Raw genomic sequence first — 461373 nt, 5'->3', positions numbered from 1 at the left:
AACTTGACATGGAACCAGCCACCAAAGATTTGGCTCGATACTAGAGCAGTCTACGTTTCACCGTAGCGGGTTCTGTCTCGTGGCAGTCGGTAAAACACTGAACTTAACGCACTCACCGCAGACACAGAAGACCGTATTACGGTCTAGAGTCATTGACTCTCGATTGTTGTGGGGCGTGTCTCGTGGAGGCCGGCAAACAATGGCCTCCCCAAGTCCAACCGCAGCACGGAAGATCAAAGTCCGTTCTGGACCGGTCTTCCAATACCCATCTCGCGGCAATTCGAAATTGACACTAATACTAAGCCTGGTAAACTTTAGCTAGCTATTGAACACGGGTGGACACTTTTGTGGATTATGACTTTGAAGAGAGTGTCGGGTATTGGGTGACGGTAACTGCGTTGTCGTATCATCGGGTACTCAATGCGGAGTTAGCGCCGCATGACATCACGTTTCGACAGTCGCAAGTGCTTGGATGGCTGGTCTTGGATGGGCGACTGTCGCAAAGCGAATTGGCTTGTCGAATGCAGATCGAGCCGCCAACGTTGGCGGGCATTGTCGATCGAATGGAGCGAACGGGATGGGTCACTCGCACGAGCTGCCCCGACGACCGACGCAAGAAACTCATCCAACTCACACCAGCGGCGGAACCCGTTTGGGAAATCGTCGCTCAGTGTGCCCGCCGAATTCGAGCCCACTCGACGCAAGGACTGACCGAGGAGCAAGTCGCCACACTCCGAGACTTGTTGCGAGTCGTCCACGCGAACCTGAATCACCAACCATCGGATCCTCCGCTATGAGACCACGCGCTTCCATCCGGAACTGTTCCTGCCTCGCCTTTCCGATTCTGCTTGTCGTCTTGTTGGGCATCACCTCGACGGCGATGGCTCAGAGAACTGTTCGGGTCATCCTTTCCCCGGTTCAACGTTCTTCAATTCGATCGGAACAAGCCTTTGTGGGTTCCGTGATGCCAGAACGTCGCGCCGTTGTGGGAAGTGCGGTGGACGGCCGGGTGGTCGAGTTTCCTGTGGAGGAAGGAGATCGAGTTGAAAAAGGTGGAACGCTGGCACAACTGCTGACCGAAACCATTTCGCTCGAGTTGACGGCTGCCAAAGCGGAACTCGAAATGCGACGCGAAGAACTTCAAGAACTGAAAGCCGGTTCACGTCCGGAAGAAATTGAGCAAGCTCGAGCCCAAATGGAGGCGGCCAAAGCGGTTTTGGAATTGGCGGAGAGTCGGAAGTCGCGAGCTCAAACCTTGTACGCTCGCAACAGCATCTCTGAAGATGAATTGCTCCAAGCCATCTCGGTTTGGTCGGCGGCTCAGGAGACCTTCAACGAACGCAAAGCCGGTCATGTTTTGGCCGTTGCCGGACCGCGAAAAGAGAAAGTCGCTCAGGCCGATGCAATGGCCCGCATGCAAGAAGCAGTGGTCCAAAAGCTGTCGGATCAAATTAAGAAGCACACGATCATTTCCCGGTTTGACGGTTACGTTTCTGCCGAGCACACCGAAGAAGGACAATGGGTCAACCGAGGCGATCTCGTCGCGGAAGTTGTGGCGTTGGATCGGGTGGATGTAGTGGTGAATGTGCTCGAAAGTCATGTGCCGCATTTGCAAATCGGGGGTGCGGTGGAAATTGTCGAAGTGCCCGCCCTCGGACGATCGTTCCGAGGCGAGATTGTCAGCATCAACCCGCAAGGTGATCCGCGTTCGCGAACATTTCCGGTGAAAGTGCGGGTGGAGAACGAGATTGTCGATGGTCAACCGGTCATCAAAGCGGGCATGCTGGCGAGAGCCTACTTGCCGACGGGTTCACAGCACGAGGGGTTGCTCGTTCCTAAAGATGCTCTGGTGTTGTCGGGAAATCAGCGATCCATTTTTGTTGTGAAGCCGAACAAACCCAGTAAGAACGGGGAGCCACAAACGGGAACGGCGGTCGCGGTTCCGGTGGAAACCCATGCCGCCCGCGGCGTGTTCATCGAGGTCAAAGGAGACGTCAAGCAAGATGACTTGGTCGTCGTCTTGGGAAATGAACGCCTGCGACCTCGTGGACCGAACGAAGTCATTATTGTCGATACGGTCGACCCGACGAAGGTGGGCCCATCGACATCGATTCGATCGGCAGTGACGTCAGACTGACTTTGCGGAACGCGACGGTTCGTTGTGACCGACGCTCAGACGCGAACGGCTCAAACGGGGGAAGCAAGCGAGTTGAACTCGGCAGTGATGCTCGTTTCGCAAGTGAGTCTTTGATCTCTAACAACCGGTTGCCACGACTCAGCAACTGATGACTTCGTGTGTGAGTGACACGAGGTGGATGAGTTTTGGCGGCGTGGTCTTAATTCTCAACTCTTGGTTTCAAGCGGTGCGATATGAACTTGATTGGTTCGTTTGTACGCAGTCCCGTCAAAGTTTCCGTCGGCGTGCTGCTGCTGTTGCTATTCGGCTATGTGGCTCTCGATCGGATGCCGATGCAACTGACGCCGGAGGTGCAAACGCCGACGATCACCGTCGAGACGCGATGGCCGGGAGCCAGTCCGCAGGAGATCGAACGCGAAATTGTGCTCGAACAGGAAGAGCAACTCAAAAGCGTCGAGGCGGTCACGAAGATGACGTCGGAGAGCAGCGATTCCTCTGGCAAGATTACGTTGGAGTTCCTCGTCGGGACGGACATGGATAAAGCCGTCGTCGATGTCATCGGGCGATTGGAGCAAGTTCCTAGCTACCCCGAAGACGCCGACAAACCGATCATCAGCACGTCGAACGCGGCCGACCGACCGATTGCTTGGTTTATTCTGAGTGCACAATTTCCCAATCCCGAAGACATTCGGAAAATGCAGCAAGATCACCCGGAAATGAGTGAGGAATTGGATCGGGTGCTGCAGGCTGCCAATCCCGGCTTGGCAACGCTGCGGTTGCGAATCATTGCTAAAAAGCATCCGGAAGTGAAAACACTACTGCCGCCGGAAGATTTGGACGTCACCAAACTCAAGCGATTCGCGGAAGACGAAATTGAAGCCCGATTCGAACGGGTGTCCGGGGTGTCGCAGTCCAACGTGATCGGTGGTCTGGAAGAAGAATTGCAGGTCGTTGTGGACCCCCACAAACTAGCGGCCCGGAACCTGACGATTGCCGATGTGCGGCAAGTCTTGCGGGGGCAGAACACCGATGTTTCCGCCGGGGACTTCTGGGAATCGAAACGGCGTTGGGTGGTGCGAACCCTTGGGCAATTCCGCACGCCCGAGCAAGTCGAGCAACAATTGTTAGCCAACGATGAAGGTGGACCGGTCTATGTTCGCGATGTGGCCCAAGTTCGGTTGGGGTATCGCAAGCCCGACGGCTTGGTGCGACGATTTGGTGAGTCGAGCATCGCGGTCAACTGCTTGCGGGAAACCGGGGCGAATGTTCTCGATTTGATGGAAGGACTGCGAGTCGTCAATCAGGAACTCAACGAAGGCATTCTGAAAGATCGTGGCTTGGTGCTGACTCAGGTCTACGATGAAACCGACTACATTTACTCCTCCGTCGATTTGGTGCAGGAAAACATTTTCATCGGTGGCGCACTCACGATGATTGTGTTGATGTCGTTCTTGCACCTCGGCGTGCGAACGCTGCTGGTGATTCCTGCGATCTTGGCCACGGGATACTTGGCGGCGTTTTGGTCTCCGTGGTTTTTTGTCGTCTGTTTGGCCCTGATTATTGGGTCTGGTTTTTGGTTTGCTCGTGGTGCACTCGTCGTTGGTTTGGCAATTCCGATCAGTATCATCGGGACGTTTTTGATTTTGGGGGCACTTGGTCGATCGCTCAATGTGATTTCACTTGCGGGGCTGGCGTTCGCGGTTGGAATGTTGGTCGACAACGCCGTGGTGGTGCTGGAAAACATCTTCCGCCGGTATTCTTCGCTCGGCGAGAAACCGATGGTCGCCGCGGTTCGTGGTACGCAAGAAGTTTGGGGAGCCGTTGTGGCTTCCACATTGACTACCATTGCCGTGTTCTTGCCGATCGTGTTTGTGCAAGAAGAAGCGGGCCAGTTGTTCCGCGACATCGCGTTGGCAATTAGCGGCGCGGTTGCGCTTTCGATGTTGGTTTCCATGACAGTGATTCCGACAGCCTCGTCCCGATTGTTCGGCGGACGTGATGCGAAGATCGACGGTCTTGGCGGTTCTCTGGATTCCTTCGACGACGCCGACCCGATTGCGTCTCGTCACTCGCATAACGAATCGCTGATTGTCTCCGGAGTTAACAAAGTCGGTGGCTTTTTCGTCCAGCAAGTTGTGGGGATCAACGATTGGATTCAACACTCGTTGATACGGCGATTGGCAACCATTGGCATTTTGGTCGGGGCGGCCGTGGCCCTCAGTTGGGTGTTGTGGCCGAAGGTGGAGTACTTACCAACAGGGAACCGAAACCTTGTCTTCGGGATACTCATTCCGCCGCCGGGATACAACCTCAATCAAATGATGGAGATGGGTGAAACGGTTGAGCGGGAACTCCGTCCCTATTGGGATACCGATGCCAAAAACGCTGAGGAAGCCGGTTTGGATTTCCCCGTGATCGGTGATTTCTTCTTCGTTGCTCGCGGTCGTCAGGTTTTCTTGGGAATCCGGGCTCGCAATCAGGACCAGGTCGGCAAATTGGTGCCGTTGGTTCAGCGGGTTGGCTCCCAACTTCCCGGCACGTTCGCGGTGGCCAAGCAGTCCAGTTTGTTCGAGCAAGGGCTGACCGCCGGTCGAACAATTGATATTGAAATCACGGGGCCGGAACTGAAAACACTCGTCGGAATGGGTGGGCAGATTTTGGGGGGGAATCCCAACATCGGTTTGAATCCGATTGGGCAAATTATCAAAGTCGAACGTGTGGTCAATGGTGAAACCATTACAGAGTCCGCACAGGCCCGTCCGGTACCGAGTTTGGATTTGTCATCACCCGAAGTTCATATCGAACCCAAATTGACGCAAGCGGCCGAAATGCAGATTTCGACTTCGGACCTGGGTTACGCCGCGGATGCCCTCATCGACGGTGCCTACGCTGGTGATTACTACATCGAAGGTGACAAGATCGACTTGACGATCGTGGGCGACGAGACCCGAGCCGACAGCGTACAACGGATTCGCGGACTACCCGTCGCCACGCCGATCGGACAGGTTGTTCCATTGGAAGCGCTCGCCACGATCGAGATGAGCAGCGGACCGGAACAAGTCAATCACCGGGAACGCCTACGGGCGATCACGATTGAAGTTTCCCCACCGGCAGAAATGCCTCTGGAAGATGCGATGGAGTTGATCAAATCGCAAGTCATTGCTCCGCTTCGTGAGAGCGGACAACTCGAAGGTGGCTACCGGGTCAACTTGGCGGGAACCGCTGACAAACTCGACAGTACATGGAAAGCGTTGCAGTCGAACGTAATTTTGGCATTGTTGATCACCTATTTGCTAATGGCGGCGTTGTTTGAATCTTGGATTTACCCGGCGGTGGTGATTCTGAGTGTGCCGTTGGGAGCGGTCGGCGGGATCATCGGTTTGCAGTTGCTCAATGTGTGGTTGGCATTTACAGGGCAACCGACACAGATGCTCGATGTGCTGACGATGCTGGGGTTCGTGATTCTGATCGGCACGGTGGTGAACAACCCAATCCTGATTGTGCACCAATCGCTGAACCTGATGCGTGAAGAAAACCTCCCGCCTCGGCAAGCGATTCTCGAAAGTGTTCGCACGCGGATTCGGCCGATCTTCATGACGACCACCACAACCGTATTGGGCCTATTGCCGCTGGTGCTCTTCCCCGGTGCGGGGAGTGAACTCTATCGCGGTTTGGGGAGCGTGGTGCTCGGAGGGTTGGCATTGTCGACCGTATTCACTCTCTTCCTCGTGCCAACTCTATTCAGCGTTGTCATGGAAACCCAAAACCGAATGTTCGATTTGGTCAGAAGCAATCGCGATGAACCATTCGATCAATCCGAACCAGCGGTGCAAGAACCAGTGGGGGTGAACTGACGACGGATCACGCGGCCAAACTGGTTATGACAACCCTCCGGCGGCAAGTTGCTGTCTGCGCTACCGGAGGGGAGATCATTGGATGCTACTCGATCCGAACGCGTGTTTCAGTTTCAACTTCCGAATGGTCGCATGCCGTCGAAGCCGTTGTAGACCATGCGATTTCGGCCGGTGATCGAGTTGCAGAAGAACAAGGCGTCGCCGATTTCGTCGTCATCACTCATTCTGAGGCTGAGTAATTGATCGAAATCGTTGCCATTGATGAAACCGGAGTCAACAACTTCATCGAACACCTGATCGAGTGTGGGATCGTTGTTGTTGATCAGGCAGAGTCGGTTGGCTCCACTGCGGGAATTCCAGGCGAACAACTCGTCCACGCCGTCTTGGTTCAGGTCACCGATTGAGACGTGTGTGTAGGCGTTGCCGTTAATTGCCGTCGAGTCGATGACGTTCGTCGAAATCGCCCCGGAAATGACCGATCCGCCGGGTGTGCTGGGCGTCAACTCGGCGACTCGGTTTCGGCCTGTTTGTAGGTTGACGAAGAGAATGTCATCCGAACCGCCAGCAGCGAATTGGCCGACGAAGATTTCTTGGAAGTCATTCCCATTGATTGCTTGCGGGGAAATCACGTTCGTCTGGATTTCCCTAGTGACGGTCGATTCCGATGTTGAACCAGCATCCAGACGGATGAGCCGATTGCCTCCTGTCCGTGGGTTCCACAGGAACAGGTCTTCAACGCCCCCTTGGTCGAAGTCACCCTTCACCACTTCTTGGTAGGCATTACCGTTGATTGCGGTCGGTGCGACAATGTTTGTTTCGACAACCGTGCTCAATTGACCGAAGGAACCGGAATCGAGATGAACGATCCGGTTCCGTCCCGTACTGGGATTCCAGAAGAACAAGTCGCTGCCGCCGGTGTTATCGAAATTCCCGCCAACGACGGTGCGAAAATCGTTGCCATTGATCGCTTGCGGCGAGATGGGGTTTGTGCGGATGGCACCGTTACCGAGAATAATCCGATTGGTTCCCGTCCGTGGATTCCACAGGAACAAATCATCATGAACACCCTGCTCCGTTGCGGAACCATCGAAATCCCCGGTGACGACGATCTTGAAATCGCGATCCATTCGCTGTGATGGAATGGGTTCATTGCGGAGATTCTCAAGCTGCGTCGAGTTCTGCAATGTACGGCTAAAGAAGATGTTGTCCTGGAGACCGGCGGCTGACGTATTGCGTTCGATCACGTCCGCTAAAGTTGTCGACTCGATTTCTTCCAGCAACCCGCCTGTGAAGATGTTCTGATACCAAAACCGATCGCCATCACGGAGCCGCTCGAATTGGTCAACGAGAATTGTGTTGAGCAGTTCGCCGACACTGGAACCGGGCAGATGATCTTCGGCCAATCCTCCGACCCACAGGTCGATTTGGTCCACATTTTCGTAAACGCTGGCGAGGGCGGCTTGCGTGTCGGGATCGGAAGAAACGTCCGCGAAACTCGTGACTGGTGATAGCCCAAGATCGATTCGCGTCTGGTTGTAATCCGCCAAACCGTGATCGCGTCCCCGCTGAATGTTCAGCGATGCCAAGTCGAATCCACCGGCTCCGGGAGGTCCGAACAGGAAGTTGCGGATGTCGTCAATGACCTGGCTGTCGAGTTCCTGGGCCAACTGAAACGAGGCACCCACGAGGAGGCTGTCGATACCGTTGTCGCCCACGACGGATGGTGTGAAGAAAGCGTCTCGGAGTTCGATGTTACCTTCGTCGGCAACGCTGCCATCGTTATTGAGGCGTTGCAGTTCCGATGAAAGCAAGCTGTGTCCGAGGCGGTAGGCGGCCGTCGAGAAGCTATTTGCGATCGACGGATCGACATTCGGGTCGTAGCCTTGATAATCGTCAATCGCATTTTCTCCCAGCAATGCGGGGAGGAATTCGTTGAACGTGATGGCCTGAATTTCCGCCGTGACAATGGCTCGTGCCTGCTGATACAGTTCTTCGTCGGAAAGACTGCGGTCCTGCCGAGCAAGTTCGTCTGCAATTCGGTTGTGCTCACGGACCCAGACAGTGTGAATCGAGGTCAGAACCGCATTTTCGTTGGCTCGAATATCACCAGCGAGGAAGAACTCGGGGCTTTCGCCACCGCCGTTGTGGAATCCATTCACGTTGTACGGGAGCAGATCACCTTCGCTCGTTTTTAGCTTTCCACCCGAGAACGTTCGCAACTCGTTGGCGAGATCAATGTCCGACCCGTAGACGTTGGAGGCATCAATGTAGGTTGTGATTTGGTTGATTTGCTGACGGATGCCATTCCCGTCGATTTCGTAGATGGACCGCGACAGATCAATTTGAGCGGTTCCCGTGCCGAACGGATCGAAAAGCGAATCACCCGTGGGAACCTTGATCGGATAAGGTTCGAGAGGGTCCGCCAATTCGGTGAGACTGATATCGTGATCAAGGAACTGGCCCCACACCCAAACGTAGTCAGTGAGATGCCGATCGTTGATCGTCGAACCTGTTTGAGATGCCACGGCATTGCTGATAGCACGCGGGCTCGGCCGATCCTCACCGGCCGGGGTTCCTAGCCCGTCGGCGTACCCAACGGATGTTTGTCGGATCAACGGTGTGTCGGTGGAACCGAGTTCAGGATTCTCGACGTTGTTCCCAACCCCGTCAATTGGGGCGAACTCTGTCAAATCACCAACCGACGAAACGGCCGAGAGCAGCACGCGGTCTTCGACCGTCTCCACTTGTGCAATGTCGATTTTCTGATGGCGCGCACCAGATCGTTTTTGTGGACGAGGCATGTTTGAAGCTCTTCTGAACTTTGGAGTTTCGCAATGTGGGGTTCGCTCGAACGCGACAGGCGGTCTCCAATACGCGTGAACGATTCCTTGTGAAACGCGAGGTCGGGGATCCGTTCAACACGCATTTCAGGGATACTTGCAGTTCGGCAAATGCGATTTTTATCGGCAGGCCAGCAAATATACACTAAAAAGAGGGCTTTGGTGTAGCCAGTGTTTTAGGTTGAATGGATATTACAGGGGGAATGCGGGGAGGAAAACACTTTCATCGGTCGCATGTGTTCGATTCCCTCGGCTAACATTGCCTAATGTGCGGAATTTGCGGATAATGACGATTCAGTCGGCCAGTGACGGCTCTATTTTGCGGGCAAGCAGGCAATTTGCCGCCCGGTTTTTGCGATAGGATTTCTCGTACTCATGGCGAAAGCACATCCCACTAGTACTCCATCCGGAAGCGGAACGACATCTGGACAGCAATCCGAGAAATCTGCGGATTCCGAGGACACCCAGAAGTCGAAATCCGGTGAGCTGCGGGAAACGATGGAATCCATCGTGGTCGCGTTCATTTTGGCGTTTCTGTTTCGGACCTTTGAAGCCGAAGCGTTCGTGATCCCAACCGGGTCGATGGCACCGACCTTGCGTGGGCGTCACAAAGAAGCCGATTGCCCGCAGTGTGGTCATCATGTGGTTGTCGGTGCGTCGGCCGAAGTCAACAACGATGGCTATTTGTATGGCCGCAAATCGCCGAATGGTTTGATCGAGGGAACTCGCCGGATTCACGACGTCGTTTGTGACAATTGCCGGTATCGGTTCAGTATGTATGACAAACCGGCGTTCAAGGGCGACCGGATTCTCGTCAATAAATTTCCCTTTGAACTTCGCGGACCCGACCGTTGGGACGTGATCGTTTTCAAGTATCCCGAGAAACCCACGACCAACTACATCAAACGCCTTGTGGGACTTCCGGGCGAGAAAATTCGGATTCAACAAGGCGATGTGTACGTCAACGATGCCGACGACGGACCATTGCGGATTCTGCGGAAGGACGACCCCGACAAGCAGCGGGAGTTGCAAATTCTTGTCTACGATAACAATCATTCCTCCGAGGCTCTCCGTGCTGTTGGCTGGCCGGAACGCTGGGGGGGAATGACACGCGGTGACGATGGCCGAGCGATCGCTGGTTGGATCGACGACCCCACAGGCTGGAAAATGGACCCGGTGGATCGCAGTTTCGTCGTCGATGCGACCGACGGGCAGGCGACGTTACGGTATCGCCATTTCGTACCGCAACAGTCTGATTGGCAAGCCATCGCGGACTCCGGTGACAACCTGCAATTTGAATGGCGAACCCCGCCTGGTCTGGCAGATCGTGACTTCGGTGGGGATGAGTCTTCGGAGAACGTCATCAATCTCCGCGAGCGTCTCAAACTCGTCACCGACTACTGCGGATACAATGCGTTCACGTTGGAAGAATACGGAAACCACGATGGCGAAGGGCATTTCTGGGTCGGGGACCTGACGGTTTCGATGGATGTCGTTGTCGAATCGGCCAACGATGGTGCGGAACTGTTATTGGAATTGATCGAGGGACGGCGGCGTTATCGGTGTCGGATCGATCTGTCGAACGGAAAAGCCACGCTTTACTATCCGGACGATCAGAGCCGCGATGAGTCCGAGGTCGTCACGCTCGGATTTGCGGAGACCGACGTGATCGGTACGGGAGCGTGGGAGATCACCTACGCGAATGTCGACGACCGAGTCTGCTTGTGGATCGATGGCGACTTGGTTGAATTTGAATCGGCGGGTGAAGTCGAGTTGGTCGACGGTGAACAAGTCGGTGCATATCACCCGGTGGGTGGGTTGCGAACTCGCACAGTGCCGACGGAAGCCGATCTTTCGCCGGTCGGTGTGACGGTTCAAAACGCAGTTGCCAAGGTCTCGAACTTGCTGCTCGAACGCGATATCTACTACCGAGCCGATTTGTTCGTTGGGGAGAAAGAGTCAACGAGTAACGTCCGCGATCTCGATTTTCTTCAATCCCAGCCAGAACAATGGTTCGATCTTTATCGCGACTTGGTGGGTGAGGCCATCGAGTTCGATCGGCTTGATGAAGATGAATTTTTCGCGATGGGCGACAACAGTCCGCAAAGTATGGATAGCCGACTGTGGCCATTCGATCGAGACTGGATGTTGCCAGGGGATCGTCGCCCGCTGAATCGGCATGCGGTTCCGCGATCCGCGTTGGTCGGCAAAGCGTTCTTCATCTACTGGCCGCACGGTGTACCGTTCGGCAATGACGGAAACGGTTGGGGCATTCGGGACCATCGTGCGGTGAAAGACAACGGAGATCACTTCCCTTCTGGCGGAGCGATTGGAAAAACGGACTATCCCAGTTTTCGGGTGCCGTTCTATCCCGATTTGTTCCGCATGAAACGGATCCGTTGATGCCGACCCGAAACTACGGCCTGCATGTTTCGGCAATTCGATCTTTGCAAACTTCCTCGAAGTTGAGACAATACCGAACCGGAACGTAACACCCCGCGAATCAGTTCCCATTCGTCACGGAGGACGAACAGATGGCATTGTTGAAATGCAGTGGTTTGGTGAAGGACTACCCTGGAAAACGGGCGGTCGATGGAATTGATTTCACCGTCGAAGAAGGCGAAATCGTGGGGTTGCTGGGCCCGAACGGAGCCGGGAAAACAACGACCTTCCGCATGTCTTGCGGTTTGATCACACCCACCAAAGGGCAAGTGTTTTTGCAGGGTGTCGAAGTAACCCGTTGGCCGATGTTCCGCCGAGCACGACAAGGAATGGGATTTCTGCCACAGGACGACAGCGTCTTTGGCAAACTCACTGTTCAACAGAATATACTGGCCATTCTTGAGTACCTGAAACTCAAACGTAAGGATCGGTATCGCGAGGTGGACCGGTTGCTGGAGCAGTTCGGTCTTCAAGACAAGAAACCTCGGATTGCGTCGACATTGTCCGGGGGAGAACGCCGACGGCTGGAAATTGCCCGCTGTTTGGCGAGTCGGCCGCGACTCATCCTGCTCGACGAACCGTTCACTGGGATCGATCCGGTGACGATCAACAGTATTCAGGACATCATCCGCGATCTGCGCGATTCGGGAATTTCCATTCTCCTGACAGACCACCGCGAACGCGAAACACTGACCATCACGGACCGAAGTTACGTCGTCTGTGCTGGAAAGATTCTCGTTAGCGGGGATGCAGCGACGGTGCTGAACGACCCGCTCGCCCAGCAAATGTACTTCGGGACACGATTCGACGGCGAATCGATCATCAAAGAAAAAGCCAGTTTTCGTATCCCCGGCCAAAAGCCCGAGAACACCACGACGCCAACCAAAGAACTCGACGCCGCTTAATCCGCGTTGATCGAACGGCTGAACTTGCCGAAACAATGGCTCTGCCGCAGGAAGAGGGTTTCAACGACGAGACGGATTCTTCACTTCGTCTAGTCGTATCCCAACGGAGCCGGTGCCGGCACGGGCGAAGCGTCGAACTCGACCGATTCCCTATCATCGAATTCACTCGGCAACGGTGCTGGCACGTCTTGCCGCGTCTCGTCTGATGGAGTCGGTGCGATGGGGGTTGCCGCGCGAGCAGCTTGAACTGCCTCCCATTGCTGCAACAAGATCTGCTGTGTTTCTTGCAAGGCAGCGGGAATCCTATGGACCCGCCCGTGCGTGATCCGAAGTGCTCGCAGGGTATCGGTCTCCGGTTCTCGTGCACTATACGGTGGCACGACGAGGTCGCCGATTTCTCGATCGCAAAATTCGCCCAGTCGACCGTAGACCGTGTGGATGGTGACCCTCGGATTGTAGGGCAGTTGATCGAGTCCCTGCAGAACGCTACTCGGTTCGGTCACGTTCAGAATGCTTGACGGGATAAAGAACGGGGACCGCAAGATTCGGATCAACGGACCATTTCCGTATCGAGTCAGATCCGGTTCCCGAATGATGCCGGGGTTCTTCTGGACCAGTTCTTGGAAATACTGCGTGGTCGTTCTTAGTTCCCCTGCCAGTGCCAACGCGATACAACGGACGCCCGCTTCCGGCAAACCAGTTCCGCGATGCGGAGTTGCGAAGAAAACCGCGCGGGTGATGAAGGGTTGTGCCTCGTAGAAGAACTGCCGGTGGAAGAACCGTTTCATCTTCTCGCTGCCCCGAACTTGTGGCCATGGCACATTGCTGAAGCGATTCCAGAGGGTGCTACCGCTATCTGTGATTTGCATCTTCGTGATCAAACCACCCATGCTGTGACCCAGCATCACCATATTCTGCAAGGCAACATCAGTTCCCTCGGGATCGAACTCTTCGACGGCTCTTCGCATTTTGGACCGTAAGTTCGCCGAAGATTGTGGAACCGGCATCGAGGTGGGATAGAAGTACGTCCATAACTCGAAGTGTTCCATCATCCAAGGATCGGAACGGATGAAGTTTGCGATCTCCGTCCATGTCCACGGATAGGACAGAAAGCCGTGAACCATGATGATCGGAATGCGGCCGGGTTTGTGGGGTTCCAGCATGTAGAGACGTTGCTGATCTATTGCTCGGTCCGGGTGCAAATACGCTCGGACGACGTTGTGCTCGCCTCGGGCGAGTTTCCTGCTCATCGTCAATGCGACAGCCGCGTGCTTCGTCAGCGGCCAGACATTCTCCGCGACTCTGACCCCACTATGACGGAGGACATCATGAAGTTCGACAGCCGGTCCAAGCGGTGAGTGATCTTTCTCCGATGTCCCCAGCAGTTCGTTCGAGCCGACAAGCCACCGGAGATCCGGACGCAGCACAATTGTGAGTGCGTAAACATGCTCATCGAAAAGGTATTCTTCCGTGGGATCGGATGGGTCACGTACGTGTACGGCCGCCATCGGTGCACCGACCCCGTCCACTTTGTAATCGGAATTGATATCGTCGACCGGAACGTCCGCAACTGCGTACAAACGGTCAATTTTCCCAGGCTGCCATTCCAACCCAAAGATCTCAACCGGCACGGTTTGCCAGCCCATTGGCGTGCTGACGGTCAATCCCTTGGTGGGATGAAATCGCCCGGTCTTGAAGCCGACTTCCAGGCAGACTCCAACCGCCTCGTTGTAGATTCTCAAGCATTGTGAGCCAACGCACGGCGACGGTTCGAGCGCGAATTGACCGTACCAAGCATACGTGGCTGCTAGATACGCATGATCGACGGCAATTTGCTTGTTGTGCTCGGCGGCCTGCTTGGCACGCCATAACAGATGCTTCGCGAGTTTCCCCGCAGTTTCCGCGCTCGGTTGGTTCTGAAACTCGGTTTCTTTGAGAGACCGTTTCCAATCGCACGTGGCGGAATCGCAGAATCGTGAGAGCCAGGAACGTTCGGTGGATCTGACCTGGGCATGGCAGACCGACGGACTGATGAGGTTCCACAATCCTATTAGGACCGTGAAAATCAGGACCGTTTGCGGATCAACTTGACTTCGAATGCGTTCCATGCGGGACTCGAAACGGACAAAACCAGATGACCACCACAACTTCCACCGTTAGAAGTTGCTCCAGTCGTCAACGTCGTCCAGTGGCACGTATCGACCGGACGACTGCGGAAACTCGATTCGCGATGACACTTTCCCAACGCCGGAAGATCAATTCTCCGTGATGCAAAATATAGGCAACTTAGGAACTTCCGCATTGGTGCGGTTCGTGTCATTCGTGATACGCCGCCGCGTTGGTGTCGACCAACGTCTGAATTTGCGTTAGCAAATCGCGAACAAGTTTTTCGTCTTGTGCGATTGCCGCATTTTCGAGTTCGCGAGCAAGTGGGCTAAACTCCGGCCAACCGACGGTTCCAGCTGACCCAAGCAACCAGTGAGCAATCGACTTGAGTTCACTCCAGTCTCGGGCATCGACGGCCTTGTTCATTTCGTCGAGTTTGCTCGGAAGACCAGCGAGATAGTCTCGGCGGATCGTCTGGAATTCGGGATCGTCAGCAAATGCATCCATCGGGCTGGCTGCAACCGGTTTGGGGGCTGGTTCGGAGACGGCCGGACCGGCAAACATTTCAATGACAGTCGAGAGTTCCGTCATCGCCAGCGTCAAACCGTCTTCGTCTTGGGTGTCGAGGCATTCCCCGACGGTCCTCGTTGTCTCGACGAGATCGTCCAAATCCATTTCGCTCGCGGCTTCGTGAAGACGAGCATTGAGCTCGGTTAGCCGTTCGATCTCTTGGGCTTGAAATGCACAAGTCATGAGTCGACCGTGCGTCCCAATGTTCCTCATCAAATCCTCGATACCAATTTCCATCGACAACTCGACATCATCGGTTGAAGGATCACGAACATCGCGTGAGGTCGTTAAGTTCTGAAGGACGTCCGACAACGTATTCATCAGGGCATCCAAGTCCACCGGCTTCGCGATGAACTGTGAACAACCCGCTTCCAAGCACTTCTCCTCATCACCCCGCATGACACTCGCAGTCAGGGCGAAGATGGGAATCTCCAAACCGGCATCGCGGAGTTTTCGCGTGGCTGTATAACCATCCATAACGGGCATTTGCATGTCCATCAGAATGACATCGAATGAACTCGACAACGCCTCATCGACAGCAATCTGACCGTTCTCGGCTTGGACAACTTCCAATCCAGCGCGGGATAGGACCAATCGCAACAGCCGTCGGTTCTCCTCTCCGTCATCGACCAGCAGAACACGAGCGAACGGCAACTTCTCTTGGAATGACTGCGTGACAAAGCCTGTGGATGATTCGGAGACCGTCACGTCTTCAATTTGCGTATCCGCACTGGGCTGCGGTGCGGATACCGTCAGTGTAAACGTGCTGCCAACGCCGACTTCGCTGGTTGCGCTAAGTTCGCCTCCCAATGCTCTGGCAAGTCGCTGACTGATCGCCAACCCCAACCCGGTTCCACCATACTTCCGGGTGATCGAAGTGTCGGCCTGCACAAACGGTTGGAAGATGCATTCGACATTGTCTGGAGACATACCGATGCCGCTATCAATGACGTCAACTCGCAGCGTGGGCGTCTCTCCCTCTTGCATTGTTGCGACAAGATGCACACCGCCGGTTTCGGTAAATTTGATTGCGTTTCCAACCAAGTTTGTAATGACCTGACGCAATCGAGCCGGGTCTGTGACGATCCGTTTGGGCAACGGCTCCGGAGTCTCCATCTGGAGAGTCAGTCCTTTTTCCAACGCACGAACACTCAACGTGCGTAGAGTGTTTTCCAGCACATCGTGCGGCGAACACGCGACCTGTTCAATATCCAACTGGCCAGCTTCCACCTTCGAAAGGTCGAGGATGCCGTTGATCAAATGCAGCAATTGTGTGCCGCTGGAGTGAATGGTTTCCAAAAATTCGACTCGTTCGGCATCGGACTCGTAGAAGTCGCGGCGGAGCAAATCGGTGAAGCCAAGAATGGCGTTCATCGGCGTGCGAATTTCGTGACTCATGTTCGCGAGAAAATCGCTCTTGGCTCGGTTGGCCGCTTCCGCCGCTTCTTTGGCCACGCGGAGACGTTCGTCTGCGGTTTTGAGTTCGGCGGCCACCAACTGGAGTTCCTGGGCTCGTGCCTCCGCAGCGGCAGTTCGTTCGGCGATGCGAGCTTCCAAGGTCTCGTTGAGTTCTTGAAGCTGTTGGAAGTTTTCGGAGTTCTCCAGGGCAGCCCCAGCGATAGTCGCGATAAAGTCTGCCAAGCGACATTCATCCGGTCCGAAGAGATTGCGAATGTGATCGTGCTTAGCGACCAGGCAAGCCACCACACGCGATCGTACCGAAATTGGTACGCATAACTGCGACCGGTTGTCGTCACGCGGGAGATTTTCTTCGGAGTCTTCATTGGGAACCATCGCCCGGCCAGACATCACCGCGGAGGCGACCAGTCCGGACTCGACTTGTACTTCCGTTGCCGAGAATAATTCCTCAAAGTCATCGAACTCATGATCTTCAGGAATCATCAGCAGAGAACACTGTTCCGCACGGAGGAGTCGAGCGCCGGAGTCTTCGACGGCTCGAAAGATTTCCGTCGGTTGAAGTGCCGTGGCAATTTCACGTCCAGCTTGAAGGACGAAATCAAACCGGTCGGCCAATGAGAGCGAATCAATCTTGTGCTCTGATTCCGGTGCGACCTGCCGTCTTCGGTTAGCGAGTTGCAGTTCCGCTTGCTCGATTTCTCGCTGATCATCACACGCCCCCCAAGCCGCCCGGACCTGTGCAATGGCGAGTTGGGTTTGCTCGGCCTCGTACTCGGCCTTTTGTTCCTTGGCGACTTCTAGACTTTGGTTGAGCGAAGTTAGGGCGGCTTGGTGAAGTTCCTGCATCGCCAGCAACAGACCACGCTCGCGAAGCGCATGCGGTAGACAATTCGGAAAGCGATGCGCCATTCGGACCGAACGCCGACTAACCCGAATCGCTTTGCGAATCAGCTCGCGTTTCTGACGGGAATGGAATGAAGACAATCCTTCGGCTTGGACACGCAATGCCGTGACATGCCATGTGAGGTTTGGCGAAACATATGCGTTGCACACCCCTGCACGACTGGCCAGCGTGTATGCCGAGTGAAAAACTTCGACCGCTTTCTCGGGGTTGTTTTCGGCGAGCAACCGAACTCCCTCGCCAAGCATCGTTTGAGCAGTGCCTTGCGCGTCCGGTCTAACGCGGCTCATTTCCAATGCCATGATGTCTTCGGGAATATCACCGTCAGTCGCTCGGGACCAAACATCCAAAATAATTCCCGAGGCCTGTTCGTCTCCATACTTCAGGCCGGATTGGTGGGTGATCTGCGCTTCTTCGACAGCTTCACGTAATCGACCGAGACGATACAGGGCTGCCGAAAGTTGATATCGTGCGGTGTGCACCTCCCAATAGTCACCGGTTCGTTCAAGTAGACGAACGGCCTCACGCGCTTTCGGGATGCACTCTTCGAACCGCGCTCCCGTAAACAACACGACGCTGTAATAGTGCAGGCTCTGCCCCTGCCCCCAGACATCACCGAGACGACGACGAATCCGCAAGGATTTTTGTGCGTATCGAATTCCGCGTCGGTACCGAGAAACCAAACTCATTGCCGGGGCATGTTCGGAGTACGCCTGAGCCAACTCCAGTGTGGGCGGATAGAGTTCGCCAAGATTCATTCCCCGCAAATGCGTCCACAACACGTGCAAATTCGAACGTGTGAACCAATACCCATGCGCCAACCGACTAAATAGATGCAAGCTCAGCCGCACTTCTTGACTCGGTTCCGATTGACGACGCGCGAGGAAACGAGACGGCCATATTGTGTGCAATGCCTGGACGAAGATTTCCCAGACCAATAGCACCACCAAAGAAACCGAACAGCGGGGGACGAATCTTCCTAGCAATCGGAGTGCATCTTCAAACGATTTTGTTGCCGACTCGACTTGGCCACGCTTGAACGCAACTTCCCCCAGTTTGCACCGTGTCTTAGCCTGAGCAAATGAGTGACTTGCCAACTCCGATGCCTGCTGGAGATATTCTTCTGCCGCATCGTATTGCCCGCGAAGCATCAACACATCGCCCAGTCCCTCCGCGATCTGATAGCGGGTTTCGTCGTCGCATTCAGCACTGCCACGTTCGGCAATACGAAACTGTTGCTCGGCCACTTCCAACGCATGTTGGGTTCGTGCTTGGTCGGCGGCAGACAAAGCAAACGGCAGTGCCCGGTCGGACTGCCCCGCCGCATCGAAGTGGTAGGCCAAGTCGAAGACACGATCAGGCTGCGTTCGGTGAATTCGATTCGCCGCACGAAGATGCAACTCTGTCTGCGTGTCGGCGTCCATTTGGTCGAGCAGAGTTTCTCGGATTCGTCCGTGCAGGAAAACACAGGTGGTTCCGTCGGCACGCAACCAAATCATATTTCTCCGTCGAACTTCGTCAACGGCCGACATCATATCTGTCGTCGAGAGATTCACGAGTTCGGCTGCTGCTTCGAGATCGAACTCCTTGCCGAGAATCGATCCGCCACGAAGAAAGTTCAGTGCGGGTTCAGAAAGAAGTTGAATACGTTGCAGGAGCAGATCCGCTGCCTGCTGCGAGGATTGCATGTCCCGCATGGCGAGTGAGTCCGTCCGCCATCCTTTCTCGGTGGGATGCAACGCCTTGGTTTCGACCAAGCCTCGAAGAACCGCGGATGCCAGGAATGGGCTTCCTTTCGATAACCGCCAAATCGTGGGGTGGATATCCTCCGGGAGTGGCCCCGCCATGGACTCCGTAAGTTGCTTCACATCGTCGGGACTGAGCGGCTGAAGTTCCACCCGACTGTCGGTCAGGAGAGACCGCAGCATGTGGTCGGGTTCGGTTTCTTCGGTGCGTATCCCCAGCAGGACCGTGCAGCATCCGGGACGGTCATCAAGATCTTTCCAGTTCTGAATCAGTCGAATGGTTGCGTTGTCAGACCATTGGGAGTCATCAAGAATAATGAGAGCCGGCTTCTCAAAAGTTCCCAACGAATCCAACAGCAAGGCCAATGCTTCTGTGGTACGAGTTTCCCCGAACGCTTCCGGGCCGAGATCCGTTTCCGATTTGATGTTCCACGCCGCTGCCAATTCCGGGATGGCTGCCGTGATGGCGTCGAGACGGTCGCCGATCCGGTCTTGGATTTGGCGAAGACATTCCGGTTCCTCGGCTGTCCGTCGAATAATTTCTTGGATGACACCAAGCAGCAATGAGAACGGGCGTTGCCCACTCCGGTCGGTCCCCTGGCCTCTCAGAACCCAAACATCTTGGCTATTCGCTGAACGGATCAATTCCTGAATGGTTCGGGTTTTCCCCATCCCCGATTCGCTCTCGATCGAAACAAGCCTTCGCTTCCCCTGCCGAGATTCCGCAACGGCATCCATCAAGCATTGCAGCTCCGCTTCTCGCGCAACGAACGATGATTCCACCAACGTGCGGCGGTTGTCGGCGAGACCCACGACAAGGGATGGTTCAGAATTTCCCTCGCTCCAGGCTTGCTGAATCATCTCCCAGTCATGCAAGACCGCTTCGGCGGATTGATAGCGATCCTGCGGATCTTTGCATAACAACCGTTGAAAAACTTCATCGAGAACTCGAGGAGATTGGCAACCAAATAGCCGCAAGCTGGGAACTTCGGCAGTCATGTGTTGCATGAGCATCTCGCCGATGGTTGACCCCGTGAACGGCGGGCGTCCCGCGAGGCACTCGAACAGCACGATACCCAGCGAATACAGGTCCGCGGTGACGCTCACATCGTGATCGACGGCACCAGCTTGTTCCGGTGAAAGATAAGCGGCGATTCGAACTTTTTGTCGCTCGTCTTGCTCCTCCCAACTCGTCAAACCCGATGTCCCGACACCTCGCAAATGAGCCGTCTGCGTCTCGGCGTCGATAATCACGCGGGACGGTCGGATTGTCCGGTGTAGAACGCCAATCGAATGAGCTTCTTGCAACGATTTCAGCAAATCGCTGCCGACTTGCAACGCTTCGGCAATGGACAACGGTTCTGATTCAAGCCGATCCGAAAGCCGCTGTCCCGGCCGGTATTGGGAAACGACCGTCCAAACGCGAGGTTGCTTTACCAAATTAACGATGCCGTCAATCAGTTTCCCGCCGTGCTTCTTCAGCGAGTTGGCATCGTGTTCCAGCCGGAGTCGCAACCCGCCGGTCATCGACTCCGGATGAATCGTTTGAATCATAACCCGACTGTGGGAGTTCACGTCCTCTGCCAGCCAGCGACCACGCGGGTGCGGCGTTTCCAAGGTCTGCCGCAATTGATACCGATCGCGCACCGCTTGCGGTAAGTCTCTCCAACTCGAGGCGGATATTTGGTTTTCCGGCACGGTTGTCCTCGGGGTAGATTTCGGCAAGTGGATCGAAAGTCGAGTGGTGTCGCTTGGAGACGCCAGACGTCAACGCGTCGGGCAAATCTTTTCTCAATGACTGCGCAGCATCGAAGACGATCGAATGCAGCTTCGCAATACACAGATTCAAGTTTCAGAATCGCCACAATGCGTTGCAAAACGGCAACACATTGCCAGAAACCCCGGGGTTTCCCCTATCTGTGAGTGCTTTTTCGGATTGTGATGATTTCCAATCACGATTCCCCGATGGTGGAAGACCACCTCAAGGCTTGAACCTGCAATCCGTAAGTATGCATACGTTTGAATCGTGTTCTCACTGGAAGAACGCTTGTAGCACGCAAAGTTTACGTAAAATTCGCACTGTGTTTTGTTCGTAAGTGTTTAATGTTTATGGGGTTAAAAGTTTTGACTGCGCGAGAATTCTCGGTAAGATGAGCTATCAGTATTTTTACTAATTCTGTCGGGCCGAAATGTCATAAGGACTGACGATGAGTACCCCTCTCCGCAGTGTTTCAACGAAGTCATCATCCGCACTTGATCGACCTAATGAATTTCCGATGCATCCCCAGTTACATGAACTATCGACACAATTAGACACTGCACTTCGGTGGCTAATTGACGAAAATCGCGTTCGGGATTGCTTAGAACTGCTTTTCACGAGCTTGCAAACCCTCAAGTTGGAATTGGATGAAAAAACTTGGCAGCAATGTGTACAAATATGCCGATCACACCCGGTGTTGACCTTATTGCATGAGGACCCGTTCACGCATCGAGCGTTCTACAAACCGCGGAAGTACGCGGGTGATGCAGTCATGCTCGATTACATCTACGGCCAAGAAGACTACTGGCCGTTGCCTGAATGTACGGCATTGGGCAAACAGATCTTCGACTACACCACCTTGGCACCGGCATCTGCAGGAGTGCGGGCACGCCGGGGATACATCGCGGATGTTCTCGATTTGGCGGCATTCGAGACAACACGTCCGCATGTCTTGTCGATTGCCTCTGGACACTTTCGCGAAGCGGAAATGTCGGCAGCGATTCGGCGGCGACGTTTCGGTCGAGTCGTGGCACTCGATGCCGATCCCCAAAGCCTGAACGAAGTCGAAACGCGGTACGGACGCTACGGTGTCGAAACCATCGCCGAGCCTCTGATGAGTCTCCTCAAAGGGACGGTCGATGCCGGTCGGTTCGACCTTATTTACTCATTGGGGTTGTTTGACTATCTCAACGAGAAGATCGGTCGACGGTTAGTAACCAAAGCCTTTGAGATGTTGCGACCAGGTGGGCGGTTGATTGTCGCGAACTTCCTGCCCGGCATTCATGATATCGGCTATATGGAAGCCATCATGGATTGGAAGCTGATCTATCGCACACGGCAAGAAATGATCGGCATGACATTGGATATTCCCGAGGAAGAAATTCAATCCGTCGCATTAGAATCCGAGGAAAACAACAACATTATCTTTATGACGATTCGCAGGAAAAACGAAATCAAGTAGCAGTCAAAAAACTGCGGTTGACCGATTGCGAGAGGGTTTCTATTCTCCCGCCCTCTCTCTTCTCCAGTACATCTCGATTCGATCTCATCGGATGCGAACCCCAATTCGTGTAGCCGGTGGTGACGTTCTGTCACGACTAGCTAAACATGCGGATCCGGGCCAGCGGTCTCGACACGAAAGGACTCGTGTTCCATGCGCCATTGTTCTAGTCGGTTGCCACGTTCAACCAGGGGTTTCGTGTGGATCACGCTTGTGCTTCTAGCGGCTGGATGCGGAGGTGATCCGTTACGTGGACCGTCGATGTCGACCGCGTTGAAAACGGTCAACCCATTTGATGATGGTCTATTCGCCCGCTCGCAGAGCCCTGACGAAGATCTCACACTCGAAACCACAATCGAAACTCCGATGGTGGGTGACTACACCACGATCGAAGGATTGCATTTCATTACCTTGGAAGGTGTGGGTCTGGTTGTCGGTCTGGATGGCAATGGCGGTGACCCGGCTCCATCACACTATCGTGAGGCGCTCCTCGACGAGATGCGGCGTCGCGATATCAAGAACCCGAACCAGTTGCTTGCATCGCCCGATACGGCATTGGTTGTGGTCCGGGCCTATCTTCCACCGTTGGTTGCCAAGGGCGATCGGTTCGACGTGGAAGTTCGGGTTCCCGGTAAGGACGACACGAAAAGCCTGAATGGTGGTTGGCTATACGAAACGTACCTCAGCGAACATGCGGTCGTTCCCGGTGAAGGTGTGATGACTGGTCGCGAGTTCGCGATTGCATCGGGACCGATTCTGGTGTCCGCCAGCGAAGGCGATCGTGAGGAGTTAGCCGGTGTCCTCAAACGCGGTCGGGTTCTCGGTGGGGGCGTTTCCAAAACGGAACGTCACCTCACGATGTACCTGCGAAACGATTTCGCCAGCTTCCGGAACTCGGTCCGTATCGCGGACCGAATTGGAAAACGCTTCTACCGCTACAACCGAGCCGGTATTCGCGAACCGCTGGCGGAAGCCAAGACTCATCAACGAATCGAACTCAAACTGCAACCGCGTTACAAAGAGAATTATCCACGATTTCTCCAAGCCATTCGGCACATTGCTTTCCGTGAAACCGATGTCGCCAAGCACGTTCGGGTGGAGAAACTTGCTGACAAGTTGAACAACCCACCGACTGCGGAGAAGGCGGCGTTGGAGTTGGAAGCCGTCGGGCGGGATTCGATTCCGATTCTCCGAGACGCTTTGGAAAATCCGGACTTGGAAGTGCGATTCCATGCAGCGATGGCGATCACGTATCTGGGTGAGCCAGACGGGATCGATGCTCTTGTCGAGGCCGCTCGGGACGAACCCGCATTTCGTGTGTACGCTTTGGCGGGACTGGCAGCAACGGAAGACGCAACCGCCCACGTCGGTCTCCGAAGTTTGCTAAGCAGCGACAGTGCGGAAACCCGTTACGGGGCGTTTCGGGCATTGTCCGTGTTGGATAAACGGGACCCGTTCATCGAAGGCGAACCGTTGCCCAGTATCGAGGATGCACAATTCATGTTGCATGCCTTGGATACAGAGGGCGAACCAATGGTTCACCTGACCAACCGCAAAATTGCGGAGGTTGTGATCTTCGGAGCTGGGCAGAAGTTTGAAACTCCGATGGCATTGCGAGCCGGGCGACACATCCTCGTGACCGGGTCGCCGGGAAGCTCCACTGTCAAAATCAGCCGATTCCAAGTGGGACGGACCGATCAAAAACGGGAAGTTCCGAATCGTGTTGTGGACGTCGTCCGTGCCGTCACGGAAATGGGAGCCACCTATCCAGACGTCGCCCAATTGCTCACGCAGGCGGATATTCAGCACAACTTGGTTGGTCGTCTGGAAGTCGATGCGCTGCCGAAATCGGGTCGAATCTACTACCGGGATGCCGAGAAAACATCCTCTTCGCGAGTTGGTGGAAGCGGTTTGCTACCGAACCTGTTTGAAGCTGGCGAAGAAAAATCATCCCGCGAACGAAAATCCCGAGATGACGACGAAGAAGAAGAATTGCCCTTCGATGAGAAAGATGGGCAAGCTAGCGTGACTGATAAATCTCCGATCGACGACGAAGAAGGCGAGAATCTCGAAAACGCTCTTCTCCAAGATGAAAGAAAATGGTACGACCCACGTCGACTGTTGGGCAAACCCCAACTCAACACGGACTGATCAGGAGTTAAGGATCGGGAGTCGGGATACGAACGGCAGAGGTACTCTGCATCGCCTATCCTGATTCCCGCGACTTGATCCCTGTCACCTGACTTGCGATCACTTGAACAGGTCTTGAACTCAGACCATGCTGAAATCCCTTGAACTCTTCGGCTTCAAAAGTTTTGCCGAGAAGACGCGGTTCGACTTCTCGCCCGGCATTACCGCCGTGGTGGGACCGAACGGTAGTGGCAAGAGTAACGTTGTCGATGGCATCAAGTGGATTCTTGGGGATCAAAGCGCGAAGAGTCTTCGCGGCAAAGAGATGACGGACGTCATCTTCAACGGCTCCAGTGGCCGCAAAGGAAGTAACTTTGCCGAAGCCACGCTGACGTTCGACAACACATCCGGCTTTCTGCCAATTGATGCCCGTGAAGTGGCAATCGGTCGACGGTTGTGGCGGAACGGCGATGCGGAATACCTGATTAATCGACAAACGGCTCGGTTAAAGGATATCCGCAGTCTGCTGATGGGGACCGGTGCCGGGTCCGCGGCGTATAACATCATCGAACAAGGCCGCGTCGATCAAATTCTGCAAGCCAACGCAGCGAATCGGCGGGTCATCTTTGAAGAAGCCGCCGGAATCAGCAAGTTCAAGGCACGCAAGGCGGATGCCCTGCGGAAGCTGGAACGTGTCGATCAAAACTTGCTGCGTTTGCGGGACATTGTCGAGGAAGTCGAAAACCGCCTCAATTCTCTACGCACACAAGCCGGACGTGCGGCCAAGTATCGGGACACGTCCGCCGAGTTGAAGAAACTTTGGCTCGGTCTGGCTGCGGATGATTATCGCTATCAATCCGAAGAACTGACCCACCTCGAAACGGAACTGTCCGAGTGCGGACGCCGATTGGATGAGGTCAACAGCCGTCATCAGGAATTGGAATCCCAGCTTTCCGCGCTCGACGTTGATATCGCCGAAGTGGAAGACCGATTACGTGTGGAGGAGCAAGCCAGCTCGGCTCAACGCGAAACACTGGCCGGTCACGAGACAACCATTGGGCACCAATCTTCGCGGTTGGAGGAGTTGGAAACCGAACTCGACCGATTGCGGCATCAACGCACGTTTTTGGCGTCGCGGGCGGCGGAGGTGATCGGCGAGATTGACCACGTTCATTCGCAACTCATGCAATTCGAACAAGAACACGCCGAACGCAAAGGCCGTCTCGAGCAGTGTCTCGCGGAAATCGCGGAGTTGAATCACAAGATTCAGAGCGAACGCGACACGGTTGAGGAATATCGGGAACAACTCCTGGAACAGATGAAGGAAGCGTCGGTTGCCGCCAGTCGCGCGGACGGGTTCCGTCAGCAACTGAAAGCCATGAGCGAGTCGAAAGTCGGCGTGTTGGCACGTCGGTCACGAGTCGCGGAAGCCGTCAACGCGTGCGAGGACGAATGCCGCGGTCGCCGCGATGAATTGGAGACATCCGGGGAACGGGTGGTGCGACTCGGGGACCGAGTCCACGAACTCCATGCCGAACGTCGTAAACTTCTCGAAGATCGGCATTCGTATCAGCAGAGTCTATCTGACCTTCGCGAACAACGAAGCGGTTGGCAAGCTCGCAAGAATGTGCTCGACGATCTCGAACGACGGCAGAACGGTTTGGGTGTCGGCGTGAAGGAACTTCTGCGTCGCGCGGCCACTCTCGATCAACCGCCTTGGAACACGATTCATGGCAGCGTTGCAGAGCTGCTAGAGGTTGAGTTGGAGCACGCTGCGATTCTCGAAGCCGCTCTTGGGCCACGTTCACAATACTTGGTTGTGGATAATCTCGATTCACTGGTCGACTATTTGACGAGCGGTGTTTGCGACATCACCGGCCGCGTGGGGTTTGTAGATCTCTCGGCTTTGACGCCGGAATCTTTGGTCGAAGTCGCTGAAGACGAAACGGGGCAAACCGTCGCCGCCGCCACACGGGATCTGTCTGGCGAACCCGGTGTGTGTTATCGGGCCGATTCTCTGGTCAGTGAGTCACCACGGATCGCGGACCTGCCATTACGGTTGCTGGCGGATACCTGGGTCGTCGAAACTGTTCAAGTCGCCCGGCAGTTGGCGAACGGTGCGGGGCATGGTTGCCGGTTCGTCACGCTGCAAGGCGAGTTACTCGACGCCGATCGCAATTTGGTCGTCGGTACATTGCAAATCGAGACGGCACTTATTCCCCGCAAAAGTGAACTGCAACGACTGAAATACGATCTGCAAGAAGTCAGTGAACTCATTGAGCAGCGGGAAAACGAACTGTCTGGGATGGCTCACACGCTGACGAGCTACGACGATGAACTGGACGACATCGACCACACACTTCAAGAGGCTGCGGACGAACACAATCAATGCAAGGCCGTCTATCACGCGGAGACTCAAGAGCTCGCTCGCTTGTTGCGTGATCTCAACGCGTTGGATGAAGAAGTTCACAAAATCACACTCGACGAAGAACGAGTCACCGCGGAACTGCAGCAAGCCGAAGCGGCTCACGCGGCTGCGGAAGAACAACTCGAAGGTTTGCAAAACAACATCAGCCAGTTGGAATTCGACTTGGCTCGTTCGGAGCACCGTCTGCAAACCTTGGAGAAAACCAAGACCGAGGAACGGCTCAGCACGGTCAAGCACGAGGAACGGCTTGCCGGAATGCAGCAGGCGTACAAGCGGTTGGAGGAGGATCGCACCACGCGACTGCAACAGCGGGACGAAGTCGAACGACGTTACGCGGCGGCGATGGCGAAGCGACAAGATATCACATTGCATGTGCTGAACACGTCCGCCCAGCTCGCTGAGTTGGCTTTGGAACAAGAATCCGTTGGTACGCGTGTCCGACAACTCATGGCTGAAAAATCCGATTTACGCGGACGCCGGAGCGTCTTTTTGAAGGAAGAAACCACGCTCCGCAGCGAACGCCGAGATCTGAACGACCAACAGCACCTGCAAGAGATGTCGGCCCGTGATATTCGTCAACGGCTCGAATCCATGGCCGAGCGAATCCGCGAAGAATACCAGTTGGAGCTTCACGAAATTGTTGCGTCCGATGCCTCGGCGTATCACGATTACCTCAACGAAAATCATCCCGGTTGGCAGCAAGCGGGTGACGATTCCGTCGATACAGATGAGTCCATTGATGAATCTGTGGAGTTGGAATCCGGTGAGGAGTTCGACGAACCGGAAGAAGCTCCCCCGGTTGCCGAAGAACCGATTCCCGAGTTCGAAGAACTCCGCGACGGTTTCGAGCAGCAAGTCGACAAGTTGCGACGGCGGCTCAAAAGTATGGGCAACGTCGACACCGAAAGTCTGGGCGACCTCGAAGAAATGGAGGCCCGCTTCGCTCATATGAGCACGCAACTCGCGGACCTCACCGAAGCCAAAGCCGCCCTCGAAGAAATCGTGCGGAAAATCAACACCGAAAGTAAACGGCTATTCGTCGAAACGTTCGAGTTGGTTCGCGGACACTTCCAACACCTATTCCGGAAAGCGTTCGGTGGGGGTGACGGCGATATCGTCCTCGAAGACCCCAACGATGTGCTCGAATGTGGGATCGAATTGATCGCACGTCCGCCGGGTAAGGATCTCAAGAGCATCTCGCTGATGAGTGGTGGCGAGAAAGCCCTGACCGCGTTTGCGCTATTGTTGGCGTTGTTCAAAACGCGACCGAGCCCGTACTGTCTGCTCGACGAAGTGGACGCTCCGCTCGACGAAGCGAACGTCGGGCGATTGGGAGCACTCGTCGAGGAGTTCAAGGGCGAAACGCAGTTCATCATCATCACGCACAAGAAGCCGACGATGACCATTTCCGATGTCATCTATGGCGTGACGATGGAACAATCCGGGGTGTCCAAACGCATGTCCGTTCGCTTCGATGACGTCAGCGACGACGGCGAGTTCAACACAGACGGCGAGGACGACATGGCCCAAGCCGCGTGATATCCAGCTGAGGCCATGTGTTTCAGAGCGAATTTGGAACTACTCGATCGTGAAGGTTAGTTCCTGTTCCTCATCGGTTTCCAGAATTGTCGCTTTGAGCGGTGACTTCGCTGGCTCTGCGTACTGCGGCGGCAACAGGTTCTTGGGCGTCGCAGCGGGTTGGCCAGGGACCGGCGGTTGATAGTCGCTTTCATCTTCTGACGCAGTTCCCGTTTGGGACGGTGCGTCTTTCTTAACGACCGTGACAACATACGCCCCGGGAACCAAGCCGTCGCCCTGTTCAAAGGTCCGTGGCTCTGCTTGCCCTTGATCATCAGTGATCGCAGAACCCGCATGGCCATTCGCTGGATCGGTCGGAATAAAAGCGACCGTAGCCCCCTCGACTGGTTCTCCTCCCTGTGTGACCGTAATCGAAACCGGCGTCGTTTTGGGGCGGCCCGGAACTTCCGGCGATCCACCGCAACCACTGGAAATGGCCAGACACACAGTACTCATCAGCATGAGTTGAAGTTTTAACATTTTCACCTCTTGAATTTTGTGGGATACGAGTTCTAAAATATTTATGAAGATTTCGTATCACTGTTATAGATTTTTCCAATCCATCTTGGCCAGGGTGAGACGGAAAATGCAGTGACCAGTTTGGATTCGATTCCACGACATCCCCTTCCTACACACTTGGATGTCGTCCGGCGAGCACAGACGAAGCCACCAACCTAACGGCTCACACTTGGTTTCCACACAGACCAAACCCTCCGAGCCGGAGTGTACGAGTCCCACCAATAGTCGAGGGAATCACTCCCTCTGTTCCTTCCTTCTTGATTTGGAGAGAGTCTATGTCCACCCGCCCCTTGCGTCGCGGATTCACCTTGATCGAATTGCTGGTGGTCATTGCCATCATCGCCATTCTGATCGCCCTGCTCTTGCCTGCCGTTCAACAGGCCCGTGAAGCTGCTCGCCGAACACAATGCAAGAACAACTTGAAGCAACTCGGCATCGCGTTGCACAACTATCACGATACCCACGGTGGATTCGTCCCTCGGAAATACGGTACGGCAACCAACAGCAACCGCTTGAGCGGTTTCTACGGTTTGTTGCCTTTCATCGAGCAAGACAACTTGTTCAAGCAAATCCAAGCAGGAGACGCTTCCACACCTCCTGGTGGACCAACCGCATGGTCTGGGTGGTCAGTTTGGAACGTGAAGATCGACGGTCTTCTTTGCCCGTCCGACGCGTATCCGGAAGGTGTTCGTCAGACCAACTACGCATTCAGCGTTGGCGATAGCCACATGAACATCCGCGACACCAGCAACCTTCGCGGCATTTTCATGTTTCGGACTTCAACGCGGATGGGTGACATCACCGATGGAACCAGCAATACCATAATGATGAGCGAACGCGTGAAAGCCAACTTCGGAATCGGTGGCAACAATGGTGCACAGCCGATCGAAGGAACCGCGACGAGTGCCACCATCAATCCGCCTGTGAATTGTCTTTCGCTGACTTCCGGGAACACCTTTGTCACGCCCAGCAACGTCAAAGGCCGCTTTGGAACTTCCTTGTGGGACGGTCAACCGGAACGCTGTGCGTTCAACACCGTTTTGCCTCCCAACTCACCTGGGTGCACTGATGATGCCAATGTGAATGCCGACTCGGTCAACGTCTTGCTGCCAGCCAGTAGCCGTCACTCGGGTGGTGTGAATGCGTTGATGTGCGATGCTTCGGTTCGCTTCATCAGCGAGACAATCAACACCGGAAACCTAGGTGTTTCGCAAAGTTCTGCCAGCTTCGGTGGACAAAGTCCCTACGGCGTATGGGGGGCATTGGGAAGCAAGAGCTCCGGTGAAGTCGTGCAAGACTTCTAAGCCAAACACTACGGGGTAACATTCGAAGAATCAGCAAGGGCAGCGTCTTGGTCTTCAAGACGACTGCCCTTTTTTGCGTCCGTGACTTCTGTTGATCAGTGAGCCACACGATTGTCGGTCCAGGTTCCCGCGTTTTCGAGAATGAAGTCGGGGTCTTTGAACTGCTCGCGAAGAATTTGCTCGTAGATCGCCGCTTCGGTTTCGCGACTAATCGGTGTCGGAGAGTTAGCGACCAAACCTAACGCTTGATCGAGCACACCGACCGTACCGGTGCCTTCGTCGAATTGGGCCTTCTCCCGCCAAACCAGTTCTGGGGGCAACAAGTCCTCGCAGGCTTTGCGGAGAATCCACTTTTCAACTGTCTTGCCGGTGGCTTCGTCGGTGACCCGCATTTTGAGGGATGCGGGAATCGACTGGGCGAAGTCGATCAAATCGCGATCCAGAAATGGCGTGCGGGCTTCGAGTCCCTGAGCCATTGTGATGCGATCGACCCGTTGCAAATTGATGTTGTGCATCGACTGCAACGACCGTGTGAGTTCCTCGGCGAGTTCGCGGGGGGCCGTCGCGTAATCGTGATGGTACGCATAGCCGGCGAATAACTCGTCGGCTCCTTCGCCGGTGAGCGTGGCTTTCACATGTCGGCGGGCCAGCGTGGTGGCGAAGTGCGTCGGCATTGCGCTGCGGACGAGGTCCACGTCGGCACTCTCCAAGTGATAGATCACGTGCGGCAACGCATCCGCCAGGTCTTGCGGTGTGAACGTCAACTCGTAGTGATCGGCTCCGATGTGTTCGGCGACTTGTCTCGCAGCGAGCAAATCGGGACTGCCTTCCACACCGACCGAAAACGTTTTCAATGGTCGATCGATGGCCTTTGCCGCGAGAGCCGCAATAATCGAGGAGTCCAGCCCGCCGGAAAGAAACGAACCTACTTCAACATCGGCGACCATCCATTTCCGAACAGCGTCTTCCAAGACCAACCGAAGTTCACGGTAAATCGCCTCGATGTTTACACCGGGATCGATGTCGGCGGCACCATGCGGAATTCGTGACCATTGGCGGAAACCGTCGATGCTGTCGAACATGCCACCGGGTTTGATGGCCTGGATCGACTTCAATCCGAGACCGTCGAACGCCTTCAATTCGGACGCGAACGCCAGGCCCTCTTCAAATTCGGCCACATAAAGCGGTTTGATTCCCAATGGATCGCGAGCGGCAATAACCCGATCTTTCGTCGCGAGGACGAATGCGAACATACCATCCAACCGAGCCACCCAGCGGAGTTGGTCGGAGCGAAAGAGATGCAAAATCGTTTCGCTATCGCTTTCGGTTTCAAATGCACTTTCGCCGAGGATCGCCCGCAGATCGGCGTGATTATAAATCTCTCCGTTCGCCACCAAAATATTGTTGGCGTTGTCGATCGGTTGGCGACCGTTCTGGGTACCGATGATCGAAAGTCGACAGTGTGCCATCACCGCCGGGACATTCTCCGAGCGGTAAACTTGGACTTCATCAGGACCACGGTGGGCGATGCTTTCAATCATCCGCTGGGCAAGGGTTTCGTCGTCGATGTTCCACAAACAAACGAATCCACACATAAAAGCAGTGTCCTTGAGTCAATTCTTCGGCAAAAGCGCGGGCTGTCCGAAGGCAACCGTAGACCGGGGCACTGTCTTCGTCAAGTACGCACATTGAACGGAACACCGAGGTTCTTCGTGAGTCGGCCGATCTCCCGTTGAATTAGGTCGAGGTTGGAGTCCCGCACGGTTGGCAATCGGAAACGGGCATCGCGGACGCCGTTGTAGTCGATTTCCGCAATAATCAGTTCTTCACCATCACCCGCTTGGATGAGCGTATTTCCATAGGGATCGACCACCCGACTACCTCCCCAAAACCGGTCATCCAAACTGATGCCGCCGGAGAAGTTCGCCATGATCACAGGGAATCCATAGATCATGGAATAGAATTTAATGACCGTTTCCCAGCCCATCGGATTGGAGAAGTCTCCCGCGAGTGCCCGTTCCGAAGACGCCACGGGAGCAATCAACAATGTCGTTCCGTAGAGCGCAGCAATTTGCACCAAAGCCGGGTTCCACAAATCGGCACATACGAGGATGGAACCAATCCAGGGCGACTGCATCTTGAACACATCGATGTAGCGTCCCCCGGCGTAGTGTTTTTTCTCTTCCAAGTTGCCGTAGGATGCCAAGTTCAACTTGCGATGAATGAACTGCACGTCACCGTCATGCAAAACGGCACACGTGTTGTGAATTTGGGCGGCGTAACCATCTTCGACGAATCCGACAACCGTTCGCATCGGTCCGGATTCGCTCGCTAATTCGGTGAGGAGTTGGTCGTCTTGGGTGATGGCCACTTCCAACGCCCGAAACCCAACCGGATAACCAGTGATAGACAATTCCGGAAACACAAGCAGATCGACGTCCGCAGCGCGGGCTTCCTCGATGTATTTGAAATGCTTGTCCACGTTGATGTTGACTTCGTACGGGACGGAGTCAATCTGCGCGACGGCCACCCGGAGGACAGGCTTTTTCGCCTCGCTGGACTTGGTTGGATCATCGGTCACGGACTGGCATCCTTGAAAATCGTGCGATTACCAATTAGCCATTCGGATGATGGGATCAGGATTTCGTAGGAAAACCAGAGCTCTCCGAGCATCTTTCCTAATCCCTAAATCCTCACACGCGGGTGGTTCGAGATTCGATTTCCCCACATGCCAGCACCGTAGACCTCATCCTATTCCCAAGTGAGAAGCAAGTCGCCGGTCTTCACCTGACTCCCGGCTTTCACCAGGACCTCGGCAATTTTTCCATCGCGTTCGGCGGTCACGGTGGTTTGCATCTTCATGGCTTCCATCGTGAGCAGCTTTTGACCTTTCGAGACCTGGGAACCCGCGTCGACCGCCACTGCGACAACCATCCCGGGCATTTGGGCTCCAACGTGGTTCGCATTGTTCGGGTCTGCTTGGGCGCTGGCCGGAGTTTCCGGTTCCTCGGATTTGTCCAGAACGAGCACGTCACGCGGTTGCCCGTTGAGCTCGAAGAACACGCTTCGCATTCCATCGGAGTGGGCGATGCCTGTCGTCAGATAACGGATGATGAGCGTTTTACCCGGTTCGATATCCGCCGCAATTTCCTCGGTGCCTTCCATGCCAAAGAAGTAAACCGGCGTCGGGAGTGTGCTGGTGTCGCCATACTCTAACTGGTGTTTCGCGAAGTCCGCGAACACGCGGGGGTATAGCAATGACGATAGCACTTCTTGCGATGTCGGTTTGCGATCGAGCAATTCCTCCAGCGTCTTGGATTCCGCTTCGAAGTCCGCCGGTGGCAGCGTTTCGCCGGGACGACCGTCGAAGGACGGATGATCTTTCAGAATCCGCTGGCGAACATTTTCTGGAAAACCACCCGGCGGTTGTCCCATCGCACCGCTGATCAAGTCGATCACCGAAGCCGGGTACGAATATTCCTTTTCGCCGTTGAGAACATCGTCGACGGTGAGGTCATTCCCGACCATGAACAACGCCATGTCGCCCACGGCTTTCGAGGTCGGTGTGACTTTGACAATGTCGCCGAACATTTCGTTGACGTCGGCGTAGACATGACAAACTTCCCGCCAGCGATCCGACAAACCCAGAGCGGATGCCTGTTGGTACAAGTTCGTGTACTGTCCGCCTGGCATTTCGTGGTTGTACAAGTCAGCCGTGCCGGGAAGGACTTCGCTTTCAAACGGCGTGTAAAATTCCTTGACGGCACCCCAGTAATCCGCGAGCGAATCGATGGAGTCGGAGTCCAAACCAGTCGCTCGATCGGTGAAACGAATTGACTCGCTAAGAGTGTTCAAGTTCACCTGAGCGGTCCCGCCAGAGAGCGGTGCCATCGCTGCGTCGGCGATATCCAGGCCCACGTCGGCCGCCTCCAAAATCGAAGCGGTTTGCATGCCCGCCGTGTCGTGCGTGTGGAAGTGGATCGGAATGCCGATCTCGCTCTTAAGAGCCGTCACAAGCTGCTTCGCCGCCGCTGGTTTGCACAAGCCGGCCATGTCCTTGATGGCCAAGATATGAGCACCCATCTTCTCCAGCGTTTTCGCCAACTCGACATAGTACTTCAGATCGTACTTGGTGCGTTTCGGATTGGTGATATCACCGGTGTAGCAGATTGACGCTTCGCAGATGGCATCGGTTTCGAGCACGGCTTCCATCGCCACTCGCATGTTCGGAACCCAGTTCAGGGCATCGAACACCCGAAACACGTCCAGCCCCGCGTCGGCGGTTTCTTTCACGAACGCCCGCACGACGTTGTCCGGATAGTTGGTGTAACCAACCGCGTTCGATGCTCGCAGCAGCATTTGGAACAGGATGTTGGGAACCTTCTCCCGCATTCGTGCCAAACGATCCCAAGGCGATTCGTTGAGAAACCGCATGGAAACGTCAAACGTCGCCCCGCCCCACATTTCCAGGGAGAACAATTGAGGAGCCAAGTGAGCGTACGCATCCGCAACTTGCAACATGTCGTATGTACGCATCCGTGTGGCGAACAGCGACTGGTGGGCATCGCGGAAGGTAGTGTCGGTAATGAGCAGTGGTTTTTGTTCCAGAATCCACTGAGAAAACTTCTCAGGGCCAAGTTCCTTCAAGCGGTCACGTGTGCCCTTCGGAAGGGGTTGACTGCCATCGAATTTCGGTACCAGGGCCGGCGTGCGTCGTTTGCTTTGAGGTCGACCGGCGACCGTGGGGTTCCCGTTCACGATGACATCGCCGATGTACCGCAACATTTTCTGAGCGCGGTTCTGACGTTCCGGGATGTCGAACAGTTCCGGGTGTTGGTCGATGAACCGCGTGGTGCATTCGCCAGCCACGAAGGTTTCGTGACGCAGCAGCTTTTGCAAGAACGGAATGTTGGTCTTCACGCCACGGATTCGGAACTCGGCGAGAACGCGTTCCATGCGTTTGACCGCATCATTGAACCGACGAGCCCGGGCGGTGACTTTCACAAGCAGCGAATCATAGAACGGGTAAACGACGGCACCGGAAAATGCACTGCCGGCATCTAATCGCACACCTGTGCCGCTACCGGATCGATAGTGTGTGATGCGGCCATAGTCTGGAGTGAAATTCTGCGTGGGGTCCTCGGTGGTGACACGACATTGAATCGCATATCCGTGAATTGGGACGGACGCCTGGTCTGGCAGCCCGATTTCCGGTTCACTCAGAGCTTTGCCTTGAGCGATCAAAAGCTGCGATTTAACGATATCGACCCCGGTGATCTCCTCTGTCACCGTATGCTCGACTTGAATCCGGGGATTCACTTCGATGAAAAAGAATTGCCCGCTTTCGGCGTCAACGAGGAACTCAACCGTGCCGGCGTTTTGGTAATTTACCGACTGCCCAATCTTCACCGCCGCTTCACAAAGCCCCGCGCGAATGCTGTCGTCAAGAGTTGGTGCGGGTGCAAGCTCCACGACTTTCTGATGTCGTCGTTGAACCGAGCAGTCACGTTCGTAGAGATGGAGCACATTACCATGCTCGTCGCCAAGCAACTGCACTTCGATGTGCCGAGCCTGCGAAATAAACTTCTCAACGAAGATATCCGGGCTGCCGAATGCCGTCAGCGATTCCCGTTGAGCTTGCTCGAATGCACCAGCAAATTCGTCTTCCGTTTGAACGACACGCATCCCGCGTCCACCGCCCCCGTGGGCGGCTTTCAGAATGATTGGAAAACCCAATCCCCGCGCGGTTTCCATTCCCTCTTCGACGTTTTGAATTGCTCCGCTACTTCCACCGAGAATCGGTACACCAGCTTGCTCGGCGATTTCACGGGCAGAGGTTTTGTCTCCCAACCGCCGCAGAACATCCACTGTTGGACCGACGAACTTGATTCCTCGGTCCGCACACGCTTGAGCAAAGTCGGCGTTTTCCGAGAGGAAACCGTAACCAGGATAAATCGCGTCGACGCCAATTCGTTCAGCCAACTGAACGATCGAGTCGATATCCAGATAAGACCGAATGGGCTCACCTTTTTGACCGACTTCGTACGCTTCGTCTGCTTTGAAGCGATGCAACGAGAAGCGGTCTTCGTGGGCGTGAATCGCCACGGTCCGAATGCCCAACTCATAAGCCGAGCGAAACGCCCGAATCGCAATCTCCGAACGGTTCGCCACAAGAAGTTTCTGAATGGTCATCAGTTCATGTTCTTTCGCGCTAGGTATGATCGACCGGCCCATGATAAAGCGTCCGCAGGTCAGAAAACAGGGACCCGCAATTTGCTGATGATCTGTTGTCAAAGTTGGGTTCTTTCGTCCTCAGTAGCAAACTAAAATTTGTGTTGTAAGAACGTACCGATCTGGACTCGAACACAACCAGCGAGGTTTCCATGCCCTCCAGCACCGGAACGAATTCCGACGTTGACGATTACTTTCGCGACCTTGCCAATTGGCAGGACGAATTGGCCGCGCTGCGGAAGATCTTGCTCGACACCGAGTTGACCGAAGACTTCAAATGGCGAGCCCCGTGCTACACGCACCAGGGGAAGAACATTGTGATCCTGGCGGAGTTGAAGGACTGCTGCACCCTCGGTTTTTTCAAGGGAGCCCTGCTCGGAGACCCGCTAGGTATTCTGGAAAAGTCGGGTGAGAATACCCGCTCGGCCCGTGTGATTCGGTTTACGGACACCACGGAGATCGAGAGGCTCAAGCCGACTTTGAAGTCGTATCTCACCGAAGCGATCGAAGTTGAGAAATCTGGTCGCAAGGTCGAGGCGATCGACCACGCCGCGTTGGAATTTCCGCTCGAACTTCAGGAGCAATTCGAGAAAAATCCGGAACTGAAAACTGCTTTCACCGCCCTCACACCCGGTCGGCAACGCGGCTACGTGCTGCACTTTTCCAGTGCGAAGCAATCCAAGACCCGCACCACACGAATCGAACGCTACACCGAACGTATTCTCGACGGCAAAGGCCTCAACGACTGCACCTGTGGTCTCTCGAAAAAGATGCCCGGATGTGACGGCTCACACAAGCAAATCCGCTGATGTGGACCGACATTACTCATCGATTTTACGCGATGATGTCGTGCACGACGCGGCCGTGGACGTCGGTGAGGCGGAAGTCTCGGCCGGAGTAGCGGTAGGTGAGGCGTTCGTGGTCGAGGCCCATCAGGTGCAGGATGGTGGCGTGGAGGTCGTGGACGTGCATGCGGTTTTCGACGGCGTGCATGCCGAACTCGTCGGTGGAACCGTACATCAAACCGCCGCGTGTCCCGCCACCAGCGAGGAACATCGAGAAGCCGGTGTTGTGGTGATCGCGACCGGGTTTGTTTTTCTTTTTCTTGTCTTGCTGCGCGTACGGCGTGCGACCGAATTCACCACCCCAGATGACGAGTGTGTCATCGAGAAGCCCGCGTGCTTTTAAGTCTCCGAGTAATGCGGCGGTGGCTTTGTCGCTGTCGGCACAGAGGCGGCGATGTCCGTCGTCATTGTTGGAGTGCGTGTCCCACGGCTGTTTGCCTTTCTTCGTGACGTAATAGACTTGCACGAATCGCACGTCAGCTTCCAACATCCGTCGAGCGAGCAAACAGGACCGACCGAACGGCGTATTCCCATACGCTTCCTGAACGTATTTCGGTTCACCGCTGATGTCGAAGACGACCGTCGCTTCGCGTTGCATGGCGAAGGCTAGTTCCATCGCTCGAATTTGCGATTCGAGGGCATCATCCTGGTTGCGCCCATCGGCGTGAAGCCGATTTAACTGGTTGAGGATGTCGAGTTGTTTGCGTTGCTGTGAACGATCCCATCGGGGATGCCTCACGTTGGCTACAAGTTTATCCACCGCCATGTCATTCGTATCGACCGCGACGCCTTGGTGCTGCCCCGGCAGAAACGAGTTCGACCACAGTTGCGGTCCCACAACGGGCAATCCGGGACACAGACACACGAAGCCCGGCAAGTTTTGGTTCTCGCTGCCCAGTCCGTAAGATGCCCACGAACCGAGACACGGCCGCGTCGGTTGGATGTTCCCCGAGTGCATCAATAGCAATCCCGGTTCGTGATTCGGAACGTCCGTATGCATCGACCGCAAGACGCACAGATCGTCCGCGTGTTTCGACAGGTTCGGGAACAATTCGCTCATCACCACGCCGCTTTCACCGTGCGGCTGGAACTTGAACGGTGATGGCATATACCCCGCGCCGCGTCCTTTGGATCGTTCCGACGGTTCTTCGCCCTCGTGCTTCTTGAGCGCCGGTTTCGGGTCGAAGGTGTCCACATGCGATGGAGCACCGTTCATAAACAGAAAGACAACCCGCTTCGCTTTCGGTGCAAAGTGCGGCAGCGGATTCTGCGTGGTCGCCGCCTGAGCAGTCGACGTCAACAGACCACCGGCGTTCATCGCGCCCGCCAAACCCAGCATGCCGAAACCGGCACCGGCCTGCTGCAACATGGATCGACGATTGAGAAGAGTTGGAGTCGTGTGCGGCATGGCTTGGGGCTTTCTGTCAAACTCCGACGAATTGATTTCAACGCGTTTCCCTCATCGTCGGGCGGTGTTAGTCGACGAATTGCAGTTCATTTGAAGCAAACAAGATTTGAGCGTACTGCGTCCACCGTCCGACGGCGTCGTCCTCGTCACTTTGCAGGAACTGTTTGGCGAGCGACCGTTCGGCTTCGTGCGGTAGTCGGTTGAAGCAGAGTCGGTACGCGAGATCAAGTTGAGAATCGAGGTCTTTTCGATTGTCGATCAGTCGTTGTGCAAACGCCTCAGCCTGGGCGACCATGAACGGACTGTTGAGCACGAACAGTTTTTGCAGCGGCGTCGTGGTTTGAATTCGACGTTCGCTGTGCGTGTTCGGATCAGGGTGCCCGAACAACGCCAACATCGAATTCAGTTCCAACCGGCTGATTTCACTGTAGACCGTTCGGCGAGCGGCCGTGGGATCCTGCGGGTCAATCGACGTTCCACCAACTTGCGGTTCGAGTTTTCCGGAGATGGATAGAATCGCGTCTCGCCATTGTTCGATACTCAGCCGCTGTCTCGGCATCCGGGAGAGATAGACATTCGCCGGGTCCACTTCGAGAGACTTTTCGGTTCCCAGGCTCGATTGACCATAGGTCGCTGAAAGTGTGATCTCGCGATGCAACCATTTCAACGACCAGCCATGTTCCACGAATCGCGTGGCCAAGTCGTCGAGCAATTGTGGGTGTGATGGTTCCGATCCGAGTTTTCCGAAGTTACTCGGAGTATCGACAATCGGGGTCCCGAAGTGACGAGCCCAAATACGATTGACGATGACACGCGCAGTTAATGGGTTGTTCGGATCGGCAATGGCTTCCGCCAATTCCAGACGGCCGCTCTGTGACGCAAACGGCTTGGCTTCGGGGTCGAGAATCTGCAAGAACCGCCGCGGAACTGTGGGGCCCTTCTTTTTGACGTCTCCCCGAATGAAGACATTCAAGTCTTTGGTCGGGGCATCCGCGATGATGTGCATGGAGTCATCGGGACTCTTCGCCTGCTTGCTCTTCTCGGATTTTTTCGCGTTCTTCAGCGGACGGTTCAGCATTCTTGTGCTGGCAAAGACTCCCGCGAGTGCGTAATAATCTTCGGTCTCGATGGGGTCGTATTTATGATCGTGGCAGCGTGCACACGCAACGGTTAGACCGAGCAAACCGCGACCGACGACATCCACCCGGTCTTCCCACTCATCGGCCATCACTTCCAGCGAATTGCGACGATAGTACTTCGGCCCTAATCCGATGAAGCCCAATGCCACATGATTGCGGTCGTCATCGGGTTCCAGCAGATCGGCGGCGAGTTGAAGTTTGATGAAACGATCGTACGGGACATCATCGTTGAGGGCTTCGATGACCCAATCCCGATACAGATACGCGTTGGGGTAGCATAGGGATCGGTTGTTGCCGACGATGTGAGCTTGATCTTCTGCGTATCGCATCAAGTCCAACCACATCTTCGCCCAGTGTTCGCCGTACTGTGGGGAGGCCAACAAGCGTTCGACCACACGCGACTTGGCATCGGCGGAGTGATCCTTGAGAAATCGTTCGACGTCCTGCGGTGACGGTGGAAGTCCGGTCAGATCGAAAGTGACTCGTCGCAACCACGTCCGACGCTCCGCGGTATCGCTGGGTGACAATCCTGCATCTTCCATCCGTCGCAGAACGAAGGCGTCGATTGGACGTTCAATCCAAGATTTGTGTTGGACGACCGGTTCAGTGTGCCGCGTTGGAGGTTGAAACGACCAAAACTCTCGAGCGGCATCAAAGTTGATTTCGTTCTTGGCAACGGGATCGACTTTGCCACCGTCTCGCGGGTCCGGCGCACCCATTTCGATCCACTTGCGAAAGTCCGACACGACTTGCTCGCCCAACGGTCCACTTGGTGGCATCTCGTAGGTCGTGTAATCGAGTGCTTCGATTAACGGGCTCTCATCCGGTTTCTTCGGAACAATCGCCGGACCGGAATCTCCACCCACAAGAAGGGCCTGTCGTGTGTCGAGCCGCAAGCTCCCTTTCAATTCCCCGTCCGCGGCCGCTTTCGCCGAGTGGCAGGCGTAACACTTCTCGACCAACACCGGACGAATCTTGCGTTCGAAGAACTCCAAACCAGCATCATCCGCAAAGCACGGTGAAAGAGTGATTCCAAGAATCAAGCCAACGCAAGCAAACTGTCGCGGAACCGAAAAGTCCAACATGGCGGGATATCATGGGTTGGAGTGAGGGCGGGAGCAGCGATCTTCACTCCAAAGTATATCAGGTCGTTGATGCGTGGGAAACGCAATCGGGGAAAAACGACTGTGCAGCGACGAACACAGGTTTTGTTTCCCCGTAACCTGAAACCAAGTTCCTCCTGCGTCCACCCCAGACGCAGAAGGCGGTTGTGTCTCTTTAGCGGATTTCTGCTGGAAAACTCGGTGGAGCTGGCAGAGATTGCAACGGGGCACCGACGTTCGTGCCGTCAGTGGCTCCAGAGATCGCAGGGTTGCCGAGAGTTTGATCGTCTAGCGTCAGATCAGCCGGAGCGACCGAGGACGATTCCATGCGATCCCACATACCGCTCCACTCGAATTCGCCATTCTGAGCACCGATTTCTCGTCCCGCCGTCGATTGCGTCCAGGTGCGTTTCCACATTTCAAAATCGCGAGAGACAAAATCGGCAGCGTCGCCGGACCAAAACATTTCGTAACCATGATAGAAGTTTCGCTGCCCGTTCCATTGCAGTAGTTGTTCATAACGGTCGGAACTCACGGCTCCCTCGACCACGACCAACGGATTGCTGGTGTTGGTAGCGAAGATGTTGTCTCGGGCGGTTGGAACGTCGATTGGAAGCAGGTCACGAGGTGTGGTGCCAGCGTCAAACCGAATGAGGGAATTCGTGACCGCCGTTACGTGTACCATTCGCAATTCCACGCGGGCAGATTCATCGAGTAGCTCAAGATTTCCGATCGATGCGTAGGCGGCCCCTTCAACGACGATCGCGGACCGTTCGAGGTTGACCCGGCCTGGGTTCGTGTGATGGGCCGTAATGACATCGCACCCCCCGCGGATCAGGCTATCCACGATTTCGATGCTGAATTCCGGTCGTGATTCCCCGCCAGTTCGCTTCATGCCCATGTCGACCCCGGTTCTCACGGGGGCTTCGAGCAACTCGATGGCCGTGCAATCCACGTTCCCCAAATTTTCGACGGTGATCGACACGCGATCCAAACGAACTTGGCCACTACCTTGCAGCGAGATCACAGCCCAATCCGTATTCGCACCGAGTTGCGTGGCCGTGTCAAAACGGAGATCGATGTTGATCAAATCAATGGAAGCATCGACCAGTTCAATCAACCGTGTTTGTTCGGTCACTCCGTCCGTGTCGTCGATGTAGTACTCCAGCCACGGGCGGGAATCCTCGGCGGCACGGATGGCGAGTTTCTTCCCTTTAATGAGGATCGGTTTCCGGATCTGTTCGGGAAGCGTTCCGGATGTACGAATCTCGATGATGTCGCCGTCGTTCGCGGCGGCACATGCGGCTTCGAGCGTGGGTTTGGTTTCCGAGGAAGAACCATCGGCTCGAAGAATGGTGTACGGTCGCAGCTGCCCGACCGGTGTCACTTTCGTTGCCGGGGAATTGGTCTTTGATTTTTCTGACTCTTTGGAAGGCAGTGAGGTCGACACTTGGGTTTTGGCAGGTGTCATCGCCACAACGTCGGTTGTCTCTTGCTGTGTTTTCGGGGCCGGTGTTGCAGCAGTTTCCGTTGGTCTCAACGGACTGGGAACGTTTGAACCCGTTGGCTTCAACAGAGGTTCGATTCCCTCAAACGGAAATTCCGGCGATGTGGCGACGTCTGGTTTCATCAACGGTTTTGGAAGGTCCGAGGACGAATCCGTCGACGGTTGAGACTCGGATAATTCCACGTCCAGAAATGGGCTTTCGGATGTCACGGACGACAGCGTTTCTTCCGGCGTGAGTTCGCCTTCATCTTCGATTGGGGGTGTCCCAACCGCGTTGCTGCGAGAGTCTGGTGGAATAACTTGTCCACCATCCAAGCCTGTAGCAGGCTCCGTGCGTGTCGTGTTTGATGCGACCCGATCAGTTTGTGACGCAATTGGAGCGGTCCATTTCGGAAACCGCTCGATGCCGATCACGATGGCAAACAGGAGGCCGATTGTGGCGATCCAACCAAAATGCCGTTCCCAGAAGCGTTCTTGTTGGACTTCGGGAATCGTCCAAACGTAACTTTCGGGGTCGACGGCTTGCAGACCAAACGCCCGAGCCAAGTGGCCGAGATCGACAAGCAAATCATCTGGTGTTGCGTAACGGTTCTTAGGCTTTGTCGCCATCATCTTTTTGACGATTTGCGACAACTCCGTGGGCACATGCCGATTTCGATTAGCGGGGTCCGGGGGTTCCTTGCCCTGATGGTCGAGTAATTTCTGCAGCACTGTGCCTTCCGGGTACGGGGGGGATCCCGTCAAGAGGTGGTACAGCGTGCAACCGAGCGAGTAAATGTCGCTACGAATGTCGACGGAACGCGGATCTTGAGCCTGCTCGGGAGAGATGTAGTCGAATGTTCCGAGTGTTGTGCCGGCGAGAGTAATATCACCCAGAGAGTCGGCTGCTTCCTTCCGCGCTAAACCCAAGTCGACCAACTTTGCTCGACCGTTGGACGTAATAATGATGTTAGACGGCTTGATGTCGCGATGAACAACACCCGCCTCACAGGTATGCTTCAACGCTGTCGCAATTTGAAGCGTGTAGTTAACCGCCTCTGCCGGATGCAACGGACCATGCCGAGTGATTAGATCTCGCAGGTTCATCCCCCGAATGTATTCGAAGGCGATGAAATGCAGCCCCTTGTCTTCTCCGAAATAGTGCACACGGGCAATGTTGTCGTGATCAAGTCGGGCGGCCGATCGGGCTTCGTTTTGAAAACGGCGGACGGCGGACTCATCCCGCGATTGACTCGGGCCAAGAACTTTCAGAGCCACGACGCGTTGAAGCCGCGTGTCCAATGCTCGGAAGACGGCTCCCATGCCGCCAATCCCGATCCGTTCCTTGACCACAAAATGCCCGAGTTCCACACCTTCCGGGCCAGCAGGTTCGGTTTCGGAAATCGACGAACCATCCGGATTCAGCACCGGGAACAAACGGTTCCAGAGATCAGGCTCGTTGCGAACGTCAGATGAGCTTTGCGGTTTGTCGGAAGAATCGTCACCTCGTCCTTCGAGATTGATGACAGTTTCCGTGTGACGTGTCGCTCCAGGCAGCAACGGAAAGGCAAACGGCGAACCGGCCTCGTCGGGAGTTGGCCCCGGAGATTGAGTCATTTGGGATGATTGTTCAGGTGTTCTGTACTGGCTCATGAAATATCTCGAGCCCCAGATGGGTTGAGGAGTCCGTTCCACAAGATGCGTATTTTATCCATCGGTCCTGTCATCAGTCAAAGAAAAACCCTCAGAACAAGCGTTCCTCATCGACCAAGCGTCTTGAATAATTCAGGAAATTTTCGGTCTGTTTCGGCGATGCCGTTATTTCAAGATTTCCGAGACATCCCCGTTGATGGATTCCAAAAGTGCCCGCAGTCGATCAAAGACGTCGTCCGTAAATAATTCACTTTCAAGAACCACACCCACTTCGTCACGAATGGTTCGGTCGGTCGCAGCGTTCTCCTGCAAACGATAGACGCCAGACGCCTCCTGAGGTTCCACTAAACGTTCCAGTCCCTGCACTTTTGGCAGGAATCCCAGTTCGACGTGTTCAATCAGTTCGCGAACGATGACGTCAGCGGCTTTGTATTTTTCTCGCAACGTCATGTTTTCAAGTCGGTCGTTCGACATCACAGTTCCTCGCTACTGAGACTTTGAACAGAAGTCTGGATGATATTGATGGAATTCTGCTTTGAGTTGCTTTGTGCGATCATCCCAATTGGACCGGTGGCGGAAGCGTGATTGCAACATATGCCATCACCCACCGCAAACAGTGCAATTCGAATCGGTTCAAATGCCAGTCAAAGACGTGAAACGAATGTTCGGCAATGCCCTCATAGAACTGAGTGGCATACAGAATGAGGAGTTGTCTGGATTCCTTTCCATGGAAATATTGACGGAAAAAACGAAATCGTTTTGAACGAACTGTGAAATTTTCGGTGGAATTTTTGAAATTGACCGACAAGCCTAGGATCGCTACCGTTCGTACGATCAAATGTTCGGTGTGAATCTCGAATCGTCCAACCTAGACTGTTTCATGACTGAAAATATTGACCATTCCGAAGCTCGTGGATTCGACATGTATGAAGCCGAGTTGGCAGTCGGTATCGACGCGGTTCGCCAGGCTATGTCAGTTTGTGAATATGTCCAGGCACAGGTGACTCCTGAAGCGATGGAGAAACGGGATAAAAGTCCTGTCACCATTGCAGACTTTGCAAGTCAAGCGGTGATCTGCCGTTCATTGGGTCTGGCATTTCCCGCTGATCCAATCGTTGCGGAGGAAGATTCCGCCGCTCTCAAAGAACCAGAGCAAAAGCCGTTCCTAGATCGAATCGAACAAGAGTTGACACGCGCGGGAATCCAAGGAACAGTCAACGATATCTACCGTTGGATTGACCAAGGGAACTCGCAAAGTTACTGCAATCGGTTTTGGACGCTCGACCCGATCGACGGGACGAAAGGGTTTCTCCGAGGCGAGCAATACGCGGTGTCGCTGGCATTGATTGTTGAGGGAATGCCGACGGTTGCGGTGTTGGGCTGTCCGAATCTCAAAACTGCGGATGGCCAATCCGGCGTGATTTTCTCGGCGGTTAGTGGACGTGGCGCGAGCTGTCAGCACACGGATGAGAATGGTTCCCCACAGCCAATCCGCGTTCGTGAAACGAGTGATTTGACTCAATCGCAATTTTGCGAATCGGTCGAAAGTGGTCACAGCAAACATGATTGGTCCGCACAAATTGCCGAGACTTTAGGCATCGTCGCCGATCCCGTTCGCATGGATAGCCAAGCAAAGTACGCCGCCGTCGCGCGAGGCGATGCGGATATTTATTTGCGTCTGCCGACCCGTCCCGGCTATCGTGAGAAGATCTGGGATCACGCCGGTGGTGTACTCGTCGTGCAGGAAGCGGGGGGGACCGTTACAGACATTGACGGCAAACCCCTCGATTTCACGCACGGAATGGAGTTGGCGACAAATCAGGGCGTGGTCGTAACGACAGGTCATCACCACGAGAAAGTCATTGCGGCGATCCAGCAAACCAAACCGAAATCCAACAAATAATCGCCGAGTTTGGCTCCAAATTCTCTTCGGAAATACCTTCCCATGTCCGTTTTGGTTCATTCAGTCGATCGGCCTGAGACTCCCGCGATGAAAATGCCGGATCGGTTCCGCACGGACGTGATTCACTTTGCGACTCCCGCGGGCATGTTTGATGCGCCAGACAAACTGAACAACGGCGAGTATTGGGTCCGGCGGGAAGATGCTCAGCAGGCGTACGATGACGGAGTGCTGCGTGTGGTTTCTATCCTCGACAGCGAGAACCGCACCGAACTCGAATTGAGCGAGGAGCAGGAAATCTTCTTGGAATGGTTGCTTGAACACGAGGTGCAACACATTCGATTAGAATCTGTGCGTTGACAGATAATAAGTGCGAAGATTCAGCCATTTCAGGCTCGGAATGTGATCGACGAAACGGGAAAACGCCGGATCGACCGCATCGCCCAAGTCGTTGAGCGGGCGATCAATTGATTTCAACAGCATCAACCCGTCGGCCGGCCATCGCAGTGTGATCCACGCGGCAATGGTATCGCTGGTGGCCTCCCAAGTGTGGGGCAAAGGAAGAATCGACGGTAAGCCAGCGGCGTCACGGCGTTCTTCGTCATCCAAGAATAATCGCGTTTGCAAGATCGGAACGCGGTCATTCCGCCACGCTGAGTCCGCAGCCGATCGATCCGTCACAAGCAATCCTCTTGGCCAGATCGTTGTCATCAGGTGTGCATTGAGCTCCATCGCTCGGAGCGCAAGCACGTGCGATTGGTCCTCACCGATCTGAAAGCGTTTGTCCCAATCGCGAACCGCATCCGCAATCGAACCGCCACCAACGACCAACAGTGGTCGATGGGGAAACGACGCAACGGCCTGATCCAAACGTCGGGGAATGTCATCTAAATTCAGCAAACTTCCGCCGAGTTTCCATACCCAAATCGGTTTGCTCATGGGCATTCCCAGCCAAATTGATCACATCATGAAGTCAGACGCGATTTGAGCAGAGTTACAGACTGATGTCGAGCTGGCCACCCACATGTCCGGCCGAAGACACCGGCGAGACCATATTGGAGGAGTTCGACGACGCGGAATTCATTCCGAGAAACGATTGCGAGATCAGCAGACCGGCGAGCAGATCGGAACCACCTGACTTCTGCTCATCGTCTTTTGATCGAGACATCATCATGAGAGCAATAATGATTTCGGCGGATGAGAATCCTTCGAGTTGCTCCATCAATTCCTGCATCCGACCGGGATCGATGCGTTCGTTGAGTTCCGCGACTGTTTCCGGTGGCCGGGACGTTTGAGCGGCCGTGTTCGGTTGTGATGTCGCCGAGACTGTTTGCGTCCCCGCTGAAGGCATTGATACGCCGGACGCGGCACTCATTCCCGTTGCACCGCCGATGCTCACACCCACTCCACCTAGTCCTGCCGCTTGCATGTTGGCTTCTCCGATGAGTCTTGGTTGGCCAAACTACATCGCAAACGGAATGCCATTCCATCATTTGGCAATTTCGCCAGCGAATTCGCGGATTCGCTCGGTGGCTGAGATGATTTCTTGCAACGCAGCGTTGTCTTCGAGCAACACGGGGTGGTGCAAAACTAACACATTGGTGTCCGCTCGATCGGCCTCTGGGAGATCGCCGACCGTGCGGAACCGTCGCCGACTGTGAATTCGATGCAGACTTCGAAAGCCGGGATCCATCGCAATTCCCTCAGCTCGCATTGCAGCGGAAAAACGATCACGCGACAACCCACCGAAAGTCTCGGGATCGTATTGAATTCCCAACTTGTAGTAGTCGGGTTCGCAGTCTGCTTTTAACTTGAAGGCTCGCAGACCCGAACTCGTCGCAAACGATTCCCGCAACGTGTTCGCGTTGTCGAGACGACGCTGACGATTGTGGTCGAGTGATCGCAACTGTGGCAAAAGGACGGCCGCTTGCAACTCGGAAAGCGGATAGGCGTTGTTGCCACGTTGCGTGTAAAGACGGGTTCGCTGTGCGATCGTGGCGTCATTGGTGAGCACCGCCCCGCCCCGCCCTGCTGAGAGCGTCTTGCTACCTCCAAAACTGATCACGCCAACATCCCCCCAAGTTCCCGCCGTTCGACCGAACAATTGGGCTCCTGGCATTTGGCAGGCATCTTCGATGACCTTGATTTTTTGGCGATCGGCCCACCGTCTCAATGCCGGCATGTCGACAACACCACCATGCAGATGGGATACCAACACCGCCGTTGATTGGGGCATTTCGATGCATTCAAGGCTTTGGACGTCGAATTGCCAATCGTCATGCCGAATGTCATGCAGCAGCGGGTTCGCACCAATCGTGAGTACGTTCTGAAAGTTCGCTTTGAAGTCATAAGCCGCCAGCAAAACGTCGTCACCAGAACCAACTCCAACACCTCGCAACGCTAACTCGACGGCAACCGTTCCACTGCTGCAAAGAATCACATGCTCGGTCTGATGGTGTTCCGCGAGTTGCTCGATCAATTCCCTGCAATGGCGTCCGTCGTAACGTCCCCAACTTCCGTCCTGCCATGCTGACAACAAGGCGTCCCGAATGGCTGGGTTTCGTGGCGGCCATTCCGGCGGTCCCTGCGGACGGATCGGCTCGCCACCTAAAATTGCGGGTCGTTCTGACATCGCTTGGATTTAGGCTCAAAAAGAACACGAATTGGATAACTTGAATCTTTCTGGAATTCAAAGATCCATTTAATCGAAATTAACGTTCATGGGAACGTCGTCGTTCAACTCTTCACAATATTCTTAAGTCCCCGAGTCGGAATTTTTTTGACACCCACCTCATTTTGAGTGACCATTCCCACAGTTGAAAATCATTCGGTTGACTCAGTGGATGTGGTCGAAAACGCGCCGAGGTTCCCTATGGAAGAATTCTATCGTTGGTGTGCAATTCTGGCTGGCACGATGTTGTTCGGTCAGTTCCTTCTCTCTTTGCTAGGGATTGGAGGTGACCACGACGGCGGACTTGATCACGAAGGCGGTTTGGAGACCGGCGGTCTTGACCATGACGGCTTTGATGACATTGAGATAGATCATGAGGGGCTCGATGATAGTAGTCATGTTGGCGATACACAGGACGGTCATCATGATGGAATTCGATTTGCAAGCCTCTTGAGTTTTCGAGCACTGGTCGCCTCGATGGCGATCTTTGGTCTCACTGGAATTGCGGCTTCGCGGGAATACGACCCCGCCCTCGCCTTCTCGATGGCGACAGCGGCTGGAATCGCCGTGTTGTTCTTGGTGGGCTGGCTGATGAACACGTTCTACGGCTTAGCGACCGATGGCACGATTCACATCGAGCAAACGATGGGAATGACCGGCCGAGTCTACGTTAAAGTGCCCGCGGATTCCCAAGGGCAAGGCCGGGTGACCGTGCTAGTTGGTGATCGAACAGTCGAGTTCCAAGCCGTTACCGCGCAAGACCAAGAACTTCCAACCGGCACACCGGTGATCGTCACGAATGTCTTGAATGACAAACTGATCGAAGTCTCGCGACGGGGCGCGTAGTTCATCCCGTCGGGACCAACCCTTTGAGCTATAAGAATACACCTCTCTCCTCCATTTCGGAAAGTCTGCTCATGTCTCCGTTATTGTTTGCCGCCGATCTGGTGGATATGTTAGCGTCGCCTTATGGCATTGGTTTGGTTGGTTTCATCATTCTGACCAGCTTGTTTCTCTTTCTGGCGAAACGCTATCGCCGTTGTCCCAGTAACGCCATCTTGGTGATTTACGGTAGCGTCGGTGCGGGGAAAAGTGCGAAGACCGTGCACGGTGGTGGGGCGTTCATTCTGCCGATTGTGCAAGACTACGACTATCTCTCACTCGAACCGATTCAGATTGAAGTCCCTTTGCAAGATGCGTTGTCGCACGAAAACATTCGCGTCAACGTGCCGAGCGTGTTCACCGTTGCCATTGGTACCGAACCGGAAGTCATGCAGAACGCCGCCGTTCGTTTGCTCGGTCTGAAAACCATCGATATCAAGAAGCAAGCTGAAGACATCATCTTCGGGCAACTCCGTCAAGTGATTGCGTCCATGCGGATCGAGGACATCAACCGTGACCGCGATGCCTTCTTGGCGAATATCCATCAAAACCTCGAGCCGGAATTAGAGAAGATCGGCCTGGTGCTGATCAACGTGAATATCACCGACATCACCGATGAATCTGGCTACATTGAAGCCATCGGACAACGGGCCGCCGCCGAAGCTGTGCAGAACGCACGTGCTGATGTCGCCGAGCAAGAGAAACTCGGGGAAATCCGAGTTGCCGCCGCCGACCGTGACAAATATGTCCAAGTCGCCGATGCGAACAAGACCAAAGAGATCGGGATGCGGGAAGCGTCTCGGGCTCAAGCCGTTCGAGTCGCGGAGTTGAACAAGGAACAGGAAGTCGCTGAGCAACGTGCCAACTTCGAGCGTGATACCGCTGTGGCAGATGCCCAACGTGAAAAGCGTATTGCAGTGGCTCAAGCTGATGCTGCCGCGATTGAAGGGGAAACGGAATCGAAAGCGAAGGTCGCCGATGCCAATGCAACTTTGAATGTCCGCCAAGCCGAAGCGTATGAAATCGGTGAGACTCGAAAACGCGAGGCGGCCGCTGCTGTCGAAGAGGCCCAACACCGCGCGATGGCAAAAGCAGCACTCGCGGAAGCGGAACGAATCGAAGCCGAACGGCGGGCCGAGATGGAAGCTCCCGCAAAAGCGATGAAAGCGAAGACCATCGTCGAAGCTGAAGCCGCCGCCGAGAAGAGAAAACTCGACGCCGAAGCCGAAGCTGCCGCCATCTTCGCACGGCTTGATGCGGAAGCTCGTGGGGAGTACGAGAAACTGGCCAAGAAAGGTCAGGGTCTCAAAGAGATCGTCGCCGCCTGTGGTGGTTCTCAGCAGGCATTCCAGCTAATGATGCTGGAACACCTCGATACACTTGCCGCGAAAAGTGCCGAAGCGATTTCGAATATCAAGTTCGATAAGATCATCGTTTGGGATAACGGTGGGAACGGTTCTGACCCTAATGGCGGGAATATGACTAGCAACTTCCTGCAGAATATGTCCCGCACGCTACCCCCAATGATGCAAGTCATGAAAGATATTGGTGGAGTGGAAATGCCGGAATACCTAGCAAAATTCGCCGAAGCCGAAGAGGAGAAAGTCGCCGCTAGCACCAAGAACGGGAAGGAATCCCACGCAGCTAGCACCGAGGTAACCTAGTCCCTAGTTGTCGTTACAGTCATGTACTAACGAAAAAGAGCCATCGACCACTCAGCAATGAGGTTCGATGGCTCTTTCTTTTGATACACAATGATTCGCGAAGATATCGGAAACCTTATTCGTTTTTGAATCAATTCTTCGGCAACGGTGACGTTAGCAGGGGGCAAAACTCGAAAGTTGAGATTTACTCACTGCGGTGAAATCCGAATTCTAACGCGAACTCTCCAATCTCGGATGAGAACCCCGCAGATAGCGGAGTAATCTGGCCTGGGTAGCGTATCACTCGATTTCGACCGACAACAACAGTCGGAATGTCGATTTGCAACTGCAGTTCCTCCATCTGAACCTTAGCCGCCCCGCAAATAATGTTCGTGACTTCGCCAACAGCATCGATGACTTCGTCATTTAATGATTCAGCCTTCGTACGCAGTATTCGCGACACGATGTTTAGCGAAGTGCGGACTGGCATGCTAAGCAACACGAGCCCATCTGCTGACCCCGTCACATTGATGATCGCGCTGACTTCGTATGGTGGTGGTCCCGATCCATTAGCCTTGAATGTCAACGACTCGCGTTCTGGAACGCAATTCAGCATCGTCGAGAAGGTCTGTTTTGTCGCGGAAATGAACGGGTTCGTCGCATTCGTTGTTAGTTCTGTGTTGAAGGTTCTCATCGGCATGGGCGACTGCCTAGAAAAGGTAACTTGGCACGAACACAGGTATCCGTGAAAGCGAGCACAAGGACTGTTTATATTTCAACAAATACGTTCAGATAAGCCAGCTGTTGATTCCGGCCGGGCTAGCACATTCCCGATATGAGCTTGTTGGTGCGGAGGGTTCTGTATACACTTATATCGGCGACTGTGATGGTGTTGTATAGTCGAGATCCAGGAGTGAACAAGAAAACAATTTGTCGACTAGAGATTGTGCGTTGTACGGGTCGTGAGGGACGCAAAGGTGTCATCTAATGATGAGATGGCATCTTGCGTTTGTTCGAGTGTGTGGCGGGGCTAGGTGGGGGGCAGGTTTAGTCTTGTTAACTCGACTGCTGGATGTCGTTGCTAGTGTTCACTAAAGCGCACTCGGCTGATTGCGGAACCGGTAAACGGATGACCTGCAACGCGTGTCACGTGCGAAGTCTTTGGAAAGCCCGATGACAGTTTCCGCGGCACCTAGAATGAGTGGGCCATTATCTCGCAGGCTCTTTGTCAGCTTTTGAAAGATTTCGCGTTTAAGGGACTCGTCGAAGTAGATCAGCACGTTGCGGCAAAGGATTAAATCGAACTGTCCTAAGCCCGCAAATGAGTCTAGCAGATTCCACTGCTTCCAAGTGACTTGGTGACGCAGTTCGTCAATGACCTGCCAACTCGTGTCAACCTGTCGGAAGTACTTTAGTAAGAGTTGGATTGGTAGGCCGCGTTGAACCTCCATTTGCGAGTACAGACCGTTCTTGGCTCGTTCGAGTGCCTTGCTGTCAAGATCGGTTGCAACGACCTCGACTCGCCAACTATCCAATTGCGCAAAGTTCTCGGCTAGCATCATCAAAAGCGAATACGGTTCCTGACCCGTCGAACATGCTGCACACCAAATTCGGATGTGTCGATGAGTTGCTCGGTCCTGGATGATTTCAGGGATCAATGTGTCTTTGAGATCGTCAAACGGTTTCTTGTCCCGAAAGAACAGAGATTCGTTTGTGGTCATCGCCTCAACAACGGCGGTTGCTAATGGCGATGTTGAGGAACGGCGCAATTCCTTAACCAATGCAGAGATGTCTGCCAGGCCTTCACTTTGTGCAAGCGGGAGTAGTCTCGATTTAGCGAGGTACTCCTTCCCTTTAGGGAGAGTCAATCCAGACTGTTCACGAAGCCAACAGGACAGGAAGTCAAAATCTTGTGGTGTCATGGACAAACCTGGAGTCGTTCTGTGCGAAGAATATCCGCTGTGGAGTATGAAGTACCGACCGCAGTGACTGCTTGTTCGCGAACCAGCAGAATCGGCTGCCATCTTGCTGGCGAAGGGATTCGCCGGGACACATACGGTTGTGAAACTGCGTGTGGTTGATCGATGGCAGCATTCAGTCTCGCCTCGTTCAAAACGCGACGTATACACGATGGCTAGTTTGGCTAATCTGAATGCCGTTGGCGGCCTATGGCCTTCATCAAGCTAAGCCGTGTGTTCTCGTATTCGTAGGGACTACAACGCGATTGCTGCTTCCACTTTCTCGCGAATAACGTCTTCTGTGAAAGGCTTCATAACATATTCATCCGCTCCTGCTTGGATTGCAGTCGCGATCTGTGTGAACTCAGCCTCAGTCGTACACATCACAATCTTCGGTTGTTGGACGAGCGACTCGGCGCGAACAGCCTTTAGGAATGTGAGACCATCCATGACGGGCATGTTCCAGTCAAGCAGAATGAGTTCGATCTCGGGGTGACTATGCACGAGATCCAAGGCGACTTGACCATTTTCTGCCTCTAGAACGGTGTAGTCCATGGATTCCATGATTCGTCGACAGATCGATCGCACTGTACGCGCATCGTCGACTAGCAAGACGGTTGCCATTGGCGTTTCCAATCTACATGCGTTAGGGGAGTTTGAGTATTTATGTATTGCGCTAGAGTTGATTGTTGTCGGTCATCGCAATTCATCAGTTGTGGCATCGAAATCAGACTAGGTCTCGCACTGAGAGACTGTCTAGTTGATACGGAGCTTTGCGAGGAATTCGTCTGCGACGTTGTTGAGGGTTCCCGACTGATCATTCACCTGTTGGGCGACTTTTTGCATTTCACTGACGCGACGCCCGCTTTCCTCGGCGGCACTTGCGACCACGGTAATACTGCTGCTGACCTCCGCTGTGCCACGAGCGGCTTCAGCGACGTTCCGAGAGATTTCACTGGTAGCGGCGGTTTGTTCCTCGACCGCGCCAGCGATGGTCGTGGAGATCTCATTGATGCGTCGAATCGATTCGCCGATTGAAGTGATTGCCCCGATGGCTTCACCGCTACTCGTCTGAATAGCTGCGATCTTGTGGCTAATTTCTTCGGTCGCTTTCGCGGTTTGGCGGGCGAGTTCCTTGACTTCGTTGGCGACCACAGCGAAGCCTTTTCCAGCTTCGCCTGCACGAGCTGCTTCGATCGTTGCGTTTAAAGCGAGCAAGTTGGTTTGTTGTGCGATCGAGGTGATGACCTTGATCACTTCACCGATTTGCTTGCTCGCTCCTTCGAGCTCATTGATCGATGCGTTTGTTCGGTTGCTTTCGGAAACCGCTTGTTCAGTCATTCGCGATGCTTCTTGCACGTGGCGAGCAATTTCATCGATCGACTGGCTCAGTTCTTCAGCGGCTGCAGCGACGGTTTCAACGTTTTTCGAGGCTTGCTCACCTGCGGCTGCGGCAACTTCCGCTTTCTGTGAGGTTTCCTCGGATGTTTCCGCCATCGATTGGAAGTTGGTGTGGAGTGCGTTGGACGCTTCTGTAATCGATGAGGCAACCCCTTTGACATCACGTTCGAAGTCGTCGGCGAGTTGCACTTGTTGCGTGAGGACTGACCAAGTCACCATTGGGCCGACGTATTCACCGTCTTCGTCGTAGACCGCAGAGACGAGCAAGTCCAAAGTCTCCGGCCCCAATTTGACCTTTGCACGGTGTGGCAAGTTGGAAGGGTCAGCAAGCAATCGTCGTTGCATCTCCGGTTGTTTGTGGAAGATGTCAATTGAATTGCCAACGAGCTCGTCGACTGGTTTGGGAAGGAGGTGCTGCAGTTCTTGCAGTTTTTTCCGAGTGGCGGTGTTGATGTAGTTGAGCTGGAGGTCTTTGCCCGCCAGCATGACGTTGATGGGCATTTGTTCGATGGCCGATTTGATTCGGCTAGCTTCCTTCCGACTCTCGACGAGAGCTGTGACATCGGTTGCGAACTTGACGACCTTGCACAGTTTGCCAGTCGCATCATGGATGGGATTGTAGCTTGCAGAGATCCAAATCACTTCGCCGGCTTTTGTGATCCGCTTGAATTCACCAGCGAAGGATTCCCCGTTTCGGAGTCGTTCCCAGAACTGCCGGTACTCCGCGGAAACTCGGTATGCTTGGTCGACGAACATTTCGTGGTGCTGTCCTTGGATTTCGTTCAACCGATAACCCAAGACGCTCAAGAAATTGTCATTGGCGGTCAGGATGGTTCCGTCCAGGTCGAACTGAATCACGGCCTGCGTGCGGCTGACAGCTTCGATCTGGCCTTCCAGATCCACCGTTTTTTCGCTGAGTTCGACTTGCTGAGTGGTTTCTTGCAGTGTCAGCATTCGGCCCGTGGGGCGACCGTTGGAATCGTGTAGGTTGACCACCGAGACGTCGAAGTGGCGTTGACCAATTTGCGAATGGACCGTGCTTGAACGGTCGGAATTCACGTGTTCCCGAAGACCTGGCATTGTTTCTCGTATCAGCGACCAGGAACCGTGACGGAGCGTTTCCGTGCGAACATCGAGTTCCGCTGAAAGTGATTGAAATAGTTTCTCGCTGGCAGTGTTGAAGCAGAGAACAGCCCCGTCCGCATCGAAAATGATCGTGGGCGTCGTCGATTGTTCCAACGCCAACGCCATCAAACTTGTGTTGGTTTGTTGAGTCGATGAACCAGCGGCAGCATTCATTGCGGAATCGATTTGAGATGGAGTCATAGATTCGGAAGTCCAGTCGAGAGAGGGAGGGGCGATTTCGGAGGTCGGGTGAGATTCGTGACCCGACGAGTTGTGTACGGTTTCTGGAACGGTCTTGGCAGCGGTAAGCTGGGAGTGAGCCGCTGCAATCATCGTGTCTGCGACAGCGGTGTAAGCTTCGGACCAGGCGTTTTGTAGCTCGGCGTTCCAATGGTCGCCGGCAACATCGGCTAGCACTTCCAGCAGAACGCTGCCGACATCGGCGTAGTCGTCGTCCGAAACTCCCCACTGCATGTGGCGAACGCCGAGGTCACCCAAGTACCGTTCGAGCGCTTCGGGTTGGTCGAGCCAACGGACGATCAAAACCAACGCTTGCCCGAGTTTCTGGCGTTGATCGATGAGATCAGCCCCCGCGAACAACGGCATTAACGTCGGTTGTTGCTCGAACAACCGTTCGTAAAAAAGTTTTGTGATGTGATCGAGTTGCCCACGCAAAAGTGCGAAGGAATCTCGTAGTAGACCGACGGCCAATCCCATGAATACTAGCCCTTTCGCCGATCGAGAATGCAAGAGATATCCAGCACGACAAGCAGTGCGTCTTCCAGGCGTAGCACACCTCGCAGCACACCGCGTCGGGATGCGGCAAGCGAGTGTGGAACGGGGTCCATGCGTGTCTTGCCCACATCGACAACTTCGCCAACTTCATCGACGAGAAGACTGAACCATTCGTCGCGGTAGCGAACCACAACGTTCATTGGTTCCTTGTCTCCCTCGAGAGGGGCAAGATCGAAGTACGTGCGAAGATCGACAGCCGTCACGATTTGCCCACGTAAGTTGAGCAATCCCGCGATGTCCGGCGGCGCTTTGGGAGTCTTGGCGATTCTTTGTGGATTGAGCACTTCTTGAACCACAGTAACTGGGACGCCGTATAAATCGTCGGCGACCCGGAAAGTCACATACTGTTGTGAGACATGCGACGTGGTATTGCTCGACGGTACTGTTGGAGCGGTAGTCGTCATGCAGAGATCCTTTCCTGGCTGCCCTGAGTTTCGCAGAGACGGCGAATCGTCGAGACGAGTGCGGTGGGGTCAAACTTTCGCAGCGTAGCATCGTACCCCGCGTCTTTGGCTCGATTCTCCAAGTCGGTTTCTTGAAGAGCCGTCATTGCGATCAGTTTCGTTGACTTGAGTTCCGGTCGGACTCGACAAGCATTCGCAAACTGGAATCCATCCATTGAAGGCATTTCAAGATCGCTCACGATGATCTGGAACCGCTCCCCACGATCGATCCGCCCGATGGCATCATCCCCTGCTCCGCACGCCACCACTTCGTACCCCTGAGACTCTAAGGTGGTTGTGATGAGCTGACGGAAGAAGATGGAATCATCGACCACAAGCACTCTCGGAAGCGATTTCCGCTTGACGTCGGCGTACCATTCGGGGTTGGCCTGGTTGATGTAGTAGTGGGTATCGATGACATCGACAGCTTGCCCACCAAGAATTGCTGTGCCGAGGACACCGGGTTGATTGGCATTCATGTGCATCGTGAGGCGTTCTTCGATGATGTCGCGAATGCCCTGCACCATCAGGCCCATCGAATTATTGCCTTCACTGAAGACAATAACGGGTTGAATGTTCGTGCTGCTCTCCACGCTGGATGTGCCATCGATGGTCAACAGCGGCAGAAGTTGATCGCGGTATTGCACAACCTTCCTGCGACCGGCCGTTTCGATTTGTTCTTTGGGAATTTCTTCCAGACGTGCAACGAGAGACAACGGCACACCCATCGTGCGATTGTCACCGGCATTAAACAGAAGGACGTTCGTTGGTTCGGGACCGTGAGAGTCGGAGAGTTCGTGATTGAGGTTGTCGTTGGACGGCAGCCCACCGTTTTGATTCGCGATTCCGGCGATATCCAGAATCATGATGACGCGGCCATCACCCAGAATGGTTGTGCCCTGATAAATATCGATGTGTTTGAGAAGGGAGCCAACCGGCTTTACGACAATTTCTTCAGTATCGAAGACCTGAGAAACAAGAATGCCAAATTGGTCTTCTCCGACCTGAACAACGGCGATATTGGCTTCCTCGGTCGATCGGTGACCGTCTTCAAGTCCGACAATTTCGTGGAGCGGAATCAACGGCAGCAGCCGATCGCGGAGGCGGTAGAACTCGTGGTTTCGAATTCGTTCGATCTTCCGCAGATCGGATGAGGACAATCGCACCAATTCCACGACACCGAGTTGCGGAATCGCAAAACTTTCCCCCCCGGCTTCCACGATCAATGCCGATATAATCGCGAGCGTCAGCGGAATTTTGATTTTGATGGTCGTGCCTCGACCGGCTTGTGACGTCAGTTCGATGGTCCCGCCGATTTTCTCGATCTGCGTCTTGACCACGTCCATTCCCACCCCGCGTCCGGACACCGAACTAATCTTCTCGGCGGTCGAAAAACCGGGATGAAAGATGAACTGCATCAAGTCCGCTTCGCTGCGGAGTTCGGCGTCGGCTTCGGAAATGAGTCCCTGCCGGATGGCTTTTTCCCGGACTTTGTCGACCGCGATTCCGCGTCCATCGTCATCAATTCGGATGATGACGTGACCGCCCTCATGGTACGCTTTGAGGTGAATGCGACCGGTTTCGGGTTTGCCGAGTTGTTCACGTTCCTGTGGCGATTCAATCCCGTGATCAGCGGAATTCCGCACCATATGCGTGAGCGGATCTTTGATGGCATCGAGAACCGTACGATCCAACTCCGTCTCGGCACCGTAGAGTTCGAGGTCAATCTGCTTTTCCGTGACGTTCGCCAAGTCACGAACCAACCGCGGAAGTTTATTCCACGCATTGCCAATTGGCTGCATCCGCGTTTTCATCACTCCTTCTTGCAAATGAGTGGTCACGCGGTTGAGTTGAGCCACGGGAGTGGCATATCGAGATTCCTCATCGCCTCGTGTGAGTTGCAGGAGCTGGTTACGAGTCAGAACCAATTCCCCGACGAGGTTCATGAGGTGGTCCAACACTTGCACATCAATTCGAATGGAAAGTTCCGACGTGCGTGCCGTTTCGTCCCAACCTTTCGACTGTTGTTCCTTTGAAGGAGCCGGTTTATTCGCTGGTTCACTTGGTTTCGGTGGGGCACTCGGTCCGGGCGTTGGCTCTGGATTGGCTGAGGGCACCGCAGCGGCGGCGTTGACCGGTTCGGGGTCTGGCGTTGGGATTGGTGCGTCTATCGGCGCCGGTTCGGTATCGACGGAGTTTTCCGGCTCGTCTGGTTCCGGTGTGGCCAATTCCGGAGCCTCCGGCGTGTCGGCAGTGGCTGGTTCCGGAGTTTCCGGCTTTGAGAATGATTGAGGAACTGATGCCAACAAGTCGAGCTTATGAATCAGACGCTTGTCATCGCCGTCATCCTCGGCTCCGGTCATCTCGATCGAATCCAGCAGTTCCTTCGTGCGATCGACGGCTTCGAGCACGAGGGAAATCGCATCCGGCGTGACGGGCAATGCTCGGCTTCGCATCTGCCCGAGGACGTTCTCCGCGGAGTGAGCCACGCTTTCCAACTTCGGCAACCCAAGAAAACCGCAGGTGCCTTTGATGGTGTGAATCGTTCGGAAAATGCTCGCGATCAGGTCGGTATCGGTGGGGCGTTTTTCGAGTTGAACGATCTCAGAATCGAGTTGCCCTAGGTTCTCCCAGCTTTCTGCAAGAAACTCTTTTACAATGTCATCGGTCATGCTGGAGAGATCCTTTTCGGCGTACCAAAAACAGGTCGCGAACGTGTCGCTCTATCTATTTTCGGCTGAAAATGTATCCAGCTTGACTAGGTTTTCTTGAGGATTTGCGGGAGATACGGGTCATGGGCAGACACTGACGAATACTTCGGGGAAGTACGGCGAAAAAGTCGCTTTTCGCTGGTTTTCGCTCAGAATCTGAGAACGAATTTGCACTCTGAGAAATACGTGCTCGGGCGGGTGTGCTCGTTGACCACGACAGCGTCAACTAGGGGCCGATAGCCAAGCGTAGTGGAACTTCCAAACCATGTTGCTCCATCAGGGCGGCGTTACGCAGAACGCGATGCGTGGGACCGTCGGCGTGAATTTCGCCCGCATCCAAAATTAGAACCCGGGAGCAGTGTAGAACGACGAAGTCCAAATCGTGAGTGGCAATTAGTTGGGTTCCCGCATACGCATCTAAATGTGAGATCAGAGAGCGACGCGCTCGTGGATCGAGATTGCTCGTCGGTTCATCGAGTACCAGAATCGACGGCTGACATGCCAACACCCCTGCCAAGCCGACGCGTTTGCGTTCGCCATCACTCAGCCTCATTGTGCTCCGGCGTTCGAAGCCCGCAAGTCCCACTTGTTCCAGACTCACACGCACACGCTCGTGGACCTCTTCCTTTGATAAACCCAGGTTTAGCGGCCCAAACGCGACATCCTCGGCCACAGTTGGGCAGAATAATTGATCATCGGGGTCTTGGAACAGGAAACCAACTTGCTGACGTACCGATGGCAGTGTGTCACGGTTGACTGGCTGTCCATGAATGGAGACCGAGACAGTTCCAGTACCGGTCGCATGAGTCCGCGGCAATAACCCGTTCAAATGCATCAGCAACGTCGATTTGCCCGCACCGCTCGGTCCGACCAACCCAACGCGTTCGCCAGGTTGCAAAACGAAACTGATCTCCCGCAGAGTCGGCGGTCCACCGGCATAACGGAAAGAAAGTTCACTCACACATACGGCGGGGGCCGGTGTGGGTGAAGTATCTGAGGAGGGACCGGTCATGCGGTGGTAACACTCGGTGGTCTAGCGTGAGGTGAGTCGGCAGGATTCCACACTATCCTACCGGTCAGCTCGAGCGTTGTGAAAGGATTTGTTCGGGCCGATGTCGTTGAGTGTTCGGTGTCGTCCATCCCACCCGCGAGCGCACATCGAGTCGTGAACGCGTTCGGCACGCGTCAATGCTCGAACGAGCAACATCCCGATGAGTTGGACCGAGAGTCGCCAGCGAGCAAACAGCGGGCGTGGATTGACCGTTCGGGCCGCACGAGCGGTTTGCATGCGTTCCAGTTCTTCCCAAAGAACAAAGAGGTACCGATACGACAGCACAAGCACGCTCAAAAGCAACTCGGGCACATGGAATTGCCGAAACGTTTGGATCAACTCGTCAAACGAGACAACGCGCGTTAGCCAGAGTGCGGCTAAAAACGAGATCAGCCCACGAAACGCAATCGCAGCGGCTAATTCACCACCGCTGCGAAATCCCTGAGAGAACGGCAACGAAATTGCTAACAGACCTAGAAAGGGCAGGAAAACGGCAAGCCGACGTCCCAAGTACGACAGCGGTGTTTCGGCAAACGCATGAGCCGCCCAAAGAATCGCCAACAGCATTCCATGGAACGGCCAGTAACCGATCGGCACGGTCAATCCCGCGACGATGATCATTAGGCAGAACCCGACTCGCCAAATGGGAGATGAATTTGAACGCGACGGTGAGAACTCGTTCACGCCGATCTACTTTCCGACTGCGATCCAACGGACTCTGCTTCGAGTTGCATTCGAGAACGGATCGAGCGTGCAAACAGAAACGCTGCGACCGCGACGGTCAATGTGCCAAGCATACCCGCGAGCGAAACCGAAACTCGTTGCCACCACGGTGACCGATTCCAACCGGCAAACGGCGACGGAATTGCATAGTCGCTGAGGACAAATCCCGGTCCATCATCCGCTTGATCGATAAAACCACGCGACTCGGCAACCGCTTCCAATCCGTCCGGAGCGGACGATGCAAACGGTGCAAGAAAAGCGGCAACCGTCATTGCCACAACAAGACCCGCCATCACGATCTGTGTGAAACTTGAATGCGGGCGAAACGTTGGTTCGTCTCGCTCGAGCAAGTCCGGACGTTGGGTGAGCGCGAAACTGACAATTCCGCCGGTGATCAACGCCTCACCAATTCCGATCAGTGAATGGACGGAAACCATCATGGAAAACACTCGGCCCAAGTCGAACTCGGTTCGATCGACCGAGAACCCAAGTTCCAAGCAGAACAGCATCGCCGCCGCCATCACCGTCAACCAAGAGGCAACAACCGCACCCACGACTGTGCCCACCGCACGATCCCGAATCAATCGCCGCACGATGGTGTAAACGCCATACCCGCCCCATGTGCCGATCACGGCCATGTTCAGTACGTTCGCCCCCATCGCCAGCAGACCGCCGTCGCTGAATAATAGGGCTTGCATGGCGACGACGATCGTCACGGCAATGCATCCAGCCCAGGGGCCGAGCAAAACCGCCGCGAGAACTCCGCCCATCAAGTGACCGGACACCGCTGGCACGCCGAGAAACGCAATTGGGACTCGGAAGTTCACCATCTGACCGGCGAAAATGAATGCCGCCGTCATCCCAGTGAGGGCCACGGTTCGTTCGGCGATTTGGTCCCGCAAACGGATGACGCTCCAACCCACTGCCGCGATCGAGGCTGCTCCGGCTGCTGCGCAAACTTCCGGAGCCAAAAATCCATCGGGAATATGCATTCACGTACTCACAAAATTCGTTCAAACGTTCGATTGACGCGAATCGCGTCGTTCCAGCACTCTATTCCCTGCCAATGGGCATTGCAATTCGAGTGAAACCTTCTACCGTGGAAAATCAAGATCGATGGTCGATCTCATCAAGCCCGCGTGGTCGGTTGAGTAGGAACGAAGAGGAACGTGTGGGAATGTCGGATGATGCCAACTTGGAGGTGATGCGTCGCCTGCGGAACACACCTGCGATCTTCACCGATCTTGCCAACGCAACCGGCAACGAATTGCAACGACAAAAGCAACTGCGAAGTCAGTACGATGACGAAGTCGTGCGGGCAGCCTTGAGCCTATCGGAACTCCGCGAACGCGGCAGCCGCAAGTTTTCGCGAGCTGACCGGATGTGGTTTGATCGCGTTGGACTGGAGCAAGCCACCCCGGAAGAAGTCGCCCGTCACAAAGCCCAACGTTTCGATGGACCCGTTTGGGACCTGTGTTGTGGGATTGGTGGTGACTCCATCGCGTTGGCCGAACGAAACGATGTGAATGCAGTCGACTTGAATCCGGCGGCGTGTTTACGAACTGAGTGGAACGCGGACGTTTACGGCGTTGCGGATCGGATCACCACGCGAACCGCCGATGTGAACGAGATTTGGGAAGATGCGGTTGCCTCGGGGGATTGGATTCACGTCGATCCGGATCGGCGTGTTGGTCGAAAGCGGTCTTTGCGAATCGAAGACGGCCAACCGGACCTGGATGCATTGATTGATCTCATCCATCATGGTCGCGGTGGAGCAGTGAAACTGAGTCCGGCGTCGAACTTTGTCGGCAAGTTTCCAACTGCGGAGATCGAACTCATCAGTCTTCATGGCGAATGCAAAGAAGCGACGGTGTGGTTTGGCGAACTCGGCGAACCGAGTTTGTGGCGGGCAACGGCCCTGCCCTCCGGTGAGTCAATCTGTGGTGACCCGCTCGATGCTTGGGCGGAGTTGAACTCCCTAGGTGAATACTTGTTTGACCCAGATCCAGCCGTTGTTCGGGCCGGTTTGGTTTCGTTGTTGGCCGAGCAACTCGAAATCTCTCGACTGGACGATGCCGACGAATACCTCACCGCAGATCGCCAGGTTTCCTCGCCGTTTTTGCGGACGTATCGGGTCGTGGCGGAATTGCCGAACAATGATCGCACCTTGCGAAAGTTCGTGCGAGAGGCGAACTACGGCCAAGTCGAAATCAAGTGCCGACATGTTCCCGTCCAAGCGGACGCGGTTCGCCGAAAACTTCCGCTTGGTGACGGTCCGATGGCGAGTCTCATTTACGCCAAGATCGCTGGGCGAACGAAAATCGTGATCGCCCAGCGTATTGATCCCGCCGAGACTACTTCGACTGCATCAACGTCTTGATTTCCGCATCGGACAACGCTCGATCGAATACGGCGATTTCGTCGAGTCGGCCTTCCCAATTGTCCTCATTGGCTGCGTGACCAGCGAAGAAGATTGTTTCAAACCCGGTGCCGAGTTTCGTTGATGATTCCGTGGTGATCTCCGGCTCGTCTGCGTTGTTGAGAAAGACGCGAATCTTTCCATCCTTGCAAACGAGGACGACATGATTCCACGTCCAGCGTTCGATTTCTTGTTTGCCGGTCGCAATCTCAGTGCGGTCGGTATCTCCGGAGTGAAGAATCAACCGGCCGGGGTTGTTGTCCTGACCACCAAGACCGAGATGAATTCCGGGAGAATCCGCCAGGAACTCATGTCCGCGGGAGAGAATCCATCCGGTCATGGCTCGGGCGTCGGTGGGCATTCCGTTCCAAATCCAGAGTGAAATTGACCAGTCACCTTGCAACTCCGGTAACCGTGTACGAAGCCGCCCGCCAGCGAAATGAGCGGCGCGATTGAGATCGTCACCTTTGGTGAATTCTGGCTCGGTAGGGCCATCGAGGAAGAAGGCCACACGCGGTTCGTAGAACCCATCGTGGTGATTCTGAGTCGCATCGACGGCGACCGGTCCGGACATATCCGCAAGATGCCAGTACGCAAGCGGCTTCATATCTGAGATCGCCTTGCTCGCCGTGCCGATGGTTGGTGCATAAGGTTTTCTCGGTTCGCCGGTAACTTGCTCGAGCAGTTGTAATCCGGCAGCAACGACCTTGGGCTCCGCGGTTACTTCCAAGCCCGCCGAACGTGCCGCCCAGGTGTTGTAGCCACCGAGCACGTGTTGTTCTGGCGGCGGGATGTAGCCGTCCCCACCATTCGCCAATTCAATGACCATGGTGGACTCGAACGGCGACTGCAATTTGAACTTCAACCCAGTCAAGGCATATGTTTCCGTGGGAGTCGTCACAATGGCGATTTTCCCAATTCGGAGCGCCTGCACCACGATTTTTGTTTCCTGCATCTCGTGGAGAAAGAGTTGTTCGCGGGCATAAATTTCGTCTTGGGTTTTGGGGAGTCGATCCCCGATTCCGTCGACGATTTTCTGTGACCACTCCAGAAGTTGCTCGTTCGGCACACGATATTTGACCGGAATACGGGTTTCCGCCATCGCGAGTTTTTCGGGGGAGTGATATTCGATTTCTTCGTATGCGGCGACGGCTCGATCGAGCAGAGCCGACGTGTATTCTTCGATTGGGACCTGCTCGTACTTTGAGGGATTTCGATAGTCGCGGCGCCAAATATCACCACTGCATCCATGAGACATCAGCCCAACGAACGGCGGGTGCTCGTCGGAATCGGTGCTTGCGATTCGCTCTTTCAATCCGTCGCAGAACAGTCCAAAGTAATCCGGATGCAACGCGGGAACGCCACTGAAATAGTGCATCGAAAAATTCCCCAGCACGGCAATCGGTCGACCGTCTAGTGATTGGAACGAAATCATTGCGAGTTCGGGATCTTCCGGGCCGGATTCGCCAGTGACAACGTCGGGATTGCGACCGGCGTGCATGTTCGCTTGAACGGTGGGGTTGCCGAACGGGTCCGCATCGACACGATCGGAACGACGAATCCATCGCCGAAGGGCCGTGAATTCGTTGGCATCGCAACTGCCCCATCCGACTTGAGCCGGTTCGAGATTTGCCTGAGCGGCGGCAATGGCCTCGACAAGTTTCTGGCGAAGGAACGGCACGTAGTTGGAATCAGCGGGGGTTCCCAGGGCTCCCATGCTTGAGGGGGCCGTATGCGTATGCGTGGCTGAGATCAGAACGTGATCCGCGGCAATGCCCGTCTTGACGGTCGCCAAGGCTTTGGCATCGTCGAGAAGCGATTGGGGCATCATGCAACTGTCGACCACGACAATGGCCAATTGTCTCGAATCATTCTTGAGAACAAGGGCCCGAGCGTTAACCGCCTTCACGACCGTTTCCGTGCTCCGACTGGTCATGCCACCGTTGACAAGAACAGGGAACAGGTCCGGCACAACGTTGACAATCGCGGCACCGGCTTGGAATTCGGCATGGGCACTCGTCGCACTCGAGGCCATCGCGATAACACTCAGAATCAAGGACAAAAACCACTTCATGAACCAATCCTTATTGTCTCTCAGAAAAAACAGCGAACGCCGATGCGTTGCCATTCTGTCGAAGTCCTCCGTGAATGTGTAGCGTGGCTTGGCACAATCTTTCCCATTACGGGCGGGCATTCACGAAGTCGGTTTACCGGCCGCGATTTGCGTCTCCCATTGATCCAAGAATCGTTCCAGGTTGTTCAGTTCGTCGATGTTGAGTTCTTCATGACCGAAACGGACCCGGTAAAACGCATCAGCCACGGGATCGAACAGCGGTCCCGGAATTGACTTCCAATCGACAGACTCATATCGACTTTGCACGAACCGAGCGAATTCGCGTTGTGTTTGGCTGGGGTGGCGTTTGAAACCGGCTTTCGCACTCAGACGCCGAAAACGTTCGTAGAACGCGATTTGTCGTTCCGCGTGACGTGAAGCCAATCGGCGATCTCGAAACTGCTTGAGCAGCGTCCGCCCGATCCAACGTCCTAACGCGACAACCCCGACCAATCCCAGCAAAAGGAAAAACGAAATTGCTCCGCCTTCCCAGCTGAACCATCGGCGAGGAGACATGACAATATCGCGAATTCGCCGAAGATGGTTTCCGGCATTGGTCCAAAGACTGCGGATTTGAATGCCCAGCCACAAGGCCGTTTCTTTGACTGGTGATAGCAGACTGCGTTGTTGAATTTCGTTCAAGTTCACAATGTACCGAGACCAAAAGTTCTTCATCCCAGCCTGGAAGCGTGACCAACCGGATGTCTCGCCGCCGATCTCGTTGACACTTGCCGACCGCAGGTTGGAGGGGGTCGGATCGTAAAGTCGCCATTCACCGTCGATGAACGCCTCCACCCACACGTGGGCATGACGCTCTTGCACAAGAGCATGGCCGGAATACTCGTCCACTTCGACACCCTTGAAACCACTCACCAAGCGAGCCGGAATGTGAACGGCTCTCAGCATCAACGCCAATGCGGAACCGAAATACTCGCAGTGACCGACTTTCCGAGCGAAGAGGAAGTCTTCGATGGGGTCGTCACGTGGATCGCTGATCCGTGCATTGAGCGTGTAGCCGAATTCCCCCGAGTCACGCAGGTAGTGCAAGATTCGATCGGCTCGCTCGCGGGGGCTGGGATTCTCGGCGGCTGGTTCGTTTTGTCCGTTGGTATCGTTATTGGAAGTCTGATTCCCGTTGTCGGGCTGATACCCACTTTTTTCGCGTGCCAATTCTTGAAGACGCGTCAGCTCTGTCGGCACCTGCACATACCACTTATTCAACTTCGACGTTTGTTCGTGGCGTCGCTCGGAAAACTCGTTGCCGTGCAACCGTGGCTCTTTGGAAGGAACCGGTCGTGGAGAGAGAAGTGTGTACTGAATTTGGGATTTCGGATTCCGCTGCGACTCCGGCAGACGGAGCATCATGGTGCGATCGTCTCGTGAAATGGAATCATCCATGTTGTCGAGTTTGCCACCAATGATCGGGGCGATACCGAATAGGATTTCTTTATCGACCGGTTCCAACAAAATTTCCTGGCGGATGGACCCCGGTTCGGGCAATAGAGGATTCCGCAAAACGCTTGGCTGAAACGATCGTCCACGGGTTCGGTTCTTCCAGCGTCCTCGTTGGTATTCGTCGAGCACCGAGCCGCGAAAATAGGGTTCGTCGTATCCGATGGTTTGAGCGTACCGTTCGATGTCGAGTTCCCGATCGGTCCCGTTTTCGAACAGTCGGATTTCCATCACTCTCTTGTTGCTCTCGAGAATGTCACCAAGGTCACCCAGTTGAATTTCCCGGGCGAAACCGGTTGTTAGTTGGTCGTTGGAGTTGACTTTCTTTCCCGATCCCCAAATCTCCTGGTTGCGGGGCACGATGAGAAACAATACGAACGCCATCATCAGCGAAGCGGCTCCCATCCCCAAGTTCCCAAGCGTGAATCGCGTTGTGATCCAGTTCCGAGACGGGTCTCGCTGAACCGATCCAGTCACGGTGCTTGGACGGTGCAATTCATGCAGGAGTTCAGCGGTCGGTGTGGAGTTGAGGGGTTTGGCTTTTTCCGTGGGAACCGTAGAGACTCGGTCGGCAAAGTCGAATTCCTGGTGGCTCGTGTAGAGCGAGAACACTGTGAGTGTCCACACGGACGCGAACATGAAACAGACCAGCATCACACCGTAGATTGGAGCTTCCGTCAGGACGGCACCCACCGCGGCTTGGCCGACACTCAGGGCGCAGAGCGACCAGAAATGACGTTGAGTTTTCCGCTGAAGCAGCACAATCCACGTCAGATAGACCAGAAAGTGAGCCAGAGATAGGAGACGTGCTTCGTTGTCACCGGTGACCAATGCCCAGGTCGAAACCAGCACGGCGATCGTGCCACCGGCGTTGCCGATCCAAGTGGGAAGGTCGAACCGTTCCCAGCGTTCCACGAGGAAAAACGCAGCCAACGCGATCGGCACGGTCAGGGTTTGGGGCGGGAGCGAAGTTTTCGTGCCCTCCGCGACAAGCAACATCACCGCAGAGAATGCGACGTGGCCGTAAACGCTGTACTGGAGAACGGTCAGCAGTCGCTGAGCGGACCAACCAGCCATTCCTGATTTGAGCATCGTCGTTTCACCTGTTCCAAAATTTGCTCATCACCCTCTCCCATTGACTAGCGAGAGTTCGTTTCAGTTTGGTGAAGGCGTCCGGTTTGGTCCACTGTCTCCAAGCAAATTGCCGAAGAACTTTGGTAATTTCGTCGCGGACGTGTTCGTTTCTGGTCCGCTGCCAGGTCTCGGCCAACTCCCGACCGGCTCGGTTCGTGCCGATCCAACTCAGAAGATGAACGCACCGTAACTGTCGCAAGCGGTCGGCTTTCTGATGCCGGATGGTCTCCGAAGACCGCGAATCGCCGAGCAACAACAGCAGACGGTTCAACCGACGTTGGGATTCGACCGATCGTTTTTCCCGACTCGCCCGCTGCAACGCCGATTCCGCCAGCACCCCGAATTGCCGTAACGACCAAGAGGCGTGTGCACGGATTTGATACTCTGGGTGGTCGAGTTCCGTAATCAATCGGGAAATCGTGGCACGACCATCCGGCGGGTTTCGCATGATTCGGTAGAAGGTTTCGGGATGTCTTTTCAATGTTGCGATCGCGGACCAAACATTTTGCGGCGTATCGGATTCACTGAGTTGTTGCCAGAGCATCACAATTTCGTCGGTCTTTGTGAGGTCCTGGCTTCCTTCGTCACGGACTTGGACCAAGGATGGATCAAACAAATTCCAAACGAATCCCCGTCCGCTACTGTCCACACTGACGAACGTCATCGAATCGGACAGAAATTGGATCGACGACACCGTGGCGGTATGTCCTGGCAATCGTAAACCGACGTGATGGCTGTATTCCTCAACGACGGACAACGAGTTGTCTTGTTGCGTGATGACAATGAGACTTTCGTCTGGCGACCACGCCATTGCGGGGCGATCGGGAAATTGTTGTTGTTCTCCGAATTGCGATTTGGTTTCTCCGTTGGTGATCATCAACCGATAACCGGTTCCGTACTCGGTCGCTGCGACAATTTCCCGTGAAGATGGTGACAATTGCAGCCCGGTTATCCGACTGGCCATTCGGCGTTTCCAGGTCAATTCGCCGGTGGCAACGTCCCAGCAGTACAACCGTCCGAATCGTGTGCTGAACAACCACCGAGAATCGGGACTAAATTGAAGTTGGTCCGCTTGAACTTGGTGATCAACTCGCCATGCCCTACTGGAATTACCGAGTGAGGTGATCCAAATAGGCGTCGTGTTTCGTGTCGACGCGATCAACTTTCCCGATTGATCAACTGCGCTGGGCGACTCGACCTGAGCAAGTTCTTCCGAAATATCTCCCTGACGCGACCAACGAACTACTCTGTTCCGCGTTGTCGCAACGATATGGGTGGAAGTGAGTGTGACCGAGACGATTGGTTCTGGTTTGCCGTTGTTTTCGAGGTGAAAACTTTGCAACCGTTGACCGTTGGAACAATCGAAGGTTTGAACTTTGCCATCCGATGTTCCGCAGAATGCGATCACGGGATTCTTCGTCTCATCGAGTGTCAAGCACGTGAAGCCGACACTGTCGGCGGCTTGAAACCGTGTGATGCAACCGGCGGGAAGGTTTGGGGGTGGAGCGGCGTGTGAGGGGCGAGAAACCCCGAGAACCAGTAATCCGAGGCAGACAATCTGGGACAATCGTCGTGCTGCTGAAGTGAGTCGGTGGGGAGTTGAAGTTTCCATCAACCTGGCCTGGCCACCATGCGGTAAAGTGAGCTAGACACGAAAGAGCCACCCGCGAGCGCAAGGGCAACTCTTTCGGTCCAACTGCTGAAACGTTGAGCAGACCGGAACGATCTACCCACTAGATTCAAGCTTCGATCTCGTATCCCTTGCGTTGCTCACGAGCCTGCATGCTCTGAGCTTGCTCGTCGCCGACGATCATTTCGGATTCCGGATCCCATTTGATCGGGCGACCGAGTCGGATGGCGATGTTGGCCAAATGGCACGCCGTCATCGCACGGTGGTGGGAATGGACATCACTGATGGGCTGTTCACGGACGCGGGTGCATTCGAAGAAGTTCTTCATATGGGCGTTGTTGCCGCCGGGTTCACGGCCCTTGTAAACCTCTTTCATCAACCCCTCGGGCAGCGGGTTCTTTTTCAGCTCATCGACGGGAGCCCCAACGATCTTGCCGCGATTGACCAAGAATCGGCCTTCGGTCCCTTCAAACATGATTCCGTTGCCGAAACCGAGGTCGTCCGCACTATTGCGGATGTGCATCTCCACACCGTCGGCGAATCGCTCGATGACATGGAATGACAACGCAACATTGTAGCGGTCATCTTGTACGGGCATGCCGTCTTTGAGATCAACCGCGTGCTTGGCGGCGACTGGTTCGATTTCCGTCGGGCCGGAATCATCCATGCCGAGTCCCCACATGGCGATATCCACGTGATGGGCACCCCAGTCGGTCATTTTGCCGCCGGAGTACTCGTACCACCAACGGAACTCATAGTGACACCGCGTCTTGCCCCATCGTCCGCCCTTCTTGTAGCGATAATCCACGAGCGGCGCTTGGCCGAGCCATTTTTCCCAATTCAACGTTTTCGGAACATCGGCTTTCGGAATCGGTCCACTGTCGCTGACACCACCGATCGCACAGGTGACTTTTTTGATGTCACCGATTCGCTTGTCCCGCAGCATCGCGACGGCTTGCAGGAATCGCAGACCCATTTCGCTGCGTTGTTGCGTGCCGACTTGGAACACGCGATTCGTTTCCTCCAAGACACGACGGATTTGTTTGCCTTCGTCGATTGTGAGCGTCAGCGGTTTTTCACAATACACATCTTTCCCGGCTTTCATCGCTTCGATGGCGATTTTCGAATGCCAATGGTCAGGCGTGACGATGGTGACGACGTCGATTTTGTCGTTATCGAGAATCTTTTGGTAATCCTCGAAGACTTCGACCTCCGTCTTCCGTCCTTTCTTGCCTTGAATATCCTTGACCCGTTTCGCACCACTTTCGGCGTGTGCGGAATCGACATCCGCCACGGCCACACAGTCAGCGAACTGCATCGCATTTGGGCCAACGGCTCCCCAACGGCTTCCTGTCCCGATACAACCCAACACGGGGCGTTCGTTCGGGCTATTTTGATTCCACGCATTCGCGGCCTGCACTGGGAACCAAAACGGCACACTCGCGGCACCGGCGGCGGCAGCCGACGTTTTCAAGAAGTCGCGACGTTGTAGGTGTTGAGATGCCAAGGGACCCTCCTCGAGAATTGATTGTAGAGACAGGTGTGGGAAAGGCTTTGATTCGTTCAGTCTAAACGCCCAAGAGACCGAATGGCAAACGAGTCGCAAATTCTCGGTCAGGGTTCCGGGCCATCCGGGGATAGGACGCTGAAAAACTTTTTTCAAAAACTTTCGAAAAAGAGCGAACCAAATTGAAAGATTGGCCCTCTGCGACAGTACAAGACGATGGCTGACGTTTCATCTGCGTTCGCCTTTCGTGTATAACTTTGATTACTGCTCGTCGCGGACGAGCTCATTCTTGTCCGGGAATCCGCCGCAAAGGTGCGGATATCCCATGAGGAATTGTCCTCAATTCGTTTCCTTCGGCTGCGGGGGGTGAGACCGCCCGCAGGAGGTCGTGTGATGTTGCGGAAGAATCTCAATCTCGATTCCGTCGCCCTTCTCGTTAACCATCGGTTCGCCGGTGTTGTAGCGAAGGTAGATGCCGCCGTCATTAACGCCGTCCTGCCGCGAATTATGCGCCAATGGCAAATTCGCTTACGCAGCTGGTTATGTGGGAAACGGCTATTGCATCCCGAGTTTGTCGGTTGTTGTCCGACAGGCGAGACGAAACCCAGCGGCTGGGGTGGTACCACATCAGGTATCGGCACCCAGTCTGAACGGAGTTCGTCATTCGGTTCCTTCGCATCGAGTTCGCCGGCGAGTTGCTATCAGCAGCCAATAGCGAGTTATCAATGCGGGACCATGCAACCCGGGAATGCAATGATGATGTGTGAACTGCCAAACACCCTCGCCGGGTAACCGCCAGCACAACACATCCAAGCCGTTTCTGGCTGCCACTCCTGGTCAATGATCGCCTGGGAGTGGGCATTCTCCGTTGCTCGTCGTCTCCGACGGTGCTGGGTCGCGTCGTGTTTCCATCTTCACGACGTCCTAGTTCCAAGGCCCGACGATGGTCGCGTTCGTGAACCGTCACGAATTGCGGACCCGCACGGACAACCAGCCAGCGTTTTTGCCCATGACATATCCGGATCTGCCACGTGGGGTTTTAGATACCGCCCCGGCAGACCGTCACCAGAGGAAACGCAGACACAATGGACGAAGAACAAATGATCTCGCTGGTCCAACGAGCCCAGGTTGGTGAACGGGAAGCCTTGGGCGAATTGGTCACGCAATTTGAACCGACCGTCTACGCGATCGTGTTTCGTCGATTGCGAAACCACGCCGAAGCGGTGGAAGTCACTCAGGACGTGTTCATTCAGGCGATGCGAAAACTCGATCAATTGCGAGAGCCGGAACGGTTCGCGGGTTGGTTGCGACGGATCGCTGTCCGAATGAGCATCAACCGGGCCGTTCGTCGACCGAACGAAACCGCATGTGCTCCGGAAACCTTCGGTGCCCTCACCGGCGAACCGGAAACGCCTTTGGATGGCTTGATGAAAACCGAGCGAGCCTCCGAAGTCCGGAATAGTCTAGATCGAATGCGGGATTTGGACCGTCAGACATTGTTGGCGTTCTACTTCGAGGGGCAATCCTTGAAGCAGATGAGCGATCAATTCGACAGCCCAATTGGAACGATCAAACGACGATTGCACACCGCTCGTAATCGACTCAAAGAGATGTTGACCGAAATGCAATCGGCGTAGTCGATAATCCTTAACCCCTTCCGCAGCCCCCGAGTATGTTTACTCGGGGGCTGTTTTTGTGGACTCGTGATGTTAGTTGCGGTGTTTTGTGTAATTGCACATGTGTTGCAGTGTCGATAGCGATTGTTTATTCTATCGCATTGCGTATACCCAGCGTTGCAAGGAGCCGCCATGACTGCCCGTTCACTCTCCAATCTTTCTGGAATTGTCCTTTCAATTGCCTGCATTATTCACTGCATCCTTATGCCGGTGTTGTTGACCAGTTTGCCGAGTTGGGGACTGTCGTCGCTCGCAAGCCCGTGGTTTCACAAGTCGATGGCTTTGTTAGGAATTGCCGTTGGCGTTTTGACGCTTGTTCCCGGATGGAAGCAGCATCGTCGAACGGCTGTCCTGCTGTGGGCGGGGTGTGGACTGCTGGTGATGAACTACTCCGCGTTCCTGGGTGATGAATGTTGCCAGATTCCGGAGACGTCCGTTGCTTCCGCGGCAGGGGCGTGTTGCCACGATGCGTGTTGTGCGGCGACGCCCGTTGAGGAGTCAGACGACGACATGCAAATGGCGAGTGTGCCGTATTGGGGCTGGTTGTGGCAGCATCCGACGGTGTTGGGAGCCGCCTGTTTGGCCTGGGCTCACCGTTTGAACGGGGGCTGCGTTCGCAAATGTTGCCAAAGCGATTGTAATTCGGTCACACCACTGGATGCGGCGGTCTGACTCTGATCAAGCACGCTCCGCTTATGCGGGTTGTAATGCGGTTCGCGAATTTGACCTGCCTGAAATCCAAGAGTGGCCGATACTTCTTTTCACAACGGTGTGTGTCGATGGCGGTCCAATGCCTGTCGAAACCTGGGACATTGGAGAGAGTTCGGTATTAAGGGTTAGAATTCGAGTTTTTCGGACTGAGCAATCTGGGCGAACTCTTTCTGCTTGACCGGCGAAAAACGTGTGGCATACACTTAATACAAGACGCAAAGCCTCGTCCAATCGAGTTGCGCTTGGTCAAGAGTTGGACCGGTTTCAGTCCAGCGACGAAGAATCCCCTCGAATTCACTCAGATATCAACCGGCAGGGAACCCGATGCATACTCTCGGCAAGGTTTTGCTGTGGCTCAACGTCATCGGCGCGGTCGGTGCGTGCGTGCTGACAGCAAAACTGTTTGACGTACGAAACTCTTGGGCGGAAAAGGTCGAGAAAGCCCAAGACGATGTGGCCGCGAACGAGAAGACGTTGGCCGAAAGTGAAGAAGAATTTCAACTGTTGAAAAGCCAGCTTCACGATCTTTCTATCGGCTGGGGCAACACTTGGTATCCGGTCCAGGTGAACATCAATCCACAAGGTCAGATGTTTGCTCAGGTTGGACGATTGCAAGGTTTGGGGACACCGGGAGCCGGTGTCGATGCCAACACCCCGTTGCCGATCGTGCACGCCTTCATGACGATCAATAATGGCACCGAATCCCGCTACGTCGGTGTGTTCCAAGCCGTTCAAGTCGATGATAACCAAGCTCAATTCGAGCCGTTGTGGAAAGTCGAGCCGGAAGACCTCGCGGGTGTCCAACCCAGCGGCGAATGGCGATTGCGATCCGAAATTCCTGCGCGATTCACCAGCGAGTTGACACGCTTGCGTACCGATCGCGTGACAGCACTCCGGGCACGGCAAGACAAACTGCGGCAGTTGCAAGCCCAGACCGCTCAGGTCGATGACGCCAAAACAATCTTGCAAAACCGCGTCGATCAGCTTGAAGGTAAAGACGACGATCCTGGTTTGGTCGCCATGTTGGCCGATGAAGAAGAAAAGCGGAACGCGGAACTGTTCGAATTGGACGCGATTCGTCGCCAGATCAAACAAGCGGATGACAAGATCGCGAATCTGATCGAGCAACTCGAATCGCTCGAACAGCAAGTCGCCAGCAATTCGGCTGCTCCCGCATCGAATTAGCATCAAATCAATGGCCGGTTGTCTCACACTGGCCATTCCCGACTTCCGCTTTGCTTGAGCGACTGCATCGTGAATGGACTTCAAAGATGCCTCAGATTCGCACGTCGAGCGGCCATCGTTGCCGTCATGTTGGCCTATCTTGGAATGTCGCTTTGGTTTCTTGGACGACATGCAGTCGGTGATTCGGCCAGTGGACCGGTCCCCTACCTCTTCACTTGGGACATGTTCCCGAACTATCCGTCATGGTCTGCCCGGCGAATCGCTTTGGTCGAAACACAGAGCGGACAGTATTTTCAGATCCTACCGAGTCGACGTCAGCAATACCGTCGTGGTAGCGAGAAAACACACAGTCGGCTCGATCTTCCCCGTAACGACGATGCGTTGCGACAGGCAGCCGAAGTCGCCCTGGCCGACTTCCGAAGTTCATCGGCATCCTCGGACGATCCACCGACATATGTGTTTCTCTTGGAACAATTTTGGCCGGTGAGATTCAATCTTCCGGACGATCTCTACGAAGCCGCGTATGGGACCGAGAATCCACGTCGGAAATCGTGGCGGATCGTCGATGAGTCGGCTGTCGGGCCGAATGGGGAGTTGGAATGGCTGCCTCGTCCGTGACAGGATTCCTATTCGCCGTGGAAAGTCCGCGTCCGCGTGCCCTGATGCGAATCGGTTTGGCTGCCGTGTTGCTTTGGGAGTTCTCACGGAAATGGCCGGCCACGATCGAATTGTATTCCGTTGCCGGGAATGTCAGAGCGTTTCCCGGATTTCCCGAGATAACGCTTTTCGCATCAACCACAGTGGTGTTGCACACGCTGTTGCTTGTCTCGTTGGTGGCGGTGGCGGTCGGTTGGTGGACGCGGTTCAATCTGATTCTCTCCGCGACATTGGTGCTCGGTTTCGTATTTCAGGATGCGATTTCAACGCTCACTAAGTACAACGCGATTGCCATTCATCTGTTCGTGTTTCTGGCGTTCACGCAGTCGGGGGCTGTTTGGTCGGTTGATGCTTGGTTGCGACGGCGATGGTTGTCCGCCGTGCCCCTGTCACCCGTGTGGCCCCGACGGTTGATGCAACTTCTGGTCTGTGGTGTGTATTGGGGGGCGGCGATCACGAAAATCCGCCTGCCCGACTTCGCCACCGGAGACTTGCTGGAGTTCTCGCTACTCGACGACGCCTACGGCGGCACATACCTGGGCCATTGGTTGGCGGTGCATCCCACATGGCTCATGATCGGAAGCCTACTGACGGTCTTCTATGAAGTCATGTTTCCGGTGCTCGTTTGGATTCCTCAACTGCGACGAGTGATGCTGTGTTGCGGTATTTGGTTCCACGCGTCGCTGTGGGGCACGATGCATCTGGAGATTTTCTCGCCATTAATGATGGTCGCCCTGTCCGCTTTTTTGAACGAGCAGGATTTGATGTGGCTCCGTGGACGTCAGCCGACGAACGCGACCTCGATTCCGGATCGGTCGTCTGATCGAAAGCGATTTTTGGCGGTCTCTGCGAGTTTTGCGGCGTTTGTGATGGTCGCTGGTCTTGTGGTGGCCTATGGATTGCACTGGCAGAGAAAACACAAGTTCGAAGACTTCTTCGGTCAGCCGAATGCCTCTGAATTTCGCGAGATTGACGCCGACGACGCGGTGACGATGATCGACGCTTACGAGCCCGATTACGCGGACTATGTGCACCGCGTCGAGGTTGGTCATCGGATGGGGCATCGTCACGTTTTCGGTGATGAGGCTACGTTCACGCACGGTGAGGTCGTCACAATCATGGTGCGATTTGCCCAACCGCATCCGAGATTCATTCTCGATTGGAAGCTCTTTCCGCCGCAAGCTGATGGGAAAACGCCGGACGAAACAACCACCGCCCATTTCTCCCGACAGCTTGAGTCAACGCACGCATACAGCAGCATCGGCTTTCGGCTCGAAGACGATTTCCCACCGGGCCGGTATCTCATTCGCTTCACGCTTCGCGAACACTACACAGCTCCGGAATTGATCCGGGAAATCCCCTTCGAACTCGTGAAACAGTAAATCAACGAGTCGAGGTCTCTTTCAGCCACGCCTCGACATTTTGTTCCAGCACATCAAGGGTGACCGCTCCGTTCCGAAGAACGACGTCGTGAAATTCGCGGATGTCGAATTCGTCGCCAAGTTCCTGTTCAGCCCGTTTGCGAAGTTCGCTGATGCGGATTTCGCCAATCTTGTACGCCAACGCCTGGCCTGGCCAAGCGATGTAACGATCGACTTCGTTGACGATATCCAGTTCCGTTTTCGCCGTGTTCTCTTTGAACAAATCGATGGCATCCTGGCGAGTCCATTTCAGGGAATGCATCCCGGTGTCCACGACCAAGCGAATCGCCCGCCACATCTCATAGGTAAGTTGACCAAAACGGGAATACGGGTCCTCATACATGCCGAGTTCATATCCCAGCTTCTCGCCGTACAAGGCCCAACCTTCGACGAACGCGGTGTATCCACCATAGCGACGAAACTCCGGCAACGCCCCACGTTCCATCGCCAGCGCGATTTGCAAGTGGTGCCCAGGCACGGATTCGTGAAGCGAGAGTGCTTCCATTTCGTAAGTGGGCCGCACTTCCGGTTTGTAAAGATTCACAAAGTACGTGCCGGGTCGGCGGCCATCGGCGGACGGCGGCCGATAGTATGCCGTTGTGGTGTCCGGAGCGATGTGGGCGGGGATCGCTTCGATTCCATACGGGATTCGTGGCAGTTTCTTGAACAGTTTCGGCAACTCCGGATCAATCCGCCGACACACCGCCTGATAAGCTTCCAACAGTTCGTTTGGGGAATTGGTGTAGAACTTTTCGTCGGTGCGGAGATGCGTGAGGAACTCCGCGAACGTGCCTTCCCAACCAACTTCCTTAACGATCGTTTCCATCTCCGCACGAATTCGCTTCACTTCCTTCAATCCGATGTCGTGAATCTCTTGCGGTGTGAGTTCCGTTGTTGTGAACTTTCGAGCGCGTTGGGCGTAGAATTCCTGTCCTAGCGGAATCTGCCAAACGCCAACTCGGTCGAAACATGCGGGGAGGTATTCATCGGTGAAGAACGTGAGCATCTTCTCATAAGCCGGGACAACCGCTGTGCGGATTGCGGTCTGAGCTTGGGTGCGAAGACGTTGTTGTTCGGCCGCCGGAATAGATTTCGGGAACTTGCGGAATGGTTTGTAGAACAGACTTTTAGTCGGATCCTCGACGATTTGTCGTTCGATCTGGTGTGGCACACGCTCCATCACAATACGGGCGTGAACGATGTTCAATTCGATACCACGTTGCATGAGGACAATGGTCTGATCCATATAGGTCAGCATGCCATTCATGCGGGCAATCCAGTCTTCGTAGTCCTTGACGGTCTCGAAACGAAGTGCGTCTGCCGTCGAACTGGCGTCTTGAATGCCATCGCGTTGCGTGAGCGGAACCAAATGCCACCGATACTTCCACGCATCCACGCTATCTTGGTATTCCCGCTGAAACAGCCGATAGTTGATGCGGTCTTCGGGCGATAGTTTGTTTGGGTCGATGGTTTTCAACCGCTTGAGTACCGAGACCTCATATTTGTGGTATTCCTCGAGCGATTCCAGTGAGACATCCCGCCATTGATCGTTGTACCGCAAGTCGCCCAAATCCGAGGCGAACGTGGGAAACTCGCGTAGCGTGCGTTCCCAGGTCTCTTCGAACAACGCATGCAGTTTGCTGGTTGCAACCTCGTCTTCGGCAGAGGTGACAGACGAATACGCAAGAATTGCGTACGCAGCGAAGACGATGATCGGTAATCTCAGATTCTTGTATTTCCGCACGTTGTTCGTCTCACATTCAGATTGATGATCGTAGTGGAACCTAGGCGGCCCGATGTCTAGGATACTGCAATTGTCAAAGCGTGGCGAATGATACTCAATGAAAATGATGCCTGGAGTCGAAACCTCTCATGATCGAAGTCAACAACGTCACGCGGATTCATCATCGAGGGGATACCGAAGTCCAAGCGTTACGGGGATTGAGTTGTGAGATCGCCGAGGGATCGTTCACATTCATCGTGGGACCATCGGGGAGTGGGAAAAGTACGTTACTGTATTTGCTCGGGGCACTCGACGAACCCACTTCGGGGGAGATTCGTGTCCGCGGACGTGTGCTCTCGGAGATGGAACCGGCCGAACGCGATGAATACCGCCGCACGGAAGTGGGATTCATCTTCCAAAGTTTCAATCTGATGAAAACGATGGACGCCGTCGAAAACGTATTGATGCCGTTCTTGCCACGTGGGATCACGTCCGAACTTCGCGAACGCGCTCGAACCCTGCTGAAGCAAGTCGGGCTGGAACATCGACTCGATCACACACCGAACCAACTGTCCGGCGGCGAACAGCAACGTGTCGCGATTGCCCGAGCACTGCTGAAAGACCCTCAAATCGTGCTCGCCGATGAACCGACCGGCGAACTTGATAGCCAAACCGGAGCCGAGATTTTCGGATACCTACGGAAACTCCACCGGGAACAGCAAGCCACCGTCGTCGTCGTGACACACGATCAACGGTACATCGAAGACGGCGATCGAGTGCTCCGTGTCCGCGATGGGAAGATCGACACACACGCGGAAAACCCGGTAAATACCGTCTAGAATGTCGGTTTTGTTCGTTTGTTCATCATTTTTGTCGCTCGACTTGGTGGGAAAACCCGTATAATGGGGCACCATGCGGCTTGAACAATTGATTGACCACTTTGAACATTCACCAGCAGTTCGCCTTCTGCGGGCTCAGAATGCGCCGTATGTCGTTCAATTTCTTTCCGATCAATTCCGAAGTGGCGGCCGAATTGTCATTCCCCATTCGGACCTGTTAGCGGCACTCCGGAGTTTTCAAGACTCAATTCCCAAAGCCTTCGGTGACAAAGCCGAAGTATACCTAGCGGATTGGTGCTCCAACGAAAAACGGTGGCTGAGACGGACGTTAGACTTCGACCGTTCCGAACCACATTATCAACTCACACCGGTAACGGAAGCCGTTTTCGAGTTCCTCGAACGTACCATGGACACCACGGGGAACTTTGTCGGACCGGAAACTCGATTGACCCATATCGTCGAGACCTTGGAAGAACTCGTGGTCGGCTCGTCGCCGGATCCCACCGTTCACATTGAACATCTCGAAGCCGAACGCGACCGGATCGACGAACAGATTCGGTATCTCAAAACTGCCGAGCAACCCGTCGAGTGGTCGGATAGCCGAATTCGAGAACAGTTCTCATGGGCGGTGACCGTGTTCAAGGAACTTCAGCGGGATTTCCGGGTTGTCGAAGAGCGTTTCCGGGAGATTGCCCGTGATGTGCAGCAGCGGCAAATCCAGGGGTGGGGGTCCCGCAGCGGGATTCTGGAAGATGCTCTCTCCGCTGAGGATTCGCTCCGCCAGGACGAACACGGAGCCAGTTTCTTCGCGTTTTTTCGCCTGATCCAAACGCCGGACCAGCAAGAACGATTGCGTTCGCTCGTGGGCGAATTGAAACGCATGCCAAGTTTGGCCGACGCGAAGCACGAAGTGGAAACGCTGCGGCAAATCGTGCCGGTGTTGCTCGCGGAAGCCAACCAGGTCATGCAGACCGAGCGACGTTTGTCAGCGAGTCTCCGGCGACTGCTCGATCAACGTAGCGGCCGTGAACACCAGCAGCTCACGGAGTTGTTGCAGGAGATCAAAGGTTTGGTGGTCGAACTCAAAGACGAGCCGCTCGAAGACGTGTTCTATCTGGAAATCGACGAGTCGATCCCACTGTCTTCACCCACCAGTCGCATGTTCTGGACGCCACCGCCGACATTTGAAGTCGTCGATTTGGTCGATTCCGTGCTTGACTCGCAGGCGGTGCAAAAGCAGTTTGAATCGTTCACGCGGATGCAACGTATTGATTTCGCAGCTCTGCGGCAGACGATTCGGCAAACCGTCAAAGATGACGGTCCCACCACACTCGCGGAATTGTTGGTTGAGCATCCTCCGACTGGTGGTGTGTTGGACGTGTTGGCGTACCTGCAAATCGCCAATGACGACGGGCATACGATCGATTCGGAAAGCTCCGAAGACGTGGTGATCCAATTACCGGAAATTAATCGTCCTGTGAAGATCACCGTGCCGGAAGTCACCTTCGTTTCGCATAAGGAGTGGGATTAGTCATGGAGCCGGAAATTGAACTTCCCGCGTTTCGCGATTGGAATTTGGCTGCCGCGAAGCTGTTGCAAGGGCCGGTCTATCACGACGATCTCCCTGCCTGGGATGCCCTGCTCCGTCATCAGTCTCCATTGCAGAACTACCTAATCGCTTTGGGACTACGGCTGGTCGTGAATGAATCAGAAGGCTTTGCGTACGTGCGTCAGTGGGAAGCCGACGACGATGGCGATCTTCCCACCGGTTACGACAAGCTGCCGAAACTCTTTCGACGGACCCGGCTCAGTTATGATGCCACACTGTTGTGCGTGATACTCCGTGAGGAACTGCGGCGACTTGAGATCGAAGATCTTGACGGCGAACGCTGCCTGATTGCCACGGATCGAGTCTTTGACATTTGGAAATCATTCTTCACGCACGAATCGGACGAAGTTCGGCTGTCGCGGTCGCTCGAAACTTCGTTGAGCAAACTGGAAGACCTCAAGTTCATTCGCCGGTTGGATAAAGATGCGAATGAGTGGGAAATTCGGCGGATACTCAAAGCGCGGTTGTCGGTTGCGGAACTCGAAAAAATAAAAGCCCGGTTGCTGGCGGTTCAAGATCAGAAGGAGATCGAACGCGATCATGGTGATGACTAAAACAGAGGAACATCAAGTCGGCACACAACTCGGATATCGTCTCCATCATCTCGAACTGACCAACTGGGGAACCTTCGACAGCACCTCGGCGGCGAGTCGTGGATTGGTCTACCGCTTGGAACCCGACGGTCAAACGGGGCTTTTAATCGGTGAGAACGGCTCGGGAAAATCCACCTTGGTCGATGCCCTACTCACGCTTCTGGTTCGCCCAGCGGTTCGGAATTACAACGTCGCCGCCGGAGCCAAAAAGCGGGAACGCGACGAACGCACCTATATTCGCGGAGCGTACGATCGTCGCAGTCGTAGCGAAGACGGTGGCAGCGATGTGCAGTTCCTCCGACCCGACGGCAAACACTATTCCGTGCTGCTCGCATGCTTTCGGAATGCCCAATCCGAACGGGCCATCTCGATTGCTCAGGTCATGCACCTGAACGCTGACGGTCGCGTGGAAAAGATTTACTGCTTTGCGGATGCGGAAAAGTCGATTGCGACCGATTGCTCGGGGTTGAAGTCCAGTGGCAAGAAACTCCCGCTGCAACTGCAAGAACGCGGTTTTCGCACTACTCGGAATTTCAGTGAGTATCAGACTTGGTTTCAGAAAGCGACCGGGTTGCAACCGAAGGCGATGGACACCTTCAATCAGACCGTCGCCGTGAAAGACATCGAGCGGCTCAGCGATTTCATTCGCAACCACATGCTCGAACCCTCGCTGCATGGGGATCAGATCGACAAACTTCTCACGCACTACGATTTACTCGATCAGACTCACCAAAGTTTGATGCGTGTCCGCCAGCAAGCCGAACTTCTCGAACCCATCGAGGAACACGGCTCAAAATGGCGACGGCACACAATGCAACTCCACGATTTGCAGGAGATGATCGACGCCTCCAATCACTTCTTTCTCAAAAAGACCATCGAGGTCTTCGAACCGGCGGCCGCGGAACGACAACGGGAACTCGAATCGTTGCGACAGCAGAAAGAGGAGTTGGCTCAGTCGATTCGCGACGTGCAAGACGACGCCCGGCGATTGCAGAACCAAATCGAAAATGCTGGCAGTGATCGTCTTCGTGAAATCCCGTTTCTGGTGCGGTCGCATCGGTTGCAAGCCGACCGTGTGCGGGAAGCCAATCAAAAGTTTCATGCATCGCTCCAACGCATTGGTGTGATTGAGACTGTGTCCAACGCCGAGCAGTGGTCTTCCATTCAGAAACAGCTTCCCGGCATCAAAACCGAAACCGAACAACGATTAAGTCGGTCCAATGTCGACTACGAACAGCTCGTTCTGAAGCGAGCTGAAATTCGACGCCAAATGTCGGACATTCAATCCGAAGTCTCGGGAATGGACAGCCGTCGTGAGAACCTGCCGCTTGGTTTGGTGGAACTCCGGCAGCGAATTTGTGACGACCTCGGTTTGCCGATCGATGAATTGCGTTTCGCTGGGGAGTTAATGCGTGTCGCCGAAACCGAATCTGCATGGGAACCGAGCATCGAACTAGTTCTGCGGAGTTTCGCGTTAAGTTTGCTCGTTCCTGATCGGCACTACCGCACCGTCAGTAGTTACATCAACCAGAGGCGTCTTCGAAACTCCGCAGGTGCCGGACAACGGCTCGTTTATCTGCGAGTTGAACCGACACGCAGCTTGAAAACCGAACGGATTCCCAATGCAAAATCCCTGATCCGCAAACTCGAATTTCGCGAGGGGCATTCTCTGTTGCCTTGGTTGAAGGCTGAGTTGAAAAGCCGATTTGATTACCGCTGTTGCGATTCCATTGATGAATTCCAAGCCGCGTCGGGATTGGCGGTCACACAGGATCGGCACATCAAATCGGGTTCGGTTCGTCATACGAAAGACGATCGCAATTGGTCGGTCGATCGGCAGCGGTTCGTGCTCGGCTGGGACAACCGCGAGAAGCGGGTCTCATTGGTTGGCAGCATCGAAGAACTGGCATCCCAAGAGCAGGAACTAAATCGCCAGATCGCGGATATCGAATCGCAACGAACCAGTGATCGGTTGACACTCGCCGCCCTCACCGAGTTGCAAACGATTTACGATTTCCAAACGATCGATCCGACTGCTCACGACGACGCCATTCAACAACTCGAAGAAGAGCGTCAATCTCTGGAAAGCGGTAGTCATGAGGTCCGCTTGTTGCGGGATCGGTTGACCGAGTTGACCGACCGCGAGCATGCTCTCACCCGGCAGCGGGATGCGTTGAGCGTGCGGGAAGGTGAGTTGTCGCTCGAATGTCGGCAAGCCGATCAATTGATCGAAAATGCATATCGGCAATTGAAATCTCAGGACGAGTCCGAGTTCTCTCAGACGGCGTTGACGCACCTCGAAGAAGAAGTCGAGTCGGACCCGTTAACGGTGGAGAACTTCTTCACCCGCCGCGATGACCTGCAAAAACTGCAACTGTCCAACCGCCAGGAACTGCAAGAAGAACTCGAACCGATTCACGATGAGTTGGTGCGAATGATGGCGCGGTATCTGGCGAAATTTCCGCAAGAACGAGCGGACCTGCAGCCGTCGGCTCGGTATTTAGACCAGTTCAACGAGTTGCTCACATCGATCCGAGAGGAAGACCTGCCTCGGCATGAGGAACGCTTTCGTGGGCGACTCAATGACAAAGTCACGCGCGAACTAAGCCAACTGAACGCGGGTTTGCAGATGGAACGGGCGGCGATCGAGGGAAAGATTGACTTGCTGAATCAGTCGCTCCGCGAGTTGGAATACCGCACCGGCACGCACATGCAACTCGAAATGCGAAGCGTCCGTGATCCAGAAATCATCGAGTTTCAACAGACGCTCGCCGCCTGTCTGACCGATGCGTTCGACGACGATGCGAACGCAAACGAACGACGGTTCCTGAAGATCAAGGAACTCATTTCCCGATTGCGTGAAGAGGACCGATGGCGAAACAAAGTCATCGATGTGCGGCGTTGGTTCGACTTTGCAGCGCGGGAAACCGAGACCGAAACCGGGGCCGAACGCAGTTACTATGAAGACAGCACCGGCCAGTCCGGCGGGGAGAAAGCCAAACTCGCGTTCACGATTTTGGTGGCGTCGATCGCGTACCAGTACAACATCGATCCGTCCGCCGAAACGAGCGATCGGTTTCATTTTGTCGTCGTTGATGAAATGTTTTCAAAGGTCGACGACCGCTATTCTCAGTACGCGTTGAATTTGTTCGATCGGTTCGGTTTGCAACTTCTGATCGTCGCGCCGTTGGATGCGAAAGCTCGGGTGACGGATGGGTTCGTGAATCGGTATTTCCTGGTCACGAAAGATCAAGCCAGTCATTCACAGATTCACGCCATGACCGCCACCGAGTTTGATTCGCAGGTGCAACGCGATGTGATCGAGTCCGATTCTCGCTCTGCCACCGAACGCCTCCGGCGGCGACCGCGGTAGACACCAGTTCCGCATTCACCATACACGCTTGAGGTCGGGCCCGAATGAGGGCTACGATACACGAGATTGATCTTCGATTTTCTTGGGAATCTCGCATGCGTTGGGTTTGGCTCTCGGTGTTCTTGTGGCTGTTCGCATTTTCGGGGAGCGTCACGTTCGGTCAGGATGACGCACCGGCATCCGATGCCGAAAGCGAAAAACCAAATGCGGACGACGATGAAGAAAAACTGCCGCTCTACAGTGAAATGAAACTTCCGACCGCAGCGGAGTTTCTCTCGGAAACCCCGAAGGATTGGGTTCACCTCGAGACCGATGAAGTCATCGTCTCTGAACCCATCTATCCACGACCGGACACCATCGAAGAGCTGAAACGGCAGCAAGAGAAGATCAAGCAGGAGCGGGCCCGAACCAAACAGGAACGTGCCGACCGCGCGAAGCGATTGGAGGAATTGGAGTATGTGACCATCATTCTTCCTGATGGTGGTGAGGCACCGGAGTTCCGGTTGCATCCGCGTCACATTCAAGAAATCATCCATCACGAAGACCTTGTTCTGCGTCGAATCGACAAACTCATCAGCGAAAAGAACAGTAAGGACGCGTACAATTTGCTTGCGCATCTCGATCGTCGCGATCCAAACTGGGAAGGTTTGCAACGTCGGCATGATGGGGTGTTGCTCTTGGAAGCCAAACTCAAGTACGAAGCCGGCGAACCGGAATTGGCGTTGGTCTACCTTGAGGAGTTGTTCGATCGTGACCCACGTTTTCCAAACCTTAAAGAGCAACTGGGTGAGGCAACGGAAAGTCTGGTCAAGGCTGCGGTCGACAAAGACGATTTTCGCAAGGCACGTCACTACGTCGGTCGGCTGCATCGGCTCAATCCCGATCATCCTGTTGTGAAAGATTGGGAAGCGGATTTGCAAAAGCAAACAAGCGAGTTGTTCCCAGCGATCGAAGCCAAACAGGAAGCGGGCGATTATTCGCAGGCGGTGACCCTCGTTGAAGAAGCCGCACAAATCTGGCCACGAACGCCGGGTTTGCCAGCGTTGTATGGCAAATTGCAATCCCGCTGGCAACGTCTCACGGTCGGTGTCCGGCAACTTCCGGGAGAGTCGCCCGCTTACTTTCTACCGACACAAGCCGATCGCCGAGCCAATTACCTGAAGCGGTTGATGCTGTTCGAATTGGGACGCTTCGAGGAGCAACCCCAGTATGGAACTCGGTTCTTCGAACAATGGGAACCAACCGATTTGGGGCGGCGGATTGCGTTTCGGTTGCGTCCGCAAATGGCCACTTGGGAAAGTCGGGAGCCGGTGACCGCGCCACGTTTGGCGGATGCCCTGAGTCGGCGACTCGATCCCCAATCGTCGGCTTACGACGAACGGTTTGCAGACTACGTCGATTCCATCCGGATTCGCTCTCCGTTGGAGTTCGAAATCGCTTTGGCTCGTGTACCGTTGCGGATCGAGCCATTGTTCCATTTCCCACTTCCGGCGAGCCCAATCGATGAGGATCGCGAGTTCCTGTCTCGGCGTTTTGTCGAAGTTGAACGGAATGAGAATCTTGTTCGGTATCAGCGAGCCGTTCCGCAAAGCGATCTTCCATCGGACGCATATCGTGTGGCGGAAGTCGTCGAGAAGAAGTACACAGATGAGAACGAAGCCGTCCGCGATTTGGTTCGAGGCAACTTAACGATGCTCGCGCCCACACGGCATCAAGACTTGAACCGGTTGAATGCGACGAGCGAATTTGTTGTGGTTCCGATGGCGTTGCTGGTGACACATGTCTTGCAGTTCAATCCGCTTAGCAAACCGCTGCAACGTCGCGAACTTCGACGAGCATTGGCGTACTCAATTGGACGGCCACAGATTTTGCAAGACGTGTTTCTCGCCGGAGCCGACGCAAGACACGGCCGGATCGTTTCCGCGCCGTTTCCATCTGCACATACGGCTTACAATTCGTTGGTCGAACCACGAACCCAGGATTTGACGTTGGCGGTCGCGTTACGCTTGGCAGCGAAGAAGGCTATGAAGCAAGAGTTGCCCAAGCTCAAGATGATTTGCGAACCCGACGCCAACATTCGGAAGGCGGCCGAAATCTTGGTAGCCGATTGGAAGCGTACGGGAATCAATGTGGAACTGATTGATCCCAGTCAGCCGGTGCGACAGGATTCGCTCGATTGGGATATCGTTTATCGCACGGCATCCATTGCTGATCCACTCACAGAGTTGTGGCCATTCGTGACGCTCGATGAGCATGTGCGAGTTTCCTCATTGAAACATTTGCCGGATTGGCTGCGACGGGAGTTCTTGGAATTGGATACGGTGTCTGATCGGCAAACGGCACTCGCTCGGTTGCGTCGAATGCACCGCTTGCTGCAATCGGAAGTGTTGATCATCCCACTTTGGGAGATTGACGAATTTCTGGCATTCCGTCGCGATGTGCAAGGCTTCCTGCCGTCCCCGCTCACGCCGTATCAGAACATTGAACAATGGACGATTCGCCGCAAACTACCGGCCGCTTGGCCTGATTGACGGCATCTCAGACCCTTCTTGTGTGATTTCATGCTGACGAACTCTTTGAGATATCTCTGCCTGCTCACGCTGTGCGTCGCGCTGCCTGTGCACGCCGCCGACGTCGAGCGATTCGAAAAGATTCCGTACACTGGCTTCGTCGATGTGTTCTTTTCGGGCTCGCGTGACTTGGTTCCGTCGGTCGCATCGGACGTGTTGGCGGAATTGCAGGACCGAGTCGACGAGAACGTTGGAAACTCGTGGAACGCGACTGTTTCGTCCAAGAAACTTCCGATGTTCGCCAGCCGATCGGGGTTGCAGCGAATGGACGTTGCAACGGCATTGTCGATGCAGGGCGAAAAAACCGATCAATTCGAGAAGCGTTTTTTCGTGGGAATCGCTCGTTCGAAAGCAGCCTGGGAAATCTCCGTTCGTGAATGGGACACCCTCTCGCAAACATTGGGGCCAACCAAGTCAGCGAGTGTGCGGGATTTGTCGGCCAGTCCACCGGTCATTTACGATCTCATGGGGGACGTGTTTCGTCCCATCGTGGAACTTGGGGAAGTCGATCTGGGAACTCGCGCGGTCGCATTCACCTTGAAAGCGGGGGCGTTCACCCCTCCGGAAATGATCGAGGATTCCACGACCGATCCGCTTCGAGCGCAGGTGCATCCCAATGACGTGATCTTGCCATTCATTCAATACCGCAACCGGGATGGTTCGTTGCGGAAGAACCAGTTTCTACCGTGGACTTATCTCGTGGTGGATGGTGTCGAGCGTGGTCGCGGGGTGAGCCATTTCGTTTCCGGAATTCGCGTGCCGTTGGGCAGTGCCCAGAGTAAACGTGTTCGCACCTACGGTTTGGCGGTGAAGCCGTTGTTTCCGCAATCGGCGTTGCAACTTCGGCTACGACGAAACAACGATCGTCGATTGGCTGCCCACGATGTGACTGTCGCGACCTCCGCCAGACTTGCGACCGAACCGGAGACGAAACTTGCGGACTTGTTTACCGACCGCAGCGGAACGGTCGAGATTCCCGTTTTTCAAGCGGCTCGGATCGTGTGGATTTACATCAAGAGCGGCCAACAACTTCTCGCGAAACTGCCCTATGCACCCGGTTTGGAAGAGTTCGCAACCGTCGATTTGCCGGATGACGGTGTGCGTTTGGAAGTTGAGGGGGATATCGATCAGCTGAAAAGCCGACTCGTCGATGTCGTCGCTCGTCGTGCGGCGGCGACCATTCGGGCACGAGCACTCGCCAAAGCGAACAATTGGAAAGGCGTCGATCGTGAATTGAAGACGCTGCAAGAATTGCCCACCCGGGCCGATTTGCAAGCCGACCTCACGCAAATTCGCCTTCCACGTCTGGAACGGGCCCGCAAGCAACGCAACAATGTGGCCGTCCGAAAAATCCAAAAGCAATGCGATGAAATTAGCCTGTTGATCGATCGCTATCTCGACCCGCAGAAAGTCCGAGAATTCGTCGAAGAGATCAACGGCTTGCGACCAGAGTAGTGACCGCGCGGACTTGTGGACGGGTGGCATCCGTTGTGGGCGATCTGTTACCTTTGGCGAGCGAATTTGGTTTATCGCCGGAGAATGTCTTGATGAAGTCGCGCTCTTGTTGTTGGTCGGTTTTCTATTGCGGGGTTGGTCTTCTCCTGACTGGAGCAGTCTTCGCTCAGTCACCAGAATTGATCGCCCCAACCAAGCCACTTTCACCAGCGGAGCAACGTAAGAAGTTTCATCTCCCACCCGGTTTCGAGATTCAATTGGTGGCCAGTGAGCCGACGATTGGGCAGCCGATGAATCTCAATTTCGATGCTGCCGGTCGGTTGTGGGTCACGCACTCGGTCGAGTACCCCTACCCCGTGGAGATGCCCGGTGTCGAGCCGCGAGACGCCCGTTTCGGCAAACCGGGGACACCCCCACCCCGCGATCGGCTGACGATCTTTTCCGGCATCGGCACCGATGGCCAACCGAAGAAGCATTCGGTTTTCGCGACGAAGTTGAACATCCCGATTGGTAACGTTCCCGTCGATGACGGTGCGATTGTCTTCAGCATCCCGAACATTTGGTTCTGCCCGGATGCCGATGGCAACCTCAATGCGGACTCGCGGAAGAAACTTTATGGCCAGTTCGGCAACGTCGACACGCACGGCATGGCAAACAGTTTTACACGGTGGATCGACGGTTGGATCTACGGATGTCACGGGTTTCGGAACACGTCGCGAATTACGGATGGTGAGGGTCTCGTCACCGAAATGAATTCCGGCAACACGTACCGCTTTCGCGAAGACGGTTCGAAGTTCGAGCAATGGACGTGGGGGCAGGTGAATCCGTTCGGCTTGACGTTCGACGAATTCGGCAACATCTACACCGCCGATTGCCATTCCAAACCGCTCACGCAACTGATTCGCGGGGCGTACTATTCGAGTTTCGGCAAGCCGCACGATGGGCTGGGGTTTGGGCCCGACATGATCAATCACAATCATGGTTCAACCGGGATTTGTGGACCGGCGTTTTATGCCGCCGATCAATTCCCCAAGGACTATCGGCAGAATTTGTTTCTCTGCAACCCGGTGACGGGACGGGTTCACCGCGATAAGTTGAAGTGGCATGGTTCCACGCCCGAAGTTGACACGCAACCCGATTTCATCACCTGCGATGATCCGTGGTTTCGGCCCGTCGATTGCCAAGTGGGACCCGATGGAGCGTTGTATGTGGCCGACTTCTACAACGCGATCATTGGTCATTACGAGGTTCCGCTTAACAACCCTCGGCGGGACCGCACACACGGTCGCGTTTGGCGAATCGTGTACACCGGTGAGAATGCTGAGCCGTTGACGAGTGACTCAAGTTTGAAGAAAGGTCTTCCGCACCTCTGGCAAGAACTGGCCGGGGCGAATTTGGTGAGACGCACGCTCGCCACCAACGAGATCGTTGGAGTTCACGCAAGCGAGGCCGTTCCGTTTGTGCAAGCACGAATCCTCACGGCGATGTCACCGACCCAACGTGCCCATGCCGCCTGGATTCTTTTTCGGCTTGATGGTCTGACGAAGGAAATTCGGAGTCGATTGGCCAACGATCCGTCGGAAATCGTGCGGACACACTTGGCGAGAATTTTGGCAGAGACAACGGATTGGGACGACTCAGTTCGTTCGTTGGCCCGTCAATTGTTGCGGGACGAGAATCCGCATGTGCAACGAGCGGCGGCGGAAGCGATGGGAAGACACCCGCATCTTCAAAATTTCCGACCGCTTCACGAGTCATTGTTGGGAGCATCGCCGACGGATACTCATCTCGTGCATGCAATTCGAATTGCCTTGCGGAATCAGCTTCAGCAAGACGACATCAGCACTGCACTGTTGAACGATGGCAATGTCGGAGAGGACTTGCTCATTGCGGAACTGTGTTTCGCCGTGCCGTCGCAACCTGCAACGCGATTGATCGCACGACATTTGAAAGCCGTGCCAGACTCGGAACTCAATTTAAACACGGCATTGCAGCAAATCGCTCGGTATGGAGATCCTGAAACGTTGGCAGGTTTGCAACCCGTGATTCAACAACGGTTCGCCGATTGGCCGAGCAAGCAATATCAACATCTGATTGCGATTCACGACGGACTTCGGAATACCGGCCGCAAGGTCGATCATCGGCTGCGAGATTGGGCACTCGAACTGGCAACCAGGGTTTTGCAGCAACCAAAACCAATCGTCTGGAGACGGCTGCCACCATCGAAAGAACGAACGACAGAAAACGGGTGGCCGATCGGTCATCGTCCGTCGTCGGACAACCAACCGGCGACGTTGCTGAGTAGTTTTCCGTTGGGCGAGCAGTATACCGGACGATTGCGGTCGACTGTGTTTACGATGCCCGAGACGCTCGAATTCTTTCTCGCCGGACACCGTGGGTTTCCCGATCGCAAAGCTCACGACAAGAACTACATTCAGTTGCGTGACGCTCAGATGGACGTTGTCTTGGAGCGGGCTTTCCCACCTCGCAATGATACGGCTCAGAAGGTCGTTTGGTCGTCTCAAGACGTGGTTGGCAAACGGGTCTACTTGGAGATCGTCGATGGTGATGATGCTTCCGCATATGCCTGGTTGGCTGCCGGTCGATTCTCGTGGGAACCTCTGAATCCGACCGAAAACGAAGCGTCTGTTTCCGTGGTGGAGTTAACTCGGCGGTTTCGGCTCGAAGAAATGGTGCCATCGGCTCGGGCCGTCCTTCGCGACGACACCCGACGCGTGGACGAGCAGGTACGGGCGGCACGCGTTTTGTTGGCGTTGCATCCGGACTCACGATGGTCGGCGTTGCTGAGTGTGGTTGGAAGCCCGCAGGTTTCGGAGGAGTTGCGAACGGAAATTCTCAACCGATTCTTGGACTCGGATGAACATCAGTCTGCCAGTGATGATGTGGAGAGGCTGCTGAAACTGGCCATGCAATTGGCGTCGGGGACTCGACAACGCGAATTGGCGGAAACGCTGACTGCGGACGCGAACGGCACGAAAACACTGTTGGACTTGGTGGCCGACGGTCGGGCGTCGCCGCGTCTATTGGTTCGTCCGGAAGTTCGTCAGAAGATTTTGGCACACAAAAACAACGATTTCGCGGAGCGACTGCAATCGCTCATCAAGCGAGTTCCGAAAGAAGATGAGCGGTTGGTCGGTGTCATTGCGGACCGTGCTCGTGGATTCCAGGAAGCGACACCGGATGCCAAGCACGGTGCGGAAGTCTTTCGCAAGAACTGTGCGGCTTGCCATCGGATCGGCCAAGAGGGGGCGTTGATCGGTCCGCAATTGGACGGCGTGGGAATTCGAGGGGTGACGCGTCTACTTGAAGATATTCTCGACCCCAATCGCAATGTCGATGCCGCCTTCCGAAGTGAAACGCTGGCATTGGACTCCGGACAAATTCGCACCGGGTTATTTCGCCGCACCGAGGATGCAACTCTGATATTTGCCGATAACAAAGGAAAAGAGTTTTCCGTGCGGAAGTCGGAAATTCTGGAACGGGTTCGGTCGCAGTTGTCGTTGATGCCAAGCAACTGGGAGGAAAGTCTCACTCCTACCGATCTCAATGATTTGTTAGGGTATCTTTTAGAACAACGGGCTAAGCCCACGATTTCGAGTCCGTCAGTGGAGCGGTGAGAATTCAAAACACCTGGAACGGTCTGTGAGAGATGACAAATCCCGGCGAGATTCAGCAGATCGAACAACTGCTGGTCCAGAAATACAACTACCCGACGATGTTGGCCACTGAGGCCGCTAAACGAGCCTCCGAAGCGGTCGCAATGCAGCCAGGATCCGCAACGCCCGTTGCGTCTGCGAAGCCAGCTACTCCGTCAAAACCGGTTGTCGAACGCCGTCTGCCAAGTATTGCCGACGAAGACGACACGCCGACACTCGCTGCCGTGCAAGAACACCCATCGGGTGGGAAATCGGGGACGGAACACCAAGCAGCGGTGATTGTGGAGTTGCTGCGAGACAAATACGGCTATCCCGCGGAATGGGCGATGCCGGCTGCTTGGCGTGCGAAAATGGCGTTGCAAACTGTCGCTGACCAAGAGGCCGACGCACCGGACGTACCATCCCAACCGGCGATGGATGACGTGATTCGGAAAGGTCCGGTTCCGAGTCCCGCTGAACCTCCTGAGACATCCGCGGAAGATCCCCCATCGACGGCGTCCTATGCCGCATCCGAAGGTGCAAAAAAGGAAGTCGCAACTTCCAAACCAAAACCAACAGGACGAATTCTGCTCATTGCATGTCCGCGATGTGGGTTCCCGCTGAAGCTTCCAGAAGCGATGTTCGAGCAGATGAAGGGACGAAAGGCTCGGTGTCCGGAATGCGAAGTGAAATTCCTGCTGCCGGAATCCCTCGGTTAGACTGTGCTATGGTTTTCTGTTTCGATGAGGGGTGGAAAATGTCTTTAGCTTCTCACTTCCGCGAAGCTGGACCCGATACGGTTAAAAGTCAATCGCTCTTGCGAATGCAGCAGAAAAGTCTTCCGCCGCGTGATATGTGAATAATGGGGAGGCGGCATGATACGACGGGAATGCGACTCCGATTGGTTGTTGATTTCACAGATTGATCATGCTCGCTTAGCCGAGTCGTTGGCAGTCGCATGGGGGAATGCAAAAGTTCCTCGTCTTCCCGAACGAGCCAACTTGATCCCCGCCGTCCGTGATCACGATGAGGGATGGCTGGACTGGGAACAGGCTCCCACCGTCGACGAGACCATCGGGCGACCATTGAATTTCACGGAAATGCCCATGGCCGTCTCGACACGCATCTGGGAAAAAAGCATTGCGATTTGCCATTCGGGGCGGCAATCGAGTGTGCCGGTGTTGCAAGAATTTGCCAGCTTCTTGCAGGGACGCGGTCTGCGAATGACGCACGAACGCACGATTGTCGCGGAAGAAATTTTCTCGACCCACGACGCATTCGATGCCGAGTTGATGTGGCACCGTCTGCCGACACGCGACGATGCCACAAAGATCTCCCGGTCGACCGCTTTCCGAACAATTGCATTGATGCTGGAAGCCGGGTTGATCGAGCGAATGTCACTTGGCGGTGCCGCCGACGGGTATCGACAGACGCGGAAGATTGATCAAGGCTCCGTCTGGGGCGGGTTGTGGGTCAGTCGACATTTCACCGCTCTGGCAGAGTCTGCGATCGAGAGTCGAAAAGACGAACTAACGGAGTTCACGGCAGCATCTGAATTTCGGAATCGACAACTCGAAACGCAACGCCGATATCGGGAGGAACTTGGCGATTCGGAATGGCGACATGATATCGAAGACGATGGGTTCCGCTGGCTGCAATTCTTCGATCGGTTGAGTCTATTGTTGTGCATGGGGCGAGTGTCGAAAACGGAGGAGCTGACGCTGCCCGAAGGAAGTTCACTCCATATGACACCACTGAACGAAGTCGAATTTGCGATGTCGCCGTATCCCTTCGATCAGGACCCATGCACGGTTTCGGTCACGGCCCGACGCGTTCGCGCGGATCGTTATACCACTCAAGAATTCCGTGACGTTCTGCGAAAGTCGTCCACAGATCGACTCGAATGGAGACTTGTTCGGTGGTAGCGGTGTCGGAAGTGGGGTTTTTCCAACGGATAACCGACCAAACGCTGTTCCCAGCTTGACAAGGTTTCGCGTGTCGAAAACAATTCCCGCTCGCATTCAATGCAATCGTTTTAGACATGAAGTCATCGGACTCGAAAATCGAGTTCGTTAGTTATTCAGTTCATCGAGTCAGGCAGCACGAGGAAGCATCATGAGTGGACCGATCATTCGAGTCGGCGCGAATCCCGAGTTTTCAGAAGGTTGGGATCGCATCTTCGGTGGTGAGAACAGTAAATCGACCACCAAGAAAACCAAGAAGAAATCTCCCGCGAAAAAGACAAGTGCCAAGAAGACAACCGCCAAGAAAACGACGGTCAAGAAATCCTCGGCCAAGAAGTCACCGAAGAAGAAATCAACCACTGCGAAAAAGTCGGCTCCGAAAGCCAAGGCGAAATCCACGACGGCAAAGAAGTCGACGGCAGCCAAAAAGTCAACGACAGCGAAGAAGTCGACGGTCGCAAAAAAATCCGTCAAGAAGAAAGCCGGTGCCAAGAAGACCGCTAAGAAAAAGAAGAAGTAATCGATCGTTGTTCCCCTTGGCCCGGAAGTGTGGGCCATGAGCAACTCAATTTTGGGAACGACTCATCATGGGTGAAGCGGTCGCTACACAATCGTCACTCTCTGAGCGTCGCAGATGGACGTGCCTGGTGGGCTTGGCGGTCTGGGGGAGTTTTCTTCTGGTGTCGGCTTGGCAATCGCCAGTGCCGTCTGTGAATGAACCGCACTATCTTGCCCGCGCGAAGCACTTTTGGCAGCCGGAGTTCGCACCGAGCGACTTCTTTCTGAACTCGAGTGAAACACACTACGTGTTTTATCTCACCGTCGGTTGGCTCACGAAGTTCACTTCCTTTGCGACCGCCGCCTGGGTTGGTCGCGGTGTGGCGCTGGGATTGCTCGCGTTTGGTTGGACGAAGCTCTCGCGGAGTCTTGGGCTTGTTCGGTGGGCCCCGTTGTATGCAGCATGGCTATTCTTAGCCATGCAATCTGTGGGGAACTTCTCGGGTGAGTGGGTTGTCGGCGGTGTAGAAGGCAAAGTTTTCAGCTATGGATTGCTGTTTGCCGGCATCGCCCACTGGCTAGATTCACGGCTCTATCGCTGTGCGGTTTGTCTTGGTTTGGCAATCAGTTTTCATCCGGTTGTCGGAATCTGGGGAGTCATTTGCGGAGGGTTTGCGGAGTTGCTGCGTCGCATGGCGACGTGGAAGAACCCGTCCGTCGATGTCATACCGTGGTCGAAGATTCTCATCGCGATCGGTATTCTGACCGTCTGCGCGTTACCGGGAATCGTCCCTGCATTGCAAACTTTGGCGGACGCGACACCGAAGCAAACTCGGCAAGGCACTTACATTCATGTCTTCATTCGGCTGCGACACCATCTCGATCCCATGGAGATCCCGCTCGGTGCCTATCTCGGCTATGGTGTCTTGCTGGCGGTGTGGTTGCTAATTCGTCCTGAGACGGAACGCACGACGAACGATCGCTGGTGGACGAGTTTCGTGCTCGGCAGTGTGCTCATTGCGATCGTCGGAATCGGATTGGGTTGGGGACCGCGTCCGGCTCTTGAGATGCCATACTTCGAGTTTCGGCAATCGCTACTTAAATTCTATCCGTTTCGATTGGTGGATATCGCTTTGCCCATGGCGGTTTCACTGATGGCGGCCCGATTGGGAATGCGTTGGGTTTCCCAACCACTACGACGATTCGCGTTGTTCGCCATCGTTTTTGCGTACGCGGTTTTTCTGCCGTCGGCAAATCGCAACCCCAGTCGAATGAAACCCGAGCGATTGGCCGATTGGTTGGCAACGTGTGAGTGGGTTCGTGAGAACACTCCGACAGACGCCGTCTTTTATACGCCACGGAGCACTTGGGCGTTCAAGTGGTACGCCGAGCGGGCGGAGTATTTCGCGTACAAAGACATTCCACAGGACGCAGTCAATGTTGTGGAGTGGTTCCAACGGTCGAATGAAGAACTTCGGGATGTGCTGAGGAAACCGAATCGTGGCGGTCTGACGCATGTCATCTTCGAGACCGACCAGGAGATGTCCGTGAAACCCCTGTTTCAACGCGGCCGCTACCAGGTGTTTCGGCTAGACGACTTGCTCAAATGATGGTGCTTCCGGCGACTCCGGAATCGTGTTGACCCACTGGGTTAGCCATGAAGTGAGCCAATAGAACGGTAGCGTGTCGAGCAGTGCAAAAACCACTTTGAAGACGTAGCCGGAAAAGATGTACGTCCAAAGTTGCGGCCAAACGGGTTGGTTTGCGTCCATCGGCAGAATACCGGCGTAAAAGTGAGCGATCGTTAGCACGGCGAACGTATCAAGAAATTGGCTGACGAGAGTTGACCCGTTGTTCCGCAGCCAAAGATGCTTGCCGTCTGTGAGGTCTTTCCAGAAGTGGAATAAGTACACATCACAAAACTGAGCGATCAAATAGGCAATCATCGAACCAACCGTTCCCCCGAGCGTGGCTGCACGGATTTCAAAGAACAACGGCAGCCGACCAGCGACATCTTCGACGGGGGAATTCAAACCTGGCAGCACACCACCGAGCCAAATAATCAGGAGCAACCACAAGTTCGCAATGAAACCGACGATCACCACCCAAGTGGCTCGCCGTCGCCCGTAGACTTCGCTAATCAAGTCGGTGCACAGAAAGGTAATTGGATACGGCAGCACACCAATCGGAACCGATAGTGGGATTCTTAGCCCAGCGAGCGTGAAACTCATATCGAGAATTCGCGTGGCACCGAGAATGTTGAGCATCGTCATTGATGAAATAAAGATGCCCGCCAACGCGAGGAACGCCAATTCCGATCGGTCACGGTTGAGGTGTAATGTGGTGCGGGGTGTCATGGTCGTCAATCAGGATTGCATCAGGCGGCCGACCAAGCCAATCGGCCGCTGAACATGTCGAGTGCGTTCATCCTAGCGATCCCCGCGCGTAGAAGAAAAGCCCCGAAGCAAGTCGCTTCAGGGCTTCAGTGAAAATGTGTGGGGTTGGTTGCGGTGTACCTTATCGTCCCAGCGAGAATGAGATACCGATGCGGTCGTTGCCGATCGAAACGGTCCGTCCGTTGTAGCCACGGGATCGTGCCGAGCGGCGTCCACCACGGTATCCCGTTTGTGGAACCGGTGGCAGTGCCGGGCCAATCGACGGCGGGACGGGCGGAGTCACAGCGGGAATGTTCAGCGGACTTAGGTCTTCATCAAGATGGTGAATGGTCTGTTCCAAGCCACGCATCATCGCTTGAAGCCGTTGCATGTGGTACCCGTGTGGTGTGCGAGGACATTGGACCATGCGAGCGACCACAGTTTCCGTGTGGTGGAACAGTCGATCGATTTCCGCGACATCTTCTCGCATATGATCCATTTCGCACGGGAGATGAGAAATCCCATGGATGTGCGTCGCGAGGGTGTAAATTTCGTAGAGGTCCGTGTATGCATGTTGGAAGTGCGGTGAACTGCGGAAGTGATGGTACACTTCGCGACAGGCGGCGGCGGATTGACGTTGCAACTGACAGGCAAGTTGATCGATGTGCGGATCAACTTGAGCTTGAGCGGTGTTGCTCCAGGCTCCCGAAAACGCGGTGGCTGTCAGAATGGCAAACGTCGTGGCGATCGTCTTCATCGCAAATCTCCCTCAAGGTCTTGGCCCGCCGGAGCCGTCTTGTCATGATTGTTGAATAGGGTTTGTGTTCTCACACTCCCTTAATGAGCGAGTCTGCGGGCAGCCCGACACTTTTTGGAAAAAAGTTCCATTCGTTGGAACGGATTACAAGACGACACTTCCTCAGAAGATATTGACTGATGTCGAATTGGAAACTTCGCCTACAAAGCTTGTTGTACTATTGGCGAACGCACTTGGCGGTCTTGCTGGGTGTGTTGGCTGGGACGGCGGTAATCGGTGGTGCCTTGGTCGTGGGGGATTCCGTTCGCGGTTCGTTGGAAACCATGAGCCGTGAACGTCTCGGAAACATCGACTTTGCGTTGTCCTCTTATCGATTCTTTCGAGAAGACCTCGCCCCCCAGATTGCTTCGCAGCCGGAGTTCGCCAAGCGATTTCAGAATCAAGGAACAGATTCCGAATCCCCTAGCATTGCTCCGGCAATTGCGTTGGTTGGTGCGGTCGAGCGGGAACTCTCGACGGCCGATGAGAGCAACGAGCAATTCGCGCGAGCGGGGCAAGTCAATGTGTGGGGCATTGATGAGCGGTTCTGGAGTTTGACCAATCACGGCGATGCGTCGAGTCCGACCGATGATCAAGTTCTGCTCAGTGCACCACTTGCGAAACAGTTGGCGAGTTCGCACGACGGCAGCACGAAACCCATCAAACCGGGGGACTCGGTTCGACTCTGGATTGAATTACCGGCATCGATTCCGCGAGACTCTCTGCTCGGTGATCGTGAAGAACAAGCGTCCGTTGAATTGGACCTCACCGTCGCGGCGATTCTGCCGGAGGCGTCTGGTGTGGGCCGGTTGGAGTTGCGACCATCCCAGCAACTGCCCTTGAATGCGTTTATACCGCTCGACACGTTGCAGAAGGCATTGGGATTGGCCGCCTACGCGGAACGCAACCGACAGACCCAGCAGCGGATCGAGCATCCCGCCCGGGTCAACGCTTTGTTTACACAGGCAAAGTCATCGTCGATGGCTGAAAATTCGGAAGCCGTCACGGCGGCGGAATCGCTTGATTCGTTGCTTCGGAAATCGATGTCGTTCGACGATCTCGGATTGCGGGTTTCGGTCAACAAGGAGTACAACTATCTGTCGTTGGAAAGCGATCAGCAGATTCTTTCCAATCCCTTCGCCGAGACCGGGAAAGCCGTCGCCAAGGAACTCGGTTGGGCAACTTCGTCGGTGTTGATTTATGTCGCCAACGAATTGCGGAATTCGGACAGCAGCCAAGTGGTTTACCGCAGTCGGATTCGCAAAGACGACGGCACATACGAGGAGCAACAGGGGGAAGGATACAGCATGTATACGCTGGTAGCGGGCTTGCCGTTCCCGCAACCGGCACCGTTTGAGCCGTTTCCGTACCTCGGAGAAGAACCAAAATGGCCGCTCGCTGACGATGAAATTATTCTAAACGACTATCTTGCCGAAGACCTGAAAGTGTCCGTCGGTGATACAGTTGCAATGACGTATTACGTCGTTGGTTCGCACGTGGTTGATGCGGATGGCAACATTCCGGAAAAAACGAAGTCATTCCGTGTCGCGGCGATTGTCAAAGATGAAGGGGCCGCGGTCGATGGCGGTCTAGTTCCGGCTGTCAAAGGCGTGACCGATGCTCGCACGTTCGACGAGATTCAAGAACCGTTTCCGATGAAGCGGGAAATCATTACCGAACGCGACGAAAACTTTTGGGAAATGTACCCTGCGACACCGAAGGCGTTCTTGTCGTTGGCAGCCGCACAGGAGTTGTGGAACAGCCGTTACGGAAACGTGACATCGCTACGCATGACCCCCAAAGATTCCGATGCCCGCATGGATTTGGAAGCGGCGAAGGAAGAATTCGTCTCTGCATACCTGAAGAAATTTGATCCAGCAGACGCACAATTGACGTTCTTGCCGATCAAATATCGCAGCTTACAGGCCGCTAGCGGGACGACCGATTTCTCGGGGCTGTTTTTCGGTTTCAGTTTCTTCTTGATTCTCTCCGCGACGATTTTGATCGGTCTGTTATTTCGCTTGGGAGTCGATCAACGCGCGACGAACATCGGGTTGCTCACGGCGGTTGGTTTTTCGCCGCAACGAGTGCGTCGAGAGTTTCTCGGCGAAGGTTTGATCGTTGTCGGTTTGGGAGGATTGCTAGGGATACTCGCGGCGGTCGGCTACGCGGAGTTGATGGTCTACGGTCTGAAAACCTGGTGGTACGGGGCCATCGGGACGCGGTTTCTCGACGTCTACGTGAAACCGCTGAGTTTGCTGATCGGTTTTGCGATTGCGACGGGAATTGCATTGGCGACGATTTGGTGGTCACTGCGAAAACTCAATCGAATCTCAACCCGCGAGCTACTCGCTGGCGTGAGCGAGCCGACTCAGACAACCGAACAAGAACAATCGCAGGGAACGCGATCGTTCCGCATTGCCATCATCGGAGCCGGAATCTCGTTGGCCGTGCTGATTGCGGCCGTCCTCGGATTGGTCCCATCGTCGGAAGCGTTTATGGGCATCTCGTGGCAAGTTGTGGCGTTTTTTGTTGTCGGAATGATGATGCTCACTGCGAGCATTGCCTTTTTGAATTGGTACACGGGCGGCAATCGCGGTGTCTTTGTTCGTGGATCGGGTTGGACTGGTTCCGGCCGACTCGGCATTCGTAACGCATCTCGCAACCGGTCTCGAAGCAATCTAACAACCGCCTTAATTGCCTCGGCGACGTTCGTGATCGTGGCGATTGCCGCAGGCCATCGAAACCCGGCGACCGAAACCCCTGACAAGAACAGTGGCAACGGTGGGTTCACGTTGGTGGCCTCCACGTCCACCCCGATTCTGTACGACCTCAGCACGCCCGGTGGACGTGATGAAGTCGAGCTGCCAATCAGCGTCAATGAGGCTGTGTATCAAGATCAGCCCGCGAAACTGGAAGCCGCCCGTGACGACGCCGTTCGCAAGAACCATCTGCTCGATGAAATGACCGTGATGCCATTTCGCGTTCGACCGGGAGAGAATGCGAGTTGTTTGAACATCTATCAGACTCGGTTGCCAACGATTCTCGGCGTGCCGAATCGCATGATTGAACGCGGCGGATTCAAATTTATTGGTGCCGACCGGGAGAATCCATGGACATTGCTCGAAGAACCGCCGGAAGAGGTCACGCTGACAACCACCGATGGCCAACAACACACGGTTCCAGCGTACCCCGTCTTTGGGGACATGAACACGTTGCAGTACAGTCTGCACAAGGCCGTGGGAGATCTCATTCCCGTGCCGACTGAAGGCAATCCCACGCACGCACTCCGAATTGTTGGCATGTTCGACGGCAGCGTGTTTCAGGGGGTGTTGACGATGGCGGAATCGTACTTCACACAGTTGTATCCCGAGCAAGTTGGCTACGAGTATTTTCTCGTCGATGCTTCGCCGTCGGAGACCGCTGAACTTCGAAACCTGCTCGAATCACGATTGCACGACTACGGTTTCGACGCCGAACCCGTGGGGCAACGGTTGCAGAAGTTTTTGGAGGTGCAGAATACCTATCTATCAACATTCGAAGCCCTGGGTGGTTTGGGATTACTGCTTGGCACGTTGGGATTGGCTACCGTCATGCTGCGGAATGTGCTGGAGCGACGCGGCGAACTCGCGTTGCTGCGGAGCGTTGGCTTTGTGAAGTCACGGATCGCTTGGTTGGTTCTTTGCGAGAATGCGTTTTTGCTCGTGTGGGGATTGGCTTCCGGTACAATTTCCGCATTGGTGGCGATGGCTCCGCATTTGACCAGCACCGGAGCCGATGTCCCCTGGCCTGCGGTCGGTGTGATTCTGTTCGGCGTGTTCCTGGTCGGTATGGTGGCTGCGTTGATGGCGGTCATCGAAGCTGTTCGCACGCCGATCCTGGCGACTTTACGGTCCGAGTAACACACTGTTCGTCCCGGAAAGGCAGCGGAACGTTTACTGTTGAATCGCGGATTGGGTTGCTAAGATTCAGCTCTCAATTTGAATTCGCCTCAGGTGGAATGAATCGCCATGCCTGCGAACCTCACGCCGCAATATCACAAAGCCGAAGACGCATACCGCCGGGCCCAGTCGGCAGAAGAACGAGTTGCGTGTTTGCAGGAGATGATCAAACTCATCCCAAAGCACAAGGGGACAGATCATCTCCAAGCCGACTTGAAGACGCGTCTGAAGGAAGCCAAGCAAGACGTCGAAACCGAGAAGAAGGCTCCGAAGACTGGCCGCACGTTTCGGTTTCCTCGACAGGGCGCGGGGCAAGTTCTTGTGTTGGGGGCCCCGAATGCGGGGAAAAGTCGAGTGCTCGCAGAGCTGACGAACGCCGAACCGGAAGTCGCCAATTACCCCTACACCACTCACGAACCAATGCCCGGCATGATGCCTTGGCAAGACGCAACCGTGCAACTGATCGACACCCCGCCCACCACAGCGGATCATTTGGAGCCGTATGTGTTGAACCTGGTCCGAACTGCGGATCTTGTGGTGTTGTGTCTGGATGGTTCTTCAGACGATGCCCCCGACGAAACCGCGGAGTTACTCGAACAATTCCGTTCACGGAGTACGATGCTGGGCCGCGAAAATGGATTCGTCGATGACGATTTCAGTCTCGTGCAGGTGAAAACATTGGTGGTTGTCACCCGTGCGGGTTCCGATGGACTGGAGGAACGTCTGGAATACTTCCGCGAGATGGTGCCAACGCCCTTCGAGATTCAACGGGTGGAATTCGATCGAGAGGATTCGAGAGAAGAACTGCGCGATCGCGTTTTTCAGATGCTCGGAGTGATTCGCGTTTACACCAAAGCCCCCGGCAAACCGGCCGAGTACAAGGACCCGTTCACAATTCCTGTCGGTGGTACGGTCGAGGATCTGGCAGTGAAGGTGCACCGCGATTTGGCCGAGTCCCTGAAATTCGCAAAAGTGTGGGGCGAGAGTGCTCACGACGGGCAAAGCGTTGGCCGTGATCATCAACTGGCGGACCGTGATCTTGTCGAACTCCACGCTTAGACAGCAGTTCGGTCTTCGATGACCGCGGTGGAAACGAACACGCTGTTGTTTCCGGGTTTCCATAAGACGCAATCCGCTACAATCAACCGTTAACTGAACTAGACACCCAGAAGATTCTTCCCGTTATGCGACAACTCGCGACTTTCGAGCAATCCGAAGAAGCCCAACGGCTGACCGATTATCTTTTCGCCAGCGGTATGCGGGTGACGATCGAACGGGATGAAGACCGGTGGATGGTTTGGGTGATTGAAGAAGATGACTTGGATCGAGCCCGTGAAGAATTGACCGCGTTCCGGGAAAACCCGAACGATGAAAAATATCGCGCGGCTCGAGAAGTGGCCGACGAGTTGCGTGCGCGAGAACTCAAGGAAGCCAAAGCCGCCGCCAAACGCATGGTCAATGTGCGTGACCAATGGCAAAACCCCACCGCCGGCCGTTTGCCTGTAACGATTGGGCTCCTCATCGGAATTGCATTCGTGACGATCGTAACGCGGTCCGGGGAAGACGAGGGTGCGTTCTACCAGAAACTCACGATCGCCAGCTACCAAATCAGTAATTACTACATGTATTGGGATGGTCTAGCGGACGTCCGAAGTGGTGAGGTTTGGCGGCTAGTCACGCCCATTTTTCTACACGGTTCGATTTTCAGCATCCCCTTCCTGCACGCGTTATTCAACGCCTATTGGCTGTACTACTTTGGCGGGATGATGGAGTACCGTCGCGGGAGTTGGCGACTGCTGTTGTTCGTGATTGCCGCTGCGATTGGTTCGAATCTCGCTCAGTATTTTTGGAGCGGACCGCGATTCGGTGGGATGTCCGGCGTGAATTATGGACTCTTTGGCTATCTGTGGATGAAGACTCGTTACGCGCCGGACTCGGGGATTTATCTCGATCACAACACAATCGTGTTCTTTGTGGTCTTCTTTTTCTTGTGTCTCACTGGCATTCTTGGTCCGGTGGCGAATTTTGCGCACGGCGGGGGCTTGGTGATCGGGATGATTGTCGGCTACGCACCAAAGTTTTGGCGAGACTTACGGCGGTGACGAAACGCGATCAATGAGGAACGGTGAGTGATTCACCGTTGTCTCTCGGGCCGAGTTCAAGCAAAAACGGCGCGGCGGTGCGGCTCCACTGCTCGGCGTTGGGATAACTCCCCGCCGCCGATCCGAATGCACTGCGAAGCATGTCGGTGTCGATAATCCCAGGATTGAGCGGAATCGCTGCCAAGCCACTCGGGAGTTCCTGAGCGAGTGCTTTCGTCAGTCCTTCAATGGCGAACTTCGTGGCACAATATGGTGCGACTTCCGGCGAGGTCGATCGACCCCAACCGGAACTGAGATTCACAATTACACCCTCACCGCGTTGGTTCATTCGCGGGACGAAACCGCGAAGCACATTCGCCACGCCGACGATGTTGATGTTCACGATCTGCGAGAACTCATCCACCGTAATCTCCCACAATGGGGCACTACGGTTGATGATGGCAGCGTTGTTGATCAGCAAATCTGGCGGACCGTGCGAGTCGAGCACGGATTGACACCACTGTTGAACGCTTGCGTCATCGGTGACATCCACAGCGGCAAACGCGTGCGGCGATCCGTACTGTTCACGGAGTTCGGCCACAGCGGATTCGGAGCGACCGCAACCGACCACAGTTTGCCCTGATTCCACAAAGCGATCCACCAAATTCCGGCCCAACCCACGTGTTGCACCGGTGATGACAATCGTTCTCGACATCCTGCTGAGCCTTCTACGGTGGGAGTTTCCGACTACTTGGTAGGCACAATCTTGTAGATCGCATTGACCGATGTGGTCATGTAGAGTTCGCCGTCTTGATCCATTCCGAAGGACATGACCGGCAACTTGGATGCTTCGATCGGATGATTTCCGACGACTTGTTTCTTGCTAGCGTCGTAATCGAGAGCCCAAACCAAGCCCGAAACGTAATCGGCATATACATATTTGCCAACGAGTTCCGGAATCTTCGTGCCTCGGTACACTTCGCCGCCGGTAATCGACTTTCCGATGGAGTGGGGATACTCGAAGATGGGATCAATGTACTTCGACGCATCCGATTTCGATTCGGGCGGGAACGGATGGAGACCTTCACGCACATTCCAACCGTAGTTGCCTCCCGGAACGATGATGTTGATTTCTTCCCAAAGATTCTGACCGACATCGGCTGCCCAGAACATCTTGGTTTTTTCGTCGAACGACATCCGCCAAACGTTACGGAGTCCGTAGGCGTAAATTTCCGGACGGGCGCCAGGCCGACCGACGAACGGGTTGTCGGCAGGAACGGCGTACTTCTTGCCTTTAGCGGTTTTGTCGACATCGATTCGCAAAATCGCGCCAAGGAGCGTGCCCAAATTCTGCCCGTTGCCCTGTGGATCGTTCGCACTGCCGCCGTCACCGAGGGCAATGTAAAGGTAGCCATCCGGTCCGAAGACGATGGTTCCGCCGTTGTGATTCCAGAACGGTTGCTTCACTCGCAGAATCTCCTGCGAGAAGTTCGGGTCAGCCTTGTTGGGATCGTCTTTCGAGACTCGGCGACGGACAACCACAGACGTGTGCGGTGCGTCACTCGTCGTGTAGTAGAGGAAGAACTCGCCGTTCTTTTCGTAATTGGGATGGAAAGCCATGCCCAACAGGCCTTCTTCATTTTGCTTGTCCTTGTAGACAACGTCCTCGCGGATATCGAGGAATGTCTCCATTTCGTCGACGTCCGGTTGATTCGGGAAGACGCGGATTTGGCCCTTCTGTTCGACGACGAAAATTCGGTCGGAACCATCGTTCGCATGACTGACAAGAATCGGGCGATCGAACCGCAACTGGCGAAACACCCGCTGTGCTTTCGCGGGAACCGGTGAGGTGTCAACTTCAGCAGCGACAGCGGTCGCTGTCAGACACAAACAAGCAAGCAGCGTTTTCATAGGGGGAGTTCTCTTAATGGTCAAATCTTTGAAAAGTCAATTTTGGAAGAGTTCCGGCTTCAATTGGAACACGCCGATGGCATTTTTTCCAGGCTCGATGGTCACCGTCATGCGTCCGCGATCCCAAGTCTGTTCTTCACCGGCTTGCGTAGCGGATTTCACATAGCCGCAGGATTCCTGCCAAACGCGGAATGTCCATTCGCCCGGCGGCAATCCTTTGATCTCGAACTGCCCGTTGGCATCGGTGACGGCAACGAACGGGTGATCTTGCACAACAAGATACGCTGACATCCATGCATGAATCGGGCATGTGATCTTGATCGGCAACGGCTCGACATACGGCAAATTGTACGTGGTGTCCGCAGTCGATTTCGCGTTGACGACGGCATTGAGTGGGTCGTTGACGAAGGCGTTCACCAAAGCGGCGTGAGCGATCGGGTCGGAATTCTTGACGAGCAGTTTTTGAGTGGTCATCAACACAGAAATGTGGGGATTGAACCGACAATTCTTGTTATCGAAGACAACCTGTTTTGAATGCTCTGGAGCGGATTCGAATTTTGGTTTCTGTCCGCTGGATTTCGTGTCCAACCACAAAATGATGTTCTTGATGCCCCGAGTTTGGGGATCGACAATCAATTCTTCCGATTTCAGATTGTGGGGAGCACAGTATTCGATGTCTTTGTTGAGTTCGAGTTTCTCCCGGTTCGGTGCGGGCCCGTCGTAGAGGAATTGACCGGTCAAAGTTCCGGTTTCTTCCGCCACGAGAACACCGGGAAGCACAAAAAGGGAAAGTCCAAAAAGAAGCCGCAGCATAGGGGGCACTCACAATGGCCGGGATACGGAATAGCGATTGTTGATGGTTCGAAGCCGCTTGATCCTAGCAGAACTCGATGCGAATCTCGAATCAAACGAGCGACTTTCCAGACATGAAAAACCGGCGAAGAACGAAGTCCTTCGCCGGCTGCAATTCCACCGGATTGTTTGAACGTTTTTCGGCTGACTTAAGAAACAGCCGCTTCGGGGCCGGTCCGTTTTAGTATTCGCGGCGTTGTCTGGAAGACGCGATGCCCATGTTCTTGCGATATTTCGTAACGGTTCGCCGAGCGAGTTGGTAGCCCTCTTCTGCCAAGGCTTCGACTAACGCATCGTCGCTGAGCGGACTCTTCTTATCTTCGTTGTCGATAATGGCTTTAAGTTTCAGCCGAATGATGTCCCAGGCGACTTCCTCACCGTCGTCCGTCTGCGTACCGCCACCGAAAAAGCGTTTGAGCGGGAACAAACCACGCGGGGTTTGAATCCATTTGTCATCGACGGCTCGCGAAACCGTCGTCACGTGCACGCCAACTTGATCGGCGATTTGCTGCATCTTGAGCGGCTGAATCGCTTCCGGACCCTGCTCGAGAAATGCCGACTGGTAATCGACAATTGCCTGTGAGACTTTCCGAAGTGTGCCGTTCCGCTGCTCGATGGACTCAATCAGCCACTTCGCCGAGTCGATTTTTTTCTTGATGTATTCCTTGGTTTGTTGATCGGGATTGCTCCGCAGCATGTTGATGTATCGCTTGCTGATGCGGAGTTCCGGTGTGTATTCGTCAATCAACTTCACCGTCCAGTGACCGTTCGAATCCTGCTCCACAGACACATCCGGCGTGACACGCTGCACCGGTTGTTCCACGAAACCGCGGCCCGGGTATGGATCAACCACATGCCGCATTTCTTCAATGGCGGTTTTGATTGTGTCCAAGTCGTAGCCGGTTTTTCGCTGGATCACCGGCAGACGGTTTTGGCTGAGGTCTTCGAGGTGATCGTTGATCAGCGTCACAATCACATCACGATAAGGTGTTTCCGGTTGGATTTGCAGGAGCATACACTCCTTGAGATCCCGTGCTCCCACACCTGCGGGTTCCAATCGCTGGATCATCGCGAGTGCTTTTTCAGCGGTTTCCAGATCGATATTGAGCGGATAGACCTGCACGATCTCGGGCAGGCTGGATTGCAGACGACCATTGTGATCCAGATTTTGGATCAGGAACTCACCGAAGCTACGGACGTCGGGATCACAGGAGAAGAATCCGAATTGCTCGATCAAGTGGTCTTGCAGTGATTGCGGACGTGCGACCATGTTGCTCATCAGGTCGTGCTGGCGGTCCATCTCGTCGCCCATGCGATTCGATGACACACGACTGCCGGCGGAGACATTGTCTTCGGGCCAATCCTGACTGATATCGAGCAAGCGTTCGAAATCGGCTTCGTTGTTGTCGTCGGACACCATTTCTTTTTGGTCGGTGTCTTTGCCGTTCGCTTCCTCGCGAGCTTTATCGATTTCCTGCTGACGCTCGGAATCGGTGGTGTTCTCGCGGTCCTTGGTTCGAGCTTCCAGGCAAACGTTTTCTTCGAGTTCCTGGTCGATTCGTTCCTGTAACGCGATGACGGGAAGTTGCAGAATCTCCATTGACTGGATCATCCGCGGAGCCAACTTCATTTGTTGGCTCATTTTTTGAAATTGACCGACATTCAGTTGCATGGTGAATCCATGTCAAAATCAAGGTGGTGCCCGTTCGAAACCGCCCTGCTCCGATTTAGCACGAATTGAACTGTCATTGATAGATCAGAATCGAACGTGACGTCACGACAAATGTGATCGAGACGACAACCGAATTCAGCTTGTCCCGCGTAAGTTCTGCGATACCGATTAAAACCCCTGCCGACCCCGTAAGGCGTCGGCCAACATTTCTTTGTTCGCAAATTCCAAGACGCTCCCGGAGGCGATTCCGCGGGCGAGCCTTGTCATTTGCACGCCGTCGTCGGCCAATAAATTCGAAATAAAAAGTGCCGTTCCATCGCCTTCCAAAGTCGGATTAGTCGCCATCACCAACTCACCGATTCCGTCGTTTCGAATCCGTTGAACCAATGCCGCAATGGTGAGATCTTCCGGACCGACTCCCTCAAGCGGCGAAATTCGTCCACCGAGCACATGGTACAACCCGTGAAACGCACCAGTCGATTCCAACGCAACCACGTCTTTCGAGTGTTCCACAACACAAACGACATCGCGGTCACGCTTGGGATCTTGGCAAATTCGGCAAGTCTCGGCTTCTGTTAAATTAAAGCATACTGCACAAGGATGCACGGAGTTTTTTACTCGGAGAATTGCTTCCGCTAAAGCTCGAGCATCCTCGCCGGTACAACCCAACATGTAATGTGTCAGACGTTCCGCCGATTTCCGACCAATGCCGGGAAGGCGAGAAAACTGTTCGATTAATTCGCCAACAGCCGGGCCAAACGGATGTGCGGAACTTTCCATAGTAGTCAGACCAAAACCCGATTGAGAGAAGCCAAACTGGAATCGAAGGGGCTACTCGTCCTCGTCTTCCGGCATCGTTGGCGGAACAGAGGTCGGCCCGAGACCAAATTTGCCCATCATGTCTTGCATGCCGGGAATATCCATATTCGCGGTCAGCCCTTGCATCATCTCCGCTGCTTTTTCCCGCGACTTTTCGAGAGCCTGGTTGGTGGCAGCGAGGATCAAGTCCTCAAGCATTTCGGCGTCAGGGGTTTCGAGAAGTGTCGGATCGATTTTGACATTCAAGACTCGTTGTTGTCCGTCGGCCGACACATTCACCATCCCACCGCCGGCTACCCCTTCGACACGAACTTCCTTGAGTTGCTCCTGCACTTCGGCCGCTTTGCTTTGCATTTGCTGAGCTTGCCGCATGATTTCCGGAGCTTGCTTCATCAAAGAAGCGATGTCACCGAGCTTTCCAAACATGACCGTCCACCTTTATCTATGAATGACATACCCATCATTCGGGCAAGTCTTGCGATTCTTCACCATCTGGCTCGGAAAGGCCGCTAACTTCGGCTGCCGCTCCGCTGTTCAAATCGGGGATTGATGCGACTTCCGCAGCTTTCAAAGTCTGAACCTGCAAAACTTTAGCGTTGAAAACACTGAGAAGGTCTCGGACAAAAGGAATGTTCTCGACATCCTCCATCGATCGGCGTGGCCGGCTTTCGGCGACCGGCGCTTTTGGCTGGGGACTTGTCGACTCCGCCGGAGCCGCAATGCGGACCGCGACGGATTGCCCAGTCAATCGGCATGCCAAACGTTGAATTTCATCGAGATTCTTTTCACAAAACCTTCGACTAAAATCATAGCTTGTATCGAATGCCAATTCCAGACCGTTTGGCTCAAAAATTGCTAATGAAGCAGTTCTAAGGTGGCTTTGAAACCGAACATCTGATGTTTCAATGAGTTGCGTCAATAATTCCGGCTCGCAACCTTTTTTGATCTTGACTTTTGGGCGACTGGGGGGCGCGGTTTGATGGGGGATTTCCGGTTTTTGCTCAGTTTCTAGCTTTTTTTTTTCGGTTACTGGCGGTGGAGTTGGCGCTGAATTTGCGGAAGCGGGTCTCTCAGCTGTATCCTGAGATTTGATCCGGCGAGGCGACGGAATTGAGTCCGTCCGTTCATCTTTCGTCTGGATCGCATGCAACATGGCGTCGATCGAACGAAGGTCTTCCAATAAACTTATTCGGATGAGCGCCAGTTCTCCCAGCACGCGTCCGTAGTTCACGCGGTTCATTTGCGACCGCGCTTCCGTGAGGATTTGGAGGGCCGCAATAATCGTCGGCAACCCCCAGTCTTCGGCCTGGCGACGGAGAGTGTCGCGATGATTCTCACTGACGCTCATTAACGATGTGGTTTCCGCGCCAGTTGCAGTGAGCATCAGGTCACGGAGGTAGCGCAGCAGCTGGTCCGTCAATTCCGTCAGTTGCACACCGCTCGCGAGGGCGGCGTCGAACAATTGAACCAGGCTGGGACGATCACGGCTGACGAGGGCATCGACCAATGCCACCAAGCGGTCGTCGGTGGCCGTTCCCAGAAGCTGGTGGATATCGTCGGCGGTAATCGTATCTTCCGCGAACGCCAGGACCTGATCGAACAACGATTGACTGTCGCGCATCGAACCCCCAGCCCGTCGGGCCACGAGTTCTAACGCTTCCGGCGCGACCTCATACCCTTCGGCTGTCGCAATCTCGGCTAGGCGTTCCACAATGTTTTGCGTTTCAATCGATGCAAAATCGAACCGTTGGCATCGCGAGAGAATTGTGTCGAGCAGTTTCTCAGGCTCGGTTGTGCAGAAAACGAACTTCACCCCCGGCGGTGGTTCTTCCAGCGTTTTGAGCAACGCATTGAACGCATCCGTCGTGAGCATGTGAACTTCGTCGATGATGTAAACTTTGTACCGACTCCGCATCGACTTCACGTTGACATTCGCTCGAAGTTGGCGGATGTCGTCGATCCCACGGTTTGAGGCACCGTCGATTTCCAGCACATCGACATCGTTGCCGACCGAAATCGCTTGGCAGATGTCGCAGTTGTTGCACGGGACAGCATCGTTGACATTCGGGCAGTTCAGAGCCTTCGCGAGAATTCGTGCCATCGAGGTCTTGCCGACACCACGCGCACCCGTGAAGAGATAGGCATGGGCCACTCGTTCGTGTCGAATGGCGTTTTGCAGAGCCCGTGCCACATGTTGCTGACCGATGACTTCGTCGAATGTTTGCGGACGAAACCGACGGGCAAGCACAGTGTAGTGAGGCGAATTGGTATCCATCGGCTCTCCAGCAATCGAACGGTCTCGGAAGACACTCGGGACCGTTCACAATAGCAGATCACCGACCCGGTGTGCCACGGCTCTGTTAGCCGTGCTTTCCGGGACATTGCTCAGCACAACTCTTGAAGTCGTGACACCCGAGGTCTTTTGCAGGGCGCAAAGAAAAGAGCGGGACGCCACCTTCGCATGGACCTGGACAACAATGCTTATGGCTGCTCCCTTTCGGGCCTGACCAGGTTCACACGCGCCCACCCCAATTAAAGGTGGCGTCTCGCTCTTTGTCACAAAGATGAAGACGCGGATCGAATTATGACAGGATGATCAGTCTGGTCAAGGGCCACGCATAGATTTCAGCCGGATCAGTCTCGTTCGGCTCGCGAAAACCATTTTAACCCGTTGATTCGTTCCACACCGAACAAACTCTCGGGCTTTTCTATCTTCTTTGTTAAAAATGACGCCTCGCAGTCGGATAGGTAACCTATGTTGCTGACGAGGCTGAAGTTCAGGTAGAGCCCATCCGTGCGAGAGGTCGGCTCAAAAATTGGAACTCTTAGCCTCCAAGCCGCAAATTCTCCATCTGTCCTACCATCCTTCCTTTGCGAGCGGGCTAAGTGAACCTATGAACGGTATGATTCCTACCCTCAGTGAAATTGCCGGTGATTACGAAATCGAATCAAACCTCGATGCAATTTCGACAGCCGAAAACGATCAATACGAGTCCGAGGGGCACAATGCGATGTGGCCAGAACTGACCGAAATGGGTCAGGAAATGCTGGCGGCTCTCAATCGACTCTATGGGATTGAGTCCGAGGAGCCAGTTCAGTTGGCGTCCACAGGAGCTTGATCGGCGGAAGTTGTTGGTTCATCAGAATCGGGAAGTGTCGTCAAGTCGCTGGCTGGAATGGCCAGCACGGCTCCGATGACTGGTGCGGTGAGGTAGATCCACAGCGACTCGAGATGCCCGCTGACTACCGCCGGTGCCAACGATCGCGCGGGATTCATCGAGGCTCCGCAAACCGGACCTGCGAACATGGCTTCCAGTGCGACGACACTACCGATCGCCACCCCCGCCATGATGCCCTTCTCTTTCGCGCCGCTGGACACCCTGAGGACAACGTACATCAGCATAAACGTCAGTACGACCTCGAAGATAAACGATTGCGACCATGATCCCGCCGGTAATGTTCCACCGAGGAACTCTTGGGCCGGAAACATGACTCGCAACAAGCCACTCGCTGCCAAACCACCGATGCACTGACTGAGGATATAAGGGAGAACCTGCGAGCCGGGAAACCGTCCAGCGACAGTGAATGCAATGGTGACTGCCGGATTGATGTGGGCACCCGACACGTCTCCGATGGCATAGATCACGGACATGACGATCAGGCCAAACGTCAATGCAATACCCGGGTGTGTGACCGGTTGCCCGTCGATGGCCTGATTGACCACGATCGCCCCGGTTCCGGTGAACACGAGCGCGAACGTTCCAATCACTTCCGCCAGATACTTACGCTGGTTGACCGTCATTGCCGAATTGTCCGCTGCCGATGATACGAAACGAATTGAGCACAAAACTGTACCGTTTCGATCAACGAACGGAAAGTGTTTAGCAACTTTCCGTTACAACTCAGCACCGCCAGTCAGGCCGCGTCGTTCAACGGTTATGCGGCGGCTCGACGACGTTCACGTGCCTTCGCCACTCCGCGATTACCCCCGTTGGCGTAGAAATCGACAATGGCCAATCCGGTCCGGGTTCGCATCGTTTCCCGGAGCAAATCTAACGCATTCTGGGCGTTGGAGATTGATCGGTAAACGATCCGAAAAGCGGATTTCACCTCTGCACGCTCCTCGGCGGTGAACCCGTTACGACGCAGTCCAACGCTGTTAACTCCAACCACATGACCATCGCGATCCGTCATAAAAAACGGCGGGATATCCTGCACCACTTTGGCCAATCCGCTGACCATCGCCATTTCACCGATTCGGACGAACTGGTGAACCGCCGCGTTGCCGCTGATGATCGTTTTCGATCCAACGGTGACATGGCCGCCCAGGAGTGCTCCGCTCACCAACGTGACGTCGTCTTCGAGAATACAGTTGTGACCAACGTGGGAATTCGTCATGAGCAGGCAGCGATCACCAACGCTGGTGATCGAACCGGCTGCGGTTCCACGATGGATGGTCACGCCTTCACGGATGATGGTGTCGGCACCGATGCGGCAGAAGCTTTCGCCCCCGTCGAAGGCACGGTCTTGGGGGTAGTCGCCGATGCTCGTATTGGCATGGATGGTGCAATTGGCTCCGATTGTGGTCGAGCCAGTGATGTAAGCAAAAGGACCGATTTTGCAGCCACATTCAATCGCGACTGGTCCTTCGATAACGGTATATGGGCCGATGTTGGCGGTCGGATCGATGACGGCGAGTGGGTCAACGACAGCTGTTGGGTGAATCGGCATCCTGCCTCCCAAGATTCTTTGGTGTTCATCGTTCTGTGCGATGGAAGATCCTGGATGAATCCATTCCATCTGGGATCGTCGGTTGATCACTTCAATGTGACGTTATGACCGAAGGACGGCAAACTTACGAATCAAGGTCGACCTTGCGGATCAATCGCACGCGATGATTATTCAATCCGCCCACCTGTGTCAATCGCAGATTGACCCCTTCTATCGCCGACCTTACACTGAAAACAAAGACACACCAGCTTCCACTCAGATATTCCCACTCACACAGAGGGTGTTCCGATGATCCGCTCCATGACTGCATCCGTCGCGTTTCGGTATCTACTGTTGGGTTTGATCGCAACCACGTTCGGCGGCGGAATGCCCACGATCGCAATGGCCCAAAGTGACGCCGAAACCGAGCAAGTGACAACCGCAGACGGCTGGAAGATTCCCTTCCACTATTATCCCTCGAAACAAGGCAAAGACGCGGCTGTCGTGTTGCTATTGCACGGCGAAGGGAAGAATCGGTTGGTGTGGAAAGGCAACGGTTTCGCCGAAGCATTGCAAAAGAGCGGATTTGCCGTCATCGCGATGGATTACCGCAAACACGGGGAAGCCAAAGCAAGTTTCGGTTCTTCGTCGAGTGGATCGATGACACGACGTGATTGGCAAGCCGTTGCAAGTTCTGGTCGGGCCGCCGGTGATATCGAAAGCGTGAAAAAGTTCATCTTCGATCGGCATATGGATGAGAAGCTCAACATGTCGAAGTTGGCAATCGTTGCGTCCGAAGAAGCCGCACCCGTGGCGGCCGCGTGGGCGGCGGCGGATTGGGCAAAAGCTCCCTACAACGACGCCCCAGCTGCAATTGCAAAGACTCGAAAAGGCCAAGACGTGCGAGCGTTGATTCTGGTCTCACCGGCGGAATCGGTTCCGGGTGTGCAAACCCAAGCGGCCGTTCGCTTACTGAAAGATGCCGCAACGGCCTTCTACGCCGTGGCTGGTGAGGAAATGATGCCGTCCATCGTGTTTTTGTACGGGAACAACTCGAAAGACAAAAGCGTCGCAGACAAGCTCTATGACACCGTTCACGTCAAGCCCATCGAAGATCGCGTCTTCAAATCCGCATTCCCAACTCCGGCCCGCGGATCAAGCATGTTGAAGATCGCTCCGATTCAAAATACCATCGTGAACTTTCTCAAGAAATCGGTTCAAGGGTTGGATGTACCCTGGCAAGATCGACGCAGCCGCTTGGAACGATGATGGCAAGCTGCCAGCTCAGGTTCCAAACATCATTGAAGACCCAAGTATTCGTCGCCACCGAATTCCCGGTGGCGTTTTTCTTTCGATGAGTATGTGATGCCAACGGTGGACGACATCATCATCGGGCAAGGTCTGGCAGGATCGGTCTTGTCTTGGCAACTCCACTGGCAAGGCCGCCAAGTGCTGGTCATTGACCGTGCGGACACGCAAACCGCCTCACGAGTTGCCGCAGGTTTGGTGACACCCGTTACTGGGATGCGGTTTGTGCGCACATGGCGATTCGATGAGTTTTGGTCCGCCGCTACGGAATTCTATCGGCGGGTGGAACAGGAAACCGGTGCGGCAATCTTTCGGATCCAACCGTCTGTTCGCATCTTCGCAACGGAAACCGAACGAGAGAACTACGCGAAACGGCTCGACGCCGGACGGCTCACCGGCGACACCCGTCCGCCGAATCCGTCATTGAATTCGAGAGACTTTCAGGTTCCATTCGGCGCGTTCGAAATGCCGTCCGCTGCCCGATTGGATGTAGCCCGATTCCTCGAACTCACGCGGAATCGACTTGAACGAACCGGTCACTACTGGAAAACGGAGATCGACTCCCAGTCGGACATTCAACCGACTTCGCAAGCCGTCCGATTGCCAAGACTCGATCTGACGGCCGAACGATTGTTCTTTTGCGAAGGCATCGCCGCGATGCGGAATCCGTGGTTTGCCGAATTGCCATTCGATCCTGCTGCTGGTGAGATTCTCACGGTGCGCATCCCCGGTTTGACGGAATCTCGGACGATTCATCGGGGGTTATGGTTAACTGGCGAGCACTCGCAACAGCACGTCTTTCGAGTCGGAGCGACGTACGATCGCGAGGATTTGCACGGGCGACGAACATCGTCAGGACGAGACACGATTTTGAAGCAGCTCCGGGACTTTGTTCCGCATGCGGCGGAGGTGTTGCAACACGATGCCGCTGTTCGACCGATCGTCGTTGGACGAAATCCTGTCATCGGTCAACATTCGGAACATCCGCAACTGTGGCTGTTCAATGGTTTGGCCTCCAAGGGAGCGTTGCAAGCACCGGCTGTTGGTGCTCATTTGGTTGCTGCGGCGTGTGAAGGTCTGCCGATTGACCCCGAGTACGATTTTCACAATCGACGGAAATTCCAATGATGCGTTTAACGCAGTTGGCTCAGCAACGAATTGGCGAGGTGCTCCCGACCGGGGGATTCGCCATTGATGCTACCGCCGGCAACGGACACGATACGTTGTTTCTCGCCCGCCGAGTCGGTCCTGGTGGGGGCGTTGTCGCCATCGACAAGCAATCCGTCGCCATCGAGAAGACTCGCGAGCGTCTGGCCTCCAATTCGATCGAGAATGTTCAACTCATCTTGGGAGATCATGCGGATCTTAAGGAACTCATCGCCAATGCTGCCGAAACAGGCGTGGATGCGGTGATGTTCAACCTCGGCTATCTCCCGGGGGGCGACGAAACACAAACGACGGGCACCGCGTCCTCGCTCCAGGCAATTGATGCTGCCATCCAAGTGTTGAAGCCGCACGGCTTGTTGAGTGTCGTCGCCTATCCCGGTCACCCGGAAGGCGAACGTGAGACGCAAGCCGTGATCGAGCTGTTCCAGAGGTGGTCGGAAGCACGCAAAATCGTCATGGAGCGTGTCGACGTTGAACGCCCCAGCAGCCACACTCCGATTTTGTTCCTGGTTTCCAAACAGGATTCTGATCCACATTCCCGTTGAGACAGACGGTCACTCGACAATTTCCCTCCTCGATTCGAGGGACGTGCTTGCTATGATATCTTCAGCAAAACCATGAATGACCCTCATTGCGAGTACTTTGAAGGTGGCCGAGGATGTCGAGTGATCAGCAGCCGGTTCTTATTTTGGGAGCCGGTGTCAATGGATGTGCGGTGGCGCGGGAACTCGTCCTCAACGGTGTTCCGGTTTGGTTGGTCGATCGACAGGATATCGCCTCCGGCGCCAGCTCGCGATCATCCCGTCTCATTCATGGCGGGCTGCGTTACCTCGAATATGCAGAGTTCCGCTTGGTCCGAGAATCTCTGCGGGAGCGGTCGCGATTGCATCAGTTGGCTCCGCAATTCGTGCGTCCGTTGCGGTTGTCGATTCCGGTCTCCAAACTTTCGAGCGGGCTGATGCAGTCGGCCAAACGATTCTTGTTTGGTCAGTCGAAACAGACGACCTCACGCGGCTTATGGCTCGTTCGCACCGGACTGAAAATGTACGACGCCTTCGTGTCCGATGCCGCGTTCCCAAAATCGCGGTCCAACGCCGTGGGAGCGAAGTCCGTGCCGGATGTTGATCCGGAAAAGTTTCGCTGGCTATGCAGCTACACCGATGGTTGGATGCAGTTCCCGGAACGGTTCGTCCTCTCGATGGTTGAAGATGCCCGCCGAATTTCGCAGCGGTCTGGCACCGAATTTCGCGTCTTCACTTACACGGAAACGCAGTTCAATGGCGAAGAATTCCAGTTGGTGAGTGAGGGCAGAGATTCCAACGAACCGGTGGTTTGCAAGCCACGCATGGTGGTCAATGCGACTGGTGCTTGGGGAGATCTGACGCTCGGCAAACTGGGGGTCGAATCACCACGATTGTTCGGGGGGACCAAGGGGAGTCACTTTTTCACCCACCATGCTGAACTTCGCCGCCGGCTGCGTGATGGAGGACTTTATGCGGAGGCCGATGACGGTCGGTTGGTGTTCGTGCTCCCGTTCAACGATGGAGTCATGGTCGGCACGACGGATGAACGCTTCGAGGGACCACCGGAAAAGGCCATCGCCGATGATGAGGAGTTAGATTATCTCATTGGCATGGTGAATAGTCTGTTCGATGAATTAAACCTCACTCGCGACGACATTGCTATGCACTACGCGGGAGTTCGCCCGTTGCCGTATTCCGATGGGGCAACGTCGGCTATTTCTCGTGACCATTCCCTCAAGGAACAATGGATTGGTCCCTACCCACTTTGCACGTTAGTCGGCGGCAAATTGACAACGGCTCGTGCGTTCGGTGAGTCGGTTGCAGATCGCGTCATGGAAGAGTTAGCAGTTTCACGAACGGCCGACACTCAGGATCGTCCATTTCCCGGGGGGGAATTGTTCCCGCCAGACTCAAACGCCGAGAACTTCGAGATCGAGCGGCTTGCGACAGCACATGACGTTGAGGTTAGCCAAGTCGAAGCAATCTGGCTGCTCTGGGGCACTCGGATTGAGGAAATTCTTCAGCAAATCGGACCGGGACCGCTCGACAACTTGGATGGAACGACAATCCCGGTCGCATTCGCAAAGTGGGTGTGTCAGCACGAATGGGTGACGACGCTCGAAGACTTGGTCGAGCGGCGATTGATGCTTGTCTTTTCGAAACAACTGACACAACGGTGTCTTGAACAGCTACAAACCGTTCTCGCCGAATGTGATGCGAACGGTGGTTCAGCCGATGCGACACAAATCGAGCAACTTCGAGAGCGTCTTGAGACACACTACGGCAAGAAAATTGTCGTCACCAACTCGGAGTCAGTGACGGCATCATCTTCCGACAAGAAACTGAAAATTTGAGGTCGACTACTCAGCGTCTTTCAAATCGAAATCGATCGTTTGTGCTCCCGGTTCGACTTCCTCGATCAACTCAGTTTCCGCATTGTACTGTGCTGGGATCTTCTCGGCGACTTCGACATCCTCACCCGTATCACTGGCGACTGTTGTCGCGGTCGTGATACGAACCTGATGTTTGCCTGGGACCGCACCGTTATTGCTGGGCGAGTACTGCAGTTCATAGTACCCAGACTCATCGGTTTTGCCAGACGATGGGCGTCCGCCTTCTTTGGGGGTGAAAGAGACCATGGCATCGGGAACCGGATTGCCGTCAAGCGTTACAGTGCCGCTCACGGTGCCAAGTTCCGGTGTATCGTCGCTGGAACCACAACCAATGGCGATGAAAGAAAGAGCAATAGCAATGAGAGGAAGACGATTCATAGCGGTCGGTTCCTAAAAAGTGCAGAAAGAAATCGGTCTGAAGGTCGCATTCACAGAGGGTACGAAAATGGCGATGTGCGTTACGCACATCGCCAACGAATTTCATTGTTAGCGAATCCTTAGGAAGGATTAATAGTCGCCGACGACTTGCTCGTCATCGCGGATACCAAGACGCTGGTAGGTTCCGGAATTTTGCTTCTGTGTCGTATTGGCTTTCGAGGGAGTCACAGTCGAGAGGACTCCGGAATCGTTGTAATCAATGTTTTCACTGATGAACTGTGTTGAGCCATCACAGAACAAGAAGTGAGCACCACCAGGGTGTTGGCTGCTGAAGCCTTCGAGGCAACGGTGCGTGGCGTTGCTAGCGTCGTTCAGCGGCCGACTGACCATGCCCATCGTGTAGTCGGCACCTTGAGGACCACTTCCGGTCACGTTCCGGTTTCCGACCCAAGCACCTTGGGCACAGCGGAAATCCCGTTCACCCACTGCGAAGGTATTGCTCAAGCCATCGATGATATCGCGAAATCCAACGCCACTGTTGCGGTGAAGAGCACCGTCGTTGTTGGTTCGGCTGACGTCTCCGAATCCACAAACCCCAATGTAGTTTGATTTGGCCACTCGGAAACCATTTCCAGGCGGGCTTGGGAGACCTGCACCATTGAAATGGCGACCTTTGCCACCATTGAGGCTTGAAGATCCACCATCCATGAGGTGTTTGCCCCGGTCAGATGGACAAATAAACGCGTCGAGTTTCGTCTGGGCCAATGAGCGATCGGCTGTGGCGAGCATGTCTCGCAGTCTGCGAGAAGAAACTCCCATCTCTTCGTACAGGTTGACTTGTTCCATTTGTGGAAGGATGAACGCTCCCCAACCCCACGCTTCGACACTGCCACCGGCGTTGATTCCCCCTGGTGGTAGGTTTCCGTTCACGTCGTGGTAATTGTGGAGTGCAATGCCGATCTGCTTGAGATTATTTCGACACTGGGTACGACGGGCGGCTTCACGGGCTTGTTGCACAGCGGGCAAGAGCAAAGCAATGAGAATTGCGATGATGGCAATCACCACGAGCAATTCAATTAACGTAAACCCAGACCGTGACCTGGCTTGTTGACGGGCCATACGACTCTCCTTCAGATTTTGGGGTGTGGAAGAACATCGAATAGAAAGATGAAACGACACCGACCTAGTTGTCAGTCCAGAATAGGACGTCTGACGAGTTGACGCACACACATGCTTATTGAAAGAAAAGCAACCCACGTGTCGTGAGAAGGAAGTCGCTCAGAATCGATAGTCAAAACTTGGGAGGTTGCCAGAATTTTGATGTGAAAAGACGCAGATTCCTAAGTCGTAACGACTGGTTCTTTGCTGGCTTTCAAAACTGTTGCACGAGTGCGCATTTGAGGATTTGAAGAAACAAACCCTACGACAACATCGTAATGATGGACAATGGGCGCACAAATTTCAACAATTTTTCCGGTTATTTCGGATTTCGCGAGACATTTTTCGCGGAAATGTGTTCCGAAGGCGATTTTGATTTATGTGAATCAAACCATTAGGATAACGCCACATCCTCGTTAAGTATGTGACGGGGGAAGTCTTGAGTCGTCAGCGTCTTCGAGTGATGGCCTGATGGTGCCGTTCGATAGTGCGGAGCGATAGGCCTGTTCAGGGGCGATACTGTGGCGATTGTTGTAGGGGAACTTCCTCGAAGGCTTGGCACAGTCGAGGAAGTCGCAGAGTCGATCGAACCCTTGGCCGTTAAGGACGCTAATATCAGGGATGTCCAATAATGCGTCTGGCCTCTCGGCGAAGTAGCGTTCCACTTCTTGCTGATAGGCATGGTATGCGTGCAGATATTTGTCGCCGTCAAATTCGCGGCTGCCGAACGTCATTTCGCGGAATTCGTTCATGACATCGACAAAGTCGTGATCGCCACCGGTGGCGTTAGGTCTTGATTTGAGCAGACGCAACCCGATGAACTGACGCCGGGCGGAACTTAGCCACGCTTGAGGATTGGAATCGCGTCGGACGTTGATGAAAAGGCTTCCAGGATACTGCCGATCTAACGTCTGATAGACAGAAGCAATGCAAGCGGGGTAATCTGCGAGACCATCGCATTCCTCAAGAATGTCAAGTCTTGCGTCACCCTGCGTGATTTGTTGATGCATGCGAACCAGTCGTGAGGTGTCGTGATGCTCATCGCCGGTTTGCGGATCGATTCGCCCGAGATGAGCAAGGCGAATACCAAGCATCCGGAGTGCATCGCAGACCGAGACCGTGGCACATCGTGGTAACGCAATGACATGGATTTTGTTAAACCGACGCATGAAGTCTCGTTGCAAACTCGTCTAGAGCAAACCGATAACTTGACCAACTAAGTCATTGGTGGGGTCAGGTGGTGTCGTCTACCAACGCAATCGGCAGACAATCGAAACGTCAATGGACACTTCAAAAAGGCATGACGCGACAGGATAAGTCTTGTAACGTGGGCAGCCGAATACTTCGATAGATCGACCAACCAAAACGGCTGCCGATTCCGCTATCTAGAACGATTTCAAACACCTTTTCGTGCTGATGCTTCGCATCTCGAATCTCAAAAACACGTGCCCATTGTCGGTGGCTCGGAATGACATCCTGCGGGATACCAGTCGTTGATTCGACATGACCACCGTCGGTGACGAGTATGTTACCCGTGTTCGGCAACAGATCCGCTTCGCCATAGAACGGGCAATAGAATGTTTCGTCGTCTTCGCCGCGATACTCCCAAACCTGCTGGACTTGATGCTTCTTTTCATCAATTTGGAATTCTACGACACGACTATAGTTCTGCGCCGCTAGAGTCTTTGGAGCATACGGTTTTGCTCGGAAGTTGCCATTGTCGTAGAGCATCAGAGTGCCCCGACTCGTGATTTGCGGAGCGTGTTGATGGTGGGGCCAGTCGAGTTCTCCGGCTGGTTCGAGAAAGTGTTTCTGCCACGATTCGCCCCATCCAGTCGGATCGCCTAGCATCCAATGGATCTGGCCATCGGTTCGGCCGAGTTTCATGAGACAATCGAGATGTCGAATCGAGACGATCACTGTGTCATCAGTCGCGTCATACGCGATCCCGTTCGCGTGCGACCAGTCACACGTTTGCCCGACGATCCGATGATCGTAGTGATCCGTCCAGAAATCGAGTCGCGATAAATAGCCGAACTGCTTGGAATCAAGCCGATCGTACATAGACACGGATTCGGAAATCCAACCGTTGTCAGGGCGGAAACTGACCAGCTTATCACAAACGAGATAGGCAGGTCCTAGACCAGCCGCCTGATCGGTCACACTTCGAGGAAACGACTCGGACCGGCACAGCTCGGTCGCAAGTGTGAGCAATTCCCCGTTCGGGAGTTCGACGACGTCGTGATGAATACTATCCACATAGACCGGGATCGATTGACGTCTTGGTGATTGGGTGGTCGTGGACGCATGCCATTGTCGAATCACATTCCCGCAGAGATCGACTTCGAGTAGATACCGAAAACTCGCATGAATATAGAGGAGATGTCCGTTCTTCAGGACACGAACATCATTCATCCGGCTGCCCGTATTGAGAAACCAAACCACCTCGCCGTCTTCGTCGACTGCGACTAGGTATCCGTAAGCCATCGCCTTCTTGTCGTCGATCCAAGTTGTGACCGGAAACAAGGTGACCCCCGGTTCCATGTGGGAAGCCTTCGCAACCGTCGTTTTGATGGGCGGAAAATCGGCCGGCAGTTTCGGGGTGCGGAATTCGTAAGGGGCACTCGTTTCGAGTGTCTCGTGATCGGTCCCCAATAAATGAATCTGTATTTGGTGCACTCGGTCGGGACGCATTCCCACGATGGCAATCCGATGGTGGGAGGCCGCGGTGTCGTGGTTTTGACGCCACTGGTGTGTGCCATCACTCACTTCGATTGAAACGGCAACTGGCTTGGTTGTCTCAAAGTTTGCGATGGCAACGAGAGGTGCTCGACGAATTGGATTGGGCACAATTTTCGGTTGCACCGAGAACAGGCTTTGACCGGCCTGCGACTTCTGAGCGTCCGCGGGCTTTGCTGCAAATTCACTTCCCGAGCAAACCCGTGAGATGAGTCCGATAATTAGCGTTGAAAGAACGAGCGATCGAAGCATGATTCCGCTTGGTGATGTTGTCCGGCTGAAATGAGCTTGCTCTGATCGTGCGAAAATCTGGTGCAAACTTCAACGATCATCTCGCATTTAATTCTTTGAAACGCGTTGACCGTACGTGTAGCGTCTTCGAATGGTTTTTATCGCAGAACACATCGCGTCACCCGTTCCACGAAAACTCGGACGTAATCAAGCTGGATTAGAAACGGTGCTAGAAAGTGATTGGTCGGTTTGCTCAATGAAAAAGCCCCGACGTTGGAGCCGGGGCGGTGTGAATTTGAAATTGTTCGTCCTCAATTGCGGATTGAGCGATCGTCCAAGGTCTGGCGGCTTTCACTGCCAGTGACGAAGAAATCTTGGAAGTCGCTGTAGTTGTCGGTTGTGCCTTCCATGTCATATTCACGGCTGATCAGCGTTCCTAGCCAAGCTTGCAACCGACGGGCACCGTCCGTTTTCGCGTGGTGTGTGGCGACTTCCGTCGCAAAGTTGACCAGGTCATAAACCTTGCACTGCACCGGCAGCGTGCGTTGACGTTTCGCCGACAACGCATCCAAATTCGCAAGACCGTAAATTCGCGAGACATCGCCAGTCATCTGATGGAACGCTTTCAACAGCGGCGTACCGTCCTTGGAACCGCGGACGTCTGCTCCGTCATGGCCACGCACTTCGTGATTGACCTGTCGCCCGCCAACCAACTTTGCGAGCAGGTTGTACAGACTCATGGTTTCATGAACGCTCGCCCAGGATGTCGTGGCACTTTCGAACCGCTGACGCAACGCGGCGTATCCTTCGTCGTTGTTGAATCCGTCGAGGGCACGCACCAAGGAGTAAACTGGGGAATCGTCGCCGCGACCGAGTGAAATTTCACTTCGGAACGCCTTGGCGTAGCCAATCATACCGTTAGAGCAGACCTCACGAAGGAGGGACAGATAGATGTTCGGCAAACCAAACCCGTCCACTGGGGTTCGCAATACGAATCGATGAGCGAAATCGTCTCCGGAAATCCGGAAGCGATTCGACCCCGTCCGCGGCATATGATGAGACTCGACGACCCCATCGTGATAGGTCGTCTTCTGACCTTCGTATCGAGCGAGTAGGTCTTTCAATTCATCGTGAGCCACAACCGCGCGTTTGGGGTTCGAGATACCCAGGATGCGGGCACGTCCGGATTTTCGATCCCGTTCGATGCAGTATCGCATTCGCTCGTGCGGTGACTTTTCGGCGATGCGTTGAAACACTTCCTCGTGGCTGAAGTAGCTAAAGATCGATTTGCTGAATCCGTATCGGACATACAAGCTATTCCAAAAACGGTCCGTCGGCGTGACTGGCTCATCACCAACAAAGACCTTGGTAACCGGCCGATGACGAGCGGTTTTTTCCTCCGGTTCCGACGTTTCGACACGCAACTGACCGATCGTGGTGACGCCGTATTCAAAGGTGTGAGAATTGTTGACGCAGACGGACATGGAACAGCACTCCTTCGGGGCTAATTGCGATCTGGACACCAGAACGCGAAATCTGAAAACAACCGGCCAAGCGGTTCACGGTGACGACGGGCATTCAATTGATCGGGAGCGTTTCAGCCGTCCAATGATTGGGAAAACCGACGCTCCGGCGACGAATGTAGAGCGGGATTTCCACATCGGTGTTCGCGATCGCCATCCGGGCTCGCGAGTTTGCGATGTTAATCATGGGGTTGACCGTCAGTGTCCGCCATTCATCCTCTTGCCAAAGATGTTGCTCTTGCGCGGTGGCCATCTTGGTAAACGGATACCGTGTAAGTTTACTTTGAATGACTTGTTTGAACGGAACATCGGGGTGTTTCCGGAAGGCCCGACCACACATTTGCATGGTCGGCCCCTTGGCGGAATCCCGGCAAAACACAGTTTGCAAATCGGGGCAGTCGAAGCCTTCGGTGAGAACCATGCAATTCACAAGCACGTTGGTTTTTCCGTCTCGAAATCGACTCAGTTGGGCTTCGCGGTCCGATGATCCGGTCACCGTCTCGCAACTGGCCCCCTGCTCTTCCAATCGCTGGGCGAACTCGTGACATTCCGCAAGTTTGCGAAAAAAGACAATGGTTTTGCCCCAGCGTTCGGGTTCGCGAAGATAGAAATCCGCCACCGTTTCCACATCAAAGGCGGGGATTGTGAAGTGATGGTATTTCGCGAGATAACCATCTTGAATTAGCTGGTGAATACCTGCATCTTTGATGACTTTGTCGAAGCAGAGTTTGACACGATCCGCTCGAAACGGCGTAGCGGTCAAACCGAGAATCCAACGAGGGCGAATTCGATTGTGAAGAAACGCCATCGACGAAGCAGCGTCATGTTGAGCCTCATCCACGATCAGTAGGTCAATATTCGTGGCAGGGGTCTTGTCGAACATCGAAACAAATTCGATTGGTTCGACGTTAATTCCCTGCTCAATATTTTCCGCCGCGGTTTGAGTCAGCAGATTGCGACGCATCGCCACCCAGCCCACACGCACACCGTGTCGTTCTTGCAGCAGCTTCGCTGTGAGCAGGCCCATCACGGTCTTGCCGCTACCGGTGGGCGATTCGATCATCGCGGAGCGAGCAGCCGGCTCGAGGTTTCCCAGGCCGTTCGTGTATCGTCCTTCCAGCATCGCGACGACTTTACTGACGATGCGAGCTTGGTACGGACGCGGTTCAATGTTCGTCCGGTTGACGAGCGTTTCCAATTCCATTGGAGTCATCCCCTTCCGTGTGTGGGGTCGAATTCAAAGTTTCGACGTCCGACACAGGTATTTTACTCGATTCTGATAGATGAAACGAGCAGGCGGCTGGGGAGATCACCAAAAAAGCAACGGTTCCGATTTTTTTGAAATTCCCGTTATTTCGGTGAATACAGGATGGGAATGCAGATTCGGAACCGGGTACCGCGACCGACCTCGCTTTCGCAGGTCAGTTTCCCGTCATGGGCTTCGACAATTCGTTTGACCGTCGGGAGACCCAGTCCACTTCCTCCCTTCCGACTCGAAAAGAACGGACGGAACATGCGATCGAGCATATCGGGGTGCATACCGACGCCCGTGTCGATCACGTCAAGGCAGGCAAATTCGCCATCGGCATAGGTCAGTAACTCAAGCGTTCCGCCGTCTGGCATTGCCTGTTGAGCATTGATCGCCAAGTTGAGAATCGCTTGGCGGATCAGGGCTTGATCGATCCACACTGCGGGGAGATCTGTCGCCAAATGCGGACTGATCTCCACACCGGCGTCGTCTGCCTGCATCTGGTACGACTCGATGAACTCGCGAACGATGGCGTTCCAATCGGACTCGACTCGATGGAGTTCCCCAAGTCTTGCGAACTGCAAAAACTGAGTGAGGATTTGATCAAGCTGCCGACATTCCCGCTGGAGCAAGTTGACCTTGTTGAGCAAACGACGGTCGCGTTGGCTGCCGTCGGTTTGCTCGAGGTCTTCCGCCATCAACTCCAAATTCAGGCTGATGGTTGAGAGCGGGTTGCGAATCTCGTGTGCCAAGCCACCTGCGAGGGTGGCAATTTCGGCCGACTGTGATTGCAACCGCTTGCGTTCGTCATCGGAGAAAGAACGATCCGCATTCATGCTTCTTCAAGGCGAGCAAGAGTGTCAGCTGAAACGATCGGCAGCCGAGACCGATGCGGATCACAAAATACGGAATGATGACGAGGACGAGGATCGATTCGGTGTCGTGGTTGACGATATGTTTTCCCGCAGGAAAACCGGTCGTTGACCACGACACCTATGTGAAACGCGTTCTAGTCGTCACTTTCTTCATCGCTATTTTGCTCTGCGACGACGGCCTTTCGCGAGAGCTTGACGCGGTTTTGCTCATCAACTGCGATGACTTTGACGTCGATCTGGTCACCAACTTTGACGACGTCAGATACGTTCTTGACGAAGCCATCGGCTAATTCACTGATGTGGCACAGCCCATCTTTGCCCGGAGCAATTTCAATAAACGCTCCGAAGTCTTTAATGGAACTGACGGTACCTGCGTAGATGCGACCGACTTTGATCTCTTCGGTCATGGCTTCAATAGCCGCAAGAGCCTTGGCAGCGGATTCACCGTTGTTGGCCGCGATCGTGACGGTTCCGTCGTCCTGAATGTCGATCTGGGCACCGCTGTTTTCTTGCATGGCACGAATGGTTTTCCCACCCGGTCCAATGAGCAAGCCGATCTTTTCGGGATCGATTTTGACTTGTCGCAAACGTGGAGCGAAATCGGAGATGTCCCCGCGTGGGCGACGAATGGTCGTCAGCATTGTCTTGAGCAGTTGAATTCGGGCTTGTCGAGCCTGCGTCAACGTCGCTCGGACGATTTCCTCGGTGATCCCTGAATTCTTGAGGTCGAGCTGAATACCGGTGATTCCGCGTTGCGTTCCGGCGACTTTGAAGTCCATATCGCCGTAATGGTCTTCATCACCCATAATGTCGGTGAGCAGAGTGTATTTCGATTCACTCTCCATCACGATTCCGATGGAAATCCCGGCGACCGGTTGCTGAAGTGGCACGCCTGCGTCCATCATCGACAACGTCGCCGAGCACACGGTTGCCATCGAGCTGGACCCGTTGGATTCCAGAATGTCGGAAATGGCTCGGATCGTGTAGGGAAACTTGTCCGGTGTGGGCAAGATGGGTTCGACAGAACGTTGGGCCAACATTCCGTGACCAATTTCCCGACGGCCCGGTCCACGAATCGGTCGCACTTCGCCCACCGAGAACGATGGGAAGTAATAGTGCAACATGAATCGCTCGGAGATCTCCTCGTACAATCCGTCGACACGTTGCTGGTCGCGAGCGGTGCCCAGCGTGATCATGCCCAGAGATTGCGTTTCACCACGGGTAAAGACCGCCGACCCATGAACTCGCGGAAGCACGCCGACTTCGCAAGAAACGGGACGCAAATCCGCTGGTTTGCGACCATCGAGTCGCTTGCCTTCGAGGATCAAGTCTCGAACGGCCTGACGTTCCAATTTGTAGAACGCATCTTTGAAGTCATTGAGCGAATCGCCATCTTCGGTTTCGGTGGCGTCATCCGGGAACAACTCGTCGATAAACTCTTGGCGGATTTCCGCGACTTCGCCGTGACGCTCTTGCTTTTTGCCAGCCATCTTCGCTTTCTTGATCCGCGAATAGGCTTTGTTCTTGAGCATCTTTTCGAATGGGTTTTCCGGTGGAGCTTCCCATTCGACGGGTTCAACGCCGACCTTCTTGACGAACTCGTCTTGAAGATCGCAGAGCTTTTGAATTTCACTGTGAGCGAAGGCAATGGCATCAGCCATTTGTTGTTCGGGGATTTCCTCCCCAAACCCTTCGATCATCAACACGCTTTCCCGACTTCCCGCAACAATGAGGTCGAGCTTGCTTTCCTTCATCTGTTGAATGGTCGGCAAGACGACGAATTCATCGTCGATAAGACCGACCCGCAGCCCGCCAATCGGGCCCTGGAATGGAACCGGCGACAACATGATGGCGGCACTGGCACCGAGGATCGTCAAGGCATCGGGATCGTTTTCGGGATCAGCGGCCAAGACGTTGCAAAGAACTTGTAGCTCGTCCTTGTAACCTTCGGGGAACAAGGGGCGAATTGGACGGTCGGTGAGGCGAGCAGCGAGAATTTCACGGGTGGTGGGGCGACCTTCTCGTTTGAGGAAGCCACCGGCGAATTTACCGGATGCGGCCAATCGTTCACGATAATCGACTTGGAGTGGGAAGAAGTCGATGCCAGGACGTGCCGGCCCGCTCTGAGCGGCAACAAAAAGAACTGTTTCCCCGTACTGAACCCGAACTGCCCCGCTTGCCTGTTTCGCCCAATCTCCGGTTGTCAAACTCAGCTTTTGGCCGCCAATTTCCCGTTCAACTGTTACTTTACTCACGATTTTCCATCCTAGCATTCAGAATTTTGACGACACACCGACACTGCTGGCAGGGGAAGCGACCAGCGAAAGAACATCGCATTTGAGGGGACGCGGCGGGAAGACATGACGAAATTTACGAATACGCTGCAGTTGTGGACAACCGCAGCGCCAAGAGATTAACTTCGATTAGTGTGGGTGTCTTACCGCGTCTGACAACAGGGCGACCATTTGGTTTGTCGCCCGTCAATCTGCGAAATACTCTTGTTATTCCAATCCAACCATCGAAAGCACCAGCCTTCGACGTTCACTTCAACGATTAATGACGACTATTTCTTCAACAACCAACAGACACATCGCGAGTAAGTTAACCCGCGAATGACTACTTCCGGAGGTTCAACCGCTTGAGAATCTCACGGTACCGTTCTGGCGTGTTGTCAGCCAAGTAACGGAGCAATTTCTTGCGACGACTCACGAGTTGCATCAAGCCACGTTGGCTTGCGTAATCTTTGGGGTTTTCCCGGAGGTGAGTCGTCAGGTTGGCGATTCGCTCTGTGGCGACCGCGATTTGGACTTCCGGTGAACCGACGTCGTTGTCCGAACGTCGGTATTCTTCAACAATTTCTGATTTCCGCTCTTTGGTCACAGACATCGTAACGACCGACTCCATACACAGATGACCACGCGTTTTTGTTTGCGCAGTCCAATTGTTCTGAACTGAATTTCAAGACGGCTACTCTAACAAGCTCGGTGCAGAAATCAACAGTCAAGCGGTCCGAGATTGTCCGGACGCAAAAAAATCCCGTTGACGCGAGTCAAGACGGGATTTGGAGCGGATCGCGGTGCTGTCCTGAATCAGATTTTTCCGGATTGGAGATCAGCAACGACCTCCGCGAGAATGGCTGGATTTTTCTCGGCGAGGATGTGGGCAACTCGACTTTCCGGGACTCCCAGACGGAGCATTGTTTCCTCGGCACGTTGCCAGATGCGATCCTTTTGCTTCGCGGAATCCGACAGGTAGAGGTTGGTCACCATTTCACTGAGTCGTTCTTGGTCGATGTCATCGCGATTGTCATAGTAGCGTTTGATGATTTTTTTTTGGTGTTCGGAATGGTCTGCCATGACTCTCCTTCGAGACGAAAGTTCAGTGATGGTGGGATTCGTGATTTTGCGGAGCCACCGCCGCGAATTATCATCGGCAGAGTTGGTCGGTGGATTAATCGAAAAACAAGTTGATTCCCAGAGTCGAAACTCTGTCGTTTGCTGCAAGTCCTTTGCGTCGTTAGAGGTTATTCCCTATTTGGCTGGTTGATACCAAACTCGATACCGGCTCGAACTGTTCTTGACCGGTATTTTCGTTGCCATGAATTTGGCGGCCTCGGCCAGACCGTCGGCCTCGTAACGTTGACCATTCACCAGCAAGAACTGATAGGTTCCCTCGCGTGGGTCGCCACCAGCATCGGAATACTGCCCTTCGAGCAGCTTGTACCAATCATCGAAGTTTCGCCGATCGGTGGTCTTGTTGAGAGAAATTCGAGCCTGATTTTTTTCCTCGATCAGATCGCGGGGTTTCTTCGGCTCGTTGTCTGTTTGTTCCGGCTCGTCTTTGGATGGTTCCGCCGGCTCTGTCGCGTTCGATGGGCTAACTAGTCCCCCACTTCCAGCACCCGCGAAACCACCTTGCCCAAAACCGCCACTCCCATTCCGATTGCGGTTTGCCGGTCGGTTGATGATGGTTGGCCCCCTTGTTCCGCGATTTCCCATCGTGATTGGTGCAGGACTCGTTGGTGGGCTTGTCGACGGTGATTGTGTACTGGCGACCGTCGCATTGGTTTCGTCGTTTGTCGGTGACTCTCCTGTTTCGGGGGCTTCGACAACTTCGATGTTTTCGGGCTCGGGCTCAGCGGGTGGCTGATTTTCGACGGGTTTGGCTTTCTTCGTCGAGCGTTGCGATTTCGGAGAGTCAGCGGCGACCGCCTCGGTTTCGACTGATTCCGCTGGCGATTGTGAAAGAAAGATTGCTCCACCGATCAGCAACGCCACGAGGCTGACGAATCCGAGACTCAGCGTGATCAGCCCGGCGTTGGAGTAGTCCTTCTTTTTCGCGGATGCCCGAGTCGGTGTCGGAGCGACGGCAAACAAACTACTGCCACCAACCGCGGCGGACGCGGGTTCGGATACCGTGACCGGAGGATCCGTGGCAAACTGCAGTGGAGGCGGAGAGGCAACTGGCGGCGTTTGCGTGTCGAAATCTAATGTGGGGGGAAGTTCAGATGGTGGCGCAACGGGATCGGCATTTGACTGTGATCCTGCTGTCGACTTCCCTTGCAAGAACTCTGTGAGTTGTTGAGCAAACTCTTTCATCGAGCGGAAGCGGTCTTCCGGTTTCTTCGCCATTGCACGGGCGCAGATGGCGTCCAATTCGGGATCAATTTCTGCGAGTGCTTGGCGTAGGTGTGGAGTTTCCGCACCGAGGATTTGCCCAAGCACGACCGTTGTACCACCACGGAACGGGACGTTGCCGGTCAACAATTCGTATAGGATGATGCCAAGGGCGTAGATGTCGGCGGGAGGGCCGGTATCGAGGTCTCCCAAGACTTGCTCAGGGGACATATACGCCGGAGTGCCAAGGATTGCCCCTTCCTGGGTCATTCGGCTTTCCTCGTCATCGCTATCGACTTGCCGCGCTAAACCGAAGTCCATGATTTTCGGTCGCTTTTGCCGATCGATCATGATGTTGGCGGGTTTGAGATCGCGGTGAACGACATCGGCTGCGTGGGCGTGATCCATCGCCAATGCGAGCCGACGCACCATCAATACGGCGCGACGTTCCGGCCAGGGAGTACCGACAAGTTCCGAAAGCGGTTTGCCGTCGACGAATTCCATCGCAATGAAATTCACCTTGTCGATCTCACCGACATCGTAGATCGTGCAGATGAACTCATGGTTCAGTCGGGCAGCAGCGCGGGCTTCACGTTCGAAGCGTTCGATCCGTTGTCGACCGTTCTTGTTCGTCGTGAGCGTTGGTGTCTTGAGTGCAACGGGACGGTCGAGTTGCTTATCGTGAGCGAGATATACGGCACCCATCGCTCCGCGTCCGAGTTGCTTCTCGATACGGTACCGACCGAACTCCAGGGGCAACGACAGTTCATTGACTTGACCAGCCGATGGCATAGGAGGTTGTTCTCCGGTTTCTGATTCCAAAGGCCCGGTGGAATGGGTTTCTCGCTCGTGTCGCCGAGGTCGTCGTTTGGCAGAAGCAGAGGGTTTGGTGAAGTCCTTCAGCGCTGCCCGCAACTCGGACGCGATCGTGGGGTGTTCGGCGAGGAAATCTTCAATCGGAATCCGCTCGCCGGCGGCCAAACGAGTCCGATACTCTCGCAGAGCTTGAGCACATGAAGGTGAAATTGAGTCTGGTTTCGATGATGGTTTCGGCATCTGACGACCTCCCGGCATGTTGGCCCATAGAAACAGGAGGGAAGAAGTGATCTTAGCAACCTCTTCTGATCGTAGCGACGATCTGTATGCCTGTCACGCAAAACCTGTGTGAATACTCCTTCATTCCAGAGGCGTTCGTTGCATCAAGCGAACCACGCCCGAATTACAACCACTTCACGAAATGGTTCTCTCCATCCACCAAGATGGCTTTCGGCTCGATTGGGGTTTCGGAGAGTGTGTAGCCGAAAATGATGATGTGGTCGCCTGCTTGAATCTGTCGTGCCGCCGGGCCGTTCATGCAAATCACGCCGCTGTCGGGTTCCCCTTCGAGAACGTAGGTTTCCAGCCGTGCCCCGGACTCCAACGCTGCGACCATGACCTTTTCGCCGGGTTCCAAACCGACTCGCTCCATCAGCGAGGAATCAATCGTAATGCTGCCGATATATTCCACATCCGCTTGCGTAACGGTCGCATGATGTATCTTGGAAGACAAAAACCACTTCATTCGTATCAAACTCCGAGAGATTGGCATCCCTCACTAAAACACTGCAGTGAACTTTCGGTTCATTCAAGCCGAGACACCGTGAATCGTAGCGAGATAGGCGAAAAAGGGAACCGTATGCCATTGCCGAGACCGAGTCTGACACATCGGTTCGGTAAAAACCTCGTCGCGTTTAACTGGTGTGCCCCGGCTGACAACTCGTTACGCTTTGACAACCCGCCAGTCTGCAAGTGCTGCGACCATAACGACTGCGAGTGCCAGTAAGATCAGCCAGGAATATGGGTTATCGAAGCGGAAGTCATTGGCGGTTTCGGTGGACTGCGGTTCGATGACACCGTCGTTCAGTGCCGTCAGTACGGATTCACGTGGGTCATGAAAGTTGACGGCGAAGCGGTCCAACAGTTTCTCGCCATCGAAGATCTCGTAGACACCCGGTTGGTCGAGCCCGCCGATTTCGACGATTCCATAGAGGTCACGTGCCAACTCCCGTTCGGATTGCTCACTGACCAATTGCAGGTCCGTATCGCTCTCGGATAACGGCCAACGAAATCGGATGATCTCACCGACGCGGTAATTCCAACGCCGGAGTCCCGGCAGATCGTCCCGGCGAAGTTCGATCAGGTTGCTGAGCAGGATCGGCCAGTTTTCGCTCTCGCTGAGCTGCGATCGGCTCAGATCGATGTTCAACAGAAACGCCGTCGTACGAGTGCCTTCAAGTTGACCGAGCAATGGAAGTTGGTCGGCGGTGATCAGCGGATTGACGTTCAAACCGATCTCCTGAACCCCACCCCAAACCAAGTTCCCCAACTCCAAGCCTTCCAAGAGTGGATGGCGTTTTTCGAGAATGTACGGCCCACCGAGATCCACCGCCGCTTCCTTCGCTTCGTCCGTTCGGCTGAGCGGACCGATTCCCAACCACCACAATTCTCGGTCGGATCGTGGCAGCGGATTCGGTGATGTGATGACGAGATCGGCGTCATCCGCCGACACTTGTTCGATGTCCGGGATTGCTTCGATTGCCTTGTTCACGGCGGCTTGCGTCGTTGGATCAGCCGCCAGATCGACGGCGATCTTCACTGGCCGTTCGCGGGGTTCAATCAGGGTCACAGCGTTGTCGATCGCCAAACCGTCTTGGGGCGTTGAGAGATCAATGGTCATGATGCCGAGGCCTGACGGAACAGGAACCAACAGCGGCGTTTCGGCACCGGGAGCGATGGTCAAATCCTGTTCAAAAATGGGCTGCTCCCCTGCTCGGCCCTGCACAGATACAACGGCCGTGTTTGTGTTGTAGTTAACGAATCGTAAGTAGATTTCGTTATCCGCTGAGTCGGGATCAATCTGCCAACGAGCCGCGAGAATCGCCACATTCGGTAATCGCTCGCCAACGGCCCAGGTTTCCATGCGTCGAGGGAGCGGTGTTGCGTCCGTCGGTAAGTGGTCCGTCAAAAACAGCATGTCCCCGGAATCACCCGCAAATTGTGCGGCTTGGTCCCAGGCAGAGCTGAATTCATGAATCGAGGCCGTCGGTTGCCACTCGGAAATCTGTTCGCGAGCTTCGTCGACACTGGCCAACGGGCCGATCAACGTTTCCGGTCGGTTGCCGGTGATCAGTGCGGTTACACGACTTCCACGGTTCAATTCATCCAACCGCTCCAGCAATTTCGTCGCTGCGAGGTCACGGAACGAGGTGTTCCGATTCGGCTCGGCTTGCATCGAAGCGGAATTGTCGAGAACCACAACCAAGTGCGTCGCGCGTCCGAGTTCCCCGAAACGCGGTTGCGACAGGATCATGGCAATCAGAAACGCTGCCAGGAGTTCAAGCAGCAATGATGGTGTGATCGGTAGACGTTCTCGTTTGCGACCGACTGACCGCATCTCATGTTGAACACCCCACAAGTGCACGCCCGCGACTACGATCGGTGGAAAGCGGCGATGGTACATATGAATCGCCACAATCGCTGGCATCGCCAGCAACGCGAGTAATCCCCAAGGGTTGGCAAACGACATGCAGTGAGTTCCCGTTCTGGTTCGATTCTGCTCAGCATAACCGGTGACACTGTTTCTTCCCAGCAGGTGATTGCTTACGATGGAGTCGTTGTCATCCCGAAGTAGCCGCCCGTTGAAAATGTGTGCTACGGCTGTGTCAGCCGTGCTTTCGGCGAACCGTTGTGGTTGATCGCACTGGCGAGACGCCAGTGGCACACGAACACGAGTGTTTCAACGGGTTCAATAGACCACGCGATCGGAAGCCTTCCCCCATGTATTTGCTCAAGATGGCCAAGCGGGCCTTGTTTGAAGCCGACAAACGATTGCTGTTCAAAGCCGCCTGGACAATGGGCGTGAAGGGCACACGCAGCGTGCGGTTGCACAAGAAACGTTTGAAGCAAGGCAATTACTTTCCGCCGTTTCTGTATGTGTCGGTGATCAACTCCTGCAATTTGCGGTGTCAGGGGTGTTGGGTCGATGTGGCCGCCAAGCAGCAGACGATCGACTTGGAGGCCATGAACAAGCTCATCAATGAAGCGAAAGCGATGGGCAACGTATTCTTCGGCATCGTCGGTGGCGAACCGTTCATGCATCCGCAGTTGCTGGAGATTTTCGAAGCCCATCCGGAGTGCTACTTTCAAGTCTTCACCAACGGGCAGTTCATCACGCCGGAGAAAGCGAAGCAACTTCACAAGCTCGGCAACGTCACGCCGTTGATCAGCGTGGAAGGCAACGAAATCATCTCCGATGAACGTCGTGGCCGCAAAGACGTCTTCAGCAAAACGATGCAAGGCGTCCACAATTGCTTGGAGGCGGGCGTCTTCACCGGCGTGTGCACGAGCGTGTGTCAGACGAATATCGACGACTTGCTCACCGAAGAGTGGGTCGACAAGCTCATCGAAATGGGTGTGTTCTACACGTGGTTCCACATCTATCGTCCGATGGGACCGGATGCCTCGCCGGAATTGTGTCTCACGCCGGAGCAGCAATTGCGGGCGCGGAAGTTTGTCGTCGAGATGCGGGCGAAGAAGCCGATTGTGATTATCGACGCCTACTTCGACGGCAATGGTGAAGCCCTGTGTCCGGCGGCGACGGGGATCACGAACCACATCAATCCCTGGGGCGGAATCGAACCCTGCCCGATCGTGCAATTCGCGACCGACAACATCCATGACGAATCGAAAACGCTCGCCGAGAAATTTAATTCACCGTACCTCAACGGCTTCCGCAAACTCTCGCGGGAGACGACACGCGGCTGCATTGTGCTCGAACGGCCCGATCTGCTGAAGCAACTGGTCGAGGAACATTCCGCCCCCGACGCCACCGCACGCGGCACCGCACTCGCCGAGTTAGACGCCATGAAAGTTCGCACATCGCAATTCAATCCCGGCAACGAAATCCCGGAGAAGAACATCTGGTACCGATTGGCCAAACGCTTCTGGTTCAACGACTTCGGCGTTTACCGCGATCAGGATCACAGCACGACGGCAGCTCCTGGCGTGTTGGCGGCGAATGGTTCCGAACCGGAAGCCAATTCCGATCCGGCATTGCCGATCTTGCAATAGGTACGACCAAGAACCAGTAGCGCTTTTGGGATAAGCCAAACAACGGCGATAGTTCAGACGCATTACCACCGCATACAACAGGAAAGCCCGCCGATTGGTTTCGGCGGGCTTTCTTTGTTACTCAAATCGGGGCCGGTCTCGTGGAAGTAGGTCATCGTAGTCGTTGACGCACCCACCACGGACCCAAAAGGCCACAGTGTGGCCTTAGTCGTCGTAGTCGACTTCGATGTAGCCGTCTTTGGATTCGACTTCGACTTTGTAGTCATCGAATTCCAATTTCACTTTGCGGCCACGGTCTTTGACTTCCTGCTTCTCCGGTGGGAACGGTGGCACGAAGACCTTGACGAACACCAAACCTGGTCCCAACGGGTTCGCGATGGCGACGTTGGTCGGCACGGCGGCGGGGTGAATGTCTTTTCGGTCTTTCACCTTCACTCGGGGGAAGCACTGCATCGGAGTCGAGACACATTGTCCCGCTCGGTATGGTTGCGTGATCACAGGTTCGTTGATGGAAGCCGGCGGCAACGCAGGTGGATTGTAAGCGTCCTGACGAACCGGTGGCGGCGACAGCGATGGCCCTGAGAACACGTCATCTGGTTCCGGCGGGGGAACCACGGTTCGCGGTGCGGAGTAGTCATTGTAATCGTAACTGTTGTCAATCACGGGCGGTGGTGGCGGAACGTAACTCGGTTGGCTTGGCACCACTCGCGATTGCGGAACGATGTACGTTTCCCGACGCGGCACAATGTAGCTGCGGGACGGATACCGTGGCGGGACCACGTATCCTCGTGGCACATAACCACGGCGTCGAATCACGATACCGTCATCGTCGTCCACATCGTAAATTCGCGGTCCGCGATATCGTGGACCGTCGTCATCATCGTAATCACTATATGCGGGGCGAGTCAGGTTGGTCGCTCCCGCGAGCATTCCGATCGCCAATAATGTCAGTGCAATGCGTTTCATGGTTGTGGTGTCCTCTTCCCGGTCAACCGACCATCATGGTAGCGATTTTGAACGTTAGCCCGGGGATCAACACTTATTGAAACCCAGCTAACCGTATTATGGCAAAATCAGGGATTTCACCCGACACCAAAACTGAAATCATTTGGGAAAGATAGGAAAGATTTCAGAACCGCCTGCTTCAATTCCCCTGGTGTGCCCAAGCTGATCCGGTTGGAAAATCGTAATCCGCCAGTGATTCCGGCTTCATGGTGATGCTATAGCCCGGTGCAGTCGGGGCTTGATATCGTCCGTTTTTCATGACGACTGGGTCAAAGAAGTGTTCGTGCAGGTGATCGGCGTATTCGGTGGCCCGATCTTCCGTGCTTCCGCTGACGCACACGTAATCGATCATCGAAAGATGCTGGACATACTCACACAGCCCAACGCCACCCGCGTGCGGATACACGGGGACATCGAAGTGGGCCGCTAGCAGGAGCACCGCGAGAACTTCGTTGACGCCACCCAGACGGCAACTGTCGATCTGGCAGACTTGCATTCCCCCAGCTTGCAGGAACTGCTTGAACATCACACGGTTATGACAATGTTCGCCGGTGGCAACACGAATGGGGGCGATGGCCTTTGCGATCGCCGCATGACCGAGAACATCGTCGGGGCTGGTCGGTTCTTCGATAAACCAGGGATTGAACTCCGCAAGTTCTCGCATGTGTTCGATGGCCTGCGGAACATCCCAGACCTGGTTGGCGTCCATCATTAAATTGCGATCGGGGCCGATCTCCTCACGAATGATTCGGCATCGACGGATATCATCTTGCAGATCACGCCCCACTTTGATTTTGAAGCGTTCCCAACCACGTGAGAGCATCTCCCGGCAGAGCGATCGGAGTTGGTCATCACTGTAACCCAACCAGCCAGCGGAGGTTGTGTAAGATGGGTACCCTTCGTCTTCAAGCACCGCAATTCGGTCCGCTTTGGTCTCCGCAAGTTTCCGCAGGTGGTCCAAGGCGGATTCTCGGGTGATAGCGTCGGTGAGGTAGCGGAAATCGATGGCATCGACGAATTCTTCCGGTGAGAAATCACAAACCATCCGCCACAACGGTTTACCGGCGGCTTTGGCATCGAGATCCCACATCGCATTGATGACCGCGGCCGTCGCCAAATGGATGACGCCCTTCTCCGGCCCGACCCAACGGAGTTGGCTATCACCAGTAACACGCCGCCAATAATCCGCACGGTTGGCACGGAATTCCTCAAGTGTCGTCCCCACCACCAACGGACCAAGTGCTTCGATGGCCTGGACACACAATTCGTTGCCTCGGCCGATCGTGAATGTCATCCCGTGACCTTCAAGACCGTCGCTGTCGGTTTCTAGAATCACGTAGGCGGCGGAATAATCGGGATCGAGATTCATCGCATCCGATCCGGCGAGACTCTTCGAAGTCGGAAAACGGATGTCTTTGGCCGTCAATTTGGTAATCGTTGTCATGGAAATTAGACCTATGGAGCGACTGGAGTGCGAATTCGAAGAGTTGGTAGCGTCTCAGATGAAGACACAATTTGCTAAGTTTTGACCGCTGGTTCAACAGAAGCCGCGTTTTCGCACATACGTATCCACTGAATATCCGTTGGCAGGACGCAGGCGGTAATGTACCATATCGGCCCGCATCGATCTTTATGGCCGTGCCAATGTTTCACCGCATTGAGTCGTGGCGAACCGCATGGATCGTTAATAAGCTGTGTCGATTGATGGTTCTGACTCGAACAGATGATCGGCATGACCCCCGACGTGTTGCTTCGACATCTCACGAAGACTTCGCACAAACTCGACTGGTTTTCCTAGGTTTTAGAGACTCTCGATGCTTAGCGACACGCTTCTTTTGGTGGGAGGTTGTTCCGGGAGTTTCGCAGCTCCCACGGAGAACCGTCCTGTCTTTGATGCCGACTCTCCTCATCAAGTTCGCTATGTCCCGTTTTCGCGTCAGAAGTACGGCAGTCGGACATCGTCGTATTTTCTGAGACATCGCGATACGTGGATTGTGGTCGATCAAGGGTTGGGAATCGAGCCTATCTCTGAGTTTATCATTGATATGTTGAAGGCGGAACGTGTCGAACGGCCGATCATTCATCTTCTGCAAACCCACTATCATGAAGACCACATTGAAGGTTTGCGGGCGAACGCGTTGATGTTCCAGAAGGGAACGACGTTGCGGTTCTACAGTCCGCGACTTCAGTCGGTGACCGCTGTGCGAGGATTGCCCACGGAGAGTCCCTCACCGACGTCCAGTTGTCCGCTCGATCCCTGCATGATGGACGTGCTTGAGGCGGAGTTCTGTAAGAGTTATTGGCCGGTGACGCTGGATATTCTGGACCAGACCGGGGCCACCCGCGAGCACGAGGAATTCCAGCCCGGCGACACCCTACAAATTGATGACGTCACGATTCGGTCGGTCATGCTATCGCATCCCGGTGGCTGCGTGGGGTATCGTTTCGATTTCCCACAGAGCGATCCGGTGGTGTTGGCGACCGATTATGAACCGTCGCCCGAGATCGATCCGGCCGTGGTCGAATTCTTCGATGGTGCCGGGTTGCTTCTCACGGATATGCAGTACCGACACGCCGAATACGAAGGGCAAATGGCCATCGGACAACGGAGTGAGAATCGCATGTCGCGAGTGGGATGGGGACATGCGACGCCGGAATTGTTGTTTCCCTACCTCGTCCGAACGAAACGGCTACCGCGAAAAATCCGGGTCGTCCATCATGACCCCAAACGATCGGACGAAGATTTGGAGTCATTCCGCGAGGAGAGTTACGACATCCTGTGTCAGCATGTGACGTCTGGCAACGTAGATTACGGATTCGCGGCGGATGGCGAGTTGTATTGGCTATAGACCGGAATCTAGTCGGTCGCGTTCGGGGGCATCCGCAGAGAAAAGATGTGCGGCGTCGGGCAACCTAGACGCTTCGCGTATCGTTCCGGTCGATCGTGGGCATCGGGACAATCACGCGGCTGGAATCGACATCGGTCACAAGAAACTCAATCGTCTCTTCGGCCGACGTTAGCCCTTGAAACGTTTGAGTCAGCTCTTCGATGTCGTTGTCGTCGACCAACAGTTCAAATCGGCATTTCGTCGGGAATGCCTGACTCTGGCCGAGTTCCTTGAAATCCGCGGCGTTTCCATCGTAAACATTCAGGACCGATGCCGACTGCCAAGCGTCGTACACCAGGACATCGTGCAGTTGTTGTAGATGATGGGTCGGGAAGACACATTCGACTTTTTTCATTCGCCCGCCCCTTTTCCTCTCAAAAGAACCGATGGTTGTCGGTGTGAATGCATCTTGCGTGCCAATAATCCGACTTTCGTTGGTTTTCATAGGGTTGGTTTTCGCGGGACGTGGCAAATGACGGAGAAAACTGTATTCAACAGACGACTTTGCGTGATGAATATTTTTTCAGGAGCCTGTAGGCGGGACCGAGTGATATCCGCGGTTGCTGATTGATCCAGCAGGTGCTGCCCAATCCCTAGACTCAATTCCTAGTTGCCGTCCGCCGGGAAGCTGAAGAAGTCGCTTGTTTCCAGGTCACGACAAGACGGAGGCTACTTCGATCAAAAGTGAACGGCCTCGAGATGCGAGGTTCCGCTACAGGAAAGGTGACTTGTAACGCTGGCTCTGTCGGAATGTTCAATTGAGGAATTGCCGTTTGGCTGCCCGATCGCTTCTTGACGGAGTCAATTTCCGGAGATAACGTGGTTTGGTGTCAAATGAAACAACTGGCCGACCAACTTCCGATTGGTTGTATCGCCGGAAATGCTTGTCTCACGTCGTTGCGGGCCACTCGATGTGGCTTCACCTAGCCACGAGTCTTGGCCACTCGGACATGGTGACGTTGTGAGAACTCAATTTGTGAACGCGAACAGTTTATGAACGCAAATCCTTTGGAGGTCGCTGATCGCTGGCGATATGCGTTCATCGGGGGCGTGTTAGCGATTTCCCTGTCGCTGGTGATCGAGAGTTTTTCGTGGTGGTCGATCGATAACGACCGGGGAATCGAAACCTCTTTGCCAGCGAGTTTGCCGAGTCAGCAAGCAGAAACGCTCTACAAACAGGCGTTTTCTAGCGACTTGATGAGCAACAGTTTGTTCATTGTGCTGCGTCGAACGGGGCGACAAGGTGGGTTGCGACCGGCGGACCGTGTCTTCGTCGAAGACACGCTACAACCGGCTTTGGAAGCATTGACTGTTCCGGGCGATGAGGCGACGCGAACGCGAGTCGTCAAGAATGTGCGAACCGCCAACAACAAATACATCGGGCCGCTCTTGGACAGCGACGATGAAAAAGCCACGCTCGTCGCGGTGGAATTGCAGAGCGATCTGGATGATCAAGAAACTGTCAAGGCCATTGATCACATCGAGCAGCTCATTGCGCAGCGAGAGCCCTTGGCGTCGTCGCCGCTGAGTTTGTTCCGGAAAGGCGTGATTCCGCCCGGGCTTTCGATGGAGATGAGTGGCATTGTCGGCTTCACGCGGGACATCAACCGGGCGAACAAATCGAGTGTGCGGTCAATTGAATTATGGTCGCTGTTGGGTTTGGGCATCTTGCTGATCTTGACGCAAAAATCCCCGGTCTTGGTCGTGATACCGTTGCTTGTGGTGTTTCTGTCCGTCCATGCGGCTTTGGGGGTTCTCACGCTGACCACGCGACTCGGTTGGCTATTTCTGTATTCGGATATTCGATGTTACGCCGCCGTTGTCTTCTACGGAGTGGCCGCCGAGCATTGCCTTCGGCTCTTGATTCGGTATCGGAGACAACTCGAGCATCAACGACGTTCGGCGAACACCCCGCCAAAGTTTTCATGGCATGAATCGCGACCAATCTTGATCGCTACCCTCACGATGGTCGGCATTTCAGCGGCGTTGTTATTGGCCGACTTCGGTCGTTTTCAGCAGGTCGGGGCCGTCTTGGTGGTGGGGCTTGTCATCACTTGGCTCACGACTAGCATCCTGACATTCGGCGTGATGTGGGTGTTGAGACACTGGATCTTTTGGCCCAATCGATCCCGAACGAGATTCTCCACACGACGTTCGTGGTTGCGGTCTCGACGACAAACCCCCGGCACGGTGGGCGGTGGATTCGAACTTCAATCCCCCTGGATGACGTGTGGACTGGTGCTTGCGGTCGTCCTGCCGTTCGCGATTCTTACCGTCTTCAACGCCGATCGTACGACTTACAGTCTGCTCAATGTGCTTCCGATCCACGCACCGAGTGTCATCGGTGCCGAGGCTGCTCAACAACACTTTCCACCAGGTGCGACGAGTCCGATCACGATTTTGCTTGAGGACAAAACCGTTGAGTTCAACGCTGTAGACGGGAAAAAACTTGTTGCCGATTTGACCAAGTGCATGGCTTCGGCATCAGAAACACACGGCATCTTAGATGTTCGCAGCTTAGCGTTCCCACTCGGGTTGCGAGAGGAACGGAAGATCGAAGAGACTGTTCCTTTTCGGATGCTTCGACACCGGGCCGCGGTGTCTCATTATGTTGCAGACAACGGTCGCTGGGACGGCCACGTCACGAAACTGGATGTGATCGTCGATGAGAATCCATTCTCGCGGAGCGGCTTCCAAGAGTTTGAACGCCTGCAATCGATGGTGCATGACTGCCTGCCGCCGGAGTTAAGCGATGCACGCGTTCATTTTTTGGGGGCGACGGCACGAATCTACGATTTGCAGACCGTCGATCAACATGACCGTGTGATGGTGCAGATCGTGTCGGTGTTGCTCGCGGCTTGTCTTTCGTGGGTGGCGGTCCGACGAGCTTCTGCTGTGTGCGTTCTGGTCTGTTCCGGATTGCTGTGCTGGTTGGCAACAATGGGCGTTTGTGCGGTCGTTCTTCGTGACGTCGTTGCCGGTGGACCTTATGAGTTGGATTGGCAGGTGGTCACACTTTCGTTCACGATCTTGTTCGCGGTGGTGTTTCCCGGCAACTTGGTTCTGGTACGCAGTTTTCTCACGACTGGCCCGCATTCGCCTTCCGAAGAGAGTGAAGGCGTGTTTCTCGGCGGGTTGGCGATGATTGTCTGTTCGCTGTCGATGTTTGCCAGTGACGTGCTGGGATTACAACAGTTGGGATTGGCGATGGTGGTGGGAATGATCATCACCACCACACTGATTCGCCCATTCTTCATCCCCAGTTGGATGCGAATGCTGAATACCAACTCAAACGACACAGACGATCTGCGTCACAATGGACCATCGGACCAGATCGACAAGGAGCCGCGGACCGAATACGCCGGAACGGACTCGGCCGGTTGATTGCTCGCTAATCGCGTCCTAGAAGATATGACCTTCTTGCGGGCCGGATTCTGTAACCGTCAAGACTTCCGGGCCGTCCTGCGTCATGAGAATGGTGTGCTCGAATTGCGCGGACAAACCGCCATCGACCGTGCGAACCGTCCAGCCATCGGTCCGATCGAGGCTCGTGCGATATCCGCCAATGTTCAACATTGGTTCAATCGTGAAGCACATCCCCGGCTTGATGATCTGTCGGCCAAGTTTTGCATCGGGAAAGTGCGGCACACCCGGTTCCTGGTGGAATGCGCGGCCAATTCCGTGTCCTTGGTATTCGCGGACGATTTCGTAGCCCTTGGCACGAGCGAAGTGGTAAATCGCCCGACCGATATCCACAACGCGTCCCCCCGGTTTGATGGCATGGATGCCCTTCCAAAGCGAGTCGAAAGTCGTTTGCACAAGGGCTTTGGCTTCCGAGGAGACTTCGCCAATGAGGAACGTTTCCGATTGATCCCCGTGCCAACCATCGACAATTGTGGTGATATCCACGTTGACGATGTCGCCATCTTGGAGCGGGATATCGTTGGGAATTCCGTGGCAAACAACGTCATTGACGCTGGTGCAGATCGTCTTTGGGTATCCGCGATAACCCAGGCACGCCGGCGTATGCCCGTGACTGAGCGTGTACTCGTTCGCCAAGCGATCAAGATCGTTGGTCGTCACACCGGGCTCGACGTACTGCCGAAGATGGTCCATTAATTGCGCGTTGAACTTTGCAGCCGTTCGCAGTGATTGACGATCACGTTCGTTGTAAATGGGGGGCTTTTTATTCAACACGATAGAATCCCAAGCTGAAATTTTGTCTCGATCGACCGAAGCCGAATGGCGAAGACGTATTGTTTCGAGTTTGCCGATCGAGATCAACCGCCGTTGTTCACGGCACTGGTTATTTCGATTCAAAACGAGGATTTGTCCAACGGTTTACGGTCCTTGGACGGGGTTCTTCAAGATTCCGATGCCCGCGATTTCCGCTTCGACGGTATCACCGGCTTTGAGGAATTTTCCTTTCGGGAAGCCCACACCGTCTGGAGTGCCGGTCGAGATGACATCACCGGGGGCCAACGTCACGAAGCTGGAAATGAATTCCACGATTGCTGCGACGGGAAAGACCATGTCGGAGGTGTTGGCGTCTTGTTCGGTCTCACCGTTGACGCGAAGATCAAGCTTCAGACCTTGTGGGTCGGTGATGGTGTTGGCTGAGGTCACACAGGGGCCCATCGGGCAGAAGGTGTCGTGCCATTTGCCGTGCAGCCAGTCAAAGAAGGAATCTTTCTCCCGATCAGCACGATTGGGATTCGGTTTGAATTTTCGATCGGAGATGTCGTTGATCACGGTGTATCCCGCGACGTAATTCAACGCTTCACCTTCGGAAACGCCTTTGCATTCGCGACCGATGACAATGCCCAATTCGAGTTCCCAGTCGACATGGTTCGGCGAGACGGCGGGAATTTGGATGGGATCGTTCGGGTTCGTTAGCGTCGTCAACGGTGGCTTCATGAAGACGTACGGAAAAGTCTTCGCCCGTTCTTCGGCTTTGCCACCGCCCTCTTCGATGTGCTTGGAGTAGTTCCCGGCCAGCAACATCAATTTCGAGGGATTCGGAATCGGCACCAACAGCTTGACATCATCGACGGAAACACTGGTTCCTGCGTCCATCTTTTCGGCGGCGGACTGGGTTTGTTCGCCGAACTCACCGTGTGGTAGGAACGGCAGGACCGAATCGTTCGCGGTGAGAGTGGAATCAATCGACTTCAGAGGAACGACGGTGTCGTCTTGATAAAATCCAATTTGAATGCTGTTTTCGTACTCGAATCGACAAAGACGCATGGCGGGTCTCGGCTTGGAGGCAATGGCAAGTAGTTTCAATACGCGACAGTCTGAAGGCTTTCGCCCGTTCTCGCAATGCAATTGGCGTCTTGATCGCACAAGGTAGGCTGGCGAAAATTCGGATTCCAACTAGAATCAACGGCTTCATTGTCAGGTTTTTGTTGGATTGTCGTGTTTGATCGGCTTGCATGTCCGCATCGATTTCCCCAGCTCGGGAGTTTCCTCTCGTCCACGAACTCGGATCTGTTCCGGATGTTTCGACCGTCGCACGGGCGTTCGCAGATTGGCCGCATTTGGCGGTGCTCGAGAGTGTGAAGACGTCGCCTGCGTTGGGCCGTTATTCCTACGTGACCGCTGATCCGATTCGCTGCTTTCAGCGAGACCGCGTTCGTTTTGGTGAAGAACCGCTTGAACCCATTTGGTCGCAGCTTGCCACCTGGAGCACACCACCTCAACCCGATCTGCCCCCGTTCCAGGGCGGCGCGATTGGTCTGCTTGGTTACGAGTTGGGGGGCGCTTGGGAACGAATTCCACGTGCTCACCGTGATGAATTTCAGATTCCCGACTTAGCAGTGGGAATTTACGACTGGGTGATTGCGTGGGATCATCACACCGATCAGGCATGGATTATTTCACAAGGGCTGCCGAATCGTACCGATGACCACAGCCGACAGCGACGGTCTCAGGAACGAATGTCGCAAGTCCTGTCACGACTGAAAAACGCCACTGCAATTGTCGAGCAGCCACTCTCCGCCAACTCATTGGTTCCCGAGGCTCAGCACACTCTGGAGAATTGGCCGTCCGTCACGAGCAACTTTTCGTCAGATCAGTATTTGCGGGCGGTGGAACGCGTCATTGAGTACATCAACGCTGGCGACATCTTTCAGGCGAATCTTTCACAGCGATTGTTAGCGGCTCAGTCGTGTTCGCCATTGGAATTGTATGCACGGTTGCGGCAATCGAATCCGGCTCCATTTGCAGGATTTTTTCGATGGGACGACTGGTTTCTTGCCAGTGCTTCACCAGAGCGGTTCGTGCAGATCAATGATGGTTTCGTGGAGACCCGACCGATCAAGGGTACGCGACGGCGTCGCAGTCGTCCGGAAGCGGACTTGTATTCGGCTGCTGAACTCAAGGCGAGTGAAAAGGACCAAGCCGAGAATGTGATGATTGTCGATTTGCTACGAAACGACTTATCCCGCGTTTGCGAGGCCGGTTCGATTCGGGTTCCACAGTTGTGTCAGGTGGAGAGTTTCGAGACCGTGCAGCACTTGGTCTCGGTGGTCCAAGGGCGATTGAAAGCCGGACTTTCCGCCGCTGATTTGATCCGAGCTTCATTCCCCGGTGGATCGATCACCGGTGCACCCAAAATCCGTGCCATGGAGATTATCGCCGAACTTGAAACGACGGTTCGCGGTCCCTACTGTGGAAACCTCTTCTGGGCGGGGTTGAACGGCGCGTTTGACAGCAACATCCTGATTCGGACATTTGTTGGAAGACATGGTTGGCTGCAATGTTCGGTGGGCGGCGGGATCGTCGCTCAATCCACTCCACAGGCCGAGTACGAAGAGACGTGGCATAAAGCCGAAGGAATGCTGCGTGCCCTGCCCTGATAACCTCGGGCTTCGAGTGTGACGCACCATGATTCTTCTGATCGACAATTTCGACAGCTTCGTTTACAACTTAGCGCGCTACTTCGAGGAGTTGCACTGCCAAACCGTCGTCCGGCGAAACGATGTCTCTGTGGATGAGGTGATGTCCCTCGCACCGACGGCCATTGTGTTGTCACCGGGACCGTGTAGTCCTGCTGAAGCTGGCGTGAGTGTGGAGTTGGTGCAGCGTCTCGGTTCTCGCGTGCCCATTCTCGGCGTGTGCTTAGGACATCAAGCAATTGCCGCCGCGTTTGGAGGACATATTGTCCGTGCTCCTCGGCCGGTACACGGACAGACCAGTCCCGTTCATCATGACGCCCAAGGACTCTTTCACGATCTTCCGGAACCCTTGGAAGCCACGCGGTATCACTCTTTGATCGTGGATGAATCAACGCTTCCCCCAGAGTTGGAGATCACCGCACGAACGCCGGAGAACATCCCGATGGCGCTGCGTCATCGGGATCGGCCGGTGATGGGGGTGCAGTTCCATCCCGAGTCTATTCTCACCGACTCTGGGCACCGCCTGCTCTGGAATTTCTTGCAATTGAGCGGCATCGACACTCCATACGATTGCCCAGCGGAATGGATTCCGTCACCACGCGACACAAACTTGCCGTCCTACGACGGCCCGATTCATTGGTGAGTGTTCGGGTTTTCAGAACCGGTGCGATGGGAACGATTGTAACGATCGTGCGGCCCACTGGTTCGATACGACCGGCACAACTGCGCTCGATCGGCAGTTTCGAGACGGAGCCAACCAACCAGAATCGACGTGCCCCTACTGAACTGGTCGATACGATCCAACAGGACGAGGTAATCAACCCTCGTCGGCATTTTGCGGCGACGTTGTTGAGCATTGGCATCGACGCGTTTCCGTATGGAGATCGGTTGTCTGGAACATCGGCGAGACGCTGATTTCGGCTGGAACACTCACGAGAGAGTTTCGCTGGGATGTTAGCAGTCCTTAAGTCTTCATGTTCCGCATGACGATACGCACGACCGTGAAAAGTAGACTGTTCTAACATGCGAATTGGGCATCTTTTCCACTGGATCGTTTTGGTCGGCGGTGTGCTGGCGGCCTCTGGGGCGTCGGTAATCGCGGCTGGACCGGGCTGGGTCAATGACTTTCGCCAAGCACAGGCGATTGGGCAGAAACTCAATCGGCCTGTACTCGTGCATTTTCATGCCGCTTGGTGCGGGCCGTGTCGACGAATGGAACGCGAAGTTCTTCGTTCTGGCGAACTGGCTCGGGAATTGAAGAACCGGTTTGTCGGTGTCAAAGTCGACGCAGACCGACACCCAGAATTACTCAAACAGTATGGCATCCGCTCGCTGCCAGCTGATCTGTTGCTATCTCCCGATGGGAAAGTCATTTCGCTGGATTTCGGATATCAGCCGAAGTCTGAGTATCTCGCGCGAATGAATCGCGTCGCCGCAAAATTCGTGAGCAAATCCCACGAAGATCGCCAACCACCCAAGCCGGCGGAAATTGCAGTGAAGCCGAAGACCTTCCAACTGGGATTGGAAGGCTACTGCCCGGTTTCCCTGTCGAATTGGCGGGAGTGGCGACGCGGACAGAAAAAATTTGAAGTCGAACACCAAGGGGTCACGTATCGCTGTGCAAGCGCGGCGGAAAAGAAATCCTTCGAGGCCAATCCCGAACAATTTGTGCCCCAGCTACTTGGTTGCGATCCGGTCGTTCTCTATCGCACCGATCGGGCGATCACCGGCACAACGAAATACGGTGCATACTTCGACGGTTCGCTATATCTCTTCACCACCGAGGAAACTCGAACCGAGTTCAAGCAACACCCGATCCGTTACACGCGAACACGACATGTCTTGCGAGTGGATCAGCTGGAAACCACTGTCACACGCTGAGTTAACACACCGGACAATCCATCGGAAAACTTTGAAAAACGACCGAAAGCCGGACGAGTGCGATTGACAGAACTTCATGATCCGTTATGATACGCACAGTTTTGGTAATTGAGATTTGGAGGGGTGTTAAACATCTCCCTGAGGTCTCTTTTCTAGTTTCTCGGTTGAAGTTGTTGCTATCAACTTCCCATCACATTATCAATTCAACGCTCCTCTTTTGGTTCTCAGTTGGTTTGGGCTCATCGCTTAAATCCTCACATTGATGTTTGTGAGAACTGGGTGCATGACTTTGCTTCGAGGGGTGTGGCTGAAGCTGGCCCGTTGTTACGTTCGGGCTTGGATTCATGTGGTGGGCTCCGTGAGGTTTAGCAAGATTTGCTTGCAGGCCAGTTAGCTGTGACGCCCAGTCTCTCTGATGGGTTTTTACTGGGGTCATCGCTAGCGTTTCATTGAGCGTCAACTGAGGGTTCAGTGTGTCCGTGTGTCACAAACACCTTCGTGGATCATCAGCTGAAAGAATCCAGGTCGAAGAGTCGTAAGGGCGACGGTTGAACGGGTTGTTTTGACCTGTTTCGGTAGTCGTTCCTTGGCAACGCACTCGTTTCTACTTAGTCAATGGTCAGCGGGTTTCGGGAAACGCGAAATCGAATTCCCGGCCGCGCAAAAGCAGTTTTCGCTACTCCGTAGCTTCCTTTGTCCGACGGGTTCGGCCGCGCCGAATGGGTTCGTGGAATCACCGTTGGTATCGGGAAATCTACTGCCAGATTGCTGATTTAAGGTTTTCAATCGGAATCGAGCGCATGGCGACTCTAGCCATCTTCAAGCTTAGTTGGCTCTTCACAATCCGAAGCGAGGCTGGATCGGCTCGTTACGCACGAGCTTTTCGCTGCGTCAATCTTTGTTAACGGAAAATCAACGGAATCGGTTTATGCCAACTCAGGGTTCAACGTCGACTGCTCGCACCACTCGTCGTCGCGTGTCTCGCAAAAAGTCTACCGCGGAAGACACTGTGAATGACGAGTCAACTTCCGCCGAGACCGAGAATGCGGAATCGTCGCTGAACGAAGACTCCGCGGCGGAAGAAACCAAAAAGAGCAAAAGCACGACCACCCGCCGTCGTCGAACGACGCGAAAGAAAGCGGAGGCCGAACCAGAACCAACGGCCGACGACGGCGCGACCGAAACCGACGATTTCGGAGCCGGCATCGAACCGGAACCGAAGACAAAAACTCGCCGAAGACGCACCAAAGCGATGACCACGAAGGCGTCCACCACCAAGACACGGACTCGAAAGTCCGCGAAAACAAAGGCCGAAGAGCCAGAAGCGGACGAGCCCAAAGCTGAAGCGGTAGAAAGCCCACCGGTTGAGCCCGTGGCGTCTGCAAAAGAAGAATCAGCGGAGTTTGTCGAGTCACAATCGGAATCTCGGCAGGACGAAGTTCAATCGTCGAGTGAATCGGACGAGCGTTCCTCGTCAGCCGACACCCGCCCTCCTCGCAATTCCGATGACGAATCTGGTGGCCGTCGGCGACGACGTCGGCGACGACGCCGATCGCGTGACAACGACAATCAAAATTCAGGCGGCTCCCACAACTCTCGTGGAAATCGTGGTCGATCGCGAACCACGCGAACACGGTCCTACGATCAAAGCAACGAGGACATCACCGGGACGATCGAAGGTGTGCTCGAGTTGCACCCCAAGAACTACGGTTTCTTGAGAAGCCCCGAGAAGAACTACTCCGCCCAAGATTCCGACGCTTTCGTATCCAGTTCCTTCATTGACAAGCATGGGCTGCGTGAAGGGGTGTTGATTCGTGGGGAAGTCGGACCTGGCACCAAAGGGCAAGGTCCTCGACTGAAATCGATCGAAACTATCGACGGTCGGACCATCGAAGAGTACCAGAAGATTCGGCATTTCGATGAGCTGACACCGGTCAATCCGTTCGAGCAAATTCGGCTCGAGACTGGACCACGCCCCATCACCATGCGAGTAATGGATTTGCTGACTCCGATTGGGAAAGGTCAGCGTGCCCTGCTGGTGGCTCCACCGCGTTCCGGGAAAACGATGTTGCTCCACGACATCGCCGCCGCCGTGAGCGAGAATCATCCAGAGATGAAGTTGATGGTCCTGCTCATCGACGAGCGTCCGGAAGAAGTGACCGAGATTCGCCGCAGCACCAACGGCGAAGTCATCGCTTCGTCGATGGACCGTGAGGTCGAAAGTCACATTCGAGTCAGCCAATTGTTGATCGAGCGTGCCAAGCGGCTGGCGGAAGCTGGTGGTGAAGTGTTCGTGCTGCTCGATAGCATCACTCGAACCGCTCGGGCCTTCAACAAGTGGGTCGGAAACAGTGGACGGACCGGGACAGGCGGTTTGGATGTCAAAGCGATGGACATTCCGCGAAAGATCTTCGGGACTGCTCGTCGGTTCGAAGAAGGTGGATCGTTGACGATCTTGGCGACCGCTCTGATCGACACCGGTAGCCGAATGGACGACGCGATCTTCCAAGAGTTCAAAGGGACCGGCAACATGGAAGCGATTCTGAGTCGGGATCTTGCGGACCGTCGCATTTGGCCGGCTCTCGACATCGGCAAGTCCGGAACTCGTCGCGAAGAGAAAATCCTCGAACCGGAAACTCTCGACACCGTGACGCTGCTTCGGCGGAGTTTGGTCTCGCTGAATCCCACGGAAGCAATGGAAGAGCTGACACGGAAGCTGGAAATGTTCCCTTCCAACGCCGAGTTCTTACAGAAGATTCGCAACGTGCTGTAGCGTGGGAGGCTGCGGTTCGTCAACGCGATTCGCTGCCGTCTCGCCTTTCAACTCTCTGGTTTTCCTCAAGGAAATCCGGCAACCGTTGCAACTTAAAATCGCGGTTCGTTTTAACGCACCGGAAATCCATACGGATTGACCGGACGGTAGATCCGTTGCGGAGGAAAGATCGACCCGCGAAGCGTGGGACGAGCCGTAGAGTAACCGATCGCCTTGCGATAAGCGATTCGCGCACGTCTTGCGTTCGCACGGATGCGTTCCCGTTGGCGGATTTGCTCCCATGCCTGCTCTTCAGCAGACGGGGTGCGGGTGTCGCGAGGCGGGAGTTCGATCACTGGACTGATGATCGTCGGAGGCGTGTCCACGTCTACAATCGGTGCAGGTGTAGTCCAGGTATCGGCAACGGTATCGGTTGTGCGTTCATATCGTTCCAATCGCTCCTGGGGGATTGTGAGCGGTGGTGACGAAACGATTGGTTTCGCAAGAGCCCGGTTCGGTGATTCCGCGATTGCCGCCGGTGGCCAGATGATCGTAGATGTCTGAGGTTCGGCGGCCTCACCGAAACCTGCCGTGAGAAGTGTCAGGCCGAACAGCAGCCCGGTTAGGTACACTCGCATTGGTTCCACTCCCCCACAACAGCGCATGTCGCTTATGCGTCGCGTTCAACAAGTGCGGCTCTTCAGTGAACCGACAGTCACTACGCGCAAGCTAGACTGGGCCTGATCGCAACCATCACTGGACCACGCAACGTTTCGGTGTTCGCAGTGGTCACTATTGATCTTATCGGCTGCGAGAGGGAGTCGAGTGAAGTGAATCGCAATTCGTCACCCCACGTGATGTCAGACGGGGCGGACTTCCAGCGAGCGAACAAGAGCATCTTGCTGTGAGATCGGCACGAAGCAGACGTAAACAAGACCGTCTTCTTGCCAACTTCGGATGGCCAACCCATGTCGGGTGGCGATGGAACGATAAGCGCCATCCATGAAAGAATGCCCTTCAGGCACGGAGCTAACCCGATCGGTCGGAATCGTTAAGAGCACGCCCCGTAAATCAGATCGATGGGAACTTCGTGGATCCCGGAATCGAAATTCTCGGACGGCGATCGAGTGCGAGGCCGCATCGACCGGGAAACCTTTGATCGACGGGCCGAAGGAAATACGACGTTCGTCGAGCCAACCACCCGAAGGCAAAATCGGTTCGAAGTCCCCTTGGAACGCCGGCAGGGCGTTAACGGAATCTGTCTCAAATGGAATGCCAGTTTGGACTTCCACCAAGTCAATTTGTGACGGTTGCGACTGAATGAGCCAAAAACCCAAGACGAACGAGAAGGTCAACACGGCAGCGGCCACACCGCGAAAGTAGCGACGCGATCTTGTCGTGGGCTTCTGAGGCGAGTCTGGAGTATTCGCGACCTGAGTTTTCTCCGTTACGGCGGCATGGAGTCGCTCGCGAAGCCCCTCAGGAATTGGGACCGATCGGATTGTTTCTCCGATGAGCCGATCGGTTGCTTGTCGTTGCTCGAATAGTTTGCAAGCGGCGGGGTCATCTTCAATGGCGGAGAGAGCGGCAGCCAAATCGGGATCCTCCCGATCGAGGAAGCCCGGTCGGGCGGCCTCCAACTGCTCAAGTGCGGTTTTAGGATGCATAGGAAAAACCTAAAAATCTGCGATTAGCCGACAGTTCCACCGTCGGACAAAAAATGCGAAAACTCCTTGCTCTCGCCGTTGGTTCTGAATCAATTCTCAATAATGTTCCCGGGTGACGAAGCAACTTCAACTGCAACGGGTTGCAACTTCTTCCGGAGATGTTCTTTGCCTCGTGAAAGCCGACTCATTACGGTTCCCGCCGGCAAATCCAACTGGCTTGCAATCTCTTTGTAGCTGAATTCTTCAAAGTAGAACAAGATGAGCGGAATGCGAAATTCGTCGGGAAGCTCGTCGATTACATTCTGTAAACTCTTTTCATCGATGGTTTTCGGCGGATTTGTCTCTTCTTCCGGTTCGCCAACACGTTCCAGTGAAACCGTCTTCGTATGTCGTTGAGACCGCTTCGACTTCAGGTACGCATTCCGCAAAATTGTGAACAACCAACTGCGGGCGGCCGTTGGGTCACGCAATTGGTCCAAATTCTCCTGAGCCAACAAGTACGTTTGTTGGGTAAGATCCTCGGCATCCGTTTGCGAACCGGACAAACGGTACGCATACCGATACAAGACTTGGTAGTGATCGTCGATCAAACTCGCCAAACTGATTGGCTCGATCGTCTGGTCGTCCATGGATCTCCCTAGAGATATGATCCCGCCGCCCCGGTTTTATTCCCACAACTTTGGGAAATCCGCTAATCGGCTCGGATGCAATCTGCACACTTTACGCTTTGGAGACCGTTTCGTCACGTCAAATATGCGTGATGTGCGAGATCCGGCGGTCGGATTGGGAACGCTGCCGCCGATCATGGATCGCGGAATCGTGAAGCATGGACCAGAACTCATCCCGTTTTAAGGTCGCGACTGGCGATGTGAGGCAGACGCGAAATGCGTTCTTGGCGATCAGTCGCATCATTCTGCGATTGCGGGACTGCCAGCGTTACTTTGCCAGGACTTCCAGAAGACCGCCGGGTGCGTGTTTCGCCAAAGTGCCAAGGCGTTTCCGACATGGCTGTAGAACGTGTACTTTTGGCGAATTTCCGCTTCGGTTTTGCCGGTGGTGTTTGCAATCAACCAGGCTGCGGCTTTGCGGACTTGCTCACGTGGTGGGTGAAGTTCCAACGGGGCGATGGCGAGCCATTCCAGATGATGACCAGTGGCGATCACTTCACGGTACTCGGCAGAGTTCGGATCCGGGTTGATAAGTGCGTTCGCGCCATCCGGCCAGTTGGTCGGCCAACGTCCATCGGGATGCTGGGACGCGATGATCGAATCACGGACGCCTTCCAAATGGTTCCAAACTTCGGCCTCAGCGGCATCGGAGAGAATGTCGAATTCCTGATCCAACCGCCACAAGACCATCAGCGAATACACACGATGCGTTCCGCTGCAAACACCGAGTTGTCGTTGTCCACGAATGAGACGACGGGCCAGCATGTCGAAATCAATGCGGCGATCGGTCGCGGTGCGGAATTCCTTGGTGGGCGGCAGATACAACGCGAACGACAACGTCGACCATTCCGTTTCTCGTTCGTCCAGTCGGAAGTCTTGCAGGGCTTGTTGGAGCATGTCTTCCACATCGTGATGCAACCCAGACGGCGTGAAGACGCGTTCATCGAGCGACACCCCAGCTTCCGCCAAGCAGGCTAACATATGGTCGTGATGGACCGAAAGTGCGGCCTGACTGCCCCAGCGGACATCGATTCCATGCGATTGTTCCACGAGAATCGGCTCCACGTCGTGCCCGTCACCGGACAGACTCCACGAAGCCGCGTATTGGCTATGGTCGACGAGAAAATCCCGCAGTTCCGCGCCGGACATCACTTCTGGATCGCGGAACTCAGCCGATTGCCCCCACGCTCGCAACGCGTGTTCGACATAGTTCGGCTTTCGTTGCGATGCCGGGAATTTCGGGCGAATCTTTGCCAACACGGCGGCCAACTCGGCATCCGTGACGACAGACGGATCATCGTACAGCGGTGCGATCGTCAGCGGTTCACGGCGTGGTAATGGAAGTTCTGGACGAGTCTCGGTCCGCGTGACGAGTTTCTCGAAGCGTCTGGTGTTTCGTTCATTCAATGCCGCAAATCCGACGGCAAACGCTCCCAGAAAGAGAGCTTGCACGATGAGGATTGTTTTCCATGAGGATTGTTGGCGACGCATCGAATTATCCGAAGGTGAATTGAGAATTCGGTCAGTTAAACACGGCGGTGATGAGGAACGTCTAGATGGGTTCGGTGCGTGTGAAGATCACAGCCAACGCTGATTCAAACTCGACTCGCCACTGCGGATCACGTTTCATGTGATCGATTAGACGCCCGCTGTACAACTTGTCCACGATCATCAAGTTGATACCGTAGCGGTCCAGAGTTTGTTCGAAGCTATTCCGCATCATCGACACGGTGCGATAATGACCCCAAACCGTGCGCGGGATGTATTGCACGTGCGAAGCAACGAAGACATCGAGTTGCTCGGGGCCGGCCCACAGAAGGTAATCACCCCAGTAATAGGGATTGAAAATCACGCCTTTGGGAATGCGTCCGTCCGCCGCCATCTGCTGAAGGTGGGCTGTTGCATCAATCGGCGTGTTCGGCGAGAGCATTCGACGCTGACTTTGGAGGCTAGGTTCCTTGCCATGCAAGACCCGCAACGCGAAGTTGGTCGGTGCGAAACACAGCCAGATCAACGCTAACCCCATGACCGTCCATAAGCTGGCCACGTTGCGGGTATTTTCCACAGGAGAGCGGTTCTGCAATCGGTTCCAGACCGCGGCACCATGTCGGGCGAGGTAATAGGCTGCCACCGGTGCCCACCAGAGAATCATGCGGGAATACCACAGCGTGGCCACACCCAAACCGGCGAGCAGAATGACTTCGACCGAACGCACACGTCGAGGCGACAGCCGGTACAACACGATGAGTGCAAAGCTGATCGCTGCCGCAGCCTGTCCCTGGGACATCCGCAGGTTCAAGGCGTCCCATTCGATGAGGTCACTGAGATTCGGGTTACTGCCAAACGTGAGCACCTCTGTGTAGAGGGCCAACCCGTACGGATTGATCAATGCGGCAACCGCTGCCAGTTGTGTCACAAGGACCAAGCGTTGAGTCTGTCGGCTGGACACGACGGCTTTCAGGTTTCGGGTCCGTCTGAGCACATCGAACCCATGCCCAATTGCGAACGATCCGATCAGCACCAACCCCATGATGAATGACCCATGCAGGTTGGCCCACAGCCCGATCAACGCGGGAATCGTCACCCAGAATGCGGATTTCCATTGGCGAGCCGTGAGTACCGCAAACAACGCGATGAAACACGCTAAGCCCGCAAGTTGCGGACGAATAATGAGTAGTTGCTGCCAATCCACCCACAGGAACGCGCACACGCTGAGCACGCTGACGACGAAGTTCTGCGTGTGCCGATAGAACCGGGTCATCAGAATCGAGACGCATGCGGTGATGCTCACAGCGTACAAGAACTGCAACACGGAAATGCCGAGATTCTCGTAAGCCAAGTACGTCAGGTACTGCGACAGCCAGGCGGTATCGATGAAATCCACACCGACGGCGAGCGGCATCAGCGGTTCTTCACCGTAAAGTGCCCCCAACCCCTCTTCCGCAAGCACACGACCGTAGGAAAGGTGTCCCCAGAGATCGGTATGCCACAGGGGTTGGTAACTCAGGTAGAGAAAGAAGACCCCGAGTAACGCAACGCCAGCGGGAAACACCCACGAGGTCCGAAACCATTCGGGCATCTTGTCTTGGAGCACCAATTCGTCGGCATCCGTAGCGGAATCATCCGCGGCCGTATTCCCGGTCTGATGGGAACTTGGTTCCGCCGTCATTGTGGATACCACATGATCGGAGGATGTGAATTCTTCCTTGTCGGCGTAGGACATAACATATTCTTGCGAACAGTGAAGATTTGACGAGAGGTTGAGAAAATCGAAATGGCTCGGTGAGCAATCGCGAAACTTCCCACATAGAGCCTAAACCGCCAGTCCAATGAACCGGGAAACGACTTGGCTGATTTCCTTCTTCGGCAACGTGGTTTCCGTTGCGAACAATGATTTTGGCAATCGGAGGGATTTCGCAGGTTTTACGAAGAAGATGGGTCGGTGGTCTTCTGAGGACGAGCCGGCGTGTCGGGAGCGGAAAAAAACGGAACTTCGCGAGTTTGACTGGTCCTCAGCGACTGAAGTCCTTTGCAGACGGTTTCCCAGATTTCCAGCGACCCACCATTTTCGCTTTCAAAACCTCTCGCCGCATGAGCCGGGATTCCAATGCCACGTGCTTCCGCGATCGCGTCCTGATTGGCTCCCAAGAAGACGAATTGCCATCGGTTTTGCCGACGTTGATGTCGGATCATGTCGAACACGAGTTTGCGATCAAATTCCGAACTCGCATTTTCAAGTCCGTCGGTCAAAATCACGAACACGACATGCCTTGGACGTTCGTCTTCGGGAATGGCAAGTAACCGTGTGGACGCCAAGCGAATGCTGGTGCCGATTGCGTCCAGAAGTGCGGTGGCTCCGCGAGGTTGGTAGGTCTCGAAGTCTAGCTCCGCTGCTTCCTTGAGATCTTTCGCGACGTAAACGGATTCGGTTCGGTCGTCGAACTGGATCAACGTGAGTCGGCAGCGGTCCGGCAGTTCTCGTTGCCGCCGCAACATCCGGTTGTAACCCTCGATGGTTTCGTTGATGACGCTGCCCATAGACCCGGAACGATCGAGAACGATCGTCATGTCAGTCTCATATTGCAACGCCATTGAGGAAGTCCTTGTGCGTACCGGCAGTCGGGGAGGCGGCCCATCATTTGTAGAGAGGTGTTTGATATGAGAGAACAATTCACATCTATCATATCGCCAATAATCGCAATCTGTCGAGTAAAATCCCGATTCGTCGCCCATGCAACTGTACCGCGACCAGTGTCAATGCGGGCACTGGCAAATCGCAATCATGATCTTTTGGAACACTGGGTTGATTTGGACTTGGGTGAGCATGCGACACTTTTTGTCGGGGGGGGGGATGCGATCTACTGCAATGGGAATTATCCGTCGGAATCCGACATGCGGAATCGTGCGAGGCTCAATCGTCCATGATTTTGCGAGTCGCGGGGTGATGGTCACGGAGGAGATGTTCCATCAGGCCTCGTTGTCGGATGAGTCCTGTCACCTGATCGTTTTCATCGACCAACACGCCCAAGTCTTCCCCCAGTCGCCGAAGTTGGAGCAGTGCTTCCAGCTTCTTTTGTTTCGCTGGAAGACGCGGCATTTCCCGCAAAAGATCTTTGACGGAACGCTGTGTGACCATCAGATCAACGGTTCGCACATAGGCATGCCAAGCATTGGGATCGCCGACCCGGTGGACCGGGATCGCTGGCAAGGCAAACTGCTGAGCAGTCTTGAGCATCTCCGCACGGGAGGCATCCGCAGCACATCCGATGACCATTGCCGGAGCGGTGGCGACCTGTTGAACCGGCTCATCGGCGATGGTCAGCAGCCCGTGCACTAGCTTGTTCTGAAGCTCTGTCAGCAAGCCTTGTCGGTGCCCTTCCGTGACCGCTTGCGTAAGTCGATTTCGACTCAGCACACGCCCCGTACGGACATCTTCCGCTTCTCCGAACCGCTCGAACAGGCGAGCCACCATCATCAAAGGCAAACTGACGGGAAGCAGAGCATAGTAACAAGCTTGCAGCTTCCAGGAGTCGCGTTTGAGGAAGTGCATCGGGGCACGGAAGTAGAGATTCTTGGGCAGCAACTCTCCAAAGATGAACACGACGGGGGTCAACATGAGCGTCGCGACGAGTTCCATCGATCCGGCTTGGTTGGGGAACAGACTCAAGGAGATCATCCCGATCGCCAGTGTGGTCACATAATTGGCCACATTGTTGCCGACAAGTGCGGTAGAAACGAATGTGCTCGGTGCCTGCATGAACTGCAGCAGTCGTCGCGACGCCGGTTCGCCGGTTCTCGCGTCCAAGCTGATCCGCAAATAGCTGAGCCGATAGAAGCCGGTTTCTGATCCACTAAAGAAAGCCGACAACCGCAAGCCGACCCCGAAAATCACCAAAGCGATGATCAACTGCAAGCTATCGGGAATTGACAAGAGTGAGAATATCATGCGGGTTGTGACGTCCCTTTCAAAGTGACTCTGACTCCATTCGTCGGACGAGCACGCGAATCCAACCGTGTTGCGGAACGTCAGTCACCTTCAGGTGGTAGCCCCGCCAATCGCATTCGTCACCGACGACGGGAATATGTTCGAGCAATTCATACATTAGTCCGGCCAATGTGATCAATCCGTCCGGCGTGGGTTCGTATTCCAAGCCAAGTCGCAAACAGAGATACCGTAACGTCGTCACGCCATCGACATGAAACTCACCCGGTTTCACCTCAACAACCGGTTCCCGCTGCAACAATCGTCGGGCACGACTGGGCTGAGCAGCGAGCATGCCGTCGAGGATGTCATCTTTCAGCACAATCCCGATCGTTTCACCATATTCGTTCACAACGGACAGCACGTTGGTCCAATTGGCTTTCATCTCCGTCAAGGCGTACGTCAGCGTGGAACACCATGGCACGGGTTGCACGACGTCGGCAATCCGTTCCAAGTTCGTCTGCTGCGAGAATGGGACCTGATTCATTGAAACCGCGGCGTAGATTTCGTCGCTGCCTTCCGGAACGAGCGCGATGATTTCCCCGGGGGGAACTTCGCCGCCCAAGTCGGCCAGATTCACGGGTGGCGACATCGTCACATATGTGCCACGAGGCCGCATCGCTTCCTCCACTGAAATCACCGAAAGGTCTAATATGTTTTGCAACACATGCCGTTCATGTTCGACCACTTCGGCACTTTGCTTAGCGACTTCGATCAGGCGTTCCAAATCCTCGGCGGCCAAATGGGGTTCGCGAACCAAACCCGGCCAGAACGTTCGACGGGCAATCCGTGTGAGCCGAGCAAGATGCGGAATGATCGGGTCGAGAATTCTCACGGCGACACTGAGCGGTAGGCTAACCGTGCGAGCAAGAAACTTTCGGAAGACGACCGCGAAACTCTTCGGCAACACTTCGCCGATCAGGATGATGAAGAACAGGCTGAACAACCCGAAACCGGCAGCGGCGGCACTCTGACCGGCATCGGCGAGCTTGTGCGACACAATCACTGTCACCGCGAAGTACAATAGGTTGATGACCAGGTTCCAAAAGAGAACCGCCGTCAGCAAGCGATCGGGCTCTCGCATCAGACTCGCCGCGATTCGCTCTGGTGCTTTGCCAACACGAAATCGCCGAAGCTCGTCCTGCGAGAGAAAGAACAACGCGGTTTCACTCGAGGAGAAGAAACCGGACCCGATCACCAACCCGCCCATCACGATCAACCAATGCGACCAAAGTTGCATAGATTCCAAGAATTCGTGAAACATAGCTGGGCAAGTCCGGCGGCGTCGTGCGATTGAGCGAGCGAAGTTTAGCGATCGTGCGTTGTGCGTCCGAGTGCCATGTCGAACTCACTGATGGCAGGAACAAGCATCGCGATCGTGGGAAATCCGTAGGCGGCGAGAATCGTCAAGCAAACTCCCAAAGAACCGCCGAGCAAATACGAAGTGATCGCATAAAACGTAAAGAACGGCAAAATCCCCGCAGAGAGGGTTAACGCACCGGACGGGATTTTGTGCCGCAACGATGCATACAACGCGATACTTCCCACACCGATGAAGACCACGAAACTTTGGAATTGGAGGAAGAACGAACTACTCGCTTCCACAAGCAAAATCATAAAGACGAAGATTCCAATAAACAGAAAGAATATGGTGCCCAGACTGTTGGCGACGGCGGAACGAGACCGTTCGAAGCTCAACCCCGCATGAAGTCCGAGCGACGCTGCGAACAAAATCAAAGTGAACAACCCGATTTCCAGATACAGGAAGTTTTCCCAACTCACCAACCCTGCGGTGGCGAACCAGAGTATCATCGCGGTGGGGACCAGAATTAGTTCTTTCGTATTCCACAGCGAACCCAACAGCTTGCCAAAGATGAACTCCTTGGCGGTGATATCAGTGACCAATAGCAACTCCAGCGTCTTCATATCGCGTTCGCTGGTCATCGAGGTCACGGTTTGAGCGTTGATCAAGATCAGTCCAAGAATCGTTAACGCAAGCAATGCGAAACCAGGCGTTGAGAGCATTCCCAGAAATTGCGGACCGTCATCAATTGCCGGTGTTACGGCTCCGGAGATCGCGTAACACACAAACCCAGCCAATACGAGATACGCGAGTTTGATCGCGAACACCTTGCGTCCATACGCCCGGGTGCCAACCTCCCGCCAATAAACCGGATTGCCTCTAACTTCGCGAGATTTAGCCCGTTGTTCGGTGGCATCGTCGGCATCCGCGTTGGCTTGAAAGAAGATGAACCGCGACGGATTCCAAATTCGGAGTCGCCAAATCGTGACCGCATTCAAGCCAACCGCCAAGGCGAGCAACGCCAACACCGAGGACAAGCCCGAGACACTCGGCGGTGCCAAACTAACATGACCTTGCAACGGACTAAGGACCGAAAACAAGGACCGATACGGATTCAGTTGAGCAATCGCACGACCGACGCCGGAGTCCGACCCCATGACGAGCAAGAGTCCTTCCACGACACCGATAAACAGCACCAATCCGAGCATGCTGATTGCGAGTGTTTGGAACGTCTTCTCTCGCCAAAAAGCCACCAATGCTCCCCAACTTCCCGCTGCAATTGCTGCGGCTGTGCAGATGCCGATGGCCCAAAATATCTGGCTGAGCATCACCCCACCTAACACGTGTAGCAGCACGAAGGCGGGAATCGATATCCCTAACATGATCAACACGTTAAGTAGGCTCGCGCTCAGTTTTCCGAGGACGAGTTCGTGGTCGCGCATGTCGGTCATCAATAGCAGAATCATCGTGCGACGATCCTTTTCCTGACTGACATTGTTCGCGACGAACAGCAAGGCGAAGAACAATACGAGCGACAATTGAACCAGCGAAAATACTTGGAATACCAACGCACCGAAACGCGCGAGATCACCGACGGTTCGGGTTTGTTTCCAACCGAACGTGACCTGCCCCGCCGTGAACATCAGCAGGAACAACGCCGCGATGTACCCCGCCCGCACCAGGAAATGCCGAAACTGGCGTGGCGTCGTTAGGGCTTCTCTCGCAAAAATCGGACCGGCAAGCACGCGATTTCTCCCAACTTCAATTACAGTCGTCGTTGATGAGTCTCAGAGAACAGGAATCACTGGTGAGATGACTTCAAGCGGTCTCGAACTTACCACGACCAGTTTTTGACGTTTTTCAAATTCTGAATGCAGAACCCCGGCCATTCACCGCGATGGAGTGCGATGATCGTTTCCGCGGCCATCGAAAACGTGTCCTCGTGCGATTCCTCATCCAGCCCAGCCAGATGTCCCGCGAGAAGCACGTTATCGAATTCCAAAAGCGGGCTGTCGGTTGGTAGCGGTTCGGTTTCGAAGACGTCCAAACCGGCTCCCGCCAAATGACCGCTCCGCAGGGCTTCGCACAATGCCGGTTCGTCGACCAACCGGCCCCTCGCTGTGTTGAGTAACACGCTTCCGGGTTTCATCTTGCCGAGATTCTCGGTGCTCATCAGATGATGATTCTCTGCCGTCGCCGGCAAGTGTAACGAGACGAAATCCGAACGCGACAGCAACTCGTCAAACCCAACTGATTCAATCCGATGTTGTTTCAGAAATTCATCATCGGGATATGGTTCGTACGTCAGCACATTCATCCCGAGTCCGGCGGCACGCCAGGCAACCGCTTTGCCGATGCGACCAAGCCCGACAATTCCAATCGTTCGTCCCATCACCCGCGGACGCGCAATACGTTTCCAACGACCGTCTCGAACACGCATGTCGTTGTCCGGCCAACCGCGAGCGACCGCCATCAGCATGGCAATCGTATGTTCCGCGACAGCATGGTGATTCACTCCCGGCGTTGTACTCACGACAATCTTGCGTGAGTCGCAAGCCTCCAAGTCGACAGCGTCGAAACCAACACCCGTTCGTGCGATGGCACGCAACCGTGGGCAACGCTCCAAAACCTCGGCCGTATACGGTTCCGACCCGGCAATGGTGGCGTCTATGTTTTGCAGTTGATCTGCGAACACCTCGGGGTTGGAAAGATCGAGTGCACGGTCCACAACATCGACTTCAAACCCCGCTTTGCGAAGGATTTCAAAGTGCGGACCTTCCTCGGCATTCAACGAACAACACAAAACGCTTGGCATCGCCGGGCTCCCAAAGACTTCGGACGTTGCCCCAGAGTAGCGGAGCGGCTCGAAAAACGCCAAGCCGCCTACGTCCGCTTTTCCAGGATCATCGAATTTTCATTTGGTGTCTCGGTCGTGTTTGCGTCGTTGTACGGCGGAGATTTCTGGCACCGTCAGAAAGCCCCAGCGGAGGGACTCGTCTTGTGTATACTGCTTGCCCAAGGTGAGCGCGGTAATAGCTTTGGCGAACTCATAGCCGAGATAAAACGCATGACTCGGATCGGTGATGCCCACGTCAGCCGCAAGTTGGTCGAACACCGCATACGGATCGGTGCCCCGCCAATACCCGTCACGGTTCATGATGTGAATTTCCCCGCGTTCGGCGAAGATCCGGAAATTCGGGTCCGTCAACTGCGACGCCATCGCCTGCAACGTGTCTTCCCCGCGAATCGTTGGTTTGGAATCACGCAATAGAACCAGGTCCGAACTGATATGTTTCGGCAGCGACTGCGTTTTGACGCTATGCCAAGTCTGTCGACGTGCGAGGTCGAACTCTCGAACCGCTGATTGACACCACGGAATCACTTCTGTGGTCAAGACGCTGCCAATGTTCAATTCTTGACAGAACCCCGCCAAGAGCATGTTCACGCCGGCGGAATCGACCTCGGTCAGTTCCGTCAGGTTGCCAATGCCCATCATCATCGGGATGTTCGGCCAGCGTTTTCGACATTCGATGTATCGCCCGAGAGATGCTGCGAAACCAAAACCGATTGGCTCCAAGATTGGATCAAGACGGAACTTCGCTCCGGCTGCGTTAAGACAGTCGATCGTGGCTTGCATGGTTTCGGGGTGGCGGGGATCGTCGGGAATGACGACCAATTCCGCCGGCAGATTCGCGGCCCAGTCTCGGTTGGTCGCGTTGCAACTGAGCACGCACTCGGCACCCGCGTCGACCGCCGCTTCCACTTCCCGTTGATCGAAACTGTCGATCGACACCCGATGCCCATTCGCACATAACCGCTGCACGGCGTTGGCCACCCCATTCCAACTTTCATTCGGGATACATCCAATGTCGATGACATCCGCGCCGCTTTCCCGATAACGGTCGGCTAGTTGGAGTAACTCCGTTGCCATCAGTCGAGGGGCGTGATTGATTTCCGCGAGGATTTCAATGTCGTAATTCGTGAGGGCCACGGGCGGACGGGCTCCGCGACCGAAATACTGCGGCAGATCGTACAAGTCTTTCGGTCCACGCTCGAATTGGCAGCCAAATTGGTCCGCCAACGGCTCAAGGTCGCCCTGGCACCAACCCGGCAAAACCACGCGATCGTATTGCTCGGTGATTTCGAGTTTCCGAGAGACCCATTTCGTGTGCATCAACGCCGCCACGCTGATTCCGAGGACGGAAACGTCAGCCTCGAATCCAGCGGAACTTTCGATTTCCCGGACCACGTTTCGTAGGGCGGTTTCGGCGAGTCGGCCGGTCACGAACAGAATTCGCTCGGGGCGGGACGAGGATTCATCACGTGTGGCCGGATTGGTCATTGAATTCAAATTCCCACGGGAACCGAACGCCAGACTTGGAGGAGTCGGCTCTCGTGTCTTCCTATTCGGCCGTTCAAAGCCCTGCCCTCACCGGACGGCTCCACCGTTGACGTTCACAACCTGCCCGGTCAGGAAATTGGCTTCATCGCTGACCAGAAAACGGGTGGTTTTGGCGATGTCTTCAGGCGTGCCCCAACGGTTAAGTGGTGTTTCCCGCAGCACGCGGTTTTGCCATTCCTCGCTGGCATTCTCGCCCCATTTTGTGCGAATCCAACCGGGCGAAACGCAATTCACGCGAACTTCCGGTGCCAAACTCACGGCCAATGACCGCGTGAATCCCATCACCGCATTCTTGCTAGCTGCGAACAGTTCCCCACTATCACCTTCCATACCACGGTCCGCTTGATCCCAACCAATGTTGATGATCACGCCGCCGCCACCTGACTTCATGCGTTGACCAACCGCTTTGGAAATCAACACGCTGGCGGACACATCAACTTCGAGCAGAATTCGCAATTTTTTCTCGTAGTCGGCTCGGGCAGCAGGTGTCGTGAGCAAGTCTGCTCCGGCGTTGTTAACCCAGATGTCGACGCCGTCCCAGCATTTCCACGCGCGTTCGATGAATCGGTTGCGGGTCACAGGATCAGCCAAGTCCGCCATGATGACTTCCGACCACACTCCAAGCCCGCGAACTTCTTCCGCGGTCGATCGAGCTGCATCCGCATTGTGGGCCGCATGGACCAGCACACCTGCTCCGGCACGGGCTAATTCCAAGGCGATGGCTCGTCCAATGCCGGTGGACGACCCTGTCACAACCGCACGCCGACCCTGTAAATCAGCGAAAGTGTGGGAGCGGTCGTTTTCTGATCGTTGATTCATGAAGTTCGACACAAGACGGAACCAAAAGACATCATCCGGGAACAACATATCACCCCGGCGAAGCGACTCCAAGCGGTCCACCGGATTTCTGATCCGTCAATGTCGGCAAAATCGTTAAATCTTCCATATTTTACTACAGCTCACCACTCCCCTGTGCCGAAATCAGGAAGGACGACACATGCTAATTCTGGAAGAGCCACACTTGGACACTGCGTCCACGCTCGGCGATGTCGGTCAGTGGGAAACTGCCATGTCTGAATATCACCCACCACAGTCGGATCGTCCTCACTCATTGCAACTCGTTGGTGTGCAAGAGTCTGAGGCGGATCATGAGTTGGATTCCCAACCGAATCCTTCAATGACCACGTCCGCGAGAGCGGTCGACTTGCTATTGCGAGTCTCGCACCAGTTGCGGGGAATTCTGGCTTCGCATTTCGCGGAATTCGACCTCACCGACGTCCGTTACAGTGTGTTGCAGATGATTCGTAACGCAGGTGACGGTGGTTGTTCTCAGAAACAAGTTGCCGATGAACTGCTTCAGTCCGAATCCAGTATCAGCACGCTCATTGAACGAATGCGTCGCGATGGGTTGATCTATCGCCTGACGGCACCCAGAGATCGCCGTCGGAAATCGCTGATCCTCTCCGATCGCGGACGGGAACTGCTCGATCGCGTTGAGGAATGTCACGAAACCCGAATGCAGCAGTTGTTGGCGAATCTCGATGCCAATGATCGTGGTCATTTGGAGTCGGTGATGACGCGAATGGCGGCATCGTTCACCGAGTTCTCCAAGCAACCGGTTTGGACTGCACCTAACGAATCGACCGGCACCAACGCGGCTTGAGGCACGTGGTGTCAGCTCACCGTATTTCCACGTCGTGACCGGTTTGAAGCGAGATTCTCATCATGGAATGCCGATGCATTCGAGGTCGGCGAGGACGATGTTTCCTCCGTACGATGACGTTGATGATCGGTCTGAACTTGGCCATTCATTGGTCGCCCGTGGTCGCACAGGAGCTCACCGAACCAGCGGCCATCGTGACCAACGCGGACGCAAGCGTTGATGAATCCGCAACGCCAGGTGTTGTCTCCGCCGAGTACCATTTGGCTTTGGAACAACCGAGCCAATGGGAACTGCTGCCGGACTCGCTGTTGTATCGTTCCTATCTTGGCAATCCACGAGCACCACGCTTGGCGGCACGGACACTTCAGCACGATGGTTACGACAAAGTTCTGGAATTGACCGCTGGGGCTCGTGTAGGGCTTCTCCGCTACGGTCGTCCTGGGAACGACAACCCCGAAGGATGGCAACTCGACATTGAAGCCGCCATCTTCCCGAGGTTGAACTCGGAATTTGAGCAGGATCTCGATGCGACTGATTACCGCGTCGGCATCCCATTGACGTATCGCGAAGGTCCTTGGCAGCTCAAGGCCGGCTGGTACCACCTCAGTGCCCACGTTGGTGAGGAATTTCTGTTCCGCAATCCGGACTACATTTTTCGGGAGTATTTCCGCGACGCCGTCTTTCTCGGTGTTGGGTTCTTCCCGGAGCCTGATTCAAGGGTTTACGCTGAAGCCGAGTACGGATTTCATCACATGGGCGGTTCGGAACCGTGGCACTTTCAGTTTGGGTACGATTATTCTCCCGTTCGTCCCAGTCGAGGATTTCTTCCGGATCCATTCTTTGCGATCAACGGAACGATCATGGAAGAAGTCGATTTCTCCGGCGGTGTCAACATTGTGACGGGCGTGCAGTGGCGATCTGACGGACCGGGACGGCTATTCCGAATCGGTTTGCAGTACTATAACGGTAACTCGTTGCAGTATTCGTTCATTGAAGAACACGAAGAAGCCTTCGGGTTCGGAGTTTGGTACGATTTCTAGCATTCGCCGGACTTGTCCATTTGCACTAGTCCGCAGCTTTGTTAGAACTCGACCCGATGACGGATTTCATTGGCAGGCCAGAGAATCCGTTGGTTTCTCGGTTGAACTCCGTGCAGATTCGCGTCATTCTTGATATGTGCGAGACCGGATCGTCTTGTGGACGGCGGTGTACCCAATTGGAGATTGCGTACCGGCCTTGTGAACTTTCAAATCTGACAAATTCTCTGGGAGGAGTCGACGTCTGAACGTCTCAAATCACTCGGACTGGTAGAAAACCAGCGATGTGGTTGGAGGAGGAGAAACGTTCGAAAGTTGATTGTCTGGGGGAGTCTTGGGTATGAACCAGAGCGTCGAGTCATTGCGAATCACGTTCTGGGGTACGCAAGGAAGTTTGCAATATTTCCCGGACCCCACCCAAGTTGGCGAGTACGCCGACCTGATCGCCACGGATTGCCTGCGACGTGTCTTCGCGATGGCTGAGGAAAAATTCGGCGATAAGTCGTTTACGATCCAAGACTTGCTCGGCGGTGAACTCGACCAAGCATCGCTGGCGAAACTCTATCAAACGATCGGACGGGCCGCCCCCGCCGTTTACGGTGGCGAAACGACCTGTGCCGAGATCGAAACCTCCGATGGCTTTGTCTTCGTTATTGATGGTGGAAGTGGGATTCGCCACTTTGCCAAGAAGCGAGTCCTGGACTGGAAAGATCGAGACGACCGCGAACTTACTATCTTCGGCACGCACGATCATCTTGACCACCGGATCGGGTTACCGTTTTCGAGTATGTGCTTCGCCCAACCCGCTTTTCGTCTGCAAGTTTATGGAAACTATCGGTTTCTCGCGGCGTTGGACGATCGATTTGCCGTCTTCTCGCAGGAAGTGACCGAGGCCACTCACCGTGACGATCCGTTGGATTATCGCATGATGAGTGCCGAATTCACCGGGACGCAGATTCTTTGTCATGATTCGCCGCTAGAGACGGATCAACGCGTCCCAAACTGTTCAACGCACGATGCCGTCACTCCAATCGTGATCGGCGAAACAGTCATCACGCCCTTTCCGACCTATCACGGTTCGACCCCCTGCTTGGCGTACAGGTTTGAGCATAAAGGGAAATCGTTCGTTTTCTGCACCGATCACGAACTCCGTCATGGAGCGGTGGCGGATCACCCCAATCAGATCCGGAGTGAGAAAACTGAGGAATCAGTTCGTGCTCATTGTCAGCACGTCGATGTGGCTTACTTCGACGGGCAATATTTGATGGACGAGTACCTCGGCCGCGTCGGGACCGGGAATTCGCAGGGTGTGCCCCGGATCGATTGGGGACACAGCGCGATTGAGGACGTTGTCGAGCGTGCCCGTGTTTGCGAGATCGGTCGCACGTTCGTCGGACACCACGACCCCGATCGAGAATGGCTAGATCGCATGAAGCTCGATGAGTGGTGTCATGAGCAATCCGTCCGCTTGGGGCGTCACATCGAATTGGCCAAAGATCGCCAGGTGATCAATCTGTAGTGTACGCTTGGTTCTCTGCCGATAGAAAGTATTTGATTTTCTATCGTCGCATGTGGTAGCGTGGATGAGTTCGACCATTCTGGATCGCACCTTCAACCGCGATCTCACCACAATTCGGAGGACTTGTCATGCTCGCCAAGCCGATTCTCGCCCGTGATATCATGGTCACAAAGCTCATCACACTGCGTCCGGACATGGACGCATTCGATGCCATCGAGTTACTGTTGAAACACAAGATTTCCGGGGCACCTGTGGTGGACGCATCGCGTCGATTGATTGGGGTGTTCTCGGAGCGTTGTTCAATGTCCGTCGTGTTGGAAGGCGCCTATCAGCAACTCCCGACCAACGATGTTGCAGCATTTATGGACACGTCACCCCGCACCATCGACGAAGAAGTCGATCTGCTGTCGATTGCACAGATTTTTCAGGAAACGTCATTTCGGCGATTGCCAGTCCTTCGTGACGGCATACTCGTGGGGCAGATCAGCCGTCGTGACCTGTTGCGAGCCGTTCATCAAACGTTCGCACAAGCAACCTGTCAGGATTCGGCTTTGCTGTATTTGAGTTCGCTGATGGAACGCAGCGAGCATCCGATCGGATGAGGCGTTAAAGGTCTCATACGGCAGTTGCAGTGATGAAATGGTGACCGAAACGTCACGATTGCTGCACCTGTGACTCGAACGCCGTAGCCGGAGCCGAGGCGAATCGGTTTTCGTTGGTTGGAAAGCTTGTTCTGATCGGGGCTGTCGTCCATACTGCGTGGCTGGACTACCAATTCAGCGGCCGTCCGGCGACACAATCGCGGATGGCTCGACAGCCGAGATTCGATCGGAAACTATGGCTCGCTATTTTAAGTATAAGTCGCTCGATGATCTCGCTCAGGATGCCACACGTCTGGGCGAGCCACTTGCACTTTCGGAAGACTTCTCCGTCTTATTTCAGCCGCTTGAAATCGGCCATCGGACTGTTGGCAATCGTCTGGCCATCCAACCGATGGAAGGTTGCGACGGTACGCCCGACGGCTTCCCGGATGAACTGACGTTTCGACGATATCAGCGGTTCGGTGCCGGTGGCGCGAAACTGATCTGGGGGGAAGCGACAGCCATCTCCGATGAAGGCCGCATGAATCCTCGGCAACTTTGGATTCACGACGGCAGCGTCTCGGATATCTCTCGCATGCTTGCGGAGTGCAGGAACGCTCACCAACAGGTGAATGATTCCGCCGATGATTTTCTTATTGGTTTGCAGCTGACTCATTCCGGGCGGTTCAGCTGCCGGTATCCTCAAATTGTGGTTCGTGATCCCCTGCTCGATCCATTAACAATCGACAAGAAGACCGGCCAACCAATTTCGGCTGATTATCCCGTCCTCAGCGACGATGACCTCAAGCGGATTGAAGATCAGTACCTCGCCGCCGCGAAACTTGCCAACCAAGCTGGCGTCGATTTCATCGATCTGAAGCAGTGTCACCGGTATCTGCTCTCAGAACTTCTCGGTGCGAAACATCGCCCTGGTGATTACGGTGGGAGTCTCGAAAACCGCACCCGACTGATCCGCAACATCATCGGGCGAATCCGCTCCGAATTTCCGCAGATGCTCATTGCAACACGCATGAATGTCTACGATGGAATCCCATTTCGCGGTCAAGGTGAAGACTTCATCGGCCAACCGGTCCCACATTCGTATCCGCTTCAGACGGCATTTGGCACCGATCCTGAGGACTATCGCCAAGAAGACCTCACGGAACCGCTTCAAGTTGCGAAATGGCTGCGTGAATGGGGCGTGCATTTGATCAACGTCTCCATGGGGAATCCCTATGCAAACCCGCATTTGGTTCGTCCCGCCGAGTTCCCGCCCGTGGACGGCTACCACGCACCCGAGCACCCGTTGATTGGTGTGCAACGACACTTCCGCTTGGCCGCCGAAATTCAGAAAGCTGTTCCGGATATTCCTGTGATGGGCAGCGGTTATAGTTGGCTGCAAGATTATGCCATGCACGCGGCGGCCGGAAACATCGAAACTGGCAGAATTCAGTTGATCGGTATGGGCCGCGCGACGCTTTCTCATCCGGACTTTGTGAATACGTTACGAGAAACCGGCGAGATGAATCGCAAAAAGATCTGTCGGACGTTTTCCTACTGCACGAACTTGATGCGAACCAAGGACCACCCGCTTGGCCAATACGCCACCGGATGCCCACCCTTCGACAAGGACGTGTATGGTCCCCTCTGGAAAGACGCCCAAGCGGTACGAGCAAAAAGCGAGTAAACGAGAGCAAGTTTCGTATTACATGACGAGCAATTTGCAGCATCTGACGCTTGTTTTGGGCCCATAATTCTGTCACAAAAAAACAGCCCACCAATTTGATTGGTGGGCTGTTTTGCTGATTTCACATCACTTTGCGGAAGTTACTTTCCGTCAGCACTAATGGCGTACAGCGTGTTCTTGTTGCTGATGAACATCGTGTTGTTCGCGACAACAGGTGTAGAGTAAACCGCGTTGCCCATGTTGATTTCTTCGATCATCTTCTGTTCTTTCGACAGTTCGAAGATCGCAACGTCACCGTCTTCGTCACCGATGTAGACTTTGTCTTCTACGATCAGCGGACTGCCCCAGGCAGCGGCGAACATGTCATATGTCCAATAGACGGTCGCTTTGCCATCGGTGTGCTTTTTGGCATCGAGACAGTGAAACAAACCGCTGAAGTCGGCGATGTAGAGCAAGTCGTTTTTGATAGCAACCGTTCCGCAGGAGCGGTGAATCAATTCTTCGAAATCTTTGCGGTCGTTCTCATCGGCATCGAACCAATCGTAATGCCACACGACCTTGCTGTTCGGGTTCGGTATGACTTTCTCGCCGGCATCCGCATTGACGGCTTGCAATCGTGGCACGTCTTCCAAGGGTTTGCCATCGGCATCGACGCCCAGGGTCGGGCTGACATCGCCTTCACCGGTTGGGTCGATGCACCACAAATCGCCATCGCCTTCACCGTGTTCCGGGTCTTGACCGGTGGCGACATAAACGAGTCCGTCGTAGACAACGGGGGTTGCGATGATGTTATTCCGGCGTCCGCGACTACCGAGAATCCACTTGGACTCTTTTGGGTTGGTGTCGAACTTCCAAAGCAGTTTCGAGTTCCCTTTGCCATCGCCTTTCGGATCAAAACTGTAGAGGTATCCGTCGCCACCAGCGAACAAGACCTGAGCACGGCCACCAAGTTCCGCATAAGTCGGTGAAGACCATTGCCCGTGCAGAATCCGAATGCCAGGGCTCTTGTCGGTCCAGAGAACCTTGCCGGTATCGCGATTCATGGCGAAGAAACTGGGGGCGTTCGGTGCTGGGATGTTGATGTGTGACTCGTCGACACCGTTCGAGGTGTTCACGAACAGAACATCGCCCACGCCGATCACCGAGCAAGAGCACATGTTGTGCTGGCTCGAGCCGAGTTGGCCCATCATGTCATACTTCCAAATGACATCGGCTTCGTCTTTGTTCTCGTTGTCTTCGCTTTTGAACGGGCCGTCGTTTTCTCCGTCATGGAATCCTTCGGTGTCACAGCAGACCACTTCGCCACGACTGGAAACGAACCAAAGCCGATCACCATCGACATAAGGAGCGCTACAAATGCCTTGCAGAGGCCAGTCGTGAACACGGCCGGAAGCCAATTTCGGGCTAGAGTGTTGCCACAGGAATTGACCGTCTTTCTCGTCGAAGCACAGCAACACACCTAAGTCGGTTTGGATTTGGTCGTTCCACGGATAGCGGGAGACGTAACCAGCGGCGTTGTTGGTGCCGATGAAAACCTTACCGTTGGCGATCACCGCGTTGCCGTAAGTCTGCGAGCCAAGTTCAGCTTTCCATTTGATATTTGTGCCTTCGTCGACGTCCCATTCCGTCGGGATGTTCTTGCCCAACGGCGTGTTGTTACGGAAGGTGGTTCCCCCCCACATTGGCCAGTCGAGCTTACCGACTTCCAGGGCTGCGATTTGGTCCAGAGCTTCTTGAGTGGGGTCTTTGCCTTTACCGTCTTGGGCGTATGGGCTGGCGGCTTGGAGCACCAAACCCGTCGCCAGGAGGGTTGCTAAACCCAGACCAACAGAGAAAACTCGTTGCATTGTTAGACTCCTGAATGAATCTCACGTGTGTCGATCAAAGGCCGATTCGCGTTCGATGTGTCCGACACTGTTGAAGACTTCGTCTTGGGAATGACCTCGGATAAAATTGTCCGAGGTCCAAAAATGATACGGGTGAACTTGCGTGTCGACCATGGAAAATCGACGCCACGGTTTGCTTATTCTTCGTTCGCATAGACTTGAATGCGATCGTAGAACACCTCAGAGTCCTTGGCGTTGCCGAACACACCTGGACTTCCGATAACGTTCGGGCTTTCGTCGACGGCTTCGAGCATCCAGTCTTTCGGTTCGGGTTGGTCCCGCTCCCAGACTTTCCCGCGAAGGACCGCTTTGTCGCCTTCGACAGACGATTGCAACTTCATCGTGTACCAGGTGTCGGCTTTCCATTCGAAGGGCATCGTCTTCGCCATTCGCAATTGCGGTGGCCAAGTTCGAATCTGCAATTGTTGGCTCGCGCCCATCAAGTCGATAGTGTAGCGTTGAGCGATGAGACCGACGTCGGGAAGCTTGCCCGCTTTGGCGGCACCCATCACGTCGGCTTCGATCGTGTAATTGGCGTGGTCGATCGGGCCGATCCAACCTTGGCTACGTTGACCTTTCGGGATCGTGCTGATCTTCATCATCACGCCGTTGCCCTCGATCTTGCGAGGACCACGATCCACACTCAATCGAACCCCGGAGAGTGTGGCTGCACCGAATTTTTTCTCCCAGCGGTCGAATTTCGAACCCGAAATGACGCCTTTGTCCTTCAACGTTTGCAAGGCTGGTCCCAAGGTCTTGGACGCTTCTTCGACACTGCCTGCACTTTGGCCAATCCCCAGGAACGCGACGAAATCGGTCCAGGTTTTTCTTGGGGTGCTGTCATCGTAGACCGCTTTTTTCGGGTTGCCGTTGGTGAAGCTGGTCATCAACGCAAGATAGAGTTGAGCGGTTTGTGGATCGATTTGGTTGAGTTCTCGGAAGAGATTGAAATCGATCACAATGTGACGATACCGCACGCCAACCCACGGTTCGGGAATGACACCATCGTCGAAGGTGTACTTCCATGGGAAGGGCGGGAAGGTTCGGACTCGGGCGTCGGCTTTGACATCGCCGATGGTCGCAACGACGGTGGCGGCGGTGACATCATTCGACGATGGAGCGACATAGGTTTGCCCATCGCTTGCGATTTTACCCTTACCTTCAAGCGTGAACTTCGCCGGGTTATCTTTGTCGGCAAGCCCAAGATATTGGCCACGTTCATTGAACAGGCGAACTTGGAACTGTTGTTTTTGCCCGGGTCGCAAGACTGATTCTACGGGGACCACAGCGGCAGTTGCGGGTTGATCGTCTTCCCCAACCGGCGTGATCGCTGGTGGTTCGGGACGTGGATCGGCTTCGGGTTCCGCGTCGGCGGATGCAATGCAATACAGGCCGTAAGTTGTAGGAATGTAGATTCGGCCGTGCGAAACGATTGGCGAACCGTACGATTCACCGATTCGCAATCGAGCGCGTTCAACGGTTTCGACACCATCTTCGGACGGCTTGAAGACCCACCAACGTCCGTTTTCCGTAAGCAGGTAGATTTTGCCATCCGCGTAAATCGGGCTGCTCCGCATGGGACCGCCGAGCCGAACTTCGTCGATCTTCTTGCCGGTTTCGATGTCGGCGATGATCATCGTGCCGGTGTCTTCACAGGCGTAGACGCGGCCGTCGACAACAATTGGCGTGCTCTTGCCGACGAACCATTCGGTTTGTCGCCAGATTTCACCAGACTTTGTGATGTCGCCTTTCTTCAGTCCATCAATAGCGAACAACGCGCCCATTTTGGTGGTGTCGAGGTTTTCTTCACTGTGACCGCAAATCACGGTGTTGCCAGCGATGACCGGTGTGGTGTTGATCCCGCGGGCCGACACGTTGTAGGTCCAGATGTTTTTGCCGGTTTCTGGTTGGAAGGCGTGGACGCCACCATCGCCAGAGGCAAACACCATCGCCGCTTCCCCGTTGAACGAAGTCAGTACAGGGGAACTGTAAGTGGTGTCTTCCGGCAGCAAGCTTGTGCCTTCGAACCAGACCGGTTGGCCGTTGCGTTGGTCGAATGCGACAAAACGGTGTGCTGGCTTCGCCATGTCACCATAGCCGATCACGATCGCACTGATGATGACCAAGTTTTTGTAGGTCATCGGGAAATTCGTTCGGCCACCATACGTGGAGAGCAACCCGTATTCTTCACTCAAGGAGTGTGACCAAAGCGTCTCGCCGGTTTTGGCGTCGAGGCATTGGAAGTAACCGCACACACCCAGGGCGAACACTTTGTTGGTTTCCGGGTCGGCGATGACGCTTGACCAACCCACGCGAGTGTCGGGGACATCGGAGAGAAAGACGTTGAAGATGCTTTCCCATTTGGTTTTGCCGGTGGCGGCGTCAACACAAATGACTTTCTCGCCTTCGAGCTTCGTACCGGGTTTGTCACGAACGATCGTGTAGAGCAAGCCGTCCATGACGACCGGGGTCGATCGGCTGGCCAAGTCTTCGCGTTCCCACACGACGTTTTCACCGCCGGGTTGCCAAGTGGTGGGAAGATTTTTTTCCCGAGAAATACCATTCATCTCGGGACCACGCCAGTGAGGCCAATCCATCTCGGCGGCATCCCACGGTTCGCCTGCCGAGAGCGAAAGCGGAGTCACTGACGACACGCCGACGGTCATCACCGCCAAGCAAGTAATCAGAAATCGGTTGCAGCTTCTTGGTTTCATTGCATTGCTTTCATCTTGAGGGTGTGCGGGCCGATGTGAGGATCGATCGTCGAGTTAAAGCCGCGGGCACCTTCGGCGGTAGGATGGACCGGTCACGAAACCGATTCATATTTAAGGCGGGGAGCGTCGCGGTCTTCCGGCAAGAGTCGAACCGAATCGACACAATTTACGATACCCGAGCGCAACCAGTCCGGCAAGCGAGTGAAGTCGTTGTAACCTGCAAATTCGGAAGACATTTGTCAGGCCCGACGGACGCAGCGGTTTATTGTCCGCGACAGGAGACGTTACGCGATCGCGAAGTGAATCCGTGCGTTTCCGACAGTTCCGCGCGAAGATGAGAACGGTCGCGCCGGTTACGAAACGGCCTTCTTCCGTGTGGAGCGGCTGCGGGATTTGGTGCCGCTGCCAGCTTCCTTTGCAAGAGCCTCATAGGAGATGAGGTGGACCACGTTCTGTGCGAGCAGGTCCATCTCCATGACCAGCGCGTCGACTCGGCTGGACAGATAGAGGTAGAGGATTAATGAGGGAATTGCGATGGATAAACCGACAGCTGTTGTCAGCAACGCGAGTGCGATGCCGAAAGCGAGTTGCTCAGGTTTGCCCATGGCGTCACCGGAGGCGATCTGATTGAACGCCATAATCATCCCGACGACGGTGCCCAACAATCCCATCAGCGGTGTGACTGTCGATACGCCATTCAAAACACGCAGGTGCCGACGCAATTGGCTCACTTGCCGTTCGCCACCGTCAATAATGGCTTGTTCGACTTCCACACTCGGCTTGCCCCATTTGCGGACACCGTGGGCGAAGACCTCGGCGACCGGGCTGCCATTTTCCTCACAAAGTTGCAACGCACTATCGGCGTCGAGTTTGCCTTGTTCCATGTGATCGAGAAAGCGTTCGACGAAGGCCCGTGGAATCACACGGCCTCGGCGGAGCACGATCAATCGCTCGATTCCGAACCAAATCGCAATGAAGGACGCCAATGCGAACGGTGCGAGGAAGTACCATCCCAACGCCTCGGCAAATTCGCGTGGTGTGAGGGGAATCGCTTGGCGTTGCGATTTCTCCGCGTCTTGAGCACCGTCGGTATCGGCAGCGGTCGTGGCATCCTCGGCCGCGGCGGTTGGAGGAAAATCCTCAGCGGGAATCGGTTCTTGACCGAATACGGGAATACAGCACCATATCAGCCCAATGGCCAGAGCCACGCAACTGAATCGTCGAAACAGACGACTCCGTTGTGGTTGTTGTTTTCGGGGCTGATCATTCAATTCTGGCACGTTCCCTCTCCCAGATGTTTGGCCGGAGGGTGCATCATGACGAATAATCGAAGATCCGGCAAGATCAGGGAATTGCCTGGAACGAAAGACGTCATAATCCGAAGTCACATGGTACGGTGTGCCGCAGCGACATCGTTTGACACGCGACAGATATTCACCGATGCGTTTGACGCACTCCTGCGATTGTGCCTAACATCTGTGACACGCAGTTGTTGATCCGATCCTCTCATTTGGTCGAGCGGATCAAAATGCAAAGTGTTTCGTGTTGATGAGGGGCTTCAATGGAGCAAGAAAGTTCCGTCAGTTTGGCGGATTACGAGAGTCTCCAAAAACAACTCGCCGAACTCCAAGCCGAGAACGAAGATCTCCGCCGTGAGGTGTTGCGTTATCGTGCTTCACGCGACGGCGATCAGCGTACAGGCAATCACAACGCCCAATCAGCGACTGAGCATCAATTGAGCCTTGTTGTCGATAAGGCTCCCATTATTTTCTGGAGCATGGATCGGCACGGGATCTTTACGGAGTCTCGCGGCCGTGGTTTGGATTTGATCGGCTTGGGCGAGGGTGATGCGGTCGGTTGGTCGGTCTGGGAGATGTATCGAGAGTATCCGAATATCCTCGAGACCATCCGCAATGTTCTGGATGGCGAAGAACTTTCGGAGACGGTCTACCTGGACGGGACGTATTTCGACACGCATTACACGCCGATCTTGTCCGAGTCGAGGGACGAAGTCGTTGGAGTGCGGGGAATGTCCGTGGTGGTGACGGACCGTGAAATTGCACGTATCGCGTTCCAACAAACGAGCGAGATTTTCCGGGAAGCCTTTGTGATCAATGCACTAGGGCTGCTCGTGCTGACGGAAGACACTCTGTCGGTTGTCGATGCCAATACGGAATTTCTGGGCATCGTTGGTTGTGACCGGGGCGAGATTGTCGGGCAAATGCTCTCGCAACTCCCAATGTTCAATGATCTGGATTTGTTCGAAAAACTCCGATCGGAAGCGTTTGCATATGGGCGTTCGAATCCTGTCGATACGATACTGAAAACTAAGGACGGGAAGGAAATCACGGTCACGGTATCCGCCGATCGTCTCCAGGTTCCTCATCAGGATTATGTCCTGATGATTGTCGAGGAGACGACAAAGCGAAGGCGTGTTCTCAGACACTTCGAAGAGAAACAAAGTGAGCTTGATGGCGAGTTTCGTCAACCGTATGCAAATTGGCAACGGTTTGCCGGAGAACTGGAAAATCTCATCAAACGCCGTAGTCCAATTGAGCATGCCGATGGTCAATTAACCCCCGTTCAGGATTCAAAACTGAGCGAAAATGCGTTGACGTATTTCCTCGAATGTGTGCCGGATACCGTATGTACCTTGGACCGATCGGGAACACTTCTGTATGTGAATCGTGCTCAACGACCATCGCGTGTCGAGGACTTGGTGGGGAAATCGGCGTACGACTTTATTTCTCCTCAGAAAGCGGAAGAATCTCGTGCGGTGATCCAACGGGTCTTCGAGACCGGCGAGATCATGACTCAAGAGGTTCAAAGCCCTGGCGTCGATGGTGTTCTGCGACATTTTTCTTGTCGTATCGGTCCGATCCGGCGGTTCGGTCGTGTGATCGCAGTGATTGTGGTCGCGACGGACATGACCAAACTTTTCGAAGCACAAGATGCAGTTCGACGTCGGCAACTCGAATTCGAACGATTGGCGCAACTGACGTCATTGGGGCAAATGGCCACCATGGTGGCCCATGAAGTGAATAACCCGCTCGCCGCCATCGCCAATTTCGCTCGCGGTTGCATCCGGCGGATTCAGAAAATGACATCGGAGCCAAGCGAGACCGCTGCTCAAACGTTTCAGGCTCAATCCGCAGGTTTGATCGATGCCCTGGAAGGCGTGACCGAGCAAGCCAACCAGGCAAGTAACTCCATCCGCCGTTTGCGTCGGTTCTTGAGTTCTCGTGGTTCAGCCAGTCACCGAGTGGCGACTTATCAGATCATCCAAGAGGCCGTCCATTGGGTCACGCCGATCGCTCGTGTTAATGGTGTGGAAATCCTCCTGGATGTGCCGGACTCTCTTCCCAATATCGCGGCCGATCCCTTGCAGATCGAGCAAGTCTTGGTCCATCTAATTTCCAATGCAGTGGAAGCGTTCGCAGAGCATGGTCGGAGTCCCGAAGAGACCCCGCCCGTGGTGCATTTGTCGGCGGTTGTTCATCAGGAAACGTTGGTGAAATTTACCATTGCCGATAATGGTCCTGGACTTTCCAAGGAAGTTTTGGAAAACTTGTTTGAACCTTTCTTCACTACCAAGAAGACAGGCTTTGGTATGGGACTCACCATGAGTCGGGCGATTGTGGAACAGTATGGCGGTCGGTTGTGGAGGGACGAACAAAACAGACCCGGTGTCGTTTTCCATTTTACTTTGCCGATCTCCCAAGGAGAAAATCCTCGTGTATAACGAAAATCAGGAAACGGTTTCGAACGCCAGCGCGACGCTGCCAAGCGAAACCACCGAGCAACCGACCGTTTTCGTGGTTGACGACGAAGACGCCATGCGAAAGTCGCTGTGTTGGCTTTTCGAGTCTGTTCAACTGAAATCGCGGGCCTTCGCGGACGCCTTTGAATTCTTGGAATTTTACGATCCAAGCCAACCCGGGTGTTTGGTCCTTGACGTCCGGATGCCGGGAATGAGTGGTCTGGAATTGCAGGAAAAGCTGCAAGCGGATCGGATCAAAATTCCGATCATTCTGCTCACTGGTTATGGTGATGTGCCGATGGCCGTGCGAGGAATGAAAGCCGGTGCGGTGGATTTTCTTGAGAAGCCGGCGAGTGATGAAGTGTTGCTGGAACACGTTCATCGGGCGTTGGAACTCGATCGGCAAAATCGCAAAGCTCAGGCAGCTTATCAGGCGATCATCAAGCGGTTGAAATCGCTGACGCCCCGAGAGACTGAGGTCATGGAATACGTCGTCGAGGGGCAATCCAGCAAAGCCATTGCGGAGGAACTGAAGATCAGTTTCAAAACCGTGGAAGCCCATCGAGCCCGCATTATGAAGAAGATGGAAGCGCAAGGCGTCCCGCAACTCATCCATATGCGAAGACAGGTCCCCGATGAAGAACTCTGATTTTCGGCTTGGGGACAGCCGAAGATGATCGGTCACGGTGGTTGTTTGCGAAAGGGTCGGTTAATCTACGAGCCTTCACACACGGATTTGATCGGCTCAATCGAATAGCACGCACACCATGACCGAGTCTCCCAATCTGCTCGAGTTCGACGGGGTCGGGATCGTCGATACCTTTGCCGAGGCGTTTCCCATCGTCGGCACCCGGCTCATCATTACGGCATGTACTGAACGTTGGGCTCAGGTGGCCGCCGAGCAATTCAGCGGATTCGCCACCAGCGTCATTGCCTGCGATATCGAAGCCGCCATTGAACGAACTTGGAACTCCGACGAAACGCCTGATGGTCGGCCGGGCGTGAGTGTGTTGGCCTTCGCATTCAGTCGAGACGCGTTGCAAACCGCTGTCAGCAACCGCGTCGGTCAATGTGTGCTCACCTGCCCCACAACGGCGTGCTACAACGGCTTGGAAGACACGCCTCGCGAGAAGCAAATCTCGATCGGCGGGCAACTGCGGTTCTTCGGCGATGGCATGCAGGTCTCGAAGAAGCTTGGTCCGCGACGGTTCTGGCGGTTGCCGGTCATGGATGGCGAATTCCTTTGCGAAGATCGCTTCGGGACGGTGAAAGGTGTCGCCGGAGGGAATCTCATTCTTTGTGGACGAACGCAAGCGGAGACGCTAGCCGCGACCGAAGCTGCCGCGAACGCGATGCGAGCCGTTCCCGAAGTCATTCTCCCGTTCCCTGGTGGGATTGTCCGGAGTGGTAGCAAAGTAGGCTCGAAATACAAGAAGCTCAAAGCGAGTACCAACGATGCCTATTGCCCGACGGTTCGCCCACTCACGAAGTCGGCATTATCGGCGGAGACGGCTTGCGTCTACGAGATTGTGATTGACGGGCTGTCCGAAGCTCCAGTCCGCGACGCGATGAAAGCGGGGCTTCACGCCGCTGCCAAATGTCCGGGACTAACGCAAATTACGGCTGGCAACTATGGTGGAGATCTGGGGCCGTTCCACTTTCACCTCCGCGAATTGCTTGCGGATTAACTTATTGGAATCGTCAGCCTGATGAACGCTCCATCCGCGAAACGTCCGCTGTTCTGGTTTGTGATTTGTGTGACCGCCGGGCTGGGAATGGCGGCAATTTTGAACGTCGATCCGCTTCTCAGTGCCAATGACCGTTCCCGTTGGGCAACGGTGTGGTCGCTGTCGGAACGTGGGACCTACCAAATCGACGAGATCATCCAAAACGATGATTGGGACACGATCGACAAAGTCCGTCACGACGGGCATTTTTATTCGTCAAAACCTCCCTTGTTGCCCACGATTGTCGCGGGAGTTTACGAAGCGATCCGAGCGACAACCGGTTGGAATTTGACCGACGACACAGATCGCGCGGCTCGCTCGGTGCTGGTCATCGTGAATTTGCTTCCGTTGCTCATTGGGCTGACGGTTCTTTCGAGGTTCATCACACGCTACATGGAAAGCGAAGTTACCTGGGCGGCGGTGTTCTTGTCGGCTGCGTTCGGAACGTACCTGAGTACTTTCTCAGTTACATTGAACAACCACACGCCGGCCGCAATCAGTGTCATTTTCGTGCTGGCGGCGTTGTCCCGGATCGTGATCGATGGTAGTCGCTCGCCGGGATATTTTATCGTGGCAGGTTTGTTTGCCGCCTTCGCTTGCACCTGCGAACTGCCGGCGGCATTGTTCGGCGTGGCCACATTCCTGCTGTTGGTCAAACACGATTGGCTCCGCACATTGTTGTGTTTCGTGCCAGCCGCTTTGATCCCGCTTGCCGCTTTTTTCGTGACGAATTATCTCGTCACCGGTGGTGTGAAACCGTTCTATGCGTATTACGGAACCGAAACCTACGAATACATCCATCAAGGCGTTCCAAGTTACTGGATGTTCCCACGCGGGATTGACGCCAACACAGAATCAACCGCCGTCTATTTCATGCACTGCGTGATCGGACATCATGGGATTTTGTCGCTCACGCCGATCTTTCTTTTCGGATGGTTGGGGTGGTTCCTTCCCAAGACGTGGAAGTCTCCACTCCGGATTCTGCACGGCTTAGGAGCGTTGCTAACGGTCGCCATTCTCGCGTTCTATATGAGCCGGACGGCCAACTACAATTACGGTGGCAATACCGCGGGGCTTCGCTGGGCGTTCTGGCTGATTCCGTTCTGGTTGGTTGGGATGATTCCGGTTCTTGATGCCTGGGGACAACGGCGTTGGTTCCAATTCGTAGTCGGGGTGTGTCTTTCGATTTCCGTATACTCCATGGCTTCCGCCATCGGGAATCCCTGGCGACCGTCTTGGTTATTCGATCTGATGAAGCAAGCGGAATGGATCGACTACGACGCACCGGCACCAAAGTTTGAACGCCCATTGACGACCTGGATTCATTCCCTACCGCCCGATCCCACTCAGAAAAGTTGGGTGGAATTTGAATCCAGCGACGTCGATGGAACTATCACGACACTGCGACTGACCGACGGTGGTCGAATTCAGTATGCGAATCACGATGCCAGAACGATCATCGTCGATTGGAACCGAGGATCTGCGGACCAACGACGTGAAACGTATTATATCCTCGAAGAGCGTTTTCATGCCGGTCGCCCACCACGTGAGTTTCTAGTGTGGCCGGGAGGACAAGCACCGTCGAAAGCCGCTCAGGAATCCGCCCGCACGTTCTTCCGCAACATGCCCAAAGCCCGTGGGTATAATGCCGACCATATTCGGTATTTGAAGACGCCGCTACGCGAAGATGCCATTCGTTGTCAGCAGGCCGCGTCTCGCGTTCGGTTCGAGCCGAACGATAGCTCGCAGGCTTACTGGTATCGGAGTGATGTTTGGATTAGTGATCAGGTGCCATTCGGTTGTTTGCGATTTGAAACGACGGTTCGAGTTGACGGTTCCAATGAGCCGTACCGCTACCGTCGATTCGACATCACCGCCGCGAGTTGGCTCGGCGATGATCCGCCTTACACCGATAAAACGGTTCGTCAGAAGTGAACGTCGCTGGAGGCGAAGTTTCTATTTTCATGGAAGCCGAAGGAGTAAGTTTTCCATGCTGAGGATCCTGACCACGTTGATTGTCGTTCTCCTTGGAGGGGCCTTCGGGGCCGCATCGGAACCACATTCAACCACGCAACCGAGTCTACTGATGAAAACGATGGGTGGGCGGCAATTTTGGGGCGATGTTGCATTCCAGTCGGGCTGGAGAATTCAGCAACATATCATCACAAAACACTATCGTTTACTTGATCCCGATGACTTTCGCCATGCGTCTGGCACGCTGGAGGAGTGTCGGGCGAAATTAGATGAAGTCCGGAAGAGCCGATCAATTCCACCGATGAAAGGCAAGGCGGCGTTACTCATCCATGGACTGATTCGCTCGTCCAAGTCCTTCGAACGGATGCGAAAAGCCCTTCGAGACGCAGGTTACACGGTCGTCGTGTTCGATTACCCCAGCACGCGGGCAGAGGTCAAAGTCGCGGCCGAATTTCTGCGTCAGGTAATCGCTTCGTTGGAAGGGATCGAACAAATCGACATCGTGACGCACAGCATGGGCGGAATCGTTGTTCGTCAATATCTTCAGAATGAACCGGACGATCGGTTGCACCGCATGGTGATGATCGGCACACCGAATCTGGGAGCGAACATTGCGAAAACCTTCAAACGCAATATCGCCTTTCGGCTGATCTTTGGACCGAGCGGACAACAGTTGGCGACGGATTCCAAATACGTCGATTCCTTGCCCACCCCGGATTTTCCATTCGGAGTCATCGCCGGCGCACGTGGCAAACCGCAGGGGTTCAATCCGCTCTTGCCAGGTGACGATGACGGCGTGGTGTCCGTTGCCAGTACCCGACTTCCGGGGGCGAGCGACTTTCTCGAAGTTTGCTGTCTTCACACATTTTTGCTAAGAGACGATACCGCGATCGAAGCGACGCTGGAATTTTTTCAATCCGGTCGATTTCGGAAAACGGGTGAGACTCAACCCATCCCACGACCGGCCGTCAACGTCGAAGCGGAATGAGCTGGTTGAACACCGTTTGCGTCAGAACAACCTATTTCAAACGGATTGAGACACTGGCACTGTGGGCGGTTAAACCCTCGACTGCGGCCAAACGCTCTACATCACTCGCACCGTGCTCACACGCCGCTTGATCGTAGTGGATGACCGACGACTGCTTGAGAAAATCGTTGGCACACAAACCGTGTGCGAAGCGGGCGGTGCCGCCGGTCGGTAGCACGTGTGACGGACCAGCCACGTAATCGCCAAAAGCGACCGGTGTGAAATGCCCGAGGAAAATCGCCCCGGCGTTTTGGATTTGATCCAACATCGGCTCCGGTTCATCCATGGAAATATGCAAGTGCTCCGGTGCGATTTCGTCGGTCAACCGAGCCGTTTCGGCGGCGTCTTTCGCGAGAATCAATGCTCCAAAATCTTCCAAGCCCTGCCGTGCCAAGTCACCACGTTCCAATCGGGCCAATTGCGTTGCCAAGTGATCCTGCACCGCTTCGATCAGTGGTTCATGCCATGTGATCAACACGCCCGAACCCGGACTGTGCTCGGCCTGGGAAATGAGATCGGAAGCGACAAATTCCGGTCGGGCGGTTTCATCGGCGATGACCACCACTTCACTCGGACCCGCGATGCTGTCGATGTCGACTTCGCCGAAGACGTGTCGTTTCGCGAGTGCGACGAACAAATTTCCTGGCCCCACAATTTTGTCGACTCGTTCAATCCCCTCGACACCGTAAGCCATCGCCGCGACGGCCTGTGCCCCACCGATCCGGTAGACCTCGGTGATTCCCAATTCATGACAGGCGGCCAGCAAATGACCGTTGTAACTTCCGAACGCGGTCGGCGGAGCCACGACCGCGATCTCCTTTACGCCAGCCGTTTGAGCGGGAACGGCCGTCATCAACAGCGTCGACGGATACGCCGCCGCTCCCCCGGGCACACAGATGCCGACCCGTCGTAGCGGCCGATAACGTTGTCGTAACTGAACTGCACCCTGCCCCGCCGTGCGTTTCAATTCAAAATCGCGATTGAGCATTCCGGATTGGAACTCGCGAATGTTGTCGCGAACTCGGCGGATCGTTTCCAGATACTCCGTGTCGGCATTTGCGTGGGCATCGGCTAATTCGGCGGGTGAAACGCAAATTGTTTCCGGTCGGAGGTCGACCTGATCGAGTTTTTGAGTATAGTCCACCACGGCGGTCAGGCCGTCAGTATTGACGTCCTGACAGATCCGTTCGACCACCTGTTGCGGTGTGAGTGGTTCACCGAACAACTCCTGCGTTCGCTGGCGACCGGCGGGCGAAACGACATCACCACGCGGACTGAGTTTCTCCCGCAACTCGGCGAGCAATTCGTCCGCACTGTCTTCGTTCGTGCGGATGACGGGGATGTTGGGACGTTCGCTCATGACCTCAGCCTTTTTCAAAATACACCTGGCAAAGCATCCTAGTCCGAAGCCACCAAATGGAAAAGGGATTGAATTGGTGATTGCGGACTTCGGGGCCAGAGTCGTTCCCGTAGTTCATGCCCTGCCCGTCCACGACGGGATTTCGAGAATCCATTGTTATGACCTCAAACGATTTCCGTCCGACCGCAAAATTGGAGACGCTCCGCCGGCGTGCGGAGTTGTTGAAGTCGATTCGAGCGGCGTTTCACGACGCGGGATACTGGGAAGTCGAAACGCCCATTCTCTCGCATGACACAGTCGTTGATGCTCATCTCGATCCGTTTGTGACGCATGGCACAGACGCCACCAAGGCGAAACCAATCTTCCTGCAAACCTCGCCTGAATTCGCTATGAAACGGCTGCTCGCCGCCGGAGCGGAAGCGATTTTTCAGATCGGCAAAGTCTTCCGACAGGGAGAATCCGGACGGCTTCACAATCCCGAATTCACGATGATCGAGTGGTATCAGGTCGGCGACGATCACCATCGGCAAATGGATTTCACTGAGAGTCTACTTCGGAAAGTTTCCCCAACACTCGTCGGCATCACCGAAATTGAACGCCTGACGTATGACGAAGCGTTTGAGCGGTTCACGGGACAGCGGGTTTTGAGCTGTGAGGTGTCAGAGCTTCGCGAGATAGCGGACCGGCATTCGTCATCGGCACCGAGCACTTTTGGAAACGATCGCGATGAGTGGCTGAATTTTCTGTTGGCGGAGTTGGTGGAGCCACATCTCGGTCAAGAAAAACCATGCTTCTTGTACGATTACCCGGCCAGTCAGGCAGCGTTGGCGAAAATTCGGTCCGACTCGCCGCCGGTGGCCGAGCGGTTCGAATTGTACATTCGCGGGGTCGAGATTTGTAACGGATACAATGAACTCATCGATCCCGTGGAATTGCGTCGAAGAATCGGTCGGGAGAATGAAATCCGAATGGCCAACGGAAAGGCCGCGTTGCCGACTTCGAATCGTCTCCTCGATGCAATGGAGTCAGGCTTGCCGGCAAGTTCAGGAGTGGCGTTGGGATTTGATCGGCTTTTGCTCTTGCTGGAAAACAGCGAGGACATCGCCGATGTCATTGCGTTTCCGTTCGATCGGGCGTAAGCCGGTTCGCCAACTGCCGGGCCGTCTTGGTGAGGGCGAATTCCGAAAACGCATCGGGATGGACCCACTCTAACTCGGCGTCGGAGCGAATCGTTCCCTGTGCATAATCAGCTTTGAAACAGAGCAGACGAATTCGGTAACGGGTCACACCATGCTTTAGGACTTCCAAAAGTTCGCCCGTGTGGATTTCGACGCCCGTCAACGTACTCACTTCCTGTTTCAGTCGGTCGTTGACTGCGGATGGAATCAGTTCCAATCCTGGTAACATCTTCGACTTTGAACGCTTTGGATTTCGTTGGCCAGAACCGATTCCTAACGTTGCAACTTCTTCCGCCGTAAGGGAAAGCCGGGGGAAATCCCACAGCCCGGTCCACCACTCTCCAGCTTGGCGGCGACGAAGCAGGTATTCATCACCATGTCGAATTGCAAAGCAGACTTCGGTGAGATCCGTGATTTGCGGTTTCTGCTTGGCGAGCGGTATCTCCGCTTGCAAGCCAAGTTCCGCGGTCCTGCAGACACGAACGAGTGGACACTCGGGGCAATCCGGCTCACTTGGTCGGCAGACGGTCGCTCCCAGGTCCATCAACGCATGATTGAAGTCCCCCACGTCGGTTTTTGGCAGAATATCCTCAGCGAATTGCCACAATAGGCGTTGTCCGGCGGTTGATTTTGGATCATCCCGATACGCGAGCAGGCGACTGTACAAACGAAGTGTGTTGGCTTCGACAATCGGGGCTCGGACTCCAAATGCGAACGAGGCAATCGCTCCGGCGGTGTAGCGTCCGATTCCGGGGAGCTTCTGTAAGGTCGCCACATCGCGTGGAAACTCGCCATCGAACTCATCGATCAACAGCTTCGCAGCCTTGTGCAGGTTCCGTGCTCGACTGTAATAACCCAAACCCTCCCAAAGCTGCAAAACCGCGTCTTCGTCGGCCGTCGCCAGATCGACCAAGTCCGGCAGTCGTTCAAAAAAACGATGGTAATATGGGATCACCGCTGCAACGGTTGTCTGTTGCAGCATGATTTCGCTGATCCAAATGCGGTACGGTTCCGACGTGTCTCGCCAGGGCAACTCCCGCCGTTTTTTCCGGTACCAACTTTTAAGGTTTCGCCGAAGGGCGGTTTTTCGAGGAGAATCGAAGAGATCGGGAACCGAATTCGAGGCTGAATCGTCGATGAAGCGGAGTCCTTCGTTCTGAGGGTTGGAGACTGTCGTTTTGTTTTTGCCCTTGCTGTTTCGCGGTGAATTTCCGATATCTATAATGGCACCGACAAGGCGGTTCGAATGATTATGGATTAGAATTTGCAGGCGATTGTGGGTGTAAGCCTTTTGTTTGTCAACGGTTATGTCATAATTCTTCAGCCGACGAAATCTAGCCATGCCCCTGAAAACCGAGTCGGTCGAAGAACCGTCGCTGAATTTGACGCCGATGATCGACATTGTGTTCCTGTTAATCATTTTCTTCATGGTCGGCACACAATTCGCTGATGATAATCTGACCATGTTCGACATCGAACTGGCTGCGACTCGAACGGAAGCGACTGCGTTGACCCCGGGGCCTGATCCGGTGCGAATTGCGATTCGCCAAGATGGTGTGCTCCTAGTGAATCAAAAAGTGGTGACATTGGAAGAGCTTGAGCAATTGCTCGCCGCGAAGAAACAGAATTACGCTGAGCAAGCTGTTGTCATCGGCGGTGAGTCGGATACGAATTTGCAACGAGTTGTGGACATTATCGATGTGTGTAAACGTCTCAAGATCAAACGATTTACGTTGGCGGCTCGTACGTTGAGTTCGTCGGGGAATCCGTAGTCGACAATCCCGTGCTCAGACTGTTGTTCGCTGTTGTGAGAGCGCAGAAAGGAATCCAGCCATGCCGTTGAATGCCGAGGGACTCGACCTCGTCGACTGGCTGTCGCTCTCGATGGGAGTCGAACGGGCCGCGGTCACGCAGGGGTTGTGGATCGGCTTGGCAATGTCGGTTCTGTACCTGCTGGCGTTGTTGACGACACGCTGGGGAGAGCGTCATGCGTTGATCAAAGCCCTGGTTTTTTCGACGATGCTGCACGTTTTTTCGACTCTCAGTTGGGTTGCGGTAGCACCCTCGATTGCGAGCAGTCGAGACGATGAACCCGCCGAACCGCAGGAAAACGAAACGCTCGAACTGACGATCCTGTCTGAAGAAGCCTACGATGCCCCGCAAGTCGGCTCCGATGCGTTTTGGAATGATCTGCCGACACCGGCCGACAGTGAATTGAGTCGTGTCGATCATTCGGCGTCGGATCCGTTCGCGATCGATCAACCGGATCGTGAGCAAGTGGAGGTCGAATCCACGCAGACCGCTCCCGACTTGGACACCCTTCCCGATTCGCAAGCCGATCGACCCGACGCGGAACGGTCGGAAGCAGAGATGCATGCCAGCGTCGCACCTACGAATTTGGCCCAGCCAGACCAACTTCCGCTCGGTCCGCAGCCGAATCCACCGACTCCGTCGATTCCCCGAGCCGTGCCCAACCGGACACCGGCTCAACTGGAGAACGCCCGCATTGCGAGTCAGAACAACAGTGTCGATTCACCGACTGTTTCCGACTTGAATGTTCTCCCCGAGGAGTTGCAGACCGATCCGGAGACAGCGCGGCCTCCGAGCGAATCGATGGCGAAATTAACCAGCCCGGCCGACACGACGTTGACGCCACTCGCTCCAATCGAATCTGCGAATTCGCCGAACCAACGGCCGGTGGTGAGTCGAGCGATTCCAGAAGACCGCCGCGGAATTGAGACATCACTGCCGGATCGGACGGGAACGGCGCGACCACAGGAAACGCCACTCGTCACTGATGCCGGGGCAATCCCCGCAATGCCGGCGGATGTGCCAAAGGCGTTTCGAGATGATTTGGAACGTGCCGTCGCGAAAGCCACGGCCGCGATTCCGTTGACCAATCCCGAGCAAATTACGATTCCAAATGCGGTCCGTCCGATCCCGCAGCCGACACGGTCGACACCAGATCGAGAGATGGAAGTCGGTACGAAAGTCACGCCTCAACCCCGTCGCGAAGTTGTGTCGTCACAGCCGCGAAATTTCGATCCCCAGGCTCAGATTACCCGACAAAAAACAGTGGACGATCCACGAGAGTTTCTCAAGAAACCCGATCGGGCCGTGGCGAAACTCGACACGCCTGGCGTCTCGACAGAAGTTCCGTTGGCTCCGTTGCAACCGCGTGGTGCGGACACCAAGCCAGAAACGGTCCGAACACCGCTGAGAACTCGTCCCGAGCGAATGACGAAATTGGATGAGCCCATCCAACGCTACCGACGTAGCGACACCCCGAAGCTTCCCACGCCGACTGCCCCAAGTCGGGCACCGACGCTGCCAACATCGCCGAAACCGGACATGCCAAAACTGGCACGCGGTGGCGATTTCGATCCGATTCGTCGCGCGGGTTTGCCGCCTTTGTACCAGTTCCGAAATGCTGAGGCACGGGAAAAAGCTGTGCTGAGTTATGGTGGAACGGCCGAATCCGAACAAGCGGTGGAACGCGGGTTGGAGTGGTTGGCTGCAAATCAATCCGAAGCAGGTGCGTGGATTGCCAGCGATTTTGGCGGCGGAAATGTCGTCATTGGTGCCAGCGGGTTGGACACTCGTGGCGCACCGATCAAGGATGGCATTCCCGGCTCGCGGGCGGAATCCGGCGTGACAGCGTTGGCAATTCTGGCGTTCCTCGGTGCGAACTACACGCACGAGCGTGGACAGTACCAAGAAGAAGTCGCGTCGGCTTTGCGTTGGCTGATTGAGAATCAGCAAGAGGATGGATTTCTCGGTGCCGACGCCACCCATTACGCTCGAATGTATAGCCATGCAATGGCGACCTACGCGATGGCAGAAGCGTACGGGATGCGAAAATCACCGTCGCAACCGAGTCCGCTTCGTTTGCCGCTCCAAAAGGCCGTTGACTACATCTTGAATCAACAAAACGATCGGGATGGCGGTTGGCGGTATCAGAAGGGGCAAACGAGTGACATGAGCATCTTCGGTTGGAACTTGATGGCTCTCAAGAGTGCGGAACTTGCTGGGATTGAAGTGCCGTCGCGGTCCAAGGATTTGATGATCAAATTTCTCAATGATCGCAGCTTAGGGGAAAACAAAGGGTTGGCGGCGTATCACGTTCAGATTGCCGGTCAGGAAGCCCCGACGCCAACGATGACCGCCGAAGCACTGTTCTGCAAACAAATGCTGGGCATGTTGCGGGACAATCCCGCTAGCGAGGAAGCTGTCGAGTACCTGACGAAGCATCGACCAGCCCGCACAGAATACGACGTGTACTACTGGTATTACGGCACACTGGCGATGTTTCAATATGGCGGCGTGCCGTTTCAAAAGTGGTACAGCCCCCTGCGGGATATGTTGGTTGTCGATCAGCGGGAAGATGACGAATTTCTCGGCAGTTGGGACCCGCGTGGACGCTGGGGCGGATACGGCGGTCGCGTGTACTCGACCTCGATGTCGATTCTCTGTCTCGAGGGAACGTACCGCTTCATGCCGCTTTACAAATCACGCCCGGAACCAGTTCCGCTGCCATTGCCTTCCGAATGACGACCTGATTCGCATCACGATGTCTAACGATGGGTCGGTTCCAGACCGGCCAATCGAATCAGCAATTGTTCGAGTTCAATGCGGGCTTGCGTTGGGTTGATGTTTCCCGCACCACCTGCGAGCCGATCGCGAGTTTGGAGCAGCCACGTTTGGATCTTTTCCGCACGTGGACGTCCGATCCGGCGAAGATACCGTTCCGCATCCGCAATTTGATTCCGCCAGATGCCCGCCGATTGCAACGCTGAACCGAGCGAACTGCCCTGCCTCGACATCTCCGTGGCGATGGCGAACTGGCGAAATTTGAACGTCAATCCGCCGAGAATTCGAAGTGGGGCCTCTCGGGCGGCGAGCAATTTATCGAGGCTCGTCAATGCACCGTCGGCATTCCCAGCGAGGACATCGTCGATCAGTTCCCAGGTGGTTTCCGCTCGCCAGCCACCCACGAGTGCGGTCACGTCTTCACGAGAAATCTCGGCCCGATCGCCGACGTAGTTGCTGAGCTTGGCCAACTCCATGTCCAACTGACTCAAGTTCGTACCCGCCAGTTCGAGCAAAACCATCGCCGAGGAAGCGGGAAGTTTCTTCTCGTAGCGAAGTTCACATAGCGACCCCAACCATCGCGGTAGATCGCTTTCCTTCGGGGCTTCGCAACCGATGTTCGTGCCCTGCTTCTCGACGGCTTTGTAGAGTTTCGTCGTCTTGGGCCACTTCTTGACGACCAACACCAGCACCGATTTCTTTGCCGGCGAACCGACATACCGTTCGAGATTTGACCGATGTTTAGTCACGAAATCATCGGCACCGTCGACGATGACAATTCGTCGATCGCCGAACATGGAAAGCGTGCGAAGTTCGTCGGAGACGGTTTGAAACTCGGCGTCTTTGCCGTCGAACCGCGTCAGGCCCATTTCATCATCCGCATCCTCACCGAGAATCTGCGTAATGAGTTCCTTGACGACGGCGTGTTGCAGAAAGCGTTCCGCTCCAAAGGCGGCCACAACGGGACCGACGTTGTCTGTTGGAGATTTCAGGAACGCGGACGCGGTGGTGGGCATCGATCAATCGTTCTTGACGAAACTGACGAATTGGACGTAGAGTTCGCTGATTGTCCGTCATCGATCTCAAACTTGCAATACCGCCAATTTCACGAACGGGAACGCATGCCGTTCGACCCGCCGAACGAAACAACTTACATCTGTCCGGGCGAAACGCACACGATTTCGCGATCGGTTCATTTGGCACGGATGGCGGCGTTTTATCCCGCTTGCCGCGATTGCCCCTTCCGCTCCGAAACCGGGCATCTGCCTCAAGACACTATTGACCGATTGCAGCAGACTGAACGTCGAGCCGTCCCCTGTGACTTGTTCAACGACGAGGGCGTGCGAGGGGTGTATTTGAATGAACTCACTCGTCGGCAAGCGGAGTTGATTGCGGCGGCGTTTGCAAGTGTGTTGTGGTCACGAAGTCCGTTGGTTGGACGCATGGTCGAGTCAGCGGCTGACGGGGCGAATTCCAACCGGTCGGTGAACCCTTCGATTGTGGTTGGTTATGACGATCGCCCGTCCGCTCCGGATATCTTCAGCGGAGCCGTTCAGGGACTCCGTCGGATGAGTTGCGATGTGCTCGATATCGGTTTGACGGCCAAACCAGCATTGCAATTTGCGGTCGAACAGTTCAACGCGGTTGGCGGTTTGCTGGTCACCGGTGCGGGGTGTGATCCGTCCCGAATTGGCATGGACTTCGTCGGTACCGACGGGACACCGATTTCCCGATCACGGTCGGATTGGGAGTCGATCACGTTGGCCGACATCGAGCATGCGGTCCGCGACCCCTATCACCGCCCGACTCGGAATGCAGGCGTGCAGTCGGCGTGTCGGATCTCGGACGAATACACCACGGGGCTTTCGAATCTTTTTCCGGTGTTGGCTCCGTTCACCGTTGTGGTCGGTTGTTCCGTTCCGATGATGATGCGAACTCTTGCCTCGATTTTTGATGAGCGATCCTACCGATTCGTCTCGGTCAATATTCCCCGTCGTGTGCGGGACGTGAACGAGATTACGGACTCCGATGTGGCTCGCGTGGCCGAAGCGGTTCACGAGTCGCAAGCTGACTTGGGAATTCTCATCGACGATGATGGCGGACGGTGTTCATTCATCACCGAAGGTGGCGAATTGCTTTCGGCTTGGACTCTGCTGCCGTTGCTCGTGGAGTCTCTGCAAACCGAGGTTCCTCGCCGTCCCGTTGTGCTGGAGCCACACACGCCGACGGAAGTCGAACCGCAGTTGATCCGCCAGGGGATTTCTTGGGTGAGAGGTGGCGGAAGTCACGCGGAAATGGCGCAGGCAATGCGAGATCACAATGCCGTCCTCGGTGGTGGGGAAAGCGGTCGGGTTTGGATCGCCAACCCTTCGCCGACGTGCGATGCCATCGGCGTCTTGGCTCATGTCTTGACCGTGCTGAGCCGTCATCAAATGTCACTATCTCGGCTTGTTGAAATGACCGGGACCTTGAAAGCGTAGAGCTGCGAACAAAGAAGTGTTCGGTCTAGCGTCGTGTGCTATTCCGAGTGAGAACAACGGTTGGCAATCGGACTGGCAACGGGGAGCGGTTTTCGAGATGATCAGACGAGACGTTTCCCCACGAAGAATTATGCAAGAGCTTTCTTATGAGTCAGCATTGGATCACGGATCGGATGCACAAGATCGATGCCTCCGGAATTCGGAAGGTGTTCGATTTAGCGGCGAATATGACGAACCCGGTGAACTTGTCTATCGGACAACCACACTTTGATACGCCGGAACCGATCAAACAGGCGTTGAAGGACGCCGTCGATTCCGGCAAGAACGCCTACAGTCAGAGCCAAGGCATCAAGCCGTTGTTGGCGAAGATTCAAGGCGAAATCGACGAAGCCTACGGCCACACCGATCGTCAGGCGTTTGTCACCAGCGGCACGAGCGGCGGGTTGATGCTGGCACTTTCGACGTTGGTCGGACCTGACGACGAAGTGATCGTCTTCGATCCGTGGTTCGTGATGTATAAGCATCTCACGTCACTTGTGGGCGGCAAAATCGTGGAAGTGAGCACATATCCCGATTTCCGCTTGGACGTGAACCGTGTGGCCGACGCACTGACCGATCGTACGAAAGTGATCCTCTGTAACAGCCCCTGTAACCCAACGGGTCACGTGGCCAGTGTCGAGGAAATGCAAGCGCTCGCGGAACTGGCTCGCGACCGCGATGTAGCACTGATCAGCGATGAGATCTATCGCTCGTTCTGCTACGACGGTGACTTCGTCAGCCCTGCGAAATGGAACGATCAAACCATCGTCATTGACGGATTCAGCAAGTCACATTCAATGACGGGTCACCGCTTAGGATATTGTCACGGTCCGAAGCACATCATCGAACAAATGATCAAATTGCAGCAGTTCACGTTCGTATGTGCTCCTCATCCGATCCAATGGGCTGGCGTCGCCGCTTGGGATACCGATATTTCTCACTTCGTTGAGGAATATCGAGGAAAACGCGATTTCGTCCGTGATTCACTGAGTGAAAACTTCGAGATTCACGGCGGAGACGGAGCGTTCTACTTGTTCGTCAAAGCACCCTGGGGCACAGGAACAGAATTCGTGCAAGAAGCAATTCGGAATAACCTGTTGATTATTCCGGGTAATGTATTTAGTTCACAAGATACGCATTTTCGAATTTCTTACGCCGCAGACGACGAGGTTTTGCACCGAGGCGTTGATATTCTCAACAGAATCGCAAAACGGTAGTTCGCTAACGGTCATCTCTCCGGAATGAGTGTCACTTGTGTTGCAGCGGCTTGTGGCTTGTCAACGCAACAGTCGCTCGTATAATTCCCAATCATGATTTATCTGTGTCGGCTATTTCTTCGGAACCATCGTTAGGGGAAATCGTGGGTCCGATGGACCAATCGAACCGCATATTAGTTGTCGGTCAGACCGACTCGCAGACGGAGCAGTGGATTGACCGTCTTCAAGCCGACAACGAACTCATCTTCCGTTCAAACCTCAAAGATGGTTTAAAGTGTCTGCACACGGAATCGGTGGATTGTGTGCTGCTGCTTGGTGATGGCGTTCCCGTTACGGGCGGGATGCTACAACTCGGCGGCATCTTGGACGAAGTTCCCGACGGCGTCGTACTGCTCGACTTGGAATTGCATATCCTGTGGTCGAACCGTCGAATGCAAACTCTGGCGAGTCGTCAGGACGACTTGTCTGGTTTGAAGTTCTACGATGCGTTCGGCTCGCCTGAGATTCTCGGACCGGATTTTTGCCCGTTCCATACCGCGATCGGCTCTGGAGAATCCGCCCGAAGTACGTTGAGAGTCGGCGAAAAATTGTACTTCGAAGTCCATGCGAAACCGGTGTTCGATGGCGATAACGATCTACCGGGGTACCTCGTGGTGATCGTGCGGGACGTTTCGGTGGAGATTCTCCAACGGCAGAAACTCAACGCGATTTATCAGGCTGGCTTGGAACTGGGAGACCTCGCTCCGCAAGACATTCTGGATATGTCTGTCGAAGAGCGGATTGAATTGCTTAAAGCCAAGATTCTGCACTATACGCAGGATTTGTTGGAATTCGAAACCGTTGAGATTCGCCTGCTCGACAAACGCACGCAACAGTTGGATCCGTTGTTGGCCGTCGGGATGCAAAACGATGCCACCGCACGAACGCTAACGGCGGACGCGCAGAACAACGGGGTGACTGGTTTTGTCGCAGCGACCGGCAAGAGCTATCTCTGCGAAGACACCAACAGCGACCCACTGTATCTGCCCGGGGCACCCGGGGCTCGTAGTTCGCTGACAGTTCCGTTGATTCTCCACGATACCATTCTCGGCACCTTCAATGTCGAGAGTCCCAAACCCGGGGCATTTTCCGAGAACGATTTGCAGTTTCTGGAATTGTTCAGTCGCGAAGTGGCAATGGCGTTGAACACGCTGGAACTGCTGTTGGCGGAAAAGGTCACCACCGCGAATCGTAGCACCGAACGGATGTTGCAGGAGGTGGCTCATCCGGTCGACGAAATCCTGAACGACGCCGCTTGGGTCTTGGAGCGTTACATTGGTCATGAGCCGAACGTTTCGGATCGGTTGCTGCGAATTCTTGATCACACTCGGCAAATTAAACAACTGATTCAACGCGTTGGCGAGGCGATTGCTCCGCAAGTGAGCAACCCCCTGCTGCAACCCCGTCCCGAGCGTGCGAAACTTAAGGGGAAACGCCTGCTGGTTGTCGATAGTGATGAATCCGTCCGCCGCGCCGCCCATGAGTTGTTGGGGCGATATGGATGTGAAGTGGAAACGGCCCATCACGGCGACGAAGCTTTCTTAATGGTTCGCCGATTTGACTACGATGCCGTCATCGCGGACATTCGATTGCCGGACATGACCGGCTACGATTGCTTTCATCAGATCAAAGAACTTCGTCCCGATTTAACCGTGATTCTGATGACGGGCTTCGGTTACGACCCGACGCACTCGATTGTGAAGGCCCGTCAAGAAGGATTGCGGTCGGTCCTTTATAAGCCCTTCCGCTTGGATCAATTGCTGACGGAAGTGGAATCGGCGGTCGCATCGGCTGATCGACCAGACTAAAATCGAATGGTCTGTCGTCACGGTTTCCTTCGCATGTCAAACGTGGCGAAATTTCTTGAACGGAATCACAAGCCCAAACGAAGGTGGAACGAATGAGCCAGATTCCACGTTGGCTGGTTGGTCTTGTTCTGAGTTCGGTAATGGTTGGGCCATACGGTGCGGCTGCCATTGCCCAGGATGACGAACTCTCAGCTCAGCAAGTCCTAACTTCCATCGAACGCGGCCGCCGCTTCCTGCTTAGTCAACAAGCCAACGACGGGGCTTGGCGAGTCGATGGCAGTCAGCAGTACGAAATCGGTGTCACGAGTTTAGTTCTCTTGGCCTTGATCAATTCCGGTATGACTGCCGACGATCCAGAGATTGCCAAAGGCTTGACGTATTTGCGAAACATTCGCGAACCGGACCCCGATTTCACGTACGACATTTCGTTGATGTTGATGGCATTGTCGGCGGCTCGCGACGGCGGTCGCGATGTGCTTCGGATGGAAAAGCTCGTCGCCAAGTTGGAGAGGTCGCAAACCCGTGATGGCACGAATCGCGGGTCGTGGGGGTATACTGTTTCCGGGAAGTTCGCGGCGGGTTGGACGGGCGACCGGAGTAACGCTCAGTACGCAATTCTCGGACTCCATGCGGCGAGCGAGGCGGGATTGGAAGTCGATCGGACTGCCATCGAACGTGCACGTCAGCACTGGATCGATTCGCAGAACCTCGATGGCGGTTGGGACTATGTGAACAACGCTGGTCAGCGACAACCGAGTACCGGCAGCATGACGGTTGCTGGGATTGCGTCGTTGGCGATCACGAATGCAATGCTGCGTGATCCGAAGCAAGACGAAACGCCCGACGGTGAACCGATCTGCTGCGGTGCGTTGCCAGAAGACGAAAGTCTGGAAAAGGCTGTCGAATGGTTAGCGAGGCACTTTACGGTCGGTCGCAATCCCGGCCCAGTCGCGAGCGGTGAGCATGTGCTGTACTATCTCTACGGTCTCGAACGTGCCGGACGGCTCAGCGCCCGGAGGTTCTTCGGTCAGCACGATTGGTACCGTCGCGGTGCGAAGTATCTGGTGGGGACCCAACGCCGATCGAACGGCCAATGGGTCGGTTTCGGCAAGATGGAAAAGAAGCCGGTTATTGGGACGAGTCTCGCATTGTTGTTCCTCTCGAAAGGATTGGCTCCCGTCCTGATTCAGAAAGGCATGTTTGGTGAAGCCAACGGATTACAGGCGGTGCAATCGAAGAATTGGACTCGGCATCGCTGGGATATCCGTCACCTGACCGAACAAATTGCCGGCCGTCCGATGTGGCCGAAATTGCTCACATGGCAAGTGCTGAACTTGAACCAAGCCGTGGCCAACAATTCGGTGGCTTCTGTTCGTCAGGCTCCGGTTCTGTATCTCAGCGCGGAGGAATCACACGAGTTTACGGAAGCAGAAGCGGCATTGCTTCGAACATATGTTGACCAAGGCGGGTTCATTCTAGGCGTCGCGAATTGCCCGGAGAACAGCGACAACGCGTTTGAAGATTCCTTCCGTGATCTGGTTGCCAAGATGTACCCCATGGGGGACGCCTCACTCGAACCGCTGACGGAAGATCATCTGATTTGGCGGAGCGAGTTTCTCATCAAACCGGGAGACTTTGAACTCTTTGGGGCCGATCTGGGCTGTCGCACGCCGATCGTCTTTTCCCGAACGGACTTATCGTGTCTGTGGGACAAAATGTCCCGAGTGGAACCGCAAGGTCGCAGTAAGAAACTGTCCCGAAAGATTGACCAAGCGTTTCAAATGGGCGTAAATATCGTGGCATACGCGACCGGTCGGGAACCACCGAACAAGTTGGAAGCCGACACTGACGACCTCGCCGATGGTCAACAAGACAAAATCGAACGGGGATTGCTTCAAATAGCAAAGCTAAAACACGGTGGCGGTTGGGATGTCGCACCGCAGGCGTTACGGAACCTGTTGATGGGGTTGAACCGAGTTGTCGGTCAAGCGGCCACCACGAAAACACGCCCCATCGAACCGGCGAACGGTAATCTCTTCAAATATCCATTGGTGTACATGCATGGTCGGAATGGATTCAACTTCAGCGAGGCGGAAATCACGCAACTGAGGGAACATCTTCAACGTGGAGGCGTCTTGTTTGCCGATTCGTGTTGTGGTTCGGACGCCTTCGACGCCAGTTTCCGAGAGTTGGTGAAGGAACTCTTTCCCAAAGAGTCCATGAAACGCATCCCGATTAGCCATGAACTTTTCACGGAGAAAACCTTCTACGACATCCGCCGTGTTCGCCGTCGCGTACCCGGTTTGCCTCGCGCGGATCGCCCCGTGAACGTCGCCATTGAACCCGTGGAGCCGTTTTTAGAAGGTGTTGTGGTGGATGGTCGGTTGGCGGTGATCTACAGCAAATACGACATCAGCTGTGCACTACAACGGCAAGTGACGGTCGCGTGTCCTGGGTATATTCCGGAGGATGCGTTAAGAATCGGCATTAACGTCGTCATGCACGCACTTCTCCAAGATCCAACGAGCATTTCTGGCGACAAATAAATCGGTTGAACGGGATCGTTCGACGAGCGTGGTTCAAAAAAAGATTTGACAAATCGATGCCGACGTGTATTCGATAGTGTAATTGACACGTTATTGACGCGGACATTCCGTGGTCGATGACGGTGCGTTGACCGTACCTAACGGAGGCACCCTCTCTCCGTTTTGTGTCAACACAATCGAACTTTTGATATCCCCCAAAAGGATGGAACCGATGAGCACGGAAGACTCAAATTCGTCAGCAAACCGACGAGGTGCCGCGTTGCAGGTGCATCTGCTTGGCATCGTCGACTTCGACGCCGCTTTGGCGTTGCAGGAACGTTTGGTGTACGAGTTGACCGGGCGATCGGACCAGCAAGGCGCACTGCTACTCTGTGAACACCCACCGCTGATCACAATTGGTCGGGAGGGCAGTCGTGGGCATATTCAGGCCGAAGATCGTGAGCTTCAAGCCCGGCGAGTTCCGGTGCGGCGTCTGGGACGTGGCGGCGGGACATTTATGCATATGCCGGGGCAACTAGCGATTTATCCCGTCTTGCCGTTAAGCCGGATGGATGTCTCAGTCATGGAATTCCGTGAGCGACTGGAAGACGCCGTAGTCGATGTCTGTGAGGAATTGATGGTGCCCGCGGAGCGTCAGGCAGACAAACCGGGCGTGTTTTGCCACCATGGTCAAGTGGCCCACACCGGTATTGCAGTGAAACGTTGGGTAACGTGCCACGGCTTGTACTTGAACGTCAATCTGGATCTAAACTGGCTGAAATTAGTGGGCTCCAACAGTTTGGCGACTCGGCCGACAACATTGGCGGCTCAACGGACTCGCGTGACCGAGATGTCCCAAGTCCGTGAATCCGTCGTTCGCCATGTGGCGACTCGGTTCAACTACGACCACACGAACCTGTATACCAGTCATCCGATGTTGAAACGCACCTATCAAACCGTCGCGATGCGAGCTTGAACGGGGTGTGACACGGTGGGAATCGAAATTTCCCTCGATCTGCACTCTGTGCCGGTGACGTTTGCGGTTCGGGCGTCTACAATGTCACGAAGCAAGCGAAGCCTGTTAGAACACTCTTTCGAACGAGACCGTCCTACCGTGTTGAATGAATTGAACATCTTGCCGTCCGCCCCGCCCGCGATTGACTCGGCTTCGGAGAAGCCACGGCGTCGGTTACCGAAATGGTTGAAACGTCCTTTGCCGGAACCCGGTATGGCGTACACCAGCGGAACCATCGCAGACCTGCGTTTGAACACCGTGTGTGAGAGCGCTCGCTGTCCGAACCGCACGGAGTGTTGGTCGCATTCGACGGCAACGTTCATGATTCTCGGTAACGTGTGCACACGGCCTTGCGGTTTCTGCTCCGTTCCAAAAGGCAAGACCGAGCAACTGGAATTGGACGAACCCGAACGCGTCGCGGAAGCGGCAGCGCGGTTGGGGTTGAAGCACGTCGTGATCACTTCGGTCACGCGTGACGACCTGCCCGACGGTGGAGCGGAGCACTTCTACGAGTGTGTGATCGCGGTTCGCGAACGCACCGGAGCCGCTATCGAGGTTCTCACGCCGGACTTTCTCGGCAAGAATGCCGCGATCGATCGAGTGATTGAATCGCGTCCGGATGTCTTCAACCACAATACCGAGACGGTACCACGACTGTATCATCGTGTTCGTCGAAACGCCAAATACGATCGCACGTTGAATTTGCTCGCCCGAGTCAAGGAAAAAGCCCCGAGCATGATCACCAAGAGTGGGCTGATGCTGGGATTAGGCGAAACGATGGATGAAGTGCTCGACGTGTGTGCGGACCTGCGGAAAGTCGGCTGCGATATGATCACCCTTGGGCAGTATCTGCAACCGGGGCCAGAACACTTGCCCGTCGAGCGATACGTTCCACCGGAAGAATTCGACGAAATCGGTGATCGCGTTCGCGAGATGGGCTTCTCGCTCGTTGCGAGTGGTCCGTTTGTGCGGTCGAGCTACCACGCTGGCGAAATGGCGTCGGTCCTGGAACAGAACGCGACACCGACGGAAAGTGACGCATGAATCCCGCCGGGAAATCTCCGATCCCCGTGTGCGTGCCGGATTTGGGGCAAGACGACCGCCCCGCGAACGTATGCAACTGGCTCGTCGAGCCAGGTGATGCGGTCGAGGAAGGCGATCGGCTCGCGGAGGTTGTCCTCCCTGGAATTGTGTTTTACGTCTCGGCTAGTGCGTCGGGAACGTTCTTGCAGCAAGAGCGTTCCCAAGGCGCATCCGTGTTTCGAGGCGATTGTTTGGGCTTCATCAGTCCGGGGACTGGGCCGGAACTTTCTTGATTGAGTGCCCAGATGCCAAGCTCCTCCGTGTGGAATTCCGTTCGCGGTCATCAGTCTCAGATCGATCTGTTTCGGCGTTCGCTTCGTCGGAAACGGTTGGCGTCTGCGTATCTGTTCGTCGGTCCGGACGGTGTGGGAAAACGTTTGTTTGCACATAAGCTGGCTCAATGTCTGCTGTGTGCACGAATTCCCGATGAGGATTTGGAAGCCTGCGGCGAATGCTCCTCTTGCCGTCAGATGATGATCGATTCACACCCGGATTTACTCACCGCCGCTCCGCCGGAAGGGAAAACCGTTTTTCCGATTGAAGCCGTCGCAGGTTCCAAGGAGCGTCGGGGGCGAGAGGGACTCTGCTACGATATTTCTTTGCGACCGATGATGGCTGAACGTCGGGTGGCAGTTATTGACGATGTTCAGCAAATGAACGCCGAGGCGGCCAACGCGTTCCTGAAAACCTTGGAAGAACCCCCCGCCTATGCCACGTTGTTCTTGATCACATCGAACGAATCCGCGTTGTTACCAACGATTCGTTCGCGATGCCAGCCGGTTCGTTTCGCCCCGCTGCCGCCGAGTGAGATCGCGTCCTTGTTGATCGAAACGGGCAAACTTGAAGATGAAGACGAAGCTGCTGCGGTCGCGGCTTTGAGTGAAGGAAGTTTGACAATATCGCTGCAATTGCTTGATCCCGAATTGCGGGAGCTGCGAAGCAAACTCTACACCGCCCTAGCCCGCGATAACGACAACCCGTTGGCATTGTCGAAGCAAATGATCGCCGACGGTATCGAGCAAATGGGAACCGATACGGCTTCTCAGCGGCAGAACGCAATTTGGTTAGTGCGGTTTGTCATCGAATTCTACCGGCGGACGTTGCAGGTTCTTGCGGAAGGATCGGATTCGTCGAGCATGGTTGTTCCGCAGGTGAAGCAGTTCGCGTCCGTGTGGAGTGCCGATTCTGCTCGGGCATGGGAGACGCTCATGGGGATGCTCGAACACGCGATCAAGGCGGAACGCCAGTTAGCTCGAAACAATCCACCCAAGATGGTGTTGGAAACGCTTTTCGAAACGCTTAGCCAGATTCGACGCCAAATGGTCTGATGCGGTCATCACCGTTCTGTGAGGACGTCGGTTGTGTGTCCCCCGCACATTGGACAACGTTGGGGATCGAGTTTGAACGCCTCTCCGCAATCCCGGCACTCAAGTTGAGATACGGTGCCAGGTGGTTTTGCAGGCAGCGTTTGCTCGGGTTCCTTTTGCACATCCGGAATAGCGGGCCAACAGAATTCGAGCGTCAATCCGACGACTGCGCCGAAGATCGCCATGGGAATCACCACCAACCAGACCGGTCGTGCACCGAGAGCAACCAAGCCGACCGCCATCGCCGTGCAAAGGGCCATGCCCAACGACATCAAGCCGAAAGTGCGATCGTCAAATGAGGATTTTTGCGGTTCTTCGCTCATTCGACTTCCAACACCTCAATTTCGATTTGGCCGAGGATATTCATCAGCGGAAGAAATGTCGTCACCGGTGCCGGGGCATCGTCGGCAAAGCTCGACTCGGCTAATTTGATGTGAGCGGCACCGATTCCCCCCTGCCCCAACGTGGCATCTAACGGCACCCATTGCCCCCCCAGAAACGCTTCCGTCCACATGTGTCCGCCGAAGCCATTCAACGAGTCCACGTAAACCAAGCCGACAGCAATTCGCGACGGAATTTTCTTCACTCGCAGAAGTGCGGCCAGCAAGACCGCGTGTTCGGTGCAGTCGCCTTCCCGCGAGGCCGCCACTTCCGCCGCGGATGCCAACGCCGTCGAGAAGTTTTTGTTGGTGAGAGTTTCGTGAACAATTTTCTCCAGTCGAATGGCCACCTCCGCTGGCTCGGTGATCGTTTCAGGAACCTGGGCCGACAGAGCTTGCACGTTCGGATCGCCAGTCTGCAGGAACCGCGTGGCCTGCAGGTAGACGGAATCAACCTCGGATGTCTTTCCGGTTCCTTGCGGATCGACGGCAGTGACAACGACTTCCGCCGTCGATTCATCGGATCGGTCGACCGTCTGGTAAGGTTCGCTCGGGATCGTCGATTTGATGTCGGCTCCCGGAACGAAAATTCGATAAACGATTTTTCGAGTCCGATGGGCGTTTGGGATCGGTTTGACGGACACCATTGTGTCCATCGACAAGTCCAATTCCTCACCGGCAATTTTGCGAAGTGCTTCTTCTTGGCTGACGCGGTATGTCGTCAATTCCTTGCCGAAAATTGGTAGCGATGTCTTGAGTGCTTCACCGGATTCCGTGAGCCAGACGTCAATCGGAAATGGGTCTGTGGAACGCTCGACGGTCGCTTTGAGTAATCGCTTCCTTTGACCATCGAGCATCCGTTCGGTTTCCATATCGTCGGCTGCGATTTCGACCGTCGCAACTTGGTTGAGTTCGGGAACGTAGACACGGAACGTGCGGATTTCCTGTTCGGCTAACGGATCGGCTTCGAAATTGCGTTCGAACCACGACGGCGATTTGGTCTCGCGATTCCAGGGAATCGTATTCGATTCGGTCTTTCCTGCGGTTTCGGTTGTCAGATGGAGTTTCGCACCTTCGACCAGGCCAGATACGCGAGTCACAGTTGCTGGGGGATTTCGGGTTTCGAAGGAAAACGAAACGAGATCACCAGCGGTAGTCTCCAGAGTTTTTAAGTGGGTTTGGATGACCGTGGGCTGGCCGAACCGTTGAAAGTTAAGATGAGTTTCCTGAGTGGTTCGCAGCAAATTCTGGTCTTCGTCAGGGAGTGGCGTCGTGGTCTCGTGCACATACCCGACACGCTGCCGACCGACGTAGATCACTCCCCACCGATCGGCAGCTTCGGTGCCCGTTTGGGTGGGACTTGTGGTGTTGTCGTTCGCGGGGCTTGCGAGCAACCAAATGCCCACGCCCAGCGACACGCAGAAAACAACCAGCACGGCTCCGACCGCGAGCGAACGCTTTGTCATCGATTCCATCCGTCGATAAGTGACCTGAGTTCCCGCGACATCGCATCACGGCTACCAACGATCATAAATTGCCCCGGTTGACCGGTCCACCGACTTCTCGTCGACAACAAATCTGGGTATTCTGATGTGAACGTGACGTTTTAAAAAGAATCCACCATTCAGAGGGAAACGAACGATGTTACGAGTTCTCGCGGTTTTGGGATGTGTGTTTGGGTTTGGTCAGGCGTTGTCAGCGGCTGATCTGGAAGTCGGCGATGCCGCTCCGAAGTTTTCCGCCCTCGACGACACCGGTGAAACCTGGGAGTCGTCCAATCATGTTGGCAATGGAAAAATGTTGGTCGTGTACTTTTACCCGGCAGACATGACCGGCGGATGCACGAAACAGGCCTGCGGTTTTCGAGATGACATGAAAAAGTTGCAAAAAGCAGGGGTCACCGTGGTCGGTGTGAGTGGCGATACCGTGCAAAATCATCAGTGGTTCAAAAAAGCGGAAAATCTCAATTTCACGCTTCTCGCCGATCCGGATGGCAGAGTCGCGAAGGCATTCGGAGTGCCGTTCAACGATAAGGATCAGCAGATCGTCCGCACGGTGGATGGGAAAGAAGTCGTCCTTGCGCGTGGTGGAACCGCGAAGCGTTGGACGTTCCTCATTGGTCCCGATGGGAAAGTCGCGTTGAAGAATACGAAGGTGAAAGCCGCCGGAGATAGCCAAGCGATTTTGAAAAAGGTCCGGGAGTTGCAGTAGAGGTGTTTCGAGGTCCTCAGTGATCTCCCAATTAATATGGTTTTCAGTATGAAAAATCACAGTTTGGAAACATCAAAATTGTTTCAATTGTTAGACCCTGAGACTCTGTTGACTTAGGACGGAATTCAGTAAAATTCCAGCGTTCCATTGGAAACGCAGTTTGAAACCCAGTTCCCCGATTCATTGAGGAGAGAAGACAATGCAAGCTGCCAAGTTGTTCGCCGGTGCCCTCGCTGTTTGTGTCGCTGTGGCGTCGCAAGCTCAAGCCGATGCCCCGAAGTCCGGTCTGAAAACCGGCTCGTTCGTCAATGCTTTCAACGTCCGTGACGTCACCGGACCAGCAAAAGGCACGACTCTGTGCTACCGTTGCCGATACGGCGGCAGCCCAGTCGTCAGCATTTTCGCTCGTGAAATGGATGACAAGACCGTTGACTTGGTCAAAAAGGTCGATGCTCAGATCGGCAAAAACTCCGAAATGAAAGCATTCGTCGTTCTGTTGACCGACGATCCTGACGCTTCGGAATCCAAGCTCGCTGAAGTGGCCAAGAAGAACAACATTGAGCACACCCCGCTGACCATCTTCGATGGACAAGCTGGCCCTGAAGCTTACCAAATTGACAAGAACGCCGACGTCACCGTGCTGATGTGGAACAACTCCCGCGTCCGCGAAAACTTCGGTTTTGGCAAAGGCAAACTCGGCGAAAAAGACATCGCTGGCGTCGTTGACGCTGCCACGAAGCTGACCAAATAGTTTTCGTTGCCAATGAAATTGGCGTTACGAAATTGAATTCAAAGCCGATCGGTTGTCACTCAGACGACCGGTCGGCTTTTGTCATTGGTCGACCGCATCTCATGCTCGCAGAGCGGTTGAGCCATGAGGTTGCTATCGGAGTTCACGGCGGGCCGGCGGTGCATTGAACAAATTGGCACGTTTTGATACGAATGGGAGTCCGCAAGCCTCGCAAGGAAACCGCCATGCTGACTGTCTACGATCAAAACTCGCCGCTTGGGAGACGTGATTTTCTGCGGATCGGTGGTCTCGGTTTGGGCGGGCTTGCGTTGCCGCATTTGCTATCGGGAACGTCACGTGGCGACGATCGCGCAGCGTTGGTGCCGGGACTGACGACGGGAAAATCGGTGGTGTTTCTCTTCCAGCATGGTGGACCAAGCCAGATCGAAACGTTCGATCCGAAGATGACCGCACCATCGAACATTCGCAGTGTAAACGGTGAAGTGGCGACCTCGATTCCGGGCGTCACGTTTGGCGGTTCGCTGCCTCGGTTGTCGCAATTGGCGAAGTCGATGACCGTCGTGCGTTCGTTTACAACCGGCGATGCGCGGCATGATATCAAACCGGTCGTCAGCCGATTCAGTTCCGATGCCAATTTGGGCTCACTGTATTCTCGAGTGGTAGGGGCGAACCATCCGAAAAACGGTATGCCGACAAATACTCTTTTGATTCCGCAGTCCATCAATCCCGAGGCGGAGCCAGAAGTCACACAGTTCGGCAAACTCACGTCGACTGGCGGGTTTGGTTCCGCGACACAGCCGTTGATCCCCGGCAGCGGTGGTGATTTGCAACAAGACATGGAACTAAAGTTGCCGTTGGATCGGTTAGCCGATCGTCGCTCGTTACTGAATCGGTTGGACCGGCTCAAAGCATTTGCAGACCAGGATCACGGTGTTGCCGACCCGCTGAGACGGCAAGCCTTCGAGACAATTCTCGGGGGAGTCGCAGAAGCGTTCGATTTGAATCAAGAAGATCCGCAGACGATCGCTCGATATGACACGAGTCCGCTGATCGATCCGCGTCACATTGACCAGAAATGGAAAAACTTCAAGCGGTATATCGACAATGTGAAGTATCTGGGCAAGTTGATGCTGCTCGCCCGACGTTTGTGCGAGCGGGGATGTGGGTTCGTCACCGTGACCACGAATTTCGTGTGGGATATGCACGCCGATGCCAATAACGCCACGATGGACGAGGGCATGCGATACATGGGACCGCCCTTCGATCACGCTGTGAGTGCCTTCTTGGAAGACATCGCCGCACGCGGGTTGCAGGACGATATTTTGTTGGTCGTTTGCGGTGAGATGGGACGCACTCCCAAAATCAATAATCGAGGCGGTCGCGATCACTGGGGAAATCTTGCCCCACTAATGCTCTCTGGTGGTGGACTTCCGATGGGGCAAGTCATTGGACAATCGACGCGAGACGTCGCTGAACCGGCCACCACACCCGTTACGATTCCGCATCTGATTTCGACAATCCTACGCACGTTGTTCGACGTGGGTGAGTTGCGAGTTCGGCGTGGTGTGCCTGATGACATTCTACGAATGGCCGCTCATGACCCCATTCCGGAGCTACATGGGTGACGATTGGCGGATTGGCGAATTTGCAGCGGTTTTTCGGGCCACGTAGTTTGTGCCGTTGAGTTCAATCTTGAAATCATGACAACCGGGAGCCGTTGCGAACAACAGCTTGGACTCCACGCTGTACGATCCCTAGAATGGGAACGCTCGGCGTGATGCCTAGGGATTCGCTGGGTGAGGAAACTTCGAACGTCGCGGGGTGTGGAGACCAAAAAACGATGTCGACGGACGATTATCAAAACGATGATGTCACCATTTGGATCGAAAAACTCAGCGGCGGTGACGAGCAGGCGGCTCAACAAATATGGGATCGCTATTTCGACAAACTCGTGCGATTGGCCAAGCGGAAGTTCGATCGGATCGGAATCAATCGTCGGGCGGCCGATGAGGAAGATGTCGCGCTGAGTGCGTTGAACAGCTTTTATCGTCATGCGGCGAACGGGCGGTTTGAACTCGGTGATCGTGAGGAACTCTGGAAGTTGCTCGTGACGATCACTGTTCGCAAAGCATACGCGGAGAGTAAACGCCAACGAGCGAAAAAACGCGGTGAAGGAATGGTTCGCGGTGAGAGCATTTTCGTTCGGCCAGGCCATGACGACGGCAAGGCCGGGATCGGCCAGGTCTTGGGTGACGAACCAACGCCCGAATTGGCCTCGATGGCCGCGGAAAGTTGCGAAGAACTTCTCGAAATGCTCTCTGACGAAACCCAACGGGAAGTTGCCAAGCTCAAGCTCGATGGTTTCACGAACGAGGAAATTGCCGAAAAACTCGGCTGCGTTCCGCGAACTGTGGAACGAAAACTCAATCTTATCCGTCGTCGATGGAGTCAAGCTGACGAACAGCTCGACAACGAATTGGACGAAACCGAGTAAACGGTTTTCCAGCCCCCAACGCTAGGAACTTTGGATTGGCACGCTCGTTGCTGCGAGAGAGCACGCTTCAACTCACGACATTGGTTGCATTGGTTCTTGAACACGGATCGTCATGGAATCAACGGTGCGGAGTCCGCATTGGGCCCAAAAAGTTGATCTGATCTACGCATGCTGGGCAATTTGCCGACAACTTCCGACGTCGGTTCCATTTACCGTTGCTTGCGAACACCAATCACACGAAGATGGAAGCCCCGACGCCTTGGGCATGGGACCTATTCAATGATGACTTGGAGAGAGTGGCAATTGACGGATGAAACGCCGCGAGATTCGAGATCGGACGAATCACGTTTCGATCAGCTTTGCGACGAATTCGAGCGGGAATTGATCGGTGGCAAACGCCCACCCTTGGAAGAGTTCTTGAACCGCGTCCCCACAGACAAGCGGAGCGATCTCTTTCCGCACCTACTCGGCTTAGAACTCGATTATCGCGAGCAAGCCGGCGATTCGATGTCGGCTCAGACGTATCTCACACGATTCCCGGAATACGAACCGGTCATCGAAGATTTGTTCCGTCAGTTTTCACCATCCGCGGCCGGAACAAGTGCAGCCGCGAAGTTGAAAACGTTGGAAACTCCCCACCAATTAGATACGTACGAGATCCTTGCCGAGTGCGGCTACGGCGGAATGGGCGTGGTTTACAAGGCCCGCCATCTGGTGCTGCGACGATTGTGTGCGTTGAAGGTGCTGCGTGATCGCTACGATGTGGACGCGGCCGAGCGGTTCCGCCAGGAGATGGAACATGCCGGAAAGTTGGTGCATCCGAATATCGTGATGGTCCACGATGCCGGTGACGAAGAGCATCGTTTATATCTGGTCATGGAGTATGTCGACGGTTGTGATTTGCAACGACTGACCAAAGAACACGGACCGTTGCCGGTCGGTGCCGCTTGCGAGATGGTCCGACAAGCCGCTTGGGGTTTACGACACGCGGATGAACATTTTTTGGTCCACCGAGACATCAAACCGTCCAATTTGATGCTCGATTCCAGTGGGCGTGTGAAGATCCTCGACTTTGGCTTGGCTCGGTTTCGTGCCGAACAGGACGATGCTGTTTCCCGTGTAACCACGAAAGATGGCACGTTGCTCGGGACGGTCGATTTCATGGCTCCGGAGCAATGGCGGAACGCGGCATCGGTGACCATTCAGGCCGATATCTACAGTTTGGGCTGCACGCTCTTCTATTTGTTGACCGGCGCGGTGCCCTTCCCACGCAATGCCGACAGCGAAAACGCACTCAATACACTGATTTACAAACAAAGTGCCCACCAGAAATCCCCGGTTCCGAAGCTAAGCGAGTTCCGTGACGACTGCTCCCCCGAGTTGCAAACGCTTCTTGAAACGATGATGGCCAAACGGCCGGAAGATCGTCCACAACATCCTGGCATCGCGGCGGAACACTTAGAACCGTTCGCCGACAAAGCTGCCTTTGAAAAACTCGTTCCCCCACCGGAGCCACCCAGTGCCGTCGACAACGGTTCGCGTCGTGGTTCATCGCGTTCGGCCCGAAATCGATCAGCGGGGCAAAAGCCACCGTCGGCGCGAATCGATGCGTTATCCGGGCGACGGGCTGTTGAAGCCAGCGATATCGAGACGGGCTCCCAAGGTGCCACGGAAGTGCTGCCGATCCCTTGGATGATAGAGCGGGCCAAACGGCTGCGTCGTCGTCGAATCATGGGAGTTGCTGCCGGGGTTATCGCGACGGTTGCGGTGGTGTTCGGACTGTTTCAATGGCTGGGCCGTATCTCGGACTCACAAGTTGAGATGGCTCACGAATACGCGTCGCTGCCCGGCCTCAACGGCGGCTGGTGGTTCGATGAAACTCCTTGGTTCACGCCCGCGGCACGACAAAAACTGTTCGACCAAATTCACGATGGCGAAACCCAAGTGGGCGGCGTGTCACTAGAAGAACTCCGGTTGCAGTTTCGGCAATCGAACATCATGGAGAGTTATCAGCAACTCGAAAAGGTGATTGATTCACTAAGTGCAAAACTTCCCGCAGAGACGCGACGTCGTGTGAGGAATTTGCAAAAACTGGCGATCGAGGCGAGACAGTCCGAACTCAAAGACGTTCAAGATGCACTCCAACAGCTCCAACCGGAGTCGTTGAATTTGGTGTTGAACTCCAAAGAAACGGATGATGCCGATCGGATTCGGGCGGCCATTCCTGCTGACGCCTCGGCTCAAGAGTTGCATTTGTTCGCGGTGATGTTGCATTCCATGACGCGAACCAACAAGAAAGCGGAGTTCGCGGCGGCGTTGATGTATAAACAGGCGTTGAATGCCTACGATTCGGAACCGAATGAGGCTCCGTCCCTATTGGCATTGTTCCACGCCGATTACGCCCGCTTTCTGAACGATCGCAAGCAAAGCTTGAGAAGCCGAGTGCACTTGGATGATGCCGAGGAACTCGACGACAGTCCGCTATTCCGGATTCATTTGGCGTGCCAACGAGCGGATGCGATTCGTCTGGCCGATAGTGGGCAAGTGCAAAAACTCTTGGAAGCGGCGGCGGATTTGGAAGCGGTCGAGGAGTTGGCACGTGAGACTTTTCCGTCACCGGAGCCAATCGAACACCCGTTGCAGGCCGAGATTTCCGAACGACTCGGTTGGTTGGCGTTGGATAGTTGGCGGCTTGAGACGGCCCAGAATCGGTTCGGCATGGCGGCACAGTTTCGCGAGCGTTGCTTTAACGCCTATGAAAACCCCTTCGCGTTTGAGAACTGGGTTTTCGATCGCCAAGGGCAGGCAATGGCGTTACATTTCCTCGGTCGAGATGTCGTCGAAACTTCGGACGGTTCCGTTGGCGGTGCGGTGTCAGTCTATCAAGAGCTGATTGAAAGCATCGTCAACTCATTGGATGATCCAAGCCTCGCATCGGGACAAAAACTCGAACGCCGACGGCGACTACCGAACCTCTACGAACGCCTGGCGGACGGCTATTTGTTTGGTCCGTCGCCGGATTATTCGCTGGCTGCAAAGGCCCTTGGTGATGGTATTGAGCAGGCGGTGATTTTGCAGTTCCAGAATAGCACGACGTTGTGGTTCCATCTCACGCGGTTGCATTGCAAACGTGTGATCGCCTTGGAATTGTCCGCCCAAGACAACACCAACGCAACGACGGATCGTGATGCCAACGCCGCGATGAAAAAGGTTGACCGACTGATTGCCGATCGCACGCCTGAGACGATTCAGTCGGTGGAACGGTACTATGAATATGAAAAGGCAATTGCGGAGGTGTTGCGTCAGGAACAATCGAAGAAAAGCACGGTCGAGCTGTTCGAGTTGATCGACCGAGTGGAATCTCAGAAAGTCGATCGTCGAAACTTGGAAGTGATTTTGACGGCGATTCGTCTGTATTTCGAACGAGCCGTCGACCCATCCGGTGACGACCTGAAACGTGTCTCAAGACAACTCTTGGACATCGCTCGAAATCTCAATGACGCACCCGATACGATGCGGATGGCGTTTCTGAATCCGGTTTTGGAAACGGCAATCCGCTCGTTGGGGGATGAGAACTCGAATCTCACGGAAATTCGAGCGAAGCTAGAGAACGAGATCAGCACGAATTCCACAGCGGATAATGCCGGTTGAATCGGAGATTCTCCGCTTTCTCGATGTGTTCGCTATCGTCGGCGTCGGTCATGCAGTATAACGGTGTCCCAAATGGGTGAATCCCATTTCGTGGTCAATCGCGATTGTTCATCGCAGTGGATGGCAGGCGAGTTGCTGGTACTCAACATGCAACTGCCGATGGTCGAAGGGAAAGAACAGAGTTATGGCGGACGCAAATACGCCGCTGGTTGTGGGGATTCCACGGGAGACGTTTTCCGGTGAATCCCGCGTTGCGGCGGTCCCGAAGACGATCGGACAATTAACAAAAGCCGGCTGCCGTGTGCTGATCGAAAAGCAGGCCGGTCTCGCTGCCGGATTCACCGACGACGAATTCGTGGACAAGAATGCGGAGTTGGTCGACTCCCACGAGGCCATCTATTCACAAGCCGACATCGTGCTGCAAGTGCGAGCCGGCGGTGCGAACCCCTCGGACGGCCAAGCCGATCTGGAATTGTGCCGCGAAGGTCAAATTCTGATCGCCATGTGCGATCCACTCTCGGAACCCCAAGCCATCGAGCAATTGGCTGGGCGTGGCGTGTCGGCGTTTGCGATGGAATTGTTGCCACGGATCACCCGAGCACAAAGTATGGACGTGCTCTCCTCGATGGCGACAATTGCAGGCTACAAAGCGGTGTTGCTCGCTGCGAACACGCTGCCGAAAATGTTTCCGATGTTGATGACCGCTGCCGGCACGGTGTCGGCGGCCAAGGTGTTCATCGTCGGTGCGGGCGTGGCTGGTCTGCAAGCGATCGCGACCGCCAAACGACTTGGAGCTATCGTCCGTGCCTACGACGTTCGTTCCGCGGTGAAGGAGCAAGTCGAAAGTCTTGGCGGGAAGTTCGTTGAGTTCGATTTGCAATCCGCCGAAGGACAAGGCGGCTACGCCAAAGCGATGGATGAGGAATTCTATCGCAAGCAACGCGAAATGATGTTGAAAGTCGTGGCCGAGAATGATGTGGTCATTACAACAGCCGCAGTTCCAGGCAAAAAAGCTCCCACGTTGATCACGATCGAAATGGTGCATGCGATGGCTCCCGGTTCGGTCATTGTCGACGTGGCTGCCGAACGTGGTGGGAACTGCGAACTAACGCAGCCTGGCGAAACCATCGTCGAGAATGGCGTGCAAGTGCTTGGTCCGTTGAATTTGCCTTCGCAGATTCCGCAACACGCCAGCGAAATGTACGCGAAGAACTTGGCGACCTTCTTGGTTCATCTGAAGAAAACGGTTCTCGACGATGGCGAGTTGTCGCCGAATGTGGACGACGAAATCATCCGCGAGACTCTGATCACGCATGGTGGCCAAGTCACGAACGATCGTGTGCGTGAATTGCTCAATCCCACGCCATCAACCTAACGAACCCACGTCCTGACACCGATTCCACATTGGAGCAGTTTTCACCATGCCGATCCTATTCGCCGAGACGGTCGCGAACCACGCGAGCACACCTGCGACGCAGTGGATCATGTTGCTGACAGTGTTTGTGTTGGCGATTTTCGTCGGTGTGGAAATCATTACGAAAATTCCGCCCACGCTGCACACCCCGCTCATGTCCGGTTCCAACGCCATCAGTGGGATCACGTTGATCGGGGCATTGTTGACGCTCGAACAGGGAGCGACGACAACCGCGAAGGTGCTCGGCGTATTGGCGATTGCGTTTGCCACGATGAACGTCGTCGGCGGGTTTCTCGTCACGCATCGCATGTTGTCGATGTTCCGCAAACGTAAGTAGACAGACTCGAAACGAACACACGACCATTGAGGAGTGAGCAGAGTGAATCCGGCTTGGACCGACTTGGCCTATCTCGTGGCTGCCGTGCTTTTCATCCTCGGATTGAAAGGTTTGACCCACCCGCGAACCGCCGTACGCGGAAACCTGTATGGTGCGCTGGGGATGCTGGTCGCGGTGATCGTGACGTTGATCGGTCCGGAATTTGGTTGGGGATTGATCATTGCTGGTTTGGCGGTTGGCACAATCGCCGGGCTGGTCTTGGCGATCAAAATTGAAATGACCGCTATGCCCGAACTCGTTGCGTTGTTCAACGGCTTCGGTGGGATTGCCTCCACGTTGGTCGCGGGTGCGTTTCTCGCAGGATCGGATGGCCCGAGCGACGTTGATACCCCAACACTCGCGGCAACGGCATTGTCGGGATTGATTGGAACGGTCACGTTCTCCGGCAGTTTGATCGCGTTTGGCAAACTCCGCGAGTTGAAAGCACTCAAGAATATCCGGTTTCCCGGTCAGCAGGCGTTGAATGCGGTCTTGGCCATTTTATGTGTCGGGTTGGCGGTATGGATGACGTTCGATGCCGCGAATTCCATTTTGGCATACTGGCTGATGGTGCCGCTCGCTTTGGTATTGGGCGTGTTTTTGGTTGTTTCGATCGGCGGTGCGGACATGCCCGTCGTGATCGCCTTGCTCAACTCCTACTCCGGTCTTGCCGCGGCAATGACAGGTTTCGTTCTCGGCAACAACGTGCTGATTACAGCGGGTTCATTGGTGGGGGCGTCTGGGTTGATCCTCACTCAAATCATGTGCAAAGCCATGAACCGTTCGCTGGCAGCGGTGTTGTTCGGCACATTGCAGTCCACCGGTTCGAGTGACTCCGCGGACGACATCTACGCCAATGTGAAATCGACATCGGCAGACGAGGTCGCGATGTTGCTTGAAGATGCGCAACGAGTGGTCATCGTTCCCGGATACGGAATGGCCGTTGCCCAAGCACAACATGCCGTGAGAGACTTAGCAACTCGATTGACGGCCCTTGGATGTGAAATCGAGTTCGGCATTCATCCGGTTGCCGGTCGGATGCCGGGGCACATGAATGTGTTGCTTGCCGAGGCGGATATTCCATACGAGTTGCTCAAGGAAATGGACGACATCAATCCGACGATGGACCAAGCAGACGTTGCCATCGTCCTTGGTGCAAATGACACCGTGAATCCTGTCGCCCGCACCGACCCTCAAAGCGCGATCGCAGGGATGCCGATTATTGATGTCGATAAAGCCCGCACAGTTGTGGTGATCAAACGGAGCCTGAGTCCCGGGTTTGCTGGTATTCCGAACCCGTTGTTTGCCGCCGACAACGCCCTCATGCTGTTCGGCGACGGAAAAGCTGCGATCGTCGATATCACAAAAGCCCTCGAAGATTCCTAAACGCTCCGATGAGTGATCAATTCGAACGCGAACTTGCCGACTGGGGGCCGGAGGCGTTGGCCAACGGTCGAGTGGCCACGCTCATGGAAGCGGAAGCGTACACCCGACGAATCGCGACAACCCACTACGAAAATTTCACTGTTGTCTCTTGGCTGCTGCCGAAACACCTGCGTCCGCACTTTCACAATGTGTACGCGTATTGTCGTTGGTCGGATGATTTAGGTGACGAAGTCGGTGACCGCACGCGAGCGGCAGAACTTCTCGATTGGTGGCAGAGCGAGCTTGAGGATTGTTACCAGGGGACCACGCGACATCCCGTCTTTGTTGCGTTGGCGGAAACCATTCGCGAATTCAATATTCCGATGGAACCCTTCGCGGATTTGCTGTCCGCATTTCAGCAGGATCAACGGATTCTGCAGTATGAAACGTTCGATCAACTCCGAGATTACTGTCGCCGCAGCGCGGATCCGGTCGGGCGATTGGTGTTGTATTTGGGACGCCAGCACAACGAAGAAAACGTGCTGTTGTCTGATAACGTCTGTACCGGATTGCAGCTGGCAAACTTTTGGCAAGACGTAGACCGTGATTGGGACATCGGCCGGCGATATCTTCCGCTTGAGGACTTCGAGCAGTTCGGTTACACGCGAGAGGAATTTGAACGTCGCGAGACAAACCCAGCGTTTTTGAAGCTGATGCAGTTTGAGGTGGAACGAGCACGGACTTTCTTAACCGACGGTCTGCCATTGATCACTCGGTTGCCGGGACGATTGCAGGTGGATATCGAATTGTTTATCCGTGGGGGTCTCAAGATTCTAGAGCGAATCGAGCGGATTGGTTATTCTGTGTGGGAGACTCGCCCCGTAGTGACAAAAGCCGACGCCGCCCGGATGTTTGCCGGTTGCGTGATCCGAGCCACTGGCCGGCGTCTTCGGCCTCGTCGTTCGATCGCCCCGCATGAGCACACCACTGGATAAATCGTTCGATTGGTGTCAACAACTCGCCAGGCGAACGGCAGGCAACTTCTACTTCTCTTTTCTCACGTTGCCACGACCGCGACGTCGTGACATGTGTGCGTTGTATGCGTTCATGCGGTTGGCTGACGACATCGGCGACGAGGAAACCGTTCCCCTGCCCGAGCGGCGAGCCAACCTCGATCAATTTCGCTGCGATTTGCAATCTGCATTGGATGACAATCCGCCAGATCATCCGCTGTACCCCGCTTTGGTCGATATTATCCGGCGACATCACATTCCCACCGAGTACCTGCTCGCCGTCATTGATGGTGTCGCATGCGACTTCGATCCAACGCACATTCAGACGTTTAGCGAGTTAGAAACGTATTGTTATCACGTGGCGGGCGCGGTTGGTTTGTGCTGCATTCACGTATGGGGATTCGACGGGGACGAGGCCATTCAGTATGCCATTGCGTGCGGCACGGCATTCCAACTCACGAACATTCTCCGAGACTTAGCCGAAGATGCGGAGATGTCGCGACTGTACTTGCCACAGGCTGACTTGGATCGGTTCGGCTATTCGTACGAAGATCTTCGTCAACATCGAGTGAACCAAGAGTTCCTTGAGTTGATGCGATTCGAGGTAGATCGTGCCCGCGAGTTTTACACGCAAGCGGAGAAACTTTTTCCCTGTCTTCATCCGGAGGGCCGTCCCATTTTCGGTGCGATGCTGCGGATATACGGTGGACTTCTCGCCAAGATCGAACGCAATCAATTCGATGTTTTCGGGGAACGCGTTCGGCTGTCCAAATCCAAGAAACTTTGGATCGCCTGTGACTCCGCATTCCGCTACCGCTGGTTGGGTCACGCACCGAAGTCACCAGCGGGCTAAACTCGTTAACGGTCGACCGTGTCCGCTTTGAAGACGAAAAAGTGATCACTGCTTGGCCATCGCGAGACCAACCGCTTGACGGTCATAAGTGAAACACGCTCGTTCCGTTGCTGCTTCCTGGTTGTGTTTGCCCGTCGTTTCGGATGTCTCCGAATATTTTCGTCTCTTTGAGATTCTCGGTTAAGAAGCCCGTCTTGTTGCGGGTAGTCCTGTGACTTTCAAGAGGGCAAAAGTTCAGATTCGATCTGATTTCCTAGAATATTTCGACAACCATACTGAGAGGGGCTTCAATGGACATCCTGTTAACGACGTATGCCGGTTATTTGGTTTTGAGCTGCTTGGCGACCTGGTGGGTGGGGCGAACACTTCGCAAGCATGGTCCGCGACTTGTGGAGTCTGGCGAGCAAGAAGATCGCAAAGTCTACGTCGATGCTTTCACGCATTTGCTGATTGTTGGGTTTTATCTCATCAACTTTGGGGTGATTAGTCTCGCCTTGCGATATGGGAACAATGTGCGAGATGTGCAAACCGCCGTCGAATTGTTGAGCACCAAAGTTGGATTGGTGTTGTTAGTACTCGGTGTCATGCACTTCATCATCATCGCCTCGCTGGCGAAATCACGAAACACCGACAAATACGATCCGCCACGCCGCCGAGCATGGGGTGAGGAACCGACCCGTTGAACCATACTGCCAACTTGGGGAACTCGTATCGGGTAGACGGTTTGCACTTCGGTAACACAGTTTCTTGAGACGAGCACGAACGAAAGGAGAATCGCGATGTTGCTCACGGTCCACATCATCTACCTACTGACCAGCATCGCGATCACGGTGTTTGTGGGACGCACACTTTCGTCGAGGGGCCGCGTGTTTCTTGTCGCAATCTTCGACGGAAACGAGCGAATGGCTGACGCGGTGAACATGCTGTTGATCGTCGGTTTCTATCTGGTGAACATCGCGTACGTTTCCTTGGCACTGCGGTTCGGAGCGACCGTGGAGTCACTGCCGCAGGCGGTCGAACGGTTAGCGGACAAAATCGGCTTGGTCTTAGTAATTCTCGGCGTGATGCACTTTCTGAATCTGCTTGTTCTCGGTACCGTGGGACGACGCTACATCAACAGACACCGACCACCATTGGACATCACCGAGTTTCTTGACTGACAGACCGAATCGCATGAACCGCCTGATTTCCTGCTTCGCCAATTCCTATCTAAAATTCGGACTGGATGCGGCCGTCGAAAATCTACCGAAGATCGGCATCGAAAACCTCGAGTTTCCGATCCGGACCGCCGGAACGCCGACATACTTCGGAGACACACCCTGGCTGACCGATGCTTCGACTGAAGAAGACGTGGTATCATCGTTTCAAAAAGTTCAGTCCGCCGGTTTGCGGATTTCCTCGGCAAACGTGAGTAGCGGGAATCCGCTGAAACCGGAAGTCTTGCAAACGACACTGCGGAAGCTCAAAGTCGCGGCCGGTTTGAAGGTCTCTCGTGTTGTGGGCGGAGCGGGTGAATGCGAGTCGGAGTCGCAACGGCCCCAACTAATGAAGCACCTCGAAGAAATCGGGAACACCGCGGCGGAACTTGGGATTGTCTACTGTTTTGAGACGCATCCGGGGGTGTCCGTCAATCCGACGGAAATGCTACGCACCATGTGTGAGTTGGATCATCCGCACTTACGCCTTAACTACGACACCGGCAACATTACGTACTACAATCGAAACGTGGATGTGCTAGAAGGATTGCGATCGGTGCGTGAGTTTGTGCAGCACGTGCACCTGAAAGATCACAACGGACAACTTGAAGACTGGCACTTCCCGGCGTTGGGGGAAGGTGGCTCAGTGGATTTTTTGAAGGTCCGAGAATCGCTCGACGAAATCGGTTTCACGGGGCCTTACAGTTTTGAACTTGAAGGCATCACCGGAGAAACTCCCGAACTCGAACGCTGCCAACAACGGCTCGCCGACAGCATGGAGCACCTGCGAAAGTGCGGCTACTTCGAGTAGATAACCGTTGGGTGGGTTTTTAGACGCCTGATGCGAATTGGCGGATCGCGAAGGTGAAAGATCGCGAGCATGTTTCCGTCTCATCAGTCCGAAACCTGAACACAACCGGACATGCGATAATCTGCAGAATTCCGCAGAATCGGTTTCGGAAGGATGGAATTTTCCGCTGTCAGAATCCCGTCGTCACGTTCGTTCCTTGATGCTCCGCGGATTGACTAGTAGCATCGATGGTTCTGTGATTAGCACGATGAGGTTTGTCTCATCAACTTCACTCTTGCGAAGTTCGATTATCTTATGTTGTTCACGTTTCGTCGCGTTTGGGTTCTCAGTTCGTGGTTGTTCGTGTTGACGGTTGGGAATCTTCGTGCGGAGGACGACACCCCTCCCGTAGACTATCTGCGTGAGGTGCGACCCATTCTGGCACAGAACTGTTTTCAGTGTCATGGGCCTGATGAATCGACACGAGAGGCGGGTCTGCGGTTGGATCGCCGGGAAGACGCCTTGGAGAAGCTCGACAGCGGTACTCACGCCGTCGTACCAGGGAAACCCAGCGATAGCGAAGTGATGGTGCGTCTGACGACCGAAGACGAGTACCTGAAAATGCCGCCTCCGGAGAGTGGTCGCCAGCTTACACAGAAGCAAATTGATATCGTTCGGCGGTGGATTCAACAGAAAGCCCCTTACGCGAAGCACTGGTCTTTTCAACCTCTGCAGCGGCCCCGAACGCCGGCGGTGAAAGACACGGTCTGGCCGAGAAATCCGATTGATCACTTTGTGCTTTCGCGGCTTGAGTCGCGAGGGATTTCGCCCTCTCCGTCGGCAGACCGTTCCACATTGATCCGGCGGTTGTCGCTGGATTTGTTAGGATTACCGCCGTCACCGGATGATGTCGAACAGTTTGTCAATGACAACCGACCCGATGCCTACGTGCGGTTGGTTGATCGATTGCTCGCCTCGCCGCACTTTGGTGAACGCTGGGGACGCCATTGGTTGGACCTGGCTCGCTATGCGGACAGCGACGGTTACCTGGGTGACGGTTTGCGACCGTATGCGTGGATGTATCGGGATTGGGTCATCAAAGCGATCAACCACGATCTACCATTCGATGAATTTACGACCGCTCAGTTGGCGGGAGATCTCATCCCTAATGCCACGTTGGATCAGAAGATCGCGACGGGTTTTCATCGCAATAGCATGAAGAACACCGAAGCGGGGGCGGACCGGGAACTTGATCGCGTGCAACGTACAGTGGACCGCGTCAGCACCACAAGCACGATTTGGCTGGGACTCACGCTCGGTTGTGCCGAGTGTCATAGCCACAAGTTTGATCCCATCAGCCATACTGAATTCTACCAGATGTACGCATTCTTTAATCAACTGGATGATCGGGACATTCCTGCTGCTCCCGCCCCAGTGCAGGAGCGATATGAACGCCGTTACAAGTCCTGGAAGACCGAAGTCGAGGACGTCAAATCCGCGATCCAGCGAATCGTCAACCGACTGAATGCTTCGACAGATCAGTCTGAAGCGAATGACGAGTCAGAAGCGGTCGACCGAGATGCAATTCTGACGATCCTTCGCAAAGTTGAAAATAAACGAACTGATGACGAACGCGAGCAACTGAAATCGCTGTTCGCTCGGCTGATTCCCGACGAACAAACGCCGTTTGATCGCTATGAGCAACTGGCGGCGACCAAACCGAACGCTCCGGCGATCAAAGCTCCGACAGTGGCGAGTGTGTCGAAGCAGCGTCCTACGCACGTTCATTTGCGAGGCGACTACCGGCGGAAGGGCAATCCTGTGCAACCGGCGACGCCGGAAGTCTTGCATCCGTTGAAGGCCCGCGGTGATGCACCGGATCGGTTGGACCTCGCCCAGTGGTTAATGGACCCCGCGAATCCGCTAACACCGCGAACGACGGTCAATCAGATCTGGAAACCACTCTTTGGACGCGGACTCGTCAATACGATTGGCGACTTCGGTACCTCCGGCGAGACGCCTTCGCATCCCGAACTTCTCGATTGGTTGGCAACGACCTTTCGGGATGAGGGTTGGAGCCGGAAACAGCTGATTCGACAGATTGTCATATCCGCGACGTATCGTCAGTCATCACACCATCGACCGAAACTCGCTCAGATTGATCCGTTGAATACGCTGCTCGCCCGGCAGTCGCGGTTCCGTTTGGAAGCAGAAGTCGTTCGCGATGTTTCACTGGCAGCGAGCGGTTTGTTGCATCCGAAAATCGGCGGGCCGAGCATTCGGCCCCATCTCGATGCACGCGTGATTTCGATTAGTCGAAACCAGGACTGGAAGATTAGCGACGGACGAGATCGGTATCGGCGGGGCTTGTACATTCTTTTTCGACGTGGAACGCCGTACCCGATGCTGACCACGTTTGATGCCCCGGATACGACCGTTTCCTGTCCTCAACGTGAAGTCTCCAATTCTCCGTTGCAGTCGCTGACATTGCTCAACGATCCGGTGTTCTTTGAGTGTGCTCAACATCTTGCAAATCGACTTCTTACAATCGCTGGCGAAGAACCTGAGGAATGGATTGCCGAGAGCTACCAGACGTGTCTCGGACGGAAACCGACAGAACAAGAACAGCAACGCGCACTCGATTACCTCTCCGAGCAACGTCAGTTAATTGAGTCGGCTAGTGATGAAGACCTCCGAAAATTGGTCGGGAAATCCACGTTGGCGGTCGACCTGAAAGCCCAAGCCTTGCGTGTGGCCTGGGCTCGCGTCTTGATGAACCTCGACGAATTTATCACCCGAGAATAATCTTCATGTTCCATTCCGAAACCTTACTCCGAAACTCTCGACGGCGGTTTTTAACGAACAGCCTCCACGGTGCCGGTGCGGTGGCATTGGCGAGTTTGCTCAATGAGGATGGACTACACGCGGCCGATGCCGACAACCCGTTAGCACCGCTCGCCACTCACTTCGCCCCGCGAGCCAAGAATTGCATTTACATTTACTTGGAAGGTGGGCCGAGTCAGGTTGACCTGTTCGATCCCAAACCAAAGCTCAACGAACTCGATGGCCAACCCGTTCCCGATTCCCTTGTGAAAGACCTGCAGTTCGCGTTCTTGCAGAAGGAATCCGCCCGGCTCATGGGAACTTCTCGAAAGTTCCGTCCACGCGGTGAGTGTGGCATGGAGATTTCGGAACTCTTGCCGAACCTGGCGGAGTGTGCGGATGACATCGCATTGATTCGCTCGATGCAGTCGGATCAGTTCAATCATGTGCCCGCGCAGTTGCTAATGAACTGCGGTTCCGCCATTGCCGGTCGACCGAGTTTGGGTTCGTGGTTATCGTACGGATTAGGGAGCGAAGCCCGAAATCTGCCCGCATTCGTGTCGTTGGTGACTGTCGGCCGAGGGTTGCCAGGCGGGTCGGCAAGTTGGTCCAGCGGATTTCTGCCGTCGCTGTATGACGGTGTGTTGTTCCGCAGCGATGGGGCCCCGATTCTCAACTTGGAAAACCCTGCGGGAATCACCGAACGAATGCAGCAATCGACCATCAACGCAGTGAACGATTTGAATCGTCTCAAGTTTCAGACGGTGGGAGATTCCGAAGTCGAAAGCCGCATGAAAGCCTACGAGTTGGCGTTCCGCATGCAGTCGGCTTGCCCGGATTTAATCGACATTTCCGGCGAAACCCAAGCGACTCTCGACATGTACGGTTTGGATCGCAAAGAACCGAAGATCAAGTCCAACCGTGGCGGCATTGGGAACTTCGTTCCGTTTTCCCGGAATTGCTTGTTGGCTCGTCGATTGGTCGAACGTGGCGTGCGAATGGTCAATGTAATTCATGCGTCCTGGGATCATCACAGCAACTTGGAGCCGGAGTTGGTTCACAATTCCATGATGGTCGATCAACCGATTGCCGCACTCCTGAAAGACTTGAAGCAACGCGGACTGTTGGATGAAACGCTTGTGGTATGGGGATCGGAATTTGGCCGGACCCCGGTGGGGGAAAATCGCAAGGGGTTCAAAAGGGTGACCGGACGAGACCATCATCCTCATGCTTTCTGCGTTTGGATGGCCGGTGGCGGAATTCAGGGAGGCCAAGTGATCGGCGAGACGGACGAAATCGGTTGGAATCCCACCAAAGATCCGGTGCACGTCCACGACTTGCACGCCACCATTTTGCACCTGTTCGGACTCGATCACACCCGCCTAACATACCGATTCCAAGGCCGAGATTTTCGCCTCACCGACGTCCACGGCCACGTGGTGCACAAGCTGTTTTCCTGACAGTCAGCAACTCCGAATTCAATATCGTCATTAAGACTACTTGAGGGGTTTAACCTCCTCAATCCGTGCAACCGATGGCCGAAACCGAAACCTCGGTGAAAGCGATTCTCAGCGACTCGACCATGTCTCCCACCGACAACGAAAAACGGGAACCGAATATCGGTTCCCGTTTTTCGCATATCGATCCAATCAAACAGCTTACAGCAATGCCCCGCTGAGACTCGAACTCAGACTAAAGGAACCAGAATCCTTCGTGCTACCGATTACACCACGGGGCAGTTCTCACTTCCGCCGTTCCGACTGTCGGAAGGTGGGTGAGGGATGATTGTTTGTTAGTAAGACACAGACGGGCGTTCGCTGGTTCAGGTGTGATCGTCGGATCGCACTTGAACTTGGAGGGCACCGAGCATCTTGGTGATTTCCGCTTCTTTCCGGTTAATGAAGAAGATGTTCTCCAACACGATGGCACGACGCTCGTTGCTGGATTGCAAAATGAGTCGGCCGGAGCGAAGGAGCAGGTATTCAAACAGGTCGTTGATTTCTTTCGTGATTCGCAGGTTCGGGGCCGAGAATCGTTCGAGATCGCTCAAGATGCCATGGTGATGGAGCAACTCGTTCGGTCGAACTTCCCAGTAGTCAAATTGAACACTGATAAACACAGCGATGTAGATGATGATAAAGATACCAGCGAAGATGAAGTAGAACTGCGCGTTGGCAAACGGACGCAAGCTACCAAGAACCTTGCCGATCCCCGGAAGTAAGTCGGGGTATTGGCTGGATAACAACCAGATTCCCATAAATGCAGCGACACCCACGAAGAAGAACGTTAATGAGGTCGTTCGTGGGAAGTCGAATGAGATCACAACGATGTTAGCCATGAAGATCGTTAGAAAGATCAGCGTGGCAATCTCAGCGGTTTCGTTGTGTCGTACAACTTCTTGAGTATCGGCAGCCTGCTCCGTGTCATCGCCACTTGCTTCCGTATCCGCTGCTGCCTGCGCTGCGACGTTCTTGTCCTTGATTTCCTGGGTATTGCCAACGGAAAGCATCAAGATGCCACAGACGAGTGCGGCAATCAATGTTGGATACAGGAAGATAATCTTAGGAAACGAAACCAGATAAATGTGTTTCGGAAGCGATTTGGCTTCTTCGTCGCTCATTGTTGAACCTGAGGGTGGGGTTTCGGACATGATGTTTCTTCAGTCTCGAGTATCTTGAACAGATTCAGGCGTTCCCATCAGCCTGTGCCACACTCTAACCAGACCCCGAGTGACTTTCCAGGGCCGGAATGATGGAATGAGAAGCCTTGTGCGTGCATACGTCAAGAGCACGTCGGCGGATCTCAAGAAAACTGGGTTTTCACCAAGCAAGCGTGCATTGGTCGAATGGGTCGCGGGCGTTCGCTGTGTGTTGACAGCGATCGATAGAACGCGAATTGGATAGCGGAAGGCTATGCTGTCGCGGTTGCGGGTTGGCAGCGACGAGACAATGGAAATTGATTGCTCACGCCGAGCCCTAGTTGCTCCTGTTGTTCGTCCACACGTTCGGCAATCGCAACGACGTTGAACGCAGACCATTTCTCTTGCAGTCGGAACAACATTTCCAGCCCACTGCGGTCCTGGTTGACTTGGTCAGGGAGCATTCCCGATAACGCAACCGCTGCGACTGGTGTCTTTCGCAGATCCGGGTCCGCGAGGATTTTCAATCCGGCATGGTGACAGAGTAGGCAACAGACCAACTCATCCGGAAGATGCCAACGCCGAGCCAAGTTGGCCGCAGTGGAGGCGTGATTCCATCCGAATTGTCGATCTTCGAACGTGGTCAATGTCTCGGCGGACTGATTGTTGCTGTCAAGAAAGGCGAGGTACTCATCGGTGAACTCATTGGTCAAGACGGGAAGCAGAAAGTCTTGCAGCAGTCCCCCCGCGAATGCGACGTCGAGGTCGGTACCAAGAATTCGAGCCACCTCGCGAGCAAACAATGCCCGCTGAAGATTGGAACTCCAGAAGTTCGATTGATTGATGAGTTTGGATTTCCTCGCCTGAACGGCTGCCTTTGTTCCGGTGTTGATGAGGAAGAGTTTGCTTTGTCGCATCCCCAGTAATGCGATCGCCTGCTGAGCTGATTTCGCCTTGTTCCGCAGACCCATGAATGCGGAATTGACATGCCGAAGCAACTCCACCGTTAGACCGGTGTCGGTTTCGACAATCGCCGCCAACTCTTTCAAACTGGCGTTGGGATCGGACGAACGCTCGAGGAATTTCGTCACCGCGTGCGGAAGAGCCGGAAGCTTCAACGTCGGGGGTAACGACTTTTGAGACGAATTTGCAAGCTTCGCTTCGACGGTCTCAGCCCAGAATTTCTCGTCCGACATGGACCACGCCTTTCCGCAGGGAATGAGACCACGGCCTCAGAATCTTGGCCGGAGTTCAAACCAACAAGCTCACACTACACGGGAGTTTTTTCGAGTCGGTCGATGCCGCAGACCGGTGATTTTTGAACCCGACGGAAGAACGTGATGTGCTGACGACCATCGGCCCCGGCACTTTCATGGAAGACAGACTCCACGCGTTCGGCGATCTCAAGGAGATTGAACTCCGGCCAGGCAATCTCCAAACGGACGAGTTCGGTGATGCCATCGGGTTGCTGTTGGAAGAAGTCCGGCATGAGGGCGGCGATGGCCACCGCACCGGCAGCGGTTCGGCCGTACGATTTGTTCGCCAAGGTCGCCAAACCTTGATGATGCAGCAGCACGCATGCAATCAGTTCCTCGGGAAAATCCCAATCCCGCATCAAGTACGCCGCGGCTTCAGCGTGGTCCCAGCCGAATCGATCATGTTCGAATTTCGACAGTGGTTTTCGGGGGCCGTCCTGCACGGAGAAGTCGAGGTAAACGTCGGCTTCTTGCGATGTCAGAATCGGAAGGATGAAGTCTTGCAGCATTGCGCCGGCGTACGCCAAATCTTTATCGGCTTTGAGTAGCGTTGCCACTTCCCTCGCGAAGATCGCACGCTCGAGGTTGGTGTTCCAGAACGTCTGCATGTTGATGAGACGACTGTCTTTGCTGGGCATCGCCGACTTAACCGCGACTGCAGCCAACAGCATGCCCATTTTCTTCAGACCCAGCAGGCTGATCACATGTTGGGCGGACTGCACCTGACGCCGAAGCCCATATGCTGGCGAATTGATTTGCCGAAGCAGCTCGCAGGTGAGACCGGCATCGCTTTCCACGATCGCGCCCAACTCTTTCGCCGTAGCGTCCGGGTCTTTGGCTTTCTTGCCGAACTCGATGACCGCTTTGGGGAGCATCGGTAGCTTCAAATTCGTAGGCAATACCGATTTTCGGGTCCGATCCATCCGCGTTTCGCAGATCTCTTTCCAATTAGTCATCGGCTTATCATCTTTAAGCAACGTAGGGACGGGTTTTCTTCAATATAGGTCCCCTTTCACGTGGGTCGGGATGTTTTTATCGCCACGCTGGGTTTATGGGATGTCAGGAGGTTATGATAAATTCGGCCGTACGAACTGTAGTGCACGTTTGGTTTGTGCTTGGCTACCCAGAGGGACTGAAATTCCTCCCCCCCAAAGATAATCATTGCGTTCACTGTCACATCGACCATCGTCGCAAGTTTGGACCCAATTGGAGTAACCGTCCGTGAATGATTCCCTAGTGGCCATTACAGCTGGTGTCGGGCTGGTTTTGGTGGGGTTGTCGTTTCTTCGGTGGAACATTCGCGAATGGCGAGAGGCCAAGAATTCGCCCCTGCACGACGACCACGATCGTGAGCATTACTACAAACGCTTCCGCCGGCGTGTGCAAACGACAAGTCTTCTCATCCTTGTCGGAGTCCTGATTCCCGTCGGCGATTGGCTCATCATTCGTGGCAAGAATCCGCTGGTCGCGACTGTTTATTGGTGTGTCGTTCTCTTACTGATTGTGTGGATCGTCCTGCTGGCATTTGCCGATATGGTGGCCACGCGAATGTATTCCCGTGTCGAGCTTTCCAAAATTCAACAAAAAAAGCGTGAGTTGGAACGCCAACTCACGCAAATCAAATCTCGAAATTCGAACGGCCACGCCAATTGAGAGATCAGTCGGCGGTTCACAGTCGACCGAAATACGTCATCAGCACCCAACCGACAACTTCCGTCGCGATGCCAATGGCCGTGTTAATGACGATGCTAATGAGATCGAACATGATTCCACTCACGGGCCGATGACCGATGACAATTACGCTTTGAGCTTGCCGTTGGCTTTGAGGTATTCGACCACCTCTTTGGCGAGTTCATCGATACCCTTATTGTCCGAATCCAGAACGAGTTCGGCTTTTTCGGGTTCTTCGTAGGGGGCATCGATTCCGGTGAAACCTTTGATTTCGCCCGCTCGTGCTTTCTTGTACAAGCCTTTCGGGTCGCGTTTCTCGCAGGTTTCCAGCGAAGCGTTTACATAAACTTCGATGAAGCTGCCTTCCGGCATGATTTCGCGGACTTGATCGCGGTCGGCTCGGTATGGTGAGATGAAAGCCGTCAAAGTGACGGTTCCAGCGTCGGCGAACAATTTCGCGACTTCACCGATTCGTCGGATGTTTTCGGTTCGGTCTTCGGGGGAAAAACCGAGGTTCTTGTTCAGACCATGACGAATGTTGTCGCCATCGAGAACATACGTGTGTACGCCTTCGGAGTGCAACAGGTGATCGACGGTGTTGGCGATTGTGCTTTTGCCGCAGCCGCTCAACCCCGTGAACCAGAGCACACAACCGGTGTGGCCGTTGAGTTTCGCCCGATCTTCGGAAGAAACACTGTGGTCGTGCCAGGTAATGTTCGTGGAAACTTGATCTGCCATATGTGGCTCCCTTGTGAAAAAAAGTTGCGTGTTTGAACACAGTTGAAAGCGGTGTTGGTTGGCCGAACGCATCAGACATCGGCCCTGGAAAGAAGATTCGGCAGATGGTTGCACGATGCCGAACCAGCGAAGATACTAGGGAAACGGCGAAGGCGATGGAAGCCCGTCCCCGTGAAAGAAACCTGTTGTCAATCTGTTTTGATTCAAAAAGTGATCTCCGTGACCGATCTCGACTCCCCTGCCCGCCCCGATTTCGAAAAAGCTCCGCTGATTCCGGTCATCGCCCAAGACCATGACACAGGCGTTGTGTTGATGCTGGCCTACATGAACGAAGAAGCCTGGGACGAAACCCTGAAAAACGGTCGAGCGTGCTATTACAGTCGGAGCCGCAAAAAACTGTGGCGAAAAGGCGAAGAAAGTGGCAACGTTCAAGAAGTCCACGAGATCTTCTACGACTGCGACCGCGACACCGTCTTGCTGAAAGTGACGCAAATCGGTGGAGCCGCCTGTCACGAAGGCTTTCAGTCCTGTTTCTTCCGCAAGATTGATCGCCACACGGGCAAGGTGGAAGTCATCGGCGAACGCGTCTTTGATCCCGCCGAAGTCTACAAGAAAAAGTGATGGCTCGGTGATGATCAGTGGCCGTTCTCATTTCGAGTGCGGCCGATGTCTGCAACGATTCCGGTCTGTGGACGTTGTCGCTGGGAACCGTTAATCTTACGCAAGACGGGCGAGACTCATCTCGTAGTTGGGAATTTCCGCCTGGAACGCTTGTTTTCCCCTTTCACGGATAGTTGAGATTCGATGTTCTCTGATGATACTCGGCTGAAACTTGGAATTCCTGCTGGAAGTCTGAAAGACGCGACCGCGGAACTCTTCCGCCGAGCCGGATACAACATCAAATTTTCGTCGCGATCGTATTTTCCGTCGATTGATGATGAAGAAATCGAGTGCTTGCTCATTCGTGCCCAGGAAATGGCGCGATATGTGGAAGAAGGCATTCTCGATGCCGGAATCACCGGCCACGACTGGATTCAAGAGAATCAGGCCGATGTGCACGAAGTTTGCGAACTTGTGTTCTCGAAAGTGAGTCGTCGACCGGTCCGTTGGGTTCTTTGTGTTCCTGAGGACTCGCCGATCAAAACGGTTCAGGATATGGAAGGCAAACGGATCGCGACGGAAGCGGTCGGGTTGACGAAGAGCTTCTTGGCTGAACACGGCGTGACCGCGAAAGTGGAATTCTCTTGGGGGGCCACGGAAGTCAAACCGCCCCGGTTAGCCGATGCAATTGTCGAAGTGACGGAAACTGGAAACTCCTTGCGTGCAAACAATTTACGGATTGTTGCCGAGGTGCTGCAAAGCACGCCCCGACTCATCGCCAACAAGAAGGCGTGGGAAAACGAGTGGACTCGCACGAAGTTGCAGAATATTGCCCTGATGCTGGAATCGTGTTTGGCTGCTGAGAACAAAGTCGGGATCATGATGAACGTGCGTCGCACGGATCTCGATCAAGTCTTGTCACAACTTCCCTCGTTGCAGTCGCCAACCGTCTCTTCTCTGTCTGATCCAGACTGGGTGGATATCATTGCCATCGTGGATGAGTCGGTCGTCCGCACAATGATTCCGAACCTCAAAGCCGTTGGTGCTCGTGGAATCGTCGAGTATCCGATCAATAAGATTATTGAATAGGTTTCGTAAGCCTTTCGATATTCGGTGTTTAAGACGGTGTTGACCCGAAACGGCAGTCCGCGTACCGTTCGCCAATTCTGGCGAGACGTGTTCGCGTGTCGTTTCTCGCATCGAGGGTCCACCGATGAAAATTCTCTCCATTCTTCCCCAATTGTGTATTCTTGTTTTCGGATGCACTCTGGGATTGGCCGGAGCTGAGGAGAACACGTCCGAAGGCGATCAGCCCCCGGTCGCCGCCAAGTCTGGCGTACTCGTGATGAAAGACGGTAGCCTCGCGGACGGTCAAATCACGCAGGAAGCCCGGGGGTACATCGTTCACAAGTCCGGCGGTCGCTTCCTCGTGCCGTTTCATCTGGTCAACTTCCGCGCGAACGACCGTCTAGACGCCTATCAGAAATTGAAGGACTCCATCCAAAAACCGTCGGCGGATACATCGGTTCGGTTGGCGAAATGGTGTCTCACTTGGCAACTCCATGAACAAGCGGAACTCGAACTTCGACAAGCACTTGAGATGGATTCCGGTCATGCGGTTGCCCGACGAATGTTGATTCGATTGGCGTCGGTGCTTGATCCCACCGGCAAGCCGCCTACATTGCCAGAGCCGCCGGAAAAGACAGACGATGGATTCCAAAAACGACCGGTGCAGTCATTGGCCGGTCTGTCCCGGGAGACGGCTCTCCGGTTCACAACGCGAATTCAGCCGATGTTGATGAATCGCTGTGGAAACGCAAGCTGTCATGGTTCGGCGGCTGGTCAGAACAATTTTCAATTGGTGCGAGTTCGGATCGGCACGAGCAGTCATCGACTCCGAGCCGAGCGAAACTTGGCGATGATGATGGAATACATCGACATGGAAGATCCGGACTCCAGTCCGGTGCTGAAGCTGCCAACCGGTTTGCATGGACCCAAAAAGCGGTCGGCGTTTGGTGGGCCGTACGGTGACGCAAACTTTCAAGACTTTCAGAACTGGGTTCGTGCGGTCGCCGCCGACTTACGGACCGAGCAACCCAAGAAGACCGTTTCGCCAGCGGTATTGGCTCATGATTCCGAGATCAAGGAACGAGAGCCCCCGCGTTTGACGTTGATTCGTGGCACTCCAGAACTTGAGTCAATCGACCCGGAGGAGATGGCACGCAGCGAAAAAGATGAAATTTTGGAAGCGGCACTCCGCGACGAAAAGCCCGATCTGTTCGATCCCGAAGAGTTCAATCGGCTCCATCGCCGTGCTCAGTAGAAACGCTCCCTCTTCGCTGACCGGAAAAGTCGATCAACTTCACCTGTCTCCATTGCCGATGAAGTTTGTAGAGATTCTCGGTGTGACGTTGGGGGCAGTTTGATGAGACGGCGTCGGCTTGTCGTATTGAAGTTGGCGTGTGGACTGCTTCTGCTGGCAAACGTCGGCTGCGCGACGCCTCGCTATCGGTGGCCGCAGGGGTTCAGTGGAACCTATCATCGAGCGTTGTTCGGCGATCCGCATCCGCCAATGCCGGATGAAATCGACGACATGGAGAAGGACACCGCCGAAGAACACGCTGCCGGTGTCTTCTATCCGGAAAAACTGACAATCAAGCCACCCACGCAAAGCCCGACTCGATACGCGATCGTGCCTCCGACCGCAATCAGGCGTTAAATCGTATCTCGCCTCTCGCTTTGCAATTGTGTGCCAACAACCTACTCTGAAGCCAGTGTTTCGGTTGGCTTTGTGAGTTCGAGGAAGTTCGGCGATGAAAAGTCTCACGGCGTATCAATTGCTTTCGCCGCGAAAAGTTGTGTTTGGTTGGGGACGTCGAGCGGAAGTGGGTTCCCTGGCACGCTACTTAGGAACGCGAGCGTTGATCGTCAGCGGATCGCGGACCTTGGAAACCGCAGGCGTGGTCGATCAGTTGGCGACCCATCTCAGAGACGCAGATTTGGACGTCGTTCGCGTGCAAGTGCCCTCTCGCGAACCGCTGGTCGAGGATGTGGACGATCTGATCGCCAAAGCTGCGTCTCACGGTTTCGGGCAACCTGGAGATTTCGTCATTGGAATCGGTGGCGGTGCTGCTCTCGATTTGGCCAAATCGGCCGCTGCACTCGCTCCGCAATCGGAACGGGTTTCGGTCGTCGATTACTTGGAAGGTGTCGGACGCGGGTTGACGCTTGCCGCCGCTCCATTGCCGATTCTGGCGATTCCCACAACGGCCGGTACCGGTTCCGAGGCGACCAAGAACGCAGTGATCTCCTCGCACGATCCCAAGTTCAAAAAGAGTCTGCGAGACGAACGGCTTGTGCCGGCCTGCGTGTTGATCGATCCCGAATTGACGGTAACCACCCCCAAAACCGTGACCGCTCATTCGGGGATGGATGCTCTCACGCAGTTGATTGAGTCATTTCTCTCCAAACGAGCGAATCCGCTGACGCAATCGTTGTGTCTGGAAGGATTGCGGTTGGGGGTGCCGGCGTTGCGAACAGCGGTCGAGAACGGTGCTGACCAACAAGCCCGTTCGGCGATGTCGCAGGCTGCGTTTCTATCTGGCGTTGCACTCGCGAATTCGGGATTGGGGATGGCTCACGGAGTGGCGGCGGCTCTCGGCGTGCACGCAAATGTGCCGCACGGGTTGGCATGTGCGGTGATGCTGCCGGTTGCACTACGAACGAACGCCGACGCTTGCAGTTCAGATATGCAAACATTGGCCGAAGTCATCGTTGGTCGTCCGTTCAAATCGAGTGAAGCGGCTGCGGAAGCCGTGATCCATTGGAGCGAAGAACTAGCGGTGAGCATTGGGATTCCACGACGGCTCAGTGAAATCGGTGTCTTGCGAGACACTCTGGATGACATCGTGCAAAGTTCGCGGGGCAACAGCATGAACGGGAATCCGAAAGAGCTATCGGATGAGGAACTTAAAGCCATTCTCGAGGCAGGATTATGATTGTGACCGCGGGACTGAGCCCAGCTTGGCAGCAAATTCTGACGTTCCGTTCGTTTGAACTTGGGCACGTCAACCGAGCGAAATCGGCTCATTGGTGTGCGTCGGGCAAGGTGCTGAATGTGGGATTGGCGTTGCACCGATTGTGTGGTCATTCGCGGGTTTTGTGCGTGACCGACGATGGACCCGCCGGCACCGCAATGCAAGCCGAATACGAGCGTCAAAGTGTGCCGACGCACTGGATCAAGACGCAAGCTGTGACCCGGGTGTGCACGACGTTGCTCGATGAGCACACCGAGCAAACTACCGAATTGGTCGAGAACGCTCCGAGTTTGAACAACGACGACCTGGAACGATTCTGTGAGGCGTTCGCGTTGGAAACACGTGAAGCCACGGTTGTCGTGCTGACCGGTTCCCTGCCAAGCGGTGTGCCCAGCGACTTCTACCGACGATTGATCGAATCGACATCGGCGGCTGTCATTATGGATGCCCGTGGGCCGGAACTCAGCGAAGCTCTGCGGGCAAAGCCTTTTCTGGTGAAGCCGAATGTGAGTGAATTGTCGAAAACGGTTCGCCGACCACTCGAAAACGAGGAACAAATCTGGGATGCCATGCGAGAGTTGCAGTCGCAGGGGGCTGTTAGTGTGGTCGTGTCGCGGGGCGAGGAACCGATGCTCGCAGTCTTTCGAGATCAACGGTTCGTGGTGCATCCAGCAACGGAGTCGGTTGTGAATCCGATCGGATGTGGCGATTGCTTAGCGGCGGGGATCGCTTGGCAACTTTCACGCGGATCAGAATTTCCGGCGTTACTGAAGTACGGTTCCGCGGCCGCGGCGGCCAATCTGCAACAATTGCTTCCTGCCCGGATTGATGTCGCTCGCGTGGAAGAATTATCTCATCGGGTTCAGGTCGAGCAGATCTGAATTCGCCGACTCGTGTACACATCCGGTTGGCTTTTCGGAGCCGCTGCGTTTGCATTATGCTGGACCGATCTCAACACGAAGGAACGCACATGTCGGAAATGACTCCACTGCTGGAAATCCAGAACCTGCGAACGTATTTCAAAACGGGAGCTGGGGTTGTCAAAGCGGTTGATGACCTCTCGATCTCCATTCCGAAGGCCCAAACCCTTGGTTTGGTGGGCGAGTCGGGCTCGGGTAAGTCGGTAACATCGTTGAGCATCATGCGATTGCTCCCTGAAGCGACCGCGAGCATCGAGTCCGGTTCGATTGCGTTTCTCGGTCGGGATTTGGTCCGTCTGCCCCCGAAAGAAATGCGAAACGTTCGCGGTGCGGACATCAGCATGATTTTTCAGGAACCGGGCACGTCGCTCAATCCGGTGTACCGGACCGGTTGGCAAGTCATGGAAGCGATTCGCCTGCACAATCCGGGGCTGAGCAAGAAAGTCGCCCGTGAGCGGACAATCGATCTTTTTCGAGAGGTCGGAATTCCGGAACCGGAACGGCGGATCAATAGCTTTCCGCACGAAATGTCTGGTGGGCAGAAGCAACGCGTGATGATTGCGATGGCGCTCAGTTGCAATCCGAAACTGCTGATTGCCGACGAACCAACGACCGCACTCGACGTGACGATTCAGGCTCAAATTCTCGACTTGCTCCGTCGGTTGCGTGACGAGCGGGGCATGTCGATTCTTTTCATCACGCATGATCTCGGTGTGATTGCGGAGATCGCGGATCATGTGGCGGTGATGTATCGCGGCAAACTCGTCGAGCAAGCTCCAGTGCGGGACATCTTCGAAAATCCGCAGCACCCCTACACCAAGGGTCTGCTGGCTTGCCGTCCGCGATTGGACACGGATTACAAGCAATTGCCGACAGTTTCCGATTTCATGCGGGTCACGACGCGGGCGGATGGATCGGTGAAGATTGAGGAGAAACCGCTCGACGATGGCAAGTTGGAGGAGTTCCGAAATTCCGGACGACCACGTTTGCTGCACCCGAAACCCGAATTGGATGCCATCGGACATCCTTGGGAAGAATTAGCCGGGGCCGGTTTGCAGGACCTCAGCAACTACGAAACTGTTGCCGAAGGGATCGCGCCAATTCTTTCGGTCAAGAATCTGAAAGTCTATTTTCCGATCAAGAAGGGGATATTCTCGCATGTGGTGGACCATGTAAGAGCCGTCGACGATGTGAGTTTCAACGTCTATCCCGGTCAAACGCTGGGGTTGGTCGGCGAGTCCGGATGCGGCAAAACAACCACCGGGCGGGGTATTCTCCGGTTAGTGCCGCCGACCAGTGGCGAAGTGTATTTTGAAGGTGTCCATTTCGCTCATATGCATGGTGCCGCGTTTCGTCAGATGCGTCGCCGGATTCAGATCATCTTTCAAGATCCGTATAACTCGCTCAATCCGCGGATGACGGTCGAGGCGATGTTGACGGAAGTTATGAAGGTGCATGGCATCGGTCGGAGTCGCGGGGACCGTCGCAACCGAGCCGCCGATTTGTTGGACGAAGTCGGTTTGGGAGCCGAGCATCTTCGGCGGTATCCACACGAATTCTCCGGTGGGCAGCGACAGCGAATTTGCATCGCCCGGGCGATCGCGGTCGAACCCGATTTCATCATCTGCGACGAATCCGTGTCGGCACTCGACGTCTCTGTGCAAGCCCAAGTGTTGAATCTGCTCAACAAACTCCAGCTCGAACGCAAGCTCACGTACATTTTCATCAGTCATGATCTCAGCGTGGTGAAGTTCATGTCTGATATGATGGCCGTGATGAACGCGGGCAAGATTCTGGAATTTGGCCCATCGGATGCGATTTACGCTAACCCTCGCGAAGAATACACCAAGAAACTGATCGACGCGATTCCCAACGATTCGCTGGAAAATATCGATCGTCGCCAACGCGAACGAAACCAAGCCAAGTCGTAAATCGGCAAGGTGGACTCGATTTCGACTGACACCAAGACTGACAACACACGGAAAACGAACATGAAATACGCTCTATTCGCACTGGTTCTGGGCTGCACTTTCATCGGAACTACGATGAGCGAAGCCGCGGAGGCCGATAACGTGGGAATTCAGAAACCGGCGAAACTCGAAGCCAAAGTTCCAGTCGAGTTGGACTACCTGCTCTATTTGCCGAAGGATTACGAGAAACAGGATTCCTGGCCGCTATTGTTGTTCCTGCACGGTGCTGGCGAACGCGGGAGCAATTTGGATTTGGTCAAAGTGCATGGTCCGCCAAAGATGATCGCGAACGGCCACGAATTTCCGTTCATCGTCGCGTCGCCACAGTGCCCGAAAGGAAAACGCTGGGTTCCGACGCCATTGATGGCACTAATTGCCGATCTCGAATCCCGCTACAAAGTGGATTCCGATCGAATTTATGTAACCGGCTTGAGCATGGGCGGGTTCGGTACGTGGTCTTTGGCGTCGTACGCTCCGGATCGGTTTGCCGCGATTGCTCCGATTTGCGGCGGTGGTGAACGATGGGCGGCGAGAAACATGACAAAACTGCCGATCTGGGCCTTCCACGGAACGGCCGACCGAGCGGTTCCTGTCGAGCGTTCGGAACAGATGATCGAGGCCCTGAAGAAAGTCGGCGGCTCACCCAAGTTGACGCTTTACCCCGATGTTGGGCACGATTCTTGGACACGGACGTACGAAAATCCCAAACTTTATGAATGGCTGCTTCAACACAAACGCCAAAAGTGAATCCATGAGAGTGGAGCGTGATTGATCACAGTTCTCGTCGATTGCTCTCGAATTGCCCGACAATCTTCCTCTGATATTTTGGCCCTGTTGACCGTGACTCTCACCCGCCCCGATTTGGAATCGCTGCCAATCTCTGACGACAACGGTGTGATTCGTTCCAATCAAGTGACAACACTCTTGGAACGAATTGCGGCTGCTGAACTTTCCGATCATGCTTGGCCCGAACGCGTGTGGGACTTGTACCGTGAGTTTGCGGTGCTCAAGTGGGTGATCCCGCAGGAGTTTGGCGGGGCTGCCATCTCATCAGCGGAACTCACACATGGGTACCTTCGGTTGGCCGCCGCCGACCTGACTTCGACCTTTGTTCTTACACAGAGAAATGGTGCATGTCAGCGGTTAGCGGGATCTTCCAACGAGGAACTGAAGGCCGAGCTTCTCCCGAAACTCTGTAGGGGAGATGTCTTTGCCACGGTCGGGATCTCTCACCTGACGACCTCCGGCCAACACCTGAAAAATCCGGCAGTTCAACTGACTGAAGTCGACGGTGATTTTGTTCTCGACGGGCGAATCCCCTGGGTCACAGGGGCAAACCATGCGGATTGGATTCTCGTCGGTGCTACAATGGGGGATGGTAAACAAGCCCTGCTCATGCTCCCAACCGAGTTGGACGGCGTCACAATCGAACCTCCCCCCAATCTGTTGGCACTCACCGGCTCTCAAACCGGCGCGGTTGGATTGAAGCAAGTTCGGCTTTCGCATCGTCATCTGGTCGGTGGACCCATTGAGAACGTCATGAAGAGTGGTGCTGGTGGCGGCACCGGCTCACTGACAACCTCCGCCCTCGCCATGGGACATGCCGCCGGCCTTCTAAACCGGTTGGCAGACGAAGCCGAGCGGCGTCAGGACTTGATCGAGAGCTATCAGGTCTTGCAACACGCTCATCAGGAATTGCTTGGCAATCTCGTCGAACGAGCGATGGACCCGGAGTCGAACGAGCCCCAGTTGTCGAACGAGTTCATACGTCAGAACGCAAATTCGCTCGTGCTGCGAACCGCTCAAGCGTATCTAGCGGCGGTCAAGGGAGCGGGCTTCCTCAGTGGTCATCCGGCTGAACGTGGTGTTCGCGAAGCGATGTTCTTCCTGGTTTGGTCCTGTCCGCAACCGGTTCTGAATGCACAAATTCGAGAGTTTGCCTGTGGCCTTCAAAGTGAGGACTAATTGTGAAGAATTTTTAACGACAGACGGCCTTTCACTCAGTTCGAGAATCGGGAAAGATGGTTGCGAGGAATTAGACCTCAGGATGAACCCTTACGCCGACACGCGAACTTTGTGACTGTGGTTTTCCAACCCGGAAACCGCGGCAAATAGGGGGCCAAAGTGCCAATGATGTCTCAACTCGACCCTGCAGAGCTTGTTGGAAAAACGCTCAGCGAGGGGCGCTACGAGTTGCGGGAATTGCTGGGAGGCGGGAGCATGGCTCACGTCTACAAAGCAATCGACGGACGTCTCAATACCGATGTCGTCATCAAAGTGCCGATCCGCCGGTATCTGGAGGATCAGAATTTTCTCACGCGGTTTCGGCAGGAGTCTCAACTCCTGGTGGCACTCAGTCATCCGCATATTGTTAAAATTATCGATTGCGATGAAATCGAACATATTCCCTTCGTCGTGATGCAGTTCCTGGGTGGCGGAGATTTGCAGGATCGGCTTCGGAAGTCTTCCAAGGGGATGGCTGTCGATTCGTTGTCCGACTGGTTGCTGGATGTCGCCAAAGCCCTGGATTTCATGCACCAGAAAAACATCGTGCACCGCGATGTGAAACCTGGCAACTTACTGTTCGACGATTACGGAAACGTGTATCTCGGCGACTTCGGCCTGACCAAAGTTCTCGCGGAGACTGCAGAGAATAGCCACGACCCTGGATTAACGTCCGCAGGCGCGATTGTCGGTACGCCGAACTATGTCGCTCCCGAGATTGTGATGGGGCTGCGTTGTGACGGGCGATCCGACCAGTACTCGTTGGCCACAAGCGTCTACGAAGTGTTGACCGGGCGACCACCACTCATCGGTCCGACCAGCTCAGCAACCATGGTCAACCAGACCAAAAAAGTGCCAAGGGCGTTAGCGGAAGTCAATCCAGAAGTCTCCAACGAGTTAGCCAACGCGGTTCATCGGGGGCTCGCAAAATCGCCCCGCGATCGGTTTGCGACATGCGTCGAGTTCGCGGAAGCTGTTCTGTTTGCCAGAAGCACCACCCGTTCAACCGGATCGGTCCGTTCAAAATCCGGACATCAAATCAAAACACGGTCCGCATCGGGCTCACGAGGCTCATCGCCCTCGGTCCGGAAAATGGCGGTCGAGTCTTCCAAGCACTCCGGCAATCAACGAGATCACGGAGCATCGAAGTCCGGCGTCACTTCACGACGACCACAGAAACTCGTTTCCAAAGGCAAACCAGGTCTTGTCCCCTGTCCGAAATGCAAAAAAGAGTTACCGCTACGACCCGAACACAAGGGAAGACGTGGGCGTTGTATCCATTGCCGAACGTTGCTAATGGTGGGCAAAGAACTAAATTCGTTGAAATACATCGAGGAAGTTCAACACTCGACGGCGGTGCGATCGCGACCGCAATTGCAGATGGAAGGTGCCGGGGGGCTTCCACCGAAGATTTCCCGGAAGAAGAGCGATTCAACGAGCGCGAACAATAGCGAAGAACTGTTGTTGGGTGAAGAAGTCTTCGGGATGTGGATGAGCAAACGCACCATCACCGTCCTCGGTGCGGTGTTGATCTTAGTGTGTCTCGGTGCAACGGCTTTGATCGCCAACTTTGCAACTGAAAAAGAAGAGGACCGGACCAATATTCCGATCTCCAAGGAAGAAGGGTAAGCAACCTCCGCGTCGCTTTTCCTGTCAAAAACAGTGAGCCGTTCTCAATCACAATTAGCGGAAACGATTCAGACGGCATGCCTCCTCGAAGCGACCGCGCGGAAGGCCGGGAACGTCCATCCCGAGGCATTCTTCGACGATCTCTGCTACAGAGACTTCGTCAACGCAGCAGAGGTCATTGCACCGATCCTTGCAGACGTCGAGCGTCGTGGAGTTGGTCAGGCTGTCTTCGACGCGATTTCTGCGACGAGCGAACGCACGCAATCGAACGCGAATCTGGGAATTGTCCTCCTGATCGCACCATTGGCCGCCGTGCCGTCAGATGTCTCTTTGGAATCCGGCATAGCCGAGGTGCTCGATCGTTTGACAGTCGATGACTCCCGCCTGGTTTATCAAGCGATTCGGCTAGCGAATCCCGGTGGTATGGGACGGGCAAGCGAAGCGGACATCAGCGACGAGCCAACGATCCCATTGAAGGATGCGATGATGTTGGCAGCCAATCGAGACATGATTGCCCGTCAATACGCCAATAATTTCGCCGACATCTTCGCACTACTACGGTTGGCCTGGATCCGCACGGTCTCCGAGCATTGGGAGCGCGGAGTCTTCAACCTACAGCTGAAGATCTTGGATCGATATGGCGATTCGCTAATTGCTCGCAAATGTGGTCTGGAAACCATGTCGCAAGCAAGCCAGCGAGCAAGACATGTTCTGTCCCAACCGATCAGCGAGCAGTGGCTCGCTGCTTACAGCGACTTCGATCGGTGGTTGAGAGCCGACGGAAACCGCCGCAATCCGGGAACGACAGCAGATATCATTGCTGCGACACTGTTTGTGGTGCTCCGGGAAAATATGTTGACGCCGCCAATCTGCCCGTTTCCACGAGGCTCTTGAAAAAAGCCGCATCGATTTGAAATCGACGCGGCTTCTTGTTTGCAACGTGGTGAGTGAATCGCGTTAGCGAGACATCGCCAAGCGTTCTTCTTTCTCCATTTGACGACGCTTGATGACTTCGTCTTGGAGGCTGCTAGGCAACTGTCGATACTTGGCGAACTCCATGCTGAAGGTTCCCTTACCTTGGGTCAGGGAGCGAAGTTCGTTCGCATAATCGAACATCGAAGCCAGCGGGACTTCCGCATAGATCACTGCAACCCCGTGACGAACTTCCGATGAGGTAATGATACCCCGTTTACTCGAAAGGTGTCCGGAAACCGTTCCTTGGAACTCATCAGGAACTTCGATTTCGATGTTCATGATTGGTTCTTGAACAGCCATTTTCGCTTTGATCAACGTTTCCCGCATGCAGGCAAACGCACAAATCTTAAACGCCATTTCCGAAGAGTCGACTTCGTGGTATTGACCATCGGAGAGGACCATTCGCACACCGACGACTTCCCATTCACCAAGCGGTCCTTTGACCGTGCCTTGTTGGAAGCCCTGGTCCACCGCTGGGATGTACTCTTTCGGAATACGTCCCTGGGTGACTTCGTTCTCGAATTCGTAGGCGTTTTCGGCATCCTCTTCGAGAAGCTCCAATCGGCCTTTGATATGGGCGAATTGACCGGAACCACCGGACTGCTTCTTGTGACGGTAGTCATAAGTGACCGCACGGGTTGGGCATTCACGATAGGCCACCTTGGGATCACCCACCGTACATTCCACACCGTACTCACGCCGAATACGCTCGATGTAAACGTCGAGGTGCAACTGACCCATTCCAGCGACGATCGTCTCACCGGTTTCTTCGTCAGAGGAAACTTGGAACGTCGGATCTTCGCGGCGGAATCGTTCGAGGGCTTTACCGAGTTTGTCCGCACCATCGCGGGTCAGTGGCTCGATCGACCGTCGAACAACGGGTTCTGGAACGAAGATGTTTTCCAGCGTCATGTTGACGCCTTCGCCACAGAATGTGTCCCCGGACGCACAATCGACACCGACGACAGCGATGATATCACCAGCGCCAGCTTGTTCGATGTCTTCCCGTGAATCCGCATGCATTCGGACAAGTCGTCCAAACCGGACCTTCTTACCGGTTCGCATGTTGTAGTAGCTGTCGCCCTTCTTGATCTCCCCTTGGTAGATTCGGAAGTACGTCAGTTGACCAAATTGTTCCACGACCGTTTTGAATGCCATCGAAACCAGCGGTTTGGTATCGTCGGCTTCCAACGGGATTTTTTCCGGTTCGGCTGGGCTGCCATCCTCGTTGGCGTGGGCGGCTTCCAGGCTTTTGACGTCCATGGCACTCACTTTGCGGTCCAGCGGTGAAGGCAAATACCGCACGACTGCGTCGAGAGCTTCTTGGACACCTTTGTTCTTGTAAGCCGTACCCATCAAAACCGGGGTGACATCTTGTTGCAATGTCACTTCGCGGATGAGTTCGTGAATGCGTTGCTCGTCGATTTCGGTTTCTTCGAGCAAGGCCATCATGAGGTCGTCGTCGTACATCGAGAGCGTTTCCAGCATCTCGCCTCGGACCTCTTCAGCTTTGTCTTTGTATTGCGCTGGAATATCTTCGTAGCGGACGGTTTCACCGTTGTCGCCATCGAAGTAGACAGCTTTCATTTTGATCAGGTCGACAACACCTTCGAAGTTTTCTTCGGCGCCCATCGGAATTTGCAGCGGCAACGGGGTCACGCCAAGCTTGTCTTTCATCGCTTGCATGACGTTGTCGGGGTTCGCCCCGGTGCGGTCCATCTTGTTGATGAATGCAATCCGCGGAACGTGATACCGCTTCATTTGCCGGTCCACGGTGAGCGATTGGCTTTGCACACCACCGACCGCACACAACACGAGGATTGCACCGTCGAGAACACGCAAGCTACGTTCCACTTCGACGGTGAAGTCGACGTGGCCCGGTGTGTCGATGACGTTGACCGAGTGATCCATCCATTCGACAAATGTCGCGGCCGATTGAATCGTGATGCCTTTTTCCCGCTCCAAGTCCATGGAGTCCATGGTGGCACCGCCGTCTTTTCCTTTCACCTCTTGGATGCGGTGAATTCGGCCGGAATAGAACAAGATCCGCTCGGTCAGGGTCGTTTTACCCGAATCGATGTGAGCGGAAATTCCGATGTTGCGGTGTTTGGAAAGGTCCTTCATGGCATCTACAAAATCAGATCGAGGTGAATCGGCCAGCCGGGAATTTCAAGCCTGGCTTGGGCGAAAGGGAGGGAACTAACGAGAACGTTACTGGTCAGACTAACAAGACGTTAGAGCCGAATTTTCCGGGAAATATCAGGTCGGTCAATTCGCTCAATTTGTTTACGGCAAGCAATTCGATGTTTCAATGGTTGCCAACGGTTCATGTTGGCGGTCAACGCGGTTCAGAAGTTTGTTGACCTAAGCTGTCTCTCTGTACGCTGTTATGGCGAAACCATCGAACCATCTCCCGGGTGAGGATTGTCTAGGTTACAAGGCAAGCAAAGCAAGCAGATGTGGCAAAGGGAGCTTCGGTTACCAACCGAACAGCTTCTACACTTTTGCCGAAATCCTACAATTGTCAACCGGTCCTGAAAAGAGGAATTCTCGATAAACTGTGAAGAACGCTGATTTTTTGACAAATCTGGCGGATGTTTCCCCGGATTTCATTGAAAAATCGCTGCCAAGAGTCGAGAAGACGAGTTGGACTCGCCAAATCGAGATTTGAAAGGAAAATGTCGCATGGCCGATTTCGAAACTGTGGCTACCGAAGACGAAATTCCTATGGGGGAAGGCCGGGCGTTTCCGGTCAATGGGCGGATGGTCGCGGTGTTTCGTACTGACGACGGCTTCCACGCCATCAACGACTTCTGCCCGCACATGGGAGCATCGCTCGCGGGTGGACACGTCGAAGACGGAGCCGTGTACTGCCCTTGGCACGCCTGGCGGTTCTGTGTTCGCGATGGATTATGGCTCGACAATCCCAAGTCTCAGATCCGGACCGATATCTTCGAGGTGCGTGTGGTCGATGGCAACATTCAGGTTCGCGTGCCCGAACCCGACGAACAAGAGTAAGAACTTGTTGGCTCAGTGTCGCGAATTGTGGTGTTGCTTCCGGTCCCTATGTCCAATCCGTGTGCGGGTGACGAAATTGAAGACCATTTGTGTTACTCGGCGTTTCAGAATGGAAGCGTTTTTCCGACATTCTCGGTGCGAGCCCGTTCGTAGATCGCATGAGCGAGCGCGACATCTTCAATCGCCAACCCCACCGACTTGAACAATGTGATGTCCTCCGGTGTGGCCCGGCCGGTTTTTTGACCGGCGACGACTTCCGACAAATCGTGCATCAGTCGCCAATCGGTCATTCCAAGTTGCAAGGCTTCTTGAAAGTCACCGGCTTCCAGGCGGCAAGCATCGATGCTGTCGCAGACGATGTGATTGGCTTGTTGGACCGTCGTGGCGTCGATTTCGGCCTTGTTGAGGGAATTCGAGCCAATGACGTTCAGATGCGTTCCCTCGACCAAAACACGACCATCAAATACCGGAGTCTGGGCGGTGGTTGCGGTGATGATGATGTCCTTTTCGGCGGCTGCTTCGTCGGGAGAGTGAACGGAAACGACTTCAGTCACGCAGAGTTCACTCATTTCCTCCGCAAATTGAGCGCAGCGGTCGGCGTTGCGGCTGTACACTTCGACGCGTTTGATCGTTCGCACCTTGCAAACGGCCTGAAGTTGCGAACGGGCTTGGTGACCGGTTCCGAGCAATCCCACCACGCTCGCATCGGGACGGGCCATCGCTTCCGTGGCGACTCCACTGGCGGCCCCGGTGCGGAGTCGGCCAAGTTCATCGGCTTCGATCATGGCGATCAGTTCGCCACTGGTGTTGTCGTACAGTCCGACGTGAAACCGTGCCCCGGATTTTGTCGTTGTGTAGAACTTCCAACCTGATACCCCAAGGTACTCCGCTGATGCATGCATACCGTGGAGCCAGATGCCCGGCGATTTCGCCCGCCGACGAGGAATGTTGTCGGCTGTTCCGTCGGCCAACGCAGCAAAGGCTTTCTCGACGGCATCCAACGCCATGTCGATGTCGGCCAGTTCACGCACGTCGTCTTCAGAGAGAAACAATGCTGGCATTGCGAGGCCTTTCTTGAACGAGATTCAAAGGGCAGAAGACCGCAACGCGATTTCTCCCTTTGATTCCTGTAAACGGACTACGAATTTCCGACGAGGTTGGCAATCGTTGCGAAATCACCTTTCAACGATTGGTAAAGCTGCCGGAATACGGGGTACGCTCGATTATATTCATCAACCGCTTGCGTTTCGCTGGGAACTCGATTGACGATACGGATGGTGGATCGGCAGGCTTCTTCGATACTGGAATACGCGCCGGTACCGGCCGCCGCGAGCAGGGCGACACCGTACGCCGGTCCTTCTTCGGCATTGATCGAGCAGACTTCTTGGCCATAGATGTTCGCTTGCATCTGTCGCCAAAACTTGCTGCGAGCACCGCCACCGGACACGCGAATCTCAGAGATCGGCACGCCCAGTTCCCGGATAATCTCCAAGCAATCTCGCATTGCGTAGGTTGCGCCTTCGATGACAGAACGGGCCATGTGCGATTTGCCATGACGCAGCGAAAGGCCGATCCAGCATGCCCGTGCGTTGGCATCGCAATGCGGCGTACGTTCGCCCGTCAGATATGGCAAAAAGAATAGCCCCTCACTGCCCCGTGGGGCTTGTTCGGCTTGAGCGGTGATCAGCGTATAAGGATCGACGCCCATGGCTTCGGCGGCCAGGCTTTCCACTCCACCGAGGTGATTGCGATACCATTGCAGCGAGCCGCCCGCGCTGAGGATGCAGCCCATAATGTGCCATTTTCCCGGCACCGCATGACAGAACGTGTGAGCGCGACCGGCGGGATCGGTTTGCACTTCATCGCTATGGGCGAACACCACACCGCTGGTACCCATCGTCGCGGAAATCACTCCACTTTCGACGATTCCATTCCCGATCGCACCGGCGGCTTGGTCTCCACCACCACCGACTACTGGCACACCGGCGGTCATTCCGAGTTGATCTGCAACGGCCGGCGAAAGTTGACCACTGACTTCAATCGACTCATAAACCTTCGGCAGCAACGCCGAGTCGAGTTGCAATAGCTCCAACAGCCGGTCGGACCACTTTCGGTTTTTCACGTCAAGCAACAACGTTCCCGAGGCGTCGCTGACTTCCGTGGCAAATTCCCCCGTGAGTCGGAAGCGGATGTAGTCTTTCGGGAGCAGCACCTGTCGCGTGCGTTCGAAGTTCTCGGGCTCATGTTGTCGAAGCCAGAGAATCTTGGGAGCCGTAAACCCTTCAAGAGCCGGATTGGCGACGAGATCGATCAACTCTTCCCGCCCACCGGCCGCGGACTCAATTTCGTGACATTGTTCGGTCGTGCGGCCATCGTTCCACAAAATTGCGGGGCGGATGACTTCGTGATTCTCGTCGAGAAAAACGCTCCCGTGCATTTGACCGGAGAGACCGATGCCTTTCACAGCATCGGGAGCGATGCCGCCTTTCTTTAAAACTTCGCGGACGCTCTGGATCGTGGCTTTCCACCAGTCTTCCGGGTTTTGTTCCGACCAACCGGGCTTGGGATTCGAGAGCGGATAAATCGCCGTGGCCGACGCGAGGATTGTGCCATCGACGTTGATGGCCAACGTCTTTGTACCGCTGGTGCCGACATCAATACCTAAGTAAACGCTCATCGAACTTACTCCGCGTGTGTTTTCGTGTGTGCATTCTGAGTGATACGCTGAGTCGGACTGCGACGCAAGCACGCTGCCAGCTATTCACTCAGGCAGCTTGTGGACAGGAAGTTGAGTGTCTCGGGCCAAGTCAGTGGTTCAGTCGGCGGTTCTTCGTCAATCGCCATGACGGGCTTTGCTTGAGAAACGTCGAAACGCGTTCGAAGTGTGTTGTCGATTGACGGTCGATCGGGACTGGTCGAAATGTCAACCAGATGGACCAGGCTCCGCCGACTGTGTGATTCCGCGTGTGATTGTAATTCCGTCTCGCTCAGTTGGGAGAGTTCCACCGTGCCCGTGGCGATGGATTCCCGCAGCAGCATCGACAGTAAATCCTGTTCGTCCGTCAGTGGGGTTTTCGATTTGGCCTGGTCGACGGATTCCGTGAGGAACACGAACTCGAACAACAAAGCATCTTCGCCCAACCACTCCGTGAGTGTTTTGACCGCTGCAACGAGCACGCCAAGAACGTAAATGATGCGTTGAAATTTCTGACCGGCATCCTTCGCCCGAATCGTAGACAGGTCCGGTGCCAGGACGAACAAAAAGTGACGACGGCGTCGGAAGAATTGGTTCTCATCGCGTGAATAGTAAAGCAATTCGCCCCGCAAGAATTTCACGTCGAACATGTCCGGACGCGAAGATTCATCGGCGGTCGCCGGCTCCATGAATGCGAGTTGCGAGTGCAAAAGACTTTCGATGCTGCCACGATTCGAAATCGACGAGAACCCGCCAACGGGATACAAGTCTTCGTCCGAGATCTTCGTGGCGATTGCCTGTCGTCGAACGAGCGGACGCGGCGGTTTTGCTGGGAGCGTCTCATAAAGTTTGGCTGCGACGCTCAACGTCTGACGCAACGCAAACCGTTGACCATAGCCAGCAAGAGCGGTGCCGTGTTCGAGTTCAAACACGTCTTCCACCCCGATCACCTCGCCAAGATTCCGAACGCCAGCGATCAACTCGCGATAGAGTTCGGCAATCTGTTTCTGCTCCGCTTGGACGTCTTCGCTGAGCACTTCCTGCGTTTTGCGGAGGATGTCGGTCGTTGTTCTTCGCAACAATTCCTTAATGACCGCCGGACTCAACAACACTCCCGCGAAACCCGCGCGACGCGTAATCTGACGTAGAACAAATGCCAAACCCTTGGCACGATCCCGCGGGGCGGGAAACCTCGCGAGACCGTCGATCCCCCGTTCAAATGACGAATCAACGTAAAGTTTGCCCAGGACTTGGTCCTCATATTGCCGCCACAACGAGGACGGCAACCAAGTTTGACTCGCGTTTCGTGGTTGAGTGTGATCGTTTGCGAAGTTCGGGAATGCGAGGTGTCCGAGATCGCCGACGAAACCGATCGGCGGCAACGGAACTCCTTCGACAGCCGCCTCCAGACACCATGACAGAACTGTCGGAATGGTGTTCTGCGACAGCGGCTGCACACTCTGTAACGGCAAACTCAGCAAGAGAAACCGTTCCGCGGCTTGGCTGTCGCGGATTTCGATTGGTTGCTGGCTCATTCTTGGTGTTCCGCCGACGGGTTCCACCACTGATTCAGCTTCTGCGTGAGTCGCGTCACGATTTCCTTCCGCTCATCGGCAAGGTTTTTCTTTTCGTATGGATCGGCGTCGAGGTCATAGAGTTCCACGACATCGTTTGGTCTCAGTTTGTCGTTCGGCACAATCAATTTCCATTGGTCGGAGATCGTCCAACGATGCAGTAAACTCGCTGCCGGATCGGTCATGTGCCGAATGTCGTGTTCGAGAATCTCGCCGAAAATGGCATCGCGTTCGGCGACCGCTTTCTCGTCGAGCAAGTTGATGCCTTCCATTTCTTCCGTCTTCGGTAGATCGAGCGCGGCGAGCAAAGTCGGCACGAGATCAATCGAACTGACGGCGTGTTCGCGATCCATTTTCGGAGTGACTTTGTTCGGCCAACGCACCATGATCGGCGTCCGCAGACCACCATCGTATCGAGAGCGTTTGGAACGCTCGGCGTAGGCACTGCGATCGGTCCGGTTGATCCAGCCGTTGTCGGTCACATAGACGACAATGGTGTTCTCCGTAAGCCCGCGATCGTCGAGCATTCCAAGCAACTCACCGCACGTTTCGTCAAACCATTCACACATGGCCCAATACTTTGCGACTGGCAAATGCGGGGTTTTCTCGCGGTACTTGTCGAGCAATCGTTTCGGCGGATTGTGTGGCGTGTGCGGGAGAAACGGGGCGTAATACACGAAGAACGGCTTGTCCTCTTTCTCCGTCATGGTGAGAAAATCAGCGATCGGCTCGAGCCCTTGTCGCCCGATCGTGAGACCTTTGTCACCATGTCGTCCACCGCGTGTGCGGTCACCGTGCGTCATACCGTGCGTGAATCCGCCACGCGAGAAATGCCCTTCCCACCATTTGCCGGATTGATGACTCAGGTACCCCTGCTTCGCGAGAATTCCGGCGAGCGTTGGGTCGTCGTCGATATGTTCGATGTACTTGTTTCGACGTTCGAGATAACGCGGATCCTGTCGCTGTCGACCTTTCGGCGCGTTACTCAGGTCCGCTGGTGGTGGAGGATCATTCCCGACGATCCCATGTTGGTGCGGATACAATCCCGTGACGATTGTCGCCAACGACGGCCGACACAGACTGTCCGGAACGTATCCGCGAGTGAACGTCAGCGATCCTTTGGCCAAACGATCGAGGTGCGGTGTCTCGATGTGTTCGTGACCCATGAAGCCGTAATCGCCCCAAGCTTGGTCATCGGAAATGATCATGACAATGTTCGGGCGGTCCGCCGCAAGAATTCGCATCGAGGGCAGAATACCGACAGTCAGCCCGAGCAGTAATCGAAAGAGATGGAGTCGCTTCATCGTGTTCCTCTGGTCGTTCAGGCCAGGCCTGACAATTCTTTCAAGTCGAGAACAGATTGCGTCAGGCATCGCCTGACCTACTGAAAGTTTCTGATCATACCGCTATACTCCACGCACGAAAACTCAGTGAAGAAGGGGAAATAATGAACGAGAGCGAGTTGGGATTTCTCAAGACGTTGTTGAACACGCCGGGGACTTCCGGCGACGAAGCCCGCATTCAAAACGTCGTTCGCGAATACGCCGGGAAATTCACCGACGATGTTTCGACGGACTGGCATGGCAATGTGACGGCGGCGGTCAATGCGGATGCGTCGCTGCGAGTGATGCTCGCCGGGCACTGTGACCAAATTGGTTTCTTGGTGCAGCACATCGACGACATGGGCTTCTTGCGGCTCAGCCCGGTCGGTGGTTGGGATATGCAAATGCTGCTCGGGCAGAAGCTGGTCGTGTGGAGTGACAACGGCCCGATCAACGGCGTTGTCGCCCGCAAAGCCATTCACCTGCTGACCGACGCCGAACGCAAAAAAGTTCCCGAGATTCAACAGCTTTGGTTGGATATCGGCGTGCGTGATCAAAAAGAGGCCCAGGAATTGGTTCGCATCGGTGATCCGGTCACGCTTGAACTCGGATTTCGCGAAATGCGGAATGGGTTTGCATCCGCTGCGGGGATGGATGACCGTGTCGGGGTGTGGGTGGTGATGGACGCGCTTCGGCAAGTCGCAGCGGCGACAGCCAAGGCCGGTGTGTTCGCCGTGTCGACAGTCGCCGAGGAAATCGGTCTGCGGGGTGCTCGGACAGCGGCGTTCCGAATCGATCCGCAAATCGGGATCGCGGTCGACGTCACTCATGCGACCGATTGCCCGGACATTGATCAGAATAAGTTTGGACTCGTGAAACTTGGTGCCGGACCGGTAGTGTTCCGAGGACCGAACGTGAACCCGCATGTTTATGACCGACTCGAGAAACTCGCGAAGGAAAACGACGTCCCCTTCCAGACCGCTGCGATCTCGCGAGCCGCCAGCAATGACGGCAACGCCTTGCAAATTAACCGAGCCGGAGCCGCGACGGGAATCATCGGAATCCCAAACCGGTACATGCATAGTCCGGTGGAAGTTGTCTCGCTGGACGACATCAAGAACGCATCACGATTGATCGCGTTGTTCTGTCTCTCCATTGATGACGACACCGATTTCACACCAACTGCGAATTGATACACGACTCAAGTTGCATGCGCTTGATCAAACGACTGAACTCATTGAGGGAACAACGATGTCTCGACGATCTTGTTTGAATGCTTTGCTGCTGGTCATGCTGATGACCATTCCAACGTTCGCGGACGAAGCAAAGAACCAATGGAAAGCCGGTTTTGGGAAAGTGGTGATCACACCCGATGAACCACAATGGTTGAACGGCTACGGCGGTCGAACGGAACCGTCTGATGGGAAGATTCACGATCTCTTTGCCCGTGCCGCCGCTTTTCGGGATGCCAATGACACGACCATTGTGATGGTGGCGTTGGATGTGGTCAGCATTTCCACCGCGATCACCGACCGAATCAGTGCGGCGGTGGAAAAGTCGCACAACGTTCCCCGCGCCAACATCATGTTTGCCTGCTCGCACACGCACTGCGGGCCGGCGTTGGATGATCGTCTCAGCCACATGTTGAAAATGGACGAAGCCGCCTGGGCCCAAGTCCGAAAGTACCAGAAAATCTTCGATGCCAAAGTGACCAAGGCGATTCAATTGGCCATCGACAATCTTGAACCGGCGATCCTCAAACATGGTACCGGACAGTGCGGTTTCGCGTCGAATCGACGAGCACCGCTCGGTGAGGGACCAGTCGATCACACGGTACCCGTGTTGGCGGCGTATTCGGTCAAATCCGATTCGAAGACTCCAATGGGGATCATTTTCGGATATGCCTGTCACAACACGACGCTTGGAATCCAACAATGGTGTGGCGATTACGCCGGGTTCGCTGCGATCGATTTGGAGGAACACCATCCGGGTTCCGTGGCCTTGTTTTTCACCGGTTGCGGGGCCGATTCCAACCCGCTGCCGCGTCGAAAGATCGAGTTGGCTCAAATGTACGGACGGATGTTGTCCCTAGGGGTCGAGGCCGTCTTGCCATCTCTAACGGAACTGAAATCTCCGGTCCAAACCAACTGGACGACAATCGATCTTCCCTTCGAATCCGTGCCAACTGAGGAGGAGTTGAAAGCCACCGCCGAAACCGGAAGTTTCTACTTACAGCAACGGGCGAAATATCTGCTGAATGAAGCGAAAGAACTCGGCAAAGTCCGCGAAGATTATTCGTACCCAATCCAAGTTTGGCGGTTCGGTGATGAACTCACGTGGGTCGCGTTGGGTGGGGAGGTCGTCGTTGACTATGTGATTCGTCTGAAAGCGACACTGCCCGGCAAAGCCGTTTGGGTCACCGGGTACGCCAACGACGTGATGGCGTACATTCCGTCCGAGCGAGTGTTGACGGAAGGCGGATATGAAGGCGACCGGTCAATGGTGTATTACCAGCAGCCATCGAAATGGAGAGCCGGCCTCGAAGACCGCATCGTCGAAACAACGGCGGAACTCGCAGGCAAGTGAAGTCTACCGAATGAGAGGCCACGACTCGGTTGAGCCGTGGCTTCAGTTTCAGTGCAAACTATGTTGCGGACTTCAGGAAGTTTTCCAACCGATCCAAGCCGGCTTCCAAGATGTCCATGCTAGTAGCGAAGGACAATCGCACGTAACCGGGGGCTCCGAAGGCGTCTCCGGTAACGAGCGCGACATGGGCCTCGTTCAGCAGTGCGGTGCAGAACTCCGACGAGTTGTGGAAGGTCACGCCACCCGGTGTCGTTTGGCCGAAGTAGGAAGACACATTGAAGAAGGCGTAGAACGCTCCGCCAGGTTCCGCGAAGGTCACGCCGGGAATCGCACGCAACCGGCCGAGAACGTATTCCCGTCGTTTCTCGAATTCCTGACGCATCGTTTCGACGGACTCTTGAGGTCCAGTCAGTGCGGCGATCGCAGCATATTGGCTGATGCTGCAGGGGTTAGACGTCTCTTGGCTTTGGAGTTTCGCCATCGCGGCGGTGACATCCTGCGGAGCCAATGTCCAACCGATCCGCCAACCGGTCATCGCGTACGCTTTGCTGACCCCGCTGACGATAATCGTGCGTTGTTTCACGTCTTCGCCGAAACTTGCGAAGCAGCGGAACTCGGAACCGGGGTAAATTAGCTTCTCATAGATTTCGTCGGAAAGGACTGGTACGTCTTTCTCGACCGCGATCCGGGCGATTTCTTGCAATGTTTCGACTGGGTATGCTGCTCCCGTGGGATTACACGGATTATTGAGCATCAGCAACTTAGTTTTCGGTGTGATTGCGGCTGCGAATTGTTCCCCGGAAAGACAGAAACCACTTTCCTCGGTGGTGGGCACAAGCACCGGTGTTGCTCCCGTCAATTCGACCAACGCACTGTAACTCACCCAATACGGAGTGGGGATGATGACCTCATCACCAGGCCCGCATAACGCGGTGAGGACGTTGTGAATCGAATGTTTCGCCCCATTACTGACCGTCACCTGCTGCGGCGTGTAATTCACACCGTATTCGGTCCGGTAGGAATCAGCGATGGCTTGCTTCAACTCCACGATGCCGGTCGCGGCAGTATAATGTGTGTGACCGGCGTCCATTGCCTCCTTAGCGGCGTTGCAGATGTGTTCGGGAGTCGTGAAATCCGGCTCGCCAAGCGTGAACTCGTAGACTTTGACACCTGTGCTTTTCAACTCCTTCGCCAAAGCCGCGGCAGCAATGGTGGCGGACGGTTGCAGTTTCTGAACCAAGGCGGAGAGTTGCATTTCGCGCGTTCCTCAAGTCACGTCGTAAAAGTTGGAGTGCGCCCGTGATTGTTTCGCTCGTCTCGAATCACGTCAAGCGAACAGAGCCCGCAATTCGATTCCAACGGAAATTCGTTCACGCTCGGCAAGTGTCAGAGGCTTCTGATATAATGCGGTTCGCGAAATATTGGGATTATTGAAGATATGTTGGGAGGATTCATGTCTCCGCGTTTTCTAGCTCTTGCCGTTCTGCTTGTGTGTGCGCTCGGTGTGCAGACCGGACTAGCGGACGACGGACCGGACTTCGCGACGGTCATTCGACCAATTCTGGCCCGCAATTGCTTTTCTTGTCACGGTCCCGATGATGAATCCCGCGAGGCCGATTTGCGTCTGGATACCCGTGAGGGAGCCACGGCGGAATTGCTGACAGGAGCCGTCGCGGTGGTTCCGGGAGACGCCAAAACAAGCGAATTAGTTGCCCGGGTCACGACGGATGACGAATCACTTCGGATGCCCCCACCCGATTCCGGGCATAACTTGTCCGCCGCCGAAGCGAAACTGTTGCAAGAATGGATCAACGCCGGAGCGAAATACGCAAAGCATTGGTCATTCGTCAAACCGGTTCGACCGGCACTTCCGAGTGTGAAACAACCGGATTGGCCCCGGAATGCGATTGATTACTTCACGCTGGCGGCGATGGAACAACGCGGATTGTCGCCGGAATCGGATGCGAGCCGGTATGCGATCATTCGTCGCTTGAGTTTGGATCTCCGGGGGCTGCCGCCGAGTCGGGAGGAAGTGGAAAGCTTCGTCCGCGACAACACGCCCGGTGCCTACGATCGGCTTGTGGATCGGTTCCTGGCTGACCCCGCGTTTGGTCAACGTTGGGCGGCGTTGTGGTTGGACTTGGCACGTTACGCAGACAGTGCGGGCTACGGTTCGGATCCGCTCCGCACGATTTGGCCGTTCCGCGATTGGACAATCAACGCCCTCAACGCCAATCAGCCGTTCGATGAATTTACGATCGACCAGTTGGCCGGTGATTTGCGACCCAATCCGTCTCCGGAGCAACTTGTGGCGACCGCATTTCATCGCAACACGATGACCAACACCGAGGGCGGTACCGATGACGAAGAATTCCGCGTGGCAGCGGTGAAAGATCGCGTCGATACCACGCTACAGGTTTGGATGGGCCTGACGATGGGCTGTGCGAAATGTCACAATCACAAGTACGACCCCATTGCCCAAGAGGAATACTACGAAACCTACGCGATCTTCAACCAAACCGAAGACGCGGATCGCAATAACGAATCCCCCACAATGCCCTATCCGACAACGGCGATCACCCGTGTTCGGGCAAGTTACCAAGACCGAATTGACCAGCTGACCGCCAAACTCGGGCAGTCGACACCGGAAATTGAACAAGCCCAAACGAAGTGGGAAGCTGCCACGTTGGTGACTCTCGATCAGTCTTCGGATCGGCCGATCGCTCGATTTGTGCGAATCGAGTTACCGGGGAAATCACGGATGCTTTCGTTGGCGGAAGTCCAAGTCTTCGCCGAGGGAAAAAATATCGCCCCGAGTGGATCGGCCACGCAATCGTCGGTCGATTACAACGGACCGCCGAAACTGGCCATCGACGGCAACACCGATGGCCACTACTTCAATGCGAAGTCCACGACCCACACCAAGACCGAGAACAACCCTTGGTGGGAAGTCGATTTGGGAAAAGTCGCGTCAATTGAACGGGTGATTGTGTGGAATCGCACGGATGGGAATGTCGGGTCGCGGTTGAATGATTTTCATGTGGTGTTGCTCGACGAGAACCGAAAACCAGTCTTCAAGTCGAAAGCGTTGAAACCACCGCAACCGAGTCTCACAGTACAACCGACCGGCGGAGTCCAATTGCCGAACGAGATTCAATCGATTGTCGAACTTCCCACGGCAAAGCGAACACCACAGCAAGTCGAACGATTAGCGAAATACTATCGCGAGATCACGCCGCTACTGGACCCCGTACGAAACGAAATTGCATCACTGAAAAAGCAAATGCCCGCCCTGCCCACGGTGCCGGTGCTACGGGAATTGCCAGGAGACAAACGCCGCAAAACCTTCCTGATGCTCAAGGGGAATTTTCTTTCGCCCGGTCCGGAGGTCGGGCCGAATGTGCCAGCCGAATTTGCGTTGGGGATGGAGCTTGACGGGGAGTGGAATCGGTTGGCTCTCGCTCGCTGGTTGGTTCATCCGGACAATCCGCTCACCGCCCGTGTGACGGCTAATCGGTTTTGGGCACAGTTCTTTGGACGCGGTTTGGTCGTCACCGAGGAAGACTTCGGCACGCAAGGCGAAATACCGAGTCATCCCGAACTGCTGGATTGGCTAGCGACGGAACTTGTCCGTACCGGTTGGGATTTGAAAGCCTTCATGCGGACAATTGTGACCTCCGCGACGTATCGGCAATCCTCTCAAATCACGAGTGAGAAACAAGCTCATGACCCAAGTAATCAATGGTATTCCCGCGGCCCGCGATTTCGCTTGAAGGCGGAAATGGTCCGTGATCAGGCGTTGCAGTTGAGCGGTCTGTTGGCTCGTAAAATTGGTGGGCCGTCCGTTTTTCCTCCACAACCACCGGGGCTTTGGCGGGCGGCATTTAACGGACGCGATCGAAAATGGGCCACCAGCACCGGTCTGGATCGTTATCGGCGTGGCATTTACACGTTCTGGCGACGCACAGTGCCCTACCCCGCAATGGCCACCTTCGACGCACCGAGTCGGGAAATCTGCAACATCCGTCGCATCCGCACCAATACACCGTTGCAAGCGTTCGTGACCATGAACGACCCCGCATATGTAGAGATGTCGCAAGCTCTCGGTCGACGGATTTGGAAGAACGGTGCGACCGTCCGCGATCGCTTGAAATTCGGTTTGGAACTGTGTTTGGTTCGTCCCTCGACGGAGGCGGAATTGCAGACGCTCAAAGAACTTTATTCCGACACGCTTGCAACTTACAAATCCCAACCGCAAGAAGCGACCAAATTGGCTACCGATCCACTCGGTCCACTTCCGAATGGGTTAGCGGCACCGGAAGCGGCCGCTTGGACGGTTGTCGGCAATGTGCTGTTGAATCTCGATGCCGTGATGATGAAAGATTAAACGCGGATTTCAACGGTCTTTTCAGTCTTCATAAAGCTCTTCCCGAGTCGAACATGAACCCAGCATCTGAGTATCTTCAAGGCATCACGCGACGGCATTTTTTGCGGGATTCGCAAGCGGGTCTGGGAGCGTTGGCGCTCGCGGGTCTGATGGGAACTTCGTCATCGCAGGCGGCTTCGCCGACCAATCCTCCGAAGCCGATGTTCGCACCGAAGGCGAAACACGTCATCTATCTGCACATGGCCGGATCACCGCCGCAACATGACTTGTTTGACTTCAAACCAAAACTCGTCGAACACACAATGCAGCCGTGCCCGGATGAGTTGCTTGAAGTTCTCAAGAAGGAACGTCTGCCGTTCATCGACTTGAACGCCCGACGCCCGAAACTTCTCGGCACGCCGTATAAGTTTGCTCAACATGGTGAGAGTGGCCAATGGATGAGCGAACTGCTGCCACATCTCTCGAAACAAGCGGATGACCTGTGCGTGGTGCGGTCGATGAAGACCGATCAGTTTAACCATGCCCCGGCCCAACTTCTGTTGTATACCGGATCGCCGCGATTCGGGGGAGCGTCGCTTGGCTCGTGGGCGACGTACGGCTTGGGATCGGAAAGCGAAAACCTGCCCGCGTTTGTGGTGATGGTCACGGGGGGAACCGATCCGAGTGGTGGGAAAAGTCTGTGGGGCAGCGGGTTCCTTCCTTCGGTCTATCAAGGTGTGCAATGCCGAACAAAAGGCGACCCGATTTTGTACGTCTCGGATCCGGTGGGGATGAGTCGCGGAGTCCGTCGCAAGAGTCTCGATGCCCTGCAACGTTTGAATGAGTTGGAGCATCGGCGGTCCGGCGATCCGGAAACACAAACACGGATCAGCCAATATGAACTCGCCTATCGCATGCAAATGGCAGTACCGGAGGCGATGGATATTTCCAAGGAGCCCAAGCATATCCATGAAGCGTACGGCATCGGTGGCGACGAGAGTTTCGCAAATACGTGTTTGCTCGCTCGGCGATTGGTCGAGCGTGGCGTGCGATATGTGCAGCTCTTCAATTGGGGGTGGGACACGCACGGCACGGGCAAAGGTGACGACATCGTCACGCAATTACCGAAGAAATGTCAGCAAGTCGATCAACCGATTGCCGCTCTGCTTGGCGATTTGAAACAGCGAGGGTTGCTCGATGAAACCCTCGTGATCTGGAGTGGCGAATTCGGACGGACGGCCATGAACGAAGAACGTCGCGGTTCCAAGTTCCTGGGCCGAGATCATCACCCGCACTGCTTTACAATCTGGATGGCCGGTGGTGGCGTAAAACCGGGAATGAGTTATGGTGCGACGGACGATCTGGGATATTTCATCACGGAAAATGAAATGTCCGTCCCCGATTTGCAGGCGACGATCTTGCATCTTTTAGGTCTCGACCCTCACCGCTTCAGCGTTCCCTTCCAAGGGCTCAATCAACGTTTGATCGGTCCCAGCAACGACCCTCGCGTTCATCACGAGTTGATTGGCTAGAATTCGCGTGATCATTTGTTGGGACAAGTGTGCGGTTGGCCTCTAAATTGCTTGGGAATCAAAATCTGATCTGCGGCGAAAAATGGAGTGAGTACGAAACTGCACATACACGTAGACGACATGGTCGGGTATAATCTGACAACTTTATCGTCGAGCGGATGAAACATGCCTGAAAGTACCCCCTCCAAAATTGTTCCCGCTGACAACATGGCGGACACCTCACAACCAAAACGGCGATCCAGATTTGGAGCGTTCTGCCCGCATGGTGGGATGGCGTCCGATCCGAGCGCGAACTATCGGAAAGAGTGTCACGGCCTGACTGCGCGGAGATTGCGCGTGGTGTCCTTGATATTAGCGTTTGGCATGATGGGGTTCCTGGTTCGGGCGTTGTTCCTGATCGATTGGTCCTTCGGTCCGCCCTGGAAGTTGTTGGCCCCGCATGCCGGAGTTGTGGCCACGCTGTTCTTCATTAGTTGGGTATTGGGGACGCGACATTCCGAGTGTCGTCAAAAATTGTTGATCTCCGAGATCATGGTTTTTTTGCTGCCGGCCGCATTATTTCTTTGGAAGACGTACAACTACATCTGCCAATGTGATCCAGTCATCGGATTGCAAACGGCCGCGGCGGCGTTCCCGGGTGATACTGTGATTCCCTGGTTGATATTGATGCAGTTGTACGGTGTGTACATACCCAACACGACACGCCATGCAGGCGTCGTCATTGGCGGCATGGCGTTGCTGGGAATTGGTTCTGCGTTGGGGATTGGACTCGCAAACGATCAAGTTGGCGAGATTCTCTTTCATAGTGGCGGAATGTCGGCCATTGTGTTGAGTCTTTCGATCGGTGCGGCGATTTCCTTTTACGGTTCCCATCGTGCCGACCGACTCCGCCGGGATGCGTTCGATGCAAAACAGTTGGGCAGTTATCGGATTCTGCGAAAGCTCGGTTCGGGCGGAATGGGTGAGGTGTTTCTCGCGGAGCACCATTTGCTCAAACGACGATGTGCACTGAAATTGATTCGGGCCGAGAAGTCCGAAAATGTCCAGGCTTTGAAACGTTTTGAGAGTGAGGTCAAAGCGACGGCGAAACTTTCGCATCCGAACACCGTCGAAATCTATGATTACGGTCATACGCAGGACGGTACGTTTTATTACGTCATGGAATATTTACCCGGCATGGATCTTCAAGAAATTGTCGATCATTACGGTCCGATGCCGCCAAATCGTGCGGTGCATCTTGTCGGGCAAGTGGCGTCGGCGTTGGAAGAAGCCCATGCCAAGGGGATTGTTCACCGGGACATCAAGCCGGGGAACATCTTCGCGGCGGAACGTGGCGGGCTGTACGATTTGGCGAAACTTCTCGATTTTGGTCTCGTCAAGAAAACGGAAATGCCGGCGAACGCGGAGCGGTTGACGCTCGAGGGCGTTGTGGTTGGCTCCCCATTGTTTGGTGCTCCGGAAATGACTAGTGACGGGGTAACCGATCAACGCAGCGACATCTATTCATTGGGAGCGACGTTATTCCACTTGTTGACCGGACGGCCTGTCTTCAATGGAACGAGTCCGATGCGAATTATTCTTTCGCACATGCACGACGAACGTCCACGAATTCGTGACCTGCAGCCCGATATCCCGGAGGATCTGGAATCAATCGTTCAGCGGTGTCTCGACCGTGATCCGAATAAACGTTTCCAATCCGTGCGAGAGTTGAACACGGCATTGGCAACGTGCGGTATCGGTAAGACCTGGACGCAAGAGATGGCCGCCGATTGGTGGACAAGGAATGTCGATCTCGACGAAGAGAACATCGGCGATGATTTGGCCGCGTCCACCCAGGACTCTCCTGGGAAAGAAATGACGCCAGAGCAAATGATCGCTGAGACGATCGAGATGAAATAAGATTCGCAGGAATCCCGAACGAATTTCAGATCGGAAAATTCGTTCGGGATTTTTTGGTCCCATGCTGCCAGTTCAAGCGATCGTACGTGACGATCCCTCGCCGCAACGCACAGTTCAGGCAGTAGCGTTCGTCTTCGCGTTGAAAGTAAACCTCTCCCGCGACGAGCCGGTGAAAGAAATCTTCTCCCGGATTTTTCTGGTAGCAATACTCCTTTTCCCAATCGAGTTTGACACGTGCTTGCCAATTCTCCGGTTCCAGAACATACAAGCGGATGTCCTGGGCTGGTTCCGGGGTTGGTTCTTGCGGTGTCATGGGGGGACTCCTTGCGAATGATGCGAGCCTCAAACTGAGGTACTATGTTGCTGATGGCGCCTCGACACCCAACGAGGTCGCCAAATCAACAAGAGCTTGCCAGTTGCCATCATCGAGACTAATTCCGGATTGAACGCGGTCTTCGTAGACACGCCGTTCGGGATCACCGGGCAACGTGATGGTTGCCGATTCGTCGATTTTGGGAACGCTGCGAACGTACTGTTCTAGTTGACGAACTTCCTGAGCCAAATGACCATCCTCACCGAATGTCTGGGGAGCAATCACGATGAAGAACGCACAGTTCCCAACGGGAGCCGGTGGATTCGGGTAGGCACATTGTCCACCGGAAAGCCCTCCACAGAGCATTTCGATCATGAATGCCAATCCGAATCCTTTGTAGGCCTGATCCCCACCCATCGGCAAGATGGTCCCTGGTGGGTCGCCATAAAGTTTATTGGGATCGCAGGTCGGTTGGCCATCGGGATCCAATAGCCATCCGGGAGGGCATTCGGCTCCACCGATTCGCTTCACGCGAACTTTGCCTTCGGCCGTCGCACTGGTGCCGAAGTCCAGCAAAAACGGTCCCTCTTCACCACCGGGAACACCAATGCACAAAGGATTCGTTCCCAAACGTGGCCGTTTTCCGCCAACCGGCGCGACTCGTTGAGCGGCTCCGTGAGTGTTGGCACAAACGATGGCGATCATCCCATGTTCCGCAGCCATTTCCGCATATTCGCCAAGTCGACCAATGTGTGCCGATTGCCGAAGCGTGCCGCATGCAATGCCGGTTTCGCCTGCCTTCTCGATCAATCGCTTCGTCAACTCTTGCGACAATACCTGTCCGAACCCCCAGTTGCCGTCGCACACCAGAGCGCTGGCTGCTTCGTGAACGACGTCCAACTTGGCACCCGATTTGATGCCGCCACTTTGAACACGTTCAATGTACGACGGTAATCGCATCACACCGTGGGAATCGTGACCCCGTAAATTGGCTTGCACCAAACTATCGGCCACGGTGGTTGCTTCATCGTGTTGGGCACCACCGGCTTCGAGGAGCGACTCGGAAAATTTGCGTAACGTCTCAGCGGAAAATATTGGCATGTGTTGACCTGAAGCAGGAACTGTCGATCGTGTGTCAATTGCTGAACTATACCGGAATTTTCCTCGGAAGTTGAGTGACCGCGACAACCCGCAAAACGCAGCGGTTGGAGATTGTCTGCTGGTGCGGGTTGTAGGAATGTTGGCGGCCGGACGCAGCTTGAATTTGATCGGGTTTCATTTTTCCCCGCCGCGTATTCACCGGGATGATTTCAACGACGGTGCGGATTATTGCGCTCAGGACGGGACAAGAGCGCGGAAAAAGCGGGTTCTACGGGGCCACCTTTGCCGGTTATCGGAGTGAAACGACACCTGCTGAATGCACCACCGACTGTTTGGAAATCAAAAGCCGTCCAGTGTTCGCGACGATATCCCACGGCGTCGCATTGGAATTGCCGCCGGACCGGAACGCGACGCCGGTGCTCAAGGCGGTTGACATGGGATTCAATTTCCTGCATGGGATGGCTTTATGTGTGAAACGCTCGACGAAGTGCGAACACTCGACGATCTCCGGGCATACATTCATCACATTCTTTGTCAGAAGGAAAATTTACTCGCCGACCAATTCCGCATGAGCGAAATGCAATTGATGCGGCGGGGGCGAGTGTGTGGACTGCAATTCTCGTTGCAAGGTCCGCGGAGCGTGCGTCTCGGGGCGATTTGGGCCTCCGACCACAACGTGATCTACTTCTATGACGCCAAAGGCGAACGCTATCGCAAAGAACGCGTGCGGAGTCGGTTGTTCCTGGACGACGCGGAAGTCGCCAATGCGGCGTAACTTCGACGTCCGCTTCAAGTCTGTTCGGATTGAGACGACCGGCGAGCGAGAAACCGTTTGAGCCGGTTCCACCAACGGTTTTCAATGCTGGCTTCCGTTACTTGGCCGTGAACGAATCGCAGCAGATCGTTCGCGAATTCGATGGCGGATTGGTATCGTTCGGCAGGATTCTTGGCGATCGCCTTGTGAATCACAGCGGCAAATTGATTCGGCATTTTCGGCTGAAGTTCGCGGACCGACGGCGGTGAATCTTCCAGAATCGCAGTCGCCAACGCGACGCGGTCTTGGACGGTGAACATCGGACGTCTCGTGGCCAGCTCGTATAGTGTGGCACCGAGCGAGTAAACATCGCTGCGACCGTCGAAGGGTTCATCTCGAAGTCGTTCCGGAGCCGTGTACCGAAGCGTGCCCGCTGCCGGTTCGTTGGTTTCGAATTCTTCCGTCCAATCGCCGCCGATTCCAAAATCAGCCACAAACAATTGACCCGTCGCATCGAGCATCAGGTTGCCGGGTTTGATGTCGTTGTGCAGTACACCTTGGCGGTGTGCGTAGTCCAACGCCTGAGCCGCCTGGACGATGAGTTTTGCGAATCCCATCCATGAAGTGAGCGTCAAACGACGTCCCGACCGGAATGGCGATGGTTCGGCTGTCGGGCTTTTCGACGGGGTCTCCATTTGTCGGCCGAGACGGTGGATTTCATTCGCATAGACCACGGCCGATTCGTGCTTTAGACGGTCGATGATCCAGCGAAGATCCACACCTTCCACAAGTTGCATGACGTAGTACATGTAGCCATCGGACTCGGCGTAGTCAAAAATCGGCACGATGTTTCGATGTCGCAACCGGGCGATGGTTTCGGCTTCGCGACGGAACCGTTCGCTCCATCGAGGCATTGCATTGGCGAACCGCCACGGCAGCAACTTCAACGCAACGTGCCGATTTGAGCCGTCTTCGCGGGCTTCGTAGACCACGCCCATGCCGCCTCGTCCCAACTCGCGAAGAATCTCGTACCGTCCCAACCGTCCCGGTGAAAACTCCTCCGGCAACAAACGCTTGAGGCACTCCGATTCTTTGCGAATCTTCCAGCCTTCCAACGTGGCCACCATTGGGAGAATTTCCCGGATTTGCTCAGCGAGATGTGGATGGGCTCGCACGTACTCCTCGATGGACGGTACGTCGCTGGCTCGCGCTCGCTCCGAAAATTCGCTAGCGATCATTTCGAGAGAGTCGCGTCCGCCATTGGCATCGGACGGTGTGGTGATCGGGAATCCATCCAATTCGGCTTCGTCGAATTCGGAGGACTCGCTCATTTCGGATCGTTGCCCATTTCCGGCAACGCCTCCAACATCACCTTGAGACGCCCCAACGCGCGAATGTACCTCGCACTGGCGGCTTGCTCCGACATGCCCAAGACGAGTGCGGTTTCGCGATTGCTCAATTCCTCGAAATGCCGCAACGCCAGAACTTCACGGTCGATATCGCTGAGGGTTTGCAAGGCGGCATCGAGCTGTTTGGCACGCTCGGCACGCAAGGCAGCGTTGCTGGGTGAGGAAAATGATCCCAACAAATGGAACGCCAGAGCCGACGACGTGGAATCCGCTCCCCAACCGCCATGAATTGAGACTTCACGGGTCGCGGTACGTTTGTCCGCACCCAAATGCCGACGGTGCAATTCGATCATCGTTTGACTGACGATCATCCGAAACCAAATGAAACACGATCGCGATGCATCTCGCAGGAAGTGGTCAATGCGATCGACGGCTTTCATCCATGCGTCTTGGAGGACATCATCGGCGTCGACCCGGCCTTGCAATCGCGGATGGAGACGAAAGTGCACCATTCGCCATAATCGGGGACGATAGATCGAAAACAATTCCGCCAGCGCTGCGGTGTCCCCCCGAATCACCCGATTGATCAACCCCGTCTCGACCTCGGTCGGCGAAGGTTTAGCCGTCTTCGAGTTCTTTTGTGGTGGGTTGGCAGACGTTTCGGACATGAATTCAGCCTATCTGAGGGAATGTCCTATTGTAGCGGTTTCTTCCAGGAACTGAAAAGCGACTTCTACAGACATTCCCCAATACAATTTCCCGAGGTCAACCAGACTCGTTTTGAGCCGCGGCTTGCTTCGCTTGTTGATAAGCTGATTCCATTTCCGTGAGCGTCATATCGTGCAGTGAAAGGCCGGACTCTTTCGCCGCCTGTTCGATGTGTTGGAACCGTTGCGTGAACTTTCGATTGCTCGACCGCAAGGCTTCTTCGGGATTAATCCCCCAACGGCGGGCAATGTTCGCCAATACAAACAATACGTCACCCAATTCACTCTCGATCCGCGCTTTCTGCTCGGGATCGGTCACGGGGGCGTCGGAGACTACGGGGGTGTCGACGCTGGCAGTGACTTGCGGAATCTCACCGTTCTCGAACAATTCGTTTGCGAGCTCGTTGATTTCCTCAGTGAGTTTGTCGAACAGCATCTCGCGTTGCGGAAAATCATAACCGACGCGAGCGGCCTTTTTGGAGATTCGAGCCGCTCGGGCCAATTGGGGCAGATCAAGCGGAATGCCGTCGAGAATGGAATTCCGCGGCTTTTCGGATTGCTTGATCCGTTCCCAATTCCGCGCGATTTCCATTTTGTCGTCGGTGTCGACTTCACCGAACACATGCGGATGGCGACGAATCATTTTCGCCGTGATAACTTCAATAACCTCGACGATATCGAACCGCCGTTCGTCCGCCGCGACTTGAGCATCGAGCACGACCTGCAGCAAGACGTCCCCCAACTCTTCGACGATGGAAGCATCGTCTCCACTGTCGATTGCTTCCAGGAGTTCGTAGGTTTCTTCGAGCGTGTACGGCTTGATGGTCTCCAAAGTTTGTTCCCGGTCCCACGGGCAGCCGTCGGGAGCACGCAAACGCGCGACAACCTCACAAAACTTTTGAAAGGCCGGTTGGACACGATCGGCGGCGGGCGGATGTCCCATTTCGCTTGGTGTCGGGCGGTTGTTCACCACAAATCAATTCCCAGCGGATGTCATTCTGAAGGACGCTTCGAACGGCCAACACTATAGATTGACCATGTGCAATGGGTCAAACAACCGGTTGCCCGCCGATTGTGTCCGGGGGCTACGACGTTACAATAATTGGGACTCAGGTATGGCCTATCAATCCGAAAGGACACATGATGAAACGAACGAGTCTGTTGCTGACCATGTTGTGTCTTGTTGCCAGTGGTGTTTTCGCGGCGGAGCCTTCGCAAGCCGACTTGGAGAAGCAGTTTTCCGATCGGATGGCGGGGACTGTGTTGATTGGTTCGTTCACGATTGATGGCAAAGAGGACCAGGCCCCGAAAGCGGAACGCTATGAGATCGACAGCGTCAAAAAGCTCCGCGATGACTACTGGATCTTCACCGCGCGAATCAAATACGGCAAGAACGATTTGAAAGTGCCGATCACTGTCAAAGTGTTGTGGGCAGGCGATACACCGATGGTGTCGCTGACGGATCTTACCATCCCCGGACTCGGAACGTTTACGTCGCGTGTGTTGTTCTACGAGGAACGCTATGCCGGAACTTGGCAGCATGGCAAAGTCGGCGGCCATTTGTTTGGGAAAATCCAAAAGGCCGACGCCGACACATCTGCCGAATAGACCGTATTCCAGTCCTCGATCAATGCGATCGTTTTTGGGGGGATTATCTACGTAGCGTGTGAATCGGCTGCGAGAATCGCTCGGAGTTCCGACGCGACGAAGAAAGAGCCGGTGCAGCAGATCAAGTCGCGGTCGGTGCTCCAGGTGCGGACTCGCGACCAGGCGTCCTGGACGTTCCTCGCACAGTGAACCGGTTGGTTCGAGAATCGGCGGAGATGGGCGGCCAACAATTGAGGGTCGCAACTCCGTCGGTTGGCGGCATACGGGGCGAGAACGATACAATCGAAGTGCGGAACGAGCTGGCGGAGAATGCCTTCGAAATCTTTGTCGCCACTGGAACCAAAAATCAAAAACCGCCGGTCCGCAGGAAATCGGCTGAGCGTTCCGGCCAAAACTCCAGCCGATGCCCAATTGTGAGCCGCATCGAGCAGCACAACAGGATTTTCACGGAACACTTCGCACCGCAGCGGCCATTGCACGGACCGAAGTCCCTCCCTGACTGCATCGACGGGTACGGGAATTCCAGATTGATCCAGCATTTCGGTGATCATCACCGCGACAATGGCGTTTGATGTCTGATGCGAACCGTGTAGCCCGACCGTCAAATTCTCGTACCGTCGATGCGGGGTTTCGAGATCGAACTTGGTTTCTTCTGCGGATGGAATCAGGGAACTGATGTTAATGCTCGTGGCAGAATTTCGTCGGCAGATTTCTTCAATCACGGATCGCGCGTTGGGCGGCAACGGACCGACGACACAAGGAACACCTGGTTTGATGATGCCACCCTTCTCGGCGGCGATTTCTTCCAGGGAGTTTCCCAGAAGTTCCGTATGGTCGCGACTGATGGAGGTGATCGCAGTGACGGTTGGTCGGCAAATGTTGGTCGAATCCAATCGGCCACCGAGACCAACCTCTAAAACCACGACATCAACGCCACATTGATCGAAGTACAGCCAGCCCAATGCGGTGAGTACTTCGAAGTAGGTGATCTGTCCGAATTGCTCTCGGAAATCGGATGCGTCTTCCGCCTCTGCAATTTGTCGCATCAATGGGATGACGGACTCCGACGGAATCGGATTTCCGTTGACGGCAATGCGTTCTTCGAATCGGGAGATGTGCGGCGACGTGAACAAGCCAACCGTGAGACCAGCTGCACGAAGAATCGATGCGGTCATCGCCGCTGTCGACCCCTTGCCCTTGGTGCCAGCAATGTGAACCGTCTTGAGTTGCTCTTGCGGGTTCCCCAAACGATCGAGCAAAGCTCGCATGCGTTCGAGTTTGTAGCCGCGTTCGATGTGTGACGTTCGACGGGACTGTTCCAGGTTGATGCGGGAAGCCAGGAAATCGGCGACATCCTGATCCGTTTGAATCGTCATCATCGGCTCGAAAGAGAAACCCCGGTGCATTCACCGGGGGGAAGCATGTTTGGCATCTTCGGGCGAGCTTACTCGCGGACACTGTTGAACAATGGAGTGGAAAGATATCGTTCGCCACTGTCCGGTAGAATGACCACGATTGTCTTGCCGTTGGACTCAGGACGGGCGGCGACTTTCAACGCGGCCGCCATCGCAGCACCACAACTGATTCCGCAGGTGATGCCCTCTTCACGGGCCAATCGTCCGGCGGTTTCAAAGGATTCGTCGTCGGTCACTTGGACGACTTCATCGATCAAAGACATATCGAGAATGTCCGGAATGAAACCGGCACCGATTCCTTGAATCTTGTGTTTGCCGGGCGAACCACCGGAGAGAACCGGGCTGTTCGCTGGCTCAACGGCGATGGAATGCAGCGGTTTCCCAAGTTTCTCCTTGATGAACCGACTGATGCCAGTAATCGTCCCGCCGGTACCGACGCCCGCGACCAGAATGTCAATTTGGCCTTCGGAATCATCCCAGATTTCCGGGCCAGTGGTGTCGACGTGAATCTGTGGGTTCGCCGGGTTTTTGAACTGTTGGGGCATGAAGTATTCGGGGTTCTCCGACAGTTCGGTCGCCTTGTTGATGGCGCCATTCATGCCCTCCGCACCCGGTGTGAGAATCAATTCGGCCCCGAAAGATTTCAACATCATCCGCCGCTCAATGGACATCGAATCCGGCATGGTGAGCGTGAGCTGATACCCACGCGCTGCACACACGAACGCCAATGCAATTCCGGTATTGCCACTGGTCGGCTCGACGACTTTCATGCCCGGCTTGAGCTGCCCGGTTTTTTCCGCGTCCCAGATCATCGCTGCCCCGATGCGGCATTTGACGCTGTACGCAGGGTTACGGCCTTCGATTTTGGCGAGGACTGTCGCCCCAGAGTCCTGGGCTAAACGGTTGATTTTGACAAGAGGTGTTCGGCCGATGGATTGCGAATTATCTTCGAATACGGGCATGTCTCGATTCCCTCCAGTTCATTCCGGTTTGCGGACGCTCGTCCATTCGGCGTCTCACCCTTTGCATTATTGAGTATCGGTAGAAAACGAACAAGGCATGTGGTTTTGGTCAGAAGAGTCGCAATGCCGGGCGAATTTTCCTTGATCGCGGCTCAGGCTACCTGACGGAAATTCAATTCAGTATTCTTGCCGTTCGGATTTTCGGGAAGCCATTCGAGTGCAAAACGGGTTGGCATGAATTGTGCCTGTGCCAGTGGGGTTCTTATTTTCACCCTTCGAATGCACTCGAGCTGGATACCTAAGTTCCCCAGCTTCTAAAACCGGTACAACCGGGACGATTCGAGGCGGTAAATTTTTCACAATCAGATTGTATGGCACAACCGATGAAGGTTGCAGAGGTTTCCAACCGATATCTGGAATCGATGCTCGTTCAAACTCGCACTTTGAACGATTGGATGCCGTCATCACGGGTGACGGAAATCGCTTTCTCCAAGGACGTTGACCAACCGCCTATGAGTGCCACGTCGATTCTCCGCCACCCCGCTTGCCGTGTTCGCCAGTTTCGATTGCCGAATGGCGATCCGATTCGTGCGGTCCACTTTGTCGGAATTTGCGGAAGCGGAATGCGTGCGTTGGCGGAGTTGGCTCATGGCTTGGGCTGGAGCGTCTCCGGTTCCGATGCCGGTGGAGCCTCCGCTGCCCTTCATTCCATGAGACAACGTGGTTGGCAAGTGAATGCCGAGCACTCGCAAGACGCCATTCCGGACGATTGTGATGTTGTTGTCTACAGCGCCGCAGTTCCGAAAACAAACCCGGAACGATTGCACGCCGAGCAGTCGGGAGTCTCGTGTCTTTCCTACAGCGAGATGTTGGGCCTGATGATGGGCTCCTGCACGGGTGTTGTCGTCGCCGGAACGCATGGCAAGAGCACCACGACCGCGTTGACCGCAACGGCTTTGCAATACGCCGGACTTTCACCGACAACCGTCTTCGGTGCGGAAGTTTTGCGGGACGCTCATTGTTCATTGCCCGGACGGAGTGGATGGGCTGGTCACGGTGATTTGTTTGTCACTGAAGGCTGCGAGTACCAACGCAACTTTCTCGATCTGCGACCGCAATACGCCGTGATTACGGGAATTGAAGCCGATCATCTCGATTATTACCGAGACGAAGACGACATCCACGATGCCTATCGGGCATTTGCTCAGGGAGTCGCTCCGGATGGCATCCTGCTGATCAATCAAGAATGTCGTGCATCTCGCGAAATTGCCGAATCAGCGAAGTGCGAGACCGCGACGTTTTCTCGTCAATCGGGAGCCGATTGGTGGGCGGCGGACATCAAACCGCACGGAGATGGGTACCGGTTCCGCGTGTTCCACGACGGATGGTACTTCGCCGAGATCACCATGGGATTGCCGGGTTTGCACAACGTCGACAATGCCTTGGCGGCGATCGCGGTGGCCCATCATGCCGGTGCGTCGGTGAGCGACATTCGTGAGGGACTCGCGGACTTTGCTGGACTGCGACGACGGTTTGAATCGCAAGGCTCGTGGAAAGGTGTCACGCTGATCGACGACTATGCTCATCACCCGACCGCGGTGAAGGCGACTTTGAAAACCGCCCGCAAACGGTTCGGTCAGCGGCGAGTCATTTGTGTCTTTGAGCCGCATCAAATGTGCCGCACGAAGGCGTTGATGTCCGATTTTTCTCGGGCGTTTGCGGATGCCGATGAAACGTTGATCGCACCGATTTTCACCGCTCGCGAAAGCAACACAGAGTCTGCGGAAGGGGTCGCGTTGGCGTTGGCTGATGAGATCACTCAGAATTCTTGCCCAGCGGAGTACGTCGGTTCGCTTGACCGCATCATCGGAACTTTAGACGATAACCTCCGACCTGGAGACGTTTTGATCACGATGGGAGCGGGAAACATTGACCGGATCCACCACGAGCTTACCCGAACGCTTCAACGGCATTACGCAGCCGGATGAGCCACTCGGACCCCGTACCTGGCTGAAAGTCGGCGGACCGGCCCAGTATTTGGTCCGTCCGACCAGCCAGGATGAATTGGTCGATATCGTCCGCTTTTGCCGCGAAGACGATGTGCCGATCCGCGTTCTTGGCGGGGGATCGAACCTGCTCATTCGCGACGATGGCGTGAGCGGCGTTGTATTGCAGCTGGATCATCCGTCCTTTGCTGAACTGCAAATCGACGGAGAAACCGCCCGCTGCGGTTCAGGGCTGACGTTGTCGCATCTCATCTCCGAAACCGTGAAGGCGGGCTTGGCCGGTCTGGAAACGTTGACCGGAATTCCCGGCACTGTGGGCGGGGCCTTGCGTGGGAACGCCGGCGGACGTAACGGTGACATCGGGCAATTCGTACAGTCCGTGACAGTTCTGACCACCGATGGCACCGTTTCGACACGCAAGGAAGATGAACTTTCCTTCGCGTACCGACAGAGTTCCATCAATGAACTGGTGATTCTGGAAGCCACGTTCGCATTGACGCAGGACGATCCCGATGAGATCACCCAGCGAATGCGAAAACTGTGGATCATGAAGAAATCCAGCCAACCGCTTTCATTCCAAAGCGCGGGCTGCATCTTCAAAAATCCCCGCGGCCTGAGTGCGGGAACACTCATGGAACAAGCTGGGCTCAAGGGCACACGAGTTGGTGGGGCGGAGATTAGCGATCGACACGCGAATTTTATTGTCACCCATGAAGACGCTAGCTCCGACGATGTCTTGCGACTGATCGATCTCGCTCGATCCAAGGTGACTGAACAATTCGGGGTCGAATTGGAACTCGAAATCCAAGTGTGGTGATAGAGCGGGCAGCTCGGCTCTCATCTTAGAGCCGAGCATTCAATCGAGGCCGGAAAACCACAGTTCATTGAGCCGTGACTTTCCAGGTTCCCCACCTGCTCGGATTCAGTTCGCTGGTTTCTCAGCCTTGGCCGGTTGCGGTGAAGTTTCGGACACTGCCGGACCTTCCGCAAACATTCCGTTCCAAATTGGGATTTCCATTGATGGGGGCATCAGCCGGACCGGATTGCCGGTGATTTGGCCGATGTAGAACGCCATCAGTGGGCGATACGTCGTCTCCGGGTGAATTTCCAACGCCTGTCGGAACATCTCACCGGCTTTCTTCGAACGTCCGAGTTCGAGGTACGTCATCCCGGCATCAATGGACAACCGGGCCGCACGTGGGCCGGTTTGAGAGCCTACTTGATCCGCCAGCAGAGCATGAGCCAAAACCCAGTCGTCCTGAACCTGCATGAACCACGGAAACGGTTCCACCGGACGAGTGGCAAGCGGAAGAGTGGCCAGCAAATTTCGTAGCGACGATTTCACGATGCGATTGGCTTCGTTGCTCAAGAGAATTGCAGCTTCTTCGTTCCGATACATACTGAGATCGAGGTACGCGATCCATTGCTGCCAGGGAAGGCTCTGCGAATTCGATCCGGCTTCCGCGATTCTGTCTTGAGAAAACCGGACGAGTTCCAGCGCTTCGGGGATGCGTCCTGATTCAAGGTAGAGTTGAATTCGCAGGAACATCTCGTTGAGCGGCGGTTGACCCGTTTCGCTTGATTCAGATTGCGAGTCGAGCAGCCCGATCGCCATCTCCACGCAACCACCTTGCTGGTAAGCCGTACCCGCGACTTGTAGCATGGGGGCGCCTTGGGTCACGAGTTTGTCGATTTCTGAGCGAATCATCTTCACGCGATCGGCAACTTTGTCGCGTTGTTCTTCGATCACTCTTCGTCGTGATTCGGCCGTTTTGTTGTCACTCGTATCTGACTCCCAGTGATCAAGAAACCAGTCCAGTTGCCGAAGCAGTAGGTCCGGCCGGTTGTTCATCTCGTATTGCGTCATCAGCAATTGACGCATCTGTCGATCATCGGGATTCAGGGACAATGCTTGATGACATGCGGAGATGGCTTGGAGATACCGCCGCGTTCGGGGGAGTCCTCGCTGAATGAATTGACCATTGAACTGTTCCTCTGCGATTCCCAGTCGCGTGTACCCATCGGCCAGGAGCCGGTAGCTGTCGATGGCGGACGGGTCTTCCGCAAGACCGCGACGGGCCTCACGGATGATAATGTGCGCGAATGTCATCGTTGAAATCGGGTCCGTCACCAACGCACCCAGATGGATGTTGTAGTTCTTGGCACGTTGTGTCGCGTCCGGCGCGATCGGCGGACCGTACAACTGCTGAGTGAGCCACGGTTGCGGCTTGGGCCATTCCAGCAGCGGTGCTGGTGGTGTTTCCACCTCAGCCTTGTAAACTTCAGTGCCGGGGTTTGGCAGATGCTCGACAATGAATTTCTGTAGCTTCAGATCGGTGCCGTTCGATTCATCACGAACATCAGTGCGATACAAGATTGCGTACGCAGTACCGAGCCTCGTCAAAACCCAAGGCTGCCGCCGTCCAATCAGTGCGGCATAGTATTCGTAGGTCGGGCGTGGTTGGAGAAACGGCGAGTAGAAGTGGGTCACGTGCCACTGTTTCAAACCGTCAATCCATGTCTGTCCCGATAGGTCATCATCAGCCGTGCCACGAATCGCGGCGTCGAGACCAGCAAACATCCGCTGATGCGAGTTCAACAGGCTCTGTGAGCTCTCGTCCGACGCCGCAGGTTTTTCTTCTTTTGCGTCCGGCTGTTTCGCATCGGTCGTCGACGGTGCCGCAGTAATATTCCCAAAAAGCTCCAGCCGACTATCAATGAACGGTTTATGACCACTCCAAATGAGTAAGTCCCCGTCACGATACGAAACATTGAGGCCGTGATGTTCTTGAGGAATGTCTTTGGTGTCCTCAAGCACACTTCGCATGTCTTGACGCAGTTGAGCCGAAAACCCGATACCAGCGCGACGCCCGAAATCGAGTCGCCCAAGCAAAAATGCCAATGCGAGCATCATAAATGCCAACGCCGTGACGGCACGGCCACCGACGGAGAACAAACGCTCGCGGAGTTCGGTCGAATACTCTGAGCGGAAGTTTTCGATGTACCACTGTTGTGCGTTAAGCGTTCCCACCGCGGCGGCGACAATTGCAGCGAAACCCAGTTCATGCCGGGCAACTGCAGCGGCACCGCCCGCTACGAGAATCAAAAGTAAATGGCTGATGCGAAAATTCCGCCAATTGAGTAACAGCGTCACAATCGCGAGTCCGAGGACGGTCACACCGGCAATCGCGGCGGGTGAAATTGGTGTCCAGTAGGTTTCATCGCCGATTGACGCTGCGACCTCTTGGCCGTTCAAGGTAATGACCGAGAGCGCATCCCGTAATGTCGGATAGACGATCGAATACAGATCGACGGGGGCCAACAGTGTCTGCCAACCGAACGGGTGGACAATGCTCGCGATGAGGGACCCCGCAACAGCGATCCACAGTGTCACCAGCGACGGCGAATCCTCTCGTTGACGGATCAGTCGTTGAATGGTCTCCCCCAAAGAGAAAACGACCAGCAACGCCAAACCCAAGAACATCCGAGGATCGAGGTTCGCCCAGACGAGAAACAGAATGGGCAAGGCGATAACCGTTCCCGTCCGTTCGTCTTGCCAGCGATTCAACAGCCACAATAGGACGACCGTGCCGAGTAGTGTGATCAACTCCGGTTGGGCTGTCAGGAGCGGCAAACACGCGACTAAAGCCAAAATCGCGCAGACTGATCCCCACCAGGTCGGCACATCTTTGATTCGAACGCGGATCAACAACCAGAACGCTCCGGCTGCAATCAACGCTTTCACGACCGTTAGAGCTAACGGGGAAATCTGATGCACGCCGGCCAGAACGACGTCAAACAGCCAATTCCGATTGATCCAGTTTTGCCCTTCCGCTGTGTAGGACAGCACGTCGGTGCGAGGAGGCAATCCACCGTGTTCAAAGGTGTATTCTCCCGAGCGGATATGAACGAGCGTTGCACTTTCGTCGATGGCGCTGAAGCCAAACAGAAACGCAAGCAACACGACCGCCAGACGCAGCATGACGTCATTTCGCCACGCTTGTTCTTCCACGATTTCCGGAGTTAATTCCTCGACTTCGGGAAGTCCACTTTCGAGTTCCTCAGACGGGCGATCCGGTTCCGAATCGCACGCCGCCGAAGACTCGTTGGTCGAATTGTGAGAATCCTCGGCATCCTGCGCGGGGGTTGACTCCTGATCGGAGGGATATGTCACCGGGCTGTCACTTTGCTGAAAGTCATCGAAGCGGACGGGCAGCCCGCAGAATATTCGTAAAAGAAAAACTCGGCTTCGCGATCAATTCCGACGCTGCTAAGGCATGACGAATTGATGGCCTTCCGGGCGAATGGTCAAGACGGGGCAGCCAGCTTTGCGGACAACTTTTTCCGCGACACTTCCTAGCAGAGCATGCGCCAATCCGCCCCGCCCATGCGTTCCCAGCACGATCAAATCAATATCGTGCGTCTTCGCATACCGGATAATTTCCAGAAACGGAGTGCCATGAATCACCTCACGGACGATCGGTTGTTCCGTGGCATTGCCATCGTCGGCGGACGGCAAACGGGCCAAGCTTCGGTCCGCACTTTCTTTGAGTTCTTGCAGATATTCACCCGGCGGAGGAAACGTCAATCCCGGTTCCGGCGACAACGCGACCAAATCTTGCAGAACGTGGATCAGGTGAATTTCCGCACCGAAACGTTCCGCAAGTGCCACGCCGTACTTTTGGGCGGATGTCGAACACTCACTGAAATCAACGGGAACCAAAATTCGATCGAGGCGGATCATCGTTGCTCATCCCTGTCGAACGCGGGGCGGTGCGATTGAAAATATTGGTAGCATCGTCTGCGAGCCAAATTTTACTTCGTTTTCCGACCCTATCATATCGCGACGCGGAAATGATTTTCAATCGGCTCTTTGAGTTTGCATGGTAGCCTCTCGAAAATGTGCGTCGGCCAGCATACGAAATGGCTGGGGAATTCGATACGCTACTTTGCATCATGAATCGGGTTCAATTCCTCAAAAATGCGCTCTTCGTCGAAGGTGGATTGGTCGTCTTGGGAGCCGGACTGGCTTTCTTCACCGGCTTGTGGGACGAGATCCGTATTGAGTGGACGTCGATGGCGGTTCTCGCCGGTGTGTCGTGGACGATTCCTTTGTTGTTGGTCTACGGAGTGATTGATCGTTTCCCGGTCGGTGGGTTACGGGATGTCCAAGACTTCCTGTGGAATACCTTCGGCCCGATTCTTCGCCAAATGCGTTGGTACGATATTTTGTTGATTTCGATCCTCGCCGGCTGGGGAGAGGAATTGGTCTTCCGGGGCGTATTGCAAACCCAAGTGGAACATTGGGGATGGCCGCAACCGGCAGTCTGGTTGACGACCAACCTCATATTCGGATTGATGCACGCCGTCACACCTTGGTACGTCGTTTTGGCGGCGATCGCGGGATGTTATTTCAGTTTTCTATTAGATGTGACCGGCGAGAGAAATTTGCTCGTGCCGATCATCGTTCACGCTTTGTACGATTTTGTTGTCTTGATGTACATCGCGAGATGCGTCGGCCGAACACCGCAGCCGAGTACCGAATCGAATCATCAAACCATACAGGTGGATGACGATGCCAACGGGAACTCTTGAACTCCAAGGCGTTCGCGTCCACAACTTGAAGTCAGTTTCGCTCGAAATTCCACTCGGGAAGTTCGTCGTGATCACCGGCGTGAGCGGTTCCGGCAAAAGTAGCTTGGCGTTCGACACCATTGCTTCGGAGGGACGCCGTCGATTCACGGAAGCGTTCGCACCGCATCTGCGACGACGGTTGGAACGGCCCAATCGGCCTGACGCAGAATTCATCGGGCCACTGCCGCCCACGGTCGCTCTCCAACAAACACGGGATTCGATCGACCGTCGCGACACGCTCGCCACATTAACGGAGATTTCCCATTACCTGCAATTGATCTTCGCGACAAGCGGAAAGCCCCACTGTCCGAATTGCGGCGTTGCGGTCGAGCAAGCCACGGTCGATACGGTGCAGAGTTGGTTGGCGAACTGCGAACCTCAAACGCGGTACATGATCGGTTTTCCTCTTGTGAACTCACAGACCGATGAGTCGGTTTTCGAGTCGCTGAAACAGGACGGTTTTACGCGAGTTCTGAGCGGTGAGACCGTTCATTCGCTCGATACAACTTCGCCGGAATCTGCGGATGATGTGATCGTCATTGTCGATCGACTTGCGGTCGGCAAAGCCAGCGATGAGCGTGTGCGAGACAGCCTCGAAACAGCTTTTCGGAGTGGCGACGGATGCTGTGAGATTATACTTGCGTCAGATGCCGAGCACGGTGACCTAACACGGCGACTGATCGATGGTCGCGACTGGTTTCACGCGCGGTTTCGGAATGAATTGCGTTGCCGAGCGTGCGACACGTTGCGACCCGAGTTGGAGCCCCGATTGTTGAGCCATCGGTCGCGATTGGGGGCTTGTCCGGTTTGTCACGGGACGGGTGTTACCAACCTGAAAAAGCGGCAAGCCGATGGGCCTGTGCTGCCCTGCCCTTCGTGTGATGGAAAACGATTGCAGGCGGCGGCACTCGCCGTTACGTTGGCTGATCGTACAATTGCCGATCTCTACAGCCGCGCCATTCGGGAACTTCCCGATGAATTGGCGGCGATCGAGAGTGTTTGGACGGAGCGGGAACATCAAATTCTCAGCGAGCCGATGCAGGCGATCCGCGACCGAATTGGCTTTCTGATCGAAGCGGGATTGGATTACCTCACGCTCGATCGCTCGGCAAATTCCCTGTCCACCGGCGAAGCTCGACGGGCTGCACTCGCGGCGATGTTAGGAACGCCATTGGTGAATGCGTTGTATGTGCTTGATGAACCATCAGCCGGTTTGCATCCTGAAGAAACGCACCGCCTGATCGAACTTATTCAGCGATTGGTGAAACTGGGAAACTCCGTGTTGGTCGTGGAGCATCAACCCGCGTTCTTCGCCGCCGCTGATCACATCATTGAACTTGGTCCCGGGGCCGGTCCCAATGGTGGCGAAGTCGTGTGGAGCGGCTCATCAATCGAGGCAACGCAGTCGAAGGAATCCACGACCGGTGCAGTGCTGAACGCAACACCAAAACTTAATGACGAATCACCAAATCCATCGGCTTCGAAGTTGTGTCTCACCGACGCCCGACGACACAACTTACAGTCGATCGACGTAGAATTCCCGCTCAATGCGTTGACAGCGGTTACAGGAGTCGGCGGGAGTGGCAAAAGCTCGTTGGTTCTCGAAACTCTATTCCCTGCAGTCAGTCGAGCCCTCGGCAAAGACACTGAGATCATCCCGGACTGTGGTGAACTGACTGCCTTCGAACATCTGCACGATGTGGTCTTGGCGGATCAGTCGCCGTTAGGACAATCGCCACGAAGTAATGTCAGCACGTATCTGAAGGTCTTTGCGGACATCCGTAAAATCTTCGCGGAAACGACGGAAGCCAAATTGCGGGAATGGACGGCGAAACAGTTCAGCTTCAACACTTCGGGGGGCGGTCGCTGTCCGACATGCCAAGGACGTGGGGAAATCACCGTCGATTTGCAGTTCTTGCCAGAGTTGCAGGTCGTGTGCGACGAATGTCATGGCACACGGTACCGACCAGAAATCTTGGATGCGACTTATCGAGGGTTGAACATCGCCGAGGTTTTGGAGTTGTCCGCGAGCGAAGCGTTCGCCTTTTTTCGCACTCATCCGAAAGTGGCCAAACGATTGGGGCCGTTACGCGAAGTCGGTTTGGACTATCTCTGCTTGGGACAACCGTTGCACACGTTGTCGGGCGGGGAGGCCCAACGGCTCAAACTGGCCAGTGCGTTCACCGGCGGTGTGAAAACTCGCACTTTGTTCCTGCTCGAAGAGGCCACACTCGGTTTGCATCTGCATGATATCGACCGCTTGGTGGATTGTCTGCGAGGTTTACTTGATGTCGGTCATACCGTAATTATGGTCGAGCAAAATCCAAGTTTGCTACGTCGAGTGGATCACATCATTGAGTTGGGACCAGGTTCCGGGGCCGACGGCGGACGTGTCATTGCGACGGGAACACCAGCGGATGTGGCGGGGAATGCGGAATCGGTCATCGGTCCGCATCTGCAAACTCAGACCCCTTAGTAACAACACGGAGTATCGCAAGGGAGGAAAACTTGTCAGAGACCTTTGTTTCCTGGCTTCCAAGCGATAGAACCCGCTACGATCAAGAGTCAACTGCTCGAGGGAGATCAGGATGTCGAATTCAACATGTGTCCGTTGGGGCATTTTGGGAACTGCTCGAATCGCGACGAAAGTAGCGGCCGCGATTCATGAAGCAAATAATGCCGAGCTGCTCGCGGTCGCCAGTCGTGATGCGGAACGAGCCAGCTTGTGGGCGGACGGTCACGAAGCACAGGTAAGCTACGGGTCGTACGAAGCACTACTCGCAGCCGACGATATTGACGCCGTCTACATTCCGCTACCGCCGTCGATGCACCGTGAGTGGACCATTCGCGCCGCCGAAGCGGGCAAGCATGTTCTTTGTGAAAAACCGTTGGCGCTCGATCCGTCCGAGGCGGCGGAGATGCGAGATGCTTGCCGGTCCCACAATGTGCAGCTTATGGATGGTGTGATGTGGCGACATCATCCGCGTGCGAATGATATGGCTGTGGTGCTGACTGATGATCAACTGGGGACTCTTCGCCGAGTGACGTCCGCGTTCTCGTTCTGTTGGCCGGAAATTCCGCAAAACGAATTCCGACTCGAACGGAAATACGGCGGCGGAAGTTTGCTCGATCTCGGGTGGTATTGTGTCGGAGCCACGCTGTGGGCGTTTGGTGATCTCCCGACACGAGTCTGGGGGCAGGCACGGATGCATGGAGATGTCGACATGCATTTTTGTGGTCAGATGTGGTACGACGACGAGCGATCCGCGAGCTTCGACTGCGGATTCGATACCGTGATGCGACGGTGGTTAGAAGTCGCCGGTACGGAAGGTTCCTTGGTCTGCGATGACTTTACCCGCCCCTGGAAGCCCGAGAAACCACGATTCTGGGTTCACGACAGCACCGGAGAGGCGACACAGATTGTTTCCGATCCGCCGATTCAAGAAGTCTGCATGATCAGAAAATTCTCGAACATCGTGCAATCGGGGATTCTCGAACCGGAGTGGGCAGAATTTGCGGTCAAAGTGCAGCAGGTGTGTGACGCCCTCGATCGCTCGGCTCAGTCGGGAGCAGTTGTCGAATTGAACCCGGAAGCTGCGACCAGTTGACGTGATCTTACCGTTCGGCCGTGACACAGCGTGTTCGACACGCCCACTCGTGTGCGTTACAGAAACGCGGCTGCGATCATGTTCGAGAGCCGTGCCAAGTAAGTTCCGTGCGGCTCCTGGGGTTGTGTCGTGAGAATGACCGCCCAGAGGTCACGCTCCGGATCCATCCACATAAGGGTGCCGGTTGCTCCCCAATGGCCGAAGGCACGCGGACTAGTCAAATCGCCGAAGTTGGCACTATGTGCGGGCCAGTTCAAGCGCCAGCCAAACCCCCATGGTTTGCAACGGCGATCGTCTTCGGGAACATCGCGAAGGGATTCCAATTGATTTCGTGTCGCTCGGTCGATGCTGGCCCGACTGATCACTTGGTGTCCGCGGTAGTGTCCGTGGGCGAGCATCATTCGGCAGTATTTGCCCAAGTCACCGGCTGTTGTGAGCAGTCCGCCCCACGGGGCACCGAGCGTCTGCCAATAGCGGCTGTTCCAATTCCAACTGGGGTCACTGCGATCGTCGGGAATTCGAATCTCTGCGAGTCGTTCGATCTTGGGAGAATCGCTGGAGTACCAGTCGTCCGGGGCTCCCAACGCGGTATCGTGCATCGCCAGCGGACGAAAAAATTCGTCACGCAGGAACTCCGCGCAGGTCTGTCCTGAAACCTGTTCAATGATTTCACCAAGCAGCAAATACCCCATGCTCTGATACTGCACACCACGACCCGGAGGAAACGTGAGTTTGACCTGACAGGTCTTTTCGACGAATCCACGCAATGGTGTTTGGTTCGCACGCAGTTCGCGATTGTCGGAGAGTTGGTCTGGAAGGCCGGACGTGTGTGTCAGCAGGTGTCGTAGGGTCACACTGTACCGCTGCGGTCCTTTGAACTTTGGGATCAGAGATGTAACCCGGTCATTCAGACAGAGTTTGCCCTGTTCGACCAACCGTAAGGCCGCCATGGCGACCAATGGTTTTGTCAGTGAGGCAACCAGAAAGATGCTGTCTGGTCGAAGCGGTGAATCGGTTGAGTCCAACTGCAATCGTCCGAACGGTTGAACGCCGGTCGAACGATCACCCCGTCCGACACAAATGGCGATCGCGGGAATTTCATCGGACTCGGTCCATCGGCTGGCCAGATCTTTGATGCTGTTCCAGCGATCCGGGTCGATCCGCAAATCGGGATCGAGAACGTCCGGAGGATTCGGGTCGGAAATTGGCGGGCGGTTGCTGGTCGATCGTTTGGACATGCGGTGATTATCGCCTTCGCATGTCGAGTTGTCAAAACGATTGGTTGTTTGATTTTAATCGCCCGAAGTTGCTCAGAGAGAAACTTGGTGCAACTGCATAAACCGCTTCAGGCCGGTGATCTCGAGCACCTCGACGATATCCGACGAAGCGTTGTACAAATGCACTTCCACATCGAGCCGACGAAGCGAGGCTAATAACCCCAACATTCCACTTGGAAAAACACGGATGTTGGTGAGGTCGAAGGCAAGGAATCGGGTTTGGTTTTCCTCGACAAGCTTCGCGAGTTCTTCACGGCAGAGAGCCAAGTCAATTTGATGAAGACTCGTCTTGGCCTCGAAGCCAACAACGGTGAGTTCGCCCGCTTGGTAAATCTGGAATGTTTTGGGGGTGAAAGTTGTCATTCCGATGGATCTCGGATGGTGATGAAATGAGAGTGGGGGAACCACTCTACTGTGCATGAATCATCCGGCAAAAGCAAGCAGAATTTCGGGACACACTGTCATCAATTTGCGTATCAACTTAGTTCGATTGTCCCCGAAAAACAACATACGATGCCCGGCTTTCTGTCGGGATCGTGGGTTGATCGAATTCAACCGCATCAACCGAGTCAATTGGCTGAACTTGGTAGGAACCGGCGGCTAATGAAATGTTTTGATCAGTATGCGTTTGAACGATCTGCTCAATGCGTTCTTGGTTTAAATCTGTAGGATCGACCTTCACGCAGACGGGTTCATCGGTGCTGTCGGCGGCATTTTCGCCGTAACCCTCGGGGGGCAGGTAGATTGTCCCATTCGAGAAATCGACCGCGAACGCGATCACACCTGGGACAAAAAAGAACAGCATGCCGACGGCGTCCAATGCGACAATCTTAGGATCAAGCCGACCAGCGGGTTGACCCCGGCGTTCCGGATGAAGAATTGTTCCGCATGAGGACGTTAGCAGAACTCCCCCGATTGTGAGGACGGTCAACAATTGTTTGGAAGATCGAGAGAACCAATTCACAGTCATCGACGGACTCCGTCAACAGAAGGTGAGTGGCCCGCACCTTGAGAAATGAACGATTCGGTCCGATGGAAAACTGGAAAGTCGTCCTATCGACGACTTTCCAGAAGGATCGGTTGATCTCAGCGGACACGTGCTTTGAAGGTCACGACGCCACCAGTTTTGGGAGGCAGAACTTCGTCGAGTTCGAAGATTAAGACCAAGCTGCCTTCGGAGTTGTCTTCGTAGAAGATACGGCCACCACGATCGCTGGTTTCCGAGTTTTCAACCAATTCCAATCGCGGTGTGAGGTTGTCGACGATGCGAATGTGGTACAAACGACCATCGCCGATGTTGTCGTAGCGGAGTGTAAACGTGATGACGTCGCCCGGCAATGCCTCTTGTCGATCGGCCATTTTGACGATGCGAAGTTCGCCGTTTCCTTCGTCTTCGACTCCCACCATCTCTTCGGGTTTGAACTCGGCGTGCACTTGTTGAGCGGCTTGAGTGCGTCCCGTGATTTGCGGGAACTGGACTTGCGACCACTCGACGGCGGCTTGGATTCGTTTCGCAAGCCAAGCGGATTCCGTCTCGTTCAGGATGCCGCTGGCGAGGAACGAAATCTCTTGGTGTCCGCTGCGGTAGCGAGAGTATTCGCCGAGATTGATGTTCTGATCCAAGTCACCCGAACCGACGGGAACATCCACGCCACTTGCTTTGGTTCGCATGTTGACGCCGATCGCGGGAGTCTGTTGCGTTTGCGTGTGGAAGCCGGTGTTGGCGAGCAGTCCGCCGGTGCGAGTGGCTCGGTCGGCACTGGCCACACCAGCGAAACCGATGTCCGTGACGGGAGTATCAATCGTCCGCATCGCGGCAAACCGTGGAGCATACACGCACACACGGTTGCTAGCTTTCACCTGAAATTCACCGGAGGTATCAACGTATTCCGCGATCGTGTCCTCGGTTTCCAAGCCTTGGCGATTATAGTCGTCATAGTGGATCGGATAACCGCGATCACCACCGTCGCAGAGGTATTCATCCTTGTAGATTCGTGACTCGCACGATGGGGCACACACCATCGGCCCCTCACATGGCGGACAGAAGGCACCACCAACGCCAGCGAGGGGAACTCGGGCGTCTTGTGAGTAGCGTTGCACGGTTGGTGCTGCGGGCTGTTCCGTCGACTGAGCCAGCACGACGGTTCCTGCATCTTCAGCACCTTCGGCAGTGCTCGTTGCAGTGACAGTGGAGTCTACGATTCGGGTGTCCGTGGGATTCGCCCACACACCGCCCAACGGAGACGCATTGGGACCGTCCACCGACGTGACTTCATTGGTTTTCTTGAGCGCGATTCCCTTGACCACCTGAGCGGACGCCATCGAATCGGATTGTTCCGATTTTCCGGCCGGATTCGTCGACAAGAATGGGTCACGCTCGTTGCTCGATCCGCCTGGCATGGCACAGGCGCTGAGCAAACACAGACATCCCATGCTTATGATGCTGGCGACAAACCGCGATCGCTCGGAACGGAAAACGGTGGTCAGCATGTCGAACCTCTCGAATTCGAATTCAGTGTCCAGTCGATCGATCACAGTTGTTCTACTGCGGATTCTTCGCGCCACGCATGGGAATTGCCGGAGCACCGGTGCCGTAGAAGTCAGAATCGGCGGCCGGATTGACGGGCAATCGACTTCCGAGTCGCACAATCGCCAGCGGTCGCCCGACACGATCCGCCTCCGCCAATACGTTGGCACGTGAGTGCAACGTTGCGGTGGGGATACGGTCCGTTTGAGCTTTCGGGCTGGCCAGGTCTGGTTGTTCGAGGTACACGACTTTCGTGACCAATCCGCCTGCAGCGGCGGCTTCGAGTTCATCGAGACTGAATTCCACCGGCACGGGGTACGCGGTTTCGCGACCGGGCGGCGGATGTAGTCGATCGAGAACCTCGATCGTGGGATACAATTCCATCCCAGCCAGTTCCGGCATGTCTTTGATTTGCAATCGGTAGACATGGCCGACCAGCAAGCCCGCTTGCGTTGTGCCATTCAGCGGAATCGTTTGCACGCCGCTGTGATAAACGGTGACTTGCCCTTCACTCGGCAATTTGACCTGGAATGCCTGATAGTACGGGCATTGCGGTCGTTCGCCGAAGTTTTTCATGTACGCCGCTTGCCCAGGTGGCATGCGAGCGTGCAATGGTTGGTACAACGGACGATCGCCGATGAATCGAGCTGGTCGCGTTGTTTGAGCATTTGCGGCAAACGGCAGTCCACACAACCATGCGAAGCCCAGACCGAGCATGACCATCCGCGATCGGATGACTCGGCGGTTCCCAGGATCACCGAAATGGCGTTGTTTCGTGGCTTGTTTCACAATGAATCTCACGCCAAATCTCCTACGCCGTGTCGCACGATTGAAGACAAAACGGAGCGGAACCTCGTGAACGAGATCACCGCTCCGAATTTGGGGTTTGACGATGCCATTACGTCTCGACCGAATCAAACCGGTCGTTTGGGAGCGTTCCACTCGGCGAGTGTTGGTCTATCGTTGTGACCAACGGGGCCAAGAGGTTTCGCCGTTTTGGTACATCGGATGTTTCTCGGTGTACTCGACTTGCGAAACTGGCGGAGGCAATCGGAAACCTGGCTCGTGTTTGACGACGAGGCTGAAGTCTCTCACACCTTTCGGCAGATCGTTCTTCGAGTTGTTGATGACCGTGTGCGATTGCAACGTTGGGTTACCACCGAGTGGCAAGTGCGCCGGTCCTGGAAGACCGATCGGCGTGCCGGTGTAAGGTTGACCCCATGGTTGAATCGGTCCCATACCTGCGATCGGGTGCATTGGTGGCATGCCCGGTGGAACACGCGGACCACCGACAATCGTTGCACCTGGCACACCAAAGCCACCGGAACCGGGGTTCATGGTGTCGATCGGTGTTGGCGGAACGAACTTCGGAGCCGTTCCACCTTTTTGGAACTGGACCTGTTGAACTTCGCCGTCATAGTTCATAGTCGTCAAGTCACCACCAGGAGCGGACAACGACGGGCCAGCTTCCGAATTGCCTTGGGCAGGCAACCCTTGCATACCTTGCGGGCCCGGAGCTTGTGGCGTTCCGAACGCGGTCGGCATTTCGTAGTCGAAGTTACCAACTCGCAAGACGGCCATGATGGTTCCTCGTTTGTCGGCTTCGACAACCGGATCAACACCAGGAGCCAATCGTGTGGAGACCAAGGTTTCCACGTCGCCGATGGCCAAGTCTTGGAACTTGGGATCCGGCAGGTAGATGACTTTCGTCACGAAGTTGCCGGCAGCGACTTGATCCAAGTCGTCGATGGTCAACTCGATCGGAATGCTGTTGTGTGTCAGGTAGGCATCGGTTTGCGGCTGACCAGGATAGACTTGCAACGTCGGGTACAACGTTTCGCCTTCTCGTTCCGGCATGCCGGTGAGTTTCAGGCGGAAGGTGCTCCCTTGGAGGAAGTTGTACCGGCCAGGCACGACAATTTGATTCTCGGCGAATCGATTGCCAACTTGCCAGCCCACTCGCATCGCTTGCGGAGACACGAATCGAACTTGCGTCGTCCGTTGCACTGGTGCAGCCGGTGCAGGAACCGGCCAGTTCAAAACACCCGGTCCCGGGCCATCCACACCAGGGCCGGGACGCATCATCATCGCTGCGGGAGGTGCTGCGTACTCTCCCTTGTCGAACATGTTAGACACGTTGCTTGAGCCATCCCCGGCGCAACCGACGCAGACGGCTACAAGAACGCCGAGACCCAAAAAGTAGTATTTCATCGTCACCCCTCTGGCTGTCCCTAGCGTGAAGGCCGATGGCCAACGCCGGAAGCGGTTTGGACTCACGTTGACTTCCTATCACTTGATAGGTCGCCCTCGCACCTTCCCTCACTTCTCCAAGCGACCCCATGTCACTTAGGCAGAATTCCGTTGCTGTTCACTCGCCAAGTCGGCTCGACCCACACTGCCAATTCCCGCTACAATACTCAGCGGTGATGAAAGTGAATCCGAGCGTTCCGCCGCTGAATGCTTTCCGCGACGACTCGACGCATCTATTCTTTCGGACTCTGACCAGCTGAATCTTTGATAAAACCCGTCATTTCCGCTCGACTGGTAGAATCGACAGACCATGAAAATACTTGATTCCTGCCCTAGGTTTCGTAAATTGCCTGTTTTTGCGTTTGCGATGGGATTGGCATGTGTCTTGGGAACCGTTTGGAGGATCCAGGCCCAAGAAAACGAAACGGCCGACCAGAGTTCGGAAGCCGAACAATCCCAGCAAGCGTCGCTGCTCGAGCGATCTCGAAAGAAGCTGCTCAATCAACCGTATCGGGCGAAAATTCACGAGACGATTACAGTCGGTGGTCGGCAAGTCGATGCCGAGGGTTTTTTTGTGCAAGGTCCGAATTTGAAAATGCGAATGCAGATCGAATTCGAAGCCGCAGGAATGAAAGCTCGGCTGTTGCAAGTCTGCGATGGCGACATCGTCAACACCGAACAACAACTCGATGATGAAATTCGTCTCACTCGGCGGGATGTGCAACAGATTCTCAACGCGGCGACACGGTCAGGGGCGATTGGTCAGAACCGGATTATTGTTGAGTTGGGAGTCGGTGGCGTCGCGGGGTTGCTGGCCAGTCTCGAACGCAACATGGTTTTCACCGAACCGACTGAAGAAGTCATCGACGGGGAACGGTTCCAAGTTCTCGAAGGCAGTTGGAACGAACAGTATCAGGCCAAGTTTAAAGCGAATCCGCTCACGGCGAAGCAGTTGCCACAGCATTTGCCACAGAAGGTGCGGATTTATCTCGACTCCACCTTGTTCCCCCGACGCATTCGTTATCTGAAGGAAAGCGGCGAGGACAAAATCCTCCTTCCGCTGGTGACGCTCGATTTCAACGACATCGCCTGGCTCAGTGCGGATGATCTGGCTCAACAGGCGGAACTCTTTCGTTATGAAGCGCCCGAAGGAATCTTCCCGAAAGAAGTGACCAACCAGTACATTGAAATGCTCCGGAACGGCCCATCGGGTCAATGACTTAGTAAATTCGTCGGGTTCATCCGGAATCGTTGCGGCGAAAGACTGGCACGATTACACTCTCCAAGTCTGACGAAGCCGTCTTGCGACGGATACACATTTCGTCTTCGCCAATTACCCCAAACCACCATTGATTCGCTCGACAGCTTTGGAGTGTGAGACTATGCCCCCTCCTCCACTTTACGATCTTTCCAAACTGGATTTCAGCAAGCCGATGTACGACTTGCAGGAAGTCCGTCGTGTCAATCCGCAACGACACGAGATGGAACAGCTTTCCGCCGTCGTGCACATTGACTTGGAAGAACGCTGCATCATCGGCTACAAGGAAGTCACCAAGGAAGAATTCTGGGTGACTGGGCACATGCCCGGCTTTCCATTGATGCCCGGCGTCATTCTCTGCGAATGTGCCGCTCAGTTGGCGGGTTACTACGCGCGGAAACACGATTTGCTCGGCGGCGACTACCTCGGCTTCGGCGGGATGGATAACGTGCGTTTCCGTCAGCCAGTCTTTCCCGGATGCCGATTGGACATCATTTGCCGCGTGACAAAAATCCGCAAAGGTCGCCGATCGGAATTCGATTTCCAAGGCTGGGTTGAAGACAAAATGGTCTTCAGCGGCAGCATGATCGGTGTGCCGATCGAGCGGAATCACGAACTTCCGAAGTGATTGGTACCTCAGCTTGACGCGTTGAGTTGGAACGATTTCGGAATCATCACGAAATCGTTCCAGCAACATACCGTCGCAGCGGACTCCTCATTTGCCCGGTTCACGAGATTCTATTTCTTTTTCTCGAACACAATGATGTGTTGAACGGGCAAAACGTCGATTGTCTCTTTCCATTTGAGACCAAATTCCGGCTGCGAGGCTTCCTTCTTGACTTGGGCCTCGGTCATGGTGTGGACGAGTTTGATCATCCGCCGCACCTTCGGATCTTCCTTGCGGTACTCGACCCACACCAATCGCCCACCCGGTTTGAGAGCCTTCGCAAGTTTGGCTGTCATCTCGTAAGGGAACGCGAATTCATGGTACACGTCGACCATGAACGCCAAGTCGACAGTGTTTGGCTTGAGATTCGGATCCTTCTCGGTTCCTAGCACGGGCGTCACATTCATGATGCCACGAGCTTTCATTTTCTTGTCGAGTAGACTAAGCATCTCATCCTGAATATCGACGGCCAATACGGTGCCGTTTTCACCGACCGCTTTGGCCATCATGGCTGAGATGACACCGCTTCCCGCACCGATATCCGCGACCGTCATTCCTGGTTTGATTTCGAGTGACTTCACCAGCGACGAGAGTTTCTCTTCCTTCTCGCGTTCCGGCCGTTCCAACCACGGAGCCGCTTGCCACCCCATCACACGGGCAATTTCGCGACCCATGTAGAACTTCCCAATGCCGTTCGGGTCGTGACGCAATCGCGTTTCATACCGCGATTCACTGGCGGATTCCGTTGGCTTTTCGTCCGCGGCGACCAATTCTGGACCGACAAGGAACGCCAAGGAACATCCGGTAATTGCCAGGAAATGACGGAATCGCATTGCGGTACTCCTTGGAACTATGCTGTCGGTCAACTCGCATTGCTGTCGAGTAGCTGACCCGATTCCGGGTCGCGATGGGATTGTCGCATGAAGTCTTGCCAGTCGGCAAGCGGCATCGATTCGGCATCCTCGACAATGAGGTTGGGGATGCCGTTCACGATGGCATAACGCAAACGCTGTTCGGGATCGGTGCTGATGAGTGCATCACCGGTCGTCAGCAACGCCGCGCCGGAAGCCGGACATTGGATCAACTCTTGAACCGCTGCGAAATTAAATTCACTCATCAATTGCTCCGACGTTGCGTCGATCATGTGTCGGTTTGAACCCACAAGACGCGGTTCTTTTCCACCACCGATTCCACGACCGGTAACAAACCTTTAAAGAATTGCTCGCCGGGCTCGCCTTCATCTTGAGAAAGCGACCGAAAGTGCGGTTCGACCTGTTTCAGTTGAGCCAGCAATTCCCGAGATTTCTCTGGCAAATAGAACGAGTACATCGGAAACGGATTCCAATCAGATTCCGGCTTCCCGAAGTATCGAAAGCCAGCGTTGCCGAATTTCGGTTCCGCCATCATCGTCGCGCCTTGTTCCGCTGCGATATCGGCACAGTCCCAATAGATGCTTTCGTAATCCGAACATTGAAAGTCGATGCCAAGTTGTTCGCCGGGTTCGTCATCAAGCAAGCCGATGATTGTGTCCCAGATGCAGGCATCTTCGTAACTCAAATCGGAGTACCAGTCCGGCGACGCGAGCCGTTCGACAATCTTCGCAATCAAGGCGTCTTTGTCCGAAGGCCAAACGCTATCCTCGGCTTCAAATTCTTCCTTGAGATCTTCGAACTCCGCGAACAGATAGTCCACGAAGATTTGACCATGTTCCCGGGTGGGGTTCATGGTCAAATCGCTGAACACATTATGGTCGAGCGTATAGAGAAAATAACCGGCCATTCTGTGTTCCCTTGCAGCGTACGAAGGCAATCTAACCGTTCCGATCAAAACCCGCGAGCTGCGCGGATGTCATCGAAGTCACGCAGTTTGTAGTCAATGCCGACATAATCGAGCACTTCACACAGGGCACGAACGGCGACGCCGGTGCCGTCTGGTCCGCTGAATCCGCCGAATTGTCCGCCGCCTTTCAAGTGCGGTTCGACTTCCAAGAAGAAACCCGGCACACCAAGTTTCTGCATGCGTTCCGTAAGGGCGGGCAAGTGACGTTTCAGATCCCGCAGCACCATTTCGTGACCGGAATCGCCGATGTTAGCGGGGACGAAGTTCTTGAGCTTGTCTTCGTTGATCACCGAAGCATCCCGATCACCCATCCAAGTGTGACCAGGATCACGAGCGTAGTCTTTGATGTGCATCCAACCCAAGCCGTCTCGCATCGCGGTGTATTCGTCGTAGCAAGTCAGCGGGTTTTTGTCTTGAGCGGCCACGTTCCCGCCGTCGAAGATCAAAACCATGTTGTCGTGGTTGACTCGCTTGTGGAGTTCCTCGAGGAGTTGTCCGGTTTCACCGATGAGGTTTGGCTCGATTTCCAACCCGTAGATCAACCCCTCGCTGGCACACCGATTGACAATCTCCGTCAGTTGTTCAGTGGCCTTGTCGAGATACTTCGCTGGGTCATCTCCTTGTGGGTGATAGAAGGAAAAACCGCGAATCAGCTTGGTTTCGAGTGCGACCGCCACACGAATCGTCGCGGCCACTTCACCATCGAGATATTCTTGGAACGGCACAAATTTGTTGTGCGAACCATCTTCTTGATCCAGTAGTTTGACCTTGCCGATTCGTGAGCCGATGCTCGTGACTTTCATCCCGAATTCATCGTGGAGCGTCTTGAGTGTGGTCAGGTCATCGTCGTTTAATTCCACAACGTGCTTGACTTCGCCGTTGCCGTGAACGTCGAGAAAACGTGGGCTGTAGTAACTCAACCCAATCGCGGAGAGCGCGACGAATTGCTCGATCGCGGTCTTGTGATTGGCAGCTTCATCGGCGAAAGCACTGAGGATGACTTGCGGACGGGACGACATGGATTGTTTGCCTTTTCGTTGTTCAGTTTGAGAAATCTCCGGCCATTCTTGAACGCGACGTCCAGAGATTCAAGGGTAGGAAGTTGAAATGCAACTTCGTGTGAGGTGTTCGTGTCGTTGTGGGACTGAAAAAAATTGCCACGCGGTATTGGCCATGTTTTGACTGGCGACAAGAGCGTTCCGAATTCTCGTGTCCGCCGAGTTTCTGTCGGCCCCGAAAATGATTTCGGGAAACAGCCCTTAAACGATCCGGCTTCCCGCTCCCCAACTGGCGGCATGTTGCAAGTGCCAACGCATGGCCGCTTCAGCCATGTCGGGATTGCGAAGACGGAACGCCTTCAGAATGTGTAGATGGTCAACGTAGCCGTTGCGGAGTGTTTCTTCCGTGTCTTGACCGGCATCGTATGAGAGGCGTTTGAAGCTCCAACATTTGCGAATCGCTTCACAAAGCGGGAGGTTGTCGGCGTACTCCGCGACCGCGTGGTGAATTGCATAATCGAACTCGCGGGATTTCTGCATCCAGCTGGGATCGTCATCCGGGCTGATCGCGTTGGCGAGTTCTTCCAGTTCTTCGAGCACGGAATCCGGAATGCGAGTCGCCGCTCGTGCCGCCGCCGCGGGTTCGAGCAACAACCGCAATTCGTGCAGTTCGACCAGCCAGTTCTCCGCGTTCTCACGGACGACGGCCCGGTGATTCCGCTGCTGCATCACAATGCCATCGGCCGCCAATCGCCCCAATGCCTGAACGACAGGCGTGCGGCTCACACCCATATCGGCAGCCAACCGAGTTGACTTCAACTCGGTCCCTCCCGGTAGGTCCTGGTGGACGATTCGTAACAGAATTTGATGGTACACGTCATCAACGAGAGAAGCGTCATCGGATGCAGTCATGGTCGTGAGATCTTGGGTCGTCGAAGATTTCGTAGAAAATTGGTAGTTGACAGCAATCGCATGGGGATTTAAGGTGCATACACTTTCGCTTAGCAACAAGGACTCATGCAAGGTTCTTGTGTCCACTTTTTGATAAATAACTCAATTCGCTCTCCTTCTTAACATATAAAAGTGAACCCACTTGTTGATCGGTTTAAGGTGACATGACAGACAACGCGGGCCAGAATTCTTCTCCTTTGTTACGTGCCGGCATGGTCGGCATGGGCATGATTTTCGACGAAACCTATCGACCGTTCTTTGAGCGGGCCGCGTCAGACCGGCTTTACGACCGGCGTTTCGGTGCGATTGATTGCCAACTGCATTCCGTTGCGACCCGAACGGGGTCTCGGGCGGAACGCTATCGAAAATCAGCACCGGCTGAGTTGGCATCATTTCAAAGTTTCACTGGCGATAACGGTGTTTCGGAGATGATCGAAACCGGCGTGGACTTCGCCTGTGTGGCCACACCGGACGATCGCCATTATTCCGCCGCCAAGCAGGTCTTGGAAAGTGGAAAGCACCTTTTGGTCGAAAAACCGTCCGTCCTGAAGTTGCAAGAACTCGACGATTTGGTCGGGCTGGCACAGGAACGAGGCGTTCTTGCGAAAGCCGTCTATCACAAGCTGCTCGACCCCGATCACAAGAAACTGCGGACATTTGTTGTCGATGGTGTGCTCAATCATGTGAACACCGGGTACTGCACGCTCCTGGAACCGAAGCAGATTTCTGGCGATCAGTTTTCGGAATGGATTACGGGGCGAAACCCGGGCACGTATGTCGCGGTCCATTACATCAAGCTGATCGACTTCACCTTCGGTGGGCGATTGAAAACGATCACCGCAACCGGTCAGAAAGGGATCGTGGCTCCAAAGGACAGCCCGACCTGGGACAGTGTGCAAATGCGGATGGTTTATGAATACGACGACGGTCGCGAAGCCGCCTTCGATATTCACACTTCTTGGGTGACTCCCGACAACTTCCCTGGCTATGTCGAGCAGGAAGTTCAATTCCGTTTCGATAACGGGCTGTGGAACGGGCATAGTCGTAAACGCGGTGTGGAATGCACCGTTGAAGACAAGACACCGTTCACGGTGAAGAACTCAATCAATAATCATTACAACGCTCCGGTTGTCGAGCCGTGGGGCGAACGCTCGCAACGTGGTTACGGTGTGGAAGTGATCGAGCGTTTCGCGAGAGAAGTTGGATATGTGGAATTTGGTGGTTCCGCAGAAAACCGTACGGAACGCCTCAATGAGATGCGTCAACTGACATACAACGATTTATCTGCCGATCGACAAACCGTTGCGGCGGTGCAAGCACTCGAAGCCATTTTGGAACATCATTCCGCAGGCGAACCGGATTGTGTGGTTCGCGTCAATGATGCTCAAGGAGGACTCGTGTTGTACCGTCCCGGGTCGAGCGAAGTTGAAGTTCTGTACGAGCCAAAAGTTTGATCACGGCTGGTTCATTCCATCGGCCGGTCTGACTTTCACAAAAGGATTGCCTTGAGTGAACAGCTTGTCGTGTGGAAGACCCAGTCAATGCCTACCTCAACCGTTTTGTCTAGCTGTTGTTTTCCTTCCAATCAGGTGCCTTCATGACGCATTCCATCGAGTTTCCCGCCGAAGATCGTTCTAATGCTGCCCGTCGGATTATTGCTCGGCAAGAGCCGCCGTCTTTGCGGACTTACACACCGAGCCAAGCGGTGCTAGCGAAATCGGCTGGTGTCTTCCATTGGACTCCGGAAGGCCGACGGCTTTACGATTTCACATCGGGCGTATTGGTCGCGAATTTGGGGCACAATCCCCGAAGCTGGATGAAACGCTTTGCAGACTACATGGGTTGGAAGCCGGAACACCTCACTGGCACCAGCGAAGAAAGCCCAAGCGGTCAAGATGATTACTTCGAAGCCGTCACGATGACCGCATACAACGCCGTGACGGAAGTCGAAGCGAATGCTGTGCAGCGGTTGCTTCGCAGTGTGCAGTCATTCCGTGGCGGACGACGACTCGACACCGTCGCCTGGGCTGCCTCGGGGTCGGAAGCCGTGCAAAAAGCGTTGTGGGCGTGTTTGGCTCGTGACCCAGATCGTGACATCATCCTGGCAACTCGTCACGGTTTCCACGGCAAGAAAGGTCTCGCGGGAGCCGTAACCGGTTCAGAGCAAGATGCCGATCGCGATCCACGCGTCAAATTCATCAGCTTCCCGATGCAAGAGATCGACGACGTGAGCCGTCGCGATGAAGACCTCGATCTCAGCGAATACGAAGCCGAGTTGAAGTCGATGTGGGCCCGGTACAGCGAACGCATCAACTGTTTGATCACCGAGCCGTATCTTGGTGGTGGCGGAAGTTATCATCCACCTGCCGCGTACTTGCATTTGCTGGAGAACTTCTGTCGGCAACACGACATCATGCTCATCCTCGATGAAGTTCAAGCGAACTTCGGACGAACTGGCTCACTGTATGCCTTCGACAAGTACGGCGTTGAACCGGATTTCGTCTGTCTCGGGAAAGGACTCGGGAATGGTGTGCCGGTTTCTGCGGTCGTTGGTCGTGGCGATATCCTGAACGGAATGAAGTACGGTGCTACGTCGGATACTTGGAGTGCCAATCCGATAGCATCGGCGGCCGTGCTGGCCACGCTGGATGAGTTCGAAACCACGGATGTCATCAAGCATTCCGCACGGCTCTCGGAAATCTTCATGACCGGTCTCGATCGGTTGAAGAAGACGAAACTCATCTCAAAGGTTCGCGGCGAGGGAATGGTCTTCGGAATCGAATGTGCGGCGGTCGGTGAGATGGACTCTCACGAAGTCGCCAATGCGATTGTCGAAACCTGTTACCTCGGTTCCGAATCCGACGGCATTCACTTGCTTGGCCCGCTCGCGGGGAATGTGCTGCGAGTCAGCCCACCGTTGACGATGACAACTGCGGAAGCAGAGGAGTCGTTGGTCTTGATGTACCGACTGATTGAAAAATTGGCCGGACGACTTCTCAAACCTCAAGAAGCCGCCGACCGCATCTAATTTGTCGAACAGTTTTTGATCCGAATAGACGTCGCGTTGATTCCGCTTGGGAATCACGCGGCGTTTAATTCATTGACGACTGCCTCACCCATTTCCGTTGTGCTTACGGCATCACCACCGGCGGCAATGTCGCGAGTTCGCAAGCCATTGTCGAGAACCTTGGAAACAGCGGTTTCGATCGCGGTGGCTTCTTCTCCGAGTTCGAGCGAGTGACGAAGCAACATGGCACTGGCGAGAATGGTCGCGAGCGGATTGGCGATGTTCTGGCCAGCGATATCCGGAGCCGACCCGTGAATGGGTTCATACAAGCCCGGTCCGCTTGCGCCAACCGAGGCCGATGGTAGCAGTCCCAGTGAACCCGGGAGCATCGACGCTTCGTCGGTGAGGATATCACCGAACATATTTCCGGTCACGACGACATCGAAATCTCTCGGACGCGAAAGCAGGTGCATTGCCATCGCATCGACCAAGACGACTTCGTATTCCAACTCAGGGAACTCTTCACGCATCACCCGTTCAGCGACACTCCGCCAGAGGCGGGACGGTTCGAGCACGTTGGCCTTGTCGACACTCGTAACTTTGCCACGCCGTTTCCGGGCGGCTTCACCGGCAATCCGAACGACCCGTTCGACTTCCGGCACGGAATACACCATGGATTGCGTCGCGGATTCCACGCCATCGGTTGTTGATCGGCCGGAATCGCCGAAATAGATCCCGCCAGTCAATTCCCGAACGAAGAGAATGTCGGTTCCGTCGATGATGTCCTGTCGCAACGGTGATGCGGAGATCAATTGCGGATGACACTGAATCGGTCGCAAATTCGCGAAGAGGTCGAGTGCCTTCCGGATTCCGAGAAGCCCCTTCTCCGGACGCGTTTTCGCATTCGGATCGTCCCATTTCGGTCCGCCGACTGCACCCAGCAAAATCGCGGCGGAATCTTGGCACAGCTTAACGGTGTCTTCTGGCAGCGGGTCGCCTGTTTCGTCAATTGCACAGCCGCCAATCATCGCGGAGGCAAAATCGAACTGGTGCCCGAACTTTTGGGCAACGGTTTCGAGAACCCGCTGACCCTGGGTGATAATCTCTGGTCCAATCCCGTCACCGGGAAGCAAAACAATCTTGGCGTGCATGGCCGTTCCACTTGCAGTTCTAATGGATGAATTCGAAGTGCGGGTATCGTAATGCAGTCCCGCCCGTTCCTCCACCCATCAACGGTGGCCATTTGGAACCTTAAATCGCACCGCCATCGCTGGCCCAATACGGCACGAACACCGTTCGTTGGGAATCTTCTTGTCGCTGCACGGCTTCACAGGCTTCCGCGTAGAGAAACTGTTGGCTGTGATGGACTTTGCCCTGTTTCGGTTTGATGGCTTGGTAACTTCCGTCCGATTGGAGTCGACGTCCTTTGACGTTGTCGTGGAGGCAAGACTGTAGAATTTTGAGCAACCGCTTGCGGCAATGTGAGCTTTCCACTGGGACGAGAAGTTCCACACGCCGATCGAGATTCCGTGGCATCCAGTCGGCACTCGAGAAGAAGACGATGTCATCTCCGCCATGATGGAAATGCACAATTCGACTGTGTTCGAGGTACCGATCGACAATGCTGACGACCTCGATGTTCTCGCTCAGACCCGGAACACCTGGCCGAAGACAGCAAATGCCGCGAATGTTCAATTTGACTTCGACACCAGCCTGAGACGCCTCGTACAGGGCTTGAATCAGGGTTGGATCAGCGAGTGAATTGACTTTGGCGTGGATATGCGCGTCGGAGCCGTCTTTCTTGCGTTGAATTTCCCCGGCGATCAGTTCGAGTAACTTCTCCCTCAACCCAATTGGGGCCATCTCCAACTTATCGAATCGTTGCGGCTGCGAGTATCCGGTGATCGCATTGAAGAACGCCGACGCATCTCCACCGAGCGTCTCATCGGTTGTGAAGAAACTGATGTCGGTGTAAAGCCGTGCGGTCATTTCGTTGTAGTTGCCGGTCCCGAAATGAATGTAACGCCGGATTCCCTGCGGTTCGCGTCGAACGATCACACAGATTTTTGCATGCGTCTTCAGACCTTTCACACCAAATATGACCTGCACGCCGGCTTGTTCCAGTTCCCTGGCCCAATGGATGTTCCGAGCTTCATCGAATCGGGCTTTCAATTCGACCAGCACAGTCACGTACTTGCCGGCTTCAGCCGCCCGCATCAGGGCGGCAACGATGGGGCTGTTCCGGCTAGTGCGGTACAAAGTCTGTTTAATAGCCAGCACGTCGGGATCATCGGCGGCTTCCTCGACGAGTCGGACGACGGGCTCGAAACTCTCAAACGGATGACACAGCAGCACGTCCCGTTGGGCGACCGAATCCAAAACGCTGGTGAAGTGTTCGAACTCTGGCGAGATTTGCGGACGTTGCGAATCGAAACGGAGATGGTCGAAGCCCTTGATGTCGGTCTGTCGAAAGAACGCAGACAATTCCAGCGGACCGCTGGCACGGTACACGTCTTGTTCGGTGACATCGAGCGTCTGCATCAAGAATTCGAGTGTCTTCGGTGAGACCGAATCCCCGATCTCCAGTCGTACGCAGCCGCCGGTTTTGCGTTCGTCGAGAACTTCTTCCATACCCACGAGCAAGTCGGCCGCCATGTCCTCCCGGACTGCCATATCCGCGTTTCGTGTGATGCGGAACGGAACACACGCGGCCACGGTTTCGCCAGGGAAGAAGCGATCGATGAACATCGTCACCACTTCTTCGAGCAGGATATACAGGTAGGAATGGTCCGACTGGACGTTGATGAACCGCTGTGTCGACCGGCCAAGAGGGATGACCGCGAAAAGGGGCACATCCTCACCGTCATGCGGTTTCAGCTCAACACACAGGTTCAATGTTTGATTGGCCAAGAGCGGAAAGTCCGCTTCACCGACAACCGCTTGAGGTGAAAGAATCGCAGAGATTTCTTTGTCGAAGAGTTGGCTCAGAAACCGCACTTGTTTTTCGTTGAGGTCCTGTGAGACAGCTCGCCGAATCCCTGCTTCCTTGCAGGCATTGTCGATTGATTGCAAACAGGCGTATTGATCGGCGACCATCCGATGCACACGTTCGCTAATGGCCGCAAGTTGCTGATCGGCAGTCATTCCGGCCGGGTCTGTGGAGATGCCACGATCACGAGATTGCATTTGCAATCCGCCGACACGGACCATGAAAAACTCGTCCAAATTGGACGCAGTGATCGCGAGAAACTTGAGCCGTTCCAGCGTGGGATTCGCCTCGTTGGTGGCTTCGTCGAGAACACGGTTGTTGAACTCGATCCAACTGAGTTCTCGGTTGATGAAGTGGTCTGGCGACATGACGCAACTAATTGGTAGAGGGTTTCAGAAATCGAGGCTAGTTCACAGGACGGATTACGCTTGCGGCAGCGATTCGGTGCGGAGCATCGGCGGCTTTCCGAAGATTTCTTCGAACAACGAGCCACTCTGCTTGAGTGCAAGTTGCTCCATCGCCAGTTCCTCGACGTGGGGGACGGTAATCACGATGCGATTTCGTTCATTCGAGCACTGAAGTTCCCGCACTCGCCGACTCCGCGACCGCCCTAACGCAATTGCCACTCGCAACATCGCCGCCATTTGACTGATGGCAATGCGATTTTCCCGCGACTGCCGCATGTACATTTCGTGAGTCGGTTTCGGGGATGATCGTCGATGGTATCGGGCGACCGTCGCGACGAGTTGCAAATCATGCTTGCTCATCCCGAACAGTTCGCTGTTGATGATCAGGTAGTAGGTGTGCTTGTGATAGCCGCGAGTCCCGATGAAAAAACCGATCTCGTGGAGCAACGCCGCCAAGTACAAAATCAAACCATATCGTGGAGGAAGTTCGTGTTCCTTCTCGAGTTGTTCAAACAGATGCCGCGTGAGGTTGGCAACATGGAGTGCGTGATCTTCGTCAAACTCCAGTTTGCGACCAAAACTGACGGCCGATCGGATGACTTGCTCGTGATAGTCGTCCATCCACGCGTCGCGAGCGGCCATATCTTGAAGCAAGCCGTCGCGAAGATTGGCATCACACACCAACACATGATTTAACTGCAATCGCTGTGCTAGCAAGACGTAACCTAGAAGCGAAGGCCCTAAACTTTCCGCGTCGGGCACGGAGAGATGGTCGCTGCGGACGAGTTCGTCAACGGATCGATCGAGGGTATTGTTCGCAAGCTTTTCGAGGTGAGCCAACGGAACTTCTTCGATCTCTTGCGGTGTGGACGGTGCCGTTGCTTGCGAGGCGGCATAACGAACATCACCGCCCAACGCGATTAACTCAAGACCCTGGTCCGTGGGGCCCTCGGCAGCGGGGACATTGCGAATGATTTCTTCGATCGTCAGACCAATTTGCGTCCGCATGATTTGACGCTCTTGGCTTCTCGTTTCGTTGTGCGAGTCCAACATTTTCCGAAGCCGAAGCGAACCCAGTCGAAATGTGTGCGAGTAAAGCACATCACCACGGTGCACCACGAGGATTTCGGTACTTCCGCCACCGATCTCCATAATCACCGCCCGGGCGGCGGCTAATTCCGGTCGCGATTTGAGCAGCGGTTGCACGCCGAGATAGGTGATCCGATTGACTTCCGCTTCGTCGAGCGCTTGAACATCCAGACCAGTCGCACTGTAGACTCGGTCCAGAAAGGCCAATCGGTTGTCTGCCTCGCGAACTGCACTCGTGGCAACCACACGGATTTGGTCGCTGCGTTCGATTCCGTATTCTCGGAGAAGTTTCCGATAGCTTCGGAGAACACGCACAGCGTCTTCGATGGTCGAACGGGCGATGCGTCCGCGTGAGAATGTATCTTTCCCGAGACTCACCGATTGTGAGAGGGTCTCAAGTGTGCGGTACTGCCCGTCGGCGTGAAGCTCGGCGATGGCCATCCGAATGGAACTCGTGCCTACGTCAATCACTGCCACCGGATGGATGGGGTTGTTCACTGACGGATTGGGCCGATTCGACGCGTCGGCACGCGGTTGGATGCCTTCCATCGTTATTCCAACCATTCGGAGAGGAACGAATTTCGAGTGAGAAACGATCCGCTCCCGGTCGAACTGCACTCTAGTCAAGCGACTATTCTAACGACTCGACTTGCAAAACGGGAGGGGCTGCGGCGTCGGTCAGGACATGTTTTGCCCAGGCGGCTGCTCCGAGGACAGCGGCATCGTCTCCGAGCTTGGCCGTCTCGATTCGATAGGTCTTCTTGTAGGAAGGCATGATAAAATCGGCGACGGTTTTCTCGACTTCTTTCACATACAACTCCGGCATGGCTTCGACCAATCCACCACCGAGCACAATCACTTCCGGTGCAAGCAAGTGGACCAATCCACCGACGGCATTTCCGATGTGGGCCGCTGCGGATTTAATGATGCGTTTGACCGAGTCGTCTCCATTTTCAACGGAATCGGCCAACGCGCCGCTGCGGATATCAGCGATGTTTGTTCCGACGGCTTTCCGTAAATGGGGAGCTTCACCGCGATACGCTTCCTGTGCGGCCGCAGCGGCAATTGCCAAGCGGCTCGCCACGGATTCCAATGAACCTTGCCGATCGTTCCCGGTGATTGGTCCACCCGCCATGATTTGCGTGTGCCCGACTTCCATGCACGTCACGTGGCGACCTTGGATGATCTCACCACGGTACACGCATCCACCGCCGATTCCCGTGCCCGGAAACACGCCAACCACACAGCGAGCGCGTTTTCCGGCTCCGAAGAGATATTCGCCGTAAACGCCGGCGTCGACGTCATTCAGAACAACAACTTGGCAGCCGAATTTCTTGCGGAGCTTGTCCGCGATATCGACATTGCGCCAACCAAGATTCGGAGCCTCAATCATTCGGCCCCGCTCGACATCGATCGGACCGGGACAGCCAATCCCGATGGCGGCCAAACCGTCGGCATCAATCTCCGCGTCGTCGAGGGCTTTCAAAATCGTTGCTTCGATTCGCTCGAGACCGGCTTCCAAACCCTCGTAACCTTTGGTCCGTTTTCGCTTGCTGCCAAGTGGCTTGAATTGGTCGTCGAAAACGGTTGCCATCATCTTGGTTCCCCCAAGATCGAAGCCCAACCAATGTGTTTTCGGAGTTTGCTCGCTCATTCGAATCTCAATCGTGTTGGAAGGTAAACTCGTCCGCATTAGAGAACAACGCATGGGACGATGCAAGATGATTCCATAGGACAACAGGCACGAGGCAACCCGTTCGGACGCTGGAATTCGACGAACACCTATGTTATACCGACCGCAACCAAAGAGGTATGTTTTTCCGGTGATGGTTGGTGCTAGAGAAAACACGGAAGACAATCTTGTGAACAACCGGCGGTTCTCTACCGTCGAATACCCCTTGCTGAGTGGAGAAATCTGATGTCGTTTCAAATTGGTGAAGCTCTCGTTGGTGAAGGCAATGAAGTCGCGCATATCGACTTGATTATCGGTGAAAAAGACGGCCCCGCCGGAACCGCGTTCACCCAAGCCCTCGCTAACCAAAGCAAAGGCCACTCGAATTTGCTCGCCGTGTTGGAACCAAACCTGGCCGTGAAACCAGCGACCGTGATGATCACCAAAGTGACCATCGACGGAGCGAAGCAAGCCGTGCACATGTTCGGCCCTGCTCAGTTCGCCGTTGCCAAAGCCGTCGCTGATAGCGTGGAGGCCGGTGTCATTCCTGCCGACCAAGCCGAAAAGCTCGTCATTGTCTGCGGTGTATTTATTCACTGGTTGGCTGAAGACGACAAAAAAATCTTCGAATACAACTACGAAGCGACGAAATTGTCGATCGAACGCGCCATGAAGAACGAGCCATCTGCTCAAGAAATGATCGCGAAGAAAGACACCGCGAAACACCCCTTCTCCGGTGTCTAATCGCCTGATTTTCCCGTCGTCGAGATGAAAATTCGCTGAGTCAATTCACGGGATGATCGACGATCGGATCCCTCGATCCCAACTCAGCGGTTTTCAAGGCGGCGGGAACGATGCGAACGATTCTTATTCAACTCGATACCGACACTCGTCCGTGCAGTTTTGACCGTGTCGTCGCGGTCGATGCGGGCGTGGACGAAATGTTCTGCTACGGCGGTGTCGATCCGGAGTCCGTTCCGGGTTTGGTTCGCGGTGGGATGTTCACTCGCGGAATCGATGACCTCAAAAACACGGCTGTCTTCGTCGGCGGGAGCAGCGTCTCTGCTGGCGAAGCCGTGTTCGAGGAAGTGCAGAAGACGTATTTCGGTCCGGTGCGAATGTCCGTGATGATGGACTCCAACGGCTCGAACACGACCGCTGCCGCAGCGGTACTCTCCGCGCGGAAACATCTCGATCTCTCGCAATGTGAAGCCCTTGTGCTTGGGGGCACCGGTCCCGTTGGGATGCGAGTGGTTCAGCTTCTCGCGATGGAAGGAGCCAGTGTGCGAATCGGCTCCCGTTCGCAAGAACGTGCTGACGAGGTCAGTCAAACCGTCGAGAAAACACTGGGGAACGCAAAAGTTTCCGGACGCGGCCTGCGAAGCGATGATGATCTCAACAAAGCCCTCGACGGATGCCAATTGTTGATCTGTGCTGGGGCTGCCGGGGTGCAATTGGTTTCTCAGTCGCAGATCGAATCCGCTGCCGCGTTGCAGGTCGCCATCGATCTCAACGCCGTCCCGCCCTTGGGGATCGAGGGGATTGACGTTACCGACAAAGCTAAGTCTGTCTCAAAGCCGAATGGCTCAGGCGATGTGCTTCTCTATGGTGCGATCGGCGTCGGTGGACTGAAAATGAAGATTCACAAGGCGGCCATTCGCAAATTGTTCACCGCGAACAATCACGTTCTGGATACTGAGGCGATCTACCGTGTCGGCGAGGGATTGGTCGCTGGGGCTTGAACACCGGCCTCAAAGTCGACAAACTCAGATGAACAGGATGGCATCCGGATTTGAGAACGGGACAGTATGCCCACTGACGTTGAATTGATGCTCCAAGTTCAACGAGGGAAACGCGACGCATTCGGAGAACTCGTCGAGCGGTATCGGTCCGCATTGACACGGGTCGCCCGAAGCAAAATCTCTGATGCCGATGCCGCGGATGATATCGTCCAAGAAACATTTTTGGCGGTTTACGCATCTCGGCAGACGTACAATCCCAATTTTGCTGTCCGCACGTGGATTTGGACGATCCTGCTCAATCTCTGTCGCAAATACCTGGACCGTCGCCAGAAACAAGCTAATCGAATGAGCAAGATCGGTGCGTTGTCATCACCGATTTGTGAAGACTCCGGCTTGACGGCATTGTTGGTGAGTGAACGCCGCGACGAAATCGCCGCCTTGCTCGATGAGTTGCCAGAAGCCCAAGCGGACGCTCTCCGACTGCGGTTCTTTGGGGAACTCAAGTTCGCTGAAATCGCGGAAACGATGGGGTCGAGCGTCAGTGGTGCGAAAGTCCGTGTCCGGAAAGGACTTATGGCATGTGCCCAGCTGGTTCGGGATCGCTCGGTCTTGGATGAGGAGTCCAAGCCGTGATAAAAACCGATCGAATTCAAAGCGTTAATCTGCTCGCTCGAATGATCTCGCCCGACGCGGGAGGCCGAATATGAACTGTGACGAAGCCTTTGATGTACTGACGCAACCCGATTCGCCACGGCGACAGGAATTGTTGTGGCATCTCGATATGTGTCCCCGTTGTCGCGAGCTTCAGAAAGTCTTGGAACCGGCGTTACTGATGTTTGAGAATCACGACTCCGCTCCGACGGGAGGGAGCCGCGAATCTTCAATGCCGTTTCCAATGCGTCAGACGTTGAATTCGCACGTGCCCCGCCCGGTCAACGTTTCTGAAGAAGCGCTCGATCTGGCTGAGCAAACGGCAAACCAATGGAAGCGGAACCGCGTTCAACGGACGTGGCGGCGGGTCGGGGTCGTTGCACTCTCGGTTTGCTGTATGGTGATTGCGGTTCAGTCGTGGATGACGCGGAAATCCAGTCTTGGAACGCAAACCCAAGCCCCGACCGCTGCAACTCTGCCAGTCGATTCGTGTTTATGGGTGGCCCAGGACCAAGACGTCTCCATTCCGTCCACCATGAGTAATCATGAGATCATCTTGTCATGTGTGGCTTGCCATCTTCACACAGACGGGTCGCTGTAACACAGCTGTTTTCGGGGTGATGTTGAAAGCTATTGGCAAGCGGACGCAAACTTTGTAGGCTTCTCCGTCGTCCGCCAACTGGATGCGTTGACCGGTCGCTCAGGATGCAGCGATCTGCCAACAACCATAGATGCTCGCTCTGCGACGTGAAAGGATTCACCGATGAGTGCTGTTCCGTTCCCGGCTATCGTCAGTCGACCGAAACCAAAGCCGTCGACGACGGGACAATCCACGCCCATCGAATTGGAATCCGTGGCGTGCCTACTCTGCGAAGGAAATCGCTTCTCGACTGTAATCGTTGCCCCCGATCCGTTGACGAAACTGGGGGGCAATTTTCGAGTCGTGCGATGTAGCGACTGCGGGCTTCACTTTACGAATCCGCGACCGACGGTGAACTCCATCGGCATGTTCTATCCCGACGACTACGCCTGTTGGAGCGGTCAGGAAAAGAAACCGAAGTGGAAAGACCGCCTCAGACAGTCCTCGGAACATCTGATCTTGCGTCGGTATTTTGGATACCCGAATCCCACAAGCATGTTGGAATCGTTCTGGGCGAATGTCGGGGCTGCTTGGATCAGTCGTAGTGACCGTCGGCAGGATTGGATTCCCTGGCGTTCGCCAGGCCGTCTACTTGACTTTGGCTGCGGTGCCGGCGCATTTCTTCAAGCCATGCAGCGACACGGTTGGGACGTTTGCGGAATGGATATGTCCGCTGCGTGTGCCGCTGGCGTGACGGAACGCACCGGGATTCCCGTCCACGTGGGCACGCTGCCGCATCCCGATTTGAAACCCGAATCGTTTGATGCCGTTACGATGTGGAATGCTCTAGAGCACGTCCATGAACCCCGCGAAACATTGACAGCCGCGAATCAACTGTTGCGACGAGGTGGGATCGTGGTTGTCGGTGTACCGAACATTGACTCCTGGGCGTTTCGTCAATTCCATCAGGATTGGTACCCGCTCAAACTGCCACGGCATCTCACGCACTTCACACCGCTGACGTTGCAGGAAATGGTCTACCGCTGCGGATTCCGTCCGCTGCAACTCGATCACATCTCCCGACCTCACTTCCTCCGCAAGTCCGCCCGCATGGCCGTTGCGAACGGTCAGGCATTACGATGGCCGCGAATCCTCAAAAACAAACACGCCGCCACCGCCGTCGCCAACTGGACCGAACGCACCCGCCAAGCCGAATTTATCCGCGTTGTCGCGGAGAAAGTGTGATTATTCGGCTTTCGCTTCGGTCCCCAGCCAAGTCGTGTTTCTGTCCGGGGCGGCGAATTTCATTTCGTATGCCCAAGGGTTTTTCGTTGGCGCTTGGACAATCTTTGCCTCCGACTGCAAAACACGTACGAATAACTCATCGCTTTCGAGGCCGATCCAAACGGTGCTAGGAAGTGGCTGTTCGTGCGCTTGCAGCATGATACTGCAACCGTCTCGGTGAACGGAGCAGATTGCTCCCGCGTCCCACTCGATTTCAAAACCGATAACGCGGCGGAAGAACTTCACGCTACGCTCAGGATCACTGACGGCCAGGACCGGGATTGTATTTTCGATCTGACGGCGCAGCATCATACACGATCCGGCAATCTCATGGTTTCGAACGCCAATGTTCGTCGGTGAGGCCAGGACAGGTACCAGCTTGACCGCCTCGCAATTTCAAAAGCTGGGTTAGGCAGCTATAACCCACCTTGAGGCTATTTGTGCTGAGTTAAGGTTCCTGCGCCAAATATCTTTGTTCCGCGAGGACCGGTCGATGTATATGCCAGTTCGATCTTGCCATCAACAATTTTTCCTCGACCGAACCATTTGTCTTTTCCCAAGGGCGATTCAATGATGACCACACCGTCACCGTCGGCAGGTCCTGTGCCCTTAATCGGAGCTTCGAACTTCCGCCCTTTGCTATCGGTGATCGCAATTGCACCTTCGAAGTGGTCTCCATTCCGTTTGGAGATCGACATCGCCCAATTGATTTTTGTCTTGTTGCTATCCCGTGCGGTGCCTCCCCAAACACTGGCGACTTCAAATCGATCCTTCTTTTTCGGTTTCTTGGCGGGACGCGACCGTTCGGCGACCTTGGGCAATTCGTCAGCGGCGGTGAAGCGAAATTTGAATTCGTTCTCGATCTCTGGCGTGATTGGTCCATGTAAGTAAAAATTGTTGCCGTTGGCACGACCGTATAGGCCAAGGTGCTTCCCCGACCACTTATGGAAAAGGTAATAGCTGCCATCGTCCTTTTTGATCAACTTGAACTTGTAGCGGTCTTCGTGCCCTGCCGGTATTGGCCCCCACAACATCGCAAGTGCGCCATTGTCGGTCCCTCTGGTGACCAAGCATTTCTCCGCTAGCTGATGGATCAAGTAGTAGTGTTCGTCTTCTCCCGATTCGACGAGCTTGAAACGATAGGCCATCTCGTCGCCCTTGTGGATCGGGCCCCAGATGTGGACGCCCGCTGCATTGAGATCGGAGTGAGCCGACATGTACTTGCCCGACCGAATGTGTTCGAGGTAATAGGACCGCCCGGCCTTCGGTTGCGCAAAGACTGGTCCAGTACACATCAGAAGCAATACGAACGTTAGCAGTCGTCGATTGTTAGGTCGCATTTCTGGCCCCGGTTGTCACGGTTTTGGATAGTCAGGTTATTCCCAATCTTTGCGGGAACCGGGGCAGTCTGACATGTTCACTGGTCATGTGTCAATGGTGCAATGGCTGTTGCGATACTTTTATCTCTGGGCCATGTCCGAGTCGTCTACATAAACAGTTGTAGGGGGCGTTGCAACGCACCATTACAGAAGCCTGTTCTCGAACGTGGTGCGTCGCGACGCACCCTACGACTCGATCCGGCAATCTCATGGTTTCGAACGCCAATGTTCGTCGGTGAGGCCAGGTCAGGTACCAGCTTGACCGCCTCGCAAGTTGAGAAGCTGGGTTATGTTGAGCTAACCCAGCTGGCGGCTGCTGCGATTGTTGACGTTACTTTCGCATTGATCGTTGCCATTCTTCGGGTTTCTCGGCCATGTCCGAATCGTCTTCGTACGTCTCTTGTAAGTCTTTGAGTTGTTGTTTGAGTTGGGCGATTCGTTTTTGGGCTTTGGGATTGTTGTATTGATTGGTGAGTTCGTCTGGGTCGTCGTTGAGGTTGTAGTATTCCCATTCGTCGAACTGATAGAAGTGGATGAGTTTCTCAGTTTCGGTGCGAATACCAGTGTGGCGGGGAACCATGTGAACACTAGGGTATTCGTAGTAGTGATAGTAGATGCTCTTTCGCCAATCTTCCGGCCGTTTTCCCTTCAATAGTGGGACGAGTGATTTGCCTTGCATATCACTTGGGATGTCGAGACCGGCGATGTCTAGGAAGGTTTCGGCGTAGTCTAGGTTTTGAATCATCAAGTCATTGCGGGAGCCGGGTTTTGTGACGCCGGGCCACTTCGCAATAAAAGGCATTTTGAGCGATTCTTCATACATCCATCGCTTGTCATACCAACCATGATCACCAACGTAAAAACCTTGGTCGGATGAGTAAATCACAATCGTATTGTCCGCCAAGCTTAGGTCATCAAGTGTCTGCATGAGTCGGCCGACATTTTCGTCCACGCCTTTGATACAACGGAGGTAATTCTTGGCGTAGCGTTGGTACTTCCAACGGACGAGATCGCGTCCGCTGAGGTTGGCTTCGTGGAATGCCTTGTCTTTCGGACCGTACGCGTCACGCCAAGTCTTGAGTTGCTCCGGTGACATGCGTTTCATGTTGTTCCAGGCTGATTTGTCTTGCCGTTTCTGCGAGGCCGGTGATGAGAACTCCGGCGTGAGATCGACGAACAAATCATAGTGGAGATCCATATGCCGATCGATTTCCAACTCTTGATGACGAGCCGGCGGGGCGTTGTCTTGGTAGTCGTCGAATAGTGTCGTTGGTTCGGGAATTTCAATGTCGTCATAAAGGTGCAGGTGTCGAAGCGCAGGCATCCAGTTGCGGTGCGGGGCTTTGTGTTGGCACATGAGCATAAACGGCTTGCCAGACTTATGGTTCTCTTGCAGCCATTCAACCGCCATGTCTGTGACGATGTCCGTGCAATAGCCCTTGATACGAATTTTTCCGTTCGGTGTGAGGAAGTCGGGGTTGTAGTACAGACCTTGACCGGGCAGCACTTTCCAGTCATCAAAGCCTTGTGGTTTGCTCTTAAGATGCCACTTCCCGAAGAAGGCGGTTTGGTAGCCACCTTTGCGGAGAAGTTTCGGGAAGGTTTGCTGATTGCCGTCAAAGTTGTTGCCGTTGTTCATGAAGCCGTTTTTGTGACTATGTTTTCCCGTGAGAATGACGGCTCGGCTTGGCCCGCAGATCGAGTTTGTGCAAAAGCTGTTCTCGAAGAGCATGCCTTGGCTGGCGAGGCGGTCGATATTCGGGGTCGGATTCACGGACTTCAACCATCCATCGTATGCGCCGATGGCATGGGGGGCGTGGTCGTCGGTGAAGATGAACACAATGTTCGGCCGGTCGGCGGCGAGACCGATCGACGTTGACATCATGCAACCCAAGAGAATGAAGGGACTGAGCAATCGTTTGAGCATGGTTTTTCGCGTTCGTTTGAGGCTGGAAATGACAGTGTGGGACTGACAGTACAATGGCTGTAGTGTATCGATCTGCCAATTTCATCCCAACCGAACGCGCAAAAACAAGAGGCCACCTTCGATTTGAAGATGGCCTCTTGGATATTCAATGTTCGTTGCGGCTTCGTTGGTTCTATGGTTGAGCCGTTTGGCGTGAAATTGGGGTCAGGCGGCTGGCGGGCGTGCCGTGACTGTAGTTGTAGGTGTGTTCCACATTCGGTGCCAACGGCATTCCGACTGGCATGCCATACCCTTGTGCCCCGTAGATTTTGCCATCACGTGGGTCGAAGTAGTAGGGATTCGTCGGGTAAGTCACACGGGACGATCCGAATTTCGGTAGATCGATTTGGCAATGAATGTCGAATCCACTCTCACCTTTCTCCAACGCAATTTCCTGGGCCGTCTTGCATCGCGAAGGACACCACGGGCAGCAGCAGAGAAAACAGTTGCGAAGGTAGTCATCAAAGTAAGTGGGATAGGCTTTTTTCTCATGATAGTTTTCCACGAGACCGTCCACACATTCTCGTGGGGTTGGCATCAGATGGAAGATGCTCCGGGGGGCGGGACATTCCTCGACGGTATGGCTGTAGGGTTGCGGACGATATCCGGCGTGATAAGGCGTTGGAGCTGGACGATGCATTGGCGGAGCTTGCTGATGCATCTGCGGAGGCGGTGTCGGTTGCGGCGTCGCAGGTGGTGCGAGTTCGACGACTCCGGCGGCCTCATCGTCAATTGTTTGCGGTGATGATGCTTCGTCGGGAGCCGGAACGGCAATCTGTGGCGGAAGCGTTTGGGCCATCACGGAAGACCAAAAGGTCCCGCAGACCATTGCGGTCGCGAGCGAGAACGAAATGATTCGATGTCGCTCGATTCGAGTTAGAAACATGATATTGAACTCCCGAAGTGAACCGGTCACCGAATGGGGTCAGTTCCGGAACAGGGAAAGTGTTGAGAGAAACGCGGAAGATCGTGTCGTTACCTGCGGGTTGATGGAGTTCACCAACCCGCAGAGTTCCGATTCCATGGCTGCGTCACTACGGTCCACTGATAAACAGGCCAGCGGAGTTGTCGACGGAGACGTTGGCACCGCCGCTCGCGTCGAGAACCACGTCGTTCGGGCTCGCTGTGATGACGTCGATACCTCCATCAAACAGTAGGTTTGCGGTTGTTCCGCCACCGATGAACGAGCCGGATAGCCCCTCCATGTTGCTTGGTGTGGAGAGAACCGAAGTTCCACGATTTCCAAGCAGTCGGAAGTTGACCGTCGAAGTTCCACCGCCGTCATCCACCTGAATCAGGATGGGGTTGAAGTTGACTTGGTTCTGAACACTGACGGCATCGAGAGTGATATCGAGATTGCCCTGAGCGGAGGCACCATCGCCAGCGATTCGGATTCCGTTCCGAGTCGCGTTGTCGAATGTCGAGTTGGCGACATTCAGTACGACCGTGCTCCCAGCTCGGGAGTCCACTTGCAGACCGTCGCCGATTCCAGCGGCATTGGCATTGTCAAAGCTGGAGTTCTCAATGCTTGCGTTGACCGTACCACCCGAGCCAGCCACGACCTGCATGCCCTTGCCGTTGTTGTCAGCAATGACGTTATTGAGGTTGGCGTTGATCGTCGAGTTGGTGGCATCGAGTCGCACACCGACGGCACTGCCCGAAACTTCACTGACATTGTTGATCATTAGATCAAGCGAGGAACCACCACTGTTTGTGATGCCGATGCCTGCTGTAGAATTCGGATCGGAGCTTGCAAACCGTACGTTTTCGATGCGACCCAGACCAGCGGCGTTCGAGAGCAGAATTCCACTGCCGGACCCGGTCGAGTTGCCTGCCGGGATATCGCGGTTGATGTTGAGGATGTCGAAATCTCGAATTCCACTTCCGGCGATCGAGGCTGCACCGGGTGAGGAAATCAGGTTGAGCGAGTTGACTTCGTTCTGGTTAGCCAATGTGATGACAGGACCACCACCTGGAGCACTCACGAACGGAGCTGGTCCGCTGCTGGCGAAGTTCGGGAACTGGAATGTTCCGCGACCCGAAGCTTCAAAGAGGTGTGCTTGGCCTTCCCCAAGAACCCGCGTGCAATCGGCAAGTTGAACGCCTCCGACGATTGGGTTGGAGGCACTTGTTCCCGCACTGCGGACGAGAATCACGTCACCAGGATTGCCACTGGCGGAAGCGAGGCTCTTATACGGGTTCTCGGCGGTACCGTTTCCGCCAGGAGCCGCGGTCGCGTTCACGTGATTGACAAAGTAAGCCTGCCCCGTCTTCGGGTTGATCGCGGCATTCTGGATGCGAGTTCCAGCGGTCTGCCGGACGGCAACGCGATTGTAACGGAACGGTTCTTCGTACATTCGGTCCGCTAGACGTGGTTGTCGATACCAGCGGCAGCAATCGCTGAAGTCCCAGCGGTTCATGCGTTTGACATCGAGTTTGTAATCGACGCCCAACACCACATTGGTGCCGAAGAAGTCGTCATCGGTCACGCGAACCTCAGCGGCGGCAGCTTCGGTAATGTTGGCTCGCACGATGGCCCGGAAACCGGTTTCCGCATCGCTGACTTCCGGATCGTAAATGTATGCACCGAGATAAGTCTTCAACCACGGGTTCCCCGGCATCGGAAATCCGATCGAGAAGTCACCGCCGGTCATGGCGTTTTCAGAGAACTGCGTATCGACAAACACAATCTGGTTGCCCGCGTATTCCGGGTTGGTCCCTGTGACCATTCGCGATTGTCGAGTCTCGGTTTGCAGTGGGAAGTATCCGTTCACGACGATGTCGAAGTTTCGCGTCAGCAATTCGACTCCCGCTGCGATTTGATCGTAACGGTTCTCGGAAATGCTTTCATCGGAATCGTACCAGACGTTCCCGCCGAGAATGTAAGAGTCGCTCAATCGGCGATAGCCGAGACCAACGTTGGTTCCAAGATCCCCATCGAACTGAACCAACATGCGTGAGTTGCTATACACCATGTTGTTGTCATTGGGTTCATAGATTGGCATGAAATAGCCAACCGTCCAATAGCCGTCTTCGTAGCCGATACCATCACCTTGATAGTAGTGACCGACCCAGTACGCCTGAGGCACGTCTTGGGCGAATTCCACGGTATCTTGCTGAGGCGTGCCGACCCAGAACGAACCATTGGACGCCGTGACGGGTTGTCCGCCTGCGTTCGGTTCGCGGGAGAGCAACTGCAACGGAGCGCCGGTTGGCTGCGAGATGACCCGGCGTTCGGTTTCTTGGGGAGCGGCGGGAGCATCCGGAATGACTTGAATCGAGCCGTCATCTTCCGGCGGCGCAATCATTTCGACCACGCCAGTCTCGTCTGGGCTTTCGGTGGTCGGTCCGGGAGACGGCGGTAGCGGTCCCGGCGTTTCATTCGCAATTGGCATGACAACCGGTGGCGAGAACCGCTGACCAAGTTGAACAACTCCCTCGGAACGTGAAACCGATTTTGATCGGCTTCCCAACTGAACGATTCCGTCCTGATTGGCTGCCGGTTCAGCAGCCTCTGTTGTCCCGACGGCGCCAAAGACGACGCCCGTCGACAGGATGAAACTAGACAATCCTCTACGCATCGGTCGCTCCGTAGATGGGAGAACACTCGCCACGGGGTCGGAGTGATCCGCCCTGCGGTCGGCTGGGTCGTGCTACACGGCTCGGGATTGCTGGAACCGATCGCGGGGATTGCCAACGTCATCGGGCGACGACATCGGCTTCGATCGGAAGTCACGGACAATCCGGCGGAGCCTTGATTTCGGAACCCGCGTTGCGAGACGCAGATTCCCAACAATGCGTTGACGCGAAATTTCGCGCAAAATCGCTATTGACAATATCGGCGCTTCGACCCTTGAACTTGGGAGCATTCCTGCAATCGTCAATATCCAACCAGGATTGAACCCAGAACTCGCCCAAAAACACGCCGTCTGCAACGAAAAAAAGCAGGCCACCTCTTTTCAGAAGCGGCCTGCTCATCAGAAGGTGGAAACTCGGACGGGATCAGCGAACGAGTTTCCGGCTCTCGTGGATTCGGACTCAGAGTTTTCGCAATTGGGGCAGAGAGAGATTTGTCACATCGTCAGTTTCGTCGCATTCTGACGTTAGTCGTTCAACACGCCGCCGCTGCACGTGGCACCGGAACTGTAGGCGGCACCGCCGGATTCACCGACCGCACCCGCACAGGCGATCGAGCAAGAACCGTTTCCGTCACAGGCATCCATCGCGTCTGCGAACGCTGACCCCGGGGAATACGCCTTGATTCCCCCGCCATATCCGTAGCCACCAAAGCCGCCGTAGTATTTCCGTCCCAGGAACCCACCGAAGTAATAGCTTTGGTTGAGTTGACCGATGGCATCCCCGACGTCGTTGAGCTCACTGACCACCGCGTGTTGCACTTCGGACAATCCGACAACAAGGCCAATCACAAGGAGCGTGGCGATGATCACGAGTTCGGCGGAAACGATGAAGCCATTTTCGTCGTGGCAGAATTGGCGGACCAGTTGTGTCGTGGTTTGGTTGGGCATTGGGTCGAGTCCTCTGAGAGTAAAACAGTCGTTGAACGTGATCGTTGAAATCGGCTTGATCATGTGAATCAGCATGACCGTCTCAGCCGGTTTCGTCGTACTGATTGCTCTAAAAGGCACATCGCGTACCACTGACGCAATTGGCACAATCGTTACAACCGGACCGTCTTGCGTAATCTGCACAAACTGTTTCTTGGAAACGATTTCGGGCCACTGATCTTTTGGAAAGACCAGCAGCCCGATTCTGGAAACGTCATACGGCCGTTTCACGAGTTCAACAGATTGTCAATGCGAGTGTTCGATAGTTGAAACGTTCTCGCAATCTCTCACTGTGTTACTCCGCTGTGGCGACTTGCGTGGTTTCGATCCGTGCGTGACTGCTGCGGCGACTGCCTTCTCGGTCGCGGGACTTGCGATGCTTCATCTCACGTTTATGACCTTCCGGGGCTCGATCGTGATGACGATGACGCGGTTCGGCTTTGTGATGATGATGGTGACGGTGTTCGGATTCGATATGGGGCACCTCGTCACACATCAATGCTTGCACGCCCTCATCACAATCGTCTCTGGTATCGAAGAATGCCGAACCGGTCGAGTACGCCTTCAGGTGACAGTCAATCGCGCTCTCGCTGGCGAAACCCTTGTAGTAATAGGTTTGGTCGAGACTGCCGATCGCTTGGCCGACGTCGGACAGTTCGCTGACCAACGCATTCTGCACGCTGGTTAATCCCACCACTAAGCCCAGGACCAGCAGTGTGCCGACGACAACCAGTTCAGCGGAAATCAGAAACCCACGGTCGTCGTGCCAAAGCGTCATCAAAGTTGTCTTCATGTGTTGTCTCCAGGTTCATGGGGTGTCGATTTATTGGGAGACCGATCGTTACCGGTCGTTTCATCTGAGAAAAAAACTATCGGAAAGTCAGGAATTGAAATGACTGACATCTCGCATTCGGATGACCACATGCACCGGGAGCGGAACTCGACAACCCCATCGCTCGCGTTGAGCCAGCGATTTGGACGACGCATCTAATCGACTCTCCGATAGTTGAAAGACCGGGGATCAGCCGGTCGGCTTGAGGCGATGGTCTCTCAGGTCACCGCCTCGTGGCGCCTTCTCCACGCCACACACGCTCTCTCATCAAAACGGTTGGACGGCGGCGGGAAACGCGGCTCGAATCGTGACAATCGTCACTTTCCGAACAACACTCCCAACCGTGAAAATCCGTCATTCCGTTACAGTCGATTCAATTTGCACAGCCCGTACCAAACGCAGGATCGGAATAATCGTTAAATTCGGAACTCTGTCGTAAACCATTGGTACGGTGTCGTTTGTGTCATTGATTGTTTCTGGGAGACCAGAGACGGATTGAAGCAACCGGCGGTTTCGGATTCGGGGATTGAACGGTTCGTTAGGGCAAGTGTTTCGAAATTTGAACACGTCGAAGACGCTGGATCGCTAGGATTGGCGGGCAAGAATCGATACGGTAGGGATTCGCTCGACAACGACATTTCTGCGAAGGCCGCGACGACGATGGGAAACTGCTTGGTGACGGGAGGGGCCGGTTTCATCGGCAGCCATCTCACGGAAAGGCTGCTCGACCTGGGACATCAGGTGACGGTCCTGGATAATTTTTCGACCGGGCGGGAACAGAACTTAGCCGCCGTGGCCGACCATCCACGGTTGCGGATGATTCATGGCTCGATTTCCGATCGCACGATTTTGACCGATGCCCTGCCCGGTACGGACACCGTTTATCACTTGGCGGCTGCCGTCGGAGTGAAGTTGGTCGCGGACGATCCGGTGCGGACAATCGAAACCAACATCTATCCCACTGAATTGCTGCTGCAATTGGCTGTTCAGGGCGGACAACGGTTCTTCTTGGCGTCCACGAGTGAGGTCTACGGGAAGAATCCGAAAGAAAGTTGGACCGAGGACGACGATCTCGTGCTCGGTTCAACCGCCAAACCGCGTTGGGCTTATGGATGTTCCAAAGCAATCGACGAGTTTCTAGCACTCGCGTATGCACGCAAGTACGATTTGCCCGTGGTGATCGGTCGGTTTTTCAACGTGGTTGGTCCGCGTCAGGTTGGCCATTATGGAATGGTGATTCCCCGCTTCGTCGATCGTGCCCTCGCTGGGGAACCGCCGGTTGTCTACGATGACGGTGGCCAAGTCCGATGTTTTGCCCACGTCCGCGAAGTTGTGGATTGCATCATTCGCCTGGTCGAAACGCCCGCCGCACATGGTCGAGTTTTCAACGTCGGTGGGGATTCTCCGGTTTCAATCCGTCAGTTGGCGGAGGAAGTCGTGGCGAGAGTCGATCCGAATTTGGAAATTGATTCGTTACCATATAACGCCGCTTACGGTTCCGACTTCGAGGATGTCCGGCGACGTGTGCCGTGTTTGGATCGTTTGCAGAGTGTGTTGGGGATGAAGCCGAGTTTGTCGCTCGGTGAGATTCTCGACGATATCATTCGGTGGAAACGTGAACACAAAAACCACGCTGCCCACGATTGACGATCGCTATTTGCTCGAATTGGCGACGGCGCCCGCTCAGCGGCTATTTCCGGTTTTGGATCGGACGATCGCGTTGCGTCCACTGCTAGTATTGCTCGCGGTACTACCGGTGATGTACGCGGTTGCGAATCGGTCATTCTCGTCAATGGACGCGGAATGGGGGTTGCGTGCGTTGGAAGTTCGCGGAGCCTTGTCGAGCGATGCGTTGATCTTTGAACAAGAGTTGATCGGCCATAATCAGTCGATCAACAATTCCCGTTTGATCTGGCAACCGCCTTTGGTCAGTTGGCTGACGGCTGCCATTATGCAATTCAGCGGAGCGACAGAACCATGGATTGTCGTACTGGTTTCGGCCTGTTCGACGAGTGGGTTGGTCTTCGCCATGTTCGCGTTGGCCCGTGCGCTCTGGAATGATCGAGTCGCGTGGTGGGCAGCGGTGATCATGGCCATCCACGGACCATTTCTGATGATGTCTCAAACCGCGTGCCCGATTGCATTACCCATGCTGTGTGCCGTTGGCACGTTCTGGGGTGTGATTTGTCATCTCAAGCGGCGACCACGACTCATGACGTGGCCGTTATCGGTTGCTGTAATCTCGCTGAGCGGTTGTTTTCTGAGTGGCGGTCCGTTGGCGATCGCGGTTCTCGTACCAATCTCGTTGTACTGGTTCTATTGGTATCGCGATGTGTCGTTGGAACGTCAACGAAGCGGATTGCCGCCGAAACGGCGAACGCGTCGCATGACGTTGGGCGCACTTGGCATTCTCTTACTCGTTAGCTTGATTCTCGGTGGTTGGTGGTCGATCTGGATGACCTTGCTGCACGGTCGGGACTTCGTCGGTGAATGGTTGACCGGTCCCGATGTTTTCCGGTTTTCCCAACGGCCCGTTGACGGAAGCAGTTCCCTGTACCGATTGCTGTGGTCCAACGTGCAAGTCTTCACCGCCTTCGCGGCGTTTGTGATGGTGGGAATTGGCTTGGCAGTTCTGCGTTTGGTTCGCCGAGTGGGGTTTGTTGTGGGACGCCGCCCTCCCGCCGCGTTTTTGCTCAGTTGGTTCTTCTGCGGTTGGGTCATCTGGAGCTTTTGCGTGATGTCTTCCAACGTTTCTTTGGAAACACGACTGCTTTGGCAGAGCTTCGCACTGCTCGCGGGAATTCTGTTTGCCGCGTGCGCGATCGAGGCCGTGACGCAGCGACGATTACCAACCTTCACGGTAGTGTTGTTGACCCTCGCGACAGGACTGCTGTTGATGACGGTACCGCCGCAGGTGTCGTTCACACGGTCCTACGCGGTCCGCCCCAAGGTGACACATCCCGCGGCAGTGAGCGGGCCGATCGCACTCGGAAAAGTCGAACGAAGCGACGATCAGATCATCGAACACCGACCACCGGAATTGCTACCGTCGTTCTCACAGATGTCCGAGAAGCTTTCGTTGTCCGTCCGCGTCTGGCTGACGATTGGGCTGTGCTGCTTTGTGGTGGTCGGTTTATGGCGGCTCTATCAGTTTCTGGATCGGCACGACCAGCGACACCGTGTCGTGCTCATCGTTTGTTTGGTCGTTGTCTTTTTTCTCGATGGGTTAGTGGGCTGGCGTGGCGTTCAAAATCGCCGCCTGAAAGACGATGTGCTGGCGATGTTGCGTCGTGATTTTGAGTCGATCGAAACCGTCGAACGATGGAGCGTCTTGGCTTCGCGACCCATCCCACCAAGTCTGGAATACACGGTTCACGCCGTCTGGCCGAATGCGAAGCGAGTCCTGATTGACTCTTGGGATGATGTGTTGGCCATCTCCCTTGCGATGAATGAGACGCGAATGCGGTCCACGATCGTCATTGAATGGAAAGAACAAACGACGCGACCGATCGCGTTGCGGATGCCAAAGATGCGTGTCCGTGAGGTCGGGCAACCTCGGTTTCTCTGGAAAAAGCGACTGCGGACATACTACATTGTCGAAGAACCCGCCAAAATTCCGTCTCAAACATAGCTCACGCTGTGTCGGTCGAAATCCATTTGGACCCGTTCCGGTTTGAGTCGTGCTGTCAGGCGTTGGTTCACCGATATCGATCAGAACTTTGAACCCAACCACCGTCGCTTTCCCCCGCCGAAAACACCGAGGCTTTGATGCGATTTTCCGCACGAATATCTGTCTGGATGCTGTTGCTTGTTGGCTTTATTGGATGTGGTGGCAACGAAGAGCCCAAGGATGCGCCGCCAGCGGAAAAGAAGAACACCGGTCTGCCCGCTGATCCAGTTCAGGCTCCTTTGATCGCCCCGCCGAGTGGGAGTGGATATGTCGAAGGCGGTGCAACCGTGCAACTCTTGCCGGACCCTCCCATTCGAGAAGTCGATACGCCCAAGAACGGACCGCAATTCCTGCTTGTAAGGATTCCCGTCGAAAAGCAGGCCCAATTCGTCCCGGCCGACTACAAAATTGAAATTGAGGAAAACCGGTACGAGCCACATGCGGTGGGTTTTGGTCAAGCCGGGCAGATTTATGCATCGGTTGACGAACTCGTCGGTGAAACCGTGGAACTCCAACCATCCGCGAAAGATGAACCTCAACACGACGGTCGCAAAATCCGCCGCGTGATGTTGGGGACGCCGCAAGTGGTGCTGTTGTACGATGTCCCAAAAGTTGCCAGTCCCGTGTTGCGGCATGGTGAAGACGCGTTTCCGTTGAATCCAGATTTAGACGCACTCAAAAGCCAAATCGGTGACGATGCGGTTTCATCGATGGCTCAGACGACCGGGGTGCGTAGCCCGGATCAGATGAACGCAGCACCGTCGTACGCCGTGCAAGTTGTCGATGCAGAACGATTGAATCTCGACATCACCGGCGTCAAAACCAACGCCGTTCGCTTGGTTGTCGAAGTCGTGCCAGATCAAGCCGGACGAGTAACCCTTAACCGGAAAGATTTGGCGTTGATCGCCTCCAATGCCGGTCCGACCGGACGCGGTGGCCCTGTTTTCTTCGACTTCATGGACATCAAATATCAACCGGTTTACAACTCCGAAATCCAGACCGGTGAACGCTTCGAAAACCGGGAGTTGTTTGGCTTGTTGTCCGGTGGGGTGACGTTTCCCGTCGATCCGGCTGAACCGGCGCGAATGCAATTGTTCTTCCCGAACCCGCCGGCAACATCGGAACTCTATCTGCACTTCCCTGGTGTTTCGCCGGTGAGTTTGGCGGATGCCGTGGAACCGTTGAGCAAGTTTCCCACCCCCGAAACTCGGATGCCTGATTACGTGGCCCGCGCGCCGATTGTCGGGGAAGCGGTCGATGCGAAGTTTCTCTCGGGATCGGTTCCGATGGCCGACAACCCAGCGAACTGGCAAGCGACACGTCCACAGACTCCAGGTAGCGGTCAACGGTTTCTGACATTGGAGTTCAAAGTGTCGGGTGACGCCGAATTTACCCCAAACGATTACGTTCTATTCACTCCTGGCGTTGTTCGTTATCAACCGGTTGCCGTCTCGTTTGGCGGTACGGACAAGTTTGTTCGAGGACTGGGTTACAGCCAAATGAAACTCACCACGGGCCCACAAACGGCTCCCGTTGGTTCGTCCTCACAGCCAACCGGTTGGACGCTCGCCAAGCCCACGCTCACACTTCTCTACGAACTTCCCAGCGAACCCCGTTACGTGTTCGTCCATGGAGAGACACAATTCGTGATCGAGATTAAGAACTGAGTCCGATTTTTGCGTGAATGTCGCTGTGACTACGACGACAAGTCAGATAGTCACTATTGTTGAGTCTGAGCGTCAGAACACGGTATACTCAGGGCGTATGTGGCTCGACTGATTTTTTCACCCAATGGAGAGATGGAATGTCACGGCGACAAACTTTGTGGGCCTGGGGGGGAGTGCTGAGCGCTGTTGCGTTGGCCATGCTCTTCGGCGTGCCAAAATCCGATGCTCAAGTCCAACGTGAGACGAAACCGGAGCCGAAAGCCTCAAAGACCGTCGCCGTGGCGGAACTACTTCCTCAGAATGCCGTGATTATGCTGCATTGTGCGGGAAGTTCGACGCACGACGACGCATGGAAAGCAACCGCTGCTTACGAGGCACTGTACGAATCAGGTTTGATGCCGGTTGTGCACAAGGTCTTCGATTCGTTCAAAGTTCAGGCGATGCAATCCATGCCGCCCGGTGCGGGCGACTTCAGCCTGTTCAACGACTTGTATGAGCACGTCATGGAGAACGGTGTTTCGTTAGCCGTCGCGCTGCCTGCAATGCAAGGCCCACCGTTGCCATACGGTGTCGTTGTGATTCCGGGAGCCGCGGACTTGGAACCGCAAATCAGCGGATTCATTCGCAAAGCGAGTGGTGGCGATTTGGAGTTTCAGGAAACCGAAGTCGAACAGCGAGCGGTCGTCAGCGCGACCCTCCCCGACAATCCCATGGTGGAGTTCGGATGGTGGACCGAAGGCGATCACTTGGTGGCGACCGTCGGTGTCGACGCCGTTCACCAAGCCGTTTCCATTGCATCGAAAACGACCCCCAACGCCTTGGCTTCGCCGGTTTGGAAATCACTCCAAGCGGAAACGGCCGACAACGTGAGTGTGGTCTCGCAAGGTTGGTTCAACTTCGCCCAACTTCGCGACACCTTCGGGCAAATGCCGATTCCAAACCCCAATCGGGATCCGGAAGCCGATCCGTTGCAAGTCAACGATGTGTTGGCCGTTTTGGGAGTGGATAACCTGGGACCAATTCGGTTCCGCACCGGATTCCGTGGCAAAGCCCAATGGACCGAGATCCACGCGATTGCTCCTGGTCCGCGGAAAGGATTGCTAGCGTTCGACGATCAACCGTTGATGTCGCTCGACGACTTACCCGTCTTGCCAGCGTCGACGGAAGCGTTCGCGGCGTGCAGCGTGGATTGGTCTCGCTCCTACGATGAACTCATTGGACTGATTCGTGGCCTGAGTGAATTCGGCCCCCCCGATGCAGCCGCGATGACTGATGGTGTGCTGCAAAGTCTGCCGCAGATCGCGGGCTTCGATCCCAAGACCGAGTTCGCGGACACATTCGGACCGGTTGCCTGTGTCTATACGGACTCGGCAAACGGAATTTTCGGTTTGGGCAGTGCGGTCGCTATCCAAGTCAAAGACGCAGATACGCTGAATGACACACTGGATCACATTTTCGGCGTGATCCGTGAGCAGACGACACCTCGAGAATTCCGGATTCGCACCAAGACCAAACACGGTGTGAGAATCAAGACTTTGGAGATCGGGGGCGGTGTGTTCAACCCGTCATATAGCATCGTGGATGGTTGGCTCGTCATCGGGATTTTGCCGCAAAGCGTTGAGGCGTTTTCATTGCGAGTCGATGGTACCCTGCCCCAATGGGAGCCCAACCAGGAATTCCAAACCGCTTTCGAGGACTTGCCGAAAGAGTTTACGTCCCTCGTATACGTCGATCCGCAGAAGAGCGTGCAGACATTGGCTGGTTTCGCACCGGTCATTCTTCCCATCATTAAGCAAGTGATGGGAATCCAATCAGCATTTCAAAATCAAAACCAACCGTTCCAAGGCCGCGCACCGATCATGGACATCGCCTTGGCGGAATTGCCACCAGCGGAATTGATCGCGGCGAATCTGTTCCCGAATTTGACCGTTAGCACGAAGGACGAAACTGGCTTTCACTGCTACAGCCGAACGTCTCTCCCAGCGATTCCACTGCTCGGGAACGGTGGTGGAAGTGGTGTGGCGGTCGCAGCCGTCGGGGTAGCCTTGATTCTGCCAGCCGTTCAGCAGGCACGCCAAGCCGCTCGACGAACGCAGTCCAAGAACAACCTCAAGCAGCTCGGGCTCGCGTTGCACAACTACCACGACACCTTCCGACACTTCCCGATTGGCACCCATCCCAATGAGGACTTGAAGCCTGAGAAACGGCTCAGTTGGATCTACGATATCCTGCCGTTCATAGAACAGAATTTTCTCTTTGAACAAATCAAAGACAGTGAAGCATGGGACTCGGAAAACAACGCGGAGTTCGCATCGAGTACGATTCACACGCTCATCAACCCTGGAAGTGTTCCCGTTGAAATCACCGAAGGAGATTTCGGCGTCACGAATTACGTGGGAATCGCAGGCATCGGCAAAGACGCGGCGACCTTGCCGATCACTGATAATCGTGTGGGAGCGTTCGGTTACGATCGAAAGATTAGCTTCCGAAACATCACCGACGGAACCTCGAACACCGTGGGGATTTCAGAGGCCTCTGGTAAAATCGGGCCGTGGGCCGCTGGTGGTGATAGCACACTGCGTTCCTTCACGAAGAAGCCATACATCAACGGCCCTGATGGAATTGGCGGCCCGTTCACGGGCGGGTGCAATATGATGATTCTCGATGGCTCGGTTCGGTTCATTTCCGAAAACATCGATCCTGAGGTCATGGAAGCACTCTCAACTATTCATGGTGGTGAAGTCATCGGAGACTTCTAGATCAGACCATCTTGCTGAGAAACCCCTGCCCGTCGACACCTCGGCGGGCTTTTTATATTCTATTGGTATGTTGCAACCGCTGAACGACATCGACGAAAACCGCTTCCAAACAATCCTTCGGGAAACGCACTTGGCAGTCCGGTCTTACTTGGCTGGGCTAGGCGTACCGACGGCCGCCGTCGATGAATTTGCCATGCGGAGCTACACCGAGCTGTATCGAAGTTTTCGACGGATGCCGGTGGATGCCTCGCCGGAGTTTTGGGTCAAGGGAATAGCCAAGAACTTGGTTCGCGAGTCCCTGTCGAAATCGCCCCAACGTTTGGCTTTGTCGGAATCGTTAGAGGCGTCTCTGTCGATGTTGCAGCAATCTGCTGTTGCCGCAGACTTTGACTCGAAACTGACCCAGTGCATCGAGAAACTTCCCGATGATCGACGGTCGCTGCTCGAGTCACGGTACGAAGTCGATACCTCAGCGACACGGCTTGCGGGAATCGTTGGTCAGACAGCGGCCGCGGTTCGGGAAACTTTGTTTCGGATTCGTGTGGGCCTCAAGGACTGCGTCACACGTGGAGCGGATCACGACTCATGAATGAACTGGATGAGTTGGTCCGCTTGCACTTGGATGATCCCGATACGCTGACCGATGAACAACTTCGCACGCTTGCCAGTGAATTTCGGCAGAATCCTGCGATTGCGGAACGTCTTAAAGACCATTTGATTCTTTCGGAAGCCCTCGCCCGGCAATTTGCAGAGAATCGGCAACGCTTTGTTGAACAGGTCAATCAACGGATTCGGTCCGAAATTGGTGTGGTGGGTTCTCAGAACAACACATCCGCGTCGCAAGACTCTTTGACCTCTTCCAACACGAATTTAAATTCGTCGGGGCGAAGAACACTCGTTCTATTTGCCTTGTTTTCAGTCGTCTGGGCGGGATGTCTCACATGGTTAGAGACGACACCCTGGGCACGCAAGATTGCGGTTGTTCAAAGCGTGCAAGGACCGGCGTTTCTGGAGCGGAGTGGTCAAGAGGTCCGATTATTGACCGGCATGCCGTTGATCGCCGGAGATCAAATTGAGACCCTCGAAGACTCGACCGCGACCATCGAATTCCCAGACAAATCAAAGTTTACATTCTCCGCAGGTACCATTGCGTCGCTTCAATCGGGATCGAACGTCACTGAAGGAATTCTTCTGGAGCAAGGACAATTGTTCGCGGAAATCCCATCGGGGAATTCCGAACGGCGAATTCGTTGTGCGACCCCGCAGGGAAGTGTCGCGGCTCTGGGGGCCCGTCTTGTCTTGACGCACGATCAAGGCCAGACAATTGTCCAAGTCGAAAGTGGGAACGTGAGCGTTTCGCGAGTTGACTCGATTGGGGAAGCCGTCGAGTTGGTTGGTGGTCAGATCGCGAACATTGGTCCGCAGGGAATGGAACTCGATGCCGGCGAGTGGCCATCGAACTCCGATGGGGTTGTGTTTGTCTTGCCGCCGAATGCTGCTCAGTCAAACACCCCGGAACAAGGATTTCAACTGTTCGCAACCGGTCCAGCAGGGCCGTTTCCGTTGCGGCCCCGACGAACCGCTCGCTTCAACGATGCTGGGGAAATGGTCTTCGACAACGGTGCGTTTTTGGCCGACCAATCCGCCGGTGAAGCAATCTCACGTGCATTAGAAAGCAGCCAAACGCTCACGATCGAACTGACCATCCAACCGGCAGAAATCTCACAGGGCGCAGCGGGCACGGTGCTTTCACTTTCCCAGGATGACGGATCGACACGCTTCGCAATTCGACAACAGGACGACACGCTTGGTCTTGTCGTTGCTGGTCCGCCGGCGGAGACCCGATTTCTATTTCAATTCGCCGATACCGAACCGCAGCATGTGGTCGTGATCCTGTCACCGAATCGTCTGAGATGTTTCGTCGCTGGAGAGTTGATTTCTGATCATCAGGATGTGGCGATTGATTTTGCCAAACGACCTGCGGAGTTTCTTGTGTTCGGTGACGATTGGCTGGGTGACAGTCCGTGGCGGGGTTCGCTCGAAGGGGTTGCGTTCTACGCACGTGGTTTGACTGTCGAAGAGATTCGTCGAAACCGTTCGCACTATCGTCTTCAACGCGAACCAAATCCGACCGCTGAGCCGAATTGATGGAACATCCGCAGGACGGCGTTCACCCCGATGCAGATCCGCCTTCGCGTTATTGTCCAGGTCGTTTGTTGCCGGCCTATGCTTTTGTGCCGGGAGTTCATCCGCATCCGGTCAGTAGCCCAAACGGTCACTCGTTTGGCGTTCATCGGCCGACGCCAACTTGCGACTTTGCGGATCCGTTGTTCCGCGAAGAGTTTCTGTTTGGCATCGATCTTTTCAACTTGGGATACTACTGGGAGGCCCATGAGGCGTGGGAGTGTCTGTGGATCGCCTGTGGTCGGCATGGACACCGTGCGACGTTGCTGAAGGGATTGATCAAACTCGCCGCCGCCGGGGTCAAATCTCGCGTGGGAAATGCAACGGGCGTGAGCCGTCACACCAAAAGAGCCGTCCAATTGTTGAGCGAAACACTGACATCAGGTGATGATTGCGGCATCGACAACATCAACGAAGCGGTGCAGTTCGCTGAGGAGTTAGGGCGTTCTCCCATTACCGATACGACACACACAACCGCTGGTCGAGTTGTGTTGTCGCTGCGACTGGTTCCATCAATCGCGTTTCGATAGCCCGGCCTTCAACAGCACTTTGCCGACTTCCCAGAATTGTTGCATGACCCGACTGGCCTTGTTTTTCGAGATGTCTTGATGGAGCGACCGCAACAACGCCGAAGCCCGAGCGTCGCCGAGAAGCGGTGTCATCGCTGGGAGCAAATACTCCTCGATGCCAAACACGCGGCCTTGGTCACCATCGGTGCAAACCGGGATCACCGCAGCGACTTGGTCTTCCAGCACTTGATTGTGATACTCGACAGCTTCGCGAATGTTGAGTTCCTTCGGTCGCTCGCCATCGGGCCACACATAGGGGGGAGCCCACTCTCGCAACGGGCGTAGTCGATCAATATGCGTGAGCACGCCTAGCACGGGGATCGGAGTCAAATCCCGCCGCGATTGGAACCAATCCTGCAACATTTTGACGACATCAGCATCCGGTTGCTTCGCTGGATTGGCCGCATTCATGACGAGCAACACCAAATCGGATTGCTTCAACGCGGTTTCCAATTCGTCGCGTTGCTTCTCGGTAAACCCGTCAGCAGCGTAGCCGACCGTATCGAGAACGGAGAGATGGTCGTTGGTTTCCGTGCGGTGAAGTTGATATCTCGTGATCGTCGATGTCGAGGGAACTAAATCGACTTGAGCTTTCTGTTGACCCAACAATGCATTGATCAAACTCGATTTTCCAGCATTGGTTTGGCCGACAAGGCAGATAGTAATTTCACTGCGTTTGGAAGTGTCCGTGATATCTTTGCTACTGTCATCGGTTGCTTTGTTTTCCGGGGTTCCAGTCGCATCGAAGTCTTCGTTCAAGCGGTCCATCATCTCACGGAACCGCTCCGCCCCGCCCGCCAGACGGCCACTGTTCAGCTCGATAATGTAAAACCCAAGCCGATGCACATAGGAAACATAGAACCAGGACAGTAAATTCTCCTGAATGTTTTCCTTGATCGGCGAAATGACCATTCGCGATGTAGCATACCGGGCGAGTACGGTTGCCGGTGCGAAGACCGCGGAGATTGGCCAGTAGACTTTGTTGAATCGTTCGTACCATTTTGGCACTTGTGAAAGGCGTCGCCAATGTTTGATCGACATCAGATGCCCGGCTGGGACGTACTGCTCGACCATTGTCGCTAGGTCTTCAAACACGAGTTGGGCAGCTGCGAGAATCTCGGGGATCGTGAGGTTCTCGACAGGATCGGAACTCTTCGGGTGGTAGATCGCAGCGATATCGGCGGCCATTTGCAACGTCAAGTCGAAATACATCTGCGGACGCAACAAGCGTTCTTGGTCGAGTTGGTCCCCATTGCGTGCAGTCCTTTCGACGATTTCCCAGGCATCACGATCACGTGGCGTCCAATGCGGAACTTGCTTCGGTTTAGGGGATGCTAGAAGATTCCAACGAGTTCGCCAGCTCCTCATCAGAACCAACGCCGAACCCCAGCAGACGGCGATCGGCACCCAAATCCATTGCGTCCAACCGATTCGCCAAAGCGCATAGCTGCCAAAACCGATGATGATCAGCCACGGGAGAATGAGTAACGCCCAAACCAGGATTAATCGCCAACGACTCACGGAGTCTCCTTTTCATTCGGAAAGGGAGTTGAATTCGCTTCGCTCGCTTGATGTTTCGCCCACAACTTATGCGCCTCGGCAATCCGGTCTTTGAGAACCTCTTTCAACTCCGCCTGAGTTGGTGAATGCCCGGCCAATCGCTGACCATAGTACCAACAGCAGGCTTCACCCAGTCCGTAGGTCGATGCGAACGCCAACGCCGCGTTGGCCGCTTGGCCGACAAACGGAATGAGCTTCAATGGCTCGCGAATCGCTTGTCTGAGCAACAACCGACCGCCCATGGCTCCGGCCATTTGCAGGAATTGTTCCCAGTCTAACTTTTTTCCGTATAGCGAACCGAGCCGCCGAATCAGTTCGGACTGAATCCCCGCGACCGCCGGAATATCGATCCACGGTAGCGGAACGGCCGCTGCGGTCGCCGCCATTGTGGATGCCCCGAGAATGAACGGCGTGGCTTGTTCCTCATGGAGTTCCCGAAGCGACCCCATCACGTCGGCCATGGTCAGAAATGTTTGTCGATAGGCGGCCGGCAATTGATCGATCAACGCCCTCTGTAAACGGTCCCCACCGAAGTCGGAGACGGTGAAACCGTCTTCGGGCAAGGTGAAGTCCAACGGCACGATCACGTCCACGAGTTCTCGGAAACGGTTCCGGTGTTCTTCAAGCCCACGTTGCAATGCTTCCGGTAAGCGATCCATGTCCCACTCATCGGTGGGAGACTGACCGAATGGGTCGGGTTCGAGGTGTTGCTCTTGCTCGGGCGGATACAACTCATGCAGACAAGTGATGGCCAGAATGATTGGGCGGTCCGGTTTGGCTTTCCGAATGCGACGGAGCGGCTCGAGCATGGGTTCCAATGCATGATCCGTGACGCGGATCGTCACCAGCATCAGATGAGCCACGTCGTCGAACCGATCGATATCTTCAGTCGGATCGTAACCAATCTCGCCGAGTCCCCGTGTATCGAGAAACTGCAAGAGTGGTTGGTCAGACGATGGGAAATCGTATCGCTGAGATTGTTTAGTTTCCGGCCGAAACCCCGTGCCAATGGCGGCGCGTTCCGCTTTGGTAAGGTATTTGATGATCGACGTCTTGCCACTACCGGTCTTTCCAAACAACCAAAACACAGGAACCGGTGTTGCTGATAGCAGACGTGTGCGTTCGGCTTGAAACGCTTCTTGTGAACGGGGACTCAATCCGCGATTCTGAAACCAACTGCGGACTTTCTGAAACATCGGTTCTCACTTCACCTCGTAGGCGGTTTTTGAAACTGGCTCCCGCGTCAGATTATATCTAACTGAATCAACGCTGTCGCCTGCCGATGGCTCGGCATTGAACGACCGCGTGAGGCCAGTACGATGGAGTGCAGACGCTTGAAACAATCTCACTGATGGAGTTTCCGCACATGTTCCCAAAAGCCGCCATTGCAGTCCAATTCCTGACGGTTGGATTCCTCCTGTCGCATCCCTGTTTCGGAGCCGAAAACGCCCCCGCGAAAAAATCTGCGAAAAAGAAGAACTCGGAAACGGAGTGGAGATCGCTATTCGATGGAAAATCGCTGAAAGGGTGGGAGATCTCGAAATTCGGTGGCGAGGGTGATGTCTCTGTCGAAAAGGGAGCGATTTATTTGGATATCGGCAACTATATGACTGGCATCCGGACGACGCAGGAAATTCCGAAAATCGACTATGAAGTTCAACTCGAAGCCCAACGCGTTACCGGCACCGATTTCTTCTGCGGATTCACGTTTCCGGTCGGCAAGGACCCGTGCAGTTTGATCCTCGGCGGATGGGGCGGCGGCGTGTGTGGGCTCTCCAGCATTGATGGACTCGACGCATCCGAAAATCAAACCACTTCGTATCGACAATTCAAGAATGGAAAGTGGTACACAGTCCGATTGCGAGTCACGAAGGAGAAAATTGAAGCGTGGATTGATGACGAGAAGATCGTCGATCAGGAACTCGACGGCAGACGTGTATCGATTCGCAGCGAAGTGGACCTTTCTAGACCGTTCGGTTTTGCCACGTTTGCCACGTGCGGTGCGCTCAAGGATATCAAAATTCGCAAGCTCAAACCTCAGAAGAAAACCAAGGGTTGATCCAAAGCGATTCGCTCCCAAGCGATGTTGGTCTGATTCATCGGACGATGAATTCAGGCGACGAGGTGTTGATTATCGGCAACGCGGTCGCGGCGTCGAAAGTCGCTCCGACTGCGTTTTTGCTGACTTTTCCAAGATCGGGCCGCTTGGCATTTCGTTTGCGACACCACTTGAGAACACAGAATTCTGTCGCTTTACCCCGACGGGCACATGCCGTTTCGAGGAATTGAACGTGAATCTCAGGCAGACAGCCGAGTTGGCCGGCCATTTCGCCGCAAAAGCCGATACCATCGACATTGTAAGCCGCTTGCGGATTGCCCGCGCCATTAATCGTTACCGCGATTGTTGCCGTCGTCGCTTGCAGTCTTGGGAAGATCGGATTCGGCATTCGGAGGCCACCGACATCGAAAAGGCTCGGCCGTGCATCGTGGAAGTCTTTGTGACCGAGATGCTGACAACCGTATGGAGCGCGGTATTCCATGCGTACGGTCATCGAACCGACGACGCTGAGATTGCCGCCGCGGCACATGATGCTTTTCAGATTCATCAAACGGCTCGACATGAGGCAATGACGTGGATGCTCCGGAATGCCGACCAACGCCCTCGAGAAATTCGCGCCATTGACGGCATCCGGCGAAAGTGTGAACGATGGACCGATGTCATGCTCGGGATTATCACCACGCCCGTCGATTGGCATCAGTACGCTCATCAGCCCGAGCGAGCCCGGGATTTTGCCGACGAGAACGCGGGTCAGGCATCTAGCGTCCGCAGTCATATGCTGTTCCGATCTCTGCGGACGGCCTACGCGACTGCCGACTACCATCATTCGCAACCCGTCCTGTTTCACGAAGAGGTCGCATCGGCATTGGTCTTGGTATTGCCGTCATCTTCACGGTTCCTCGCGAGTTCTGCTCCGATCCAGTTCCGGAGTCGGGCGAAGAATCGGACCTTCCGTTTTTCCCGTCTCATGGCGAATCGAGAGGCATCCCAATCCGACCAGGAATAAGCGAAAATGGATTTCCTCGACCTGCTGCTATCCCATTCCCGTTCACTCGTTTACGTCGGCGAAGTCGGGGTGTTCTATGTGCCGATCTTGAAATTGGATGACAAGAATTTCGGCACCGATGGCCAAACCCCGCGAGAATTGTTCGAGGCTTTTCTGATCGATCATTTCAACGCGTACACCTTGGAAGTGAGCGATACACAAGGGTTTTGGCGGCAGCATCGTCGAAGCAAAATCTTTCGAGACAAGAATGCCCGCTACGAAGTGAGTTTTCGAGGACAGGAAAACCTATCGGACTTTGTTCAGTTCCTCTCACGCATGTGCCAAATGATGCGAGAAGAAGCAATTTACCTCACGATGGGGCAAAAAAGTTGGTTGGTCCTTCCTCAACCAGCCCTTCCAGAATGACGTTGCTCCGATTCGTTGGGATGTGCTAAAAGCCACCACCGTCGGATCTCGACGGAGTCTTTTGACTGCACTCGCCAAAACGGAGTTGACGAGTATGCCACCCACATCGTCGGACACATCACGAAATCTGTTCACCCAGTTCCTGTCTGCTAAGACAATTGGTTTGGTCGCCATATCCTTGCCATGCCTCGTTTCCGTGGGGTTCCGGCAGGCTGGTGCACGCCCTACGGATTCCACCGCCAAGGTCGACCGACCGGCGTTGATGTTTGATCAGTACGCCGTCAATCTCGGCAAAGTCCCGGCCGCGAAAATTGTCCAAGCGAGATTCGGTTTCCGCAATGCCGGAACCGAACCGGTGACGATTACCGAATTGAAGCCGAGTTGCGGGTGTCTTCAACCAAAAATCGAGAAAACCCAGTACGCACCTGGCGAAACCGGCACATTTTATTTGCGGTCCGATGCGGCGACACAGGAATCCGGTCCACAAGAATACTGGCTGACCGTCAAGTACGAGGATCCGAAGCCCCGCGAAACAAAGCTCTTGTTCAAGCTAGAACTTCCAGAGCGACGGGTCACGATCACGCCGAGGGCGTTGACGTTCTATCAATTCAGTAGTCAATCGACGACGCAAACATTCACTGTCAACGATTTTCGTGCGAAGCCATTGACCGTTCTCAACGCAACTTGCAAAACTTCCCATGTCGAAGTTCAGGTGCAACAAGTTGACTCCGGTCAGAAAGTCGCTGGACCGCAAGCCAAGATTTCCGTCACCGTTGCGGGCGATGTCCCGCCGGGAATCCACGAACACGTTGTCAAAGTCGAGACCAACGACGACGTCTACCCGACACTTTGGATTCCTATCCAAGTCGTCGGCAAACCCGAAATGGCCAAGACAGGGCGAACGGCTAAAAAATCCCACTCAACGCAGCAATGACGGCCGCGATTCCGGCAAGACCGAGCAGAACGAACCACACGGGTTTTCCGTCGAAGGCGGAGCTGTCAGACGTCATATACCAGCCGCAATACGGACACTGTTCGGCGTCCTCGTAGACATCCTCATGGCAATTTGGGCATTTGACGGTGTCGAGCGGCTCGTCATCCCATTCATCCATGAAAGAAGTCTTTCTATTGCAATTGGCTCAACGACAACACTTTCGGTGAAGTCCTTCAACCGTCAGCGACGTGACCCAACCGTTTGCGGAAATAGTCTGCCTTTTCCTCGGATGACATGCGACTGAAGTTTGGCGTCGTTGCGTCCGCAGCTTCAGATTGAACTGGCTTGGGTTTCTTGGGCGACGGGCGGCTGGGTTCCTCTTGACTCTCGCCGTAGCTCGTTTGCGTCGCTTGCAGAACGAGATCGTCCTCCAACGACCGATGCGGTCGAATCTCCAGCTTTTCGAGCACAGAATGATAGGCTCGGACCGCTTCGCGTGGTTCAAGCAAACCATCAGCAATGTGCCGCAAGAATTCGATGAATGCAAGCTGACACTCTGCTTGGTTGATCTTCCGCCCAAACAATGCCGCGCGAGCACCATATTTCTTGGCTTCATAGAGAAGCTGGAACGCATCCAAAGTTGTGCCCGCGGCTCCGCCGAGCACTCCCACAACCAGATGCGGGTCGTAGGCGACCAGCTGCTCCATCGCTTTGGGACCTTGGTAAGCGATCTTCAAGAAGACCGGTCGCCCCGCCGAAGCAACACCGGCCAGCGTGCGAGCAATGACATCATTGATAAAGTCCGGCCGCTGCTCGTCGCTAACAGCTTTTGAAAGATTCGGATTGAAAACTTCCAAAAAATGTCGGAACCCCTTACGTTCCGCTTCTTCTCGGAAGCGGTTGTATTGTTCCAGGGTTTCCAGGTCGAGTTCGCAATCGTTATTGAACGTCACTGAGTAGAGACCAAGGTTTGCACCTCGTGCTCGCTCTTCCGGTTCACAATCTAAGTGTCCGCATTGGGCATGATCGAGTTGCGTCGTGCGGAACGGTTTTGCGGGAGCCTCGCCAATGCGACTCCCCCGGAAAACGTGCACGTCGGTTGTGTCATTCGCACGGATAGCCGGTGTCACATGCGAACCGTCGAACAACCCTTCCCGCAGCGTGAGTTGCTCACTCGTGCTCGTCGACATCAAAACGATATCGACAAGACCCTGACGAATGACTTGGCGAATCTGTTCGCGGTACTCAGCCAGCGTCTTGAATCGCAACTCGCCATCATGACGTTCCGGAGAAACCCCAGGAGCACCAATGCCGAACGCCATGTCTGCATCCTTGGCGTCGGCAATGACGAACTCTTTCGAGCCCGATGGGTCGGAATGAATATCATTCAATTTCCAATCCAACGATTTCGTTGGTACGTCACTCATAAATCGGCTCGCGGACTAGTAGACACCAAGTTCAATTTGAGCGTTTCGATCGACTCGGTCGGGAGTTTACAGGACCTTCTGAATTGTCTCTCGCAACACGCCAGCAGAATTGACGAGGCCCAACCGTTCTTTCGGCCAGAGATCAATTTCGATCTGCTCCATCACACCCGTACGACCGACAACTGTCGGTACTGACAGACAGACGTCATGGATGCCATAGGCGCCGGTTTGGAGTGACGACACGGGGAGGATTCTTCGCTGATCCAAGGCAATGCTATGCACAACTTCCGCGATTGAAACGCCAACGGCGAAACCGGCTCCGCCCTTCTTCTTGATCACCTCCGCACCGCTTCCGCGTGTTCGCCGTTCCACATCTTGCAGAAGCCCGGGAGTCACACCAGGAAACTTGTCAATTGGCAGACCGGCAATTTGAGCCGCCGACCACATGGCAACCATGCTATCGCCATGCTCACCGAGCATCATCGCTGAAACCTGAGTCGGCGGAACCTGCAACTGAGCGGACAACATTCCCCGAAGTCGAGTCGTGTCAAGCACTGTTCCCAGCCCGATAACACGCTCTGCAGGAAGTGACAGATCACGGACCGCTAGATATGTCAAAACGTCAACCGGGTTGGAAACCACGAAGACTGTTGCGTCTTGTTTTAGACCATGACTTTTGATATCTGCCAAGATCTTTCGGAACAACTCGACATTGCGATTGATCAAGTCGAGTCGGCTTTCGTCCGGTTTTCTCCGAAGCCCGGCCGTGATGACGACAACATCACTATCGCTTACAGCTTCCGTACCTGCAGCTTGGATGACTTGGTCGGCTAGGAACGAAGCTCCATGGAGGAGATCGAGAGCCTGACCTTCTGCAGCTTCGCGATTGACGTCGATGAGTGCGATCTCACGCACAATTTGACCAGCCTGAAGCGCGAAACCAGCACACGAGCCAACGAGTCCGCCAGCACCTATAATACTAACTTTCATGGGTCTACCTAATGCAGCGTGTTAACTGTGTGAAGAATTCTAACGGTTCATTGCAGCCATCACTTGCTCTGTGATGGCTTGAACAACGGCTTCAGTATCAACGGACGGCTGACTCGCTGATTTCGTTTGCAAGTAACCCGGATACTGAGGAGCTGGATCGAAGGCCCGTTGCTTGGGCATTTGCTCTTGATAGCCGTCGCGGAAGGCGCTGTTGCTACAGAGATCACAGTCTTCAACGTGGAATCGTGGATCGTCGAAGCCGAGCTTCTTCTTCAAATCCAGGAGTTCAGTCGACTCTTTCTCATCGAGATATTTGATCGGACCGAGTTGTTTTGCTAGCAACAAAATTCGGCAATAAGCGTCGAGAATTTCTGTCTTCCAGTAAGCTTCCTCAAGTGTTTTGCCAAAGCTAACCGTACCGTGGTTCGTCAAGATGATGGTGTTAGTGCTCTTCAGGAACGGAACGACTGTGTCAGCAAAAGCTTGTCCGCCTGGAGTTTCGTATGGGGCCAAGGGGACTTCGCCCATGAATACTTCGATTTCAGGAAGCACGCATTGGGGGATCGGTTCCCGAGCGACAGCAAACGCAGTTGCGTGCGGCGGATGGCAGTGCACAACGGCTTTGACGTCAGGACGATGCTTCATGATTGTCAGGTGAAGCAAGATTTCGCTCGTGCGTTTCCGTTCGCCGGCAAGTTGTCCACCATCGAGGTCAACCATGCAGACGTCTTCAGGCTTCATAAAGCCTTTGCAGATCATCGTCGGTGAGCAGAGGACTTCGTTTTCACCAACGCGATACGAGATGTTACCATCGTTCGCAGCAGCGAAACCCTTGTCGTAGACACGACGTCCGATCTCGCAAATCTGCTCTTTGATCTCAGGATTGTTGAATAGTGGATGGTACATAGTTTGGAGCACCTTTATTTTCTAAGCGTTGGGATTAATGACATCAATATGATCGAGGATTGCGGCAGTGTATGCGTCGATGGGTTTCGTATCCGGATGAAATGGAGCGGCTGCTTCCGCACCTTCACTAATGGCAATGTTTGCTCCTTCGTGAGCCATTAGCTCGTCAAAGACGATCATCGCCTCGCCTCGTCCGGCGGCATCGTCGTTCAAACCATCGAGTGTTAATGGCACTGTGACCGTCCAACGAGCACCAATCAAAGAGGGGTGACATTGTGAGAGCGTAAGTTTTCCAATGACTTCGCCAATTCGCATTGTTCTAGTCGCTCCATCCTTCTTGCGGACTGGGCTTCAATCGAGTGATCTCGCGGAAGAGATTTCGGATTGAATACAAAGGAATTGATCGTGGACTTACGCAAAACACGTTGGCATTCACTTGCTCTCGGGCCGCTTGAACATCGTTGGAATCCTCCACAACAACTGCCCGGACTTTCTGCTGACGGTTTGCGCGACATGCCACCTCAAAACATTGGTCCGAACACACGAGAACTCCACGAACACTCGCACGACAAATTTGAGAAATCGCAAGCGAAACAGCTTCTGTGTTCGACCCCACAAGTTCCGCTTGGCAGTTCTCGACGCCATTCGCAATTGAATGCAAACGTTGAGCGTCACTAAGAATCAACAAGGACCAGGGAGACGAACACTGAACTGTATTGGTAACTTGGGTGGCAGCTGCCCGTTTCCAACTAATTTTCTGTTTGCGAAGATAGTCGAGGGCCGTTGGTGTCAGGACTGTTCCCTGAGCGATCTCAATCGCATTGGCTAATTCGATGCTCTTGAGATGCTCTTCGGTAAGAACCGGATCTGACAGGAACTGCGTTGTGCTGGTTGGACTAGGCGCCGTGACCTTGTCTGCATCTGGGCGTTGCCGGGATTGCAGCAGATCCGGATCGATTCGCTTCAGTACGTCGCGAACGACTTGGTCAATGAACTGAGTTGAATCAAGATCCGGCTGGATCACAGGAAAGCCTCGTAATAGTTGGGAGTCGCGTTAGACGGAATCAATAGCTGCTGCTTAGCGTGTCGTGGATGTGTCTTTGACGGTCAAGTTTTATTCGGAATCTGGCGGATCAATAATACCCATGACCGCCCATCGCACCGGCGTTTGATCGGACTGCATCATTGTGCGAACTTCTTTACCGTCGCTTGTGATCAGCACTTGGTCGCCATGTGAACATCCAAGGTTGTCGATGGCGAGAAACGGGAATCCATCAAAAGCACCGTTTTGCCCAAGCGGCTGCACGACGAGCAGTCGCCATCCTTGCATCGCTTGGTGTTTCACACTCGAAGTTGCGTGTCCGACAACCTGGGCCACATTCATGGATGCATGCCCTTCCTAGACGATATTTAGTGAACCCGACAACACACAGCGTCGTTGACGAGTGAAGGTCAAAGGATTTGTCACGCCTTCACCAGTTGGTGTCGCAATACTAAATGAGAGATAGCCTTCACCTCCGAGACCAAGTCCTGCCATTGACGGTCCGTTCTTGACGAACAGAGTTGTGTTCATCACGCGGCCCATGTACGTCATGGTGTCGACATTACGACTATGAATAATAGCCGTGTGACCAAAACCGTGCTCGTATTCCTTTGCGAGTTCAATGGCATGAGCGGCATCCCGAGTTCTGACAAACGGAACACAAGGCATCATCTGTTCTTCGGACACGAACGGGTTAGATTCATCGCACTCTGCGAAGAGAATTTGAGTTTCTTTTGGAATGCTCAGCCCGATTTCCTGAGCAAGCACTGAGGCATCCCGCCCAATCAGGTCTCGGTTGAGAGCGAACTTCGTGCGTCCTGTTTTAGGGTCTTGAGTCGGCTGAAATGCGACGCTCGTCAACTGATCAAACTGAGACTGAGACAGGCGATAGCCGCCATGCTGTTCCACTGAACTCATCAATTGATCGAAGATTTCGTTGACTGCGAATACTTCCTTTTCACCAATACACAATAGGTTGTTGTCATAGGCCGCACCCGCAACGATGGAAGTTGCCGCTCGATCTAAGTCGGCAGTTTCATCAACCACCACCGGTGGATTACCAGGACCGGCGACAATTGCCTTCTTCCGACTAGACAAAGCTGCACGAGCGACACCCGGTCCGCCGGTAACACACAACACTCGGACGTCTCGATGGTTGAAGATCTGTTCTGCGGTTTCAAGTGTCGGTTCAGCGACGATCGTCACAACATTCTGAAGACCAGTTTGCTGTTCAATTTGCTGATTGAATCGACGAACACCTTCGGCGGCAATCTTTCGTCCGCTTGGATGCGGGTTGCAAACCAGCGAATTCCCGGCGGCAACCATGTTGACAATGTTGCCGGCAAGAGTTGGCAACGAGTGCGTTACCGGCGTAATAGCACCGATGATACCGAATGGAGCATACTCGGTAACTGTTAGTCCGTTGTCACCACTGACACAATCAGCCCGCAGCCACTCCGTTCCCGGCACGTCTTTGATGATCTTGAGTTTCTCAATCTTGTGCTCGAGTCGGCCAATCTTTGTTTCTTCAAACTCAAGCCGGCCTAGTTCTTCTGCTTGCTCGAAGCATGTCTGTTTGACGATCTCGATGATCTTCTTGCGAGCTGCCATCGGCGATTGAGACAGTTGCTCAAAACCGGATTTTGCAGCGACAATGGCAGACTCCGCATCACTAAAAACTCCATACTGTCCAGATGAAGAGCCATTGGAATGATTTTGAGTGATCTGATGCCGCTGGCGAGCGCGACTCGCAGGTTGCTTCCCAAGTTGAGCTAGAACTTCTTCGACGACTTGCCGAATCGCTTGTTCATTTGCTTGAACCATTGTGTGACCTGTTTAGTTATTGTCTGAGCGAGAGGCGACTTCAGTGACGACGCCTAGTTATGGTTGTCTGTTTTCTTGAAGAGAGCTAATTCGTCTTGTCGACGAAGCCATTGCGAGACAGATCGATGGGTTGGGAAAATCAAGACCATTAGTACCAAGATGATTCCGACCGCAACGAGACCAAGCGGATGACATTCAATGTAGTATGCGACCAAGTTCAGAAATGCGGAGCCTTCCAACAACGCGTACTGAATGATTTTTTGAATCTGTAACGGAGCAATCCGTGTCTGTTGACTTGTGGAACTCTCGTTGTTGACCGTATCAGTCGGCGGGTTGTTCTGTGATTTCGATCGAAGAAGCGGTCCCAGCAAACTAGGGATCAGCAAGGTTAACGGAATGGCAACAATGGCTTCTGCCAGAGCATAGTTAGTGAGGTTCGGAGGTTTAGCTGGCGTCCCAGCTTTTTGGATCAACGTAAACCCACCAAATACGACAACGCCGAACATCAAGCTTGCACAGATAATCTGCAGAACCAGGACGGCTTGATTGAGGTTGTCTGTCTGGTTGTTGTTTGAGTTGGTGTTCACTATGAGTCCGTTCCCGCGTCAAAAATTGACTGTCCTTGTACTGTAACTGTATCAACAATTCCGATGATCGCGGCATCCACAGGCAGTGATTTCGTTTCCGGTATGAACCGGGCACTCGACCCTTGGACACACAGTACGGTTTCCCCAACCCCTGCCCCAATTGGATCAACGACGACAAACGTCCTTCCGGTCGGTTGAAGATTGGATTTGTCCTGCTCGTTGACACGAAGCGGTTCGACAATTAGCAGTTTCTGCCCAACCATGGCTTGCACCTTGTGCGTTGAAACTAGGCTGCCGGTGACACGTGCGACGAACATCTGTTACTTTCAGTCAGTTGGTAGTTGACTACGAGGCCGTTTGATTGATGTTGTCGAGTGTTTGACGAGCGACAACCAACTCTTCGTTTGTTGGTATCGTCCAAACATCGACAGAACTGTCGTTCTTCGAGATTTTCGCCTCTCCGCTTGCGGAATTGTTTGCCGTCTCATCCAGTGCTAGACCAGCCCACTCCATTTCCAAGCAAACTTCAGACCGAATGAAGTTACTGTTTTCACCGATGCCTCCGGTGAAAACGAGCACATCAAGTCCACCTAGCAATGCCATATAACCACCGACATAGTGACGGATCGAGGATACTAGGTGATCTAAAGCAAGTTTCGCTCGCTCATGACCCTCGCTTGCTGCTTTCTCCAGGTCTCGCACGTCGCTGCTGAGTCCACTGAGTCCCAGCAAACCTCCTTGGCTCGACATTTCAGTCAGTAGTTCCTGCAATGTCTTTCCCGACTTCTTCAACACCAGTGGGAGTGCGAAAGGATCAAAGTCACCCACCCGATTATTGTGAGGAAGGCCGGTCTGTGGACTCATCCCCATGCTAGTTGCGAAGGATTGACCGCCTTTAGTCGCACAGATGGAACTACTGCCGCCAAGATGGCATGAGATGACTTTGAGATCATCACGCTGCAGTTTCTCGGCAATCCGTTGACTAATGTAGCGATGGCTAGCCCCATGAAATCCCCAACGACGAACTTGATAGTCGGCCGCCCATTCATATGGGACGGCGTATAGTCGATTCTCAAGCGGAATCGTCTCGTGAAATCCTGTTTCTAGTGCCGCGACTAACGGTAAGTCTGGAAACGCTTCTTGCAGAGATCGCATGGCACGCACGTAAGGTGGGTTATGTGCTGGTGCGATTTCAGAAAGATCCTCCATTGTTGCGAGCAGATTTTCGTCCACTCGTCGAACGCCACTTAAATCTCCCGCGAAGACAGCCTTGAATCCAATACCGACAACCTCATCGATTGATTGGAGGCATCCTGAATCCGCATCAGTCAGCGAGTCGAAGCAGATTTGAACCGCTGCAGCGTGATCCGGGATGGTTGCCTCGAATGTCGACGTTTGGCCGGCACACTCGATTTCGACTTGACTCGTCGGACTACCAATCCGATCAATTCCACCACGAGCAATTTGCGACTCAGTATCCATCTCGAATAGTCGAAACTTGAAACTCGTCGAGCCAAGATTCGCGACTAGTACTTTGCCCGCAGACATGGGAATCCTTTCTTGGGAACGGCGTGGCAGCTGATTCGTTGGACCTTCACGAGGGCCTCGGTCGAGGCCTACAAAAAAGTTTTGAGGAGGGATGGCTCTGGACGTGGGATCAAGTGAGCACTGACAAGCTCACCAGACTGTGAGGCAGTCGTTGCACCGGCATCGACTGCAGCACGGACGCTACCGACGTCACCCTTAATGATGGTCGTGACAAATGCGCCACCGATTTGCACTTGCTTGACGAGACTGACGTTTGCGGACTTCAGCATTGCATCCAATGCTTCGATTTGAGCAACCAGCCCTTTGGTTTCGATCAACCCAATTGCTTCGTTCATGACTCGACTTTTAGTTGGAGTTTCGGTTGTGTTTTCCGTGGTCTCTTCGTTGTTTTCTTCAGACATTATGCGTTGTTCCCCGGCAGTACTCCGCCCAGTTCTTCGTGGGGACGTGGAATGACTTGAACGCTGACGACTTCGCCGATTTTGCTAGCGGCGGAAGCACCGGCATCGATCGCAGCTTTGACCGCAGCGACATCGCCGACGACAAAGGCGGTCACGAGACCACTACCAACTTTTTCCCAGCCCATCATTTGGACATTGGCTGATTTCAACATGGAGTCGACCGCCTCGACAAGGCAGACAAAACCTTTAGTTTCGATCATTCCCAATGCTTCCATTCGATTCGCCATGAGTGCTCTCCAGTATTGGTGAAGTTGTTGAGTTGAGTTCGAGAAAGTTGACAATTAGTCGCCGCAATCAAATAGCTTTCATTTTCAGCTGCGATCTAGCGTTGTAGATTTGAAATTAGGCAACTTAGTTTCGGCGTTAAGGTGTGCGATTCGAAGTCGCTAGTGTGACTGGCATCCACAGGTGGCTGGCTTGACTAGTTCCACATTCGTCGCGTGTTCAAGGTTCGCCGCGTTGCCTTCGTCGGTGTCGAGGTGGACCTCAAGTTTGATGTTCTCTCCGGCACGAACCACGAGATTTTCTAGCGTTGTGGTACAACCAGGAGACTCAATCTTTAGGTGGAGTTCGTCGCCGTTTTTAACGTTGTAGTACTCCAGGTCATTTGGCCCCATGTGGACGTGCCGCATGGCTCGAATGACACCTTGATCTAGGTCGACGACTCCCTTGGGACCGACGAGTATGCATCCCGGTGTGCCTTGAACATCTCCACTAATGCGGACCGGAAGGTCGATACCGAGTGAGATGCCGTCCGTGAAGGCAAGTTCGACTTGGGAGTCACCACGACATGGGCCTAGCACGCGGACATTCGGAATCATTCGCCGTCGTGGACCCACGACAGCGACGGTTTCCTCAGCGGCGTAGTAGCCATCTTGATAGAGGTCTTTCGACGGTGTCAGGTCGTCTTTGCCAAACAGAATCCGCACGTGCTCGTGGGTCAAATGACAATGTCTCGCTGAAATATTGACAACGAGCGGGTTGCGGGTGCCGGTCGGAGTTGTCGTTTGAAGTCGTTTTGAGACCACTTCTCGCACGAGACGTTCGACATCCGTCCGTGAGATGGGAGAAGCTATTTGAGACATATAACACCGATTGCTGAGCGAACAGTTGCGTATACAAGGTGGAAACTAATGCTAGGCGTCGACTATTACGAGTTCGACGTCAGATTGTTCACAGGTTTTTTTCCAAGGGGCTCTGACGTGCGAATCAGTGACAATTTTGTTGACTTCACTCAATTCGCAAAGATGTGTCAGTTCTGAGTGGCCAAATTTAGTGGAATCAGCGGCGACAATAATTTCGTCGGCGACCGACATCATTTGGCGTTCCGTCTCCACAAGAAGGACATTGCTGTTGAACAGCCCTTTCTCGGTAATCCCCCCGGTGCTCATAATGAGCCTCCGAGCGGAAATTCCTTTCAATCCGTCGATTGCAATGGGGCCAAGACAAACTCCTGTCTTGGGGTACAGGTATCCTCCGATGATGACCAACTCGATTCCCGGGTGATTCGATAACAATGACACGATTGGCAGCGAATTTGTGACAACCTGGATTTCCTTCCCGATGAGTTGTCGAGCAACCTCAAGTGTTGTTGTCCCACCATCCAGTAGGACCGTTTCATTCGGCTCGATCTGAGCCGCGATGAAGCGTGCGATGGCGTATTTTTCGTTCGATGCTTGCTTCTCCCGGTCGTCGAACGTTGCGAGCGACTCCCCGGTGAAGGCCGCACCACCACGTGTCCGTCGAATCGTTCCACAGCTGTCAAGATGTTCCAAATCTCTCCGGACCGTGGATTCGCTTGCGTCACAGAGTTCCGATAGCTCTTGAAGTGACACAAATCCTTTGTTTTCAACAACTTTAAGAATTTGCTGCCGACGCTGATCGACGAGCATTCACTCGTTCCTTCGAATGGTTCTAGGGCTTAAAGCGTATAATTTGCCATTTTGAGTGCTGTGTATCAAGCAATTCGTGTCAAAAAATGGCAAATTGTATCAAACTTCTTTGGTGGCGAGTTCTCGGGGACCTCGTCTCACCGAATACATAGTCCCTTTTTGCAAAGTGTGAGTCCGGAAACTTTGCGGTCTTGTGGGAAAGTTGCGGGATTGTGCCGGTTAGGGACTACGTTTGGAATAACCGCGCGAACCGGTGTCCGCTAGCGTTCGATCTGCGATGACGCGGTTCTCGGTTCTGGGTTCCGTGATCGAGATCGCTGCAACCTTGCTTGTTGAAGTGCGCGAGAACTAGAATTCGCGCGGCCATGCTGGGGCTTTGAGCGTCCCGAGAGGGGGCGATTGGACAGTCCATGTCGAAGTCGCAGAGCATCGGTCGTTTCGCGTCAAACTTCGGGAAAGACGTCGTTCACCGAGGTTTGGCCACAGAATTCAAGTTAAGGGCAAGTTGAGAAATGCGCGACAAGACACGGTTTCTTCAGCAGACAATCGAACACGTTGAAATTACTCAGCACGATGTACGGCCACTTGTGGCGTCGTTCCGTCATTCCGCGTTCTCGGCCCGCGATTTGTACCGTGCCGCGGATATCTATGACAAAATGATGCAAGATACGGAGTGCGGCGTCATTCTTTGTCTCGCGGGTTCGCTCGTTTCCGCAGGATTGAAACGTATTGTGGTCGATTTGGTTCGGCACAATATGGTCGATGCTATCGTGTCGACCGGAGCAAATATCGTCGATCAGGACTTTTTCGAAGCGTTGGGGTTTCGTCACTACGTGGCCGAGGATCGGCTCAAGAGTGGATTGTTCGATGATGAATTGCGGAAACTCGCGATCGACCGAATTTATGACACCCTGATCGACGAAGACGAACTCCGCATTTGCGACGATACGATCATGCAGATCGCCGATGGGTTGGAGCCGCGTCCGTATTCATCGCGGGAGTTCATTCAGGAAATGGGAGCCTGGCTGGAGAAGAATGGCCGAACCCAGACGGACAGCATTGTGTTGGAGTGCTATCGAAAGGGTGTCCCGATTTTCGTCCCCGCGTTCAGCGATTGCTCCGCTGGTTTCGGGCTGGTCGCACATCAAGCGAAGCGTGCGGAGGGCGAGCATTTGGGGATCGATAGCGTGAAAGATTTCCATGAGATCACACAACTGAAAGTCCAATGTGGCGACACTGGACTACTGATGATCGGTGGTGGGGTTCCGAAGAACTTTGCTCAGGATGTTGTCGTAGCCGCTGAGATTTTGGGGCACGAGGTTCCCATGCACAAATATGCGGTCCAAGTGACTGTTGCCGATGTGCGAGACGGAGCCTTGTCGGGCTCGACTCTCAAAGAAGCCTGTAGCTGGGGGAAAGTCGATATTGCCTATGAGCAAATGGTGTTCAGCGAGGCGACGTTGGCGTTTCCGCTCATCGCTGGGTACGCATACCATCAAGGCAACTGGCGGAATCGGCCCGAACGGCGTTGGTCCGCCCTGCTCTCTCCTGCTGCGACCGGGACCAGCTGAGTCAGCGGCGAATCGGCCCTCGAAGAGTTCGTCGCTGGCCTTGTGATGCAGTCAGCGACGAATTCAAGATTTTCCGGAAATGAGTTGTTGAACTTGTTTTGGCTTGTCGTTTCTTGACTCTGGCAGGCCAGCCAACGATGCAGCAACAAGACCTCTCTTGAAAGGGTAATTCCGTGAAACATAATCGAGAACAGCGGGTTCGAGACGCGATTCGGCGTACGGCGATTGCCGTCGCTGTTTGTTTTTCTCTGTCGGGGATCGCGTATGCTCAAGGTGGCTGCCGCGGTGGCGGAGGTGGCGGTGGAATGATGTCGGCGGCTGGTGGTGGACCGCCTCGTGGCATGGGCATGTCGGGAATGGGCGGGCAGTCCGGGGGCGGGAACATCATGCAAATGATGCAAGTCTCACAACAGATGCAGGCCCAGCAAATGCAGGCTCAGCAAGCTCAACAAATGCAGATGCTCCGCATGCGTCAACGTCAGATCCAAGAACAGATGCAGGCGGCTTCCGGCCAATCGGCAACGCAATCAACTCTGTCGAATGCAGCAGCGTTCAATCCCGGTTTCGGTGGACTGAACTCATACGATGCGTCAATCCGACGACGTCTGCCAGGCTACGACCAACCAACGGCACGAGAACTTCGAGAGCAACGCCGTGAACGCCGAAGAGCCGCACGATTAGCCAGTGCTAATGAGTGACGAATAGTGACATGGGCAGGCTTCGTATCAGTCAATCCCCCGAGTCTGTGCTTCACTTTCCTCGCGAGATGGGGTGGCAACGTCCGAGTGGTGACCGGGTCGGTTGAAATTCGGGCGTTTGCTTACGCTTCTCGGAGGCGTTCGACACGCGGCGAATTAATCTCGGGCTGCGGATCGATCGGTCGGTACGCGTTGTCGGCATCTCAGTATATGGTGATGGTTCGGGAGCCGGTGCGGGGGCAAGACTTGGAGGAGAGACAAGCTGTTCGTGGGATTGGACCGAGTCAGGGCTTTCGTGCAGTATGCCATGAGTGGTTTTGCACGAATCGCACCAAAACGGTTCATGTCCTGCCAACCCGCAGCCGATTGCAGCGGTGCCTTGGGCTTCCAGAAGTGAGACTTCCGCCTGCTTGCACGCGAAGATCGCGGACAAAAGGTTCGACTCCGCTTCGATCCGGCTCAATTCCGCCTGCTGAATGTCGAAGCTGGTGATATTTTCGTCAACCTCTCGTTTTCGACGAAGCTCGTCAATTTGTTGGTTCCAACTCGCAACGCTTTTGTTGGTGTAGTTCCAACGCTGGTAAGCCGCATCCCATTCAGCTAACGCTGCTCGGACTTCACCACGGACCGACTGCTCTCGATTGTTTAGCAAGACCACCAGTTGCGTCGTCCGGACCTCGATGTTCCGCGTCTGGCAGAACTTCGTGAACGGCTTGATGATGAAAACTGTCTCACTGAGTTGCCGCAGAAAGTCGAGTTCCGATGCAGTCCCGATGCTTGGTTCCGCCTGCTGTAATGCGGCGATGGCCGCTGATAAGGTTTCGGACCGCATTCCGTGTATCAGCACCCGCAGCAAACGTAGCTCTGGTCGAAGGTGCATCGCGGTTTGGAGTGCATTCTCATGTCCGGGGGGCGAAGTCGCCTGTACAGTGAGTGAACCGAAGTTTGGCATCGGTGAGCCGGGTTCTTCACCGAGGAGCGTCTGCAACCGAGCCCATCCCTGTGTGAGCTGACCTTCGATGTCACTCATCTGCTGGCGAATCTCTAGCTGCTGGCGTTCCAGATCACCAAGACGGATGTCAACCGCGAAGCCACGATCAAGAATTCTTCGGGCATCAGATTTCATGATCTCTACGGCCTGCAAACTCTCCTGCAGAAATTTTAATTGAGATTGCCCTTCGGCGAGCTGGTAGTAGATTTTCAGGGCCGCCACCGACGCTTCGTTGCCACGAATCGCTGCGCGGAGCATCAGCAATTGTTGAACCTGATTGGCCACCTCTTCGTTGATACAACGCGACTTCGAAGTTTTTTCAAAGGCGAACTGACGCTCGATTTCGATCAGTTGAACCGGTGCTGAAGCGATTGCCGCCTGGCAACGGACGTCTTCCGCCGTGAGCATTGATCGCTGCGGGACATCAATCGGGACGACAACCTCTGGCTCGGTGACAGAGGATTCATGGTTGACTTGTCTGATCGCGTACTTCTTGGATGTTCTCACCGGACGAGTCGGTGGTTTCGTCGCAAGCACGGTACCATGCTGGACACGCCGCGAATAGATGGGGTGACGGTGTACGACACGCTGCCGCGCCAGTGCTGTCGGCTCACCGACCGCATGGATTGCAGGTCCAACGCAGCCTACCAAGCTCAGTAGGCATGAGCAGGCCAATGGCATCGCAAATCGACGATTCGATTCAACGGTCATGGTCGATCTGGTAGTCGATGCCCGCATCATCTGGCAATCCTGCGTTTTCGGCCCGATGGTGAGTCCGAAATATGCTTGGCTGTCTCAACGCATCCTGTGATTCGTCTCAGTTTCCAGGAGAAGAGCTATTCCCGTGGAACCAAATTGCATATTGCGGTCCGGTGCTGTTCTGAAAATCGGTTACTTGAGTTTCGGTCGGTACAGTTTTGTCGATTCTGCGGGAAATCTGGCCGACAGTTCCTCGCAAGGTTGGCAAGTTTCCCCAAGACTTTGCACTTTTTCTGGTTTGCGTGAACTTCCTTGTTTGCGGGAAGTCCCACCCGATTTACCATGAATCCGTGAACGGCATCGGTCGTCGGCGATTTCGTGGGGCTCCTGTTCGTCAAGTTGCGGGCTGCGATGTTGCCGGGCTTATTCGATGCCAGCGAATGGTTTCAAGCTTCCTTTCATCTGATTCTTTGTTGAATCGTGCATTCATATTTTGACCACGTGTCTTAATAGATTTCGGCGTGTTCTATGCGTTATTTACTGCCATTCCTCATCGGTCTGGGGCTTGGGGCGGCCGGACTCGCCCTTTGGAATTCCAGCGACGCAACTCCCGCGAATGATGCGGAGTCGGCAGAACTTCCGTTTTCTGATGGATCAGGACAGAGCACGCTTGGTCGATCGGTGGTCGCTGTCGGACGCTTGGTTCCGGCTAACGGAGTCATCAGCATCTCCGGTCCACCGGAAGGTCGAATCGTTGAAGTCCTTGTGGAAGAAGGGGAGTCCCTGAAGAAAGGGAGTCCCTTGGTCAAACTCGACACCGAGTTAGCAGATTTGGAACTTGATATTTTACGCGCTGAACAACAGACCGCGCAAAATCAGGCGGAGGCTGCAGTCACAGCGGCTAAAGCACAGAAGGAAGCGGCGGAACTCCAATTACAACAAGCTCAGTTGAGCAATCCGCAGATTGATTCTCAGCAGCAAGAGATCTCAGTACTTGAGGCAAATCTTGACGCGGCCGAGAAATCGTTGAAGAAAATGCAGGAGATCCCCGATCTCGTTCCATCCCAAAAAATCGAACAGCAAGAACAACTCATCCGCTCAACGCGGGCTCAACTCAAAGTTGCCAAGAACAACATCAAGCAACTCGAAGTCGGGAGCCAGCAAAAAATTTTGCTGGCTCAATCCGAACTGAAATTAGCGGAAGCGAACTTGGTGAAGGCCGAGAACGCATACTCCAAGGAAGCATTTGAAGCACAGATCTCAAAAGCTCAAACGCTCCTTGATCGCATGACCATTCGTTCGCCAATCGATGGCACTGTCCTCCAGGTTGCACTGAATGAAGGTGATACCATTGGGCCGCGACCAATCATGGAAGTCGCGAATTTGAATCCAATGTACTGTGTTACCGAGGTCTATGAGTCGGACCGCAGACTGATTCGAGAAGGCATGTCGGCGAAGATCACCAGTCCAGCGATTGGCGGCAGCCAAGATTCGTCAAATTCAGGTTTGACTGGAACCGTTGTCCGCGTTGGTCAAATGATTTCGCGAACAACACTCGACAATCTGGACCCATTCAAGCCGCAAGATAAGCACGTTTTTGTTGTTGAAATCAAACTCGACGAAGACAGTCAACGGGTCGCAAGAGAATTTATCAACCTGCAAGTTGAAGTCGAAATCGAAACTGATGAAACACGATCGCCAACCAATTCCGAAAATACCGATCTCTCATTGAGTGCGGTTTAGATGCTTGGGCATCGTAGGCTGAGGAGTTATTAATCGAGGAACGTCCGAATCGTCCACGATTCAATAGTACCGCGAATGTTGTCGGAACGATTCTAGTTTTCTGTAAGCCTCCTACCGAGTTTTCAAATGCCAGTATGGTTAGCATTTCGAAACTTAGTTCAAAGCAAAGTCCGAACCTTAGTGGGTATCGCGGGGGTTTCGTTCGCAGTCGTTCTTCTTTTCTTTCAGATCGGTATGGTGCTGTCGGCTTCTCGAACGGCAACTCTGGTCTATCGGGCTCTCGATTTCGATTTGCTGATTCGATCGAAAGCGTATGTTGAATTCTCAGATCCTAGAAGTTTTTCGGTCCAACGGATGCGTCAAGCGGATTCCATTTCTGGGACGCAGTCGGTCGTGCCGGTCTATTTAGGGACTGGAGAGTGGAAACATCCGACCGATCCCCGCTATCGAGCAATTCAAATACTTGGTTTTGAGATCGATGACCAAGTCTTTAATCAACCTCAAATTTTGGCGAAGGTAGATCGTCTTCGGCTGCCAAAACATGTGCTGATTGATGAGCTTTCCCATCCAGGTTTTGGCAAATTCCAAGAGGATTCTAACTCCGACACTCCGCGAACGACAACGTGGTTGAATGATCAGATTGTTGAGGTTGCCGGCGTGTTCCGATTAGGCGCAGGGTTTGGTGCCGATGGTACGGTGTTGGTGAGCGAGCGTGGTTTTGAACGGCTCTACCCTGGTCGGAGTCGAAATGAAATCAGTTTAGGATTAGTCCGGCTCGATCCGGGAGTCAATGAAACTCAAGTTCTAGAGAGTATCCGAGAACAACTCCCGACTGGGGACGGTGGCGATGTCGAGGTGCTGACACGAGAGCAAGTGCTCGAATATGAAACTGCTCTTTGGTTGTGGCATACGCCGCTGGGTCTCATTTTTATTATGGGAGCTGGCATCGCATGTGTGGTGGGGATTGTCATAGTCTACCAAGTGCTGGCTAGCGATGTCGCGAACCGACTACCAGAGTACGCAACGTTGAAAGCGATTGGATATCGAGATCGTTTTTTAGCAGCTGTTGTGATCTTCCAGGCCGTGTTGCTTGCGGTGATGGGCTTTCTACTTGGATGGGGAGGCTCTGTGATTCTCTATCGCATTACTCGCGAGATGGCTCGCATTCCCGTGGAAATGACTGTCCCACTTTGCATGGGTGTCGCGTGTGCGGCAGTCCTCATTTGTGTGGGTTCTGGATTAGCCGCTCTGAGTAAACTTCGAGCGGCGGCTCCGGCAGATTTGTTCTAATCTCCGTGTTGTTGGTCAACTCTCATCGCTAGCTAGTCAAAGATTGTTTCCAGCGAATGTTCCAAAGACGTGTGCCATTGGCATGGCGAAATTTAGTGCATAACAAACGGCGGCTAGTGCTGTCGGTTGCTGGGATTGCGTTTGCTGTGGTTCTTATGTTCACACAACAAGGGTTCTACTACACGCTATTGGACAGCACCGCTGAGCTAATCCATCGTATGGACGCAGACTTGGTATTGATTAATCCGCGGCGACGGATGTTGACAACACCCCAACCCTTCGAGGAACGCTATTTGTTGCAGACATTGGGGCATCCAAGTGTTGCTGATGTTGAGCCTGTCTATTTGGAGTTCTTGCAGTCGAAGCTTCGGACGGGGAAACAGTCTCCAAGACTGATTCGAGTGATCGCGTTTGATCTTGAACAATCAGCGGTTCGTTTTCCATCGCTGACGAGTGAGATGCTCGCCAAGCTAGATGACCCGGGGACCGCGATGATTGATCGGCGGTCCAAGTCAAAGTATTTTCCCCTTCCTTTAGATGATGTGAACGCTCTTCAGCAAGCTAATGTCGAGTTGAACAACCGTCGGTTAGAGATTGTGGGGACGTTCGATCTCGGCACGGATTTTATTAACACCGGGAATCTCTTGATGAGTTCACAGAACCTTGCAGAATTCTTTCCGGGGCGGTTGGGGCGTTTTGGTGATCCGCTTGAGACGATCGATGTCGGACTGGTCAAACTTCATGCCGATGCAGATCCTGAAACGGTTCGAGATGAACTTGCGGGAATTGTGCGAGTCGATGCTAGTTTGTCTCGGCGTGAGAATCCCGTGCGAAAAGTGGAAGTTCTCACGAAACAACAGTTCCTAGAAAGGGAACAAGAATATTGGAGAAAAGGGACACCGATCGGTTTTGTGTTTACTCTTGGTCAAGGACTTGGTTTTTTTGTCGGGATTGTCATTTGCTATCAGATTATCTTCTCCGGGCTTTCTGATTTGCAGGCTGAATTTGCAACGGTGAAAGCCATCGGCTATCGAAATCGGTTCCTTGTCGGGCAAGTTTTTGCGCAATCAATCTATCTTGCGATTTTTGGTTTTATTCCCGGTTGCCTCGTGAGCATAGGATTGTTTCATGTGCTGTCGTCGGAGACAGGGCTAATCATGGAGATGGTTGCCAGTCGGGCCATGTATGTGTTCCTTGCAACTGTTGTGATGTGTCTTGTTTCCGGATGCTTGGCCGTTCGGAAGATTCTTCGTTTAGATCCCGCTGAGTTGTTCTAGGACTATCTGCCGCCGTCGCGACTAGTTCTTGGTTCACTGGTTTTTGTGTTTGACGTTCCTATGACAGGTTTGGCTGTGATGGACAGGTTGAGAGCGATTCTTCCAATTTTCGACAGGATGTATTGATAATGTCAGTTGAGAATCCACAGACTCTAGATGATGCTCTGATTCCTCCTCCGCCGGAACTCGGGGACGGAGTGATCCACGTCTCCGGTGTCAATCACCATTATGGCGAAGGATCAACACGGACGCAGATTCTTCGTGACATCAATCTTGATGTTCGTTCCGGGGAAGTGGTGATCGTCAAAGGTCCGTCGGGGTCTGGAAAATCCACGCTGCTAGTTCTCATCGGTACGCTTCGGGGATTGCAAACGGGGAGTATTCAGATCGACGGGACCGAGTTGTTGGGGGCTGGAACGGAAGAAATTCTGAATGTTCGGCGAAAGATTGGTTTCATCTTCCAAGCGCATAACTTGTTCGGTTCGCTGACGGCTTATGAAAATGTGAAGATGGCGTTGCAGTTGTCGAATGATCGAAGCGACGAACGGAAGCGAATCGAGCAACTCTTAACCGATCTCGATCTCGGTCACCGGATCTATTACCGGCCGAAATCTCTTTCGGGCGGGCAGCGTCAGCGGGTCGCGATTGCGCGGGGCATTGTTCATAAGCCTCGAATCGTTCTAGCGGACGAGCCGACTGCCGCTCTTGATGCCAAGACAAGTCGGATCGTTGTGAATAAGTTGCGAGCGCTGGCAAAGGATCAAGGCAGTGCGGTTGTGATGGTGACCCACGATAATCGGGTGATGGATATCGCCGACCGTGTCATTACTGTTGAAGATGGTGCTATTAAAAGTGATACACACATCCGAGAAACGGAATTGATCTGCCGTTTTCTCGATAAAGTTCCGCTGTTCCAAAATGCGTCACAGGCCCAATGGCTGGCTGAGATCGCTGCGAAGATGCATCGCGTTGATTTTCAGAATGGGGAGAAGATCATCCAACAGGGGGACGATGGGAAAGCCTTCTATCTTATTCGGAACGGGAACGTCTCTGTGCGTCGGAATGGTGATCAACCCCAGCAGGTCGCCAAACTCGGTGAGGGGGAATACTTCGGCGAAATGTCGCTCGCAAAGGATCAGAAAACCAATGCGGATGTCGTCGCGGATGGCAAGGTTGTTGCCTACGCCCTAGGGAAGTCTGACTTCAAAGCCTTGCTGAAGAGCAGCCATGCGTTTGACGAGGAAGTCCGCCGCGTGATCTACGCTCGGCAATAGGGACAATCCTTTTGACAAGGCAGATATTGCTAGACCGAATCTCGTTTTGATCCGCGGACTAGCATTTTGTTTTCGCAGGCAAGTCGTGACTTGAGAACGCGATTCTAGCTCGGAACTCGTGCGTGTCGCGTCCTTGCGTTTGGTTACTTGCTAGCGGTGAGCGACTCGGATTTTCTCTCATCCGGGTGTGTCGGTAGTTCTCGGCCGAGTTGGTCAAGTATATACTTCTGGAATACGTATATCCGTTCTTCTCGCGTTCCAATCACTCCCCGGTGGTTGCTGACTTCGAGTCCTCGTTGTTGGTCGGCGAAGACTTCCCAATCTTCGAGCTGCACTTGTTTCATCGTGTTCTTGGCGAACCGGCCGGATGCCAATGCCAGCAGCTTCGCTAACGGTCCCCTCTTGAGTCCGCGGAACGAGTACATCCGAAGATTGATCTTGCAGGTTGTCGGTGACGTTGGCAGATACGTGAGGACATAGGAAAAGATGTCTGTTGTCACAAAGATCAGGTTCGGGTGAATGTGTTGGTGAATATAGAGATTCGTTTTCTCTCCACCGAGCCACCGAACGATGCGACCTTGCCAGCGGTCGACACGGGGATCTTCACCTGAGTCATAGTCGAGTTGAGTGTAATTCGGTTCCAGGATATGGTCGGACGCGGCTTCACTCGGATAGATTCCCCCGAAAGACTTGGGGTGAAGTTTCGGGATATGATACGACTCGAGCGTATTCTCGGCAGGAACCTTCCAATTGCACGGGCATTCGTATTCCCAGACGTGCAGAAGTCGCCAAGCAGGAGTCGAAAAGAAACGATTGTTCCGCTCGAAGACTGGGCCGAGATACTCTTTCAAGGACGGCGGATCGTCCGTGAGTGCGAGGAACAGAAGATCCCCGCAATTCTCAAGTCGATATTTCTTGATTCGGGAATTCTCGCGGTCCCAAGGCCGGAAGCAGCGGGCATCGGGAATGCGACCGGTGAGACCTTCTTGGTTGTACTCCCAGCCGTGATATTGGCAGGCCATCGTCGGGGTGTTGCCACGACGTTCATGAGTCAACAGGCAATGCCGATGAGCACACACGTTCTCGAAGGCGTGAAATGTACCGTCGAAGTTTCGAACTTGGACCGGATGACCGAACAGGTCAATCGTGAGATAGTCTCCCGAGTTTGCCAGTTCAGACCGTGTGCCGACGAATTGCCAACTCGGCAAGAACAGCTTTTCAAGTTCCGCCTGGTGTTGTGTCGGTGATCGATAGTCGTCGGAACTTAGTAGATATTGCAGATGCGTTTGATTGACAAACACCACGACTCCTATTCAGTTGGCTCGGTGTTGATCGTGGAATTCGCAGGAAACCCGCCCGCTATTTCATCGGATTTTGTGAGTCTACTTCTTCATGTCACCGCGAGCATCACGAACTTCGGATTGCACGACTTGCGGAAGTTTCGAGATCAGTAGGTTGCGGCCATCGAACCAGCCTTCCGGTTCGGAAAAGACGACATGCACTTCAATAAACAGGCCATCTTCGTAGTCTTTCAACTTGGTGACCTTGATGTACATCCCTAAGTGTTCGTACGGGTGCTTTTCGCCGGTCGGTTTGTTGCGGACTAGGCTTTGCCAGTAGTTCGGGAATTCAGAATCGCCATTGAATTGCGGAGCCAGCTGCGTGGCGAAAACGAGTGAATCGTCGGTCTGGCTCCAGTAGGTTCGCACGGCGGCGTTGATCATCACTCGGTTGATGAGTTCTCGTTGGATGTGCCCGTAACGCTCATGCTTGGGGTCAATCTCGTCGATGCCACGTTTTTGAAGGTCTTGCTCGTCGATGGTTTTCCAGTCGTCCTCGGCTTTGCCGTTTTTGGCTAGCTCATCGAAGTCGCCGTACGCAACGAAGTAGACGTTGACGAATTTCGCTTTGGCGTTGGCTTTCGGGCAATCGACTTCTTTGATTCGCTTGAGGATGTGCGGGGCGAACAGGGCCTTGCGTGTGAGTCGATCCAATGGAACCGCTCGACCGCCAATGGCTTCCATGATCTTTTTTTGCTGTTTGCCGGTGAGATTATCGTCCATCATGGGAGCCGGCAGCTTGAACGGTTCCTGCTCCCCAATGGTCAGGCCGGTCTGTCGGAGTTCGGCATATACAGGATTGTGAGCGATATGGTTGGCATCGGCTGCTCCATCCGCGGAGAGGAGCGCGGCGGTCAGGCAGAGTAAAGATGTCATGATTGACCCCAAGAAGGTGAATTTGGCGGGACGGCAAAGTCTACGTGGCAGACACAGACCGTTTCTACGGTATTGTGGTGCCGTTTTGCCTATCTTCAACCTTATCGGGCGCTATATCCGTCGGCAAGACCGCTCGAAGTCTTCCGCGTGGCCGCCGACCAGAGAGCCTGTCGGAGACCTCGTTCCAACGTTTGTAGGGATTCGGCATTCAACGCGGATTGTCCGGCTAAATCGGCCAATGACTTCGTGAACTGAACGGTCATCCGGCCCTTGGGAGGTGATTTGACCGCAAAGGCGTTGTCCGACGGAATGCCAACGGTGAACTCACGTCGATCGACGTATAAGAGACAGTCGTCGATAGCGTTGCCGCGTAGCCATTCCATATGCGTGTTCACGCCGAGATACTGATTCCGTTCGTCGATGTCGATTCCGAACGAGAGCGTTTCTAGGCGACCTGTGGGGGCATCCACGAGCAAGATGTGTCGCATGATCGCAGGTCGATGCCCCTGCCCTCGCACCATGACCGCGTGGGTGTCGATCACAGCCATTGTGGGTGTGTGGGCACGCAAACGGGCCATCATTAGCTTTTCGTAGCAGGTTGACAACAAGATTCCCTCGAGGAAGCCGAACTTCACGCCGAATCGGTTTTTCGTTTCGGGGGTGATGACGGTGTCTTGACCGCGAATACTCGTGCCCATTCCGATCCCAATGTTGCCAATCTCATACTGATTCTGACCATCGGAATTCGTTGTGGGACGGACATTGGCCGCCACGGCGGTGAAGACCAGGCTCGACATACGATACGTTTGCTTATTGACTTTCGAGCGGTGCTCGGGGTGGATCCGGGGCATGCTCTTCAACACTAGATGCGACCACCCATCGGGAGCGGTGTTGCCGACAACGGTCCCCGGTTTCAAAAGGACCAGTCGAGGTGGCGGATATTCAGGCCGGTTCACTACATGCAGCTTCGGTTCCTGAGCGGCCGCAACATGCTTCGAGTTCGATCGAACGGGGCTGGCCGAGAGTTCCTTCGGTGTAACGTTGTCCTGAAGCAACGCCCCCGTCGCGATGAGACAGGTGGCTGCAATGCCGAGGATCGTTGAACGTCCGTGCAATGGCATGGTTGCGGTTCCTTGCACTATCAATTTTGGCATGAGATTCAACGGCTCCCGGACGGCGGAATTAACTGTCCAGTTTGCAGCGAAGCGTTTGTTGCAAGTTCGCCGTTTCAAAATTCCCCTGAGTTCAACAGACCAAGGGATTGTGTGTGGCTTACCTAGAATAACGCATTTGGTCAATACGGACTTTGTCTGTGCGTCGTCCCGCAACGTGTTGTCTTTTGACAACACACCCGCAAGGGCTGAGCGAACAACGCCGTTCCGCGACAACGTTCTTTAGGAATCCTACGAAAAGCTTGCGTGAGGTCGGTATGTAGCGTAGCATCATGGGACAGGGGAACTAGGTAAAGTGGGACGGATAGAACAATCCCGATGGGTCGTCGGATTGTTTCCGTCAGAAGTTTCGGACCGGGAATCCGCAACTTCGTGAACAATCGTAGCTGCATCAGTGAGCCGACACATTCGGCTCTCAGGGGTTATCTAATGGACTTAAATGCTCTCTTTGTGTTGACGCCAGCTGGCGAATGCGATCCAACTATGGCAATCGCCGCATGTCGCGCTGGGGCTAAAGGAACGCTCGATCTCGAGTACGTCGCAAACGCTGACGCAATCGGGGAAGCCTTGGGAAGGCTCAGCCGATTCGGTCGCGGCGAATTTGGGGTCAAAATCGGGCTGGCACAAGTGCCCCAACTTGACCATCTTCTCGAATCCTCGCCTGAGAGTCTCGCTTGGGTTATCATCGCGGGGGGCGTGGATGCGAGTCAGAAAGACGCGGTCACGAAGCTTCGCAATCGCGGTTTGAACATCTATTTCGAAGCAACGAGCGTTGCCGAAATGGAATGGGCCGAGGAATTGAAGGTCGATGGAATCATTCTGAAAGGGAATGAATCCGGTGGTCGCGTTGGTGAGGAGACGGCTTTTGTTCTCCTGCAGCGTTGGCAACATCGCTTGGCAACGCGAGAGAAAGAAACCATCTCACTCCCGATTTGGGTGCAAGGTGGGATTGGTCTCAACACCGCCGCCGCATGTGCCGCCGCCGGTGCAGCCGGTGTGGTTTTGGACGGTCAACTCCTGCTGACCCGGGAATCGACGCTTCCTCCGCAATCACGCAAGCTGATCGCCGCGTTCGACGGTGGTGATACCCTCTGCCTGGGTTCACAACTTGGGGAAGCCTACCGAATCCATAAACGCCCCGGCAGCAAAGTGGTCGAGCAGCTCAACAAGATCGAGCAAGACTTGATCGGCTCCGAGTTGAGCAGCGGCGAAAAACTCACCGAGTGGCGAAATGCGATCCGTGAAGCCGTTGAATCGGCTCCTGTTGGTCAGTCTGTGTTCTTGGGGCAGGATGCCTGCTTGGCTCAGTCGTTGGCTGAGGAACACTTCACTGTCTCCGGTGTTCTTCAGGCTGTTGTCGAGCAAGTTCGTAAGAATTTGGACTCTGCTCGAGACTTGCAGCCGCTCGGCGAGAATTCACCGTTCGCCGAAAGTCACGGGATTCAGTTTCCGATCCTGCAAGGTCCGATGACGCGAGTCAGCGATACCGCCGAATTCGCGAACTCTGTTGCGGAAGCCGGTGCATTGCCGTTCTTGGCTCTGTCATTGCTCCGCAAGAATGCGGTCGTGAAGTTGCTGGATGAGACAAAGAAACTCGTCGGCAACAAACCGTGGGGAGCCGGTCTGCTGGGCTTCTTGCCGCCGGAAATTCGCAAAGAGCAAATGTCGGCTCTGCTTGCCAACAAACCGCCGTTTGCATTGATCGCCGGTGGACGACCGGACCAAGCGCAAGAACTCGAAGACGAAGGCGTGCCGACGTACTTGCACGTTCCGTCACCGGGCTTGCTGACGATGTTCCTCAAAGACGGTGCAAAACGATTCGTCTTTGAAGGCCGCGAGTGTGGTGGACACGTGGGGCCGCGTGGCAGTTTCCTCTTGTGGGAAACCATGTGCGGCTTGTTGATGAATCACCTTGGTGAGAAAGGTCGTGGCGAGGATTTGCACGTCGTGTTTGCCGGCGGCATTCACGATGACGTTTCCTGTGCGGCTGTTGCTGCAATGTCGGCACCACTCGCCGAACGTGGGGTGAATGTGGCTGTGCTGATGGGCACCGCGTATCTCTTCACGAAGGAAGCCGTCGAGAGCGGTGCGATCGTGAAGAAGTTCCAAGATGCCGCCGTCACCAGCGGTGACACAGTGCTGCTCGAAACCGGACCTGGACACGCAATCCGCTGCATCAACACTCCCTACTTTGAACACTTCAACGCCGAAAAACGGCGGTTGCAGAAGGAAGGCAAGACGCCCGAGGAAATCACGCGGGCTCTCGAGTGGATGAACATGGGGCGATTGCGGGTCGCGTCCAAAGGCGTCGAACGGCAAAACGACGAGACCGGTGCCTCGAAACTCGCCGACGTCAGCGATGATGACCAACTCGCTCGCGGCATGTACATGATCGGCCAAGTCGCCGCCATGCACGACCGCGTGCTGACCATGCAGGAACTGCATGAAACCGTCTGCCTTGGCGGAATGAAACGGATCGAGCAACTCAAGCCGACCATCATTCGCGAAGTGCCACAACAAAAACCGAGCGATATTGCGATCGTCGGGATGGCGAGTTTCTATCCGCGTTCGATCAGCGTCGAGGAATACTGGGAAAACATTCTCAACAAGACGTATGCCGTCACCGAAGTCCCGGAAACGCACTGGGATTGGCGACTGTACTACGATCCCGATCCACGTGCTCCCGATAAGAGTATTTCGAAGTGGGGCGGGTTCATGGGGGATGTGCCGTTCGAGCCAATGCGGTACGGCATCACGCCGAAGAGTGTCGACTCCATCGAACCGCTGCAACTCCTGCTCCTCGAAGGAGTGCGACATGCCATCGAGGATGCCGGTTACGAGAACCGTCCGTTCAACCGTGAGAAAACCTGTGCGGTCGTCGGCATCGGTGGTGGTGGGGCTCCGTTGTCCGTCGCCTACGGTTTCCGAGCCTGTCTGCCGTTGTTCTCGACGGTGCCGGGGTTGGACATCGACCACGAACAACTCGTCGAAAAGAGCAACGCCGTTCTACCGGAATGGACCGAAGATTCCTTCCCTGGTTTCTTGAACAATGTGACTGTCGGCCGAGTTTCGAACCGGTTCAACTTCGCCGGAAAGAACATGGCGATCGACGCGGCTTGTGCATCGTCACTGGCAGCCCTGTATGACTGCGTGTGGGAACTCGAAAGCGGCACCAGCGATGTGGCGTTCGCGATGGGAGCTGACGCGGTGATGACGCCGTTCGCGTTCACCGCGTTCTCGAAAACTCACGCCCTCTCCGCCCGCGGACAGTGCAGCCCATTCGATGCCGCCGGTGATGGCATTGCATTGAGTGAAGGCGTTGGCATTGTGATGCTCAAGCGTCTCGAAGACGCCGAACGGGATGGCGATACGATTTACTCGGTCATCAAAGGCGTTGGTTCTTCGAGTGACGGTCGTGAGAAAGGTCTCACCGCTCCGAACCACTCTGGTCAGGTGCGGGCACTCAAACGGGCCTATGAGAAGGCGAACATCTCGCCGGAACGCGTCGGTTTGGTGGAAGCTCACGGTACGGGAACCGTCGTCGGGGACCACACCGAAGCCAAAGCCCTGATCGAAGTCTTCCGCGAAGGCGGAGCCGATGTGCAATCGACTGCTCTTGGTTCAGTCAAGTCGATGATTGGTCACACCAAGTGTGCGGCTGGGGTCGCCGGGTTGATCAAGTCCGCGAAGGCGTTGCATCACAAAGTGTTGCCACCGACGTTGGTGGAGCGGCCGAATCCGAAGATCAACTTCGAAGAAAGCCCATTGTATCTGAACTCCGATCCACGACCGTGGGTGCATGGCGGACCTGAACCGAGATGTGCCGGCGTGAGTGCCTTTGGTTTCGGCGGCACCAACTTCCACACCGTCTTGGAAGAGTACACCGGCGAATATCGGGAAGAAACGCCACCGTCTATGCGGCATTGGCCGGCGGAATTGTTGGTGTGGCGTCGTGGTTCCAAAGAGGAATTGCTCAAAGCTGTTGAGAAGGTCAATCAAGCCATTTCGACAACCGCTGTGCCGAAGATGGGCAAACTCGCGGCGACTTTGTGGAAAGCGAATACGGACGACGCGAGTCATCCAACGCTCGCCATCATTGCCTCGACCGTGGACGATCTGAAAACGAAGTTGCCCGAAGCGATTGAAAAGCTGAAAGGCGATGACGAGTCGGTTCAGGATCCACGCGGAATCTACTTCTCCGAAAAACCGGCGGCTCGTGGTGGCAAAGTCGCGTTCTTGTTCCCAGGACAGGGTTCGCAATATCCAAATATGCTTTCGCAAGTCGGGATGAACTTCCCGGAAGTGCGTCGCACGTTTGACACCGCGGAACGCACCTTGTACGGCAAATGGGCGAAACCGTTGGGGCGGTTCATCTATCCGCCGTCGACGTTCACGCCAGAAGAGGACAAGAAAGTCCGCGAAGCTCTTGCGAACACCGAAGTCGCACAGCCCGCGTTGGGAGCGTCTGGACTCGGTATGTTCCGGTTGCTCGAAGCTCTCGGGATCGAGCCCGATTTCGTTGCTGGTCACAGCTACGGTGAATACGTTGCCTTGTGCGCAGCGGGCGTGATTTCCGAAGAGGACCTGTTCCGCATCTCCTACGAACGCGGTCGTCTGATCAACGAAGCCGCCGGTGAAGACGCCGGTAGCATGGTGGCGATCGACGCCGATGCCGATGAAGTTTCCAAACTCATCGAAGGCATCGAAGGTGTATGGCTGGCGAACTTGAACTCGCCGACGCAAACCGTCGTTTCGGGAACGGCCGCTGGGTTAAAAGAACTTCTCGCGAAGTTGCAGGAACAAAAAGTCCGCGGTCGACAAATTCCGGTCGCATGTGCGTTCCACTCCGAACTCGTCGCCGATGCGGCTCGTCCGTTGGCGAAGGTTCTCAGCGAGACGAAATTCCATACGCCCAAACAGACGGTGTTCTCGAACACCTTGGGCGATGCCTACCCGAGCGATGCCGACGCGATCGCCTCGACTCTCGCCGATCATTTGGCGTCTTCGGTCCAATGGCGACCGGAAGTCGAAGCCATGCACGAAGCCGGTGCGAGAGTGTTCATTGAAGTCGGTCCGCAGGGCGTATTGACCAACTTGGTCAAGCAAACGCTCGGCGACGCTCCGCACATCGCGGTGCCGACCGATCTGAAAGGTCGAGCGGGTCTGGTGCAGTTCCAGCACTGCTTGGCTCAGCTTCTTGTTAGTGGCGTCCCGATGGATTTGGGTCGTTTATATCGCGATCGTGAGCCGGAGACTTACGAACTTTCGCGGCTGGAGAAAGACGCCAGCATTCCGTCGTACTCACCCATGACCTGGATGGTCAACGGCGTGCGTTCTCGTCGTCACAACGAACCCGAACCTTATGTATTGGGACAGCCCATGAAGGACAGATTGCCATCCGCAACAGGCGGATCCCCGCCGCCGCCCTCCAACGGGTCGGCACCGAAGAATGGAGCGGCCCCCGCGGCTTCCTCTTCGTCACCAACGAATGGTCATGCACACACAAACGGTGCCAGCCAACCGGTCGCAGAGACCAATGGACATCACCCGGAAACGAACGGCCATTCGAATGGTCATTCCAACGGGCACGCCAATGGCCACGCTTACCCCGCACCGGCAGCGCCGCAACAACCGGCTCAATTGCCAGCCCAACCGCAACCGGCTCCCGTGCCGATGCAGTATGGCCCGGCGATTGATGAAGCCACCGTGGTCATGCAAGGCTTCCAAAACGTGATGGGGAAATTCCTCGACACGCAACGCAGCGTCATGATGGCCTACATGCAAGGTGATGCCGGCGAACCAATCCCGGCAGCGAGCTATCCCGCTCAGCCGATGATGATGCCGCAACCACAACCGCAGTACGCTCCGCAGCCACAGCCGCAAGCGTATCAAGCACCGGCTCCCGCTCCGCAACCGCAGCCCACGCCACAACCGGCACCGCAGGCTGCTCCCGTTGCCGCTGCTCCTGCTCCTGCTCCTGCAGCACCGGCCCCGGCTCCAGAGCCAAAAGCCGAAACCAAACCAGCGACGGAAACGGGCTTGGCGAAAGCCAAAGAACCGACCGTCACCGAACCGGCTCCCGCTGCGTCCACCGGACTCAGCCGTGAGTCGATGGCCGATCAACTTCTGGACTTGGTCAGCGAACGCACGGGCTATCCGAAAGACATGCTCGGGCTCGACCTCGATCTCGAAGGGGAACTCGGTATCGATTCCATCAAACGCGTCGAGATTCTCGGAACGCTCGCGGAAGGTATTTCGGCCGAGAGCGATGCCGACATGGAAGACGCTTTGGACCTTGAACAACTCACCAGTTTGCGAACCCTCCGGGGCATCCTGGATTACCTCGATGAGGCTCTCGTAAACCCCACGAAGCCCGCGTTGTCAGCTGAGGACACCGCGGGTTCCCGAAACGAGGATGAGACCAGTTCGGCCGCCGGGATGGCAGCGAACGGGTCATTGACTGATCAATCCGCACCAACGGAATCGGAAGAATCTGCCACCGGCGAGATTCAACGCGGATTGGTCCAATTGGTCGACGCTCCCCTGCCAAATGGGGCGGGGGCGGTTGTCCCGAGTGGCACGGTCATCGTCACCGACGACGGACGCGGCATCGCACCAGCGGTCGCCGCGAAGTTGGCCGACTTCGATGTCAACGTGGCCATTGTGCGGATGTCCGGCGAAGGGGCGAAGGGTTGGACGGCCGACCTGACCGATCCCGACGAAGTTGAAGACCTGCTTAAACGCATCCGCGAGGAAGCCGGTTCGCTGGGTGGTTTGATCCACCTCATGCCGCTGGCGGAAATCGCGAACGATGGTGGCGACTGGGCCGAACGGGCTCACCGCAATGTGAAGTCAATGTTCGTGCTGTCCAAAGCACTTGGTGAAGAACTGCGGATCATCGGTGAAGACGGTGGAGCGTTCATTCTCTCCGCGACCGGTCTCGGTGGAACCATCGGTTTCGGTGACGATCATCTCCCCATGACGGCTTCCGCCGGTGACGGAGCAGTGATCGGCTTCACCAAGACGCTCGGCTCCGAATGGCCGGAAGTCATGGTGCGTGCCGTTGACCTTGATCCTACCGAAGACCCAATCGAGTTGGCGGACCACCTGCTGAACGAACTCAACGATCCGGAAGGACCGTTGGAAGTCGGGCATCGTGGAACGAAACGGGTAACTTGGGAACCGATTCGCTCGGAACTCGACACCACCGTGGAACCAGAAATGGAACTTCCCAGCGGTGCCACGATTCTGGTGACTGGCGGTGCCCGTGGGATTACCGCTCGGATCGTCGAAGAACTGGCGAAACGACATCAACCGAATGTGGTGATCGTCGGTCGATCAGAGCTGCCATCGGCGGAAGAAGAAGCTGACACCGTTGGCATCGAAGGCCAAATGGAAATCAAGGCCGCTTTGATTCAACGATTCAAAGCATCCGGCCAAGAGTTCAAACCGGTCGACATCGAGAAAACGTATCAACAGCTACTTCGTGATCGGGAATTGCGGGAGAACCTCGCAAAGATTGAAGCCGCCGGAGCCACGATTCACTACCGAGCCTGCGATGTGCGGGACGCCGATGGAATCGCGGCACTGTTCACCGAATTGGAAGATCAGTTTGGTGGAATCGACGGTGTGATTCACGGGGCGGGCGTCATCGACGACAAGTTCGTCAAAGACAAGCAACCCGAGTCGTTTGATCGCGTGTTCCTGACCAAGGTTGAAAGTGTTTCGATCTTGCTGAAACACCTGAACCCGGAACGGTTGAAGTTCTGCGTGTTCTTCGCCTCGATCGCCAGTCGCTATGGCAACCGTGGTCAAGCGGATTACGCCGCCGCCAACGAAGTCTTGAGCAAACTGGCCTTTGAACTCGATCGTCAATGGAAAGCCCGCGTGACGGCAATCTGCTGGGGACCGTGGGGCGAAGTTGGCATGGCTTCGCATTTGGAGAAACACTTCGTCAAACGCGGTTTGTTCCCGATCCCGCCGCAAGTCGGATCGCGAATGCTCGCCGACGAACTCCTGTTTGGCCAAAAAGGTGAAGCCGAAATTCTGGTCGCCGGTGGTGAGGAACACGAGTTCCAACCCCGCCACAGCCGACAACATCCCGACGCACAACCTGCCACTGCTGGCTAAAGGCGTCGGTGAATTCCTGGTGAACGGTGAGAATTGCTGCGACTGATTCGAGAGAATTGGTCGCTGCGGTTCTCCCGTGAACTATGCTTGCTTACGAAGATCAACGGAATCCAATCAAGGTCCGCGCCACGATGGTCTCGCAGAATACAACTATGACAACTCCCTCCGAATGGCCCTCGGAACTGTTTGTGCTCCAAGGGGCGAACCGCGACGACTTACGACGTAACATTGCCGGATTGCAGGACTATCTGAGTCAGCAACCGCAAACTCGGTTGGTCGATTTGGCTGCGTCGTTGAACCGCAATCCTCTGTCTGGTGCCGAGCGTCTGGCGATTGTTGCCGACTCGGTCGAAACGTTGCGTGATCGTCTGGAACGGGCCGACAAAAAGTTGGCTGACGCGAATTGCAGCAAAATCCGCGACCGCATGGGCATTTATTACGCCACACAGCCCTTGGGGCAAACCGGGCAAGTCGCGTTTTTGTTCCCCGGTGAGGGGGCACCGTATGTAGGGATGCTCGGTGACGTGCTGCCGCACTTTCCGCATGTGGCACAGATCATTCAACAATGCGACGAAATGCAAGCTCAGTCCGAGCACGACAATCGTCCGCTGAGTCGATTCCTGTTCAAACCGGATGACGCCGACGTTCGCAAGCAACTTGAAGAAGAACTTGGCGGCCTCGGCAACACGATGTTCAGCGTGTTGATGGTCGACTGGTGTTTGCTTGAGTTGCTCAAAGGGATGGGCGTCCAACCACATGCGATGGCCGGACACAGTGCCGGTGAATTGGCGGCGCTCTGGGTCGCTGGATGCTTGGGGAGTGATCCGCCGTTGGCGACGGTGCATCAGTCGATGCAAGAACTCGAACAGGGCGAAGGCACGAGTGCGGAAAGTGAATCCGTGTTGCTCGCCGTCGGTGCATCTCGCGAGGCAATGGAAGAACTCGTGCAGAAGACGGCGACGGAATTGAACATCGATCCTGGCAACTTCTTCCTGGCGATGGACAATTGCCCGCACCAGACCGTCGTCATCGGACCTCCGGAACCGATGAAAACCTTCGAGGCGGAACTCGGTCGCAAAAAGATGATGTTTGAACGGTTGCCGTTTTCGCGGCCGTATCATACGCCGTTGTTTGAACCGTTCATGGGACCACTAACGCGAATGTTTGAAGGCATTCCGTTCCAGCAACCGCACACGAAACTGTATTCCTGCACCAGTGCCCTGCCCTTCCCGCCTGATCCTAACGAGATCCGGGACTTGGCATTGTCGCACTGGAAATCCCGAGTCGAATTCACCCGCATGGTTCGTCAAATGCACGACGACGGCGTGCGAGTGTTCGTGGAAGTCGGGCCGCGAGGCAATCTCACATCGTTTGTGGAAGACATCCTTCGTGGGCGAGATTTTCTCGCGCTTCCGGCGGATACGTCACGACGCGACGGACTCACGCAACTCAACCATCTAGCCGGGCAACTGGTGGCGAACCATGTGCCGATGCGGTTGGAATCTCTTTACGAATCACGAGTGGCCCCCATGACGTCCGCAGCACCGCAACCGACTTCGCAACCACAAATGCCAATGCCACACGGTTCCGCCGGGAATGCGGCAACGGCTTACATGGGCGTGATGGATCAGTTCCTGGGCTTGCAGAACGATGTCATGCAGCAGTACTTGCATGGACGTCGGTCGGGGCAACCGGTTCGACGGGGACGACGAGGTCGCGGCGTGAGCGTGCCGGTTCAAACACCGCAATCAATGCCACAACCGCAACCCGTACCACAAACGGCTGCACCAACGGCTCAACCAGAGCCAACACCAGCGGCACCAAAAGCTCAGTCAGCAACTCCGGCTACCGTGATGCCGTCGACCGATCATCTTCCGATGATCGACGAAGTTGTGCAGTTTGTGCCGGGGCAAGAGATCACGGTTCGACGACTGCTCGATTTGGATGAAGACGTCTTCGGTGCTCATCACACCGTTGGCGGTCGAGAGGTGAGTTACGTTTACCCCGAACGCAACGGGCAACCGGTCACGCCGATGACGTTCAGCCTGGAGATGATGGCGGAAACGGCCACATTGATGGTGCCCGGTCAGGTTGTGACAGCCATTCAAAACGTGCAATTGCTCAAGTGGCTTGGCTTCGACGAAGACGAACCACCGACCATCGAACTCACCGGGAAGTTGATTTCCGTTTCAGAAACCGAAGCGGAATTGCAGATGAAGATTCACGACCTCGGCCACAACCCGCAGGACGGCGAACAAGGCGCACTCGCAGCGGTCGGGACGGTGCGGATGAATAACATCTATCCCGAACCGCCGCCGGTCGAAGACTTCCCGCTCTCGAACGAACGCCCCTGCCGCATTCCGTTGGACGTGCTCTACAAAAACTTGTTCCACGGCGAATACTTCCAAGGCGTGTGCTCGCTGGACCGCTTCGGTGAAGAAGGAATCCAGGGGCAATGTCGAGTGTTGCCGCGGGATGGGCTGTTCACGTCGAATCCTGATCCGCAGTTCGTGCTGGACCCGGTCTTCATGGACATCCTGATGCACCCGCTCGCCGGTTGGCACTTGGAACAACCCGATCAATCGGGACGCATCTTGTTGCCGTTCGAACTGAAAGACATGCGGTTCTACGGACCGCGTCCGGCGGTGGGCACGGAGATGACTTCGCAAGGTCGCATCGTGCACGAATCCGGTCGCCGATTCACACACTCGGTCGATGCGGTCGCACCAACAGGGCGTTATTGGGCCCAAATGCACGGGCTCAAGTACTGGCGATTCTATTTGCCATTCGGGGAATTCAACTTCCATGGTCCGAAGGATGACTACTTCCTCAGCGACAACTTGCAGGAAGCGGTGGCCGGTGCCAACGAAGGGAACAGCGACCAACCGAATGCTTGGTGTGTGACGCTGGAACCGCCACGCGACCTACAACAACCCGGTTTGATGATGGCCAGTGCCCGTGTCACTCTGACAGCGGACGAATTGACGGCCTTCCGAAAATTGGATGGACCAGTTGCCGAGAAAATTCAATGGCTGTTCGGACGAATGGCTGCCAAAGACGCCGTTCGGTTGTTGTGGCGAAGCCGCACAGGGGCCCGGATGGTCCCGGCGGATATCAGCATTGATCTCGACGAGCATGGTCGACCGATTGCCACGCCACTTGGACAGGAACGCCCCGCAGATTATCCGAACGTTTCGATCGCCGAAGCCGGTGGGCTGATCGTGGCGGCGTCTTCGTTCGATCGTCCCGTGGGTGTGGATTTGGAAGTCATCGAACCGCGTGATACGGAAGCCGTGGCGATAATCCTGAACGACAATGAACGCAAGCTGCTCGGACAGTTCGAGGATCACGACGAGGCCGTTACTCGCTTCTTATGTGCGAAAGAAGCATTCGTGAATGCGGTCGGACGGGGCTTGCTGGATGGGCCTGCGAACGTCACGATTCAATCAGCAGACCCCGCGAGCGGGCAAATTGAAGTCGCAATCCACAGCAAACTGGCCGGTGAACTGCCGGACTTGCAAGATTCCACCTTCAGCGTGCCCACGCTGCGGAAAGACAAATTCATCGTGGCCACTTGCATTCTGGAGGGAGTTCCCGCATGCACGTAAACAGCGAAGAAGAAGTGTTCCAGAAAATCGTCCACATTCTGCGGAATTTCGAAGGACAAGAGTATTCCGGCCCAATCGAACGCGACACGATGTTCTTCGCGGACATGGGGTTTGCTTCGATCGACGCGGTCATCCTCGGTGAGCAAATGGAGTTCACTTTCAACCGTCGGTTTCCGTTCAACGAGCTGTTGATGGAACTTCAAGCCGAAGGCGTGGAAGACATGCCGATCGGACGATTGGCCGCTTTTGTGTATCGAGATTTATCATCCAGTTAGTCGGTGGAAACACGATCGCCTCACGCCGATCATGAAACGAAAGGTGAGACCATGCCACGCATCGATGTGGATGGCGTCAAACTGCACTACCAGCAAACCGGCGAAGGGCCGGATGTCGTTCTGATCCACGCCTTCACGAGCAACCTTGCCGTGTGGATGATGATCGGCATCATGGACGAATTAGCGAAAGACTTCCGCGTGACCAGCTACGATCTGCGTGGTCACGGACTGAGCGAAGTCACGCCGAACGGGTACACCTCGGCGGAGATGGCCCGCGATTTCGCACGTCTGCATGATGCCTTGGAACTCGATTCGGCATTCGTGGTCGGTCACAGTTATGGCGGCGTGATTGGAACGCATGCGGCGTTGGAGTATCCAGAGAAAGTCTCGGGAATCATCCTCGCCGACACCTACTTCCCTGGTCTCGAACACATCGAACCAAACGTTGCGGATACGGTGATTTGGCGGGAACTCAGCAACGATCTTGGAAAAAGTGGGATCGACCTCGGCGAGCAAGTCGATTTCGGGCGGTTGTTTGAGGCGGTGAAGAATCTTACTCCGGAACAAACCGAAGCGATTCGCGAGTCACTCGGCCCAGCGTCGGTACGTTGGTTGGCCCCACTCGGAAAACTCGCCGGTACAACAGCCGGAACCGAGATGTTCGAGGAAGCGGGTCTCACGGCGGAGCGAATCCAATCCGTGTCCGTTCCGGTCGTCGGACTTTACGACGAACAAACAACATTCGGGGCCACTTGCAAATACCTTGAAGATCATTTGGCCGACGTACGGATTGACGTCGTACCTGGTGCGCGGCACTTGGCTCCATTACAGAGTCCGGTCGAGTTCACGCGTCTCGTGAAGACGCATCTTTACCGGATGGCTGGGTTGGAATCCACGGTCGAAACTTCTTAACTCTCGAATTCTTCCCGGACAGCGTTCCTTGCGAAGCGAAACGATATGCATTTCATCACGTTCCTAATCAAAAACTTGATGCGGCGGAAATCGCGATCCTTACTCACAGTATGTGGGTTCGCGGTCGCGGTCGGCACGACGGTCGCGTTGATGGGCGTTTCGGAGAGCTTCGAACGGGCCTGGGAGGCGTCGATGAGTGGTCGAGGCATTGACCTGATCGTCGCCGAGAAAGGGGCCGTCGATCAATTGACGATGAACCTCGATCTCTCGATCCGCGATCGAATCGAAGCGGTCGACGGGGTGCGTGCCGCCGAACCGACACTGGTCGACTTGCTCGACTACATCGACGACGAAGACAACATGCTCAAAACCATCGTGCAAGGTTGGGAGCCCGAAGGATATCTCTTCGGCGAAATCGAAGCCGTGGAAGGCCGCTTGCTCAAGAAAGGCGATACTCGCAAAGTCGTCCTTGGGGACACGGCCTCAAAGAACGTGCGTAAGAATGTGGGCGATGAACTCTTGATCGCTGGCGAACCGTTTGAAGTGGTTGGTGTTTATCACAGCTATGTCGTTTTCGAGAACGGTGCCATGACGGTGCCGCTCCATGACTTGCAGGAAATCACTGCTCGCGAGGGGAAGGTGTCCGCGTTCTCCGTCCTGCTGGATGACGATATGAAAGGCAAGGAAGACGAACTCGACCGCATTAGTAAAACGATCAACAACTTCGAAAACGAAAGTGGAAAATCGCTTGGCCTGGACGCCAAACGCACCAAGGAGTTCGTGCAAAACTCACTGCACATCCAGATTGCTCATGCGATGGCTTGGATGACCTCCGCAATCGCCGTTGTTGTTGGCTCGATTGGCGTTTTGAACACGATGGTCATGTCGGTGGTGGAACGAATTCGTGAGATTGCGATTCTCCGAGCGATCGGATGGAAAAAGCATCGTGTCATCCGCATGGTGATGGGCGAAGCCATCCTCCTGAGCTTGATCGGTGCAACCGTCGGGACCCTAGGAGCATTGGCTCTCGTGCAGTGGTTGACGACGCTTTCCGTGACTGGTGGGTTCATCCAGGGCGACATCGCACCGCATGTGATCGGCAAAGGATTTGCGTTGGCGTTGGCGGTGGGCGTGCTGGGCGGAGCGTATCCGGCATGGCGAGCCGCCCGGTTGTTACCCTCCGAAGGGCTGCGACACGAATAGTGTCGAGGCTCGACCCAGCCTTTGACAGAGTGATTGTCCGCCATGTCGAATCCTGAATCATCTCAACCAACGGACGAAACTCCGATGCTCATCGAAGCCGAAAATCTGCGAAAAGTTTATCCCGACGGCAAGGTGAACGCGCTCAACGGCGTGAACCTGCACATTCCCGTCGGGCAATACGTTGCGATTATGGGGCCGAGCGGTAGTGGTAAGTCCACACTGCTTTCATGCCTCGGGGCATTGGACTTGCCCAGCGAAGGCCGCGTTGTTTTCCAGGGGGAGTCTTTAGCGGAAATTCGCGATCTCGATGCTTTTCGGAGCAGTCAAATCGGATTCGTGTTCCAATCGTTCTATCTTCTCCCGACACTGACGGCTGTGGAAAACGTGCAGATTCCGATGTTCGAGGGCCAACTGTCCGCGAGCGAACGAGCCAAGAAAGCAGTCGAGCTGTTGGAAGCCGTGGGGATGGACCACCGTGCACGTCATCTGCCCATGCAACTTTCCGTGGGTGAACGCCAGCGAATCGCAATCGCACGAGCATTGGCGAACGATCCGGCACTCCTCCTGATGGACGAACCGACCGGTAATCTGGACAGCAAAACGACAGCAGAAATTCTCGATCTGTTTGATCGCCTGCACGCAGATCGTGGTATGACCTTGATTTCCGTCACGCACAGCGACGACGTCGGCAAACGTGCCGAACGTTTGATTCGCTTCCTCGACGGGCAGGTCGTCGAAGACACGATGCTCCGTTAAGGCAGCTTTCACCGATTGAACGACATCGTGAAAATCGCGATGAGTGCTGAAAATCGCTGAAACCGTCATAACCGGTACAATCGGCGAACCTACGGTTGGTTCGATTTTCCGGGCCGCAACGGTCGATACGCAGAATGGGAACGATCCAATTTTGCGACTCTTGTGGTTTGATGCATGATGCGGAAAAGTCTCCTTCTATGTGCGATGCTGGTGTGGGGCGTCGGTTGTCGGATTCCACCGATTCCGCCCGTCACCACATTTTCCAAGGTCGGCCTCACGGGAACGACGGATGTTGTCGTGAACATGCCGCCGGACGCCGATCACGGGCCGATGATCGAAATGCCGGTTACGCCATTTCCGCAGAAGTGCAGCGGAAAAATTGCCGTGATTGATGTCGACGGTTTGCTCGTCTACGAAGAACGCACGGGTTTGTTCTCGCTCGGCCAGAACCCGGTCGCCGTGTTTCGAGAGAAACTCGACTACATTGCCAACAATCCTGACGGATTCTGTGGAGTCGTGTTGCGGATCAACAGCCCCGGTGGTGGCGTGACGGCAACCGATATCATGGCTCGCGAATTGATCGCCTTCAAAGCACGCACTGGTTTGCCGGTTGTGTCCTGCATCATGGCTCATGGTGCCGGCGGTGCTTATTACTTGGCACAGGCAAGTGACCACATCGTCGCGCATCCGACCAGCGTCGTCGGTGGGATCGGTGTGATCTTGAACCTGTACAATGTCGAAGGCCAAATGGCTCAATTCAACATCTTCGCCGTGCCGATCAAGTCGGGCAAGAATATCGACTTGGGGACTCCGACCATGCGAGAAGGCGAAACCAAAGGCCAGCGACGAATTCTTGCGACAATGGCGAACGAGTTTCACGAACGTTTCATTACGGTCGTCAAACAGTCGCGACCGGTCAAGGAAGAAGACGAGCGTAGTAACTTTGACGGTCGGGTCTTCACGGCGGCTCAAGCCTACGAGAGAGGTCTGATCGACGAGGTCGGCTATCTCGATGAAGCGATGAACCGTGCCGCTGAAATGGGCAATTGCCAAAATGCCGGGTTGGTGATGATTCACCGCGAAAACGATCCGGTGAATTCGCCGTACGACATCTCGCCCAACACACCGCTTCAGAAAACGTTGCTCGCGGTCAATGTGCCAGGATTGGACCGATCGAAGCTGCCGACATTCTTGTACCTTTGGCAGCCCGAACCGAGTTTCGCATCCACGGACTCGCCATAAAACTGATCGGTTTCTCGTTAGCCGGGGAAGATGCCTTCTCCGGCGATGAGACCGTCTTTCATGTAGAACTGCCGTCGCGCGTGCTGGGCGATTTCCGGTTCGTGAGTCACCATGATAATCGTGCGTCCCTCGTCATTGAGTTGCCGCATGATGTCCATGATTTCCGCTCCCGTTGCACTGTCGAGGTTCCCGGTGGGTTCGTCGGCAAGAATGATTGCAGGGTCGTTGATCAACGCACGAGCAATCGCGACTCGTTGTTGTTGCCCCCCGGAAAGTTGGCTCGGACGGTGATCCAGTCGATCGCCCAAACCCAACGAAGTGGCTAAGTCGATGCAATAGTTGACGTCTCGCGAACTGAGTGGTGGATGACCGGGACGGTACTGCAACGGAACTTGGATGTTCTCCAAAACCGTGTACTGCGCAATCAAGTTGTACGATTGAAAAATGAAACCGATCAATTGATTGCGGATGTCGGAAAGATGGTCGTCGCTGAGTTCCGAAACGTCGTAGCCAGCGAGCACGTAGCGGCCGGACGTTGGTCGGTCGAGTGCACCCAGCAAGTTCAAGAGCGTACTTTTTCCGCTACCCGACGTGCCCATCAATGCGACATAGTCGCCTTCCGGGAACTCCGCGGAAACGCCACGCAACGCCTTGACGAGAACGTCGCCACCAAGCCGGTAGTGCTTGTGAAGATTATCAACAAGTGCCGCTAAACGCATAAGATTCTTCGGTTCGGAGTGATTGAGGTTATTCGTGTCGCAGGGCTTCGATGGGGTCCATGCGGGCCGCTCGAACGGCGGGATAGACACCGAAAATCACTCCCACGCAGACCGAAATTAGGAATGCGGCGATCACGGACCAGTTGGCGACAATCGGTTCCAAGTTGGCTATGTTTGGCGGGAGAGCCGTCATGACATCGGGCCAATACTCTTGCATCATCCATTTGACGCCGGTAATCGCTGGGCCACAAAGGAGTCCCAAACCCACACCTAGCATCCCACCGATTGCCGAGAGCAGCACGGTTTCGGCGAGGAATTGGATGACGATGTCTTTCCGCCGTGCACCCAGAGCGCGTCGAATACCAATTTCACGCGTTCGCTCGGTCACGGTTGCGAGCATGATATTCATGATGCCAATACCGCCCACGACCAGCGAAATACCGGCGATCAACACCAGCAAGATGTTGAACATCATCCGCACAACTTCGGCTTGCTTGAGCAATTCCTTGGGTACGGTGATCGAATAGTCTGGCGTTTTTTTGTATTTGTTGTGGTACTTCGCCAACAGGATTTCGATGATCTCGGCGGTTTCCTCGACCGATTTGAAATCCTTAGCGGTCACGGTGATTTGACTGAGTTGAACCAATTCCCCTTCCAGGCTACCGACATTGCTGGTCATGACCTGATCGCCGATCCGTGCCCGCAACGTCGCCAGTGGAATGTAGACATCCAGGTTGTAGTCACGCCCTTCCAGGCTTCCGCCGATCGATGCCGAAGCCTGGCGGTTCTTCGTGGTTCCAATGACGACGTAGAAGTCTTCGTCAACGTAGATCGTCTGACCGATGGGATTGCCGATCGGAAACAGCTTCTCCGCAACCTTGCTGCCGATGACGGCGACATTATCCGGAGGAATGGCTGAGTCGCGGTCTTCGATGAATCGGCCACGGTCAATTTGCAATCGGTTGATGGCCATGTATTCCGGCGTGACACCGAGAAACTCGATGTCAGCGGTGCGGCCTTGTGATCGCGCTTGGCGTCGAATCGACCGCATGGGCACCGCACGTTCGACGGTCGGGATTTCCATGATCCGATCGAAATCGTTGCGGGTCAGTCCGTAATCCACCACCATGCCGCCACTGCCGGAACTCCGAAACTGAGTCGGTTTGACGCTTTTGATGATGATGTTGGTCGCACCCAGTTCTTTGATCTGCTGCTGAGCTTGATAGCTCACGCCCTCACCGAGGGCGACCAACCAAATCACTGCAGTCACGCCGATCAGGATCCCCAACATCGCCAGGGCTGACCGCAACTTGTGGAGGAAGAGACTTTTCAGTCCGAGACGGAATGTCCGCCAGATTTCAAAGATCACAGGTATTCTTGACTCGCGACGTGGAGTGTATCGGATGTTAAGAGCGATTACCGACCGAAGTCAGCCGATCAGCCGCCAACGGCGTTGTCGCCGCCGGCCGCTCCGGCATTCTGCTGACGTCTCTGGGCCGCTTTCGCTTGCATGGCGGCCCATTCCGTTGCTCCAACGCTGCCATCCTTGTCCGTGTCGACTTGATCGAAGAACCCTTTCATCCACGCGGGGGCTTCGTCCTTGCTGATTTTTCCATCCCCGTTGCCGTCCAAGCTTGCAAGTGTGGGGCGACCTTTTCCGCCCGTATTCGCGACTGGTTTGCTCGGGCCGGATTCTTTAGGTTGGCTGGGCTCCATTTTCGAAGGGATGCCTTTGGGCAAGACCTTCTCGCTGGACGGGGCATCGGAATCACGTCGAGCCTCATCAATGACGGCTCGTGGATTTAGGAAGACTTCTTCGTCGATCGTGACACCGTCACGGAGTGAAATGACTTTATCGTTAGTTGCTCCCAACAAGACAGGCCGACGTTCGGGACCACTGTCCGTGACAACCCAGACGTAGAACTGACCACCTTGTTCGACAACCGCCGACACCGGAACCGTTAGCTCGTCGGTGAGATCCGCCACGAAGATTTCGACCTGGGCGGTCATGCCCGGCTTGAGTTTCTTCGTTTCCCCATCAATCGCGACGATGGTGGAATACTCTTTGACATCCGAGGAGAACCAGCTTTTCGATTCCGGTTGGTTCGCAACCGAGACGACTTTTCCGGAATACTCGCGACCTTGGACCTTGATCGTTGCCGGAGCACCGGGCTTGATTTGCTCAACTTTGCTCTCGTGAATTTTCACGACCACCTGCATTTGCGAGAGGTCCGGCAAGCGAATGAGTGCTTGGCCTTCACGAACGGCCGCACCTTCTTCGATTTGTGACTCCACATTGCCGCGACGCCCTCGCTCGTTCGCATAGACGACCATGCCTTTTTTCGGAGCCTTGATCAAGCATTGTTCTTTTTGCTTCACCAATTGGTCGAGCCGATCTTTTTCCAGCGTGCAAGCCGCGTCTTCCGAACGGGCCTGAGCGGCTGTGGCATCGCGAATGGCTTCCAACTCTTGCACCATCTTCGCCCGCGTGAATTTCTTCAGGACCTCCAACGCGGTTTTCGCGGACTCGAGTTCCAACTCGCTTCGTTTCACTGCGAATTCATCGGCTTCAAGTTGCAGAGCCGTCACGAAGCCCTTGCGGAACATGCGTTGCGTATGATCGTGCACGTTTTTCGCACTCCGAAGATTTTCTTCGGCAATCGTGACCGTTGTTTCCAGAGCTTGCTTCTCTTGGATGTAAGTCCCTTCGACATACTCCTTAACGGCGATGTCGGCCGCCGCGAAGTCTTGCTCGGCTTTGATCTTCGTCGCCAAGGCTCGTTCGTAGACGATTTTCTGAGCAACCAATTGTTCTTCGATGGTGGCTTGATCCAACCGGACCAGTTCTTCGCCCTCGACGACATTTTTTCCGTCTTCGACAATCCAAAGGATCGTGCTACCGCCGGCAACCTCACATTTCACATCGATGTTGCTGGCACTCTCGACGTTGCCGTCTTCGGTCACGGAGATCACGAGCCGTTGTTTGGAAACGGGAGCCGTGAGCCAACCTTTGTCCCGCTCTTCGGCGGAAAGATCGGTCAGCCGGGGATAGAGGAAGAACCCTCCCGCCACGAGCACAGCAACGGTGCCGATGGCGAACAGCCAACCGGATTGTTTGCGGCCGGGCCCATGTTGGGACTCGTTCCGCAGGTTCAATCGTGATTCGGGTTTGGCTTGGGTTTCGTTCGGTGTGTCCGACTGGGTGGTGGGTTGGCTGTCGAGCATGATGCACTTCAGGGTCCGGTGGCACATTGAACTCGTAAGTGACATCCGTCAGTTGACGCCCATGGCCATCGCCTTCATGTGCGACCAACTCGGCCGCGATGAAGTGAATGTCTGTTGAGTTCAACGTGTGAAGGTGGGGAATGGCCCAGGGTAATTACCTGAATTATATAACCCACTCCCGATGAATAGCGACCGGACAAAACGCAACTTTTTGAGCGGAATCCGAAAAATCCCGCTGACAGCCCAGAACCCCAAACACAATCCATCGTCATTTCTGCAACTGGTGGGAGACGGTAAGTGTCTTACGGGTGGGAGTTTACGTCCTACGAATTAGAATTTCCCAGCCATCCCTTGTGGCGAAAAAACATCAACAGGCTGATGGCGATACCAAGCATCAGTGTGATTGCGAACGGATAACCGTAGGCCCATTCCAATTCCGGCATGTTCCACGGCGAGGTATCCGGGTCGAAGTTCATACCATAAACACCGGCAATAAACCCGAGCGGCATGAAAATGGTGGCGATGACGGTCAACACTTTCATCACTTCGTTCGTCCGCTGACTATCGAGTGAGAATTGGAGTTCACGCAGCCCCGCTCCAAGATCCCGATAGGTATCCGCCACGTCACTCAGTTGTGCGATGTGGTCGTAACAGTCTCTCAGATAAGTCTTTGTGTCAGTTTGGATCAACGGGTGTTCGTCGCGGATCAGCACATTCACGGCATCCCGGTGCGGCCAAATCGTCCGTCGGAGTTGTAGAATTTCACTGCGGAGTCGGTGGGTTTCGGGAATGACGTTGTGCGATTGACCGGATAGAAGCCGTTCTTCCAAGGCATCTAAATCGACACCATAGCGTTCCAAAACGGGAAAATAGTCATCTAAAACCGCATCGATCAGCATGTATGCAAGGTAATCGGAACCGCGAGATCGAATCCGGCCGGTCCCTTTGCGAATTCGTTGACGAACCGTATCGAAGCAATCGCCCGCCTGCTCCTGAAACGTGACAACGAACTTCTTTCCCACCAATAAACTGACTTGTTCCGTCCACAATCGCGGTTCGAGTTTCGCCATCCGGACAACGATAAAGAGCTGCCCTTCGTACTCTTCAACCTTGGCTTGTTGATGGGTATTGACCACGTCTTCCAATGCCAACGGATGGATTTTGTGGAATTCACCAATCTTCTTGATCATATCTGCCGTACCGAGTCCGACGACGTTTACCCAACAAACAGCGAAACGATCGGAGAGCTCTTGTATGTCGTTGAGTGTTGCCTCGCGGCGTTCTTCAATGCCATCACTACCGAACGCGACGATGTCACAGACCGTCGGCGGAAGTGTCGGGTCATGTTGGATCGTACCGGGAACCGATCCCGGTTTCGTGCGACGCCGAAACGGACGGTAGACAGTTCTAAGCAGACCTTCGCGAACGGGCATGAGACTTTCCTCGTCGGAGTCGGGAGGTTCCAGTCTAAATTTCTCGGCATTTTTCACCAAGACCAGTGCTTCGCGACACGCCGGATGAGCCTGTTCGTCGCACCCCGATTCGCTCTTCCTCGATTTCGCATGTTTAAGTAAACTCCCGCTCCTCTCTCGTTTTGCAGTTTTCAGATCCGAGCTGTTCTCATGTCGCGACATCCATTCCATTTGGTCATTATCGGGTTGGGCTTTGGCCTGACGATGTTCGCGACCGGCTGTGTCACGCCGTTCAATACGGAACTGCCACAAGTCGCTCCCACGCCGCAACCCATTGAGCGGGCTAAGTATCGGTTGCATGACCCGTTCGCCGATGCAGACGCCGGGCCAGACACGTTCACGCGTCCGCCGAGCTTCCAGGAGCAACGTCCCGAACCACGACGAACGCTCGAAGGTCGCAATATGTTGGAGGCCGATCCGTTTTTAGGACCGACATTGCCGCCAGCGGTTTCCTCGGACTACCCAGACGCGGTACAATAATCTGGAGCTTTCCAAAGCTCAGGGGAATCCCGTTCCGCTGCCGCATGGATGCAGACAGTGGTGTCGTCCAATCCGGAGCGGCCTGATGCGTGTTGTCATGTTCGGACTATTGATTGTTGCCATCGCCACCGAACCGGTGTCGGCACAACGCGACGACACCTCTGAACAGGCTGTCGAGCAAGTCACGGCAGAAACACAAGTTACGATCGATCGCGGCTTGGCGTGGTTGGCGAGTCGTCAAAACGAAGACGGTTCATTTGGGTCGGGCAACAATTACGGACGCAATGTGGCGGTCTCGTCGTTGTGTGGGATGGCCTTTCTTTCGAGCGGCAGCACACCCGGACGCGGCCCGCATGGGGAACACGTTCAGAAGATCGTCGATTTCCTTCTGTCGAAGGCGAAACCCAGCGGTTTTATCATCAACGAACGATACAAATCGCACGGCCCGATGTACGGGCACGGATTCGCAACCCTTTTTCTGGCTGAAGTTTACGGGATGACGCCGGATGATCAGATCCGTGAGAAACTCGCGAAGGCCGTGCAGTTGATTATCCGTACTCAGAACCGGGAAGGTGGTTGGCGATATCAGCCGGCTCAAGTCACCGCAGCCGATGTTTCGGTCACGGTGTGTCAGATGATGGCATTACGGGCGGCTCGGAATTGCGGTTTGTCGGTGCCGAAGGAAACGGTCGATCGCTGTATCGCCTATATCAAAAGGAATCAAAATCCGGATGGGGGCTTTCGTTACCAGTTGGTGCGACAGGCCGAGAGTATGTTTCCCCGGTCGGCGGCGTGTTTGGTCGCCATGTACAACGCGGGAATCTATGAAGGTCCGGAGATCACCCGTGGTTTGACCTATCTCATGCGTTCGCTGCCCCGGGGAGAAATCTTCCGCTACGAAAGTTACTACTACTACGGGCATTACTACGCCGTTCAGGCAATGTGGCATGCCGGCGAACGTTATTGGGACGAATGGTACACCGCAATTCGAGATGAACTGATGCAAAAGCAGCTTCCCAACGGTTCCTGGTCAGACACCGCAATTTGCAACGAATACGCAACCGGGATGGCTTTGATCATTCTCCAGATGCCCAACAACTATCTGCCCATTTTTCAACGCTGATGTGATTGTCGTTTGTGATGCCGAACCGCCTCCGATGCTGCCTGGTCATCGTATTCCTCACCGGTTTCCTGCCGAACGGTCTCGCGGCGGAATCGTTTGAGATTTTTACGTCTTCCGCGCAGCGACTCACTGGCCAGTTACAGAGTTGGACCGAGGAGACGCTCGTTGTTGCCACCAATGGTGGGCAAACGCAAAGGATTGCCAGCGAAGACCTTGTATGGCTTGGGGCGGACGATCGCCGACCACAAACGGTGAATGGTGGCTCTCTGGTTCTGCTGGCAAATGGTGATCGACTTCGCGGGACGGTCGTCGGAATTGATGAATTGTCCGTGCGGATGAAATGGTCTGTGTTCTCGAAGTTGCCGGAATTGGAAATTCCCTTCGAGACGGTTCGCGCAATTCTGGCCGAGATTCCTCGGCTAGCCGAACCCCGACGAAACGTCATCGCGGCGGCTCTTAAACCGCATTCGGGGCAGGACATCCTTCGTTTGAAAAACAGTGACGAACTCACCGGCATCCTGACTGGGATGAACGACGGAATCTATTCGATCGACCGTGCCGGTCGGGAATTGCGGATTCCCGACAAAGATGTGCAAGTCGTTTTGCTCGACGATGAACTCGTCAATCTTCCGGAGGAGCCTTCGGAGCGAGTGTTGCTTGTACTCTCCGATGGGAGTTGGATCACGCTCACGAAATGGAAGTTGATCGCCGGACGCGAGATTCACGGTCGGGCTGAGTGCGGCGTGGATTTGGTTGTCTCATTGAATGATGTCGTCTCGGCCCGATTTTTTGGCGGGAAAGCGGTCTGGCTGACCGAGCAGAAAAACACCGAATACGAACACACGCCCTACTTGGCTACAAAGTGGGATCTGCGAGTCAATCGGAACGTGTTGGATGGATTCCTGCAGATCGGAACTCGGGAGTTTCCCATTGGATTAGGACAGCACAGTCAATCCGAAGTGACGTACCAACTCGACCAGAGTTTCCAACGCTTCCGCACGACCATTGGACTCGATGACACCGCGAACGGTCGCGGTGCCGCAGTGTTCCGAATTCAGATCGACGGGAGAGAACGCTTCCGTAGTCCATTGCACGTCGGTCGTGGGCAACGCGAGTCGATCGACCTCGACGTGACCAACGCCGAGACCATTACTCTTGGCGTCGAGTTTGGTCCTCGTGGCGACGTACGGGACTACGCCAACTGGGTCGATCCCGTCCTGCTTCCCTAAGACCCATGCGTGGTCGCTTCGCGAATATACTTGCGTGACGCATCAAAGATGGTTAACGTGAAGAGTGCGTCCTCAAAAGGAATGTGCACGCGCTTCTCCCCTTGCTACCGCACCCAACCGGAATTGATCGCAAATCTCGAATCGATAAACGCTCCAACAGGTGTGTAACCGATTCCCTGAATTTGCCAATACTTAGCAAACCCGCCTATTTTTGTTTCGGCTGCGGAGACATGATGTTTGCGTTTCGTTCGGCCCTCGCGGCTGCTGTGTTCAGTCTATGCGTGTGCGAAAATCTGTTCGCCGAGAACAACGACCCTGCCTCTGCCGCATTGTCCAAGTTGATTGACCAGAAAATCGACGCGGCGAACCAGGACAGCAACCTCACCCCCGCCCCACTTGCGACCGATGCGGTCATCATTCGGCGAACCACCCTCGATTTGGCTGGTCGAATTCCGACCGTCGCCGAAGTTCGGGCATACCTGGAAGATCCGGCTCCCGACAAACGGCGGGAACTTGTCGAACGGTTGTTGAACAGCCCTGATTTTGCCTTCCATCAGGCAAATTGGTTCGATGAAACCTTGATGAGCGAAAACCGTGCGGACGACAAATGGCTCCAATATTTGCGTTCCGCGGCGGCGGAAGATCGCCCATGGGACCAAATGTTCCGCGAGATGATGGTGCCGCCGACCGATGTAGCCGAAGACGATGTTTCTCAACATGCAAAAACATTTCTGAAAAAACGCGTTCGCGAACCGGATGACATGGCGAACGACACCAGCCGGTTATTCTTCGGTGTGAGCATCAACTGTGCTCAGTGTCACGATCATCCGCTGGTCGAGGATTGGAAGCAGGACCATTACTTTGGTTTCAAGTCCTTCTTCGCGCGGACGTTCCTGACGAAGTCTGACAAGCTCGCCGAGAAGTTCGAGGCGGAGGTCAAATTCAAGACCACAGCTGGCGAAGATAAACAGGCGAAAATGATGTTCCTAACTGGGGACACGGTCGACGAACCCAAAGTCGAAAAAACGAAAGAGGTGCGTGAAGCGGAGAAGAAACTCATCCAGCAGGCGACCAAGGAAAAAGACGCCGAACTCCCTCGGCCCGATTTCCGCCCCCGTGAGCAACTCGTTCAAGTCGCCTTGAAACCAGACAATCAACACTTCCTGGCGAAGTCGATCGTCAATCGAGTTTGGTCCCGATTTTTCGGGCACGGCTTGGTGCATCCGTTGGACCAAATGCACTCCGAAAACCCGGCGAACCATCCGGAGATTCTAGCCGCCGCTACGCAGTACCTGATCGACAACGGATATCACCTGAAACCGCTGATCCGCGAGATTGTGCTGTCCGATGCCTATGCTCGGAGCAGTCAATGGCGAGACGAAAAACCGCCTTACGTCGATCGATTCGCCATGGGCCAGACACGTGTGCTATCACCGCGACAGTATGCGATTTCCTTGATCATTGCGACATCCGCCGCTTCCCGCTTTCCGCTTGATATGCCAGCCGAAGAATGGGCGAAACAGCGGCTGAATTTGGAGAAACAGTCCTATTCACTTGCGAATGAATTGGAACTCCCGACGGAGCATTTCCAAGTCAGCGTGGATGAAGCGTTGTTGTTCAACAACAGTTCTCGTATCCAAAACGATTTACTTCGCACGTCGAATGATCGGTTGGTTGGTCAAATGCGATCGCAGGATTCTCCAATTGAACAAGTCACGACGGCGTTCTGGAACGTCTACGGTCGGGAACCGAACCCTGATGAGTTGGCTGCCTGCCGCGAATATTTGGAATCGCGATCTGATCGCACCGATGCCGCAATCCAGCAGCTCGTGTGGGCATTGATCACCAGTCCCGAACTCCGATTCAACTACTAACATCGTTTGAACTTTCTCGCACAATTGGACTTCGGCCGCCTCTCGAAAAGGAAACTCCATGCCGAATCGACATGCAACAAGTGGGCTCATCACTCCGAGCCGTCGTCAATTTCTCGGATCGGCAGCGGCTTTGGGGACTGCGTTTGCGGCGGATATGTCCACGCTCGATGTTCTCCAGAATCCGACATTTGCTAGCGAGTTGAAGAAGCAGCAAAAGCACGTGATTCTGTTGTGGCTGGCGGGCGGGGCGAGTCAGTTGGAAACGTGGGATCCCAAACCTGGGCAACCAACCGGCGGACCCTTTCGACCCATATCGACCAGTGTGCCGGGGGTGGAAGTCTCCGAACTACTGCCGAAACTCGCTGAACGAATGAAGCACACGGCGATCATCCGCTCGCTGAATACGAAGGTCGGCGACCACGGTGGTGGAGCGAAACTGATGGAAACCGGTCGTCGGCCAGAACCCGGCACCGACTTTCCTGACCTGGGGGCCATCTGTGCCCGTGAATTGGGACGGCGTGACAGTCAAGTTCCTGATTACGTTTCCATGTACACGTCCACGGAAGGTCGTCGCAAAGGGACGTCCGGCTTTTTGGGGTCTCGCTATGCTCCGATGTTCCTCTCCGACCAGATGACTCCGAAGAATATCGCTCGGTTGGAGTCGATCAGCGTCTCCGATCATCAAGCAAGAAGTGACCTCCGTTCCCTGCTCGCCAAAGGCTTCGCGGAACATCGACAAAATGATCTGGTTGCGAGTCACAACACGGCGTATCAACGGGTCAAAGGATTGATGGCGAGTGAGACGTTATTCGACATCTCCGGCGAACCGGATTCGATCCGTGCGATGTACGGCCCAACGCAGTTTGGCGAGCAATGCCTGGTTGCTCGTCGGTTGGTCGAAGCGGGTGTGCCGTTCGTGAAAGTGGCCAGAGCTTGGTGGGACAGCCATGGTCAAAACTTCGAGACCCACCGCGAGTTGTGTGCCGATTTGGATCAATCCATGTCTGGTTTGCTGGATGATCTCGAACAGCGTGGCCTCTTGGAAAACACGTTGGTCATCACGCTAGGTGAGTTTGGACGGACTCCACGCATCAATCCAAGTCTTGGGCGGGATCACTTCGCGTCCGCTTGGAGTTGCTCACTCTCGGGGTGTGGGGTTCGTGGCGGTTCGGTGTACGGGAAGACCGATCCGAAAGGGAACACGGTCGTCGATGGCGAAGCCAAAGCCGGGGACTTGTTCGCCACGATTTTTGAAGCTGTCGGCATTTCGACGCATCATGAGTACTACTTGGGTTCGCGTCCGGTTCCGATCGTCGATTTCGGCTGCGAAGCGATCTCGGAAGTTTTAGCGTAAGTTCGATATTCCCCCGCGTCCCGTCGACCGGATCTCAGCCGAGGAACTCACGAATGACAATCGACCCCAAGAAGCTCAACAAGGTTGCTGAGAAAGGCGTTCCAGACATTCTGTTCTGTATCGCTCGCCAACCGACTTCAACAACGCTGTTCGTTGGGAACTCGAGTTTTCAGGTGGCAGCCTTGCAGACCGACGCCGAGAAACCCGAGTTCGAACCGCTCACCGGCGATGCTCACCAGAGCTATGTCACGGGACTAGCGGTTGCCGGTGAATCGAAGAATGTCCTGGTTTCCGGGGCCTATGATGGCCGGTTGATCTGGTGGGACCCAGAGCAACGACAATCGATCCGTGCAATTGACGCCCATCCGAGCTGGATTCGTGGCGTGGTCGCGAGTCCTGACGGCCGACTCATTGCGAGTGTCGCTGACGACATGGTGTGTCGACTTTGGGACGCCAATACCGGGGATTCAATCCGCTCCTTGGATAAGCACGCCCGCGAGACACCCCACCATTATCCCTCGATGTTATATGCGGCGGCGTTCTCGCCGGATGGGCAATTCCTCGCCACCGCTGACCGGGTTGGGCATGTGATCGTGTGGGAGGTTGAAACTGGCGCAGTAGCCGCCGAGTTGGATGCCCCGGTCATGTATACTTGGGATCCCCGTGCCCGGCGACATTCCATTGGCGGCATTCGCAGTGTCGCGTTTTCGCCGGATGGCAAGAAACTCGCGGTTGGTGGGATTGGCAAGATCGGGAACATCGACCATCTTGGCGGTCCTTCGCGAATCGAGATTTTCCACTGGGAAAAGAACGAACGCCTGCACGAGATCGAAGACAGCAAACTCAAAGGGCTCGTTGAGCGATTGCACTTCTCGCCTTCTGGGGATTGGCTTCTGGCCGGTGGTGGTGATCACGGTGGATTTCTGAGCTTCTACAACGTGGAATCTGGCGAGCTCATCCACCAAGTGAAAGCACCAATGCACGTTCACGACTTCGTGTTCGATGACCAAGCAGAAAAGCTCTACACCGCAGGCCACAACAAAATCGCGGAATGGAGCTTCACCGAGGACGAGGAATCCAGCAATTGACGATTGACCGGAGCGGCTTTTGTTTCGTAAGGACGAAGAACTAGAGGCAACGTTCAGGCCAACATGGAGACGGAACGCCATCACAATTCCATCGCTCATCCGCCGTGTTCGGTCGACATCCCGATGGATGTTCGCGTATCTTGCGTATTAGGTTGAGTCAGAACTGGTGCGCAAATTGGAGAGTGTGAGTGGCGGATTTTGAAGAACTTGTGGCTTCGCGACGGGCTTGGATCAGCGATGTCTTGGAACCGTGGTGTCGGCAGGCTAGCCGCAAGGAACTTTTGCTCGCCGAGAAAGAATGGGGCGATATTGCTGGTCGAGTCGATGCCAACGCAACCCTTTGGACGTGGGCCTGGAGCCGGTTCCCTGCTTTGGTTCACGAGGGAATCGCTGGGGTTGATGAGACGAAGCCCGTCCGCATGACGCTTCGTGATGGCCAAGTAATTGTTGGATATCCGGATGCACGGGCCAGTGAGCGTGGTCAAATTACGCTGCTGGTTGTCTCGCCCGACAAACCCGGCCAAGCAGAAAACGTTGGACCGTTTTCGATCGACGACGTCGAAGAAGTGGAATCCGATTGATTTCCAGATCGCATCGCCTCTGTGGCCAACCAGAGGCCAAATCCAATCAGACTCCCCACGACGAATGCGAGTACCACAATCCAAACCGTCTTAATTCGGTTTGGTTCGCCGGCGGTCTGACTAATTGGCGATTGCGGATCGACTTCCTCGAGCAGCGAAGGGGAAGTCGATTGCTTTGAGTTCTTCACAAAGCGTTTGGCATCGAACGATCGGCGACCGAACAGCTCTTCAAATAAAGCCGGCGGTAGCGAACCGGATTCATCGGCCGCGATCGCGTCCTCTTTCCGTGACGAACGCTCTGCATCAGTTGGCACCGGTTCCTCGGGTTCTTCAGCAACCGGTGGATCGCTGAAGTCGAAACTCAGATCATCGAAACCAACATCCGACACATCCTCCAAAGTTTGTACGCACTCTTCGGAATCATCGGATTCCATTGTTGACGAGACTTTGTCGAGAGTCGGTGGAGGTGATTCGATCGTCGCGGGGGATTCCACCTTCGGAACGGGACTTTTCTCCGGACGCAGCAACTGAAACTTCGTCTGACACTGCGGACATCGAGCCCATCTTCCCAGCATGTCTTCATTGGGGAGATGCAACTCGTACTCGCACTCCGGACATAAGACGTCAATACTCATGAGTGAACCGGGAGAGTGTTCGCGCACAGGTCAGGATGCCTGATACAATTGCCAAAAACGGAAACCGTCACACATTTTGTGGAAAGATCACAGCGACATCATAGAATAGACCGTCAATCTAACGGGGTCAAAGTCGTGTCGACTTTTTCGACCGGCCCATCGGAGTTTTCCTATATCGTAATGTCAATTCTAACAGGGATTGCGGACCTGCAAAGGGAAAACGTTGACAAACTAACACAGATAACGATGGTGGGTGGTTGAGTCAGCAATTCCCGAAGGGATATTAGCGTCGTGAGAAGAGAACCGGCCGATGTGACATCAAGTCTTGCGAAAGCCCCGGTTCCGGTTCCATCGCAGCGGTTGGTTCGATATTTCACGAGGTATTCCCGATGGTATCTCAAGCGGCATTTTCATGGAGTTCGAGTGTTGCCGTCGGGGATGCAGCGATTGCTCGAATCCACGCAAGTCTCAACGGCATCGGGAATTGTATTTTTGAACCATCCGTCGTGGTGGGACCCGTTGGTCGGAGTGCTTCTGGCGTCACGCTTCTTTGCTGAGCACACGCACTATGTCCCGATGGACGCCAAAATGCTCGAACACTACGGCTTCTTCCGGCGGTTGGGTTTCTATGGTGTGACTCTGGGCTCCCGTGGAGCCAAGGAGTTTCTCACCCGGAGCTTGGAAATCCTGAGTCGGCCGCAGTCGATGATTTGGCTGACACCACAAGGGCGATTTGTGGATGTGCGTGAGCGACCACTGCAGGTCAAGCGGGGAATTGGTCACATCATGTCGCAAGCGAAAGCATCGTTTGTGTTGCCGATCGCTGTCGAGTACGCCTTCTGGAATCACCGTTTACCAGAGATTCTGCTGCATGTTGGAGATGTCCGCTGGTTGCCGGACGATGGGATGGCTTCTGAGTCAGCGTGCTGCGAGTATGCCGCACAGAGTCTCGAGAAGGCGCAAGATGAACTCGCGGACGCAGCGATCCGGAGGAATGAGGCGGACTTTGATCCGCTCATGGAAGGCCGCACGGGAACGGGAGGCGTTTACGGTTGGTGGGAACGTATTCGGCCTGGCGGACATTCGCGGAAACAAACGACCGAAAACACGACTAGCATGGAGAATCACTCGTGATCGTGGATTACCTGGTTTGGTCGATGTTCTTGTTGTCAGCGGTGCCATTCGCGATGACGGTGTGGAATCTCTTTCAGTATCGACACCCACCGGAGCCAACGCCAAATGCGAACGCACGTCGTGTCTCGATTCTGATTCCAGCCCGCAACGAGGAGCACGGAATTCGGGAATCGCTCGAAACAGCGTTACAGACACGCGGCGTCGACTTCGAGATTGTGGTACTGGATGACCACTCCAACGACCGAACGGCGTACATTGTCCAAGAAATTGCGGCGATTGATGCTCGTATTCGATTGGAGTCGGCTCCGAGTTTGCCGGCCGGTTGGTGCGGAAAACAGCATGCGTGTTTCGCGCTGGCGAGTTTGGCTCGTCACGACGTGTTCGTGTTTATTGATGCCGACGTCCGGCTTAAACCCGACGCCGTCGCTCGTGCTGTCGCTTTTCTGGATCAGTCGCGAGCGGCTCTCGTGAGTGGCGTCCCACATCAGCAGACGGAGACGTTTGGCGAAAAATTGCTGATCCCGCTAATCTATTTTGTATTGCTTGGCTACTTGCCGATCTGGCGAATGCGACGTTGCGGCGAAGTCGCGTATGCGGCCGGGTGCGGTCAATTGTTCGTCACTCACCGATCGGATTACGAAGCCATTGGCGGGCACTCCGGACTGCGGGATTCCCTGCATGATGGAGTGAAGTTACCACGCTTGTATCGTGAGCACGGACGTCGCACCGATATGTTCGACGCAACCTCGATTGCAACCTGTCGAATGTACGATAGCACGTCGGCGGTTTGGGATGGTCTCGGCAAAAACGCGACCGAAGGACTGGCGGGTCCAATTGCTGTTTGGATCTGGTCGGTCCTGCTATGGGGCGGTCACATTGCACCATTTCTTGGCTTGATGGTGTTTCCGTGGCTCTCGGCCTCTCAGCGTTTGCTGATGATTGGTGCGTGTGTCTTGAGTCTCATCACGCGGGCATTGATGACGATTCGCTTCCGGCAATCCTGGTTGGGGACGCTGTTACATCCGCTTGGCATGGCAGCGTTATTGGTCATCCAATGGACAGCCTGGTGTCGTTCGCGGCTTGGTCGTCCGTTGCAGTGGCGGGGGCGAAGCTATTGTCCCCAGAAACCGGTCAACTCTCCGTGAGAATCACTGGCTCGTTGATGTCGAGTCCATTGGCTGACCATTCTCGGCGGTTGATTCGGTATGGGCGACTTCGGGAAATTGCACATGATGAACCCACGCAGGTGGGACGTTTCGCAGGATGGTATCGCGTGAAGTTTCCGCCGTCAGGAACTTCTCCAGGACGGCCGTCACGCCACGCATGCGTTCCCGAGTTTTCCGCCCCGGAATGACCGTGGCTTTCAATTTCCGTATCCCTGCGTACTCAAAGAAGGACAGTCGGCCCATTGGTCGGGCGAGGTGTCCGAACCGGTCGAGAATGCTTTCGACGACGCCCGGTTCAAAATTGTTGAATGGCAGACCGGAAACGATGACGTCATATGGTTCCGAGTCGGCGATGTCCTCGATCGGTTGGCAGAGGACACGCGTTCGATCAGCGATCTGCTGAAACACGGATTCGCTGCTCAACCGCTCGTTGAGTACACGGACAAATTCCGGGTTGATCTCCACGAGGTCAAGGATGTCATCGGACCGCATGGCTTCCGCGATTTGCCGGGTTACCGGACCGGTTCCGGGGCCGACTTCTAAGATTCGAAGCGGGCGATCTTCGTCACGATTGATCACATATTTAGCAAGTGACCGTGACAGCGATCGACTGCTGGGAACGATGGAACCAGTGGTGTGGAATTGTCGAAAGAACTCACGCAAAAACACGCGGTTGGTGGCGGGACGTTTCGTCATCGATTTGGATTTCGTTGAATCGCTGGAGTCGGGAGAGTGCGAATTCTATCCCAACCGTATCACCAGCGAAACCAAGTCCGTACCGCCACCGGCAAAGTCGTTAAAAGTCGTCGTAGACTTTGGGGGCCGGTTTCTTCGATTCCGGGGGTGGCGTGTTGGCGGATCGCAGTTTCGTACCGTCCGTCAGCGGTTGCGATGTCTTGACGATCAATTCGTCCTTGGCTTGGAACAGCCCTGATGTGTAGGTTCGCTCTTCATTGATGCGAGCGAGAATTGAGACCGTGATATCCCGGACCGTATCATCACGGACCACTTGCACTTTCCAGCCACTATTCTCTGGCAACGCCTGAAGACTCGCGTTCGGGACGCTTGCGACCGGTTGCCGAGGAATCAGGGGAATATGAACCGCTTGGCCGACGAGAAATGTTGATTTGGAATTGTCGATGGTCACCACGGCGGAACCGAGATTGTCGATGAAGTTTCGCAGCGGTCCAAAGTCTTCGGCCAACGGCGGGAGGCTTTCAATCGTACCGGTTACGGATTCGCCGTTGATCTGCAACGTGTACGACTTTCCGACCTCGATGGTATTTTCCTGCTCGTCGTCGCCCGCAGACTTCCGAATGACAGGAAGTTCCACCGAAAGTTTCGTGACATCCCCCAGCGTCACCAGCGGTTGACCGGCTCGAACCCATTCGCCCTCCCGAACGTGAACTCGAAGTGCGGTGCCGGCAAACGGTGCCCGAACGATCGCCCGACTGCGTCGCAATTCCGCCAAGCTAACGGCGGCTTCTCTCGCTTCCACCAAAGCAGACATTTGTCGTTTGGTTCCGGCGATGGCACCCTCCTCTTGAATTTCGGCCAACTTGAGTTCCGCACGGGCTTGCTTGAGTTCTAATTGGTATTCTCGGTCATCCAGTCGAGCGGCTTCGGCCTGCTTCGCGAGTTTCTCACCAACTTTGGCGTTCATGACCGCCACAACGCCATCCGCGTGGGCAACTAATTCAACTTGCCGATGCGGTTCCAACACCAACGGGATTTGAAGGTCGTCACTGGGAATGACCTGCACCGGTTCGCGTTCAATGGTGACGTTATTGAGTTCGTTCGTTTCGGTCGTCGATGGTTGCTGGGCGTCGGCCGAAACCGCTGTCAGCAAAACACTCAAAGCGATGAGATTGAGGTGGCGCATGGTTGCTGAATTCATGTTTGATGGGAAAGAAGATTCAGGCGGTTGCAACACTAAAGCGGCTATTCGCGGCTGTCAACAAAAGTGGAGAAATGTGTTCATGAGTTTTCGATGAAGATTCGATGCCTTGATCCCTGGAATCTTCAACACGGATCAGAGAAGATAGATCGGATTGGTCCTACCTGACATTTCCAACCTCTGACGATTGGTTGCCTGCCATGTCTCCATCCTGCTTGGTCTGCACACTCCTGGCCATTTTACCGGCGGCTTCCGTCACGGAGGTGCAATACGTTGGTCAATTGAAACAAGTTGCCGGTGAAGGCGTCGGGGATCTCAAGTCATTCGAATTGACGTGTCGCTTGTTGAATCCGGCTGGCAAGTCCCAAATGTTCTGGAGCGTCGAAGAAACCGGTGGCGGAGAATTCGCTTGGCCAGAGCGTTTCGGCATCGCAACGTTTCAAGGGGCCAATCAATTGGCCAGCGGACAGTTGCCTCGGGTTTTGCAAACCCATAACGACAGCCCATCCCCCGTCGATCTCCCACCAATTATGTTGCCGACCGAGAAGCCATTGGAAGTCGGCCAAGAGTGGGAACATCAGAAGACGCAGTACGTCGTTGAGGGCGAACAAACGGTTCGTGTCTCCGACGGTGGCGACAAGGTCGATTGTTGGGTGATCGAGATGACTTCGCACCCCGGGCGGCAAACGAAATTGGTTGTCGAGAAGGAAAACCTGACTTTGCTCACGGCGGAAGGGCGTCTGTTCTTGGGTCGTGGTGATCGGTACCAGATTCAGATGGAACGGAAATCAAGTCGTTCGGTGGAGGGCCCATTGGCCGATCAGTTAGCAACGGCATTTGACGGTTTGACGAATCTGCAAACAAAGTTGGAACGTCGGACCAACGAAACCACGCCGAAGCTGCACGACAATCAGTTGAAACTCACCGCGAAGGCGTTGCCGGAATTGGAGAAGTCGGTGCGGGAAACATCGTTGCAGGGTTTGGTGGCGGCTATCAAGAAAGATGTCGAGGACCAAACCAACCGCGATCGTGGGCTGAACAGTTTGGCGGAAAAGTTTCTTGGCGAATCCGCTCCCGACTTCGCCCTTAGCACTCTTCAAGGAAAATCAGTCAGCTTGAAGGGTGACACCGAAGACGACCAAATTGTGGTGCTGCATTTCTGGAAGTATCACGATGAGAAGCTCAACGAACCGTACGGACAAGTGGGGTACTTGGACTTTCTCCACGGCAAACGCAACAAACTCGGCGTGCAGATTTACGGTGTCGCCGTGGATGAACGGTTTGGAACCGGATCAGACTTCGCGGCAAAACGGGGCGTCCGGAAGTTGGCCGAGTTTATGAACCTGGGCTATCCGATCCTGCTTGATGACGGAGATGTCCTCAAGACCTTCGGGGACCCACTCAACAATGGCGGCGAATTGCCATTGTGGGTGGTCATCAAACCGGACAAAACCGTCGCGCACTACAAGGTGGGATTCTACCAAATCAAACCGAATCGTGGGTTGGAGGAACTTGATGCCGTCGTTGTGGACTTGATCAAGAAACGCCGCGAGGCAGCAGAGTAACATCAACTATTTGCAAAGCCACCAACCCTTCAGTTTCGCACAGATGCGATTGGTTTGCTGTTTCGTGTTAAACCAAAACCGTTGGCAACAACTCGATTCTGGCGAAGCTGTCGGTAGAGGTTTGTTAAGCTCGATTTTCAGAGCCGAATAGTAAATTTCTGATTTTTCGACTCCCGACCGCAGACTGTCGGGAGACACTTTCGGCGGTCGTTTCGCGGAAACAACTTGGCAGGCACACAAGGCATCGGTGACGTATTCCGCACAGTGAATCCCTGCGGCCCGTTCGCCGGTGAGATGGTGCTTCACACCGTATTCCCGACCGATTTCGGAATCCAAATGCCGCGTGAATGCACGGAGTTTGCCGCCGGTAAACTTCCGTTTCGGGTGGTAGACATGCAAGGTCTCGGGGCACTCTGTGCGACAGTATTCTAAGAGCGTTAACTTCCGCACACCGACTCCGTTCATGCTGTCGTAGACGAAAAACTCACCGTCTTTCTCGACCACCGCCGCGACGTGCGTGTATGGACTTCGCGTGAAGATACGGACCGCCAAGCAGTCACCCTGAGAAAACAGCAACGTGCCCGATTGCACATGACTTTCCAGAATGGTCGCGGCGCCTTCCGAAGAGTCGCAGACCGCCAAATGTGGAGAACCGGTGAATGTTGCGGCGATTAGAAGAAGTGATTGCATTCCCACCTCGCGAATGGATGTCTTGAAGATTCCTTCAAGTCATCTTACGAATCTGAAGTGGTGGGACAACGGTCGATTCGCCGCTGCGGATCACGAAACTTGTTCCGAACCCGGCGATTTTTTCAACTAGTGGTTCAACCACTCTGTATTGATGGGTTCTAGAACTTCCACCGCACGCTCGTTGGCGTGCTCATCGCAAATTGCGAACATGTTAATTCAGGTTGGATACAATACTAGCGTACACCGGAAATGATCTTGTAACGCCGGCTATCCGTCGAACGAACCTTGCGAAATTGCTGCGGCAATCGTTCGAGAAACCACGCCGGGTGTTTGGTGACAATCTGCAAGCGACCACCGCGTTTGAGAGCTTCCGCCGCCGAGTTCACGAACAGCTCCGCAATTCGGAAGTTGGAAAAGTACGGCGGATTTGCGAGCACCAAATCGTAACTTCCCGGCTGATCGACTCGGGCGTCGGCGGTGAGTTCAGCGGTGATGTTCGGCAAGTCGTTCCGTCTTGCTCCTTCCAGCGTGCAGGCAACAGCTCGAGGATTGGAGTCCATCCCATGCACGGTTCCTTCGAGATTCCGACCGGCGGCTGCGAAACAAACCGCTCCTGCGCCGCAACCAAGTTCCAAAACACGGTCGCCAGAATTGAGGTTCATCGCCTCCATCAACGCGCGAGCACCAAGGTCCAACCGCCGATGGCTGAACACACTTGGTTGCGTGATGACTTTGTACAATCGGCCTGCGTCGCGGAAGGCGAATTCCTCGTCGAACTGCTTCACTTTCTTGAGCGGCTCGCTCTTGCGACCGACATAGACCACGCCAAGATCATGGGGAATTGTGGTTGTCTTTTTGAACAGATTCCGCATTCGCTCACGGAGCCAGGTATCGTTGGGATTATCGACCGCGACGGCCAGTTGACCGCCCTGCTCCAACCGCTGAAACGCACTCTGCATCAAATTCCAAGTCAGTTCCGCTTCACCGCCGGTCGTGAATGGTAACGCTGCCAATTGGCAAGGCTCTTCGGGAAAGTCGACTTCGCAACGGAACTGCAGATTCGACAACGAGCGTTCCGCGTTTGCATTTCGGGCCTGCTCGGCCAGGAATAGATCGAGGAACAAGCAATCCACCGTGGTCTCCGACAAACGCTCCGCGGCAGTGGCGGCAAGTTGTCCGCGACCGAGTGACGTGCAAATCATGTGTGTCGGCGGGGCGTCGGGCAACCATTCGATGAGAAGCTGTTCCGACGTGCGAACGCCCAAACGTTGTTCTTCGATTTGTCGTCGTCGTTCGCGTTGTTTTCGTGTGACCATCTTATACGACTCGGCAAATGAAGCATTTGAGGTAGGCCGTTTCCGGGCAGAAAACGGAAATGGGGTGATCGGGACTTTGGCCACGCGATTCGAGAATTTGCAATGTTCGCCCGGCACGCAAGGCGACATCGACTAGCATCCCAGCAAATTCGTCGCGATTGACCAGTCCGGAGCAGCTATTTGTCACCAGTATTCCACCAGGCGTCAACCGCTCGACCGCCAACCGATTCAAACTGTGGTAGCCTTTGAGAGCCTTATCAATCCCGGAACGATTTCTGGTCATTTTGGGAGGGTCGAGAACAACGGCATCGAACGTTCGGTCGTTGGCTTGCGCGGATTCGAGGAAATCGAAGGCGATGGACTTTTCAAATTCGATCTGATCGGAAACCCCGTTCAGCTCTGCATTTGCGGCGGCAATTTGGAGGGCACCCTCGGAGACATCGACGGCGGTCACGTGTTGTGCATTGCCGTGCCGGAGCGCTGCAATCCCGAACCCACCGGTGTAGCAAAACACATCCAGCACACGTCGTCCGGACATATATTTGGCGGCTGCAATGCGGTTGTCGCGTTGATCGAGAAACGTGCCGGTCTTCTGACCTTCCACGACATCCACTTGAAATTTCAGCCCATGCTCGTCAATTGTGATCGGACGCGGTGGAGCGTTGCCATCAAGCGAACCATCTGCCACTTCCAAGCCTTCGGCATCGCGGATGCCCTTCTCCGTGCGTAGCCAAATTCCTTGAGGATTGAGCCGCTCCCGCAGATGGTTCAGGATGATCTCGCGGCGTTCGTACATCGCCAGGCTTGTGAACTGCACCATCAACCACCGGCCATAGCGATCAACGACCAAACCGGAGAGTTCGTCGCCTTCACTGTAGATGAGTCGTTCAGCCGACTCGTTCCGATCGGCTGGCGGATTGCTCGCTTGGATGGATTCCCGAAGCGCGAGAGCCGTATCGATTCGGGATCGCCAAAAATCGGCATCCAGCGTGACGTTCGAGTCCCAAGTGTATAGCCGGACTCGGATATTGCTGTGCGGATTGTAGAGTCCGCGAGCGATGAATTTGCCTTCGCCGGAATACAAATCGACTGCATCACCGGCGGATGGCGTGCCCTCCATCCGTTTCACCGCACCGGCAAACACCCAGGGATGACGATAGAAGAACGGTTGCGCCCGCCGCGATTTGATGATGACTCGCGGCAAACGCTCAGCGGATTCGGTGGGAACAGTCAACGGACTAGCTTCTGTTTAGGCGGGTTGTCGTTGTCGGCCGGTGAACGGCTACGACGTGCAAACGGTTTCGGCGAGTGAAGGCAGCGGGATGGCGTGAATGCTAAGAGTCGGAGGTGTTTGTCTCTTGCCCAGACTTCTCGACTTCGGCTAGGTAAGCCAACAAGCGATCACGCTCGTTCGTCAAATGGCGAACACGCAACAAAGAACGCACACGCGTCTTCAATTCCAGTTGATTGACGGGCTTGGTCAGGAAGTCGTCACAGCCGGCCTGAACGGCTTTCTCGATATCGTTCTTTTCGTTGAGAGCCGTCACCATCAGAATTGGGATCGACCGGGTTTTGGAGTCGGATTTGATTTTCTGACAGACTTCGTAGCCACTGAGTTTTGGCATCATGATGTCGAGGAGGATCAAATCCGGAGCGAACTCCGACACTTGTTCGAGGGTTTGTTCCCCATCGTACGCAAAGCCGATCTCGTAGTCTTCGGTGGCGAGATATGCGTCGAGCAACTCACAGTTTTGCACGTTGTCGTCGGCGATCAAAATCTTGGAGTCGGACAGAGATGTTTCACTGAATTTCGACATGGGTGCAGATAGCCGATGAAAAAGTCAAAGTGAATCGAAAACCGAGTTAGACGCGTTCCAAGATGGATGAACCATCGTTGATGGAACACGGTTTTGAAGAATTCTGGCCTCAGTATAGAAAATTCAGGGCCGGACGGGTATGGAGTTTCCGAATTCTCGAATCAAGTGGTGGCATCGTTTTGTGGTGGGGTGGCTTCAATAAGCCGTCGGAGCAAGATTTCATCCACATGCCCTCGAAACCGGACGCGTCCGTCGCAAGCAACGACGGGAATGTCCAGGGCGTATTTCTCCAAAAGTTCCGGGTTCGATTCGATGTTCACTTCCTCCGCTTTCGGCAGATATTCCCGGTATTTGGCGAGGATATCATTGGCGACATCGCAAAGATGACACCCGGGGCGTGTATACAAATGAATGCTGTCGAACCGCTGGCCTGATTGCGACGGCTGCCAAGCTTCTTTGGTGTTCGGACTCGCCTGACTCACAATGAACACACCGGCCATCAGCATAATGAACGCACCGGCAAACCATAATACCGGAAACGCATAGAACGAGCGTGGCATTTCAAAGGGCAAACCAACGGTTTTCTCGCCCACAATAAGTACAAACGCCAATGCGGCGACCAACATCATGACCGAGCCGAGCCAATGCCGACCGAGATCGTTCTCGGGCACGATTTGTGTGCTATCGTTGGTTGTCGACGTCGCGTCGGTTTCCTGAAGTTCGGATGACATACTCAAATTCTCGGAAAAGACTCGGACGCGAATTCCCAAATGCGCCCCCGCCAATTTGGCTATTCACACTAGAAAGGCATGTGGGACGCTGGTAACTTTAGGGGATAAGATTTCAATTGGGAAGATTGGTCTTCCGCGTTCGCATTTCCGACCGACCATCAACCCAACTCGACGATGTGCGTTTCCCTTTCGATAATGGCCGTGTGCTTATCGATTTCGAACGCTGCCATTGTTCCGCTGCCAACATTCAAGCAAATCAAGTATGGCAATCAAGCTGACTGTCCCCTCGTTTTTGAATGTCGTGCGACAAAGCAATCTTGTGCCGCAGGATCGTCTTCAGGCGGCCATCGACGACATGAAAGCCCAGGGGATTAACATCGAGAGTTCGCGGCAGCTTTCCGACCAGTTGGTCGAACGCGGCGTTCTGACGCAATGGCAAGCCGACAAACTCCTACAAGGCAAGCACAAAGGGTTCTTTCTCGGGAAGTATCGGCTGCTTTCGTTACTCGGCAAAGGTGGGATGAGTTCCGTCTACCTCGCCGAGCATGTGCTGATGCGGCGACGATGCGCCATCAAAGTGCTGCCGACAAAACGAGTGAACGACACGTCTTACCTCGCCCGATTCCACCGCGAAGCCCAAGCGGTGGCGTCGCTGGATCATCCGAATATCGTTCGGGCCTACGATGTCGACCATGAATCCGACAAAGGCCAGGAAATCCACTTTCTGGTCATGGAGTACGTCGAAGGTCGCGATTTGCAAGAAATCGTTGCGCAAGACGGTGTGATCGGCTACGTGGAAGCGGCCGAATACATTCGTCAAAGTGCGTCTGGTTTGGCCCATGCTCACGCCGCGGGAATGGTGCATCGCGACATCAAACCGGGCAATTTGCTCGTTGACCGCAACGGGAATGTCCGCATTTTAGACATGGGGCTGGCACGGTTTTTCGACAATGAGGATGAGGAATCGCTCACCGTTGCTCATGATGAGAAAGTTCTGGGAACCGCCGACTATTTGGCTCCTGAGCAGGCGCTCGACAGTCATAACGTTGATCATCGCGCCGACTTGTACAGTCTCGGATGCACGTTCTACTTCATCCTGACCGGTCATCCCCCATTTCGAGAGGGAACTTTGGCCCAACGTCTCATGGCGCACCAAACCAAAGAGCCGTTGCCGATTCAAAACGACCGAGTGGATGTCCCCGAGGACTTGTTGGCGATTATACGCCGAATGATGGCCAAAAAGGTCGAAGAACGTCACCAGACTGCAGAAGAGATCATGCAGGATCTTGGCCGCTGGTTATTCGAGCATGGTGGAGAAGCTTGGCGGTTGGAACATCCCGGGGCTTCGGATTCGTTTTCTCGTCCTTCGTCCTCCAAAAATGACTTGCCGCAAGTGGAACCGCCTGCGAAACCGGCGGTGCCAGTCGCTCAAGCGATTCCTGTGACACCGGAACCGTCGTCTACACAAGAGCCAACATCAGCAACAGACTCGACCAAAGACTTCCAACCGACGGAATCCGGAACGCCAGCCGAACACACCGCCGATCCTTCGACGGAATCGGTGCCAGATTCGTCTGTGTCTGTCGGCAGTCCGTCGACCAAAGTGACCTCGGCAAAGGCACCGGAGCCGAGCGCCCCTGCCCCGGACGAACAGGAACTGTCCTCATTCTTGGCAAACCTCGGAAGCGGATCCAAAAGTCATGAGGCGGCCTCCGCGTTCTCGCCGATCGTTGACGCTCCGGACGAGGCTCAACCAGCGACGCCAATTCAGACGGAAAACAATCAGCCAAACGAAACAGCTGAAACGACGGTCAAAAAAGCTCAGCCGGTGTCGCCGCCGAGTTCGTCCGTGAAAGTGGCTCAACCAGCCGAAGCCATCCCAGCGGCGAAAGCTGTTCCCGTGGCTCAGCCGACACCGGAAACCGAATCGCCGAGCATTGCGGAACCGGTGACACCACCGACCGCCCAGCCTGCCCCACCAGTGGCACCCGCCGTCACGCCGGTGGCGAAGGCTGTCCCGCCTGCCGAAACACCACCACCGGTTGCCCCGTCGGAACCTGAAGCCGCTTCGGAATTTCCAAGTTTCGATCTAAATACTTCGTCGGAACCCGCACCGGTCGCCCACGGCTCGTCCGTCGTCAAGCACACAAGACGACCAAAACCCAAAAAAAGCGGTGGTGATAAAAACTCGCGAACCATCATCATTGGGGCTGTCGTCGGAGTATTGGTCTTGGCTGTCGCCGGATTCTTCATCTTTAGCGGTGGAGACGAGGACACACCAAAAAAGACGGACGACAAAACAGCCTCAAGCGATCCCAAATCCAAGCAACCGGCCGAAGAGACAAAGCCCGTCCAAGCCCGTCTCGAGTTGCTGGGGAAACCCATTCGTGTCGGCGGGCCGGAAGCTCATTTTGCCAGCATCTCCGAAACACTGAGCTTCATCACGGAAAACGTCACACCCGGGATGCGTTTGCCAAGACAGGAAATCGAACTGGCCGCCGGTGAAGTTTTCAACGAACGAATTCAGCTCGACAATAGTGAGTACTTGTGGAATACCACCGTTCTGATTCGCTCCGATGCCGATAACCGAGCCAAGTTGAAAGCGTCCGGCGGTGATCCAGTGGTTGAGATCGGCAAGTTGCGGAACGTGGTTCTTGAGAACATTGAAATCGACGCCAGTGGTTCACCTGTTGCGATTCGTGTGTCCGATATGACGCAGGGGTTGAGGCTGAAGAACATCAAGATCCGTGGTTATGGACAGGTCGGCGTGTTCGCGGAAGGGGCGATTGGTGAAAGCGGTCGTAGCAAGGATATCGTGTTTGAGCGGTTGGACCTGCAAGGTGGGTCGAACAGCATTGGAATCAATTTGCAACCCGCCGCTGAGTTCACGCAGTTCGAAGAAACACTTTCGCATGTCACCGTTCGGAATTGTCTGATTTCCGGCTCCTTCAAGACCGGCATCGAAATCGGAAACGACGTCAACGCCGTTAAGATTCTTGAGAATCGAATCGCGGGCAGTGGGAACGGGACCGGCATTCGAATCGACAGTCACGGTGCTGAACAAGAAAACGTGGTCATTGGCAACAACACATTTTTCAATTTGCAAACCGGAATCGCGTTTACTGGACTACCAAAGTCGTCGTTCAAGAAGAACCAAAGTTTCGCGGTTCGGCGGAATCTCTTTGCCAAGATTTCGGGCACCCCCGCGAAACTCGATCAAGGCGAGAAACAGACACTCCTTGGACAGCGGTTCTTGGCCAAAGGAATTGGCTGGAACTTTTCGGCCTCAAAAGCCGGTGGGCAACCGGATGCTTTGGATCTGTTCAAGCCGGATAATGGCAAGACCAGCGTTGCGGTGACGTTCGCTTCCGAAGATGCTACCGCCGCGAATTTTCTCAAGCCAACCGGAAACGCCATTCCGAAGTCGGCGGGAAAACCGTTGGGGCAATTTGGCACGAAACCCTTCATCGGGGCCGTGCAACCGTAGTGCGGTCAGTTAGATGATTTTGCCAGACCGATGTCCTCGTAGATGGCGGTATTGACCGCTCGATTGCGGCGTTGGTGTTGCGGTTCGCCGGGGCGACCGTTCGCGATCACGCAAACAACCAAGCCATATTCCGGATCCGCGAAACCGATTGACGATTGCGATCCACCGTGCCCGAATGCTCTCGGTGAACAGTGTGCTCCGTAGCCATAGGGAACGGTATCGGCTCCGTAGATGTTCGAGTCAACGATTACGCCCAGTCCAAAATCTACACGGTGTTGCAACGTTTCATCGAACAAGCCTCGCCGATGAATGGACGACATGGCGGCAACGGTTTGGGCATTCAGCCAGTCACTCGGTGGATTGAGAAGACCTTCGTAGAATCTTCCCAACGCCGCCGCCGGTCCGCGGAGACTCGATCCGGGCGAGACAGCTTTTTGGAATTCGCCGGTGTGCCAGGCAAGCTCACCCAATCCTCCTTTGACCCGTTCGTGAATCACGCCGATTCGGTGCTCCGGTGGTCCGCCAGCAGTGGCGTGGATATCGGTTACTCCGAGGGGTTCGAAGATGTTCTGAGTGAGAAAATGTTCGACCGAGTCACCGGAAATTCGTTGTAGAATTTCGCCCAGAATGAACCAACTCGCCTGCGGATGATATCCCCCACGCGTGCCGCTCGGCCAATTGGACTCGGGCTCGGCCTGACAAATTCGTTCGATGACCCTGTTCCAATCGGCATCCGGCCAACCCGTTTCGATGTTTCGCAGCGGTGCGGTATGGGTGAGCAGGTGACGAATGGTGACGTCTTTCTTTCCATTCGTTTCAAACTCGGGGATGAATTTCACCACCGTATCATCAAGATCGAGTTGCCCTCGTTGCCATGCCAAGAGGACCGCCGCTGCAGTGATCGGTTTGCCGGCCGACAACCACAGCATCGCAGTTTCCGAGTCAAGCGGATCGCCCGGTCGGTTCTCGCCAATGGCGAAATTCGCCAACCGTTCACCGAACCGACTAACGTAAACCTGCGCACCGAAGTGCAGTCGCCCGCAACCTTGTTGCAACAATTCCGCTGTCTTGGGAAATGCATCGAGACCGAGTTGCACAGTTTGCTTTCTACTCTCAGGAGACCGGTAATCCGCGATCGATCCGAATTCGTCGAACCTCGCCCATGACTTGCTCGATCAATTCCATATTGCTTTGAATCGCGAGGTATTCGAGTCCATTCACAATCAGTTGAACGCCAATCGTGGTGGCTGCCAGCAGAAAGTGAACGGTGGCGGCGTCGATGCCAGCGACGCCGGTAAACTCAACAGGAGACGCCGGATCGGCTGCTGCTCCCAGGGCACCGGTGAATAACAACAGCAACACCGCAGCCATCAGCGGTGCCAAAATGCGATATTTCATCGACTGACTGGTCGCCTGAAACGTTCCCGGCAACCGGTACGCGGTGCAGGTTTCTTCCATCCACCGCCCCGTGCCCATGAAATATGTGAAGACCAACGCATGCACGCCGATCGCGAATATCAGGCTGCCGATCGCCAGGAGGAAGTGGTATCCAACGATTGCTTGAACCGTGGGGTTGCGATCGGTCGCATCGCCAATGAGCAATCCAAGGACCAGCGTCACGATCAGCATGATGTTGGCAATAATGGCCAAGGTCAAAAAAATACGTTTCACAGAGCGTCTCGATTTCGATCGAATAAGTCGAAAGGTTTACTGGCGGGAGTCTAAGCTCCGGACGAGTTTGACCATCGCGTCGCACATCGTGGGTCCGGATGCGTTGGTAAACGGAAATTGCAAGCAATACTTCGGGCTTTGATAAGCGGCGTAACTGCGGGCAGCGATATCGTGAGCATCCGGCAAATAGCCAATGCGTCCGTTCGCGTATCCGACAATCATCAAATGGTCGAGCCCTAATCGGTTTCGCACATCGAGTGCGAGTGAACTGAAGAACTCGGAACCGTTCGCGACGATCGCCAGTTCCCCGATTTGAATGACTTGCACTTCGGTTTTCAATGTCTCGGGCCGCGTTTCCCAGTCCTTCAGGATTTCGAATGTCCAAGCCAGATTGAAACGGCACATCGCCCGGACCGCGAGCCATTCGTCTCCGCCATGGCGAGCGATCATTTCTTCGGGGTTGTTCGTCATGACCTTGCCGATCGTGTCTTGCCAACCATCGACATCAATTTCCCGGAGACGACGTTGAGCTTCGTCGCGGTCTTTGTCGATTTCTTGGCGGGTCCATCGACGTGTCGGGAGCGTGACTGTTTCACTGCGGAAACCGAGTGTCGGGTTTTCGATGAGCGTGGAATTTCCCTGAGCAGCCAACGCAAGTCCGGCGGTCAGGCATCCCGGTTCGCGACAACGCTCGGGCGTCGAAAACGTCCGATGGAAATTCACATCGCCCGCCGAACCTTGCAAGTACAACGCCAACGCATCTGGGTGAGCCGCTTCGATGACATCGCAAACGTCCCCAGGGACATCACGACTGACGGCGAACGGTCGCAGTTTCGCGGCGACCGTCGGGTGAGCCTGGAAGTTCACCACGAACGCCAACGGATTCCCATTGATGCGGTTGATTCGAAGCGTCGTCAGCGTCGGATCGACGGAACCATTCTCTCGGGTGCGGTTGAATGTCTGACCGGCAAGCCGTGTCGATGCCGTCGCCACCGAGACCGGTTCACGAGAACGATCGGCTTGAATGATCGCGGTCGCCGTCTGTTCGATCGCCCATTGCGTGTAGAGTTCGTTGTCTTCGCCGACGCCGAGATATCCACCCGCCGACGGTGCGTTGTGCGTGTGCGTCGCTGCGATCAGAATGGCATTCGGTTCGAGTTCCGTTTCACTGGCGACACGCTCCCGAACGGATGCGGTGAAGGCTTCGTCGACCACCATCAAATCAACAGAGACGATGGCCAATCGCGTTTCCTCGTTATCGATGACAAGGGCGGTTGCGTGAAGGTTATCGTGGACGGTCTGCCACTTCCGTTCGAGGTAATAGCCCCAACCGGCCAACTCCACACCCCAAAAGGGAGTCAGATCGGTTCGCGAGGCTCCAGCGGTAAGGTTCATCAATTTTCCTTCGCGGTTGCGTCTGTTGGTCGATGGAAGATAGGGTCTGGGAACTTCGCGCTCCTATTTATCTTAAGGACTTGGAGAGGGCATGAGAATCACGTCGGTTGAAACTTTCCCGGTGCGGGTACCTTTGGTGCCGTCGCATCGCATGATATCCGCACTCGGTCGGCACGAGGTTTCGCAATACGTCTTGGTCCGGATCGAGACGGAGAACGGTTTGGAAGGTGCCGGCGAAGCGACCGTGTTGCCTCGCTGGAGCGGCGAAACCGTTTGGGGGGCGAAAGCGATTATCGACGAAGTTTTCGCACCGGCATTGATTGGAGTCGATCCGGAAGACATCGAAAAAGTGGACGAGATCCTCGATCAGTTGTCCGTCGGCAACTGGTTTGCGAAATCAGCGATCGAGATGGCCTGCTGGGATGTTGTTGGCAAATCGAAGGTCCAACCAATTTTTGAGTTGCTTGGAGGACCAAAGCGATCATCGGAGATTCGCTGTCGGTTTTCGATGGGGGCTTACGATCCGGATCGGGCTCGCAATCGCACGGTGGAACTCCTTCGAGATGGCTTCACGACGATCAAAGTGAAAGTCGGTACCAACTTGGCTGATGATGTGGAGCGTGTGCGGATCGTGCGTGAGGTTGCCGGTGACGAGATTGATCTCGTCATCGACGCCAACGGCGGTTTCGATGTGGAAACCGCGATCGAGGCGGCTCGGCAGTTGGAAGACGCCCGAGTGACACTCTTTGAACAACCAACCCCACGCGGCGATTTTCAAGGGTTGGCACAGGTGCGTCGCGAGACGGGATTGAAGGTGATGGCCGACGACATTTGCTTCGATTTAAACGACGCGCTCGAATGCATTCGAGCCGACGCCTGTGATGTAATCAGTATCTATCCTGGCAAAAACGGCGGCATTCGCAAATCCCAACGCATCGCGGAACTGGCAGCCGAATACGGTGTGGCGTGTAGCATTGGATCGAACTTGGAGTTGGATGTCGCCTGTGCGGCGATGGCACAACTTGTGGTCGGATGTGAGAACTTACAGGTCGAATCGTATCCCGGTGACATTCTGGGACCGATCTATCATGAACGTCGTATCGTGACTGATCCGCTGGCGATTGAAGGACCGATCGTGAGATTGAACGATTCACCCGGTTTAGGTGTGAACGTCGATTGGGAACTCGTTCGGGAGTTGTGGCCTTCGGCCTGAACGTCAACGCGAAAAATCCCGCCCTCGGTCGAAACCGTGAGCGGGATTTCTCATTGTTCGTCAATCGAATTCGAAGGTTCGATTACTCTTCCGCACTGAACTCTTCTGGCATCGGAGGAACGGGGGCCATCGGTGCGTGAATTTGGTGATGGGGTTCCGAGTGCGTTGCGGCAGGCATCGGATGACATTCGTCTTCGATGATGCCCGGTCGCTTGACCAGTTTCGGAACGTTGGCGTGCAACGATTTCATTCGCACGACAGGTTCGTAGTACTCTTCGGTCACCGTGTAAGGAATTTGCACTTTCTCGGTGACGACTTTTTGCTCCGGAACCATTCGGTAGGAAACCACGGTCCGTGTGGACTGTTGTTTGCGGTGCTCGTACTCGACGTACTCGACACATCGTTGGCGTTCGACGGCTTTGTAGTACGTGCGAGGAACGAGTCGGGTGCGAACTTCCGGTTTCATCACCGTGCAGTAGTCGGTAGCGGTTCGCGGTTGCAGCGTGTAGCTCGTGAGCGTCACGATACGTGAGCGTTGTTCGGGTCGCCAAACGGTGCACTCGACTTCACGAGTTTTGGTTTCGCAGACCATTTGTCGAACAGGAACCAACTTCGTTTTGCAAATCTTCCGTGGCACGGTGTAGCAGACTTCACGAGTCCGAACTTGCGGCACACAGACGACGACGTTCGAGACTTTCTCGATGACGGCTTGTCGTGGGCGACAGATCGGCACTTGGCGAGTGATTTGCTTCGGCACCGTGTAGCAAACTTTGACGTTGCGAGTGCGAACTTCACGACGCATGCGGCAGACAGGAACCTTGCGGACGCGAGTTTCCATTTTGCACAGCGTGGTGCGAACTTTTTTCATCTGCGTTTGTGGTTTGTAGACCGTGACGCAGTAGGTGTAAGGAACTTTCTTGCAGACTTGCTTCATCGACGGACACATAGCGGTCTTGCGGACCCACTTCGGCATCCAGACCCACCGCATGGGCTGGTCTTTGGCATGTGTGGAAGCCAAGTCGCATTGCGGTTGTGGTTTGTGAACCGAAACCGGCGTCGTGTTGCAGGTGTTGCACGCGTTCGGGCGTGGCATTGGGCAGTTGTCGAAGCAAGCGGTCAGTTCGATGTCGCTCGACTTTTCGGTTTTTGTGGTGGCTTCTGGAGCCGGTGCGGCTGGGGCTTCTTGTTGCATCACTTGCGGGCTGACCGGGTAGTAATAAGGAGCCACTCCGTAGCCGGCAGGAGCGTATGGCATGACCGGTGCAACCGGCAGCGGCACATAACGCGGCGTCGTGAAACGATCGCATTTGCGGTAGAGATAATCTTTCGCGTGACCGAGTTCCATCCCGACGACATCGCAAACCGATTCCATGAATCCAACAGCACAGCTGCCGTAGTTGTGAATCAAGCCGAGTCCATTCTCGACACAGTGACCAGCACCGCGAACACCCATCGACAATCCGGCGTATGCACCGGCGAAGTGCATTCCAAGATGGCCTTCACAGCTCCCGTTGGAACCGTTGCAATGTGCACCGCCAGTCATGCAGTGACCCATCCCAGCGTGGCTCATGCAAGAGCCCGTCATACAAGTCGGGCCGGGTTGATTGCACGGACCGCAAGGACCGAATTCCATACAAGTCGGAGCCGGGCAGCCGGGAACGAGTTTCCAAGAGCCTTCGTCCACGTAGGTTTCGCTGGCTTTCAGAACCGGCACCATGTGCGAGATGGTTCGGTAGGCTGTTCGCTTCTCTTGATGGGGAACCATCACAGTGACCGGGACGGTGTCTTCGACGGTGTACGGCACTTTGACGCAGTACGGTTCGTCGCGGTAGGTCGTCTCGGGGATATTCACGCAGTACTGTTGTTTGACAGTCTTCACAGCCGGCACACCGACGGTTTGAGTGACGGTCTTCAACTCGTATTGTGGGACGGTCACACGGTACTTGCGGCGGACGGTTCGAAGTTCCGGAACACCTACGGTGTACTGAACTGTTTTCTTACGTTGCTCTGGAACACAGATTGTGTATTTCTGCGGCACGTGTCGAACGACCGGTTTCAAGACTTTGTAATGTTGAGTCTTGGTGACTTTCTCCGGCACCATCACGGTGTAGGTTTGCGTCACAGGACGTTTGACCGGAACGGGCACGCAGTAGGTCACGGTGCGAGTCTTGGTTTCCGGCACCATCACGGTGTAGCGTTGAGCCACTTTTTCCGTGTAGGGGATGTTCTCGAAGAACGTCTCGATTCGGGTTTTCTTGTGCGGAATCGTTTCGGTGAACGTGAAGGGAACTTCCTTCGTCTCCGCCACTCGGTTGTGCACGGTGACGGTCTTCTGCTGCGTTTCCGTGCGGTATTTCGTGACTTCCCGTGTCCGTTTTTCCCAGTGAACTTCTGGGACGGCGACGGTGGAAGGTTTCACATCGTAACTGAGGTAACAGGGTTTCCCGGCACCATCCGCCTGAGCATGCGGGGGATGGGGAGCGCCGTGATGGTCAGCCGAGGCGGGGACACCAGCGAGCGACCAACCGCCCGTGATGATCGCGACGACCGCCGCACGGAAATGCGAACAGCGTTTCATGAAAGTCTTCCTTCCTGCGAAGATATGTTTGGGGAACGTTGCATTTTTGCAACATAAACCCCTCGCAGGTCGGAAGAAGATGATGTCAAACTGCGAAAGCTGAGAGCTTTTGCGTTCTCCGGGCAGACCCTACCGGTTATGCCAGTCGAATGGTGTGTGATGCGCGCGCGAAGCGTTGGTCATTCTTTCAACCATTCGACGCGGAACGGGTTTCATCCGTGAGCATCCGCCAGTTCTTTCAGTCTTCGCAGGTCCAATTTGCCCGTGCCCAGGATCGGAATTTCCTCAACTGGGATGAACGCCTCTCGGTCGGGAATCCACAAGTTCGGGAGGTCGTGTTCATGCAGATGACAGATCAATTCCTCCGGCGAAAGAGGATTCTCTCGGTAGAACACGATCAACCGTTCGCCACGTTTGGCGTCCGGCGCGGAGCTCACTGCGATCATCAGATTCGGAATCAAATCGTCGTCGTCATCCGATTCCGCAACCGTTTCCGTCGCCGTCGAAACCGCTTGCTGAAGCAGTTTCTCGATTCGCTCGTGCGGAACCATTTCGCCGCCGATTTTCGAGAACCGACTTTGTCGCCCAGTGATCTCGATGTACCCCTCGTTATCGATTCGGGCAAAGTCGCCGGTCACATACCAGCCATCGAGCACGACTTTCGAAGTCCGGTCATCGTCTTCGTAGTACCCCTGCATGACGTTCGGTCCGGAAATCAGCAGCAAGCCCTCTTCCCCGATACCACGGTCGGCGAAACTCTCCGGATCGACTACCTTGGCTTGCACACTTGGTAACGGTCGTCCCACGCTTCCGAGTCTTGTTCCGGCGGACGAATTTTGGGTGAGACGGTTCTCAGGGATATTCACCGATACCACCGGAGACAACTCCGTGGCTCCATAACCTTCACTCGGTTCCACGCCAAACTTTTCTCGGAAGGCGTCTGTCAGGTCGCTGGGCATTTTCTCGGAACCGACGATGACCAAACTCAGTTGCTTGACCTGCTCCGGCTTCCATCGTTTCAGATATGATCTGAGAAATGTGGGAGCGGACATCAGAATCGATCCGCCATATGTTTCAAACAACCGGCCGATCTCACGGGCTTCGAGCGGGCTGAAGTGGTACGCCGCTGCTGCATCGAGTGTCAACGGCAACCACAGCGTCGCGGTGTAGCCGAAAGAGTGAAAGAACGGCAGAATCCCAACGAGCATATCGTCGGCACGGATATCAGCGATCGCACCCACGCCAAGCGTATTGGAACTCACGTTGCGATGGGAAAGCATCACGCCCTTGGGAACGCCGGTCGATCCCGAGGTGAATAGAATCGTCAGCAAGTCATCCGGTTGAACTCGATGCAAACCAAGTTGCCGTTCGACAATGGGAATCGGCAAGACGAATGCTTGCAGGAACGCGGTGAGTTTGTCGGCTTTTTTCGCTTGTTTTCGCAGGTCTTCGATGAAGATCAGCTCGGCATCCAGTTCAAAGCCGCATTTCTTCAGCACTTTGCGACTGGTGATGACGTGTTTGATTTTAGCGCGACGGATGCAGTCGTTGACGGCTTCGTTGGTGAGGGTGTAGTTCAGATTGACCGCAACTCGATTCAACAGCGTTAGGGATGTGTTCGCCAACACTCCGCCAACCGATGGCGGCACGAGCACGCCGACGTGTTTCTCGTCATCGGACAGAAAGGAACGCTTGAGAATGCGGCCGAGCACGATTGACGCAGCGAGCAACCGTCCGCCGGAAAGCTCGACACCGGTGGAGTCTGCGACTTTTCGCCGTGACTTCGCCTCGCGGCATTTCCGCAGGAATCGTCGCGACAACACTAAGTCCACAGGTTGATATGAGTCCACAATCCGAGTCCTTTCAAGATATTTTATGGAGTTGGTAGGATTCTCGGAACTTGAGGCTACGTCAAGCGTCCCAGCTAGAGAAGTTCAGTTTCTCACAAAATGCCGTTTCGGCCGCGTTCGACTCAGGAGCGAAAAATGCACAGATTCGGAATGCAACGCTTGATATTAGTGCTCGGTGCCGCGGTGATCGCGTTGGGTCTGCCGAGGGTTTCCCCAGCGTGTTTTATGCGGTCTCCGCAACCGGTGCAGGTTTGGCTCGATCACATCCATGTGGAAATCACGAATGGCATTGCCGTCAAGACTTACAACTGCACGTTCAAGAATCTTAATGCACAAGCGATTGTCGGTGGCGAATGCTACATGGAACTCGAACCCGGTGCCCAAGTCGATGACATGAGCGTTTGGGTCGATGGTAAAGAAATGAAAGCCGAGATTCTCGATGTTGCCAAAGCCAAGGAAGTCTTCGCGGACATCGTGCAGAAAGGTGGTTCACCGGCCTTGCTCGAATACTTCGGGAACCAACTGATCACCACCAAAGTTCCCAAAGTCCCTGCCAACGGGACCGTGCAAGTGAAACTACGATACACGATGGCGTTGAAGAAACGCGATGGTCTTGTTCGGTTGCAGATGCTCAACACGAACCCCAAGACGCTTCTGCAACCCCTCGAAAGTGCCGGCGTTACGGTGAAAATCAAAGAAGCCGACCCGCTCAAGAACATCTATTCCCCGACGCATGACATCAAAATCGAGGAAGAGAAGGAGTGGGATGTCGTCGTCAAATGGGAGGAGAAAAACTATCTCCCGCGTCATCCGTTCGTGCTGTATTACGATACCAATCCGCAAGCGGTCGGGGCGAGTTTGATTACGCATCGCGATTTCGATGAAGAGGGCACATTCATGATGATGCTCTCCCCCACCGTTGGCACCGGTCCCGGTCAGATTTCCAGCGAAGCGATTCTGCCCAAGGATGTTGTTTTTTGCGTCGATACCTCCGGTTCGATGTTGCAAGGCAACAAAATGCAGCAGGCACGGAACGCACTCAAATATTGTGTTGAACAACTACGCGACGGCGACCGGTTCAACATTGTCAATTTCAGCACTTCCGTTCGCAGTTTTCAGGAGCAAGGATTAGTCGAAGTCGATGACGCTACCCGGAAACGGGCGTTGGAATACGTTCGCAAACTCAGCCCGCGTGGTGGAACCGCTATTCAGGAGGCGTTAGATCATTCCCTCAAAATGCTTGCGAACGACAAAGATCGACTCAAGATGATTTTGTTCGCAACCGATGGTCTGCCGACAATCGGTGAGACCGACCCGCAAGCAATTCTCAAGAACATGGCCAAACGCAACACGGATGACGTGCGAGTGTTCGCGTTCGGTGAGGGATTCGACGTCAACACGAAACTGCTGGATTTCCTCGCACTCAACAATCGAGGAGAGGCGGAATACATTCTGCCAGAGGAAGACATCGCTGAGAAGATCAGCCGATTCTTCGATCGCGTCGGTTCACCGATCTTGACCGATTTGCAAGTAGAATTCGACGGTTTGGAAGCCAAAGACGTTTTCCCGAAGCAAATCAAAGACGTTTTTCGGGGTGAGCAGGTCATTCTCTATGGACGCTACACCGGACATGGCCGGAAGACGGTTCGCGTCACCGGTAAATCAAACGGAAAAACGGAAACATTCACTTTCGAACTCGAGTTCCCCGAATTCTCGGAAGACGATCAAGGTTCATTCGCACCGCGTTTGTGGGCCGGTCGCAAGGTGGATTATCTGTTGACCGAAATCCGCAAAGCCGAAACACCGCCGCAAGAATTGGTCGATGAAGTGAGCTTCCTGGCCAAGCGGTATGGGATCGTAACGCCCTATACGAGTTACTTGATGACGGATGACGTGGTCGCCGAAACGCCAACCGCACCCGGTTTTGGTGGAGCGATCGGTGGTCCGATCCCGCCCGGACAGCCCCGACCGGTCCCTTTGAACGTGCGACTCAAGCGGAATCTGAGCGATGCACTCGAGACCGCACCGGCGGCTAGTTCAACGGTTGAGGAAAAACGAGCCCGTGTCGATGCGGCCAAGAAACTGTCCAATAGTCGCCAAGCTCTGGATCGAAGCGGTGGGGCAAGTGCACTCGATGAAGCTGCGGAAGCCGAATTTCAATCCGGCGGACGTAAGGAATCGGGTTTGACCCAAATGCGTTACATCGGCACGCAGACGTTCTATCAATCGCGAGGAGCTTGGTATCAAAGTGATTTCGATGCGAAGAAAGCGAAGGACATCAAGACGATCGAAGTTGGTTCCAAGGAATACGTGGACTTGCTGCTGAAGAAAGAGGGCTTGGCGAAATTCCTCGCGTTGGGTGAGGTCGTCGTCAAGATCGATGGTGAGTGGGTCCGGTTTGTCGAACCACCGAAAGAATGATGAAAGTGCTCGGAACCGAACTTTTTGCAACCGCCTCGACTTCAAGTTGGGGCGGTTTTTCCGTTGGAGGACGGCGAGAGCTAATGTAATCCAGCCAAGCGTTTACTTTTAGTCAACCCCAATCTTCGGATTGACCGATAACAACCCAGACGCCCAACCAATGGGGCAGCCGCGCTCCGTATCGATAGCTCCGACCAAGAGCAGTTCCTGATTCGCCGATGCGGGACTGCCTCGCGGCAGTGCGTGAGACACGAGTTTTTTTCGCATTCACCGCGGACACAGAAGGCCGTGAAACGGTCTAGGACACCACATGCGATTTGAGTTCGACCAGACATGCGGTTCGTCGCAACCGTTTCTCGGACCACCGGGGCAGGACGGTCAGGATCGTGCATGGACCTGGAATGTCTCGGTTGCGAAAGTGCTGATCGTCTTGCTCATCGTAGCAGCGATTCCGCGGCTCGTCATGATGTTGAAACTGACGAGCTATTGTAACGACGCATATCTTTACTTCTTCCTTGCCGATCATCTGGAGCAAGGAAACCCGGCTCCGATGCTGTCCGCGATTGATTGGAACATCTATCCCGCGATTTTGGCCTGCGGACACCATTTGGGATTTGAATGGGGCTTCGTCGGTAAGGCGTGGGGCGTGCTGACAGGCACATTGACCGTGCTACCGCTGTTTGGCTGGAATCGACGCTTGTTCGGTGACACCGTCGCTACGATTGCATGCTTCTTGTATGCGATTCATCCCGGCATGATCGAAACCGGAGCCGAGCCAATCCGCGATAGTTCGTTTTGGCTCTTTCTGGCAACCTATGCATACCTGCTGACTTGCCTCCTCCATCGATTCCAGTGGCGAACCGTTTTGGGAATCGTCCCGGTTTTTTTGTTGGCCGTCTTCACACGCAGCGAAGCTTGGCTGCTGTTGATCCCGCCGGTGATGTACGGTGTGGTGACGTTGCTGCGTGACAATCCGTTGCGACATATCTCAAGTCGCTGGCGACTTCGAATCGGCATGTTCGCAGGGGCGGCGATTGCCAGTGGTGTTGCTCTCCTGGGGTTGCATGCCATGGGGGTTGTGCAGTTGTCGTTGGGTCGCGTCTCGCACTTTGCGGAAGGTTGGACGTGGCTCCGAACCACGCTGACTGGGCAAGTCGATACAAGTTCGCAAATCATGGCCCGTGGATTTCAGGAACGCTTCCTAACCTACTGGGACAATGTCTTCGACTGCTTCACGCCTCAGAACCTGTTCATGCTGGGTGTGGGGCTGTACTTTTTCCACCGGGAACTTCGTCGCCGCGAAATGGCCGTCTCTTTGGCTTTTTGTGGCTGCTTGATGGCTGCGGTGTGGATTCTCTTTGCCCGTCACGGCGTGACCAATGGACGGTATTTCTACCCCGTGGTGCTCACAATGTTGCCGTTCCAGGCTATGGGTTTGTTGAAGTGTTTCGAGCTTTACTGGCAGACCGACTGGACTCGTCGCATTTCGCTGCTGTCCGAACGTGGAGCTTGGATTTTCACGCTCGCTACGCTGTTGGGCGTGGGATACATCGACGCGATCAGTTCACGACACAATAGCCGAAATGCGGAAGTCGAGGTCGCCGAGTGGATTCGCGAGCGTGGCATCGCTGACTCGGTGATTCTTTGCGATCACGGCTCGAAGCGAATCGGTTATCACGCGCAAGAAAAAGTCCCCGCAGTCATCGGTGTCTGCGAGGAACTACCGGGGCACTTGGAAGCCGATGCCCCGGAATGGGTGGTGATGTCGAAACGATTCTTTGGCGGGCCAGGATTCGCCGACTTGCTACGGGAAACCCGTTTGCGAGGTTTCGAACTCGTTCCCATGCTCGGTCATCCGCGTGCGGACGAACGCTATCTGATTTTCCATCGAACATCCCGACCAAATCCGCTGCCGCCGATCCGAACCGTCGAGAGCAACGATTCCGACCGGCGAACCTTGTAGCCGCCTCAGGTGGCGGTTTCGGTTTGCGAATCTTTGGTGGTGAAGATGAACCCATCGGGGGCGGCATCCACGGAGATTGTCGTTCCCTCCGGAAACCGTTCCGACAGAATCTCGTTGGCCAACGAATTCTGAATCCGCTGTTGAATCACCCGCTTGAGCGGTCGCGCACCGTAGATCGGATCGTACCCCTCCTCCGCGAGCAACGTTTTTGCCGAATCGGAAACATCCAGCCCGTAGCCACGTTCGCGGAGCATCCCCTCGAGGTGGGCAAGTTGCAGATCGACGATCTGCCGAATCTCGGCCAATCCAAGTGGATGAAAGATGATGACTTCGTCCACGCGGTTCAGAAACTCCGGCAGGAACTCACGCCGCAACGCATCCGTGACACTCTCACGAATGTCCGCGTCGGATTCGTTGGCCGATGTCATTTCTTGAATCAGTTGGCTGCCGATATTCGAGGTCATCACGATAATGGAATTCGTGAAATCCACCGTTCGACCTTGGCCATCGGTCAGACGTCCATCATCCAAGACTTGCAGCAGGATGTTGAACACATCCCGGTGTGCCTTTTCGATTTCATCGAGCAAAATCACCGAGTACGGATTGCGACGGACCGCTTCCGTGAGCACGCCGCCTTCCTCGTAACCGACGTATCCCGGAGGAGCGCCGATCATACGAGCCACGGAATGCTTCTCCATGAATTCACTCATGTCGATGCGGACCATGTGACGTTCATCATCGAACAGAAACTCCGCGAGGGCTTTGCACAACTCGGTTTTGCCCACACCGGTCGGCCCGAGGAAAATGAACGATCCGATCGGGCGGTTCTGATCTTGCAATCCTGACCGACTTCGACGCACCGCGTTCGCCACCGCTTCCACGGCTTCGCTTTGGTTGATCATTCGCTGGTGAATTCGGTCTTCCATCAACAGCAACTTCTCACGTTCGCCTTGCATCATGCGAGAGATCGGAATGCCGGTCCATTGGCTGACAACGCCCGCAATGTCTTCGTCGGTGACTTCCTCACGGAGCAGTCGTGTGCCGTCGGTGTCCGCGGACTCTTGTGTTTTTTGGTTGAGATCCGCCAGCTTTTGTTCGGCGGCCTTGAGTTGCTCCTGGATCTCGTGGGCCTTGATGAACAACGAGTTGTCCAACGTTTGCTGAGCTCTGACGAATGTTTGCTCGTACTCGGTCCGCAAACGCTCGATTTCCTCCTGCAACGGCTTCATCCCGGAGAGTGATGCCTTTTCCGTTTCCCAACGGGCTTTGAGTCGGTTGACGACTTCTTCGCGATCGGCGATTTGCTTCCGCAATTCGTCCAGCCGCTCTTTGCTCTCCGGACTTTTTTCGCCGGCAAGAGCTTGAGCTTCGATTTGCATCCGTGTGAGCTGACGAGTGGCTTCGTCGACTTCCGCCGGCATGGAGTCAATTTCCATTCGCAACCGAGATGCCGCTTCGTCGACCAAATCGATCGCCTTGTCCGGCAGAAAACGATCGGTGATGTAACGGTCCGAGAGCGAAGCCGCCGCGATCAAAGCATCATCGGTGATTCGCACTCCATGGTGGGATTCGTACCGTTCCTTCAGTCCGCGGAGAATCGAAATCGTGTCCTCGACATTCGGTTCCTGCACGACGACTGGCTGGAAACGGCGTTCGAGAGCCGGATCTTTTTCGATGTGTTTGCGATACTCGTCGAGCGTCGTCGCACCGATGCAGTGCAACTCACCTCGCGCAAGAGCCGGTTTGAGCAGGTTCGACGCATCCATCGAACCTTCCGCACTGCCTGCCCCGACGACGGTGTGCAATTCATCAATGAACAGGATGATTTGGCCTTCCGCTTCCGTGACTTCTTTCAACACCGCTTTCAGGCGATCCTCGAATTCCCCGCGAAACTTTGCACCAGCGACAAGCGCACCCATATCGAGCGCGACAACTCGCTTGTCTTTCAAGTTTTGGGGGACATCACCGAGCACCACACGGTGGGCGAGTCCTTCGACAATCGCCGTCTTACCGACACCGGGTTCACCGATGAGAACGGGGTTGTTTTTACGACGGCGAGACAGAATCTGCACGACGCGGCGAATTTCCTGATCGCGGCCAATAACCGGATCGATCTTCCCCTGTTGCGCCAGCGCGACTAGGTCGATACCGTATTTTTCGAGAGCTTGGTATTTGTCTTCGGGGTTTTGATCTGTCACGTGCTGACCTCCTCTGATTTCTTGAATGGCTGATTCAACATCCGCGGTTTCCACCCCGTGCATATCGAGTAGCCGTTTGGCCTGGTCGTCAATCGTGGTTAGGGCGAGCAACAGGTGCTCGGTCGAGATAAATTCGTCTTTCATCGCTTGGGCGCGACGCTGTCCATCTTCGAGGACCTTCATCGTCTCCGGTGCGATCGACGTTTGCGTTCCACTGCCACTCACCTTGGGCTGCCGTTCGAGTTCACTGTGAACCACGGACGAGAGTTGCGAAACATTCGCCCCAATTTTTTGCAAGAGCGGACGCACCGCTCCATCGTTCTCGTCGATCAATGCCGCTAGCAAGTGAATCGGGCGGACCAATTGCTGATTGCGTTCGGTCGCCGACTCCTGAGCACGCTGAATCGCTTCAGCCGCTTTGATCGTACATTTGTTGATATCAAACGCCATGATCGATCCTTTCGTATCACTCGACTGCAGAAAAGCGTCAGTCAGAGCTAGTTGAATCAACTTCCATTCGAGTCTCTGGACAACTGGTTAAAGTTATTCGCTACATAACAGCTACTTAATATTTGATCGTTAGCCTTTGCATTGAAAGGAAGAAACATGCATTTCAATACGCGAAGTTGCTCTTGGCGTCACGGGTTTACAATACTTGAATTGCTAGTGGTTCTCGCCGTCATTGGTATTCTACTCGCTTTGCTCATTCCCGCTGTGCAGTCGGCTCGTGAAGCCGCACGGAAGACGTCCTGCGCATCGAATTTACGGCAACAGGGAATCGCATTGCACAACTATCACGATTCCTATGCCTGTTTTCCGCCGATTGTTAGCGGACGCTCTTATTTGGTAACGATCTTGCCAAATACGGATGAGAAACCGTTGCGGACGGAATATTGTCGCTTGAATGATGCCGCCGGCTCAGTCACCTCGCAACAGTGGTCCGCGTACTCGTTAAAACGTCCAAAAATTTACGTCTGCCCCAGCGACCCGCTCGGCGATCCGCCCCGCACGAGCTATGCGGGTAATTTTTCCACCGGCTTTCAGAAATACAAGTACAACGGCTTCTTTCGTCATGATGTGCCGTTCTGGGATTATGTTGGCCAGCAAGGACCAGTTCGTTCCCGAGATGTCACCGACGGGCTCTCGACGACGGTGGCGATTTCGGAAGTGGTAATTCATTCGGGCAATCTAGCCGAACCCGCCGAGTCGCGACAAACGATGTGGATCGTTTCGCCGGAGTTGAACGAAGCCAATCAACTCGACGACTTCGCCGATGCCTGCCGAGAGGCTCCGAACCTCTCGACGCATTATCCGGGGACATTGGGCTCTAGCTGGTTGGATGGAAACGTGTCCTATGGGTTGTACAACCATGTCCTCCCGCCCAATTCACCCAGTTGCAAGAACGGGGCAGAGGGTGGAGACATATACAACAATGCCTATACAGCGGGGAGTTATCACGCCGGCGGCACTCAGTCACTGTTCGCGGACGGACATGTGGCTTTCTCATCTGAAACAATTGATCGAAACGTTTGGCGGGCGATCGGTTCGCGCGCTGGCGGGGAAGTTGTTCCCGTGTCTGAGTTTTTGAAGTACAAAGTCGAAGGAAACATTGCGATGAGTTGTTTTCGATGGATTTTGGGACTGGTGGTATTCGGTGTTCCTACAATAGTTGCGTATGCCTAGGACATTAATAATCCAACGAACAATCATGAGTTTGGGATTTACGCGACAGTCACCGTGGAAGGCGGTGAAGCGCACGACAACGGCGAACCAGTACTGGTAGAAATTGTTAGTGGGCACTGGAGTAGTTGGACCCAAACGCCCGTTCTCAGTTCGATTCATGCTGATGTCGATGACGAAGACTGGGAGGCGGATCTCCCACCTAACTCTCCGAATGGCTGGCCGCTTGGCAACGCACACATTCGAGCGAAACAAGATGCCACAGTTGGTGGCCTCGACCGATCAAGCGTCAACATCAAATTCGTTGCGTCCATGTAGTGTAACGACACCAGTCAAAGCGTCCCAAGATTATGTTCAGACTCTCAACGATTGGCGATCATCATGCCTTTTCAAGTTTTTTTGGTCTGTTTCGTGACAGTCTTTTTGGGCTCAAGCGGCTGCTCTCGCGTTGAATCTGCCTCAGATGCCGATTCACCGATTCGCAACGCGAACATTCCGGACTTGGAGGAAGGCTCGATCGGTGCGAAGGTCGAACGGCAAACAACGACCACGTTGGAAGGGAAACCGCTCGATCTGAAGAAAGGCGTGAAAATCGGCCAAAAGTTTTTGGTTACCATCGACTACACGATTCCCGCATCCCCGGAGACTGCCAAGAAGTCCGTGCTCAGCGAAATCGTATTTGTCCGTCCTGATGGCAGCAAAGTCATTATGCAAGCGAAGCATACTAAACCGAAGCCGTTGGACGAGGGCAGCCAACGGGTTGCCGTCGAATTATTCGGCTTCAAACGTTCTGGTGACTATCAAATCGAACTTGCCTGCAAAGGCATTAAACTGATCAAGCCGTTACCCATTAAGATTTTGCCCAACTAGTCGCAAAACAGGTCTTGATTATCGGCATTTAAAGAACGGAATGCCCGTAAGCGGCATTCCGTTCTCCAAACTTCGTTTGCGATGAGACCGACCACTATTCGGACTTTTCGAATTCGGCGTCGATCACGTCATCATCGTCACCGGCTGTCGCTCCGGCGGGTTGTCCTTCAGGAGCGGCACCGGCTTCAGGACCGCCCGCACTTTGCATGTGCTGGGCCAATGCCTGAGCGGCCTGTTCCAATCCGCTGATGGCACTTTCGATGGCAGCCACGTCTTCACCTTGTTCGGCTTCTTTGACGCGTTGAATCGAAGACTCGACGGCGGTTTTGGAACCTTCATCGAGCTTGTCACCATGCTCGTTGAGCATCTTTTCGGTTTCATAGACCAGAGTTGATGCCTTGTTCTTGGTTTCAGCCAATTTCTTCTTCTGTTTATCTTCCTCGGCGTAAGAATCGGCTTCTTTCCGCTTTTGTTCGATTTCCTCCGGCGACAACGTACCGGCTTCTTCGATGCGGACTTTCGCTTCCTTGCCTGTCGAAACGTCCTTCGCGGAGACGTTCAAAATCCCGTTGACGTCGATATCGAACGCGACCTCAATTTGCGGAACACCTCGCGGAGCCGCCCCGATGCCTTCCAAATTGAATTGGCCAAGCAAACGGTTGTCGTTCGCCATGGCCCGTTCGCCTTGGAAAACCCGAACAGTGACCGCGGTTTGGTTGTCGGCAGCTGTCGAGAATGTTTCCTTCTTCGTGACCGGGATGGTCGTGTTGCGTTCGACAAGTTTCGTCAGAATGCCACCTTCGGTTTCGATCCCCAACGACAATGGTGTGACGTCGAGCAAAACGACATCGGTCACATCGCCGGAAATGATCCCACCTTGAATGGCTGCCCCGATGGAGACGACTTCATCTGGGTTCACACCCCGATGGAGTTCTTTACCACCGAAAAGTTTCTTGACGAACTCTTGGACCTTTGGCACACGAGTCGAACCACCGACCAGCACGACTTCGTCGATGTCGGACGGCGACAGCTTGGCGTCTTTCAACGCATCCGTAACCGGTTTGCGACACCGCTCAACAAGCGGATCGATCAAACGCTCGAACTCGCTCCGCGAAATCGTCAGCTGCAAGTGCTTCGGCTCGCCTTCGTGTTGCGTGATAAACGGCAAGTTGACTTCGGTGTCTTGAGCCGACGACAGTTCCTTCTTGGCTTTCTCCGCCGCTTCACGCAGACGTTGCAACGCCATCGGTTGTTCGCGGAGGTCAATTCCCTGCTCTTTCTTGAACTCGTCAGCCAAGTGGTCGATGAGAACTTCGTCGAAGTCGTCACCACCGAGGTGCGTGTCACCATTGGTGCTGAGCACTTCGACCATGCCTTCGGAAACTTCCAGCACGGAGATATCGAACGTACCGCCACCGAGGTCGAAGACGGCGATCTTTTCGTCGGCTTTCTTATCGAGACCGTAAGCCAAGGCAGCCGCGGTCGGCTCGTTGATGATCCGGCCAACTTCCAAACCTGCAATCTGACCGGCGTCTTTGGTGGCCTGTCGTTGGGCATCGTTGAAGTACGCCGGGACCGTAATCACAGCTTTGTTGACGCGGTGTCCGAGATAGTCTTCAGCCGCTTCCTTCAATTTTCGCAGCACCATCGCCGAAATCTCCGGCGGGGTGTATTCCTTGTCCTTGATCCCGACTTTCACATAGTCGGTCGGTTCACCGACGACGTTATACGGAACGGTCTTTTCTTCGGAATGGACCTCGTTGTGACGTCGGCCCATGAACCGCTTGATCGAGTAGATCGTATTGTGCGGGTTGGTCACCGCTTGGCGTTTGGCCGGCTCGCCGACGAGTGTGTCACCCTTTTCCGTGAAGGCAACGACACTCGGGGTGGTCCGGGCGCCTTCTTGGTTGGCGATCACCTTGGCTTCGCCACCTTCCATGACCGATACCACGGAGTTCGTGGTTCCCAGGTCGATTCCAATTACCTTCTCATTCTGTACAGCCATTGTCTTACCTTTCGCGATCAGTCCTGAAACCCCGATGGTCCATGTTCATTCGCGGTCCTGACAGCAGAGTGCGGACTGAATTCACCGGGAGATATCTTAAAATTTAAATTTGAGACGTTGGATTCACTCACTCGTCGGGCAAATACGTCTGCAATCAGTGTGCCAACACGAGTTTTTGGTGTATGGTTTTCTGTAAGTTAATTTTGTGAATGGGTTTATGTCGTAAGTTGGCTTCGGAGGGTTCCCGGCGGTTGCCGCTGGGTGACAAATTGGCATTCTGGTGGTGAATGTTTGATCTTGGTTGTGGTGTCAATTTGGCAGTCGATTCAGCCGCTTCTGATCGGTTTTTCGAAGTCCTGACTGCGGAAAAGGATGCGATTCTTGACAGCCATCGTTTGGCTCAGTACAACGACCCTGGTTCCGCCAAATTTTAACGATTGACGCCGACACGTACTGATCGACGACCAGTTGGAAAGATTCCAATGGCAAAGAAGACGGCAACAAGCAAACGTGCTTCCTCATCCACGAGTGCACGAAAAACGACTCGCCAATCGAGTCCCAAGAAAACGGGTCGGAAGACGTCTCGGGCAAAAACAACGTCAACACCTGCCAAAGTCAAGTCGCAGATTGATAAGTTAGACGTTGAGATTCTCAAGTTGATCAATCAACGGGCGGAATTGACCACCGGACTGCTTCAGGAGCAAGGGGCGGAGGCATTCTACGCTCCACAGGACGACGAAGCTCTCTGGAAGCGTTTGTCGTCCAAGAATTCCGGTCCGCTCCCCGATGAGGCGGTTCGAGGGGTTTTTCGGCAAGTGATCAGTGCCGCTCGTCGCGAAGTGAAGTTGCAACGTGTGGCGTATTTGGGACCGCGATTTAGTTTTACCTATCTCGCTGCGGTCGAACGGTTTGGGGAATCGGCCGAGTTGGTGCCTGTCTCCACAATTGCGTCCGTTTTCGAAGAAGTGAACCGCGGGCACGCCGACTACGGGCTGGTGCCGATCGAGAATAGCACTGATGGGCGAATCATTGATACGCTCGACATGTTTCGGCGTTTGCCGTTGAAGATTTGCGGTGAAGTGCAGATTTGTGTCCATCATAATCTGCTCGCCACGTGTCCGCGGAATGAGATCACCGATATCTACAGCAAGCCTCAGGCATTGTCGCAATGCCGGGACTGGTTGTCTCGAAGTATGCCGAATGCTGCAACCCATGAGGTGACCAGTACCTCGGCGGCGGCTCAGTTGGCGAAGCAAGGTCGCGGGGCGGCGGCGATCGCCAGTCGTCAGGCGGCTGTCCAATACGGGTTGGATATCATCGCCGAGGACATCGAAGATAGTTCTCGCAATGTGACCCGGTTTGCCGTGATCGGGGATGGCGTGGTCGAGGCCACCGGTGACGACCGCACGTCGTTGCTGTTGCAGATTCCTCACAAGCCAGGCTCGTTGGCAGAAACCCTGCAAGTCTTTGCGAAGAATAAACTTAACTTGACCTGGATCGAGTCCTTTCCGTTGCGTGATGAAGAAGGATATTTGTTCTTCATCGATTTCGAAGGCAACGTCAAAGAGGCCAAGGTGAAGCGGTTGCTGACAGCTCTGGAGGCGATCGCGGTCACCATGAAGGTCTTGGGGTCTTATCCCAGAACGGAACCACGCGACTAATTTTCAGATTCCCGCAGTTGTCGGCATCGTGATGGTTCCCAACGATGCCGAGGTATCCTATCCTTTCCGTTTGCTACGGTGTGGGATTCTTCCGTCGGTTCACGCCGTTGCGGTTTTTTGTATTGAAAGGCATTAAGTCCATGCGACGTCTGTTTGTGGCCGGCAACTGGAAAATGAACACCACAAAAGAATCTGGTGTGGCGTTGGCAAAGGAAGTTGCCGCGGCTGTGCCAAGTGGTGGCTCTGTCGACGTGATGGTTGCTCCGCCCTTTCCGTATTCCTCCGCCATTCACGAGGCAATCGCTGGCAGCGGAGTCGAATTGGGGGCCCAGAACCTTTGGTACGAACCCTCCGGTGCATTCACTGGTGAAGTCAGTGCCGATATGTTGAAAGACGTCGGTTGTGCTCAAGTGATCCTCGGGCATAGCGAGCGTCGCCATGTCTTAGGTGAGTCCGATGAAGTGATCAACAAAAAGAATCATCGCGGCTTGGAAGCTGGGCTTCATGTTGTCTTCTGTGTGGGCGAGCAGCTCGACGACCGTGACGGGGGTCGCACCGATGCGGTACTCTCAACGCAGTTGGAAGGTGGCTTGACCGGCGTTGAAGGTGGTCAATTCGCGAACCTGACGGTCGCTTATGAACCGGTCTGGGCGATTGGCACCGGGCGGACCGCGAGTCCGGAGCAGGCGGAAGCGGCCCATGCTCACATTCGAGGCTGGTTACGCGAGCATTACGGGGCTGAGATTGCCGATAGTACGCGAATCCTCTATGGTGGCAGTGTGAAGCCGGATAATGCGGCGGAATTGATCGGGCAAGACAATGTAGACGGTGCATTGGTCGGTGGAGCGAGTCTCAAAGCTGATCAGTTCATTGCAATCATCCAAGCAGCTCAAGGGCTTTCGTAGTCGGGCTTCTCGGTTAGACCGTTTGGACGGACACAAATTCGACAAAAAGGCAGTTGGCGATGGTGTTGGCCTATCTTTCGATGATCTTACTGATGGTCGTCGGCATTCTGCTGATGATTGTCATCTTGCTGCAACGTGGGCGAGGTGGCGGCCTGGCAGGTGCCTTCGGCGGTGCCGGTGGTGGAAGTGCATTCGGAACCCGCGCGGGTGATGTCTTCACAAAGATTACCGCTATTATGGCAATCGTTTGGGTGGTTCTCGCAGGGGCAAGTCGCTTCGCGTTGGAATCCGCTCAAGATGCTGGGGCTTCCGAGCACTTCGAGTCGGACGTCGAAGAGCCAGGCGTCAGCAGTGTTGGTGACGGTGAAGAGGAAGAGGTCGATCCGGGATCGGAGCCACCCGAACCCGCAAAGCCGACCGACGATGTCGAGCCTGATTCAGACGAAACGCCCGCACCTGCCGACGGTGAGTCTTCTGGCGACGGCACTGAGTGATCGTCTGGTCACACCAGGGCTTGTGGACTCTAACGTTAACCGCGATCGTCTGCGATCAGTTCCTACGCGTGAACGAACTGTAAATGAGGGACCAAAGTGCTGCTAAGCATGACTGGCTTTGGTGATGCAAGGCGAGAGACTGAACGCTTCGTCATTGCGTCGGAAGTGCGGACGGTTAACAATCGCTATCTCAAGGTGATGGTGCGGTGTTCCGACGGGTATTCGACCTTGGAACCGCGAATCGAGAAGCTCGTTCGTGAAACGGTATCGCGGGGCACGGTGAATGTGTCTCTTCGGGTCGATTCCCTCCGGAAGCGGGATCGCTTTCGGGTAAGCCGGGAGATGCTCGAAGACTATACGCAGCAACTCGAGTCCATTTCAGTGGAAAGTCGGCTGGCGGCTCCAACGGAAATGTTTCAGCTGCTTTCCTTGCCGGGCGTCATCCAAGAGTCAGAATCGGAAACGGGAAACCCCGAAGAAGATTGGCCGGAGATCGAGGCTGTCCTTCGGGAAGCCATCGAGCGTCTGCACGATTTTCGCGTCACCGAAGGTCGTTCCATGCAGGAAGAGTTGGTGCTGAACCTCGGTCAGGTTGAGGAGCAACTCGTTCGAGTTATCGATCTGACGCCAGAAGTTGTTGTCGGTTTACGCGATCGCTTGCTGGAACGTGTGCGGGAGTTGCTGGAGAACACCGACGTCAGTGTTGACGCCAGCGATGTGATCCGCGAGATCAGCATCTATACCGAGCGAGCCGACATCAACGAGGAAACGACCCGACTGCGGTCCCATTTGGAGCAGTTCCGGAACTATTTGGCGGCTGAGCAGTCCAATGGACGGAAGTTAGACTTTCTCACCCAGGAGATGTTCCGCGAAATCAATACGATTGGCTCCAAGGCCAACAATGTATCGATCGCCCACTGTGTTGTCGAAATGAAGGCTGTGGTGGAGAAAATTCGGGAAATCTTGCAAAACGTTGAGTGATTTCTCCGAGTTTTGATTGGGACAGATAGAGTTGATCGATCAGGAGTTGGAACCGTGCAGGCCGAGTCGGACATGAAATCGAATTCACCCAAGGTGGTGATTCTGTCCGGCCCAAGCGGGAGTGGCAAGACGACGATTGTCGAACGGTTGTTGTCCGAGTCATCAGTGTCGTTACAGAAATGCGTGTCGGCCACCACGCGGCCAGCCCGTCCGGGGGAAGTCGACGGAGTCGCCTACTACTTTATGACGCCAGAGGACTTCGAGGCCGCTCGGCAGGCGAACCAGTTTCTTGAGACCGCCGAAGTTCACGGAGCCGGTTATTGGTATGGCACCTTGAAATCGGAAGTGGATCGGGCGTTCCAACAGAATGCATGGGCGTTCTTGGAGATCGATGTGGAAGGAGCAATCGCGGCGATGGAGGTTTATCCCGACGCCATCACCGTGTTCCTGACACTGCCATCAATAGAAGAGTATGAACGGCGTTTGCGTGGGCGTCGGTCGGAATCCGAAGCGATGCTAAAGAAGCGACTGCAGACCGCGTTGAAAGAAGTGGAATACGCCGACCGCTATCGTCATGTCGTCGTCAACGACGATCTCGATGCTGCCGTCAAAGAAATATCACAAATCTTGGAATCATCTTGTTCTAACTGAGAGTGCAAACACAATGTTGGAAGAGTTCAAAGAAGAAGCGATCGTCAACAAATTGGGTGGACGATTCAAGTTGTCGTCGCTGATTCAAAAACGAATGGTCGCTTTGAATCGCGGGGCCCGTCCGCTGGTCGATGTCCCTACGAAGAATCTGATGCAGATCGTTGTCGCCGAGATCATGGCTGACAAAATCTATCTCGACCAAGAAGGCGAGTTTGCAATTCGCGAAGAAACGCCAGAAGCGATTCCGATCAGCGATGGCGGTCCAGACCTCGATGACTTGGAATAAACTGTGATGGTGTTGCTAGGCAACACTACCAGTCCATGCGGAAGGTCCGGTTGAGGTAACGGGTAAGTCGTGCAGCTAGCGATAGGGAGTCGGCATTGACTTTGGCTTTCCCGGAAGTGCCAATCAAGAGCGAGAAATCCGTCGGTTTCAACTCAACACGGGCCTGATACGCGGCACTCACGAGTTCCAACTGCCCATTCTCATTTGTTCGCGTCGGCAAGTCGTCGTGCCGAATGAGTTCCCGAGGAGCGACCTTCAGGTCGATCTCCGCGATCTCCTTCACCACGCCATGGCATATGGCGCCGGGGGTTTCATCGAGTGCCAATTGGACTTTCTGCGTCGGTTTGAGAAATTCAATATCGGATTGATCGATGATCAGCACCGCTTCGAGGTGCTCTGGATTGCCAATCCGACAGATGGTCGTTCCCGTCCGTAACGTGCAGCCCCGGTTGCGTTCATCAAGTGGAGAGCCTGACCACGTTGAAAGTTCACCGGCAGACGGTTGGTTCGACACAGAAGACGGTGGCAGAATCGTGCCCGCGACGGGCGCGATGAGCGTCAGCCGCGCGATGTCTTGTTCCAATCGACGCAGTTGCTCGGTGAGATCCTCCACCGCGGTCCGCGTGGATTCGAGTTGTTGCTTCAATTCGGGGTCGGAGAACTGACGGCTCTCCAAATTGCTCAGAATGAGTTTCTGGCGTCGAACCTGCCCTTTCAGTTCCGCATGTTTTTGCCGGAGCGGAAGGTTTTCCAAGTGGCCAATCACCTGCCCGGCTTTGACTTCGGTTCCCGGTTCAACGAAATCGAGGAGCCGCCCATCGACCGTCGCGTATACCGCTTTCGCATCAGCTGGTTGTAGCACGACTGGCACACGTATCCGGTGTGGCAACGGGATCATCAGCGTGACGACGATCAAACCAATAACTAAGCTCGCGCGACTCAAGAGACGGATGACATTCATGTCGTGAGTCCTATTGGGGTCACGGAGGAATCGAATCGTGGACATCAACGGACGGCCGATCATTCCGCCAAATACCACGAGGGCCAACAACTGGGCAAAGATTTCCAGACGATAAGGTTCCAACGTGCGGTTGAGGAACCACAGAATGACAAAAACGACCAGAAAACGATACACAAACGACGCTACGAAGTAGGTCGCCAGCAAGACCTGTTTGCGGTCTGGCAGAGTACGCTCGTTTTCGAGTCGGATATCTAAGAAGAACTTGCCAAGCCACTGACGGACTAGCGACTCGGATTGCTGACGAAGATTGGGAACTTCGAGCAAGTCCGCCAATATGTAGTATCCGTCATAGCGGAGGAGCGGGTTCCCGTTCAGCAGCAGAGTACTGATCGACGCCACGAACACCAGGTTCAAGCACAACGCATTGAGCAAACCAGGTTCGCTAAACCACCACAGGAACACGCACATGCTGGCCAGTCCGACTTCGACAACGATTCCGGCAGCACTGATCGCAACTCGCGACCATTTGCTTGGCAACATCCAGGCATCGGAAACGTTGACGTACATGCATGGCGAAAAAACCAGCAGCATAACGCCCATCTCATGGCATTCGCCACCGAAGTACTTGCAGCTGACGGCGTGTCCGAATTCGTGGAACACTTTGACGAAGCCGATCGTCAATGCCAGCAGAATGGCATTTCGCCAGCCAAAAAATGCTTCGAAGTCCGGCAGTCGGGCCATGACCGTTTGATACTGAACCGCGACCAGAATGAGCGCAGAGATGACCAGCAGCAAGTAAAGAATCGCGACCGGAGCACTGAACAGCCAGGAAAGTCGCGGGGTGAGTCGGTCGAGAAATCGGTCAGGATCCCAACCGCGGAATCGGATCGCGAGTGGGTTGGCGAATTGTGACCAGAAGGCGCGTCGCTTGAGTTTCTGATGTTCGTTGAGCAACGGCCGGTCTTGCCCGACGGCGCTGGACACCAGTAACCCTTCGCGATGAAGCATTCCAAGAAAAGATTGCAACTGATGCAAGCTGACGCGTCGAGGAGCAAACTCATGCTCGAATCGATCCCGAATTTCTTCGAGACTGATCGGCCGGTCGAGCATCTGAAAAATTTGGTATTCCTCGTCACGCAGTTGGTAGTAGCGCAACGAGACCGGATCTTTCAACCCCCACAGTCGCCGTTCACCATATTCCAATGGTTGGGCGGTGATGTCGGCGCGGCGACGCACCGAAATCGGTCTGGATGTGGACGGTGACCAAACAGCCATAATAACTCGGTCAAGTTGATTTCGTGGCTACTCCGCACAAAGTGACTTACTGTCGTTCTTGCTCGGCGGCAGCGGTTTCGGCATCGTAGCCAGCGATATCACGATTGATGATCAGACGGCCGGTCATACCGGGGCGCAGATTTTGGTCCGTGTTTTCCACTTCGGCCCAAAGCTCCAGCTCATCCCCATTGACGGCATTGACCTCGGGACTGACGAAGACCACTTTACCGGGATATTTTCGCACTTCGCCGCTCGCCAATGTGACCTCAAGCACAACCGGTTGGCCGGTGGGGTTATTCAAGACGTCGGCCAATCGAACGATGCCCTTCACTCGAAGACGATCCAACCGCAACAGACGACAGACGATATCCCCCGGCTTGACCCATTCGCCCCGACGTTTATTGACTTCCACCACGAAACTATCGAGCGGAGCTGTGATGCGGCGACGTTCGACCGATCTGGCGGCCTGGGCGTGTTCGTTCTGCTTCAGTTGAAAATTCAACTCGGCCAGATCCAGGTCATGCTTGGCTTGTTCGATCTCCAGCTGACTTCGCTGCACTTCCAGTCGGAGTTTTTCCAATTCGGTCTTGGAGACCACATTGTGGACTCTGTCGGCGGCCTCTTCCGAACGAGCCAGTTCTGCTTTGCGGACTTCGGCGGTTTTGCTCGCCAACCGCACGCGCACGTCGTTTCGGGCATCGCGTTGGGCGATGTCCATTTCGATCTCGGCCCGTCGTTTTTCCAGTTGAGATTCGGCGTCGTCGATTTGTCCGATCACCTGCCCTTCGCGGATTGTCATCCCTTCGCGTGCGATAATCGTCGAGAGTACGCCGGACTCTTGCGCGGGCACTTCGACTTGTTCGATAAGGGAAACCTGGGCGTCGGGAATAACGATTTCGGTGTTGGACTCCGTTTTCGCCACCTTACGGGACTGATCTTTCGGTGGCCCGAATGGGTCAGCGGATAGGCCCATTCGCAGGGCGACACAGCCAAAAGCCACACCGGCAACGAGGATGGCCGTTGTTTGGCGTCGGTTTGAAGTCAACATGGTTCGCTCCTGAGAGTTCGGGAAGGCAGAATTGTGCGCGTTAGAAAATGACGTACGTACGGATTGCGTCCCATAAGTCATGAAACCAAACGTAGCCGACCGGACGTTGCCCGCATGCGATCTTCGGAACAACCGTCGCACCGGGGCGAAGATTCGGGATTTGCTCACGATCGATGGCGACTGTGACGAGCACCGTAGCCGCGTTTTCTTCGTCGAGTTCGGTGTTCATGGCCGTCTTGATGACTTTCCCGGAGTACGTCGTGGCGGGATCGGTTGCCAAAATGAACGACACCGGCAGTCCATCCTGACTTTCTTTCTGTGCGGCCAAGACATGCCCAATGTCGTGATCTGGAACTCGAATTTCCACCACCCACGGACCATCGACATTGGCGACCGTCATCAGAATTTGACCGCGTTCAACAGGGCGTTCGGCGAGCAAGGTTTCGACATCCCACGTCAACACTTGACCGGAAATTGGACTGGTAACAATCAGTTGTTTTTCTTGCTGGCGGAGGATGCTCAGTTGCTCGTTCAGACTGTCGATTGACGCTTGAAGTTCCGCCTTTTCACTCGCTAATTCTTCTTTGCGAATGCGGGCTTCACTGAGGGACAAACCGGTTTGGCGTCGCAATTCCGACGAACGCACGGAGGCCAAACGAGCGAGATCCGTTTGTAGTTGCCCGGTGACCTCGGCGATTTCCAGGTCGAGTTCCGAACGCCGCAGTCGAACGAGTTCCTGTCCGAGAGTGACGTTATTACCGTGTTCCGCATGGATCGTTTCGACTTCGCCGCTCGAACGGGCGAACACGTCGCGGCGGGTTTGGGGTTGGAGTTCGCCGTCTCCGCTGATTGTTAATTCTGCCGGGACGAGGACCAACGCTAAGATGGCCGCAGCGAGAAGTCCGACGACGAACGCCGTCTTTGGGAGTTGACGTAACCGAAAGTACCAAGCTGTGTTTTGAATGGTCTTCAAGATCGGGAAGAACGGAATCGACTGATGGACATCGGCGTTGTGTAATGCGACGGCGGTATGTTGACTCACGATTTCCGTGTGCTGTTGCGTAAGTATGGCATCGTGTTCGCCATCGAATCGCTCCGCGATCAGCACACCTAGCACGTGGGGCCGTTTCTTGGCATGCTCGTCGTCTATCTGCGGTTCCAGCAGAGGGACGATTCCGACCCATCGAGCGTGCGAGTCGTCAAGGTACAGTCTCAACAGACTTTTGATCTGCGGCGGTGCTTCGTCGGTGTCCTCACTCCACCAGAGTGGCTGCCTTGTTTTGACAACGGCCTCGCAAACGGCGGACAACCGTCGCAGCACATTGGAACGCCGATCTGGATGAGCTTGACCACTCACTGCCAGGATTTGACACCGACGCCCCCGCATCCGCCCGACATTGACGCGGTCACAATCGATCAACCGTCGTCCTTCGTTCGCTGCATGATAGGCAACTTGGTCTCGATCGAGATGAGCGTGGACAGTATCGGCAAACTCTTCAAATCGTCGCCAAGTGCCAAATTGACGCCGCAACGTCCGCAACTCAAGGTTCCGATGAAAATCGCCGGCGATTTCCGAGACCGTTTGCAGGAATCGCAAGAACCCCACGCGAGCTTCTCGGGAAGTGTTGGGACGCTGAAACACTTCGATCAATGCCACGGTTTCTTCTTCGACGATGACCGGGCAGATCAGCAAAAAGGTTTCGGTTTGATTCGCGGCTTGTCCGGTTGGTAACTCGTTGGGAGAGGCGTTCGGTGGCAGCGAGAGTGATTCTCCCGTGCGGTCGGCCAAGTCCAACAATCGAAGATGGGCTGGCTGCTGGACGAATTCCGCCAATTGGGGTTCCGTCGCCAATCGGTATTGGCAAGCCATTTCCCAACGATCCGGGGAACCGGTCGGGCGTCTCGGGGACACGGTGTAATAGCTGCCGGCGATCGCACCCAAAGCCATGACGCTTTGATTGAGAAGTTGGGGATAGAAACTTTCCGAACTGACTCCGCTAACCGCCAAGTCGGCTAGGTCGTCGACCAAATCCTCGATGGCCAACGCGGGGGATTGTTGTTCTGGAGCAGTTTCGTTCGACATTGTTCCCAGACCGTTCCTGGTCCTTACGCCTGTGTTGGCCACAGACAGGTGATGGCCACCGGCTTCCTTGCGATTTCTACCAAGCAGTCAAAACTCAAAGCTCTTGGAGGGAATTCCCCGTCACAAACGGATCGCTGCGAGTCATCACCTGCCTTGTTGAAGCATGAATTGCTATTGCAGTGTACGCCGGTTGTACCCAACGGCAAAGCGGGTCAGGACAGAAGGACAGCGGAATTTGGCGATTCGATGTCACCGTTGGTTCCCTAAACTTCTCACCTTCTCACTTCGCGTCGGCACGCCGAACTGTGGGCTTGAGCAAACAAGCCGTTCGTGACGTGGATTGTGGGAAACGGCGTCGGTCAATCCGAAAATTTCGAATTTTCCGCCGACTTCGTCCGGTGCAATGTTCAGGTTATGCCGATTGTAAGGATACAGGCGGAATTGCATTTGTGATTCTATCGTTCTGCGTTGACCGACCGCCGAGAGACTACTGTGGCAGGAGGGCCTTCCCATTGGACAGTCGAAAGTTTATGCGGGCAAGGACCTTACTTCGTCATTGGTGGAGTGATGATTCAACGCAGCAGGCCAGTCGAACGGAGACGGCCGGAATCGAGCGGACCACGGACCAGGATCGTTTGACCATGAAACGCAAGTTAGACCGTTCGCGTTCACAAATTGCAGGTTCGCCCACCTCGAAACGGTACGAGGCAACCGAAGCAAAGTGCTCACCCACGCGGGGGGCAGAGGTTGTCTTCGCGGCGTTTCTCGTGGGGCTAACGACCCTGTGCGGCTGCGGCTTGCCTTGGAAGAACGAGTCAGTCGTGCATCAGGAAGCCGACTGGCAATACTACAAGGACGCTGCAACTCGGGTCGATTACACCGATCCCTACGTTGCCGAACCGGAAGTCGTGCTCTCGACGGTCGCTCCGAGGACGCTCGACGACGACGATCCGGAGTTCCGGGAAATCAAACTGCAAGACGCCATTCAAATGGCTCTGACTCATTCAAAGGTCCTTCGAGACCTCGGTGGATTGGTGCTGCAATCGCCGAATAGCACACGCAGCGTGTACGATCCGGCCATTCAAGAGCTTGATCCGCGGTTCGGTGTCCCTGCGGCATTGAGTGCCTTTGATGCTCAGTTTACCGGTAGCGCTACGATTCAAAAGAACGATCGGGCTTTGAACAACCAGTTCTTCGGGGGTGGTACGCGTATCCTGAAACAGGACATCGGGATCTTCCAGGGGGAGATCTCCAAGTTGAGTGCGGTCGGTACGGAGTTCTCACTTCGTAACATCACCGATTACGACGCCAACAACGCTCCTGGGAACCAGTTCGGTAGTGCTTGGACGGTGCAATACGAAGCGGAAATGCGTCAACCGCTCTTGCAAGGGGCGGGAGTTGACTTCAACCGCATCGCCGGGCCGAGCGATACACCGGGAATTTACAACGGTGTGATGATCGCCCGCGTGAATACAGATATTAGCCAAGCCGAGTTTGAGCAATCCGTTCGGGCCTTGGTGAACGATGTTGAAAACGTCTATCTCGATCTCTACTACGCCTATCGTGAACTCGATGCCCGCATCGCCGCTCGTGACTCAGCTCTGGAAACTTGGCGTGCGGTGCATGCGTTGTATCAAGCCGGTCGACAAGGTGGCGAAGCCGACAAAGAAGCCCAGGCTCGCGAACAGTATTTCCGCTTCCAAGAGCAGGTGCAGAACTCGCTCAACGGCCGACTGTTGCAACCGACTCGGGGTAACAACGGCAGTAGCGGTGGAACGTTCCGAGCAAACGGTGGCGTGTTGGTGGCCGAGCGTCGCTTGCGATACATGATCGGTTTGCCGATCACCGAAAATGAACTCTTGCGTCCAGCGGACGAACCCAGCATGGCACCAGTTGCGTTTGATTGGAACCAAGCTCTCACGGAAGCCGTTGCCCGACGAGTTGAACTTCGGCAACAGCGTTGGGTCATTCGTAGTCGCGAACTGGAGTTGAAAGCCGCTCGCAACTTCCTGCTGCCTCAGTTGGATGTTGTCGGCTTATATCGTTGGCGTGGATTCGGACGTGATTTGTTCGAGCAGCACCAAGATGCCGCCTCGAGTGTGGGATCGGCTGGACAAGCTCGTTTCGACAGCAGCTTCCGAAATCGTGAGTTGAACAACGCCTACGACAACCTGTTCAATGGCGATTTTCAGGAATACCAATACGGTTTGGAACTCAATATTCCCTTGGGATTCCGTCGAGCTCATTCGGCAGTGCGAAACGCGGAACTCCGTCTTGCCCGAGAACGATCTGTGTTGCGTGAGCAGGAACGATTGGTCGCACTGGACCTGAGCAACGCCATCTCTGATGCCGCTCGAGCCTATGCGGTCGTCGAAACGAACTACAACCGACGATTGGCCGCGACGCAGCACCTCGAAGCTGTCGAAGCTGCCTACGATGCCGATGCCGCCTCGCTGGACGTGCTGTTGGAAGCTCAACGACGATTGGCCGAAGCAGAAACTTCCTATTACCAATCGGTCGTCGAGTATTCGTTGGCCATCAAGAACGTTCACTTCGAGAAGGGATCGCTGTTGGACTACAACGCAATCTATCTCGAAGAGGGAGCATGGCCAGAGAAAGCCTATCAGGATTCGCAAGAGCGATGGGAACTCCGCACGCAACCTTGGCGGTTCAATTGGCTTCTCCGACCGGGCACGGTTGTCAGCGAAGGCCCTGCCCCACAACTTGTGATGCCACCGCCGGAACTGGAGAACTACGAAACGTCCTGGGACCAAGCACCAACGGAAATCCTCGAAACCGAACTTCCCGAAGGTCCGGCGACACCACAACCGGCTCCGGTGGAAATCATCGAGGAGCCCGTCGAACAGCTTCCACTGGAACTGCCAGAAACGACATCCAAGGATGGTTTCCGATCAGTGAACGAGTTCGAACAAACAGACTTTGCTGTGGTGGAAGAAATTCCGACGTCGGAGTCCAGCGAACTCCTTGAAGACGACAATCCATTCTTGCTCCCCGCACAAGGGACCAACGAATAGATCACACGAATGACGAACTTTTTCAACCCCGCGATTGCAACTCAGCACTCGCGGGGTTTTCTTATGTATTGACCAGAGTTCACCACGCTGAATCCACACCATCGGCTTGCGAAACCGAAACCAGCATGGTCAGATAGGAACACTTCGATTTGAACCACCATTCATCCTCGATTTGAAAACCTGATCTCATGCCGACTCTTTCGATACGCAAACTTCTGACTGTCATCGCCGTAGTTATTGCAGCGGGGCCATGCTGGATACCAACAGTCGCCCAGGCGGCTCCACCGAATATCGTGTTCATCATCTCCGATGACCAAGGTTGGAACGACATCGGTTATCACAACGAGTCCATCAAAACGCCGAATCTCGACCGACTCGCCCAGAGCGGAACGAAACTTACCCAGCATTATGTGAACCCCACCTGCTCTCCGACACGAGCGGCGTTGATGGCCGGTCGCTATGCAAGCCGTTTTGGAATTCTCACACCGCTTGCCGACGCAAAGAAGCTGCCAACTAATCAGACATTGCCCAAAAGCCTAGCGGAAGCTGGTTATTCGACACACATCTCCGGGAAATGGCACATCGGAGCGATCCCGGAAGCACGACCGTTGAAGTACGGGTTTGATTCAACCTACGGATATCTTCGTGGTCAAATCGACCCTTACACTCATCTTTACAAGAACGGCAATCAGACTTGGCATCGAAACGATGAGCTGATCAGTGAAGAAGGTCATGCGACGGACCTCATCACTGATGAGGCGGTTCGCATCATCGAAGCATCCGAAGACAAAGCGAAACCGTTCTTTCTTTACGTCGCCTACAGCGTTCCGCACTATCCACTGAAGGAGCCGAAAAAGTGGCTCGAAATGTATTCCGAAGACACCTTCAACGACCCGTGGCGTCGACTGTTCGCCGCCAGCCTTTCACATATGGATGATGGCATCGGTCAAATTGCCGATGCATTGCAGAAGACCGGACAGGACAAGGACACGCTGATCGTTTTCGTGTCCGATAACGGCGGCCAAAAAGATTGGTCGGCTCCGAAGAGTCAGTACAGCGGAACTTTTGAGCCACACACGACTCTGGGCAACAATGAACCGCTCCGGGGATGGAAGACCGATTTGTACGAAGGCGGGATTCGTGTTCCCTCGTTCGCGGTCTGGCCCGATCAAATTCCAGCGGGGAAAACTCTCGATGTTCCGACGCACATCGTCGATTGGTTCCCCACACTACTTTCAATCGCAGCGAAACACCGACAAGATAATCTCACATTCGATGGCCAAAACATCTGGCCGCTACTTTCAAAACCGACGGACGCAAAGCCGACACCGCGAACTTTCTACTGGCGAACACCGGACGAGATGGCGGTCCGCGTCGGCGATTGGAAGCTCATTACCAATCGCAAATTCGAACGCAAGAAACTCTTCAACCTTGCCGACGATCCCAACGAAACCCGTAACCTCGCCTCCCAGATGCCCGAACAACTCGAAGCTCTCGTCAAAAAACTTCGGACGCTTCGATCCGGCGACTAAAACCCACGGAAAAGTCGCAGCCTCGTTTGAAGTCGTGTGATCACGCCCGTGTTATCCCATTCCGTCTCGCGCTTTCAACGATCTTAAGACGGAAACAAAACGACGCGACAAAGACGTTCGTAGCCACACAACAGGCTGCAAATCTTCGTCGCGTCTTTCTTGGAAGGTTGTCGGTCGACCGTAAACCGATTAATCGTTCATTTGTTGCATTGCCATATCGAGCGCGATGGTCGTCGGGCTGGAAAGTCGCTCACGCAACCGCGTGTAATAGCCATCCGCAGGGACAGCCTTCAATTCTTTCAGTGCGGCGTAGGCGTCGTCGGACTTGCCTTGGGCCAGGCTTGATGCTGCTCGAAGATAGATCAGCGACGGATTCGTTTCTTCCCATAGCTGTCCGTGCTTGGCATAGACAACGGCATCGGCATACATGCCATAGGCGTAGGCTTTGGTCGCCAACTCCAGGCAGGATTCCGCCGTGTAAGGGAACGCTCGTTGATCGCACGGTCCGTTGATAAACCCGAGACATGCCAGCAGTGCGCGATGATTGTGCGAGAGTCCTTTGGGAGCCGTGAATGGTGTCCCAGGGACCACGGAAAGTTGGGTCTCGACAACGTCTTCGGAACCCCGATCGTCGGTCACTTTCAGGGTGACTGTGTAATCACCGACGGTCGTTGCCGTCCCGCTGACCATGCCGGTTTCGCGATCCAATGTTAAGCCGTTGGGCAACCCGGTCGCCGAAAATGTGAGTGTGTCGCTCGTGTTGGAATCGGTGGCTTCAAGAGCAAGGTCAACCGGTTCATCCACTGGCACACGCAACGGACCACGAGAAACTAATTTTGGCGGTTGATTGTTGTCGCGAAGTTGAATCTCAATCATCTTGGCGTTGCCCGCTTCAAACATGTTGTCTGTTGTCAGCTGTGTTTGGAAGGCATCCGCAAAGTAATTCTGCTGATTGAGAAAGCCAACAATGCTGTCGCCGAGCTTGGCACGATTCTCTGGGGTATCCGCCGACTTGTCGAAATTGCCGGTCAAAGTGACATCCAAACGAGGGAAGGAATCTGCATTCACTGCCACTGAAACTTCGGGGGGAGTTTTAAAGAGTGTCGCGAAAGACGGTTCATTTTGACGGCTGGGGTTTTGCATCCAATCGTTGATTTTGTCTTCAAGTTCATTCGGTTTTGCTTCAGCCCAAGAGTTGATCTGCTTGACACCGGACTGCGGTGTCGTTTCGTTCGTTGGCGTTGTGTCCGCAGCCGCCTCGGTCGCGGCATTGTCGACCGGTGCGGCAGTTTCCGGTCCCTGGGCGGCGATGTAGTTGTGGGCAAACAACGAACTGGCTGGTATGAGCGCGGCCATCACAAGTCGTCGAATCATCTCTTCCTCTGGTGATTTGGGGTGATTTGGAAGAATGGGGTGCATGTATGATCCAGTGAAACTCCTTCAAAGTCCACCGAGAATTCTAAGATTTCACAATGAACTTGCGTTCCGATGGTTCTTGCAACCTCGTTCAACTGAGATTGAGGACCGCTGTGGCGTCTTTGTCGCGGTCTGCACGACCGGCTCGAAACAGAGATAGACCGATCAAGCTGCTCATCAACAGTCCAATTCCCAACCCCAAGATGCCAAACCATTCCGCGAGTGTTCGCCATTCCTCCCATTGCTGAACGAGTAACGCCCCGAGACCAATCAACGGCACCACTGCGACAAGAATCCCGACGCCAACGGCCACGCGGATCAAATAGAAAGTTTGCGTCCACAACATCGAACGGAACATCTCATGCGAGACTCCCATCGCTTTGAGCATGCCCACTTCCGGCCGCTTGATTCTTGATCGGAGTTGTTGGATGCCCCATGTGATGTACGCCGCATTGATGGCGAGAAGAAACACCACGATCGCCACCACGATTCGGGCGACCAAGCCGTTCTCGCGGAGCGCGAGCAATTGCTTGACCAAGGTTTCGTCGGCCGGATACCCTGCGGCTTCGCAGGCTTCGGCTGCCGCCTGGAGATCGGACAGCGAGTCCACTCGGATTTCCGCGAGATCGTACCCCTCATTGAACACCGGCGACTCTTGGGTAATTTCGAACGGTTCGACATCGGGCAGGATGGGTTCGTCTTCGGGAAAGTCGAAGTCTGGAAACATCCGAAGTTCGTGACGTAGTCGACCGATGATTGCATCCCATTTGCGAGGAATTCGCGGCGGATCGGAAATCAAGATGTAAGACTTGGCCTGTTCCTCAACTTTGACCCGCTCGATCTGTTCTGGAATGATGCTATCTGCGTTAATTTCGGCAGCCGTCGGAAAGCGATCGTCGATCGGGCCGACACGTTGACGACCAATCATCGGAAAATGACCCTCTTCGAAGATCCGTTCGTATTCCGCATGCGGAATGAAGAAACGCACGTTGTAGTGGGGTTCTTCGTCGATGATCAATTGGATGGGCAGTGACACTTGTGGACGGCCATTGTCTCCGAATTCCGCCTTTAGAGTCTCTGGAGGATCATCCAACGAGTATCCCAATTCCTCCAAGAGTCGTGCTGTCACAATGAGTCCGGAACCAGGCGTCTCCGCGAACGAAGGTGAGAAACGTTCTTGTAGCATGCTTCCTGGTTTCATCACGCACCCGAACTGCGTTCGCATGCCCGGCGGCTCGTGTTCGGCGAACCGCAGTTCGAAACCATGAAACGGTGTCACTCGATACTTGCCTTCCTCGATGCGTAACGCCAGTTCTTGGTTGAGTCGGTCCAGGCGATCCGGTGTGATCAAGCGTGACCGCACCTGTGGCGTGCCGACCCAGAGTGATTTTGCGAACGGTCGTGAATCGAGGCGGAGTTCCTCGATCTGTGGCAACGCCATGGCAAAGGTGGCGGATACGACTGTGAGGACGGTTGCCAACTGGATCGACGTCCGCACGACTCGCGTCACAGGCAGTGACGCCGGACTGTTCAAGTCCCAGACTGCATACCACTTGAGATATTGTTTCGTCATCGTGGTACGCTCGGTGTTGGAATCTTGTCGAGAGGATGAGGGCATTGAGGTTGGACTCGACTCGCTCTTCGAAGCAATCGCGATACAAGTATCGAGGGAATTCTTCCCGCGACGACATCGTCACGGCGTCTCGGGGCGTTCCTCCACGAACAGGAACTCGGCTCCCAGCCGATACCAACAGGTGCACCGTTCCAACGCGACTTGGTCGTTGTGACAGACGAGGAATAGCGTACGTTCTCCGTCGCCGCTCTGACCGGGAAGTTCTCCCGCTTGCCACTCCACGAGTGTGTCGAGGATGGCTTCCCGATTTTCGGCGTCGAGTTGACTGAACGGTTCATCGGCGAACACTACCATCGGACGGTGGATGAGCGCTCGCAGAACAGACACTCGTTGACGTTGTCCACCCGAAAGTTGGCCTGGTAACGAATCGCACTTTTTCCGCAGATCGGGTTGCCGCTCAAGAATTTCTTCGACACGTTCTCGGCGTTCCGTTTTCGGCACACCGTTCAACCCGAGCGGCACCGCGATGTTTTCCACCACACTCAGGTGGGGCATCAAGTAGCCGGATTGAAGTGCGAATCCGAACGTAGTGCGACGCAGCTCGGCTTGGGTGTCCACGGAGTTGCTGCGATAGTCGAACGTGATCTGTTGGCCGTTGCTATCAGTTCCGGTGAAACTTACGGAACCGGTGAAGTCACTGGTCCCTGTCAGGAGTCCCAAGATGGAGATCAATGTGCTTTTGCCAACACCGGAAGGCCCCCGAATCGCGATGCGTTCTCCAGCGGCGAACTCCGTCGACAACCCGCGAAGCACTTCGACCTTCCGTTCAGAATCGGAATCGGAGTAGCTGAAACCGACATTCCGTAAAATGAACGTCATGGCCACTCCGTTTCGAAATCCAGGTAGAAGTACTCGTCTTGATCTTTGCCGAATCGGCGGTAGCCGCGAGTCACGGATTTCAACTCGTCGACGGGAGTTTTGCGTTCCCAAATGACCGAGTCCGTTGTCCGCCGTTGGAAATCGTTCGAGGTCGAACCGTTTCCATCGAGCACATCTTGTAAGAGTGAGGCTTTCAGGGTTAGTTCGGCGATCATGTCAGCATCGATCAAGTCGTTGGCATCCCCATTGAGAATTTGCTCAAACGCCGGTGACTTGAAACTCAGAAATTCAAAGAGTCGCCGGGCTTGGTCCTTCGGAGAGGTGTTCGTACCGACTCCCTGAATCATTCGGCCGACCGTGCCTTCTTGAACGCTGAGGATCTCTTGCACAATCACATCAAGATCGAGCTGGCGGGCGGCTTCGTATTGCGAGCCAAGTTTCTTGAGGACCTGAATGACCATTTTGATTTCGGTCTCACTAGCGTAGATCATATGCCGAAGTTGTGGTTTGCCGGCTTTGTTCAAACGCCATGCGTACAAATGAAGATACGGTTCGGGATCGTCTCCGTAGTCACTCAAACCACGGTCACCCAAAATCTGTTTCATCAATGCCTGGCTGATTAGTAGAGTTTCTTTATCTGCCTTAGTAGCTTGATCATCGGCGTTGAAATAGTCCACGCCCTTCTTTGCTCCCTGAGCAAGCACAACACGCATGGCATCTCGGAGAATCTCTCCTTGCACCCGGGCTTTCTCCAGTTGCGGTACGACGGCATCTCGGAACCCGGTACTGAGCTTCTTTTGCGCTGCCGCTGCACGAGAATCATTGGCTTGTCGACTATCTTTCGCTTTAAATGCTGCGTCGACGTGCAGTGTTGAAAACGTGTAGAACGGATCGACCGTGAGTTTAATATTGTTGGCTTGGAGACTCTCGAGCACACTGGCTTTTAGCCGTTCGCGAAGACGTTCCGCATAGAGTTCCCGCAAGTCTTCGTGAAATTGACGTTGAAATGCCCCATGTGCCGACAGCTTGGTTTTATTCGGATCTTTGAGTTGAATCACATGAAGTTCCGCAGGGGAACCAGTTCTTGGAATCAACTGTGCGACCACATCTTCCGCACTCACACTGCCTAAGATGCTACGGTTGCCACAATCACCAATCAGGAACACAAGTTTCCGGGCGTTCTCACTGAATGCCGCGTTTTGAATTCCGTAGTAGATTCCGTCGAAAACCAATTCCTCGGCGTTCGAGGCCACACCGACCACGGAGACTGTTTTCTCATCACGCACGATTTGAGCCAGCGAGTTTCCCCAGGAACCGTCATTTTCGATGATGGATTTCAACGGGAGCAGACCGGTGTCCACAGCCTCACGTGGGTCGCTGTCGTGATCGGAAAAATAGCACACACTCATCCGCACATCGCCACCGCCACGCTGACGTTTAAGTTCATCAGTGATCCGCGTAATGATTTCGGCGACCGGATTGAAGATGAAATCCATACTCTCAGTATGATCGATGACAAACAGGACTTCGGTGCTGCCGACTTCGTCCTTGGTTTGTTCAATGTCTCCGGCCTTGCGTTCCACATCGGTATCGAGCACCACCCCGAGACGATACAGCGAGTTATTGGAGTCGGACCATTTTTCGGGATTCTGTTCGCCAAGTCGATACGCATCTTCGGGACCGGCTAGTAAGTGAAACCGCATTGCGGCGGCATCGAGCGTTTGCAACTCACCACGCCGGTTCAGCGGAGCAGTTCCCGCGAGGCTTCCTTCGGGATCGCGAGAAATCGCTGCTTGGACCGATGTGTACATTGTTCCCATGGACTTGCTGCGGGCGGAGTACGCACGGCGATCCCATTCAAAACACTCCCGCGAGTCCCAACGAGAAACACGCTCCTTAGGAATCCAACCCACGAGTTCTTTCTTCCATTCGTCAGGCGTCCCAAGGGGATCAACATCTGGTTTTGACCCAACGAGCACCCAGTCTCCATACTCCGCGTAGATGAAGAGAATACGATACAGCGGCATTTCCAAAGGCGTGAACTCGGGAAGACCTTCAACATGATTCGGTTCATTCGGGATCGAAAGCGTTGGTTGAACGGGACGGGGTTTCTCGCCGGATGCTAGATTCTTCAAGTAGCTTTGCGGAGTGACAATCGCCGCCTTCTTCGCAATGCGGGTTCGTGGGTCGGCTTCCACCTCTAAGTGGTCCGACAGATACCGCCGTGGAATCCAACCGATGTATTTGCCGATTCGAACATCATTGCGACGGACCGGTTCGACAACGAGGGCCCAGTCCTTGTTCCGTTCTCGATTCTCTCGATCAAAGAGGTAGTTGGAATCTTCGGGGTACTCCTCCGCGAGATTCACGGCTTCCAGGTAGCTGAGGCGACCGATGACAGTCGATGACTCGGATTGGCTTTGGTAGAGAGGAGCACCATGATGAATACAGTAACGTCGCGCCAACCGACCGGAACCTCGGCCAACGAGCACGCGGTTGCCAACGTCGGCTGGTAGTTCCGGTGAACCATTGTCGAAGGTTTCCGCCACGAGGGGCGATTCCAACACGCATAGACATCCCAACGCGATGCACCACAATGCTTGTCGAAAACGAATATCAGAAACCAAGTTTTTCATATGTGAGTGGCCTTGGTTGGACTAGAGTTGACCAGGAGTCTTTCGCATCATCTGCCGATTGACCCAATCTGAAAACTTGCCCCTTGCTTGGCTAGTGGAGATTGGGTCTTGCAAATCGACTTTCCAATGAAGCAAATCACCATTACCCATTTTGGTGCAGAACTGCTCCCATTCCTCGAGTTTTGGTGGGGCGAGCGATGGTCCCAAAACTAGCACGTGAGTTTGCTTAGCTTTCCGATGAATATCTCGCCAAGACTCGTCAAATTTCGGAACGTTAGCCGTCGTAGGAACCACCAAAATGAGTTGAATGGGTTCGGTCGTCGTGCGAAGCCGTTTGTTCAAGTCCGGCACAACTTCCGCGGGTTCCACATTCGCGCGACTTGTGAATCGGAATGCTGCGTCGATTTCATCATACGAAACTCTATCAGGCGGGGGCACAGAATAGAAATACCGTTCTGAGGAGTTTTCAACGCGGCACAGTTGAACACACAATCGTCCTGATGTTCCCTGAGGACCATAGTTGTGCCAGGTAAACAGATCAGTTAGTGGCCTCTCGATAAAAGAAAACGGCATCGTTTTGGAATCAAGGGCAATCAATAGTGTCGTCAAGTCTGGATCGATCTCTTGACCGTAGTCAATGCGAGTCCGTTTGATAGCCTCTTCAGCTCGAGTGAGATCAGCGACGGCTTGATCTTTTTCCTCTTCAGCCGTTTTCTGATTGTTCTGGGCAACTGTGAGTTCGCTTTCTGCCGTCGCTAGTTTCATTTGCAAGTCACGATTGGCCTGCATGAATTGAGAAATGTGGTCACTTCGTTCTTTGAACTCCCTTTGCATCTGAGTTTGTTGGTTCTTAAGGCCAACAATCTCTTGATTGGCCGCCTTCACGTCAGCAAGCAGCTTTTTTTCTTGATGACGTGCTAGCTGGATATCGTCGTTGATCTCTTGTACGAGTTCCCCACCCCGCGTCGAAACAGCGGACTGTTGAGTGTGGATTGTCGCTAGTGCGGTACGGTGTCGAGCGACTTCCTGGGTGACCGTAGCCAACGCATGCTGAGTGGAATTCGCTTGTTGTCCCGTTGCCACCATCAAACCCGCTAGACAGCACAACCCAATGACTGCGAACCATTGCATCCAAGCTCGCCGTCGAAAACCGCGACAGAACGCCTCAACATCGGGCGACCGATTCATTGGGGATTCTCACTTTCCGGAGTTGATGTTGGCTCACGATTACTCTGGCTCTGGCTTGGTTTTGATTCATCGACTAGTTGCTCGAGTTCCTGCATAAATGGCAGGTCTAGCGATGGTGTCTTTGTTGGCGTGTTTGGCTGCTGTAACGGCCTGTTAGCGGACTTCGCAGCGATCAGGACTTGCAGGTTCAACGCGACGGCAAATCCAATACATAGGAAAACAATCAACCCAACAGCCCAGCCCGCCAACACTCGAATGTTGAGTGAAGACTGCTGCGTTGGATCAAGTTGGCTCTTTTGCTGATTCGAACTCAATTGAGATTCCGTTGTAAGCGAAATGAGAGATCTACCAAGACCGATGGAACTGGAGCCTATTGTGATATTCATTGAAAGAGTCGGGACGACTGTATGTCTGCGGTTTATAGGAAACTACAGTGGGTCTTCCGTTGTTCGCAATGCAGTCTATGGGTGACGCATCTCGTCTAGGGCTGTCTTTAGTGTGTTGAGTAGGGCTTGTGAAAATGCTGGTGCCTGAATGTAACCAAACGCTTGAGCGTTCGTTGATCGTTTTTTCCACTGGTCGGGAATGTCGGTGAACGCTGATTTAGACGGCCGAGCCCAGACCAATCGCATTGGGGCCGACTCCACATGCGGGTATGGAATGGATTGGCCCTGGTTGAGACGCAGTCCATAAGGATGCGACCAAATCACTAACAATGGCGCACGCACTTCACGAGCTTGAAGCCACGTTTGCAAATCGTTGAATGCTTCCCGGATCTGACTCAGTGAATAGCTCTCGTCGCCACCGAGCGATTCCCCCGATGACCAAGCGATAGCGTCGGCGTCAGGACGGAGTATCACGGTCTGACTAATATCTGCACCAGCCGACTCGACGAAGGCCGTCAACTCGGCATCCAACGTCGAACCTTTTCTCTTCAGAGCAGAATTGAAGTCTTGGAAGCCATGCGAATCCAGTATCACAACGAGGACGTCGTCTGTTGGAAACGCCTGTGGTGCAATCTCCACCGATACACGACCGGCACGATGTGTCTGGGACGATTCAGAAACAAACGCGACTGTCTCAGGGGAGATCGCGGGACGATCGATAATGTTGAACGAAGTCTGCCCGGTGGTTTGATCTGAGGTTAGTTGGACTTCTTGCGACGTGGGGCGAAGCCACTTAGAATTGTGTTTGATCTGGACAATGGTTGTTTTGCCCGGAGGCAAGTCGGCTCCACGGACCGACAGCCGGACTTCATCCGCGTCGTTCGTCGACCGAGTTTCACTGAGCTGAATCTGAAATGGTTGCGTGGGCAATGGTACTGGTTTGGACGGCATCGGGGCTGCTTGAGGGGAAAGCCGTACCGCAAGTCCGTTGGAATGAATCGGTTGCTGAGTTAATGGAGTGACTTCGAAAACGATTTCTTCCATCTGCGATGGCCGTCGATGGATTCGGAAGCGGACTTCGTGTTCCGATTTTCGACCGGTGAACTCAAGTTGTCGCGTTTGCGGCGAGATGAGCCCGTCCGCTGATGTCGCGAGCTGCAATTTCAGAACACGGTCATTCGCCAACTCCAACGCCCGGACACGAACCGCGATATGCGACGCGGACTCCTCGACGATTGGTGGGCCGGTCAGTTCAATTGTCACCGGGCTCAGACGATGCAGCGGAACGGGAGGTACTCTCACCTGCCAATCTTCTGGTTGGCAGATGACATTGGGGTGATCGCACCGCACTCGAACTCGGAGCAATCGCTCCACCTGGTGGGAAGTCGGCGTGTTTGACAGCTTGAGCTTGGCAAGTGTTGTCGGTTGATCGGCGTGAATTCTGACTGATGATGGAAACCCGGCCAACAAATGCTGACCTTCCAAAATCTCGAAATGAACAGTCGCGGTGTCGGATGGTAAGAAAGGGGCAGGCCGAAGCGTGACGGGAACAACCTCGGCTTGGGAGTCCAAATGCGTCGGTGGTTCGACAAGAAGAAACACGGAAGAGACTTCGGGGTGCACCCGCGAGTAGGTCTGCACGTACGCCATCGCGCTCGCAGTCACGATGCAGGCCGAGATACCCAAAACGACCACGGACATCAATCCCGCGAACGCCAAGAAACCAGGGAAATGTCGCCAAAAGGACGACTGCGGGGGAGTTTGAGTGTTGTCAGTCATGTCTCCTCCACATCAGACTTGGTCAAGACCTTCGGCCCGCGGGTTGCAAAGGAAATGCTCCGTTTTGGTCTCTCGTTTGAGGCGGGAGAAGAGCCCGTGGCGTCAAGGGGAACGTCAACGGGGGCGGCCTTGTGATCGGGATCGACGCGTGTTTCGGACTGTGGAGCCGTTTGTCGTTTCTCGATTTCCGGAGCGGTCGTCTTCGTGATTGGTGTTGATGTTGGGGCAACTGTCTCGGGGGCATCAGCCGTATCTTTGAGTGGATCGCGTTCCTGTGTTAGCGAGTCAACACTAACTGTCGTTGGAGTCGGTTCCTCGGAGACCTGCCGATTCTCACGGACTCGCCACCAGGTGGCGAAGTCGTTGGCCCACAGCCATCGATTGGTCCCGATCGCCAACGCGAGCACCAAGGTTTCGCCGGCTCCAATGATCAGTGGGCGAAAAACTTCGGAGAATCCAAGTAACGCGCTGCCCTGCGTCGTGAGATTCAGTGTTTGTAGCCCCGCCAACGCACCACAACATAGTGGAATCACCGCGAGTAAGATGAGCAGTGATTGCCGTTTCGTAATATCATCGGTCCATGTTCGCGCGACGGCGTGGTAATCGGTCGCGTCGAGGCAGGAGTGGAACATTTCGTCCCAGTATGTCCGTTCGTCGTCACTCGTCTTGTGCACACGCATGAGTGCATGGCGGTCACGTTGCCGCCGCCGAAAGTCGAGGAGGCTTCCACACGCCAAGGCGGCAAAGACCGCATGGCCAACAAGCGCCGCCGGACTCGCAACGGAGTTCCAAGTCGAATCGGTTTGAGTACACAACGCCCAGACCGCTCCGCTGACGACTGCCGCGCACAGAATGAGCCACACCGAATAACCACGAATCGGTTCCGTAAATGGAGCAGCCGCAGACGCGACGGCGACGTCGTTGGGTTCATCAGCATTCCGCATAGCAGATCGCTTTCTCCTTTGGCGGTGATCGTCGTTTTTTCAATGTCAGCAACGGCCGTACAAGCACCGACATTCGCGGGCTTTGGGGGACCTCATGTTCGTTCTTGATTTCCATCTCATTGGTCGACCAATCGTTCCCGTCACCTCGCCACAAATGCTCCCGCCGCTTGGGAGCGTACATTGTCAGGCTACTATGTTCCAAAGCAGATTCAAACACCTGGCGAAGTCCAAGGACGTAACTGTGCTCCTGGATTTCTCGAGCGAGGTCCACGTTGTTCAGGTCCGGCCATAGTAAGCGGAAGAGCGTAGCCCATTGGGATTCTTCTTCGGTGCCGTTGACGATCCATTCGGGAAGGTCCCCCAAGAGACGCGTGATCCGCTCGCTCTCAAATGGTTCAGGAAGCGGTTGGTTGAACGGTTGCAACTCCAAATACCCGGTGGGTTCGGGACCGGCGGACACCGTGACTTTTCCTTGCGACGTCGGCAAGGATTTCGTGTGAAGACCAACCTTCCGGAGTGTCTCGCCCGTCCCCCGGGGGACTCGCTTCGAGAAACGATATTGCACGCGAACATAGTCTGCTTCACGCTCTGCGGGATACGGTTTGCCTTTTTCGAACAAAGTTGGCAGGAACCGAACCGTTCTGGGGAGGGACTTCGATTCGGTGAGTGCCTGCAACAATGGCAAGAATTCGTCGGTGTGGTCGGTCTTGTCTTTCATTATGCCATTGATTGCTACGACCAACTCCGCAGCCCGTCGTTCGATCGCCTCGGAGACTTCCGGAAAACCCGTGGTTGGGTTCCATTCCGATTTCATGGCGATCACAAAGGCCTCAAGCCGGTCGAGAATCGATGGATCGAGCTTCGATTCAAGATGACAAAGGGCTTCCGCGAGTGGTTGAAACTCGGTCGGTAGCGGGCTTGTATATGTCAGTTGGCAATCTTCCTTCCTGAAGGCGAATCGCTCGACCGATGTTACGCTCGGTTCGCAGGTCTGCCAAACCCGTTTGCCGTTTCCGCCCAAGCGGGCACCAGGATAGTTGGGGATCTTATCCGACCATTTCACATTGCCGTCAGCTCGTAATTCTGGATAGAGCTTCAGTTTCGAGAAACTACTGATCAGTGTCCTGAATCGATTCAGTGACTCGGGATCCCGCCGGACCTTCTCCACGATCGCGTGCGTTCGAGCGGGATCATCCTGCAACATGGCGACCATTTTCGAGAACCGTGCCATGCCCTGGCCGGCTACCGCATGAACTCGAATTCGATGCGTTTGGTTGGATAGCCAATCGTCTTTGACATACGCGGCTAGTGGTTGCAAGCGTAGCAGCATTTGAATCGTATTGGTGTCTTTCAAAGTAGCGCAAGCGGGGGGGCCACCGGTCATTCCGAACTGGACGGGACAGTCGGTGACGTCATCAGTTGACTGCCCGGAACTGTCGACGGGAATCAAGAACAAATCGTTTGGGTTTTCAATCGGTGCCCAATTCAGTGCTCCCTCGAATGTCAATTCGGGAATCAAAGCGTCAGTCAATTGGGGACGTTGCAAGACGCTGAGCATTCTCGATAACGTGGCGGAATTCTTCTTTCGGGGCCAACGATCGTGAAACACCGATACCATGTGACAAAACCGACTTCGCTCGTCTCCACTTGTGTGTCCGTTCGTTTGACGCGGCGGTTTCGTCGACGACGAGGACAAATACAAATTGACGACACTTCGCACCAAACTCTGTGATCCCTTGGCACCTGCCACCCGAATTGTATTGATGATCAAGTCGAATAAGGGAATGAGGACATCGTCTCGCGCATTGGCTCCGGCAAAGGTTGTATCTCGAAATGGGAGCTCGGATTGACTGGATTGCAGCCAGCGTGCGATCTGCGGGACCGGCCAGAATCCAGCTTGTGTAAAGGGAGAGTTCTCCGAGAAAAGGGGATCACTCGCTGATTCTGAAGTCGTGGGGGGCGGTTGGTCTTGCTCCTTGAGAATGGCAACGGCGTCGTGAATGAACTCAAGCAAACTTTCGTGAAACTCAAGTCGGCTTTTGGCGAACGCCCGATCGAAAATTGTTTGGCGGGCCCGTGATTCCTCCAAGACCAATGCCAGCCGATCTCCATGTTTGACAAGATCACTGATTTCCGTTCGCGGAACGGGGGGCAATGGTGGCGGCGATTGAGTCGGTTCGTTGGGGATAAGTTTCCGGAACAGGTCTGCTTGTCGGCACCAAACTTCGGCCAGATTGACTCGGCCGTGCGGTGACTGGCGTCGGCCTTGAATTCGATCTTGAAGTTCCGTCGTATAGGCCGCCGCCGTTGGTTCACGCGATGCGAGCGTGAGAGCGGTTCGCTGCTGAAGTTCCTGGATCGCTTTGGAGTGTTCTTGCAGTCGCGTCGTGAGAGAGGATTCGTTTCCGAGCGAATCCGTGTCCGGCAAATCGTCTGACGACCGAGGGAATTGCAATCGCAACTCTAAAGCGGCGGACCAGACACCGGCGACAATTTCCGCGGATCGCAAGTCGCTCATTAGAGGTCTCCTCGCTGAACCGGATGCAAGTACTGCTCGGGTGGGAAACTCTCGCGACATCGACCGGGCACGCCGGTGCGTGTATTCGTCATCACGAATGGCGACGATTGATCGCGGCCCCCCATGGCATCAGGGTCGTAACAGATTTGCATCTCCCCATCGGTTCCATCTGGGAATTCGTATTCGAGATATTCGTGATCGGTTTTTTGTCCTGGGAATCGGCGATACAAGCGGACGAGTCTCGCACCGCGTTCACCGTCGGATCGCTCGGTTTCGGAAGTTGTGCGATACTCGGGAACTAAGGAAATTGGGTTGTCGGGACCGGGGAGATCGTCGAAGCAGGTGTTCTCACGGAACAATGGTAGGTATCCACCGCCACCGGGATCGTGATAGGTCACGTCGAATGGTAAACGTCGGGCGAGATTACTGTCGAATTCGATGGTCACGCCGAAGCCACTGTCGTTGACGGCCAAAACACGCGCCAATCCGACCGCAACCGCTGATTTCAAGTGCTCCTGATCGATCAGAAGTCGTTGCGACCGAAACTCCTCATCGCTGGAATTAATGAAGGGAACGTTTAGCTCGCTTCGAAGCAACTCGGTGACGAGCGGGTACCGCGAAGCGGCTCCGGAAATCGCGACCCACTCGATTTCTTCCGGGTAGTCGTCGTCGGAAAAGTTTCGATCCGTTTTGCGAACTAACTTTTCGTCAATCATTTGATTGCACGACTCGACCAACTCTTTGAGTTTGGGATAGATCAACGTATCAAGCGTGGAACGAGAAATCCGGATACCCTCCGACCATTGCCGTCGTTCCTTGGATTCGGAATCTGGGAAAAGGGACAACCATTCCTCTTCCGGAATCTCACTGGGGGACTTGGCATTCGGTTCTTTCGCCAGTTGGATTTTGAACCGCTCTGCGATCTGCCACAGTTGGACCGCTCGTTGATGGTGTTTGACCCCGGTGTTCGTCGCGATTGTTCCCGCCGGGGTCAGTTCGAATCGTGTGCCGACAATGCGTTCGACGTCATCGGCATAGGTCGTCAAATAATTCGACAACTGAGCGAAGCCGTTGCTACCCGTGCCGGTTGGCATTGGCGGAAGATCTTGATTGATGGCTGCCGCCAACGCCGCTTTGAGTAATCGAAACAGTTGCTCAGTAATGTAGTCGCCACCGAAGTCAGGAATTCCCATGCGACCGCGAACACTCAGGACCAACTTGCGAGAATCGCTGTCGGTCTCGCCATGGGAGTTGTTCGCCTTTTGGGGGTCGTATTTCACTCGTGCTCGGACGATGGCCAAATCGGTAGTGCCGCCCCCGCAATCGAACAGCAGCATATTCAGCCCACGGGGGTACATATAACGAAACCGAGGAAACTGCCCAGGTTGTGAGAGGATTCGCTCGAACAGATAATAGAATGCAGCGGCGGAGGCCTCGTCGATCATCAACTGCACGCCATCGCTGTCGATCAGTCTGCCTTCGCCAGCTTCACCCAAGCGTCTTGGTTTTGGTGATTGTTCGGGTTGCAGTCTCAGCCACGCTCTTTGTACGACCTCCCGAATCTGTTCGATCTCTCGGGCGGAATACATTGTCGGATAGGAAATCGCCAACCGAGTTGGCAGCGATTGCGTTGCCATCCGGTACTGATGCAGCAAATGAGAAACCAGCAACTCCGCAGGCAAACGCTTTGGGAGCGGCAGACTGATCCGGTCGTCTCCCCCCGACAATTTGCGGAACACTCGATAGGGTTTCAACTCGTTCCAGTCCGGACTGGCCGCCATCCGTTTGGCCGCCAATTCGATCCCGTCCATCGATTTTCGACTTCGCTGATGGGCGACGGACCCGAATTCACAATCGACGGCATTCATGCCCGCGAGAAGTTCATCCACATCATGTTTGTCGTGCGGATTATCCATGATTTGGTTGGACCGATCTACATGATAGATTCTCACGACCGATAAAATCGGATGAGGCATGTTCGTGCTAGTCGGCAATCCTTCACCCGGTCCGGGCGATGTGATCATCCGCGGTTGGTCCGTCGGTTCACCGCTTCGGCATGCCGCTAGCAAACTATTATGATGACCGACATCGAGCCCGATGTATTCATTGGATCTTTGCACCGCATGAGCCGGTCGAACATCAATGATAATGCCCCCCTGCTCTGTGGCTTCGTCCTCACCAGCCGAAATCAGGATGGCATCAATCTCAATTCGAAACCCGATGGCGTCTCGATCAAGACGTTCTGATTCCTTCCAGAACTCCGGATGATCGGTGTCCAAGTAGCCATCGATGTAGACGACACTGTTTTTCGAGAGCACACAGGTAATTGTCTGACCGCCAGGAAATGCAATTTCGCCACCGAGGCCGATCGTGTCCATCGCGGATTCAAAAGTGGCCTGACCCGGTTCAACCGGTTGATTGTCGACACGAAACTCAAGCGACAAATACGGGTACGCCGCCGACCAATCGTCAATACACATCACATATTTGGAAGCGTCGAACCCGTCGAGCGTAGGTCGAATTCGAACTTCCTTTTCCGGCAAGGGACGCTTGCCAGTCAACGCGTGAACCCCAATGGTTTCAATGTTGATCATGTTTGCCTTTTTCCGAGCCTGAGGTTCATTTCACACGCAAACGGTCGAAGTGTCGTGGGGAATCTGACCGTCAATCTCAAACCAAGTTTGGCTTCGAAGGGTTATTCTGCATCCTGTTCGAGTTCATCCATCCGAGCTTGAAGTTTGGTGCACGGTGCGTCGGATTGACGAGAAACGTTTTCGGCACGGACCAAGTCACGGACATGCCGTTCGATCGTCCCGGCTCTCGCCAACAGGTGGGACCGAATCGAGTGAATCGCTTGCTGCGCGACGGTGCGTGTCTTCTCTTGGAACATGGCTTCGTAGTGCACCCCCTTGGCGAGATCTCGCACCAAATTCTCGTGCCCTCCCACGAACAAAGTCCGATCCAGAAAGGACGGGAACATTGGGATGCCGGTGACATCGGCTTCTTGATCGCTTTGCAGGTGCGTATCCCAAATCTCCAAGGGCGTGGCGGATTCGTCGCCGACGGTTGGCAGTTCCACCTCAGGAAGTTCCTCGAACCTTGGTCGCCAATCGTGGTAGAGCGTCTGGAGGATTTCGTCACGGACCGTTTGCGCGAGGGTGGATTCCAGTTCCTTCGTGTCAGATCGAAATTTTTCGTCGGCATTGGCAAATCGATCGTGTGCCTCCGCCGATGTCCAAAGCTCACGGAATCGCTCTCGTAATTCGTCACGAAGTCTGACAGCCTGCCGTTCGAACTCTTCACGTTCCTTTTCGATATCCAAAAGCGTTAGCTGGAGTTTTGACGATGCTTCTCGGGCAATCGCGACATCCTGATCGTCGGTAGTGGCCCGTTTACATGCACGTCGAAAGCGAGCGGCCAGACTTTGTCGCAACGTGCCCAATTCGCGTCGGCTTTCCTCGATCAGTTCGTCCCGAACCGACGTAGCGATTGAGTTCCGCAGCAACTCTCGCAACGCCGGAAAACCGCCCTTGTTGAACAAGGCTAAAAACGCCCGACGCATTCCTGCCCGTTCGTCGGATTGCAATCGCGATGGGAGTGGATCGTTGTCGGCATTTCGCAATCGAGCGGCGAAATGCTGGTGAACGGCCTCCTGTGAAGCGTTCGCCCAGGCAGCACAAATCATGTAGACCCGGGAAATATCCATGTCGTAACGCTCGAGGAACTGGTCGAGCGAATCGAATGGATTGGGCATCTTCGCCGATCCTTCCAGACCGTCTTCCATCAGGTTGTCCCATCGAGTGATGATCAACCAAATCCGGCGGTTCCGCCGACGCCCATGCCAGGACCGCATCTGCTCCATCAGCCAGGTTTCGACTTCGGTTTCGATTCGCTCCGGATTGGCCAACAGCAGCACGGCATGCACATTCTCCAAATGCTCTTTCGCGGTCCATCCGTCAACTTTACTCGCCGCGCCCGGACCAGGAAGATCGAAGAGCTCAACATTGCTCGTGAGAAAATCCACCGGCATTCCCAGGCGAACATCCCAGAGCAGAGAGTTCCCGGTATCCGCTCCGACAACATTCGCGACATACCGTTCTCGGTCGGTAAAGTCTTTATCGCGGGACGGCGGGCTATTGATGAGTGCCGCACGTGACTCGGCGGTCTTGATCAAATCTTTGAGGGCCTTAACATCCTCTGGATTGATGCTTTCGCCATCGGCCAGTGTCGCACCCCGGTCACTACGAATCGCCGGGTGTTCCGCGAGTTTGACGAGCAACTCTTGATTACTCAATTCCGGTGATAATCCGGTGCAATGACATAGAAAATCCCGTTTTTTCTGATATTGTTCCTCATCCATATAGTGAAGCGACAGCGACTCGGATTCCGCGTAACGCAACCGCGTGACCGCCGTTGTGATACTCTTCCCGGCACTACTCGGAAACGGATCCGTGCCATCCGATGAGGGACCAATAATCGAATTCAACGCCTTGGACTTGCCGACACCGGTTTTGCCGATGAAGGCGATCTGGAAGTGTTCCCGAGTGATGGCACGCCGAAGTTTTGTGAGTGATTTCTTCGCCGCCATCAATTCCGGGTCGTCTTGGTACTCATCACCAAAGGCGGTCTGGAACATATTGTACTGCTCGACGACACGATTGTACTGTCGCACGATCCTGTCGCGATCCGCTCCCTCCAGCAAACGGACATCCGCAGTTTCGAGGGTATTCAGCATTGCAATACTAGGGCTCGCAAGTTGAGAGAAGAGACAGACACAAATCAAAGCCGTGTTCAAGTAACAGCCCACTAGAAGCCAGTCACTAGCTAGTCAAAACTAGTTGTCTGTCTCGGTTGTTGATTCATCAGGATTGGCATTCTTAACGTCGTCGAATTCGTCATCTTCGATCCGACTCCCCGTGACCCATTTGTTGTCATCCGTCGAAATGGTCTCCAATCCATCTTCACCCGATTGAAGCATCACCATCATCGAAATGCCTGGAAAGCTCTCCAATAGTTTTCGACGTTCCGGGGCGGTTCCCAGCTCGAACCGTCGGACATAGACGGTTTGCGATCGACCGCCACCGTTATCCCGAATGGTAGGCGTCAAACGGTACCATTGCGGGGACATGCCAGCTTTTAACGTCACATTCGGGAGTTCTTCGTCTTCTTGGGGTTCGTCGGGCGTTTCCTCACGTCGCTTCTTCAAGACCAACTCCCCACGATCGTAGGTCCGGAAATCATTCCATTCTTTAAGCGATTTCTGCGTGTCCTCTGCCGACAACGGAAGCTTGACAAAGACGTCTGTGATCGCCGGCCGATTCACTGGAACCTCGACTAGAACATAACCAGGAGTGCGATTCGGAAGTGGTTTTGTGCGATCGACCCCGATCGACGCCACGAAGAACCGAGTATCGGAAACTTCCTGAATCCGATCGACGTATTCGTTGATGCGTTCGTCTTGCAAGCCCTTTCGCAACATGGCCGGAGTACCGACAAAACCTTCGAATGTCACGGAAAAGCACTTCTTGATCGCCGGCCAGTCACCTGAGTAGGTTTGGTCCGGCTTCCCAAATTCGGACGCCACGACGGTATACGATGCCGGAACGTTCGGAAGAGTAATTCGGTATTGTTCACGATCCTTGGCATCCAAGCCAAGCGATGTGACCGCTTCCTGATCCGGCGTGAAAGTGTCGGAGTTTTGATCGTCGTCAGCCTTGCCAACATAGTTGACTTTGACGGACTTCAGGAACGTGCCCGGCTCTTTGAGAATCAGTCGGTAACTATCAAGGTTGTCATCTTGTGAGATTTGATAGTCTCGCCCGATGAGCACACCATCGGCGTCTTCGTTCTCAGGTTCGGTTGGCCGCGTTTGAGCGAGCAGTGCTTGAAATTCGTCGAAGAATTTCGGCGAGATTTGACGTGCACCGGGATTGCCCGGTTTTTCATCGAATTTGCAATCACCATAAATCGCGGCTCGTTTCATGGTTTCCTCCAGAATGCCCGAGGTCATCAAACGCGTTCCGCCGACTTCAACGACCATGACCATCGTCGTCGATGGCAGTACCGATGTGGTCGCAGGAGTGTCTGGAACCGGAGCACGGTCGATCTCCGGCTGATCTTGTCCAAACGCAGGCAGCGTGGCTACGAGGACACCGAGCATCATCGTGACGCGGAGCGGACCTTCAACGCAACGTCCAGAACGAGCATTTGCGAGCATGAACTCTGTCTCCGTTGACTCAAGTTGGGGCAACAAAAATAGCAGTACGTCAGATAGCAGCAGCGTAAAGTGAAATTTCGAAGCGAGACATTGGGGACATTACCCGAACCTTCAATCTCCGAGTGTTCTCATTCAGGTTCGGGGGGCCCGGTCAATGTGCCAAGGTCCGACAATCGCCGATTGAATTCGCGAGCCGTTCGAAGTCGCGGGTAGTTGATGAGCGTTCGCAAAAACTCAATACACTTCTGCCGTTCGGCGGCTAACTCCGGAGAGAACTCACTCAAATCGACCCGTGCGAATTCCTCCATCACGGTGAGTTGCTCGGTCAACTGTTGAAAAGCCGCAGATCGCTTGGACTCCTGTTCGAAGTCGTTGCGAGTGGACGAGAAATCTTGTTGCCAACGCTCAAGAATCTCCGTAGCACGTTTTTCCAGCGATACTTTCTCGGGATCGGAAAGTTCGGTTGCCCCGCCCTGCTCCTTGACGATACTCACCCAATTCTCGGTCAAGTCGACAAGGGCGGACGACTCCAGATCAACAGAAGCGAGCGAGTCGTCAACTTCTGTTCCATCGGGGACTTCATCACCCTGTGGCTCAGGTGGCGGAATGTTTTCGCTATTGAGATCTGAGACAACCGGTGGAGCCGGTGGCTTCGGCCAAAACTGAATACCCAAACCAATGAGCAGTGCAATGAGTGCGACGAATCCCAGTCCCACCAAGATCAATGGTCCACGCGATGGCGAATGTGGCGGTGGCGTTATGACGGCTTTAGTGAAGTGAGCCGACGGCGGCGTTTGCGAGAGGACTCGACGTAACTTTTCCACGGCATCTGATCCAGGATCACGGAACACATCGACTATGTTGTTCCAAAAACGCATCGACTTGGTGCGATGATGGCTTTTGATTTCTTCTAATTTGATCAGGTCGTTCGACCGAACTCCTAGCATCAAGAATTGCAGCAGTCGAATCAGCAGTCGAACGTCCGCCTCAGGATCGATTGGTTGATCCGCGAAGGCCGTCCATTGTTGTGTCTCGATCGGTTGGTCCCAAAAGACATGACCTATCGGCGGTTCACGCATCCATTTGGGGGGAATCAACGCGTTCTCAGGAACACAAAAACCATGGTCCATCGGGTGGATCGTATCAACACCGTTCCAGACCGCATTTTCAGCCGTCAGCATGCCAAGACCACGTTGTTCGGCGTGCAATCTCTCGGTGAGATCGATCAATGCAGACGCGATTTGATCCAACGCGGTAAGTTGGGCTTGAGACGGGCCATCGCCATGCGGCGAATTCCCAAGCTGCGTGGAAAATTCCGCAAGCGAGGTCCAGTGATCCAAATCTTGACGGTTCGTGCTCAGCAGATAATTCTGCCCACCAAGGCTTTCCCAAGTCGAAGACAGGGCGGCAGGACTCGGGTAGTTCACGCCAGAGTGAACACTCCTCACGAGACCCGATCGGTGAGATGTGCCGGCTGCGTCTTCATACCGCATTCGAATTGCGACATGACTCCAACTGCCAACTCGATCTGAGAGGTCAGCTGCTGATGCGGAATCACGAGTTTCGGAACCTGGCATCGATAAACCTTCACAGTCAAAACAGCTCGGTTCGCAACCATTGCTTGAGGTCCACCTTCTCAATCTCATTGATCGCAATCAAAGCGGAATCACGGACAACGTCGCAAAACTGATTCCGTGATTGGGCCGATATGATGTCTGAGTTTTTCGTCAATGGACGGCTTCGAAAGTTCGATGATCTCAAGTGCAGAATGGCACTCATCCTCGTTGGCAATTCGGAGTCAAATGCCAATGATCTTGTCCTTTTCGGCACAACGCGATGAACGTGTGATGATCTGAACATCGTCGTCAGTATGCCCGTTTGTAACTGTGGTTTCAAGCACGCAGCGTGAACCATGAAGCAGCCGTTTCCCGTGGCCAGTCAATCGGTGTGGATGCCAAGGAATTTCAACGCTGCGGCACGTCGGCAGGTAATTCATCGCGGGATACGAGTCCCGTATCAAAAAGCTCACTCACCACAGTCTCGTCATTCGCAAAAGCTCACCTAGCCATCGCAGAGCAATCAAGGTGAAGCAACTGGACCAATAACGTTCTGATCATCCAGCGGAAAAAAATCGAAACTGTCGCCGACCCTGCAGAGATACTTTGCGATCATCAATACCGTCTGTCGGCGAGGATTCTGCTGACATCGAAGACAAGTTCGTCGATTCTACGCTGCCGCGAGTGTCGCCGGGCACGCATTCAGAAGGAGCCCAACGACCGGACGGATTCAAGAATTGATACCTGAATCGGAATGCTCCCCACCTCAATGGCTTCGTCGTGTCGTCGACGCGAATCAGCCAGTCTGGAGTTCTCCGACGCAATCACGGAACCTCCCCCACCCCAACATCCGCCAACTTGCGAAACTGTGAGGATTTCATGGTGGGCCCAGACCCCAGCCACATGGTCGGTCTGTTCACAGTTTCACCGACAATCTGCATTCAGTCAGTGTCCACAGCTTTAGCCGGGAATTTCGATACTGTCGCAAAGGGATGTATTGTCCAAGGCAGCCGTAGAAAGAATAGCAAAAACTTCCAGCGGTTTTTGGTGGGGATTCTAAGGTCCACAGGGTTGTCAGCCATTCGAGCCCCCGCTATTATTGCGTGCGAACAAGCCAATCACATCTGAAAATCAGTGTGATATGGCCAAACCTGACATCACATCAGGAAAAAAACCAAAAACAGCATTGCACCCCTAGCTCAATTGGATAGAGCATCGGTCTACGGAACCGAAGGTTAGAGGTTCGAATCCTCTGGGGTGTACTCAGAAAGCCGTGACCCACAAGGGTTTACGGCTTTTTTCGTTTTCGGCACTTCCGCTTCGCATTTTGCAATCCTCAAAAATCCTCAAATCTGTACCTACCTTTGGTTCGTCGAGGGTTTCGCTGGCGCAAAAACGAACGGCAGTCGGGTGACGACTGCCGTTCATGGATGACCGCATTGCCGGGGGCGAGCCAATTCAGCCTGCCTGATCTCGGCGGCGAAGTTCACCGCTCAGCCGCTCCACTTCGGCCCAATCTTCCTGCCGGTACGCCTGCTCCAATTTGGCAACCAGCGGATCGATCACCCTCGGAGTGTAGCCGTACCGGATCAGAACTTCGGTCGGAAGGCTTGTTGCGATTCGCTCGAACATGCGATTACTCTTGGCACGAAGTTGTCGCTCTTTTTCCTTTGTGTAGTGGGTGGTCATCACCCGTACATTCACACAGGCATCCTCTGCGATTTTTTCGTTCTCGGCCTCACCGTCCACGGCTCCCTGCAAGCCGGTCTTGCGAAAAACGTGAACGCAGGCACTCCCATTCGGCAGGCTTTCGGACCAATCAGCAATGCGGTGGTAAAACCAATCGCCGAAGTTGCTGGGATCAAAATCGGTTCTGACTCTGCCTGCGTGGCCTTTGTGCCCATAATCAAGATAGTGCTGCCGAAGTTGCTGGGGATACGCCCCGAAGACATAATCGCCTTCCGTTTTGATTCGCAGAAGGTCCTCGTACAGGCGACTGGGAATCCTAAACCACTTTCGGACTCCCCATTTTCCAACGATGTCGAAGTGAACCTCATCAGCGGTGAGTCTCAGTTCACTCCATTTGAGGGACGAAATTTCCCTGCGGCGGGCGTAAGACCACAGGAAGGTCTGCGCCAACAAGGGGGCGACGGTCACCGTGGAAAAGTTTTGCTCAAAGTAATTGAGAACGCTCAGCAATTCATCGGGATCAAACTGGCGCACATCGACTGGATTGTTATTTTCGATCCAGTTGAAGTCTTTCCACGGATTGCCTGTGAGGAGTTTCTCTGGCGCTACGACGTTACGAATACACTTTTTACCGGCATTGACGCTCGCTCGCTCGAATGCTGCTTGCAGGGCAGTGGACCACTTCAACACCGTGTCCACTGAAAGTCGCTTGATGGTGTCATCAGACAGTTTCTTTTCTCGTTGCTTGTCGCTGGCGTACTGCACCCGCCAGATTTTGGGCAACTTCACGGCTTCGTCTTGGAAACGGGAACAGTCGTCGGCTGTGGCAAGGGAGATTGGAGAGACGCCTGTGATTTGCTGGAACGCTGAAATTGCTTCAAGGCAGCCATTCAGAGTTTCTGGTGCCGCATTGGTTCGCTTGAAATGTCGGCGTTGAATCTCGACGAATTCATCATCAGACATTGAAGCGAATTTAGAATCGGGAAGCTGACCACCGTTTGAGAGCATGCGTTCGACAGCTTGAACGGCGGCGTCGAAGTCTCGTTCTTTGGTTGCTCGGCGAGTTGGCAATCCCTTCCAATAGACGTGCCAGGATTTTTCACGTCCACTCGGCGGATGCATGGTCACTGAGCGAGGAACGCCACCGACGATGATCGTGATCTGCTTTTTTTCTTTTTTGGGTTTCCTTGGCATGTCTGGCTACCGCTCCTCGATCCAATCGTCAATCTTGTCTTTCCAGAATCGCCAATACTTCCCTTCACCGGCCTTGGGACAGATGCAGGATTTGGGAATCTCGCCTTTGCGAACAAGGTCGCCGACCCACTTTGTCGAAATTCCGAGTCGGGTGGCGATGTAGCGAGTGCCGACCGTGGTTCGCTTCGGCGGATCGAAATGGTCGGCAACTCGCTCAAAAGCCACGGCGATTCGTTCCAAGGCCACGATTTGCCTCTCGGAAAGCGAACCTCCCGACCCCTTGAAACCGAACGGCCTCCAGAAAAGGACCGTCAAGCCCATGCCGAGGACGAAGTTTTCTTTGTCGAGGATCAAATTCCTATCGACGTAGCACAGCAAGCCCGGCTCAAGGTTCAAGACTTCCCAGAGCGCTTCTTCGACCTGAGCGACGGTGTATCCAGCGATGTTCAATTCAGCATCATTCGGGCCGTAGCTGATGTGATTGAGTTGTTCCAATGCAACCATTTGATCGGTTCTCCTTTGTTTGGAAGTCACGGGCATCGGACGACATTAGCCTTCCTGAATATGCAGGACGTGGCTCAGTTCTTTCCAAAGCTCGTGTGCGTCGTCGCTGTGGATTTCCAGGTAGGCATTCCGAATCGAAATCGACACATGATCGATTTCCTGTTCGTAGATCGGAAGATCGACAAGCACGCCGCTGTCGGCTGTATCGGATTCATCCGCTTCACCTTTTACGAAGGCGTTGAGTTGCGTCTGAAGTGCAACCGCTTCATGTTCGTCGATGCAGAGCATCAGCCACATCGATTCGTTTGGAGGACCGAAAACCAGATTGATTGAGTCGTCATCAACCCGTGCGACTTCGATTTTCATGGCACATTTCCTTCATCTCTTTGTGGTGGGTTGGAGTGCGCAGACAATCGGCGCACGAAAATGCCCAAGGCTTCGATTGAATCGCCACGCAAGATCAGCCGCCTGATATGACGACAGTCGTGGCTTGTGGAGCGGATACTTGCCGAAGTGCAAGCTCTCTACGGTCGCTCTTGCCAAGCTGGGCAGGGTGACCAACCCTTTGCTCCGCATCATTCTACACGTCGATTTCGGAATGTAAAAAGCGAATGCTGGAGTCGAAGTTGAAGGGAGCCGTCCTGTCATTCAGCGTAGATAGGATGAAGTTCAGGCTCGTTGGATGAGGCGAAACCAAATTGCTCTTAGTGGCCCATCCTGATTGCGTTAGAATACCCTCAACTTTCTCAAACCTTCTCCAACTGGCATCGCACGCTTGCGATCCCGAAGCCGCAAACGCTGATCGGCTTCGATACGGCCCCCGATCTCGAAAACCGATTTTTCGTGATTCGTCGTGGGCAATCTAGTTTCAAGATTCTTGTCGCATGCCGTGCGAAATTCGATTTCAAGTTACTAGATAAAGTCATGAACCAATTCTTCTCGATGTCTGACTGTGCCCGGCTGCTTGAAGTGGCCGAACACAAGATCGTTTACGCCCATCGTTGCGGCAAACTCCCCGAACCGAAGTTCAGGCTGAGTAACCGTAGGGCCTACACAAAGAACGAACTTGAAGCGATGGCGGCGTACTTCGGACGGAGAGCAGAAGAAATAGATGAGGAACTAGAAGATGACTGACCCAAACTACAAATGGGCTAACCTGACCACGCTTGGACGAATGTTTGGAACAACAAGCCATGTCACTGGCAAGTGGCTGGTGGAATGCGGACTCCGCACCGAGGACAAGAAGCCGAGCAAGAAGGCGTTCGATGAGAACTTTGTGACGACCACCAATACTGGCCGTGGAAGTGGCTATTACTACGTGTGGGACAAAGACAAGACGGCCAGTGCCTTGGAGGCTGCTGGCCACAAGCGAGCCGAACTCGACGATTAAACAACAAAGCCCCGCCGGAACCGTGGCTGGCTCCGGCGGGGCATTACTTTGAGTACATTCGATGACTGATCCATCATCTGCTTTATGTAGAGTAACCGACGAACAAAATCAGCGCAATACTGATGAGATTTGGCATAACGGCCAACCCGCATGCCCGTTGGAAGACTGGCAACTCGAAATTCTTCAATCGGAAGTCACGCTGTTGCGTGAGGTCCACCCGCAACAGTTCGCACTCTACAAACACTTGTTCGTGGACTTCTTTCCCAAAGGCTCGTTTCACATCAAGGACTCATACCGAAGTGGCTTTGTGGAACGGAAGAATCGCAAGACTGGAAAGCCGCAGGCTTTGTTTCCCGATCTTGCTGACAACATCCTTGAGCAGCACCTTGACCTGACGAAGCACAAGGAAGTCTGCGAGTTTGTCAACGGCAAGCCCGCCAGAGATGACGATTTCTGTTGGCTCGGCCTGCACGCTCCCAAGGCATCGACCATCGAAGCAATCGATCTGGACAACAAGGAAAACGTCCTCGGTTTTTCCCGCATCGATGATAAGTGGATTCCGGTCGCCCCCGTGACGCTGGGGCAGTTCTTCAAGATCAAACGGCTTTACGATGCCTTTCCAAACCGAGTTTGGTGCATTTCGTCGTTAACGATGGGCTTGCACGTCTGGGAAAAGCACCCCCGACCCAAGTCCATCACAGCCATCGAGAAAGATGTCCGACCAACGCTCGTGAAACTCGGACTCCCTAAGACCGAAATCCATCCGATGAAGGGCCGGTGCCTTAGACGGCCCTTCGGCAAGCACTATGTCACGATCACGCCCGATGGTTTGCTCGAAGACTGGATGAAGCAACTGGAATTCTTCGTCAGTCCACATCCCTTATCGTTCGAGGATGTCTTCAAGGGGATCATGCGAGTTCAGGTCGACTGGCTGAAGCTAACTACATCCAGCCATCGATTCGAGATCAACCACAGGAACAAGGACCATGAGTTTCTTCGGAACGGTCGTCCAGATGGAGACAAACTGATGGCCAACATAAACGATCTGTTCGAGTGGGCCGACGCCGGATTCAAAGTAGATGCAAGCATCCTGGAAGGCCACGCTGCTGCGGAGCAGCAGCGTGGCCTGGTCCAACCTACCATCCCACAAAAAACCGGTTTTTCGGCGACCATCGACCTCAAGAAGGTTTGCGACGGACAATGGATTCAGAACTGCTGCGGTTGGGCAAAGGACGGACTTCCCCACGACGATTGCTTCTGGTTGGTCTACCACAATCTCTGCGTGTGGTTTTATTTCGTCGAGTTGTTTCACCTACCTGAATCAGAGCGAATTGAGGAAACGCTTGCACTTCTGGTTTCTCATGCAACTTTCAAGAGCAACGGCTTCATCAGCAATTCAGAGCCGATTGAGCAAAGAATGCGAAGGCTCGTCCTTCACACGATTGAGAATGTAGAAAACAAGTACGTCATGGCCCGGATCAGGCAAAAGCGATCCAATGGTGAGTACCGGCAGTTGTACTGTCTAGCTTCCAACATGCTCACGCCGAATGCAGTGCCTATCGTGGCAGAGAAGGATAATAACTCTCCTTCTCTCCGTACCTCTTTACATGTTGGTGCGTTTGATGGTTTCGTGCCGGAAGATAATAGCGGTGTCCTTGATACGGAACTTCGGGAAAAGATGCATCGCTACTACGAGAAGCACGACATTACGGTGAAGAAAAAAACAATCACCAAGCTCGTCAAGTTCGTCAATTACCTTGTTCGGCACAGATTCAAGGCAATGCTCGATGGCGAGAGACTGAAGGTACTTGGGTTTGGGGATGGGCGGCAGAGGAAACACCTGG

At 54.7% G+C, this 461373-nt stretch carries 348 protein-coding genes, 2 tRNA genes, 1 other RNA gene and 1 pseudogene (2 of these 352 running past the window's edge); 170 read left to right on the top strand and 182 right to left on the bottom strand.

Translation table 11 applies throughout. The features are described from left to right. From G6R38_RS04245 to G6R38_RS04230, 4 genes are all read left to right on the top strand, one after another. Nucleotides 1-44, top strand: partial view of an HpcH/HpaI aldolase family protein gene (locus tag G6R38_RS04245; RefSeq protein ID WP_166820411.1) — the 3' portion only. Its footprint begins 754 nt before the window's first position; only the last 44 of its 798 coding nucleotides appear in the window; the start codon falls outside the window, past its left edge; the stop codon is at nucleotides 42-44. Nucleotides 45-335: 291 nt separating this feature from the next. Then, nucleotides 336-797, top strand: a complete 462-nt coding sequence (locus G6R38_RS04240) for a MarR family winged helix-turn-helix transcriptional regulator (protein WP_240928061.1) — start codon at nucleotides 336-338, stop codon at nucleotides 795-797. Further along, nucleotides 794-2137, top strand: a complete 1344-nt coding sequence (locus G6R38_RS04235) for an efflux RND transporter periplasmic adaptor subunit (protein ID WP_206028450.1) — start codon at nucleotides 794-796, stop codon at nucleotides 2135-2137. Before G6R38_RS04240 ends, G6R38_RS04235 begins: the two co-directional genes overlap by 4 nt. A 233-nt stretch (nucleotides 2138-2370) precedes the next feature. Beyond that, a complete protein-coding gene (locus tag G6R38_RS04230) occupies nucleotides 2371-5991 on the top strand; it encodes an efflux RND transporter permease subunit (protein ID WP_166820409.1) in 3621 nt (1206 codons plus the stop codon). Nucleotides 5992-6104: 113 nt separating this feature from the next. Here the strand turns inward: G6R38_RS04230 and G6R38_RS04225 are convergent, their stop codons facing one another. Continuing rightward, on the bottom strand, nucleotides 6105-8792 hold the full coding sequence (locus G6R38_RS04225; RefSeq protein ID WP_166820408.1) for a peroxidase family protein: 2688 nt from the start codon (nucleotides 8790-8792) through the stop codon (nucleotides 6105-6107). A gap of 414 nt (nucleotides 8793-9206) precedes the next feature. On the opposite strand from G6R38_RS04225, the gene lepB reads away from it, so the two are divergent. Both lepB and lptB read left to right on the top strand, forming a co-directional pair. Beyond that, the gene (gene lepB / locus G6R38_RS27805) at nucleotides 9207-11234 is read left to right on the top strand and encodes a signal peptidase I (RefSeq protein WP_206028449.1); all 2028 of its coding nucleotides are present in this window, start codon (nucleotides 9207-9209) and stop codon (nucleotides 11232-11234) included. A gap of 131 nt (nucleotides 11235-11365) precedes the next feature. After that, entirely contained in the window at nucleotides 11366-12178 is an 813-nt protein-coding gene (gene lptB / locus G6R38_RS04215; protein ID WP_166820407.1) for an LPS export ABC transporter ATP-binding protein, read from the top strand. 89 nt (nucleotides 12179-12267) lie between these two features. On the opposite strand, the gene G6R38_RS04210 is transcribed toward lptB, so the two are convergent. Next, complete coding sequence (locus G6R38_RS04210) at nucleotides 12268-14286, bottom strand: esterase/lipase family protein (RefSeq protein WP_166820406.1); 2019 nt, start codon at nucleotides 14284-14286, stop codon at nucleotides 12268-12270. A 208-nt stretch (nucleotides 14287-14494) separates the two neighbouring features. After that, complete coding sequence (locus tag G6R38_RS04205; protein WP_166820405.1) at nucleotides 14495-20617, bottom strand: ATP-binding protein; 6123 nt, start codon at nucleotides 20615-20617, stop codon at nucleotides 14495-14497. 755 nt (nucleotides 20618-21372) lie between these two features. Here G6R38_RS04205 and G6R38_RS04200 point away from each other — a divergent pair. The 3 genes from G6R38_RS04200 to smc all read left to right on the top strand — a co-directional run bounded on the left by G6R38_RS04200 (nucleotide 21373) and on the right by smc (nucleotide 28276). Further along, nucleotides 21373-22140 carry a class I SAM-dependent methyltransferase gene (locus G6R38_RS04200; RefSeq protein ID WP_166820404.1) on the top strand — a complete coding sequence of 256 codons (768 nt, stop codon included), beginning with the start codon at nucleotides 21373-21375 and terminating at the stop codon, nucleotides 22138-22140. 300 nt (nucleotides 22141-22440) lie between these two features. After that, the gene (locus tag G6R38_RS04195) at nucleotides 22441-24330 is read left to right on the top strand and encodes a flagellar basal body P-ring protein FlgI (protein ID WP_166820403.1); all 1890 of its coding nucleotides are present in this window, start codon (nucleotides 22441-22443) and stop codon (nucleotides 24328-24330) included. A gap of 127 nt (nucleotides 24331-24457) precedes the next feature. Then, a complete protein-coding gene (gene smc / locus G6R38_RS04190; protein WP_166820402.1) occupies nucleotides 24458-28276 on the top strand; it encodes a chromosome segregation protein SMC in 3819 nt (1272 codons plus the stop codon). A 39-nt stretch (nucleotides 28277-28315) separates the two neighbouring features. Here smc and G6R38_RS04185 read toward each other — a convergent pair whose 3' ends face one another. Next, entirely contained in the window at nucleotides 28316-28795 is a 480-nt protein-coding gene (locus tag G6R38_RS04185) for a carboxypeptidase-like regulatory domain-containing protein (RefSeq protein WP_166820401.1), read from the bottom strand. A gap of 314 nt (nucleotides 28796-29109) precedes the next feature. Here G6R38_RS04185 and G6R38_RS04180 point away from each other — a divergent pair, with 314 nt between their 5' ends. Further along, complete coding sequence (locus G6R38_RS04180; protein ID WP_166820400.1) at nucleotides 29110-30138, top strand: DUF1559 domain-containing protein; 1029 nt, start codon at nucleotides 29110-29112, stop codon at nucleotides 30136-30138. A gap of 95 nt (nucleotides 30139-30233) precedes the next feature. Here the strand turns inward: G6R38_RS04180 and asnB are convergent, their stop codons facing one another. The 3 genes from asnB to G6R38_RS04165 all read right to left on the bottom strand — a co-directional run bounded on the left by asnB (nucleotide 30234) and on the right by G6R38_RS04165 (nucleotide 36330). Continuing rightward, on the bottom strand, nucleotides 30234-31733 hold the full coding sequence (gene asnB / locus G6R38_RS04175; RefSeq protein ID WP_166820399.1) for an asparagine synthase (glutamine-hydrolyzing): 1500 nt from the start codon (nucleotides 31731-31733) through the stop codon (nucleotides 30234-30236). A gap of 80 nt (nucleotides 31734-31813) precedes the next feature. Then, nucleotides 31814-32719 carry a nitrilase-related carbon-nitrogen hydrolase gene (locus G6R38_RS04170; RefSeq protein WP_166820398.1) on the bottom strand — a complete coding sequence of 302 codons (906 nt, stop codon included), beginning with the start codon at nucleotides 32717-32719 and terminating at the stop codon, nucleotides 31814-31816. A gap of 170 nt (nucleotides 32720-32889) precedes the next feature. Next, complete coding sequence (locus G6R38_RS04165; protein WP_166820397.1) at nucleotides 32890-36330, bottom strand: pyruvate carboxylase; 3441 nt, start codon at nucleotides 36328-36330, stop codon at nucleotides 32890-32892. 191 nt (nucleotides 36331-36521) lie between these two features. Here G6R38_RS04165 and G6R38_RS04160 point away from each other — a divergent pair, with 191 nt between their 5' ends. Further along, nucleotides 36522-37178, top strand: coding sequence for a DUF1801 domain-containing protein (locus tag G6R38_RS04160; protein WP_166820396.1), 657 nt, complete (start codon nucleotides 36522-36524; stop codon nucleotides 37176-37178). 25 nt (nucleotides 37179-37203) lie between these two features. Here the strand turns inward: G6R38_RS04160 and G6R38_RS04155 are convergent, their stop codons facing one another. The 4 genes from G6R38_RS04155 to G6R38_RS04140 all read right to left on the bottom strand — a co-directional run bounded on the left by G6R38_RS04155 (nucleotide 37204) and on the right by G6R38_RS04140 (nucleotide 44477). Then, nucleotides 37204-38622: a DUF1501 domain-containing protein gene (locus G6R38_RS04155; RefSeq protein ID WP_240928060.1), complete on the bottom strand. Its 1419-nt coding sequence runs from the start codon at nucleotides 38620-38622 to the stop codon at nucleotides 37204-37206. Nucleotides 38623-38689: 67 nt separating this feature from the next. Further along, entirely contained in the window at nucleotides 38690-40846 is a 2157-nt protein-coding gene (locus G6R38_RS04150) for a PSD1 and planctomycete cytochrome C domain-containing protein (protein ID WP_166820395.1), read from the bottom strand. Between the two features lie 193 nt (nucleotides 40847-41039). Next, on the bottom strand, nucleotides 41040-43967 hold the full coding sequence (locus G6R38_RS04145; RefSeq protein ID WP_166820394.1) for a serine/threonine-protein kinase: 2928 nt from the start codon (nucleotides 43965-43967) through the stop codon (nucleotides 41040-41042). A 201-nt stretch (nucleotides 43968-44168) separates the two neighbouring features. Continuing rightward, a complete protein-coding gene (locus G6R38_RS04140; RefSeq protein WP_166820393.1) occupies nucleotides 44169-44477 on the bottom strand; it encodes a hypothetical protein in 309 nt (102 codons plus the stop codon). Between the two features lie 406 nt (nucleotides 44478-44883). Between G6R38_RS04140 and G6R38_RS04135 the strand changes: the two genes are divergently transcribed. Both G6R38_RS04135 and G6R38_RS04130 read left to right on the top strand, forming a co-directional pair. Continuing rightward, complete coding sequence (locus G6R38_RS04135) at nucleotides 44884-45906, top strand: 3'(2'),5'-bisphosphate nucleotidase (RefSeq protein WP_240928059.1); 1023 nt, start codon at nucleotides 44884-44886, stop codon at nucleotides 45904-45906. A 42-nt stretch (nucleotides 45907-45948) separates the two neighbouring features. After that, the gene (locus G6R38_RS04130) at nucleotides 45949-46263 is read left to right on the top strand and encodes a hypothetical protein (protein ID WP_166820392.1); all 315 of its coding nucleotides are present in this window, start codon (nucleotides 45949-45951) and stop codon (nucleotides 46261-46263) included. On the opposite strand, the gene G6R38_RS04125 is transcribed toward G6R38_RS04130, so the two are convergent. Genes G6R38_RS04125 through G6R38_RS04115 form a run of 3 tightly spaced genes read right to left on the bottom strand, consistent with a single transcriptional unit; the run spans nucleotide 46246 to nucleotide 48535 of the window. Next, on the bottom strand, nucleotides 46246-46842 hold the full coding sequence (locus G6R38_RS04125; RefSeq protein WP_166820391.1) for an amino acid kinase family protein: 597 nt from the start codon (nucleotides 46840-46842) through the stop codon (nucleotides 46246-46248). The two genes, G6R38_RS04130 and G6R38_RS04125, sit on opposite strands and share 18 nt — an antisense overlap. Before the next feature lie 55 nt (nucleotides 46843-46897). Next, on the bottom strand, nucleotides 46898-47332 hold the full coding sequence (locus tag G6R38_RS04120; RefSeq protein WP_166820390.1) for a hypothetical protein: 435 nt from the start codon (nucleotides 47330-47332) through the stop codon (nucleotides 46898-46900). Nucleotides 47333-47392: 60 nt separating this feature from the next. Further along, entirely contained in the window at nucleotides 47393-48535 is a 1143-nt protein-coding gene (locus tag G6R38_RS04115; RefSeq protein WP_166820389.1) for a DegT/DnrJ/EryC1/StrS family aminotransferase, read from the bottom strand. Nucleotides 48536-48775: 240 nt separating this feature from the next. Here G6R38_RS04115 and G6R38_RS04110 point away from each other — a divergent pair, with 240 nt between their 5' ends. Further along, nucleotides 48776-49420, top strand: a complete 645-nt coding sequence (locus tag G6R38_RS04110) for a hypothetical protein (protein WP_166820388.1) — start codon at nucleotides 48776-48778, stop codon at nucleotides 49418-49420. A gap of 71 nt (nucleotides 49421-49491) precedes the next feature. Continuing rightward, entirely contained in the window at nucleotides 49492-51120 is a 1629-nt protein-coding gene (locus G6R38_RS04105; protein ID WP_166820387.1) for a flotillin family protein, read from the top strand. 184 nt (nucleotides 51121-51304) lie between these two features. Here the strand turns inward: G6R38_RS04105 and G6R38_RS04100 are convergent, their stop codons facing one another. The 10 genes and pseudogenes from G6R38_RS04100 to G6R38_RS04060 all read right to left on the bottom strand — a co-directional run bounded on the left by G6R38_RS04100 (nucleotide 51305) and on the right by G6R38_RS04060 (nucleotide 62298). Further along, nucleotides 51305-51799, bottom strand: a complete 495-nt coding sequence (locus tag G6R38_RS04100; RefSeq protein ID WP_166820386.1) for a chemotaxis protein CheX — start codon at nucleotides 51797-51799, stop codon at nucleotides 51305-51307. A gap of 391 nt (nucleotides 51800-52190) precedes the next feature. Next, nucleotides 52191-52820 (bottom strand): CheR family methyltransferase, encoded by a 630-nt coding sequence (locus G6R38_RS04095; protein ID WP_240928082.1) that lies wholly within the window; start codon nucleotides 52818-52820, stop codon nucleotides 52191-52193. 51 nt (nucleotides 52821-52871) lie between these two features. Beyond that, nucleotides 52872-53021, bottom strand: a pseudogene (locus G6R38_RS27970) (hypothetical protein); the annotation flags it as partial. 291 nt (nucleotides 53022-53312) lie between these two features. Next, on the bottom strand, nucleotides 53313-53681 hold the full coding sequence (locus G6R38_RS04090; RefSeq protein WP_166820384.1) for a response regulator: 369 nt from the start codon (nucleotides 53679-53681) through the stop codon (nucleotides 53313-53315). Between the two features lie 132 nt (nucleotides 53682-53813). Next, the gene (locus G6R38_RS04085; RefSeq protein ID WP_166820383.1) at nucleotides 53814-56300 is read right to left on the bottom strand and encodes a methyl-accepting chemotaxis protein; all 2487 of its coding nucleotides are present in this window, start codon (nucleotides 56298-56300) and stop codon (nucleotides 53814-53816) included. 5 nt (nucleotides 56301-56305) lie between these two features. Next, on the bottom strand, nucleotides 56306-56782 hold the full coding sequence (locus G6R38_RS04080) for a chemotaxis protein CheW (RefSeq protein WP_166820382.1): 477 nt from the start codon (nucleotides 56780-56782) through the stop codon (nucleotides 56306-56308). Next, nucleotides 56779-59493 (bottom strand): hybrid sensor histidine kinase/response regulator, encoded by a 2715-nt coding sequence (locus G6R38_RS04075; RefSeq protein ID WP_166820381.1) that lies wholly within the window; start codon nucleotides 59491-59493, stop codon nucleotides 56779-56781. Before G6R38_RS04075 ends, G6R38_RS04080 begins: the two co-directional genes overlap by 4 nt. Before the next feature lie 265 nt (nucleotides 59494-59758). Continuing rightward, nucleotides 59759-60544, bottom strand: a complete 786-nt coding sequence (locus tag G6R38_RS04070) for an energy-coupling factor ABC transporter ATP-binding protein (RefSeq protein WP_166820380.1) — start codon at nucleotides 60542-60544, stop codon at nucleotides 59759-59761. A gap of 57 nt (nucleotides 60545-60601) precedes the next feature. Continuing rightward, nucleotides 60602-61267, bottom strand: a complete 666-nt coding sequence (locus tag G6R38_RS04065; RefSeq protein WP_166820379.1) for an energy-coupling factor transporter transmembrane component T family protein — start codon at nucleotides 61265-61267, stop codon at nucleotides 60602-60604. Beyond that, on the bottom strand, nucleotides 61264-62298 hold the full coding sequence (locus tag G6R38_RS04060; RefSeq protein ID WP_166820378.1) for an energy-coupling factor ABC transporter permease: 1035 nt from the start codon (nucleotides 62296-62298) through the stop codon (nucleotides 61264-61266). Before G6R38_RS04060 ends, G6R38_RS04065 begins: the two co-directional genes overlap by 4 nt. A 185-nt stretch (nucleotides 62299-62483) precedes the next feature. On the opposite strand from G6R38_RS04060, the gene G6R38_RS04055 reads away from it, so the two are divergent. Beyond that, nucleotides 62484-63686: a class I SAM-dependent methyltransferase gene (locus G6R38_RS04055; RefSeq protein WP_166820377.1), complete on the top strand. Its 1203-nt coding sequence runs from the start codon at nucleotides 62484-62486 to the stop codon at nucleotides 63684-63686. Here G6R38_RS04055 and G6R38_RS04050 read toward each other — a convergent pair. From G6R38_RS04050 to G6R38_RS04030, 5 genes are all read right to left on the bottom strand, one after another. Further along, the gene (locus G6R38_RS04050; RefSeq protein WP_166820376.1) at nucleotides 63661-65799 is read right to left on the bottom strand and encodes a LamG-like jellyroll fold domain-containing protein; all 2139 of its coding nucleotides are present in this window, start codon (nucleotides 65797-65799) and stop codon (nucleotides 63661-63663) included. The two genes, G6R38_RS04055 and G6R38_RS04050, sit on opposite strands and share 26 nt — an antisense overlap. A 120-nt stretch (nucleotides 65800-65919) precedes the next feature. Then, nucleotides 65920-68382: a transglutaminase TgpA family protein gene (locus G6R38_RS04045; protein WP_166820375.1), complete on the bottom strand. Its 2463-nt coding sequence runs from the start codon at nucleotides 68380-68382 to the stop codon at nucleotides 65920-65922. A gap of 7 nt (nucleotides 68383-68389) precedes the next feature. Next, nucleotides 68390-70036 carry a WD40 repeat domain-containing protein gene (locus G6R38_RS04040; RefSeq protein WP_166820374.1) on the bottom strand — a complete coding sequence of 549 codons (1647 nt, stop codon included), beginning with the start codon at nucleotides 70034-70036 and terminating at the stop codon, nucleotides 68390-68392. Between the two features lie 127 nt (nucleotides 70037-70163). After that, complete coding sequence (locus tag G6R38_RS04035) at nucleotides 70164-71561, bottom strand: Gfo/Idh/MocA family protein (RefSeq protein ID WP_166820373.1); 1398 nt, start codon at nucleotides 71559-71561, stop codon at nucleotides 70164-70166. 339 nt (nucleotides 71562-71900) lie between these two features. After that, on the bottom strand, nucleotides 71901-72077 hold the full coding sequence (locus G6R38_RS04030; RefSeq protein WP_166820372.1) for a hypothetical protein: 177 nt from the start codon (nucleotides 72075-72077) through the stop codon (nucleotides 71901-71903). A 569-nt stretch (nucleotides 72078-72646) separates the two neighbouring features. Here G6R38_RS04030 and G6R38_RS04025 point away from each other — a divergent pair. From G6R38_RS04025 to G6R38_RS04005, 5 genes are all read left to right on the top strand, one after another. Continuing rightward, complete coding sequence (locus G6R38_RS04025) at nucleotides 72647-73198, top strand: RNA polymerase sigma factor (protein WP_166820371.1); 552 nt, start codon at nucleotides 72647-72649, stop codon at nucleotides 73196-73198. A 171-nt stretch (nucleotides 73199-73369) separates the two neighbouring features. After that, on the top strand, nucleotides 73370-73909 hold the full coding sequence (locus G6R38_RS04020; protein ID WP_166820370.1) for a MerC domain-containing protein: 540 nt from the start codon (nucleotides 73370-73372) through the stop codon (nucleotides 73907-73909). 363 nt (nucleotides 73910-74272) lie between these two features. After that, nucleotides 74273-75133, top strand: coding sequence for a hypothetical protein (locus tag G6R38_RS04015; protein WP_166820369.1), 861 nt, complete (start codon nucleotides 74273-74275; stop codon nucleotides 75131-75133). A 126-nt stretch (nucleotides 75134-75259) separates the two neighbouring features. Beyond that, a complete protein-coding gene (locus tag G6R38_RS04010) occupies nucleotides 75260-75751 on the top strand; it encodes a hypothetical protein (protein WP_166820368.1) in 492 nt (163 codons plus the stop codon). Next, nucleotides 75733-77172, top strand: coding sequence for an HTTM domain-containing protein (locus G6R38_RS04005; RefSeq protein ID WP_166820367.1), 1440 nt, complete (start codon nucleotides 75733-75735; stop codon nucleotides 77170-77172). The genes G6R38_RS04010 and G6R38_RS04005 overlap by 19 nt, the downstream gene beginning before the upstream one ends. A 1-nt stretch (nucleotide 77173) precedes the next feature. Here G6R38_RS04005 and G6R38_RS04000 read toward each other — a convergent pair whose 3' ends face one another. Continuing rightward, nucleotides 77174-78955, bottom strand: coding sequence for a DUF885 domain-containing protein (locus G6R38_RS04000; protein WP_240928057.1), 1782 nt, complete (start codon nucleotides 78953-78955; stop codon nucleotides 77174-77176). 128 nt (nucleotides 78956-79083) lie between these two features. Between G6R38_RS04000 and G6R38_RS03995 the strand changes: the two genes are divergently transcribed. From G6R38_RS03995 to G6R38_RS03945, 11 genes are all read left to right on the top strand, one after another. Then, a complete protein-coding gene (locus G6R38_RS03995; protein ID WP_166820366.1) occupies nucleotides 79084-79773 on the top strand; it encodes an ABC transporter ATP-binding protein in 690 nt (229 codons plus the stop codon). Between the two features lie 73 nt (nucleotides 79774-79846). After that, complete coding sequence (locus tag G6R38_RS03990) at nucleotides 79847-81304, top strand: DUF3375 domain-containing protein (RefSeq protein WP_166820365.1); 1458 nt, start codon at nucleotides 79847-79849, stop codon at nucleotides 81302-81304. 2 nt (nucleotides 81305-81306) lie between these two features. Next, complete coding sequence (locus G6R38_RS03985) at nucleotides 81307-81936, top strand: DUF4194 domain-containing protein (protein WP_166820364.1); 630 nt, start codon at nucleotides 81307-81309, stop codon at nucleotides 81934-81936. Further along, nucleotides 81923-85348 (top strand): ATP-binding protein, encoded by a 3426-nt coding sequence (locus tag G6R38_RS03980; RefSeq protein WP_166820363.1) that lies wholly within the window; start codon nucleotides 81923-81925, stop codon nucleotides 85346-85348. The genes G6R38_RS03985 and G6R38_RS03980 overlap by 14 nt, the downstream gene beginning before the upstream one ends. A gap of 95 nt (nucleotides 85349-85443) precedes the next feature. Further along, on the top strand, nucleotides 85444-87879 hold the full coding sequence (locus tag G6R38_RS03975; RefSeq protein ID WP_166820362.1) for an ABC transporter substrate-binding protein: 2436 nt from the start codon (nucleotides 85444-85446) through the stop codon (nucleotides 87877-87879). Between the two features lie 30 nt (nucleotides 87880-87909). Continuing rightward, nucleotides 87910-89373 (top strand): hypothetical protein, encoded by a 1464-nt coding sequence (locus G6R38_RS03970; RefSeq protein ID WP_166820361.1) that lies wholly within the window; start codon nucleotides 87910-87912, stop codon nucleotides 89371-89373. Nucleotides 89374-89465: 92 nt separating this feature from the next. After that, complete coding sequence (locus G6R38_RS03965) at nucleotides 89466-93011, top strand: DUF7133 domain-containing protein (protein WP_166820360.1); 3546 nt, start codon at nucleotides 89466-89468, stop codon at nucleotides 93009-93011. A 32-nt stretch (nucleotides 93012-93043) separates the two neighbouring features. Beyond that, a complete protein-coding gene (locus G6R38_RS03960) occupies nucleotides 93044-93748 on the top strand; it encodes a hypothetical protein (RefSeq protein ID WP_166820359.1) in 705 nt (234 codons plus the stop codon). A 156-nt stretch (nucleotides 93749-93904) separates the two neighbouring features. Further along, nucleotides 93905-94954, top strand: a complete 1050-nt coding sequence (locus tag G6R38_RS03955) for a DUF3891 family protein (protein ID WP_166820358.1) — start codon at nucleotides 93905-93907, stop codon at nucleotides 94952-94954. Nucleotides 94955-95144: 190 nt separating this feature from the next. After that, nucleotides 95145-95513, top strand: coding sequence for an RNA polymerase subunit sigma (locus G6R38_RS03950; RefSeq protein ID WP_206028448.1), 369 nt, complete (start codon nucleotides 95145-95147; stop codon nucleotides 95511-95513). 67 nt (nucleotides 95514-95580) lie between these two features. Beyond that, the gene (locus tag G6R38_RS03945; protein WP_166820357.1) at nucleotides 95581-97101 is read left to right on the top strand and encodes a DUF6798 domain-containing protein; all 1521 of its coding nucleotides are present in this window, start codon (nucleotides 95581-95583) and stop codon (nucleotides 97099-97101) included. Here the strand turns inward: G6R38_RS03945 and G6R38_RS03940 are convergent. Continuing rightward, nucleotides 97081-97848: a queuosine precursor transporter gene (locus tag G6R38_RS03940; protein WP_166820356.1), complete on the bottom strand. Its 768-nt coding sequence runs from the start codon at nucleotides 97846-97848 to the stop codon at nucleotides 97081-97083. The two genes, G6R38_RS03945 and G6R38_RS03940, sit on opposite strands and share 21 nt — an antisense overlap. A 160-nt stretch (nucleotides 97849-98008) precedes the next feature. Then, nucleotides 98009-98623: a hypothetical protein gene (locus G6R38_RS03935; RefSeq protein ID WP_166820355.1), complete on the bottom strand. Its 615-nt coding sequence runs from the start codon at nucleotides 98621-98623 to the stop codon at nucleotides 98009-98011. Between the two features lie 179 nt (nucleotides 98624-98802). On the opposite strand from G6R38_RS03935, the gene G6R38_RS03930 reads away from it, so the two are divergent. The 3 genes from G6R38_RS03930 (at nucleotide 98803) to G6R38_RS03920 (ending at nucleotide 104705) form a co-directional block, all read left to right on the top strand. Next, nucleotides 98803-102564, top strand: a complete 3762-nt coding sequence (locus tag G6R38_RS03930; RefSeq protein ID WP_166820354.1) for an FtsX-like permease family protein — start codon at nucleotides 98803-98805, stop codon at nucleotides 102562-102564. 108 nt (nucleotides 102565-102672) lie between these two features. Further along, entirely contained in the window at nucleotides 102673-103662 is a 990-nt protein-coding gene (locus G6R38_RS03925; RefSeq protein WP_166820353.1) for a GTPase, read from the top strand. A gap of 125 nt (nucleotides 103663-103787) precedes the next feature. Continuing rightward, entirely contained in the window at nucleotides 103788-104705 is a 918-nt protein-coding gene (locus G6R38_RS03920) for a rhomboid family intramembrane serine protease (RefSeq protein WP_166820352.1), read from the top strand. A 10-nt stretch (nucleotides 104706-104715) separates the two neighbouring features. Here the strand turns inward: G6R38_RS03920 and G6R38_RS03915 are convergent, their stop codons facing one another. From G6R38_RS03915 to ffs, 8 genes are all read right to left on the bottom strand, one after another. Further along, nucleotides 104716-105399, bottom strand: a complete 684-nt coding sequence (locus G6R38_RS03915; protein ID WP_166820351.1) for an SDR family oxidoreductase — start codon at nucleotides 105397-105399, stop codon at nucleotides 104716-104718. Nucleotides 105400-105431: 32 nt separating this feature from the next. Continuing rightward, complete coding sequence (locus G6R38_RS03910; RefSeq protein ID WP_166820350.1) at nucleotides 105432-106595, bottom strand: PQQ-dependent sugar dehydrogenase; 1164 nt, start codon at nucleotides 106593-106595, stop codon at nucleotides 105432-105434. A 36-nt stretch (nucleotides 106596-106631) separates the two neighbouring features. Then, the gene (locus G6R38_RS03905; RefSeq protein WP_166820349.1) at nucleotides 106632-107408 is read right to left on the bottom strand and encodes a methylamine utilization protein; all 777 of its coding nucleotides are present in this window, start codon (nucleotides 107406-107408) and stop codon (nucleotides 106632-106634) included. A 220-nt stretch (nucleotides 107409-107628) separates the two neighbouring features. Further along, entirely contained in the window at nucleotides 107629-109119 is a 1491-nt protein-coding gene (gene rpoN, locus G6R38_RS03900; RefSeq protein ID WP_166820348.1) for an RNA polymerase factor sigma-54, read from the bottom strand. 168 nt (nucleotides 109120-109287) lie between these two features. Beyond that, nucleotides 109288-109899: a recombination mediator RecR gene (gene recR / locus G6R38_RS03895; protein WP_166820347.1), complete on the bottom strand. Its 612-nt coding sequence runs from the start codon at nucleotides 109897-109899 to the stop codon at nucleotides 109288-109290. Between the two features lie 51 nt (nucleotides 109900-109950). Beyond that, on the bottom strand, nucleotides 109951-110364 hold the full coding sequence (locus G6R38_RS03890) for a YbaB/EbfC family nucleoid-associated protein (RefSeq protein ID WP_166820346.1): 414 nt from the start codon (nucleotides 110362-110364) through the stop codon (nucleotides 109951-109953). A 34-nt stretch (nucleotides 110365-110398) separates the two neighbouring features. Further along, a complete protein-coding gene (gene dnaX, locus G6R38_RS03885) occupies nucleotides 110399-112213 on the bottom strand; it encodes a DNA polymerase III subunit gamma/tau (RefSeq protein ID WP_166820345.1) in 1815 nt (604 codons plus the stop codon). 173 nt (nucleotides 112214-112386) lie between these two features. Then, an RNA gene (gene ffs, locus G6R38_RS03880) (signal recognition particle sRNA small type) lies at nucleotides 112387-112480 on the bottom strand. 361 nt (nucleotides 112481-112841) lie between these two features. Here ffs and G6R38_RS03875 point away from each other — a divergent pair. Then, on the top strand, nucleotides 112842-113057 hold the full coding sequence (locus G6R38_RS03875; RefSeq protein ID WP_166820344.1) for a hypothetical protein: 216 nt from the start codon (nucleotides 112842-112844) through the stop codon (nucleotides 113055-113057). Here G6R38_RS03875 and G6R38_RS03870 read toward each other — a convergent pair. Together G6R38_RS03870 and lpxA are read right to left on the bottom strand one after the other, a co-directional pair. After that, nucleotides 113033-113740 (bottom strand): MIP/aquaporin family protein, encoded by a 708-nt coding sequence (locus G6R38_RS03870; protein WP_166820343.1) that lies wholly within the window; start codon nucleotides 113738-113740, stop codon nucleotides 113033-113035. The genes G6R38_RS03875 and G6R38_RS03870 overlap by 25 nt on opposite strands. Nucleotides 113741-113874: 134 nt before the next feature. Further along, a complete protein-coding gene (gene lpxA / locus G6R38_RS03865; protein WP_166820342.1) occupies nucleotides 113875-114669 on the bottom strand; it encodes an acyl-ACP--UDP-N-acetylglucosamine O-acyltransferase in 795 nt (264 codons plus the stop codon). Nucleotides 114670-114969: 300 nt separating this feature from the next. Here lpxA and G6R38_RS03860 point away from each other — a divergent pair, with 300 nt between their 5' ends. From G6R38_RS03860 to G6R38_RS03845, 4 genes are all read left to right on the top strand, one after another. Continuing rightward, the gene (locus tag G6R38_RS03860) at nucleotides 114970-115917 is read left to right on the top strand and encodes an alpha/beta hydrolase (protein ID WP_166820341.1); all 948 of its coding nucleotides are present in this window, start codon (nucleotides 114970-114972) and stop codon (nucleotides 115915-115917) included. A 96-nt stretch (nucleotides 115918-116013) separates the two neighbouring features. Continuing rightward, complete coding sequence (locus G6R38_RS03855) at nucleotides 116014-117084, top strand: NAD(P)/FAD-dependent oxidoreductase (protein ID WP_166820340.1); 1071 nt, start codon at nucleotides 116014-116016, stop codon at nucleotides 117082-117084. Continuing rightward, nucleotides 117081-117668 carry a class I SAM-dependent methyltransferase gene (locus G6R38_RS03850; RefSeq protein ID WP_166820339.1) on the top strand — a complete coding sequence of 196 codons (588 nt, stop codon included), beginning with the start codon at nucleotides 117081-117083 and terminating at the stop codon, nucleotides 117666-117668. The genes G6R38_RS03855 and G6R38_RS03850 overlap by 4 nt, the downstream gene beginning before the upstream one ends. Before the next feature lie 113 nt (nucleotides 117669-117781). Next, nucleotides 117782-119500, top strand: a complete 1719-nt coding sequence (locus tag G6R38_RS03845) for a glycerol-3-phosphate dehydrogenase/oxidase (RefSeq protein ID WP_166820338.1) — start codon at nucleotides 117782-117784, stop codon at nucleotides 119498-119500. Between the two features lie 6 nt (nucleotides 119501-119506). Here the strand turns inward: G6R38_RS03845 and G6R38_RS03840 are convergent, their stop codons facing one another. The 13 genes from G6R38_RS03840 to G6R38_RS03780 form a co-directional block, all read right to left on the bottom strand. After that, nucleotides 119507-119917 carry a carboxypeptidase-like regulatory domain-containing protein gene (locus G6R38_RS03840; RefSeq protein WP_166820337.1) on the bottom strand — a complete coding sequence of 137 codons (411 nt, stop codon included), beginning with the start codon at nucleotides 119915-119917 and terminating at the stop codon, nucleotides 119507-119509. A gap of 129 nt (nucleotides 119918-120046) precedes the next feature. After that, nucleotides 120047-121036: a DUF1559 domain-containing protein gene (locus G6R38_RS03835; RefSeq protein ID WP_166820336.1), complete on the bottom strand. Its 990-nt coding sequence runs from the start codon at nucleotides 121034-121036 to the stop codon at nucleotides 120047-120049. Between the two features lie 455 nt (nucleotides 121037-121491). After that, nucleotides 121492-122244: a sulfotransferase gene (locus G6R38_RS03830; RefSeq protein WP_166820335.1), complete on the bottom strand. Its 753-nt coding sequence runs from the start codon at nucleotides 122242-122244 to the stop codon at nucleotides 121492-121494. Nucleotides 122245-122365: 121 nt separating this feature from the next. Next, nucleotides 122366-124066, bottom strand: a complete 1701-nt coding sequence (locus G6R38_RS03825) for an aryl-sulfate sulfotransferase (RefSeq protein WP_166820334.1) — start codon at nucleotides 124064-124066, stop codon at nucleotides 122366-122368. Between the two features lie 290 nt (nucleotides 124067-124356). Continuing rightward, entirely contained in the window at nucleotides 124357-125529 is a 1173-nt protein-coding gene (locus G6R38_RS03820) for a DUF932 domain-containing protein (protein ID WP_166820333.1), read from the bottom strand. A 94-nt stretch (nucleotides 125530-125623) separates the two neighbouring features. Further along, nucleotides 125624-126781: a DEAD/DEAH box helicase gene (locus G6R38_RS03815; protein WP_166820332.1), complete on the bottom strand. Its 1158-nt coding sequence runs from the start codon at nucleotides 126779-126781 to the stop codon at nucleotides 125624-125626. A gap of 137 nt (nucleotides 126782-126918) precedes the next feature. Next, nucleotides 126919-127653: a sensor histidine kinase gene (locus tag G6R38_RS03810; RefSeq protein ID WP_166820331.1), complete on the bottom strand. Its 735-nt coding sequence runs from the start codon at nucleotides 127651-127653 to the stop codon at nucleotides 126919-126921. A gap of 173 nt (nucleotides 127654-127826) precedes the next feature. Beyond that, nucleotides 127827-129947 carry a polyribonucleotide nucleotidyltransferase gene (gene pnp, locus G6R38_RS03805; protein WP_240928056.1) on the bottom strand — a complete coding sequence of 707 codons (2121 nt, stop codon included), beginning with the start codon at nucleotides 129945-129947 and terminating at the stop codon, nucleotides 127827-127829. Nucleotides 129948-130308: 361 nt separating this feature from the next. Beyond that, on the bottom strand, nucleotides 130309-130578 hold the full coding sequence (gene rpsO / locus G6R38_RS03800) for a 30S ribosomal protein S15 (RefSeq protein WP_166820329.1): 270 nt from the start codon (nucleotides 130576-130578) through the stop codon (nucleotides 130309-130311). A 203-nt stretch (nucleotides 130579-130781) separates the two neighbouring features. Beyond that, on the bottom strand, nucleotides 130782-131048 hold the full coding sequence (locus tag G6R38_RS03795; protein ID WP_166820328.1) for a hypothetical protein: 267 nt from the start codon (nucleotides 131046-131048) through the stop codon (nucleotides 130782-130784). A 174-nt stretch (nucleotides 131049-131222) separates the two neighbouring features. Next, nucleotides 131223-133364, bottom strand: a complete 2142-nt coding sequence (locus tag G6R38_RS03790) for a serine/threonine-protein kinase (protein WP_166820327.1) — start codon at nucleotides 133362-133364, stop codon at nucleotides 131223-131225. Between the two features lie 163 nt (nucleotides 133365-133527). Next, the gene (locus G6R38_RS03785) at nucleotides 133528-133869 is read right to left on the bottom strand and encodes an aspartate 1-decarboxylase (RefSeq protein ID WP_166820326.1); all 342 of its coding nucleotides are present in this window, start codon (nucleotides 133867-133869) and stop codon (nucleotides 133528-133530) included. 198 nt (nucleotides 133870-134067) lie between these two features. Then, the gene (locus G6R38_RS03780) at nucleotides 134068-135873 is read right to left on the bottom strand and encodes a vWA domain-containing protein (protein ID WP_166820325.1); all 1806 of its coding nucleotides are present in this window, start codon (nucleotides 135871-135873) and stop codon (nucleotides 134068-134070) included. 251 nt (nucleotides 135874-136124) lie between these two features. On the opposite strand from G6R38_RS03780, the gene G6R38_RS03775 reads away from it, so the two are divergent. Then, nucleotides 136125-137417, top strand: a complete 1293-nt coding sequence (locus tag G6R38_RS03775) for a radical SAM protein (protein WP_206028447.1) — start codon at nucleotides 136125-136127, stop codon at nucleotides 137415-137417. Nucleotides 137418-137621: 204 nt separating this feature from the next. On the opposite strand, the gene G6R38_RS03770 is transcribed toward G6R38_RS03775, so the two are convergent. Further along, complete coding sequence (locus tag G6R38_RS03770) at nucleotides 137622-138383, bottom strand: hypothetical protein (RefSeq protein ID WP_166820324.1); 762 nt, start codon at nucleotides 138381-138383, stop codon at nucleotides 137622-137624. Between the two features lie 178 nt (nucleotides 138384-138561). Further along, entirely contained in the window at nucleotides 138562-139866 is a 1305-nt protein-coding gene (locus tag G6R38_RS03765) for an L-fuconate dehydratase (protein WP_166820323.1), read from the bottom strand. A 370-nt stretch (nucleotides 139867-140236) separates the two neighbouring features. On the opposite strand from G6R38_RS03765, the gene G6R38_RS03760 reads away from it, so the two are divergent. Further along, a complete protein-coding gene (locus tag G6R38_RS03760) occupies nucleotides 140237-141271 on the top strand; it encodes an MBL fold metallo-hydrolase (protein ID WP_166820322.1) in 1035 nt (344 codons plus the stop codon). A gap of 64 nt (nucleotides 141272-141335) precedes the next feature. Here the strand turns inward: G6R38_RS03760 and G6R38_RS03755 are convergent, their stop codons facing one another. Beyond that, nucleotides 141336-141665 carry a hypothetical protein gene (locus tag G6R38_RS03755; protein WP_166820321.1) on the bottom strand — a complete coding sequence of 110 codons (330 nt, stop codon included), beginning with the start codon at nucleotides 141663-141665 and terminating at the stop codon, nucleotides 141336-141338. 638 nt (nucleotides 141666-142303) lie between these two features. Between G6R38_RS03755 and G6R38_RS03750 the strand changes: the two genes are divergently transcribed. Then, nucleotides 142304-144694, top strand: coding sequence for an MMPL family transporter (locus G6R38_RS03750; protein WP_166820320.1), 2391 nt, complete (start codon nucleotides 142304-142306; stop codon nucleotides 144692-144694). Between the two features lie 18 nt (nucleotides 144695-144712). On the opposite strand, the gene map is transcribed toward G6R38_RS03750, so the two are convergent. Together map and G6R38_RS03740 are read right to left on the bottom strand one after the other, a co-directional pair. Beyond that, nucleotides 144713-145510 (bottom strand): type I methionyl aminopeptidase, encoded by a 798-nt coding sequence (gene map / locus G6R38_RS03745; RefSeq protein ID WP_166821064.1) that lies wholly within the window; start codon nucleotides 145508-145510, stop codon nucleotides 144713-144715. A 141-nt stretch (nucleotides 145511-145651) separates the two neighbouring features. After that, nucleotides 145652-146557 (bottom strand): fumarylacetoacetate hydrolase family protein, encoded by a 906-nt coding sequence (locus G6R38_RS03740; protein ID WP_166820319.1) that lies wholly within the window; start codon nucleotides 146555-146557, stop codon nucleotides 145652-145654. A gap of 188 nt (nucleotides 146558-146745) precedes the next feature. Between G6R38_RS03740 and pabB the strand changes: the two genes are divergently transcribed. The 4 genes from pabB (at nucleotide 146746) to rho (ending at nucleotide 152863) form a co-directional block, all read left to right on the top strand. Next, the gene (pabB, locus tag G6R38_RS03735) at nucleotides 146746-148170 is read left to right on the top strand and encodes an aminodeoxychorismate synthase component I (protein ID WP_166820318.1); all 1425 of its coding nucleotides are present in this window, start codon (nucleotides 146746-146748) and stop codon (nucleotides 148168-148170) included. Nucleotides 148171-148198: 28 nt separating this feature from the next. Further along, entirely contained in the window at nucleotides 148199-148852 is a 654-nt protein-coding gene (locus G6R38_RS03730; protein ID WP_166820317.1) for an anthranilate synthase component II, read from the top strand. 380 nt (nucleotides 148853-149232) lie between these two features. After that, entirely contained in the window at nucleotides 149233-150090 is an 858-nt protein-coding gene (locus tag G6R38_RS03725; RefSeq protein WP_166820316.1) for a thioredoxin domain-containing protein, read from the top strand. Nucleotides 150091-151018: 928 nt separating this feature from the next. Beyond that, nucleotides 151019-152863 (top strand): transcription termination factor Rho, encoded by a 1845-nt coding sequence (rho, locus tag G6R38_RS03720; protein WP_240928054.1) that lies wholly within the window; start codon nucleotides 151019-151021, stop codon nucleotides 152861-152863. Nucleotides 152864-152973: 110 nt separating this feature from the next. Here the strand turns inward: rho and G6R38_RS03715 are convergent, their stop codons facing one another. The 12 genes from G6R38_RS03715 to G6R38_RS03660 form a co-directional block, all read right to left on the bottom strand. Then, nucleotides 152974-153480, bottom strand: coding sequence for a hypothetical protein (locus G6R38_RS03715; protein ID WP_166820315.1), 507 nt, complete (start codon nucleotides 153478-153480; stop codon nucleotides 152974-152976). 222 nt (nucleotides 153481-153702) lie between these two features. Then, on the bottom strand, nucleotides 153703-154509 hold the full coding sequence (locus G6R38_RS03710; RefSeq protein WP_166820314.1) for a DUF3379 domain-containing protein: 807 nt from the start codon (nucleotides 154507-154509) through the stop codon (nucleotides 153703-153705). Between the two features lie 89 nt (nucleotides 154510-154598). Then, nucleotides 154599-155138, bottom strand: a complete 540-nt coding sequence (locus G6R38_RS03705; RefSeq protein ID WP_166820313.1) for an RNA polymerase sigma factor — start codon at nucleotides 155136-155138, stop codon at nucleotides 154599-154601. Nucleotides 155139-155417: 279 nt separating this feature from the next. Further along, nucleotides 155418-156668, bottom strand: coding sequence for a hypothetical protein (locus G6R38_RS03700; protein WP_166820312.1), 1251 nt, complete (start codon nucleotides 156666-156668; stop codon nucleotides 155418-155420). A gap of 61 nt (nucleotides 156669-156729) precedes the next feature. Further along, complete coding sequence (locus G6R38_RS03695) at nucleotides 156730-158400, bottom strand: hypothetical protein (RefSeq protein ID WP_166820311.1); 1671 nt, start codon at nucleotides 158398-158400, stop codon at nucleotides 156730-156732. Between the two features lie 200 nt (nucleotides 158401-158600). Further along, a complete protein-coding gene (locus G6R38_RS03690; RefSeq protein ID WP_166820310.1) occupies nucleotides 158601-159269 on the bottom strand; it encodes a vWA domain-containing protein in 669 nt (222 codons plus the stop codon). A 319-nt stretch (nucleotides 159270-159588) separates the two neighbouring features. Further along, nucleotides 159589-160623, bottom strand: coding sequence for a CNNM domain-containing protein (locus G6R38_RS03685; protein WP_166820309.1), 1035 nt, complete (start codon nucleotides 160621-160623; stop codon nucleotides 159589-159591). Between the two features lie 19 nt (nucleotides 160624-160642). Further along, nucleotides 160643-161923: a CNNM domain-containing protein gene (locus G6R38_RS03680; protein WP_166820308.1), complete on the bottom strand. Its 1281-nt coding sequence runs from the start codon at nucleotides 161921-161923 to the stop codon at nucleotides 160643-160645. Nucleotides 161924-161967: 44 nt separating this feature from the next. After that, the gene (locus tag G6R38_RS03675; protein WP_166820307.1) at nucleotides 161968-163707 is read right to left on the bottom strand and encodes an ABC transporter permease; all 1740 of its coding nucleotides are present in this window, start codon (nucleotides 163705-163707) and stop codon (nucleotides 161968-161970) included. Nucleotides 163708-163796: 89 nt separating this feature from the next. Next, on the bottom strand, nucleotides 163797-164777 hold the full coding sequence (locus tag G6R38_RS03670; RefSeq protein WP_166820306.1) for a phosphoglycerate dehydrogenase: 981 nt from the start codon (nucleotides 164775-164777) through the stop codon (nucleotides 163797-163799). A 99-nt stretch (nucleotides 164778-164876) separates the two neighbouring features. Beyond that, nucleotides 164877-166304, bottom strand: coding sequence for a DUF6513 domain-containing protein (locus tag G6R38_RS03665; protein WP_166820305.1), 1428 nt, complete (start codon nucleotides 166302-166304; stop codon nucleotides 164877-164879). 87 nt (nucleotides 166305-166391) lie between these two features. Further along, nucleotides 166392-167183, bottom strand: a complete 792-nt coding sequence (locus G6R38_RS03660; RefSeq protein WP_166820304.1) for an SDR family NAD(P)-dependent oxidoreductase — start codon at nucleotides 167181-167183, stop codon at nucleotides 166392-166394. Between the two features lie 178 nt (nucleotides 167184-167361). Here G6R38_RS03660 and G6R38_RS03655 point away from each other — a divergent pair, with 178 nt between their 5' ends. The 5 genes from G6R38_RS03655 (at nucleotide 167362) to G6R38_RS03635 (ending at nucleotide 172851) form a co-directional block, all read left to right on the top strand. Next, on the top strand, nucleotides 167362-168027 hold the full coding sequence (locus G6R38_RS03655; protein WP_166820303.1) for a MarR family winged helix-turn-helix transcriptional regulator: 666 nt from the start codon (nucleotides 167362-167364) through the stop codon (nucleotides 168025-168027). Between the two features lie 122 nt (nucleotides 168028-168149). Continuing rightward, a complete protein-coding gene (locus G6R38_RS03650) occupies nucleotides 168150-169067 on the top strand; it encodes a DUF1207 domain-containing protein (protein WP_166820302.1) in 918 nt (305 codons plus the stop codon). 337 nt (nucleotides 169068-169404) lie between these two features. Beyond that, entirely contained in the window at nucleotides 169405-170583 is a 1179-nt protein-coding gene (locus tag G6R38_RS03645) for an MBL fold metallo-hydrolase (RefSeq protein WP_166820301.1), read from the top strand. A gap of 128 nt (nucleotides 170584-170711) precedes the next feature. After that, nucleotides 170712-171185: a CBS domain-containing protein gene (locus G6R38_RS03640; protein WP_166820300.1), complete on the top strand. Its 474-nt coding sequence runs from the start codon at nucleotides 170712-170714 to the stop codon at nucleotides 171183-171185. A 235-nt stretch (nucleotides 171186-171420) separates the two neighbouring features. Continuing rightward, nucleotides 171421-172851 carry an oxidoreductase gene (locus tag G6R38_RS03635; protein WP_166820299.1) on the top strand — a complete coding sequence of 477 codons (1431 nt, stop codon included), beginning with the start codon at nucleotides 171421-171423 and terminating at the stop codon, nucleotides 172849-172851. A gap of 140 nt (nucleotides 172852-172991) precedes the next feature. Here the strand turns inward: G6R38_RS03635 and G6R38_RS03630 are convergent, their stop codons facing one another. From G6R38_RS03630 to G6R38_RS03620, 3 genes are all read right to left on the bottom strand, one after another. Continuing rightward, on the bottom strand, nucleotides 172992-174698 hold the full coding sequence (locus tag G6R38_RS03630) for a PQQ-binding-like beta-propeller repeat protein (protein ID WP_166820298.1): 1707 nt from the start codon (nucleotides 174696-174698) through the stop codon (nucleotides 172992-172994). A 176-nt stretch (nucleotides 174699-174874) separates the two neighbouring features. Continuing rightward, a complete protein-coding gene (locus tag G6R38_RS03625) occupies nucleotides 174875-177451 on the bottom strand; it encodes an outer membrane protein assembly factor BamB family protein (RefSeq protein ID WP_166820297.1) in 2577 nt (858 codons plus the stop codon). Nucleotides 177452-177804: 353 nt separating this feature from the next. Further along, the gene (locus tag G6R38_RS03620) at nucleotides 177805-178731 is read right to left on the bottom strand and encodes a MotA/TolQ/ExbB proton channel family protein (protein WP_240928053.1); all 927 of its coding nucleotides are present in this window, start codon (nucleotides 178729-178731) and stop codon (nucleotides 177805-177807) included. A gap of 281 nt (nucleotides 178732-179012) precedes the next feature. On the opposite strand from G6R38_RS03620, the gene G6R38_RS03615 reads away from it, so the two are divergent. From G6R38_RS03615 to G6R38_RS03595, 5 genes are all read left to right on the top strand, one after another. Beyond that, on the top strand, nucleotides 179013-181193 hold the full coding sequence (locus G6R38_RS03615; protein ID WP_166820296.1) for a PAS domain-containing sensor histidine kinase: 2181 nt from the start codon (nucleotides 179013-179015) through the stop codon (nucleotides 181191-181193). Beyond that, nucleotides 181186-181860 carry a response regulator transcription factor gene (locus G6R38_RS03610; protein ID WP_240928052.1) on the top strand — a complete coding sequence of 225 codons (675 nt, stop codon included), beginning with the start codon at nucleotides 181186-181188 and terminating at the stop codon, nucleotides 181858-181860. Before G6R38_RS03615 ends, G6R38_RS03610 begins: the two co-directional genes overlap by 8 nt. A 118-nt stretch (nucleotides 181861-181978) precedes the next feature. Continuing rightward, entirely contained in the window at nucleotides 181979-182899 is a 921-nt protein-coding gene (gene fhcD, locus G6R38_RS03605) for a formylmethanofuran--tetrahydromethanopterin N-formyltransferase (RefSeq protein ID WP_166820294.1), read from the top strand. A 21-nt stretch (nucleotides 182900-182920) separates the two neighbouring features. Further along, nucleotides 182921-184873 (top strand): DUF2029 domain-containing protein, encoded by a 1953-nt coding sequence (locus G6R38_RS03600; RefSeq protein ID WP_166820293.1) that lies wholly within the window; start codon nucleotides 182921-182923, stop codon nucleotides 184871-184873. A gap of 55 nt (nucleotides 184874-184928) precedes the next feature. Next, nucleotides 184929-185900: an esterase/lipase family protein gene (locus G6R38_RS03595; RefSeq protein ID WP_166820292.1), complete on the top strand. Its 972-nt coding sequence runs from the start codon at nucleotides 184929-184931 to the stop codon at nucleotides 185898-185900. Between the two features lie 31 nt (nucleotides 185901-185931). Here G6R38_RS03595 and hisD read toward each other — a convergent pair whose 3' ends face one another. Beyond that, nucleotides 185932-187299, bottom strand: coding sequence for a histidinol dehydrogenase (hisD, locus tag G6R38_RS03590; RefSeq protein ID WP_166820291.1), 1368 nt, complete (start codon nucleotides 187297-187299; stop codon nucleotides 185932-185934). 158 nt (nucleotides 187300-187457) lie between these two features. Between hisD and epmA the strand changes: the two genes are divergently transcribed. Beyond that, entirely contained in the window at nucleotides 187458-188438 is a 981-nt protein-coding gene (gene epmA / locus G6R38_RS03585; RefSeq protein WP_166820290.1) for an EF-P lysine aminoacylase EpmA, read from the top strand. Here epmA and mutY read toward each other — a convergent pair. Beyond that, nucleotides 188410-189819, bottom strand: a complete 1410-nt coding sequence (gene mutY, locus G6R38_RS03580; RefSeq protein WP_166820289.1) for an A/G-specific adenine glycosylase — start codon at nucleotides 189817-189819, stop codon at nucleotides 188410-188412. The genes epmA and mutY overlap by 29 nt on opposite strands. On the opposite strand from mutY, the gene G6R38_RS03575 reads away from it, so the two are divergent. Both G6R38_RS03575 and G6R38_RS03570 read left to right on the top strand, forming a co-directional pair. Continuing rightward, a complete protein-coding gene (locus G6R38_RS03575; RefSeq protein WP_166820288.1) occupies nucleotides 189818-190249 on the top strand; it encodes an ExbD/TolR family protein in 432 nt (143 codons plus the stop codon). The two genes, mutY and G6R38_RS03575, sit on opposite strands and share 2 nt — an antisense overlap. A gap of 61 nt (nucleotides 190250-190310) precedes the next feature. Further along, a complete protein-coding gene (locus G6R38_RS03570; RefSeq protein ID WP_166820287.1) occupies nucleotides 190311-193028 on the top strand; it encodes a prenyltransferase/squalene oxidase repeat-containing protein in 2718 nt (905 codons plus the stop codon). 23 nt (nucleotides 193029-193051) lie between these two features. On the opposite strand, the gene holA is transcribed toward G6R38_RS03570, so the two are convergent. Then, nucleotides 193052-194083 carry a DNA polymerase III subunit delta gene (holA, locus tag G6R38_RS03565; protein WP_166820286.1) on the bottom strand — a complete coding sequence of 344 codons (1032 nt, stop codon included), beginning with the start codon at nucleotides 194081-194083 and terminating at the stop codon, nucleotides 193052-193054. Between the two features lie 72 nt (nucleotides 194084-194155). On the opposite strand from holA, the gene G6R38_RS03560 reads away from it, so the two are divergent. The 8 genes from G6R38_RS03560 (at nucleotide 194156) to holB (ending at nucleotide 204601) form a co-directional block, all read left to right on the top strand. Further along, nucleotides 194156-195547 carry a phosphohexomutase domain-containing protein gene (locus G6R38_RS03560; protein ID WP_166820285.1) on the top strand — a complete coding sequence of 464 codons (1392 nt, stop codon included), beginning with the start codon at nucleotides 194156-194158 and terminating at the stop codon, nucleotides 195545-195547. A gap of 146 nt (nucleotides 195548-195693) precedes the next feature. Next, nucleotides 195694-196803, top strand: coding sequence for a pyridoxal phosphate-dependent aminotransferase (locus tag G6R38_RS03555; protein ID WP_166820284.1), 1110 nt, complete (start codon nucleotides 195694-195696; stop codon nucleotides 196801-196803). A 152-nt stretch (nucleotides 196804-196955) separates the two neighbouring features. After that, the gene (locus tag G6R38_RS03550; protein ID WP_166820283.1) at nucleotides 196956-198650 is read left to right on the top strand and encodes a hybrid sensor histidine kinase/response regulator; all 1695 of its coding nucleotides are present in this window, start codon (nucleotides 196956-196958) and stop codon (nucleotides 198648-198650) included. 92 nt (nucleotides 198651-198742) lie between these two features. Continuing rightward, nucleotides 198743-201196, top strand: coding sequence for a DUF4159 domain-containing protein (locus G6R38_RS03545; RefSeq protein WP_166820282.1), 2454 nt, complete (start codon nucleotides 198743-198745; stop codon nucleotides 201194-201196). Between the two features lie 211 nt (nucleotides 201197-201407). Next, nucleotides 201408-202151 (top strand): lipoyl(octanoyl) transferase LipB, encoded by a 744-nt coding sequence (lipB, locus tag G6R38_RS03540; RefSeq protein WP_166820281.1) that lies wholly within the window; start codon nucleotides 201408-201410, stop codon nucleotides 202149-202151. A 141-nt stretch (nucleotides 202152-202292) separates the two neighbouring features. After that, the gene (lipA, locus tag G6R38_RS03535) at nucleotides 202293-203234 is read left to right on the top strand and encodes a lipoyl synthase (protein WP_390881371.1); all 942 of its coding nucleotides are present in this window, start codon (nucleotides 202293-202295) and stop codon (nucleotides 203232-203234) included. Then, nucleotides 203231-203506, top strand: a complete 276-nt coding sequence (locus G6R38_RS03530) for a biotin/lipoyl-containing protein (protein ID WP_166820279.1) — start codon at nucleotides 203231-203233, stop codon at nucleotides 203504-203506. Before lipA ends, G6R38_RS03530 begins: the two co-directional genes overlap by 4 nt. A 12-nt stretch (nucleotides 203507-203518) precedes the next feature. After that, the gene (gene holB, locus G6R38_RS03525) at nucleotides 203519-204601 is read left to right on the top strand and encodes a DNA polymerase III subunit delta' (RefSeq protein WP_166820278.1); all 1083 of its coding nucleotides are present in this window, start codon (nucleotides 203519-203521) and stop codon (nucleotides 204599-204601) included. Nucleotides 204602-204609: 8 nt separating this feature from the next. Here holB and G6R38_RS03520 read toward each other — a convergent pair whose 3' ends face one another. Both G6R38_RS03520 and G6R38_RS03515 read right to left on the bottom strand, forming a co-directional pair. Next, nucleotides 204610-204963 carry a hydrogenase maturation nickel metallochaperone HypA gene (locus G6R38_RS03520; protein ID WP_166820277.1) on the bottom strand — a complete coding sequence of 118 codons (354 nt, stop codon included), beginning with the start codon at nucleotides 204961-204963 and terminating at the stop codon, nucleotides 204610-204612. Then, nucleotides 204960-206486: a transglutaminase-like domain-containing protein gene (locus G6R38_RS03515; protein WP_166820276.1), complete on the bottom strand. Its 1527-nt coding sequence runs from the start codon at nucleotides 206484-206486 to the stop codon at nucleotides 204960-204962. The genes G6R38_RS03520 and G6R38_RS03515 overlap by 4 nt, the downstream gene beginning before the upstream one ends. A gap of 175 nt (nucleotides 206487-206661) precedes the next feature. On the opposite strand from G6R38_RS03515, the gene G6R38_RS03510 reads away from it, so the two are divergent. The 16 genes from G6R38_RS03510 to G6R38_RS03435 all read left to right on the top strand — a co-directional run bounded on the left by G6R38_RS03510 (nucleotide 206662) and on the right by G6R38_RS03435 (nucleotide 225417). Next, on the top strand, nucleotides 206662-207231 hold the full coding sequence (locus tag G6R38_RS03510) for a peroxiredoxin (protein ID WP_166820275.1): 570 nt from the start codon (nucleotides 206662-206664) through the stop codon (nucleotides 207229-207231). A gap of 199 nt (nucleotides 207232-207430) precedes the next feature. Continuing rightward, nucleotides 207431-207982 (top strand): hypothetical protein, encoded by a 552-nt coding sequence (locus G6R38_RS03505; RefSeq protein WP_166820274.1) that lies wholly within the window; start codon nucleotides 207431-207433, stop codon nucleotides 207980-207982. Between the two features lie 224 nt (nucleotides 207983-208206). Beyond that, the gene (locus tag G6R38_RS03500) at nucleotides 208207-209607 is read left to right on the top strand and encodes a DUF1501 domain-containing protein (RefSeq protein ID WP_166820273.1); all 1401 of its coding nucleotides are present in this window, start codon (nucleotides 208207-208209) and stop codon (nucleotides 209605-209607) included. Nucleotides 209608-209741: 134 nt separating this feature from the next. Next, entirely contained in the window at nucleotides 209742-210476 is a 735-nt protein-coding gene (locus G6R38_RS03495; protein WP_206028446.1) for an ECF-type sigma factor, read from the top strand. Nucleotides 210477-210755: 279 nt separating this feature from the next. Next, nucleotides 210756-214127 carry a serine/threonine-protein kinase gene (locus G6R38_RS03490; RefSeq protein WP_166820272.1) on the top strand — a complete coding sequence of 1124 codons (3372 nt, stop codon included), beginning with the start codon at nucleotides 210756-210758 and terminating at the stop codon, nucleotides 214125-214127. 72 nt (nucleotides 214128-214199) lie between these two features. Then, entirely contained in the window at nucleotides 214200-214370 is a 171-nt protein-coding gene (locus G6R38_RS03485) for a hypothetical protein (protein ID WP_166820271.1), read from the top strand. Further along, nucleotides 214312-215502: a Re/Si-specific NAD(P)(+) transhydrogenase subunit alpha gene (locus tag G6R38_RS03480; RefSeq protein ID WP_206028445.1), complete on the top strand. Its 1191-nt coding sequence runs from the start codon at nucleotides 214312-214314 to the stop codon at nucleotides 215500-215502. The genes G6R38_RS03485 and G6R38_RS03480 overlap by 59 nt, the downstream gene beginning before the upstream one ends. 109 nt (nucleotides 215503-215611) lie before the next feature. After that, entirely contained in the window at nucleotides 215612-215878 is a 267-nt protein-coding gene (locus tag G6R38_RS03475) for an NAD(P) transhydrogenase subunit alpha (RefSeq protein WP_206028472.1), read from the top strand. 42 nt (nucleotides 215879-215920) lie between these two features. After that, nucleotides 215921-217303 carry an NAD(P)(+) transhydrogenase (Re/Si-specific) subunit beta gene (locus tag G6R38_RS03470; protein ID WP_166820269.1) on the top strand — a complete coding sequence of 461 codons (1383 nt, stop codon included), beginning with the start codon at nucleotides 215921-215923 and terminating at the stop codon, nucleotides 217301-217303. A gap of 8 nt (nucleotides 217304-217311) precedes the next feature. Then, nucleotides 217312-218277, top strand: a complete 966-nt coding sequence (hpnC, locus tag G6R38_RS03465; protein WP_166820268.1) for a squalene synthase HpnC — start codon at nucleotides 217312-217314, stop codon at nucleotides 218275-218277. Continuing rightward, nucleotides 218258-219148: a phytoene/squalene synthase family protein gene (locus G6R38_RS03460; RefSeq protein WP_166820267.1), complete on the top strand. Its 891-nt coding sequence runs from the start codon at nucleotides 218258-218260 to the stop codon at nucleotides 219146-219148. The genes hpnC and G6R38_RS03460 overlap by 20 nt, the downstream gene beginning before the upstream one ends. 290 nt (nucleotides 219149-219438) lie before the next feature. After that, complete coding sequence (locus G6R38_RS03455; protein ID WP_166820266.1) at nucleotides 219439-219831, top strand: hypothetical protein; 393 nt, start codon at nucleotides 219439-219441, stop codon at nucleotides 219829-219831. 96 nt (nucleotides 219832-219927) lie between these two features. Further along, nucleotides 219928-220308: a hypothetical protein gene (locus G6R38_RS03450; protein WP_166820265.1), complete on the top strand. Its 381-nt coding sequence runs from the start codon at nucleotides 219928-219930 to the stop codon at nucleotides 220306-220308. Nucleotides 220309-220321: 13 nt separating this feature from the next. Continuing rightward, nucleotides 220322-221155 carry a sugar phosphate isomerase/epimerase family protein gene (locus G6R38_RS03445; protein WP_166820264.1) on the top strand — a complete coding sequence of 278 codons (834 nt, stop codon included), beginning with the start codon at nucleotides 220322-220324 and terminating at the stop codon, nucleotides 221153-221155. 294 nt (nucleotides 221156-221449) lie between these two features. Further along, nucleotides 221450-223939, top strand: a complete 2490-nt coding sequence (locus tag G6R38_RS03440) for a PSD1 and planctomycete cytochrome C domain-containing protein (RefSeq protein WP_166820263.1) — start codon at nucleotides 221450-221452, stop codon at nucleotides 223937-223939. 5 nt (nucleotides 223940-223944) lie between these two features. Next, entirely contained in the window at nucleotides 223945-225417 is a 1473-nt protein-coding gene (locus G6R38_RS03435; RefSeq protein WP_166820262.1) for a DUF1501 domain-containing protein, read from the top strand. A gap of 206 nt (nucleotides 225418-225623) precedes the next feature. On the opposite strand, the gene G6R38_RS03430 is transcribed toward G6R38_RS03435, so the two are convergent. The 4 genes from G6R38_RS03430 to G6R38_RS03415 form a co-directional block, all read right to left on the bottom strand. Continuing rightward, nucleotides 225624-225695: transfer RNA gene (locus G6R38_RS03430), tRNA-Gln, on the bottom strand. Between the two features lie 84 nt (nucleotides 225696-225779). Then, entirely contained in the window at nucleotides 225780-226607 is an 828-nt protein-coding gene (locus G6R38_RS03425; protein ID WP_166820261.1) for a hypothetical protein, read from the bottom strand. A 260-nt stretch (nucleotides 226608-226867) separates the two neighbouring features. Beyond that, entirely contained in the window at nucleotides 226868-227791 is a 924-nt protein-coding gene (locus tag G6R38_RS03420) for an HDOD domain-containing protein (protein WP_166820260.1), read from the bottom strand. A gap of 74 nt (nucleotides 227792-227865) precedes the next feature. Continuing rightward, nucleotides 227866-228807 (bottom strand): HDOD domain-containing protein, encoded by a 942-nt coding sequence (locus G6R38_RS03415; protein ID WP_166820259.1) that lies wholly within the window; start codon nucleotides 228805-228807, stop codon nucleotides 227866-227868. Between the two features lie 265 nt (nucleotides 228808-229072). Between G6R38_RS03415 and G6R38_RS03410 the strand changes: the two genes are divergently transcribed. Beyond that, nucleotides 229073-229504 (top strand): hypothetical protein, encoded by a 432-nt coding sequence (locus tag G6R38_RS03410; protein WP_166820258.1) that lies wholly within the window; start codon nucleotides 229073-229075, stop codon nucleotides 229502-229504. Nucleotides 229505-229648: 144 nt separating this feature from the next. On the opposite strand, the gene cysC is transcribed toward G6R38_RS03410, so the two are convergent. After that, the gene (gene cysC, locus G6R38_RS03405) at nucleotides 229649-230260 is read right to left on the bottom strand and encodes an adenylyl-sulfate kinase (protein WP_166820257.1); all 612 of its coding nucleotides are present in this window, start codon (nucleotides 230258-230260) and stop codon (nucleotides 229649-229651) included. A 219-nt stretch (nucleotides 230261-230479) separates the two neighbouring features. Here cysC and hisI point away from each other — a divergent pair, with 219 nt between their 5' ends. From hisI to G6R38_RS03350, 11 genes are all read left to right on the top strand, one after another. Continuing rightward, on the top strand, nucleotides 230480-230881 hold the full coding sequence (gene hisI / locus G6R38_RS03400; protein ID WP_166820256.1) for a phosphoribosyl-AMP cyclohydrolase: 402 nt from the start codon (nucleotides 230480-230482) through the stop codon (nucleotides 230879-230881). A gap of 183 nt (nucleotides 230882-231064) precedes the next feature. Then, nucleotides 231065-231949, top strand: coding sequence for an ATP phosphoribosyltransferase (gene hisG, locus G6R38_RS03395; RefSeq protein WP_166820255.1), 885 nt, complete (start codon nucleotides 231065-231067; stop codon nucleotides 231947-231949). 124 nt (nucleotides 231950-232073) lie between these two features. Beyond that, nucleotides 232074-233183, top strand: a complete 1110-nt coding sequence (locus G6R38_RS03390) for a hypothetical protein (protein WP_166820254.1) — start codon at nucleotides 232074-232076, stop codon at nucleotides 233181-233183. 102 nt (nucleotides 233184-233285) lie between these two features. Next, on the top strand, nucleotides 233286-233579 hold the full coding sequence (locus G6R38_RS03385) for a hypothetical protein (RefSeq protein WP_166820253.1): 294 nt from the start codon (nucleotides 233286-233288) through the stop codon (nucleotides 233577-233579). A gap of 94 nt (nucleotides 233580-233673) precedes the next feature. After that, a complete protein-coding gene (locus tag G6R38_RS03380; RefSeq protein ID WP_166820252.1) occupies nucleotides 233674-234858 on the top strand; it encodes an iron-containing alcohol dehydrogenase in 1185 nt (394 codons plus the stop codon). Then, entirely contained in the window at nucleotides 234855-235778 is a 924-nt protein-coding gene (locus G6R38_RS03375; RefSeq protein ID WP_166820251.1) for a 1-phosphofructokinase family hexose kinase, read from the top strand. The genes G6R38_RS03380 and G6R38_RS03375 overlap by 4 nt, the downstream gene beginning before the upstream one ends. An 89-nt stretch (nucleotides 235779-235867) precedes the next feature. Continuing rightward, nucleotides 235868-237748, top strand: coding sequence for an ABC transporter ATP-binding protein (locus G6R38_RS03370; protein ID WP_240928050.1), 1881 nt, complete (start codon nucleotides 235868-235870; stop codon nucleotides 237746-237748). 60 nt (nucleotides 237749-237808) lie between these two features. Then, on the top strand, nucleotides 237809-238534 hold the full coding sequence (locus tag G6R38_RS03365; protein WP_166820250.1) for a carboxylesterase family protein: 726 nt from the start codon (nucleotides 237809-237811) through the stop codon (nucleotides 238532-238534). 21 nt (nucleotides 238535-238555) lie between these two features. Continuing rightward, nucleotides 238556-239752, top strand: a complete 1197-nt coding sequence (locus tag G6R38_RS03360) for an acyl-CoA dehydrogenase family protein (RefSeq protein ID WP_166820249.1) — start codon at nucleotides 238556-238558, stop codon at nucleotides 239750-239752. A gap of 165 nt (nucleotides 239753-239917) precedes the next feature. After that, nucleotides 239918-241420 (top strand): serine/threonine protein kinase, encoded by a 1503-nt coding sequence (locus G6R38_RS03355; protein ID WP_166820248.1) that lies wholly within the window; start codon nucleotides 239918-239920, stop codon nucleotides 241418-241420. A 33-nt stretch (nucleotides 241421-241453) separates the two neighbouring features. Next, on the top strand, nucleotides 241454-242314 hold the full coding sequence (locus G6R38_RS03350) for a triphosphoribosyl-dephospho-CoA synthase (protein ID WP_166820247.1): 861 nt from the start codon (nucleotides 241454-241456) through the stop codon (nucleotides 242312-242314). 63 nt (nucleotides 242315-242377) lie between these two features. Here G6R38_RS03350 and fusA read toward each other — a convergent pair whose 3' ends face one another. Beyond that, a complete protein-coding gene (gene fusA / locus G6R38_RS03345; RefSeq protein ID WP_166820246.1) occupies nucleotides 242378-244519 on the bottom strand; it encodes an elongation factor G in 2142 nt (713 codons plus the stop codon). A gap of 561 nt (nucleotides 244520-245080) precedes the next feature. Here fusA and G6R38_RS03340 point away from each other — a divergent pair. Next, entirely contained in the window at nucleotides 245081-245413 is a 333-nt protein-coding gene (locus G6R38_RS03340; RefSeq protein ID WP_166820245.1) for a Rieske (2Fe-2S) protein, read from the top strand. A 104-nt stretch (nucleotides 245414-245517) separates the two neighbouring features. On the opposite strand, the gene G6R38_RS03335 is transcribed toward G6R38_RS03340, so the two are convergent. The 4 genes from G6R38_RS03335 to G6R38_RS03320 form a co-directional block, all read right to left on the bottom strand. Beyond that, nucleotides 245518-246474 (bottom strand): ornithine cyclodeaminase family protein, encoded by a 957-nt coding sequence (locus G6R38_RS03335; RefSeq protein WP_166820244.1) that lies wholly within the window; start codon nucleotides 246472-246474, stop codon nucleotides 245518-245520. Nucleotides 246475-246551: 77 nt separating this feature from the next. Continuing rightward, nucleotides 246552-248090, bottom strand: a complete 1539-nt coding sequence (gene xylB, locus G6R38_RS03330) for a xylulokinase (protein ID WP_166820243.1) — start codon at nucleotides 248088-248090, stop codon at nucleotides 246552-246554. 80 nt (nucleotides 248091-248170) lie between these two features. Then, nucleotides 248171-249643 (bottom strand): hypothetical protein, encoded by a 1473-nt coding sequence (locus G6R38_RS03325; protein ID WP_166820242.1) that lies wholly within the window; start codon nucleotides 249641-249643, stop codon nucleotides 248171-248173. Then, nucleotides 249640-250986, bottom strand: a complete 1347-nt coding sequence (locus G6R38_RS03320; protein ID WP_166820241.1) for a sulfatase family protein — start codon at nucleotides 250984-250986, stop codon at nucleotides 249640-249642. Before G6R38_RS03320 ends, G6R38_RS03325 begins: the two co-directional genes overlap by 4 nt. A 143-nt stretch (nucleotides 250987-251129) precedes the next feature. On the opposite strand from G6R38_RS03320, the gene G6R38_RS03315 reads away from it, so the two are divergent. Together G6R38_RS03315 and G6R38_RS03310 are read left to right on the top strand one after the other, a co-directional pair. Continuing rightward, a complete protein-coding gene (locus G6R38_RS03315; RefSeq protein WP_166820240.1) occupies nucleotides 251130-252197 on the top strand; it encodes a M42 family metallopeptidase in 1068 nt (355 codons plus the stop codon). A 58-nt stretch (nucleotides 252198-252255) separates the two neighbouring features. Then, a complete protein-coding gene (locus G6R38_RS03310; protein ID WP_166820239.1) occupies nucleotides 252256-253590 on the top strand; it encodes a neutral/alkaline non-lysosomal ceramidase N-terminal domain-containing protein in 1335 nt (444 codons plus the stop codon). 58 nt (nucleotides 253591-253648) lie between these two features. Here G6R38_RS03310 and G6R38_RS03305 read toward each other — a convergent pair whose 3' ends face one another. Continuing rightward, the gene (locus G6R38_RS03305) at nucleotides 253649-254845 is read right to left on the bottom strand and encodes a pyridoxal phosphate-dependent aminotransferase (protein ID WP_166820238.1); all 1197 of its coding nucleotides are present in this window, start codon (nucleotides 254843-254845) and stop codon (nucleotides 253649-253651) included. A 198-nt stretch (nucleotides 254846-255043) separates the two neighbouring features. On the opposite strand from G6R38_RS03305, the gene G6R38_RS03300 reads away from it, so the two are divergent. From G6R38_RS03300 to G6R38_RS03290, 3 genes are all read left to right on the top strand, one after another. Continuing rightward, complete coding sequence (locus G6R38_RS03300) at nucleotides 255044-257977, top strand: DUF1553 domain-containing protein (protein WP_206028444.1); 2934 nt, start codon at nucleotides 255044-255046, stop codon at nucleotides 257975-257977. A 53-nt stretch (nucleotides 257978-258030) separates the two neighbouring features. Beyond that, nucleotides 258031-259488 (top strand): DUF1501 domain-containing protein, encoded by a 1458-nt coding sequence (locus G6R38_RS03295; RefSeq protein ID WP_166820236.1) that lies wholly within the window; start codon nucleotides 258031-258033, stop codon nucleotides 259486-259488. Nucleotides 259489-259827: 339 nt separating this feature from the next. Further along, nucleotides 259828-261387 (top strand): serine/threonine protein kinase, encoded by a 1560-nt coding sequence (locus G6R38_RS03290; RefSeq protein ID WP_166820235.1) that lies wholly within the window; start codon nucleotides 259828-259830, stop codon nucleotides 261385-261387. A 25-nt stretch (nucleotides 261388-261412) separates the two neighbouring features. On the opposite strand, the gene G6R38_RS03285 is transcribed toward G6R38_RS03290, so the two are convergent. After that, a complete protein-coding gene (locus G6R38_RS03285) occupies nucleotides 261413-261700 on the bottom strand; it encodes a hypothetical protein (protein ID WP_166820234.1) in 288 nt (95 codons plus the stop codon). Nucleotides 261701-261742: 42 nt separating this feature from the next. Next, nucleotides 261743-262801, bottom strand: coding sequence for an Ldh family oxidoreductase (locus tag G6R38_RS03280; RefSeq protein ID WP_166820233.1), 1059 nt, complete (start codon nucleotides 262799-262801; stop codon nucleotides 261743-261745). Nucleotides 262802-263267: 466 nt separating this feature from the next. Here G6R38_RS03280 and G6R38_RS03275 point away from each other — a divergent pair, with 466 nt between their 5' ends. Then, nucleotides 263268-263576: a hypothetical protein gene (locus G6R38_RS03275; protein ID WP_166820232.1), complete on the top strand. Its 309-nt coding sequence runs from the start codon at nucleotides 263268-263270 to the stop codon at nucleotides 263574-263576. Nucleotides 263577-263590: 14 nt separating this feature from the next. On the opposite strand, the gene G6R38_RS03270 is transcribed toward G6R38_RS03275, so the two are convergent. The 3 genes from G6R38_RS03270 to mazG all read right to left on the bottom strand — a co-directional run bounded on the left by G6R38_RS03270 (nucleotide 263591) and on the right by mazG (nucleotide 266581). Beyond that, on the bottom strand, nucleotides 263591-264886 hold the full coding sequence (locus G6R38_RS03270; protein ID WP_166820231.1) for a serine/threonine protein kinase: 1296 nt from the start codon (nucleotides 264884-264886) through the stop codon (nucleotides 263591-263593). Continuing rightward, nucleotides 264883-265572, bottom strand: coding sequence for a sigma-70 family RNA polymerase sigma factor (locus G6R38_RS03265; RefSeq protein WP_166820230.1), 690 nt, complete (start codon nucleotides 265570-265572; stop codon nucleotides 264883-264885). Before G6R38_RS03265 ends, G6R38_RS03270 begins: the two co-directional genes overlap by 4 nt. Nucleotides 265573-265669: 97 nt before the next feature. Beyond that, nucleotides 265670-266581, bottom strand: a complete 912-nt coding sequence (gene mazG / locus G6R38_RS03260) for a nucleoside triphosphate pyrophosphohydrolase (protein ID WP_240928049.1) — start codon at nucleotides 266579-266581, stop codon at nucleotides 265670-265672. Between the two features lie 170 nt (nucleotides 266582-266751). Between mazG and G6R38_RS03255 the strand changes: the two genes are divergently transcribed. Then, nucleotides 266752-267219, top strand: coding sequence for a hypothetical protein (locus G6R38_RS03255; protein ID WP_206028443.1), 468 nt, complete (start codon nucleotides 266752-266754; stop codon nucleotides 267217-267219). A 47-nt stretch (nucleotides 267220-267266) separates the two neighbouring features. On the opposite strand, the gene G6R38_RS03250 is transcribed toward G6R38_RS03255, so the two are convergent. After that, nucleotides 267267-268598, bottom strand: a complete 1332-nt coding sequence (locus tag G6R38_RS03250) for a bifunctional folylpolyglutamate synthase/dihydrofolate synthase (RefSeq protein WP_166820229.1) — start codon at nucleotides 268596-268598, stop codon at nucleotides 267267-267269. Nucleotides 268599-268663: 65 nt separating this feature from the next. Beyond that, on the bottom strand, nucleotides 268664-269596 hold the full coding sequence (gene cysK / locus G6R38_RS03245) for a cysteine synthase A (protein WP_166820228.1): 933 nt from the start codon (nucleotides 269594-269596) through the stop codon (nucleotides 268664-268666). Between the two features lie 371 nt (nucleotides 269597-269967). Between cysK and murC the strand changes: the two genes are divergently transcribed. Further along, a complete protein-coding gene (murC, locus tag G6R38_RS03240; protein ID WP_166820227.1) occupies nucleotides 269968-271584 on the top strand; it encodes a UDP-N-acetylmuramate--L-alanine ligase in 1617 nt (538 codons plus the stop codon). Then, a complete protein-coding gene (gene murB, locus G6R38_RS03235; protein WP_206028442.1) occupies nucleotides 271526-272419 on the top strand; it encodes a UDP-N-acetylmuramate dehydrogenase in 894 nt (297 codons plus the stop codon). The genes murC and murB overlap by 59 nt, the downstream gene beginning before the upstream one ends. A gap of 105 nt (nucleotides 272420-272524) precedes the next feature. Here murB and G6R38_RS03230 read toward each other — a convergent pair whose 3' ends face one another. Together G6R38_RS03230 and G6R38_RS03225 are read right to left on the bottom strand one after the other, a co-directional pair. Further along, on the bottom strand, nucleotides 272525-275776 hold the full coding sequence (locus G6R38_RS03230) for a hypothetical protein (RefSeq protein ID WP_166820226.1): 3252 nt from the start codon (nucleotides 275774-275776) through the stop codon (nucleotides 272525-272527). A gap of 96 nt (nucleotides 275777-275872) precedes the next feature. Then, nucleotides 275873-276346, bottom strand: coding sequence for a universal stress protein (locus G6R38_RS03225; protein ID WP_166820225.1), 474 nt, complete (start codon nucleotides 276344-276346; stop codon nucleotides 275873-275875). Nucleotides 276347-276525: 179 nt separating this feature from the next. On the opposite strand from G6R38_RS03225, the gene G6R38_RS03220 reads away from it, so the two are divergent. From G6R38_RS03220 to G6R38_RS03210, 3 genes are all read left to right on the top strand, one after another. Then, nucleotides 276526-277197 (top strand): CPBP family intramembrane glutamic endopeptidase, encoded by a 672-nt coding sequence (locus tag G6R38_RS03220; protein WP_206028441.1) that lies wholly within the window; start codon nucleotides 276526-276528, stop codon nucleotides 277195-277197. Next, nucleotides 277178-279712, top strand: a complete 2535-nt coding sequence (locus G6R38_RS03215; protein ID WP_166820223.1) for an AAA family ATPase — start codon at nucleotides 277178-277180, stop codon at nucleotides 279710-279712. The genes G6R38_RS03220 and G6R38_RS03215 overlap by 20 nt, the downstream gene beginning before the upstream one ends. A 112-nt stretch (nucleotides 279713-279824) precedes the next feature. After that, entirely contained in the window at nucleotides 279825-280844 is a 1020-nt protein-coding gene (locus G6R38_RS03210; protein ID WP_166820222.1) for a Gfo/Idh/MocA family protein, read from the top strand. 56 nt (nucleotides 280845-280900) lie between these two features. On the opposite strand, the gene G6R38_RS03205 is transcribed toward G6R38_RS03210, so the two are convergent. From G6R38_RS03205 to G6R38_RS03180, 6 genes are all read right to left on the bottom strand, one after another. Beyond that, nucleotides 280901-282082, bottom strand: coding sequence for a serine hydrolase domain-containing protein (locus tag G6R38_RS03205; RefSeq protein WP_166820221.1), 1182 nt, complete (start codon nucleotides 282080-282082; stop codon nucleotides 280901-280903). Between the two features lie 72 nt (nucleotides 282083-282154). Further along, nucleotides 282155-282484 carry an STAS domain-containing protein gene (locus G6R38_RS03200; protein ID WP_166820220.1) on the bottom strand — a complete coding sequence of 110 codons (330 nt, stop codon included), beginning with the start codon at nucleotides 282482-282484 and terminating at the stop codon, nucleotides 282155-282157. A 118-nt stretch (nucleotides 282485-282602) separates the two neighbouring features. After that, the gene (locus tag G6R38_RS03195) at nucleotides 282603-283091 is read right to left on the bottom strand and encodes a hypothetical protein (RefSeq protein WP_166820219.1); all 489 of its coding nucleotides are present in this window, start codon (nucleotides 283089-283091) and stop codon (nucleotides 282603-282605) included. 116 nt (nucleotides 283092-283207) lie between these two features. Then, complete coding sequence (locus G6R38_RS03190) at nucleotides 283208-284611, bottom strand: hypothetical protein (RefSeq protein WP_166820218.1); 1404 nt, start codon at nucleotides 284609-284611, stop codon at nucleotides 283208-283210. A 52-nt stretch (nucleotides 284612-284663) separates the two neighbouring features. Further along, nucleotides 284664-285449, bottom strand: a complete 786-nt coding sequence (locus G6R38_RS03185; RefSeq protein WP_166820217.1) for a hypothetical protein — start codon at nucleotides 285447-285449, stop codon at nucleotides 284664-284666. A 156-nt stretch (nucleotides 285450-285605) separates the two neighbouring features. Further along, nucleotides 285606-286925 carry a hypothetical protein gene (locus G6R38_RS03180; RefSeq protein ID WP_240928048.1) on the bottom strand — a complete coding sequence of 440 codons (1320 nt, stop codon included), beginning with the start codon at nucleotides 286923-286925 and terminating at the stop codon, nucleotides 285606-285608. A gap of 283 nt (nucleotides 286926-287208) precedes the next feature. On the opposite strand from G6R38_RS03180, the gene G6R38_RS03175 reads away from it, so the two are divergent. Then, nucleotides 287209-288117 carry a hypothetical protein gene (locus tag G6R38_RS03175; RefSeq protein ID WP_166820216.1) on the top strand — a complete coding sequence of 303 codons (909 nt, stop codon included), beginning with the start codon at nucleotides 287209-287211 and terminating at the stop codon, nucleotides 288115-288117. Between the two features lie 163 nt (nucleotides 288118-288280). Further along, nucleotides 288281-288784, top strand: a complete 504-nt coding sequence (locus tag G6R38_RS03170) for a 3-hydroxyacyl-ACP dehydratase FabZ family protein (RefSeq protein ID WP_166820215.1) — start codon at nucleotides 288281-288283, stop codon at nucleotides 288782-288784. Between the two features lie 110 nt (nucleotides 288785-288894). Here the strand turns inward: G6R38_RS03170 and G6R38_RS03165 are convergent, their stop codons facing one another. The 5 genes from G6R38_RS03165 to G6R38_RS03145 form a co-directional block, all read right to left on the bottom strand. Continuing rightward, entirely contained in the window at nucleotides 288895-289656 is a 762-nt protein-coding gene (locus tag G6R38_RS03165) for a class I SAM-dependent methyltransferase (RefSeq protein WP_166820214.1), read from the bottom strand. A gap of 29 nt (nucleotides 289657-289685) precedes the next feature. Next, on the bottom strand, nucleotides 289686-289940 hold the full coding sequence (locus tag G6R38_RS03160) for a hypothetical protein (RefSeq protein ID WP_166819647.1): 255 nt from the start codon (nucleotides 289938-289940) through the stop codon (nucleotides 289686-289688). Nucleotides 289941-289963: 23 nt separating this feature from the next. Continuing rightward, entirely contained in the window at nucleotides 289964-290602 is a 639-nt protein-coding gene (locus G6R38_RS03155) for a hypothetical protein (protein ID WP_166820213.1), read from the bottom strand. A 44-nt stretch (nucleotides 290603-290646) separates the two neighbouring features. Next, complete coding sequence (locus G6R38_RS03150; RefSeq protein WP_166820212.1) at nucleotides 290647-291681, bottom strand: sugar phosphate isomerase/epimerase family protein; 1035 nt, start codon at nucleotides 291679-291681, stop codon at nucleotides 290647-290649. A gap of 240 nt (nucleotides 291682-291921) precedes the next feature. Then, on the bottom strand, nucleotides 291922-292572 hold the full coding sequence (locus G6R38_RS03145) for a GntR family transcriptional regulator (protein ID WP_166820211.1): 651 nt from the start codon (nucleotides 292570-292572) through the stop codon (nucleotides 291922-291924). A 203-nt stretch (nucleotides 292573-292775) separates the two neighbouring features. On the opposite strand from G6R38_RS03145, the gene G6R38_RS03140 reads away from it, so the two are divergent. Together G6R38_RS03140 and G6R38_RS03135 are read left to right on the top strand one after the other, a co-directional pair. Further along, nucleotides 292776-294065: a Gfo/Idh/MocA family protein gene (locus tag G6R38_RS03140; RefSeq protein WP_206028440.1), complete on the top strand. Its 1290-nt coding sequence runs from the start codon at nucleotides 292776-292778 to the stop codon at nucleotides 294063-294065. Between the two features lie 143 nt (nucleotides 294066-294208). Beyond that, entirely contained in the window at nucleotides 294209-295639 is a 1431-nt protein-coding gene (locus tag G6R38_RS03135; protein ID WP_166820210.1) for an aspartate aminotransferase family protein, read from the top strand. A 53-nt stretch (nucleotides 295640-295692) separates the two neighbouring features. Here G6R38_RS03135 and leuB read toward each other — a convergent pair whose 3' ends face one another. The 4 genes from leuB to G6R38_RS03115 form a co-directional block, all read right to left on the bottom strand. Continuing rightward, nucleotides 295693-296769, bottom strand: a complete 1077-nt coding sequence (gene leuB / locus G6R38_RS03130) for a 3-isopropylmalate dehydrogenase (protein WP_166820209.1) — start codon at nucleotides 296767-296769, stop codon at nucleotides 295693-295695. Between the two features lie 100 nt (nucleotides 296770-296869). Continuing rightward, nucleotides 296870-298975: a polyphosphate kinase 1 gene (ppk1, locus tag G6R38_RS03125; RefSeq protein ID WP_166820208.1), complete on the bottom strand. Its 2106-nt coding sequence runs from the start codon at nucleotides 298973-298975 to the stop codon at nucleotides 296870-296872. A 54-nt stretch (nucleotides 298976-299029) separates the two neighbouring features. Next, complete coding sequence (locus G6R38_RS03120) at nucleotides 299030-300652, bottom strand: Ppx/GppA phosphatase family protein (protein ID WP_166820207.1); 1623 nt, start codon at nucleotides 300650-300652, stop codon at nucleotides 299030-299032. An 82-nt stretch (nucleotides 300653-300734) separates the two neighbouring features. Continuing rightward, nucleotides 300735-301757: an ROK family protein gene (locus G6R38_RS03115; protein ID WP_166820206.1), complete on the bottom strand. Its 1023-nt coding sequence runs from the start codon at nucleotides 301755-301757 to the stop codon at nucleotides 300735-300737. A 264-nt stretch (nucleotides 301758-302021) separates the two neighbouring features. Between G6R38_RS03115 and fae the strand changes: the two genes are divergently transcribed. From fae to G6R38_RS03090, 5 genes are all read left to right on the top strand, one after another. Continuing rightward, nucleotides 302022-302519: a formaldehyde-activating enzyme gene (gene fae / locus G6R38_RS03110; protein WP_166820205.1), complete on the top strand. Its 498-nt coding sequence runs from the start codon at nucleotides 302022-302024 to the stop codon at nucleotides 302517-302519. 110 nt (nucleotides 302520-302629) lie between these two features. Beyond that, the gene (locus tag G6R38_RS03105) at nucleotides 302630-303517 is read left to right on the top strand and encodes an NAD(P)-dependent methylenetetrahydromethanopterin dehydrogenase (RefSeq protein ID WP_166820204.1); all 888 of its coding nucleotides are present in this window, start codon (nucleotides 302630-302632) and stop codon (nucleotides 303515-303517) included. Nucleotides 303518-303583: 66 nt separating this feature from the next. Further along, nucleotides 303584-304150, top strand: a complete 567-nt coding sequence (locus tag G6R38_RS03100; protein ID WP_166820203.1) for an RNA polymerase sigma factor — start codon at nucleotides 303584-303586, stop codon at nucleotides 304148-304150. A gap of 70 nt (nucleotides 304151-304220) precedes the next feature. Beyond that, nucleotides 304221-304769 carry a hypothetical protein gene (locus G6R38_RS03095; RefSeq protein WP_166820202.1) on the top strand — a complete coding sequence of 183 codons (549 nt, stop codon included), beginning with the start codon at nucleotides 304221-304223 and terminating at the stop codon, nucleotides 304767-304769. 162 nt (nucleotides 304770-304931) lie between these two features. Continuing rightward, on the top strand, nucleotides 304932-305993 hold the full coding sequence (locus G6R38_RS03090) for a class I SAM-dependent methyltransferase (protein ID WP_166820201.1): 1062 nt from the start codon (nucleotides 304932-304934) through the stop codon (nucleotides 305991-305993). Here G6R38_RS03090 and G6R38_RS03085 read toward each other — a convergent pair whose 3' ends face one another. The 5 genes from G6R38_RS03085 to G6R38_RS03065 form a co-directional block, all read right to left on the bottom strand. Further along, the gene (locus G6R38_RS03085; protein WP_166820200.1) at nucleotides 305994-306344 is read right to left on the bottom strand and encodes a VOC family protein; all 351 of its coding nucleotides are present in this window, start codon (nucleotides 306342-306344) and stop codon (nucleotides 305994-305996) included. A gap of 122 nt (nucleotides 306345-306466) precedes the next feature. Continuing rightward, nucleotides 306467-307372, bottom strand: a complete 906-nt coding sequence (locus G6R38_RS03080; protein WP_166820199.1) for an RICIN domain-containing protein — start codon at nucleotides 307370-307372, stop codon at nucleotides 306467-306469. 370 nt (nucleotides 307373-307742) lie between these two features. Beyond that, a complete protein-coding gene (locus tag G6R38_RS03075) occupies nucleotides 307743-309338 on the bottom strand; it encodes a sulfatase family protein (RefSeq protein WP_166820198.1) in 1596 nt (531 codons plus the stop codon). Nucleotides 309339-309510: 172 nt separating this feature from the next. Continuing rightward, nucleotides 309511-310263 carry a hypothetical protein gene (locus G6R38_RS03070; protein WP_166820197.1) on the bottom strand — a complete coding sequence of 251 codons (753 nt, stop codon included), beginning with the start codon at nucleotides 310261-310263 and terminating at the stop codon, nucleotides 309511-309513. A gap of 148 nt (nucleotides 310264-310411) precedes the next feature. After that, on the bottom strand, nucleotides 310412-312958 hold the full coding sequence (locus G6R38_RS03065) for an inverse autotransporter beta domain-containing protein (RefSeq protein WP_166820196.1): 2547 nt from the start codon (nucleotides 312956-312958) through the stop codon (nucleotides 310412-310414). Nucleotides 312959-313000: 42 nt separating this feature from the next. On the opposite strand from G6R38_RS03065, the gene G6R38_RS28235 reads away from it, so the two are divergent. Continuing rightward, nucleotides 313001-313135: a hypothetical protein gene (locus tag G6R38_RS28235; RefSeq protein WP_261345350.1), complete on the top strand. Its 135-nt coding sequence runs from the start codon at nucleotides 313001-313003 to the stop codon at nucleotides 313133-313135. Between the two features lie 345 nt (nucleotides 313136-313480). Here G6R38_RS28235 and G6R38_RS03060 read toward each other — a convergent pair whose 3' ends face one another. Together G6R38_RS03060 and G6R38_RS27800 are read right to left on the bottom strand one after the other, a co-directional pair. Next, entirely contained in the window at nucleotides 313481-313903 is a 423-nt protein-coding gene (locus tag G6R38_RS03060) for a hypothetical protein (RefSeq protein ID WP_240928047.1), read from the bottom strand. Between the two features lie 334 nt (nucleotides 313904-314237). Beyond that, nucleotides 314238-314735 (bottom strand): hypothetical protein, encoded by a 498-nt coding sequence (locus tag G6R38_RS27800; RefSeq protein ID WP_206028439.1) that lies wholly within the window; start codon nucleotides 314733-314735, stop codon nucleotides 314238-314240. 630 nt (nucleotides 314736-315365) lie between these two features. Here G6R38_RS27800 and G6R38_RS03050 point away from each other — a divergent pair. From G6R38_RS03050 to G6R38_RS03020, 7 genes are all read left to right on the top strand, one after another. Continuing rightward, the gene (locus G6R38_RS03050; protein WP_240928046.1) at nucleotides 315366-316421 is read left to right on the top strand and encodes an NAD-dependent epimerase/dehydratase family protein; all 1056 of its coding nucleotides are present in this window, start codon (nucleotides 315366-315368) and stop codon (nucleotides 316419-316421) included. Continuing rightward, nucleotides 316390-318405 (top strand): ArnT family glycosyltransferase, encoded by a 2016-nt coding sequence (locus G6R38_RS03045; RefSeq protein WP_166820195.1) that lies wholly within the window; start codon nucleotides 316390-316392, stop codon nucleotides 318403-318405. Before G6R38_RS03050 ends, G6R38_RS03045 begins: the two co-directional genes overlap by 32 nt. Before the next feature lie 137 nt (nucleotides 318406-318542). Next, a complete protein-coding gene (locus G6R38_RS03040) occupies nucleotides 318543-320111 on the top strand; it encodes a hypothetical protein (protein WP_166820194.1) in 1569 nt (522 codons plus the stop codon). 137 nt (nucleotides 320112-320248) lie between these two features. Continuing rightward, the gene (locus G6R38_RS03035; RefSeq protein WP_166820193.1) at nucleotides 320249-322870 is read left to right on the top strand and encodes a DUF1559 domain-containing protein; all 2622 of its coding nucleotides are present in this window, start codon (nucleotides 320249-320251) and stop codon (nucleotides 322868-322870) included. 67 nt (nucleotides 322871-322937) lie between these two features. Continuing rightward, complete coding sequence (locus G6R38_RS03030; RefSeq protein WP_166820192.1) at nucleotides 322938-323459, top strand: hypothetical protein; 522 nt, start codon at nucleotides 322938-322940, stop codon at nucleotides 323457-323459. Further along, nucleotides 323456-325018 (top strand): LamG-like jellyroll fold domain-containing protein, encoded by a 1563-nt coding sequence (locus tag G6R38_RS03025; protein WP_166820191.1) that lies wholly within the window; start codon nucleotides 323456-323458, stop codon nucleotides 325016-325018. Before G6R38_RS03030 ends, G6R38_RS03025 begins: the two co-directional genes overlap by 4 nt. Continuing rightward, nucleotides 325018-325584 carry a DUF309 domain-containing protein gene (locus G6R38_RS03020; protein WP_166820190.1) on the top strand — a complete coding sequence of 189 codons (567 nt, stop codon included), beginning with the start codon at nucleotides 325018-325020 and terminating at the stop codon, nucleotides 325582-325584. Before G6R38_RS03025 ends, G6R38_RS03020 begins: the two co-directional genes overlap by 1 nt. Here the strand turns inward: G6R38_RS03020 and G6R38_RS03015 are convergent. Both G6R38_RS03015 and G6R38_RS03010 read right to left on the bottom strand, forming a co-directional pair. Then, nucleotides 325567-327144: a GTPase gene (locus tag G6R38_RS03015; RefSeq protein WP_166820189.1), complete on the bottom strand. Its 1578-nt coding sequence runs from the start codon at nucleotides 327142-327144 to the stop codon at nucleotides 325567-325569. The genes G6R38_RS03020 and G6R38_RS03015 overlap by 18 nt on opposite strands. Continuing rightward, nucleotides 327141-328379, bottom strand: a complete 1239-nt coding sequence (locus tag G6R38_RS03010) for a GTPase family protein (protein ID WP_166820188.1) — start codon at nucleotides 328377-328379, stop codon at nucleotides 327141-327143. Before G6R38_RS03010 ends, G6R38_RS03015 begins: the two co-directional genes overlap by 4 nt. 170 nt (nucleotides 328380-328549) lie before the next feature. On the opposite strand from G6R38_RS03010, the gene G6R38_RS03005 reads away from it, so the two are divergent. Then, nucleotides 328550-329242 carry a 3-keto-disaccharide hydrolase gene (locus tag G6R38_RS03005; protein WP_240928045.1) on the top strand — a complete coding sequence of 231 codons (693 nt, stop codon included), beginning with the start codon at nucleotides 328550-328552 and terminating at the stop codon, nucleotides 329240-329242. Nucleotides 329243-329279: 37 nt separating this feature from the next. Here the strand turns inward: G6R38_RS03005 and G6R38_RS03000 are convergent, their stop codons facing one another. Beyond that, nucleotides 329280-329789 (bottom strand): hypothetical protein, encoded by a 510-nt coding sequence (locus G6R38_RS03000; protein WP_166820186.1) that lies wholly within the window; start codon nucleotides 329787-329789, stop codon nucleotides 329280-329282. A gap of 21 nt (nucleotides 329790-329810) precedes the next feature. Between G6R38_RS03000 and G6R38_RS02995 the strand changes: the two genes are divergently transcribed. The 3 genes from G6R38_RS02995 (at nucleotide 329811) to G6R38_RS02985 (ending at nucleotide 331587) form a co-directional block, all read left to right on the top strand. Continuing rightward, nucleotides 329811-330248, top strand: a complete 438-nt coding sequence (locus G6R38_RS02995; RefSeq protein ID WP_166820185.1) for a hypothetical protein — start codon at nucleotides 329811-329813, stop codon at nucleotides 330246-330248. A gap of 6 nt (nucleotides 330249-330254) precedes the next feature. Next, the gene (locus G6R38_RS02990; RefSeq protein WP_166820184.1) at nucleotides 330255-330653 is read left to right on the top strand and encodes a hypothetical protein; all 399 of its coding nucleotides are present in this window, start codon (nucleotides 330255-330257) and stop codon (nucleotides 330651-330653) included. A gap of 94 nt (nucleotides 330654-330747) precedes the next feature. After that, nucleotides 330748-331587, top strand: a complete 840-nt coding sequence (locus G6R38_RS02985; RefSeq protein ID WP_166820183.1) for a DUF1573 domain-containing protein — start codon at nucleotides 330748-330750, stop codon at nucleotides 331585-331587. On the opposite strand, the gene G6R38_RS02980 is transcribed toward G6R38_RS02985, so the two are convergent. The 15 genes from G6R38_RS02980 to G6R38_RS02910 all read right to left on the bottom strand — a co-directional run bounded on the left by G6R38_RS02980 (nucleotide 331559) and on the right by G6R38_RS02910 (nucleotide 342264). Beyond that, nucleotides 331559-331765 carry a zinc ribbon domain-containing protein gene (locus G6R38_RS02980; RefSeq protein ID WP_166820182.1) on the bottom strand — a complete coding sequence of 69 codons (207 nt, stop codon included), beginning with the start codon at nucleotides 331763-331765 and terminating at the stop codon, nucleotides 331559-331561. The two genes, G6R38_RS02985 and G6R38_RS02980, sit on opposite strands and share 29 nt — an antisense overlap. A gap of 55 nt (nucleotides 331766-331820) precedes the next feature. Beyond that, entirely contained in the window at nucleotides 331821-333014 is a 1194-nt protein-coding gene (locus G6R38_RS02975) for a beta/alpha barrel domain-containing protein (RefSeq protein ID WP_166820181.1), read from the bottom strand. 66 nt (nucleotides 333015-333080) lie between these two features. Then, a complete protein-coding gene (locus G6R38_RS02970; protein WP_166820180.1) occupies nucleotides 333081-334004 on the bottom strand; it encodes a malate dehydrogenase in 924 nt (307 codons plus the stop codon). A gap of 39 nt (nucleotides 334005-334043) precedes the next feature. Continuing rightward, nucleotides 334044-334910, bottom strand: coding sequence for a class II aldolase/adducin family protein (locus G6R38_RS02965; RefSeq protein WP_166820179.1), 867 nt, complete (start codon nucleotides 334908-334910; stop codon nucleotides 334044-334046). Nucleotides 334911-334931: 21 nt separating this feature from the next. Then, nucleotides 334932-335225, bottom strand: coding sequence for a EutN/CcmL family microcompartment protein (locus tag G6R38_RS02960; RefSeq protein WP_166820178.1), 294 nt, complete (start codon nucleotides 335223-335225; stop codon nucleotides 334932-334934). A 4-nt stretch (nucleotides 335226-335229) separates the two neighbouring features. Next, complete coding sequence (locus G6R38_RS28350) at nucleotides 335230-335526, bottom strand: RpiB/LacA/LacB family sugar-phosphate isomerase (RefSeq protein WP_390881370.1); 297 nt, start codon at nucleotides 335524-335526, stop codon at nucleotides 335230-335232. 498 nt (nucleotides 335527-336024) lie between these two features. After that, nucleotides 336025-336294 carry a EutN/CcmL family microcompartment protein gene (locus G6R38_RS02950; protein WP_166820176.1) on the bottom strand — a complete coding sequence of 90 codons (270 nt, stop codon included), beginning with the start codon at nucleotides 336292-336294 and terminating at the stop codon, nucleotides 336025-336027. 15 nt (nucleotides 336295-336309) lie between these two features. Then, nucleotides 336310-337776, bottom strand: a complete 1467-nt coding sequence (locus tag G6R38_RS02945; RefSeq protein WP_166820175.1) for an aldehyde dehydrogenase family protein — start codon at nucleotides 337774-337776, stop codon at nucleotides 336310-336312. A 53-nt stretch (nucleotides 337777-337829) separates the two neighbouring features. Next, nucleotides 337830-338363: a hypothetical protein gene (locus tag G6R38_RS02940; protein ID WP_166820174.1), complete on the bottom strand. Its 534-nt coding sequence runs from the start codon at nucleotides 338361-338363 to the stop codon at nucleotides 337830-337832. Then, the gene (locus tag G6R38_RS02935) at nucleotides 338363-338680 is read right to left on the bottom strand and encodes a EutN/CcmL family microcompartment protein (protein ID WP_166820173.1); all 318 of its coding nucleotides are present in this window, start codon (nucleotides 338678-338680) and stop codon (nucleotides 338363-338365) included. Before G6R38_RS02935 ends, G6R38_RS02940 begins: the two co-directional genes overlap by 1 nt. Before the next feature lie 28 nt (nucleotides 338681-338708). After that, complete coding sequence (locus G6R38_RS02930; protein ID WP_166820172.1) at nucleotides 338709-339911, bottom strand: acetate/propionate family kinase; 1203 nt, start codon at nucleotides 339909-339911, stop codon at nucleotides 338709-338711. 68 nt (nucleotides 339912-339979) lie between these two features. Then, nucleotides 339980-340246, bottom strand: coding sequence for a BMC domain-containing protein (locus G6R38_RS02925; protein WP_166820987.1), 267 nt, complete (start codon nucleotides 340244-340246; stop codon nucleotides 339980-339982). Between the two features lie 65 nt (nucleotides 340247-340311). Then, entirely contained in the window at nucleotides 340312-340599 is a 288-nt protein-coding gene (locus G6R38_RS02920) for a BMC domain-containing protein (RefSeq protein WP_166820171.1), read from the bottom strand. A 159-nt stretch (nucleotides 340600-340758) separates the two neighbouring features. Then, the gene (pduL, locus tag G6R38_RS02915) at nucleotides 340759-341457 is read right to left on the bottom strand and encodes a phosphate propanoyltransferase (protein ID WP_166820170.1); all 699 of its coding nucleotides are present in this window, start codon (nucleotides 341455-341457) and stop codon (nucleotides 340759-340761) included. Between the two features lie 51 nt (nucleotides 341458-341508). After that, on the bottom strand, nucleotides 341509-342264 hold the full coding sequence (locus G6R38_RS02910) for a DeoR/GlpR family DNA-binding transcription regulator (RefSeq protein WP_166820169.1): 756 nt from the start codon (nucleotides 342262-342264) through the stop codon (nucleotides 341509-341511). Nucleotides 342265-342776: 512 nt separating this feature from the next. Between G6R38_RS02910 and G6R38_RS02905 the strand changes: the two genes are divergently transcribed. Together G6R38_RS02905 and G6R38_RS02900 are read left to right on the top strand one after the other, a co-directional pair. Further along, complete coding sequence (locus G6R38_RS02905; RefSeq protein ID WP_166820168.1) at nucleotides 342777-343835, top strand: 1,9-bis(guanidino)-5-aza-nonane synthase; 1059 nt, start codon at nucleotides 342777-342779, stop codon at nucleotides 343833-343835. Between the two features lie 173 nt (nucleotides 343836-344008). After that, nucleotides 344009-344533, top strand: coding sequence for a hypothetical protein (locus G6R38_RS02900; RefSeq protein WP_166820167.1), 525 nt, complete (start codon nucleotides 344009-344011; stop codon nucleotides 344531-344533). 52 nt (nucleotides 344534-344585) lie between these two features. On the opposite strand, the gene G6R38_RS02895 is transcribed toward G6R38_RS02900, so the two are convergent. After that, a complete protein-coding gene (locus G6R38_RS02895; RefSeq protein ID WP_166820166.1) occupies nucleotides 344586-346031 on the bottom strand; it encodes a TolC family protein in 1446 nt (481 codons plus the stop codon). 720 nt (nucleotides 346032-346751) lie between these two features. Here G6R38_RS02895 and G6R38_RS02890 point away from each other — a divergent pair. The 4 genes from G6R38_RS02890 (at nucleotide 346752) to G6R38_RS02875 (ending at nucleotide 351807) form a co-directional block, all read left to right on the top strand. Then, nucleotides 346752-347966 (top strand): HlyD family secretion protein, encoded by a 1215-nt coding sequence (locus tag G6R38_RS02890; RefSeq protein WP_166820165.1) that lies wholly within the window; start codon nucleotides 346752-346754, stop codon nucleotides 347964-347966. Nucleotides 347967-348092: 126 nt separating this feature from the next. After that, nucleotides 348093-349256, top strand: a complete 1164-nt coding sequence (gene devC, locus G6R38_RS02885; RefSeq protein ID WP_166820164.1) for an ABC transporter permease DevC — start codon at nucleotides 348093-348095, stop codon at nucleotides 349254-349256. A 56-nt stretch (nucleotides 349257-349312) separates the two neighbouring features. Next, nucleotides 349313-350533: an ABC transporter permease DevC gene (devC, locus tag G6R38_RS02880; RefSeq protein ID WP_240928044.1), complete on the top strand. Its 1221-nt coding sequence runs from the start codon at nucleotides 349313-349315 to the stop codon at nucleotides 350531-350533. Nucleotides 350534-350661: 128 nt separating this feature from the next. Further along, complete coding sequence (locus G6R38_RS02875; RefSeq protein ID WP_166820162.1) at nucleotides 350662-351807, top strand: ATP-binding cassette domain-containing protein; 1146 nt, start codon at nucleotides 350662-350664, stop codon at nucleotides 351805-351807. 143 nt (nucleotides 351808-351950) lie between these two features. Here G6R38_RS02875 and G6R38_RS02870 read toward each other — a convergent pair whose 3' ends face one another. From G6R38_RS02870 to G6R38_RS02860, 3 genes are all read right to left on the bottom strand, one after another. Then, nucleotides 351951-353108, bottom strand: coding sequence for an aromatic ring-hydroxylating oxygenase subunit alpha (locus tag G6R38_RS02870; protein WP_166820161.1), 1158 nt, complete (start codon nucleotides 353106-353108; stop codon nucleotides 351951-351953). An 81-nt stretch (nucleotides 353109-353189) separates the two neighbouring features. Then, nucleotides 353190-354023 (bottom strand): hypothetical protein, encoded by an 834-nt coding sequence (locus G6R38_RS02865; RefSeq protein ID WP_166820160.1) that lies wholly within the window; start codon nucleotides 354021-354023, stop codon nucleotides 353190-353192. A 101-nt stretch (nucleotides 354024-354124) separates the two neighbouring features. Continuing rightward, nucleotides 354125-355144 carry a hypothetical protein gene (locus tag G6R38_RS02860; RefSeq protein WP_166820159.1) on the bottom strand — a complete coding sequence of 340 codons (1020 nt, stop codon included), beginning with the start codon at nucleotides 355142-355144 and terminating at the stop codon, nucleotides 354125-354127. A 480-nt stretch (nucleotides 355145-355624) separates the two neighbouring features. Here G6R38_RS02860 and G6R38_RS02855 point away from each other — a divergent pair, with 480 nt between their 5' ends. The 7 genes from G6R38_RS02855 (at nucleotide 355625) to G6R38_RS02825 (ending at nucleotide 371321) form a co-directional block, all read left to right on the top strand. Further along, nucleotides 355625-363325: a type I polyketide synthase gene (locus G6R38_RS02855; protein WP_166820158.1), complete on the top strand. Its 7701-nt coding sequence runs from the start codon at nucleotides 355625-355627 to the stop codon at nucleotides 363323-363325. Nucleotides 363326-363477: 152 nt separating this feature from the next. After that, the gene (locus G6R38_RS02850) at nucleotides 363478-366933 is read left to right on the top strand and encodes an acyltransferase domain-containing protein (RefSeq protein ID WP_166820157.1); all 3456 of its coding nucleotides are present in this window, start codon (nucleotides 363478-363480) and stop codon (nucleotides 366931-366933) included. Continuing rightward, nucleotides 366924-367208: an acyl carrier protein gene (locus G6R38_RS02845; protein WP_166820156.1), complete on the top strand. Its 285-nt coding sequence runs from the start codon at nucleotides 366924-366926 to the stop codon at nucleotides 367206-367208. The genes G6R38_RS02850 and G6R38_RS02845 overlap by 10 nt, the downstream gene beginning before the upstream one ends. Nucleotides 367209-367259: 51 nt before the next feature. Beyond that, nucleotides 367260-368120 carry an alpha/beta fold hydrolase gene (locus G6R38_RS02840; protein ID WP_166820155.1) on the top strand — a complete coding sequence of 287 codons (861 nt, stop codon included), beginning with the start codon at nucleotides 367260-367262 and terminating at the stop codon, nucleotides 368118-368120. Nucleotides 368121-368165: 45 nt separating this feature from the next. After that, a complete protein-coding gene (locus tag G6R38_RS02835; protein ID WP_166820154.1) occupies nucleotides 368166-369323 on the top strand; it encodes an ABC transporter permease in 1158 nt (385 codons plus the stop codon). Nucleotides 369324-369365: 42 nt separating this feature from the next. Continuing rightward, nucleotides 369366-370079, top strand: coding sequence for an ABC transporter ATP-binding protein (locus G6R38_RS02830; RefSeq protein ID WP_206028438.1), 714 nt, complete (start codon nucleotides 369366-369368; stop codon nucleotides 370077-370079). 174 nt (nucleotides 370080-370253) lie between these two features. Next, entirely contained in the window at nucleotides 370254-371321 is a 1068-nt protein-coding gene (locus G6R38_RS02825; RefSeq protein WP_206028437.1) for a S49 family peptidase, read from the top strand. Nucleotides 371322-371338: 17 nt separating this feature from the next. On the opposite strand, the gene G6R38_RS02820 is transcribed toward G6R38_RS02825, so the two are convergent. The 4 genes from G6R38_RS02820 to corA form a co-directional block, all read right to left on the bottom strand. Beyond that, entirely contained in the window at nucleotides 371339-372040 is a 702-nt protein-coding gene (locus G6R38_RS02820) for an ABC transporter ATP-binding protein (RefSeq protein ID WP_166820153.1), read from the bottom strand. Nucleotides 372041-372068: 28 nt separating this feature from the next. Further along, nucleotides 372069-373409: an ABC transporter permease gene (locus tag G6R38_RS02815; protein WP_240928043.1), complete on the bottom strand. Its 1341-nt coding sequence runs from the start codon at nucleotides 373407-373409 to the stop codon at nucleotides 372069-372071. A 68-nt stretch (nucleotides 373410-373477) separates the two neighbouring features. After that, nucleotides 373478-375265: an HlyD family efflux transporter periplasmic adaptor subunit gene (locus tag G6R38_RS02810; protein WP_166820152.1), complete on the bottom strand. Its 1788-nt coding sequence runs from the start codon at nucleotides 375263-375265 to the stop codon at nucleotides 373478-373480. Nucleotides 375266-375588: 323 nt separating this feature from the next. Continuing rightward, nucleotides 375589-376698 carry a magnesium/cobalt transporter CorA gene (gene corA, locus G6R38_RS02805; RefSeq protein ID WP_166820151.1) on the bottom strand — a complete coding sequence of 370 codons (1110 nt, stop codon included), beginning with the start codon at nucleotides 376696-376698 and terminating at the stop codon, nucleotides 375589-375591. Nucleotides 376699-376887: 189 nt separating this feature from the next. Between corA and G6R38_RS02800 the strand changes: the two genes are divergently transcribed. The 7 genes from G6R38_RS02800 to G6R38_RS02770 all read left to right on the top strand — a co-directional run bounded on the left by G6R38_RS02800 (nucleotide 376888) and on the right by G6R38_RS02770 (nucleotide 384466). Further along, nucleotides 376888-377217 carry a hypothetical protein gene (locus tag G6R38_RS02800; protein WP_166820150.1) on the top strand — a complete coding sequence of 110 codons (330 nt, stop codon included), beginning with the start codon at nucleotides 376888-376890 and terminating at the stop codon, nucleotides 377215-377217. A gap of 85 nt (nucleotides 377218-377302) precedes the next feature. Beyond that, on the top strand, nucleotides 377303-378340 hold the full coding sequence (locus tag G6R38_RS02795; protein ID WP_166820149.1) for a prenyltransferase/squalene oxidase repeat-containing protein: 1038 nt from the start codon (nucleotides 377303-377305) through the stop codon (nucleotides 378338-378340). A gap of 17 nt (nucleotides 378341-378357) precedes the next feature. Further along, entirely contained in the window at nucleotides 378358-379569 is a 1212-nt protein-coding gene (locus G6R38_RS02790) for an NPCBM/NEW2 domain-containing protein (RefSeq protein ID WP_166820148.1), read from the top strand. A 230-nt stretch (nucleotides 379570-379799) separates the two neighbouring features. Beyond that, nucleotides 379800-381443: a DUF1549 domain-containing protein gene (locus G6R38_RS02785; RefSeq protein WP_166820147.1), complete on the top strand. Its 1644-nt coding sequence runs from the start codon at nucleotides 379800-379802 to the stop codon at nucleotides 381441-381443. A gap of 58 nt (nucleotides 381444-381501) precedes the next feature. Further along, nucleotides 381502-382797, top strand: coding sequence for a DUF1501 domain-containing protein (locus G6R38_RS02780; protein ID WP_166820146.1), 1296 nt, complete (start codon nucleotides 381502-381504; stop codon nucleotides 382795-382797). A 53-nt stretch (nucleotides 382798-382850) separates the two neighbouring features. Beyond that, a complete protein-coding gene (locus G6R38_RS02775) occupies nucleotides 382851-383885 on the top strand; it encodes a WD40 repeat domain-containing protein (RefSeq protein WP_166820145.1) in 1035 nt (344 codons plus the stop codon). Between the two features lie 188 nt (nucleotides 383886-384073). Continuing rightward, nucleotides 384074-384466 (top strand): hypothetical protein, encoded by a 393-nt coding sequence (locus tag G6R38_RS02770; RefSeq protein WP_166820144.1) that lies wholly within the window; start codon nucleotides 384074-384076, stop codon nucleotides 384464-384466. On the opposite strand, the gene G6R38_RS02765 is transcribed toward G6R38_RS02770, so the two are convergent. Further along, nucleotides 384367-385101 (bottom strand): zinc ribbon domain-containing protein, encoded by a 735-nt coding sequence (locus G6R38_RS02765; RefSeq protein ID WP_166820143.1) that lies wholly within the window; start codon nucleotides 385099-385101, stop codon nucleotides 384367-384369. The two genes, G6R38_RS02770 and G6R38_RS02765, sit on opposite strands and share 100 nt — an antisense overlap. A gap of 291 nt (nucleotides 385102-385392) precedes the next feature. On the opposite strand from G6R38_RS02765, the gene G6R38_RS02760 reads away from it, so the two are divergent. Further along, complete coding sequence (locus G6R38_RS02760) at nucleotides 385393-386235, top strand: lysophospholipid acyltransferase family protein (RefSeq protein ID WP_166820142.1); 843 nt, start codon at nucleotides 385393-385395, stop codon at nucleotides 386233-386235. Then, complete coding sequence (locus G6R38_RS02755; protein ID WP_206028436.1) at nucleotides 386232-387380, top strand: glycosyltransferase; 1149 nt, start codon at nucleotides 386232-386234, stop codon at nucleotides 387378-387380. The genes G6R38_RS02760 and G6R38_RS02755 overlap by 4 nt, the downstream gene beginning before the upstream one ends. Nucleotides 387381-387383: 3 nt before the next feature. Here the strand turns inward: G6R38_RS02755 and G6R38_RS02750 are convergent, their stop codons facing one another. Together G6R38_RS02750 and G6R38_RS02745 are read right to left on the bottom strand one after the other, a co-directional pair. After that, nucleotides 387384-388097, bottom strand: a complete 714-nt coding sequence (locus G6R38_RS02750) for a class I SAM-dependent methyltransferase (RefSeq protein ID WP_166820141.1) — start codon at nucleotides 388095-388097, stop codon at nucleotides 387384-387386. Nucleotides 388098-388197: 100 nt separating this feature from the next. Continuing rightward, nucleotides 388198-389283, bottom strand: a complete 1086-nt coding sequence (locus G6R38_RS02745; protein WP_166820140.1) for an efflux RND transporter periplasmic adaptor subunit — start codon at nucleotides 389281-389283, stop codon at nucleotides 388198-388200. Nucleotides 389284-389498: 215 nt separating this feature from the next. Here G6R38_RS02745 and G6R38_RS02740 point away from each other — a divergent pair, with 215 nt between their 5' ends. Further along, nucleotides 389499-390863, top strand: coding sequence for a peroxiredoxin family protein (locus G6R38_RS02740; protein WP_166820139.1), 1365 nt, complete (start codon nucleotides 389499-389501; stop codon nucleotides 390861-390863). Between the two features lie 6 nt (nucleotides 390864-390869). On the opposite strand, the gene G6R38_RS02735 is transcribed toward G6R38_RS02740, so the two are convergent. From G6R38_RS02735 to G6R38_RS27795, 5 genes are all read right to left on the bottom strand, one after another. Continuing rightward, the gene (locus G6R38_RS02735; protein WP_166820138.1) at nucleotides 390870-391553 is read right to left on the bottom strand and encodes a C40 family peptidase; all 684 of its coding nucleotides are present in this window, start codon (nucleotides 391551-391553) and stop codon (nucleotides 390870-390872) included. Nucleotides 391554-391786: 233 nt separating this feature from the next. Beyond that, nucleotides 391787-392869 (bottom strand): class I SAM-dependent methyltransferase, encoded by a 1083-nt coding sequence (locus G6R38_RS02730; RefSeq protein WP_166820137.1) that lies wholly within the window; start codon nucleotides 392867-392869, stop codon nucleotides 391787-391789. 1 nt (nucleotide 392870) lies between these two features. Beyond that, the gene (locus tag G6R38_RS02725) at nucleotides 392871-394103 is read right to left on the bottom strand and encodes a class I SAM-dependent rRNA methyltransferase (protein ID WP_166820136.1); all 1233 of its coding nucleotides are present in this window, start codon (nucleotides 394101-394103) and stop codon (nucleotides 392871-392873) included. A 100-nt stretch (nucleotides 394104-394203) separates the two neighbouring features. Continuing rightward, the gene (locus G6R38_RS02720; RefSeq protein ID WP_166820135.1) at nucleotides 394204-394686 is read right to left on the bottom strand and encodes a response regulator; all 483 of its coding nucleotides are present in this window, start codon (nucleotides 394684-394686) and stop codon (nucleotides 394204-394206) included. Nucleotides 394687-394847: 161 nt separating this feature from the next. Continuing rightward, a complete protein-coding gene (locus tag G6R38_RS27795) occupies nucleotides 394848-395417 on the bottom strand; it encodes a glutaredoxin family protein (protein ID WP_206028435.1) in 570 nt (189 codons plus the stop codon). A 262-nt stretch (nucleotides 395418-395679) separates the two neighbouring features. Here G6R38_RS27795 and G6R38_RS02710 point away from each other — a divergent pair, with 262 nt between their 5' ends. Then, the gene (locus G6R38_RS02710; RefSeq protein WP_166820134.1) at nucleotides 395680-398904 is read left to right on the top strand and encodes a protein kinase domain-containing protein; all 3225 of its coding nucleotides are present in this window, start codon (nucleotides 395680-395682) and stop codon (nucleotides 398902-398904) included. Nucleotides 398905-398909: 5 nt separating this feature from the next. Here G6R38_RS02710 and G6R38_RS02705 read toward each other — a convergent pair whose 3' ends face one another. Genes G6R38_RS02705 through G6R38_RS02695 form a run of 3 tightly spaced genes read right to left on the bottom strand, consistent with a single transcriptional unit; the run spans nucleotide 398910 to nucleotide 401970 of the window. Beyond that, a complete protein-coding gene (locus G6R38_RS02705; RefSeq protein ID WP_166820133.1) occupies nucleotides 398910-400001 on the bottom strand; it encodes a serine hydrolase domain-containing protein in 1092 nt (363 codons plus the stop codon). Nucleotides 400002-400017: 16 nt separating this feature from the next. Beyond that, nucleotides 400018-400575, bottom strand: a complete 558-nt coding sequence (locus tag G6R38_RS02700) for a hypothetical protein (protein WP_166820132.1) — start codon at nucleotides 400573-400575, stop codon at nucleotides 400018-400020. 36 nt (nucleotides 400576-400611) lie between these two features. Further along, nucleotides 400612-401970, bottom strand: a complete 1359-nt coding sequence (locus G6R38_RS02695) for a neutral/alkaline non-lysosomal ceramidase N-terminal domain-containing protein (protein WP_166820131.1) — start codon at nucleotides 401968-401970, stop codon at nucleotides 400612-400614. Nucleotides 401971-402061: 91 nt separating this feature from the next. Here G6R38_RS02695 and G6R38_RS02690 point away from each other — a divergent pair, with 91 nt between their 5' ends. After that, nucleotides 402062-403183: a mandelate racemase/muconate lactonizing enzyme family protein gene (locus G6R38_RS02690; protein WP_166820130.1), complete on the top strand. Its 1122-nt coding sequence runs from the start codon at nucleotides 402062-402064 to the stop codon at nucleotides 403181-403183. 82 nt (nucleotides 403184-403265) lie between these two features. Here G6R38_RS02690 and G6R38_RS02685 read toward each other — a convergent pair whose 3' ends face one another. Beyond that, the gene (locus tag G6R38_RS02685) at nucleotides 403266-405761 is read right to left on the bottom strand and encodes a hypothetical protein (protein ID WP_166820129.1); all 2496 of its coding nucleotides are present in this window, start codon (nucleotides 405759-405761) and stop codon (nucleotides 403266-403268) included. A gap of 212 nt (nucleotides 405762-405973) precedes the next feature. Then, the gene (locus G6R38_RS02680; RefSeq protein WP_166820128.1) at nucleotides 405974-407611 is read right to left on the bottom strand and encodes an AMP-binding protein; all 1638 of its coding nucleotides are present in this window, start codon (nucleotides 407609-407611) and stop codon (nucleotides 405974-405976) included. Between the two features lie 135 nt (nucleotides 407612-407746). Between G6R38_RS02680 and G6R38_RS02675 the strand changes: the two genes are divergently transcribed. Further along, complete coding sequence (locus G6R38_RS02675) at nucleotides 407747-410032, top strand: VIT and vWA domain-containing protein (protein WP_166820127.1); 2286 nt, start codon at nucleotides 407747-407749, stop codon at nucleotides 410030-410032. Between the two features lie 310 nt (nucleotides 410033-410342). Then, the gene (locus tag G6R38_RS02670; RefSeq protein WP_166820126.1) at nucleotides 410343-411995 is read left to right on the top strand and encodes a glycosyltransferase family 39 protein; all 1653 of its coding nucleotides are present in this window, start codon (nucleotides 410343-410345) and stop codon (nucleotides 411993-411995) included. 5 nt (nucleotides 411996-412000) lie between these two features. Here the strand turns inward: G6R38_RS02670 and clpB are convergent, their stop codons facing one another. Then, nucleotides 412001-414643, bottom strand: coding sequence for an ATP-dependent chaperone ClpB (clpB, locus tag G6R38_RS02665; protein ID WP_166820125.1), 2643 nt, complete (start codon nucleotides 414641-414643; stop codon nucleotides 412001-412003). 156 nt (nucleotides 414644-414799) lie between these two features. Here clpB and G6R38_RS02660 point away from each other — a divergent pair, with 156 nt between their 5' ends. Both G6R38_RS02660 and G6R38_RS02655 read left to right on the top strand, forming a co-directional pair. Then, nucleotides 414800-415876 carry a DUF1559 family PulG-like putative transporter gene (locus G6R38_RS02660; RefSeq protein ID WP_166820968.1) on the top strand — a complete coding sequence of 359 codons (1077 nt, stop codon included), beginning with the start codon at nucleotides 414800-414802 and terminating at the stop codon, nucleotides 415874-415876. A 378-nt stretch (nucleotides 415877-416254) separates the two neighbouring features. Beyond that, nucleotides 416255-416743, top strand: coding sequence for a hypothetical protein (locus tag G6R38_RS02655; protein WP_166820124.1), 489 nt, complete (start codon nucleotides 416255-416257; stop codon nucleotides 416741-416743). A 94-nt stretch (nucleotides 416744-416837) separates the two neighbouring features. Here G6R38_RS02655 and dnaK read toward each other — a convergent pair whose 3' ends face one another. Next, nucleotides 416838-418748: a molecular chaperone DnaK gene (gene dnaK / locus G6R38_RS02650; RefSeq protein ID WP_166820123.1), complete on the bottom strand. Its 1911-nt coding sequence runs from the start codon at nucleotides 418746-418748 to the stop codon at nucleotides 416838-416840. A gap of 482 nt (nucleotides 418749-419230) precedes the next feature. Here dnaK and pheA point away from each other — a divergent pair, with 482 nt between their 5' ends. The 6 genes from pheA to G6R38_RS02620 all read left to right on the top strand — a co-directional run bounded on the left by pheA (nucleotide 419231) and on the right by G6R38_RS02620 (nucleotide 423726). Next, nucleotides 419231-420409: a prephenate dehydratase gene (gene pheA / locus G6R38_RS02645; protein ID WP_166820122.1), complete on the top strand. Its 1179-nt coding sequence runs from the start codon at nucleotides 419231-419233 to the stop codon at nucleotides 420407-420409. 140 nt (nucleotides 420410-420549) lie between these two features. Then, nucleotides 420550-421314 (top strand): triose-phosphate isomerase, encoded by a 765-nt coding sequence (tpiA, locus tag G6R38_RS02640; RefSeq protein ID WP_166820965.1) that lies wholly within the window; start codon nucleotides 420550-420552, stop codon nucleotides 421312-421314. A gap of 59 nt (nucleotides 421315-421373) precedes the next feature. Further along, a complete protein-coding gene (gene secG / locus G6R38_RS02635; RefSeq protein ID WP_166820121.1) occupies nucleotides 421374-421808 on the top strand; it encodes a preprotein translocase subunit SecG in 435 nt (144 codons plus the stop codon). Nucleotides 421809-421916: 108 nt separating this feature from the next. Continuing rightward, on the top strand, nucleotides 421917-422789 hold the full coding sequence (locus tag G6R38_RS02630) for a YicC/YloC family endoribonuclease (RefSeq protein ID WP_166820120.1): 873 nt from the start codon (nucleotides 421917-421919) through the stop codon (nucleotides 422787-422789). Nucleotides 422790-422861: 72 nt separating this feature from the next. Continuing rightward, nucleotides 422862-423440, top strand: coding sequence for a guanylate kinase (gene gmk, locus G6R38_RS02625; protein ID WP_166820119.1), 579 nt, complete (start codon nucleotides 422862-422864; stop codon nucleotides 423438-423440). A 13-nt stretch (nucleotides 423441-423453) separates the two neighbouring features. Then, nucleotides 423454-423726 carry a DNA-directed RNA polymerase subunit omega gene (locus tag G6R38_RS02620; RefSeq protein ID WP_166820118.1) on the top strand — a complete coding sequence of 91 codons (273 nt, stop codon included), beginning with the start codon at nucleotides 423454-423456 and terminating at the stop codon, nucleotides 423724-423726. Nucleotides 423727-423751: 25 nt separating this feature from the next. Here the strand turns inward: G6R38_RS02620 and G6R38_RS02615 are convergent, their stop codons facing one another. Genes G6R38_RS02615 through G6R38_RS02605 form a run of 3 tightly spaced genes read right to left on the bottom strand, consistent with a single transcriptional unit; the run spans nucleotide 423752 to nucleotide 429093 of the window. Further along, nucleotides 423752-425962 carry a site-2 protease family protein gene (locus G6R38_RS02615; protein WP_166820117.1) on the bottom strand — a complete coding sequence of 737 codons (2211 nt, stop codon included), beginning with the start codon at nucleotides 425960-425962 and terminating at the stop codon, nucleotides 423752-423754. Between the two features lie 46 nt (nucleotides 425963-426008). After that, complete coding sequence (locus tag G6R38_RS02610) at nucleotides 426009-427010, bottom strand: efflux RND transporter periplasmic adaptor subunit (protein WP_166820116.1); 1002 nt, start codon at nucleotides 427008-427010, stop codon at nucleotides 426009-426011. Nucleotides 427011-427050: 40 nt separating this feature from the next. Continuing rightward, nucleotides 427051-429093: an efflux RND transporter periplasmic adaptor subunit gene (locus tag G6R38_RS02605; protein WP_166820115.1), complete on the bottom strand. Its 2043-nt coding sequence runs from the start codon at nucleotides 429091-429093 to the stop codon at nucleotides 427051-427053. Nucleotides 429094-429734: 641 nt separating this feature from the next. On the opposite strand from G6R38_RS02605, the gene G6R38_RS02600 reads away from it, so the two are divergent. Then, nucleotides 429735-432128 (top strand): TolC family protein, encoded by a 2394-nt coding sequence (locus tag G6R38_RS02600; protein ID WP_166820114.1) that lies wholly within the window; start codon nucleotides 429735-429737, stop codon nucleotides 432126-432128. 188 nt (nucleotides 432129-432316) lie between these two features. Then, nucleotides 432317-433660: an arylsulfatase B gene (locus G6R38_RS02595; RefSeq protein WP_166820113.1), complete on the top strand. Its 1344-nt coding sequence runs from the start codon at nucleotides 432317-432319 to the stop codon at nucleotides 433658-433660. 189 nt (nucleotides 433661-433849) lie between these two features. Here G6R38_RS02595 and G6R38_RS02590 read toward each other — a convergent pair whose 3' ends face one another. The 13 genes from G6R38_RS02590 to G6R38_RS02530 all read right to left on the bottom strand — a co-directional run bounded on the left by G6R38_RS02590 (nucleotide 433850) and on the right by G6R38_RS02530 (nucleotide 454623). Continuing rightward, a complete protein-coding gene (locus G6R38_RS02590; RefSeq protein ID WP_206028434.1) occupies nucleotides 433850-435034 on the bottom strand; it encodes an Ig domain-containing protein in 1185 nt (394 codons plus the stop codon). Between the two features lie 133 nt (nucleotides 435035-435167). Then, nucleotides 435168-436649, bottom strand: coding sequence for a hypothetical protein (locus tag G6R38_RS02585; RefSeq protein WP_166820111.1), 1482 nt, complete (start codon nucleotides 436647-436649; stop codon nucleotides 435168-435170). A 120-nt stretch (nucleotides 436650-436769) separates the two neighbouring features. Further along, complete coding sequence (locus G6R38_RS02580) at nucleotides 436770-437528, bottom strand: ABC transporter ATP-binding protein (protein WP_166820110.1); 759 nt, start codon at nucleotides 437526-437528, stop codon at nucleotides 436770-436772. Continuing rightward, nucleotides 437525-440164: a hypothetical protein gene (locus G6R38_RS02575; RefSeq protein ID WP_166820109.1), complete on the bottom strand. Its 2640-nt coding sequence runs from the start codon at nucleotides 440162-440164 to the stop codon at nucleotides 437525-437527. The genes G6R38_RS02580 and G6R38_RS02575 overlap by 4 nt, the downstream gene beginning before the upstream one ends. Before the next feature lie 21 nt (nucleotides 440165-440185). Continuing rightward, a complete protein-coding gene (locus G6R38_RS02570; protein ID WP_166820108.1) occupies nucleotides 440186-441352 on the bottom strand; it encodes a coiled-coil domain-containing protein in 1167 nt (388 codons plus the stop codon). After that, nucleotides 441349-441666 carry a hypothetical protein gene (locus tag G6R38_RS02565; protein WP_166820107.1) on the bottom strand — a complete coding sequence of 106 codons (318 nt, stop codon included), beginning with the start codon at nucleotides 441664-441666 and terminating at the stop codon, nucleotides 441349-441351. Before G6R38_RS02565 ends, G6R38_RS02570 begins: the two co-directional genes overlap by 4 nt. 147 nt (nucleotides 441667-441813) lie before the next feature. Beyond that, nucleotides 441814-443517, bottom strand: coding sequence for a hypothetical protein (locus G6R38_RS02560; RefSeq protein WP_166820106.1), 1704 nt, complete (start codon nucleotides 443515-443517; stop codon nucleotides 441814-441816). Then, complete coding sequence (locus tag G6R38_RS02555; RefSeq protein WP_166820105.1) at nucleotides 443514-444461, bottom strand: hypothetical protein; 948 nt, start codon at nucleotides 444459-444461, stop codon at nucleotides 443514-443516. Before G6R38_RS02555 ends, G6R38_RS02560 begins: the two co-directional genes overlap by 4 nt. After that, nucleotides 444448-446979 (bottom strand): hypothetical protein, encoded by a 2532-nt coding sequence (locus tag G6R38_RS02550; RefSeq protein ID WP_166820104.1) that lies wholly within the window; start codon nucleotides 446977-446979, stop codon nucleotides 444448-444450. The genes G6R38_RS02555 and G6R38_RS02550 overlap by 14 nt, the downstream gene beginning before the upstream one ends. Beyond that, complete coding sequence (locus tag G6R38_RS02545) at nucleotides 446979-449573, bottom strand: acetate and sugar kinases/Hsc70/actin family protein (RefSeq protein WP_166820103.1); 2595 nt, start codon at nucleotides 449571-449573, stop codon at nucleotides 446979-446981. The genes G6R38_RS02550 and G6R38_RS02545 overlap by 1 nt, the downstream gene beginning before the upstream one ends. A gap of 101 nt (nucleotides 449574-449674) precedes the next feature. Next, on the bottom strand, nucleotides 449675-451714 hold the full coding sequence (locus tag G6R38_RS02540; protein WP_166820102.1) for a P-loop NTPase family protein: 2040 nt from the start codon (nucleotides 451712-451714) through the stop codon (nucleotides 449675-449677). A 99-nt stretch (nucleotides 451715-451813) separates the two neighbouring features. Next, on the bottom strand, nucleotides 451814-453196 hold the full coding sequence (locus tag G6R38_RS02535; RefSeq protein ID WP_166820101.1) for a hypothetical protein: 1383 nt from the start codon (nucleotides 453194-453196) through the stop codon (nucleotides 451814-451816). Nucleotides 453197-453324: 128 nt separating this feature from the next. Beyond that, nucleotides 453325-454623, bottom strand: coding sequence for a hypothetical protein (locus tag G6R38_RS02530; protein ID WP_166820100.1), 1299 nt, complete (start codon nucleotides 454621-454623; stop codon nucleotides 453325-453327). A gap of 1317 nt (nucleotides 454624-455940) precedes the next feature. Here G6R38_RS02530 and G6R38_RS02525 point away from each other — a divergent pair. Then, nucleotides 455941-456014 (top strand) — tRNA-Arg (locus G6R38_RS02525). Between the two features lie 196 nt (nucleotides 456015-456210). On the opposite strand, the gene G6R38_RS02520 is transcribed toward G6R38_RS02525, so the two are convergent. From G6R38_RS02520 to G6R38_RS02510, 3 genes are read right to left on the bottom strand one after another with little or no spacing between them, the layout of a single operon-like run. Continuing rightward, entirely contained in the window at nucleotides 456211-457635 is a 1425-nt protein-coding gene (locus tag G6R38_RS02520; protein ID WP_166820099.1) for a hypothetical protein, read from the bottom strand. Between the two features lie 6 nt (nucleotides 457636-457641). Then, nucleotides 457642-458139: a helix-turn-helix domain-containing protein gene (locus tag G6R38_RS02515; RefSeq protein WP_166820098.1), complete on the bottom strand. Its 498-nt coding sequence runs from the start codon at nucleotides 458137-458139 to the stop codon at nucleotides 457642-457644. Nucleotides 458140-458184: 45 nt separating this feature from the next. Further along, on the bottom strand, nucleotides 458185-458505 hold the full coding sequence (locus G6R38_RS02510; RefSeq protein WP_166820097.1) for a hypothetical protein: 321 nt from the start codon (nucleotides 458503-458505) through the stop codon (nucleotides 458185-458187). A 760-nt stretch (nucleotides 458506-459265) separates the two neighbouring features. Between G6R38_RS02510 and G6R38_RS02505 the strand changes: the two genes are divergently transcribed. Both G6R38_RS02505 and G6R38_RS02500 read left to right on the top strand, forming a co-directional pair. Further along, nucleotides 459266-459529 carry a hypothetical protein gene (locus tag G6R38_RS02505; RefSeq protein WP_166820096.1) on the top strand — a complete coding sequence of 88 codons (264 nt, stop codon included), beginning with the start codon at nucleotides 459266-459268 and terminating at the stop codon, nucleotides 459527-459529. A 307-nt stretch (nucleotides 459530-459836) separates the two neighbouring features. After that, on the top strand, nucleotides 459837-461373 hold the 5' portion of the coding sequence (locus tag G6R38_RS02500; protein WP_166820095.1) for a hypothetical protein. It continues 134 nt past the right edge of the window; 1537 of the gene's 1671 nt are visible here — the first part of the coding sequence; its start codon is at nucleotides 459837-459839; the stop codon falls past the right edge of the window.

It is taken from the genome of Thalassoroseus pseudoceratinae (assembly GCF_011634775.1).
GTDB lineage: Bacteria > Planctomycetota > Planctomycetia > Planctomycetales > Planctomycetaceae > Thalassoroseus > Thalassoroseus pseudoceratinae.
This window is presented reverse-complemented; position numbering and strand designations above follow the sequence as displayed.

Bases quoted from the DNA above. Each gene is read 5' to 3' on its own strand.
- G6R38_RS04235 (WP_206028450.1), top strand. From the start codon at position 794: ATGAGACCACGCGCTTCCATCCGGAACTGTTCCTGCCTCGCCTTTCCG.
- G6R38_RS04230 (WP_166820409.1), top strand. From the start codon at position 2,371: ATGAACTTGATTGGTTCGTTTGTACGCAGTCCCGTCAAAGTTTCCGTC.
- G6R38_RS04225 (WP_166820408.1), bottom strand. From the start codon at position 8,792: ATGCCTCGTCCACAAAAACGATCTGGTGCGCGCCATCAGAAAATCGAC.
- lepB (WP_206028449.1), top strand. From the start codon at position 9,207: ATGGCGAAAGCACATCCCACTAGTACTCCATCCGGAAGCGGAACGACA.
- lptB (WP_166820407.1), top strand. From the start codon at position 11,366: ATGGCATTGTTGAAATGCAGTGGTTTGGTGAAGGACTACCCTGGAAAA.
- G6R38_RS04210 (WP_166820406.1), bottom strand. From the start codon at position 14,286: ATGGAACGCATTCGAAGTCAAGTTGATCCGCAAACGGTCCTGATTTTC.
- G6R38_RS04195 (WP_166820403.1), top strand. From the start codon at position 22,441: ATGTCGACCGCGTTGAAAACGGTCAACCCATTTGATGATGGTCTATTC.
- smc (WP_166820402.1), top strand. From the start codon at position 24,458: ATGCTGAAATCCCTTGAACTCTTCGGCTTCAAAAGTTTTGCCGAGAAG.
- G6R38_RS04185 (WP_166820401.1), bottom strand. From the start codon at position 28,795: ATGTTAAAACTTCAACTCATGCTGATGAGTACTGTGTGTCTGGCCATT.
- G6R38_RS04180 (WP_166820400.1), top strand. From the start codon at position 29,110: ATGTCCACCCGCCCCTTGCGTCGCGGATTCACCTTGATCGAATTGCTG.
- asnB (WP_166820399.1), bottom strand. From the start codon at position 31,733: ATGTGTGGATTCGTTTGTTTGTGGAACATCGACGACGAAACCCTTGCC.
- G6R38_RS04165 (WP_166820397.1), bottom strand. From the start codon at position 36,330: ATGACCATTCAGAAACTTCTTGTGGCGAACCGTTCGGAGATTGCGATT.
- G6R38_RS04160 (WP_166820396.1), top strand. From the start codon at position 36,522: ATGCCCTCCAGCACCGGAACGAATTCCGACGTTGACGATTACTTTCGC.
- G6R38_RS04155 (WP_240928060.1), bottom strand. From the start codon at position 38,622: ATGCCGCACACGACTCCAACTCTTCTCAATCGTCGATCCATGTTGCAG.
- G6R38_RS04150 (WP_166820395.1), bottom strand. From the start codon at position 40,846: ATGTTGGACTTTTCGGTTCCGCGACAGTTTGCTTGCGTTGGCTTGATT.
- G6R38_RS04145 (WP_166820394.1), bottom strand. From the start codon at position 43,967: ATGACTCAATCTCCGGGGCCAACTCCCGACGAGGCCGGTTCGCCGTTT.
- G6R38_RS04140 (WP_166820393.1), bottom strand. From the start codon at position 44,477: ATGTCGAACGACCGACTTGAAAACATGACGTTGCGAGAAAAATACAAA.
- G6R38_RS04135 (WP_240928059.1), top strand. From the start codon at position 44,884: ATGACTGAAAATATTGACCATTCCGAAGCTCGTGGATTCGACATGTAT.
- G6R38_RS04130 (WP_166820392.1), top strand. From the start codon at position 45,949: ATGTCCGTTTTGGTTCATTCAGTCGATCGGCCTGAGACTCCCGCGATG.
- G6R38_RS04125 (WP_166820391.1), bottom strand. From the start codon at position 46,842: ATGAGCAAACCGATTTGGGTATGGAAACTCGGCGGAAGTTTGCTGAAT.
- G6R38_RS04120 (WP_166820390.1), bottom strand. From the start codon at position 47,332: ATGCAAGCGGCAGGACTAGGTGGAGTGGGTGTGAGCATCGGCGGTGCA.
- G6R38_RS04115 (WP_166820389.1), bottom strand. From the start codon at position 48,535: ATGTCAGAACGACCCGCAATTTTAGGTGGCGAGCCGATCCGTCCGCAG.
- G6R38_RS04110 (WP_166820388.1), top strand. From the start codon at position 48,776: ATGGAAGAATTCTATCGTTGGTGTGCAATTCTGGCTGGCACGATGTTG.
- G6R38_RS04105 (WP_166820387.1), top strand. From the start codon at position 49,492: ATGTCTCCGTTATTGTTTGCCGCCGATCTGGTGGATATGTTAGCGTCG.
- G6R38_RS04100 (WP_166820386.1), bottom strand. From the start codon at position 51,799: ATGCCGATGAGAACCTTCAACACAGAACTAACAACGAATGCGACGAAC.
- G6R38_RS04095 (WP_240928082.1), bottom strand. From the start codon at position 52,820: ATGACCACAAACGAATCTCTGTTCTTTCGGGACAAGAAACCGTTTGAC.
- G6R38_RS04090 (WP_166820384.1), bottom strand. From the start codon at position 53,681: ATGGCAACCGTCTTGCTAGTCGACGATGCGCGTACAGTGCGATCGATC.
- G6R38_RS04085 (WP_166820383.1), bottom strand. From the start codon at position 56,300: ATGGGATTGGCCGTCGGTCTACTACGAGATTCCTTCGCACTTTTGCGT.
- G6R38_RS04080 (WP_166820382.1), bottom strand. From the start codon at position 56,782: ATGACGACTACCGCTCCAACAGTACCGTCGAGCAATACCACGTCGCAT.
- G6R38_RS04075 (WP_166820381.1), bottom strand. From the start codon at position 59,493: ATGACCGATGACATTGTAAAAGAGTTTCTTGCAGAAAGCTGGGAGAAC.
- G6R38_RS04070 (WP_166820380.1), bottom strand. From the start codon at position 60,544: ATGACCGGTCCCTCCTCAGATACTTCACCCACACCGGCCCCCGCCGTA.
- G6R38_RS04060 (WP_166820378.1), bottom strand. From the start codon at position 62,298: ATGCATATTCCCGATGGATTTTTGGCTCCGGAAGTTTGCGCAGCAGCC.
- G6R38_RS04055 (WP_166820377.1), top strand. From the start codon at position 62,484: ATGTCGGATGATGCCAACTTGGAGGTGATGCGTCGCCTGCGGAACACA.
- G6R38_RS04050 (WP_166820376.1), bottom strand. From the start codon at position 65,799: ATGAAGTGGTTTTTGTCCTTGATTCTGAGTGTTATCGCGATGGCCTCG.
- G6R38_RS04045 (WP_166820375.1), bottom strand. From the start codon at position 68,382: ATGCTCAAATCAGGAATGGCTGGTTGGTCCGCTCAGCGACTGCTGACC.
- G6R38_RS04040 (WP_166820374.1), bottom strand. From the start codon at position 70,036: ATGGAAACTTCAACTCCCCACCGACTCACTTCAGCAGCACGACGATTG.
- G6R38_RS04025 (WP_166820371.1), top strand. From the start codon at position 72,647: ATGGACGAAGAACAAATGATCTCGCTGGTCCAACGAGCCCAGGTTGGT.
- G6R38_RS04020 (WP_166820370.1), top strand. From the start codon at position 73,370: ATGACTGCCCGTTCACTCTCCAATCTTTCTGGAATTGTCCTTTCAATT.
- G6R38_RS04015 (WP_166820369.1), top strand. From the start codon at position 74,273: ATGCATACTCTCGGCAAGGTTTTGCTGTGGCTCAACGTCATCGGCGCG.
- G6R38_RS04010 (WP_166820368.1), top strand. From the start codon at position 75,260: ATGTTGGCCTATCTTGGAATGTCGCTTTGGTTTCTTGGACGACATGCA.
- G6R38_RS04005 (WP_166820367.1), top strand. From the start codon at position 75,733: ATGGCTGCCTCGTCCGTGACAGGATTCCTATTCGCCGTGGAAAGTCCG.
- G6R38_RS03995 (WP_166820366.1), top strand. From the start codon at position 79,084: ATGATCGAAGTCAACAACGTCACGCGGATTCATCATCGAGGGGATACC.
- G6R38_RS03990 (WP_166820365.1), top strand. From the start codon at position 79,847: ATGCGGCTTGAACAATTGATTGACCACTTTGAACATTCACCAGCAGTT.
- G6R38_RS03985 (WP_166820364.1), top strand. From the start codon at position 81,307: ATGGAGCCGGAAATTGAACTTCCCGCGTTTCGCGATTGGAATTTGGCT.
- G6R38_RS03980 (WP_166820363.1), top strand. From the start codon at position 81,923: ATGGTGATGACTAAAACAGAGGAACATCAAGTCGGCACACAACTCGGA.
- G6R38_RS03975 (WP_166820362.1), top strand. From the start codon at position 85,444: ATGCGTTGGGTTTGGCTCTCGGTGTTCTTGTGGCTGTTCGCATTTTCG.
- G6R38_RS03970 (WP_166820361.1), top strand. From the start codon at position 87,910: ATGCTGACGAACTCTTTGAGATATCTCTGCCTGCTCACGCTGTGCGTC.
- G6R38_RS03965 (WP_166820360.1), top strand. From the start codon at position 89,466: ATGAAGTCGCGCTCTTGTTGTTGGTCGGTTTTCTATTGCGGGGTTGGT.
- G6R38_RS03960 (WP_166820359.1), top strand. From the start codon at position 93,044: ATGACAAATCCCGGCGAGATTCAGCAGATCGAACAACTGCTGGTCCAG.
- G6R38_RS03955 (WP_166820358.1), top strand. From the start codon at position 93,905: ATGATACGACGGGAATGCGACTCCGATTGGTTGTTGATTTCACAGATT.
- G6R38_RS03950 (WP_206028448.1), top strand. From the start codon at position 95,145: ATGAGTGGACCGATCATTCGAGTCGGCGCGAATCCCGAGTTTTCAGAA.
- G6R38_RS03945 (WP_166820357.1), top strand. From the start codon at position 95,581: ATGGGTGAAGCGGTCGCTACACAATCGTCACTCTCTGAGCGTCGCAGA.
- G6R38_RS03940 (WP_166820356.1), bottom strand. From the start codon at position 97,848: ATGACACCCCGCACCACATTACACCTCAACCGTGACCGATCGGAATTG.
- G6R38_RS03935 (WP_166820355.1), bottom strand. From the start codon at position 98,623: ATGAAGACGATCGCCACGACGTTTGCCATTCTGACAGCCACCGCGTTT.
- G6R38_RS03930 (WP_166820354.1), top strand. From the start codon at position 98,803: ATGTCGAATTGGAAACTTCGCCTACAAAGCTTGTTGTACTATTGGCGA.
- G6R38_RS03925 (WP_166820353.1), top strand. From the start codon at position 102,673: ATGCCTGCGAACCTCACGCCGCAATATCACAAAGCCGAAGACGCATAC.
- G6R38_RS03920 (WP_166820352.1), top strand. From the start codon at position 103,788: ATGCGACAACTCGCGACTTTCGAGCAATCCGAAGAAGCCCAACGGCTG.
- G6R38_RS03915 (WP_166820351.1), bottom strand. From the start codon at position 105,399: ATGTCGAGAACGATTGTCATCACCGGTGCAACACGTGGGTTGGGCCGG.
- G6R38_RS03910 (WP_166820350.1), bottom strand. From the start codon at position 106,595: ATGAAAACGCTGCTTGCTTGTTTGTGTCTGACAGCGACCGCTGTCGCT.
- G6R38_RS03905 (WP_166820349.1), bottom strand. From the start codon at position 107,408: ATGCTGCGGCTTCTTTTTGGACTTTCCCTTTTTGTGCTTCCCGGTGTT.
- rpoN (WP_166820348.1), bottom strand. From the start codon at position 109,119: ATGCAACTGAATGTCGGTCAATTTCAAAAAATGAGCCAACAAATGAAG.
- recR (WP_166820347.1), bottom strand. From the start codon at position 109,899: ATGGAAAGTTCCGCACATCCGTTTGGCCCGGCTGTTGGCGAATTAATC.
- G6R38_RS03890 (WP_166820346.1), bottom strand. From the start codon at position 110,364: ATGTTTGGAAAGCTCGGTGACATCGCTTCTTTGATGAAGCAAGCTCCG.
- dnaX (WP_166820345.1), bottom strand. From the start codon at position 112,213: ATGGATACCAATTCGCCTCACTACACTGTGCTTGCCCGTCGGTTTCGT.
- G6R38_RS03875 (WP_166820344.1), top strand. From the start codon at position 112,842: ATGATTCCTACCCTCAGTGAAATTGCCGGTGATTACGAAATCGAATCA.
- G6R38_RS03870 (WP_166820343.1), bottom strand. From the start codon at position 113,740: ATGACGGTCAACCAGCGTAAGTATCTGGCGGAAGTGATTGGAACGTTC.
- lpxA (WP_166820342.1), bottom strand. From the start codon at position 114,669: ATGCCGATTCACCCAACAGCTGTCGTTGACCCACTCGCCGTCATCGAT.
- G6R38_RS03860 (WP_166820341.1), top strand. From the start codon at position 114,970: ATGACTGCATCCGTCGCGTTTCGGTATCTACTGTTGGGTTTGATCGCA.
- G6R38_RS03855 (WP_166820340.1), top strand. From the start codon at position 116,014: ATGCCAACGGTGGACGACATCATCATCGGGCAAGGTCTGGCAGGATCG.
- G6R38_RS03850 (WP_166820339.1), top strand. From the start codon at position 117,081: ATGATGCGTTTAACGCAGTTGGCTCAGCAACGAATTGGCGAGGTGCTC.
- G6R38_RS03845 (WP_166820338.1), top strand. From the start codon at position 117,782: ATGTCGAGTGATCAGCAGCCGGTTCTTATTTTGGGAGCCGGTGTCAAT.
- G6R38_RS03840 (WP_166820337.1), bottom strand. From the start codon at position 119,917: ATGAATCGTCTTCCTCTCATTGCTATTGCTCTTTCTTTCATCGCCATT.
- G6R38_RS03835 (WP_166820336.1), bottom strand. From the start codon at position 121,036: ATGGCCCGTCAACAAGCCAGGTCACGGTCTGGGTTTACGTTAATTGAA.
- G6R38_RS03830 (WP_166820335.1), bottom strand. From the start codon at position 122,244: ATGCGTCGGTTTAACAAAATCCATGTCATTGCGTTACCACGATGTGCC.
- G6R38_RS03825 (WP_166820334.1), bottom strand. From the start codon at position 124,066: ATGCTTCGATCGCTCGTTCTTTCAACGCTAATTATCGGACTCATCTCA.
- G6R38_RS03820 (WP_166820333.1), bottom strand. From the start codon at position 125,529: ATGTCCGTCTGCGTCAACAATTCTCACACCTTTGAATACGGCGTCACC.
- G6R38_RS03815 (WP_166820332.1), bottom strand. From the start codon at position 126,781: ATGACTCCAATGGAATTGGAAACGCTCGTCAACCGGACGAACATTGAA.
- G6R38_RS03810 (WP_166820331.1), bottom strand. From the start codon at position 127,653: ATGAATGCGGATCGTTCTTTCTCCGATGACGAACGCAAGCGGTTGCAA.
- rpsO (WP_166820329.1), bottom strand. From the start codon at position 130,578: ATGTCTGTGACCAAAGAGCGGAAATCAGAAATTGTTGAAGAATACCGA.
- G6R38_RS03795 (WP_166820328.1), bottom strand. From the start codon at position 131,048: ATGGCAGACCATTCCGAACACCAAAAAAAAATCATCAAACGCTACTAT.
- G6R38_RS03790 (WP_166820327.1), bottom strand. From the start codon at position 133,364: ATGCCGAAACCATCATCGAAACCAGACTCAATTTCACCTTCATGTGCT.
- G6R38_RS03785 (WP_166820326.1), bottom strand. From the start codon at position 133,869: ATGAAGTGGTTTTTGTCTTCCAAGATACATCATGCGACCGTTACGCAA.
- G6R38_RS03780 (WP_166820325.1), bottom strand. From the start codon at position 135,873: ATGTCGTTTGCCAACCCTTGGGGATTACTCGCGTTGCTGGCGATGCCA.
- G6R38_RS03775 (WP_206028447.1), top strand. From the start codon at position 136,125: ATGTATTTGCTCAAGATGGCCAAGCGGGCCTTGTTTGAAGCCGACAAA.
- G6R38_RS03770 (WP_166820324.1), bottom strand. From the start codon at position 138,383: ATGAAACGCATTGCACTGACATTATTGGCGATCGGAATGCTCGCGGGA.
- G6R38_RS03765 (WP_166820323.1), bottom strand. From the start codon at position 139,866: ATGACAACGATTACCAAATTGACGGCCAAAGACATCCGTTTTCCGACT.
- G6R38_RS03760 (WP_166820322.1), top strand. From the start codon at position 140,237: ATGCTTAGCGACACGCTTCTTTTGGTGGGAGGTTGTTCCGGGAGTTTC.
- G6R38_RS03755 (WP_166820321.1), bottom strand. From the start codon at position 141,665: ATGAAAAAAGTCGAATGTGTCTTCCCGACCCATCATCTACAACAACTG.
- G6R38_RS03750 (WP_166820320.1), top strand. From the start codon at position 142,304: ATGAACGCAAATCCTTTGGAGGTCGCTGATCGCTGGCGATATGCGTTC.
- G6R38_RS03740 (WP_166820319.1), bottom strand. From the start codon at position 146,557: ATGCGTCTTTGTCGATTCGAGTACGAAAACAGCATTCAAATTGGATTT.
- pabB (WP_166820318.1), top strand. From the start codon at position 146,746: ATGTCCGCATCGATTTCCCCAGCTCGGGAGTTTCCTCTCGTCCACGAA.
- G6R38_RS03730 (WP_166820317.1), top strand. From the start codon at position 148,199: ATGATTCTTCTGATCGACAATTTCGACAGCTTCGTTTACAACTTAGCG.
- G6R38_RS03725 (WP_166820316.1), top strand. From the start codon at position 149,233: ATGCGAATTGGGCATCTTTTCCACTGGATCGTTTTGGTCGGCGGTGTG.
- rho (WP_240928054.1), top strand. From the start codon at position 151,019: ATGCCAACTCAGGGTTCAACGTCGACTGCTCGCACCACTCGTCGTCGC.
- G6R38_RS03715 (WP_166820315.1), bottom strand. From the start codon at position 153,480: ATGCGAGTGTACCTAACCGGGCTGCTGTTCGGCCTGACACTTCTCACG.
- G6R38_RS03710 (WP_166820314.1), bottom strand. From the start codon at position 154,509: ATGCATCCTAAAACCGCACTTGAGCAGTTGGAGGCCGCCCGACCGGGC.
- G6R38_RS03705 (WP_166820313.1), bottom strand. From the start codon at position 155,138: ATGGACGACCAGACGATCGAGCCAATCAGTTTGGCGAGTTTGATCGAC.
- G6R38_RS03700 (WP_166820312.1), bottom strand. From the start codon at position 156,668: ATGCGTCGCCAACAATCCTCATGGAAAACAATCCTCATCGTGCAAGCT.
- G6R38_RS03695 (WP_166820311.1), bottom strand. From the start codon at position 158,400: ATGTCCTACGCCGACAAGGAAGAATTCACATCCTCCGATCATGTGGTA.
- G6R38_RS03690 (WP_166820310.1), bottom strand. From the start codon at position 159,269: ATGGCGTTGCAATATGAGACTGACATGACGATCGTTCTCGATCGTTCC.
- G6R38_RS03685 (WP_166820309.1), bottom strand. From the start codon at position 160,623: ATGATATTCTCACTCTTGTCAATTCCCGATAGCTTGCAGTTGATCATC.
- G6R38_RS03680 (WP_166820308.1), bottom strand. From the start codon at position 161,923: ATGTTTCACGAATTCTTGGAATCTATGCAACTTTGGTCGCATTGGTTG.
- G6R38_RS03670 (WP_166820306.1), bottom strand. From the start codon at position 164,777: ATGCCAAGCGTTTTGTGTTGTTCGTTGAATGCCGAGGAAGGTCCGCAC.
- G6R38_RS03665 (WP_166820305.1), bottom strand. From the start codon at position 166,304: ATGACCAATCCGGCCACACGTGATGAATCCTCGTCCCGCCCCGAGCGA.
- G6R38_RS03660 (WP_166820304.1), bottom strand. From the start codon at position 167,183: ATGAATCAACGATCAGAAAACGACCGCTCCCACACTTTCGCTGATTTA.
- G6R38_RS03655 (WP_166820303.1), top strand. From the start codon at position 167,362: ATGCTAATTCTGGAAGAGCCACACTTGGACACTGCGTCCACGCTCGGC.
- G6R38_RS03650 (WP_166820302.1), top strand. From the start codon at position 168,150: ATGATCGGTCTGAACTTGGCCATTCATTGGTCGCCCGTGGTCGCACAG.
- G6R38_RS03645 (WP_166820301.1), top strand. From the start codon at position 169,405: ATGAACCAGAGCGTCGAGTCATTGCGAATCACGTTCTGGGGTACGCAA.
- G6R38_RS03640 (WP_166820300.1), top strand. From the start codon at position 170,712: ATGCTCGCCAAGCCGATTCTCGCCCGTGATATCATGGTCACAAAGCTC.
- G6R38_RS03635 (WP_166820299.1), top strand. From the start codon at position 171,421: ATGGCTCGCTATTTTAAGTATAAGTCGCTCGATGATCTCGCTCAGGAT.
- G6R38_RS03630 (WP_166820298.1), bottom strand. From the start codon at position 174,698: ATGCAACGAGTTTTCTCTGTTGGTCTGGGTTTAGCAACCCTCCTGGCG.
- G6R38_RS03625 (WP_166820297.1), bottom strand. From the start codon at position 177,451: ATGAAACCAAGAAGCTGCAACCGATTTCTGATTACTTGCTTGGCGGTG.
- G6R38_RS03615 (WP_166820296.1), top strand. From the start codon at position 179,013: ATGGAGCAAGAAAGTTCCGTCAGTTTGGCGGATTACGAGAGTCTCCAA.
- fhcD (WP_166820294.1), top strand. From the start codon at position 181,979: ATGACCGAGTCTCCCAATCTGCTCGAGTTCGACGGGGTCGGGATCGTC.
- G6R38_RS03600 (WP_166820293.1), top strand. From the start codon at position 182,921: ATGAACGCTCCATCCGCGAAACGTCCGCTGTTCTGGTTTGTGATTTGT.
- G6R38_RS03595 (WP_166820292.1), top strand. From the start codon at position 184,929: ATGCTGAGGATCCTGACCACGTTGATTGTCGTTCTCCTTGGAGGGGCC.
- hisD (WP_166820291.1), bottom strand. From the start codon at position 187,299: ATGAGCGAACGTCCCAACATCCCCGTCATCCGCACGAACGAAGACAGT.
- epmA (WP_166820290.1), top strand. From the start codon at position 187,458: ATGACCTCAAACGATTTCCGTCCGACCGCAAAATTGGAGACGCTCCGC.
- G6R38_RS03575 (WP_166820288.1), top strand. From the start codon at position 189,818: ATGCCCCTGAAAACCGAGTCGGTCGAAGAACCGTCGCTGAATTTGACG.
- mutY (WP_166820289.1), bottom strand. From the start codon at position 189,819: ATGGCTAGATTTCGTCGGCTGAAGAATTATGACATAACCGTTGACAAA.
- G6R38_RS03570 (WP_166820287.1), top strand. From the start codon at position 190,311: ATGCCGTTGAATGCCGAGGGACTCGACCTCGTCGACTGGCTGTCGCTC.
- holA (WP_166820286.1), bottom strand. From the start codon at position 194,083: ATGCCCACCACCGCGTCCGCGTTCCTGAAATCTCCAACAGACAACGTC.
- G6R38_RS03555 (WP_166820284.1), top strand. From the start codon at position 195,694: ATGAGTCAGCATTGGATCACGGATCGGATGCACAAGATCGATGCCTCC.
- G6R38_RS03550 (WP_166820283.1), top strand. From the start codon at position 196,956: ATGGACCAATCGAACCGCATATTAGTTGTCGGTCAGACCGACTCGCAG.
- G6R38_RS03545 (WP_166820282.1), top strand. From the start codon at position 198,743: ATGAGCCAGATTCCACGTTGGCTGGTTGGTCTTGTTCTGAGTTCGGTA.
- lipB (WP_166820281.1), top strand. From the start codon at position 201,408: ATGAGCACGGAAGACTCAAATTCGTCAGCAAACCGACGAGGTGCCGCG.
- G6R38_RS03530 (WP_166820279.1), top strand. From the start codon at position 203,231: ATGAATCCCGCCGGGAAATCTCCGATCCCCGTGTGCGTGCCGGATTTG.
- holB (WP_166820278.1), top strand. From the start codon at position 203,519: ATGCCAAGCTCCTCCGTGTGGAATTCCGTTCGCGGTCATCAGTCTCAG.
- G6R38_RS03520 (WP_166820277.1), bottom strand. From the start codon at position 204,963: ATGAGCGAAGAACCGCAAAAATCCTCATTTGACGATCGCACTTTCGGC.
- G6R38_RS03515 (WP_166820276.1), bottom strand. From the start codon at position 206,486: ATGACAAAGCGTTCGCTCGCGGTCGGAGCCGTGCTGGTTGTTTTCTGC.
- G6R38_RS03510 (WP_166820275.1), top strand. From the start codon at position 206,662: ATGTTACGAGTTCTCGCGGTTTTGGGATGTGTGTTTGGGTTTGGTCAG.
- G6R38_RS03505 (WP_166820274.1), top strand. From the start codon at position 207,431: ATGCAAGCTGCCAAGTTGTTCGCCGGTGCCCTCGCTGTTTGTGTCGCT.
- G6R38_RS03500 (WP_166820273.1), top strand. From the start codon at position 208,207: ATGCTGACTGTCTACGATCAAAACTCGCCGCTTGGGAGACGTGATTTT.
- G6R38_RS03495 (WP_206028446.1), top strand. From the start codon at position 209,742: ATGGGAACGCTCGGCGTGATGCCTAGGGATTCGCTGGGTGAGGAAACT.
- G6R38_RS03490 (WP_166820272.1), top strand. From the start codon at position 210,756: ATGATGACTTGGAGAGAGTGGCAATTGACGGATGAAACGCCGCGAGAT.
- G6R38_RS03485 (WP_166820271.1), top strand. From the start codon at position 214,200: ATGGGTGAATCCCATTTCGTGGTCAATCGCGATTGTTCATCGCAGTGG.
- G6R38_RS03480 (WP_206028445.1), top strand. From the start codon at position 214,312: ATGGCGGACGCAAATACGCCGCTGGTTGTGGGGATTCCACGGGAGACG.
- G6R38_RS03475 (WP_206028472.1), top strand. From the start codon at position 215,612: ATGTTGCTGACAGTGTTTGTGTTGGCGATTTTCGTCGGTGTGGAAATC.
- hpnC (WP_166820268.1), top strand. From the start codon at position 217,312: ATGAGTGATCAATTCGAACGCGAACTTGCCGACTGGGGGCCGGAGGCG.
- G6R38_RS03460 (WP_166820267.1), top strand. From the start codon at position 218,258: ATGAGCACACCACTGGATAAATCGTTCGATTGGTGTCAACAACTCGCC.
- G6R38_RS03455 (WP_166820266.1), top strand. From the start codon at position 219,439: ATGGACATCCTGTTAACGACGTATGCCGGTTATTTGGTTTTGAGCTGC.
- G6R38_RS03450 (WP_166820265.1), top strand. From the start codon at position 219,928: ATGTTGCTCACGGTCCACATCATCTACCTACTGACCAGCATCGCGATC.
- G6R38_RS03445 (WP_166820264.1), top strand. From the start codon at position 220,322: ATGAACCGCCTGATTTCCTGCTTCGCCAATTCCTATCTAAAATTCGGA.
- G6R38_RS03440 (WP_166820263.1), top strand. From the start codon at position 221,450: ATGTTGTTCACGTTTCGTCGCGTTTGGGTTCTCAGTTCGTGGTTGTTC.
- G6R38_RS03435 (WP_166820262.1), top strand. From the start codon at position 223,945: ATGTTCCATTCCGAAACCTTACTCCGAAACTCTCGACGGCGGTTTTTA.
- G6R38_RS03425 (WP_166820261.1), bottom strand. From the start codon at position 226,607: ATGTCCGAAACCCCACCCTCAGGTTCAACAATGAGCGACGAAGAAGCC.
- G6R38_RS03420 (WP_166820260.1), bottom strand. From the start codon at position 227,791: ATGTCGGACGAGAAATTCTGGGCTGAGACCGTCGAAGCGAAGCTTGCA.
- G6R38_RS03415 (WP_166820259.1), bottom strand. From the start codon at position 228,807: ATGACTAATTGGAAAGAGATCTGCGAAACGCGGATGGATCGGACCCGA.
- cysC (WP_166820257.1), bottom strand. From the start codon at position 230,260: ATGGCAGATCAAGTTTCCACGAACATTACCTGGCACGACCACAGTGTT.
- hisG (WP_166820255.1), top strand. From the start codon at position 231,065: ATGTTCTCTGATGATACTCGGCTGAAACTTGGAATTCCTGCTGGAAGT.
- G6R38_RS03390 (WP_166820254.1), top strand. From the start codon at position 232,074: ATGAAAATTCTCTCCATTCTTCCCCAATTGTGTATTCTTGTTTTCGGA.
- G6R38_RS03385 (WP_166820253.1), top strand. From the start codon at position 233,286: ATGAGACGGCGTCGGCTTGTCGTATTGAAGTTGGCGTGTGGACTGCTT.
- G6R38_RS03380 (WP_166820252.1), top strand. From the start codon at position 233,674: ATGAAAAGTCTCACGGCGTATCAATTGCTTTCGCCGCGAAAAGTTGTG.
- G6R38_RS03375 (WP_166820251.1), top strand. From the start codon at position 234,855: ATGATTGTGACCGCGGGACTGAGCCCAGCTTGGCAGCAAATTCTGACG.
- G6R38_RS03370 (WP_240928050.1), top strand. From the start codon at position 235,868: ATGTCGGAAATGACTCCACTGCTGGAAATCCAGAACCTGCGAACGTAT.
- G6R38_RS03365 (WP_166820250.1), top strand. From the start codon at position 237,809: ATGAAATACGCTCTATTCGCACTGGTTCTGGGCTGCACTTTCATCGGA.
- G6R38_RS03355 (WP_166820248.1), top strand. From the start codon at position 239,918: ATGATGTCTCAACTCGACCCTGCAGAGCTTGTTGGAAAAACGCTCAGC.
- fusA (WP_166820246.1), bottom strand. From the start codon at position 244,519: ATGAAGGACCTTTCCAAACACCGCAACATCGGAATTTCCGCTCACATC.
- G6R38_RS03340 (WP_166820245.1), top strand. From the start codon at position 245,081: ATGGCCGATTTCGAAACTGTGGCTACCGAAGACGAAATTCCTATGGGG.
- G6R38_RS03335 (WP_166820244.1), bottom strand. From the start codon at position 246,474: ATGCCAGCATTGTTTCTCTCTGAAGACGACGTGCGTGAACTGGCCGAC.
- xylB (WP_166820243.1), bottom strand. From the start codon at position 248,090: ATGAGCGTTTACTTAGGTATTGATGTCGGCACCAGCGGTACAAAGACG.
- G6R38_RS03325 (WP_166820242.1), bottom strand. From the start codon at position 249,643: ATGAGCCAGCAACCAATCGAAATCCGCGACAGCCAAGCCGCGGAACGG.
- G6R38_RS03320 (WP_166820241.1), bottom strand. From the start codon at position 250,986: ATGAAGCGACTCCATCTCTTTCGATTACTGCTCGGGCTGACTGTCGGT.
- G6R38_RS03315 (WP_166820240.1), top strand. From the start codon at position 251,130: ATGAACGAGAGCGAGTTGGGATTTCTCAAGACGTTGTTGAACACGCCG.
- G6R38_RS03310 (WP_166820239.1), top strand. From the start codon at position 252,256: ATGTCTCGACGATCTTGTTTGAATGCTTTGCTGCTGGTCATGCTGATG.
- G6R38_RS03305 (WP_166820238.1), bottom strand. From the start codon at position 254,845: ATGCAACTCTCCGCCTTGGTTCAGAAACTGCAACCGTCCGCCACCATT.
- G6R38_RS03300 (WP_206028444.1), top strand. From the start codon at position 255,044: ATGTCTCCGCGTTTTCTAGCTCTTGCCGTTCTGCTTGTGTGTGCGCTC.
- G6R38_RS03295 (WP_166820236.1), top strand. From the start codon at position 258,031: ATGAACCCAGCATCTGAGTATCTTCAAGGCATCACGCGACGGCATTTT.
- G6R38_RS03285 (WP_166820234.1), bottom strand. From the start codon at position 261,700: ATGACACCGCAAGAACCAACCCCGGAACCAGCCCAGGACATCCGCTTG.
- G6R38_RS03280 (WP_166820233.1), bottom strand. From the start codon at position 262,801: ATGCCAATATTTTCCGCTGAGACGTTACGCAAATTTTCCGAGTCGCTC.
- G6R38_RS03275 (WP_166820232.1), top strand. From the start codon at position 263,268: ATGTGTGAAACGCTCGACGAAGTGCGAACACTCGACGATCTCCGGGCA.
- G6R38_RS03270 (WP_166820231.1), bottom strand. From the start codon at position 264,886: ATGAGCGAGTCCTCCGAATTCGACGAAGCCGAATTGGATGGATTCCCG.
- G6R38_RS03265 (WP_166820230.1), bottom strand. From the start codon at position 265,572: ATGTCCGAAACGTCTGCCAACCCACCACAAAAGAACTCGAAGACGGCT.
- G6R38_RS03255 (WP_206028443.1), top strand. From the start codon at position 266,752: ATGATGAAACGAACGAGTCTGTTGCTGACCATGTTGTGTCTTGTTGCC.
- G6R38_RS03250 (WP_166820229.1), bottom strand. From the start codon at position 268,598: ATGATGACGATTCAAACGGATCAGGATGTCGCCGATTTCCTGGCTTCC.
- cysK (WP_166820228.1), bottom strand. From the start codon at position 269,596: ATGCCCGTATTCGAAGATAATTCGCAATCCATCGGCCGAACACCTCTT.
- murC (WP_166820227.1), top strand. From the start codon at position 269,968: ATGGCACAACCGATGAAGGTTGCAGAGGTTTCCAACCGATATCTGGAA.
- G6R38_RS03225 (WP_166820225.1), bottom strand. From the start codon at position 276,346: ATGATCCGCCTCGATCGAATTTTGGTTCCCGTTGATTTCAGTGAGTGT.
- G6R38_RS03220 (WP_206028441.1), top strand. From the start codon at position 276,526: ATGGCTGGGGAATTCGATACGCTACTTTGCATCATGAATCGGGTTCAA.
- G6R38_RS03215 (WP_166820223.1), top strand. From the start codon at position 277,178: ATGCCAACGGGAACTCTTGAACTCCAAGGCGTTCGCGTCCACAACTTG.
- G6R38_RS03210 (WP_166820222.1), top strand. From the start codon at position 279,825: ATGTCGAATTCAACATGTGTCCGTTGGGGCATTTTGGGAACTGCTCGA.
- G6R38_RS03205 (WP_166820221.1), bottom strand. From the start codon at position 282,082: ATGTCCAAACGATCGACCAGCAACCGCCCGCCAATTTCCGACCCGAAT.
- G6R38_RS03200 (WP_166820220.1), bottom strand. From the start codon at position 282,484: ATGACAACTTTCACCCCCAAAACATTCCAGATTTACCAAGCGGGCGAA.
- G6R38_RS03195 (WP_166820219.1), bottom strand. From the start codon at position 283,091: ATGACTGTGAATTGGTTCTCTCGATCTTCCAAACAATTGTTGACCGTC.
- G6R38_RS03190 (WP_166820218.1), bottom strand. From the start codon at position 284,611: ATGCTGACCACCGTTTTCCGTTCCGAGCGATCGCGGTTTGTCGCCAGC.
- G6R38_RS03175 (WP_166820216.1), top strand. From the start codon at position 287,209: ATGAAAATACTTGATTCCTGCCCTAGGTTTCGTAAATTGCCTGTTTTT.
- G6R38_RS03170 (WP_166820215.1), top strand. From the start codon at position 288,281: ATGCCCCCTCCTCCACTTTACGATCTTTCCAAACTGGATTTCAGCAAG.
- G6R38_RS03165 (WP_166820214.1), bottom strand. From the start codon at position 289,656: ATGCGATTCCGTCATTTCCTGGCAATTACCGGATGTTCCTTGGCGTTC.
- G6R38_RS03160 (WP_166819647.1), bottom strand. From the start codon at position 289,940: ATGAGTGAATTTAATTTCGCAGCGGTTCAAGAGTTGATCCAATGTCCG.
- G6R38_RS03155 (WP_166820213.1), bottom strand. From the start codon at position 290,602: ATGGCCGGTTATTTTCTCTATACGCTCGACCATAATGTGTTCAGCGAT.
- G6R38_RS03150 (WP_166820212.1), bottom strand. From the start codon at position 291,681: ATGTCGTCCCGTCCGCAAGTCATCCTCAGTGCTTTCGCCGATGAAGCT.
- G6R38_RS03145 (WP_166820211.1), bottom strand. From the start codon at position 292,572: ATGACTGCATCCGATGACGCTTCTCTCGTTGATGACGTGTACCATCAA.
- G6R38_RS03140 (WP_206028440.1), top strand. From the start codon at position 292,776: ATGACAGACAACGCGGGCCAGAATTCTTCTCCTTTGTTACGTGCCGGC.
- G6R38_RS03135 (WP_166820210.1), top strand. From the start codon at position 294,209: ATGACGCATTCCATCGAGTTTCCCGCCGAAGATCGTTCTAATGCTGCC.
- leuB (WP_166820209.1), bottom strand. From the start codon at position 296,769: ATGCACGCCAAGATTGTTTTGCTTCCCGGTGACGGGATTGGACCAGAG.
- ppk1 (WP_166820208.1), bottom strand. From the start codon at position 298,975: ATGTCGCCAGACCACTTCATCAACCGAGAACTCAGTTGGATCGAGTTC.
- G6R38_RS03120 (WP_166820207.1), bottom strand. From the start codon at position 300,652: ATGGAAGGCATCCAACCGCGTGCCGACGCGTCGAATCGGCCCAATCCG.
- G6R38_RS03115 (WP_166820206.1), bottom strand. From the start codon at position 301,757: ATGAGCGAGCAAACTCCGAAAACACATTGGTTGGGCTTCGATCTTGGG.
- fae (WP_166820205.1), top strand. From the start codon at position 302,022: ATGTCGTTTCAAATTGGTGAAGCTCTCGTTGGTGAAGGCAATGAAGTC.
- G6R38_RS03105 (WP_166820204.1), top strand. From the start codon at position 302,630: ATGCGAACGATTCTTATTCAACTCGATACCGACACTCGTCCGTGCAGT.
- G6R38_RS03100 (WP_166820203.1), top strand. From the start codon at position 303,584: ATGCCCACTGACGTTGAATTGATGCTCCAAGTTCAACGAGGGAAACGC.
- G6R38_RS03095 (WP_166820202.1), top strand. From the start codon at position 304,221: ATGAACTGTGACGAAGCCTTTGATGTACTGACGCAACCCGATTCGCCA.
- G6R38_RS03090 (WP_166820201.1), top strand. From the start codon at position 304,932: ATGAGTGCTGTTCCGTTCCCGGCTATCGTCAGTCGACCGAAACCAAAG.
- G6R38_RS03085 (WP_166820200.1), bottom strand. From the start codon at position 306,344: ATGATGCTGCGCCGTCAGATCGAAAATACAATCCCGGTCCTGGCCGTC.
- G6R38_RS03080 (WP_166820199.1), bottom strand. From the start codon at position 307,372: ATGCGACCTAACAATCGACGACTGCTAACGTTCGTATTGCTTCTGATG.
- G6R38_RS03075 (WP_166820198.1), bottom strand. From the start codon at position 309,338: ATGCTCAAACGATTGCTCAGTCCCTTCATTCTCTTGGGTTGCATGATG.
- G6R38_RS03070 (WP_166820197.1), bottom strand. From the start codon at position 310,263: ATGTTTCTAACTCGAATCGAGCGACATCGAATCATTTCGTTCTCGCTC.
- G6R38_RS03065 (WP_166820196.1), bottom strand. From the start codon at position 312,958: ATGCGTAGAGGATTGTCTAGTTTCATCCTGTCGACGGGCGTCGTCTTT.
- G6R38_RS03060 (WP_240928047.1), bottom strand. From the start codon at position 313,903: ATGCCCAACCAAACCACGACACAACTGGTCCGCCAATTCTGCCACGAC.
- G6R38_RS27800 (WP_206028439.1), bottom strand. From the start codon at position 314,735: ATGAAGACAACTTTGATGACGCTTTGGCACGACGACCGTGGGTTTCTG.
- G6R38_RS03040 (WP_166820194.1), top strand. From the start codon at position 318,543: ATGCGATTTTCCGCACGAATATCTGTCTGGATGCTGTTGCTTGTTGGC.
- G6R38_RS03035 (WP_166820193.1), top strand. From the start codon at position 320,249: ATGTCACGGCGACAAACTTTGTGGGCCTGGGGGGGAGTGCTGAGCGCT.
- G6R38_RS03030 (WP_166820192.1), top strand. From the start codon at position 322,938: ATGTTGCAACCGCTGAACGACATCGACGAAAACCGCTTCCAAACAATC.
- G6R38_RS03025 (WP_166820191.1), top strand. From the start codon at position 323,456: ATGAATGAACTGGATGAGTTGGTCCGCTTGCACTTGGATGATCCCGAT.
- G6R38_RS03020 (WP_166820190.1), top strand. From the start codon at position 325,018: ATGGAACATCCGCAGGACGGCGTTCACCCCGATGCAGATCCGCCTTCG.
- G6R38_RS03010 (WP_166820188.1), bottom strand. From the start codon at position 328,379: ATGTTTCAGAAAGTCCGCAGTTGGTTTCAGAATCGCGGATTGAGTCCC.
- G6R38_RS03005 (WP_240928045.1), top strand. From the start codon at position 328,550: ATGTTCCCAAAAGCCGCCATTGCAGTCCAATTCCTGACGGTTGGATTC.
- G6R38_RS03000 (WP_166820186.1), bottom strand. From the start codon at position 329,789: ATGAATCTGAAAAGCATCATGTGCCGCGGCGGCAATCTCAGCGTCGTC.
- G6R38_RS02995 (WP_166820185.1), top strand. From the start codon at position 329,811: ATGACGTGGATGCTCCGGAATGCCGACCAACGCCCTCGAGAAATTCGC.
- G6R38_RS02990 (WP_166820184.1), top strand. From the start codon at position 330,255: ATGGATTTCCTCGACCTGCTGCTATCCCATTCCCGTTCACTCGTTTAC.
- G6R38_RS02985 (WP_166820183.1), top strand. From the start codon at position 330,748: ATGCCACCCACATCGTCGGACACATCACGAAATCTGTTCACCCAGTTC.
- G6R38_RS02980 (WP_166820182.1), bottom strand. From the start codon at position 331,765: ATGGATGAATGGGATGACGAGCCGCTCGACACCGTCAAATGCCCAAAT.
- G6R38_RS02975 (WP_166820181.1), bottom strand. From the start codon at position 333,014: ATGAGTGACGTACCAACGAAATCGTTGGATTGGAAATTGAATGATATT.
- G6R38_RS02970 (WP_166820180.1), bottom strand. From the start codon at position 334,004: ATGAAAGTTAGTATTATAGGTGCTGGCGGACTCGTTGGCTCGTGTGCT.
- G6R38_RS02965 (WP_166820179.1), bottom strand. From the start codon at position 334,910: ATGTACCATCCACTATTCAACAATCCTGAGATCAAAGAGCAGATTTGC.
- G6R38_RS02960 (WP_166820178.1), bottom strand. From the start codon at position 335,225: ATGCGAATTGGCGAAGTCATTGGAAAACTTACGCTCTCACAATGTCAC.
- G6R38_RS02950 (WP_166820176.1), bottom strand. From the start codon at position 336,294: ATGAATGTGGCCCAGGTTGTCGGACACGCAACTTCGAGTGTGAAACAC.
- G6R38_RS02945 (WP_166820175.1), bottom strand. From the start codon at position 337,776: ATGGTTCAAGCAAATGAACAAGCGATTCGGCAAGTCGTCGAAGAAGTT.
- G6R38_RS02935 (WP_166820173.1), bottom strand. From the start codon at position 338,680: ATGTTCGTCGCACGTGTCACCGGCAGCCTAGTTTCAACGCACAAGGTG.
- G6R38_RS02930 (WP_166820172.1), bottom strand. From the start codon at position 339,911: ATGTCTGCGGGCAAAGTACTAGTCGCGAATCTTGGCTCGACGAGTTTC.
- G6R38_RS02925 (WP_166820987.1), bottom strand. From the start codon at position 340,246: ATGAACGAAGCAATTGGGTTGATCGAAACCAAAGGGCTGGTTGCTCAA.
- G6R38_RS02920 (WP_166820171.1), bottom strand. From the start codon at position 340,599: ATGGCGAATCGAATGGAAGCATTGGGAATGATCGAAACTAAAGGTTTT.
- pduL (WP_166820170.1), bottom strand. From the start codon at position 341,457: ATGTCTCAAATAGCTTCTCCCATCTCACGGACGGATGTCGAACGTCTC.
- G6R38_RS02910 (WP_166820169.1), bottom strand. From the start codon at position 342,264: ATGCTCGTCGATCAGCGTCGGCAGCAAATTCTTAAAGTTGTTGAAAAC.
- G6R38_RS02905 (WP_166820168.1), top strand. From the start codon at position 342,777: ATGCGCGACAAGACACGGTTTCTTCAGCAGACAATCGAACACGTTGAA.
- G6R38_RS02890 (WP_166820165.1), top strand. From the start codon at position 346,752: ATGCGTTATTTACTGCCATTCCTCATCGGTCTGGGGCTTGGGGCGGCC.
- devC (WP_166820164.1), top strand. From the start codon at position 348,093: ATGCCAGTATGGTTAGCATTTCGAAACTTAGTTCAAAGCAAAGTCCGA.
- devC (WP_240928044.1), top strand. From the start codon at position 349,313: ATGTTCCAAAGACGTGTGCCATTGGCATGGCGAAATTTAGTGCATAAC.
- G6R38_RS02875 (WP_166820162.1), top strand. From the start codon at position 350,662: ATGTCAGTTGAGAATCCACAGACTCTAGATGATGCTCTGATTCCTCCT.
- G6R38_RS02865 (WP_166820160.1), bottom strand. From the start codon at position 354,023: ATGACATCTTTACTCTGCCTGACCGCCGCGCTCCTCTCCGCGGATGGA.
- G6R38_RS02860 (WP_166820159.1), bottom strand. From the start codon at position 355,144: ATGCCATTGCACGGACGTTCAACGATCCTCGGCATTGCAGCCACCTGT.
- G6R38_RS02855 (WP_166820158.1), top strand. From the start codon at position 355,625: ATGGACTTAAATGCTCTCTTTGTGTTGACGCCAGCTGGCGAATGCGAT.
- G6R38_RS02850 (WP_166820157.1), top strand. From the start codon at position 363,478: ATGACAACTCCCTCCGAATGGCCCTCGGAACTGTTTGTGCTCCAAGGG.
- G6R38_RS02845 (WP_166820156.1), top strand. From the start codon at position 366,924: ATGCACGTAAACAGCGAAGAAGAAGTGTTCCAGAAAATCGTCCACATT.
- G6R38_RS02840 (WP_166820155.1), top strand. From the start codon at position 367,260: ATGCCACGCATCGATGTGGATGGCGTCAAACTGCACTACCAGCAAACC.
- G6R38_RS02835 (WP_166820154.1), top strand. From the start codon at position 368,166: ATGCATTTCATCACGTTCCTAATCAAAAACTTGATGCGGCGGAAATCG.
- G6R38_RS02830 (WP_206028438.1), top strand. From the start codon at position 369,366: ATGTCGAATCCTGAATCATCTCAACCAACGGACGAAACTCCGATGCTC.
- G6R38_RS02825 (WP_206028437.1), top strand. From the start codon at position 370,254: ATGATGCGGAAAAGTCTCCTTCTATGTGCGATGCTGGTGTGGGGCGTC.
- G6R38_RS02820 (WP_166820153.1), bottom strand. From the start codon at position 372,040: ATGCGTTTAGCGGCACTTGTTGATAATCTTCACAAGCACTACCGGCTT.
- G6R38_RS02810 (WP_166820152.1), bottom strand. From the start codon at position 375,265: ATGCTCGACAGCCAACCCACCACCCAGTCGGACACACCGAACGAAACC.
- corA (WP_166820151.1), bottom strand. From the start codon at position 376,698: ATGCCCGTTCGCGAAGGTCTGCTTAGAACTGTCTACCGTCCGTTTCGG.
- G6R38_RS02800 (WP_166820150.1), top strand. From the start codon at position 376,888: ATGTCGCGACATCCATTCCATTTGGTCATTATCGGGTTGGGCTTTGGC.
- G6R38_RS02795 (WP_166820149.1), top strand. From the start codon at position 377,303: ATGCGTGTTGTCATGTTCGGACTATTGATTGTTGCCATCGCCACCGAA.
- G6R38_RS02790 (WP_166820148.1), top strand. From the start codon at position 378,358: ATGCCGAACCGCCTCCGATGCTGCCTGGTCATCGTATTCCTCACCGGT.
- G6R38_RS02785 (WP_166820147.1), top strand. From the start codon at position 379,800: ATGATGTTTGCGTTTCGTTCGGCCCTCGCGGCTGCTGTGTTCAGTCTA.
- G6R38_RS02780 (WP_166820146.1), top strand. From the start codon at position 381,502: ATGCCGAATCGACATGCAACAAGTGGGCTCATCACTCCGAGCCGTCGT.
- G6R38_RS02775 (WP_166820145.1), top strand. From the start codon at position 382,851: ATGACAATCGACCCCAAGAAGCTCAACAAGGTTGCTGAGAAAGGCGTT.
- G6R38_RS02765 (WP_166820143.1), bottom strand. From the start codon at position 385,101: ATGAGTATTGACGTCTTATGTCCGGAGTGCGAGTACGAGTTGCATCTC.
- G6R38_RS02750 (WP_166820141.1), bottom strand. From the start codon at position 388,097: ATGACGAAACGTCCCGCCACCAACCGCGTGTTTTTGCGTGAGTTCTTT.
- G6R38_RS02745 (WP_166820140.1), bottom strand. From the start codon at position 389,283: ATGCGCCACCTCAATCTCATCGCTTTGAGTGTTTTGCTGACAGCGGTT.
- G6R38_RS02740 (WP_166820139.1), top strand. From the start codon at position 389,499: ATGTCTCCATCCTGCTTGGTCTGCACACTCCTGGCCATTTTACCGGCG.
- G6R38_RS02735 (WP_166820138.1), bottom strand. From the start codon at position 391,553: ATGCAATCACTTCTTCTAATCGCCGCAACATTCACCGGTTCTCCACAT.
- G6R38_RS02730 (WP_166820137.1), bottom strand. From the start codon at position 392,869: ATGGTCACACGAAAACAACGCGAACGACGACGACAAATCGAAGAACAA.
- G6R38_RS02720 (WP_166820135.1), bottom strand. From the start codon at position 394,686: ATGTCGAAATTCAGTGAAACATCTCTGTCCGACTCCAAGATTTTGATC.
- G6R38_RS27795 (WP_206028435.1), bottom strand. From the start codon at position 395,417: ATGTCATCCGAACTTCAGGAAACCGACGCGACGTCGACAACCAACGAT.
- G6R38_RS02710 (WP_166820134.1), top strand. From the start codon at position 395,680: ATGGCAATCAAGCTGACTGTCCCCTCGTTTTTGAATGTCGTGCGACAA.
- G6R38_RS02695 (WP_166820131.1), bottom strand. From the start codon at position 401,970: ATGAACCTTACCGCTGGAGCCTCGCGAACCGATCTGACTCCCTTTTGG.
- G6R38_RS02690 (WP_166820130.1), top strand. From the start codon at position 402,062: ATGAGAATCACGTCGGTTGAAACTTTCCCGGTGCGGGTACCTTTGGTG.
- G6R38_RS02685 (WP_166820129.1), bottom strand. From the start codon at position 405,761: ATGAAACGCTGTTCGCATTTCCGTGCGGCGGTCGTCGCGATCATCACG.
- G6R38_RS02675 (WP_166820127.1), top strand. From the start codon at position 407,747: ATGCACAGATTCGGAATGCAACGCTTGATATTAGTGCTCGGTGCCGCG.
- G6R38_RS02670 (WP_166820126.1), top strand. From the start codon at position 410,343: ATGCGATTTGAGTTCGACCAGACATGCGGTTCGTCGCAACCGTTTCTC.
- clpB (WP_166820125.1), bottom strand. From the start codon at position 414,643: ATGGCGTTTGATATCAACAAATGTACGATCAAAGCGGCTGAAGCGATT.
- G6R38_RS02660 (WP_166820968.1), top strand. From the start codon at position 414,800: ATGCATTTCAATACGCGAAGTTGCTCTTGGCGTCACGGGTTTACAATA.
- G6R38_RS02655 (WP_166820124.1), top strand. From the start codon at position 416,255: ATGCCTTTTCAAGTTTTTTTGGTCTGTTTCGTGACAGTCTTTTTGGGC.
- dnaK (WP_166820123.1), bottom strand. From the start codon at position 418,748: ATGGCTGTACAGAATGAGAAGGTAATTGGAATCGACCTGGGAACCACG.
- pheA (WP_166820122.1), top strand. From the start codon at position 419,231: ATGGCAAAGAAGACGGCAACAAGCAAACGTGCTTCCTCATCCACGAGT.
- tpiA (WP_166820965.1), top strand. From the start codon at position 420,550: ATGCGACGTCTGTTTGTGGCCGGCAACTGGAAAATGAACACCACAAAA.
- secG (WP_166820121.1), top strand. From the start codon at position 421,374: ATGGTGTTGGCCTATCTTTCGATGATCTTACTGATGGTCGTCGGCATT.
- G6R38_RS02630 (WP_166820120.1), top strand. From the start codon at position 421,917: ATGACTGGCTTTGGTGATGCAAGGCGAGAGACTGAACGCTTCGTCATT.
- gmk (WP_166820119.1), top strand. From the start codon at position 422,862: ATGAAATCGAATTCACCCAAGGTGGTGATTCTGTCCGGCCCAAGCGGG.
- G6R38_RS02620 (WP_166820118.1), top strand. From the start codon at position 423,454: ATGTTGGAAGAGTTCAAAGAAGAAGCGATCGTCAACAAATTGGGTGGA.
- G6R38_RS02615 (WP_166820117.1), bottom strand. From the start codon at position 425,962: ATGGCTGTTTGGTCACCGTCCACATCCAGACCGATTTCGGTGCGTCGC.
- G6R38_RS02610 (WP_166820116.1), bottom strand. From the start codon at position 427,010: ATGTTGACTTCAAACCGACGCCAAACAACGGCCATCCTCGTTGCCGGT.
- G6R38_RS02605 (WP_166820115.1), bottom strand. From the start codon at position 429,093: ATGTCGAACGAAACTGCTCCAGAACAACAATCCCCCGCGTTGGCCATC.
- G6R38_RS02600 (WP_166820114.1), top strand. From the start codon at position 429,735: ATGAAACGCAAGTTAGACCGTTCGCGTTCACAAATTGCAGGTTCGCCC.
- G6R38_RS02595 (WP_166820113.1), top strand. From the start codon at position 432,317: ATGCCGACTCTTTCGATACGCAAACTTCTGACTGTCATCGCCGTAGTT.
- G6R38_RS02590 (WP_206028434.1), bottom strand. From the start codon at position 435,034: ATGATTCGACGACTTGTGATGGCCGCGCTCATACCAGCCAGTTCGTTG.
- G6R38_RS02585 (WP_166820111.1), bottom strand. From the start codon at position 436,649: ATGACGAAACAATATCTCAAGTGGTATGCAGTCTGGGACTTGAACAGT.
- G6R38_RS02580 (WP_166820110.1), bottom strand. From the start codon at position 437,528: ATGACGTTCATTTTACGGAATGTCGGTTTCAGCTACTCCGATTCCGAT.
- G6R38_RS02575 (WP_166820109.1), bottom strand. From the start codon at position 440,164: ATGAAAAACTTGGTTTCTGATATTCGTTTTCGACAAGCATTGTGGTGC.
- G6R38_RS02570 (WP_166820108.1), bottom strand. From the start codon at position 441,352: ATGAATCGGTCGCCCGATGTTGAGGCGTTCTGTCGCGGTTTTCGACGG.
- G6R38_RS02560 (WP_166820106.1), bottom strand. From the start codon at position 443,517: ATGACTGACAACACTCAAACTCCCCCGCAGTCGTCCTTTTGGCGACAT.
- G6R38_RS02555 (WP_166820105.1), bottom strand. From the start codon at position 444,461: ATGCGGAATGCTGATGAACCCAACGACGTCGCCGTCGCGTCTGCGGCT.
- G6R38_RS02550 (WP_166820104.1), bottom strand. From the start codon at position 446,979: ATGAGCGACTTGCGATCCGCGGAAATTGTCGCCGGTGTCTGGTCCGCC.
- G6R38_RS02545 (WP_166820103.1), bottom strand. From the start codon at position 449,573: ATGATCAACATTGAAACCATTGGGGTTCACGCGTTGACTGGCAAGCGT.
- G6R38_RS02540 (WP_166820102.1), bottom strand. From the start codon at position 451,714: ATGCTGAATACCCTCGAAACTGCGGATGTCCGTTTGCTGGAGGGAGCG.
- G6R38_RS02535 (WP_166820101.1), bottom strand. From the start codon at position 453,196: ATGCTCGCAAATGCTCGTTCTGGACGTTGCGTTGAAGGTCCGCTCCGC.
- G6R38_RS02520 (WP_166820099.1), bottom strand. From the start codon at position 457,635: ATGCCAAGGAAACCCAAAAAAGAAAAAAAGCAGATCACGATCATCGTC.
- G6R38_RS02515 (WP_166820098.1), bottom strand. From the start codon at position 458,139: ATGGTTGCATTGGAACAACTCAATCACATCAGCTACGGCCCGAATGAT.
- G6R38_RS02510 (WP_166820097.1), bottom strand. From the start codon at position 458,505: ATGAAAATCGAAGTCGCACGGGTTGATGACGACTCAATCAATCTGGTT.
- G6R38_RS02505 (WP_166820096.1), top strand. From the start codon at position 459,266: ATGACTGACCCAAACTACAAATGGGCTAACCTGACCACGCTTGGACGA.